Raw genomic sequence first — 456,496 nt, forward strand, 5'->3', positions numbered from 1 at the left:
CAATACCGTTCAGTTAGGGCGGAGTTACCGTGTAGGTCGGTAGGCCCTTGGGCTGGGGCCAGGTGGCGTGATGGGCGCGTTTGACGTGCCACTTGACGTACTTGCGCTTGATGACTCGGGGTGCCGAGCGTCGTCGTCGGGTGGGGTTGAGTCGACGCAGGAGGCGGCGGAGGAAGTCCAGCCAGGCGGGGCTGTCGCGGCCGTGCTGGTCAGGGGGGAAAAGCGCCCGGGTGGGCGAGGGTCTGGCGGGTGATCCGGAGCGCGGCGACGAAGCTGACCCGGTCCGGATCGTGTCCGGAATGGGTGGCAGCCTCGGCCATCAGGGAGCGGATCGCGAAGTGACAGCACAGGTGGCCCCAGATCTCCTGGAGGACCAGGTCCGGCGACTTCGACCGCAGCACGGTGCGTGGTCCGCGTTGGTGGGTCTTGAGTTCGTCGAAGGTCAACTCGACCTCCCACCGTTGGGTGTAGCCGGCAGCGAGATCGGTCGCGCACACCTCGTTCGGATCCAGCAGGGTCGTGAAGAGCCGGTAGGTCTCAGGGTTCTCCCGGCCGTCGTCGATCGTGTAGTCGATGACCCGGACCAGGATCGGCTCCGCACGCCGCGCCGCAGCGGAGTGCGTCTGCTGCAGGTGTGCCAGCCAGGAACCGTCGGGAAGATCCTCGATGTGCGTCGGCTTGGGCCCGGACTTGTCGGTGCGGATCCGCCACAACAGATCGGCGCCGGTCGCGGCCGCCTTGCGCCACAGGGCGTAAGAGAAGAACCCGCGATCGGCGGTCAACAGCATCCCGGGCTCCAGTTTGGCCAGCAGCGGCTCGGTGAGCGTGGCCTCGGACGCGGCGTAGACGCCGATCTCGGCCGCGAAGACAGCGTGGGTGCCACACTCGGCCAACGCGACCACCCGTGCCTGGGGGAACGCGGCCCGCTCGCCCTTGTTGACCCCGGGACGCCCGAAGTGCTCGTGGTTCGCGGTCGTGTCGGCGACGTCGAGACACATCCCGTCGATCGCGACCAGCCGTCGGCCAGCCAGCCACACCCCCGGCGTCGCGTCCGTCCCTATCGGCTTGGCAACCCGCTCGAACAGCGCGGCCAACGGCTCCGCGCCCAGCCGCGCGCGGGCTTGGAAAATCGCGGACTTGCTCGGCGGCGTGTACGTCTCGGTCCAGCCCGAGGCCCACGACAACCCATCGGTCAACTGAGCCAGCACATCCTCATAGGAACCCTCGGAGTACAGCGCCATCCCGATCGAGAAGTAGGCCATCACCCGGGCCGGCAACGACCGATGACGCTGCTCCGTCCTACCCACCTCCGCGATCACCTCATCAACCAGCTCCGGCGGGAACACCCGCGTCAGCACACCCACCGACACCAGGTCCGACAATCGGCGCTCGGTCTCAGGCTTCTTCCATCCAGCTCTCGGCATACCACCAAACTACACCGATGTGATCTTAACTGAACGGTATTGNACCAGGTCCGACAATCGGCGCTCGGTCTCAGGCTTCTTCCATCCAGCTCTCGGCATACCACCAAACTACACCGATGTGATCTTAACTGAACGGTATTGGCTCTAGCCGCGCACCCAGTGGTAGTCCCACGTTTCGGAGTCCTCGTCGATGTCGAACACCGGGACCACGCGCTGGCTCCCACCCGTGAAGGTGGTGATCGTCGGTCCCTGCACCGTGGTGGAGGCGATCAGGCTGCCCTCGGGGGCGATCGTGATCGGGTTCTGCTCGTCGTCAACGGACACCACGACGCCGGTCCGGGCGTCGGCCAGGGCAAGATCGGTGAAGCCGTTGTCGTTGCGGAACGGCGCCGCCCGGTAGCGCCCGTCCAGGTGCTCGACACCGTCCGCGAGGGCGGCGAGCTGGGCCAGGTCACCGCCGACCGGACGGGCCACGCCGGTGCCGGGCGCGACCGCGACCAAGGGGAAGCGGCTCAACGGTGCCGTGCGACCGGCCGTGGAGAACCACCACCCGGCAGAGTCGGCCAGTTCGAGCTGCATGCCACGGACCGCGCGCATCTCGGTCAGGCGCGTCCCGGACAGCCGGTACCAGCCCGGCGCCTCGTCGTCCCCGCGACGCAGGAGGCCCGACGGGTCCTGGAGCTCGAGTCCGTCGACCGCGCCACGCACCGGGCTCTCGCGACCGTCCCTGCCCACGAGCACCAGGCCGGTCCCCCGGTCGACGAGCGCGGAGCGGCCCACGACACCGAGTACCGTGCCCTGTTCCCGGCCGACGCCGTCCAGCTCAGCCGAGGTGTCGCCGAGCCGGAGGCTCCCCTCCACGGAGGTCGCGGCCGTGTGACCGTCCGCCGAGAAGCTGATCTCCTCGAGGTCGTCGGTCGGCAGCTCGACCGGCGTCGCGATCGGCTTGTCGAGGCGGAGGGCGACCAACGCCCCGTCCTCGTGCCGTTCGAGCACCATCAGGTCACCGGTGCGCGCGACCACCTCGGCGGGCCCACCGACCGGGGTGTCGACCGTCTCCGTGTCGCCCGTGAGCACGTCCTGCACCGAGACGAGCTCCTCCGGCCCGGGCTCGTCGGACGCCGCGGACCCGTCGGACGCATCACCCTGCGTCTCGGTGCGCACGGCCAGGCGCTGGCCGTCCTCCAGCCGTGACGGGTCTCCGTCCAGTCCGTGGATCGTGTCGACGGAGCCCTCGGAGAGATCGAGGTTCCAGATCGTGTCGTCCCCGAAGAAGCTGACCGTCCCCGGCACCGCCTGCCGGATCACCGCGTGCTCGGGCAGCGTCACCTCGTCGACGACCGTGCTCTCCCGGTCGACGACGTACGCCGTCCGGCCGCCGTGCACCACGGCGTACGTCGTGTGGCCGGCGCCGACTCCCTGTCCGGCCGTCACGACCGGACGGCCGGGGTCGCCGCACGCGCAGGCGGGCTCGTCACCCGTGCACGCGACGACGCCGAGCAGCGCCCCCACCACCGTCAGTCGGGTCCCGAGAAGCGTCAGAGAATTCATGGGGGTACGACGTACGACGAGCAGGGGCGGTTCCGTGGCCGGACACGACACGGCCCCCACCCGGTGCTCGCCGGGCGGGGGCCGTGACGTGGGTCAGCGGGTCAGAGCACGGGCTCGAACGGCTCGGTGCCGGGGACCAGCCGCAGGCCCGGGATCCCCGAGTGCTGCTGCGCATACGCAAGCTCGCGGGACAGGTCGCCGATGTTGTTCGACAACGGCAGCGGCGCCAGACCGAGCGTGGAGAGCGTGCCGACCGCCTTGCCCTGCGCGTCGAGGAACGCGCTGCCCGAGTCACCGGGGACACCGGGGGTCAGCGTGTAGAGCGGGTGCGACCAGCCACCGTCGGCAGCATCGTCGCCGAGGCTGATCCCGGTCTTGGGCGAGAGCAGGGTGATGCCGCCTCGCAGGCTGGAGTTGCCGTAGGAATAGACCTTGTCACCGGTTGCGGTGCCGGTGGTGTTGATGCCGACCGGGCCGCCCCAGAACGGCACCGACGGGTTCACCTTGGCCACGTCGGGGGCGCTCACCTTGACCAGTGCCAGGTCGTTGTAGGCACACGTGTTGGCGTTTGTCTCCCCCACGGCGTGCATCGTGTTCCAACTGCTGTAGGCGATCGTTCCGGTGCCCACCTGGGTGCCCTCGGAGATCAGGCTGCCCCCCTCGTTGAAGGTGACCTTGGTGCCCAGTGGAAGGGTCCCGGCGTCGCAGCCGTTGGTGTCGGTGGCCTCGCCGGTGCCCGAGCAGTGGGCGGCCTGGCCGAGATAGACGTTGCCGGCGTCGTCGGTGAAGACGAAGTTGGCGGTGCACTGGCCGCCCGACGTGTAGGTCTGGACGCCGGGGTGGATCGCGGCGGTCTCCGCCGGGGCCCAGGCCTGGGCGGTGGCCGCAGAGGTGGCCGCCTGGGCAGGCATCACGGTGACCGCCAGGGCGACGGTGCTGGCTGCTGCGACTGCGCCGACCATCAGGCGAGTCGGGGTGAACTTCGGGGTGAAACGCATGAGATGCGTCCTCCAGTCGGTGTGTGGGAGTCACTGCACCAACGACCCCCGGCCCGAAATGGTTACGACCCCATGGCCCGATCGGGCCATGGGGTCGCTGGGGTCGACCGGTCAGTAGGTCGGCTGGCTGGGGTCGATCTGGTTGACCCAGGCCACCACGCCACCACCGACGTGCACGGCGTTCTCGTAGCCGGCACCCTTGACGATCGCCAGGCACTCGGCCGACCGGACGCCGGACTTGCAGTGCAGCACGATCTGCTTGTCGGAGGGCAGCTGCTCGAGCGCGTTGCCGTTGAGGAACTCGCCCTTCGGGATCAGCACCGCGCCGGGGATGTTGTTGATCTCGGCCTCGTTGGGCTCGCGGACGTCGACCAGCAGGAAGTCGGCGCCGCCGCTCTCCTTCTCCTTGATCATGTGCTCGAGCTGGGTCACCGAGATCGTCGAGCCGACGGCAGCGTCGGCCGCCTCCTCGGAGATCGCGCCGCAGAACGCGTCGTAGTCGATCAGCTCGGTCACGGTGGCGTTCTCGCCGCAGAGCGCACAGTTGGGGTCCTTGCGGACCTTCAGCTTGCGGTACTCCATCTCGAGTGCGTCGTAGATCATCAGCTTGCCGACCAGCGGGTCGCCGATGCCGGTGAGCAGCTTGATGCCCTCGTTGACCTGGATCGAGCCGATCGCGGCGCAGAGCACGCCGAGGACGCCGCCCTCGGCGCACGACGGGACCATGCCCGGCGGCGGGGGCTCGGGGTAGAGGCAGCGGTAGCAGGGCGCCTCGGCCGACGTGCCGTCCTCCTTGACCGCGTGCGGCCAGAAGACGGACGCCTGGCCGTCGAAGCGGTAGATCGACCCCCACACGTAGGGAATCTTCAGGAAGTACGCCGCGTCGTTGACCATGTAGCGCGTGGCGAAGTTGTCGGTGCCGTCGAGGATCAGGTCGTAGCCCTCGAAGACGCCGAGCACGTTGTCGTTGTCGAGGCGGCCCTCGTGGATGACCACGTTGACGTGCGGGTTGATCTCCTTGATGGAGTCACGCGCCGACTCGGACTTCGGACGACCGATGTCGGACTGGCCGTGGATGACCTGGCGCTGGAGGTTCGACTCGTCGACCTCGTCGAACTCCGCGATGCCGATCGTGCCGACACCGGCGGCGGCGAGGTAGAGCATCGCCGGCGAGCCGAGGCCGCCGGCGCCGATGACGAGCACCTTGGCGTTCTTGAGGCGCTTCTGCCCGGACATGCCGACGTCGGGAATGATCAGGTGCCGGCTGTAGCGGCGGACCTCGTCGATGGTCAGCTCGGGGGCTGGCTCCACGAGCGCGGGATAGGACACGGGGACTCTCCTCGGACGGCAATTGTGCTGACACCGGTGCAACGCAACGTACGACGTCCATGTTCCCTGCGGCCGGGTCCGAGCCCGGTCACGTCCCGTCATCCGGACGGGGACGAAACAACAAATTTTGCGCCAGCCTCTTGCGTAGACGACAAGAAAAGGACGAATGTCCTCTTTGGATCGTTGGTCCCGTCCGCACTCCTGCCGTCGGCAGGAACGGATGCTCCCATCGAAAGGCAGACACGTGAAGAAATTGGCACCCGGCCTCCTGGCCGGAACCGCCGCGCTGGCGTTGAGCATGACCATGCTCCCCACCGGCACAGCCGCACCGAGTCCCAGCCCACAGGCATCTGACTCGAGCGCGAAGACCAAGCACGACAACCGCCCGGGGCCCAAGACCCGCGAGCAGACGAAGCAGCGCCAGAAGGCGCTGGCCATGCTCAGCAACGGCACCGCCACCCTCCGGAAACAGCCCGGCGGCGGCGCCACGGTCGACCTCGGCAACGGCGAGTTCGTCGAGTTCCCGGTCGAGAAGGAGGACAAGGTCTTCACGGTCCTCGCCGAGTTCGGCACCGAGGGGTCCGGCCGCTTCGGCCGCACCCCCGGCCCACTCCACAACGCGATTCCCGAGCCGGACCGCGCCCTGGACAACTCCACTGTCTGGGCACCGGACTTCAACCAGGCCCACTACGAGGAGATGTTCAACGGCGACGGCGAGTCGTTCAAGAACTACTACTCCCAACTCTCCAGCGGCCGCTACACCGCGACCAACACGGTCAGCAACTGGGTCACGGTGCCCGGCAACGCGTCGTCGTACGGCGACAACGCGATCGAGGACGACGGCGGCTCGTGGGCCTTCATCCAGGACAGCCTCAACGCGTGGTACGCCGACCAAGTGGCCGCAGGCAGGACCACCGCGGAGATCGACGCCTACCTCGCGCAGTTCGACGAGTGGGACCGCTACGACTTCGACGGTGACGGCGACTTCAACGAGGCCGACGGCTACCTCGACCACTTCCAGGCCGTGCACGCCGGCGAGGGCGAGGAGGCCGGGGCCGACCCCGACGCCATCTGGTCGCACCGCTGGTTCGTCAACGCCACCGACTACGGCGTGACCGGCCCGACCGTGGGCAGCACGCCCAACCTGTACGGCGGCGCCCGGATCGGCGACTCGAAGTACTTCGTCGGCGACTACACCGTCGAGCCGGAGAACGGCGGCCTCGGCGTCTTCGCGCACGAGTTCGGCCACGACCTCGGCCTGCCCGACTACTACGACACCGCCGGCGGCGAGAACGGCACCGCGTTCTGGACGCTGATGTCCTCGGGCTCCTGGCTCGGGCACGGCGGCGACGCGGACGGCATCGGCAACACCCCCGGCCTGATGGGTCCGGAGGAGAAGCTCTACCTGGGTTGGCTCGACTACTCCGAGGTCAGTCCCGGGGAGTCGGCCTCGATCGGCCTCGGCCCGTCGCAGCACACCTACGACGGCCAGGACCAGGCGATCAAGGTGAACCTGCCCGACGCCTCGGTGACCAACGCCTACACGACGCCTCCCGAGGGTGCCCACGCCTGGTACTCCGGACGCGCCGACCAGCTGAACAACACGTTGACCCGCGAGGTGCCGGCCGCGTCACGCGTCTCCGTCTCCGCCAGCTCGTGGTACCAGATCGAGTCCGGCTACGACTACCTCTACGCGGAGTACTCGCTCGACAACGGCGCGACGTGGACGCAGCTCGGGAGGCCCCTCACCGGCAACTCGAAGGACTGGGCCAGCCTGAAGTTCGCCTACTCGGCCAACGGACAGGCTTCGTTGTTCCGGTTCCGCTACCAGACCGACGGCGGCGTCAACGAGGCCGGCGCGTTCATCGACCAGGTCTCGATCAAGGCCGGGAAGGCCTACTCGTTCGACGACGGCGCCGAGGCCGGCGACAACGGTTGGACCGTGAAGGGCTGGTCGGTCTCCACCGGCACGGAGACCAAGAGCTCCACCCGTTACTACCTGCTCGAGAACCGTGCGTACGTCGGCTACGACGCCACACTGCAGGTCGGTCCCTACCAGTTCTCCGAGGGCGTCACGCGCCCGAACTGGGTCGAGCACTTCCCGTTCCAGGACGGCATGCTCGTGTGGCTGGTCGACAACCGGTACACCGACAACAACGTCTCCGCCCACCCGGGCGCGGGCTATGCCTTGCCGGTGGACGCACGTCCGACGCCGATGACCTTCGGTGACGGCACCATGCCGAGCAACCGTCGCCAGCCGTTCGACGCGACGTTCGGGCTGCAGGCCACCGACGACGTGTGCCTGCACAAGCAGGGAGCCGACGGTACGACGTACGAAGCGTGTGCGCCGTCCTCGCCGGGCATCGCCACGTTCGACGACAGCAACCCCGAGGCCTACTGGAGCGCTGCGAACCCGCAGAACTCCGTGAAGGTGGCCGGGGTCGGGGTCACTGCGACGGTGACCGCACAGCAGGGCGACGTACTGACGGTGCAGGTCGACAACCCGTGACCTGAGCCGATCCATGGTGTCGGCCCCGTCTGCCCGGAATCCACCGGGCGGGCGGGGCCGAACTCATGAGTACGGGTAGGCTTCCGTCGGCGGGCAGGTACCGCCACCGCACCGGAACGAGGAGCATGCATTGAGCAGTGGGCACGACGAACTGGGCGAGGTTCGACCCCGCGGCGGACGCATGCCGCGCAAGGCGCGTCGCGCGCAGCTTCTCGGTGCGGCGCTCGAGGTGTTCGTGGCCCAGGGCTACCACGCGGCGGCCATGGACGAGATCGCCGATCGCGCCGGTGTGTCCAAGCCCGTGCTCTACCAGCACTTTCCCGGCAAGCTCGACCTCTACCTCGCCCTGCTCGACACGTCGTGCGAGACGATCATCGCCAACTGTCGCGCCGCACTGGAGTCCACCGACGACAACAAGCTGCGCGTCGGCGCGACCATGGCCGCCTTCTTCGAGTACGTCTCCTCCGAGACCGGCGCGTTCCGCCTGGTCTTCGAGTCCGACCTGACCAACGAGCCCGCCGTCCGCGACCAGGTCGAGCGGGTCACCCGCGAGTGCGCCGAGATGATCGCCGGCGTGATCCACGAGGACACCGCACTCCCCGACGAGGCTTCGCACCTGCTCGCCGTGTCCCTGGTCGGCATGGCGCAGGTGAGCGCCCGCTACTGGCTCACCGACTCCTCGAGCATCGACCGCGAGGACGCCGCCAGCCTGATCGCCGGCCTGGCGTGGCGCGGCATCCGCGGTTACCCGCTCCAGGACTGACCGCCTGACTGATTGACTGAGCCAGCACCCCCGCAAGCACGCCACAGAGAGGAAGGCCCCGCCATGGAGGTCAAGATCGGCATCCAGCACGCCCCACGCGAACTCGTCTTCGAGGTCGATTCAGACATCGACACCGTCGAGAAGACCATCTCGGACGCCGTCGCCGCCGATGGCGTGGTCGCGCTCACCGACACCAAGGGCCGCCGCGTGATCGTGCCGGCCGCTCGCCTCGCGTACGTCGAGATCGGCACCGGCGTCGCCGGCCAGGTCGGGTTCCGCTCCTGACCGGAGCTTCCTGGCACGAGAGGCAGCCATGGTCACCGAGACACTCTGGGCCCTGATCGGCGGCACCGTGATCGGGCTGTTCGGCAAGGCGGTCGCCCCCGGCGACCGCGACAACATCCCGCTCTGGCTCACCATCATCTGCGGCATCGCCGGTGCCGTGATCGGGTCGTGGGCCTACGGGCAGTTCTTCCCGCAGGCCACCCCCGGCGTCGACTGGTGGCGACACGGCTGGCAGGTCGCCGTCGCGGCGATCCTGGTCATCATCGCCGCCGGGTTCACCGGCCGCCGCCGCCCCTGACCCCCACCCCACCAGCAGTAACGCGGTGTCCTTGACACTGTGCACCCCGCCGGTGGGGTGCACAGTGTCATGAACACCGCGTTACTCGCGTGGGTCGGTCAGTCGATCGCGTTCTCGAGCGAGAGCGGGTCGTCCTTGTCCTGCTTGGCGACCGTGGTGCGCAGCTCGGTGTGCGGCATCCGCCAGACGGCGACCAGCGTGACCAAGGTGACGAACCCGGCGACCACGAAGATGTAGCCGGTGCTGTCGCCGTACGCGTGCCGCACGATGGTCAGGATCGGCTCCGGCAGCGCGTCGAGGTCGAGCGTGCCGCCGCCGGTGGTGTCGTCGGGGACCGGCAGGCCCTCGCCCCGGAGCCCGGTGGCGATGTGGTCGCTGACCCGGGTCGAGAGGATCGCGCCGAGCACGGCGATGCCGATCGTCCCGCCGAGCGAGCGGAAGAAGCTGACCACGCCGCTGGCCGCGCCGATGTCGCGTACGTCGACCGTGTTCTGGACGACGAGCACGAGGTTCTGCATCAGCGAACCCTGGCCGAGGCCCATCAGGATCATGTAGATCGACAGGTGCCAGATCGGGGTGGTGTGGTCGGTCAGGCCCATCAGCATCAGGCCCGCGATCAGCATGACCGTGCCGGTCAGCAGGTAGGGCTTCCAGATGCCGGTGCGGGTGATCAGCTGGCCGGAGACCGTGGCGCCGACCATGCTGCCCAGGATCAGCGGCAGCATCAGCAGTCCGGCCTCGGTGGGCGTGAAGCCCTGTGCCACCTGGAAGAACTGGCTCAGGAACACCGACGTGCCGAACTGGGCGATGCCGACCGCGATGCTGGCGAAGACCGCGAGCGTGGTGGTCCTCTCGAGCAGGATCTTCGGCGGGATCAGCGGCTCGGGGTGGCGCGACTCGACCCGGATCAGGGCGAGTACGGCGACGGCCGCGGGCACCAGGAAGTAGAGGCTCTCACGCGAGACCCAGTCGAAGTTCTTGCCGGCGAACGACACCCAGACCAGCGGCAGGCTGGCGGCCACCGAGATCAGGCCGGCACCCCACCAGTCGATCTGCACCGAGCGGCGGACCTGCTGCAGGTGGAGGAACTTCTGCAGCATGCCCAGGCCGAGGATCGAGATGGGTACGGCGGCCCAGAAGCACCATCGCCAGCCGACGGTGTCGACCAGGAGTCCGCCGATGAGCGGGCCCGAGACGGTGGCGACGGCCATCACGGCGGCCATGTAACCGCTGTAGCGACCCCGTTCGCGGGGCGGGATGATGGAGCCCATGATGGCCTGGGCCAGCGCCATCAGCCCGCCGACGCCGAGGCCCTGGAGGGCACGGGCGCCGAGCAGCTGCGGCACGTTCTGGGCGAACCCGGCGGCCAGGGAACCGAGCAGGAACACGACTCCGGAGACCTGGACGAGCAGCTTCTTGTCGAACAGGTCGGAGAGCTTGGACCAGATCGGGCTCGACACCGTCATCGCCAACAGGGTGGTGGTGACGACCCAGGTGTACTGCGTCTGGTTGCCGTGCAGGTCGCCGATGATCGTCGGCAGCGCGGTGCTGACGATCGTGGAGCTGACCATGGCCACGAAGAGCATCGACATGAGGCCGGTGAGGACCTCGAGGATCTCCTTGTGGCTCAGGTTCGGCTCGGTGCGGGCAGTGCGGTCGGTCATGCGAGTCCTTCTGTGACGTTCGTGGTGGCGGCGTGCGTGGCGCCGGCCTCGGTGGAGTGCGCGGAGGTCGCCGCACGCTGGGCGGCGATCGGCGCGATGCGGTCGGAGATCTCGTCGAGCAGCCGGGCTGCCCGGAGCACCTTGACCTCGTCCCAGTCGGTGAACTGCGCGCGCAACGTGCTGACGTAGGCCGCGCGGAGGGCAGTGAGCCGCTCGGCACCCGCGGCGGTCAGGCTGATCAGCTCGGCCCGGCCGTCGTCGGGGTCGGGACGGCGTACGACGAGCCCGTCGGCGTCGAGGGACGCCAGCTGGCGGCTGATCACCGACGGGCCGACGTTGATCTGTTCGGCGATGAAGCCGGGGCGGCAGTCGCCGTGGTCTGCCAGCACCTTGAGCAGCGTGACGTCGGCGCGCTTGAGGTTGCCCGGGAGCTGCACCCACAGGTGGCCGGTGGTGCGCAGCGCGCGAGGCAGCCGGAAGAGGCTGTGGCTGAACACGTCGAACGCGTCGACGGGCTCCGGATGCTTGACCATGTCAACTATTGTGCACCCGGTTGCTTTCATCAAGCAACTAATTGCCGGGTGACGTCCGCCACCCGGCGCCGGGCAGGAACGCGCGGGAAGGGCCCGCGCGGAGGACCGCGAACGGTCAGTGTGCGAGCCCGAGCTCGGCCATCCGCTCGGCGTGCCGCTCGGTGAGCCGGGTGAACATCCGTCCGATCGCGGCCAGGTCGAGGCCGGGTCGGTCCACTCCCCCGGCCAGCAGGGCCGAGAGGGCGTCGCGCTCGGCGGCCACGCGCTGCGCCTGCGAGAGCGCCTCCCCCATCAGGCGCCGGCCCCACAGGGCCAGTGGGCCGCCCACGCGGTGGTCGGCGGCGATGCCGGCCCGCACCCGGTCGACGACGAACTCACTGTGGGTGGTGCGCTCGAGGGCGCCCAGGATCAGGTCGCGGGTGTCCACGTCGACGAAGGCCGCGATCTCGGCGTAGAAGTCGCGGGCCAGCCCGTCGCCGACGTACGCCTTGACCAGGCCCTCCAGCCAGTTCGACGGGGCCGTGTGCGCGTGGAACGAGTCGACCGCCGCGCGGAACGGGGCCATCGCCTCGAACGGGTCGGCGCCCAGGGACTCGAGGCGGTCCCGGAGGCGCAGCACGTTGTCGAACTCGGCACTGGCCATCGTCGCCAGGGCCACCTTGTCCTCGAGGGTGGGCGCCAGCTTGGCGTCCTCGGCGAGGCGCTCGAAGGCCGAGATCTCGCCGTACGCGATCACTCCGAGGAGGTCGACGACGGCGGCACGGTACGACGGGTCGGCGAAGGCAACGCCCTCGCCCTCGCTCGGGGATTCAGTCATGTCCGCAGCGTACCGATAGACTTGTGGTCATTGCGTGGCGCGACCGAGTTCGCGCCCCCCTCTCGGCACCGCACCGGGACCGGTCCCCAGGGATCGTCCAGATGAACGCAGGTGCCGGCGCATGTGCGCGGCAGATCCGCACTTCGGAGTCGGCCGCACAGACCTACTCACGGAAGTGAACACACGCTCTTGACCACCTTCAGAGAACTTGGCGTCCTGCCCGAGATCGCAGACGCCCTCGAACGCGCCGGCATCGTCGAGCCGTTCCCCATCCAGGAGATGACCCTCTCCGTCGCCCTGCTCGGCACCGACCTGATCGGCCAGGCCCGCACCGGCACCGGCAAGACCCTCGCCTTCGGCATCCCGATCCTGCAGCGCACCGTCGCCGCGCACGACGCCGACTACGCCGAGATGGCCCAGGGCAAGCCCCAGGCGCTCATCGTGGCCCCCACGCGCGAGCTCGCGCTGCAGGTCTCCAACGACCTCCACCTGGCCGGCAGCGACCGCGGCATCCGCGTCCTCACCGTGTACGGCGGCGTGGGCTACGACCCGCAGCTCGACGCCCTCAAGTCCGGTGTCGACGTGGTCGTCGGTACGCCGGGCCGCCTCCTCGACCTGTCCAACCGCAAGGCACTCGACCTGTCCCACGTGAAGTCGGTCGTGCTCGACGAGGCCGACGAGATGCTCGACCTGGGCTTCCTGCCCGACGTCGAGCGACTGCTGTCGAAGACTCCCGAGACCCGCCAGACCATGCTGTTCTCGGCGACCATGCCGGCCGCGATCATCGCCCTGGCCCGCACCCACATGCGCCACCCGATGAACATCCGCGCCGAGTCCGCGGCCGACAACCAGATGGTGCCGGCCACCGCGCAGTTCATCTACCAAGCCCACGACCTCGACAAGCCCGAGATCATCGGTCGCGTCCTCCAGGCCGACGACGCCGACAAGGTCATCGTCTTCACCCGCACCAAGCGTCAGTCGCAGCGCATCGCCGACGACCTGACCGAGCGTGGCTTCAACGCCAGCCCGCTCCACGGCGACATGCAGCAGACCTCCCGTGAGCGCGCGATGACGAAGTTCCGCGAGGACAAGATCAAGGTGCTGGTCGCGACCGACGTCGCAGCCCGCGGCATCGACGTGGCCGGCGTCTCGCACGTCATCAACTACACCTGCCCCGAGGACGACAAGACCTACGTGCACCGCATCGGCCGCACCGGCCGCGCGGGTGCCACCGGCACCGCGATCACCTTCGTGGACTGGGCCGACCTGACCCGCTGGAAGGTCATCAACAAGACCCTCGGCCTCCCGTTCGAGGAGCCGCAGGAGACCTACTCGACCTCCGAGCACCTCTACCACGACCAGGGCATCCCGGCCGGCACCAAGGGTCGCATCAAGGACCCGGAGCCGGTCGAGAAGAAGCCGTCGACCCGTGACGGTGACCGCAACCGTCGCTCCGGTGGTCGCGGCAGCCAGGGCGCTGCCCCGGCCGAGGGCGGCGAGAAGACCGCTGCTCCGCGCAAGCGCAACCGCAACCGTCGTCGCACCCGCAGCGGCGAGACGGTCGCGGCGAACACCACCCAGGCCGACTGACACACACGTCGCCGCTCTTCTCCGGCCCGTCACGAGTTCGCTCGTGGCGGGCTGGTGCCATTTCGGTGACCGGTGCGCAGGACGTTGTGCGGGACGTCCTGCGTCACGGTCGCCCGGGCAGCCGGTGCGCAGGACGTTGCGCAGGACGTGGTGGTGCGGGAGGCGCCGGTCAGATGACGACGACGTCGGTGCCGATCGGGGCGAAGTCCCACAGGGCCAGCGCGTCGTCGGTGCGTTGGCGGATGCATCCGTGTGACTGCGGCGTGCCGAGCTCCTTCTCGCTCTGCAGCGGCTCGCCCCCGGCGTACGGGATGTCGTGGAAGCCGATCGCGGCGTTGGGGCCGTGCGCGAAGCGCACGAACCACTTCATGGTGCCGGAGTCGTCGATGCCCCAGGCCTCCTCGGAGCGCGAGAACACGGCGTAGGAACCGGGCTGGAGGTTGTCGTAGACGCTGCCGGAGACCAGGTAGGTCCGCTCGACGGTGTCGTCCTCGTCGATCAGCCAGACCCGCTGGTCGGTCTGGCTGAAGACCACGCGCTTGCCCTCGCCGGAGTCGGCCGGGACCAGCGTCGGGTCGGCCGCGAGCACGAGGGGGTCCGAGACCTCCTTGGGCCCGGCCACGTCGGTGTTCCGGGACTGCTCGGCCCGACCCGGGTCGGCCTCACGGAGCCCGGCCTGGCCGGACCCCGACTGCCCGGACCCGGACTGCTCGGGCCTCGGGTCCGCCGACGGTGACTGGATCGCACTGCTCAGCGCCGCGGCACCGCTGCCTCGGGTGGGCAGCACACCCGTGCCGCCGAGTACGGCGACGAGGGTGACCCCCACTGCAGCCAGCACCGCGAGGATGCGGCCGTACCTCGGCCGGATCGGTTCGAGGCGATGACGGCTCACGACAGCGTCATTTGTCCTTGCGCAGCTTCACCAGGTTGGCGGCCACCTCGCGGTAGGCCATCGCACCCTTGTTGCTGCGGTTGGTGGAGAGGATCGAGCGTCCGGCGGCCGGGGCCTCGGCGAACTTGATCGTCTTCGGGATCGGCGGCTCGATGACGGCCAGGTCGTAGGTGTCGGAGATCGTCTCCAGCACCGTGCGGGAGTGGTTGGTGCGGCCGTCGAACAGCGTCGGCAGCACGCCCCAGACCTTGAGCTTGCGGTTGGTGAACTTGCGAACGTCGTGCACGGTGTCGAGCAGCTGGCCGACACCACGGTGCGAGAGCGTCTCGCACTGGAGCGGGATCAACACACCCTGCGCGGCGGTCAGTGCGGCGACCGTCAGCACGCCCAGGGACGGCGGGCAGTCGAGCAGCACCCAGTCGTAGTCGACGCCGGACTCGGAGAGGTCGTCGAGGGCGCCCTTGATGACGTGCTCGCGGCCGGTGCGGGTCAGCAGGTCGGCCTCGGCCCGGGCCAGCTCGATCGTGGCCGGCAGCAGGTCGACGCCGTCCTCGGTCGCGATGATCACCTCGGTGGGGTCGAGCCCCTTGGTGAGCACGTGGTGCACGGAGAGCTCGAGGTCCTCCGGGTCGATGCCGAGGGAGAACGTCAGGCAGGCCTGCGGGTCGAGGTCGACGAGCAGGACGCGGTGGCCGAGCTCGGCCAGGGCGGCGCCGAGGGAGGCGACGGTGGTGGTCTTGGCGACGCCGCCCTTCTGGTTGGCGATCGCGAGCGTTGTGGTGGTCATCGTGCTACATCATGCCTGACCGGCCACGGCGTACCGCACAGGCATGCCGACCCCACGACTGGCGAGTCGCCCCCGCCCCGGCACAGTGGGTGTCGCCGGAGGTTCGTCGGGGGTGGCGAACCTCCGGTGGTGCCCACTAGCCGTCACCGGCGATGAAGGCGCGGACCGCGTCGGCCACCATCTGTACGGCGATCGCGGACAGCAGCAGACCCGCGATCCGGGTGACCAACAGCACGCCGCTCTCGCGAATCACCTTGAGGATCCGCACCGAGAACCGCATCGCCGCCCAGGCGCTATGCCGAAGTCGGCATAGCGGCTGTTATGCCGACTCGATGGTTATGCCGAGTCGGCGCTCGGTGGTTGGGGTGGCGCGGGTTGGCCGGCACTTTCTGGGGTGAGGGGCATGGTGGCCCAAGCGGAGGACAGAGCGTCGGTGCCGAGCTCGCGGCGGCCTCCGGGGGTGAGTTCGTCAAGTTGGAGGGCGGCCCAGTAGTCAGCGTGTCGTTCACAGTCGAGAACGGCGGTGATGTCGCCCCTGATGGGTGCACGCTTGCGGTGGGCAGACACTTGTAGGTAGCGGTGTCCGGAATCGGTCGCGCGCCAGGCGAGGATCTGGGGGCGGGAGAGGATCAGTGCCCAGGCGAGGAGTTCTGAGGGATTATCCACGGTGGCGGTGACGTCTCCGACGACGTCGAGTTCGCGGCTGATCCGTAGCAGGATCGCTAGTTCGCGCGCGTCCTTTGCTGGGTACATCATTTCTCCGTTCGAGCTCGGACCGAGTGGATGAGGCTCAAGAGCCCGGGGGCATGGGCCAGCTTTGGATCGTGCGCCGAAGTGTTCGTCGGTTGCCGGGAGGACCCGACCGGAGGGCGGGTCCTCCCGGATGGGACGCCGAGGGCGTCAGCGTGTGCGCGGCTCGGGTCCCTGTTGGCCGCCTCCGTTGTTGACGAGCCGTGCCAGGGCTTTGCGGAGGGCTGCGCTGGCGTTTGCGACGCTCTGCACGATCTTGCTTGCAAGTCCTCGCAGTGTTTCGCTTGTGTTGGGCAGTGCTGGCATGACCACCCCCTCTCGTGATCTCAGGATGACCACACACCGGGAGGCCGGCTGCGGCTGGCCTCTGCTCAGGTCGCCACGGGCGATCCGAGACTTGACGATGCTTAGGCGTTGATCTCCTTGGCGGACTCCCCGGCGGTGATTTCGACCTTGCGGGGCTTGGCCTTCTCCGCGATGGGGAGCCGCAGGGTCAGCACACCGGCGTCGTAGTTGGCGCTGAGCTGGTCGGCGTCGAGGGTCTCGCCCAGGAACAGCTGGCGGCTGAACACGCCGTAGTTGCGCTCGTCGACGACGCGCTCGGCGTCACCTGCCGGGGGCTTGCGTTCGGCGTGGACGGTGAGCACGTTCTGCTCCACGGTCAGATCGATGGAGTCAGCCGAGGCGCCGGGGAGGTCGAGGTGGACCACGAAGGCTCCGTCGTCTCGGTAGGCCGTCATCGGCATCACGGCCGGGCGGGCACGAGTCCCCAGCATCGCCTCGGTGAGACGGTCGAAGTCACGGAACGGATCGGTTCGCATCAGCATGAGTTCTCCTCCTCACTAGCAGTTCTGACATGGGATCTGAGGCCGGGTTGGCGTCAGATAATCTACTGTTGCTATTTCAGATTTTCTCTCATTGTGCGAAGATGTCAAGAGGGAATTCCAACCTTCTCTAAAGGTGCTATCAGCGACGGGAGGTAGGGCATGGACAGGAGACGGACAGAGGCGTTCGAGGTGCTGGGCATCCCGGTGGACAGCGACGCGGACGCGGTGGCCCATGCCTACCGCCGGCTCGCGCGCGTTACCCATCCCGACGTCTCGGCGGAGCCTGAGGCCGCGGCCCGGTTCGCTGCTCTTGCTGCCGCGTACAGGCTGGCGTCCCAGGTTGATGCCGTGACTGAAGGCTCCGCATCCGCCCGCAGGCCGGGGATGCGATACCCGGGCTCCGCTTACGGACGCGAGCCCGGCTACGGTGACCCGACTTCCGACTGGGCGCGCGGGTGGGGCTCGGTTCCGCAGTGGCCGATAGCGTTGTGGCCGAATCGAAGCGGACGCCCGCGTCCAGGTGTCCCGATCGTCGCAGGGCCGGTTTTCATTAGTCCAGCCCGCCGCCCGGGCAATGGGGAGGTTCGTGGTGGTTGATCTGGGTGCCAACCGTGCACTGTTCTCGATCTCGGTGGCCGCAGAGGTTACCGGCGTCAACCCACAGATGCTGCGCGTTTACGAGCAGAAGGGATTGCTTGAGCCTCACCGCACCGAGGGCGGGACTCGTCGCTACAGCAATCAAGAGCTAGATCGGGTCAGCGAGATCACCACCCTGCTCGCAGCCGGACTGAATCTGGCCGGAGTGGAGCACGTGTTCCGGCTCCGGGCCGAGAACCATCGCCTGCAAGGTGAGGTCGACCGGCTCCGCCAGGGGCATACGGCCGCGGAGACCACCGAGGCAGGCAGACCCCACTCCGGCGGGTGATCGTATGGGTGAACTCGCTATCGTGCTGCGCAACCCTCCGGGAGACGGGTCAACAGGGCTGGGGATCGCCGGGCCCCTGACCCATGGCACCACGCCGGCCCTGCGTGACCACCTCCGGCGACTCATAGACACCACGACCGGAGCGCCCTGCATCCTGCTCGACATGTCCTGCTGCACCGGCATCGACGTGGACGGTCTCCTCGCCCTGGCCGTGGCCCAGCACGCTGCACGACTGCGCAGCGGAGACCTTCGCCTGACCCGTACCCCGGCCCTCATCGCCCGCCAGATACGGCAGCACAACTTCGACCACCTCCTCGACGACTCGACCAGCGACGAAAATTGACTTGGCCGACACCCGGGCACTTCGCATTGCCGGTGAAGGCCGACCGGAGCGGGCAGAAGACGGGACAGCCCACGAGCCGGGACTGTCGCGACCTCCACAGTTGGGGGACGATCGCTGTTGGCATAACGCGGCAGCGCTGATCGCCTGTTCTTCTCACTGTTCTGGAGAAGGAGGCGCGACATGGAGCACTCTGCGATGTCGCCGAAGAAAGTCGTACTGACCGGACCGCTCGCTGTTCACGGACCCGGGTTCGCCGCCGAACTGCACAGACAGGGCTTTGCGCCGTTGTCGGCGGAGCACCAGGTGCGGCTCGCCGCTCACTTGAGTCGCTGGATGCAGGCCCAGTGCGTTGAGGTCGCCCAACTCACGACGGGTCGAGTCGATGAGTTCCTGTTGGAGCGGCGCGCGACGCACACCAATCGCTATTCGCACAGGTCACTGCGCACCCTGCTCGGCTTCCTCAACGAGCTCGGCGTCCTGCCAGAGGAGGCGCCTGTCGCGCCCACGCCCATCGAGGTGGTGGTCGCCGGCTTCGAGGGCTACCAGGTCCGCGAGCGTGGCCTGTTGCAGCGGACGGCTGCCGCGCAGGCGTCGCGCGTGCAGCGGTTTCTTGATCAATACTGTCCGCCGGGCGGAATTGAGGATCTGTCCACGGCCGAGGTCACCGCCGCGTTGCTAGCCGAAGGCACTGACCATGCGGTGTCGTCGGTCAAGCGGTTGGGTTACACCCTGCGATCGTTCCTGGGCTATGCGTTCCTGACCGGACTGATCGATCGCGATCTGTCGGGAGCATCGATTCCGATCCGAGCGCACCAGCCGTCCTTGCTGCCGATCGGGATAAGTCGCCAGCAGACCACGGCCCTGCTCGCCGCATGTGACCGCCACACCGTGGTGGGACGTCGCGACTACGCGGTGATCCTGCTGCTGGTCCGGCTCGGGCTGCGTGCCACCGAGGTCGCCCGACTCCATCTGGACGACCTCGACTGGCACCACGGCGAGATCACCGTGCGGGGCAAGGGCCGCCGGGACGAACGCATGCCGCTGCCGTCCGAAGTCGGCGAAGCATTGGCCGACTACCTGATGCGGGCACGTCCGAGCGACGCCCCCGAGCTTCGCACGGTGTTCCTGGCGGTTCGAGCCCCGCGTCGGCCGATGGATCGCGTGACCGTCTCCTCCATGATCGGTCGGGTCTGTGAACGAGCCGGGCTCGAACCCATCGGAGCGCACTTGCTGCGGCACACCTTGGGAGAGGCGATGATCCGTGCCGAGGTCCCCTTATCGTCGATCGGCCAGGTGCTGCGCCACCACGACCCGCTGACCACGGCCAACTACGCCCGAGTCGACGTCCACCGACTCCGCGATCTCGCCCGTCCATGGCCCGCGAGAACGCTGGCCAACATGGCAGGGGCTGTCCGATGAGCGCGCCGATGGTGATGACTGTGCCGGGCGCAAGCGCGGACACGGCTTCCGCGTGGTGGGCTACGCAGGTCGCGGACTACCTGAGGTTGCGGCGCTCGCTCGGGTTCAAGCTGACTTGGGACGAGCACCTGCTCAACCGGTTCACTGCCTTCCTGGCCAGCCGGGAGATCTGTGTGGTGACGGTGGCCGACGCGGTCGCGTGGTCGGCCTCGCTACCGGCCGGGCAGGCACATAGACCCCTTACACGCGCCTCAGTCAGGTTGACCGCCATTCGCGGATTCGCCACCTACCTGCACTCCTTGAACCCGGCACACGAGATCCCGCCAAAGGACGTGTTTCGATGGTGCAAGACCCGTCCGACGCCCTACATCTACACCGAGGAACAGGTCCAGGCACTGTTGGGTGCCTGCGCGAGCATGATCCGCTACGGTCGCAGTGATCTCTATCCGGTGCTGTTCGGGTTGATTGCGGCCACCGGGCTGCGACTCGGCGAGGCGCTCGGGATCGGGCTCGATGAGGTCGACCTCGATCAAGGGATCCTGACGATCACCCGCGGCAAGTCCCGTGACCCCAGGCTGGTGCCCCTCCATCCGACCACCACCGCCGCACTGCGTGACTATGCCCAAAGCGTCGCCCCCACCCGTCGGAGCGGAAACGCCCGAAGCGAACGCGCGGGCGGTCGGGTCAGGTTCTTCACCCTCCCTGGGGGTGGGCCGCTGCCGCCATGCAACGTGCACCATGCCTTCCGCGAGGTCACCACCCGGATCGGGGTGCGCACCGAGACCGTTCGACCGCGCATTCACGACCTGCGGCACACCTTCGCGGTCAACACGCTGCTGGATTGGTATCGCGACGGCCGCGACGTCGCCGCGATGATGCCGGTGCTGTCGACCTACCTGGGTCACACCAAGCCAGCCATCACCTACTGGTACCTGACAGCGACACCCGAACTGCTGACCATGGCCGCGGGACGCCTTGCGATAAGCGAAGCAGGTGAACGATGACCAGTCTCGCTCCGCTGCTCCAGGCGTTCTTCACCGACCGGCTGATGACTCAACGACGCGCCAGCCCACACACCATCGCCGCCTACCGCGACACGTTCCGCCTGCTGCTCGAGTACACCACCGCGCAGACCGGGACAGCACCTTCGGCATTGCAGATCAGCGACCTGGACGCACCATGCATCAGCGGATTCCTAACCCACCTTCAGCAGGTTCGCGGCAACACCGTGCGGACCCGCAACGCCCGCCTCGCGGCGATCCACTCCTTGTTCGGCTATGCCGCGCTGCGCCATCCCGAACACGCCGCCGTCATCCAGCGTGTTCTGGCCATCCCATCGGCACGAATCGAACGCAACCTGGTCAACTACCTCGATCACGCCGAGGCCGACGCCCTCCTGCAGGCCTGCGACCAGACGACCAGGACCGGACGCCGAGACCACGCCATGTTCGCCCTGGCAATCCAGACCGGACTGCGGATCAGCGAGCTGATCGGCCTGACAGTGGCAGACATCCACCTCGGGACGGGACCTCACGTCCACTGCGTAGGCAAAGGCCGCAAGGAACGCCGCACTCCGATCCTGGCCGGGACAGTTGCTGTGATGAGGCCCTGGCTCACCGAGCGCAACGGTCACCCCGACGATCCGCTGTTCACCACTACGGCCGGTCGTCCGCTGAGTCGCGACGCGATCGAACGACGCATCAGGCTGGCTGCGACACGAGCCCAAGCCGTCTGTCCGTCGCTCGCGGGCAAACGAGTCACCGCCCATACCCTGCGGCATAGCGCGGCGATGCGACTGCTTCACGCCGGTGTGGACACCACCGTGATTGCGCTCTGGCTCGGCCACGAGCAGATCACCACCACCAACATCTACCTGCACGCCGACATGACCATCAAGGAGAACGCGATTGCCAAGATCACTCCGCAGAGCGTCACAGCCGGCCGCTACCAGCCGTCCGACCCTGTGCTCGCTTTCCTCGCCAACCTCTGACTATGCCGACCAAAGGGCTACGCCCACCGACCTGCGGCCACCCTGGTTCGGCATAACCACCGTGTCGGCATAACAGATGCAGAGGTGCACCAGGATCACGCCGATCGAGACCGCGGTGACGTCGGCGACCGAGTCGATCTGCTCGACGAACAGCATCGTCGCCACGATCGCGCCCGGCCCGGCCAGCAGCGGCGTGCCGAGCGGCACCATCGCGATGTTGGCGTCCTGGCTGGCCACCGGATCCTTCTCGTTGCCGGTCAGCAGCTCGAGGGCGATCAGGAGCAGGAGCAGCCCGCCGGCGCACTGCAGCGCCGGGATGGAAATGTGCATGTAGCGCAGGATCTGGTGGCCGAAGAAGGCGAAGATCGTGATCACGAGGAACGACACGGCCACCGCCTGCCAGGCGGCCCGTCGCATGGTCGCAGCCGACCGGCCCGCCGTCAGCGAGAGGAACACCGGGATCGTGCCCGGCGGGTCCATGATCACGAACAGGGTCACGAAGACCTCGGTCAGGAGGACCGCGTTGAGGACCTCGCTCACGGCCGCAGCACGTCGGTGACGGGGCGCCCCGAGGCAACGGCCGCGGCATCGGCGAGGTCGACCAGCCGCTCGAACTGGTCGGGCGCGGTCGTGTTGCAGCCGAGCTCGTGGTTCTTCTTGCCGGTGCCGTGGTAGTCGCTGGAGCCGGTCTTCACCAGGCCGAGGTCGTCGGCGATGCCGGCGAGCTCCTTGCGGGACCTGGTGTCGTGGTCCTGGTGGTCGACCTCGAGCCCGGACAGGCCGGCCTGCGCCAGAGCCGCGATGTCGTCCGCGGTCATGCCGGTCGGGGCGTGACGACCCCACGCGTGGGCGATGACGGTCACGCCGCCGGCCTCGCCGACCACGCGGATCATGTCGACGAGTGGTGCGGCGTAGCGGTCGACGTACGCCGGGCGGCCGGGGCTGAGGTAGCGCGCGAAGGCCTCGTCGCGGTCACGCACGACGCCGAGGTCGACCAGCGCATCGGCGATGTGCGGCCGGCCGGTGGCGGCCGGGTCGCCGGCCACCCGGTCGACGTCGGCCTTGCTGATGTCGATGCCGCAGCCACGCAGTCGCTCGATGACCGCCGGCACCCGCGAGTTCCGCCCGTCGAGGATGCGCTGCAGCCCCTCGACCAATGGCGGGTAGGTCGGGTCGGGCAGGTAGCCCAGCAGGTGCACGCCCTGGTGGTTGTGCCGGGTGCTGATCTCCATGCCGCGGACGAGGGTGATGCCGAGCTCCCGTGCCGTCCCTGCCGCCTCCGCCCATCCCTCACTCGTGTCGTGGTCGGTGAGGGCCACGACGTCGAGCCCGGCCGCGGCCGCCGCGCGGATCAGCTCCTCGGGAGTCTGCGTCCCGTCGCTGGCCCGTGAATGCGTGTGGAGGTCGATGCGCACCTCGGCAGCCTAGTGGGTACCGCCGGAGGTTCGTCGGGGGTGGCCCGTGCTCTGGGTGCGTGCATCGCAAGGAGGAGGAGCGAAGGCGGGGCGGAGCCCCGTCGAGTCTCCGACAACGCCGCGAGGTGCGTGCACAGGGTTCGGGACACACGACGAACTTCCGGTGGTGCCCACCTAGTGGCAGTTGGCCGAGGGGCCTCACCAACGAGGCGGTGGACCACCGAACGGAACCTCCAGCAACGAGGCCCCGATGCCCGAGACGTCGGCGAGGGGCAGGTCGTCGGCCAGCAGGAACACCGCGGAGGCCGGGCGCAGCACCAGCCACAGCCATCGCCCCCGTGCCTCCCCCGCCACGACGCTGCGGTCGAGGGTGAGGTCGTTCTCCGCGGTCGAGACCGGCCACAGCGAGACCGGTTGCGCATCCAGGCGGACCCTGGTCGTGGGACGCGATGCACCGATCTGTGCGCCGGGGTCCGAGTGGACGGTCCCGGCGCAGCGCGCGCCCAGCCCGGTGCCGGGTTCCTCGCTGACCACCAGGACCTCGACGGGCCCGTCGAGGTCGCTGTTCCCTGCCAGCGCCACCATGGTCGCCCGCGCCCGTCCCTCACCCCGCACGACACCGAAGTCGGTGACCCGCCAGCCACTGGCCAGCGGCCAGGGCAGGTACGTCGGGAAGTCGTCGGCCCGGTTCAGGTGCTCGCCGAAGTCGTCGTACGACGCCTCGTCGGGGCTCCACAACGGTGGCACCGTGCCGTGCTGGCCACAGCGCCAACCGTCGTCCGCCTGCATGAGCGGGGACGGACACCGAGGGCAGCCGGCGTTCAACGACACGAGTCAACGGTGCGGCGCGGCGACGTCTCCGTCAAGGGGCCGCGGTCACGCGTTCCACCTCAGGACCACCCGGGACTCCCGTTCGTGGCCCAGCACCGACACCGTCGAGGTGTCCAGGCGCAGCAGGCGTCCGTCGGTCGCCGGCAGGCCCAGCCACCGAGCCGCAAGGACGCGCAGCGAGTGGCCGTGTGCGAAGACCAGCGTGCGGCCTGCGACGGCCTCGGCCCTGGCCACCACGCGGTCCAGCCGGGCACCCACCTGCTCGGCGGTCTCGCCACCGGGCACGGAGTGGGTCCAGACGGTCCAACCCGGCACGATCCTGCGGATCTCGGGGGTGGTCACGCCCTCGTAGTCGCCGTACGCCCACTCGCTCAGGTCGTCGTCGATGACGGCGTCCGGGAAGCCGGCCAGCTCGGCGGTGACCCGGGCCCGCTTGCGGGGGCTGGTCAGCACGAGGTCGAACTCCTCGCCGGCCAGCCGCTGCGCCAGCCCGCGCGCGACCTTGACGCCCTTCTCGGTCAGGTCGAGGTCGGTGACCGAGGTGTGCCGGCCGTCGCGGCTCCACTCGGTCTCGCCGTGGCGCACCACCCACAGCTCGCGAGCGGGCGCGTCCGTCGTCTCCCCGGTCATGGGGCAACTGTGCCACGGCCGACGTGCTCGATGACCGTTGTCCCGCCGCGACGGGGCTTCACGTGCGATGCTCACCGCCATGACCACAGCCGCTGAGCCGACCCGGGCTCGCCTCGCGGTCGCGGCCGCCTTCCTGGCCCAGGGGCTGGTGTTCATCAGCCTGACCACCCGGCTGCCGACCCTGCAGGACCGCTGGGAGCTCGGTGAGGCGGCGCTCAGCGGCCTGCTGCTGATGATGGTGCTCCTGGCCGGCGCCGGTTCCGTGATCGCCGAGGTGGCCGCCAAGCGGCACACCAGCGCAGCAGTGCTCCGCGCCGGGCTGGTCCTGGTCGCGGTGTCCGCACCCACGGTCGCGGTGGCCCCGTCGTTCCCGTTGTTCGTGCTCGGCCTCGCGGCGTACGGCGTCGGGCTGGGCGTCGTCGATGCCGCCAGCAACATGCAGGCGGTGGCGGTCGAGCACGCCTACGGGCGGCCGATCCTGCCGTCGTTCCACGGCGCGTGGACCCTGGGCGGGCTGGTCGGCGCCGGCGTCACCCTGGCCGTGGCCGGTACCTGGCCGGTGAGCCTGGTCGCCGTGGTGCCCTTGCTGGTCGCCTTCGGGCCCCTGCTCCCCCGCGTCGGCGACCCGATGCCCACCGACATCGACGTGCCGTGGCGCCCGATCGTGCTGGTGGGGCTGGGCATGGTGCTCTTCTACATGGTCGACACCGCCTCGATGACCTGGGGACCGACCTACCTCGACAACACCTTCGCGACGCCCGAGAGACTGGTCGCCCTGGCCACGTTCCCCTACCTGCTGGCTACGCTGATCATGCGGCTCGCCGGAGACCGCCTGGTGGCCCGCTTCGGACCGGTCGTGCTGCTGCGCGTCGGCGGAGTGCTGGCCGCGGCAGCGCTCGCCGTGGTGGTCTCCGCGCCGACCTGGCCGGTCGCCGTGCTCGGCTTCACCCTCGTCGGGTTCGGGGTCGCGGTGATCGCACCGCTGAGCTTCTCGGCCGCGGCCCGCATCGCCGGCGGTGACGACGTGCCGGCGCACCTGCGCCAGGCGCGGGTCGACGCCGTGATCGGCCGGTTCAACCAGTTCAACTACGTCGGCGCGCTGCTGGGCTCGGTGCTCACCGGCCTGGTCGGCGCGGACAACCTGCGGATCGGCTTCGCCGTACCCATGGTGCTGGTGCTGGCCATCGTGCCGCTGGCCCGCGCCTTCCGCTGAGCCCTGGGTCCGGGCTGAGCCCGGATCCGGGCGGAGGCGGGCTCAGCGCGGGACGAGCGCCCAGTAGTCGAGGTCGAGCAGCACGCCGGCGGCGTACTTGCCCTCGTCGTTGCGCAGCGTCATCGACTCGTCGCGGCCCTTGGTGGCGACCAGTCGCAACCGGAGGGCGCCGACGCCGGGGGCCGAGGTCGTGGCCTTGTCGAGCACCTCCGACCACGCGTAGACGGTGTCGCCGGCGAACGCCGGCGCGGTGTGGGCTCCGGCGTTGATCGCGGCGATCAGCTGGGCGTTGGCCAGGCCGTTGAACGACAGCGCGCGCGCCATCGAGATCACGTGCCCTCCGTAGATCAGGCGGGTGCCGTCGGGCCGGGCCTCGGTGTTGAAGTGCACCTTGGCGGTGTTCTGCCAGAGGCGGGTGGCAAGCATGTGCTCGGGGTCGGTCAGCGTGACGCCGTCGACGTGGTCGATCTTCTCGCCGACCTCGTAGTCGCCGAAGCTGTGCGGCTCGCCGGCCGCCGCGAAGTCGTACGCCGTGAAGTCGAGGCCCGCGGGCAGCACGAGGTCCTTGGCGGCCACCGAGGCGGCCAGGTCGGGTACGACGGTCTCCGGCGCCGGCGCGTCGTGGTCGCGCTTGTGCACCATCACCCAACGTGCCCAGTCGAGCGCCACCTCGCCGCGCTGGTTGGTGGCCGTGGACCGGACGTAGACCACGCCGCTCCTGCCGTTGGAGTTCTGCTTGAGCCCGATCACCTCCGAGGAGGTGCTCAAGGTGTCGCCGGGCACGACCGGCTGGTGGAACCGGCACTCGGCGTACCCGAGGTTCGCCACGGCGTTCAGCGAGATGTCGGGCACGGTCTTGCCGAACGCGATGTGGAAGGCGACCAGCTCTTCCACCGGCGCGGGGTCGAGCCCGGAGGCCTTGGCGAACTCGGCGGACGAGGGCACCGCGAAGCGAGTCGGGTAGAGCGCGCCGTAGAGGGCACGGTCGCCCTCGGTCACGGTGCGGGGCGTGGCATGGCGCAGCACCTGCCCGACGGTGAAGTCCTCGAAGAAGTTGCCCGGGTTCGTCTTGGTCATGGCGTCATGGTGCCGCACCCTGACCGCTCGCGGGCCCTCGTCTCACGTGGAATTGGCCACAGTCCCCCACGCCTCCCGCAGGCTCAGGCGCCTCCCCCACCGGCCTTGCGACGGTGCATCTTCGGGCCGCCACCCTCGACCTCGGAGCCGTGGACCTTCTCGCGAGCAGTGGGCTGGCCGTCGGCATCGGTGGGGTGGTGCGCGTTGTTCTTGCGGTCGAGAGCCTCCCGCATCTTGGCCTTGAGGTCGGCGTTGGCGTCGCTGGCGTCCGTCATGGTGTCTCCTCGCGTCGGTCAGAGGTTCCACCTTGACACTCAACACGTCCGGGGCCAAGGGGTTATCCCGCCGGTCCACGGGGTAGTTTCTGCGCATGATCCGTACGTGGGTGGTCGGCACCCTCCTGGTCCTGGCCCCGGTCGTCCTGACCGGATGCGCAGCCGATCCCTCCGGCAGCGAGATGGTGATGGGCGAGGCCGCGGGCACCGCGGAGGCACCCGACGCCGCCCAGGAGGAGACCCAGGCGCCTCCGGACCCGTTGGCCACTCCGGACGCTCCTGCGCCGTCCTCCGCGGACCCGGCGACGGGTATCCGCATCACCAAGCAGGGCTACGAGTACTCCGCGCCCCAGGGCTGGGTCGAGATCACCAAGCAGATGCGCGAGAGCGGCCAGGACATCGACACCGCGGTCGGCGAGGCCATGTCCGGCGCCACCACGGTGCGGGAGAACCTGAACGTCGTCCTCACGCCGGCGCCGGGCGGATCGATGGAGGCCTACGAGGCGATCGCGGCCGACACCCTGAAGTTCATGGTGAAGGACCTCGACGTCTACGACCGCACGGTCATCGACGGACGGGAGGCAGTGCACGTCGGCGGGGTCGCCGAGGTCGGCAACGCCTCCTTCTTCTTCGAGCAGTACATCGCGGAGAAGGACGGCACCATGTACGCCATCTCCTTCGCCGTCGACCTGGCGACGCCCGAGGCCGGCCGCCGGGAGCTGATCGACTCCGTGCTCGCCTCCTGGAAGTGGCCTGCCTGACGACAGGCTGAGAGAATCGTCGGCATGCACACCATCAAGCGACCCGCGGCCGCCCTCGCCGCCGTCCTGCTGGCTGCCGTCGCCCTGACCGGCTGCGGTGGCGACGACGGCAAGGACAAGGCGTCCGACGACTCCAGCTCGAGCGCGCCGGCGTCCGAGGACCCGACCGACGAGCCCTCCGAGGAGCCGAGCACGACCGACTTCGGCGCACCGGCGAAGGGCGACCGGGTCAAGGGCGCGGGATACACCTACCGCGTTCCCGCGTCCTGGACCGGGATCACCAAGAAGGCCGCGCAGGTCGACCGGACCATCGACTCGGCCGCGGGTGAGAAGCAGTTCCCCGACGGATTCCAGGACACGGTCATCGTGTCCTTCGACAAGGCCGAGGCGGGCACCGGTCTCGACGAGCTGGAGGCGTCGGTTCCCGACCAGGTCAAGAAGATCGTGAAGAAGCTGGAGATCCTGCCCGCCGTCACGATCGACGAGGTAGCCGCGATCCACTACCGCGGCACCGTCGGCAAGGCCGCCGGCACCTCGGCGTACGTGCTCGACCAGTACGTCGCCATCGACGAGGCCGGCAAGATCACCGTGATCTCGTTCTCGTTCTCCCCCGGGCTCGCCAGGCCGGCGCAGCAGAAGCTCGTGAGCAGCGTCCTGGCGTCCTGGAAGTGGAGCGCCTGAAAGCTCGGACATGCGGAACGGCCCGGCTCCCCAGGTGATGGGGAGCCGGGCCGTTCGTCGTACGGGTGATCAGCCCTTGAGCTTGTAGTCCTTGAGCAGGGACCGGCCGATGATCATCTTCTGGATGTCGGAGGTGCCCTCGCCGATCAGCATGAACTTCACCTCACGCATCAGCCGCTCGATCTCGTACTCCTTGGAGTAGCCGTAGCCACCGTGGATCCGGAAGGAGTCCTCGACGACCTCGTTGGCGAACTCCGAGGCAACCATCTTCGCCATCCCGGCCTCCACGTCCATCCGCCGACCGGTGTCCTTCAACCGGGCCGCGCGCACCATCATCGTGTGCGCCGTCTCGACCTTCGTCGCCATGTCGGCCAGGCGGAAAAGCACCGCCTGGTGGTCGGCGATGACCTTGCCGAACGTCTTGCGCTGCTGGGCGTAGGCGATCCCCAGCTCGAAACCACGCCACGCCAACCCACACGCACGAGCGGCCACGTTGACCCGACCCACCTCGACACCGTCCATCATCTGGAAGAAGCCCTTGCCGGGCTCACCACCCAGGATCTGGTCGGCCGAGATCTGGTGACCCTCAAGGATCATCTCCGTGGTCTCGACACCCTTGTAGCCCATCTTCTCGAGCTTGCCCGGCACGGTGACGCCCTGCGCGGTCTCACCGAAGCCCGGCTCCTTCTCGACCAGGAACGTGGTCATGTTCTTGTAGACCGACTCGGCACCCTCGTCGGTCTTGGTCAGCAACGCCACCAGCGTCGACGTGCCACCGTTGGTCAGCCACATCTTCTGGCCGGTGATCGAGTAGGAGCCGTCCTCCTGCCTGGTCGCCTTCGTCGAGACCGCAGAGACGTCCGACCCCAGACCGGGCTCCGACATCGAGAACGCACCCCGCACCTCACCGGTGGCCATCTTCGGGAGGTACTTCTGCTTCTGCTCCTCCGTGCCGTGAGCCATCAGCAGGTAGGACACGATGAAGTGGGTGTTGATCACACCCGAGACGCTCATCCAGCCCCGGGCGATCTCCTCGACCACCAGCGCATAGGTCAGCAACGACTCACCGAGGCCGCCGTACTCCTCGGGAATCATCAACCCGAAGATGCCCAGCTCCTTGAGACCCTCGATGATCTCGGTGGGGTACTCGTCCGCGTGCTCGAGCTCCTGGGCCACCGGAATGATCTTGGCCTCGACGAACTGCCGAACCGTCTTCAGGATCTCGTCCTGGATGTCAGTGAGACCCTCGGTCTCGCAGAGTCGTCCCATCTTGCTTCCTTTCAACGCGACTCCGGTCAGGGCCACATCGTCGTGGCCCTGACCGGGTCATTTCTGAGTTCGTGCGTCTGGGGGTCAGTACTCCCAGTCGTCCGGCGGCGTCAGCTCGGGCTCCGGCTTGGCGGCATCCCAGGCGGACGAGGTACGGAGCCTCGTCGACGTGCGGTACGGGATGTACTTGGCCAGGTAGGAGTGGCTGTACCAGATCGAGTCGAAGTTGCGGTTCCAGTCCCGGAACAGGGACACGCCCTTGAGCCGCAGGATGATCTCGTCACCACGCAGGCCGGCGTTGCCCCAGTTGCTGGAGCCGGTCCAGATGTGGGCCGAGGAGCGGTCACCCGCGTAGTTCCCCGAGACCAGCAGCACCTTGTGGTGGCCGTAGAGGTCGATCTCGCCGTCGTAGTTGGTGTCGTAGCCGGCCACGTGCACCGGCACGTAGCCGCGCGCCGTACGGGTGGCGAAGACGTTGCGGGCGCCACGGTCGGCCCAGCTGTACCAGACCCGGACGTTGCAGCCCTGGGCGAACAGCTGGCGCACCTTCTTGGCCAGCCACGTGCCGCGCTTGCCGGAGATCGTGTGCATGCCGACGCGGACGACCGTGCGGCCGTTGATGCCCGTCCCGCCGTTGGCCCCGGTGCACGTGATCTTGCGCATCTCACGCATCTGCGGGTCGTTCTTGACGGTCCAGCCCGGCAGCGGGAGCACCTCGAGCTGCCAGATGCCGGCCCGCTTGATGTAGTGCTGCCTCGCGGCCGACAGCTTCCGGTCAGCCTTCAGCTGACGGTAGAGGCCGAGGAAGTCGCGGTACATGTTCGGCTTGTTCCACGTCGTGTAGAGGTCGTTGTGCTGGTTCACCGCGGCGTTGCCGGTGAAGTTGAACGACCCGGTCATGATGACGTTCCGGACCGAACCGGTGTAGCCGAACAGCACCATCTTGGTGTGCAGGTTCTCGTATCCGGCACGGCAGCTGCCGACGCAGATGTGGTACCAGGACGGCCTGCTCCGATTGGTGCCCAAGGCACCCTTGAGCTTGCGCATTGCACCGTTGATCTGGTGGTTGTTCAGGATCACCTGCACCCGGACGCCGCGCTTCTTGGCGCGGATCAGCGCGTCGGTCAACGGCATGCGGTCGAAGGAGAAGAGCGAGATGCGGATGTAGGATCCTTTGTGGGCGTGGTTGATGCCCTCGAGGATCTGGTTCTCGATGCGCCACATGTCGGCCGGACTCGAGCGGGCGTGGTTGAAGGTGCCCCCAGGGATCGGCCTCCATCCCGCGGCTTGCTGATTGGCTGGTGTGGTTGTGGCTGCCCCCGCTGCCGGTGATGACTCAGCCGGGCTGACGACAGCGCCGCCACCCAGCATCACGACCAGAATCGAGAGAGCACTGATGACTGCTCTCAACGTCTTCCCCTTCTCCATGTTGATCTGCGAAAGAACTTCGGAACGCTAACACGCGGTTCGGGCTCCGGTGGTTTCATCTCGAGTGCCTCACGAGCCCGGGTGAGCGATCTCACCTCAGTCATGAGGTTGGCGATCGCCTGGGCCGCCAGGTCGAGAATCTCCCCGTCCGGCACCTCCCCGGGGTGGCGAAGGTCGCCGAGCTCGACCGGCTCCAGCAGACTGAGGTCACCGACGAGATCGAACTGCCGCTCCTGCAGCATCTCGATCGAGCGTCGGGCACGTCGCTGGAGCTCCTCGAGCATACGGGTGCCGGGCCGGAATTTCTCGCCACTCGCCGGGATGACCCGCCCCATGGCGAGGTAGCCCCGGATCCAGCGACCACGGTTGCCGGCGGAGGAGAAGTCCTCGAGCCGAGCGTTCACCCGGCGCAGCAGCTCGGCCTCGACGAGCCCGAGGGAGCGGTTCGACGGCTCTTCGGGGATCTCGAGGCCGTCGGGATCGACGCCGACGACCGACGCGAACCGCCGCCACAGCTCACCGGGTTCGGCCCGCCCGACGGCGACGGGGAGGACGTGGATGCGGGACGGCTCGACCACGCTCCCCCAGCGCTCGAGTATCTCGGCCAGGTCGAAGGCGCCCCAGCCCCACTCGTCGGTGGGGTCGTAGTCGGCGCGCTCGGGCCAGTCGTCGATCGACAGGTCGCCGCCGTTCTTCACCCACTCCTGCCAGTACGACGTACCGAGGGTGACCAGGTCGCGCGCCGTCAGGATCACGTGCAGCTCGGCGTCGGGGAACGAGTCGCACGCCCGGCGGACGTGCTCGGGGGCCGCGGCGCCGAAGAACTCGTGGCTGATGACGACGTCGCCGTCCCACCCCACGGCCTCGTCGACCAGGTCCTGCCACGGGGCGGTGATGTCACCCGAGCGGCGAGCCAGCTTCGGGTCGTCCCGGAGGTCGAGGGAGGCCAGCAGGTGGCGGCGTCGGTGGCGGCCCGGAATCAGCAGGCCGCGCTCAGCGAGCAGGTCCTTGTTCGCCCAGACGACGTCCTGGAGGTAGGTCGTGCCCGTCTTCGGGAGACCGATGTGCAGGAAGACCCGTCGGGTCATTTCTCAGGGTCACTCACACTGTCGTGGTAGCGCTTCAGCGCCTCCGCCACGCGGGACTCGTCACGCTCCGACAATGGCACCAGCAGCTCCATGACGACGTCGGTGAGCTCGGCCAGGCGCAGGTTGACCTGCCGGCACTCCTGCACCTCGGCCTCGAGGGCGGCCAGGCGCCGGGCGGTGCCGGTGCGGTCGCGCGCGCGGCGGGCCACGTCCTTCAGCTTGTCCACGTGATCACCAATCTGCTGATGGGGGTTCCGGCGACAGAGGGACCTGGCGCCGCGGTGCTGCCGTCGTCGAGCTCGACCAGGTCGGCCCGCTCGACCACGCGGCCGCCGGTCGACTCGACCTGCTCCAGCAGGTCCTCGAGGTCCAACGGTGAAACCCCGAACGGGTGACGGCCGGTCGCCGGTGCGGTCTGCACCTGCAGGTGCAGCCGTCCGGTGGTTCCGACCACCATGCGGGCCAGGCGGAGCAGGCTGAGGCGGCCGAAGTCGTCGGTGGTGTCAGCCACGTGCCGGGCCAGCGCGATGCGGGGGCCGGGTTCGCGGGAGAGCTGTGCACCCGCAGCCAGCACGGACCGGAGCTCGGTCAGGTTGACGAACTGGAACGTCACCGGGAGTCCGGCGTCGGTCGAGCGCCGGGCCTCGCGACGGAAGCCGCGGGCCACGTAGTCGAGACCCCAGGTGGTGACACCCTGCCTCGCCAGCCAGGCGGCATCGCGGCCCGCCCCGCAGCCGATGTCGACCGCGGTCTGCACCTCGGGCTCGCGCTCGCGCACCCAGTGCACGAACGACGACTCGCGCGGGTGCTCCTCGTCGACCTTGGCGGGCCGGCCGTAGTAGCGGTCCCAGACCTTCTCGCGACCGACCCTGGTTCCCCGGAACCAGCCGTTGAGCCGACGGACGGTCGCGTGCGGCGTCTCGAACTTGTACGCCGGGTCCGGCACCTTCCAGCTGGGCCCGTACATCGCCTCGAGCAGGTGCTCCGGGTGCGCCGGCGCCGGGAACGGGCGGCCCTCGAACTCGATCTCGTGGGTCGGGAAGATCCACTCGGGACGGAACGGGTGCCCGACCTCGCCCATGAGGTAGAGGTGCCCCTCGCGCAGGAAGCCGCCGAACACGTCGAGCCCACGTACCGCGCCGTCGGACTCGGTGACCAGCACCTTGAAGGCGAGCCCGCTGTAACGCGTCACCGGGTAGCCCATGTCGATCAGTGCGCGCTGCAGCCGGAACGACTCGAGCATCGCGTCGACCGGCTGGTCGTGACGGCTCACGTAGCCGAGATCGGCGTCCGAGTCGTGCCCGATCAGGCCGCCCTGGCGGACCGCGCCGAGGAGCGTGCCGTAGGCCATGAACGCCTCGACGCCACACGTGGCAAGCGCGTCGACCACGGCCCGCATCGAGTCGAGGAGCGGCCCGGTGTGCTCGGCGCTGCGGCTCTCGAACAGGCGGGAGAGCCGGTTGCTCTTGTCGAGTCCCAGGGGATGGCCGTCGGAGTCCTCGACCGTGATCGCACCGTTGCCGCTGCCGAGGCTGACCTCGGCGCAGAAGAGCTCGTCGCCGCTCACGTGGTCGACCAGCGCGAGGGTCGTCGTACCGTCGAGGAACCTGCGCAGCGCCTCGGGCCAGCGGGCGAGGAGCTCACGACCGTCGGCGACCGTGTCGCGGCGCGACCAGAAGGACCAGACCCGCCGGTCGTCGAACTTGACATCGATGGCACGGTCCCGGCGGCCGCGCATGCGAATGCCCTCGTCGGAGATGCTGATGTCCCGGATCACGGGAGCGGTCGCCTTCATGGGCAGTCCTCCCTCGTCAGGGTCGTCGCTGCGTTCGGCACCATGCTACGCATTCCACCCGTTGGCCCGGCGCAGTGCCTGACCCGCGGTTGCGATGAGGTCGTCCACCTTCGACGGGCGGGCTCCGACGGCCACGTCGGTGGTGGCCTCGAGGTGGTCGAGGACGGCGAGGGTGGCCGCCCGCACCTCTGCCTCGGGTGCGCTGGCGGCCTTGCGCGGGAGGTCGGGGAAGCCGCTCGACACGGGGAGGTCGTCGAGGCTGCCGTAGAGCTCGAACCGCGAGTCGGACATCGCCTCGCGCAGCTCCTGGTTGAGCGTGGCGGCGTACTCGGCGGCGCGACGGTCGAGCACGGGCCTGCTCTCGGAGGCGCGCAGCGGGGCGAGCACGTCGCGGGCCAACGCCCGCATGCCCACGCGGTAGCGACGCGGGGGTACGTCGGCCAGGTGTGCGTTGACCCGCCGGAGGAACTCGCAGGACCCGAACCCCAGTGAGGTGTTGTCGTGCACGTCGTCGAGGTCGACCCCACTGCCGTCGAACCCGGCAGCGGCACAGAACCGGTCCCACAGCTCCGAGCGGGGCGCGTCCGGGGGCGGGACGGTGACGACGTGGGTCTTGGCGATGCCGTGGGCACGACTCCATCGCTCGAGCATCGGCGTGATGTCCTGGGCACGGTGGAAGGTGCGGTGCGCCCGGGAGCGGGTCACCCGGCGACTGCGCGAGGGCTCGATGCGGCGCAGGTAGTCGGGCCACGACTCGTCACCGAAGTTGCGGGTGTAGGTCTGCCACTGCGCTGGGATCACCCGGGACTGGTCGCGCACGGTGAGGATGACCTCGATGGTGGCGTGGGAGTTCCTCAAGGGGTTGAGGAACGGACCCATGTGCCGGTCCGAGGCGAAGCTGAGGAACTCCATCGACACCACGGCCGTGGTGTCGGGGTCCATGGCGCCCACGGGCTGCACGAGCGCGCGCCACTTCCGCTTGTTCTTCCCCGGCTGCTTCGGCAGGTTGAGCACGTCGCGCACGGCGCGGGACTGGACCCCGAAGGCCCCACCGAGGAACACGGCGTCACGCTCGGCGAGCAGCTCCTGGTTGTTCCCGAGCACGGACTGGACGAAGCTCGTCCCGGTCTTCATCGCACCGATGTGCAACACAATCCGGCCAGCCATCGTCGCCCTTTCTCCCCTCGCTCCGAACCCGTCGTCGGCATCGCGCGCAAGGTATCACCGGGGGCTCCCCCGACGACATCCGGTGCGACACGCCGACAGGCGGCTGCGTCGGAGTGCCCGGGAAACGCGTCCTACGACTGTCATGCTGGCGCCTACGTGCCCAGAGAAGTCGATCGGTTAGGAGGGCACGCATGAGGCTGGCCCGGTTCACAACGTGGCGGCGTTCCCATCCTCGCGTGCTCATCGGGGCCGGCCTCGCCCTGGTCCTGATGGCGACGGTGCTGCACTTCGCGTCCCCCTTCGACTCCGACGGCGACGGCAGCGACGACGGTCAGGCCAGCCTGAGTGCGGAGAACCCCCGCGCACCCGCACCCACCGGGGCCACCCAGTTCCGGATGGCGTCGTTCAACCTCCTCGGCGCCGGTCACACCAGGCCCGGTGGCGACCGACCCGGCTGGGCCTCCGGCGAGCAGCGCATGGTCTGGTCCGTGCAGCTGCTCCGCCAGCAGAACATCGACCTGGTCGGCTTCCAGGAGATGCAGGACCCCCAGTTCAAGAAGTTCAAGGCGCTCACCGGCACCCAGTACGGCATCTACCCCGGTTCCGAGCTGGGCCCGGCCGCGATGCACAACAGCATCGCCTGGCGTCGCGACACCTGGGAGGTCGTGCAGAAGAAGTGGGTGCACATCCCCTACTTCGGCGGCGACCTGATCCGCATGCCCTACGTACAGCTGCGCCATGTGAGGACCGGCCAGCTCGCGTGGTTCGCGAACTTCCACAACCCCGCCAACGCCCGCGGCGACGCCCGCAAGTGGCGGATCAAGGCGACCAACATCGAGATCGCCCTGGCCAACCGGCTGCGCGAGAACTACCCCGGACAGCCCGTCCACTTCACCGGTGACATGAACGAGCGCGAGCTCTACTTCTGCCCGGTCCACCGACGCACCGAGCTCCGGTCCGCCAACGGCGGCTATTTCACCGGGTCCACCTGCCACCCGCCGAAGCCGATGCCGGTCGACTGGATCTTCGGCACGGCGCCGACCCGCTTCACCGGGTACGTCGCACTCCGCAGCGCCCTGGTCCGCAAGAGCACCGACCACCCGCTGGTGATCGCCAACGCGAGCATCCCGCCGGCGCGCGCCCAGACCAGCGGAGTGACCCGGGTCGTGGTCATCTCGGTCGAGGGACTGCGCCCCGACATGCTGGCCCAGCTCGCCGCCGCCAACGCTCCGGGCATGGCCTACTTCATGGAGAAGGGCGCCTCGACGCTCGACGCCCGCACCGAGTACACCCGCACCACGCAGCTTCCCAACGCCACCTCGATGGTGACCGGACGCTCGGTGACGGCGAAGTACGGCGGCCACGGGGTCGGCGTCGACAGGGACACCGGTGGCACCATCGCCCAGGCTGCGGGCCACTACGTCAACAGCGCCTTCGCGATGGTCCACGACGTCGGCTACTCGACCGCGCTCTACGCCCAGGATCCGGCCATGGCCATGATCCGCAGGTCGTACGACGCCCGACACGGCGCGCTCGACCCCCAGACCAGGGACTACGGCCGCAACAAGATCACGACGTACGCCCAGAACCGGAGCAGCGCGATCCTGGTCCGCGACTTCACCCGCCAGCTGGCCGCGTCCCCGCGACGGTTCTCCTTCCTGCAGCTCAACGACCTCGACACCGTCGGTCACGAGTCGGGCTACATGTCCGCGGCATACAGGAAGAGCGCCCGACGCGTCGACGAGCTGGTCCGCCGGATCCGGGTCACGATCAACAACTCCTCGACCTTGCGTGGCCACACCCTCGTCGTGCTGACCACCGAGCATGCGGGCTACCGGCGTACGAACTCCGACCCGTCACTGCTGCGCAACCACCAGATCCCGTTCGTGGTGTGGGGCCCCACCGTGCGCGCGGGGACCGACCTCTACGCGATCAACCCGCAGCTGCGGCGTCCCGGTCGCACACGACCCGGCTACAACGAGGCACAGCCGGTGCGCAACACCGACGTCGCCAACCTGGTGATGACCGCGCTGCGCCTGCCCTCCGTCCCCGGCAGCAACATGAACCGCGGACAGACGTTGAACGTCTTCGGCGGTCCGTGAGCACGATTTCGCGTCCCGGCCGATACGGTGGGGTCTCGTGAGCACTGCCCCTTCCCGCGTCTTCGTGGCCCGACTGGTCGGGCTGCCGATCTTCGACCCCCAGGGTGACCAGGTCGGCAAGGTGCGAGACCTCGTGGTGGCGCTCCGCACCGAGTCCAGCCAGCCGCGCGTGCTGGGGCTGGTCGCCGAGGTGTTCGGCCGGCGCCGCATCTTCGTGCCGATGACCCGGGTCACCAACATCGACTCCGGGCAGGTCTACACCACGGGCCTGCTGAACATGCGTCGGTTCCAGCAGCGGCCCACCGAGACCCTGGTGATCGGGCAGATGCTCGACCGCAACGTGCGGGTGATCGGCTCGGAGGTGACCGGCGTCGTCTACGACGTCGCGATGGAGCAGGCCCGCAACCGCGACTGGGTGCTCAGCCGGGTCGCGCTCCAGGAGCCGGGGCGGGGGTTCCGCCGCAAGGGGCAGACCCACGTCCTCGAGTGGGGCGAGGTCACCGGTGTGACCCGGCCGGAGGAGAGCCAGGGCGCCACCCAGCTGCTGGCCTCCCTGCACGAGATGCGGCCGGCCGACGCCGCCAGCGTGATCCACGACCTGCCGAAGGAACGGCTCGGCGCGGTCATCGCCGGTCTCGACGACGAGCGCCTGGCCGACGTCCTCGAGGAGCTGCCCGAGGAGGACCAGGTCGAGATCCTGGAGCACCTCGACTCCGAGCGGGCCGCGGACGTCCTCGAGGAGATGTCGCCCGACGACGCCGCCGACCTCATCGCCGACCTGCCGCCCGAGACCGCGGCCCAACTGCTCGAGCTGATGGAGCCCTCGGACGCCGAGGACGTCAAGCGACTGATGTCGTACGCCGAGCACACCGCAGGAGCCATGATGACCGTCGAGCCGGTGATCCTGCCGCCCGACGCGACCATCGCCGAGGCCCTGGCCCACGTCCGCAACCCCGACCTCACCACGTCCCTGGCCGCCCTGGTCTACGTGTGCCGGTCGCCCCTCGAACCACCGACCGGGCGCCTGCTCGGCGTTGCGCACATCCAGCGCCTGCTGCGTGAGCCACCGTCGACGCTGGTGGCCGCCGCACTCGACCAGACGCTCGACCCACTGCGTCCCGGGATGAGCATCGACGCGGTCGCCGCGCACCTCGCGACGTACAACCTGGTGGCCGCCCCGGTCGTCGACGACGACGGCCGGCTGCTCGGCGCGGTCACCGTCGACGACCTCCTCGACCACATGCTCCCGGAGAACTGGCGTGAGCAGGTCCCTCGCACGGGGGTGACCCATGGCTGAGCGCCGGAGCCGTCTCGACACACCCCGCGAGGTACGCCGACCGCTGGTCCGCCGGCCGACGTACGACTCGGAGATGTTCGGCGTCTTCGCCGAGCAGTTCGCCCGCTTCATGGGCACCGCGAAGTTCCTGATCTACATGACGCTCTTCGTGGTGGTCTGGATCGGCTGGAACGCGCTCGCACCCTCGTCGCTGCGCTGGGACGACTACCCCTACATCTTCCTGACGCTGATGCTCAGCCTCCAGGCGTCGTACGCCGCACCGCTGATCCTGCTCGCGCAGAACCGGCAGGAGACCCGCGACAAGGTGATCGCCGAGCAGGACCGGCAGGCCAATGCCCGGGCCCACGCCGACATGGAGTTCCTGGCCCGCGAGGTGGCCTCGTTGCGGATGGCGGTCGGCGAGGTGGCCACCCGCGACTTCCTCCGCTCCGAGCTGAAGGTCCTGCTCACCGACCTGGAGGAGCTCGCGGCCAGCGGGCCTGAGGAGGAATCCGGGGACGAGACCGAAATCGTTGAACCTCGGAGCACCACGTAGGCTTGGGGATCATGAGCACCCCCACGATCGAGCAGGTCACCGCCGCACTGGCGACAGTCAACGACCCGGAGATCAAGCGCCCCATCACCGAGATCAACATGGTCGACCGGATCGAGATCGGCGACGACGGCGTGGTCTCCGTGACCGTGCTCCTCACCGTTGCCGGGTGTCCCCTCAAGGACACCATCACGCGTGACGTCACCGCCGCGGTCAGCCGGGTGGCGGGCGTCACCGGCGTCGACCTCGAGCTGGGCGTGATGACCGCCGAGCAGCGCGCCGGCCTGCAGGAGATCCTCCGCGGCGGCCAGGCGCAGCGTGAGATCCCGTTCGCCCAGCCCGGCTCCCTCACCAAGGTCTACGCGATCGCCTCCGGCAAGGGTGGTGTCGGCAAGTCCTCGGTGACCGTGAACCTCGCCCTCGCGCTGGCCAAGCAGGGCTTGAAGGTCGGCGTCCTCGATGCCGACATCTACGGCCACTCGGTGCCGGCCATGCTCGGTGTGGGCGACGCCCGCCCGACCCAGGTCGACGACCTGATCATGCCGGTTCCCACACCCTCCGGCGTGTCCGTGATCTCGATCGGCATGCTCAAGCCCAAGCGCGAGCAGGTCGTCGCCTGGCGCGGGCCGATGCTCGACCGGGCGCTCGTCCAGATGCTCTCCGACGTCTACTGGGGCGACCTCGACGCGCTCCTCCTCGACCTGCCGCCCGGCACCGGCGACGTCGCGATCTCGCTGGGCCAGCACCTCCCGAACGCCGAGGTGATCGTGGTGACCACCCCGCAGGAGGCCGCCGCCGAGGTCGCCGAGCGCGCCGGCACGATGGCCTCGATGATGCACCAGCGGGTCGTCGGCGTCGTCGAGAACATGAGCTTCCTGCTCTGCCCGCACTGCGCCGAGGAGGGCAAGCCCGAGCACCGCCTGGAGATCTTCGGATCCGGCGGTGGTGACCGGGTGGCCGCGACGCTCTCCGAGCGCTTCGGCTACGACGTCCGCGTGCTCGGCCGGATCCCCCTCGACGTGTCCCTCCGCGAGGGTGGTGACTCGGGCAAGCCGATCGTCGAGGCCGACCCGACCGCGCCTGCCGCCCAGGAGCTCAACCGCATCGCGGAGGGCCTCTCCGGACGGGGCCGCGGACTGGCCGGCATGCAACTCGGACTCACGCCCTCCAGCCGGTTCTGATCCGTGTTCGACATCGGCCTGGCCGAGATGGCGGTCATCGCCCTGGTCGCGGTACTGGTGTTCGGACCGGACAAGCTGCCCGACCTGGCCCGTCAGGCCGGGCGGTTCCTCAAGCAGATGAAGTCCTACGCCAACGCGGCGCGTGACGACCTGCGCAACGAGCTGGGCCCGGAGTTCTCCGACCTCGAGCTCCGCGACCTCGACCCCCGCACGATCGTGCGCAAGCACATCGCCGAGGCGATGGCCGACGATCCCCAGCCCGAGAAGCCCCGGGGCCGCCGCCCGTTGGACGCCGGCGAGCTGCCGCCGTACGACGCCGAGGCGACCTGACGCAGGCGCCCTCAGCGCCTGGTGTGCACCGCCGCCAGCGCCTCGAAGGTGAAGAGGTGGAGCTCGCGCTGCTCCCCCATCACCGCTTCCACGAAGTCAGCGCCGACACGGACCGGTACGACGTCGTACTGGGCGCCGTCCAGCATTCGCAGCCCGCAACGCTCCTGTGACTCGCTGATCCGCCGCAGCGCCGACCGGAGGCCGAGCTTCGCCGTGACCGGCCAGGCGTCGTGCGGGACCGAGCGTGGCGAGATGCCCTGCATCATGCTGATCGCGGCCAACCGCACGATCCACTCCTGCTGACCGGACTCGACCAGGCACCAGCCGGTGGCCACCCGCACCAGTCGTCCGCGCAGGGCGCCCAGCCCGGTGACCCGCAGGGCCACGTCTGAGCCGACACTCGCCATCAGCCGGCCGGCCGCGTCGACCGAGGAGTACTCCGCCCGCGCACGGTCGGCCACCTCGATCTGGCGCTCGGCGTCGAAGACTGCGCCGGCCTCGCCCTCGAGGTCGTCGAGATACGCGAACAGGTCGGCCTCCCAGGTCATGGGGAGGAGCCTTCACGGCTCATGCCACCCTGTCAACGATCCACACCTGTGGAGAAACCGTTGACAAACCATGTCAAGAGACGTTCACTGATGCAAACGTACGCAAACGAAAGCATTGACCATGTCTCGGGTCCCTCACACCGCACCGCTCAGCCGCTGCCTCCTGGTCTGGGCGGGCGTCTCCCTGGCCTGCCTGGCCGCCCTCGTCGCACTCCTTCCCGACCTCCGGCGCTGCGGCGTGCTGCTCGACGCCGGGGCGCTGGCCGACGCGCCCTTCGACCGGGCCCTGGCACTGCTGGCCGTCGTGGCACTGACCGGGAGTGCGGTGTGGTGGTGGGCGGTCACCTCGTTGGCCGTGCTCGAGGCCGCCACGGCCGTCCGGGTCCGGGGCTGCCCGCCGGCGATGCGCCGGGTGGTGCTCCTGGCCTGCGGAGTCACCCTGGCCTCCGGGCTGTCCCCTGCGGTCGCCGACCAGTCTGCGGGCCTGCCGCCTCGACCTGCCGACCCGGGGCACTCCGTGCTGGCCGGCCTCCAGCTCCCCGATCGCTCACCGGGTGTGGTCACCCGGCCCGCCACGGCCGGTGCGACGTCCGCGCCCGGCGCCGTGCGCGTGCGGGCCGGCGACTCGCTGTGGTCGATCGCCGAAGGCAGCCTGGGGCACGACGCCGACGACGCATCGATCGACGCGCGATGGCGGCAGATCTGGCAGGCCAACGGCGAAGTGGTCGGGGCCGACCCCGATCTCATCCATCCCGGCACCCGCCTCCGCCTACCCCGGTCGCGAGCCTCCGCGGTCCGAGCCTCCACCGTCCGTTCCAGCACCGACCAGTCCGCCCGCGAGCAGTCCGCCGAGGAGAAGTGATGTCGTCGACCCGCAACAACGTCAGGGCGCTGATCAGCCCCCGCCAGCCCGTGGAACCCGCTGCGAACAGCTTCCAGGGCACCCTCGCCCTCGAGCTGGAGCCCGACCTGGGTCCGCCCTGGGCGCCAGAGCAGTCCCCTCAGCGCGGCGCCGACGTGGTCGCCGTCGCTCCCCCGGTCCGCGCCGACCTGCACCGCTGGATCGTGACCTTCAGCCAGGCGTGTGTCGAGGTGATCGGCGGCGACCGCCCCGCCTCCCAGCTGGTCCGGTGGACCTCACCCCGGATCCACGCAGAGGTCGCCTACAGGGCCGGCGTGGTCGCGCGCGCCGGCGTACACGCTGCCGGCCACGGCCGTGGCCGCCGTCCCGTGGTGCGTCCCCAGGTGCAGACCGTGCACACCTGCTTCCTCGACGACGACACGGTCGAGTTCTGCGTGCGGGTGAAGTACGGCGAGCGCAACCGCTGCCTCGCCGGCCGCCTCGAGATCGTCAGCTCGCGCTGGCAGTGCACTGCGTTGGAGTTCGGGTAGCAGAATTCGCTCTGCGAATGCCGCTACCCGAACTCCAACGCAGTGCGGGTCCCAGCGGCAGGAGTCGAACCATGGGTTGTTGTCACGGAGCGCCAGCGGAGTTGACGAGAACCCACGGTTCGACGAGGTGAGCAGGGCCGGGAGCTCGCTGCCTCGTCAACCCCAGGGGGTTGGCCTCAACCGCAAGAACCCCGGCCTGAACCGCAAGAACCCCCGGCTCGAACCGCAAGAATCCACGGTTCGCGCAACAAGAACCCGGGGCTCGCCTCAGCCGTTGACGCGGGTGGTCAGGCCGGTGGGCCCGCCGGGTGCGCCGTGGCACTTCTTGTACTTCTTGCCCGAACCACAGGGGCAGTCGGCGTTGCGGCCCACGTTGGCGAACGGGTCGTCCGCGTCGGTGACCGTCGTGCCGCCGGTGACCTCGGCCTCGCCGTCCTCGGAAGGACCGGTGTAGGACAGGTTCGCCGGGGGCGCCGGGGCCTGCAGGCCCTTGGCGCTGATCCGCGGTCCCTCGTGCACGTGGGTCGGCTCCGCGTCGACGGCGGTGACCTCGTCGGCCTCGACGACCTCGGCGGGCGCCTCGTCCTCCTCGACCTCGACCTCGAGGTTGAACAGGAAGCCGACCGACTCCTCCTTGATGCCGTCCATCATGGCCTGGAACATGTCGAAGCCCTCGCGCTGGTACTCCACGAGCGGGTCTCGCTGGGAGTACGCGCGAAGGTAGATGCCCTCGCGCAGGTAGTCCATCTCGTAGAGGTGGTCACGCCACTTGCGGTCGAGCACCGAGAGCACGACGCGACGCTCGAGCTCGCGCATGTTCTCCTCGCCGACCAGCGCCTCGCGCTCGTCGTACGCCTTCTGGGCGTCCTTCTGCAAGGTGGCGGTCAGGTCGACCCGCGACATGGCCGCGCGGGCGCCGGCGTCCTCCTCGACCTGGGCCAGGCTGAGGCTGATCGGGTAGAGCTGCTTGAGCGCGGTCCAGAGTGCGTCGAGGTCCCACTCCTCGGCGAAGCCCTCGGTGGCACCGGTGACGTAGGCCTCGATGACGTCGTCGACGAAGCCGCGCATCTGCTGCTCGAGGTCGGCACCCTCGAGCACCTCGCGGCGCTCGCCGTAGATCACGTGGCGCTGGCGGTCCATCACGTCGTCGTACTTGAGGACGTTCTTGCGGGACTCGAAGTTCTGCGACTCGATCTGGCCCTGGGCGTTGGCGATCGCGCCGGTGACCCGCTTGTTCTCGATCGGTACGTCGTCGGGCACCTTCAGCATGGTGAGCACCCGGTCGACCCAGTCGGACTTGAACAAGCGCATCAGCTCGTCCTGGAGCGACAGGTAGAACCGGGACTCCCCCGGGTCACCCTGGCGGCCGGAACGACCACGCAGCTGGTTGTCGATGCGACGGGACTCGTGGCGCTCGGTGCCGACGACGTAGAGGCCGCCGGTGTCCTTGACCTCGTCGTGCTCGGCCTTGACCTGCTCCCGGATGCGGACCAGGGTCGGCTCCCACTCGGCTTCGTACTGGTCGGCGGTCTCGCCCGTCGGCTCGAGGCCCTTCTTGCGCAGCTCCTCGTCGGCCAGGAACTCGACCGAACCGCCGAGCATGATGTCGGTGCCTCGACCGGCCATGTTGGTCGCGACCGTGACCGCGCCCTTGTGGCCGGCCATCGCGACGATGCGCGCCTCGTCGGCGTGCACCTTGGCGTTGAGGACGCTGTGCGGGATGTTCTTCTTCTTCAGCAGGCCGGAGAGCAGTTCGGACTTCTCGACCGAGACGGTGCCGACCAGCACCGGCTGACCGTTCTTGTGGCGCTCGACGATGTCGTCGCACACGGCGAGGTACTTGGCCTCCTCGGTGCGGTAGACGAGGTCGGCCTGGTCGTTGCGGAGCATCGGCTTGTTGGTCGGGATCGGCACCACGCCGAGGTTGTAGATCTTGTCGAACTCGCTGGCCTCGGTCATCGCCGTACCGGTCATGCCGGAGAGCTTCTTGTAGAGGCGGAAGTAGTTCTGCAGGGTGACCGTGGCGAGGGTCTGGTACTCCTCGCGGACGGTCACGCCCTCCTTGGCCTCGATCGCCTGGTGCAGGCCGTCGTTGTAGCGGCGACCGGCCAGCATGCGGCCGGTGTGCTCGTCGACGATGAGGACCTCGCCGTCCATGACGACGTACTCCTTGTCCTTGCGGAACAGCTCCTTGGCCTTGATGGAGTTGTTCATGAAGGAGATCAACGGTGTGTTGACCGAGTCGTAGAGGTTGACGATGCCGAGGTGGTCCTCGACCTTGGTGATGCCGCCCTCGAGCACGGAGATGGTGCGCTTCTTCTCGTCGACCTCGTAGTCGACGTCGATCTTCATCGTGCGCGCGATCTTGGCGAACTCGGCGTACCAGCGGACCTCGTCCTGGGTGGGGCCGGAGATGATCAGCGGGGTGCGCGCCTCGTCGATGAGGATCGAGTCGACCTCGTCGACGATCGCGTAGCCGTGGCCGCGCTGCACGCAGTCCTTGATGTCGGAGGCCATGTTGTCGCGCAGGTAGTCGAACCCGAGCTCGTTGTTGGTGCCGTAGGTGATGTCGCAGTTGTAGGCCTCGCGACGCTCGGCCGGCCGCATCGACGGGAGGATCACGCCCGTGCTCAGGCCGAGGAAGTGGTGGATGCGGCCCATCATCTCGGACTGGAACTTGGCCAGGTAGTCGTTGACCGTGACGATGTGGACGCCCTGGCCGGCCAGGGCGTTGAGGTACGCCGGGAGGGTGGCGACCAGGGTCTTGCCCTCACCGGTCTTCATCTCGGCGATGTTGCCCATGTGGAGCGCCGCGCCACCCATGATCTGGACGTCGTAGTGACGCTGGCCGATCACGCGGTGGGCCGCCTCGCGCACGGTGGCGAAGGCCTCCGGCATGATGTCGTCGAGGGTCTCGCCCTTGCCGAGGCGCTCCTTGAACTCGTCGGTCATGGCTCGCAGCTCGGCGTCGCTCATCTTGACGAAGTCGTCCTCGATCGCGTTGACCGCCTTGGCCACCGCCTCGAGCTCGCGAAGGATCTTGCCCTCACCGATACGGAGGATCTTGTCGAGGATGGCAGGCACGAGGAGGAACTCCCTGGGTAGATGGTCGAGCCGGCGCCAGGCCAAGCCGCCCGCGCCGCAGGCAATGCTACCCACGGGCCAAAGAATTTCCGCTACCGATGCCGCTCAGGCATGGCCGGGGTCAGTAGCCGACCCACCCGCTGCGGGTGTACTCCAGGATCACCGGGTCGAGCAGCGTCGAGACCTGCACGTCGCGCTCGGCCCGATCGGGCGGGAACACGGTCGCCGCGCCGAGCGTCGCGTCGTTGACGAACCGCAGCCCGTCGGGGACCTCGTCGTCCAGTGACAGCGTGGTGGGCTCCTCGGTGGCGAGGACGAAGCCCCAGTCGCCGAACGAGGGCACCTCGGCGTGGTACGGCACGGTCGAGAGGCCACTGGCCGCGACGGTACGACGAACGCACCAGAACGCATCGGGGGCGAAGAACGGGCTCCCCGACTGCACCACGGTGCGGCCCCCGGGCGCCATCAACGGCCGGAGCATCCCGTAGAACTCCTCCGAGTAGAGCTTGGCGATGGCCGTGGAGTCCGGGTCGGGGAAGTCGACGACGATCGTGTCGAACCGTCGGTCGCCCCCGGTCTGCTCGCGCACCCAGGAGAACGCGTCGGCGGCGACGCGGGTCACCCGGGGGTCCTCGAACGAGTGCTCGTTGAGCGAGCTGATCGGCTCGAAGCTGCGGGCCAGGTCGACGACTGCCGGGTCCAGGTCGACCAGGGTGACCTCGTCGACGTCGTCGTACTTCAGGATCTCGCGCAGGGCGAGGCCGTCGCCGCCGCCGAGGACCAGCACCCGTTCGTGCGGCCCGGACATCGCCGGGTGGACCAGCATCTCGTGGTAGCGGTACTCGTCGACCGAGGAGAACTGGAGGTCGCCGTCGAGGAAGAGACGCACGTCGGTGTGCTCGGGCCCGGTGACCGCGCCGCGGGTGACCACGATGTCCTGGTACGCCGAGCGCTCTGCGTGGATGATCGGGTCGCGGTAGAGCAGCTGGCGGGCGGTCGCCTCGAACTCCGACGCCTTCCACGCCATGCCCCCGAGGAGTACGGCGACCAGACCGCAGGCCAGCGACGCCGACACGAGCCGGCGGCGTTCACCGGTGCCGCGGAGCAGGACCAGGGCCACCAGCCACGCGGCGGCGACGTTGAACGCGGCCACCACCAGGGTGCCGATAAGCAGGTCGAGCATCGGGAGCAGCACGAACGGGAAGGCCAGTCCCCCGACGAGGGCGCCGATGTAGTCGACGGCGTTGATGTTGGCCACCGCGCGGGCCGGGTCCTGGGCCCGGAACCGCTGCAACAGCTCCATCAACAAAGGGATCTCGGCCCCGATGAGCATGCCGATCAGCAGGGCGCAGATCACCATGGCCGGCGTGTAGAACTCCAGCCAGGCGAACGCGACGTACAGCAGCGGGACGCTGAACCCGCCGATCAGGGCCAGCCCGAGCTCGACGCCCAGGAACGCGGCGAGTGGACGGCCCAGCCACTGCTTGGCGAAGAGGGCACCGAGGCCCATCGCGAACATGGTCACCGAGATGACGATCGCCGTCTGGGTGATCGAGCTGCCCAGGAGGTAGCTGCCGAGGGTGACCAGTGCCAGCTCGTAGACCAGTCCGCAGGCGGCGCAGATGAAGACGGCCACCAGCACGACCACGGTCATGGCTCGTCCGACCGGCGCCTCGGGTCGGGCTGTGGTGTCCGCGGTCAGGGTCGGCAAGGTCAGGACAGGGAGGCCATGACGATCACGCCGACGGCCAGGTTCATGGCCACTGCGACCCAGACGGCCGGGTCGTCGTCCTCATCGGTGAGGGTCTCCCCCAGCTTGCCGGGGGTCAGCAGGTCGAGCACCACGAAGGCGGCGCCCTGCATCGCCACGCCGATCGCGCCGTAGGCCACGGTCTCGACGAGGTTCTCCAGGGTGTCGCCGTCGGCGGTGAAGATCGCGCTGGCCACGATGCCGCCGATGGCCAGCAGCGAGGACGCCAGGACCAGCGACGCGTCGCGGTTGCGGTCGACGAAGATCAGGTGGCCCAGCCGGCCCGGGGTCAGCAGGTCGACCATGTAGAAGCCCACCGCCAACAGGACCAGTCCGACGGCACCGAAGGCCAGCGACGCCAGCACACCTTCAACGAGTTCGTTCATGGGGTTCCCTTACTTTCCGCTTCCGCTGCCGCCGCCGCGGAAGAACCCGCCGCGCTGGTAGTGACTGCTCCAGAAGAAGAGCAACGTGCCGTGGTGCCGGTAGCCGGCGTCGAACTCGAAGAGCGTGACGTCGGTGCCCGACCCGTCGTCGTCGGCCTCGACCTCGACCAGCCAGTCGTTCTTGTAGCGCAGGAAGTACGTCGAGTCCTCCTGGCGCTTCTCGCTGGGGTCGGTGCCCTGGTCGATCGCGGCCACCGTCTGGTCGACGGTGTCGTCGGACGTGTAGTGCCGACCGTCGTTGTCGACGTCGCCGTCGACGTACGTGTAGTGGTCGTCGAGCCAGCCCTCGGGGCTGCTCCTCAGCGCGTTCCAGATGAGGGGGACGGCGATCAGCGCGACGACCACGAGCACGGCCACGATGATGAGTCCGCGCGGGTTGCCCGGCCGGCGACTGGCGTGGCGGAACTCGGGTTCCTCAGTTCCGGACATCGGCGCTCACCCCTGTCGTCGCACGCGTGGTCGTGTGGACCAGCTCGCCGGTCTGCGGATAGGCATGCCAGGACTCCCAGGAGATCGCGTCGGGTGTGAGACGGAGCGCCAGCGCGGTCACCGCGTGGGGCACCCCGGGGAAGGACACCACCAGGGCGTCGGGGTCATCGGCCAGGGACGAGGTGAGCACGTCGACCCGGGCCACCAGGTCGTCGGCCTCGAGTCGCTCGACGCCGGAGGTGAAGTCGTAGCCGGGGGCGCCGATCTGCTCGGGCATGGCCGCGGCCCCGGGGAGGTCGCAGGCCACGGTCTCGGAGAGCAGCACGTCGCCGGCGGCGTCGCGGACCAGCACCTGGTGGGAGGCGCCGAGGACCCGCAGGTCGACGACGACACCGTGGCCGGCCTCGAGGGTGCGCGTCACCAGGGCCACGCGCTCGGGGAGTCCGACCGCCCAGCGCAGGGTGGCGGCGCGCACGTCGGCGAACGCCACCGAGATTTCCTGGACCGTCATGTCAGTCGCGGTCGGAGCCGGGGAAGACCGTCAGCTCGAACGGTTGCAGGACCTCGCCGACCGACGCCTCCCACGAGGAGCCGAACTTCTCGAAGCCGAGCAGCTTGCCGTCCTTGCTCTTGTAGTCGGCGTAGTCCACGTTGCCGCTGGGCGCCGTACCGGTGCTGCCGAGGGCCGAGAAGCGAGCGGTGCCCTGCTCCTGCAGGCGGTAGGCCACCCCGGCGACGATCACGTCGCGGTCACCGGCGGCACCCTGGTCGATGTCGCCCAGCGCGAGGGAGTGCCACAGGGAGACCTCGAAGCCCTCGTCGTCCTCGACGCAGACCCAGCGCTTCTCGTCGGCGTCGTCGAGGAGGTGCTCGGTCCAGAGGTAGCCCTCCTCGTTGAAGTCGAGGCGCCCGCGGACGAACCACTTGTGGCCGAGGTATTCGATGACGTCGCCGTTGCGCAGGTCGCGCAGGGCCTCGGTCGAGGCCACATCGGCAGTGCCGACCACGTCGTCGGGCTGCCACGGGGACTCGCCGGGCTTCTTGCGCCGTTGCAGCAGCCAGATGGTGACGCCCACGATGGCGGCCACCACGATGATTCCGATCAACCAGCCCACGACGATCCCCGTTTCCCAGTCAGTGTTCTCGGGAAACAGTAGCGAGTGCCGCGGCCACACCGGCGGCAAGGTCGCCGCGTGGCTCCACCACGATCTCGTCGAGGCCGAGCCAGCCGGCCAGTCGCCGGAGCTCGGCGGCCAGCTCGGCGTCGGTGTCGGGGGCCGCGGTCTCCTCGGCGTACGCCGCCTTGACCAGCAGCCGACCGGTGGCCCGGTCGGCCTTGAGGTCGACCCGGCCGGCCAGCCGGTCACCGCTGAGGAACGGCAGCACGTAGTAGCCGTGCAGCCGCTTGGCGGCGGGCACGTAGATCTCGATGCGGTAGTGGAAGTCGAAGAGCTTCTCGGTGCGCTCGCGCTCCCACACCACCGGGTCGAACGGGCTGAGCAGGGTGCGAGCCCGGACCCGCCGGGGCAGGCGCGCGTCGCGGTGGAGGTACGCCGGGCGCGTCCAGCCGTCGACCCGAACCGGCAGCAGCTCGCCGTCCTCGACGAGGCGCTCGATCGCCGGACCGGCGGCCATTCCTGCGTTGTCACGGGTGCTGGCGCCCATCGGCATGCGGTAGTAGTCGGCCAGGCAGCGGCCGGTGGCGACGCCGTGTGAGACGGCCGCGCGCCGGACCAGCTCGACGGCCGCATCCTGCGGCGTCGGGGTCGGGGCGTTGAGGACCTCGGCGGGCAGCACGCGCTCGGGCACGTCGTAGACCACCTCGAACTGGGAGTTGCGCCCGGCAACCGCCACGTCACCCACCATGTAGAGGTAGTCGAGCACCTTGCGGGACTCCGACCAGTTCCAGCCCCAGTGCTTGCGGTCCCGGGGCTCGGAGCTGAACTCCGCGTCGAGCTGGCGTGCGGTCACCGGACCGCGGTCGCGGACAGCCGCCAGCACCTCGTGCTCGAGGCCCGGCTGGGTGTCGGTGATCGGCCACCACTTGCCGCGCCGGGCCCGGTAGGACGCCATGCGGTGCTGCATGAACGGCCACAGGTCGACCGGCATCAGCGCCTGCACGTGCGCCCAGTACTCGATGAGCTGACGGGGCTGCCGGGCCCGGTGCTCACTGGCCTTGCGCAGGAGCTCGGTGTCGTAGGGGCCCATCCGCGAGTAGAGCGGCATGTAGTGGGCGCGTTGCAGCACGTTGACCGAGTCGACCTGCAGCACGCCGGTGCGGGCGACGGTACGGCGGAGCGTGCGCAGCGTGGGCGTGGCATGCGGCGCATCGAGGAAGCCCTGGGCGGCCAGGGCCACCCGGCGGGCCTGGCCCAGTGACAACGACTCCACGGTCAGGGAATGTCGAGCAGCTTCTCGCGGACGGCGTACATGACGGCCTCCATGCGCGAGTGCAACTGAAGCTTCTCCAGGATGTTGCGGACGTGGTTCTTCACGGTGTTCTCGCTGATGAACAGCTGGCGGGCGATCTCGCGGTTGTTCATGCCCTTGGCGACCAGGCGGAGCACCTCGAGCTCACGCTCGGTGAGCCGGAGCCCGGTCGGCTGCTCGCGCTCGGGGCGCGACATCTGCTTGAACTCGTCGATCAGCTTGACCGCCATCGAAGGGCTGATCAGGGACTGTCCGTCGGCCACCACCCGCACGGCCTGGGCCACCTCGTCGATGGAGGAGTCCTTGAGCAGGTAGCCGGAGGCGCCACTCTTGACCGCTTCGTAGAGATCGGCCTCCTCGTCGGAGACGGTGAGCATGATGATCTTCGCCGACGGCACGATCTCCTTGATCGCCACACAGGCCTCGATGCCCGACCGCTTCGGCATGCGCACGTCGAGCAGCACCACGTCGGGTGCCACGCTCGCGGCCAGCTCGGTTCCCTCGATGCCGTCGCCGGCCTCGCCCACGACCTCGATGCCGGGCTCGACGCCCAGAAGCATCGTCAGGCCGCGTCGGAAGAGTTCCTGGTCGTCAACGACCAGCACCCGGATCGGCTCGGAGTCATTGATGTCGCTCACCCGAGCATCATGACACGACTGGGCGTCAGCGTGCTTGCTGTGCCACCCAGTCGTGTCATGTGTCCATCACCCGAACGGGTCAGTTCCCGACCTCCAGGGAGATCACTCCGTAGTCGTACCCACGGCGGCGGTACACCACTGCGGGACGCTCGCTGTCCTTGTCGACGTACAGGTAGAAGTCGTGCCCGACGAGTTCCATCTCGTAGAGCGCTTGGTCGAGGGTCATCGGCTCGGCGGGGTGCGACTTCTCGCGGACCACCAGCGGACCGTCGCCGGTGACCGTGATCGGGCCGACCTGGCGTTCGGTGGTGACCACGCCGTCGTCGGCGGGCACGGTGGGCTGGCTCGGCTCCGCGGCGGCGAGTGCCTCGCCGACGGAGACGGGCGTGTGACGCCCACGGTGCACGCGACGGCGGTCGGCCGCGCGACGCATCTGGGCGGCCATCTTGTCGAGGGCGAGGTCGAGCGCTCCCATCTTGTCCTCGGCGGCCGCTTCTGCACGGATCACCGGACCCTTGGAGAGAGCGGTCAGCTCCACGCGCACGGCACGATCGTGTTGACGGGGGTTGCGCTCCTGTTCGACCTCGACGAGCACGCGCATGATGCGGTGGTCGTGCTTCTCGAGTCGGGCCAGTTTCTCCTCGACATGACTGCGGAACCGATCAGACACCTCACAGTGTCGAGCGTTCACCACAACATCCATGTAGACCTCCCGTGCATCAGTTGGTTACTTGAACATGCCGGAGCACCGCCCGACGGGCGGTCTCCGGACGCGAGGGGGTGGAGTCCGTTCGGCCGACCTGGTCTTCGACCCCACAATCGCCTGCTGCAGCTCTCGCGGCTTGATGCCACTACCCACCGTCTCCCGACGAATCGTCGTATCTGACGACGAGGCCGGGGCAGGACTTACTTCTAAGCCGCACCGTGATCGTCCGCCGACCGGGAGCGAGCTCCTGACCGTGGACTTACGTGGACCGTTTCGCCTGCGACTGGCTTCGGCTTGCCCACAGGGCTCGGTGAGCAACCTGTCGACGCAACCACGGACCCGAACGGACTCCATGCACAGACGCTAGTCGGTTCCCGCTGACAAGGCCAGCGATCCGCCTGAATGTTCGCTGTGCGCGCGCTCACCCCGACCGGCGCACCGCTGGGAGCCTCTTGCGGGTCGCCGCGACCGTGGCCACCCCCAGCACGCCGATCCCGCTGGCCTGCAGCGCTCGCTGTGCCTCACGGGCGGTGGCACCCGTGGTGAGCACGTCGTCGCAGACCACCGCCCAACCCTCGGACTGGCGCGATGCCAGGCGGCGCAGCGCCCGCGAGGGCACCGACATCGATCCGGCGAGGTTGGCCTGGCGGCCGGCGAAGTCGAGTCCGCCCTGGTCGAGCACCCGGCCGACCCGGAGCAGTCGCGCACACGTCACGCTGCCGCCTCGCCGCCGCAGCTCGACGGCGGCGGCCCGGGTGAGGAGGTACGTCGGGTCGTGGCCGCGCGAGCGCACCGACGCCGGCTGGGACGGCACCGGCACCAACAGCAGGGGCACGCCGTCCGCGGCACCCGCGGCCGCGACGAGGCGTTCGACGGCACCGGCGAGCAGGACGCCCAACGGTCGACGTAGCCCGAACTGGTGGTGCTCCTTGTGGCCCAGGAGCAGCGTGCGCAGCAGGCCGTCGTACTCCCCCGCCGCCCAGGGACGCAGCAGCCCCGGCGGGGGCGGGGTCGGCATCGCCGGTCGGGCGATCCCGTCGAGGCCGGCGAAGCACTCCCGGCACACGAGCTCGCCGGCCTGACCACATCCGGGACAGGCAGAGCCGGTGACCAGGTCGTTGAGAGTGGTGAGCACGCCACCATCCGAACGCGTCGACGGCAACGGGGCAAGGGCGGTACGCCGGCCTGTGGACCGACGCTGTGAAGAGTCCGGCTCAGCCGGCGTAGGTCAGCGAGACCAGGCCCTCGGCGGGGAACGTGCCGTCGAGCTCGGCATTGAGCTCGTGGACCTCGCCGGAGGCCGCGATCGCCCACGTCGGGGTCTCCGGGACCGGCGAGCTGACCAACGACACGATGTCGTCGCGGACCAGCTCGACGGGCACGTTGGCCGACGACACCGCGCGCGATCCGTCGACCGAGAAGGTGGTCACCTGGGACAGGTCGTCGGAGAGCGACCTGACCAGCACCACCTCGGTCGGGGAGTACCACCCGATGTCGTTGATCCGGGTGCGCTCCTCGGCGTCGCCGTGGATCACCCGGGCCCTGGTGCCGCGGGCACGGGAGCCGTCGACCGCCAGCCGGCTGAGCACCACCCGGTCCTGACGTGGCTCGCGCAGCACGGCGACCAGTCGGGTGCCGTCGCGGGAGACGATGGCGCGGGTGATGTTCTCGCCCGTCACGCCCGGGACCCGGACCGGGTGGCGACGCCCCCGGGTCACGTAGGAGACCTCGGCGTTGCCGGAGTTCCGGTCGACCACCCACAGCCGGCCCGACACGTCCCACGACGGCTTGAGCAGGTCGGTGCCGCCGCTGAACACGGTCGTGGCCCGCTCCCGCTCCCCCGAGACGGGGGCCAAGCGGATCGAACCGCCGTCGGAGGTGACGCCGGCGACCCGGGTGCCCGACAGGTCGACCGCGATCGCCTCCAACCCGGCGGCCTCGGTGCCGAAGGGCCCCGTCTGGTTGACCACTCCGCTGCCGGTCTGGGACACCAGACGTCCGTCGCGCAGGGCGAACAGGTCACGCCCGGCACCGGGACCGACCGGGTTGTACTGCTCCCCCATCGCCACGTCGAGGTCGGAGGACGTGCCGGAGACGCTGATCGGGGTGTCGTTGATGGTGAGCCGGACCCGGCGTACGGACGGGTCCTGGCGCAGGGTCCAGACCACCTGCACCGCCATCAGCTGAACGCTCTCAGGGTCGAGGGGTGCGGCGTCGCCGCGCAGGGACACCTCGGCCAGGCCGTTGGCGGAGACCGGTGCGGTGAGGTCAAGGGTGAGGTCATCGGGAATGTAGGAGCGGGTCACCCCGCGCAGGTCCGGACCCGGCCCACGGAGCAGGGCGCGCATCAGCACCGCGGAGAGCTGTCCGCCGGTGGGCACGAAGACCGGCTCCGGGACGACCACCTTCGCCGTCGGGTCGAGGAAGTAGAGGAACACCTGGCGGTAGCGGGCGTCGAAGAACGCGTCGGAGACCACCATCGCGTCCGGCGGGTCGTCGATGCGCCACTCGCCGTCCTCGATGGTCATCCCGAAGTCGAGGGTGCGCTGCCGCTCGGGCAGCTCGCCACGCCACACGCCACGGGCGTCGAGGTGGTGCGCGCCGAGAAGGGTCACCGACACCTCGTCGTTGCCGCTCGGGGTGAGGATGTCGTCGTAGGTGATCAGCTGACGGTCCGGGTGCCAGGAGTCGCGGGCACTCGAGGAGAGGAACTGCTTGGCCACCGCGGTGGTGGTCGGGTTGGCGAGCATCGCGTCGAGGAAGTGACCGACGATCTCGTCCGGCTCCTCGCCCTTCTGCGGCGGCCTCGGGTCATAGGGGAAGCCGGAGTCCTGGGCCGACGTCGGACGGTCGTCGCCGACCTGCACCTCGCCGCTGTCGGGGAGGCCGACACAGGCGGAGCAGAGCGAGACGAGCAGGGCGACTGCCACGAGGGCTCGGGCGTACGGCGTCATCAGGCCAGCTCCTCGGCGTCCTCGGGAACGAGCGGCAGCGGGCTGTGCCGCAGGATGCCCCCGGCCCGGCGGGGCAGGGTGAGCCGGAACTGCGAGCCCCTCCCGGGCTGGCCCCATGCCTGCAACCAGCCGCCGTGCAGGTGGGTGTCCTCCAGGGAGATGGCCAGGCCCAGGCCGGTGCCGCCACTGGTGCGGGCCCGGGCCGGATCTGCGCGCCAGAAGCGGTTGAAGACCAGGGCTGCCTCGCCCGCGGCCAGTCCGACACCGTGGTCGCGTACGGCGACCGCGGCCGCGTGGTCGTCACCGTTGACCAGGATCACGATGCCGCGGCTCTCCGCGTGGTCGATGGCGTTGCTGACCAGGTTGCGCAGGATGCGCTCGACCCGGCGGGTGTCGGCCTCGGCCAGCACCGGTTCGGAGAGCGCGCGCACGGTCACCGTGGTGTTGCGTTGCTCGGCCAGCGGACGGGTCATGTCGACGATCCGGTGCGCGATGTCGATCAGGTTGACGTCGTCGGCGTCGAGGGCAGCCGCACCGGCGTCGAACCTGCTGATCTCGAGCAGGTCGGTGAGCAGCCCCTCGAACCGGTCGAGCTCGGTCTGCAGCAGCTCGGCGGCACGCGCGGTCGCCGGGTCGAAGTCCTCACGCGCGTCGTGCAGCACGTCGCCGGCCATCCGCACCGTGGTGAGCGGCGTACGCAGCTCGTGCGAGACGTCGGAGGTGAAGCGACGCTGGACCCTGGAGAGCTCCTCGAGCTGCCGGATCTGCCGCTGCAGGCTGGAGGCCATCTGGTTGAACGACGTGGCCAGGCGGGCGATGTCGTCGTCCCCGCGCACCCGCATGCGGTCCTCGAGCTCCCCTGCGGCGAGTCGCTCGGCGACCCGGCGCGCCATCCGGATGGGGGTGACCACCTGACGGGTCACGAGCCAGGCCAGACCGGCGACCAGGACCAGCAGCAGGGCGCCCGCGGTGAGCAGGGCGCGGGTGACCAGCCCGAGCGTCTCGGCCTCCTGCTGCATCGGGTAGAGGTAGTAGATCGTGTAGAACTCGCCGTCGGCAGGCAGCTGGATGCGGGAGCCGACCACGATGCCGGGAGTGTCGGCGCGGCCGCTGTCGGGCAGGTAGCGGATCTTCGAGAAGACCCAGGCCATCGAGTCGCCGGTGTCCAGCTGCCTGACCAGGTCCTCCGGGACACTGCGCAGGTCGAGCCCCGCGGAGTAGCGGGGGCCGCTCCCGGCCAGGTCGGTCGGCGCCGAGCCGATCGGACCGTTGAGCACGACCGAGAAGCCGCGCGACTGTCCGCGCGTGATGATCGGGTCGACGAGCTGCTGCAGCTGGAGACTGGCCTCGTCGTCCGTGCCGGGGACCGTGGCCAGCCGGGCGCGGGCGTCGGCGGTCTCGTTGCGAGCCTCGGCGACCACGCGCTCCACCCGGGAGTCGACCAGCCCGTCACGGGTCTGCTGCAGCAGGAACCACCCCACCACGCTGACCACCAGCGCCGAGAGCAGCATCGTGCTGACCACGACGCGGGCCTGGATGGAGCGTCGCCAGAACGTCAGTCCCCGTCGGATCGCCTCGGGCAGGCTCCGGGAAGGCATCAGGCCCTACTGGGTTCCGGCCTTGTACCCCACGCCACGCACGGTGACGACGATCTCCGGGTTCTCCGGGTCGTGCTCGACCTTCGACCGGAGCCGCTGGACGTGCACGTTGACCAGGCGCGTGTCCGCCGCGTGGCGGTAGCCCCAGACCTGCTCGAGCAGGACCTCGCGGGTGAAGACCTGCCAGGGCTTGCGGGCCAGGCACACCAGCAGGTCGAACTCGAGGGGCGTGAGGTTGATCGGCGTACCGCCGCGGGTGACCGAGTGGCCAGCCACGTCGATGGAGAGGTCACCGATGGTGAGGTTCTCCTGGGCGGGGTTCTCGGTACGCCGGACGCGGGCCCGGATGCGGGCCACGAGCTCCTTCGGCTTGAACGGCTTGACGACGTAGTCGTCGGCCCCGGACTCGAGGCCGACGACCACGTCGACGGTGTCGCCCTTTGCGGTCAGCATGACGATCGGTACGCCGGACTCGGCGCGGATCTCCTTGCAGACGTCGATGCCGTCCTTGCCGGGCAGCATCAGGTCGAGCAGCAGCACATCGGGGCGGTAGTCGCGGAACGCGGCCAGTGCCAGGTCGCCCCGGGGACAGACCTGGGCGTCGAACCCCTCCTGCCGGAGCACGATGGAGAGCATCTCGGCGAGGGACGCGTCGTCGTCGACGACGAGGACTCGCCCCTTGGTGCCGTACTCGCTTGCTGCGCTCATGGGTGTCAGTGCCCGCTCAGTAGCGGTACTGCTCCGACTTGTAGGGGCCCTCGACGGGAACGCCGAGGTAGTCGGCCTGCGCCTGCGTGAGCTCGGTGAGCTCGACACCGAGGGCGTCGAGGTGCAGTCGGGCGACCTCCTCGTCGAGGTGCTTGGGCAGCACGTAGACGCCGACCGGGTAGTCCTCGACCTTGGTGAAGAGCTCGATCTGGGCCAGCACCTGGTTGGTGAAGGAGTTGGACATCACGAACGACGGGTGACCGGTCGCGTTGCCGAGGTTGAGCAGGCGGCCCTCGGAGAGCACGATGATCTTCTTGCCGTCGGGGAAGATCCACTGGTGGACCTGGGGCTTGATCTCGTCCTTGACGATGCCCTCGATCTTGGCCAGGCCGGCCATGTTGATCTCGTTGTCGAAGTGGCCGATGTTGCCGACGATCGCCTGGTGCTTCATCTTCTCGAAGTGCTCGACCCGGATGATGTCGAAGTTCCCGGTCGTGGTGATGAAGATGTCCGCGGTCTCGACGACCGACTCGAGGCGCTTGACCTCGTAGCCGTCCATCGCCGCCTGCAGCGCGCAGATCGGGTCGATCTCGGTGATGATGACGCGCGCGCCCTGGCCGCGGAGGGACTCCGCCGAGCCCTTGCCGACGTCGCCGTACCCGCAGACGACCGCGACCTTGCCGCCGATCATGACGTCGGTACCGCGGTTGATGCCGTCGATCAGGGAGTGGCGGCAGCCGTACTTGTTGTCGAACTTCGACTTGGTGACCGAGTCGTTGACGTTGATCGCAGGGAAGAGGAGCGAGCCCTCCTTGAAGCGGTCGTAGAGGCGCAGCACGCCGGTGGTGGTCTCCTCGGAGACGCCCTGGATGCCGTTGGCGATGGTGGTCCAGCGGTCCGAGCTGTTCTCGAGCGAACGGGCCAGGACACGCAGCACCTCCTTGAACTCCTCGTTGTCGGTGGAGTCCTGGCCGGGCACCTTGCCGGCCTTCTCGAACTCGACGCCGAGGTGGACGAGCATGGTGATGTCGCCGCCGTCGTCGAGGAGCATGTTCGGGCCGATCGTGTTGCCGGCCTCGTCCTTGAAGTCGAAGACCTTCTCGGCCTCGTCCCAGTACTCGGCCAGCGACTCGCCCTTCCAGGCGAAGACCGGAGTGCCCTGCGGGTCCTCGACGGTCCCCTTGCCGACGACCACCGCGGCAGCGGCGTGGTCCTGGGTGGAGAAGATGTTGCAGGTGGCCCAGCGCACGTCGGCGCCGAGCGCGACCAGGGTCTCGATGAGCACACCGGTCTGGATGGTCATGTGGAGCGAGCCGGCGATCCGGGCACCCTTGAGCGGCTGTGCGTCGCCGTACGTCGTGCGCAGCGACACGAGACCGGGCATCTCGTGCTCGGCGAGAGTGAGCTCCTTGCGGCCGAACTCGGCCAGGCTCAGGTCAGCAACCTTGTAGTCCATCGAATAGTCCTCAACGTGTTCGACTGGGTTCCGCGGTGCATCTGCATCTATTCGGGATCTCCCGCGCGGACCCGTCCAGCCTACAAGCGTGTGCCGCCGCCCACTGAATTGTCGCCGGGCGTGCGCGTCGGGGCGTCCGGGATCAGTGGGACTTCTCGGAGCCGTGGCCGAACGGCAGGAAGTGCATGATCACGACCACCACTGCGCCCACGAGCAGGCCCATGATCGCGGAGGCGATCGTGTTGACCACCCAGCCGAGAGCGGCACCGATGCCGGCGACCGCGTGGTGCACCTCTTCCTCGAGGTGGTGGACGAACTCGTACGGCGGGTGCCAGCCGAGGTCGTCGAGTCCGACGAGGAGGATGTGGCCGCCGACCCAGAGCATGGCTGCGGTGCCGACCACGGAGATGACGCCCAGCAGGGCGGGCATGCCCTTGACCATGGCGTGGCCGACCTTCTGCGAGAGGCCGGAGCGGAACCTCGTCATCGCCACACCGATGTCGTCCATCTTCACGATGATCGCGACCACGCCGTACACCAGGGCGGTGATGCCGAGCGCGACCACGACCAGGATCGCGGCCCGGGCCAGGAACGGCTGGTCGGCGACCTCGTTGAGCGAGATGACCATGATCTCGGCGGAGAGGATGAGGTCGGTGCGGATCGCGCCGGCGATCATCGTCTTCTCCTGCTCGGGACTGATCTCGGCGGTGACCTCCTCCTCGGCGTGGGCGTCGTGGCCGCTGAGCTTCTCCCAGATCTTCTCGGCGCCCTCGTAGCAGAGGAACGTGCCGCCGAGCATCAGGATCGGGGTGAGCAGCCATGGCAGGAACTGGCTGAGGATCAGGGCCGCCGGCAGGATGATCAGCAGCTTGTTGCGCACCGACCCGACGGCGATCTTCTTGATGATCGGGAGCTCGCGCTTGGCGGCCACTCCCGAGACGTACTGCGGGGTGACCGCGGTGTCGTCGACGACCACGCCGGCCGCCTTCGCGCTGGCCCGGCCGGCGGCCGCACCGACGTCGTCGATCGACGCGGCGGCGACCTTGGCCAGGGCCGCGACGTCGTCGAGGAGGGCGAACAGACCGGCGCTCATCGGGCGTTCACCACTGCGTGGTCGGCTACGTCATCGGCACACACGTGTGTCATCACGCCGGCAAGTCTAGGGGGCCGCCCCCGCTCACCCACTCTTCGATACTCCCTGACGTTCCGGCCCTCACCCAGGGATACTCCCTGACGTTTCGGCCCTTCAGGGGGCCGAAACGTCAGGGAGTATCCCCACGGAGGGACCGAAACGTCAGGGAGTATCGCGTCAGTCGGGGACGAGGCCGAGCTGGAGGTAGGCGGCGGCATAGCGCCCGGAGAGGATCAGGGAGGCGTAGCGGGCCACCTCGCTGCCGGTCTCGGTGGTGACGGTCTCGACGCGGATGCCGCGGCTGTCGGCAGCCGCCCTGAGCCGGCCCAGCTGCTCGTTGCCGACCGGGTCCTCGGCGCCGTCGTCGAGGACCAGCAGCACGGTGCGCAGGTCACCGCCGTCGTCGGCGAAGGGGTCGTCGAACACGTCGCGGGCGCGGGTCGCCTCCAGCACCGGGAGCAGGTGCTCGGCGTCACCGGCCAGGGCGCTGCGACCGGAGGCACGCCGGATCGACTCGGCGACGCGTCGCGCGGCACGTGCGGCCAGCACCGAACCGCCCCACACGAGCGGGTTGGCGTCGGCCAGGGCGATCGCCAGCACCTTGGCGGGGTTGACCGCCAGGTCGCGGTGCGGGGAGTCCGCGATGGCCACGGCGTCGAGGGCGGCAGCCACCTCGTCGGCGTCGGAGGCCGGGCCCAGCCCGATGCGGTGGAGGTAGTCGAGCATCACGACTGCGGTGGCGAGCTGGTCGCCCGACTGGATCGGCAGCACCGTGGCCCACCGGCCGGCGGCGTGCTCGGCCACCATCGAGTCGGCCTGGCAGGCGACGACCACCTGGCAGCCACGGCGCACGGCCTCTGCGATCGCCGACGCCGCGGCCGGGTCGGAGCGCTCGGGGGCCAGGATCACCACGAGGTCGAGGCTGCCGGCCCACCCGGGGAGGGCGGCACCGGGCCACGCCACGAACGGCACCGGGCACCACGGCTCGAGCACCGCACGCAGCAGCCGTGAGTCGGGACCCGCGGCGATCACCGCCCGCGGACGCGAGTCCTGGCTGGCCTGGACCGCCTCGACGATCGCGTCGGCAGCGTCGCTCGCGGCCCGTCGGACCCGCGATCCGGACTCGGCCAGGGAGCGCAGCAGGAGGTCCACCCCGGCCAGGGCGGCTTCGTCATCCAGGCGAGACTCGTCGAACCACATGGGCGTCAGGCCGTCGTACGGGCCTCGTCGACCAACAGCACCGGGATGTCGTCCCGGACCGGGTAGGCCAGCCCGCACCCGGAGCAGACCAGCTCCTCGGCGACGGGTGCCAACGTGCCGTGGCAGTCGGGGCACACGATGATCTCGAGCAGGGCGGGGTCGATGTTCATTGGTCTCTCCTGATCACACTGAGTACGGCGTCACGCATGGTCACCATCGTCGCTTCGTCCTTGCCCTCGGCGTTGAGCCGCAGCAGGGGTTCGGTGTTGGAGGCCCGCACATTGAACCACCAGTCGTCGTGGGCCACCGTGAGCCCGTCGAGGTGGTCCAGCGCCACTCCCGGGGTCCCTGCGTACGACGCCTCGAGCTCATGCAGGATCGCGGCCTGGTCGGCGACGGTCGAGTTGATCTCGCCCGACGCGACGAACCGGACGTACTCCCCCAGCAGTTGCGACAGGGGCTGCTCGGTCTCCGCCAGGGCGGCCAGCGCGTGCAGCGCGGCGAGCATGCCGGAGTCGGCCCGCCAGAAGTCGCGGAAGTAGAAGTGGCCGCTGTGCTCGCCACCGAAGATGGCGTCGGTCTCGGCCATCGTGGCCTTGATGAAGGAGTGGCCGACGCGGGTGCGCACCGGGGTGCCGCCCAGCTCGGCGACGATCTCGGGCACCGAGCGCGACGTGATCAGGTTGTGGATGATCGTGGCGCCGGGCTCGCGGGCCAGCTCGCGGGCCGCGATCAGCCCGGTCAGCGTCGAGGGCGAGACCAGCTCGCCGCGCTCGTCGACGAGGAAGCACCGGTCGGCGTCGCCGTCGAAGGCCAGCCCGATGTCGGCGTTCTCGGCCCGCACCCGCTTCTGCAGGTCGACCAGGTTGGCCGGTTCGATGGGGTTGGCCTCGTGGTTGGGGAAGGTGCCGTCGAGCTCGAAGTACATCGGCACGACCTCGACCTGGTCGGCCAGCCGGTCGAAGACGGCCGGCGCCGTGTGGCCGGCCATGCCGTTGCCTGCGTCGACGACGACCTTGAGCCGACGCCCGGTCACCGGCGCCAGCGACAGCAGGTGGTGGGCGTACTCGGCGAGCACGTCGCGGTTGGTGATCGAGCCGACCCGGCCGCCGGTGACCTCGGTCGCGACCGCGTCGCGGATGTCGAGCAGTCCGGTCTCCGCGCCGATCGGCCGGGCACCCGGCAGGCACATCTTGATGCCGTTGTACGCCGCGGGGTTGTGGCTGGCGGTGAACATGACGCCGGCCAGGTCGAGGTGGCCGGAGGCGAAGTAGAGCTGGTCGGTCGAGGCCAGGCCGATCACCACGACGTCGGCGCCCGCAGCGGATGCGCCGTCGGCGAACGCCCCGGCCAGGCCGGGCGACGAGGGCCGCATGTCGTAGCCGACGACGACGGTGGACACCCCGGTGACGGCCACGAAGGCCCCGCCGATGCGTCGTGCGAGAACTTCGTCGATCTGGTCACCGACCGTGCCGCGTACGTCGTACGCCTTGAAGATCGCGTGCAGGTTCTCGGTGGCCAGTGTGGATTCTGGCGCGGAGGCTGGAGGCATGGCGCGAGCCTATCGCCCGTCGCAGGGTCAGTCGTTGGAGAGGACCCGCAGGTGGCCGCGACGCGTGGTCTCACGACCGGTCTCGGCCTCGAGCCCTGCGGGTGCGGGGATGCGGGGCGCCGGTCGCGCGGCCTCGCGGACCGCGTCGGCCAGGGCCAGCAGGTCGTCGCCACTGGGCTCGAGCGTGGCCGGGTCCGGGGCCAGCCGGAGCACCTCCCAGCCGCGCGGCGCACTCAGTCGCTCGCTGTGCGCCTCGCACAGGTCGTAGGCGTGCGGTTCGGCGTACGTCGCCAGCGGTCCCAGCACCGCGGTCGAGTCTGCGTAGACGTAGGTCAGCGTGTTGACCGCGGGACGGCCACACGCGGTACGCGAACAACGACGGGCTGGCTTCACGGAGCAGACGCTACCCCGCGGGTGCCCGGGTCCCGATTAGGCTCGCGGCGTGACTGAGCATGGACTGACCGGGCGACCGGCTGGGCGACGAAGGGACCGGCGTGACCGAGGCATGCGTGGACCGGAGGTCCTGCCGCCGTCGGCCCCCGGTGGCCTGCGAGCGCCTGACCGACCCACGCGTCGCGAGCGGTTCGACTCCCTCGTGCTCGGCGTGGTCTCGGCGATCGAGGAGCGCTGGCACGACCGCCTCGGCCTGGTCGAGTTCGCGGTCGAGGACACTCCGTTGGTCCCCGACGACTGGGAGCAGACCGGGGTGCCGCTGTCGTCGTTGATCCGCGGCAGCGGGAGTACGCCGACCAGGCTGGTGCTGTTCCGCCGGCCGATCGAGCATCGATGTGACAGCCGCGAGGAGCTCGACGCCATGGTGCTGACCGTGGTGGTCGAACAGGTCGCCGAACTGCTCGGCATGGACGCCACCGACGTGGACCCGCGCTACCGCGCCGACGACTGAGCCGGTCAGGGAAGACCGGTCACGCCGGTTGGTCGCGGACGGCCGGCTCGGGCCTGGGCCCGGGCACGGCCGCCCGCGCGTCTCGGCCTCGAGCTCAGCCGACCTTGGAGTCGAGCTTGATCTTGAGGGTCTTCTCGTCGCCGTTGCGCTTGACGGTCAGCTCGACCGTGTCGCCCGGCAGGTGGGAGCGGATGGCCACGATCAGGGTCGGGCTGTCGGTGATCATCCGGTCGTCGAGGGCACTGACGACGTCGCCCTCCTTGAGGCCGGCGTCCTCGGCCGGGCTGCCCTTCACGATTTCCTGGATGTGTGCACCGTCGCCGGAGCCGTCGCTGTTCACGGTCGCCCCGATCACCGGGTAGCGCGCCTCGCCGTCCTTGAGGATCTGGTCTGCGGTGACCTTCACCTGCTCGATCGGGATCGCGAAGCCGACGCCGATGTTGCCGGACTCCTGGCCCACGCTGGAGCCGCCGGTCGTGGCGATCGCCGAGTTCACGCCGACGACCTGCCCGGCCAGGTTGACCAGCGGGCCGCCCGAGTTGCCGGGGTTGATCGCCGCGTCGGTCTGGACGGCGTTGATGTAGGACTGTGAGTCCTCCTCGCCGCCGGTGGTGACCGGCCGGTCGAGGGCGCTGACGATTCCGGCGGTCACGGTGCTGCTCAGGCCGAGCGGGGAGCCGATGGCCACGACGTTCTCGCCGACACGCAGGGCCTTCGAGGTGCCGAGTGCGGCGGGCTTCACGTTCTTGAGGCCCTTCACGTAGAGCACGGCGAGGTCGTAGACGGGGCTGCGGCCGACGACCGTGGCCTCGTGCTGGACGCCCTCGTGGTCGACGATCTTGATCTCGCCACCGTCGGCGGCATCCGCGACGACGTGGTTGTTGGTGACGACGTGCCCCTGCTTGTCGAGGAAGAAGCCGGAACCGGTGGCGCCGCCCTCCTCACCCTTGAAGTCGGCGATGATCTGCACGGTGCTGGGCAGCAGCTGTTCGGCGACGGCGGCGATGCTGCCGTTGTCGGCAGGGAGCGGCGCGGTGTTGACCGTGTCGACGTCGGCCAGGCCGTTGTCGGTGCGCCCGGGTTCGTCGGAGCTGTCCTGCCACTTGGTCACCACGGCCCCGCCGACGGCACCGCCGACCAGGCCGAGGAGCAGCGAGAGGACGGCCACGGCCGGCCAGATGCCACGTGGCGACCTGGCCCGACGCTCCGGGGCCGCGCCCACGGCCTGCGCCTGCGGGTAGGCGGCGTACGGCTGCTGCGGGGCACCGTAGGGAGCGCCCCGGTAGGGGCCGGGTCCGCCGGTCGGGGGCGCGTACGACGGGGGCCCCGAGGGCGGCGCATAGGAGCCGGGCCCCTGCTGGCCGTGCTGCGGCGCCTGGTGACCGCTGGCTGCGTGAGAGCCGGCAGCCGGGGCCTGCGTGCGCTCGTCGGGCGGCGCGAACTGCGAGGTCTCGGCATCGGGGGCCGCGGACTCCGCCGGCAGCCTCAGGGTGTGCTCCACGTCGTCGGCGTCGGAGGTCGCGGCAACGGGCTGCTCGGGGTCCGACCGCTCGAGGTCGGCGCGGCCGGCGTCGGGCTGCTCGCCGTCGGGTGTGGGGGTCTGCTGATCGTTCACTGGGAGATTGTCACCCATCTTGGGAGGGAAGCGTCAGGCGCAGAGCCGCGCGTGGACGTCGACGACACGGTCGTTCCGACCGGCGTGGCCGATCGGGAGGGGCCCGAGACACCGCCGGTCAGGGAGGTGACCGGACCGCGGCGGTCGACCGCCGGGGCCTGGGCCGGCACGGCCAGGGCGAACACGCCGACCATGGCCGCGCCCACCGAACCGGCGCCGACCACTGCGACGGCCATCGTGCGACGACGACTTCCCAGCGGGGAGAGAGCCGGCGCCGGCTCCTCGGGGAGATGGGTGGCCCGGCACAGCACGCTGGCCAGGTAGTTGGGGGCGGCCGGCTGGCTGGTCGCGTTGAGTCCGGCGAGGCGGGTCTTCACCCAGCCCTCGCGCTCGACGTGGCTGCGGCACATCGCGCAACCGTGCACGTGCACCCAGAGACGGTCGCTCTCGGCCTGCGGCAGCTGCCCGTCGATCAGTGCGCTGACCTTGGTGCCGACGTGGCCGATCACCGGACGACGCCCTGTTGGACCTGGCGCGGCACGGGCCCGGAGTAGCGCTCGCGGCCGGCGGTGGGGGCGCGGTGTGCCAGCGCCTCGCGGAGCATGGCCCGGCCGCGGTGGATGCGGGAGCGGACGGTGCCGAGCTTGGCGTCGAGGATCTCGGCGATCTCCTCGTAGGAGAGCCCCTCGATGTCGCAGAGCACGACGGCGGCACGGAAGTCCGGCGGAAGCTGGGCCAGCGCCTGCTCGACGTCGTCCTCGAACCGCTGGTCGGCGTACTCGTCGTGCGGGATGCCGCCGTCGCTGCGCAACCGCGCGGCGCGCTCGTCGGACAGCGCGTCGAAGCGGATCCGCTGCTTGCGGCGGGCGCCGTCGAGGAAGAGGTTGGTGGTGATGCGGTGCAGCCAGCCCTCAAAGGTGCCGGGGCTGTACGTCGACAGCGACCGGAAGACGCGGACGAAGACGTCCTGGGTGAGGTCTTCCGCGTCGGCCTGGTTGCCGGTGAGGCGGTAGGCCAGCCGGTAGACGCGCTCGGAGTGCTGGGCGACGATCTCGTCCCAGCTGGGGACCACCTGACTGTCCTGCATGGTGCTCTCCTGCCCTCGTCTGCGCAACAACCTGACCTCACCAACGCTAGGGAACCCGACTGAGAGGAACCTGAGCAGCAGCAAGGGAGTTGCTGGGAGGTTCCTCAGTGCTTCAACGATCCCGGACCCCGCCGTGTTCCCGCTCCGGCACGCGGTCCACGCCCGAGAGTCGTTATAGGGTCGTCCACATCGGTGAGTCGTCACGACCTCAGGAGGCTGTCATCACCACGCCCATCAAGCCCACGAGCTGGACCTACGCCGAGGAGTTCGTCGCCGAGGACGAGATCCTCGCGGCCGCCCGGGCACGCGCCGAGGAGGTCGGCGTCGTGCCGATCGGTTCCGGCGTGGGCGCAACCCTGCGCTTCCTGGCCGCCGTCCTCGATGCGCGCGCCGTCGTCGAGATCGGCACCGGCACCGGGGTCTCCGGCCTCTGGCTGCTGCGCGGCATGCGCCCCGACGGCGTGCTGACCACGGTCGATGTCGAGACCGAGCACCAGCGCCTCGCCAAGCAGACCTTCGGCGACGCCGGTGTCCCCGCCCAGCGCGCACGCACCATTCCCGGTGCCGCACTCGACGTCCTCCCCCGCCTGACCGACGGCCACTACGACCTGGTGTTCTGCGACGGCGACAAGCGCGAGTACGCCGACTACCTGAAGGAGGCCATGCGCCTGCTGCGTCCCGGTGGCGTGGTGGCCTTCGACAACGCCCTGTGGCACGACCGCGTGGCGGACCCGGCGCAGCGCGACGAGGAGACCGTCTCGATCCGCGAGCTGGGTCGCACGATCCAGGAGGCCGAGGGCCTGGTGCCCGTGCTGTTGCCGGTCGGCGACGGCCTGCTTGCTGCCAAGAAGGAATGGATCCCCGAGTGATGTGACGGCGGTCGGGTGCAGACGCAGCCGGCCGTCAGCTCGGAAGAGGTGTGAACCCGTGGGCGCCTTCGGCGATCGCGACGACCTCGCACGCCTCGATCAGGATCGGCGCGCTGCCGATGATCTGCGAGCCCGGCGACTCCGCGGCCGTGGCGGTGAACGTCTCCTGGAACGACACGCGCTCCTCGTCGGAGCCGAACACGTAGCAGCCCTCGAACCACTGACCCGGCACGCTGCGCCACGTCTTGTAGGCGAGCCCGTCCATGCCGGTGAAGCGGGCGTGCGAGGTGCCGTGCACGTAGTCCCGGAGCCGTGCGTCGACGTCGTCGGGTGGGTCGGTCAGTGACCAGCGCACGGTGAGGCCGTTCACGAGGACGCCTTGCGGGTGATGCCCTCGAGAGGGTTGTCCTGCTCGAGCCAGGTCAGGAGGGTGCGAGCCCCGAAGCCGGTCGGGCCGACCGTCCACTCGTTGTCGTCGGTGGGCGCGTCGCCCACCGAGGCCACGTCGAGGTGCACCCACGGCAGGCCGCCGGTGAAGTGCTGGAGGAACAGGGCTGCGGTGATCGCGCCCGGGTTGCCGGCGCCGTTGTCGCCGTCGGCCACCTTCGAGGAGATCTTCTCTTCGTACTCCTCGGCGAGGGGCAGGCGCCAGAGCCGCTCGCCGGCGTCCGCGCCGGCTTCGGCGACCAGGTCGGCCAGCGCCTCGTCGTTGGCGAAGTAGCCGCCGGTGCGCAGGCCCAGCGCCACCTTCATGGCACCGGTCAGGGTGGCGATGTCGACGAGCACGTCGGGCTTGACCTTCGCGGCGGCGTACGCCAGCGCGTCGGCCATCACGAGACGCCCCTCGGCGTCGGTGTTGGTCACCTCGGTGGTGCGCCCGCCGTAGTGGCGGATCACGTCGCCGGGGCGGTACGCCGCACCGCCGATGGCGTTCTCGGCGGCGGGCACCAGCGCGGTGACCTTGACCGGGCACTCGAGTGCGGCCAGCGCGGCCATGGTGGCGAGCACGACGGCACCGCCGGTCATGTCGCGCTTCATGTTGACCATCGCCTCACCGGGCTTGATGGACAGGCCGCCGGTGTCGAACGTGATGCCCTTGCCGATCAGGGCCACGTGACCGGTCTTCGCGCCCCTGCGGGCCGACCGGCTGGGCGTGTAGTCGAGACGGATCAGGCGCGGCGGCGTGGCCGAGGCGGCGCCGACGGCGAGGATGCCGCCGAACTCGTCGTCGGCCAGCTGCTTCTCGTCCCAGACGGTGATCTTGAGTCCGGCCTCGTCGGCGATCTCCCGGGCCTGGTCGGCCAGCCACGCCGGGTTCTTGGCGTTCGAGGGGACGCTGGCCAGGAAGCGGGCCCGCCACCCGGCGGACGCGACGGCAACCGCCTTGTCGAGCACGGGCTGCCGCTCCACGGAGCCGGCCAGCACCACCCGGCGTACCGGTTGGGCCTTGGCGCCGTCCTTGCGCCAGTGGAACTCGAAGGAACCGAGGGTCAGCCCGACGACAAAGGCGCGCAGGCCCTCGTCGTCGGCGACCGTGGTGATGGTGGTGGCGACGAGTTCGCGATCCTTGACCTGACGAGCCAGGGCCGCGCCCGCGGCACGCAGGTCGGCCGCTCCCCCGGCCCCCACACCGACCAGCGCCACCGCCGTGTGGCGGGACTCGCCGAGCAGCGGGTGCAGCACGACCTCGCCCGCCCGACCGGTTGCCCGGTGGTGGTCGAGGACGCCGAACAGGTCGACGTCGTGCGTGTCGAGGAACTCCGCCGCACCCGGCCCCAGAGTGGGACCGTCGTCGTCGCTGCCGGCAAGGACCGGGAGGGCGATGATCGACGGCTGGTCCTGGTCGAGCGCCGTGTCACTGAGTGTGAACGTCGGCGGCTGGACCTGGTCGGGAAGGCGGGGGTGTCGGGAGGGATCGCTCACAAGTCAGCCAACAACACCCTTGAGTGCATCGCCGAGAGCCGTGGCTTCCTCAGCGTTGAGTTCGACAACGAGACGGCCACCGCCTTCGAGCGGAACGCGCATGACAATGCCGCGTCCTTCCTTGGTGACCTCCAGCGGACCGTCCCCAGTCCGCGGCTTCATCGCCGCCATCCGCGCACCTCTTCCTGTGCTCATGCCGCGCCCCGTGGCGCTGTACGCAGGGACCAGTATCCCCTATTGCCCCACGAGTCCCGAAACGACGGTCGCTCGGCTGCTGGCACACTCATCCCCATGCACGCCCGATCCGCGCTCTTCGACGTCTACGGAGACCACCTGAGCACGCGCGGCGACCGGGCACCCGTGGCCGCACTGGTGCGGCTGCTCGAACCTGTCGGCATCGCCGCACCCGCCGTACGCACCGCCATCTCGCGCATGGTGCTGCAGGGTTGGTTGGACCCGGTGCCGCTCGACGCGGGGCGCGGGTACGCCGCCACGGCGCGCGCCGGTCGACGCCTCGACGAGGCACGGGCCCGCATCTACCGCACCCTCGACCGGGTGTGGGACGGCCACTGGCACATGGTCGTGCTCGACCCGATCGGCTCACGCACGGTGCGCACCCGGGTCCGTTCGGCGCTGCAGTGGATCGGGTACGCCGAGCTGGTCGACGGCGTCTGGCTCAGCCCGTGGCCGCAGCCCGACCTCGAGGAGCTTCTGGCCCGCGAAGGCGTCACCGCCTCCCGCGCCGAGGCGACCTGCTTCGACCCGCCGTCACGACCGGCGACCTGCTGGCACCTCGACGACCTCGCGGAGGAGTACGCCACCTGGCTGGCCCATGCCCGCACCGCGCCGTGGCGGGTCGAGACCGACGACGCCGACCGCGCCGACTTCGCGCACCGCTTCCACCTGGTGCACGAATGGCGCATCTTCCTCTTCCGCGACCCCGGCCTGCCCGACGACCTGCTGCCCGCCGACTGGCCAGGTCGCGAGGCCGCCGCGTTCTTCACGGCCGAGGCCGGCCGCCTCAAACCCGGCGCCGACCGTTTCGTCGACCGCTGCCTGTCCGCCTGACCCGCACCCACGAAGGGATCCACCCATGTCCACCGAGTCCGTCCTCCTCGAGGTCACCGACGGCGTCGCCACCATCACGCTCAACCGTCCCGAGGCGATGAACAGCCTCGACATCGCCACCAAGGAGGCGCTGCTCGACGCCGTACGCCGGGCCGCGGACGACGACGCCGTGCGCTGTGTGGTGCTGACCGGCACCGGCCGCGCGTTCTGCGTGGGCCAGGACCTCAAGGAGCACATCCAGCTGCTCGAGAAGGGCGACTCCGACGCGCTGTTCACCACCGTCGACAAGCACTACAACCCGACCGTCACCCTGCTGGCCACGATGAACAAGCCGGTCATCGCCGCCGTTCAGGGCGTGGCCGCCGGGGCCGGCGCGAGTCTCGCGTTCGCCTGCGACTTCCGGATCCTGGCCGACACGGCCGGCTTCAACCTGGCCTTCACCGGTGTCGCGCTCTCCTGCGACACAGGCGCCTCGTGGACCCTGCCCCGGCTGGTCGGTCAGGCCAGGGCGCTCGAGCTGCTCTACTTCCCGAGCACCCTCTCCGCCGAGAAGTCCGCCGAGCTAGGACTGGCCACCAAGGTGGTCTCCGGTGACGACTTCGCGGCCGAGGTCGGCGCGCTGGCCCGCAAGCTGGCCGACGGCCCGACGGTGTCGTTCGGCGCCATCCGGCGATCCGTGGCGAACTCGGCCGGCGCGTCGTTCGAGGACGCCGTCGCCTTCGAGAGCGAGATGATGTCGCTGACCGGCGCCACCGCCGACCACAAGTCCGCGGTCGCCGCGTTCGTGGCCAAGCAGAAGCCGGTCTTCGAGGGGCGCTGAGGCGTCGTACGTCAGGCTGGTTCGGGACGTCCTGCGTGGCGGTTGCTCTGGCGACCGGCGCGCAGGACGTTGTTCGTGTGCCGGGCGTACGGCGGGTGGGTCAGACCCTGGAGAGCAGGTAGGCCCAGGTGAAGACGGAGACGCCGACCACCATGCCGACGTGGGCCAGCACGGAGAGTCCGGGCCCCTGGCTCCAGGTGTCGTGCACCGCGTCCGAGGAGTGCTTGCCGCGGGAGGGCAGCCAGCGGACCAGGATCATGATTCCGACCACGGCGGTGAGCCAGAACAAGGCCAGCGCCGCGATCCCGATCATGGAGTTGCCGTTGCCCTCGCCGAGCCCGGTGACCAGGAAGACCGCCCAGGTCATCACCGCAGCGAGGCCGGCGATCGTGTGCACGTTGAGCAGCATCGAGGAGGTCTGGAACCGACCTGCACCAGCCTTGTCACCGCCCAGCCGGACCCTCGTGAGCACCACCACGACGGCCGCCAGCACGGTGAGGATGTAGATGATCCACTGAAGAGGCACGGGCCGAGTGTGCCCTACGTGCCGGTCGCTTTGCCATCTTCCGCGCCGTCACGAGCGTCGGCGTTCTCCTCGAGCTGGGCGGCCAGACGCGCCAGGAGGGCGTCGACCTCGCTCATCCGGTAGCCCCGGACGGCGGCGGTGAACCGCACCCGGCGCAGGTCGCCGCCGACCAGGTCGCGGCCTGCCGGGAGTGTCACGTCGCGCCGGTCGGGGTGCACCCGGGCCAGGCCCTGGCCGTAGCCGGAGGCCACCAGCGCCACCCCGCCGAGGGCCAGCACGATCAGGATCGCGAAGAACCACGTCACGGCCGCGTCACTCCGGCTGCTTGGCGACCGGCGCCGTGGGCCCGTGGCCCGCTCGGGCCTCCACCATGAGGCGTACGGCGAGGTCGAGGTCGTCGGTGAGCGTGATCAGGTCGAGGTCCTTCTCGGAGATCTTGCCCTCGGCGAGCACGGTCTCGCGCAGCCAGTCGATCAGCCCGGACCAGTAGTCGACGCCGACCAACACGACCGGGAACGAGGTGACCTTCTGGGTCTGCACCAGGGTGACCGCCTCGAAGAGCTCGTCGAGGGTGCCCACTCCGCCGGGCAGCACGACGAATCCCTGGGCGTACTTGACGAACATCGTCTTGCGGGCGAAGAAGTAACGGAAGTTGACGCCCTTGTCGACCCACTGGTTCAGCCCGGTCTCGAAGGGCAGCTCGATGCCGAGGCCGACACTGACGCCACCGGACTCGGAGGCGCCCTTGTTGGCCGCCTCCATCGCGCCCGGTCCGCCACCGGTGATCACCGCGAAGCCGGCCTCGACCAGCTTGCGGCCCAGCTTCTCGGCCTGGGCGTACGACGGCTCGTCGGTCTTCGTGCGCGCCGACCCGAACACACCGATCGCGGGACCCAGCTCGGCCAGGGCGCCGAAGCCCTCGACGAACTCCGACTGGATCCGCATGACCCGCCACGGGTCGGTGTGCACCCAGTCCGTCGGGCCGCGTGACTCGAGCAGCCGCTGGTCCGTCGTACCGCTGTCGACCTGCGAGCGGCGCATCACCACCGGCCCGCGGTACTTGTCGTGCCCCTTGTTCTCCGTCATGACTCCCCCAACCAGATCCGAAGCTGCTCTTCGCACCGCTCGATGTGTGCGAACGGGACGTGCTCTTCCTGCTTGTGCGCCAACAGTGGATCACCCGGCCCGAAGTTGACTGCCGGCACCCCGAGCTCGCTGAACCGGGACACGTCGGTCCAGCCGAACTTCGGGTTCGCCTCGCCGCCGACGGCCTCGAGGAACGCCGCCGCGGCCGGTACGGAGAGACCCGGGAGCGCGCCGGGGGCGAGGTCGGTGACCGTGATGTCATAGCCGTCGAAGAAGGCGCGAAGGAACTTCTCGGCCTCCTCGCCACTCCGGTCGGGGGCGAAGCGGTAGTTGACCTGAACCACGCACTCGTCGGGCAGCACGTTGCCGGCGACGCCACCGTCGATGAAGACGGCATTGAGGCCCTCGTGGTACTCCAGTCCGTCTATCACCGGCTTGCGCGGCTCGAACTCCGCCAGCTTGGCCAGGATCGGCGCCGCGGCATGGATCGCGTTGACGCCCATCCAGCTGCGGGCGCTGTGCGCGCGCTCTCCCGTCGTGCGCACGTCGACCCGCATGGTGCCCTGGCAGCCGGCCTCGACGACCGCGTTCGAGGGCTCCATCAGGATCGCGAAGTCGGCCTGCATGAGCTCGGGGGCGCTGCGGCTCAGCTTGAACAGCCCATTGTGCTCGGCCTCGACCTCTTCGGCGTCGTAGAAGATGAAGGTGATGTCGCGGTTCGGCTGGGTCAGGTCGGCGGCCAGCTTGAGGGCGACGGCGACGCCGCCCTTCATGTCGCAGGAGCCGAGTCCGTGCAGGAGCTCCTCGTCGCGACGGGCCGGCAGGTTGTCGTTGAGCGGCACGGTGTCGATGTGGCCGGCGATCACCACCCGGTCGTCGCGGCCGAGGTTCGTGCGGGCCACGATCGTGTGTCCGTGGCGGGTCACCTCGAGGTGTGCCATCGGTGTCAGCGCCGCCTCGACGGCGTCCGCGATCACCTGCTCGTGGTGGCTCACCGACTCGATGTTGACGAGTTGCTCGGTGAGGGTGACGGCATCGGCGGCGAGGTCGAGTTCGGGCATGCCCGCCATCGTAGAGCCGCCCCCACACCCCCGGAGTAACGCGGGGTTATGGTCGCTCAACACGTGCCCTGACACGGTGGAACCGTCGACACCACCGCACAAGTCGTACGCCGGGCGCGGTCGGCCGACCTCGCCACGGAACTGGAACGTGTTCTAGATTGTCACCATGCGCCACGGAATCGTCCTGTTCACCAGCGACCGCGGGATCACCCCGGCCGCTGCCGCACGCGCCGCGGAGGAGCGGGGCTTCGACACGTTCTACGTGCCCGAGCACACGCACATCCCGGTCAGGCGCGAGGCCGCCCATCCCGGCACCGGCGACGAGACACTGCCCGACGACCGCTACACCCGCACCCTCGACCCGTGGGTGTCACTGGCCACCGCCGCCGCCGTCACGTCACGCATCAGGCTGTCGACGGCCGTCGCACTTCCGGTCGAGTCGGACCCGATCACCCTGGCCAAGACGATCGCCACGCTCGACCACCTCTCCGGCGGCCGGGTCACCCTCGGCGCAGGCTTCGGGTGGAACGTCGACGAGCTCACCGACCACCACGTGCCGGCCCGGAAGCGCCGTACGGTCCTGCGCGAGTACGTCGAGGCGATGCGGGCGTTGTGGACCCGGGACGAGGCGTCGTACGACGGGGAGTTCGTGCAGTTCAGGGCGTCGTGGGCCTGGCCGAAGCCTGTGCAGGACCACGTGCCGCTGCTGATCGGGGCCGGCGGTGGGCCGAAGACGTTCGCCTGGATCGCGGCCAACGCCGACGGCTGGATGACCACGCCGATCGAGACCGACATCGGCGACAAGGCCGCCGCGCTGCACAAGGCCTGGGCGGACGCCGGACGCGAGGGCTCCCCCGAGATCCACGTGCTGATCGCGGCCAGGCCGACGCCCGACGACTTCGCGACCTGGGACGCCGCGGGTGTCACCGAGCTGATCTGGGGGGTGCCCGACGCGTCGGAGGTCGAGGTCGTCGCCCACCTCGACCGACTCTCGGCCAGGCTCGGACTGCGCTGACGCCGGATCCCGGCAGGTCAGGCCCTAGGGTCGGGGCATGTTCGGCCTCACCGGCTCCGAGCGGACCACCGTCCGCAACGTCCAGCTCGCCAGCCTGCTGGCCCTGCTCGCGGGCATGCTGAACTCTGTCGGCTTCGTCGCGGTGTCGGCGTACACCTCTCACATGACGGGCCTGACCGCCACCGTCGCCGACTCCCTGGTGGTCGGCTTCGACGAGCTCGCCTGGCTGGCGGTCGTGGCGCTGGCCGCGTTCGTGGTCGGAGCCATGACCTGCGCGGTGGTGTTCAACTGGGGTCGCCGGCGGGACCTGCGCGGCCGCTACGCCAACGTGCTGGTGATCGAGGCGTTGCTGGTCCTCGCCTTCGGGCTGCTCGCCGAGCAACTCCACGGACCCCACCGTGCGTTCGTCTTCATCAGCGTCCTCGGCTTCACGATGGGCCTGCAGAACGCGATCATCACCAAGCTCTCCGGCGCCCAGATCCGCACCACCCATGTCACCGGCATGATCACCGACATCGGCATCGAGATCGGCAAGGCCGCCTACCGGGAGCGCACGCCGGGTCTCCCACCTGTCACCGCCGACGCCCGGAAGCTCGGCGTGCTCGTCCTCCTGGTGGCGCTCTTCTTCATGGGTGGGGTTCTCGGCGCGCTCGGCTACCTGCGCTTCGGCTTCCCGGTCGTCGTGCCGATGGCGCTGGTGCTGCTCGTGGTGGCCTCACCGCCCGTTCTGCAGGATCTCCGCCGCCGCGCACAGAGCGACTGAGGACAGCGCGACTGACCGCACTGCCGCGCCCCTGTGGACGCATTGCACCCCGCCAGCAGGGTGCAATGCGTCGTGGACAGCGCGTTGCACGAGGTGGGGCGGGGTCAGATGCGGGCCACGGCCACGCTGACGCGGGCCTTCTCACCGTCACCGACGACCACCTCGGTGCCCGCGACCGTCGCGTCGAGGACGACCGTCGTGGCCAGGGTCTCGCCGGCGATGAGCGCCTCGTGGGTCCGGGCCGCGGCCAGGACCGCGTCGTCGCCGCCGACGGTCAGGGTGATCCGGTCGGAGACGTCGAGGTCGGCGTCACGGCGGGCCTGCTGGACCGCCCGCACGAGGTCACGGGCCAGACCCTCCGCGGCCAGCTCGGGCGTCACGACCGTGTCGAGGACGACGAAGCCGCCGCGCGGCAGCATGCCGGTCGCCGAGTCGTCGCCACTGGCGGCCACTGTCTCCAGGGTGAACTCCCCCTCGACCAGCGCCAGCCCACCGGAGGTCACGGCGCCGTCGTCGGCCACCGACCAGTCGCCCGACTTCGAGCCCTTGATCGCCAGCTGCACGTCCTTGCCCAGGCGCGGACCGGCCGCGCGGGCGTTGACGGTCAGCTTCTGCGAGACGCCGTACGACGCGGCTTCCGGGTCGGCCAGGTCGAGGAGGCGCACCTGCTTGACGTTGACCTCGTCGGAGACGATCGAGCCGAAGCCGGACAGCGCGTCGGCGCGGTCGACCACCACGGTCAGCGTCGAGAGCGGGAGCCGGTTGCGCAGCGAAGCGCCCTTGCGCAGCGCCGACGTGGCCGAGCAGACGTCACGCACGAGGTCCATCGACGCCACGAGCGCGTCGTCGGCGGGCAGCTCGTCGGCGGAGGGCCAGTCGGCCAGGTGCACCGAACGGCCACCGGTCAGGCCGCGCCACATCTCCTCCAGCGTCAGCGGCAGCAGCGGCGCCGTGACCCGGCAGAGCACCTCGAGCACGGTGTAGAGCGTGTCGAAGGCGTCGTGGTCGAGGTCGTCGCCCGTTGACCAGAACCGCTCGCGGGAACGACGGATGTACCAGTTGGTGAGCACGTCGAGGAAACCACGCGTCGACTCACACGCACCGGCGATGTCGTAGGCGTCCATCTGCTCGGTCATCGACTCGACGTGCTGGCGCAGCTTGGCCAGCAGGTAGCGGTCGAGCGGGTCCTTGGAGTCGGTGCGCCACTGGGCGTCGTACCCCTCGCCACCGTTGGCGGCGTTGGCGTAGAGGCTGAAGAAGTACCAGCTGTTCCACAGCGGCATCAGCACCTGGCGGACGGTGTCGCGGATGCCCTGGTCGGTGACGATCAGGTTGCCCCCGCGCAGGATCGGCGAGGCCATCAGGAACCAGCGCATGGCGTCGGCGCCGGCGCTGTCGAAGACCTCGCGCACGTCGGGGTAGTTGCGCAGCGACTTGCTCATCTTCTGGCCGTCGGAGCCCAGCACGATGCCGTGGCAGATCACCGAGCTGAAGGCCGGCTTCTCGAAGATGGCACTGGCCAGGATGTGCAGCATGTAGAACCAGCCGCGGGTCTGGCCGATGTACTCGACGATGAAGTCGGCCGGGAAGTGGTGCTCGAACCACTCCTCGTTCTCGAACGGGTAGTGCACCTGGGCATAGGACATCGACCCGGAGTCGAACCACACGTCGAGGACGTCCTCGACGCGGCGCATCGTGGACTTGCCGGTCGGGTCGTCGGGGTTGGGCCGGGTCAGGTCGTCGACGTACGGCCGGTGCAGGTCGGGCTCGCCGTCGGCGTTGAGGGGCACCCGTCCGAAGTCGCGTTCGATCTCGGCGAACGAGCCGTAGACGTCGATGCGCGGGTAGGCCTCGTCGTCGCTCTTCCACACCGGCACCGGGGAGCCCCAGAACCGGTTGCGGGTGATCGACCAGTCGCGGGCGTTGGCCAGCCACTTGCCGAACTGGCCCTGCTGGATGTGGTCGGGGACCCAGCGGATCTGCTCGTTCAGCTCGAGCATCTTGTCCTTGAACGCGGTCACCTCGACGAACCACGACGAGACCCCCTTGTAGATCAGGGGCTCGCGGCAGCGCCAGCAGTGCGGGTAGGAGTGCTCGTAGGACTCGCGGCGCAGCAGGATCGTGCCGGGGGTGACGGATCCGACCTCACCGGTCCCACGGGTGGCGGCCTTGAGGTGGTCCATGATGTGCAGGTTGGCGTCGAAGACCAGCATCCCGGCGTACTCCTCGACCGGGTGCGTGAAGCGGCCGTCCTTGCCGACCGGCATGACCGGCTCGATGCCCTCGCGGTCGGTGACCTCCTTGTCGACCTCACCGAACGCGCCGGCGCTGTGCACCAGCCCGGTGCCGTCGGTGGTGGTGACGGCGTCGTCGGCAGCCACGATGCGGAACGCGTTCTCGTGGCCGGCGTAGTAGGAGAACGGCGGGGCGTAGCTGCGCCCGACCAGGTCGGCGCCGCGGTAGCGGCCGAGCACCGTGAGCTCGCCCTCGGCGTCGCCCAGCTCGCGGGCGTACGACGCCAGCCGGGCCTCGGCCAGCAGGTAGCGCGCGGTCGACTCGGTGCCGGGTACGCCGGCCTCGACCACGACGTAGTCGATGTCGGAGCCCACCATGACCGCGAGGTTGGAGGGCAGGGTCCACGGCGTGGTGGTCCAGATCAGCACGTGTGCGCCGTCGAGGACCGGGTCGTCGCCGGTCATCTCCATCACGAAGCCGACCGTGACCGCCGGGTCCTGACGGTTCTTGTAGACATCGTCGTCCATGCGCAGCTCGTGGTTCGACAGCGGCGTCTCGTCGTTCCAGCAGTAGGGCAGCACCCGGAAGCCCTCGTAGACGTAGCCCTTGTCGAAGAGCGACTTGAACGCCCAGATGACGCTCTCCATGTATTCCGGGTTGAGCGTCTTGTAGTCGTTGTCGAAGTCGACCCAGCGGGCCTGGCGGGTGACGTACTCCTGCCACTCGTCGGTGTACTTCAGCACCGAGGCGCGGGCGGCGCCGTTGAACTTCTCGATGCCCATCTCGTGGATCTCGTCGGTGGTCTTCAGTCCGAGCTGGCGCATCGCCTCGAGCTCGGCGGGCAGGCCGTGGGTGTCCCACCCGAAGCGGCGCTCGACGCGCTTGCCGCGCATCGTCTGGTAGCGCGGCACGACGTCCTTGACGTAGCCGGTGAGCAGGTGGCCGTAGTGCGGGAGGCCGTTGGCGAACGGCGGACCGTCATAGAAGACGAACTCGTTCTCGCCGTTGACCCCGGCGTCACGCTGCTCGACGCTCGCCACGAAGGTGTCGTCGTGCTTCCAGTAGGACAGCACCCGCTCCTCGAGCGCCGGGAACCTCGGGCTCGAGGGAACGCTCGCGGTCTCGTCCTGGGTCTCCTGGGTCGAGGCCTTGGGGTACGTCATGTGCTCTCCTGCGGGTACGTCGTACAACTCGGGGCTGTTGCCACGAGGACGACTCCCCCGGACTTCAGTCCGGAGTGACCGCGGTACCACCTCGCTTGCCGCACCGTGGTGCGACCGCTTCGTCTCAGGCTGTGACGGGCCCGCCCGTCCGGTTCTAGTGAGGCCCTTGCGGACCCGTTCTTCCGGAGACTCGCCGCTGATGACGGCTCGAACGTCTGTGGGGCCAAAGGTACTCCCCGGCGCCCGCCGGCGACCAATCAGATTCCCCGGGGAGAACTTTCGGCGGTGTTTGTCGGGGCGGTTGTTGGTTAGGGTCACCTCGCAGGCAACTCTTCAACGTGACTCGGGGACTCCCATGAACGACAGCTTCGGACCGTCCGGCGACCAGCCCTGGCAGCAGCCCGGTGGCCAGCCGCAGCAACCCCAACAGCCTGGTCAGCAGCCCGGTCAGCCCCAGCAGCCCCCGCACCAGGGCGGCCAGCAGCCGGGCCAGGGCCAGTGGAACCAGCCCCCCGCCCAGCACCCCGGTCAGCCGCAGCAGCCCCCGTACCAGGGCGGCCAGCAGCCCGGTCAGCCGCAGGGCCAGCAGTGGGGCGGTCCGCAGGGCCAGCAGCCCGGACAGCAGCAGTGGGGCGCCCCGCAGTACGGCGCCCAGCCTCCGCAGGGCGGTGGCGGGGTCAACAAGAAGATCGTGATCGGTGGCCTGGTCGTCCTACTCCTGATCATCGGCGGCATCATCGCCGCCGTCCTCCTCACCGGTGGCGATGACGACGACAAGGAAGCCAGCAGCGACAGCCCGGTGGCGACCGTCGAAGCGTTCATCAAGGCGTCCGAGGACGACGACTGCGAGGCCGCGAAGAAGCTCATCCGCGACGGCGACGACCTGCCCTGCGAAGACTTCGACAGCTCCGACGAGGACATTAGCTTCGGCGACGTGACCGAGAAGTCGGTCGACGGCGACAAGGCCGAGGTCGACGTCGAGTACACCCAGGGCGGCGAGACCGACACCGAGACGCTCTCGCTGAGCAAGGTCGACGGCAAGTGGCTGATCGACTTCGGTGGCGGTGATGGTAGCAGCGACGAGGGCTCGTCGTCCCAGAGCGCTCCGGAGTCGCCGGACTCGGCCGAGGTCCAGCCCGAGACAGTCACGCCCGACGGGGGCGGCGACACCACCGCGGTCACGAGCGTGGCGACGACCTTCGTCTCGGCCATCGAGAGCAACCAGTGCGACATCGCGAAGGCCTGGCTGGTCGACCCGGACTCCGCCGACTGCTCGGAGATCACCACCGACGACGCCGAGGGCGTCACCTTCGGCGAGCCGAACGTGATCTCGATTGACAGCGAGACCGCCACCGTCGGGGTCGACATGACCGCCGGCGGCTCGAGCGTCGGCACCTTCACCATCGAGATGGTCCACACCGACTCCGGCGAGTGGAAGATCGAGAGCTGGCACTACTGAGCCAACAGGGCTGAGTCAGCCGGGCATGCGACGTACGGCGTCGGCGGGAGCAGTCACCACTGCCCACCGCCGGCGCCGTTCACCGTTGGGAGCCTGTCCTGCGGCGCTGGGTGTCCGACCGTAGAGTTGCGCCCGTGACTGACACGACTTCCGGCCCCGCGTGGGCCCACGGCCTGGCCACTCTCACTCCCGACGGCACCGTCCTCGACGTCTGGTTCCCCGAGCCCGCGCTCGGCGCGGCACCGGACGACGCCTCGGCGCCCGCCGAGCTCACCGCGCTCGAGGGCTTCGACGACGTGCGCGGCGTACGCCGTGAGGTTCGGCTCGTCACGATCGCCGACCTGGCCGCCGCACCGGTCGACACCCCCGACACGTGGCTGCGCCTGCACCTCCTCTCGACCCGCCTGGTGCAGCCACACGGGCTCTCGCTCGACGGCATGTTCGGGCTGCTGACCAACGTCGTGTGGACCAGCGCCGGCCCGTGCGCCGTCGAGGGCTTCGAGCTGACCCGGACCCGGCTGCGTGCGGCCGGCCAGCACGTCACGGTCTTCAGCATCGACAAGTTCCCCCGCATGGTCGACTACGTGATCCCGAGCGGCGTCCGGATCGGTGACGCCGACCGCGTCCGCCTCGGCGCGCACCTCGCGTCGGGCACCACGGTCATGCACGAGGGCTTCGTGAACTTCAACGCCGGCACGCTCGGCGCCTCGATGGTCGAGGGTCGCATCTCCGGCGGCGTGGTCGTCGGCGACGGCTCCGACGTGGGCGGCGGAGCCTCGATCATGGGCACCCTCTCCGGCGGCGGCAAGCAGGTCATCTCCGTCGGCGAGCGTTGCCTCCTCGGTGCCAACTCCGGGCTCGGCATCTCCCTCGGCAACGACTGCGTGGTGGAGGCCGGCTGCTACGTCACCGCCGGCACCAAGGTCACGCTCGCGGACGGCTCCGTCGTGAAGGCGCTGGAGCTCTCCGGCGCCGACAACGTGCTGTTCCGCCGCAACTCGGTCAGCGGCGCGATCGAGGCCGTGGCGTGGAAGGGCGAGGGCATCGCGCTCAACACCGCCCTGCACGCCAACGACTAGGCGAATGACTCCACGGGGTGCCGGATCAGCGAGCGGTGCATTCGCGCCCGATCCGGCAATGCGGACGAGCGAAGGCGGGACGGAGTCCCGTCGGGTCGAGGACAACGCCGCCGGTCGGGATGCGGGGCACCGTGAGCCCGGCACTTCCCCTTGGAGTCACCCGCCTGGGGCCGGGTCACCCATCCCCACGTCAGGGACGGCACGATGATCACCCGCGGCCGGATCGCCGCTGGGGTGGCCGTCATCGCCGTCGTCGCCGGCGTGGCGATCGCGGTCGAGCGCGGCTTCGGGCCGTTGCCGGACCCCGAGTCGTGCACGGCGAAAGTCGCCGGGCACGAGGTCGAGCTCGACCTCGAACAGGCCGAGAACGCGTCGTTGATCTCCGCGATCGCCACGCGACGCGGCCTGCCCGCTCGGGCGGTCAGCATCGCGCTGGCCACGGCGTACCAGGAGTCGAAGATCATCAACCTGGAGTACGGCGACCGCGACTCCCTCGGCCTCTTCCAGCAGCGACCCTCCCAGGGTTGGGGCACCCGGGAGCAGCTGCTGGACCCGTACTACGCCACCAACGCGTTCTACGACGCGCTGGTCAAGATCGACGGCTACGAGACGATGCGGATCACCGAGGCCGCCCAGCGGGTGCAGAACTCCGGGTACCCCGAGGCCTACGAGGACCACGCCGAGGATGCCAAGACCCTGGCGTCGGCGCTGACCGGCAACTCCCAGGAGGGCAAGTTCAGCTGCGTGGTGCAGGGGCGTCCCGAGAGTGAGGACGACGACCTCGACGAGACGGGCCTGACCCACCGCGCGGCCGTCGTACGCGCAGACCTGGAGGCCGCGTTCGGTGACCAGGCGCTGGGCGGGTTCGCGCCCGAGGGTGTCGACTCAGGCCACATGGAGGGCTCGGCGCACTACGAGGGCCGGGCGATCGACGTGTTCGTCCGGCCGATCAACGAGGCGAACCGCAAGCAGGGTTGGGCGATGGCCTACTACCTGGTCGCCCAAGCCGACCGGCTCGACATCGAGCACGTGATCTTCGACGACATGATCTGGAGCTTCGGGTCCCGCTCGGAGTCGGGCTGGCGCGACTACGACCCCGGCGACGTCAAGGGCAAGCCCGCCGGGACGATCGCCGTGCTCGAGCACCGCGACCACGTGCACGTCGACGTCCACGACTGACCACCCAGACCTGCGCGAACCGTGGATTGTTGATGCGCGAACCGCGTGCTCTTGACGCGCGAACCGTGGATCAGGTCAGGCGGCGTACGGCGGTGTCGACACGTTCGTCGGTGGCGGTGAAGGCAACCCGCACGTGCTGGTGCCCGGCCGCGCCGTAGAACGCACCGGGAGCGACCAGGATGCCGAGCTCGGCGAGGGCGGCCACGGTGTCCCAGCAGTCCTCGTCGCGGGTGGCCCAGAGGTAGAGCGAGGCCTCGGAGTCGTCGATGCGGAAGCCGGCCCGCTCGAGCGCCTCACGCAGCTTGGCCCGGCGCGCGGCGTACCGCGCGTGCTGGTCGGCCACGTGGACGTCGTCGCCGAGCGCGGCGATCATCGCGAGCTGTTGCGGGTTGGGCATCTGCAGGCCGAGGTTCTTGCGCACCGCGAGCAGCTCACCGATCAGGGCGGTGTCGCCGGCGATGAACGCACACCGGTAGCCGGCCAGGTTCGAGCGCTTCGACAGCGAGTGCACCGCGAGGATGCCCTCGTGGCTGCCACCGCAGACGTCGGGGTGCAGCACGGAGATCGGCTGCTTGTCGGCGTCCCACGCCATCTCGATGTAGCACTCGTCGGAGACCAGGATCGTGCCGCGCTCGCGGCACCACTCGACCACCTTCTTGAGGTGGTCGGCGGGCAGCACCTTGCCGGTCGGGTTGGACGGCGAGTTGATCCAGAGGATCTTCGGCGTCTCGGGACCGATCGCGGTGAGCGAGTCGGCGGCCAGCGATCGGGCACCGACGAGCGCCGCGCCGACTTCGTACGTCGGGTAGGCCAGCCGCGGGAAGACCACCAGGTCACCCGCGCCGACGCCCAGGTGCAAGGCCAGGCTGGCGATCAGCTCCTTGGAGCCGATCACCGGGAGCACGCCGTCGAGGCCCACGCCGGTGACGCCGAGCGCGCGCACCATCCAGTCGATGATCGCCTGGCGGGTCTCGACCTTGCCGATCGTGACCGGGTAGCCCGGGCTGTCGGCGGCCGCGACCAACGCGTCCTGGGCCACCTTCGGCGTCGGGTCGACCGGCGTACCGACCGAGAGGTCGACGATGCCGTCGGCGTGCTCACGCGCGCGAGCGGCGTACGACGTCAGCTTGTCCCAGGGAAAGTCGGGAAGCCGCCCGGAGACGGTGGTTCCGAGAGGGCGCTGGCCCTCTCTGACCACCGAGCTCACTCCTGGTTCTGCGGCTCGAGGGCGGCGATGATCGGGTGGTCCTTGTCGATCTCGCCCATCTTGGCCGCGCCACCGGGCGAGCCGAGGTCTTCGAAGAAGCCGACGTTCGCGGTGTAGTAGTCCTTCCACTGCTCCGGGGTGTCGTCTTCGTAGAAGATCGCCTCGACCGGGCAGACCGGCTCACACGCACCACAGTCGACACACTCGTCGGGGTGGATGTAGAGCATGCGCTTGCCTTCGTAGATGCAGTCGACAGGGCACTCGTCGACACACGCGCGGTCCTTGAGGTCGACGCACGGCTGGGCGATGACGTAGGTCACCAGTTCCTCCTGAGGACTAACGAATGCGGGTTTCTGCAGACAGCCTAGTATCCCCCGCATGGAATCCGTCGGCGACTCCCACGACGTGGGCATGCATCGGCTCGGACCGCACGTGGTCGGCCGGCGCGTGGTGGTCCGGCGCGTGCTCCGTGGAGAGACCGGACCGTCCGGTGGTCCGGCCATGACCGACGTCCTCGGCGTGTGTACGGCGTGGGCCGACGGGGTCTGTGTCGTGGAGCCGGCCACGGGTCCGGCGGTGGTGATCCAGATCGCCGACATCGTCTCCGGCAAGCCGGTTCCGCCGCGCCCGTCGGTGCGCCACCGGGTCTCGGCCCGTGAGGCGGAGAGCCACGCCACGGCGCTCTGGGCGCACGTCGAGCGCGCGGCACTCGGCGAGTGGGAGCTCCGCTGCGACCCTGCTCCCGTGGGCCGCCTGCTGAAGCGGGCCAACTCCTGCCTGGCGATCGGAGACCCCGGTACGCCGTACGCCGAGGCAGAGTCCGCCGTACGTGCCTTCTACGCCGCGCGTTCGCGCGACCCGTTGGTGCAGGTCGAGACGGGGTCCGAGGCCGACGAGCACTTCACGCGGCAGGGCTGGCAGGTCGTGGCCGGCGGGGACTCGCACTTCCAGCTCGCCTCGCTCGCGCAGCTCTCGCGAGCGCTGCGCGGCGTCCCTGACTTCTCGACGCTCCTCGCCGGGGATGCACTGCCGCCGATGTCGGCCGGGCTGGCCCACGACGGACCACGACTCGACCTGTCCCTCCGGATCGGTGACCAGGTGGTGGCCTCCGCCAAGGTCGCGCTGTCCGGCGAGTGGCTCGGCATCCACGCCTTCGGCGTCGAACCGGCCTTCCGGCGCCGGGGACTGGCCCGCCGCATGCTCGCCGAGCTCGTCGAGTGGGGCGGCGAGAAGGGCGCCTCGACCGTCTGGCTGCACGTCGAGACCGACAACCAGCCGGCACTCGCGCTCTACGGCTCGCTCGGGTTCGCCACACACCACACGCTGCGCTACCTCTCCCCGGACTGAACGGACGCGCCCGCTCGGTCACCCGGGGCAGCCGTACCGCCGAACGGGCACAAGGCCGCCCTTTCGCCTCTTTCCGGGCCGAATCGGGCCGTTGTGCCCGTTCAGAGGTACGTGCGAAGGCACGCACGGACCCAGTCGCGCTCGGACATCACATGGGCGTGGCCGAACCGCAGCACCGTCCAGTCAGCGACTGTCAGGGACGTGTAGCGCCAGAGGTCCTGCTGGAACACCCTGATGTCGAGCCTGTGGTGCCGGTAGCTGTCAGCTTCGAGCACCAGCCGCCGGCCCACGTCGACCAGGTCCGGATGCACCAGCCGACCGGGCAACTGGATCGGATGCTGCGCAATGACGTCGAGCCCCACGTCGAGGGCGATCGCCCTCAGGCACGACTCGAAGGAGTTGGCCGAGAGCCCCGAGGCGCTTTCAGCCACTCGACGAATCTGCACGGACCCCGGGCCACGGGCCTGCGCGGCGGCCTCGACCAGGACGGCCTTGTCGACGTCGCGGGCACGCAGGGCGGAGTCGGCCACGCTGAGCGCCTCGTCGAAGGGCAGCTTCCTGGCGCAGTCGAGCACGGTGCGCAGCGGGTCGGTCACCCTCCCCACGGCGGGGGCGAACACAACGTGCATCTCCTCCCGCACCGACGCGGGCACGTTGCGGCTCCGGGGCACCGTCACCCAGGGCCGTGCCGGGGCGCGGGCAATCGGCCAGCCATGGAGTTGGGCCGCGCTGAGGTGTGAGGCCGTGCCGGACAGCCGCATCGCTGCCTGAGCCGCTTGGTGAGCAGACCGCAGGCCGAAGCGTCCGCGCCCGAGGCGGACGATGTGGCCCTGCCGGAGGGCCCCGGTGATCTCCCGCCTGGTCAGGTGCTCGAGCAGCTGAGCCCGGGTGGCCACGAACCCGAGCTCCTGCATGACGTCCTGGGCCTTGATCGTCTCCGGAATCACCCTTCCAGCCTGTGCGATGCCGACCGCCGGCGCATCCGGTCATCCACAGGGCACCCCGGGCGTACCGCCGAACGGGCACAGGGCGCTCCATCCCCCACTTCCGGGCCGAATCGGGCCGTTGTGCCCGTTCTTCGGTACGGCGCTCAGGTGTCGAGGTGGCCCGCCAGGCCGACCATGCTGGTGAACGGCTCGACGAGCTCCTCGATCTCGTCGCTGATCGCCCGGTTGGTGTCGCTGGCGCAGTTGTCGAGGTCCATCGACGTGCTGGCCGAACCCGCGTCCTGCACCTCGAGTGACATCGCGGTGCCGCCGGTGCACCCCTCCTCGACGTCCTCCGGCTCACCGAGCTCGTCGACCGCGTCGTCGAGATCGGCCACGAAGTCCTTCCACCGCCCGGCCGATATCTCGACGGTCTCGTCGGCCAGCACGTCGCCGTACGAGTCGACGACGAGGTGCACCGTGTCCTGGTCGAGCGTGAGGTCCCAGCTGCGGTGGTCCTCCGGCGGCACCGACGAGTCGGTGAAGTGCACGTGCACCGTCGTCGCGGCCGGGTCAGCGGGCGTGGCGTCCGCCGCGTCGGAGTCGTCGTTGCACGCGGACATCGACAACACGGTGACCAGCAGGGCCGGCCCGAGAACCTTCATGCGCTTCGTCATGGCGAGTACGACGGGATGCGGCCGGATCCGGTTCCCGCGCGCACGGCATCCGTCAGCAGGCAGGCTTGAACGTGGCGCGGGCCGGGCCGGCATGCGTCAGTGCGTCGAGGGTCCAACTGACCGCGGGCTTGCTGGTCGGGATCAGCACGTGCTCGGAGAGCTCGAGAGGGCAGGCGTTCTGGACGGTCAGGTTCGTGGTGCGCGGGCCGGCCCTCAGGTAGCCCGACGTGTGCGGCACGACGACCTCGTCGTACCGCGTGGTGATCTGGGTGTAGCTGACCGTGCCGGGGGTCTCGTCGCCGGCGTTGAGCCGCTGCAGGAACGGCGAGTCGGTGGCCTGCTGACTGCACGCCCGACAGACCACGTCGAGGAGCGGGCCGACCACTCCCATCAGTGGCGCCAGCCGACCGATCTGGTCGGTGCCGTGGTTGGACGGCGCGATGCCGACCAGGTCGTCGACGACCGCGGCGCCACCGAGGAACTTGAGGTAGTAGCGCGGCATCATGCCGCCCTGGCTGTGCCCGACCAACGACACCTTGGCGGCACCGGTCGCGTTGCGCACCTTGGCGACGTACGCCTTCAGGGCCTTCGCGGAGGTCGCGACGTCGCCGGTGCCGCGGTTGCCGTAGTCGAGGGAGAAGACGCAGAAGCCGGCCGCCTTGATGGCCTTCGACAGGTTCTCGAGGAGGTTCTTGCGGTCACCGAACGTGCCGTGCACGAGGATCACCGGCGTCGGCCGCTTGGCGGTGGGCTTGCAGTTCCAGTCGTTGGCGCCGGGTGGGTCACCCGCCGGAGAGGTCGGCAGCGGCAGCGGGAAGCCGTCACCGGCGGCCGAGGCCGGCGAGACGGGCAGCAGCCCCAGGAGGGCGAACCCGAGGAGCGAGGCGAGGAGCAGCGAGAGTCGGCGCATACCCGGTGAAACGACGCCGGGCGACGCGCGTTACTCGCGGGTCAGTTGTCGTCGCTGGGCTTCTCGTCCGGTTTCTTGGGTGCCTCCGGCTCCTTGCAGACCACGGAGTCGGACGGCGTGTACGTCGTGTGGAACTTCTCCGTGCGCTCGACGTTGCCGGAGCCGGCCTTCGCGAAGTAGCGCCACACGTTGATGTCGAAACCGCCGTACCCGCTGTTCGGGTAGCAGTCGGCGGTGGTCATCGTGCGCGTCTGCGGCGAGGTGAAGTTGTAGCGCTCACCGGTCTTGGTGGTGATGTCCCAGACCTTGGTGGAGTACATCGACACGGTCAGGGATCCCTGGCCGGACGGCGAGCTCGGGGCCAGGTGCGCGTTGATCAGCACGCCGTGGTCGGTGTCGTTCTTGAACTTCAGGTCGAGCGAGCCCCACACCACGGTGGCCTCGCGACCGACCGGGTAGCGGTCGATGTAGAACGAGTGCGGCTTGTGCTCGACGTCCTCGAGGCCGGCGAAGAACATCGCGTTGAACAGGGTGGTCGCCATCTGCGAGACGCCGCCGCCGAAGTCTTCCTTGAAGATGCCGTTGCTGATGATGAAGCCCTTGGTGAAGCCGTTCTCGGCCGTGCGCTCCCCCACGGTGTCGTTCAGGGAGAACGTCTCGCCGGGCTTGAGGATCGTGCCGCTGATCAGCTCGGCGGCGCGGCCGAGGTTGACGTTGCGGTACTCGGCGTACGGGAAGTGGGTGGTGAACGTCGAGATCTGCGTCTTGATGCCGAGCTTCTTCGCGTCGGCGGTGGTGAAGTCGGGCTGCTTGACCGTGGCCTTCACCTTGACCTCGCGGCCGGACTCCTTCGCGACCAGGTCGAGGAACGCGGAGCTGATGTCGGAGGGCTCGTAGTCGACGCCCGGCTTGGCCGGGATCACCTTGGGCTTGCCGTTGACCAGCTTGACCGTCGCGTCGACGGGGGCACCCTTGGGATCGGAGAACTGCGAGCGCACCAGCTTGGTCAGCCGCTTCTCGTCGAGGTCGGGGACCAGCCTGCCGTTCTCGGCCTTCATGCTCAGCACCGGCGCGAACTGGGCCGGGCTGAGCCGCACCTTGGCCTTGTCGAAGACCAGGGTGACCGGACCGGACACGGCCGCGTTGCCGAAGTCGTTGAGGGCGTTCTGCACGTCGTCGTCATTGATGTCGGGGTCGGCCTCGACCAGGTCGAGCTCGGCCGCGTCACCGGTCAGCAGCGCGTTCGTGAGCTCTTCACGGGCCTGGTCGGGATCGATCGCGGTGCCCTTGGCCGACGCGACCCTGTGCACCCGGCCGCCCTTGAAGGTGACGGCGCCGTCCTTGGTCGGCGTACCGAACTCCTTGGTCAGCTTGTCGACGGTGGCGGTGAGCGCGGCCTCGTCGGTGTTCACGACGGGGTCGATGTCCTCGCCGCCGGTGTAGTAGTGCCACAGCCGGGTCGGCGACCAGCTGCGACCGCCGCCGGCCTCCGTCACGGACGCCTCGGCGTCGACCTCGATGCCGGTGTCGGCCACCGGGACGCTGGTCTTCTTGCCGTCGACCGTGACGTCGATCTCCGCGCGGTCGGCCATGCCCTCCTCGAGGGTCGACACCGCGTCGCCGTGCGACTTGCCGCCGATGTCTATGCCGGCGACGGACGCACCACGGGGCACCTTGGCCCCGGCTCCGGCGTACGCCGCGACGTACCCGCCACCGAACAGGACGAGGAGGCCGAGGATCGTCAGGATGACGACCCGGCCTCCATTGCTCTCACGCGAGGGCTTGGTGTTCACCCGCGCCATCCTAACGGCGCGGGTGGCCTATCCAGATTCGTCGGTGCGCCGCCTCACGGGCAGCGTCACGATCACGAAGACCAGCATCGCCAGGCCACCGACCAGCAGCCCGTAGCCGCGCGCGCTGGAGAGCACGACGTAGTCACCCTCGGGTCGGGTCTGCAGGAGCAGGAACACCATGGCCAGCCAGCCGAGACCGAATCCGCTGCGCAACCAGCCTGCCGACAGCGCCCAGGTCGCGCTCAACGGGGCAGCCAGCGCCAGCGCCAACCAGGCCCACGACTTCTCGTGAACCAGCACTGACGCGATGGCCGTGCCGCCGCCGATCAGCGCGGCGACGATCACGACGGCAACGAGCAGGATGCCGCGGGGCGGCCACGCCATGAAGCGCGTCACAGACCCGCGAACAGGTCGGCCTCGAGGCCGTCGTCGCCGACCGGGCCGGGCGTGCCCTTGGCAAGCCGGAAGTATTCGTCGGCCCAGAACGCGTGCCCGCTCTCGGCGCCCGAGAAGAAGAACCCGTCCTGCTCGATCTGGGTGGTGTGCGCCTTGAGCGCGGCCATCTTGCGGTCGATGAAGCCGCTGCCGTCGACGCGCGCCGCGATCAGCTCGTCGGGCGTCACGAACGGCCCGAGGTCGCCGTCGGGCTCCATGCCCTCGAACGACTCGGTGTCACCCGACTCACGGATCGCCCGCAGGCTCTCGCGCATCTTGTTCTCGCTCATCGCGCCCCAGTAGATCTTCGCGATCTCCCAGGGCTCACCGAGGTCGAGCTTGTACGACGTCACGGCGGCCAGCTGTGCGGCGTACATCGCCACGCGGTGGGCCTGGATGTGGTCGGGGTGCCCGTAGCCGCCGAACTGGTCGTAGGTGACCAGCACCTGCGGCCGGACCTCGCGGATCACCTTCACCAGGTGGTCGGCCGCCTCGGTGAGGTCGGCGTGCCAGAAGGCGTTCTCGTGACCACTCCCATTTTCTGGCAGGTCGGCCGCCACGGCGTGGCCGTCCTCGTGCCATTTCATGCCGGAGTCGCGGTAGGTGCCGAAGCCGCCGAGGAAGCGGTGGTCGGAGACACCGAGCTCCTTCATCGCGTCCTCGAGCTCGCCGCGCCGGTGCTCACCGAGCTGGTCGTCCTTGTCGGCAGCGAGGTGCTCGAGCTCCTTCACGAGGATCTCGCCCATCTCGCCTGCCGTACAGGTGACGAGCGTGACGCCCCTGCCCTCGGCGACGTACCTGGCCATGGTCGCGCCCTGGCCGATCGACTCGTCGTCGGGGTGGGCGTGCACGAGGAGCAGTCGCTGGTCATTCATGGGACCAGCCTAGTGAGCGGGCTCCAGCTTTTATTCAGCCGTCGGTCGCTTGATGCGCTTCGGCGCGGTCGGCAGGTCGAGCGGGGGTACGACGACGGACGGGCCGGCCGGCACGTCGTCGGTGTCCATCCACCCGTCGTACTGGTCGATCAGCATCTCGAACTGGAACGGCGGCGCATCCGTGAGCACCGCCCACGGGTGGTCCTCGTCGTCGTCCTCACCGGCCAGACGCTCGCGCACGACGGAGGCCTCCCACCCCTCGCGCTGCAGCTGGGCGACGACGGCCCGCGCGTCGTCCTCCTCGAAGAAGATGCCTCTCACGCGTCCAGTATCCCAGCAAGCTGACCCAGGAACGGGCGGTCGGGCTGAAGCCAGTCGACGTCGTCGAGCTCCTCGGGCGTCAGCCAGCGCAGGGCGTCGTGCTCGGTCGGCTCCGGCTCGCCGTCGACGAGGTCGACCACTGCCACGCGCAGCTCGTGCGTCGAGCCGATCGGCACCACGCCGTCGAGCCAGCTCCTGACCCGCACGACGCAGCCGAGCTCCTCGGCGATCTCGCGCACCAGCGCGTCGGCCGGCGACTCGCCGGGCTCGACCTTGCCGCCGGGGAACTCCCAGCGGCCGGCGGCGTCGGGCGGCGACGTACGCCGGGCAGCGAGCACGCACCCGTGACGGACGATGGCGGCACCGACGACGGGCTTCATGGTGCGTCAGCCTGCCACGTCCCGAGGAGGGTCGTGGCCGCGATCGCTACGGTGGGGCCATGGCCTTCGAGTTCGTGCAGGGCGTCCACCTGCACCGCACCGACGAGAACATCGACGAGATCGACGCGCTGGCCGACCGGCTCGGTGGCAGGGTCGGGTTGGAGGGGGTCCTCAAGGACCTGAACCGCCAGGCCCGACGCAGCTTCTTCGCGTTCGGTCGGGCCGTGCACCGCGCCTACCGGTGGGACCGCTCCGACTGCCGCAGCGCGCGGTGGTGGCCGCAGGGCATCACCACCTCGGCGGACGCATCCGACACCGAGGACTTCGACGGCCGACGACTGCTGGTCACGACCTGGTACGCCAAGGAGACCGAGGGCGTGAACAAGGGGTCGCGCATCAGCATCGTCGACCTCGAGACGCTGAAGTACCGCCACGTCCTGCTCGTCGTACCGACCCTCGGCGAGGACGGCGAGATGAAGCTGGCACCGCTCAAGGTGCACGCCGGCGGCATCGTGTGGGCGGGGCCGTACCTCCACATCGCGGCCACCTCGAAGGGAATCATGACCTGCCGGGTCGATGACATCCTGCGCGTACCCGACGAGCGCGGCGTCCTCGACCGGCTCAAGCTCGGCGCGGCCGAGGACAAGGTCGCGTCGTTCGGCTACCGCTACGTGCTGCCGGTCCGGTTCTCCTACAAGGCCTACTCCGACGAGGGTCTCGACCGCTTGCGCTACTCGTTCATGTCGCTGGACCGTTCGGCCGACCCGCCCGAGCTGGTCGTCGGCGAATACGGCCGCGGCAAGCAGACCACGCGGCTCGCGCGCTATCCGATCGACGCCGAGAGCATGCACCTCGTGCTGGGCGACGACGGCTACTCGCGGCCGCTGATGCTCGACGACGGTGGCGTCGTCCAGATGCAGGGCATCGCGGTCACCGGCGGCCACTACTACGCGACCGCGTCCAACGGGCCGGTCTTCCCGGGCAACGTGTACGTCGGCAGGCCCGGCGACTTCCGCAAGCACAAGTGGGCCACGCCGATCGGGTGCGAGGACCTGTCCTACTGGCCTTCACGCCAGGAGCTGTGGTCGGTCACCGAGCACCCGAACCGCCGCTGGATCTTCTCTATGCGGAAGAAGTGGTTCGACAAGCGGTCCTGAGAGACCGCAAGAATCCACGGCTCGAGGCGCAAGAATCCACGGCTCGCGCATCAAAAACCCACGGTTCGCGAGGGAAAGGACAAGGGTCAGCGGGGGGCGCGGGCCAGCTGACGGGACTGCGCGACGAGGCGTCCGGCGGAGTCCCAGACCTCGCAGTCCTCCTCGAACATGCCTCCGGCGACGTTGCGCGTCGCATGGCGCACCTTGAGCCAGCCCGGCGCCGGGATCGCCCGCACGTGCGCGGTCAGCTCGAGCGTCGGCGCCCAGCCGGGCAGGCCCAGGTCGTAGGTGGCCGGCGGCAGCGCGTCGACCATCAGCAGGAGTGACAGCGCGTCGGGTTCACGCGCGTCGGCGAGCCGGATCCAGCCCTGGACGACGCCGTTGCCGCTGGGCTGCCCGACCGCCCAGCCGGCGTACGCCGGGTCGAGGCGGAGGTCGAAGCGCGAGAGGAGCGGGGCGGTCTTCTTGAGCTTCTCTGGTGCCGCCGAGGTCGGCAGGCACTGCTCCAGCGGCGGAAGCTCGGGCTCGACGGCCGACGTGCGCACGTCGTCGGGCAGACCGGACAGGTCGCCGTACGTCGCGAGCACGGTGATCCGGTCGGCGCCGTCCTGGCTGAGATCGGCGGCGAGGGTGGCCACGCTGCCACCGTCACGGATCACGCGGGAGCGCACCGTGGCCGGACCGGGCGTCGAGGCGGAGAGGTAGTAGGCGCTCACCGAGATCGGGTCGGGCTTGCCGGGCGCGGCCTCGCGCAGGGCATTGCCGATGACCGCGAGCAGGTAGCCGCCGTTGACGCCACCACCGACGACCCACCCCTCGCCCAGCTCGACGGTGTGCTCCCCGGTGCCGTTGGCGGTGACCTCGATGTCACGGTCGAACTCAGTTCCCATGCCGTTGATCCTAGGAGGGCTCGGCGACACCGCACGATGCATCGGACCGTGCGCTCGGTCACCCTGCCCCTCCATGGATGATGGGGGCCGTGATCCGACACCGCGACATCGCCCGTGACGCCCTCCGGTTCGGGCCACACGGCGGCGCGCACCGGGTGGCCATGCGGGCCGGGGTCTCGGTGTTCGTGCCCTTGGTCGTGCTGTGGTCGATGGGCCACCTCGACTGGTCCATCTACGCAGCGTTCGGCGCCTTCACCTCCCTCTACGGACGCCAACGCACCGGGCGCGCCCGGCTCCAGCTGCAACTGACCCTCGCGCTCGCCCTCACCGTGTCGGTCGGGGTCGGCGTGCTGGTCGGCATGTCGCCGCACCGGGCCTGGCTCGCCGTACCGGTGGCCGGTCTGGTCGCCGGGGTCGGCTCGTGGGTCTCCGACCTGGAGGAGTGGCACCCGCCCGGGCCGCTGTTCATGATCTTCGCCTTCGCGGCCGTCGCCTCGATCCCCGCGCAGCCCGGCGACATCGTGACCGGGTGCCTGGTCGCGGGCAGCTCCGCCCTCTTCGCCGTCGCGATCGGTTCGACGGGGCACCTCTGGCGTGCCGTACGCCGACCCGGCGGACAGGTGTCGGCGTGGCACCCCAGGCGCAGCTCGGCGGCCGGGCGCCACGTCGCCCGCAACGTCGTCGGCGTGGTGGTCGCCGGCGGCGTGGCCACTGCGATCGGCATCGGGCACCCCTACTGGGCGATGGTCTCCGCCGTGGTGCCGTTGGCCGCCCGTGACCTGCTCCCCCAGACGGTGCGTGGCGTCCAGCGCGTCGTCGGCACCGGTCTCGGACTGCTCACCGCCGGGCTCCTGCTCTGGCTCGACCCGGGCGGTCTGGCGCTGATCCTGGTGGTCGTCGTGCTGCAGGTGGGCGCCGAGCTGCTGGTCGGTCGCAACTACGCACTCGCGCTGGTGGTGATCACTCCGCTGGCCCTGCTGATGGTGCACCTGGCCGCACCCATCCCTACCCGCACCCTGCTCTTCGACCGGGGTGTCGAGACCGTGATCGGCGTCGCGATCGGCATCCTGATCGGATACCTCACTCGTGATCGGAGTCGTGCCTGATGCCGCGTCCCCTCCTGTCCGTCGCCCTGCTCGGACTGCTCTCGGCCGTGACCGGCGTCCACCTGTGGGCGCAGTGGATGGCACAGGGCCGGGTTGCCGACGGCACCCAGTGGCTGCTGATGCCGTTGCTGGCCGGGGCCCTGTGGCTCGACACCCGCTCGGGCCGCAGCCGACTGGCCCGGCTCACCCTTCTGGCACTGGTGTTCTCGTGGCTGGGCGACGCACTGCCGGGGTTCTTCTCCGGCGACGCCGACTTCCTGGTGATGGTCGGCTGCTTCCTGCTGGCCCAGCTCACCTACGTCAACGCCTTCCTGCCGTACGCCGACCGCTCGGTGCTGCACGTCGGACGCATCGCGCTGGCGCCGTACGTCGTGTTCGTCATCGTGCTGGTCACGCTGTGCGCAGCCGGCGCCGGTGTCCTGTTGATCCCGGTCCTCATCTACGGCGGATGCCTCGGCGCGATGGCGGTCCTGGCCACCGGCGTCAACGGCCTGGTCTGGGTCGGCGGCACGACGTTCCTGGTCTCCGACGCGATGATCGCCCTCGACGCGTTCAGCGACCTCGAGATCCCGCACAGCGACTTCTGGGTGATGCTCACCTACGTGGTCGCGCAGGTGCTGATCGTCCTCGGCGTCGAGGAGAAGGCCGAGCAACCCACCGACCCGTCGCCAGTTCCCACTGACCCGTCGTGAGTCTGAGCTGACCCGTCGCCAGTTTCGAACCGGCGACAGCTCAGGCGAGCCCGGCCAGCACCTCGTTGAACGACTCGGTGCTCGACGGGTGGGTCCAGATGCCGTCGCGCAGCTGCGAGGCGGTCGCCCCGGCGCGCATGGCCAGCGCGACCAGGTTGACCAGCTCCTGCGCGTCGATGCAGAACAGTGCCGCGCCCAGCACCTCGTCGGTGTCCGCGTCGACGACGAACTTGATCAGGCCGTGGGTCTCCCCCACGATCTTGGGCCGGGGCATGGCGGCGATCGCGGCCACCGGCTTCGCGGCCACCTTCACGGCGCGCCCCTGCTCACGGGCCTCTGCCTCCGTGACGCCGACCCGTCCCAACGGCGGGGTGAGGAACGTCGTGGTGGGCACGGCGACCCGGTCGCCGGTGGTGCGGGTTCCGGACCCGGTGAGCTGGTCGAGCACGATGCGGTGGTCGTCGTAGGAGACGTAGGTGAACTGCGGCCCGCCGTTGACGTCGCCGACCGCGAAGACGTGCGGTCGGCTGGTGCGCAGGTGCTCGTCGACCGCGATCGCCCCCTTCTCGGTCATCTCGATGCCGGCGGCGTCGAGGCCGAGCCCGTCGGTGGCCGGGTGTCGGCCGACGGCGACGAGCACGGCACCGGCCGTGATCTCCCGTGCCTCGCCGTCGACCTCGTGCCGGACGACGGCGCCGTCGATCGCGGTGACCTTCGCGCCCTGCACGAACGTCACCCCGACCTCCTCGAGGGAGCCACGCACGGCGGCCGCGACGTCCTCGTCCTCGCGCATCAGCAGGCGTGCGCCGCGGTCGAGCACCGTGACGTGTGAGCCGAACCGGGCGAACATGCCCGCGAACTCGAGACCGATCGGCCCGCCCCCGACCACGACCAGCTCGGCCGGCAACGGATCGACGTGCTGGAGGGTCGTGCTGGTGTACACCACCGGGTTGTCGACCAGCCCGGGCAGGTCGGGAAGCACAGGCACCGAGCCGGTGTTGACGATGATCGTGTCGGCGCGCACCCGCAGCACGTCGTCGCCGCCGGTGACCTCGACGGTGTGCTCGTCGACGAACGTCGCGCGTCCGGTCAGCGCGGTGACGGTGTCGACGACGTCGAGCATCTCGAAGTTCTTCGCGCGCAGCTTGCCGATGAGGGTGTCGCGGAAGGCCACCGCGTCGGTGAACCAGGCCTGCGGGTCGTCACCCTCCCGGCGCCTCTCCGCCTGGTGCACGAGCGCCTTGGTCGGCACGCAGCCGATGTTGATGCACGTGCCGCCGTACATCTCGTCGGACTGCTCCACCATGACCACGCGCTGCCCGGCCCGGCCGAGGGCACCGGCGAGCGTCTTGCCCGCCTTGCCCCAACCGATCACGAGTACGTCGGTCTCCAGCGCCTGCACGGGTGCCTCCTCGGAAGTCGTTGTGCCGCCCATCGTGGCAGCCCGATGACCGACAGTGGTGCTGGCACCACCTGGAGACGGGTCCGAGCGCCCTCGCGTCAGACTCGTAAGAGGCGTTGACTCGAAGCATGAGCATCGACCTGCACACCGAGCCGACCAGCCGCCGCGATCACGGCGGATCCGACTTCGCCGAGCTGCGGCGCCGCATCGACGACGCCGGCCTTCTCGACCGCCGCCCCGGCTACTACGCCGCACGCTTCGCCCTGCTCGGCACGGCGGTCGTCGTGGGCTGGGCGTCGTTCGTGGCCATCGGGAGCACCTGGTGGCAGCTGGTCACGGCCGTCGTACTCGCTGTCGTGTTCGCGCAACTTGCCCTGCTGGCCCACGACATCGCGCACCGCCAGGTCTTCCGGACCCGGCGACCGAGCGAGATCGCGGGTCGCCTGGTCGGCAACCTCGGCGTGGGCATGAGCTACGGCTGGTGGATGGACAAGCACACCCGTCACCACGCGAACCCGAACCACGAGGAGCTCGACCCCGACGTCTCACCCGACCTGCTGGTCTGGTCGCAGGACCAGGCCCGCAACGCCAGCGGGGCGGCCCGCTTCATCGGGAAGTACGAGGCGTTCCTCTTCTTCCCACTGCTGACCCTCGAGGCGTTCAACCTGCACATCTCGAGTGTGCGCGCCGTGTTGAAGCCGGGCCTCAAGGAGCGCCGCCTCGAAGGTGGCCTCCTGCTGGCCCACTTCGTGATCTACCTCAGCCTGGTCTTCACCGTGCTCTCCCCCGGGCTCGCCATCGCCTTCATCCTGCTCAACCAGGCCGTCTTCGGCCTCTACCTCGGCTGCTCGTTCGCGCCCAACCACAAGGGCATGCCGACGCTGACCGGCGACCGCGAACCCGACTACCTGCGCAAGCAGGTGCTCACCTCGCGCAACGTGCGCGGCGGCCCGGTGGTCGACGTCGCCCTCGGCGGACTGAACTACCAGATCGAGCACCACCTGTTCCCGAGCATGCCGTGCGCCAACCTGCGCCAGGCACGGCCGATGGTGCGGGACTTCTGCGCCGAGCGCGGCGTGGAGTACGCCGAGGCAGGGCTGGTCGAGTCCTACACGATCGCCCTGCGCCACATGCACTCCGTCGGCGAACCGCTGCGCGCTGCCTGAGCCGACCGCGAGCGCACGATTGATGTCGTGCCCAGGCCCGGAAACGACCGAAATCGTGCACTCAACGCCTGGCTGGTTGCGCTTGCCGTCCACCCGAATCGCCTGTCAGCGGGCACCGCTCACCGGCTGCGGACCTGCTCGAGCACCGCGCGGAACTGCGCCGCGGCGCCGGCGGAGTTCGGGTGGGCGGGCACTCCGACGGCCGGACCGTTGACGGACACTCCGACCACTTCGACGTACCGCTTGTCCGGTGGGGCGCAGACGTCGTGCCCGATCGACGGGGTGTAGGTGTCGACGAACTCGGCACCGCCCTTCCGTGCGGCCCGCTGCACCATCGAGTTGAGGCTGCGGAAGGTCTGGTAGAGGTAGGCACGGTCCGACTCGGTCATCGGCAGCTGCGGGTAGCAGGTGTGCGTCGGTACGGCGGCGAGGTAGTCGACCATCAGGATCCGCGCCCTCGGTGAGCGCTGGTGGATCTGGCGCAGGGCACGCACCAGCTTGGGCTCGGAGGCCTTGATCTGCTTGGCGAGCACGTCGACTCCCCCGGCCGTGAAGCGCTCCTTGCAGCCGCCGAGCGGCAGCTGACCCGGCACCAGCGGGAGTCCGAGACTCGGCAGCGGCGGCACCGTCCCAGCGGGAAGCGGCAGGGCCTGCGGGAGGAGGCTCAGGCAGTCGAGTGCCGCCGAGGCGATGCCCGCGTCGTTGCCACCGATGCCGACGGTGACCAGGTCGGTGGTGCGGGTCAGCCGCGCGAACTGGGGCGGGTTCGTCTGGCCGGTCGGCAGCTTCTGGGCCCGGTAGAAGTCGTCGGTGGTGGCCGACCCGCAGGTGGCGTCCCGGTGCACCCTGACGCCCAGCCGCCTGGCCAGCAGCTTCGGGTAGTTGGTCTGCGACTGTGCACACCCGAGCGGCACGTGGCGGGTGTCGGGTGTGCCGTTCAGGTCAGCGAGCTTCACGTCGGCCGACCACGAGTCGCCGAGGGAGACGTACTCCCGGTAGACGCGTTTCGCCTGTGCGGGCTGGGCAATCTCCGCCGAGGATCCGGCGGCCACCGCAGGTGAGGGAGCGTGGGCCAGGGCACCGAGGGCCAGTGCAGCGAGGACGATCCCGGACACCTGCAGGCGAGGCTTCATGCCTGCTCAACGCGGCGCCGTGGCCCAGGTCACGCCAAGCGGTCGAACTCCAGGTGGTGGCGCAGCTGCTCCAGGCCGGCCGTCAGGTGCCGGGCCATGATGCCGCGCCCGAGGATCTCGGAGAGCCGGGCCATCAGGAGCCCGCTGAGCCGCAGGGACAGGGACGAGGTCACCAACGACCCGTCGGGGTGGTCGGTCACCTCGAGCCGGAAGTCGCTGGTGGTGCCGCGCACGGAACGCCACACGAGGGTGCGGGAGTCAGGGTTCTCGAGCAGCACGCGACCGCCGACGTGGATCGTGCCGACGTCGAGGAACACGTCGTACTCGCCGTCCCCGAGGCGCTCGAAGCGGTCGATGCCGCCCATGATCGGGAAGAGCCGGTCGGGGTCCGTGGCGAAGGCGGCGACCTCCTCCGGTGGGCGTCGTACGACGATCGTGCGGGTCACGTTGGTGGCCATCAGCCGAGCACCGGGATCACGGTGCGGGTGGCCAGGTTCGACAGTCCGACCTGCATGAGGCTGGTGACGTAGTCGTAGGCCTCGTCCCAGTCGGGGTCGTCGCCGAACAGCTCACGCAGGTCGATCGGCGGGAGCACCTGGATGCGGATCTTCGCCGGCAGCGGGACGTGCGGCAGGTCGCCGGGCAGCAGCCCCCACGGGAAGCTGATCGACAGTGGCAGGGTCTTGAGCCTCAGAAGCTTGTCCAGCTTGAGGAATCTCGCGGTGGCGCGGCCGTCGTTGAGCACGAAGAACGTGTCCTGGCCGCCGGTCGCGACCACCGGCACGATCTTCACGTCGTTGCGGTGGGCCAGCCGCAGGAAGCCCTTCCGTCCGTCGAAGACGATCTTGTTGCGGTCGCGCCACGGCCGCAGGGCCTCGACATCGCCCCCGGGATAGACCATCACCGAGGCGCCTGCGGCGAAGAGCTCGTCGGCCTTCTCGTTGCCCGCGGTGACCATGCCGAACTTGCGGGCGAAGTCACCGACCACCGGCGTCATCGCGATGATCCTGTGCCCAAGGCCGGCCAGCGGGCGACCCTCGACGGTGAAGTACGTGTGGTAGGCCAGCGTGAACACCCAGGTGTCGGGGATGTTGGCTCCGCCGCTGTGGTTGCCGACGAACAGCACCGGCTCGTCGGGCACGTTCTCGAAGCCGTTGACCTCGGGACGGAAGTAGAGGCTGGTGCCCAGCCACAGTCGCGGCAGCATGCGCCGGATGAAGTCGGGGTCGCGCCCCTCGAGCCCCTCGGGCCGGGGCGCCAGCAATCGGGCGAACGGCAGTCCCACGCGTCCTACTCCTCATCGTGGCCGCGGTGTGCGGCCATCAGGTGCAACGCGCGAGCGGTCCGTTGGTGACGGTCACGTGGGCGAGGTCTCACGCCCACCCCGGGTGTGACGGCCAGGCCTGGTCGCCGGCCGCACCCGGGGTCGCGGTTGAGTCGCCGCCCCCACGCAAAAGCGGTGGCGGTCGTCGTACGGCGACGGTTGACTGGCCCGGTGAGCAACGCGCCGGAGGGCTTCGACCACACCGTCCGCAAGGACGGCACCGTCGTGATCACCCACCACGGCAGGCCGGCCGGCGTGCTCCGGGGCCGTCGCGCCACCGAGTTCCTCGACGACGCCGAGGCTGGCGACGCCCAGGAGCTGATGGCCCGGCTGACCGGCAACTACAAGCACGGCAACGAGCGCACGGCACGGTCCCACCCACGCAACCGGGACTCACGCTGACCGTGCCCGGCGCAGGAACGCACGGTCAGGCCCGCGCCGAGTCTCAGGCCGCGGGTCGCAGCGCGACGCCGTACTGCCAGATCGTGTCTACCTCGGCGGACTCCACCGAGTCCGGGTAGGCGTTCGTGCACGACGGGCCGGGGCCACCACCGGACATCAGCTTCGAGCACGGCTGGGTGTAGCGGTCGGGCAGGCCGAGCGCGTGGCCAGTCTCATGGGCGACGATGCGCAGCGGCGCGTAGACGTCGGCCTGGTCGTAGTCGATGAAGATCAGGCCGCTGCCGTGGCCGTCGCCCTGGTAGTAGGACCCGTTGGACGACGAGCCCTCCTCGAAGTAGAGGGTCGCGCGGCTCGGGTCCTCGACGAGCTGAACGTTGCCGACCGACGAGTTCCAGATCTGCTCGGTCCCCGAGACCTCGCTGGCGAACGACGGAGCGTCGGTCGCGTCGTAGTAGACAGTCGTGACGGCGGCCGGGGCCTTGGCGACGCCGTCCGCCTTGTCGGCCCGGGCCTGGGCCTTGGCGGCGGCGAGCTGCCGTTCCAGCCGCTGGTTCTGCTCCTTGTCCAGGTCGTTGGGCAGGTACGCCGAGGAGCCGCCGGAGCGCTCAGTCGTGGGAGCCGACGCCGTGGTGGTGGCTGCCGGAACTGCTGCGGTTCCGGCGAAGGTGAGAGCCGCTGCGAGGAGTGCGAGCGGTGTCCTGATGGCCATGGGAATGTCCTTCCAGGTTGTTCCCGAGAGTTGCCTTGCCTCTCGTTCCTAACCCGTCGGACGCTCCCCCGTCTGCGGTGCGCAGCGTTTTGACTTTTGACAGTTGTGGCTCAGCGCCGCCATTCGTATGGCGTCGTGGTCGACACCTTCAGCAGCCCGGAGCGCTCCAGGATCGGTCGGGAGAACTCGGTCGAGTCGCTGTTCATCAGCGTCTTCCCGCGGGCCAGCGCCGAGTTGGCACGCGCCGCGGTGAGTGCGCGGTAGATGCCCTTGCCACGCCATTCCGGGCGGGTCGAGCCACCCCAGACACCAGCGAACTCTGTGCCCGCGACCGGCTCCAGACGGCCGGCACTGACGATCACCCCGTCGGCCTCCGCGACCCAGAGCTCCATGCCGTCGTCCTTGGCCAGCCGAGACAGCATGGCCTGGGTCATCTGCTCGGCGTCGCCGGGCTCGTCGCCGAAGACCTCACCCTGCATCCGGCACATCGCGAGCACGTCGTCCGGCTCGGTGACCTTCCGCAGCGTCACGCCGTCGGGAAGCTCCACCTCGCCGGCCAACAGCTTCGCCTCGCCGATCATGATCGACTCCGACTCCTCCTGCACGAACCCGTTCTCCAGCAGTGCCTGGTGCAGTCCGGGTGCCCGGTCGTGGCCGCGGGTCTTCCACTCCACCTTGGTGATCCCGGGGTCTGCCCGGTAGTGCTCGAGCGCCTCGCCGACCAGCCGTCGGATCTCGTCGGCGTCGGCGTCGCCGAGGTCCTGGTAGGTGATGAACCCGCGGCCTCCCGCGAACGTCACGAGGCGCAGCGGCCCGAGGCGGGTCACGGACGCCGCACCGGGCGTCTCGGCGTCGGTGCGCAGCTGTTCGTCGTACGCGGCCAGGAGCTCGTCAGGGTTCATGGCCGCCACTCTGGCAGTCGGCCGCTTCGGAGTGCCACCGCATTTCCGGCACAATGGCGCCCGATGAGCGATGCACAGGTCTGGTACGTCAGCTACGGCTCGAACATGAGCCGGACCCGCCTCGCGACGTACATCGCCGGTGGCCGGCCGCGCGGAGCCGTCACGACGTACGTCGGCGCGCGCGACGCGACCCTGCCGGTGCACGACGTGCCCGTCGTGCTGCCGGGGCGGCTGTACTTCGCGGGCGAGTCAGCGAACTGGGGCGGCGGCGTGGCGTTCTACGACCACGACGCGCCCGGGCCGACCGAGGCGCGCGCCTACCTGATCACCGCCGAGCAGTTCGCCGACGTGGCCGCCCAGGAGATGTTCCGCATCCCCGAGCCCGGGGACCCGCTCGAGGAGGTCGTGATGAACGGGCTCGAGACCGGCCGCCACGAGGCCGGGCCCGGCCACTACGAGACGCTGATCGAGGTCGGCCGCCGCGACGGCCTGCCGATGCTGACCTTCACCGCACCCCACGGGTTCGACGCCGTCCCGCACACGCGGCCCACCCCGGCGTACCTCGCGATGCTGGCCGAAGGCCTGCGGGAGTCGCGCAACTGGTCGGCCGCTCAGGTGGAGGCCTACTTCGCCCGGGTCATCGCTCCCTGACGACCAGCGCACCGCCTTCTGCAGTGAGCGTGGGTACGCCGACTGCGGTCGGGTTCGGCAGCAGGGTCGGGGTGGTCATGGTGGGTGTCTACCCCGACGCCGGCGGTTGAACCTGCGGACCGGAAACCCGCGTGTCCCCGGGGCGCCTACAGCTCCCTGACCTGGCCCGCCTCGACCCGCAACAGGCGGTCGGTGTGCACGTTGGCGAGCATGCGCCGGTCATGGGTGACCAGCAGCAGTGCCCCGTCGTACGCCGTGAGGGCCTGCTCGAGCTGCTCGATCGCGGGGAGGTCGAGGTGGTTGGTCGGTTCGTCGAGGACCAGCACGTTGACGCCCCGCGCCTGCAGCAGGGCGAGGCCGGCCCGCGTGCGCTCTCCCGGTGACAGCTGGTCGACGGGGCGACCCACGTGGTCGGCCTTGAGCCCGAACTTGGCCAGCAGGGTGCGCACCTCGCCCGACGCCAGGTCAGGCATGAGCTCTTCGAAGGCCGCGGCCAGGGGCCGGGACCCGGCCAGCAGCGAGCGCGCCTGGTCGACCTCGCCGATCTGCACGCTCGTGCCGAGGCTCGCCGTGCCGGTCACCGGTGACTGTTGTCCGAGCAGCGCCCGGAGCAGCGTCGACTTTCCGGCGCCGTTGGGTCCGGTGATGCCGATCCGCTCCCCCGCGTTCACCTGCAGCGACACCGGCCCGAGCGTGAACGAGCCCTGGCTGAAGGTCGCGTCGTTGAGCGTCGCCACCACCGAGCTGGAACGCGGAGCCGAACCGATGCTGAACTCGAGCTGCCACTCCTTGCGTGGTTCCTCGACCTCTTCGAGCCGGGCGATCCGGCTCTCCATCTGGCGCACCTTCTGGGCCTGCTTCTCGCTCGACTCGGTGGCGGCCTTGCGCCTGATCTTGTCGTTGTCCGGCGCCTTCTTGATCGCGTTGCGCACCCCCTGGCTCGACCACTCGCGCTGGGTTCGGGCCCGGGAGACGAGATCGGCCTTCTTCTCCGCGAACTCGTCGTACTTCTCCCGCTCGTGGCGGCGCACGGTCGCGCGCTCTTCGAGGTAGGCGTCGTAGCCACCGCCGAACACGCGGTTGGAGCCCTGGGCGAGGTCGAGCTCCAGGACCCGGGTGACACAGCGGGCGAGGAACTCGCGGTCGTGGCTGACCAGCACGACTCCCCCACGGAGCCCGTGCACGAACTCCTCCAACCTCTCGAGCCCGTCGAGGTCGAGGTCGTTGGTGGGCTCGTCGAGCAGCACGACGTCGAACCGTGAGAGCAGCAGCGAGGCCAACCCGACACGGGCCGCCTGCCCGCCCGAGAGCGAGGTCATCAGGGCATGCTCGACGTTCGTCCCGTCGAGGTCGAGACCGAGCTCGGCAAGCACGCCCGGCAGGCGGTCTTCGAGGTCGGCCGCGCCACTGGCCAGCCAGTGGTCGAGTGCCGACGAATAGGCGTCGTTGGGGTCGACACCGGTGGCCACCGAGGCCGACGGGTCGGCCAGTGCTGCCGCCGCGGCATCCATCTCGGCGGTCGCCGCGGCGCAGCCCGTACGGCGGGCGACGTAGCCGGAGACGGTCTCGCCGGGGACGCGTTCGTGCTCCTGGGGCAGCCACCCGACGAAAGCGTCGGCCGGTGAGAGTGCCACCGACCCGGACAGTGGCTCGTCGAGGCCGGCGAGCAGCCTGAGCAGGGTCGACTTGCCGGCGCCGTTGGCACCGACCACTCCCACGACGTCGCCGGGTGCGACGGTCAGGTCGAGGGAGTCGAAGAGGGTGCGGTGGCCGTACCCTCCGGCCAGGCCCCGGGCCACGAGGGTTGCAGTCATGGTCCGATCCTGTCACTGGCCGGTCGGCAACCGTCCGGCCGCCGTCCGGTCGACCTAGCCGGACTTGCGCCCGGCGACCGTTCCCGGAGCCTCGATCAGGGCCAGCGCCTCGCGGTCCTTGATGACCTTGGGGTTCGACGACACGATCCCCGCGTCGAGGTAGATCTGGTCGAGACTCCCGCGCCCGCCCCCGCTGACTGCCCGCGCCAGAGGCCCCATACCGAGGAACAGCAGGACGCAGACCGCCGTCACGGCGAGCGTGACGTTGGTGCCGACACCCACCCGTGGCAGGACGAGCCACGCCACCACGACGCCGACGACCGCGATCCCGGCCACGACCAGGAGCACGTTGGAACGCCGGGCAAAGGTGCTCTGGAAGTCGTCGAGGCGCTCGTCCAGGGCGTAGAGGTCCGAGAGCTCCAGCCGCCGGTTCGTGTCGTGGCGCAGGTACTTCAACCGGTCGTTGTCGGGGCCGGGCGGCCAGGTCTGGAGGACCGTGCCGTCGGCGGCGATGAACCACTGGGGCTTTTCGGACTGCTCGCTCATCGACACTCCTCGTGCGGCGTCGCCCGGACGACGTGACGCTCGAGAAGATCGTACGGCGTGACTCAGACGTTGAAGCGGAACTCCACGACGTCGCCGTCGGCCATCACGTAGTCCTTGCCCTCCATGCGCACCTTGCCGGCCTCCTTGGCCTTCTGCATGGTGCCCAGGCCGATGAGGTCGTCGAACGAGACGATCTCGGCCTTGATGAAGCCGCGCTGGAAGTCGGTGTGGATCACCCCGGCCGCCTCGGGAGCCGTGGCGCCCTTGGGGATCGTCCAGGCCCGCGTCTCCTTGGGGCCGGCGGTCAGGTAGGTCTGCAGTCCGAGGGTGTCGAAGCCGACCCGGGCCAGCTTGTCGAGGCCGGGCTCGGTGATGCCCATCTCGGCGAGCATCTCCCGTGCTTCGGCGTCGTCGTCGAGCTCGACCAGCTCGGCCTCGAACTTCGCGTCGAGGAAGATCGCCTCGGCGGGCGCGACGAGGGCGCGCATCCTGTCCTTCAACTCTTCGTCGCCGAGCTCGTCGGAGTCGCAGTTGAAGACGTAGATGAACGGCTTGGCAGTGAGCAGTGAGAGCTCGCGGATCAGGTCGCGGTCGATCTTGGTGGCGATGATCGGCGTACCGGCCTCGAGCGCTGCCTTGGCCTCCTTGACCGCTTCCGCCTTGGGCGCGACGTCCTTCTTGATGCGCGCCTCCTTCTCCAACCGCGGCAGGGCGTTGTCCACCGTCTGCAGGTCGGCGAGGATCAGCTCGGTCTGGATGGTCCCGATGTCGGAGCCGGGGTCGACCTTGCCGTCGACGTGGGTGACGTCCTCGTCGCGGAACACCCGGGTCACCTGGCAGATCGCCGAGGACTCACGGATGTGCGCGAGGAACTTGTTGCCCAGGCCCTCACCCTGCGAGGCACCGGCCACGATGCCGGCGATGTCGACGAACTCGACCGTCGCGGGCAGCAGCTTGGCCGATCCGAACACCTCGGCGAGCTTCGGCAGGCGCTCGTCGGGCACGCCGACCACCCCGACGTTCGGCTCGATGGTCGCGAACGGGTAGTTCGCCGCGAGGACGTCGTTCTTGGTCAGTGCGTTGAAGAGCGTCGACTTGCCAGCATTGGGGAGCCCGACGATTCCGATGGTGAGTGCCACGGGCGGTGAGTCTACGGCCCGCGTGCCCCTCCCCCGGAATCGAGCCGGACCGGGCACTCGACCCGGTCAGCGCGGCAGCTGTCGACGTACTGCCTTCACCCGCTGCGCGTGCCACAGCAGGGCGCCGATCACGACCGCGAGATAGACCGCGTACGCAGACAGCACCGCCACGTGGTGGTCGCGCGCGATGCCGGTCACCACGATCGAGAAGAGGAGCACCCCGGCGGAGGCAGCGGTCCACATCAGCCGGCCCGCATCGAGGCGGCCGAGCAGCACGGTCATCAGGGCCAGCACCCCGAAGACCAGGTGCGGCAGCGGCACACCGAACGACTCGTCCCGGGTGACCGCGAGGACCAGGAACGCGATCTCCGCGAGCACGCCGAGGCCGAGCAGCACCATCACCGCGAGACCCGCTCGCTGGACGGCGGCCATGCCCTGCAGCAGGCCCCGGTCGACCTCGATGAAGTCCTGATCGACAGGCTCCGCGGCTTCGGTGAGCCCCCCTTCACGCGATTCGGACTCGCTGGAGAACGGCCAGTCGAGCTCGTGGAAGGTCCCCGCCAACCACTCGTCGTCGAGCACCTGCACCCCGGTCAGCCGGGCAAAGGTCTCGGCGACCGCGTCGGACTCGAACTGCTCCTGGGCGAACGCCGCCTCCTCCTCGGGCCACGGCTCGCCGAGTGAGTCCATCACGTCGCCGGCGTTGAGCACCCGCTCGTGCTCGCGTTCGCCGTCACGCATCCACAAGACGTGCACGTCCGCGGTGCTGCCGAACACGGCGACGACGGCGCGGGCGTCGAGCTCGCGCGAGACCTGCTGCACCTCGTCGAGCAGCTCCGGCGACGCGCAGGCGAAGACCAGCTGGCCGTCACGGACGCCGACGTACGGCGTGCCCTCCTCGAGTGCCAGGTCGCCGGACGTGGTGGCCCCGGTGGTCCTGATGCCGAGCCCGGCCAGGTCTTCGAGCCGGGTGTCGGCGAGCGCCGCGATCGTGAAGTTGAATCCCATGGCCGGTGTCTACCACGCCCTCCCGGTCGGAACGAGCGTTGCAGTTCGTACGTCGGCGGACGTCGAACTGGTCGAACTGCAACACTCGGCGGCCGACCCCGATGCCGTGCCGTGCCCCCGAAATTGACGATGCCGGACGCCCTCCGACTCCCTAACGTGGGCCTTGGGACAGAGGGAGGGACACCATGCCCAGGCTCGCTGCTGCATTCACGGCCGCCATCACGACGAGGGACCGGGCGCGCCTGAGTGCCCTGTTCGCCGACGACATCGACTTCCGGGGCCTGACCCCGCACCGGTTCTGGGAGGCGCACACACCCGACGAGGTCGCCTCGGTCATCCTCGACCACTGGTTCGAGGAACACGACCGCATCGTCAACGCCCACCTGATGGACGTCGTGACCGTCGCCGACACCCAGCGGATGGGCTACCTCTTCGAGCTCGAGACCCCTGATGGCGCGCACGTCGTGGAGCAGCAGGCGTACTACCGCACGGACGGCGAGCGCATCTCCTACCTCCGGGTGCTCTGCTCCGGATTCCGGCCCGTGGTGCCGGGCTAGCCGACGACGATCACGTGCAGCACCCGGGGGCCGTGCACGCCCTCGACCCGGTCGAGCTCGATGTCACTGGTGGCCGACGGGCCGCTGATCCAGGTCAGTGGTCGGGACGGGTCGAGGAGCCCGACGGCGTCCGGCACGTCGGGCACCACCTGGTCGGCGCGTACGACGCAGACGTGGTGGTCGGGCACCAGCGAGAGTGCACGGCGGCCCTGGTCGGGTTGATGGTCCAGGACGATCGTGCCGGTCTCCGCGATGCCCAGACGGGCGGCGGTGACCACGGCGTCGACAGCGTCGAGCTCGACAGCGGTGAGGCCGTCGTCGACGACCGCGCCGGGCACCTCGATCTCGAGGCCGGGCGGCACGACCACGCTCGCACCGGACGGCAGTGCGGCGCGCACGCGCTCCTCGAGGTCGGACCCGTCGCAGCGCTCGACCACGGCGCGGTAGTCGGCCACTCGCTCGAGGAACAGTGCGACCACGTCCTCGGGTCCACCCTCGTGGCGGGGCGCCGGAGGCACGTCGACGTCTGCTTGCCGGTCGACGTCGGCCAGCGCCGCCCGGACCCGGCCGAGGATCTCGTCGCGGGCGCTCATGACCGGCCCCCCGACGTACGCCGCCACCATGCGCGGAACGACTCCGGCGGCGGCGCCGGCAGGTCGCGGGCCGACGTCCATGCGGCGCCCGGTCCGGGAACGCGTCGTACGGCGGCCCGCCCGCCGGGAAGACGTGAGCGTCCGAACCGGCCGACGACTCGACCTGCGAGACCGGAGAGCCGTTCGGCGAAGGCCAGTCGCCGCGCGTCGGAGAAGGCGTACGACGCGGCCTTCATCGCCACCGCCTCGGGCTTGGGCGGCCGGTCCCCACGATGGGAGTCGACCACCTTCGTCCGCAGGTGCACCAGCACCTCCGGGATGTCGATGCGCACCGGGCAGACCTCGAAGCAGGCACCGCACAGCGTGGAGGCGTAGGGCAGCGAGTCGGTCTGCTCGTCGACGCCGGTGCCCTTGAGCAGCGGGTTGAGGATGGCGCCGATCGGGCCCGGGTAGACCGAGCCGTAGGCATGGCCGCCGGTGCGCTCGTAGACCGGGCACACGTTGAGGCAGGCCGAGCAGCGGATGCAACGCAGGGCCTGGCGACCGACCTTGTCGGCGAGGGCGTTGGTGCGGCCGTTGTCGAGGAGCACCACGTGCACCTCCTGCGGCCCGTCGCCGGGGGTGACGCCCGTCCACGTCGAGGTGTAGGGGTTCATCCGCTCGCCGGTCGACGACCGGGGCAGCAGGCGCATCATGGGGTCGAGCGACTCCCAGGTCGGAAGCACCTTCTCGATCCCGACCACGGAGACCAGGACGTCAGGCAGGGTCAGGCACATCCGGCCGTTGCCCTCGGACTCCACGACGACGAGCGTGCCGGTCTCGGCGATCGCGAAGTTGGCCCCGGAGACGGCGACCTTGGCGCGGAGGAACTTCTCGCGGAGGTGCTCACGGGCGGCCCCGGCCAGGGCGGCGGGGTCGTCGGTCAGCCCCGCGGGGGCCGGGCGACCGGCGGCGGCCATCCGGGTCCGGAAGATCTCGCGGATCTCCGCACGGTTGCGGTGGATGGCCGGCACGAGGATGTGGCTGGGCAGGTCGTCACCGAGCTGCACGATGAGCTCGGCGAGGTCGGTCTCCCAGGCGGAGATGCCCTCCGCGGCGAGCGCCTCGTTGAGCTCGATCTCCTGGGTGACCATCGACTTCACCTTCACGACCTCGTCGGCGCCGTGTCTCTTGGCGACCTCCGCGACGACGGCGCACGCCTCGGCGGCATCACGGGCCCAGTGCACCACCGCTCCGTGGGCGACGAGCTGTTCCTCGAGCTGCACCAGGTGGGTGTCGAGCGAGCGGAGTGCGGACTCCTTGACCGCGGCCCCGACCAGGCGCAGCTCCTCCCACTCGGGCAGCTCGGCGACCACCCCGGCCCGCTTGGCACGGATGGTGCCGGTGGCGTGGGCCAGGTTGTGGCGCAGCTGGGGGTCGGCCAGCGCCTCGCGGGCGGCTTCGGGGAAGGCCGGCATGCCGACGAACGTGGCGCTCATGTCGTGACTCCCTTGCCGCGTGCCACGTCGGGCAGGGTCACGGGCTGCGTCTCGTCCGGTTCGGTCGCAGCCAGGATCTCGGCCAGGTGCATCACCCGCACCCCGGCCTGCTGGCGCGAGAGCATCCCGCCGATGTGCATGAGACACGAGTTGTCGCCGGCCACCAGCACCTCGGCATTCGTCTCGCGCACGTGGCGGGCCTTGTCGGCACCCATCGCCACCGAGGTGTCCGCGTTCTTCATCGCGAAGGTGCCGCCGAATCCGCAGCACTGGGTGGCCTCGGGCAGCTCGACGAGGCGCAGCCCGCGCACCGCCTCGAGCAGCTGTCGTGGCCGGTCGCCGACGCCGAGCAGACGCAGCGAGTGGCACGTCGGGTGGTAGGTGACCTGGTGCGGGAAGTAGGCCCCGACGTCGGTGACGCCCAGGACGTCGACGAGGAACTCGCTCAGCTCGTGCACCCGTGGCCCGGTCTCGGCGACCGCCTGCACCAGGGCCGGGTCTCCCGAGCGCTCGGCCACGAGACCGTGCTGGTGACGACAGGTGCCGGCGCAGGAGCCGGACGGCGTGACCACGGCGTCGTACCCCGCGAACGCCTCCACCCAGGTGCGGACCACCGGCACGGCCTCGTCGAGGTAGCCGGTGTTGACCATCGGCTGCGAGCAGCAGGTCTGGGCCTCGGGGAACTCGACGTCGACACCGAGGCGACGCAGCAGCGTGACCACCGCCTTGCCCGTGTCGGGAAACATCGCGTCGTTCACGCAGGTGACCATCAGTGCGACCTTCACCCGGCCACCCTCGCAGACTTCGACCGTGGAATGAACCGTCGTGGCTCGTGCGTGGACGCCACCAGCCGACGCAGCGCCTCGAGGTCACCGGACACGGCGCCGACAGTGCGCCCCTGGACCAGGATGTTGCCGAGGGCCGTGGCTTCCACCGGTCCGGCCAGGACCGGCAGCCCGCAGCGATCGGCGGTCAGCTGGCAGAGCAGCTCGTTGAGTGCACCCCCGCCGACGACGTGCACCACGTCGACCCGCCGACCCGACAAGTGGCTTGCGCGTCGCACGCTGACCGCGAAGGCCTCGGCCAGGCTCTCGAGGATGCTGCGCACCGTCGACGCACGATCGGCGGGCGGTGCCACGTCATGCTCGACGCACCACGAGGCGATGCGACCGGCCATGTCACCGGGCGGCAGGAAGCGCGGGTCCTGGACGTCGAAGACGGGCACCGGTGCGGTCACGGCTGCGGCCTCGGCCAGCAGCGTCACAAGTGGCGCTGACCGTCCGGTGCGCTCCCAGCCACGGATCGCCTCGCTGAGCAGCCACAGGCCCATCACGTTGGTGAGGAACCGGACCCGTCCGTCGACGCCGCCCTCGTTGGTGAAGTTGGCCTCGCGCGCGGCGTCGCTCAACACCGGGGCGGGCAGCTCGACCCCGACCAGGCCCCAGGTGCCACAGGAGATGTACGCCGCGGTCTCGCCATGCATCGGCACGCCCACCACCGCGGAGGCGGTGTCGTGGGAGCCGACGGTGGTGACGGTGAGCCCGGACAGGACGTCGGGCAGCGCCGGCCCTGTCACCGGGCCGACGACCGTGCCCGGGTCGACGAGGTCGCCGAAGAGCTGTTCGGGCAGGCCGAGCCGCCGGATCAGGGCTCGGTCCCACTCCCCCGTGAGTACGTCGAGCAGCCCGGTCGTCGATGCGTTCGTGCGCTCGGTCACCGGCACCCCGGTCAACCAGAAGGCGATCAGGTCCGGCACCAGCAACAGGCGGTCCGCCCGGTCCACCAACGGGTCGGCGGCCAGTTGGTAGAGGGTGTTGAAGGGCAGGAACTGAAGGCCGTTGCGTGGGTAGAGCTCCTCATGGGGCAGCACGGCATGCACGACGTCCACGCCGGCGGTGCGGCCCGCGTCGCGGTAGTGGAACGGCTCGGCAAGGAGCCGGCCCTCGCTCAGGAGCCCGTAGTCGACGGCCCAGGAGTCGACCGCCACCGAAGCCAACCTGCCGAGGCTCGAGGCCACCGCTGCACGCAGCCCGTCCAGGACGGCGTCGTAGAGGCCGGACACGTTCCAGTGCAGGCCGTCGCCGGTGCCGACCGGTTCGTTCGCGAGCCGGGCGACGACGTCGAGGCGGAGCCGGTCCGGGCCGACCTCTCCGAGCACGACCCGACCACTGGAGGCGCCGAGGTCGACCGCGGCGACATGCACCATGACCGGCTACCTGAGGAAGGCCGCCGCCACCCCGGCGTCCACCGGGATGTGCAGGCCGGTGGTCTGGGTGAGGTCCGGGCCGACCAGGGCGTACGCCGCGGAGGCGACGTGGTCGGGCAGCACCTCGCGCTTGAGCAGGGTGCGCTGGGCGTAGAACGCGCCCAGGTCCTTCTCCTCCACGCCGTAGACCGCGGCCCGGTTGGCACCCCAGCCGCTGCTGAAGATTCCCGAGCCCTGGACGACACCGTCTGGGTTGATCCCGTTCACGCGGATGCCGTGCTCGCCGAGCTCGGCGGCCAACAACCGCACCTGGTGCGCCTGGTCGGCCTTGGTGGCGGAGTAGGCGATGTTGTTCGGACCCGCGAAGACCGAGTTCTTGCTGGAGATGTAGACGATGTCGCCGCCCAGCCCCTGCTCGATCATGGCGACCGCTGCGGTGCGGGCGACCAGGAACGAGCCCTTGGCCATCACGTTGTGCTGGAGGTCCCAGTCGGCGACGGTGGTCTCGAGCAGCGACTTCGACAGCGACAGGCCGGCGTTGTTGACGACCAGGTCGAGGCCGCCGAAGGCCAGCAACGCCTCGGCCACGGCCCTCTCGACGGCAGCTTCGTCGGAGACGTCGACCTGCACCCCGACGGCGACGTCGGTGCTGCCGAGCTCTGCAGCAGCTGCCTGCGCCTTGTCCAGTGACAGGTCGGCGATGACCACGCAGGCGCCCTCGGCGGCGTACCTGGTGGCGATCGCCTTGCCGATGCCGGAGGCGGCACCGGTGACCAGGGCGATCCGCGTCGCCAGCGGCTTCGGCTTCGGCATCCGCTGGAGCTTGGCCTCCTCCAGCGCCCAGTACTCGATGCGGAACTTCTCCGCCTCGTCGATCGGGGCGTACGTCGAGAGTCCCTCGGCACCACGCATCACGTTGATCGCGTTGACGTAGAACTCCCCCGCGACGCGGGCGGTCTGCTTGTCCTTGCCGAAGCTGAACATGCCGACCCCGGGCACCAGGACGATCAGCGGGTCGGCGCCACGGATCGCCGGGCTCTCCGGGGTCGCGTGGCGGTCGTAGTAGCCCTGGTAGTCCTCGCGGTAGGCGGCGTGCAGCTCGCGCAACCGGGCCACCGACTCCTCGACGGTCGCCGAGGCGGGCAGGTCGAGCAGCAGCGGCTTGACCTTGGTGCGCAGGAAATGGTCGGGGCAGCTGGTGCCGAGGGCGGCCAGTCGCGGGTGCTCGGTGGCGGCGAGGAAGTCCAGCACTTCGGTCGAGTCGGTGAAGTGGCCGACCATGGGACGGTCGGCGGACGCGATGGAACGGATCGTCGGCACCAGTGCAGCAGCCTTGGCGCGGCGCTCGGCCTCCGGCAGGGCGGCGTACCCCTCGAGTGCCGGGCCGAAGGGATCGGGTCGGGACTGCTCCGCGATGTGGGTGGCCGCGGTCTCGATGATCCAGAGGGAGTTCGCCTCGGCCTCTTGGGAGGTCTCGCCCCACGCGGTGATGCCGTGGCCGCCAAGGATGCAGCCGATGGCCTCGGGGTTCTGCTCCTTGATCGCGGCGATGTCGAGTCCGAGCTGGAAGCCGGGCCGGCGCCACGGCACCCACACGACCTTCCCCTCGAAGATGACCTCGGTCAGCTTCTCACCGTCGGCGGCGGTCGCGATGGCGATGCCGGAGTCGGGGTGCAGGTGGTCGACGTGCGCCGCGTCCACGAGGCCGTGCATCGCGGTGTCGATCGACGGGGCGGCGCCGCCCTTGCCGTGCAGGCAGTAGTCGAAGGCGGCGACCATCTCGTCCTCGCGGTCCACGCCCGGGTAGACGTCGACCAGGGCGCGCATCCGGTCGAGCCGGAGCACGGCCAGGCCGGAGTCCGTCAAGGTGCCGAGGTCGCCGCCGGAGCCCTTCACCCAGAGCAGCTCGACGTCCTCGCCGGTGACCGGGTCCTTCTCGATGCCCTTGGCGGAGGTGTTGCCGCCGGCGTAGTTGGTGTTGCGGGGGTCCGCGCCGAGACGGTTGGACCGGGTCACGAGCTCGGTCACGGTGGGGTTGACGTCATTCGCCATGGGGATCAGTTCCATCCTGCTTGGTGGCCGCCGACTCGGTCGGCCGCGATCTGCTGCTGGTAGCCGCTGGCCGCGTAGGCCGCCATCGGGTCGGCCGGCAGCCCGCGCTCCTCACGCCAGCCGGCCAGGTCGCGTCGCACGTCGGTGTAGAAGGCGTCCATGAAGACCGAGTTGGCGGCGAGCACGTCACCGTCCTCCCGCGCGGAGGCCAGGGCGTCGGTGTCGAGGAGCAGTGCCCGTGCCGTCATCTCCTGGACGTTGAGGACGGAGCGGATCTGGCCGGGCACCTTGTCCTCGATGTTGTGGCACTGGTCGAGCATCAGGGCGACGTCGCTGTCGGGACCGAACCCCCCACCGCGGATCACCTCGACGATGATCCGGAACAGCTGGAACGGGTCGGCCGCGCCGACGATCAGGTCGTCGTCGGCGTAGAAGCGGCTGTTGAAGTCGAACGAGCCGAGCTTCCCGAGCCGCAGGAGCTGCGCGACGATGAACTCGATGTTGGTGCCGGGGGCGTGGTGACCGGTGTCGAGGCAGACCATCGCCTTGTCGCCGAGGGCGCTCACGTGGGCGTACGACGTGCCCCAGTCCGGGACGTCGGTGTGGTAGAACGCCGGCTCGAAGAACTTGTACTCGAGCACCAGCCGCTGGTCGTCGCCGAGTTGGTCGTAGATGCGCTGCAGGCTCTCGGCCAGCCAGTCCTGGCGGGCCCGGATGTCGCCCTGGCCCGGGTAGTTGGTGCCGTCGGCCAGCCAGATCTTGAGATCGCGCGACCCGGTCGCGTTCATCACCTCGATGCAGTCCAGGTTGTGCTGGACCGCCTTGTCCCGCACCTTGGGGTCGGCGTGGGTGAGGCTGCCGAGCTTGTAGTCGTCGTCCTGGAAGGTGTTGCTGTTGATGGTGCCCAGCACCACGCCCTGGTCCTCGGCGTACGCCTTGAGCGCGGCGAAGTCGTCGACCAGGTCCCACGGGATGTGCAGGGCGACCGACGGCGCGAGCCCGGTGAAGCGGTGCACCGTGGCCGCGTCGGCGATCTTCTCCTCGACGGTGCGCGGCGTGCCGGCACTGCCGAACACCTTGAAACGGGTGCCCGAGTTGCCGTAGGCCCAGGAGGGGACCTCGATGGCGAGCGCCCCGAGGCGCTCGGTGATGTCTGCGAAGGTCGTCATGTCTCTCTCACTTGCTGGTGCGGTGCGCCGGGAGGCGCCCGAGCTGGTCCTCGAGGTGGAAGACCTCACGAAGCTGGACGAAACCGGTGTCTGGCCGGGCGTCGCCCAGCTCCTCGAAGAACTCCGACATCTCGGCCTGCCAGCGGGCGTTCACGTGCGTGGTGGCCATCCCTGCAACGGCCTCCTCGATGGAGGGCGTCTCGACGTAGCCGATCAGCAGGCCGTCGTCGCGCAGGAACAGGGAGTAGTTGTGCCAGCCGTGTGCGGCCAGGGCCTCGAGCATCTCGGGCCACACCTCCGCGTGTCGGGCGACGTAGTCCTCGATGCGGTCTGACCGGACCTGGAGCTGGAAACAGGCACGCTGCACTGTCGCCTCCTTCGCGGATGACGGGCTGGACGGTTGGGTTGGTGTCGAGGGCGCCGGCCGGACCAACCACGGAACGGCCGGCGCCCTCGGGAACGGGGAGTGCAGCGATCAGAAGTTGAAGTCGCCGATGTTGTCCTTGGTGAAGACGAACGGGTCGCCGAGCAGCACCTCACCGTCGGCGCCCACCGTGTACTCGCCGAGCTTTCCGGCCTTGAAGGTGTCGCCCTCCTCGCCCTTGATGTCGCCGTCGACGAGCGCCTTCGCGACGTACGCCGCCAGGTAGCCGAGGTCTTCGGGGTTCCACAGCGCGAACTCGGCCACGGTGCCGTTCTCGACGTACTCGCGCATCTGGTTGGGGGTGCCCAGACCGGTCAGCGCGACCTTGCCCTTCTTGTCGGAGTCCGACAGGTAGCGGGCCGCAGCGGCGATGCCGACGGTGGTCGGCGACACGATGCCCTTGAGGTTCGGGTGCGACTGCAGCAGCGCGGCGGTCTTGTCGAAGGAGGTCTGGTCGTCGTCGTCGCCGTAGACGGTGTCGACGAGCTTGATGTCGGGGTGGTTGGCCGCGAGCTCCTCCTCCATCATCTTGATCCAGGCGTTCTGGTTGGTCGCGTTCGCCGACGCCGAGAGGATCGCGATCTCGCCCTTGTCACCGATCGCCTTGGCGATCATCTCGACCTGCACCTTCGCGATGCCCTCGGCGCTGGCCTGGTTGACGAACGCGTCACGGCAGTCGGTCTCGGTGTCGGAGTCGAAGGTGACGACCTTGGTGCCTGCGTCACGGGCCTGGTTCAGTGCGTCACAGATGGCCTTCGGGTCGTTGGCCGAGACCACGAGCCCCTTGACCTGCTGCTGCGCGGCGGTGTTGATGTACTCCACCTGGCCGTCGGGGGTGGCCTCCTGGGGTCCGACCTCCTCGAACTTCCCACCGAACTCGTCGACCGCGGCCTTGCCGCCCTTGTCGCTCGTGTCGAAGTAGGGGTTGCCGAGGTTCTTGGGCAGGAACGTCACGGTCACCTCGTCGGAGGAACCGCCGCCGTCGCCGCCACCGCATGCGGTGAGGATCATCGCGCCGCTGAGCAGGAGTGCCGCAATCGCGCAGGCCCGCTTCGAGTGCAACTTCATGGTCATTGCCTTCCTTCTGTTCCCACGCCGGCCGGCGCGACTGAGGGGCTCGGGCCCCGCTTGTTCCGTCTGGTCGCGGTTGTCGAGGACAGCCATGCCAGGACGCTGTTGGACATCACCGAGGCCACGAGGAGCAGACCGATGATGATGTTGATGACGTTGACGGTGTAGTGCTCCAGGCGCAGGGCGCTGGCGATGACACCGATCAACAGGACTCCCGCGATCACGCCGTGCAGTCGCCCGCGGCCGCCGAAGATGGACACGCCACCGAGAAGGACGGCGGCGATCACGCGCAGCTCCATGCCGGAGGCGTTGTCGCCGCGGGAGCTGCCGAACCGCAGCGTGTAGTAGATCCCGGCCAGGGCCGAGACGACCCCGGCCAGCATGAAGAGGATCAGCTTGGTGCGGCGCACGTTGACGCCGGTGAAGTGGGCGGCCTCGGTGTTCAGGCCGATGTCGTAGACACCTCGGCCGAACGAGGTGAAGTGCAACAGGAAGGCGAACACCAGGGCCAGCAGGATCACGATGATGATCACCTGTGGGTACGGCGAGTCGCCGATGTTCTCCTTGGCCCGGGTCGTCCACTTCTCGGGGAAGTCCGTGACGGCCTTGGTGCCGAGCAGTCCGACCGCGAGTCCGCGGTAGAGCGCCAGGGTGCCGATGGTCACGGCCAGCGACGGCAGGCCGACGTACGCGACCAGGAAGCCGTTGAGCGCCCCACAGAGCAGGCCGACGACGAGGGCGGCCAGGCCGGCGGCCGGGATCGACCAGCCGTCCTGGTGCAGCACCCCGACCAGCACACTGCTCAGTCCCACGACGCTGGCGACGGACAGGTCGATCTCGCCGGTGATGATGATCAGGGTCATCGGCAGCGCGATCAACAGGATCGGCGTCATGTCCTGCAGCAGGAACGTGATGGTGAGCGGGCCGTCGAAGAACGCGACGTTGTTGAGCGCGTAGAACCAGACGGCCAGCAGCAGGGCGATCACCGCGGCTTCGCGGGTGAACAACCAGCGTTGCCACAGGGGGCGGCCGTACGCCGGGTAGTCACGGGTGGTGGGTCCGGCGGTCGTGGTGGTCGCGTTCATGACTCATCCCTCGCTGTGACGAGCTTGCGGGCCTGCCGGAGCGCGAGGATCCGGTCCAGGACGATGGCGCTGAGGATCAGGGCGCCGACGACGGCGCGCTGCCAGAAGTCGGGGATGCCGAGGATGGGGAGGGCACGGTCGATGGTGACCAGCAGGATGGCGCCGAGCGAGGCTCCCCACACGGTGCCGCTGCCGCCGAAGATCGCGACCCCGCCGATGACCACCGCGGCCACGGCCTCGAGCTCGATGCTGGTGCCGGCGCCCGAGCTGACGGTGCCGTAGCGGGCCGCGTAGACGACACCGGCCAGACCGGCAAGGGCGCCGCTGAAGACGAACGCGGCGATCACGCGGCGCCGGACGGGCAGGCCGTAGAGGACCGCGGCGTCCGGGTCGGAGCCGATCGCGTAGAGCTCGCGCCCTCCGCGATGCGAGTGCAGGTAGTAGCCGACGAGGCAGACCACGACAGCGGCCACCATGAACAGCACCGGGATGCCGAGCACGGACCTGGTGCCCAGGCTGAGGAATCCCTCGGGCATGTCACTGGCGTTGACCCGGTCGCTGCCGGCCCAGCTGAGCACGATGCCGCGGTAGACGTACATCGTGCCGAGGGTGATCACGAGCGCGGGCACCTTGCCGATCGCGACCAACAGCCCGTTGACCAGCCCGAGCAGGGCACCGGCCAGCATTCCGGCCGCAACCACGGCCACGACCGGCAGGCCGGGGTGGTCGATGAACAGCCGGCCGGTGAGGTACGCCGTGAACGCCAGCACGGACCCGACCGACAGGTCGACGTTGCGGGTGATGATCACGACCGCCTGACCGGCCGCCAGGAGCAGCAGGATCGACGGGGTGAGGAGCAGGTCGCGCCAGGAGTTGGAGCTGAAGAGGAAGCTCGGTGTCTTGACGGTGGCGGCCGCGATGACCAGCAGCAGCACCAGCAGGATCGACATCTCGCGTGAGCGGAAGACGGTGTTGAACAGTCGCGTCGACCGCGACTGGCTGCTCGGCTCGATGAGCCGCTCGAGCTCGGCGCTGGGCGCGGCCTCGGTCGGCCGGATGGTGGTGTCGCTCATGCGGAGGCCTCCTGGAGGGTCTGCGTGGCGGCCTTCATGACGACCTCGGGGGTGGCCTGGTCGCGCGGGATGTCGGCGGTGAGCCGTCCCTCGCAGAGGACCAGGACGCGGTCGGCCATCCCGAGCACCTCGGGCAGCTCGGAGGAGATCATCAGGATCGCCATCCCCTGCCCGGCCAGCTCGGAGAGCAGCCGGTGCACCTCGGCCTTGGTGCCGACGTCGATGCCGCGGGTGGGTTCGTCGATGATCAGGAGCCGTGGGTTGGTGGCCAGCCACTTGGCGATGACGACCTTCTGCTGGTTGCCGCCGCTCATGGTCGCCGCCGTGGCGTCGAGGGCGCTGGTCTTCACCTCGAGCCGGGACGCCCAGGGCCGCGCCGCCCGGCCCTCGTCGGCGCCACGGAGGATGCCGAAGGTGCCGAGCCCGCCGCGGACCACACCGGCGATGTTGCGGGCCACCGAGGCCTCGGTGACCAGGCCCTGCTTGCGACGGTCCTCCGGGACGAATGCGATGCCGCGGCGGATCGCCACGCTGGGCTTGTGCTTGGGGATGGTGCGGTCGGCCAGGGTGACCGTGCCGGAGTCGTAGGAGTCGACGCCGAAGATGGCCCGGGCGACTTCGCTGCGACCGGCTCCGACCAGCCCGGCCAGGCCGACGATCTCGCCGGCACGGACCTCGAAGCTGACGTCGTGGAACACACCGGTGGACGTGAGGTTCTCGACGGTCAGGACCGGCCCGCCGATGGCGGCCGGGGTCTTGGGGAACAGGTCTCCGACCTCGCGGCCGACCATCATCTCGACGATCGCATCGACGTTCGTGGTGCTGGTCTCGACCGTGTCGACGTACGAGCCGTCGCGCATCACGGTGATGGTGTCGCAGAGGCCGAACACCTCGTCGAAGCGGTGGGAGATGAAGATCAGCGCGCGCCCCTCGTCGCGGAGGCTGCGGGCGACGGCGAAGAGGCGGTCGACCTCCACCCCACTCAGGGCCGCGGTGGGCTCGTCCATGATCAGCAGCCGGGCGTCGAGCGAGATGGCCTTGGCGATCTCGAGGATCTGCTGGTCCGCGATCGACAGCCCGAGCGCGGGTCGCCGCGGGTCGATGTGGACGCCGAGCCGGGCAAAGAGTGACTCCGCCTCGGTGTGCATGGCGCGGCGGTCGATGCGGCGGCCGCGGCCGAGCGGTTGGCGGCCCATGAAGATGTTCTCGGTGACCGTGAGGTCGGGGAACAGGGTCGGCTCCTGGTAGATCACCGCGACGCCGGAGTCCTTGGACTCGGCGGTGCTGGAGAAGTCCACGGACTCACCACCGAGCAGGAACTCCCCCGAGTCGCGTCGGTGGACACCGGCGACGATCTTGACCAGCGTCGACTTGCCGGCGCCGTTCTCGCCCACCAGCGCGTGGATGGACCCGGCGCGGGCCTCGATGCGGCCGGACCGCAGGGCCACCACGGGGCCGAACGACTTGGAGACGTCGCGGAGCTCGAGGACGACCTCGCCGCTTCCTGCGGGCATCTGCTGCCTCCGGTTCTTCGTTGATTGAAAGGTTTCAAGTTTCGGTAACGTAACGTGACCGGCACCACAGCGTCAAGGGTTTCCGCAACAATTGCCCAGAGCGCCCACCACCTGCGCAGATGCTGCGCCCGCTAGAGTCACCGAACACGCATTGAAACGGCGCGCCACATTTCACGAAACGGGAGGCTTCGATGGCAATCGGGGTGAAGGACATTGCGACCGCGGCCGGCGTCTCTCTCGGCACGGTCTCCAACGTGCTCAACCATCCTGACCGGGTCAGCCCCCGCACCCGGGCCCGGGTCGAGAAGGTGATGGCCGAGCTCGGCTTCGTCCCCAACGAGTCCGCCCGGCAGCTGCGGGCCGGCCGCTCGCGCACCCTGGCCTACGTCGTCCTCGACGCGACCAACCCGTTCTTCACCGACGTCGCCCGCGGTGTCGAGGAGACCTTGGCCGCGCGTGACCTCTCGCTCTACATGTGCAACTCCGACAACCGTGCCGACCGCGAGGCCAACTACCTCAACCGGCTCGAGGAGCAACGGGTCGCCGGCATCCTGCTCACCCCGGTCGACCCTGAGTCGCCCGCGCTCGACAAGATCTCCGGCCGCGGCACGCCGATCGTGATCGTCGACCGCACCCGGGCCGGCGACACCCACTGCTCGGTCGCCGTCGACGACGTCCTCGGCGGCCGACTGGCCCTCGAGCACCTGCTCGACCGTGGCCACGAGCGGATCGCCTTCATCGGCGGCCCCTCCTCGATCGGGCAGGTGCATGACCGTCATGCGGGCGCCCTGGCGGCACTGGCCGATGCCGGACTCGACGAGAGTCACCTCGTTCGGATCGACACCTCCGCGCTCAGCGTCGGCGAGGGTCGCCAGGCCGCGCAGCGACTGGCCGGGATGCCCGGGGCGCGCCGGCCCACGGCCGCGTTCTGCGCCAACGACCTCCTGGCCCTGGGTCTGCTCCAGCACTGCGTGACGACCGGGGTCTCCGTGCCGGACGAGCTGGCCATCGTCGGCTTCGACGACATCGAGTACGCCGGTGCGGCGGCGGTGCCGCTGACCTCCGTGCGCCAGCCCCGCCTCCGCCTCGGCCGGACCGCTGCCGAGCTGCTGCTCGACGAGGTCGAGAACCCGGACCACGTCCACCAGCAGATCACCTTCACGCCCGAGCTGGTCGCCCGGGCCTCCACGGAGACCCGGGCGAACTAGACACCCCCAGGGGCGTCCGGCCAGCGGGGTGTTCGGGTCGGACGGGGACGGCCGGATCAGCTCACCGGCCGGCTCCAGACATCGGCGATCGAGGGGTCGTAGTAGGCGGGGTCACCCTGGTTCTCGAACTTCACCCGGACGGTGCCGTCGGCCGCGGCCAGGGCCGCGGGGACGGTGAACTCGTAGGCCTCGGTTCCGACGCCACCGGTGTGGGCGAAGGTGCGCAGGAGCACCTCGGTGCCGTCGACGTACACCTTGTAGCGCTTGGTCTGGGCCCGGTCGTAGGTCTCCACCGCCCGGAGCACGAACGCGTCGCCGGGCACCACGGCCAGGTCGAACTGGAACTGCGAGAACGGGGTCAGGTGACCGGCGTACCGCCGGGTCAGGCCCGCTTCGCTGCTGGTCCCGGACGACGCCGAGGCGGTGAGCGCATGGGCCTGTTCGGCGGCGGCGACGCCGAGGTCGAGGTGGTCGTACCCCGCGGCGGTCCCCGGGCTCGGGTCGATGGCCACCCGGACGTTCCCCGTCCCCGAGGCGAGCACCTCGCCGTCACTCGTGACGTGGGCGACCAGGGCGAAGTCCTCGACGGCCTGCCGGGCGTCGCGCGGCACGCCGACGTCGAGGGAGACGCTGCGGGTCGCCCCCGCGGGGATGTCCAGCACGTCGCTCGGCTCCGGAGCGGTCCAGCCCGTCGGCACCTCGACCGTGACGCGACCACTGGCCGGTGCGCGGCCGATGTTGCGCACCGTCGCGGTGACGGAGACCGTCGTGCCCGGTCGGACCGGGCTCGGCGCAACCGTCACCGTGTCCACCACCACCGGCGACGCGACCTCGAGGTCGTAACCCGTCCTCAGCCTGAGCTGCGCGTCCTCGAACTCGTACGTCGCGGTTGCCGCGCCGCGGGTGGTGCCCGGCCTCTGCCGCTGCGGGACGGTGACGGTGAACCGGCCGTCAGCGGTGTCGCCACCGGCCAGCTTGTTGCTCAGGCGGGTGCTGGCCGGAGCAGTGGCCCAGCCCTCGGGAAGACCGTCGAGGGTGGCGCGGACGTCGTGCACCGTGGCGCTCCCGGCGTTGCCCACCTCGACAGTCAGTGGCGCCTCGTCACCCGGCCGCAGCACGTCGTCGCCGGCGGTCGCGGTCAGGTCGAGCTCGAGGTAGTCGGCGACGGCGACGTCCAGGGCGTCTCGGACGGCCACGATGGCCGCGTCGAGGCTGGCCACCTCATCGGCCTCGAGGTCGAGCCGGCCGGCGACCTCCTGGGCGGACTCGATGTCGCGGTGGGCGGCGGCGAGGGCCTTGGCCGCACCTACGACGTCGCCGTCCAGCAGCTCGTCCATCGCGCGGATCGTGTCGGCCCGCGCCGTCGACGTGAGGGCGAGCAGGCGCGAGGCCAGGCCGGCGTTGATGCTGCCGTCGTCGCGCAGCGCGGTGACGACTCCGTCGGCCGTGGCGATCGCCTCGACCGCCGTACCGGCAAGGCCGCGCCGCTCGTCGGAGGCGAAGCTGTAGTGCCCCGAACAGACCGTGACCACCACGGTGCCGTCGGCGTACGCCACGTCGTGGACGCCCTCCGCCTCCGCGGCGGGCAGGCCGCCCTCGGTGACGGCCGAGGCGTTGGCGCCCGGCACCTTGATGGTGGCGGTGGACCCCACGGGCACGTCGACGTCCAGCTGGAGAGTCCGGCCGGTGCGCCGCCAGTCGCTCGTGACCGGGCCGTACGGCGTCTCCGTGGTCGCCCTGGCCCAGCTCATCTGCTTCGTGACCGCCGGGGCGATGGTCAGGTCGCGGTAGCCGGTGGTCTCGGAAGCCTTGATCCCGGCGACGTAGTGGTAGAACCAGTCGTCCACGGTGCCCAGGAAGTAGTGGCCGCGGGACCGGGCCTCGAGCGCCCAGTGCTCCCACATCGAGGTGGCTCCGTTCTCGATCATGTAGCCCCAGCTCGGGTACGCAGTCTGCGCGGCGAGCCGGAACGCCACGTCCTCGTAGCCGTGGTCGGAGAGCACCGGCAGGAGGTACTTCGTGCCGAGCACGCCGGTGTTGAGCGTGTAGTTGCGTGCCTTCACGTTCGCGACGATGCTGGCCGCGACGCGTTTCTCGGTCCCCTCGTCCGGGGCCAGGTCGAAGGCCAGCGCCAGCACGTTGTGGGTCTGCCGGTAGCCACGGTCGCCGTTGCCGCGATAGTGGCCGGCTGCCCGGTCCAGGAAGGTCGCGTTGAACGTGGCCTTGACGGTGGCGGCGTGGTCGGCGAACGCGGCGGCGTCGGCGTCCCTGCCCAGGTGTCGCGCGGTCCGCTCCATCGCGGTGGTCATCGAGTAGAGGTAGGCGGTGCCCGAGACCCGCACGTCCTCCGGTGCGTTTCCTCCTGCGGGGCTGGCCTCCGGACTGACCCAGTCACCGAGCCGCGGGTTGGTGACCAGCCCGTTCGCCGACTGCGAGAACTCGAGGTCGACGTACTTCTTCATGCCGTCGTAGTACTCGGTGAGCACGCGGTCGTCGCCGCCGTACTGGTAGAGCCACCACGGGATCATGATGTAGGCCGAGTGCCACGGCGGCGCGACGCCCCACTCGCCCCACGTGCTCGAGCTCGGGGCGATCACCATCGGGCGGCCGTCGGTGGACCGGGTCTCGTTCACGTCGCGCATCCATTTGGCGAAGAGCTCGTGGACGTCGAGGTTCATCATGAACATCTCGGCACCCACCGCGGCGTCACCGGTCCAGCCGTTCTTCTCGAACATGGGGGTGTCGGTCGGGATGCCGTGGATGTTGTTCTTCAGCGTGTCCACCACGGCCCGGTGGGTGCGGTTCATGATGTCGCTGGAGCTCTCGAACGAGCCGGTCTCCGTCGCGTCGGTGTGCACCACCCGGGCGGTGAACGCGTCCAGCGTCGGCGGCTCGCTGCCGGGCCAGCCGGTCACCTCGATGTACTGGAAGCCCTTGTAGGAGAAACGGGCCTCCCAGGTCTCACGGTCGCCGGTGCCGGCGAGGATGAACCGGTCTGTCTGGAAGCCGCTCTGGAAACCGCCGTTGTTGGAGAAGTTGACCCGGCCGTTGGGCAGCAGCTTCTCGCCGTACTGTGCGCGGACCGTGGTGCCGGCCGATCCCTCGACGCCCAGCTCGACCCAGCCGGCCAGCATCCGGGGGAACTTCACGACGTAGACGTCGTCTGCGGGTTCGGTGATCTCGACGGCCGGCAGGGACTCGGTCACCCGGATCGGCTGCTGGCGCTGGTTGACCAGGCCGCCGGCGGGTCCGTCGACCTCGGTGGCCGATGCCCAGCCCGCGTCGTCGAAGCCGACGGTGTCGTAGCCGTCCTGGACCAGGCGGGCGTCGTACACCTCGCCGCCGTAGAGGTCGTCGAAGACCGTCGGGCCGTCGTGGATGGTCCACGAGTCGTCGGTCACCACCTGCTCGGTGTGGCCGTCGGCGTACTCGATGTGCAGGACGGCGCGGAACACCGGCTCGTCGTGCCAGGGCGCACGCTCCCACCACCAGACGTTGCCGCCGGTCATGCCGTAGAAGCCGCGGCCGAGCTGCGCGCCCAGCGCGTTGTCACCCTGCGCGAGCTGGTCGGTGACGTCGGTGGCGACGTACTGCACGGTGTCGTCGTAGTCGGTGAACCCGGGCGACAGCACGTCGTCGCTGACCGGCGCGCCGTTGAGCGACATGTCGGCGTAGCCGCCTGCAGCCACGAACAACGTCGCGTCACGGACGTCGCCGTCGACCTGGAACTCGCGACGCAGCAAGGGCGCAGGGTTCACCTCGGTCTTCGGCGCGCGGACGCCCGAGCCCCAGGGGCCACTGCCGTAGTCGGCCTGCTTGGCGGCACTGCCCCAGGCGGAGTCGTCGTACGCCGGGGCCTCGAAGCCGGTCGGGACCGTCTTGCTCGCCAACCAGTCGGTGCCGGTCGTGAAGACGGAGGTGGTGCCGTCGGTGTAGGTCACCCGCACCTTCGCGACCAAGCCTGCGGGCGAACCGGCTCCGTTGTTCGTGCGGACCGCGAAGACGTTGCTGGCGGGGTCGAGCTGCACTGTGTAGAGGTGCGACTGCTGCCACTCGTTCTCCGCGCCGTGGCTCTCGCCGACGAGCTCACCGTTGACCCAGAGGCGGAACAGGTCGTCGGCGGTGATCAGGATCTCCGCGCTCTGCGCGGTCCTGCCCTCCGGTGTCGTGCGGGTGGTGCGGAACGCGCGAGGCTCGGCGGGCGCGACCGGACTGGTCGCCTCGGGGGTCCAGATCCACGACGCCCCGGTCATCGTGAGGTCGTCGGAGGTGTCAATCCGTTCGTTGCCGATCCACGAGCTGTCGGCCCAGTCCGACTCGTCGCGGAACCCCGTGCGCAGCTGACTTGTCGCGGACGCGGTGCCGACGCTGGTCGTGACCTCCACGCTCCAGACGTAGTCGGTCGCGGAGGCCAGGTCCGGGCCGTCGTACTCCACACCCGATGACCGGTCGGAGGAGACCTGACCGCTGTCCCAGGTGAGGTCACCGGCGTCGAGGTCGGCCCGGCTGGTGGCGACCCGGAGCCGGTAGCCCTCCTGCACGACGTCGCGTGCCTCGGTCTCGATGACCCAGCTGAAGCGAGGGCGGTCGACGTCGATGCCGACCGGTGCCGTCTTCTTCTCGACCTGGAGGCGCGTGAGAGCGACCTGTGGCGCCGCCGCGGCAGCGTCGGCCGACGCGGTGGGGGTCGTGAGGGCGACCGTCCCGACGAGGGCGAGCTGGAACACCAGGGCCAGGACGGTCAGCATCGCCGCCGTCCCCCGCCTGTGCGAGCGGGCGTTCGGGTCCGTTGCCGACACGGTTTCCTCCATCGTTTAGAACGTTTCAGCGATCCAACCACGCGCGGCGTGATCGGCACCACATCCGTGACCGGATCCGGCCACCTCCTCGGGCACTTCGGCGCCGCGTCGCCCAGGCGTCGGCGACGATCGCGCTGCGACCAGCACGACCGACCCTGCGGTCAGACGAGCCGACGCCGCGCCGCCCACACGACCGCCTCGACGGTGGTGCCCACGCCGAGCCTGTCGCAGATGAGCCGGATGCGTCGTCGGACCGTGCGTTCGGAGAGGCCGAGTCGTCGGGCTACGGTCTCCGCCGGCAGGCCGCTGGCAAGCAGGGCCAACAGCGCGACGTCGTCGTTGCTCAGCTCTTCTGACAATGCCTGCATCCCGAATTCCCTAAAACGTTTCAGTCCTGCGGAACGTATGAGGTCCGGCCGACTGTGTCAACAGTCACGGGGGCATTCACGCCTCCTGACTACAGTCGAGCCATGACTGGGGAGAACCAGCCGGCCCGTCGCAGGGTCACGCTGACCGACATCAGCTCCCGTGCCTGGGAGCATCCCGCCGATCAGGGCGCGCTGGTCGCGCTGCGCAAGCTCAAGGGCTTCGACTTCGTGCTGCGCAAGATGACCGCGATGGTCAACGAACGCGCCTTCCGGCTGCGCTTCCTCGGGTCGGCGATCCGGGTCGACGACCGGCAGTTCCCCGACATCCAACGGCTGTACGCCGAGGCGGCCGCGGTGCTCGACGTACGCACCCTGCCCGAGCTGTATGTCGTGAACTCGCCGCTGTGGAACGCCGTGACGATCGGCCTCGACAAGCCGTTCATCGTGCTCAACTCCGCGCTGGTCAACGCCCTCGACGAGGAGGAGCTCCGGTTCGTGCTCGGTCACGAGCTCGGCCACGCCGCCAGCGGGCACGCGCTCTATCGCACACTGCTGCTGTGGTTGATGCAGATCAGCGGAGCCCTGTCGTGGGTGCCGCTGGGCAACCTGGGCCTGCGCGCGATCGTCGCGGCGCTCACCGAGTGGGAGCGCAAGTCCGAGCTCTCCGCCGACCGGGCCGGGCTGCTGGCCACCCAGGACCCCGCCGCCGCACTTCGGGTCAACATGAAGTCGGCCAGCGGCGGCAACCTGTCGCAGCTCGACAGCACGGCGTTCCTCGCCCAGGGCAGTGAGTACGAGGCCGCCGGCGACCTGCGCGACAGCGTGCTGAAGATGATGCTGCTCGAGGCCAGCTCCCACCCGTTCCCCGTGATGCGGGCCCACGAGCTGCGCCGCTGGGTCGACAGCGGCACCTACGTCAAGATCATCGCCGGCGACTACCCTCGTCGTCAGGACGACGGCTCGGCCTCGATGTCCGACGCGGCCAGGCAGGCGGCCGCGTCGTACGGCGAGAGCTTCCGCACGTCCCAGGATCCGTTGGCCAAACTGCTGCGCGAGATCGGCGACGGAGTCGGCTCCGCCAAGGACTGGATCACCTCCCGCATCCCCCGCCCCAAGCAGGACGACACGTGAGCAGACCAGCAGCCTTGCTCCGCGAGCCGGCCCACCAGGTCTCCCCCAGGGCCGTCCAGATGTGGCGGGTCATCGCCGTCGCGGAGCTGGCGGCCACGGTCGTCGTACTCGTCGTGATCGCGGTGCTGCTGCCCTCGCGCCCGTGGTGGCTGTGGGTGGCCTACGCCGTGGTGCTGACTCCCCTGGCCGCCATCGCGATCTGGATGCCTGGCCTGCGCAACCGCATCCACCGGTGGGAGGTGACGCCCGGCGCGGTCTACACCCGCTCGGGCTGGGTCGTCACCCGGCAGCGGATCGCGCCCCTGTCGCGGGTGCAGACCGTCGACACCAGGCGCGGCGCGATCATGCGTCTCTTCGGGCTCTCCGCGATCACCGTGACCACGGCGTCGGCCGCCGGTGCGATCACCATCGAGGGCCTCGACCAGGACGTGGCCCGGCGCGTGGTCGCCGAGCTCACCGAGATCACGGCAGCCAGCGAGGGCGACGCCACGTGAGCGAGTGGCAGCGTCTCGACCGTCGCACGATGCTGGTCGGACCGCTCAAGACGTTGCGCCAGATCCTCGTGCCGGCACTCGCTGCTCTGATCGGAGTCGGCACCCAGCAACCGCGCTGGTTGCTCTTCGCAGCACCCGTGGTGCTGGTGGGTGCGGTCGGAATCGGCGTCCTCCCGTGGGTGACCACCCGGTTCCGCATCGCCGGTGACCAGCTGGTCGTGACCCGCGGGCTCCTCAACAAGACCCGGCTGACCGCACCGCTCGACCGGATCCGCAGCGTCGACCTCGAGGCGCCCTTGCTGCACAGGGCGTTGGGCATCCAGAAGGTCGAGGTCGGCACCGGCGTCGACGACACCCGCATCGAGCTCGACTCCCTCTCGACCGCGCAGGCCGAGCAGCTGCGCAACCTGCTGCTCACCCGGGCCGCAGTCACCCCTGACCCGGCGGACGACGCCGACGTGGACACCGAGCCGGCGCCACGCAGCCCCGACCTCGCCCGCTTCCGGGGATCCTGGGTCCGATTCGCGCCGTTCAGCCTCGGCCGCCTGGTGATCGCACTCGGTGCCCTGGGTGGCCTGAGCCAGTTCGTCGGCGACGTCGGCATCGACTTCAGCGTCGACCAGGAGGACGTCCAGCGCATCGAGAGCGCGCTCCTGCTCGTCGTCGTCGTCCTGCTGGTCGGCGGCCTCGTCGTGTGGACCCTCCTGTCGATGGCGGCGTACGCCGTGCAGTGGTGGGGCCTGCGCCTGTTCCGCGAGGAGGGCAACCTCCGCCTGACCCGCGGGCTCTTCACCACTGCGTCGACCACGATCGAGGAGGCCCGGGTCCGTGGCGTGCAGCTGCGCGAGACCGCCCTGCTCCGCGCGGTCGGGGGCGCCGAGCTGCACACGCTGGTCACCGGCCTCGACGAGGGCGTGTACGCCGTCCTGCCGCCGTGTCCGACGTCGGAGACCCGGCGGGTGGGCGACGACGTGCTCGGCGACCCTGCCCCACTGCGCACTCCGTTGACGAAGCACGGGGCGCGGGCCCGCCGGCGCTGTCACCTCCGTGGTGTGCGGCTGCTCCTGCCGGCCGTCGTCGTCGCGCTGGTGCCGGCGGTCTTCTTCTCGGTGACCCCCGTGCTGCCGGTGCTCGTCACGCTCGCCGTGCTGCTCGTCGGCATCGCGCTCGGTGAGGCGGAGTACCGCCACCTCGGCCATGCGCTCACCGCCGATCACCTCGTCGTCGGCTCGGGCGTGACCTCCCGGGTGCGCACCGTGCTCGAACGCGGCGGTGTGATCGGCTGGGTGGTGTCACAGACCTGGTTCCAGCGCCGCCGAGGGCTGGCCACCCTGGTCGCCACGACTGCCGCAGGGGCCGAGCGCATCACCGTGCGCGACGTGCCGCTCGACCGGGCCATCACGTTCGCCGACGCGGTCGTGCCCGGCATGCTCGAGCCGTTCCTGGTCAGCTCACCGCCGGCGACCGCACCGGCTGGAACGTGAGCCACAGACTCAACGCCGTGTAGTACGCCGGGTAGGCGAGCGAGAGAATCGCCAACCACAGTTGGGGATCGGGCAGCTGCGCGGTCAGTACGGCGAACGCCACCAACCACAACGAGGCGAGCGTCATGTTGAGCCTCCACAGGGTCGCGGTGCGTGAGGGATAGACGTACTTGACCGGCACGAAGACCAGCACCGCGAAGACGAACAACAGCCACGCCGCGGTCGTCGTACCCCACCCGAAGACGACCACGTAGAACGCCACGATGTTCCAGTAGCTCGGGAAGCCGAGGAAGAAGTGGTCCTCGGTCTTCGCGTCGCTGCGGCAGAACTGGTAGCAGGAGGCCATCAGGGGCACCGACGCGGTCACCGCACCGAGGACGCCGTCGGGCAGGTAGCCGCACGACCACAGCAGCACCATCGGCGCGAACGCGTAGGTCAGGTAGTCGACGATGTTGTCGAGCAGGGCACCGTCGAAGCCGGGCAGCACCGTCTTCACCTCGAGGTGGCGGGCCAGGAACCCGTCGGTGCCGTCGATGACCATCGCCGCGAGGAACAGCCACAGCACCGTGCGCACGTCGCCCTCGTAGGCGAAGTGCACCATCAGCAGCCCGAGCACCACCCCGAGCGAGGTGTAGACGTGCACCAGCGCGGCAGCGAGTCGGGCCCCGCGGGTCGACGTGTCCATCCCCGAACGATAGGGCCCGTACGCCGCCCGCCCGCGCACGCCACGTAGATTCGCCGCATGCGCATCGCCACCTGGAACGTCAACTCGATCCGCAGCCGCATCGATCGCGTCGAGGCATTCCTGCAACGCCACGACATCGACGTGCTCGCCCTGCAGGAGACCAAGGCCCGCGAGGACCAGCTGCCCCTGATGGGGCTGCAGTCCCTGGGCTACGAGGTCGCGGCCGCCGGCTACAACCAGTGGAACGGCGTGGCCCTGATCAGCCGCGTCGGGCTCGACGACGTCCAGGTCGGCTTCGAGGAGATGCCACAGTTCGGCGACCCGCTGGCCTCCGAGGCGCGCGCGATCGGCGCCGTGTGCGGCGGCGTACGCATCTGGTCGCTCTACGTGCCGAACGGTCGCAAGATCGAGGACCCGCACTACGCCTACAAGCTGGACTGGTTGACCCGTCTGCGCGCGGCGGCCGGCGGCGACTGGCTCACCGGTGACACCGCACTCGTCGGGGACTGGAACATCGCGCCGCTCGACGAGGACGTCTTCGACATGGCGCAGTTCAAGAACTCGACCCACGTCACCGTCCCCGAGCGCGAGGCGTTCCAGTCGTTCATCGACGACGGGTACGTCGACGTCGTACGCCCGCACACGCCCGGGCCCGAGGTCTACACCTACTGGGACTACTACCGGCAGCGCTTCGAACGGAACCGGGGCCTGCGCATCGACTTCGTGCTGGGCTCCCCGTCGTTCGCGGCACGCGTGACCGGGGCGCGCATCGACACCGACGAACGCGACCCTGCGCAGGGCCAGGGCAGCCCGTCCGACCACGCCCCCGTCGTCGTCGACATCTCCTGACCCTTCACGCGGCCTTCAGCGGTAGCCCAGTGTCGTCGACACGCCCCGCAACAGCGCTGGGCCACCGCTGAGCCGGCGTCGGCCCCGAGTTCGCCAGGTGACCGCCTCAGGATTCTGGATGCGGCAGAGGTTGGCCCGCTACCTCACCCGAGCGCAACGCGACCACCTCGGCCCGGAGCGCGGCGATCTCACGGGTCAGCGCGCGGAGGTCGCGGCGGGTGACCGCGTTCGACTCCTCCTCCACCTCCGACACCCGGTCGAGCAGCCAGGATGCGAACGACGCCGTCACGATTCCGAGCAGGGCGATACCGGCAACCATGAGGCCACCCGCGACGAAGCGTCCCGTCGTCGTCACCGGGAACTGGTCGCCGTATCCCACCGTGGTCACGGTGGTCATGGCCCACCACAGTGCATCGGAGAAGGTGCCGATGTTCGCTCCCTCCGCACCGCGCTCGGCGTCAAGCACGGCGAGGGCGGCGACGAAGAGGACCAGCCCGGTCCCGCCGGTCACGTAGACGATCACCTGGCCACGAAGCGAGCTACCCGCGTGCCTGTTGAGGACGCCCAGCAGCTTCACCAGTCGAAGCAGGCGGAGCGGTCGCAGGATCGGCAGCACGACGACCAACAGGTCAAGCACGTTGCCCAGGACGAAGCCGCGTCGATCGTGGCTCAGGAACCACCGCGCCAGGTAGTCCACGGTGAAGGCAGCCCACGCGATCCAGGTCATCCATTGGCACGCCGTGACCCACCAGGCCGGGGTGTCGGGCTCGAGGATCGGCCACGCGTAGGCGGCCAGGAACAGAAGGGCCAGCCCGGTCAGGGGCCACTCCGCGGCCCGTTCCCAGTGGGTGCGCCTGTCCTCAGTCATGGCGGTCAGCATGGCAAAGGGAAGGTGTCTGTGACAGCGCCTCGCCCAATGGCCGCCCGTCCGGCCGTCTCTCCCGGCGGGTCAGTCCATCAGCGCCGGTTCGGGTGAGGCCGGGTCCGCCGACGGGACTCGCCTGATCGCACCCGAGGCGACGGCCGCCACCAGGCACAGCGCACCGGTGATCACGAACGCCGGCGCGTAGGTGCCCTGCACGTCGCGGATGAAGCCGGCTCCCGTCGCGGCGACGGCGGCACCGAGCTGGTGCGAGGCGAAGATCCAGCCGAACACGATCGGACCGTCGGCCCCGAAGGCCTCGCGCGCCAGCAGGACGGTGGGTGGCACCGTGGCCACCCAGTCGAGCCCGTAGAACACGATGAACGCCCACGTCGGGGGCTCCACGCTCGGTCCGAGCAGTGACGGCAGCAGCATCAGGGAGAAGCCCCGCAGCAGGTAGTAGACGACCAGCAGCAGCCGCGGGTCGACCCGGTCACTGAGCCAACCTGACGCGATGGTGCCGACGACGTCGAAGATGCCGATCACCGCGAGCAGCCCGGCGGCCAGGGTCGTGGGCATGCCGTGGTCGTGTGCAGCCGGCACGAAGTGGGTCTGGATCAGCCCGTTGGTCGACATGCCGCAGATCGCGAAGCCCAGGCTGAGCAGCCAGAACGTGCGCGAACCCAGGGCAGCGATCAACACCCGGATCGCCCGCCCGGCACTCGACCCGGCACCGCTGTGTCGGTCGGGTCCCGGGTCCTCGGCGGTGGCGCCGTACGCCGTGATGCCGAGGTCGTGCGGGTGGTCGCGCAGCCAGAAGGCGACGATCGGTACGACGGCCAGCGCCGCACCGGCTGCCAGCAGCGAGGCGGTGCGCCAGCCGTGCTCGCCGGCCACCATGGCGATCAGCGGGAGGAAGATCAGCTGGCCGGTGGCGGAGCCGGCGGTGAGGATGCCCGCGACCAGGCCCCGTCGCGCCACGAACCAGCGGCTCGTGACGGTGGCGACGAACGCCATCGACATCGACCCGGTGCCGACTCCGACGAGCAGCCCCCACGTCGCGACGAGGTGCCACGGCTGGGTCATGAAGACGGTCAGTCCGCTGCCGAGCGAGACCAGCAACAGTGCCAGGACCACCACGCGTCGTACGCCGAAAGTGTCCATGAGTGCGGCCGCGAAGGGAGAGATCAGTCCGAAGAGCACGAGGTTGAGTGAGACCGCGGAGCCGATCGTGGCGTGCGCCCAGCCGAACTCGTGGTGCAGAGGATCGAGCAGGATGCCGGGAACGGAGCGGAAAGCGGCCGCGCCCACGAGGGTCACGAACGCGACCACCGCGACGGTCCACGCGGGGTGCACGCGGTACGACTTCGGGGCGCGCTCGGGAACGGTCTCGGAATCGATCACCCGTAGATCCTCGCTGACCGGAGCACGACCGACGAGTGGCCGAATTGCCAATGTGTGGAAGAATCCTGCCATGAGCGCTCCGCACCGCGTCGTCGTCCTCGCCCTGCCCCCGGTGATCGGCTACGACCTGGTCATCCCGACCCTGGTCTTCAGCACCGCGAACACCGACCCGGGCAAGCCGCGGTACGACGTGACGGTGGCCAGCCTCGACGGTCGACCGGTCCCCACCTCGGCGGGCTACGACATCGCCCCGCACAGCACCGTCGACGCACTCGCCGCGGCCGACACCGTGATCGTCCCGGGCACCCAGATCGACGGCCCGCGCCGGCACGGCGTGCTGCCCGACGACCTTCGCGATGCCCTCGCCCTGATCAGGCCCGGCACCCGACTGATGTCGATCTGCACCGGCGCCTTCGTCCTGGCCGCGGCCGGACTGCTCGACGGCCGTCCGGCCACCACCCACTGGTCGCACGCCGAGAGCTTCCGCGCTCTCTATCCGCACGTCGACCTCGACGAGAACGCGCTCTTCGTCGACGACGGCGACGTCCTCACCTCGGCCGGACTGGCCGCCGGCATGGACCTCTGCCTGCACGTCGTGCGCCGCGACCACGGCAGCGAGGTGGCCAACCACGTCGCGCGCTACTGCGTCGTGCCGCCGTGGCGCGACGGCGGCCAGGCACAGTTCATCGAGAAGCCGTTGCCCGAGGCCGTGGACGAGTCGACCGCCGCGGCGCGCGACTGGGCCCTCGCCCATCTCGACCAGCCGATCGCCGTGAGCGAGCTCGCGACCCGTGCGCGCATGAGTGTGCGCACCTTCGCCCGACGCTTCCGCGCCGAGACCGGGCACTCCCCCGGTGCCTGGCTCATCGTCCAACGCATCCGCTACGCCCAGCGCCTGCTCGAGACCTCCGACCTGTCGGTCGACATGGTCGCGGCGAAGGCCGGGCTCGGCACGGGCGCCTCGTTGCGGCAGCACCTGCGTGCCGTGGCCGGAGTCTCGCCGACCGCCTACCGTCGCACGTTCCGGGGCACGGCTCCGCTCGTCGGCTGACGCGGGGCCCGGGCGCCGCGTCGAACGCCGCGTCCTGAACGGCATTGTCGGTGGCCTCGTGCATGCTCGGGGTCATGGAGATCTTGCTGCTGATCGTGGGGCTGGTGCTCGGCGTCGTCATCGGGGTGCTGTGGAACCGTGGCCGACCGACCGACAGCGGTGAGGCGGTGGCCGCCCTCGAGCGCCGGGTCGCCGACGACACCGTGGTCCGCGACGGGCTCGACCGGCTGGCCGACCAGATGCGCGACCTCGAGCACAACCGGGCGACGTGGCAGGGCCAGCTGCGCCAACAGGTCGAGGAGGTGCGCCACTCGGCCGAGGGCCTGCGCCGTGAGACCGCCTCGCTCTCGACCGCCCTGCGCAAGCCGCAGGTGCGCGGCCAGTGGGGCGAGATGCAGCTGCGCCGCGCGGTCGAGCTGGCCGGCCTGGTCGACCGGTGCGACTTCACCGAGCAGCATCACGTCGTGGTCGACGGCGCCGCCCTGCGCCCCGACATGGTGGTCCACCTCGCGGGCGGTCGCGACGTGGTGGTCGACTCGAAGGTGCCCCTCGACGCGTTCCTCACTGCCACCGAGGCCGACGACGCCGACGTCCGCGAAGCCCATCTGGCCCGCCACGCCCGCCAGGTGCGTGCCCACATCGACGCCCTGTCGACCAAGCGCTACTGGCAGGCGCTGGTCGACACCCCTGAGTTCGTGGTGCTCTTCCTGCCCGGAGAGGCGTTCCTCTCCTCCGCCCTCGACGGCGACCGTTCCCTCCTGGAGTACGCCGCCACCCGCAACGTCGTGCTGGCCACACCCACCACGTTGATCGCCCTGCTCAAGACGGTCGCCCACGGGTGGACCCAGGAGCGCCTGGCCGAGCAGACCCGGCAGATCCACGACCTCGGGCGCGACCTCCACTCCCGCCTCGGTGTCATGGGCGGCCACCTCGACAAGGTGGGCCGCTCCCTCAAGGCATCGGTCGAGGCCTACAACCGTGCCGTCGGGTCCCTCGAGTCGCGGGTGTTCGTCACCGCGCGACGCTTCGAGGAGCTCGGCGTCAGTGGCGAGACCCTCGAGGCCGTGGAGCCGGTCACCGACACGCCTCGTCCCCTGACCGCGACCGAGCTGCTCGACGTGGTGGCCGACCCTCGCCCCGAGCTGCATCTTCCCGTGCCCGGCGAGGCCGGTCCCGCGGACGATCGCCAGATCGGCTAGGCGGCATTCGGCCGGCGCCTCCGTAATGGGTCGACTAGTCTTTGCCCGTGACCGACCCTCGTGAGCGCGCACCGGGTGCGCGTCGGGCGACCCGGGCCAGGCCTCGACCGGCGCGGCGCGCCTCGCGCAGGCGTTCCCGGTCCTACCGTGGCCCTGTGGCCCGTGCGCGCACCCTCTGGGAAGAGGGCACCGAACCCGGACGGCTGGTTGCCGCTCTCGGGATCGCCGTCGCGCTCACCGCCGTTCTGGCCGACCTCGCCGTCCACCGTGAGATCACTTGGCTCTTCGACCTGGCCTTCGTCGCCCTGTGCGTGACGATGGCGCTGCGCGTGCGCCAGGCCGACTTCTTCACCGTCGGCGTGCTGCCTCCCCTGTTGATGCTCGGCATCTTCAGCCTCCTCGGCCTTGCCTCGCCCGGAGTCATCGCCGCCAAGGGCGACGGCACGGTCCAGGCCGTGGTCGCGGGGCTGGCGCACCACTCGGGCGCACTGATCCTCGGCTACGCCCTGTGCCTGGGGGTGCTCGCCATGCGGCAGCACGTCTATCGCAAGCGCGCGGCCGGGCCCGTACAGATCGTCCCGCCGCGTCCGCGGACCGGCGACCGGACCCTGCTCGATCGTTGAGGCCGTCGACCTCGGCGTACGCCGTCGAAGGCCGCACGTCGTGCGCCCGGCTGTTGTCGATGTCGCGGCGGTGACTACCCTGACTCGGGTGAGGACGTCAGAAGCGCTGAGAAGACGCGCGCGCCTGGTCTCGGGACTGATCGTCGGCCTGGTCGCACTGTCCGGGCCCGCTTGGGCTGCCCCTCCCCCGGTCGCCGAGCCCGGTGGGTGCACGGTCAAGCCCGGCTTCCCCGCCTCCGCCGAGATCCCCTGGGCCCAGGAGCGCCTCGGCTTCGAACGCGTCCACGCCCTGGCCACCGGAGCCGGCATCACCGTCGCAGTGGTCGACAGTGGGTTGAACGTCAACAACCAGCCGCAGGTGAGCAGCCTCGAGTCCACGAAGCCCACCAACGTGATGGGTGGCGGCGGGTACGGCGCGACGGACGTCAACGACTGTGAGGACTACGGCCACGGCACCCGGGTCGCGGCCATCATCGCGGCCCAGCAGGAGGACGGCGTCGGCTTCGAGGGCCTGGCACCCGACGCCACGATCATGCCGATCAAGTACCGCGACTCCAGCAGCCAGGACGTCGGCGGCGATGCCGCGGCGGTGGCCCGGGGCATCGAGGCCGCCATCGCGGCGAAGGTCGACGTGATCAACCTGTCCCTCCAGTCCCCCGACACCCCCGAGCTGCGGGCGGCGGTCGAGCATGCCAAGGCGGCAGACATCGTCGTCGTGGCCGCCTCGGGCAACAACGACGGCCAGGGCGTCCCGGCGCTCTATCCCGCGAAGTACGCCGAGGGGAAGGACTTCCCGAACGTGCTCGTCGTCGGGGCGAGCGACGCCAACGACGCGATCGCGCAGTTCTCCATCACCGGCGACTACGTCGGCGTGGCCGCACCGGGAGTCGGCATCCTGGCCCCCACCCAGATCCAGGGCTACTACGCCGAGGACGGCACCAGCTTCGCGACCCCGTTCGTGAGCGCCACCGTCGCCCTGGTGCGTGAGCGCCACCCGAGGTTGTCGGCCGAGCAGGTCGTCAACCGCATCAAGGCCACCGCAGACCGTCCCGGTGTGAGCGTGCCCGACGCCGGCTACGGCTGGGGAATCGTCAACCCCTACGTCGCGATCACCGCCGAACGCGACGACTCCCGCATCCTGCCGCAGCAGGCGAAGCTTCCCGCGGTCCCGGCACCCAACCTGCCGGAGCCGCCCGACCACACGCTGCGCGACAGGGGCTATGCCGTCGCCGCGGGCCTGCTCGGCGCCGCGCTCCTCTTCGGAGTCGGCAGCATCGCCTGGCGCCACACCGCCGAGCGGCGTGGGGCCACCGCGGACGGCACCCAGCCCCGAGGCTGAGTGCCTGCCCGTTCAGCTCGTGGCGGTGTCGCCCGTCTGCTTGTCCACGACGAGGATCTTGCCGGTGACCGACTCACGGTCCAGTCGCACGACTGCGTCGGCGACGGACTCCGTGCTGACGATGCCCGGAAAGCTGTTGGGGGCAAGCCCGTTGACCCGCACGCCGAACCCGTCGAACTCGCGCGCCATGTGCCGGGTCATCTGGTTCTGGGCGGCCTTGCTGGCGGCGTACACGGCTTGGCCGCCACCGTAGATTCCCGTGCCGGCAAGGCTGGAGACGTTGACGACGTTGCGGTTCGCGGCACGGTTCTCCGCGGCACGCGAGGACCAGAACTTCTGGGCCAGGCGTACGCCGAGACGCATCGGCAGCTCAACGTTCACCGCGAAGTGCCGGGCCGCGTCGTTGAGCGCGGCGTCGCCGTCGATCATCCCGTTGCGGTGCCACACCGAGAACGCGGCGTTGTTGACCAGCAGGTCGACGCGTCCGTAGCGCGCGAGCACCAGGTCGACGACGTGCTCCGGCTCCCCCTCCTTCTCGAGGTCGGTGTGTACGACGAACACACGGCCGCCGTCGACGTCGGCCGTCGGGTCGAGCGGGTCGACGAAGGAGTCGTACTGCGAGGGCACGTTCGGCGCCCGGTGGCGGCAGACCGCGACGATGTCGTAGTCCTTGAGGTACTTCTGGCAGAAGGCGTTTCCGAGCTGCCCACCGGCTCCGGTGAGCACACACACGCGACGTTCATCCCCAGTGGACAATGCTCTGCTCCCCCCACGTCGAAACGGCATCTTCCTTGGTCCGGTGAAGCCACATCACCACGGAGGTGCGCGGCTTCCGGTTGGTCAGGAACGAGTGCCAGGTGAAGGGCGTGCACTCGAACATCACCATGGAGTTGTTGATCGGCGGCACCGCGGCCGAGGGCCCGTGCGCGGCGGCGCTGGCCGACTCGAACAACCCGGTCTCGCCACCGTCGCCCGGAGACCACGCCGGGTTGCCGAGGTAGAACAGCACGGCGACCGCGCGGACGTTCTCCCGAGCCTCGACACCTTCCGCACGGGTGCCGCGCTGGTGATCGACCAGGTCGTTCTCGACCATCTGGATCTCGTCGCTCTTCGGCGGCGGTCCGGGGAACCAGCTGGGGTTCAGGTCATTGTGCGGCCAGCCGCTCTTGCCGCCGGGTGCGTGATGATGCAGCGTGGCGGAGACGTCGCCGGTGGCCTCGACTCCCCAGATGCCGGCCAACGTGTCGTGCCAGGCCCGGGAGGTGAACACGCCGAGCGGGCCCTCGCGGTGCGTCTTGAGCTCGCATGACGAGGCGTCGTAGCCCGGCATGTTGCGGGCGAACATCTCCGGGTCGTCCAGGATGCCCTGCACCTGGTCGTGGAGCTGGCCGTAGAAGTCCGGGGTGAACACGTCGGTCGAGACGACGTGGTCGAACGGCCTGCGGCGTCGTACCCACCGGCGATGCGCGAGCACGTCGCCGAGGCTGTGCGGGTCGGGCAGTGCCGACCAACCTTCTCCGGTGCGAGTGAGTTGGGCCGACGCCGTCATGAGCCGGACCCGATCGTGAGGGGTGTCATGGTCGCGACGCTTCCCACGGACTTTCGCTCCGAAACCTGCGAGAGCACAACCGCCGGTTCGACTGTGCGTCGGGCTCGACACTTCATGCTCGCCTGCCTAATCTCGGGTTTGATCCGCTGGACAGTGGGTACGCCAGCGATCACCAACTGAACCACGGCGCACCACACACGACCGGAGCCACTGGGTTTGCGAGTGCGAGGGCGCCCCGACAACTGGGACGGAAGACTATGGGGACAGGAACCAGGTTCGATCCTGACGTGCTGGAGGAGGCCTACGAAGCCCTGGCACGTATCCCGGGCATCATCGATGGGGACACCCACGGCCTGGGATCGATGGACGACTCAGCAGAAATCATGTCGGACATGGGTTTGTCCGACTCCGAGGGAGGCTGGTCCTACCTCGGCGGCGAAGTCAGCGATGTGACCAATGCGGTCAAGATCCACGTCGGGAACCTGAGGACGAAGGCCGCCGAGGTGCACGCAGCGATGCGCTCCACCATCGACACGCTCCACGGAACCGACAAGGCCAACGAACAGGCCGCCAACCAGCAGAACTCGAGCACGAGCACCGCTCCGGTTCCGCCGAACGTGGGAGGCTGACATGGCTGGCTTCGACACCAGTGGCGAGAGCTACGTCAACGTCGAGCTCCACAACCCCGGCGGCTTCCTGTTCGTCGAGGGCGGCACCGCCGGAACGGACGAGGACTGGTTCAACGAGCAGCTGGCGTTGGTCAGTGAGGGCAAGATCCTCAACAAGGCAGGAACGTGGAAGGAGATCCACGGCACCCTCAACCAGATCGAGCAGCAGCTCAACACGGCCATCCAGAAGGCTCGTGAGGCCAACTGGGAGGGCGACACCGCCGAGAAGGCGATCAAGAACCTCGAGCAGCTGCACCTCACCTCCGGCTCGTTGTCGACTGCGTCCCGCCAGGTGCACGAGGGCATGTCGGGCGTCGGAGAGGCGTTCAACACCGCGAAGAACTCCGGCGGCGATGCGGGAACCCGCTACCAGACGCTCCTCGACAACATCAACCACAACGGCCTCGACAAGCTGCCGTCCAACGCCGAGGTGAACACGCCGGGGACCAACCCGGCTCCCGGACCGCCCGGACCTCCGGGACCGCCCGGACCTCCCGGACCCCCCGGACCCGGAACACCCATTCCCGGTCCACACCCGCCTGGGCCTCCGGGACCCATCCCCGGCCCGGAGATTCCCGGTCCGCCCGGACCTCCCGGACCGCCCGGACCGATTCCTGGTCCTCCCGGCCCCATTCCTGGTCCTCCTGGTCCTCCTGGACCTCCCGGACCCGGGCTCGACACCGGCTCCAACCTGGCCGGCCTCGGTCCCGGTGGCCCCGGCCCCGGTCCCGGCGGTCTCTCGCCGGGTGGCCTGCCCACGGGCGGCCCCGGCCCCGGTTCACCTGCCGGTCCCGGTGGACCCGGACCGGGCACCGGTCCGTCGGTCGGCACCATGGGCGCCGGCGGACGCCCCGGCCCCGGCCCCGGCATGATGCCGGGCAGGGGCGGTGGCGGCGGTGAAGAGGGCGAGACCGACCGCTCCACCTGGCTGAGTGAGGACGACGACGTCTGGGGCGGCAACCCGGACGCACCGTCCTCGGTCATCGAAGGCGAGTGACTTCAGCCCCACCGCGACACAGAAGTGGCGCCCTACCCGCACTGCGGGTAGGGCGCCACTTCTGTGTCTGCCTGGGTACGTGCTACTGCAACCGGGAGAGCATGTTCTCCGCCACCGGCACATCGACGTTGTCCCGCCACAGCGCCTTGTCGTCCTTCGAGGGCTCAGTGCCACTGGCGGTGACGTCGAACATCATCCCCCCGACCAGGACGTTCACCTTCACGCCGTCGAAGAAGGCGTCCGAACCCGCGCCGAGCTCGTCCTTGTAGTCGACGAAGTCCTCGTCGTCGGCCGCCGCCTCCTTCGAGGAGTTGAAGGCATCCTCGACGACGGCGCGGTCCACGACCGCGGCGTTCTGGTCGAAGCTGACGATGATGAATCCCACGTTCTCGTCGTCGGCCGTGCCGGAGAAGTACTGGCACATGTAGGGCGTGCCGTTCTGGTCCTCCGACGAGCGCTGCACGCCGGCCTCGCCGTCCTCTCCAGCGGCCGGCAACAGCTTCAGCACCATCTCCTCGCTCAACACCGAACAGGCGTCGGGGTAGGCGCCGCCGTTGGCGGCCTTGAGCGGCGTCGTCCCGCCCTCGAGCGTGGACAGGTCGGGCGCCGGGCCCTCGGGCTGGGCATAGCCACCGTCACCGCTGCCACCCTTGCTCCCCTTGTCGCCGTTGCCCGAGTCGTCATCACCACACGCGGTCAGCCCCAACGCCATGACGAGGGAAACCAGCAGCCCGAGAAATTTCATGTCTTCATCCTCGCTGTCGAGTCGTCGCCCGTGGTCGGGGCGCGGAATGACCCCGACGGTACCGTCCGGACACAGGGCTTTCATCCCCCAGGTCCGGACATGCGTGTGCCCCGACCCATGGAATGAGTCGGGGCACATAGCGGCCGCAGTGCTGCGGCGTCGTACGGCGAGCGTCAGCTCACTGCCACATGTTGGTGGCGGTGCCCTCAGCCTGCTGGTAGTTCTCCTGGGCGGAACCGACGAGCGTGCCGATCTGGCCCAGGGTGGTCGCCATCTGCGCGGCGGCGTTGTCCCACTCCTGCTTGCACTGGTAGTACGCCTCGCGAGCCGCACCGTCCCAGGTCTGCAGCATGGGCTGGAGGTTCGCCTCGAGGTCGTCGAGGGTGGAGACCAGCTGACCGTGGGTCTTCTGGATGCCGGCCTTACCAGCTTCGAGGGATCCGAAGTTGACCTTGATTTCACTCATGACCTACTACCTCACATCTCGTTGATCTGGCTGGACAGGTTGGTGATGTTGGAGGATTCCTGCTCCTCCTGTGCGGCGTACGTCGTACGCGTGGAGACCAGGGCCTCCTGCATCGACTGCAGCGAGCTGTTGATGCGGTTCGCCTGGCCTTCGAAGTTCTGGTGGAGGTTCTGGAACGCGGTCGCAGCGCCGCCACCCCATCCGCCCAGCATCGTCTCGATCTCGGTTCGCAGGGTGTTGATGTGGCCCTGCACCTGCTGGGTAGCCTCGTCGACGTGGGCCGCCCCAGCGGCCATCGCCTCTTGACTGGTATTGAATCCGGACACGGTACTTCCTCTCCATTTGAGTGGTCGGTGACGTACCAATTCCCATCTCCCGAGAGCCTAAACCGGCAACTTGCGAGAGAACAGGGTCGTGCCGGATCCGGCCGCCGGCATCAGCCGGCGTTCAGGCTCACTGTCGGGTGGGCTCACTGCTGGAGCGGAAGCCGGGCCCGGGCCGGGTCGAGCGCGTCCCCGTGTGGGATGACGCCGAGCAGCTCGGCCGGAATCTCCACGGCGTCGTCGCCGTCGTAGCCGAAGCTGGCCAGGGTGCCGATCCCCTGCGCGGGGTAGGCCTCCCCCGGCTCGCCGATCAGGTAGACCATGTTGCTGGCGGGGGTGCTGGCGATGAGTCCCACGCCGGGCGAGAGTGAGACGTCGTCGGCGCTGCCGTGCTTCGAGGCGTCTGACTCGCTGGTCGGCGTACCGGCCTGGCTGTCCGTGGGCACGGCCAGCCGCAGGGCCGACGAGTCCTCGTCGAAGACGACGCAGGCACCCGATGCGGTCGACGCGGCGGAGGACTGTGATGGCATCGCCGAGGGCAGCCCCTCCATCTCGCCGTCCATGCCGTCGGACTCACGCATGTCGAGCACGTCGGAGAGGGACATCGGGACGGGGTCGCGGCGCTGCCCGTCGAGCTTCGCGGTGCGGAGCAGCTTGGCCTGTACGTCGGTGATGGTGGCGATGCCGTCGGGCAGTACGACGCGGAACGTGCCGTCGTCGACCTCGATCACCTGGCCGACCAGCATGGAGCGCCCGGCTTCCTCGGTGGGCGAGCCCGCTTGGTCGATCGACGGCGTCTCGAACGGTGTGCCGACGGGAATCGCGGTGAGGAAGGCGCTGCCCACCTTCACGGGGTCCTGGGTGATCTGCAGGGCGGGCTCGACGGTCTCGCTGACCAGATGGCGTCGACCCTGGAAGAGCAGGAACCGCTCGCCGTCGAACGACTCGACGTAGAGAGCCTCATCAGGGTCCAGCGGCTGCGAGGACGAGTCGCCGCCCACCTGGACGTGGACCACGGCGCTGACGTTGACGCCTTCGGCCTCGGCCTGTGAGCAGACCGTGACCGGGCCGCGGACGAGTTCTTCCTGCGAGGGCATCGAATCGGGCAGGCCAGGTATGCCGATCGTCGTCGATCGCTGCACGGAGTCGAGGTCGGACCGCGGCACGTGGTGGACCTCCACCAGCTTGCTGGCACCGGTGGACAGCACGGCCGAGGCGTAGTTGACGGCAGGGTGCAGCTTTCCGTCGATCATCACGAAGCGGGCGCCGGTCTCCTCCTCGACGATGACCGATCCCTCCTCGCGCCAGGCGTCTCCGCCGCCGCCCTTCAGGATGCCGATCACGGCGAACACCGCGGCGACCACGATGGCGATCATGATCCCGCTGATGGTGATCACGGTGAGCCGTCGCATCGGCGGCTCGACGGAGTCGGGTTCGCCCGTGACCAGTGCCGACATGGCACGTCGGGTCATGAAGCGATACGCGTGCAGTTGATCGCGGCGGGTCTGCACCACGCCCCCTTCACTCGGAACCGGACAAGAACGGCAATCACCATAGGTCGAGGACAACCATAGAGGTCCGGCATACTCACCCTCATGTCACTCCTCTCGCGCCCCCGCCTGGTCTTGCTGGAGATTGCGGCTGCCGCCGCACTGGTCGCCGTCGCGTTCAAGGGCATCTGGATGCCCGTCGGCGGCGTCGTCGCCGTGGTCGCCGCGGCACTGGCCCTGGTGTCCGTACGCCGACGCGGTCTCCACCAGGTGGTGCGATCCTGGCTGGCCATGCGCTCGCGTCGATCGCGGCTCCGCGGCCAGGGAATCGCATCCCTGACTGGTGATTCCTACGAGGTCGTCAGCGTTCCGACCGCCGGTGGCGGCGTACCGGTCGGCGCGATCCGCGACGCCACGACATGGTCGGTGCCGCTGGCCCTTCCGCTGGCCGGTGTGTTCAACGACGACGCCCCGATCCCGCTGGAGCGACTGGCCACGCTGCTCACCGTCGAGGACGTCCCGCTCTCCAGCGTCCGGCTCGTCACGATGACGGCACCGGCCACGGCGGGCAACCCGGCCGGCCCGGTCGCACCCGCGCCCCGCCTGGCGATGCGGCACCTGGTGCTGACCCTCGACACCGTGTACGCCGCCGACGTGATCGCACAACGCGGCGGGCACGCCGCGATCCACCAGATCCTGCGCCGCTGCGTCCTGCGCGCCGAAGAGGTGCTGGCCTCGGCGGGCGTGGAGGTCCGCCGCCTGACCGAGAAGGTCGTGGCCATGGACAGCGCGAGCTGTCTCGGGCCCGTGCCCATGTCCCCGGACGGCACGCTGCCCTCGGCCACCGAATCACTCAACGACGTCCGACTGGAGGGGTCCATGTCCATGACCTTCGCGGTCTCGGGAGACGACGCGGTGACCAAGCTCGACCAGCTGGCCGCGGTGCTCCCGGTGCCGATCGTGGCGACCAGTGCGGTCCTGCAGCCGGGGCCGCTTCACCGCCATCCGACGCTGCTGCTCCTGCTGCGCCTCAGCGGCCCGACCGAGGTGGTGCAGGGTGCGGTCGACCATCTCGACTCGGTGAGCCGTGACCTCGGGCTGCGGATCAACCGGGTCCTCGGTGAGCAGGTGCCACTGCTCAAGGCCACCACGTTGCTCGGCGTCTCGGCGGAGGCAGCATGAGCCGCGCCTGGCAGCAGCCCCTGATGCCCGAGCACGTCGTACCGGCGCCGACCACCGGAGTGTTCCTCGGCCGCAACAAGTCCGGCCCGTTGACGCTGCGCCTGCTCCGGCCCCGTGGCACCCGGATCGTGGTGTTCTCCGGCGCCTACGCCGCACAGCTCATGTCGCTGCGCGCTGCCGTGTCCGGTGTCGCGGTGCGCATCGTCACCCACCGCGAGGCGGCCTGGGCACCGACCTTGCGGAACGGCTCCGACACCCGGCTGGTGCCGGCCAACGGACCACTGCCGCCCGCGATCCAGGGCCCGGGCCTGTTCATCGAGGACCGGCCCGACGAGCCTCGCCCTCTCGCGGAGGTCTCCGACTGGCAGTGCCTGCTGGATCTCCGCAACCTGCCGGAGGGCCACGACGAGGCGGACGCGGCACGGCTCTCGAGCTTCGGCAACGCCGACGTGGCGTTCTTCGGCGCACTGAGCACCACCTTGGCCAACGCGGCCGGCCGGGTCTTCAACCTGGGTGACGCGGCCGCGTCCCTGACCGTCGTACCGCCGCACGCGGTCGCCGTCGTGGCGCGAGGCAGCGTGCAGCTGGTGCGCCTCGAGGCCACGCCGGGCGAACGCGACGCCCTGCGCGGCTGACAGGAGGCAGGGCGCGATGCGGAAACTGGTCTACGGCATGAACCTCACACTCGACGGCTACGTCGCTGCGCCCGGTGACGACATCGGCTGGGGTGTGCCGAGCGACGAGCTGTTCCAGTGGTGGCTCGACGAGGAGCTGGCGACCGGCCTGTATGCTGTACGGGCGCAGGCTGTGGGAGGCCATGAGCTCTCACTGGCCGACCGGCGACCAGCAGCCCGATGCCACCCCGGCGCAGGTCGAGTTCGCGCGGAACTGGCGTGACACACCGAAGGTGGTCTTCTCCTCGCAGATCGAGAGGGCCGACTGGAACACCCGCGTGGTCACCGGCGACGCGGTCGCGGAGATCACCCGGCTCAAGGCCGAGGACGGCGAGCCGATGCGGGTTGGTGGTGCCATGCTCGCCGGCGCGGCCATGCGGGCCGGGCTGGTCGACGAGTACACGATCGTGACCCATCCGGTCCTGGTGGGCGGCGGCACACCGTTCTTCACCGCACTGGACAGCTGGGTGAACCTGAACCTCGTGGAGACACGGACGTTTCCCGGCGGGGTGGTCCTGAGCAGGTACGAGACCAGGCGCTGAGCGCGTTCCCGCCCCCGATCGACTAAGTCAGCCGACCATCTCGCGGATCTTGCCGTAGACCCCGACGATGCCCAGGATCAGCGGCAACACGGACAACACCAGCAGCGACTCGAAGATGTCGGCGGCACGGCTGGTCGGCGGGGCGTAACGGCGACCCGGAAGGACCACCACGAGGGCCAACATGGCCAGGGCCAGTGCCGCGACGGGTACGACGAGGACGAGCAGTCGCACGAGCGGCTCGGCGTCAGCGGACAGCCCGGCCAGCACGGCCACGCCGGCAGCCGCCGCCGCGATCAGCATCGACAGGCGCTGCGAGCGACCGGTGAACAGGCGCGCCCGGAAGAGTGCGATGCCACCGAGGACGGCGGCCAGCACCTGCTCGACGGTTCCGGCGGAGGCGAGGAACACCGCACCGCCGCCGACCGCCGCGGCGAGTGCGGCCACGATGCCGGTCATGAACTGGTCGGCCCGGACTGCCTGCCCCAGCACGCGGGTGCCGTCGACGGTCGTGCGTTCGTTGCGCAGGTCGTCGGCACCGGTCGGGACGAAAGGCAGCGCCAGTCGGGACAGCTTGAACGCGACCATCGGGATCATCGGTGACAGGAGGAGCGCCACGCCCGCGGTGAACGCCGCCGTCGCCGCGACGTCGAGGTCGCCGAAACCGGCGGCCGCAGAACCGATCGCGGCCAGGAGACCGCTGCCGATCACGGCGGTGAAGCCGGGGACGCCGCGGCTCAGCATGACCAGGCTGACCAGGGCGATGAGCACCGCGGCAGCGGCACCGGGCAACAGCTGGGTCGCGCCGAACGACCACACGCGTTCGTCGCCACCGACCACCATGGCGCCCGCCGCGAAGGCCGTGGCGATCGAGAAGCCGGCCGCCACCAGGGCTGGCCCGGGCTGGGCGTAGGCCCGGTCGAGGGCGACCGCGCCGCCGAGCAGCAGCAGGCTCAGGGCTCCGGAGATGGCCGCGGGAGCGATCCACGACGGACCCGAGAGCAGGCAGGCGAAGAGCACGAAGACGATCGACAACGACGCGAACCAGGTGCAGGCCCGTGCGGTGTGGGCGTCGGACCACCGCGCCGACTTGGTGAGCACACCGGTGGCGACGGCATCGAGCACGTCGTCGTAGGCCACCTCGGGCAACTGGGTCGCGCGCATGCGCAGGTGGAGCAGGTCGCCGTCGCTGATCTGCCCTGCCCGCAAGGTCAGGGCTGGGTCGAACGGCGCCTCCCCCGTGCGCTGAAGGACGAACCCGCCGGCCGCGGCACCCTGATCGGCCACCTCTGGGCCGAGGGTCCCCACCAGGTTCGTCAGCAACTCGGCAACGGTCAGGTCCAGTGGCACCGCGAGATCGACTCGCGTGTTCGTGGTCATCACCGTCAGCCGGCACAGACTCGACATCGTGCTCGCAGCCATCACACCTCCAGACGTCATCCGGGTCCGCGCCCGGTATTGTCACCAGCATTGTGGACCATCGAGGGTGGTTTCCACCGGTGCGGGTCGAACACGCCGCACCGGCTGACTCGGGAGGTGTGTGTGGGAACGCAACTGTTCAAGCGGCCGGCTCGGCAGCGCGCGCCGCGGGAACCACGCGGCGAGATCGTCCTCGAGTCACCCCCTGAGTTGCCCGAGACCACCCAGGGCGGCGGGGTCGGCCAGGCCCTGACCATGCTGCCGATGCTGGCCGGCGCCGGCGGCATGGGACTCATGATGACGGCGCGCGGCGGCACCGGCGGCAGCCCGATCATGATGCTCGCGATGGGCATGATGGCGGTCGCCTTCGCCGGCATGATGGTCGGCAACATCGGACGCCAGTCCGGCGAGAAGCGCCGCAAGCTCGACGGCGACCGCCGCGACTACCAGCGCTACCTCGTGCAGGTACGCCGCCGCGTCCGCAAGGCCGTCGAGCAGCAGCGCAAGGCAGCCCTGTGGCACCACCCGGACCCCGCTTCCCTCTGGTGCCTCGCACTCGGCACCCGGCTGTGGGAGCGCCGTGCCACCGATGTCGACCATCTCGCCGTCCGCATCGGTCGCGGCCCGCAGCGGCTGGCGGTCACGCTGGTCACGCCGGAGACCAAGCCGGTCGAGGACCTCGAGCCGATCTCCGCAGGCGCGCTGCGTCGTTTCGTCGGCACCCACAAGTCCGTCCCCGACCTCCCGGTGGCCGTGTCGCTGCGTGCCTTCGGCCTGATCAGCCTCAACGGGCAGGTCGACCAGACCCGTGCCATGGCGCGGGCGATGATCGCCCAGCTGGCCACGCTGCAGTCGCCCGACGACGTCCGCATCGCCGTCTGCGCCGGAAAGAACACGGTCAGCGACTGGGAATGGCTCAAGTGGCTGCCCCACGCCCTGTCCGAGGACACCGACGCCGTCGGCCAGGTGCGACTGGTCCGCGACGACCTGATCGCCATCGAGGCGCGGCTGGGTGACCTGCTGAGCAGCCGTCCGCGGTTCGGTGCCGATGCCGCGTCCGACGGCCCGCACCTCGTCGTCGTACTCGACGGCGGACGCGTTCCGCCTGAAGCCCAGCTGGCCGCCGGCCTGGTGCAGGGCGTGACCGTGGTCGACCTGCGCGGCGTGCTGCCCACCGAGCACTCCTCCGGTGTGCTGCAGCTCGAGCTGCGCAAGGGCACCGTTTCGATCGTGCGCAAGGAGGGCACCTCGGGAGACATCACCCGCTCCCCGCTGGGCGCCCCCGACGCGCTCTCCACCACGGAGTGCACGACGCTGGCCCGCGCCATGACCCGCTACCGCATGTCCGCCGGCGCCGAGAACGACCCCACCGACCTGCTCACCGTCGACGTCACCCTCCCCGAGCTGCTGCGTCTCGGCGACCCGCACAACATCGACACCGACACCACGTGGCGCCCCCGGGCGGCCCGCAACCGGCTCCGGGTGCCGATCGGGGTCGGGCCCACCGGCCACCCGGTCGACCTCGACATCAAGGAGTCGGCGCAGGGCGGCATGGGGCCCCACGGCCTGGTCATCGGTGCCACCGGATCCGGCAAGTCCGAGCTGCTCCGCACCCTCGTGCTCGGACTGGCCGTCTCCCACTCCCCCGAGATGCTCAACTTCGTGCTGGTCGACTTCAAGGGTGGTGCCACGTTCGCCAGCATGGACGTCCTGCCGCACACCTCGGCGGTGATCACCAACCTCGAGGACGAGCTCATCCTCGTCGACCGCATGAAGGACGCCATCGCCGGTGAGATGGTGCGCCGCCAGGAGGCGCTGCGCGCCGCCGGCAACTACTCGTCGCTGAAGGACTACGAGAAGGCCCGTGAACAGGGCGCTCCCCTGGACCCGATGCCCTCCCTGTTCATCGTGGTCGACGAGTTCAGCGAGCTGCTCAGCGCCAAGCCCGACTTCATCGACCTGTTCGTGATGATCGGCCGACTCGGCCGCTCCCTCGGCGTACACCTGCTGCTCGCCTCACAGCGCCTCGAGGAGGGCAAGCTCCGCGGCCTCGACACCCACCTGTCCTACCGGGTCGGCCTGCGCACGTTCTCCGCGATGGAGAGCCGCACCGTGCTCGGTGTCGCCGATGCCTACGAGCTGCCCAGTGCTCCCGGCCACGGTTACCTCAAGGAGGCCAGCGAGGGCCTCGTGCGGTTCCGTGCGGCCTACGTCTCCGCGCCGTACAAGCGCAACCCCAACGCCGTCGGTGCGGGGCTGAGCGAGTCTGCGGTCGGCGGCTACGTGCTGCCCTACGAGGTCGCGTACCTCGAGCCGCGCCAGCAGGAGGTCGAGCCGGAGGACACGACGCCCGAGGCCGAGCCGACCGGGCCGAGCGAGACGCTGATGGAGATCATGGTCGACCGGCTCAAGGGCCGCGGCACCCCGGCACGCCAGGTGTGGCTGCCGCCGCTCGACGAGTCGCCGTCCCTCAACGACCTGCTTCCCCCGCTCGCCGAGACCGAACACGGTCTGCGCCCCGGGCAGTGGGACAACTCGCGGATGCTGTCGGCGCCGATCGGCATCGAGGACAAGCCGTTCGAGCAGCGTCGCGACCCCCTGTGGGTCGGTCTGGCCAGCTCGCACGCCGTCGTGGTCGGCGGTCCGCAGAGCGGCAAGAGCACGCTGCTCCGCACGCTGATCAGCGGCCTGGCCCTGACCCACACGCCGCAGCAGGTGCAGTTCTACTGCATCGACTTCGGTGGCGGCACGCTGAGCGGTCTCTCCGACCTGCCGCACGTCGGTTCCGTGGCCACCCGCATGGACCCCGAGCGTCTGCGCCGCACGGTCTCCGAGATGAACGCACTGATCGACGGACGCGAGGCGCACTTCACCGCCAAGCGCATCGACTCGATGCAGACCTACCGCCGCATGGTGGCCTCCGGCGCGGAGCCGGGTGACGGGTTCGGCGACGTGTTCCTGGTCGTCGACGGCTGGGGCACGGTGCGCCAGGACCACGAGGCGATGGAAGCCCAGATCACGAAGATCGCCACGCGTGGCCTCGGCTTCGGCGTGCACGTGGTGGTCTCGATCCAGCGCTGGATGGAGCTGCGTCCGGCCCTTCGCGACCTCATCGGCCAGCGCCTCGAGCTGCGACTGGGTGACCCCGCCGAGTCCGACGTGGACCGCAGGGCCGCCAAGAACGTCCCGGAGAAGATGCCCGGACGCGGCCTGAGCGTCAACAAGCTGCACTACCTGACCGCACTCCCGCGCATCGACGGGTCCTCCAGCTCCGACGACGTCGCCGACGGCGTGGCCGACATGGTCAAGCGGGTGCGCAACGCGTGGACCGGCCCCGAGGCGCCGGAGGTGCGACTGCTGCCCCGGAAGATGCCGTACGACCAGCTGCCCGTGCCCGACGAGGAGAAGTCGGCGCTGCCGCTCGGCCTCGACGAGGACACGCTCTCGCCGGTGTTCGTGAACTTCGACGCCGAGCCGCACTTCCTGATCCTGGGCGACGTCGAGTCCGGCAAGTCCAACGTGCTGCGGGCCATCGCCCGGGGCATCACGACACGTTGGGATCCCAAACAGGCGAAGATCGTCACGTTCGACTACCGCTGGGGCATGATCGGCGCGGTCACGACCGGGCACCAGCTCGCCTACGTGACGAACTCCGGTGACGCGCCCGAGATGGTCAAGCAGATCGCCTCCGCGATGCGTGACCGCCTCGCCGGCATCAAGGTCGACCCGACGGCGCAGGAGGTGCCGCGCTGGGAAGGGCCCAAGCTGTTCGTGCTCATCGACGACTACGAGATGATCGCGGCCGCCCAGCCCAACCCGCTCCACGCGCTGCTGGAGTTCCTGCCGCAGGCCCGCGACATCGGCCTCCACGTGGTGCTGACACGCTCTGCCGGCGGTTCGGGCGGCGGCAGCTTCGAGCCGCTGCAGAAGCGCCTCAAGGAGCTCGGCACGCCGGGCCTGCTGCTCTCCGGCTCCAAGGAGGAGGGCGCGGTGCTGCACGGCAACAAGTTCGAGCCCCAGCCCCAGGGCCGAGGCAAGCTGGTCGACCGGCGCACCGGCGTGAAGGTCATCCAGACCCCGATCATGACCAAGTGACCGCTGACCGGCGTACGCCGGGTGGCGGCACGCACGCCGTCACTCGAAGCGCGTGGGGTCTCCGGCGCCGACGCGCACGATCTCGGGTGCGTCGCCCGACCAGTCGATGACGGTGGTCGGCTGCGCCGAGACCTCACCGGCCTCGATCACGATGTCGACGACGTGGTCGAGCTCTTCCTTGATCTCCCAGCCCAGCGTGCGGGGTTCGTCCTCGCCCGGCAGGATCAGCGTGCTGGTCAGCAGCGGCTCACCGAGCGTGTCGAGCAGCGCGTGGACCAGCGGCGAGGTCGGGATGCGCACGCCCACGGTGCGCTTCTTCGGGTGCATCAGCCGCCGCGGCACCTCGCCGGTCGCCGGCAGGATGAAGGTGTAGGGCCCCGGCGTCGAGGCCTTGATCGCCCGGAACGCCGTGTTGTTCACGTGCACGAACTGGCCGAGCTGGGCGAAGTCGCGACACATCAGGGTGAAGTGGTGCTTGTCGTCGAGCTCGCGGATCCGCAGGATTCGGTCGCGGCCGTCACGGTTGCCCAGGGCACACCCCAGCGCGTAGCCCGAGTCGGTCGGGTAGGCGATCAGCGCGTCGTCGCGCAGCTGCTCGACGACCTGGTCGATCAGTCGCTGCTGCGGGTTCTCCGGGTGTACGTCGAGGTAGCGCGCCATCGTCGTGGGCTACTTGCCGGCGTTCTGGGCGGCGCGCAGGTCGCGACGCAGCTCGGGCGGGAGCGCGAAGATCAGTGACTCCTCGGCGGTGTGCACTGCCTTGGCGTCGGGGTAGCCGCGGGCGCTGAGGAAGGCCAGCACGCCGTCGACGAGGTCTTCGGGCACGGAGGCACCGGAGGTGACGCTGACCTTGTCGACACCTTCGAGCCAGGCCTCGTCGATCTCGGTGGCGTCGTCGACGCGGTAGGAGGCCTTGGCCCCGGCCTCGAGGGCCACCTCGACCAGGCGCACGGAGTTGGAGGAGTTGCCGGAGCCGACCACGATCACCAGGTCGGCGTCGGCGGCGATCTCCTTGACCGCGAGCTGGCGGTTCTGGGTGGCGTAGCAGATGTCGTCGCTCGGCGGGTCGAGCAGCGCGGGGAAGCGCTCCCGGATCGCGGCCACGGTCTCGAGGGTCTCGTCGACCGACAGGGTGGTCTGGGAGAGCCAGGAGACCCGGTTGGGGTCGCGGACCACGATGTTGGCGACGTCTTCGGGGCCCTGCACGAGCTGGATGTGGTCGGGTGCCTCACCGGCGGTGCCCTCGACCTCCTCGTGGCCCTCGTGGCCGATCAGCAGGATGTCGTAGTCGTCGGCGGCGAACCGCTTCGCCTCGTGGTGCACCTTGGTCACCAGCGGGCAGGTGGCGTCGATGGTCTTCAGGCTGCGGGTCTCTGCCTGGCGGTGCACCTCGGGCGAGACGCCGTGGGCGGAGAAGACCACCGTCTCCCCCTGGGGCACCTCGTCGAGCTCTTCGACGAAGATGGCGCCACGGCTCTCGAGATCGGAGACGACGTGCTTGTTGTGCACGATCTGCTTGCGGACGTAGACAGGGGCGCCGTACAGGTCGAGCGCCTTCTCGACAGTGATCACGGCCCGGTCGACGCCGGCGCAGTAGCCACGCGGCGCGGCCAGGCGTACGGCGCGTTCTGCCTCGTCGGGACTGAGGACGGCAGGGGTGCCGAGGTCGGTGCTCATGGGCCCGAGTCTAGACGTCGGGTGTACGCGCCCTGTCGGCGCTGTGGAGAGCCGGAGGCAGGCTGTCGGTCTCCTCCCCTAGGCTCGCGGTCATGGCAATGGAGACCTCCCTCGAATCACCGGCCCCGGTCCGGCAGATCGCCAACGCGATCTCGGGTTGGGTCGACCGGCTCGGCGTGGTGTGGGTCGAGGGCCAGATCGCCCAGCTGAGCCGCCGCCCCGGCCTCAACACCGTGTTCCTGACGTTGCGCGACACGGTCGCCGACATCTCCATCCCGGTGACCTGCTCGCGCACGCTGTTCGACGGCCTGAACCCTCCGGTCGTCGAGGGCGCCAGTGTGGTGATCCAGGCCAAGCCGACGTTCTACGCCGTCCGCGGCACGCTGTCGTTGCAGGCTCGCGGCATCCGCATGGTCGGGCTCGGCGAGCTGCTGGCCCGCATCGAGCGACGCCGCCAGCTGCTCGCCGCCGAGGGCCTGTTCAGCATGGAGCTCAAGCGCAGGCTGCCGTTCCTTCCGCACACCGTCGGCCTGGTCACCTCCCCCGGCTCCGACGCCGAGCGCGACGTGATCGAGAACTCCCGCCGGCGCTGGCCGTCGGTGCAGGTGAAGGTCGCGGCCGCCCGCATGCAGGGACACAACAGCCCGCTCGAGGTGACCGAGGCCCTGCAGAGGCTCGACGCCGACCCCGAGGTCGAGGTGATCGTCATCGCCCGCGGCGGCGGCTCGGTCGAGGACCTGCTGCCCTTCTCCGACGAGGGCCTGCTGCGCGCCGTGCACAAGGCCCGCACGCCCGTGGTCTCCGCGATCGGCCACGAGGCCGACCAGCCGCTGCTCGACCTGGTCGCCGACGTGCGTGCGTCCACACCGACCGACGCCGCGCGGCGCGTGGTGCCCGACATGGCCGAGGAGACGCAGCGCATCGACCAGGCCCGGCAACGTCTGCGCTCCTCGATGCTGGCCTGGCTCGACCGCGAGCAGACCGGGCTGGCGGCGATCCGCAGCAGGCCGGCGATGGCCGACCCGCGCAACCTGCTCGACGACCGGGCCGACGAGGTCGCGCACCTCCGCGACCGCGCCAGGCGCAGCGTGCGCCACCGTCTCGACCGGGCCGGCGACGAGATCGCCCACCACGCCGCGCGGGCCACGGCCCTGTCGCCACTGGCCACCCTGCGCCGGGGGTACGCCGTGCTGCAGGGGCCCGACGGCCACGTCCTCACGTCCGTCACCGGCGTCGACGAGGGCGCCGAGATCTCCGTGCGCGTCGCCGACGGACGCGTGCACGCCACCACCACCAGCATCGAGACCGCGACACCCGTGGTCGAGGTCGACACCGAGGAAGCAGATGCCTGAGCAGACCACTGACGAAGAACTGTCCTACGAGAGCGCCCGCGAGGAGCTGATCACCGTGGTGCAGCGGCTCGAGGCCGGTGGCACCTCGCTCGAGGAGTCACTGGCGTTGTGGGAGCGCGGCGAGAAGCTGGCCCGCACCTGCCAGGGCTGGCTCGACGGTGCCCGCAAGCGGCTCGACGCAGCCGTCGAGGCCACCGACGACGAGTGAGCGGAACCTCGGGGTTCAGGTGACCGGCTCGGTCACCAGCGACTCGGCGACCTGCTGGATCGTGCCGTGGTCGGCGGTCCCGAAGACCAGCACCACCGTGCCGTCGTGCTCCGCGGTCAGCGCGTAGTCACCGTCCTCGTCCTTCCAGGACTGCCAGGTCGGGGCGATCGCACTCTTGAGGGTGACCGAGTCGCCCTTGTCGACGGCATCGTCGTCGACGTACTCCTTGAGGAAGTCCTCAACGGGAGCCGCGCCCTGGTAGACCCCGATGAACTCGTCGTCATGGGTCAGGATGTCGAGCGACCAGCCGGCACCGAGCGCACCCTCGACGTCGACGGCCTTGGCGCCCTCGGGCAGCCTCGGCGGGTAGGCGAGGTTGAAGTCCACGCTCTTCTGGAGGCCCTGCACGGCGGGCAGGTAGTCGATGGCTTCCCGTTCGACGTCGAGGTCGTCGCGGGTCACCGACCGGAAGATCACGAAGACCAGGATCACGCCGACAGTCACGATCATCGCGCCGACCATGCCGATGCTGCTGCCTGAGTAGTGGCTGCCGCCACGCTGCTGGCTCATCGCACGACCCCGGCGTCCGTCGTACGACGACCTGCGGGCCGGTCGTCGTGGTGCTTCGCGTTGTGCACGGCGCTCCTGCTGTGGGTCGAACGGTTTCGCGGCAACGCTAGCGCCTGCCGCCACGGCGGTCGCTGGCGGCCGCACGTCGGGTCGCCGCGTGTGTGACGTCGTGCACGCCGCGAACCGCTGCGGCTATTCAACCAAACGGTTGACAAGGCACCTTGGTCGTCGTACGGTTTATTCAACCAATCAGTTGAAGAAGGTGTCCGCATGACCGACCAGCTCTCGAAGGTCTTCGCCGCCCTGGCCGACCCGACCCGGCGCGACATGGTCGCTCGTCTGACCGAGTCCGACGCGACGGTCAACGACCTGGCGGCGCCGTACGACGTCAGCGTCCAGGCGGTCTCCAAGCACCTGAAGGTGCTCGAGGACGCCGGACTGGTGAGCCGGAGCCGGGAGGCCCAGCGTCGACCTGTGCACCTGGAAGCAGAGGTGTTCGACCTGATGACGAAGTGGATCGAGCGATACCGCCAACGTGCCGAGGAACGGTTCAGCCGCCTCGACGCCGTGCTGGCCGAGCTGAACGAGGACAAGACCGCAGAGACCCCCACCCGCAAGGAAGGAACAGCATCATGACCACCACGAACCCGACCGCCCGCTACACCGAGGCCGCGATCGAGGCCGACCCGAAGGTCCCCGCCGTGCACATCTGGCGCGACTTCGCCGGCACTCCCGAACAGCTCATGAAGGCTCACATGGACCCCGAGCTGTTCGCGAAGTGGATCGGACCCGACTCGCTCACGACCCGGATCGACCAGTGGGACTGCCGCACGCTCGGCTCCTACCGCTACGTCGCGGGTCGTGGGGACGAGGAGTTCGCCTTCCGTGGCACGTTCCCCTACGTCGGCGAGAACAAGCTGGTCCAGACCTTCACCTGGGAGGGCATGCCCGAGGCCATCGCGCTGGAGACGATGACCTTCGAGGACCTCGGCGACGGCCGCACCCGCATGCACGCGTTCTCGTTGTGCGACTCGTTCGAGAGCCGCGACGGCATGCTGTCGAGCGGCATGGAGGTCGGGGTCCACGAGGGCTACGCCAAGCTCGACGCCCTGCTCGCCGACGGGTCGGTCTGAGATGGCCCTGCCTGACTCGGCGGCCGACCGCCACCGCGAGGTCGCCGGCGCCTTCGCGGCCAGGGTCGCAACGACCCCGGACTGGGAGGCTCCCGCGCCCGTGGCCGGCTGGACGGCCCGCGACGTGGTCGCCCACCTGGTCGAGTGGTTCCCGGGATTCCTGGGCGGGGGCGGAATCACCCTGCCGGCCGGTCCCGCCGTTGCCGACGACCCGGTGGCGGCGTGGCAGCACCATGCGGACGCCGTACAACACCTGATCGAGACCCGGGGCGAGGAGTCCTTCACCCACCCGATCGCCGGCACCCACCGGCTGGCCGACGCCGCGGACCGCTTCTACACGGCCGACGTCTTCATGCACACCTGGGACCTCTCGACCGCGACCGGCCAGGAGCACGGCCTCGACGTGGACTTCGCGGCCACGCTCCTCGAGGGCATGGCGCCGATCGAGGAGCTGCTGCGCTCGTCGGGGCAGTACGGCGCCGCCGTGCCCGTCGCCGATGACGCCCCCGTGGTCGACCGCCTGATGGGCTTCATCGGCCGCGACCCGGCCTGGGCGCCCCCGGCCTGAACGGCTGGCCCGAACGAGCTCGGCCGGCCTGGTCGTCAGGAGCAATTTCGCGGACTGTCTGGGCAGGAAAGCCGCAGATGCGGAATACTCGCCGCGTGACCACCTACCGAATAGCGGAAGCGGCAGAAGTCCTCGCCGTCAGCAACGACACCGTGCGTCGCTGGATCGACGGCGGGCGCCTCCCTTCCGTGGCCGGCACGGAAGGCAGCCCGACCACCATCCGTGGCACCGACCTCGCGGCCCTGGCCACAGAGCTGGCCGACCGGCCCGACCGGGACGACCCCCGGAGCACGACGGTCAGCGCGCGCAACCGGCTGTCGGGAATCGTCACCAAGGTCGTCAGGGACACCGTGATGGCGCAGGTCGAGATGATCTGCGGCCCCTACCGGCTGGTCAGCCTGATGAGCAGCGAGGCCGCCGCCGAGCTCGGCCTCGAACCGGGCGTGCGCGCCGTCGCGTCCGTGAAGTCCACCAACGTCGTGATCGAGAGGCACTGAACCCCTGATGCGCATGCGCCCACTGATCGCCGTCTCCGTCCTCACCCTGCTCCCCCTGACCTCCTGCTCCTCCGATGACGACGAGAAGCAGCTGACCGTGCTGGCCGCAGCCTCCCTCACCGGGACCTTCGAGACGCTGGCCTCGACGTTCGAGGACGAGCACGACGGCGTGGACGTGAAGTTCAACTTCGGCTCCAGCACGACCCTGGCCGAGCAGGGCGTCGACGGCGCCCCCGGCGACGTGCTGGCCACCGCCGACGAGAAGTCCATGACCATCGCCGAGGACGGCGACGCACTGGCCGCGGACCGGATGCAGTTCGCGACCAACGAGCTCGTCCTGGTCGTCCCGGCCGACAACCCCGCGAAGATCACCGGGTTCGACGACCTCGCCGACACCGACTGGGTGCGCTGTGCGGACGACGTACCGTGTGGTCGGCTCGCCCTGAGCCTGCTGGAGGAGAACAAGGTGACGGCGGAGCCCAGGAGCCTGGAGGTCGACGTGAAGTCCGTGCTGGCCAAGATCACCTCGGGTGAGGCCGACGCCGGCTTCGTCTACGCCAGCGACGCGGTCGCCGCCGGCGACGACGTGTTGGTCTTCGACGTGCCCGGCGCCGCCGAGCAGCTCAACCCCTACTTCATCGCCCCGCTCGACCAGAACGACAGCGGCGACCTGGCCCAGGAGTGGGTCGACTTCGTGAGCTCCGACGAGGGTCGTAAGATCCTGGACGACGCGGGCTTCGGGAAGCCGTGACCGACCCCCTCGGGCGACCGCCGGTCAGGTTGCTGGTCCCGGCCGCCCTCGGCACCCTGCTCCTGCTGCTCCCCCTCGTCACGCTCGTCGCGGGCACGCCGTGGTCCCTGCTCGGCGAGCAGCTCGCCTCGCCGGAGCTGCGCGAGGCCATGTGGCTCTCGGTGCTCACCGCCACGGTCGCGATGACCATCTGCCTCGTGCTCGGGCTGCCGCTGGCCTGGGTGCTGGCCCGGGTCGAGTTCCCCGGGCGCGGGGTCGTGCGCACCCTGGTCACGGTGCCGCTCGTGCTGCCCCCGGTGGTCGCCGGCGTCGCGCTGGCCAGCGCCTTCGGCCGCACGGGCTTCATCGGCGAACCCCTGCGAGAGCTGACCGGCTTCTCCCTCCCCTACACGACGGCCGGCGTGGTCCTGGCCCACACGTTCGTCGCGCTGCCGTTCGTCGTACTCAGCATCGAGGGCGCCCTGCGCACCGCACGCCGTGAGTACGACGCCGCGGCCGCCACACTGGGCGCCACGCGCTGGCTCACCTTCCGCGCGGTCACCGTGCCTTTGGCGATGCCCGGCATCCTGGCCGGGATCATGCTGGGCTGGGCCCGCTCCATCGGTGAGTTCGGCGCCACCATCACCTTCGCCGGCAACTACCCCGGCACCACGCAGACGATGCCGACGCTGATCTACGTCTCGATCAACTCCGAGCCCGAGGCCGCCAGGTCGCTGAGCCTGGTGCTGCTGGTCTTCTCGATCGTCGTGCTGGTGGCCCTGCGCGACCGTTGGCTGGTGGCCCGATGAGCGCCCTGTCGCTCGACCTCGAGGTGCCCGGCCGGGTCCACGCTGTGCTCGACGCCGACCGCGGCGACGTGATCGCGGTGATCGGTCCTAACGGCGCGGGCAAGTCGAGCCTGGTCAAGGCGCTGGCCGGTCTCGTGCCCGCGCGCGGCCACGCCACGCTCGACGGCGTGGACCTCACCGGCGTGCCCACTCGGGAGCGCGGCGTCGGCATGGTGTTCCAGGACCAGCTGCTGTTTCCCCACCTCGATGCCCGGCACAACGTGGCCTTCGGACCCCGGGCCCGCGGCGTACCGAAGGCCGAGGCGCTGCGTCGCGCCGAGCAGTGGCTGACGCGTCTCGGGGTCGACGACCTCGCCCACCGCAGACCCGGAGAGCTCTCCGGCGGGCAGGCCCAACGCGTCTCGATCGCCCGGGCCCTGGTCACCGAACCCGACCTGCTGCTGCTCGACGAGCCGATGAGCGGGCTCGATGTCGGGGTCGCGGCGTCCCTGCGCATCGAGCTGGCCAGGCACCTCGCCGAGTTCGGGGGGATCTCGCTGCTGGTCACCCACGACGCGCTCGACGCCCTGACCGTGGCGAACCGGGTGCTGGTGCTCGACGGCGGGGAGGTGGCCCAGTTCGGCACCCCCGACGAGGTCACCCAGCGTCCGGTCACCGACCACGTGGCCCGGCTCGTGGGCCTCAACGTCCTGCGCGACGGCACCGAGCTGCGTGCGTTCGAGCCCACGGCGGTCACGGTCGACCTGAACGAACCCAGCGGCTCGGCCCGGCACCACTGGCGGGGCACGATCGTCGTGGTCACCCCGCACGGCGCCGCGATGCGGGTCGTCGTACACGTGGCCGACGACGGTCCGGAGCTCCTCGCCGACGTGACGCCGGCGGCCGCCGTCGAGCTCGGACTGTCGGTCGGACGGGTGGTGTGGCTGTCCGTCAAGCAGACATCGGTGCGGTCCTACACCGCGCCCTCGTGATGAGCCGATAGCATTCGCCCATGCCTACGCGCCCCCCTGAGTTCCGTGTTGCCCCCGAGTCCCCCGACCGCAACCTCGCCCTGGAACTGGTCCGGGTCACCGAGGCGGCCGCGATGGCTGCTGGCCGCTGGGTCGGCCGGGGCGACAAGAACGGTGCGGACGGCGTGGCGGTCAACGCCATGCGCGTGATGATCTCCAGCATCGGCATGAAGGGCACCGTCGTGATCGGCGAGGGCGAGAAGGACAACGCCCCCATGCTCTACAACGGCGAAGAGGTCGGCGACGGCAGCGGCCCCGAGTGCGACGTCGCGGTCGACCCGATCGACGGCACCACCCTCGCCGCCAAGGGCATGACCAACGCGGTCTCGGTGCTCGCGGTCGCCCCGCGCGGCACGATGTACGACCCGTCGGCCGTGTTCTACATGGACAAGCTGGTCACCGGACCCGAGGCCGCAGACGTGGTCGACATTCGTCTGCCCGCCGCCGAGAACATCAACCTCGTCGCGAAGGCCAAGGGCTCGAGCCCCGAGGACGTCACCGTCGTGATCCTCGACCGTCCGCGCCACGCGGACCTCGTCGAGGAGATCCGGGCGACCGGTGCCCGCATCAAGTTCATCAGCGACGGCGACGTCGCCGGCGCAATCATGGCGGCCCGCCCCGACACCGGTATCGACCTGCTGATGGGCGTCGGCGGCACTCCCGAGGGCATCATCACCGCCTGCGCGATGAAGTGCATCGGCGGCACCATCCAGGGTCGCCTGTGGCCGACCGACGACGAGGAGCGCCAGCGCGCGATCGATGCCGGGCTCGACCTCGACGCGATCCTGACCACCGACGAGCTGGTCACCGGTGACGACTGCTTCTTCGTGGCCACCGGCATCACCGACGGCGAGCTGCTCAAGGGGGTCCGCTACCGCGCGGGCGGGGCGACCACGCACTCACTGGTCATGCGCTCGCGCAGCGGCACGATCCGCAACATCACCAGCGAGCACCGCCTGCGCAAGCTGCGCGCCTACAGCGCCATCGACTTCGACTGAGCACAGTCGGTCGGCGGGGAGTCGGCGTACGCCGGCGGGAGCCCGTGTACGTCGGCACTTGTGCGCCCCTGTTGACACTTCCACCCCCGTCAGCAGGGTGCACAGCGGCACGGACGGCGCATTACATGCGGTGGGGTCAGGCGGTGTCGGCGGGGGCTGCGGCGCGGGTGGTTCGGCGCTGGGCGGCCAGCTCGGCGACCACGTGGTCGGCCACCCGCGGATCGATCGCCATGCCGATGTGACTGGCATGCACCTCGATCGACGTCGCCAACGGGTCCACGCACGACGCCGGGTCGACCAGCCCGTCACCGGCCGACCAGATGCAGGTGAAGTCGACGCCTGACGGGATCGGCTGACGCGACTCGTGCCAGGCCGAGCGTGCGCAGTCACCGCGGACGCAGGACTCCCCCATCACCCCTGGTACGCCGACCTGGTTGAGCCGGACGAGCACGTCGGCGGCACCGAGCAGCAACGGATGGGCGGTGCCGGGCGCCATCATCGGGCTGCCCATCGTGATGATGCCGGACACCAGGTCGGGTCGGCGTACGGCCAGCCCGCGGGCGAGCATGCCGCCCAGTGAGTGCCCGACGATGCGGACCCGGCTGTCGCGCTTGGTGGCGATCGCCTCGAGGCGCCGTTCGAGAAGTGCCGCGTTGGTGGTCAGGCACGACACGTTGGTGTGGATGTGGGAGCGGTAGGTGCGGTAGCCGTGGCGGCGCAGCGTGTGCGCCATGAGCCGCAGCGTGTAGTCGCCGGCCAGGAATCCCGGCACCAGCAGGACTGGCTCGATCGAGCGCTGCGGAGCGCGGCTGACGTAGGGAGTGCCCAACAGCTCACGCTTGTCGGCGAGGGAGCGCCGGATCGCGCGCCCGGCCTCGGGCCACACGCTGAGCTCACGGACCAGACTGAGCGCCCCGGGCTGGTGGTAGCCCGCAGGTGCCAGGAAGTCGCCGATGCTGTTCGCCACGTCGCCACCGTAGAACGGCAGGACCCCGCGGACAGGCAATTCCCGCTCCTCTCGGAGCGTCGTGTTGGATGAATGCATGAGCGACGTCCATGTCTCCGAAGAACTGTTCGCCCCCGTCGGCGGCGGTGTCGAGCTGTGCTACCAGACCTTCGGCGATCCTTCCGCCGACCCCCTGCTGCTGGTGATGGGCCTGGGCGGGCCGATGATCTGGTGGGACGACGAGTTCTGCAAGCTCCTTGCCGGCAAGGGCTTCCACGTCATCCGCTACGACAACCGCGACACCGGCAAGTCCTCCCACGTGCGCGGTCGGGTCCGTCGGCCCGACCTGGTCCGGGCCTTCCTCACCGGCCGGGGCGCGGCGCCGTACGGCATCTCGGACATGGCCTCCGACGGCGTCGGCCTGCTCGACCACCTCGCCATCGACTCCGCCCACGTGGTGGGTATCTCGATGGGCGGCATGATCGTGCAGACGATGGCCCTCGACCACCCGGGCCGGGTGCGTTCGCTGACGTCGATCATGTCGACCACCGGCAAGCGCAGCGTCGGGTGGCAGGACCCCAAGCTGCTGCCGCGACTGCTGGCCGGCAAGCAGGTGGACCGTCAGGCGTACGTCGACACGTCCGTGGCGTTCGCGAAGCTGATCGGCTCCCCCAGCTACCCGGAGCCGACCGAGCGGGCCACGAAGCGGGCCGAGGACACCTTCGACCGCGGCCTCAACGGGCCCGGCGTCCTGCGCCACATGATGGCCGTGCTGACCCAGCCGAACCGCTCGAAAGCCCTGCACTCGTTGACGATTCCCAGCCAGGTCATCCACGGACTGCGCGACCGCATGGTGCACGTCTCCGGTGGTCGGGCGACCTCCGCGGCGATCCCCGGGTCGGAGCTCCTGCTCGTCGACGGCATGGGCCACGACCTGCCACCCGAGCTCTGGGAATCAGTGACCGACGCCATCCGTCGTACGGCGGACCGCGGCAACATCTGATCCGCCCTAGCAGGTGTCGCAACCCCCTACAAGTGGCTTGCCAAATCGGCGCAAGAGGTCGAGTGTGAGGTAGACCACGACAGGGAGGCACTCGTGAAGCAACCCTCAACGCACAGAGGGCGCTCGCGTCGCACCATTGCGGCCCTAGCGTCACTGGCTTGTACGGCCGGTCTGCTGACATCCTGCTCGGCGTTCGGAGACGACTCCGGCCCGCCGACGCTCAACTGGTACGTCAATCCCGACGGTGTCGAGACCCTGACCAAGCTGGCCAAGCAGTGCAGCACCGACGACTATGACATCGAGATCCAGCTGCTGCCGTCCGGTGCAACGGATCAGCGCATGCAGCTCGCTCGCCGGCTCGCCGCCAAGGACTCGTCGACCGACCTGATGAGCCTCGACCCCGTGTTCGTCGCCGAGTTCGCCAACGCCGGGTGGCTGGAGAAGCTCCCCGAGGACACGGCGGCCAAGGCGGTCGACGAAGACGTCCTCACCGGTGCCGCCGAGACCGTCAAGTGGGACGACGCGGTGTACGCGTTCCCGCAGTGGGCCAACACCCAGGTGCTCTGGTACCGCAAGTCGCTGGCCGAGAAGGCAGGACTCGACATGACCAAGCCGGTGACCTGGAGCGAGGTCATCGAAGCCGCCGAGAAGGCCGGCGGCACGGTCGGCGTCCAGGCCAACAAGTACGAGGCGTACGTCGTGTGGATCAACGCGCTGATCCAGGGCGCGGGCGGCGACATCATCTCCGACAACGAGGCCGGCAAGGACGCCAAGATCGACATCGACTCCGATGCCGGCAAGAAGGCCGCCGAGGTGATCAAGCAGCTCGCCGACTCCGACGCGAAGCAGCCTGACCTGTCGACCTCCAACGAGGGCACCAGCCTGGGCGCGATGTTCCCGGAGGGGGCCCCGGGCGAGTTCATGACGAACTGGACCTTCGTCTACAAGAACTACGAGGGCGTGATCGGCAAGCCGGGCGGCCCGGTCGACAAGGACGCGTTCGGCGACCTCGGCTACGCCCGCTACCCCGAGACCGTGGCCGGCGAGGACTCCAAGCCGCCGATCGGCGGCATCGACATCGGCGTCGGCGCCTACTCCGAGCACCCCGACTTCGCGATGGCGGCGGCGGAGTGCGTGACCAACACGGAGGCCCAGGTGGCGCTGGCCGTCGAGTCCGGCCTGATGCCGGCCCGCGCGTCGGCGTACGAGGACCCGGCACTGGCCAAGGCCTATCCGCCGGATCTGCTCAAGCTCTTCCGGGAGAGCGTCGACACCGGCGGACCCCGGCCCAAGAGCGCCTACTACGCCACGATCTCGGCTGCGATCCAGAGCCAGTGGCACTCTCCCTTCGACGTCGATCCGGACTCCACTCCGGGTGACTCGGCCGACTTCCTCTCGGACGTCCTCAACGGAAAGGCACTCCTGTGAGCACGGCAACCGTCGAGAAGCCTGCCCGGGGCAAGGGCAAGGTCCGGGCAAGTGACCGGGCCAGGGCGGAGAACAGCCTGGGCCAGAAGCTGGTGGCACCGGCCATCTTCGTGATGCTGCTGGTGACCGCGTTCCCGATGCTCCGGGCGCTCTACCTCTCGGTGTTCAACTACACCCTCACCGCACCCGACGACCGCGAGTTCGTCGGGCTGAGCAACTACATCACCGCACTGACCGACCCGCTGTTCTGGCGCGACACCGGGGTGACCGTCCTCTACATGCTGGTCACCGTCTCCGTCGAGCTCGTGATCGGGTTCGTCTTCGCGATGGTGATGCACCGGGTGATCTTCGCCCGCGGGCTCATCCGCACGTCGATCCTGATCCCCTACGGCATCATCACCGTGGTCTCGGGCTTCGCCTGGCAGTTCGCGTTCAGCTACCAGAACGGCTTCGTCAACGGGTGGCTGCCGGGCATCAGCGAACAGTTCAACTGGTTCGGTGAGACCACACCGGCGGTGATCGCGATCATGGTCTCCGAGATCTGGAAGACCACACCGTTCATGTCACTCCTGCTGCTGGCCGGGCTCGCCCAGGTCTCGGAGGACATGATCGAGGCCGCCAAGGTGGACGGTGCCTCCTGGACCCAACGACTGTTCAAGGTGATCCTGCCCAACATGCAGGCAGCCATCATGGTCGCCGTACTCTTCAGGGCCCTCGACGCCTACCGCATCTTCGACAACATCTTCGTGATGACCAATGGTGCGTCCGGGACGGAGTCGATCTCGTTCCTGACCTATCGGCAGACCATCGAGCAGTTCCAGCTCGGCATGGGATCGGCACTCTCCGTGCTGCTCTTCCTCTCCGTGCTGCTGATCGCCTGGCTGATCGTCAAACTGTTCCGCGTCGACCTCGCCGCGGCACGGCAGGAGGGCTGAGACATGGTGCGCAAACTCGGAACCGCAGTCGGGTGCCTCCTGATCCTGGTGTGGTGCCTGCTGCCAGTGGCCTGGATCATCTCGCTGTCGTTCAAGACGCAGGAGTCCATCACGGTGGGCAACCCCGGGTTCCTGCCCGCCGAAGGCACCAACGCCGGCTGGCAGAACTACATCGACGTCTGGGACAACGAGCAGTTCCGCCGGGCGATCCTCAACTCGGTCGGCATCGCGCTGATCGCCACGGTGGCCTCGGTCATCCTCGGCACGCTGGCCGCCTACGCCATCGCCCGGCTCGAGTTCAAGGGCAAGAAGTTCGTGCTCACCACGGCACTGGCGATCGCGATGTTCCCGGTGGTCTCCCTGGTCGGCCCGCTCTTCGACATGTGGCGCACGCTCGGCCTCTACGACACCTGGCCGGGGCTGATCATCCCCTACATGAGCTTCACGTTGCCGTTGGCGATCTGGACCCTCACCGCGTTCTTCCGGGAGATCCCGTGGGAGCTCGAGCAGGCCGCCCAGGTCGACGGCGCCACGTCATGGCAGGCGTTCCGCAAGATCATCGTCCCGCTCGCGGCACCCGGTGTGTTCACCGCCGCGATCCTGACCTTCTTCTTCGCCTGGAACGACTTCGTCTTCGGGATCTCGCTGACCTCCACCGAGAACGCCAGACCGATCCCAGCGGCGCTGTCGTTCTTCGTCGGCGCCGACCCGTTCAACCGGCCGGCATCCCTGCTCGCCGCCGGGGCCGTGATTGCCACGATCCCGATCATCGTCATCGTGCTGGTGTTCCAGCGCAAGATCGTCGCCGGTCTGACCTCCGGCGCAGTGAAGGGTTAGGGAGAACCTCATGGCCAAGATCCAGATGAAGAACATCGTCAAGAAGTACGGCGACGGGTTCCCGGCGGTCAACGACGTCAGCATCGACGTGGCCGACGGGGAGTTCGTGATCCTCGTCGGGCCGTCCGGGTGCGGCAAGTCGACCCTGTTGCGGATGATCGTGGGGCTCGAGGACATCTCGTCGGGCGACATGATGATCGGCGAACGACGGGTCAACGACCTCGCCCCCAAGGAGCGCAACCTGGCGATGGTCTTCCAGAACTACGCGCTCTACCCTCACCTGACCGTCTACGAGAACATCGCGTTCCCGCTCCGTCTCGCCAAGGTTCCCGACAAGGAGATCGACGAGAAGGTGCGCCACGCGTCCAAGACGCTCGAGCTCGACGAGCACCTCGACCGCAAGCCCGGCAACCTGTCAGGCGGTCAGCGCCAGCGAGTCGCGATGGGGCGGGCGATCGTCCGCGAGGCCGACGCGTTCCTCTTCGACGAGCCGCTGTCGAACCTCGACGCCAAGCTCCGTGGCCAGATGCGCACCGAGATCTCGCGGCTCCAGAAGCGCCTGGGCATCACCACGGTCTACGTCACCCACGACCAGACCGAGGCGATGACGCTGGGCGATCGGGTCGCCGTGCTCAAGCGAGGCATCCTGCAGCAGCTGGCCACCCCGCGCGAGCTCTACACCCAGCCGAACAACCTGTTCGTGGCCGGCTTCATCGGCTCGCCGCCGATGAACTTCCTGCCCGCCACCGTCGAGGGCAACACCATCTCGTTGCCGTTCGGCAAGGTGAACCTTCCGCCGGACAAGGCGGCAAAGGCGCAGGGCAAGGGGCTGCTCATCGCCGGCATCAGGCCCGAGCACTTCGAGGACGCCTCCGTGGCGGCGAACGCCGACGAGGGCTCCACGTTCAGTGCCAAGGTCGACGTGGTGGAGTGGCTCGGCAACGAGGCCTACGCCTACATCCCGTTCGAGGCCCCGCCCGAGGTGCAGGAGCAGCTGACCCAGCTCGAGAAGGACCTCGACGGCGAGTCGATGCGCACCCAGCTCGTGGTCTCTCTCGACGGCGCGTCCATGGTGGCCGCCGGCGACGACGCCAGGATCTGGGTCGACGCGTCCAAGATCCACCTGTTCGACCCCGCCACGGGCGAGAACCTCACCCTGGAGCGCACCGTCCAGGACAACGAGCAGGCCGATGACACGACCCGCGCACCCGGGGGCGGGCCCAGCGAGGAGCCCGAGATCACGCGAGTGCGCGAGGGCAACTGACCCCTGGTGAGCGGGTGGCTGTTTCGACGGCCACCCGCTCACTGCCATTTCAGGAGCGGCGCAACAGGTAGGTGTCCATCACCCAGCCGGACGTCGCCTTCGCGTGCGCCCTGGCGGCCTCGATCTCGGGGAGTACGTCGACCAGGGGCCCGGCGACCAACGCCTGGTCGGGGGTCCCGAGGTTCGCCCCCCACCAGATGTGCCAGCCGGGTTGGTCCTTCAACGTCGTGCAGGACAGCGAGCCGTCGAGCATGACGACGAGGTTGTCGTGCCCTTGGTCGACTGCCTCGGCCAGCCGTCGCCCGGTGGTGACCAGGATCGGCTGGCCGACCTCGTGCAGCACGATGCGGTGTGCCGCGGCCAGCACCTGCAGGCTGGAGATGCCGGGCAGCACGTCGTAGTCGAACGTGACGTTGCCGCGGGCCAGGATGCGCTCGACGATGCGAATCGTGGAGTCGTAGAAGGCCGGGTCTCCCCACACCAGGAACGCCGCGTCGCCGTCGCGTTCGAGCAGCACCTTCTCGTACGCCGCGGCCCGGGCGTCGTGCCAGTCACCGACCGCGCCGGTGTAGTCGGCCGGGTCGTTGCGGTCGCGCGGCGGGTCGGGGACCGGCACCAGCTCGGGGTTGCCGTGCCGACGGCAGATCTCTCGGCGAGACTCGAGCAGCGGGTCCTCGGCGGACTTCGCCGCCGCGATGACGAAGTCGACGCCCTCTATCGCGGCCGCGGCCGCCAGGGTGAGCTGATCGGGGTGGCCCGAGCCGATCCCGACGAGGCGCACGCGGCGGGTCACCCGCGGTCCTCGAGGTCACCCTCGAGGTCGAGGTAGACCTGCTGCATGGCGGCGATCACCTCGGGGTCGGGCTCGGCCCACAGGTCGCGCTCGGCGGCCTCGTGCAGCCGTTCGATGATGCCGCGCAGCGCCCAGGGGTTGGCGTCCTTCATGAACTCCTGGTTGGTCTCGTCGAGGACGTACTCGCGTGCGAGCGCGTCGTACATCCAGTCGTGGACGACGCCGGCGGTGGCGTCGAACCCGAAGAGGTAGTCGACGGTGGCGGCCAGCTCGAACGCACCCTTGTAGCCGTGCCGCTGCATCGCACCGATCCAGCGTGGGTTGACCACCCGGGCCCGGAAGACGCGGGCGGTCTCCTCGGCCAACGTGCGGGTGCGGACGGCGTCGGGCGTGGTGGAGTCGCCGACGTACGCCCGCGGGGTGTTGCCGGTGAGCGCGCGGACGGTGGCGATCATGCCGCCGTGGTACTGGAAGTAGTCGTCGGAGTCGGCGATGTCGTGCTCGCGGGTGTCGATGTTCTTCGCGGCCACGTTGATCCGGCGGTAGTTGGCCTGCATGGCGTCGGCGGCCGGGGCGCCGTCGAGGCCACGGCCGTAGGCGAAGCCACCCCACTGGGTGTAGACCTCGGCCAGGTCCTTGTCGTCGCGCCAGTTGCCGGACTCGATGACCTGCAGGATGCCCGCGCCGTACGCGCCCGGGCGGGAGCCGAAGATGCGGGTCGTGGAGCGGCGTACGTCGCCGTGCTCGGCCAGGTCGGCCTGGGCGTGGGCCCGGACGAAGTTCTGGTCGAGCGGCTCGTCGAGCTCGGCGGCCATCCGGATCGCGTCGTCCAGCATGGCGATCACGTGGGGGAAGGCGTCACGGAAGAACCCGGAGATGCGGACCGTGACGTCGACGCGCGGGCGGCCCAGCTCGTCGAGCGGGATCACGGTCAGTCCGTTGACCCGACGCGACGCGGGGTCCCACTCGGGGCGGATGCCGATCAGGGCGAGGACCTCGGCGATGTCGTCGCCGGAGGTGCGCATGGCGCTGGTGCCCCACACCGAGAGGCCGACCGACTTCGGGTACTCCCCCGTCTCGGTGAGGTAGCGCTGCACGAGCGACTCGGCCATCGAGACACCGGTCTCCCAGGCCAGGCGCGACGGGACGGCGCGGGGGTCGACGGTGTAGAAGTTGCGCCCGGTCGGCAGCACGTTGACCAGCCCGCGCAACGGCGATCCGCTCGGGCCGGCCGGGATGAACCCGCCGTCGAGGGCGTGCAGCACGGCATCGAGCTCGTCGGTGGTCTTCGCCAGCCGGGGCACGACCTGGGTGGCGGCGAAGCCGAGGATGGCCGCGACCTCGGGAGCGCTCTCGGACTCGTGCCGGGCGATCACCCGGGCCACTGCGTCCGGCTGCCAGTCGGCGTCCTCCATGCCCTGGACCAGGGCCTTGGCGCGTGTCTCGATGGCGTCGACCTCGGTTGTCGTCGGCTCACTCGGTGGTCGAGTAGATCCCGAGGAACGAGGGGTCGTATCGAGACCCAGTCCGAGGGCGTGCCGCAGGCCGGGCAGGGAGGCCTGGGTGCCGCCCCAGATCTGGGTGGCCCGCAGGATCGCGAGCACCAGGTTGACCCGGGCCTCGCCCTCGGGTGCCTGGCCGAGGATGTGCAGGCCGTCGCGGATCTGCGCGTCCTTCACCTCACACAGCCAGCCGTCGACGTGCATGATGAAGTCGTCGAACTCCTCGTCGCCGGGCTGGGCCTCGAGGCCGAGGTCCTTGTGCATCTGGGCGGCCTGCATGAGCGTCCAGATCTGGGCCCGGATCATCGGCAGCTTGGGCGGGTCCATCGCGGCGATGTTGGCGTACTCGTCGAGGAGCTGCTCGAGCTTGGCGATGTCGCCGTACGACTCGGCGCGCGCCATCGGCGGGATCAGGTGGTCGACGATGGTGGCGTGCGCGCGGCGCTTGGCCTGGGCGCCCTCGCCCGGGTCGTTGATCAGGAACGGGTAGATCAGCGGCAGGTTGCCGATCACCGCGTCGGTCGCGCAGGTGGCGGCCAGGGCGGCGTTCTTGCCGGGCAGCCACTCCATCGAGCCGTGCTTGCCGAGGTGCACGACGGCGTGGGCGCGGAAGCCCTTCTCGACCCAGCGGTACGCCGCGAGGTAGTGGTGGCTGGGGGCCAGCTCGGGGTCGTGGTAGATCGCCACCGGGTTCTCACCGAACCCGCGCGGCGGCTGGATCATCAGGACGATGTTGCCGGCCCGGAGCGTGGCCAGCACGATCTCCTGCTGGTCGTTGACGAACAACGTGCCGGGGGCAGCTCCCCACGCTTCGACGATCTCTTCCTTGAGCTCGTCCGGGAGGTCGGCAGTCCACTTCTCGTAGTCCTGCTTGGGGATTCGCACATGGCTCTCGTCGAGCTGGGCGGAGGTGAGCCACTCCTCGTCCTGGCCGCCGGCCGCGATCAGGGCGTGGATCAGTGCGTTGCCGGCGGCGGTGTCGTCGTCCATGGCGAGGAGCTCGTGGACGTCGAACGTGGCCCCCTCCGTCGAACGTGCGGGCGCACCGAGGTCGTAGCCGGCGTCGCGCAGCTTGCGGAGCAGCCGGATCGTCGAGACCGGGGTGTCCAGGCCGACCGCGTTGCCGATGCGGCTGTGCTTGGTCGGGTACGCCGACAGCATCAGCGCGAGCCGGCGGTCCTTGGGCTCGATGTGGCGCAGGCGCGCGTGGTTGACCGCAATTCCGGCCACCCGGGCGCAGCGCTCCTCGTCGGCGACGTAGCGCGGCAGGCCGTCCTCGTCGATCTCCTTGAACGAGAACGGGGCGGTGATGATCCGCCCGTCGAACTCGGGGATCGCGATCTGGTTGGCCGAGTCGAGCGGGGTCACGCCGTCGTCGCTCTCCTCCCACTCGGCGCGGCTCGAGGTGAGGCAGAGCCCTTGCAGGACAGGGATGTCGAGCGCCTTCATGCGTTCGACGTCCCACGCCTCGTCGTCCTCACCGGCGCTCGCGGTGCCCGGCGTGGTGCCACCCGCGGCGAGCACCGTCACGATCACCGCATCGAGGGTGCCGAGGGCGTCGTACAGCTCGTCGGGTGCGGCGCGCAGGGACGAGGAGAAGATCGGCAGGCCGACCGCCTCACCGGTGGCGTCGATCGCGTCGGCCAGCGCGTGCGCGAACGCGTTGTTGCCGCTGGCCTCGTGGGCCCGGTAGTAGAGCACTCCGACCCTCGCCGTGCCCGGTTCGCCCGCGGGCGACGGGCGTTCCGACCAGCCCCACTCGGGGACCACCTGCGGGGCCTCGAAGCCCTCACCGGTCAGCAGCACCGTGTCGGAGAGGAACGCGTGCAGGTTGGTCAGGTTCACCGGCCCGCCCTGGGCAAGGTAGGCGTGGGCCTCGGCCGCCGTACCGACCGGGACGGTCGAGTGCCCCATCAGCTCGGCGTCGGGGGTCTGCTCACCGCCCAGCACGACGACGGGGACGCCGGCGGCCAGCACGGTGTCGAGTCCGGCCTGCCAGGAGCGGGCGCTGCCGAGGATGCGTACGACGACGAGGTCGGCACCCTCGATCACACCGGGCAGGTCAGCCTCGACGTCGAGGCGCGACGGGTTGCCGAGTGCGAAGTCGGGCCCGGCAGCGCGTGCGGAGAGCAGGTCTGTGTCCGAGGTCGAGAGCAGGGCGATGCGAGTCATGACTTCTCCTGGAGGTTCATCGTCCGAGCGTCGTCGGACTGGATTTGTCGCGGCAGGCGGTACGCCTCGACGGGTTGGTGTGTGACGAGGTGGTCGGTGGCGATGGTGCGGGCGACGTCGGGCGTGACGCCGCCGTACCAGACGTCGTCGGGCTGCACCGAGACGACGGGTGCGTGGTTGCAGGGGAACTGACAGCCGGTCTGGGTGATCAGCACCTCGTCGTCCCCCTGCTCGAGACGCATCAGCTCGAGGGCGAAGGCCTCCGCGGTCTTGTCCGAGCCGAGCGCCGTGCAGCGCGGCCCCCGGCAGACGAACAGCTGGTGACGGTGGCCCGGCACGTCCTCCCAGGCCGCCGAGGTCAACGGCGCCTCGGTGCCCGCGATGGGGCGGGTGACGTCGAGGACGAGATCGAGGTCGAGATCGTTGCGCATCATCGCCGTGGCCACCTCGATCACCGGAGGCTCACCGGCCCGTTCGCGCCACCAGTGCGAGGCGATCCGACGCAGCCACGAGTTCGCGGGTGCGAGGGTGCCGAGGCTGACCCCGACCAGCGTGATGTGTGTGGCGCCGGCGTCGGCCAGCCGGGTCAGCTCACGGTCCAGCGACGGATCGCCCATCTGCAGGAACGCGACGGTGCCGTCGTGGCGCGCGGCAACTGCCGTCAGCCGGTTGCGCGCGTCGGCCTCACGGACGGACATTCCAACCAATACGAGTGCCGTCACCGGCGGTCTCCAAACCCTCGTGGAACATGACGCGCCGTGGCCGGTCTCCTGGCTTCCGTCTCAGCGTCTCTGGCCGACCTTCCCGGGACTTCTCCCAGTGGTCCGGCGCCCTCCCCGTTCTCAGGGGTGAGCACCGCAAGGGCCGTCAACTCGACGGTTACAGTGGCGAGGGCCGCGCCGGCATCGAACCGGCTTCCCGAACACCACGGCACTGGCACCGTATCAACGCCCCCGCCCACCGCGTCGACCCGTCGCCAGTTCTGGGCGACCCGTCGTGAGTTCCGGGCGACCCGTCGCCAGTTCCGGGCGCCGTGGGACGATGCCGCCGTGAGTTCGCCAGCAGCACGCCATCGCGCTGACCTGTGCCCGGGAGTCCTGCGCCCCTGGCCGGCCGATGACGGTGCGCTCGTGCGGCTGCGCCTGGTCGGTGGTGAGATCACGCCCGCAGCGCTGGCCCAGCTGCTCGACGTCGCGACGACGTACGGCGACGGCACCGTGCACCTGACCAAGCGCGCCAACCTGCAGCTGCGTGCCCTTCCCACCGACGACGGCTGCCTGGCGCCCGAGGTGGTGGCCGCCATCGAGGCGACCGGCCTGCTGCCCTCGCCCACCCACGAGCTGGTCCGGAACATCATGGTCTCGCCACTCAGCGGGCTGCTCCCGGACCAACGTGGAACATCGCAGGCACCAGGTGACTGGGATGTTCCGCGCAGTGGCCGGGCCAACCTGCGTCCGGTCGCCCGAGCACTCGACGAGGGCCTGTGCGCCCACCCTTCGTTGGCCGCCCTGCCGGGGCGTTTCCTCTTCGTCCTCGATGACGGTCGCGGCGACCTCCTGGATCGCCCGCTCGACCTGGGCCTGGTCGCGGTCTCCGAGACCGAGTGCCAGCTGCGCATCGGCACCCGCGCCTGGGGGCCGGTGGTGCCCCTGGACGAATCAGCCGCACGCCTGGTCGGGCTGGCCCGGGCGTTCCTCACCGTGCGCGGACAAGGTGCCTCGGCTGCGTGGCACGTCGACGAGCTGTCCGCGCCACCCGAGGCGCATCCACGCGATCCCCGTACGCGCGTGCATGCCCGGCCACCGGCGTACGGCGCACTCACCCACCGCGTCGAGCACGTCGCCGTACCCGACGGGTTGCTGACCCGCTCGCTCGTCCAGCGCCTGCTCGTGGACGCTCCGCAGCATCTCGTGGTCACACCGTGGCGCAGCGTGCTCGTCGTCAACGCGTAGTCTGAGCCCGTTCTGGAGCCAGGAACCCGGTGCGAGTCCGGGGCGGTTCCGCCACTGTGAAGCCCGAGAGGGCCAAGCCAGACACTGACGCCAGGACAATCCCGCACACTGCCGCATTGGGGCGAGAACCCCGAGGAGTGAACATGTCCGCACCGGCTGCACCGTCCCGGCCCCCGCGCTGCTACGACTACATCGACGACGGCTCCGCGATCTACGTCGACTCGTTCGCGACGATCCGCGCGGAGTCGCGCTTCGACCACCTCCCGGCCGATGCCGAGAAGGTCGCCGTCCGCATGGTGCACGGCACCGGGCAGACCGACCTGACCGGTGACCTGGTCATCCATCCGGGTCTGGTGCGGGCTGCGCGCGACGCGTTGGGCGCCGGCGCGCCGATCATCACCGACGCCCACATGGTCGCCTCGGGTGTCACCCGAGCCCGGCTCCCCCGCGACAACGACGTGGTCTGCCTTCTGCGCGACGAGCGCGTCCCCGGGTTGGCGCGAGAGTTCGGCACGACGCGGTCGGCGGCCGCCTTCTCGCTGCTCGGCGACCGGCTCGAAGGATCGGTGGTGGCCATCGGGAACGCCCCGACCGCACTGTTCCACCTGCTCGAGATGCTGGCCGACGGGGCTCCCCGGCCGGCCGCGATCATCGGCTGCCCGGTCGGGTTCATCGGCGCCGCCGAGTCGAAGGACGCGCTGGCCGCCTTCGCCGACGACCACGGCATCGACATCCCGTTCCTGACCGTCCGCGGCCGCCGGGGCGGCTCCGCGATGACCGCCTCCGCCCTCAACGCACTCGCCCAGGAGCAGGAATGACCGGCCGTCTCTACGGCGTCGGGCTCGGCCCCGGCGACCCCGAGCTGATCACCCGCAAGGCCGCCCGGCTGATCGGCGAGGCCGACGTGATCGCCTACCACGCAGGGGTCGGCAAGGAGTCGAACGCGCGACGCATCGCGGCCGACCTGATCCCCGACGGCGTCGTCGAGGAACTGCTGCGCTACCCCGTCACGACCGGCCCGACCGCCCACCCGGGTGGGTACGCCGGCGCGATGGCCGAGTTCTACGAGTCCTGTGCCTCCCGGCTGTCTGATCATCTGGCCGCCGGCCGCACGGTCGTCGTACTGGCCGAGGGCGACCCGCTGTTCTACGGCTCGTTCATGTACCTCCACGACCGGCTCTCACCGAGGTTCCCGACCGAGGTCGTGCCGGGGGTGCCCGCGTTCGCCGCCGCCACGGCCGTCGTCGCGACACCGCTGGTGCGGCAGACCGACGTCCTCACCGTCCTGCCGGGCACCCTGCCGGTGCCCGAGCTGGCCCGCCGGCTGGCCGACACAGACGGTGCCATCATCATGAAGCTGGGACGGCGGTTCCCGGGTGTGGTCGACGCGTTGGCGCAGGCCGGACGTCTCGAGCACGCGTGGTACATCGAGCGCGCCTCGATGCCCGCCGAGCGCTGGATGAAGGTGACCGACGTCGACCCGTCGTCGGTTCCGTACTTCTCGCTGATCGTCGTGCCCGGTGACTCCCTGACCGACGACCCCGGCGGGCGGAGGCCGGCGCTGGTTGCGGAGGCCCGGCAGGGTGCGCAACTTCCTCGACCGGCGGCTGCCGAACTGCTCGTGATCGGGCTCGGGCCCGGCCCGGACGACTGGCTGACCCCCGAGGCCAGCGCGGCACTCGCCGACGTGCAGCACGTGATCGGCTACGCGCCGTACGTCAACCGTGTGCCGCAGCGAGCGGGTCTCACCCGCCACGCGTCCGGCAACACCGTGGAGGTCGACCGGGCCCGGCTCGCGCTCGAGCTGGCCCGTTCGGGCGAACGGGTCGCGGTGGTCTCCGGCGGTGACGCGGGCGTCTTCGGCATGGCGTCGGCGGTCTTCGAGGCGGCCGAGGGCGAGTACGACGACGTGCCCGTGCGCGTGCTCCCCGGGGTCAGCGCGATCCAGGCCGTCGCAGCCCGTGCCGGTGCTCCCGTGGGCGCCGACTTCGCGGTGATGAGCCTGAGCGACCGGCTCAAGCCGTGGTCCGTCATCGAGGACAGGTTGCGTGCCGTCTCCGAGGCCGACCTCGTGCTCGGCATCTACAACCCCGCCTCACGTTCGCGCACGGACCAGATCGTCCTGGCCCACAAGGTGCTGCTCGCACACCGCTCCGCGGAGACCGTGGTCGTGGTCGGGCGTGACATCGGTCGCGCCGAGGAGTCGCTGACCGTCACCACGCTCGGTGAGCTCGACCCCGCGACGATCGACATGAAGTGCCTGCTGATCATCGGCGCCTCGAGCACCCGGCGTACGGCGAACGGCCAGGTCTGGACGCCCCGCTTCGTCGACCCGTCGTGAGTTTCGGTTCGGGCGCTGAACTGGCGACAGGTCACTCAGAACTGGCGACAGGTCGATCGAGACTGGCGACGGGTCAGCGCTTGAGGGAACGGTCGCGGGCGGGGTCGTAGAGGTAGGACTCGGCCATCTCGTGCGTGACGAGCGACGGGTCGATGGCGGGACCGACCATGATCAACGCGGCCTGGCGCAGGTCCGCGGCCTCGACCTGGTCGGCGATGCCGGCGAGGGTGCCACGCAGCACCAGCTCCGACGGCTGGCTCACCCGGGACACCACGGCAGCCGGGCAGCCGGGCCCGTAGTGCTCCGCCAGCCGCGTCGCCAGCTCACGGGCGCGGGTGATGGCCAGGTGCAGCACCAGCGTCGCGCCGGTGGCCGCGAAGTTGTCGAGGGTCTCCCCCGACGGCATCTCCGTCGACCGGGCCTGAGCGCGGGTGAGCACCACCGACTGGGCCAGCTTCGGCACGGTCAGCTCGCGGCCGAGCGCGGCGGCCGCGGCGGCGTACGCGGGAATGCCGGGCGTGACGTCCCACGGCACCTGCGCGGCGTCGAGTCGTCGGGTCTGCTCGGCCAGCGCCGAATAGACCGACGGGTCCCCCGAGGTGAGGCGTACGACGTCCTGCCCGGACGCGTGCGCGTTGACCATCACCGCCGTCATCTGGTCGAGGTCGAGGTCCTGGGTGTCGACGCGGACGGCGTCGGCTCGGCAGTGCGAGAGCACCTCGTCGTCGAGATAGGTGCCGGGATAGAGCACGACATCGGCCCCGGACAACAACGTCGCCGCGCGCAGGGTGATCAGGTCGGCCGCACCGGGGCCGGCGCCGACGAAGTGGATGGTCATGACTGCTCCTTGACGAGGGCCCACTGGGTGACGGTGCGGGCGGGGGTCCACCCGGTGAAGGTGCCGATCGGTGCCGCGGTCTCGACCTGGTGCCGGGTCAGCTCGCCGCCGTACTCCTTGTGGGCCGCGGCCAGCACGACCTCGGTCTCGACGGTGACTCCGTGGACGACCAGACGACCGCCAGATCCCAGTGCAGCAAGGGAATTCTCGATCACCCCGTCAACTGTGGCACCGCCACCGACGAAGATCGCATCGGGCTTCGGCAGGCCGGCGAGGGCCGCGGGCGCCCGCCCTTCGACGACCTTCAGCGCGGGTACGCCGAGGGCCAGCGCGTTGCGCGTGATGCGGGCGGCACGCTCGGCGTTGCCTTCGACGGCGATCGTGCGGCAGGTGTGGTGGGCCCGCATCCACTCGATGCCGACGGAGCCGGCACCGGCGCCGACGTCCCAGAGCAGTGCGCCGGGGGTGGGGGCGAGCCGGGCCAGTGCCGAGGCACGCAGGTCGCGCTTGGTCAGCTGTCCGTCGTGCTCGAAGGCGTCGTCGGGAAGGCCCGCCGACCAGCCGCCGACGAGGGGCCCGACGAGCTCGAGGGCGATCACGTTGAGCTGGGGCGCGCGGCCTCCCCACTCCGCAGCCGTCGTGTTGAGGCGGGTCTCGTCGCGCGAACCCAGGTCGGCCAGCACGGTCATCTTCGACTCGCCGTAGCCGGCACCGACGAGCAGTGCGGCGACCTCTGCCGGCGTACCGGCGTCGGAGGAGAGCACCACGAGCCGGTGCCCGGGCGCGAGTGCGCGCAGCACCGCGTGGGCGTCGCGACCGACGGCACTGACCACGTCGACCGCCTCGGAGTCCCAGCCCATGCGGGCGCGGGCCAGTGCCACCGAGGAGACGGCGGGTTCGACGACGACGGCGCTGCGCCCGAGCAGGTCGACCAGGGTGCCGCCGATGCCCGAGACGAACGGGTCACCCGAGGCCAGGGCGACCACGCGTCGGCCGTCGTACTTCCACAACAGGGCGGGCAGGCCGTCGCGCAGCGGAGAGGGCCACGGCTCGCGCACCTGGCCGGGCACGTCGGGCAGCATGTCGAGATGGCGGGTCCCGCCGAGGACCACCTCGGCGTCGAGCACGCGCTGGCGGAGGGCGGCCGTGACGCCGGGCCAGCCGTCCGCGCCGATACCGATGACGGTGACTGCTGACATGGGGCCGACCCTAATCGGTCAGCGAGCCATCGCGAACCAGCGTCCGCCGCGACGCCCCACCTCGATGGGGTGGTCGAACGTCTCCGTGACCAGGTCGGAGGTCAGCGTCTGCTCCACCGGACCGGCCGCGACGATGCGACCCGCGCGCAGGAGGACGGCGTGGGTGATCGACGCCGGGAGCTCCTCGAAGTGATGGGTGACCGTCACCGACGTGAGCCCCGGAATCACGTTCGGCAGGTCGGTGATGGTGTGGATCATCTGCTCGCGGGCGGCCACGTCGAGCCCGGTGCTCGGCTCGTCGAGCAGCAGCAACGGCGGGTCGGGCATCAGCGCCCGGGCGATCAGTGCGCGACCGCGTTCCCCCTGCGACATGGTGTGCCAGTGCGGGTCGTCGGCGTCGATGCCCAGGGTCTTCATCAGCAGGTGTGCTCGCTCGTGGGTCTCGGACGACGGGGTCCAGCGCGGCACCATCTCGTTGGTGCCGGTCTCGCCGGTGAGCACGACCTGCTCCACGGAGAGGTTCGTGCCGATCTGGTGGCGCGGGTTCACGTGACCGATCGAGCGCCGCAGCTCGCGCAGGTCGACCCGGCCCAGCTTGTGGCCGAGCACGTGCACCTCGCCCCGGCTCGGGAAGGTGACCGCGCCGAGGATGTTGAGCAGGGTGGTCTTGCCGGCACCGTTGGGTCCGATCAGGGCCCAGTGCTCACCACGGCGGACGGTCAGCGAGATGTCGTCGAGCAGGGTGCGACCGCCGCGGGTGAAGGCGACGTCGCGCAGCTCCAGGGCATGGCCGGCATTGCTTGCGCTCACCACGCAACCGTACGACGTACACCGGGCCTTCCTGCCCGGGTGGTGGCCACGTGGACAACCCGGTGGCGCGACCGGATACCGTGGCGCCGAAGGCACGAGGTGCCCCGAAGGTCGCCGTCATCCGACGGAGGTCGAGGGGAGAATCTGGGAAGCCGGTGAGAATCCGGCACAGGGCCCGCTGCGGTGACTCAGGCATTCCGTCCGACGGAGTGACCTCGAGAAGTCCGAAGACCGGCCTCGCGCCGCCACCAGTTCGTTGGCGAATGAGAGCGGGAGCCCCCAATGCCACAGCCCCACCCTGTCCAGCGCTATCCCTTCAGCGCGGTCGTCGGTTCCGACGACATGGCCCTCGCCCTGGTCCTCACCACGATCTCCCCGTCCGTCGGCGGAGTCCTCGTGCGCGGGGAGAAGGGCACTGCGAAGTCGACGATGGTGCGCGCACTTGCCGCAGTGCTGCCGTCGATCGAGGTGATCGCCGGCGACCGGTTCTCCACCGATCCCCACGAGGCCCACCCCCTCTCCCCCGACGGCCCGTTCGCCGCGGACGTCGACACCGAGACCCGACCAGTGCGCCTGGTCGAGCTGCCGGTCGGCGCCACCGAGGACCGCGTGCTCGGCTCGCTGCACCTCGAGAAGGCGCTCTCGTCGGGCGTCGCCGAGTACGAACCCGGCCTGCTGGCCCGCGCGCATCGCGGCATCCTCTACGTCGACGAGGTCAACCTGCTCCACGACCACCTCGTCGACCTGCTGCTCGACGCCGCCGCGATGGGCCGCTCGACCGTCGAGCGTGACGGCGTCTCGGTCGAGCACGCCGCCCGCTTCGTGCTGGTCGGCACGATGAATCCCGAAGAGGGCGAGCTGCGCCCGCAGCTGCTCGACCGCTTCGGCCTGACCGTCGAGGTCGCCGCACCGCGCGACCCGGCCCTGCGGGTCGAGGTGGTCCGCCGCCGGATCGCGTTCGAGACCGACCCTGCCGCCTTCGCCGCGGCGTACGCCGACTCCGAGCGGGCACTGACCGACCGGATCCTGGCCGCCCAGAAGCTGGTCGACCAGGTTGCCCTCGGCGACGCCGCCCTGCTCAAGATCGCCGAGATCTGCGCCGCGTTCGACGTCGACGGCATGCGCGCCGACATCGTCACGGCCCGCGCCGCGGTCGCGCACGCCGCCTGGCACGGTCGTACGTCGGTCGCCCGCGAGGACGTCCGTGCGGCGGCCCGGTTGTCGTTGCCGCACCGGCGACGCCGCAACCCGTTCGACGCACCCGGGATCGACGAGGACCTGCTCGACCAGCTGCTCGGTGACGACGACTTCCCGCCCGAGCCGGACGGCCCTGATGACGACGGTCCGGGCGACGGTGGGCCGGGTGACGGTGGAACTGGCGACGGTGGAACTGGCGACGGTGGAACTGGCGACGGTGGGCCGGGCGACGACAACGCGGGCGACGATGGTCTCGAGACGGGCGCTGGCGCGCCCTCCTCGACCAACGAAGGAGGCCGCGCGCCCTCCTCGACCAACGAGGAAGCAGGCGCGCCCTCCTCGACCAACGAGGAAGCGGGCGCCACCTCCTCGACCGACGAGGCTGGCGCGCAGGACGTCCCGGTTGCCGAGGAGGTGGCCCGCACGCACGCGCCGTACCGCCCCAAGCTGTTCACGGTCACCGGCACCGGAGCGGGCGAGTCCGGGCGGCGCAGCCGCGCGGTCACCTCGTCGGGCCGCCGGATCGGCGCGACGAAGGCGACCGGCCGGGGCGGTTCGATCCACCTGACCGAGACCATCCGGGCCGCCGCACCCCATCAGGTGATCCGCGGCCGGGTCGGGGGCGCGCTGACCTTCCGGGCCAGCGACCTGCGCGTGGCGACCAAGGAGGGCCACGAGTCGAACCTGATCCTCTTCTGTGTCGACGCGTCCGGCTCCATGGCTGCGAAGAAGCGCATGGAGCAGGTCAAGACCGCGATCCTCTCGCTGCTGCTCGACGCCTACCAGCGCCGCGACAAGGTCGGGCTGATCACCTTCCGCGGGAACGACGCACAGCTCGCCCTGCCGCCCACGAACTCGGTCGACATCGCCGCCGCCCGGCTCGAACAGCTGCCCGCCGGTGGTCGTACGCCGCTCGCCGAGGGCCTGCTCAAGGCGGCCGAGGTGCTGCGCCTCGAGCGCATCCGCGACCCGCGTCGCCGTCCGCTGCTGGTGGTGGTCACCGACGGACGGGCCACGTCCGGGGCGGACGCCGTACAACGCTCGCGGCAGGTGGCGACGCACCTCGCTGCCCAGGGCACGGCGTCGCTGGTCATCGACTGCGAGGTCGGCCGGTTCCGGATGGGCCTGGCCGACGCGCTGGCCACCGACCTGATGGCCGAGTACGTGCCCGTCGGCGAGGTCAGCGCCAGTGCACTGACCGGCGCCGTCCACGGATCGCTCGGCACGACAGAAGGAGCGGCCTGATGGCCAAGGGAGTCCCCGCACACGTCCCCGACGACGGGCTGACCACGGCGCAGCGCCGCAACCAGCCGTTGCTGATGGTCAACACCGGCGACGGCAAGGGCAAGTCGACGGCCGCGTTCGGGCTGGCCATCCGCTCCTGGAACCAGGGGTGGAACGTCGGCGTCTTCCAGTTCGTGAAGTCCGCCAAGTGGCGCATCGGCGAGCAGACCGTGCTCGAACGGCTCGGAGAGCTGCACACCGAGACCGGCGAGGGCGGCCCGGTCGAGTGGCACAAGATGGGCTCGGGCTGGTCGTGGAGCCGCAAGGAGGGCACCGACGAGGACCACGCCCGCGACGCCGCCGAGGGCTGGGCGGAGGTCAAGCGCCGCATCGCGGAGGAGCGCCACGACCTCTACGTGCTCGACGAGTTCACCTACCCGATGGAGTGGGGTTGGGTCGATGTCGACGACGTCGTCGAGACGCTGGTCAACCGACCGGGTCGGCAGTACGTCGTGATCACCGGCCGCCGCGCGAACCCGAGGCTGGTCGAGGCCGCCGACCTGGTCACCGAGATGACCAAGGTCAAGCACCAGATGGACCGCGGCCAGAAGGGCCAGCGGGGCATCGAATGGTAGCGCTGCCCCGGCTGGTGATCGCTGCACCCGCCTCGGGGCACGGCAAGACCACGATCGCGACCGGCCTGATGGCTGCGCTCTCGCGGCGCGGCCTGTCGATCAGCGGCCACAAGGTCGGGCCTGACTACATCGACCCGGGCTACCACTCGCTGGCCACCGGGCGTCCCGGCCGCAACCTCGACCCCCACCTGGTCGGCGAGGAGCTGCTGGTGCCGCTGCTGCTCAACGGCGCCCGGGGTGCAGACGTCGCGGTGATCGAGGGCGTCATGGGGTTGTACGACGGCCAGATCGGCGGCGACGGATTCGCCTCCACCGCCCACCTCGCCACGGTGACCCGCTCCCCCATCGTCCTCGTCGTCGACATCTCCCACGCGTCACGGTCGATCGGTGCCGTCGTGCAGGGCATGGCGTCCTACGACTCGTCGGTCGAGATCGCCGGGGTCATCCTCAACAAGGCCGGGTCGGTGCGGCATGCCGACGAGGTACGCCGCTCGATCGACCTGCCGGTGCTCGGCGTGCTCCACCGCGACGACGGCATCGTCGCACCCTCGCGACACCTCGGGCTGGTGCCGGCCGACGAGCGCGACGAGGCAGCGGCGACCCTGGAGCGATTGACCGACCGGATCACCGAGCGGATCGACCTCGACGCCGTCCTGGCCCTCGCCCATCTGGCGCCTCGTCTCGACGCCGAGCCCTGGGACCCGACTGTCGCCCTGCAGACGTCCTGCAGAGCGGCGGCTCCGGCGACCCCGGTGCAGGACGCAACGCCGGACGTCCTGCGAGGCGGTGGCCCCGACGACCACGATGCAGGACGTCCCGATCGACGACCGGTCATCGCGATGGCCGGTGGGCGTGCGTTCACGTTCCGCTACGCGGAGACCGAGGAGCTGCTGCGCGCCGCCGGGTGCGACGTGGTCACCTTCGACCCACTCCACGACGACGCGCTGCCGGCGGGCACGGCCGGCCTCTATCTGGGCGGCGGATTCCCCGAGGTCCACGCCGCCGGCTTGAGCGCCAACGAGGCCTTGATGGGCGAACTCTCCGCTGCCATTGCGTCGGGCATGCCGACGGTCGCCGAGTGTGCCGGGCTGCTCTACCTCTGCCGCACCGTCGACCACGCCGCCATGGTCGGCGCGCTGCCCGCGGACGCCCGGATGACCCCGCGCCTCACGCTGTCCTACCGCCGCGCGGAGTCACCCGTCGCGACGTTGTTGGGACGCCCCGGCGAGGTCGTCACCGGCCACGAGTTCCACCGGACGACGGTGACGCCGGCCGCGTCCGACGTCCCGGCCTGGCACGTCGACGACCAGCCGATCGGGTTCGCCTCCGACACCGTGCATGCGTCGTACCTGCACACACACTGGGCCGGGCATCCTCAACTGGCGCAGCGCTTCGCGGATGCGGCGTGTGCGTATGCGGAGGCCCCTGGCCCGCTGGTTGAGGAGGGCAGCGCCCCCCTGGTTGAGGAGGGCCGTCAAGGCCTGTCTCGAAACCTTGGGGCCTGTGGTTTCGAGACAGGCGCAGAGCGCCTTCCTCAACCAGCGGGAGCCGTCGCCGAGCGCCCTGGTCGACCAGCGGATCCGTTGCGGCACCACGGGGACACCGAGGCCGGGGAGGGCCTGGTCGACTTCGCGGTCAACGTGTACGACGGCCCGCGGCCGGCCTGGCTGCACGAGGCGCTCCTCGCCAGTCTCGACGGGATCGGCGCCTACCCCACCGCGGTTCAGGCCGAGCACGCGATCGCCCGCCGACACGGTCGACGCGATGGCGAGGTGCTGGCCACCGCCGGTGCGGCCGAGGCGTTCTCACTGATCGCCCGGATGCGCCCGTGGCGGCATCCGGTCGTCGTGCACCCGCAGTTCACCGAGCCCGACGTCGCGCTGACGATGGCCGGCCACCGACCCGCGCACGTGCCCTGTGACCCGGACGACGGATTCCGCCTGGACCCCACCCAGGTGCCCGATGACGCCGACCTCGTCGTGATCGGCAACCCGACCAACCCGACCGGCGCACTCCACCCCGCGGCGACCATCCGTGCCCTGCTGCGACCGGGGCGACTGGTCGTGGTCGACGAGGCGTTCATGGACGCCGTGCCGGGTGAGACCCAGTCCCTCGCCGGCGCCACGACACCGGGCCTGGTCGTCGTACGCAGCCTCACCAAGCTGTGGTCGATCCCGGGGGTGCGCGCGGGCTACGTGCTCGCGGAGGCCGCGGTCGTCGACGACCTGCGGGCCCAGCAGGTGCCGTGGTCGGTCTCGACGACGGCGGCCGCTGCGATGGTGGCCTGTTGCAGTGACGACGCCGCATCGGAGGCGGCCGAACGTGCCCGGCAGGTCGTCGTACGCCGCAAGGTCCTCACCGACGGGCTGGCCGAGCTCGGCGTCGACCATCTCGCCTCGGACGGGCCGTTCGTGCTGGCCCGGGTCGACCCGGGCCTCCGGGCGCGGCTGCGCACGGCCGGGTTCGCCGTCCGCCGGGCCGACACGTTCCCGGGCCTGGACGAGACGTGGATCCGCATCGCCGTGCGCGCTCCCGAGCCCACGCGCAAACTCCTGTCGGTGCTGGGGATCGAGCTCGGTGACGCCGGTCGTGTCCAATGTCCGGCCGGCGGTGTCGGTGGCGACCTCGATGCTCTAGGGTGAAGCACGTTGGGCTCGAGGAAGCCGGTGTAACTCCGGCACAGTCGCGCTACTGTGACATCGCTCCGGCGGTGGAGTCAGACCCGAGGGCCCAGCGGAATCCCCACTAGTTCAGGGACGCACCATCCCTCAGGAGGACACATGTCTCAGGCAACCCCCGCCATCTCGACGGCCGGCCCCGACGCGATCGAGCTCCCCTCGATCCCGCTGGCCCAGATCGCCCCGTGGGCGCTCTTCTACGGTCTCGTCGCGCTGCTCGCGCTCTTCTTCATCAGCACCGACCAGGGCGCCACTTCGCTGATCTCCGGCACCGCGATCCACGAGTGGGTCCACGACGGTCGCCACCTGCTCGGCTACCCCTGCCACTGATCCACGCCTGACGTCCTGCACGCCGGTCGCTCCGGCAACCACTCCGCAGGACGTCCAGCGCAACGTCCTGCGTGCAGGCTGCTCCGGCAACCACTCCGCAGGACCTCCGTCGCCACGTCCTGCACGCCGGTCGCTCCGGCGACCGCTCCGCAGGACGTCCAGCGCAACGTCCTGCGTGCAGGCTGCTCCGGTCGCCGCACCGCAACGTGCGCGCCCCTCTCTGATCGGAACGACCCATGACTGCACGCAACATCCTGATCCGGGGGCTCATCGCCGGATTCATCGCCGGCATCTTCGGCTTCCTCGTCGCCCACCAGGTCGGCGAACCGCACGTCGAGAAGGCGATCGCCCTCGAAGAGGCAGGCACGGCTGACGAAGCCGAGGCGCCCGAGGAACACGGCCACGAAGAAGGCGCGGCCCACGAGCACGACGCCGCAGAGGCGGGCGGCACAGCGCATGAACACAGCCACGAGGCCGGGCACAGCCACGGCGAGGCGGCCGAGGTCTCCCGAGGCAACCAGCGCACCTGGGGCCTGCTCACCGGGACCCTGATCGTCGGTACGGCGCTGGGCGGGCTCATCGCGCTCATCTCCGCAGCCGCGATCGGCCGGGTCGGCCGGCTGCGTCCCGCCGCATCGACGGCACTGGTCACCGCGATCGGCTTCGCGTCCTTCGCCCTGGTGCCGTTCTTCAAGTACCCCGCGGCTCCCCCGGCCGTCGGGTCGGGCGACACGATCGGCGAGCGCACCGGCTACTACTTCATCTTCCTGGCCATCTCGGTGCTGGCCGCCGTGGCCGCCACGTTCCTGGCCCGTCGCCTGCTCACCCAGGTCAGCGTGTACGCCAGCGTCGTGATCGGCGCCGGCGCCTACCTCGCGGTCGTCGTACTCGCCGCGGTCGCGATGCCGACGGTCAACGAGCTGGGCGACTTCCCGGCCGACACGCTGTGGTACTTCCGCCTGTCGTCGCTGTTCACCCTGGCCACCATCTGGGGCGTCATCGGCGTCGTGCTCACCGGCCTGGTCGGCCGCCTCGACGCGGTCGCCGTGGCCCGGGCCGAACGCCGCGAACTCGCCGCGTCGATCTGAGCCACCGTTGAAGCATTCCGTGCCGCGTGCCCTGGGACTGCTCCTGGGGTTCGCGGCCGACCGCGCGCTCGGGGACCCTGCACGGTTCCACCCGGTGGCCGGCTTCGGCCGGCTCGCGACCCGCGTCGAGAAGCTGACGTACGCCGACTCGCGGGCCCGCGGTGCCCTCCACAGCGCCCTCCTGGTGGGCGGCGTCGGGCTCACCGGTGCCCTGGCCGAACGCTCCACCCGTGACCGTCCGGTCGTGCGGACCCTGCTGACCGCCACCGCCACCTGGGCCGTCCTGGGCGGCACGTCACTCGGTCGTGAGGCCGAGGCCGTGCACTCCCGACTGCACGACGGGGACCTGCCCGCGGCACGGCAGCGGCTCACCCACCTGGTCGGCCGTGACACCTCGCGTCTCGACGAGTCCGGGGTTGCCCGGGCCACCATCGAGTCCGTCGCCGAGAACACCTCCGACGCCGTGGTCGCGCCACTGGTCCTCGGAGCGGTGTTCGGCGTTCCCGGTCTCGTCGGCTACCGCGCTGCCAACACGCTCGACGCGATGGTGGGCCACCACAACGAGCGCTACGAGAACTTCGGTTGGGCCTCCGCACGCCTCGACGACCTGCTCAATCTCGCCGGTGCGCGGCTGTCCGCCCTGCTCGCAGCAGGTCTCGCGCCCACGGTTGGTGGCTCGCCGCGCGCCGCGTTCGCCGCCTGGCGCAAGGACGCCCGCCATCACCCGAGCCCCAACGCCGGGCCGGTCGAGGCGTCGTTCGCCGGGGCGCTCGGCGTACGGCTCGGTGGTGTGAACACCTACGGCACACGGGTCGAGGACCGGCACACCCTCGGGAGCGGCGGTGCTCCCGGGGCCACAGACATCGCCAGGGCGGTCCGACTCGCCGACCGGGTTGATCGGGGTTCGGTCGTCGTCGCGGCCGCCCTGGCGATGGCCCGACGAGGTCGCTGACGACTAGGCGCCGCGGCGAACCAGCCAGGCGTCGGCGGCAGCGGGGTCGGTGACCACCTCGACGTGGGACGCCGACGCGGCACGGCGTACGACGACCACCGGCACGCCCAACTCTGCCGCGGCCTCCATCTTGGGCCAGGTGAACGAGCCACCGGAGTCCTTGGTGACCACGACATCGGCGGCGTGCTCGCGCATCAGGGCCAGCTCGCCGTCGAGGCGATAGGGACCACGACTCGTCAGCAGGGTCCACGGGGCCGGCAGTTCGAGGTCGGGAGGGTCCACAACCCGCACCAACGCTGACGATTCGGCCAACGGCTCCACGAAGCGGGCGAGCGACTGCCGGCCCACGGTGAGGAAGGGCCGCTCCCCCAGCGTGGCGGTCAACGCGGCCGCTTCGTCGTGGTCGTCGACCCAGTGCCACGTCTCTGCGCCGGGCGCCTGGGCCCAGCCGGGTCGCTCGAGACGCAGCAGGGGCACGCCGGTCGCCGCGCACGCCGCGATCGCGTTGCGGGTCATGCCCTCCGCGAAGGGATGCGTGGCGTCGACGACCGCAGTCACGTGCTCGTCACGAAGGTGGCCGACCAGTCCGTCCACGCCACCGAAGCCACCGATGCGCACGGGTCCGACGGGCAGCCGCGGACGCGCCACCCGCCCGGCCAGCGACGAGGTGAAGGTGGCGCCGCGTTGTTCGAGCAGGAGGGCGAGCTCACGCGCCTCGCCGGTGCCGCCGAGGAGCAGGACGTTCATCGCGACGCTCCCGGGGGCAGGATCGCGAGGTCGGCCGGTGCACCGCGCTCGACCAGCTCGAGGAGGGCGTCGACGTCGAGGTGCTCCTCGACGAGCGCGCCGAGCAGGTCGAGCCGGGCCTCACGCTGCTCGGGGAAGCTCACGTCGGAGGAGCGCCACTCACGCCCCGCGGCGCTCGCTGCGGCTGCGAGGAAGGCGCGCCGGAACTCGTCGCCCTCGAGGCTGCCGTGCCACATCGTGCCGAACACTGCGCCCGCACGCGCTCCACCGAGGAACTCCTCGCCGGAGCTCCGGGTGATGCGGCCGTGGTGGATCTCGTAGCCGGTCGTCTCCACACCCAGCGCCTCACCGGTCGGCAGCCGCAGCGCCTTCTCCTCGGCGAACGTCGTGGCCACGTCGAGCAGGCCCAGGCCCTCGACATCGGCGCCGGCCACGCCCTCCACCCCCGTCGGGTCGATGATCCGACGACCGAGCATCTGGAAGCCACCACAGATGCCGAGGACCGGCTTTCCTGCCGCGGCGTGGTCGAGGATCGCGCGGTCCAGCCCACGCGACCGCAGCCAGGCCAGGTCGGAGATCGTCGCGCGGGTGCCGGGCAGCACCACGAGGTCGGCGTCGGCCATCGCCCGCGGGTCGCTGACGAACACCACGTCGAGGCCCGGCTCGATGCCGAGTGCGTCGACGTCGGTGAAGTTCGAGACCCTGGGCAGCCTGACCACTGCCACCTTCATGGCTGCAGCGCCGTCCGGCGTACGACGTCCCTCGAGGTCGAGTGCGTCCTCAGAGTCCAACCAGAGGTGGGGATTCCACGGCAGTACGCCGAACACGCGCCGACCGGTGAGCGCCTCGAGCTGGTCGAGGCCGGGGGTCAGGAGAGTGGCGTCGCCCCGGAACTTGTTGACCACGAACCCGGCGATCAACGCCTGGTCGGCCGGCTCCAGCAGCGCGACGGTGCCGAACATCGCGGCGAACACACCACCCCGGTCGATGTCGCCGACGACTACGGTCGGGATCGATGCGTGCCGGGCCAGGCCCATGTTGACGTAGTCGCTCTCACGCAGGTTGATCTCGGTCGGGCTGCCCGCGCCCTCGGCGATCACCACGTCGTAGCGCGCGGACAGGTCGTCGAAGGCGTCGTACGCCGCGTGCGCGAGGTGGCGTCGTCCGTCCACGAAGTCGCGGCTGGAGATCTCACCGGCAGGCTGGCCCATCACCACGACATGGCTTCGCCGGTCGCCCCCGGGCTTGAGCAGCACCGGGTTCATCGCCGCCTCGGGCTCGGCCCCGGCGGCCAACGACTGGATCCACTGGGCCCGCCCGATCTCGGCGCCGTCGCCGCAGACCATGGAGTTGTTCGACATGTTCTGCGACTTGAACGGCGCCACCTTCAGGCCCCGTCGCATCAGTGCGCGGCACAGCCCGGTGGTCACGATGCTCTTGCCGGCGTCGGAGGTGGTGCCGGCGACGAGAAGGGCACCACGAGTCATGTCCGAACCCTATCGGCGCCGGGACCCGCGCGAGTCAGCGCGGCCAGACCTCGGACGAGCCGCGGCGATGGCTGGCCATCAGGTGGGTGTCGACGATGCCGACCGCCTCCATCAGTGCGTACATCGTGGTCGGCCCGACGTGGGCGAACCCCTTCTTCTTCAACGCCTTCGAGAGCGCCAGCGACTCGGGCGACTGGGTGGGCACGTCGGCGTACGTCGTCGGCTCGGGGGTCTCGGACGGCTGGAAGGACCAGACGAAGTCGACCAGCCCACCCTCGTCGCGCAACGCGAGCGTGGCCCGGGCATTGGTGATCGTGGCGTCGACCTTGCGCCGGTTGCGCACGATGCCGACATCGGCCATCAGGCGCTCGCGGTCGGCGTCGTCGTACGCCGCGACCTTCTCGGCGTCGAACCCGTCGAAGGCGGCGCGAAAGTTCGGCCGCTTGCGCAGGATCGTGGCCCACGACAGTCCCGACTGGAACGCCTCGAGGCTGATCCGCTCGAAGAGCGCGGTCTCCTCGCGGATCGGCATGCCCCACTCGGTGTCGTAGTAGTCGCGCATCATCGGATCGGTCGCCGCCCAGGTCGGCCTGGCCAGTCCGTCGTCACCCATCACCGTCATGGAGGTCAGTCTGCCAGCGGTGACGAACTGCGGCAGTTCGTCTGGTCCGGACCGCCACGCACGCTCATCGCGTGGCCGATCGTGACGAACTGCCGCAGTTCGGTACCTCATGCCGTCAGGCGCGCGGCTCGACGTACACCGTGCCCCCGAGCTCGATGAACTCCTCGGACTTCTCCTTCATGCCCACCTCGGGGTCGAGGCCGGGCTCGAGTGCCGACCCGAACCGCTCCCGCACGTCCTGGCTGATCTTCATCGAGCAGAACTTCGGGCCGCACATCGAGCAGAAGTGCGCGGTCTTGCTGGCCTCGGCCGGCAGTGTCTCGTCGTGGAAGGCCTCGGCCGTGTGCGGGTCGAGCGAGAGCGCGAACTGGTCACGCCAGCGGAACTCGAAGCGGGCCTTCGACAAGGCGTCGTCCCAGTCACGGGCCCGCGGGTGGCCCTTGGCGACGTCCGCGGCGTGCGCGGACAGCTTGTAGGTGATCACACCGGTCTTCACGTCGTCGCGGTTCGGCAGGCCGAGGTGCTCCTTGGGCGTGACGTAGCAGAGCATCGCGGTGCCGTGCATCGCGATGGTGGCCGCACCGATCGCCGACGTGATGTGGTCGTAGCCGGGCGCGATGTCGGTGGCCAGCGGGCCGAGGGTGTAGAACGGCGCACCCTTGCACCAGTCCTGCTGCAGCACGACGTTCTCCTCGACCAGGTTGAGCGGCACGTGGCCGGGCCCCTCGACCATCACCTGTACGTCGTACTTCCAGGCGCGCTCGGTGAGCTCGGCCAAGGTGCGCAGCTCGGAGAACTGCGCCTCGTCGTTCGCGTCCGCGGTCGAGCCGGGCCGCAGCCCGTCACCGAGGGAGAACGAGACGTCGTACTGCGCGAAGATCTCGCAGAGCTCGTCGAAGTGCGTGTAGAGGAAGTTCTCCTGGTGGTGCGCCAGGCACCAGCCCGCCATGATCGAGCCCCCGCGCGAGACGATGCCGGTGACGCGGTCTGCGGTCATCGGCACATAGCGCAGCAGCACACCGGCGTGGACCGTCATGTAGTCGACGCCCTGCTCGCACTGCTCGATGACCGTGTCCCGGAAGATCTCCCAGGTCAGCTTGTCGGCCTCACCGTTCACCTTCTCGAGTGCCTGGTAGATCGGCACGGTGCCGATCGGGACGGGGCTGTTGCGGACGATCCACTCACGGGTGGTGTGGATGTCGTCGCCGGTGCTGAGGTCCATCACGGTGTCGGCGCCCCAGGTGACCGCCCAGGTCAGCTTGTCGACCTCCTCGGCGATGGAGCTGGTGACCGCACTGTTGCCGATGTTGGCGTTGACCTTCACCAGGAAGCGCTTGCCGATGATCATCGGCTCGGCCTCGGGGTGGTTGATGTTGGCCGGGATGATTGCCCGACCGGCTGCGACCTCGCTGCGCACCAGCTCGACGTCGCAGCCCTCGCGGATCGCCACGAACTCCATCTCGGGCGTCACGATCCCGTTGCGGGCGTAGTGCATCTGCGTGACGTTCTTCCCGGCAATCGCCTTGCGGGGCTGGGGATTCTCACCCTGCCACTCCTCGGCGGCCGCACCGCGTCGTACGGCGGAGCGGCCGTTGTCGAGCAGCTGCGTCTCGCGGCCGTCGTACGCCTCGGTGTCGCCGCGCTCGACGATCCAGTCGGCGCGCAGCCCGGGCAGCCCGACCTCGGGCGCGGACCCGGGGCCTTCGGTGGCGTAGCGGTCGAAGGTCTCGCCGTTGGTCAGGTGCACGCGGGTCTGCGGCACCCGGATGTCGGGCCGCGGGCCGGTGACGTGGATGCGGCTGTGGGCGTCGTGAACGGTCATGGTGTCTCCTCGTGTCGGTGGTGCAGGGGGGTCAGGTGTGCGATCGGGCCGCGTCCGCGGCCCAGGTCCCAGCGACGGCTGAGCGCCAGCTGGGAGGAGGTGTACGCCGCCGCGCGACGGATGGCGGCCGGGATCGGCAGCCCGCGGGCGAGCAGTGCGGCAAGGGCAGCGCTGAACGTGCAGCCGGTGCCGTGGTCGTTGGTGGTGGGTAGGGCCGGGTGGCTCAGCGGCAGGGGTTCCTCGCCCGGGAGAGCGAGCCAGTCGGTGCAGACGAGTCCGGTGGCGGCGTCGCTCGCAGTCGGTTCGGGCACCCACTCCAGTCCACCGGTCAGCACCACCGCCGGCCCCAGCGCGGCGAGCTTGGCAGCCAGCTGGTCCGGCGCGCCCTCGCAGCCGAGCAGGGCCCGGGCCTCGTCGAGGTTCGGCGTGGTCACCGTGGCCACCGGAAGCAGGTGGTCGACGTACGCCGCCCGCACCGCCTCGTTCCCGAGCACGGCACCACTCGTGGCGACCAGCACGGGGTCGACCACCAGCAGCAGGTGGCCCAGTCGCTCGGCGACCAGGCGCACCGTCTCGGGAGAGCCGAGCATGCCGGTCTTCGCGGCGGCCACCGGCAGGTCGTCGAGGACGGCCTCGAGCTGCCCCGCCACCACGTCGTACGGCGGCACGTGGATCGCGTGCACGCCGGTGGTGTCCTGGGCGGTCACCGCGGTGACCACGAGCGCACCGTGTGTCCCATGGGCCGCGAACGTGGTCAGGTCCGCGGCCAGCCCGGCAGCTCCACCGGAGTCGGTGCCGGCCACCGACAGCACGACGGTCGGCGTCATCCGACCACCTCCAGCAGTCGCGCGACCGTCGCGGCCGGGTCGCCCGCGCGCATGATCTCCCCCATCACGGCGACCCCGTGAGCACCGGCGTCGCGTGCTCCGGCGGCGTTGTCGGACGTGATGCCGCCGAGCGCGTAGACCGGCACGCCGTGCCCGGCGTACGCCTCGGCCGCGAGCGGTGGCCCGTAGCCCGGCTTGCTGGGTGTGGTCGCGAACGGCGAGAGGGTCACGTAGTCGGCCCCGTCATCCGCTGCCCGGCGTACCTCCGCAGCCGTGTGGCAGGACCGCCCCACCAGCCCACCCCCGCCCGAGTAACGCGGGGTTATGGTCGCTTCACACGTGTTCTGACGCGTGTTCAGCGACCATAACCCCGCGTTACTGCCGGTGGGGAAGTGCCCGGCGGGGTGGGCGTGGGCGGGGAGGTGGAGGCCGTGGGCGGCGGGGTCCGGGATCCGGCTGCTGATCACGGTCAGGCCCGGTACGCCGACCAGGGCGCCGACCAGCGCGTGACGCGCGGGCGCAGGCAGGTCGTGCTCGCGTACGACGACATGGGTGAGCCCGGCATCGACGCACTCGGTGATCGTGCGGGCCAGCCCGCGACCGAGCCGCAGCTGGGACCGGTCGGTCAGCAGGATCAGCCTCGGCAGGGCGGTCATGCGATCCGCCCCCTCACCGGGCTGGAGGCGCGGGCCACCGAGCGCCGCGGGACCCGACCGGCCGACCGGGCTGCGAAGCCGGCCTGCACGCCGAGGGAGAGCGCCCGCGCCATCGCCACCGGGTCGTCGGCCCGGGTGACCGCGGTGGCCGCCAGGACGGCCGAGCACCCGAGCTCCATCGCCAGCGCCGCGTCCGAGGCCGTGCCGACCCCGGCGTCGAGCACCACGGGCACGTCGACGGCGGCGACCACGGCTTCGATCGCATGCGGGTTGAGCACGCCCAGCCCCGAGCCGATCGGCGAGCCCAGCGGCATCACCGCGACGCACCCGACATCGGCCAGGCGCCGAGCCAGGACGGGGTCGTCGGTGGTGTAGGGCAGGACCGAGAATCCCTTGCCCACAAGGGTCTCCGCTGCTTCGAGCAGCTCCACGGCATCGGGCATCAGGCTGGTCTCGTCGCCGATCACCTCGAGCTTGACCCAGTCGGTCTCCAGCGCTTCGCGGGCCAGCTCGGCGGTGAGAACTGCCTCTCGGGCCGAGAGGCAACCGGCGGTGTTCGGCAGGATGCGCAGGCCGCGCCGGGTCAGCACGTCGAGCAGTCCACCGGGCCCCGTGCTCGACGCGCGTCGCATGCTCACCGTGACCAGCGCGGGTGCGGCGGCGTCGAGCACGGGGTCGAGCAGGGACAGTTGCGGCAGGCCGCCGGTGCCGAGGAACAGTCGGGACGGCAGGGGAACTCCTGCGATGACGAGGCTCATCCGCCCTGCACCGCCGTCACGACCTCGACCACGTCGCCGTCCTCGAGGTGTCGTGTGGCGTGCGCGCTTCGCGGCACCACACTGCCGTTGACCGCGACGGCACTCCCGGCGCACGGTGCGAGCACGGCGACCGCACTCCCGGGGGGCAGGTCGGCGGCTTCTCCGTTGAGGGTGATCTTCACGCGTTGTCCTTCCTGTACGTCGAATCGCGCCCGTTCGGCGCATGGACGAGTCGGTCCGCGTCGACCCGCCCAGCGGCGAGGTCGAAGCGGCGAGGGTCGAGGGCGGGGTCGAGGTGCCCGGTCTCGAGGTGGTCGGCGACCAGGCGGGCGGCCAGGGGCGCGAGCAGCACGCCGTGCCGGAAGAAGCCGGCGGCCAGGACCACGTCGCTGCGACCCGGCGCCGGACCGACCAGCGGCAGGTTGTCCGGAGTGCCGGGGCGGTCGCGGGCGCACACCTCGACGAACGTGGCCCGGTCCAGGCCCGGCACCAGCAGTCGGGCGCCTTCGAGAAGCCGGGCGACGCCGCCGAGCGTCACGACGGGGTCGGCGTCGTGTTCCTCCGACGTGGCCCCGATGACCACGCCACCGTCGGCCCGCGGGACGACGTAGAGCGGCTCGCCGTGCACCCAACCGCGGATCGTCCGTGTCGGCGGATCGTCGGTGTGGGCCCGCAGGATCTCGCCGCGCACACCCCGCACGAGGTGCGACCAGGGCTCGGGCAGCCGGGCACCGGTGGCGATCACCGTGACGTCGTGATCCCCCACGTCCGCGACGTCCTGGGCACCTCCCACACGAGACAGGAGTGCCGCGACCACCGCGCGAGGATCGACGCTGTGGTCGTCAGGGAGAAGCGCGGCACCGGTCAGACGGTGCGACAGGGTGGGCTCGATCCGCCGCGCGGCGGACCCACTGAGCAGATCGACCGAGACGCCGACGGTGTCGAGCAGGGCGACCTGCCGCTGCACCTGCTGCAGGTCGCCGCCGTCGAAGCCGGCCAGCAGGGTTCCGGTGCGGTGCACGGGAACCCCCAGCCCGGCGGCGTACGACGGCCACAGCTGCAGGCTCGCCAGCCCGAGTCGCAGCAGGTCGAGATCGGTGTGCCACACCTCGCTCGACGGCGAGAGCATCCCGGCGGCGGCGTACGACGCACCGGCGCCCGGCGCGGGGTCGACCACGGACACCTGGTGCCCGCGGCGCAACAGCTCCTCAGCGCACGAGAGCCCGATGATCCCTGCGCCGAGCACGAGCACCCGCATCAGGCGACCGCGTTCACGAGTTCCTTCGCTGCCTGCACGGGATCGGGTTGTCGCCAGATCGAGCCGATGACCGCCACACCGTGGGCGCCGGCCGAGAGGACGGCCGGTGCCGTGGCCGCCGAGACCCCGCCGATGCCGATCAGCGGCAGTGGGCCGACACAGGCGGACAGGGCCGAGAGACCGAGTGGGGCAGGCAGTCCGGCCTTGGAGGTGGTCTCGAACAACGGTCCGAACCCGGCGTAGGTCGCACCGTCGAGAGCGGCCTGGTGCAGTGACGCGAGGTCACGGCAGGTGGCCCCGATGACCAGGTCGGGCGCCAGCCGTCGGGCGCTGGCCACCGGCAGGTCCGAGGCACCGAGGTGCACACCGTGGGCGCCGGCAGCCAGCGCCACGTCGAGCCGGTCGTTGACCACGACCATCGCGCCCGTGTCGAGCGCTGCCGCCACGCACGCCATCAGCGAGCGGGTGGTCGCGGACTTCGCCCGCACCTGGAAGCCGTCTACTCCCGCGTCGGCGAGAGCGGGCAGCAGGGACAGGTCGTCGGTCGTGTCGACCAGACAGAAAATACGTGCAAGCACGGAAATCGCTCCTCGCTTCCTGCGCCGGCATTACCCGGTTCAGGTTCAACGGTCAGAGCGGCTTCAGCCCCATCTCAGCCCGCTGCCGCGAGCACCCGTGGTGGAATGTGCTGCGACCATAGCGCAATCAGCAGGCCATGAGAACCGTGGGTTCAGTGGCCGGGCAGCGCGCCGTGCCCGCGCCAGCGCCTGCCCTCGCCGGGCATCGGCTTGCGCACGACCGTGACGCCGCCCATCAGCGCGAAGCCCTTGACCCGGACGATCGGCGAGTCCGGACCGAGCTGGGCCTCGACACGGTCGCGGCCCTGGCTGAAGTCGCCCATGATGCCGAAGCCCTCGACCACCACGACGGTGAACGCGTTGACGATGACGTCGATGCCGCCCATCACCGTGTTGGCGATGATCGTGGTCTCATGCTCGGTGAGGATCGCCTGGCGCAGGTCGATGTCGATGCCGCCCATCATCGCGAAGGCGGTGTGCGTGCCGTTGACCTGCCAGACCCCACGGCGGTCCTGGCCGCCCATGATCGCCAGCGACGACCGGTGCACGGGGGCACGCACGTTGGCCGGAAACGACGCCGCTTGGCGTACGGGCTCCTGTGGACGGACCGGCTCGACGCCCTTCATCGGCAGGTCCGCGGTGATCGGCACGAGGTCGGCGTACACCTTCGCGGCGTACGTCGCGTCGAGCCGCTCGTCGAGCTCGTCGAAGTCGAGCCGTCCCTCGGCCGCGGCGTCGCGCAGCACCTCGGCGACCTTGTGACGGTCGGCGTCAGAGATGCGCATCTCGTGGGGTCCCGGCGTGCCCTCCATGCCCGTCAGACTAGCGGCCGCACCCTCATCTGGTCAGTGCCCGGCAGCGGGCCGGAGCGCACTGGTCCCAGGCCCGCAGGCGACGCATGAGCTCGCGCGCATAGGGCTTTCGGTGGTCCTGGGCGAACACGTTGCGGTCCTCCCACGGCACGTCGTAGCGGTAGAGCTCCCAGGCGTAGCGGGTGCCGCGCCACGAGTTGTCGAGGTCGAAGCGCACCAGCAGCCCACGACGCCCACGCACCGCGATGTACGACGGCACGAGGTCGGTCATGCCACCGGTCTGACGATCGGCATCGACCTCACCGGGCCGCGACTTCGACCAGGTGTGCTCGAAGAACGCGAACCGCCCACCCGGGGCCCGTCGCGCGCGCAGGCTGGCCTTGAGCGAGGAGCCCGAGCGGTACTCCGGGCTGTCCAGGCCGGCCAGCGCCTCGAACGTCGGGGCGAGGTCGATGTTGTTCACGAACTGGCCACGCCGGCCCGGCGCCACTCCCGGACCCACCACCACCAGGGGCACCCGCACGTCCGAGTCGTAGGGCGTGCCCTTGCCCCCGTTGAGCTGGTGCTGGCCGAGATGGATGCCGTTGTCGGCGGTGAGGAAGACATACGTGTTCGGGCCGACCTCGGCACGGACCCGGCCGATCAGCCGGTCGATGGACTGCACCATGCGGGCCCGGTTGCGGTAGTGGCCCAGTGCCGCCCGGTCGGTCAGCGTGATCCGGTTCGTCCGCCAGGCAGGAGCCGGCGCGGTCCGTCCGTTGCGACGCAGGTAGGTCGGCGCGTTGTCACGCCGCGGGTCGCCGTACCCCAACAGGTCGCGCAGGCTGAGGGACCCGCACGCCTTGAGCCCACAGTTGCCGTTGGCCAGGCCAGCGCGCGGGCGGTCGCGGAACGCCGGCGGGAAGGTCGGGCTGTTCCGGTAGGCCTTGCGGAGCTGGCCGTGCGAGCCGTAGGTCGCGATCTCGAGGAAGTACGGCGCCGCGTCGTCACGGTGCCCGCGGATGAACCGCACCGCCTTGGCCGCGGTCACGTTGGTGGCGTAGTGGCTGTCTCGCACTCGTCGGGGCGCACGCAACGGCGGGATCGGGTGGTTGCGCAGCCGCAGGTTGCCGTCCTGGTCCAGGTAGGTGGAGCGGAACCCCCAGCCGTTGTACCCACCGCCGAGGATGGCCTGCCAGTCGTCCCACCCGGGAACCTTCGGCGGCGCCACGGTGTGCCCGTCGACGTCACGTGCCTCATACAGGTTGAGGAACTTGCCGATGAACCCCGTGGTGTAGCCACTGCCCTGGAGGGCCACGCTGAACTGCTTGCCCGGGTTGTCGTGCGCGACGAACGCCGGGTAGCCGCCGACGGCCAGCGAGCCGTTGCGCGTGTTGGTCAGCACTCCGGTCTGGTGCGGCGCCTGGCCGGTCAGCAGGGCAGCACGCGAGGGGCAGCACAGTGAGTCCACGACGTAGGAGTTCCGGTACGACGCTCCCTGACGCACCATGCGCTGCGCGTTCGGCATCGTCGAGAGGAGCTCCATGGAGAAGTCGTCCATCAGGATCAGCACCATGTTGGGGCGCCGGTCGCCGGCCGCACCGGCCGACGAGGGCTGGCCGGCACTCTGGCCAGCCGACGAGAAGGGACCCATCACGAGGGTCACGACGAGCAGAAGTGTGCCGAGGACGCCGCCCGAGAACCTGTACCGCATTCTTAAAACCCTTATCTGTAGTGACTTACTACAGTTTCACACACGGCAGTGACGAATCCCCGACCGGGTCCATCCTTCGGCGAGCCGCCCGAGGGGTCAGTCGGAGCGGTTCAGCCCGCGGCGGTCAGCCCGTCGGACCCGAGGAAGCCCGAGACCGCCACCGCGGCACGACGTCCGGCCCGGTTCGCGCCGATGGTGCTGGCCGAGGGTCCGTAGCCGACCAACTGCACTCGCGGGTCGGCCACCGCTGTGGTGCCGTCGAGGCGGATGCCGCCGTACTCGCTGCGCAGGTGGAGCGGCGCGAGATGCGAGACCGCCGGCCGGAAGCCGGTCGCCCAGAGGATCACGTCGACAGCCTCGAAGGTGCCGTCCTCCCAGCGCACGCCGTACGGCTCGATCCGGGCGAACATCGGGCGCCGGTCGTAGGCGCCCAGCCGCTCGGCCGCACGCTCCTGCTCGCGCAGCACCAGACCGGTCACGCTGACCACGCTGCGGGGCGGCAGCCCTCGGCGGACCCGGTCCTCGACCATGGCGACCGCGGCCCGACCGATCTCGGGGGTGAAGTCGTCGGTGCGCCAGATCGGCTCCCGCCGGGTCACCCAGACGGTGTCCGCGATCGGAGCCAGCTCACCGAGGAACTGCACGGCCGAGGCGCCACCACCGACGACAAGCACCCGCTTCCCGGCGAGGTGCTCCGGGCCGGGGTAGTCGGCGGTGTGCCACTGCTCCCCCGCGAAGGTCTCGATGCCCGGGTACGCCGGCACGAACGGCCGGGTCCACGTGCCGGTGGCGTTGACCAGGGTGCGGGTGAACCAGTGGCGCGGGCCGGCGGTCACCCGCAGCAGCCCGTCGTCGTCCTCCACACGTTGTACGTCGACCGGGCGGATCACCGGCAGTCCGTGCGCGCCCTCGTAGTCGGCGAACCAGGACGGGACGACCTCGTTCGCCCGGTCGTGCGACCGACCGGGCGCCGGCGCGTCGGGCAGGTCCGCGACACCGTGCACGTCGGCCATCGTCAGCGAGTCCCAACGATGCTGCCAGGCCCCGCCCGCCTGCGGATTGGCGTCAAGCACGACGTGGTCGATGCCGAGGCGGCGCAGGTGGAAGCTCGTGGAGAGCCCCGCCTGCCCGGCGCCGATCACGAGGGAGTCGAGGATGTGCACACCCACGTCAACGCCCGACGCCCGGCGGTTATGCCGTGCCGCGGGTCAGGACCGCTGGCCCATCACCCAGGTGGCCACCTGGGTCCGTGAGCGCACTTCCAGCTTGGCCAGGATCCGCTCCAGGTGACCGTCGACGGTGCGGTTGGAGATCACCAGCTGCTCGGCGATCTGCCGGTTGCTCAGTCCCTCGGCGACCAGCTCGGCCACCTGCTGCTCGCGCTTGGTGAGCGGACTGTCCCGGGGGCTGTCGGTGGCGACGGCAGCGGTGCCGAGCCCGAGCATCACCGCCCCCACGCGGTCGAGCCCCCGTTGCGCCTCACGCAGCCGCTCGGCCTGCGGGTGCCCGATCGCGGCGTCCACGTGCGAGACGATGCGCCGACTGTCGGCGCTGATGTCGGGCCCGAAGGCGTCGATGTCGGTGCCGAGCAGTCGCCACACCGCTGTGGCCGCCCCGAAGAGGGCAGCCGAGTTCTCGAGGTGGTCGTTGGCCGCCGCGATCCATGACGTGAGCTCGAGGGTGAGCGCGATGCAGATCCCGTCCTGGAAGTCGCGTTGAAGCTCCAGCGCCTCGACCGCAGCCGCCCTGGCCGAGACCTGGTCGCCGAGGCGCCAGTGGCACATGCCGGCGATCCACAGGGTGTAGGCCCGGCACCAGCCCTCGCCGCGCGGCGCACTCAGCGCGAGCACCTCACGGCACGTGGCCAAGGCCTCGGTCGGCCCCACCTCGAAGTACTCCGCCATCGCCAGCTGGAACATCGCGGTCTGGGCAGCGGCATCATCGCCGACCTTCTCGAACGTGACCAGCGCACGCCGGAACGCCGCGATCGCGGGACCGAGGTTGCCACTGAACAACCCATGGATCCCGGTCCAGGCGTCCACGTGCGCCAGCAGGTGCTCGTCCTCGAGCTCCAGCGCCAGGGCACGACCATGCTCGAGATGGACGCTCCCCGCCTGACGATCACCCTGGATGAGGCAGACCCACGCCGCGACCCACAGCGCCGCTCCGTGCTCCGGGGTCCGTCCGAGATCGAGGGCCAGGATCCGCTCCAGCCAGCGCCGTCCGTCGCTGAGGAAGCCGCCGGCGATCCAGTGGTAGCGCAGCAGCGAACCGAACGCAGCCGCCTGCTCCTCCTCTCCCGTGGTGGTGGTCGACCACTCCAGGCCCGCGAGCACGTTGGCGTGGTCGCGCCGCATCGCCGCCAGGGCCGCCGGCTGGCCCAGCCCGCACCAGGCCGCGACCATCGACTCCGCACGGGCCAGGTAGTGGTCACGATGCCGACGGCTCAGCTCGTCCGCCTCGCCGGACTGGTCGAGCTTCTCCGCGGCGTACTCCCGCATCGTCACCAGCATGCGATACCGCATCTCGGCACCGCCGGACTCCGCGATGACGATCGACTTGGCGACCAGCTGGTCGAGCACGTCCAGCAGTCGCTCCGGCGCCAGGTTGTCGAACCCGCACACAGCCTCCGCCGCGGCCAGGTCGAGGCTTCCGCGGAACACCGACAACCGGGCCCACAGGAGCCGCTCCTCCGCACCGCACAGCTCATGGCTCCAGTCCACCAGGTCCCAGAGCGCCTGGTGTCGCGGTAGACGGCCCCTGACGTCACCCTTCAGCAGCTGGAACCGGTGGTCGAGCCGCTCCAGCAGCTGGCTGACCGACAGGCTGCGCAACCGGGTGGCCGCGAGCTCGATCGCCAGCGGGAGCCCGTCCAGCGTCGCGCACAGCCGCTCCACGTCGTCGTGATTGGCCTCGGTGACGGCGAAGTCGGGAACCTGGTGTCTGGTGCGGTCCACCAGCAGCCGCACTGCCTCGGGCAGATCGAGCGGTCCGACCGGGAAGACCTGTTCGCTCGCCAGGCCCAGCGGTTCCCGACTGGTGGTCACGATCCGCAGCGCGGGCGCCACGTCGAGCAGCTCGGAGACCAGGTCCGCCACCTCGTCGAGCACGTGCTCGCAGTTGTCGATCACCAGGAGCATCGCCTTGCCGACCAGGTGCCGGCACAGCTGCTCCAGTGGCGTGCGGGTCGACTGGTCCGCGACTTCGAGGGCAGACACCATCGCGGGCGCCACCGCCGCGGCTCCGGCCAGGCTGGCCAGGTCGACGAAGACACCGCCGTCGGCGAAGAGGTGCCGGGTGCGCTCGATCAGTTCGAGGGCCAGCCGGGTCTTGCCGACGCCGCCGGTCCCGGTCAGCGTGACCAGCCGTGAGGAGCCCACCAGCGAGCGCACGTCGCGCAACATGTCGTCACGGCCGATGAAGGTCGTCAGCCGTTCACCGGTGCCGGGGCTCATGCTGGGAGACCTTAGTCGCGCACTGTGACCCGTGCCACGCTCTGCCCACCCGCGGGAGGAAACGGGTGGGCGAACGGGTGGTTCCACCCGCGCCCCGGCCGTGTGACCGCGGTCACGATGGCGCTCCGCCGACTGGAGGAGAAACCATGACCCAGGACCAGACCCACGACGTCATCGTGGTCGGTGCCGGATTCGCCGGCATCTACGCCATCCACAAGTTCCGCGACCAGATGGGCCTCGACGTCCACGCCTTCGATGCCGCCAGTGACGTCGGCGGCACCTGGTACTGGAACCGGTACCCGGGCGCCCGGGTCGACATCGAGAGCGTGCACTACTCCTACTCCTTCGACGAGCAACTCCAGCAGGAGTGGCACTGGAGTGAGCGCTACCCGGCGCAGCCCGAGATCCTGGAGTACCTCAACCATGTCGCCGACCGCTTCGACGTACGCCGCGACGTCACGTTCGACACCCGGGTCACCTCGGTGACCTGGGACGACGACGCGAGCCTGTGGCGGGTCACCACCGACGACAACCGCGAGCACACCGCACGGTTCTTCGTCTCCGGCGGCGGCACCCTCTCGGTCCCCAAGACCCCGGACTTCCCCGGCATCGAGACGTTCGCCGGCCGTACCCTGCTGACCGGCAACTGGCGCGAGGACGTCGACCTGTCCGGCCAGCGGGTCGGCATCATCGGCACCGGTTCGAGCGGGATCCAGGCGATCAGCGAGATCGCGAAGGTGGCCGACTCCCTCACCGTGCTGCAGCGCACCCCCAACTTCGCGACCCCTATCGGCAACTACGCCACCGACCCGGCCGAGGAGGCCACCGAGAAGGCGAGTTACGCAGAGCTCCGCGCAGCGTCACGCAACCACTTCCTCGGCGTGCCGTACTCCGACGTACGGCCGTCTGCCCTCGCGGTGAGCGCGGAGGAGCGCCGGGCGATCTTCGACGACCGCTGGGACCGCGGCGGCTTCCGCCTCTTCATCGACAGCTTCGCGGACGTGCTGCTCGACCAGGACGCCAACGACACCGCCGCCGACTACATCCGTTCGCGGATCCGCGAACGGGTCACCGACCCGACCACCGCTGACCTGCTCTCCCCCACGACCTACCCCTACGGGACCAAGCGACCCCCGCTGGAGACGGACTACTACGAGGCGTTCAACCGCGACAGTGTCTCGCTGGTGGACGTCGCCGCGAACCCGATCGCCGCGGTCGTGCCCGAGGGCGTGCGACTTGCCGACGGTTCGGTCCACGAGTTCGACGTGCTCATCCTGGCCACCGGGTTCGACGCCTGCACGGGCCCCCTGCTGGCGATGGACATCACCGGGCGTCACGGCGTACGGCTGGCCGACGAGTGGGCCGACGGCCCGCAGACCTACCTCGGCGTCACGGTGCACGGCTTCCCGAACCTGTTCATGGTGACCGGCCCGCAGAGCCCGTCGGTGCTCTACAACATGCCGTTGGCGATCGAGGACCACATAGACCTCATCGGCGACACGATCAGCTACATGGCCCAGCACGGCCACCACGTCATCGACGCCAGCGAGCAGGCGCAGGACCAGTGGGTCGCGGAGACCACGGCCATCTCCGAGATGACGCTGCTGCCGAAGTCGGCCTCGTCCTGGTACATGGGTGCCAACATCCCCGGCAAGCCGCGTCGCGTCCTCGTCTACCTGGGCGGCGCGCCGCGCTACCGGGCGATCTGCGAGAACGTGCAGGCGCACGACTATCGCGGGTTCCGGTTCGCCGAGACCTCACGACAGCTGGACGGTGCCGGCTGCTCGCGGGCGCTGGACCCGTCGGTGATGTTCGTGGTCCAGGCGCTCAAGGACCAGCAGTTCACCGGCTTCCGGGCGGTAGGAGTCGAGGGCACCCGCGCGGTCGTGGAGTCCTTCGTCGAGATGCAGGCCCCGAAGAAGGAGGTCGCTCGCGTCGTCGAGGCGTCGTACGGCGAGCACGCAGACCAGCGGGTGCGCATCTACACGCCCGAGTCCGACGGTCACGAGAAGCCGGTGCTGGTCTACCTGCACGGTGGCGGCTTCGTCGGCGGCAGCCTCGACGTGGCCGACGAGCCGGCCCGTGACCTCGCGGTGCGCACCGGAGCGATGGTGGTGTCCGCGACCTACCGCCGCGCTCCGGAACACAGGTTCCCGGCCGCCCACGACGACGCGTACGCCGCCCTGCTGTGGACGGCGGAGAACATCGCCTCCCACGGCGGTGACGCTCGTCGCATCGCCCTGGCCGGCGACTCGGCAGGTGGCACCCTCGCCGCCGCCGCTGCGCTCCGGGCCGCGAAGGACGGCCCGGAACTGTCAGGCCTGGTGCTGGTCTACCCGTTGGTCAACGCCAGCATCGAGACCGCGTCCCGTCAGGAGTTCGCCACCGACCACATCATCGGGCTCGACGACCTTGCGTGGTTCGGCGAGCAGTACGTCGGGTCGCCCGACGACCTGGCCGACCCGCGCCTGGCCCTGGACACCGCGGACCTGTCGGGACTCCCGCCGACGTTGGTGATCACCAATGAGTGCGACACCCTTCGCGACGAGGCCGAGCTGCTCGCCGCGAAGATCGCCGAGAGCGGCGTCGACACCCGGGTGGTGCGGTTCGACGGGCTGGCCCACGGCGTCTTCTGGATGTCGCTGGCCGTGGCCCGATGCAATGACCAGCGGGCTGCCGCCGCGGACTTCCTGGTGCGTCAGCTCGACCGGGTGCCCGCCGGCGTCTGACCCGGTGGCGGCCGGGCGGTGGCGACACCCACCGCCCGGTCACCGGCACATCTCAGCGGGACAGTGCCCGGCAGACCGCGGGGCGGCACCCGTCGAAGCGTTCGATGCGCCGCTTGAGGTCTCGTACCCAGGGCTTGGCGTGGTCCTCGGCGAAGACGTTGCGGTCCTCCCACGGCACGTCGTAGCGATAGAGCTCCCACGCATAGTCCGTGCCGCGCCAGTCCTTGTCGAGGTCGACGCGCACCAGCAGCCCGCGGGCACTGCGCACCGCGATGTAGGACGGCACGACGTCTGTCGACCCACCGGACTCCTTGTCCGGGTCGAACTCGCCGGGGCGCGCCCTCGACCAGGTGTGCTCGAAGAAGACGTAGCGCCCGCCCCGGGCCTGCGGTGCCCGGAGGCTGGCCGCGAACGACGTGCCGGACCGGAAGGCCGGACTCTCCAGGCCGGCCAGCTCCTCGAAGGTCGAGGCGAGGTCGATGTTGCTGACGAACTGGGACCGACGGCCGGGCACCACGTCGGGCCCGACGACGGCGAGCGGCACCCGTACGTCGGAGTCGTACGGCGTGCCCTTGCCGCCGTTGAGCTGGTGCTGGCCGAGGTGGATCCCGTTGTCGGCGGTGAGCACGACGTACGTGTCCGGGCCGACCTCGCGTCGCACGCGGGCGATCAACCGGTCGATCGACTGCACCATCTGGACCCGGTCGCGGTAGTGCCGCAGCGCCGACTTGTCGGAGAGGATGATCGGGTTCGTGCGCCAGGCCGGTGCCGGCGCCGTTCGCCCGCCGGGACGCAGGTAGGTCGGCGCGTTGTCGTCGCGCGGGTCGTCGTACCCCAACAGGTCGCGCAGGCTCAGGGAGCCGCAACGCTTCAGGCCACAGTTGCCGCCGTCGAGGTCTCCGCGGGGAGCCCGGTCCCGGAAGGCCGAGGGGAAGGCGGGACTGCCCGGGTAGGCCTTGCGGATCTGGGCGTGCGAGCCGTAGGTGGCGATCTCGAGGAAGTACGGCGAGGTGTCGTCGCGGTGATCGCGCAGGAACCGCACCGCCATGTCGGCAGTGACGTTCGTGGCGTAGCCGCGGTCACGCTCCTCGTGCGAGGCGTTCCGCGGTGGCTTGGCGTGGGTGCGCAACCGCATCGTGCCGTCCTCGTCGAGGTACGTCGACCGGAAGCCCCAACCGTTGTAGCCACCGCTGAGGATCGCCTGCCAGTCGTCCCAACCGGGCACCTTGGGCGGCGGGACGATCTTCCCGTTGACCCGGCGCACGTCGTAGACGTTGAGGAACTTGCCGATGAACCCTGTCGTGTAGCCGCTGCCCTGCAGGGCCACGCTGAACTGCTTGCGCGGGTTGTCGTGCGCGGCGAACGCCGGGTAGCCACCGACGGCGGGCGTTCCGTTGCGGGTGTTGGTGCGCACCCCGGTCTGGTGCGGCGCCTGCCCGGTCAGCAGCGCGGCCCGCGAGGGGCAGCACAGCGAGTCGACCACGTAGGAGTTCCGGTACGCCGCCCCCTCGCGGACCATGCGCTGCGCCTCGGGCATCGTCGACAACAGCTCCATGGAGAAGTCGTCCATCAGGATCAGGACGATGTCGGGACGATCGTCCACGCGCTGTTGGGAGATCGTGGCGTCGTCCCGAACGGCCGCGGGACCGCGCGTCGGCAGGCCGCCGAGCACCAACGCGACGAGCAACAGCACGCCGCAGGACGCAGCGGCTCCCCAGGACCTGCGCCCCATTGTTCTCCCCCGATGTTTCTGCAGTCTTTCACTGCATTTTGGCAGGAGACTACCCACGCGCGCAGCGGAATCGGGCATCGACCGGCCGGAGCCGGCCATGCGATCAGCGGCTCAAGGACCTGCACACTGCCGGGCGGCACCCGTCGAAGCGTTCGATGCGCCGTTTGAGGTCCTGCACCCACGGCTCGGCGTGGTCTTCCGCGAAGACGTTGCGGTCCTCCCACGGCACGTCGTAGCGGTAGAGCTCCCATGCGTGGTCAGTGCTGGTCCAGGCGTTGTCGAGGTCGAATCGCACCAGCAGTCCGCGGGCACTCCGCACGGCGATGAACGACGGGATGATGTCGATGGTGCCGCCGGACCCCTGGTCCGTGTCGACCTCGCCGGGCTGGGTCTTGGCGTAGGTGTGCTCGAAGAACGCGTAGCGCCCGCCGGCCACCTTCGGCGCGCTCAGCGACCCCGCGAACGAGTTGCCTGCCCGGAACGCCGGACTCTCCACTCCGGCCAGCGCCTCGAAGGTGGGCGCCAGGTCGATGTTGTTGACGAACTGGTTGCGCGCGCCGGGCTGGACGTCGGGACCGACCACCACCAGCGGAACCCGGCTGTCGCTGTCGTAGGGCGTGCCCTTGCCGCCGTTGAGCTGGTGCTGGCCGAGGTGGAAGCCGTTGTCTGCCGTGAGGAAGACGTAGGTGTTCGGACCGACCGCCGCGCGCACCCGCGCGATCAGCCGGTCGATCGACTGCACCATCCGGGCCCGGTCTCGGTAGCGGGTCAGCGCCTGGTCGTCGGTCAGCGAGACCTCGTTGGTGCGCCAGGCCGGTGCGGGCGACGTACGCCCGTCGCGGTGCAGGTACGTCGGGGCGTTGTCGGTGCGGTCGTCGCCGTACCCGACGAGGTCGTCGAGGGTGAGGTCACCGCAGGCGGCGAGGCCGCAGTTGCCGCCGGTCGGATCGCCGGCCGGCGCGCGGTCCGCGAACGCCGAGGGGAACTGCGGGCTGTCGGGGTAGGCGGCCTGGAGCTGGCTGTGCGGTCCGTACGTCGCGATCTCGAGGAAGTACGGCGCGTCCTCGTCGTCGTGGCGCTCGATGAAGTCGATCGCCTTGTCTGCCGCGACATTCGTGGCGTAGCGCTGGTCGCGGGCCTCGACGGGCTGGGTCAGCGCCGGCTTCGGATGGTTGCGCAGCTGCACGTCGCCGTTGTCGTCGAGATAGGTGCTCTTGTAGCCCCACCCGTTGTAGCCGCCGCCGAGGATCGCCTCCCAGTCGCTCCATCCCTGCACCTTCGGGGGTGCGACCAGCTCACCGTCGACGGTCTTCGCCTCGTAGCGGTTCATGAACTTGCCGATGAACCCGGTCGTGTAGCCGCTGTCCTGCAGGGTCACGCTGAACTGCTTAGCGGTGTTGCCGTACTGCTCGAACGCCTCGTAGCCACCGATCGGGTTGTCCGGATCGTTGGGCGTGTTGGTCAGGACGCCGGTCTGGTGCGGGGCCTGGCCGGTCAGCAGGGCCGCCCGCGACGGGCAGCAGAGCGAGTCGATGACGAACGAGTTGTCGTACGACGCGCCCTCGGCCTTCATCTGCTGCGCAGTCGGCATGGTCTCCAGGAGCTCGGTGGAGAAGTCGTCCATCAGGATGAACACGATGTTGGGGCGGGCCTCGGTCTCATCGTCCGGTGGGGCGCTGCCCGCGGTCGGCGCCGCGCCCACGAACGTGGCGAGTGCGAGCACGGCCGTCCCGAGGATCGCTGCCACTGTTCTCTTCTTCACGCAAAGCCTCCAAAGTCACCCGAGTCACTATACTTTTATCACGAGTTTGGCGGAGCCGTGCGCTGGGGAGCATCGCGACATGCCCCGTCGCCACATCTCCACCCTGGTCGCCGTCCTCGCGGTGCTGCTCCTGAGCGGCTGCTTCGGTGACGACGAGGAGGAGGCGCTGTCGGCACTCCCCCGGGTCGAGCGCGCCGCGCAGACCAACCCCGACCGGAACGCCGTCGAGGTGGCCGAGAAGGCCGCCGCCCTCGACCCGTGCGCGCTGTTACGGGCGGCCGATCCAGCGGGCGCGCGTACGACGGGAGCCGTCCCGCAGGCCGACAAGCCCCACTCCTGCTGGATGTCCGACAGCTCGGTCAAGGCCGACGTCTACACCCTCCTGAGCGAGACGCAACGGCACCGACTGGCCCGACGCGACCTGGCCGGCACCGTCTCCTACCGAGCCGACCTGGACTCCGGACAGTGCCTCGTCCACCTGCCGATCAGTCACACCCGCGCCATCAGCTTCAGTGGACTGGCACCGTGCGCCACCGTGACGGCGTACGCCGAAGCCGCCGCCGGCCTGCTGCAGGGCCACCCCGCGCGAGCCACGCGGCCGCGAGGGCTGCAACGCGCCGCGACCTGCGACCTGATCGAGCGGGCCGGCCGCACCCCGGTTCCCTACGAGGGCGCGACCAACTACACCGTGCTCGACCGGTGCCAGGACAAGGAGTCAGGGGCCGATCTCGAGCTCCGGTACCGCAGCACGGACGTGCAGGACTACCAGACGACCCACGAGGTGGCCGGGACGACGGTCCGCGCGAACGGCGACAGCACCGGCTGCTACCTGGAGTGGACGCTCGGCGAGGCTGACGTCGCCGTGCGTGACGGGGACAAGCTCGTCGCCTTCGTGACCGCCGAGTCGTGCCAGCGGGGCCTCACGTTCGCCAGGGCCCTGATCCCGACGGCGACGAAGGTCCCGTCCCCGGACCGCGATCCGGTCGACCTCCTCCATGCGTGGGACGAGGCGGACACGTCTGCGGTGGGTGCCTGCGTCGACATCCAGGACCAGGCAGAGCTGGAGTGTGCTCCGACCGAAGACGCCGACGTGCCGGACAACCGCCGCGACCTCATCATGGAGGCCGAGGCAGACCCGAACGTGCTGTGCGCCGCGGCGACGCCCGTCGTGCGCGAGCACTTCGGTGACTCGTTCACCGGCGTGACCACGGTCGCGCCCCCGAACAGCCTGGTGTTGGCGGCCGACGATGCTCGCGACGGCACCACACAGTGCTCCTTCGCAGATCCGACGCACACCCTGGAGATCTCGGTCGTCATCACCACTGACTCGACGGTGAAATTCCGCGACGGGGACGAGCTCGGCGGTCACCCGGCCCACGTCAACAGGGACGAGGACGCACGGTCGTACGTCGTCGCACGCGACGCCATGGGCGAACCCGGCCTGCTGGCCGTCGACCTGAGGGTCTGGCCGGCACGAGGCAGCGGGATCTACCGAACCTCGAGCGGTGCTCCCGCTCCGGCGGACCGGAAGCCCCTGGAGGCGGCTGACGCCTTCGTCTCGGATCTCGCCAGGACGCTCCTCTGATCCGGAGTCAGGACCGCCCGCCGACCGGAGTAATCTTGACGTCCGTGGCCACCGAACCTGAATTCCGCTATTCCGACCTGCTCCCGACCGGCAAGGACGACACGCCCTACCGGCTGATCACCACCGAGGGCGTCTCCACGTTCGAGGCGAACGGGAAGACGTTCCTGCAGGTCGACCCCGAGGCGATCCAGAAGCTGACCGCGGAGGCGATGCACGACATCAGCCACTACCTGCGCCCGGCCCACCTCGCGCAGCTGCGCAAGATCATCGACGACCCCGAGGCGTCGGGCAACGACCGCTTCGTGGCCACCGACCTGCTCAAGAACGTCAACATCTCCGCCGGCGGCGTGCTGCCGATGTGCCAGGACACCGGCACCGCGATCGTGATGGGCAAGAAGTCCGAGGGCGTGCTCACCGGCGCCGACGACGGCGAGGCGATCAGCAAGGGCGTGTACGACGCGTACACCAAGCTGAACCTCCGCTACTCCCAGCTCGCACCCCTCACGACGTACGAGGAGAAGAACACCGGCACCAACCTGCCGGCCCAGATCGAGCTCTACTCCACGGCCCAGGGTGAGAAGGGGCCTGAGTACAAGTTCCTCTTCATGGCCAAGGGTGGCGGCTCGGCCAACAAGTCGTTCCTGTTCCAGGAGACGAAGGCGATCCTGAACCCCAAGCGGATGCTGGAGTTCCTCGACGAGAAGATCCGCTCGCTCGGCACCGCCGCGTGCCCGCCGTACCACCTGGCCGTGGTCATCGGCGGCACCAGCGCGGAGTTCGCGCTCAAGACCGCGAAGTACGCGAGCGCGCACTACCTCGACAACCTGCCGACCGAGGGCACGATGAGCGCCCACGGTTTCCGCGACCTCGAGCTCGAGGACGAGGTCTTCAAGCTCACCCAGTCGTTCGGCATCGGTGCGCAGTTCGGCGGCAAGTACTTCTGCCACGACGTCCGCGTGGTCCGGCTCCCCCGCCACGGCGCCAGCTGCCCGGTCGCGATCGCCGTGTCGTGCTCGGCCGACCGCCAGGCGCTGGGCAAGATCACCGCCGAGGGCGTCTTCCTCGAGCAGCTCGAGACCGACCCGGCGAAGTACCTGCCCGAGCCCAGCGAGGAGCAGCTGGCCGCGGCCGACGACGTCGTGAAGATCGACCTCACCCAGCCGATGAGCGAGATCCTCGCCGAGCTGGCCAGGCACCCGGTCAAGACCCGGCTCTCGCTGACCGGCCCGCTGGTGGTCGCCCGCGACATCGCGCACGCCAAGATCAAGGACCTGCTCGACGCCGGCGAGGAGATGCCGCAGTACCTCAAGGACCACCCCGTCTACTACGCCGGCCCGGCCAAGACGCCCGAGGGCATGCCGTCGGGCTCGTTCGGTCCGACCACGGCGGGCCGCATGGACTCCTACGTCGACCAGTTCCAGGCGGCCGGTGGCTCGATGGTGATGCTGGCCAAGGGCAACCGCAGCAAGCAGGTCACCGAGGCGTGCCACACCCACGGTGGTTTCTACCTCGGCTCGATCGGCGGGCCCGCGGCGCGCCTGGCCCAGGACTGCATCAAGGACGTCTCGGTGCTGGAGTACGAAGAGCTCGGCATGGAGGCGATCTGGAAGATCGAGGTCGAGGACTTCCCTGCCTTCATCGTGGTCGACGACAAGGGCAACGACTTCTTCACCGACCCGTCGGGCGCGGTGAACATCCCGATCTCGGGCATCCGGGTGCGTTCCAAGGAAGACTGACCGGCGGACGTGGACGACTGAGGGCCTGAGGGAACGCCGGGCGGTCGCCGTACGTTGGCTGGGCAGGCAACGAAAGGAATCCCCCATGCAGTGCCCCACCGACGGCGCCACCCTCGTGATGAGCGAGCGCAGCGGCATCGAGATCGACTACTGCCCGACCTGTCGCGGCGTCTGGCTCGACCGTGGCGAGCTGGACAAGATCATCGACCGGTCGATGACCCAGGCTCCTCCGGCCCCCGCCGCACCTGCTCCCCCGCAGCAGCGGTACGACGACCGCGACCGCTCGTCATCGTCGTACGACCGAGACCGCGACCGTTCCTACCAGCAGCAGCCCTACCGCAAGAAGAAGAAGGAGAGCTGGCTCAGCGAGCTCTTCGACTGATCCGGCCGCCCCGGCATGCCCAGTGTGCCGGGCACCGGCCCGGTCAGGCCCGACCGCCGAAGAACACCTGTATCTCGGTGATCAGGCCGTCACGCACCGTGATGAGCTCGGTGTTCCGGTAGCGCTCCCCGGTCGTCAGCTCGTACTCGTACATGAGGAAGACCCCGCCGTCGCCGGCTTCCACGACGTGGAGGACCTCCTGTGAGGTGAACCGGTCGGCGGTCGGGAAGCACACCTCGAGGTAGGTCGCCTTGTCGATGTGGTCGTCCTGGGGACTCGTGAACGTCACGTCGTCGGCCAGCAGCCCGGTGGCCGTCGGCAGGTCCTGGGCCCGGAAGGCACCCAACATGGCGCGGACGGTCTCCGTGTTCGACAGGGTCATCCTTCGAACCTACTCGCCCTGGCCGCGGTGCTTGGGCGGGTGAGCGAGAATCAGGAGCGTGACCCTCCAGCGACTCCCCCTGCTCCGCAGCCTCGGCACGCGACCTCCCGCCGATGCGTTCGCGGACTCCCCGCAATACCGCGACGGGTCCTTCCACAACAGTCGACCATCCCTCATGGTCGAGGAGACGAGCCGGGCCTCGATCGCCCGCGACTTCGCCCGGAAGGGCCGCACGGGCAGGCCCAGCGGCCCGGTCCCGCTGGCCACACCCGCACTGCCGGCGACGGCCGACCAGTGCGCCGCGACCTGGCTCGGCCACGCCACCGTCCTGCTCGAGGTCGGCGGCCACTGGGTGCTGGCCGACCCGGTGTGGAGCGACCGTGTCTCGCCCGCGTCGCGCGTGGGTCCGCGCCGGCACCACCCGGTGCCGCTGGCGCTGCGTGAGCTGCCGCGGCTGAGTGCGGTGCTCATCTCGCACGACCACTACGACCACCTCGACACCGGGACCATCGAATGGCTGGCCCGGCACCAGGAGGTCGTCTTCGTGGTGCCGCTCGGCATCGGCAGCCACCTGCGCCACTGGGGAGTCCCGGAGCAGCGCATCGTCGAGCTCGACTGGGGCCAGTCGCACACCGTCGACGACCTCGTCCTCACCTGCACCGAGGCACAGCACTTCTCCGGCCGACTCTTCGCCCCGAACCCGACGTTGTGGTCGTCGTGGGTGGTGGCCGCCGGCGAACGGCGGGTCTTCTTCGGAGGGGACTCCGGCTGGACCGACGCGTTCGAGGCCATCGGGTCGGCGTACGGCCCCTTCGACCTGACCGTGCTGCCGATCGGCGCCTACGACAAGCGCTGGCCCGACGTCCACATGGACCCTGCCGAGGCACTGCGCGCGCACCGGGTGCTCGGCGGCAACGCGCTGCTGCCGATCCACTGGGCCACGTTCGACCTCGCCTTCCATCGTTGGGCCGAGCCGATCGAGTGGCTGGTGCGCGAGGCGGACGGCGTGCGCGTGGCGGCGCCGATGCCCGGCCAGAGGTTCACCCCGGACGACGCGCTGCCGATCGACGCGTGGTGGTCCGGACCGGGGCGCTGACGGGCCCGGAGATCAACGCAGCGGACCCTCGTGGAAGTGGTCCAGCGCGGCCATCATCTTCGGCTGGAGCGCCTCAGGGTTCTTGATCGGGCTCGGTGCGATCACCGACACCGACGTGTAGACGCCGTCAGAGCAGGCCTGCGCGTTGATGCTGAGCGGCTCGTCGGGTGACGGCACGACGTTGACCACGTTGTTGGATCCCTCGGGTCGGCCCTGGATGTCGACCACCATCGTGGTGAACAGGTCGCAGGCCTGGTCGGGGTCGAGCCCGTCACCCGACTCGAGCAGGTCGAGTCCCTCCTGCAGCTTGGCCTGGTTCTCCGCGTCGTCGAGGAGGCCCTGGTCGATCACCTGCCTGATCGCCACCTTCACCGTGCGCGCCCAGACGTCAGCCGGCGTGATCGACACGTTCAGCTGGCTCAGGTCGCCGCTCAGCCTGGCCACGCACGTGGGCGAACCCGCGACCGTCAACAGCCGCACCTCGTCGGGCGTGGCGATCGCGCGGACCTCGTCGGCGTCGAGCAGTGCCTCGCAGTCGTCGTCGCTCTGCGCCATGCCGCTGTCGTCCGTGGGCTCGGTCGGGATCTCCGTCGTCGACTCCGTCGGTGAGTCGGACGAGGAGGCCGCGGACGCCGGGTCGCCGGCGCGCCCGGAGGCCCCCTGGTCGTCGGAGCACCCCGCCAGGAACAGGGCTGGTACGACGAACGCGGCGAGAAGGCACTTCATGGGGACATCCTGCCCGTCCGACGCACCCGCCACACCCGACGGCCAGTCGCATCCGCCAGAGTGGACCCATGGATTCCGTCGAGATCGCGCGCCACGAATCCCCGCGCGGCGAGGTCGTGCTGCGCGAACGCCGCGAGGACAACGCCCCTACCGTGCTGGAGCTGCGGGTCAACGGCGTGTTCGTGATGGACACCCTTGAGACCAGCAGTGAACGAGCCCTGGCCACCGCCGCACTCGGCCTGGTCGACCGCCCGGGCAGCGTGCTGGTCGGCGGACTCGGGCTGGGCTTCACGCTTGCCGAGGTGCTCGCCGATCGCCGCGTGGAGTCCTGCACCGTGGTCGAGCTGGAACAGTCACTGGTCGACTGGATGCGCGACGGCACGATCTCGCACGGCCCCGCGCTGCTGGCCGACGAACGCCTCGACGTGGTCGTCGCGGACGTCGCCACCGCGTTGGCCGAGGCGGACGATTCGGCGTACGACCTGGTCCTGCTCGACGTCGACAACGGCCCCGACTACCTCGTGCACGACGCCAACGAGGCGATCTACCTGCCGCCGTTCCTGCAGGCCGCACGTCGGGTGACCCGTCAGGTGCTGGCCATCTGGTCGGCGGCCGAGACCTCCACGCTGCAGACCGCGATGACCGAGGTGTTCGGCAACTGCGAGCCCCTGTCGTACGACGTCCAGCTCGGCACGCGCGAGGAGAAGTACTGGCTCTACGTCAGTCGAGTCTGACTAGGAGCCGATGCCGGGGAGCGTGGCCAGCACGGCAGCCCACTGCGCCAGGTCGGCCTTGCGGCGCTGCAGGTCGCTGCGCAACAGGGCACCGAGGCCGACGCCGCGGGTCAGATCGATGGTCAACCGCACCGACTCGGCGGCCCGCGGCTCCCTCCGGTCGACCTCCAGCAGCTCGGCGGTGGTGCGGAACAGCTCGCGACTGAAGCGCTGCTCGAGTGGCAGCACCAGGGCGCGCAGCCCCGGGTCGGTGGCGGCGGCGACCCACAGCTGGGTGGCCGCCCGCCCGAAGCGTCCGGCCCACATGTCGGTGAGCAGCTCGACCACGGCCAGCGGCCGGTTCCCTCCCTCGGCGAAGTGCGCCTCCTGCTCGCGCATCTCGCGGGTGAGCTCGTCGGTGACCGACTCGACGGCGGCACGCACCAGGTCGTCGCGGGTCGCGAAGTGATGCTGGGCCGCGCCGCGGGACACGCCCGCGCGCGCGGCCACCGCCACCACCGTGGTGCCCGACCAGCCGACCTCGGCGAGGTTGTCGATGGTGGCGTCCAGCAACCGCTGCCGGGTGGCCCGAGATCTCTCCTGCTGCGGCTGGCTCATGTCACTCGTAGAGTCGCGTGATCACGTCGGCGTACTTGTCGTTGATCGGCTTGCGGCGCAGCTTGAGGGTCGGGGTGAGCACCTCGCTGCCAGGCAGCCAGAACTCCGGCAGCACCTCTACCTTCTTGACCTGCTCGACCCGCGACAGCTTGGCGTTGCCCGCGTCGACTCCGGCCTGCACGGCAGCGAGCAGCTCCGGGTGCTTGGCCAGCGTGGCCGGGTCCGCCGCCACGCCCGCCTTCTCGGCGAACGCGGCAGCAGCGTCGGGGTCGAGCGTCACCAGGGCCACGTTGTAGGGGCGGCCGTCGCCGATCACGGTGATCGTGGCGGCCAACGGGGTGGTCACCTTGAGCGTGTTCTCGATGTTGGACGGCGACATGTTCTTGCCCGAGGAGCTGATGATCAGCTCCTTCTTGCGGTCGACGATGGTCAGGTAGCCGTCGGCGTCGAGGGTGCCGACGTCGCCGGTGTGCAGCCAGCCGTCCTCGTCGATCGCCTCGCGTGTCTTCTCCGGGTCCTTGCGGTAGCCGGGCATGACGCCGGGCCCGCGGAACAGCACCTCGCCGTCCTCGGCGATGCGGATCTCGGTGCCGGGCAGTCCGGGGCCGACGCTGCCGACCTTGGCCTTGCCGGGCGGGTTGATGGTGCCGGCCCCCGAGAGCTCCGACATGCCCCACAGCTCGCACACGTTGACGCCCAGGCCCATGAAGAACTTCAGCGTCTCGGGCGCGATCGCGGCGGCACCCGACCAGGCCCACTTGAGCTCGGACATGCCGAGCGCCTCGCGCACCTTGGAGAGCACGAGCTTGTCGGCCAGCCCGACCTGCAGGCGGTCGAGGGTGCCGAGCTGCTTGCCGGTGAGCACGGCCTCGGCACGCATCGCGGCCAGCTCGAGGGCCCAGGCGAACATCTTCTTCTTGACCGGGGACTCCTCGGCGGCGAGCTTCGCCTCGACGGCCATCTTGATCTTCTCCCAGACCCGCGGCACGGCGAACCAGATCGTCGGCCGGGCGTCGGGCAGGGCGGCCGCGATCGCGCGCGGGTCGTCCACATAGGTGACCTGTACGCCGCTGGTGGCCGCGAAGTACTGCGCGGACGCACGGTCGGCGATGTGGGCCGCGGGCAGGAAGGACGTGATCCGGTCGCCGAACTCGACCGGCACCACCTTCAACGCGGACTCCACCGTGTCGATGATGTTGGCGTGGGTCAGCTGCACGCCCTTCGGCGGTCCGGTGGTGCCCGAGGTGTAGATCAGGGTGAGGACGTCGTCGGGCTGGACCGCCCGCCAGGCGGCTTCGAAGTCGAAGTCCGGGTCGCCCGAGGCCTCCAGCTCCTCGAGGCTCATCGTGGCTCCCTCAGGCTTCCCGTCGACCACGATCACGTGCTCGAGCGAGATCCCGGAGGCGAGGATCGCCGGGAGCAGCGCGGTCTCGGTGACCACTGCCGTGTTCTCCGCGTTGCCGAAGAGGTAGTCGATCTGGTCCGGCGACGAGGTGTTGTAGATCGAGAACGCGATCACGCCGAGGTGCATGGCTCCGGCGTCGACCCAGGCGAACTCGGGGCGGTTGGTCAGCATGAGCGCAAGGGTGTCCCCGCGCTCCAGGCCGAGCTTGGCCAGGCCCGCGGCAACCTTGCGGACGCGGTCGGCGTACTCCTGCCAGGTGACGGAGACGGCATCACCCGGCGTGCGCAGGGCCACGGCGGACGGCTGGACCGTGACGGTGCGTTGGAACGCTGCACAGACGGTGGTGGGCTGGGGCATGGGTGGCGGGTCTCCCTCTGAGCGATCGATGGCCGAATGTAAGCCACGTCACACACGCAAAGCAAGCACTCCTGATTGTTTTCGGACCCACTGGGCCGTCTCTCTCAAACTGCCGTTTGAGAGACATGGCCTAGCCTCGAGGCATGAGCGACTTCCGCATCGAACACGACTCCATGGGCGAGGTGCAGGTGCCTGCCAAGGCGCTGTGGCGGGCGCAGACGCAGCGCGCCGTGGAGAACTTCCCCATCAGCGGCACCCGCCTCGAGGACGAGCACGTCATCGCCCTGGCCCGGGTCAAGGCGGCCGCCGCGAAGGTGAACGCCCGGCTCGGTGTGATCGACGAGTCGGTGGCCGAGGCGATCGGCGAGGCCGCCGCGGCGATCGGCGACGGCCAGCACCTCGACCACTTCCCGATCGACGTGTTCCAGACCGGCTCGGGCACCAGCTCCAACATGAACATGAACGAGGTGCTGGCCACCCTGGCCGCACGGGCCGGGGTCGAGGCGCACCCCAACGACGACGTCAACGCCAGCCAGTCGAGCAACGACACGTTCCCGACCTCGATCCACGTCGCGGCCGCCACGGCGACCCACGACCGGCTGGTCCCCGCGCTCGACCACCTGGCCGCCGCCCTCGAGGCCAAGGCGGTCGCGTTCGCAGACATGGTGAAGTCGGGCCGCACCCACCTGATGGACGCCACCCCGGTGATGCTGGGGCAGGAGTTCGGCGGGTACGCCGCGGCCTGCCGGCTCGGCATCGAGCGACTGGAGTCGACCCTGCCGCGGGTGCTCGAGCTCCCCCTGGGCGGTACGGCGGTGGGCACCGGCATCAACACGCCGCCCGGGTTCGCCGCGGCCGTGATCGAGGAGCTGGCCGAGGCGACCGGCCTGCCGTTCACCGAGGCCCGCAACCACTTCGAGGCACAGGGCGCCCGCGACGCGTTGGTCGAGCTCTCCGGCCAGCTGCGCACGATCGCGGTCAGCCTCACCAAGCTCTGCAACGACCTGCGCTGGATGTCGTCGGGCCCGAGCACCGGCCTGGCCGAGATCCACCTCCCCGACCTGCAACCCGGCTCGAGCATCATGCCGGGCAAGGTGAATCCGGTGCTCCCCGAGGCGACGCTGATGGTGTGCGCCCAGGTGATCGGCAACGACGTCACGATCACCACCGCCGGCGCCTCGGGCAACTTCGAGCTCAACGTGATGATGCCGGTGCTGGCCCGCAACCTCCTGGAGTCGATCCGACTGCTCACCACCTCGACCCGGCTGCTCGCCGACCGGTGCATCGACGGCATCGAGCCCGACGTCGAGCGGATGCGGACCTACGCCGAGTCCTCGCCGTCCGTGGTCACGCCGCTGAACCGCTACCTCGGCTACGAGGCTGCGGCCAAGGTGGCCAAGAAGTCGCTGGCCGACGGGGCCACCATCCGCGAGACGGTGATTGCGCTGGGCTTCGTCGACGACGGCACCCTGACCGAGCAGCAGCTCGACGAGGCGCTCGACGTGGCCTCGATGACGAGGCCCTGACATGGCGGAAGCGCTGCTGCCCGGCCTGCTCCGAGCCCGCACCGACCGGCACCTGAGCGTCGCCGGCACCACCACCAGCCACGCCGACCTGCTGGCCGCCGCCGCGGTCGTGGCCGACTCGCTGGCCGGTCGGAGACGCGTGGCGGTGCTCGCGACGCCGACGATGTCGACCGTGCTCGCCGTGACCGGGGCCCTGCTGGCCGGCGTCGAGGTCGTGCCCGTGCCACCCGACTCCGGGGCCGCCGAGCTGCGCCACATCCTCTCCGACGCGACACCCGACGCCTGGCTGGGCGCGGCGCCAGACGACACGTCCTTGCCCGCGCTCGAGATCGACGAGACGGCCAGGGCGTCGTACACGCCGGTGCAGGTCGACCCGGAGCGCATCGCCTTCGTGCTCTACACCTCGGGCACCACCGGCCTGCCCAAGGGTGTGCTGCTCTCCCGCCGCGCACTCACGGCCGGGCTCGACGGCCTCATCGACGCCTGGGCATGGACCAGCGACGACGTCCTCGTGCACGGCCTTCCACTGTTCCACGTGCACGGCCTGGTGCTGGGCGTGCTCGGCCCGCTGCGCATCGGAGGCAGCCTCGTGCACGTCGGCCGCGGCACGCCCGAGGCGTACGCCGGGGCGAAGGGCACCATGTACTTCGCGGTCCCGACCATCTGGTCACGCCTGGCCGAGTCGCCAGACCATGCCCGCGAGCTGACCGGCGCGCGACTGCTGGTCTCGGGCAGCGCGGCCCTGCCGGTGCCGGTCTTCGAGCGCCTCAAGGAGCTCACCGGCCACGAGGTGGCCGAGCGCTACGGCATGAGCGAGACCCTGATCACCGTGGCCACGCGGGCCGACGGCGTACGACGGGCCGGTTGGGTCGGCGTGCCGGTCGCGGGGGTCGAGACCAGGCTGCGCGACGAGCACGGCGCCGACGTGCCGCACGACGGCGAGTCCGTCGGCCGGCTCGAGGTGCGCGGCGCCACCTTGTTCGACGGCTACCTCAACCGCGCCGAGGCGACTGCCGAGACGTTCACCGACGACGGCTGGTTCGTCACCGGAGACGTGGCGGTGATCGACGCGGACGGCGCGCACCGCATCGTCGGGCGCGAGTCGGTCGACCTGATCAAGTCGGCCGGCTACCGCATCGGCGCCGGCGAGATCGAGTCGACGCTGCTCGGGCACCCGGCGGTCGCCGAGTGCGCCGTGATCGGCGCCCCCGACCCCGACCTGGGCCAGAAGATCGTGGCGTTCGTGGTGGCCCGCACACCGGTCAGCGCCGCGGACCTCACGTCGTACGTCGGCGAGGAGCTCTCCGCGCACAAGCGGCCGAGGGAGATCGTGTTCGTCGATGCCCTGCCCCGCAACGAGATGGGCAAGGTGCAGAAGAAGCGGCTCTAGACCTGAAGTGGCGCTGGGCCTGGTGACCGACCGTCAACGGTCGGCCACCAGCCCACCCCCGCCCTCAGCGACGCGTCAGTGACTGAGCGCGCCAGACCACCGTGGACAGGTTGCCGACCTTGTCCTGGGCGATCACGTTGTAGACCAGCTGGCCCTTGGCCAGGCGCGGCAGGCGCGCCGTCCAGGTACCGGTGGCGGTGGGCACCACGACCCTGATGCCCGACTTGCGCAGCGCGGCCGACTTGGTCGTGCCGGCCTTGACCCACGTGCCGGTGGCGGGCCGGAAGGCGTACCAGGCCGCGCCCCGCTTCTCGACGGCGCGGACTCGCACCTGGCGGACGCCGGTGCCGCTGTCACGGGCCACACCACGCAGGGTGGTCCACTTGCGCACCGACGTGCGCGGGGCACGCGGCAGCGTCAGCCGGACCACGGGGCGGGCGGTGTCTGCCTTGACCGTCACGGCGCCGACCTCGACCGGAACGCTGTTCTGGGCCTCGTCGGTCAGCGTGACGCTCGGCGTGAACGGGCCGGCGGTGCGGTAGACGTGGGCCAGCACGGTGCCGGTCGTCCAGAGAACCAGCGGAGTGCCGTCTCCCCAGTCGACGCGTCGTTCGATCAGGTTGCCCGGCGTCCAGTTGTCGACGAGCGCGTCCTGCGTGAGCTGGACCTTGGTGAGCTTCGCCCACGCCGTTGCCGGGCTCAGGGTGAACGCGCCGGTGGGTGCGGCGTGGTCGTTGACGACCACCGCGTCCAGGGTGAGCTCACGGGTGTTCCCGGCCAGGTCGGTCAGGCGCACCCGGGGCACGTAGCGCGCCTCGGTCGTCGGGTAGACGTGGACGAGCGACGTGCCGGTCGACCACTCCTGCTCGGTGGAGTCACCCCAGGTGACGGTGCGAGTGATGGAGTCGGCTGCCGTGACGTCGTCCGACAGCGCGGCCTGGGTCACGGTCGTGGTGTAGCCGTCGGCGTCGACCGACACGTCGAACGCGCCGGTCGGCGCGGTGAGGTCGGCCAGCACCTTGGCGCCCGACTGGACGAGCTTCCCCCTGCGGGTGCCGGCGTACGGCGTCACACGGACCCTGACCGACGTGCCGGGCCGGGCCGTCGTGAACGCAGTCCAGGCTTCGTCGGTGACGGTCTCGGAGTCGAGCACGACGCCTGCTGCGTCGACCAGCTGGACCCGGTACGTGGTGGCCCGGCTGGCCTGGTTCCACGTCGCCGGGACCACGTAGGCCGCGGCAGGCTTGGTGATCGCGCCGGCGACGAGGCCGGTGACGGCTCCCGGCCTGACCGGCGGGGCGGCCACGCTGGGTGAGATGGAGGCGACCAGCGTGATGCCGGTGGCCACGGCGAGAGCGGGCAGAGTCCTGCCCAGGAAATTTTGTGCGCGCACGGCGACACCTTTCGGATCAGTCCCGGTGGCACCCGGATCCGAAAAGTCGGTCCCCCCAGGTGCCCTGTGTTCCGAGCATGGAGGGTGTGCGCCGCACCACGTGCGGAAATGGAGCTGAACCGGCGGATCAGCCGGTGCGCGCGTGACCCGTTCGAACCAGACTAGACAACTGGCCGGTCGGATCGAGGGCGACTCAGTACCAGTTGTGGCTCTGGCTGTGGCCCCAGGCGCTGCACGGAGTGCCGTAGCGGTCCTGGATGTAGCCCAGTCCCCAGCGGATCTGGGTGGCCGGGTTGGTTGCCCAGTCGGCACCGGCCGAGCTCATCTTGGAGCCGGGCAGCGCCTGCGGGATGCCGTACGCCGAGGAGCTGGGGTTGTCCGCGCTGGGGTTCCAGCCGCTCTCCTTGGTCCACAGCGAGTCGAGGCAGCCGAACTGGTCGGAGCCGAAGCCGAACTCGGAGAGCAGGGCCCGGGCGACACCACGCGGGTCGTCGTCGGTGGCGTCCTCGGTCTCGATGACCGCGTTGCCGGTGGGCGTGCTCGCGGCAGCGGTCAGCTCGGCCTGCTTGGTCCGGTCGAGGTCGCTGCGACGGTCGGAGCGCGAGGGCTCGTCGTCACCGCGGCGTTCGGCGATCTCCTGGGCACTGAGCGGGGCCACGGATCCGAGGTCGGCAGCCATCGGCGCGACGTCTCGCTTCGCGGCTGCACCGTCACCGAACATGCCGGTTGCGACGGTGGAGCCAGTGGCGGCCACGGCGATCGAAGAGAGGACCAGCGTGTTGCGCAGAGCCTTCTTCGGTACGCCCGCTGCCCGGAGTTGCCGGTGCTTGGGGTCGTACTTCTTGTGCTTGGACAAAGGGGTACCCACGGGGTAGACATCGGGACTGATCGATCCGCCAACATGCCCCCCGGCGCGCGAAAGATCTTGACCACCTTGCATGAAGGGGCCAGTGGAGGCAAACCGGACACGGCAAATTCACAGGCGAGCCCGGTCACACCCGCGCTTCACCAGTCACACGGGTCACACCGGGCTCGCCTCGTCCCAGAGGTGACGGGACTACATCGTGATGTTCTCCAGCATCTCCGTGACCAGCGCCGCGATCGGGGACCGCTCGGACCTGGTCAGCGTGACGTGCGCGAACAACGGGTGGCCCTTGAGCTTCTCGACCACGGCGACCACGCCGTCGTGGCGGCCGACCCGCAGGTTGTCGCGCTGGGCCACGTCGTGGGTCAGCACGACCTTGGAGTTGGCGCCGATCCGCGAGAGCACGGTGAGCAGCACGTTGCGCTCCAGGGACTGCGCCTCGTCGACGATCACGAACGCGTCGTGCAGCGAGCGGCCGCGGATGTGGGTCAGCGGCAGCACCTCGAGCATGCCGCGGTCCATGACCTCCTCGATCACGTCGCGCGTGGTGAGGGCGCCGAGGGTGTCGAAGACTGCCTGGGCCCACGGCGACATCTTCTCGTTCTCGGAGCCGGGCAGGTAGCCGAGCTCCTGGCCGCCGACGGCGAACAGCGGACGGAAGACCACGACCTTCTTGTGCTGGCGGCGCTCCATCACCGCCTCGAGGCCCGCGCACAGTGCCATCGCCGACTTGCCGGTGCCGGCGCGGCCTCCGAGCGAGACGATGCCGACGTCGGGGTCGAGCAGCATCTCCAACGCGATGCGCTGCTCGGCGGACCGGCCGTGCACGCCGAACGCCTCGCGGTCGCCGCGCACCAGGTGCACCTGCTTGTCGGGACCGACCCTGCCCAGGGCGGTGCCACGGTCGGAGAGCAGCACCAGGCCCGTGTGGCAGGGCAGCGCGCGTGCCGACTCGAGGTCTACCACGCCGTCGTCGTACAGCTCGTCGAGGTCGGCCGAGGCCACCTCGAGCTCGGCCATGCCGGTGTGGCCGGAGTCCTCGTTGACGGTCTCGGCGCGGTATTCCTGAGCGTCGAGGCCGACCGAGGAGGCCTTGATCCGCAGCGGGAGGTCCTTGGAGACCAGGGTGACCAGGGCGCCCTCGTTGGAGAGGTTCTGCGCCACGGCCAGGATCCGGGTGTCGTTGTCGCCCAGGCGGAACCCGCTGGGCAACGACGTCGGGTCGGTGTGGTTGAGCTCGACGCGGATCGTGCCGCCCGCCTCACCGACCGGGATCGGCTTGTCCAGCCGGCCGTGCGTCACCCTCATCTCGTCGAGCTGGCGCAACGCGGAGCGGGCGAAGTAGCCCAGCTCCGGGTGGTGGCGCTTGCCTTCGAGTTCGGTGATGACGACGACGGGCAGGACCACCTCGTGCTCGTCGAACCGGTGCATGGCACCCGGGTCGGCGAGCAACACGCTCGTGTCGAGCACGTAGGTGCGGGTGGGGACGGTCTTGCTCTGCTTGGAGGCCACGGATCTCACCCTTTACGAACCGGCGCGCGCACTCCCGCTCCCGGCCCTAACTCATCCACATGGACCGGGAAATCGCCCGAAGACCGGAGTGCCGGCCTCCGTAGGCACACGCCACCCCAGCGGCTGTGCAACAGTCGTGAAACTTCACGTCCGGGCCTCCCGATACAGCGAGCTTCCCCACTCGCCGGTACCTCCGAAATTACGCCCCCGGTGGGTGGAACCCGGGCGACACGCCCGAACGCAGGGTGAAGGTTGCGTTACGCGCCGAAGCGACGCTCGCGCTCGGCGTACGCCCGGATCGCGCGGAGGAAGTCGACCCGTCGGAAGTCGGGCCAGAGCGCCTCGCAGAAGTAGAACTCGCTCTTCGCGCTCTGCCACAGCAGGAACCCGCCGAGCCGCTGCTCCCCCGACGTGCGGATGACGAGGTCGGGGTCGGGCTGGCCCTTGGTGTAGAGGTGCTCACTGATGCTGTCGACGTCGATCTCGTTGGCGAGGTCCTCGAGCGAGGTCCCCTTCTCGGCGTGTTCGAGGACCAGCGATCGGACCGCGTCGGCGATCTCGCGGCGGCCGCCGTACCCCACCGCGATGTTGACCAGCATGCCGTCGACGTCACGCGTGGCGTCCTCGCACTCCTTGAGCCGGCGGGCGGTGTTCGCCGGGAGCAGGTCGAGGGCGCCGACCGGGTGCAGCCGCCAGCGCTTCTGGTCGGCCAGGGAGGCGACGGCCTCCTCGATGATCGTCATCAGCGGCTCGAGCTCGGCGGCGGGGCGGTTCAGGTTGTCGGTGGAGAGCAGCCACAGCGTGACCACCTCGATGCCGACCTCCTCGCACCAGCCCAGCAGCGGCTCGATGTTGGCGGCCCCGGCACGGTGTCCGTGGGCGGTGTCGGCCCCGACGGCCTTGGCCCAGCGCCGGTTGCCGTCGAGCATCACGCCGACGTGCTTGGGGAGCTGGTCGGTCGGGAGGAACTTCACGACCCGTGCTTCGTATGCCGGGTAGAGCACCCGTCGAATCGCCCGCTTCCAGTCCGCCACGTCTCGATGTTACCGGCGTGTGGTCCCTGACTCGGGTGACCTGGCCCTCATTCGCACGCGCGCCAACCTACGGTGGCGTAAGTTGGAGCGCATGAACGACATGATCCGCACACGTCTAGACGACGCAGTCGACCGCGCCCAGGACAAGCTGGCGGACGTCAAGCCCAAGCTCCGGGGCTGGCTGCACGCCTGCACGGCGCCACTGGCCCTGGCCGCTGGCATCGTCCTGATCGCCTTGTCGCCCACGCAGTCCACCCGTGTCGCCTCGGCCGTCTTCGCGGCCAGCGCGCTCGTGTTGTTCACGGTCTCCGCGATCTATCACCGCGGCACCTGGTCTCCCCGCACCTGGGCCTTCCTCCGGCGCTTCGACCACGCCAACATCTTCGTGCTGATCGCCGGCTCCTACACGCCCTTCGCGGTGCTGTTCCTCGAGGGCTCGGCACGCTTCACCCTGCTGGCCGTGGTGTGGTCGGCCGCCATCCTGGGCGTCTTCTTCCGGGTGTTCTGGACCGACGCGCCGCGCTGGCTCTACACGCCGATGTACATCGCGCTCGGCTGGGCGGCGGTCTTCTTCATCCCGCAGTTCATCGAAGGATCCGACCGGTTCAGCAACGGCATCGCCATCGCCGTGCTCACCCTGGTCGCGGCCGGCGGCGTGCTCTACACGCTGGGCGGCGTGGTCTACGGCTTCAAGCGCCCCGACCCGGCCCCGTCGTGGTTCGGCTTCCACGAGGTCTTCCACACGTTCACGATCCTCGCCTTCATCACGCACTACGTCGGCGTCTCCTTGGCGACGTACAGCCTGCGCTGACCAGCCGCGGCGCTAGAGCACCCAGAGCGCGATCACGGTGCCAGTCGCCAGGATGCTCACGAGCACGGCGACCCCGGCGACGATCAGCGGCTGGCGGTCGGCGGCCTTCTCGGTGACCTGGTAGAGCGCGGTCACGCCCAGCAGCCCGACGGTCACGTGCAGCAGCACGGCCAGGCCGATGCCCATCACCCAGCCGGCCATCCGGAACCGCCCCCAGGCCAGGCCGAGCACGAGCGGTACGACGATCGCGCCGGCCAGCCCTCCGATCAGCTCCAGCCACCACGGTCGGTCACCCATCCACGGCAGTTGCGGCGTACCGCCGATGTCGAACAGGTCGAGCGTCGCGAGCACGCCGAGCACCACCACGACGAGCAGCGACGCACCGATCACGATGCGGTGGCGCCATGTCGTCGCGGTCGACCACGGCACCTGCTCGCCCTTGAGCAGGGTCGCGGTGGCGACCGCCGACCACACCAGCCAGCGCCGTACGACGTCCGTGCCGGTGTCGGCCATCGCGTCACGGAAGATGCGGTCGGCCTCGACACGATGGACCATGTGACCGTCGGTGGAGGTGTAGGTCGGCGGCTCGTCGTCGGCGAAGCAGAGTCCGTCGTGCAGCAGCGCGGCCGGCAGGTGGGCGCCGGTCTTCGGCACCAGCCAGGTGAAGAGCATCGGCACCGACGTGAGGTCCGTGCGGAACGAGGCGGTGTCCGCGGGCACCAGCAACTCCCCCAGATGCCTGTCGCGGTAGGCGATCCGGCGGATCAGGGCGAACTGCTCGTGGCCCTGCACCGACAGCCGCTCCAGCACGATCTTCGGGTCCTCACCCGGGTTCGGAGGAACCTCCGGCTGGCCGTCGACGGCCGGCAGCCCGCCGTCGTAGAACCGCCGCGTCTCCTGCTCGACCTGCTCGACCTGCCCGACCATCGCGTCCGAGATCTTCATGAGTCAAGCGTCCTCCCGGCAGGCACCGCTGTCGAGGAGCCCCCACCGCATCGAGAGTGAAGTCCGTGTCGTCGTTCACCCCGGATCGCGACACAGGTTTCACTCTCGACGCGCTCAAAGCAGGGCGGGGTCAGTGACCGGGCGCTCGCAGACCATGTGGCGGCAGACGTACGCAGCGGGCGCGCCGTCGACCTCGTCGCGGCCGACCAGCAGCGGGATGTCGTCGCGGCCCGGTTCCACGACGAGCACGACTGCCCCGTGCCGACGACGTGCGGCCAGCTCCAGCCGATCGCGTTCGAGGCCGGGTCGCCCGACCACCACGATCTCGTCGGGGCCCTCGAGCATCGACTCGGCCGCTGCCAACGCCCAACCCGCGAAGCGCGGAGCCCGTTCGGCCAGGCCGGCGAGCACCGCGAGGGTCTGCTCGGCGGCCTCGCGGTGCGTGCCCGATCCACTGAGTGCGGCGTACGTCGCAAGGGCGTGGACCATCGCCGACTGGCCCGAAGGGCTGGCGTTGTCGGAGAGCTCGCGGGGCCGGGTGATCAGCGCCTCGGCATCGGAGGCCGTGTCGTGGAAGCCGCCGTCGTCGGCACGGAACCTGGCCAGTGCGTCGTCGAGCAGCACGCCTGCCCGCTCGAACCAGACCCCGTCACCGGTGGCCTGCAGCAGATCGAGGAAGCCGGCCGCGACACACGCGTAGTCCTCCAGCACTCCGTCGTGTCGCCCGACCAGACCGTCGCGCGACACCCGCAGGAGCCGTCCCTCCACGAGATGTACGTCGACCAGCAGCTGACCGGCACGCACCGCGGCCTCGACGTACTCCGGTTTGCGCAGCAGGGTGCCGGCCGCGCACAACCCGCTGATCGCCAGGCCGTTCCACGCTGCGACCACCTTGTCGTCGCGGGCCGGCCGCACCCGAGACGCGCGCGCTTCGAAGAGCCGACGCTTCACGTCCTCGAGGCGAACCAGGTCGTCCGGGTCGCGCAGCAGCTGCAGCGTCGAGGACCCGTGCTCGAAGGTGCCGGCCTCGGTCACCTCGAACGTGGTCGCCGCCCAGGCGCCGTCGTCCTCACCGAGCGCCTCGACCAGCTGGGCAGGGGTCCATGCGTAGAACTTGCCCTCGACGCCCTCACTGTCGGCGTCCAGCGCGGAGGCGAAGCCGCCCTCCGGCGTACGCAGCTCGCGGAGCAGGAAGTCGGCGGTCTCCTCGGCGATCCGGTTGCCGCCCCACCGCGCGTAGAGGCCGAGCAGCTGCGCGTTGTCATAGAGCATCTTCTCGAAGTGCGGCACCACCCAGCCGGAGTCGACGGAGTAGCGCGCGAAGCCGCCGCCGATCTGGTCATAGAGCCCGCCGCGGGCCATCGCCACGCAGGTCGCGTCGACCATCCGCTTCGCGACGGAACCGTCCGCTGGTTGAGGAGCGAGCTCCGGCGAGCGTCTCGATACCCGCGCCTCGTGCCGCAGCAGGAACTCCAGGACCATGCCCGGCGGGAACTTCGGCGCACCGCCGAACCCGGCGCTCTGCCCGTCGAACTCCGTGGCCAGGGCACGCACGGCCTGGTCGAGCGTCTCGGCAGTGATCAGGCCGGTGTCGAGATCGCCCTGCACCTTCAGGTGGGCGCCGATCTCCGACGCCGCCTGCCGCACCTCGTCGGCCCGGGTCACCCACGCATCGGCCAGGGCATCAAGGATCTGCATGAAGCTGGCGCTGCCGTGGCGCGGCGTGTCCGGGAAGTAGGTGCCGGCGAAGAACGGGTTGCCGTCGTGGTCGAGCACGCAGGTCATCGGCCAGCCGCCGTGCCCGGTCATCGCCTGGGTGGCGCTCATGTAGACCGAGTCGACGTCGGGTCGTTCCTCACGATCGACCTTGACGTTCACGAAGTGCGCGTTCATGTACGCCGCGGTCTCGGCGTCCTCGAACGACTCGTGCGCCATCACGTGGCACCAGTGGCACGCGGCGTATCCGACGGAGAGCAGAATTGGTGTATCACGACGCGTCGCTTCGGCGAACGCTTCGGGCCCCCACTCCCACCAATCTACTGGATTCTCCGCGTGTTGGAGTAGATATGGACTCGTTGCCGAGGCAAGACGATTGGCCATTTCCCATGACTCCTAACGAGTGGCACGTGTATCATTTTCGTCCAAGTGATACACGAGAGTGATACACGAAGCAGATTCAGCGCCCGGTTCTGGACCGACCGCGCTCCCAGCCTAGGAGGCCACCGATGCCGGCTCACAAGAAGCCCACCCTGCTTGCGCAGGGCAAGCCGCGTACCCTGGGTGGCGGAACACGAGCCTGGCGGGTTCGGCTCTACGCCCCCGAAGTGGGCGGAACGAAGTACCAGGTGATGTTCCGAGCACCTGCCGACGACGGCGAGCCGTGGAAGCGAGTGCTCCGTCGGGCCAACTCCGAGGCCGAGGCGCGCAAGATCTTCGCGCAGGCAGAAGCCGCACTGGACACCGAGAAGGAAACTCCTGCCGGTGCCGATGTCCGTGCCTCCCGCACCATCCGCATGCTCGGCGAGGAGCACCTCAAGGACAGCATCGAGCGCGGCAAACAGCCCCGGACGATGGAGCAACGCGAGTCGCGACTGAACGCGCACATCCTGCCCACAATCGGCGACGTGCCGGTGACCAAATGGCGCGTCGACCACAGCCGCAAGGTCATGGAGAAGGGATCGAAGACGATCTTCTCCAACCGCGGCCGCGAGGATTTGCGGGGCCAGCTCGCCGCTATGCGCAAGCTTGCCTGGCGGCTGGGGTGGCTCGACCGCAGCGTCGACCCGCTCGACGGGCTGGAGATCGGAAGAGCCAACATCCTGCACGGAGCGACAGCCCAGTACGTCGATCCGCGCCTGCGTCCCGAGACGCGTCAGGTGCGGGCGATGGCCGATGCCGCCGACAAGCTCTGTGGCCCTGACGGCACCGATCCACTGATGACGCGCCTCCCACTGTTCGGCACGAAGATCCGCGTCGCGGGCTTCGGCGGGCTCCGCCTCGGCGAGCAGAACGCACTACGCGCGATCGACGTTTTCCTCGATCGCGGCTACGTCCACGTCAACGGCTCGTGGATCACGCCACGACGCCAGGCCGGATTCCGCGGCCCGGTGAAGAACCACACCCTGCACGAGGTGCCCTTGCCCGGGTCACTGCTGCGCGACGAACTCCTCCCCCGCGTCAAGGAACTGCTCGGCCTGCCGGACAAGGCAACGCTGCAACAGGTCCTCAACGCTCAGGAAGCCGAGCGCCAGCGACGTGCCGACCTCTCGCTCCGCGAGCCGAACAAGAACCTCGCATGGTGGAACTACCCCGTGCCGACTGAGGATGAGCTGTGGCTCTTCGTCGATACGGTCACCGGCCTGCCGGTCAAGCCGGAACTGCACAACGAACGCTGGCACCGCGTACGCCGGTGGGTCGAGAAGAACGACCCCGACAACGCTTGGCCGCGCACCATCGTCTACCGCAACCTGCGGCACCACGCTGCGACCAGGTGGTTCCACGACGAGCTCGGCGAATCCTGGGAGGTCGTGGCTCAGTATCTCGGGGACAAACTCGCCACGGTTCTGAATCACTACGTCCGTGCTGGCGAGGACGCACTGCGCGACTCAGTCGGCAAACTAGCGAATCTCTAGGAGTACCCATCGAAGGGAGGAGTGGCACCGTAGGTCTCCGTACGTTGGACCGCCCAGGCCACACTTCGAGGAAGACTCTCTTGATCCGTCGGGCCGCTGTACCAGGCGGTACACGCCCCGCCGAGCTGTCGGCTCTCGCGACCGGACCCGACGGACCGGTTCCGATCCTTGGGTGACCTGCAGGGTCCGAGGTGGTGCCTCTCGGTTAACAGGGCGAAATCGATCCCGAGACTCATAGGCCGAGGTCGCGGCCGATGAGCTCCTTCATGATCTCGTTGGAGCCAGCCCAGATCTTCGACACGCGAGCGTCACGCCAGGCCCGGGCGACGCGGTACTCATTCATGTACCCGTAGCCGCCGTACAGCTGGACGCAGGCGTCAAGCACCTGATTCTGGACCTCGGCTGCCCACCATTTGACCTTGGCGGCGTCGACCGCGGTGAGCTCGCGCTTGGTGTGGGCGATGACCGCGTTGTCGAGGAAGCCCTGGGTGACCTCCATCTTGGTGACCAGCTCGGCGATGACGAACTTGTTGTACTGGAAGGACCCGATCGACTGGCCGAAGGCCTTGCGCTCCTTGACGTAGTCGATGGTCTCGTCAAGGATCTGCCGGGCCTGTGCGATGTTGCAGATGGCGTTGGACAGCCGCTCCTGTGGCAGCCAGTTCATCATGTGGATGAAGCCTTGGTTCAGCTCCCCGATCAAGTCTTCGGCCGACACCCGTATGTCCTCGAAGAACATCTCCGCAGTATCTGACTCATCCTGGCCGACCTTGTCCAGCTTGCGGCCAAGGCTGTAGCCCGGGCGGCCGCTCTCGATACCGAACAGCGAGATGCCGTGGCCGCGCTTGGCCTCGGGATCGGTGCGCGCCGCCACGACGATCAGGTCAGCCGAGGCGCCGTTGGTGATGAAGGTCTTCGACCCGTTGATGACCCAGTCGTCACCATCGCGCACAGCAGTGGTCTTGAGCGCGGCCAGGTCGGAGCCGCCCGATGCCTCGGTCATCCCGATCGCGGTAAGGATCTCGCCGGAGCAGAACCCGGGCAGCCAGCGCTTCTTCTGCTCCTCGGTCGTGAGCTCCACGAGGTACGGCGCCACGATGTCAGCGTGGATGCCGTGGCACGAGCCGAGCGACATCGACACCTTACCCAGCTCCTCGCAGAGCACTGCGTTGTAGCGGAAGTCACCGGCCTCGGCGCCGCCATACTCCTCGGGTATCTCCAAACCAAGCAGGCCAGCCTCGCCGAACGAGAGCCACATCTCGCGGGGAAACTGCTTGGCCTCGATGTAGGCATCCCAGTTCGGCTTGACCTCGCGGTCGAGGAAAGTGCGAACGGAGTCGCGAAAGGCTTCGTGGTCGGCGTCGTAGATGTTGCGCTGCATGGGATATCTGCTCCTTCAGTCGAGTTGGCGCTTGAGGATCATGCCCGAGGCGGTCATCGGCAGCTCGTTCCAAGAACTGGAGACGATGCGGGGGGTACTTGTAGGTCGCCATCTGCTCCTTGGCCCAGGCATCCACGTCAACCTCAGTGACGTAGACGTACTCTTTCGCGTTGATCACGCAAGCTTTGATCTCATCGCCATGGCTCCCACGTGGTTGGTGGCGTCAGGTGACGGGGACAGCCTTGTGCTGGCCGCTGGCGGCGATGCGCGTCGTGGGCCGACCTCTTCCGCGGACTCTGCCGACGGCGTCGAAAGCGCAACCCACTGCGGCGGCGATCATGGGGATCCACACTGGAATCAGCATGAAAGCAAACAGGGGGAGCAAGGTCTTCAGGGCGTCGGACATTTGAGTTCCTCTCGGACTGCTGAGCGATACACACGAGTGTGGGACCGAGGCAACCCCGCGAGTTAGGTCCGCCAGGCCAAACTCCGGGGCAATGCCTGTGTCGACGTACAACATCGCCCTGCGGCCGGTCTCGTTCGAAAATCGGCTGGAGCAGAGCGTGGTGTCAGCCCGCGGACGCAGCCGATCGAGTTCAACCCACCTCCCACGCCGCACCGCCCGAGATGGCCGGGGACCGCCCTGCGCTCCCGATACAACTGCGGTTCACGACTTTGCCTGGCAGACAAGACGGCCGGGGTCACCTTCAGCAGCATGGATCCACAGGCCACCAGAAGGAGAACAGCGATGGACTGCGCGCTCAGGCCGACCTGCTGCCGGCCACGAGCTGAGGAGGAGCTGCGTTGACCTGGCACACCGCCACCGTCCCGATGGCCGAACTCAACCCGACCGTCGTGGAGATCCGCAATGCGGGCGGCACCATCACGAATTTCTGCCCGTGCGTCGGTTCGGTCCTTATCACCTGGACCACCATCCGCTGACAAAGCCTGCGCGCGCCGCCCCGGCGCAAACGGGCCCGGGGCACTCGAGTCGGGCTCACTCCTCGCGACACCGGACCCCGGCGCTTTGGGAGTCCAGTGAACGGGCGAACTCTCCCTGTCGACGGAACCTGAAACTGACCCCCTCCGAGACCTGCCCTCACCTCGAGGCAGGAAGAAGTGGAGTGTTGTCAGTGGAGGACTGGGGTTGAGACCCGGCGGTTGCACCGTGCGGCGGGAGTGCCGATCAAGGTGATCGCCGGGATGATGGGGATCTCGAAGAACACGGTGCGCAAGGCACTGGGCGATGGTGGTCCGCCGAAGTACGAACGGGTGGTGCGGGTGTCACGGGGATCGATGACACCGAGCCACGATTCCGGGAGTTGCTGCGAGTGTCGCCGATGATGGCGGCGACGGTGGTGGCCGAACGGATCGGGTCGCAACACTCGATCAGGACGTTGCGGACCCGGTCAGTGATCTGCGGCCGGTGTACCTGCCGCCGGATCCGGCATCACGCACCGATGCAGCCGTCATCGGTGTGTCCGACGAGAAGTAGAAGTGAGATCGTCGTCCCTGTCTGCGCCCGAATCGAACATCCGGGATGAGGTCAGTGACGACATGTGGGTCTCTTCAGGATCCGGGGGCCAGGCCGGCGTTGGTCGACTCGAAGGACCCGGGGGGCGGCGTGACACCGTTCAGGCGGCACCACTCGCCACCGGGGCGCTGGCCACGGCGCGGGATGCCGTTGGAGGGCACGAGCTGGAGCGGGATGGGCGGCAGCGGCGGCATCTCGATGTCGCGCTCGGCCTCGAGCTCGTCAGCGTCCTTCTCCTCGGACATGCCGATCGGGCCGACGGTCTGCGCGTTGAGGAACTGGCGGACCACGGGCTCCTCGGAGCTGAGCAGCATCTCGCGGGGCCCGAACAAGGCCAGGTGCTTGTGATAGAGCAGGCCGATGTTGTCGGGCACCGTGCGGGTGCTGTTGATGTCGTGGGTGACGATCAGGAACGTGGCGTCGATCTGCGCGTTCAGGTCGATGAAGAGCTGGTTGATGAACGAGGTGCGCACCGGGTCGAGGCCCGAGTCGGGCTCGTCGATCAGCAGGATCTCGGGGTCGAGCACGAGGGCCCGGGCGAGGCCGGCACGCTTGCGCATACCACCGGAGATCTCACCGGGAAGCTTGTCCTCGGCACCGAGGAGACCGACCAGGTCCATCTTCTCCATGACGATGTTGCGGATCTCGGTCTCGTTCTTCTTGGTGTGCTCACGCAGCGGGAAGGCCACGTTGTCGAAGAGGTTCATCGAGCCGAACATCGCGCCGTCCTGGAACAGCACGCCGAAGAGCTTGCGGATCTCGTAGAGGTCCTTCTCGGAGCAGGAGGCGATGTCGGTGCCCTCGATGATGATCGAGCCCTTGTCGGGCTTGAGCAGGCCAATGAGGGTCTTGAGGAACACCGACTTGCCGGTTCCGGAGGGGCCGAGCATGACGGACACCTCACCGGCGGGGATGGTGAGGGTGACGTCGCCCCAGATGAGTTGCTTGCCGAAGGACTTCGACAGCCCGTCTACCTTGATGTCTACGCCCATGGCGTTTTCCTCTCCTCGTTCATCGCTGGGCTGGTTCCCCGGTCGTCGCCGACCGTGGACACCCTCTTCTGATCCGTGATGTCTCCGGTCCCGTGTACAGCCCGATGAAGTCGCGCTGAGAGGCGCATCACCGGCTCACAGCGGGCGTAGACCCGCGATCTTCCACTCCGCCCCCGCAGGTGACATGGTGACTTCCACGCGACTCCCCGTGACCGAGGTGCGACCGGCGCCGCCGTTGCCAGTCACGGTCTTCTGGGTGAGGAAGACCAGCACCACCACCTCATCCGCTGACGCCGACACCACACCTGCCCCACTCACGCTGGCAGACGTGCTGATCTTGCGGTCGGTGGCGGCGGGACGCACGACGTCGTCGAGAATCTTCTGGTAGTCGCCGTGGAAGTCGCCGGTAGTCTGCCCGATGGCGGCTTCCAGGTCACGATCGATCGTGGCGTTCTCGTAGCTGAGCAGCACGGGCACCCTCGACTTCGCTGCCGCCAGGGCCTCGTTTCGCGCTTGGCTGACGTCGGCCGCGCGGCTCGTCTGCAGGGTGGCGAACCCTGCACACGTCGCCGCGACGAGCACCACAAACAGGGCGACGAGAACGGTCCGGCGTGATGATCCCGGGCGCCTGATGACGGGCGCCGGTGACTCCTCGTCCTCGGTGGACTCGATGTCCTCAGTCGGGTCGACGTCCACCTCGGCCTCCTCCGCGTCTTCGTCATGACGTTCGATTGACTTGATGTTCATGCCACGAACTCCAATCCCGACACGAGCCAGTCGCCGTCGGTGTGGTCGAGGTCCACCCGCAGGCGGTAGTTGCGGGGCTCGGCCTTCTTCGCCTTCTTGTTCTGGACAGAGCCCTTGGCTGCGACGAGGACCGTTGCCTTGTCGTCATCGAAGCTGACGACCCCGGCCGAGACCACCTCACCCGTTGACCGGACCTTGTTGCGCTTGAGCTCCTTCAGGAGACGGTCGGCCTGTTCCTCGAACTCCGTACGGAAGTTGGCCGAAGCACCGTCCATCAGCTTCTCGAGTTCGTTGTCGGTGGTCGAGCTGCTGATGTTGATCAAGCCCTCGACCTCGGCCGTGGCCGCGGCGATGGCGTCATCCTCTCCTGCACGGACCTCTCGTTCTGTCTGCCACGACCATGCGCGTTGCGCGGTGATCAGGATCAGGCACACGGCGACGATCGTGGCGCCGACGACGACCAATGACGGCGTCGCGCGTCGAAGCCTCATCATCGGGAACCCAAGGGGGCTAGTACGAGGATCTTCCACAGTTCTTCTCCTCCTGGTTGCTCGGTTCCGTCCGACCTTGTTCTGTCCGGATCGCCTCCCTGGCCCACGGCAAGGTCGTAGGCGACGGTGCCGCTGGTCTCAGGCCAGACCCCAGACCCGAAGCGCAGTCCGCAGTCGGCCGGCAACGGGCCACGCTCTTCGCTGTTGGGGCAGGGCAGGTTGCGCGCTCCTCGAACAGCAGTCGGGTTGTCGGGGGCGATGTCGCAGTGTGCGAGGGAGTCGATCTCTCGCGTCGTCGTCACGCCGGGGCGGCGCCGCTCGGCGGGCGGCAGATAGCCGGCAAGGCAGGTGGGCGGATTGTTCAGCGCCGCGCGAAGGTCCAATTGGACGTCGCCCTGCTCCACCCGAGGGTTCAGGGTGGACTGCAGCCGGGCGATGGTCGCAGGATATACGACGAGGGTCTGCCGGATCTCCGGGAGATACGTGTTGAGGACCTCGGCGTTGGTGGTCAGGTTGGCGAGCATCCTCGGCAGAACGGGTTGCAGCTCCTTGACCGTCCCTGTCGCGGCGTCGAGGCCACCGGGAGCAGACCTGAGAAGCGCCCGGATGTCCGAGCTGTCGTTGTCGGCCAGGACACCGGTGACCTCGTTCAGGGCTCCGGCGTAGGACTTGGTCACCGTCCCGAGGTCACGCTGGGTAGTCAGCACCGGTTGCAGGGCCGCGATCAGTGAGGTGGTCGCGTCGACCTGGGACTGGGCCTCGGTCAGGAGTTGTCCTGCCGACGTGACCAGCTCGTTGAGCTCCGGACCCGTCCCGCCCAGTCCCGCGTCGACCTGGGACAGGAGACGTTGGGTCTTGGCCTTGGGCACGGACTCAAGCAGTCGGTTGACCGAGTCGAGCACCGGAGTGATCTGCGGCATGGCGACCGAACGATCCTGCGGAATGGCATCACCGTCGGCAAGGTGGTCGTCACCGGCGGCGCCCTTCTCCGAGTCGACCAGGTCGATGTATTGCTCACCGATGGCTGAGGTGCTGTGCAGCTCGGCGGTCACGCCTTCCGGGATCTTCGCTCCGTCATCGATACGCAGTGTCGCGACCGCACTGTCGCCGGTCACCTCAAGGTTTGACACCGTCCCGACCTCGACGCCCCGGTAGGTCACCGATGCCCTCGGATAGAGACCACTGGCGTCGTGGAAGTCCACTGTGACGTCGTACACCCCGAGGCCGACCATGGCCGGAACCCGGGCGTAGTGGAAGAACGTCAACCCGAGCGCCACCGTGGCCAGGACCGCGAAGATGCGTAGTTGTCGCTTGATCAGTGCAGTGAGAACCATCAGCAGAGTCCTAGGAACGAGAGCAAGCAGCCGGGGCTCGGCTCCTCGGGTATGTCGGGCGTTGGTGTGTCGCCGGGGTCCGGCTCGTCCTCGGTGGTGCCGTCATCGGTGCCACCGTCACTGTCCGGTACGCCGTCTGTGGGACCGCCCTTCTTCGTGGGTGGCGCCAGCGGGTTCCGGAGGGGATCTCCGGCCTGCAGGGCCGGCGGGATCCCGCCAAGCCAACTGTCGGCCAGCGATCCCACACGGAGGTCGAGTGTGGCGAAGAGGTTGGCGTAGTCACCGCGTACCGCATCGCGAGTCGTCATCGCGGGGAACGGGATGGTCAGTCCGATCTTGAGCGCCTCCGGCAGGGACTCGCTGGCTTTGCCGAGGTTGGACAAGATCGGGCCGAGGGACTTGAGGTTGGCCGTGAGCGCGGTCTCACTGGCGCGCACCACCTTCACTGCCCGGTCTCCGGTCCGGCCGGTTGCAGTGACCGCCCTCACCAGGCGGTCCCGTTCCTGCTCAAGGGTCTTCAGGCCGGGGGTGATCTTGTCGATCGCGGTTGCGACCGTGGTCTGGTCCTCACGCAGACCGGCGCTGAAGTCGTTCAGCGAGTCCAGGGCCCGCACGATCTCTCCGCGGTTCTGGTCGAGGACTGTGAGCAGTTCGTTCGACCGACGAATCAGGCTCCGGGTGTCGGGCACCCGACCATGCAGGGCAGTGGACAGCTCGTCGGTGATGGTGGAGATCTGCGACAGGCCACCGTTGTTCAACAGCAGAGCCACCGCGCCCAGCACCTGCTCGGTCGCTGGGTAGCTGCCCGTCTGCTCGACCCCGATGACCTCACCGTCCCCCAGCGGTTCGGAATGTTTCGTCGCTCTCGCCTTGTCGCCACCAGGGACGGACACCTCGACGTATTGGGCACCCAGGAGTGTCTTCTGGCCGACGCTGAACTCCGCCGTTGAGGGAAGCTCGATGTCCTTGAGAAGCCGGAGCTCGACGACTGCCTCCCAGCCGTCGACGTCTATCCCGGCGACGGTTCCGATCACGACGTTGTCCTTCATGACAGTCGCGTTCGGCACCAGGTTCGCGATCTGGTCGAAGTGAACCTCGACCGAGTAGCCGTCGTCACCGACGGCCACCTGTCCGGGGAGCGTGTTGTCGTTCGGCTGAATCTCGCAACCGGTCGTCAGCAGGGCGACGACGGCCAGAAGTGCGCTGATCCAACGCCCACGGGGCGCAATGATGCGACGAGTCGACATCACTCCTCCCCTCGATTCGTTGCACCTGGCAGTGGGAGGCCGCTGGTGTCACCCTGAGGGACCAGTCCGAGCAGCTCGGTGATCGGACCGAGGCCGTCGATGCACTGCTGGCTCGTCCCGCCGACCCCGAGAATCGAACCGCAGAGCAGCTGTGCCACGTTGTCCAGGCCACTGAGCGTCGCCCGCCCGGTGATGGCCTGGTCCTGGATGGTGTTGTGCAGTCCGATGAGAGCGTGCGGTGCTGTGTGGAGGACACCAGCGAGCTCGTTGGATCGGTCGGCAAGCGCCGCGGCCAGCCTGTCGAGGTCGGCGACTGAGCTCGTGATGCGACCGCCATGCTTCTTGAAGTACTTCTCGGTCACCGCCAGCACCGTCGCCAGGCCTCGGATCGCTCCCTTGAGGTTGGTCCGGTTGTCCGACACCACCGTGCTGACGTTGTCGAGCTTCGTGGTGAAGCCGCGGACCGCTGCGTCGTTGAGTGCGAGGTTCTGCGTGAAGGTGTTGAGGTGCTTGATCGTGCCGAACAGGTCCGAGCGCCCGTCGGAGAGGGCCGTCGCCGCTGACCGCAGCTCACCGATTGAGGTGCGCAGCTGTTCGGAGTTTCCGTTTCTCAGACCGTGCTCCAATGAGGTGATGGCGTCAGCGAGCGGACCGGACTTCGACGTGCCCTCGGGTCCGAGGGTGGTGGCCAGATCAGTGAGCTGCTGCTTGACGTCGTCGAAGGTGACCGGGACCGCGGTGCGCTCGAGAGGGACGGTGGCACCGTCGTCGAGTCGCTCTCCACCGGTGAACACCGGGTCGAACTGCACGAACCGGCCGCTGACCAGGCTGGGTGACACGATCGCCGCATGCGCGTCCGCCGGAATCGGCTGGCCGGAGTCGATCTCCATCGACACGGTGACGCCTTTCGATTCATTCTCGATCTCGGTGATCTCGCCGACCTTGACCCCGAGTACCTTCACGTCGTCGCCGACATTGAGTCCCTCAGCGCTGCTGAAGTAGGCGCGGACCCCAGTGGTGCTGGAGTCGCTCCACCACACGAAGGCGGCTGTGACCAGCAGCGCGGCAACGACGGCGAGCGGGAGAAGGCGACCGGTACGTCGTCCGCTGGTGAGTCTTCTCATTTCATGGCTCCGGAGAGGATCGGGACGAGGGTGGTGGGCGAGGTGAGGTTCTGGATGTAGGCGTCGAACCACGGTCCGCTCGCGAGGGCCTCGCCGAACGCGGTGGCGTATCCCCGCAGGCCGGTGATGCTGTCCTGTAGGTTCTTGCGGTTCTCGTTCAGCACGTCGACGACGGTGTCCAGTTCTTCGAGTGCCGGGTCGAGGACGTCGTCGGAGTCCTTGAGTAGGCGCCGGAGCTCTACCGAGAGTTTGCGCGCGCTGCTGAGAAGGCTCACGACCACCTGCTGCCGGGCATTCAACTCGGTCAGGAGCGATCGCCCTGAGTCGAGCAGCGAGGAGATCTGCTCATCCCTGCTTGCAAGCACGTCCGTCACGCTGTTGGCGCGGGTGAGCAGTGAGGCCAACTCGTCGTCGTTGGCGGAGATGGAGCGTGACAAGGCAGTGATGCCAGACAGGGCCCGACCGAGGTCGGGGCTGCTGGCGTTGAGCGTCTGCGACGCCTGATCGAGGGCCTCGGCCAACTGGGGCTTGTCGATCTTGGCCGTCGTGTCCGTGAGCTGGTTGAGGGTGGAGGTCAAGTTGTACGGCGCCGAGGTCCGCTCGACGGGGATCGAGTCCCCGGCCGCCAGTCGGCCCGATCCGCGGGGATCGAGCTCGACCGCTGCCCTGCCCAGGAGAGTCACGGTGACGATGCGCGCTTCCGTGTCCTCGCCGAGCTCCACGCCATTGTCCGTCAGCACAATGTCGGCGACGACATCCCGCCCGTCCAACTGGACGTCGCGAACCTTCCCGACCTCCGCACCCGAGATCATCACCGAGTCACCGCCCTTCAAACCGCCGGCCTCGGCGAAGTGGACCTGCAGGACCTCGCTGTTGCCGACCAGTGGCAACTGGTTGATGTTCAGTGCGGCCACGACCACTAGCACCAGGCCGAGGGTGCCGAGAATGCCTCTCAGGGCGAGCCGATCGCTCGATGCGCCGGCGCTCATCGCTTGCACCGCGGTGCGTCGGAGTAGATCCACGGTGTCGTGACGTCAGCGCCATCCAGCGCTCCGGTCTGGACACGCACACCGCACAGGAAGAAGTTGAAGAAGTTTCCGTAGGAAGACGTGTTCGATAGCGTTCGGTAGTGGTCGGGAAGTTGGTTGAGCACGATCGCGAGGGTGTCCTTCTCCTTGTTGATGCCCCGTGCGGCGTCCGCCAGGGACTTGAGGTCGGTACGCACGTCGCCGCGGATCCGCGATGCCAGTCCGGCGGTCCGCACGGCGAACCGGTCAATAAGCACCGCGGCATCGAGCACTTGAGTGTCCTGCTTGTCGAGACCGGTCAGCAGGACATCGAGGCGATCCACAAGCAGGCCGACGGTGTCCTTGCGGGCATCGACGGTGCCCAGGACACTGTTCAGGTTCCGGATCACCTGCCCGATGACCTCCTCACGACCCCCGATGGTCGTCGTGAAGGACGCAACACGCTGAACCAGCGTGGCGACGGCGGCCTGCTGACCCTGGAGAACCTGCACCAACTGGTGGGAGAGCTCATTGATCTGGGTGGGGCTGAGCCCGGCGAACAACGGCTTGAAGCCGTTGAGGAGGGTGTCCAGGTCCAATGCGGAGGCAGTGTGCGCGGCCGGGATGGTGCTGCCGACCTTGAGCGTCTTGTGGTCGTCCTTCTCCCCCGGGGTCAACTGGATGACTCGGTCACCGATTAGGTTGCGATACTGGATGGTGGCCCGCGTGCCGGTCGTCAACTCCTGGCCCTCTCGGACGTCGAAGGCCACCAGGACGGTGTTGTCCGGCCGCACGTCGATCGCTTTCACCTTGCCGATGTCGACGCCCGCGACCCGGACGTCGTCACCTTGGGAGAGCCCTGACACGTCGTCGAAGACCGCCCTGTACTCGTCACGGTCCCCGGGGCGGTATTCGCTGGTCACGACCGCGACCCACAGGGTGAAGCCGAGGGCGATCGCCAGGAACGCGCTGAACTTGATCAGGTCGCCACGCTGACGACGCTTTTCGGGACTCAGCCCGGAACTCTTTCCCACACGACTACTCATGGCAGCTGAGCACCCCCCTCGGTGAGACCGAGCAGTGTGTCGAGGAGGGCCTCGTTGGGCGTCGGTTGCGCGCCGACGTACGGCGAGGCACCCGTCCGCAGGTCGGGCGTCGGCCGCGACGCCTCCTCCGGGGTGACGGACGGAAGGCCGTAGCAGACTGGTCCGCGATCGTCTTCCTGGATGGGGAGGTTCTCCTGGTAGGTGTACGGGTCCCGGCCGGGGATCACGCGGGTGATCGTGGTGATCCCGGGGTGGGTGCCCCCGACCGCTGCCTCGGCCAACTGGTTCAGGGAGGCCAGGCCCAGGACCGTGCACGGGAGCTCGGGCGAATAGCGCTCGAGGACGGCGGTCACCGGCTCGAGCAGTGTCAGCGACGTGATCAGACCGCTCTGCGAGCTTCGGAGGAGCACGTCGGCCTCGTCGCTGAATCCGGTCAGGCTCCGCTCCAAGGCCCGCAGTGATGCCTGTTGTCGGACCACCGTGTCTGAGATCGTGCCCGTCTGCTCGAGGGTCGCGATCAGGTCGGGACGCGCGACTTCGTAGACGTCGGTGACGTCGTCGGCGACGCTGAGATCGACGCTGAGAGTACGCAGGGCCGGGTTGAAGGACTGCAGGTAGGCGTCGGTCTGGTTGATGAGGTCGCCGATCAGCTCACCTCGTTCGTCGACCGCGCCGGCAACCGCGGTCAGGGCCGAGTTCACCTCCGCCGGGCGGGCAACGTCCAGGACCTTGGTGAGGTTCTCGAAGGCCTCGTCGACCTCGACCGTCACCCGGTCGGCCGGGATCACCGCACCGGCCCGGATGGGGTCGGCACCACTCTTGTCAGGGGGAGTGAGCTGGACGTACTTGGCACCGAACGCGGTTGGCGGCACGATCTGGGCCGTCACGTCGGCCGGCACCCGGTCGGCCTTGTCGGAGTCGATGCCGAGCTCGATGGTCACGGTGTCTCCGTTCGAGGACACCCCCTTGACGTTTCCGATCTCGACACCCCGCAGCTTGATGGGGGCGCCCGCGGCGAGGGTGAGGCCCGCCCGGTCGGCTTCCACGGTGACCACGACGTTGTCCTCGAAGGCGCCCCTATACTTGGCAATCGTGCCCGCAATCAGCGCCGCGACAAGGACCACGAACAGCACGCCGTAGACGACCTGCCGGTCGATCGAGCGCCACACGCCCTGTGTTTCTGACATCAGAAGATTCCCTCGTCGTGTCCGCGTCTCATCCGGCGATGTGGACGGACGGTCCACCCCAGACGGCGATCGCGAAGATCAGGTCAATGAACATCGTGCAGATCAGCGCCGACCGAACGGCTTTGCCGACGGCCTTGCCCACTCCCGCCGGACCCCCGGAAGCGCGGAACCCGTGATAGCAGCAGATGCTGACGATCACCAGCGCCATCAGACACACCTTGAGCATCGCGAGGAAAAGGTCGCTCGAGATGAGGAAGGTGTCGAAGTAGTGCTGGTAGGTGCCCGGGGCCTGGTCGTAGCCGACCGTGACGACGAGGTACGTCGCCAGCCAGCACATCATCAGCGCGATGGCGAACAGCGGGATCACCGCGATCAGACCGGCAAGGATCCGTGTGGTCACCAGGTAGGGGACGGGCGGGACCGCCATCACTTCGAGGGCGTCGATCTCCTCGCTCACTCGCATCGCGCCGATCTGCGCTGTGAAACCCGCGCCCACCGTCGCGGTGAGGGCGATACCGGCGATGATCGGTGCCACCTCCCGGGTGTTGAAGTAGGCGGAGAAGAAGCCTGACAACGTGGAAACCCCGATGTTGTCGAAAGTCGTGTAGGCCTGCAGTCCCACCTCGATGCCGGAGGCAGCCGTGAGAAACCCGATGACCAGGACGGTGCCGCCGATGAGAGCCAGCGCCCCCGATCCCATCGACACCTCGGCCAGTAGCCGGACCACTTCCTTGGGATAGTGCTTCAGCGCCCTCGGCATGTGCGCGTAGGCATTCCCATGGAACTTCAGCTGGTCTCCCAGCTCACGTAGGAAGGCGGTCGGCCGGGCGAGGTATCGCGCGAGTCCGGCCATGTCAGGCTCCCATCTTGATCTGGAGGAACAGGGCGCTGATCACGCTGTTGGCAGCGAACAGCAACATGAAGGAGAACACCACCGTCTGGTTCACCGCTTCACCCACTCCCTTGGGGCCGCCCTTCGCATTGAGCCCCAGATAACAGGCGGTCAGCCCCGCGAGCATGCCGAAGACCGCGGCCTTGGCCTCGGAGGCGAGGAAGTCGGAGAGGCCGACAAGAAGAGTGAGATCGGACAGGTACAGCCCCGGCGTCGCGCCCTGGAGGACGACCGAGAAGAAGTAGCCGCCGACGAGGCCGACAACCGTGACCATGCCGTTGAGTGCCACCCCAACGAGAGTTGAGGCCACAACACGTGGCACGACCAGCCGCTCGATCGGATCGATGCCCAACGTGACCATGGCGTCGATCTCCTCCCGGATCTTGCGAGAACCCAGGTCAGCGCAGATAGCAGTCGCTCCGGCCCCCGCCACCACCAGCACGCTGACGATCGGGCCGATCTCGCGAACCACCGCGACCGCGGCTCCGGCTCCGGCGAGGTCGACGGCACCGATCTGGATCAGGAGCTGGTTCACCTGGAAGATGATCACGACGCAGAACGGGATCGCCACCAAGATCGCCGGGCCGAGGGAGACGGTGGTGATGAACCAGGCCTGCGAGACGAACTCCCTGAAGTGGAACCGTCTGGTGAACATCCGTGCGAAGACCTGACCAACAAAACTGTAGAAGTCACCGAAGGTCGACAGCGACTTCATCATCATCGTGCCGCGCAGCGCGTCCCGGGCGATCTTCTGACGCTCGGGAGTCATCCCCGTCGGGCCACGCCGACGTCCCTTGGGTCCGGCAGGGCGTGCTGGTGCAACCGTCACCGATTCTCCTTTGCCAGAACTTGAGGTCGCGGTCCAACCTGGGTTGGACATCACTCGCATTGGCGGCAAGTACACCCCGCGCCGACGGGGTGCGTCTTGGCGGATCGAACAAAAAGGGATCAGTGCGTTGGAACTGCGCACAGCGCCTCCACGTTTGCGTTCCCGAACCGAGCCGTGCCCGTTCGGTGGCACCGGGTGGCGGGGTGGCCCCCTTGCAACAGGGACCGGCTTTGGACGTCCGTACAGACCCGTGCCCGTTTCTTGGCACTGATTCCCACGAGAACCTCCGCACGACTCTGCGAATCTTGGACTCCCGGCGCGAACGGCGATCGCGATCTCACTACCGCGATCAACTCGTGCCCGGTGCTGGCCCTGACCCTGAGGGACTGCCCGTGACATGAACGACGTACTCACCACCACAGACCAGGGACGGCCGGTCGACCGGCTCGTGGTCCTCGACGCCTCACTCGCCGGTCTCCGGGCGGTCCGTGCCGCACGTGCCGGCGGATGGGAGGGTTCCCTCACCCTCATCGGCGCCGAGGACCGCCTGCCCTACGACCGGCCGCCCCTCTCCAAGACGGTGCTCAGCGCCGACACCGTGGTGCCGGGCGACCCGGCAGGCGGTGGCATCCGGGTCAGGCCGGCCACTGTCTGGCTCTCGGGCAGCGGGAACGCCCTTCACGACGACGACCGCGGTGCGCTCTGCAACGCTCGTCTCGAGGCAGCACGTGACCCCGCTGCCGCCTGAACTGCCGACCGACTGACCAAGGTCGACCAGGAACATCTCGTGATGACGCAGCGCGAGCTCAAGCTCCGCCGTCTGCTCGTCCCTTCGTGCCCGAGCAGTTCTTCGGTCTGGTTGACGCGGTATCGCACCGTATTTTTGTGCGCCGTCAGCGCCTGTGCGGCCTCATCGACAGTGCCGGTCACGAACAGCACGGCGAAAGAGCATCATCGGGTCGTCAGGGACCCGTCTGCGCAGGATCTACTCATCGCGTTGCCTCTGACCCAGCTCGTCGGCCGTGCCGTGTCTCGCACCACCGAGGGTCTCAATGACCTGCGACGTCGTCACGGTGCACTCGTAGATGGTCGCGTGAGTGCCGGGATCCGCAGGCTTCGACGCGACCGATGCCGGCCGATCTCTCGAGCGCGAGGGAGTAGTCAGAGCCGTTGACGACGAGCGCGCGGAGCTTCAGGGTCCGGCTCGAAATGTCGTGGGGCGAACACCAATGATGTGTCCGAACGGCCGTAGAACACCATCCAGGGGCCGTTGGTATCCCAAGCTGAACATCTCGGGACGGAAGAGCAGGGCTGGTGAAGTGCGAGGCAGGGTCAACCCGCGCTTGTCGTTGAAGCTTCCAACAGTGATTTCAAGGCAGTTCCGGGGTCGGCCAACAAGTCTCGGTTCGGTGCCAGCCCCTGAGCGATAGCGCGCTTGCTAAACATGAACTCCTGCGGCCGGTTGACACAATCCGCAGCGATGAGGCGGCCCTTGCCGAGGTAGAAGCAGGCGAAATCTCGGCCCGTTGACCGGTCACCACGCAGCACGATCTCGTCATAACCTGTGTTGAGACCAGCGATCTGCAACTTGAGATCGTATTGGTCCGACCAGAACCACGGCAGCGCGGAGATCTGTCTCTCCCTGCCACAGATCGCCGCTGCGACGCTTTTGGCCTGCTCGACCGCACTGGGCACAGATTCGAGGCGCAGGCGACCCTCGTAGCGCGCGTCGTAGTAGTTGGCGCAGTCCCCGGCCGCAAAGATCTCCGGGTCAGAGGTCCTCCCGTACGCGTCGATGACAATGCCATTGTCCACCGTCAGGCCGGCCTCCTGGGCCAGTTCGACGTTGGGCACGACCCCGACTCCGATGATGACCAGCTCCGTGGCCACAGAGTCACCGTCTTCGAGTCGCACTCCGCTGACGTGGCCCTTGCCCTCGAGCGCGTTGACTCCCACGCCGACGCGGATCTCGACTCCCTCCTCACGGTGAACGCGATCGTAGAAAGCGGACACCTCAGGTGCGGTGACCCGCTGCAATACCCGATCGGCGGCCTCAAGCACCGAAACAGAGATGCCCAACTTCCGTAACGAGGCCGCCGTTTCCAGTCCGATGTAGCCAGCGCCGATGATGACGGCGTGGCTGGTGGTGGCCAGGCTGTCGCGGATGGCCTCGATGTCGGCAGCGTCGCGCAAGTAGTGGACTCCGGCGAGATCCGCTCCCGGCAGGCTCAGTCGACGCGGCCGCGCCCCCAGACACAGGGCGAGCTTGTCGTAGCCAAGAGTTTCGCCGTTCGACAGGGTGACCGTACGGGCTCCTCGCTCGACACTGGTGACACGGGCCTGGCGGAACGCGACCTGTTGCTTGTCGTAAAAATCTGGCTTCCGGATCAGGAGTTCATCAAGGTTGGATGTGCCGGCAAGGTAGGTCTTGGACAGCGGCGGGCGGTGATAGGGCAACGTTGGCTCATCACCAATCAAAAGGACTTCTCCGGCCCAACCCTCCTGGCGCAGGCTCGCACACAACTGTGCGCTTGCGTGGCTGGCTCCGACGATGATCACACGGTTGTTGTCCATGGTGCCTTCTCACTCGTCCCTGTCGCTCGAGCTCAGGCTGTTGTCTTCGGCGTCAGCTTGACCATCATTTTCGAGTAGCCCTGCACAAAGTTGGACTGCACGTACTCCGGCTCATCGACGACGTCGATGTTGTCGAATCGAACCAACAGTTCCTCCCACAGGATGCGCAGTTGCATCTCGGCGAGGCGGTTGCCCATGCAGCGGTGTGCACCGAATCCGAACGACATGTGGTTACGCGCGTTCGGACGGTCGATGATGAAGGCGTCGGGATTCTCGAACTGGCGCTCATCACGGTTGCCCGAGGCGTACCACATGACGACCTGGTCGCCCTTGCGGATGAACTGGCCACCGAAGTGGACGTCCTGCTTTGCCACCCGACGCATGTATGCCAACGGGGTCTGCCACCGAATGATCTCCGAGACCATGTTCTTGATCAGCGATGGATCGGCCTTCAACTTCGCGAACTGGTCGGGGTTCTGGTGCAGGGCCAGGACGCCGCCGGACATGGAGTTGCGCGTGGTGTCGTTGCCACCGACGATCAGCAGCGTCAGGTTGCCCAGGAACTCCAGAGGCTTGTTGATCAGATCCTTGGTGTCCTCGGAGGTCTGCATCAAGGTGATCAGGTCGAACCCGGGGGCCTCGCCCGCCTCTCGGCGCGCCGCCTTTTCGTACCAGTGGGCCATGAAACTGCGTGCCAACTCGCCAGTGGCCTTGTAGAAATCGTCCTGGTGGCTGGTGCCACCGGTACCCTCAGCGGTGCTGCTGATCGTGTCGCCCCAATAGGTGAGCTTGCGGCGGTCCTCATACGGGTAGTCGAGCAGAGTGGCCAGCATGCGCCCGGTGATCTCTTTGGAGACGCGGTCGACCCAGTCGAACGGCCGATCTGTTGGCAGATTATCGAGCACATCCTGGACTCGTTCACGGATGAGCGACTCCATCTCCTTGAGGTTCCTGGGCGCCACCACCCCCTGGACGGCCTTGCGCTGGACATCGTGCTTCGGGGGGTCCATGGCGATGAACATCTCGATTTCGAGGGGCGGGGGCCCAAGAACGATGTAAGGCTCAGCTGAGAAGACCTCAGGGTTCGTGTCTACTGCGCGGATGTCCGCGTAGCGCGTGATCGACCAGAACGGGCCGAAGGGGCTGTCGGCGAGATAGTGGACCGGAGCTTCTTCGCGAAGCCGCGCGAAGTAGGAGTCCCACTTCCCCTGACGGTTCATGAACGGGTTGCTGACGTCGATCTTGGTCAGTGGCACGTCGGCGGCGTCCGGGATCGGCCGTTCGGTGAAGACGAGCGGCCTGCTCATACCAGCGAAGCGTTTCGCCTTCTCCACGAGATGCGCTGCCTGCACCTGCCGATCGACAGGAACCTTCGTCTGCATCTTGTTCCGTACTTTGGTCTTCGCCCTTTCGAGCGCGCTGTCCATGGTGTTCATGAGTCTGGCCTGCCGCCTGTCGTGAAGGTGAGAGAAGTTGTGGACTAGATCTGGTATTCGGGGAGCCGGACCTTCAGCCCGTCCATGCTCGCGGCCGCAATTACCTGACAGGCCAAGCGCGAGTTCGGCTCGCACTCCGACGACATCTCAAGCATTTGGCTCTCCTCGTCTGTGCGCCGTCCGGTGGTGGAGATCCACTCACTGTCGACGAAGATGTGGCAGGTGCCACATGCGGCCTCGCCGCCACAGTCGGCATCAATGCCGGGGATGGCGCCATTCGTCGCGATCTCCATGAGCGACTCGCCCTCGACGAGGTCTACGTCGTGGGAGGTGCCGTCGTACTCAACGAAGGTGACGGTTGACATGTTTCTCTCCTCGTTGCCTGTGATGGTTGCCTGCTGATGACCCAATGGTGGCGTCGAGCGCCGCGATGGCGCTTGTGCCTGTGTGCCAACTTTCAAGTCGCATTTGGTACTTTCGGCAAATGCGCAGCATGGCTTCCGCCCGCGCAATGCCAGGTGCCTCTCGGGCCACCAACTCGTCCACCCAGTGCTGGCGCCGCAGCCTGAGTTCCAACGACGAGTTCGCGCTCATGGTCGTGGGCGAGTTCGACCAGCGCTGAGATGTTTGTGTTGAACCTGGAACTACTTCGGGTCAGCTTGGTGCGGGTTGTGCGTCCCGGACGAGTTCGCGTTTGAGGATCTTCCCCGTGGCGGTCATCGGCAGACTCGCGACGAGAACCACCTCACGGGGGTACTTGTAGGCAGCCATCTGCTCCTTTGCCCAGGCGATGAGATCTTCAGGAGTGATGATCTGACCGTCTGCCGGGATCACGTAGGCGCGGATTTCCTCCCCGTGCTGCTCATGAGGAAGCCCGACAACAGCCACGAGTGAGACCGCCGGATGGGTCGCGAGTACCTCTTCGATTTCGCGGGGATAGACGTTGAAGCCGCCCCGGATGATCATGTCCTTGGACCGATCAACGATGTAGTACCAGCCGTCTGCATCGCGCTTGGCAAGATCGCCCGTCCGGAACCAGCCGTCCTGGAGGACTGCCTCGGTTGCCTCGGCCTGTCCGTAGTAGCACTTCATGACGTTGTGACCCTTGATGGCGATCTCACCGATCACCTCGGGGTCGTCTGCGACGTCGTTCCACGTGTCGGGCTCGAGAAGTCTCATCTGGACCCCGGGGATGGGAGTGCCGATGGAGCCGATGCGCGGCTGCTCACCGAGGCGCGAGAAGGACGCGATCGGGGAGGTCTCGGACAATCCATATCCTTCGAGGATCGTGACCCCGTAGCGCTCCTGGAAGTGCTTGTGGACCTCACCCGGCAGGGCCGCTCCGCCGGAGGCTGCCACGCGAAGACTTGCGGCGATCTTCGATACGTTCGCCCCATCAGAAATGCTCAAGAGTGCCCAGTACATCGTTGGCACCCCGGCAAAGAAGGTGACGGCGTGCTGCGTCATCAGATTTACGGCCGCGCCAACCTCGAAGCGCGGCAGCATCACGATCGTCCCCCCGAAGGCCAGGGCACCGTTCTGGACGACGGTTTGTCCGAAGGAATGGAACAGCGGGAGCACGCACAAATAGGTGTCCGGCCGATCAGGATCGGCGTCGAACAGGAGGTCACCAGCGCGGGCGTTCTCCAGCATGTTGCGGTGACGGAGCTCGGCGCCCTTGGGGTTTCCGGTGGTTCCCGAGGTGTAGAGAATGACTGCCGTGTCATCCGGATCGGTGTCGATGGTGTCGAATGTGGCCGGCTGTTCGGCGACCGCATTTCCGAAGTTGTCAGCACCGGCCAGATTCGAGTCCTGCGACTCAGGTCCCGCTGTGATGAGGAAGAAGTTCTCACACGCGCTGTCATCGATGCCGGCAAGGCCTTCCTTGCCCATCGCTAGCTCTGAGCTGCCCTCGAAGCAGAAGTAGGCCTTCGCCTCGGAGTCGCGGAGGTGGTAACTGATCTCACGCGCCTTGAGGAGCACATTGAGTGGGACCACCACGGCACCAGCCTTGAGGATGCCGAAGTACACGATGGTGAAGTGGGGGGTGTTGGGGCAGCTGACAGCGACCTTGTCGCCCGGCTTGATGCCGCGCGCGACGAGGAGGTTCGCGACCTTGTTGGCAGCACCGTTCAGCTCGGTATAGGTGACCGTGCGGTCACCGAAGATGACTGCGGTTCGGTCGCCAAACTTTTCGGCCCCGGTCTCCAGAATCGTGGCGAGATTGTTCTTGGTCATGTGAGAGTCCTTTTGGGTGGTCAGCCTCGGAGAGCCGAGGCGAAGATGCGCGGGAGCTTGGCTGCGGAGGGCTTGGCGACGAACCGGACGAGGAGGCGCCCCGTTCCGGCCGAAGTGCGGTTGCGCACGAACCACGCCGGTTTCGGCGCAATCGTCATCTGTCCGGTGGCGACCGACCTTGGGAATGGTCGGAAAGGACCCTTCACGACAGTGCGTTCTGTTTCGGCAAGAAGTAATGCGTTGTGGACGATGCCTATGCCGCTCTGGACGTTGTCCAGGGTTGCGCCGGGAAACCCTCCCCAAGGAGCGGCGGCGGTCAGGTAGCCCACGGCGGTCCACGCATTGACTGCGACGGTGCCGTAGTGGAGCGACTCGACGAAGGACTCGAAGGCGCCGCCAAGCTTGCGAACCACCTTCGGGTGGACCAGCACGTTCGCGCCCAGGGTGCCCGTGAGTTGGTTGTTCACGAAGGCGGCAGCACCTGTCAAGTAGTCCTCCCCTGTCCCCGGGACTTCGACGACGGCCAGGACTGAAGAGAAGTACTCGACCTTGAATGCGTCAGCCCGGCTATCGGGTGACAACCCCTGAATGAGGACCCGGTCGTTGTCGCACTTGAGGGCGAACCCGGGGTGCGCCGCCACGGCGTCGTGCAGTCGTCCTGAGGTGCCCGGGTAGAAGGATTCCCTGCCCGGAGCCGCCTCGATCTCGGTGCGCAGCCTCTCTAGAAAGCGCTCCTTCATTGGCCAGTTGGCTGGGATGACGACGACCTGGGTTGCAATGCAGTTGTGCCCACTGTTGTGAAGACGCTGAGTGGCAACATGCTCGGCTTGGAACTTGATGTCTCGGTTCGACCATTTGTCGGGGATGACGATGGTGGGCGAAACTCCACCGAGCTCGCTGGTGATGGTCTTGGACAGCGTCCTCTCGTTGTCCGCCTTGCGGCGAGCACCTTCCTCGCCGGCGCCGTACACGATGGCGTCGTGGCTCGAGGCACTACCCGTGATGTGCACGTGGTTCACCGCCGGATGGTCAACCAGGAAACCGCCGATGCCCGCGTCGCCGGTTACGACTCGGACTGCGTTCACGCTGATGAGCGGCTCGAGCACTTTCTGGATCGGGTCGAAGAGCTCGTCCAGGATGGGATTGAGCTTCAAGATGACGACCCTGTTGTGGGCGACGAGTTCATACAACGTGTCAAGAACGGCGATGGAGGCGATGTTGCCGGCCCCGAGGACCACGGATATGCCTCCCGCGAGGTCGGGATCGCGTTGCGCAAGTCCGGCAAGTCGGTGGGCGCTCTCTTTGGTCACGCCAGGTTGGAACCACACTCGAGCCTCGAAGCCGGAAAGGAGGAGTCGGTCCCAGATCGATCCTGGGAACACCTTTGCCGCCTGTCGGCCCCCTGGGGCTGTCTCCATCGGGACGTCGTCCAAGGGGCTCTTCCCGGCAGCGAGACTCTGAATACTGTGAGCCAGCGTCGCCGCGTTCATCGCCACGGGGTATGGCCCGGACAGCCACTCCTCCCCCGCCAGCGTCGACTCGACCGGCAGGTGCTTCGCCCTGCAGGCAGCCGCAACCCAGCCCGGAGCAGTTTCAATGGCCAGGGACGCGACTTGGGCCAGCAGATCCGCGCGTTCGGCCAAGGATGTTCGCGACCAACGACTCGCTCCACTCTGCAGTTCGCCCAGTTCCGCTTCAAGCGCCTCGTAGTCGATGAACGCGAGCTCAGCTGTCACGACACGTCCGCCGAACTACGGATCGGGAAGATCGGCAGGCGCAGCGCGGCCGGGGCCGAAGGGGGTACGACGGGCATCTTGGGCTCGATGAACGCGATCCGGTCGTACCCCTCACCAACGGCTGGGCGGACATCAATCTCGCCCTTGTTCGGCCACATCGAGAACGCACGTTCGGCCTGGGCTGTGATCGTCAGGGACGGGTTCACTCCGATGTTCGCTGAGATGGCCGACCCGTCGACGATGTGCAGGTTCTTGTGACCGTAGACGCGGTGGTAGGGGTCGATCACGCCGTTCTGGACGGAGTCACCGATCGCGCACCCTCCGAGGAAGTGTGCTGTCAGGGGAACGTCGAACATCTCCCCGATGGTTCCGTAGGGCACTCCGTCGATGTCGTCGGCCATCCGGCGTGCGGCCTCGTTCCCCGCTGGAATCCAGGTCGGATTCGGCTCGCCGTGGCCCTGCCTCGACGAGAGCTTCACCTTGCCGCGGAAGGACGTCTTCGGGAAAACCGTGATGGAGTTGTCATGGGTCTGCATCACCAGGGCGATGATGGTTCGGTTCGACCAGTCCTTCAGGCCGACGTACAGCCCCATGAGGTGCCCAGGGTGCCTGATCACCTTCCCGAGCCACTTGACCTGGCGCGGAACCCTGCCCCCACCGTCGGTCATGACGGTGAACATCAACGCCATCACATTCGAACCGTTGCCATAGCGCACGGGCTCGATGTGGGTGTTGGCATCCGGGTGGATGGACGATGTGATCGCTACGCCACGCGAGAAGTCGGTCTTGCCGCGGCTACGAGACTTCGTGTTGGCGCTGCAGATGGCCTCAGAGTTGGTTCGGGTGAGGAACCCGAGCTTGGCGGACAGGTTCGGCAGCGAGCCGTTGAGCTTCATCTGATGAAGAAGCTCTTGGGTTCCCCAGGTGCCCGCAGCCATCACGACATGTTCGGCTGTGAGGGTGCGGTGGTGCTTCTTCCTCTTCTTGTTCGTCGGGCGAACCGTGACCTCGTAACCGCGACCCACTGGCTTGATGTTGTTGACCGTCGTCATCGGGATGACCTCGGCACCGAACTTCTCGGCCAGATACAGGTAGTTCTTCACCAAAGTGTTCTTCGCGTTGTGCCGACACCCAGTCATGCATTCGCCGCATTCAAGACACCCAGATCGCTCAGGTCCCACGCCACCGAAGTACGGGTCGTCCGCCTTCACACCCGGTTCCTTCTTGCCATTACGGCCGAAGTACACCCCCACCGGGGCTTCGTGGTAGCTGTCGCCGACGCCCATGTCGACGGCGACCCGACGCATCACCTCGTCCGCGGCAGTGACGGTCGGGTTGAGCTGCACCCCGAGCATGCGCTTGGCCTGGTCGTAGTGTGAGCCGAGCTCGTCCTTCCAGTCAGTGATGTGAGCCCACTGCGGGTCCTTGTAGAAGGCTTCCGTCTGGGGTTCGTACAGCGTGTTGGCATACACTAGGGAACCGCCGCCCACACCGGCCCCAGCCATCACGAGGACGTCGCGGAGTACGCGGATCCGCTGGATCCCATAGCAACCGATCGCGGGAGCCCACAGGAACTTCTTGGTGTCCCAGGAAGTCTTGGCGAATTCCTCGTCTTCAAACCGCCTTCCTGCTTCGAGCACGCCGACCCGATATCCCTTCTCAACGAGTCTCAGAGCGGCGACCGAGCCCCCGAAGCCTGACCCGACAATGAGTACGTCGTAGTCGTACTGCGGGTCCTGGCCGGGCGATGCCGCATTGGGTTCGTTCCTGGCAGCGCCGCGGGCGCTTGCGTCGTTGACCATCGGTGAACCATCCGTTCCGTCCAATGAGTGCTGGACGCTTTGCGAGTCGGTTGCCGCAACCTTCACAGTTGCGCACGTCACATGTCTCGGGCATGGAAGCCAATATCGTCGGTGGCAGTTGTGCGTGAATCACAGTTGGCAATCTGCGGTGTCTCGCCAGTCCGTCATGCGTACGTCGGCTGCGGGTCAGCCGCAGACTTGGCTGGTGGTCGGACTCAGGAGAAAATCCGAGACCAACGGTCCGAGGGTCAGTGCTTGGGTGACGAGTCCGAGGTGACCGTCGTCGTAGACGTGTAGGCGGGCCCTTGGGATCAGGCTGCGCATGATGGTGCCATTGGCGAGCGGGATGATCGGGTCGGCTCGACCCATCAAGATGAGGGTCGGCTGGTTGATGGCCGGCAGCACCGGCAGGCTCGTCCAGCCCATCCCTGCGATGAGTTGGTAGAGATATCCCGCTCGGGTGCCTCGAGGCCCTTCGCGATGCAGGATCTTCCTGGCAAGTTCCGGGTTGTCGCGGATCTTGCCACCGTACAGCTCTGCCGCGATCTTGGCCGCGTAGTCGGGATCTCGATAGCGACGAGGGGTCAACATCTTGGCCAAGACCCGCGGATGGCCTGGAACCATGAGACTTCCGGTCCCTGTCGCTGCCAGAACCAGCCGGCGAACCCGACCGCGGTGCTGGAACGCGAGCTGCTGAGCAACGGCCCCGCCCCAGGAGATGCCCAAGACATCGAACCGGTGGTGGCCGAGTTCGTTCATCATCTCTGACAAAGCCCAAGCAAGCTGGGAGAAGGTGTACAGCGCCCGGGCGCGTTCTGAGCCTCCGATGCCGGGCGAGTCGAACCTGACGACGTCGATGCTCGGATCAAGGCTGTCGACAAACGGATCGAGTAGCTCCAGACGGGCACCGATCCCGTTGCAGAGGAGGAGCGGAACCGCTTCTGGCCGAGTACCCGGCGTCACCACGACCCTGACATTTGCGCCGTAGAGCGCGCGCGACGCGACATGTTCCGCTTCTCGTGCTCGTCTCACTGTCGCGCTCGTCACTTCTCGAACACGTACGTTCCTGGCGCGGCGCAGAGTGGGCGGTGTATGCCTCGACCCGGATCCTTCGGAGCTGGAACGAGCTCGCCCGTTCGGGCACCTATCCAGTCCGCGAAGTGCGGCCACCAAGAACCCTCATGAGTGGTCGCCTCTCGATGGAACTCGACAGGGTCTGCCGGAGTGTCAGTCGAGTGCTGGTAGGACGCCTTCGCCGCGCCGGGCGGGTTGACAAGGGCGGCAATGTGGCCCCGGTTGGACAGCACGAACTCGGTCTTGCCGCCCAACAACTGCGTGGTCCGGTAGCAGCCTGTCCACGGCGTGATGTGGTCGGTGATCGCTCCGACCACATAGGTGTCTGCAGTGATCTGACCCAGGTCGATCGGTGTGTCCAGGGCAATGACGGTTCCTGGCACCTCCAGACCTCCGCCCATCGCAACGTCGATGAAGTCCCGGTGAAGGGACGCTGGCATCCGCGTGGTGTCTGCGTTCCAATACAAAAGGTCGAAGGCAGGTGGCTTCCGCCCGAGGAGATAGTTGTTGACCCAGTAGCTCCAGATGAGGTCATTCGGCCTGAGCCAGGCGAACACCTCGGCGAGAGCGGCTCCGTCCAGGTAGCCGATCTTCTCGGACCGACGGATCGCCCGCTGTGCCATGGCTTCGTCGAACAGGTCTCCCAACCCGGTTCCGTTCTCACTCTTCCCGAGCAATGTGACCGGCAGGACCAGCGCCGCGATCTCATTGCCCCTCTCCTTGGCGTACAGATGGGCGAGAGCCATTGCGGTGATGATGCCGCCGGAACACGTTCCCCAGACCGCTGCTTGCTCGGACCGGGTGATCTGTCGCGCAACTTCTATCGCGTCGAGGACTGCCTTCACGTACACATCTGCGCCCCAACTCGCGTGCCGAGCGTACGGGTTTCGCCAGGACACCACAAAGACCTGTTGGTTCTGACTGACGAGGTACTCAACGACACTGCGAGCAGGCGCCAGGTCCAGCGCGTAGTACTTGTTGATGGTGGGCGGGACCAGGACGAGCGGGGTCTGCCGGACCCGGTCGGTCGTGGGCGAGTACTGGATGAGCTCGAACACTGGTGTCCTGTGGACGACCGTTCCCGGCGTACTGGCAAGGTTCACCCCCACCTCGAACTTTGTCTTGTCGACCATCGCAGGCACCCGCGGGCGCGTCCGTACATCGGCGGCGGCATGCCGGATGCCACGAGAAATGTTCGCGCCGCCGGTATCGATGAACTCCTTGAGGGCAGCCGGATGGATCGGGGTGTTCGAAGGGGAGACCGCGTCGAGAACGTTGTCGACGACGAAGCGCAACCGCGAGAGGGTTCGCTGATCGAGCTCGGACTCCTCAAGGAGCTGGTGGACCCGGTCCCCCAAGACGAGGTAACTCTGGACGAGACGCCTGTAGAACTGATTGCCAGTCCATGCCGGATCCGAGAATCGCTTGTCGCCGCGCGACGGTGCGACGTCCGAAGCTCCAGCTGCTACCTCTACGAGCTGTCGGCAGAGCCCCGCCAGTCGCGTGGCAGTCCAGCCTGGTCGATGGGCCAGGGCACCCAGCCAGCGGCCGAGCTCCTTCGAGGGAACAGGTTGCGAGCGCATGGATTCGACCAGGAGCGATTCCCAGGTCGACGGTCGATCGCCGGCGTTCTGGAGGTCGCTTTCGGGTGCATGGAGAGCCATCGGTTGCTCCTGTCGTCTTTCACCCACGTTCTCAACCTTTGGTACCGGGTCGCTCTAGGCGACCGCACAAAAAACGACTCTGGATTTGGATGTGGCGTCGATTTTTCCGTCGGGCGGGCAAACGTGAGTTGTACTGTGATCCAACAGACAGAGTGCAGGGAGATTTCGAATGACTGACACCGCAACGCCCCCCAGTCTGACCGAGTGGCTACCCGGATACGTCGCTGACGAGCTGCAGCCGGAGATGGTCGAAAAGTGGGTTGACGCAACGCAGACAAGCATCAACACGGAGCTCAAAGACTCTGTCGATACCAGCGACTTCACAGATGTCCTCACAGTGGCCATCCGCGAGCACTGGACGGCGTTTCTCGCCGGACTACCCCAGCCCGAAGGCGAGTTCCAGCTTGTCGACGCAGGCAAGCGGCTGGCCCGCGAAACTGCGTCGCTGAAGTATCCCGTCGAGGTGATCATCAAGATCTACCGCACCGCCCTGCAATCGACGTGGTCGTATCTCACGGGCTTCGTCAGCGAGTTGCCCGACGACGCGGTCAACCATGCCGAAGTTCTCATCTACTTCTGGGACCGCGCCGGCCGTTGGATCGACAACTCCATCGGAGTGTCCATCGACATCTTTCACACCGAGCGAGCACGCCTCACTGCAAGCGCCTCAGCCAAGGAGTTCGAGGCAGTGCGTGACATTCTTGCGGGTGAAGATGTCGACCTCAAGAAGGCGTCTGCGACCCTCGGCGGCTACCCCCTGTCGGTGTTTCACACTGCGTTCATCGTGGACACGAGCGATCCCGATGCAGTCTCAGACCTCGCCAAGGTCGGCAATGAAATCGGACGTGAACTCCGGGCGGCCCAACCTCTGGTCGTGCATCCGGGTGGCCGTCGGATCTGGGTATGGGCAGGCACTCGATCCGAACCGCATCTCAGCCTCCTCGACAAGGTCGATACGCTTGCGCGCGCGCACAAAGTCCGGGTATTCGCCGGCACTCCGACGGCCGGACTCGAAGGCTTCGTCGCTTCGTTCCGTGATGCCGAACGGGTCCGGGAAGTCGCGCAACGGGGTTCCGTCGGTGACGGCCTGATGCGGTACGACACACATGAAGTCATTGCCCTGCTGGGATGTACTCCTGATGTCGACCGCTTCATGAGGCGGACCCTGGGCGACATGCTTCAGAGCGGCGAGAACTTCGTGCGCATGCGCGAGACCGTTACGGCCTTGCTGGAAAATGCAGGCAGCGTCGAGGACGCAGCGAAACAGTTGTGTGTGCACCGCAACACCGTTCGGTACCGACTCTCGCGTGCGGAGGAAGTGCTCGGCCGGCCCGTGACGAAGTGCGGTCCCGAACTCGTGATCGCACTCCGCCACCAGCAGTCGTTCCACGATGACCTCGTCTCCGACACCAGCTAGAGCCGTCAATCTGACAGCGACAGCGACCGGGTCGCACAACGCGGTCGACCCCTGAACTCTTGTGCGGCGAACCAAGCGGGCACTCGCTCATGCTGACCAACGTCGGCGATTACGCAGCGAACCCACTCCGACTGCGACCGCTAGTCTTTCCGCCACTCGGTTCGGTTATTCCTCGGACGTGAGCTGCACGCCCAACTGGAATAGTGCGTCGAAAAGAAGCGGTTCCCTTGAGATGGGACGGCCTTCCAAGACCGACCTCTTCGGGCCCGAGATCCAGAGGAGTACGGCGGAACGAGTGCCAGCGACGTCCGTTGTAAAACTGTGCTGGCCATAGATCTCGACGTACTTTCGCTATCAGTTGCACCAAGCCATACCATCCTCACCGGCATTGCCCGGCTGTGAATCTCTCCTCCAAGCCCGCTCGCCTGGCCACCCCAGGCCATCGCCCGCGTACCCGAGCGTCCCCCCAGATTCCCGCGACCAACGAAGTGGCACACACCTGGTGCATTCCCGGTGCCTCGAGCAGAAAGAGGAGACGTGGTTTCTCCGCGAAACTGATCGTTCCGAGGCCCCGATCGCACCTAGGTGACCGTGACGATGAGCCTCCACAAGCTGACGGCCGGGTCGGGGTATGACTACCTGACCCGCCAGGTCGCAGCCATGGACGCCACCGACAAAGGTCACACCGGTCTCGCGATCTACTACACCGAGAAGGGCGAGACCCCCGGCGTGTGGGTCGGCTCCGGCATGGACGGGATCGAGGGTTTGGACGCCGGGGACCTTGTCACCGCGGACCACATGCAGAACCTGTTCGGGGCCGGGCACCACCCGCTGGCCACCGAGCGATCCAAGGCGCTGGACTTACGAGTCGGCCGTGTCGGTATCGACAGCCCGACCGAGGCCGACTACAAGGCAGCGGCCCGTCTCGGGGCCCCGTACAAGGTCTACAAGAACGACATCAGCGCGTTCCGGGTCGAGGTAGCCAAACGCCTTGCCGCCGTCAACGAAGCCGCCGGGCTGCCCCGCGACTGGGCAGTCCCGGCCGAGGAACGGGCACGCGTCCGCACCGAAGTCGGGCGTGAGTTCTTCAAAGCAGAACACGGCCGCGAACCGGCCGACGCCCGCGAACTCGCCGCCTCAATCGCCAAGCACTCCCGTCCCAAGACCACCGCCGTCGCCGGGTACGACCTCACCTTCTCCCCTGTCAAGAGCGTCTCGGTACTGTGGGCGCTGGCCGACCCGAACACCGCCGCAGTCATCGAACGGGCCCACCAGGCAGCCATCAAGGATGCTCTGGACTTCATCGAGACCAAGGCGCTGTTCACCCGCCAGGGGGCCAACGGCATCCGTCAGGTCAACGTCCGCGGCCTGGTCGCGACCGCGTTCACCCACCGCGACTCCCGCGCCGGTGATCCGGATTTGCATACGCACGTCGCGGTCGCGAACAAGGTCCAGACCCTTGACGGCAAGTGGCTCGCGATCGACGGGCGGCTGCTCTACAAGGCCAAGGTCTCGGCCTCGGAGACCTACAACACCGCCCTCGAACGGCACCTGGGCGACGGGCTGGGTGTGCGGTTCGCGGAACGCCCCAACCCCGACGCGCAGAAGCGGCCGGTGCGCGAGATCGTCGGCGTCGACCCCGACGTGAACCACCGTTTCTCCAAGCGCCGGGTCAGCGTCGAGGCCCGCCGCAAGGAACTGGTCGCCGATTTTCAGGTCGCCCACGGGCGACCCGCGACACCGGTCGAGACGCTCCAGCTGGCTCAGCAGGCCACCTTGGAGACCCGCGAGGCCAAGCACGAGCCGCGTTCCTTGGTCGAGCAGCGTGAGGCCTGGAGTCGGGAGGCGGTCGAGGTCCTGGGCTCACCAGGTGGCGTTCAGCGGATGCTCCGTAGCGCGCTGGCACCGGCTTCCGGAGGGGTCACGGTGGCAGATGCTGCATGGTTCGCCGAGACCAGCGACCGGATCGTGGCGACGATGGAAGGCAGCCGCGCGACCTGGCAGTACTGGCACGTCTACGCCGAGGCCCAACGCCAAGTGCGCTCCGCCACCGTGCCCACCGACCAGGTCAGCACCGTCGTCGCCCTACTGGTCAGCGAGGTCCTCGACGGCCGCTCGGTCAGCATCACTCGCCCCTTCGACGAGATCTCGGAACCTCTCGAGCTGCGCAAGCGCGACGGGTCCTCGGTCTACACCGTGGGCGGGGTCCACCTGTTCACCTCCAGCAAGGTCCTCGCCGCCGAAGAGCGGCTAGTGGCCGCCGCCGGTCGCCACGACGGCTACGCGGTTGATGAGCAGAACGTCTCCCTGGCGCTGCTGGAGTCCGAGGCCAATGGGGTGAAACTCAATGCCGGTCAGGCCACCTTGGTCAAGGAGATGGCCACCTCCGGTGCCCGCCTCCAGCTGGCGATCGCACCCGCCGGATCGGGCAAGACCACCGCCATGCGGGCGCTTGCCCAGGCCTGGACCGACGGCGGTGGCAGCGTGATCGGCCTGGCTCCCTCGGCGGCAGCCGCGGACGCCCTCCGGGCGTCTATGGGTTCCCAGATCGACACCCTCGCCAAGCTCACCCACTCCCTCGAACAGGCCCAGACCACCGGCGCCAACCCACCCGGGTGGGTTGGTGGCATCGGTCCCGGGACGCTGGTGGTGATCGACGAGGCCGGCATGGCAGACACCCTCTCCCTCGACGTCTCCGTCCAGCACATCCTGGAGCGTGGGGGCAGCGTCCGGTTGGTCGGCGATGACCAGCAGCTCGCCTCGATCGGCGCCGGCGGCGTACTGCGCGACATCCAAGCGACCCACGGCGCTCTGCAACTGTCCGAGTTGGTCCGATTCACCGACCCGGCCGAAGGTGCCGCTTCGCTGGCGCTGCGCGAGGGCAAGACCGAGGCACTCGGCTTCTACCTGGACCGCGACCGGGTGCACGTCGGCGACATGGCCACCATGACCAAGGACGTCTTCACCTCCTGGCAGGCCGATCGTGCCGCGGGACTGGACGCGATCATGCTCGCCCCCACCCGGGAGTTGGTCAGCGAGCTCAACCAGCAGGCCCGCGCCCACCGGCTCGAGGGGGCCGACGCTGCGAACGTGGGCCCGTCTCGGCGGCTGGCGGACGGCAACGACGCCAGCATCGGCGAGCTGATCCTCACCCGCACCAACGACCGCAGGCTGCGCACCTCGGCAACCGACTGGGTCAAGAACGGCGACCGGTGGACCCTGTTGGAACTGCACGACGCAGGGGACCTGACCGTCCAGCACACCCAGCACGGCCGCACCGTGCGCTTGCCGCGCGCCTACGTGGAGGCCTCCACGGAACTCGGCTACGCCTGCACCGTGCACACCGCCCAGGGCGTCACCGCCGACACCATGCACGGGCTGGCCACCGGCACCGAGTCACGCCAGCAGCTCTACACGATGCTGACCCGCGGCAAGAGCGGCAACCACGTCTACCTCGAGGTCGTCGGCCACGGCGACCCACACTCGGTCATCCACCCGACCTTGATCCGCCCGCTCACTTCGACCGACATCCTCGAACAGGTGCTGGCCCGCGATGCCTCCCAGCGGTCGGCTACCAGCCTGATCCGTGAGCAGGCCGACCCCGCCATCAGACTCGGCGAGGCCGCCCAGCGGTACCTCGACAGCCTCTACGTCACCGCCGAACACGTCGTGGGGGCCGAGGTGGTGGCGTCCTTGGACACCACTGCCGATCGCCTGCTCCCCGGGCTTGCCGACGAGGCCGCCTGGCCCACGCTGCGCGCCCACCTGTTGCTGCTCGGCGCCGCCGGGGAGAGCCCCACCGAGGCCCTGCGGGCAGTCGCGAGCGACCGCGAACTGGTCTCGGCCGAGGACCGGGCAGCGGTGCTCGACTGGCGACTGGATGCCTCCGGCCTGCGCAACGCCGGCGCGGGACCGCTGCCGTGGATGCCCGGCATCCCGGAGCGGCTAGCCGACGACCCCCGCTGGGGTGCCTACCTCGCCCAGCGCGCCCATCTGGTCGAGGCCCTCGCCGGCCAGGTCCGCGACCGGGCCGAGTCACAGACCTCGCTCCCGGCCTGGGCACAGCACGGGCTCAAGCCCGACGACGCCACGCTCGCCGACGTCGAGGTGTGGCGCGCGGCCATGCAGGTGCCTGCTGGCGACCGTCGGCCCACCGGGGCACCACAACTGCAGAAGGCCGCCGCGACCTACCAACGGCGCCTGACCAGGCGCATCACCGGCGACCACACCCCCGCACTCAAAGAATGGCGCCAACTGCTCCACACGGTGGCACCGCAGGTCCGCAACGACGAATTCACACCCCTCCTGGCCGAGCGGCTCGCCGCCATGTCCCGCTCCGGCATCGCGGCTCATCAGTTGCTCCGCTCCGCCGCCAACGCAGCCCCGCTGCCCGACGAGCACGCCGCGGCGGCGCTGTGGTGGCGCATGGCACGCCACCTCACCCCGGCGGTAGCCGCACAGATCGGGGACGGCTCCCACGACGAAGGCATCACCAGCGAGTGGGCCCACCGGTTGAACGATCTGGTCGGCAGCGACCGAGCGCAGTGGATTCAGGCCAGCAGTTGGTGGCCAGCCCTGGTCTCCAACGTCGACCACGGGCTGCAACGCGGATGGCAGCTCGTGGCCCTGCTCTCGGCTGGGTCCACCCTGCCTAGCGACAGTGGAGACACCGGTGTCGATGAGTGCCAGGCGCTGGTCTGGCGGACCTCGATCGCCCTCGACCCGATCCCCGACGAAGACGCACACGACTACCACTTCGATGAGCCCCCCGCGGACCTGTGGGACGGCGTCGACCCGGACCCGTCCCTGTGGGTCGAGCACCCCGATGACACCACCTGGCCGCTCGAGGACCTGCTCAACCCCATCGACCCAGACCAGGCCTTCGACCCAACCACCCCCGAGCACAAAGCCTCGGTCGACGTCGACGTCGACGTCGACCGTCAGCTGCTGCTCGCGGAGCTGGACCGCAACACCCGTTGCCCGCTCGAGCCGACCGACGCCTACCTACGCCGGGCCTACGAGCGGGAGCAGGAAGCGGCGGCCAGCCCGGTGAGCCGCGCTCGCATGCTCGAGATCAACGAGATTACCCAGGCCTTCTTCGAGGAGCGGTTCACCGACTCGTGGGGCCGCGACTACCTCACCGGCCGGTTCGGCCTCGACCTCGCCGGGCACGAGCACTTCCGCCCCGGGCAGGCCCCGGCCGGCTGGACCAACCTCGTCGAGCACCTGCGCCACCACGGCGTCAGCGACGCCGAGATGCTCGCCACCGGGGTCGCCACCACCGCCAGCACCGGCCGCCTGATCGACCGGTTCCGCGACCGGGTCGTCTTCCCCGTGCTGCACAAGGGCGAAGTACTCGGGTTCGTCGGTCGCCATCGCCCCGACCTCACCGACGCCGACAAGGGCGGACCCAAGTACCTCAACACCACCAGTACACCGCTGTTCCACAAGGGCGCTCAGCTGTACGGGCTCGCCGACGAGCTGCTCGAAGATGGCGCTGTCCCTGTCGTCGTCGAAGGCCCCATGGATGCCATCGCGGTCACCCTGGCCGGCGCCGGACGCTACGTCGGGGTGGCCCCGCTCGGCACATCACTGACCGAGGAGCAGGCCACCCAGCTCGCCGGCGTCGGCCGCGACCCGGTCGTGGCCACCGACGCCGACCTCGCCGGCCAGGTCGCCGCGGAGCGGGACTTCTGGATGCTCACACCGCACGGCATGGACCCCGGCTACGCCCGGTTCCCCGAGGGTCTGGACCCGGCCGACATACTGGCCCAGCGCGGCCCGGCCGCGCTTACTGCGGCGTTGGCAAGCGGCCATAAGCTTGGTGATCAGGTGCTCGCCGAGCGGCTCGACCACCTCCCGCCCGAACAGGCCAGGTCGGCGGCCATGCGAATCCTCGCGGCCCGGCCGAGCCATAGCTGGGCGCCCGGCACCGAACAGGTCTCCGCCCGCCTCCAGCTCTCTCAAGTGCACGCCCGACGAGAACTCCGCGACGCCGTCACAACTTGGGATGCCGACCCGCGTAAGGCCGCCCAAGGCGAACTGAACAAGAGCGGCGAGGTCCGCGCCCGCCTTGCGGCCCTGACAGCGCAGACGCCAGCCGAGCGGTGGGCAGCGCTGGCCCACGAACTCGACCCGCGCCTCGTGGAGCAGGGCGATTGGCCAGCAACCGCGGCGATGCTGCAGCAGGCCCATGAACAGGGACACAACGTGGCCGACTCTGTCCGAGCTTTGGTCGCCGAAGCGCCACTGGGCGACATGCCCGCCCGCGACCTGCGATACCGACTCGTCTCCCGCATGGACGTCCCGGTTGACACCGGCGAAAGCTGCGCCGCGCCCGCGGCGAAGTCGCGTGGCGTAGCCAACGACCGGCTGCAGCCTGGTGGAGCTCTGCCGCCACAGCGGAGAACGCTTCAGCGCTGAGGGTCTGGCCCGTGTACGCGTCGGTCGCCACCCCGTGCAGTCGGCACTTACGGGCGGTCAACGTTCCTCATGAGCCCGTACCCGGAGCCCGGCGACCACCGGCCAACCGAACGGCCGGCGCAGAAGACTGTCATCTCGCCCAGGCGGGCACTCGCACCGTGATGCATCAGCGGTGAACCTTCACCCTTCATCCACAACATCCACGCCACCTACCAAGAACACCTGCCGACTCGCGTGCGGATGATCGCTCCGGACACCTGCCCACCCTTAGGTGACCATCAGCAGTCGCCAAGGCGAGGCCCCGGGCGAGAGCACCTAACACGTCTCCTCAGCCTCGCCGCAACGACTACGGGTCGGTACGCCGACGACGACCGCGGCACAGTGCGAGAGGTGCGATGGGATGAGCGAGGAACCGGCCGATGAAATGCGGGACGACATCTCGCCAATGCGTGATCCCCGACATGTGTTCCTCACCGCACGCGACGTGATGCACCGCTACGGCTGGGGCAAGACCAAGGGCTATCAGAACCTCAAGGACCGGGAGCTGGTGCCGGCGCCCGTGATGATCCATCCCGACCGCTGGCGGCTGGATCAGCTCCTGGCCTGGGAAGAGCGACGCATGGCAATGGCTGAGGCAGCGTTGCAGTCGCTCGTTGCGCCCGACCGAGAGCAGGTCACCATCACCGATCTGCTCCCCCAGCCCAAGCGACGTCGCAGGTCGGCATGACACCTCTTGCTGCCGCGAAGTTGTCGTGTTTCTTTTATTCCGAGGAACCTCAACAACTTCGCGGATCGGGTGCGGCTCGCCAAGTCACTCAGCGCGTGTCAACACATCTAGAAACTCGTGGTTGACGAAGAGGCGTTCTCTGCCGACCTTGACGTCGCTGAGAAGCCCTGCCACAACCAGTGCGTGCAGCCACGACGACGCCGTCTGACGCGAGACGTCGCATCTGCTGGCGACGGCGCCGATGCGGCAGTAGGGCTGGTCGAAGAGAACTTCCAGGAACTGGGCGTCGCGCCCTCCCGGCGTGGCATCACGAGCTCGCTCGGCAATGTCATCTTGACACGTACGAATGGCTCCGATCTTCCGCGTCGTTGATGTTGCGGACTCGCGGACTACATCAAGCATGTAGATGATCCACTCGATCCAGGCGTCTTCGGCTGTCACGGCTCGCAGGAGCCGGTAGTAGTCGTTCTTCCGGGCGATGATTGCTCGTGAGAGGTAGAGGATGGGGTCGTGCAGTAGGCCGGCCTCGATCAACATCAGAATGTTGATGACGCGGCCGGTGCGTCCGTTGCCGTCGTGGAACGGGTGGATCGCCTCGAACTGGTAGTGGGCCACCGCCATACGCACCAGCGGATCAAGATCGTCCTCGGCGTGGATGAAGCGCTCCCAGGCCGAGAGCTTCTCGCCAATGAGGTCAGCCCCCTCGGGTGGGGCGTACACAACCTGCCGTGTGGTCGGGTTTGCGATCCGCGTGCCAGGCACCGCACGAACGGCTATCTCCCGACCCTGCAGCTCGGAGCAGATTCGAGCAGCCGTCGAGGACGTGAGAGGACGGTTTCTGATCGACTCGACCCCCGCGAACAGCGCGTTCCGGTAGCGCAGCGCCTCCTTCGTAGCATGGTCTCCCCCACCTGACTCGACGTGCATGAACAACTCATCGGCCGTCGTCACGATGTTCTCGATTTCAGAGCTGGCCTGCGCCTCAAGCAGGGGCACAGCGTGGATCAGGATGTTGGGGTTCGGCAGCAGCTGACCGGCCTGGGCGAGTGTCGCCAGTGCCGTTCGGGCTTCAACGGTGGCCTTGAGCACGGGCTTGGGCTCGAGGTCGATGCCTTCCGGCGGCAGCGGTGGCAGGTCGTTGAAGGGGGCTTCGGGGCTCCAGGGCACGTGTCAGCTCTTTCGACTCATTCGCACTACGTGTTAAGAATTTCAGATAAACCTAACACGTTGCTGGGACGTGTTAGGTGACCCAACACGTAGCTAAATGCCCGAGTGATACACGAGAGTGATACACGAAGCCCCGGAATCGGCGTCACACGGCGATCCTTGCCGAACCTGCGCGAATCGAAATAATGCCTCTGACCTACGATTTTGCGGATTCGAGCCAAATCCTGAGCCAGCGGTCCATCACGTGGCACCAGTGGCACGCGGCGTACCCGACGCTCAACAGGACCGGCACGTTGCGGTCGCGGGCCTCCGCGAAGGCCTCGGTGCCCCACTCCCACCAGTCGACGGGGTTGTCCTTGTGCTGGAGCAGGTACGGCGAAGTCGCGTCAGCGAGTCGGTTCGTCACGAGCCCAGCGTGTCATGCCCGTGGCGCCCGCTGGCTGCGCCCGTCACTCCGCCGGCAGGTCCCGTACGACGACCGCGGGGCTTCCCACCGCGACGACGTGGTCCGGCAGGTCGGAGAGGACCAGGCTGCCCGCACCGACCACCGTGTTGCGTCCGATCGTGACACCGGGCCCGACGATCACACCGGCACCCAGCCAGGCGTTCTCACCGATCTCGATGCCGAGGGCCTGCTCCCAGCCCTGCCGTCGCATCGCATGCTCCTCGACGGGGTGCAGCGCGGTCATCAGCTGGACCGACGGCCCGAGGCGCACGTGGTCGCCGATGACGATCGGGGCATCGTCCATGAAGAACGCGTCGGCATTGACGAAGGCACCGGCACCGATGGTCACGTGGAAGCCATAGCTGCAGCGAAACCGGGGCACGATCTCTGCGCCCTCACCGAGGCCGCCGAGCAACGCGTCGAGCACCTCGCGGCGCCGGTCGTGGTCGGCAGCCGCGGCCGCGTTGAACCTGTCCAGCGCCGAGCCGCACTCGTCCCGGAGCCGCGCCAGCTCACGCGAGTCGAGATACCAGTCACCTCCGGACATCGCGGCGACCGCCTCGTCCTGCTTCCTGTCGAGCACCCCACGAGGGTGGCACACTCCGGCACTCGATCAGCGACGGGCACACGCCACCCAGGCCATGAAGGCCGAGGTGACCGCGTGCCAGGTGCCGGGCGACATCAGGCGTTCGCCTGCACCGTCACGCCGAGCGGCTCGAGGAGTACGTCGACCCCGGGCCACTGGCCGTACCCGGAGGCGGGGTTGAGATGGCCCACCGCACCGAGCACGTGGACGTCGCTCCCCCACGCTGCCGCGAGGTCGCGCACCCGGCCCAGGTCGCCGATCGGGTCGTCGGTGCTGGCCGCCACGATGCTCGGGAACGGCAGTCCCTGCAGGGGAATCGGCAGCCACCCGTCCACAGCGAGGTCCTCGATCGCCGGGTGTCCCGGCCCGAGGGGCGAGACCAGGTCGGGCGGCGTGGCGAGCAGGACACCCTGGATCCGACCCACGTGGTCGGCGGCGTGGCGGGCCGCCCAGTGCACCGTGATCAGGGCACCGGCACTGTGCGCCACCAGCACCACCGGTCCCTCGGTGCCACGGATCGTCTCGTCGAGGGCCTCGACGCGCTCGGTGAGGTCGTGCCGTTCGCGACCCAGGAAGGGAACGCAGACGGCGTCGGTCAGTCGCTTGTCGAGGTGGGTCTGCCAGTGGTCCTCGACGTGGTCGCGGAGCCCAGGAACGATGATGACGGTGGGGCGGTTCATGCGCGTACCTCCAGTTCTGCTGCGTGGACACGGGCCAGGCTCGCCGGGTAGTAGGCCCGGCCGACAAGCAGGAGAACGATCGAGAGGGCGCCTGCCACGGGCAGTGCGCGGAAGGCGGTGGCCAGGCCGTACTGGTCGGCCAGCATGCCCATCACGAACGGGCCGGCCGCGAGGCCGAGCAGGTTGTTGGCCATCGTGAGTGTGCCGAACGCCGTGGCCCGGATCCGCTCGGGCGTGAGGTTGGCGACCATCGCCCCGGCCGGCCCTGCAGTGCCGGAGCAGAAGAAGACACCGAAGCCGAGCAGCACCAGCTGGAGCGTTCCGGCCGGCTGGGCGAAGGCCAGGCCGAGAAGCACCAGGGACACGACGGCGTAGCAGATCGCGGACGTCCACTTGCGGATCGGCACCGTCTTGGCGACCCGGTCGGTGACCGCACCGCAGACGATCATGCCGACGCCCATCACGAGGATGTAGCCGGCCGCGGCGACGGCGGCGCGGTCAGGAGCCAGGTCGTACTCGCGGTTGAGATAGCTCGGCAACCATGCGTACACCGACCCGGCCACGAACAGCTGCGTGCCGCTGCCGAGGTAGGCGAGCACCACCGAAGGCGTGGAGAAGAGCGAGCGGAACCTCGGCCGTGCCGGTGTCGCCGCGGTCGGCGTACTGTCCGGGTGCCGGTGCTGCTCGAGCTTCTCATCGGTTACCAGGAGCCGGTAGAGCGCGACCAGCACGAACCCGAAGATCGCCATCGCGACGAACGCAGAACGCCAACCGAGCCGCTCGGCGACGATGCCGCCCAGGGCGACACCGAGGACGGCGCCGAACAGGCCGCCGGCCATGAAGGAGCCGGTGAGCGCGGAGCGTCGGTGCGCGGGATAGACCGCGATCACGACGGCCAGGCCGACGCTGCCGAACGCGGCCTCCCCCACGCCGACGAAGAGACGGGCCAGCATCATCTGGCCGTAGCCCGCGGCCAGGGCGCAGCCGAGGGTTGCGACGCTCCACAGGGCACCCATGGCGATGATCGCCCGCACCCGGCCGAAGCGGTCACCGATGATCGACAGCGGTACGGCGAGGATGCCGACGGCGAGAGCCACGACGCTGGTGAGGCCGCCGAGCTGGGTGTCGGTGAGACCCCACTCGGCCTTGAGCAACGGGAAGACGGCCGAGAGCACCTGCCGCGACATGTAGTCGGAGAGCAGCAGCCCGAAGGTGAGCAGGAAGACGAGGAACGGGAAGGCCCGTCCGGCGCGGGCCGCCACGGGGGCGGCAGAGGGCTCAGTGATGACGGCGCCCTCGGTGACGTGCAGTGCCATGGAAAACTCCAGGAAAGGTCGATCCGGTCGGCAGGGAACGAGTCCGTCGCTGCCGTCGATGCAGGGCGTGGGGCGCGGCCCGGAGACCGCACCCCACGCAGACGCTGCGGGAGAACGCCGTGCGGATGGGCTCAGGCGTGGAAGGTGAATCCCACCTGGCCGGGCTGGCGGTTGGGCGCGAAACCGAGCTTGGCGAGCGTCTCGTCGACACTGGAGTACTGCTCACCGATCTTGTATATCTCGCGAGCGTCCTTGCCGGTGGCGATCGGCCGGTCGAGCTCCTGGGCGATGCGCACGAGCTGCTCGACCTGCTGGACCGAGGTCATCTTCTCGCGACGACGACCCCAGATCGTGTCCTCGTTGCCGCACCGCGAGTGCAGCCCGAGGGCGATGGCCATCGCGTTGACGGGGAGCACGCTGCGCATCAGCGTCTCCAGCGTGAGGCAGGCACCGTCCGGGACCCGGCGGATGAAGTCCATCATGTTGTAGGGGTTGGGCCCCTCGAAGCCGCCGCCGATCGCGACCCACGTCAGGTTCAGCGGCCCCATGTAGTGGCCGCGCCGGATCAGTCGCTCGACGGTCTCGAGCTGTGCCGAGGTGGCCAGCTGGAAGTGCGGCTGGATGCCGTTGGCGGTGAGCCGGCGCAGGTGCTCGATGACCCACTCGGGCCCGGCAGGGACGACCATCTCGCGGTAGGCCTCGGCGAGCTCGGGGCGGGCAAGCGACGTGCCACGGGTGTCGTCGTCGGTCATCAGCTCCATGATGTTCATCTGGCTGGTGTTGATGGCGATCGTGACCTGGTCGGGCGCCGGGTCGAGGTCGGCCAGCATGTGTCGGGCGTCGTCCTCGAGCCACTTGGCCGACTGACCGTCGTCCTCGGGGGCGAAGGAGATCGACCCGCCGATCTGGAGGATCATCTCGGGCACGGCCTCACGCAGGCGACCGAGCAGCTCGTTGAACTTCGAGAGCCGCTTGGAGCCCTTCCCGTCGAGCTCGCGGACGTGGATGTGCAGCACCGTGGCGCCGGCGTTCCAGCAGTCGACGGCCTGCTGGACGTGCTGGTCCATGGTCAGCGGCAGGTCCTCCGGGAAGTCGGCCGGCTCCCATTCGGGGCCGTACGGCGCCGCGGTGATGACCAGCTTCTCCTGGTTCTCGGGGAACAGTGAGTCGTCGTGGAAGTACATGGTGGTTCTCCTTTGTGAAGGGTTCGGAAGTGTCAGAAGGTCGGGTCGCCGATGACGCCGGCGCGCTCCATCTTGCGAACGGCGGGCCAGTAGTCCTGGACGGCGTAGTGCTGGGTCGAGCGGTTGTCCCAGATCGCCACGCTGTTGGGGGTCCAGCGCCAGCGCACCTGGTACTCCGGCACGGATGCCTGCCGGATCAGGTAGTTCAGGAGCTCGCCCGCTCCGGGGCTGTAGTCGTGCCCGAAGCGAACCCGCTGGGCGTTGTGGAAGTTCACGAAGTGGGTCGTGAACGCGTTGACGAACAACGTCTGTTCGCCGGTCTCCGGGTGCGTGCGTACGACGGGGTGCTCGGCGTCCGGGAAGCGGTCGCGCAGGGCGCGTCGTTGTTCGGCGGGTAGCGCGGCGCCGAACGTCGACTCGATGCTGTGGCTGGCCCGCAGGTCGGCGATCTGGGTCTTGACGTGATCGGGAAGGCGCCGGTAGGCCTCGACCATGTTCACCCAGATCGTGTCGCCGCCGACGTCGGGCGTCTCGATGCAGCGCAGCACGGCGCCCATCGGCGGCGCCTCACGCCAGGTGGCGTCGCAGTGGAAGGAGTTCTCGTACTGCTCGGCCGGGGAGTCCAGGTCCTTGTAGATCTGCACCAGGCCGGGGTGGTCGGGGTCGGCGCCGACCATCGGGTGGTCCTCGAGCGGCCCGAACCGCTCGGCGAGCGTGACGTGCTCGGCCCGAGTGAGGTCCTGGTCGCGCAGGAAGACCACCTTGTAGCGGAGCAGCAGCTCCTTGATCCGGGCAAACAGCTCGGGGTCGCGCGAGGCATCGGCCAGGCTGACGTTGCGCAGCTCGGCGCCGATGGTGGCGGTGAGGGGGTGGACCTCGATGGCGCCGGTCGTGACGGGTTCGGCGGTGACAGTCATGGGCTTCTCCTTCTGGGTCTCAGGACTCGAGGTCGAAGACGGACGAGCCGATGCTGCGGCCCGACTCGAGGTCGTGGTGGGCCCGGACGGCATCGTCGAGCGAGTAGCGCTGGTTGATCGGGACCTCGATGCGGCCAGAACCGACCAGGTCGAAGAGCTCGTCGGCCAGGGCCGCGCGCTCGTCCTCGTCAGCGATGTAGTCGGCCAGGGCCGGCCGGGTCACGAAGAGCGAGCCCTTGACGGCCAGCTGCATCGCGTTGATCGGCGGAGTCGGGCCGGAGGCGGTGCCGAAGCAGACCAGGAGCCCCCGGCGGCTGAGTGAGTCGATCGACTGCTCGAAGGTGGTGGCGCCGATGCTGTCGTAGACGACCGGCACGCCCTTGCCGTCGGTGAGCTCACGAACGCGGGTGGCGACGTCCTCGCGGGTGTAGACGATGGTGTGCGCACAACCGTGGGCGCGGGCAACCTCCGCCTTCTCGTCGCTGGACACCGAGCCGATCACGTTGATGCCGAGCTCACGCGCCCACTGGCTGAAGATCAGGCCCACTCCCCCGGCGGCGGCGTGAAGCAGCACGGTGTCGCCGGCCTCGAGCGGAGCGATGCGGCGCAGGAGGTACGCCGAGGTGAGTCCGCGCATGGTCATGGCCGCGGCGGTGTCGAAGGCGATGGTGTCGGGGAGCTTGATCAGGGAGTCGACCGGCATGACCCGTTCAGTGCTGTAGGCACCCAGCGGGCTGCCGGTGTAGGTGACCCGGTCTCCCTCCGCGAAGCCGATCACACCGGCGCCGACCGCCTCGATGACGCCGGCGCCCTCGACGCCCATGCCGGCAGGCAGCGGGGCCGGGTAGAGGCCGGTGCGGAAGTAGGTGTCGGCGAAGTTGAGGCCGACCGCGTGGTGGCGGACGCGCACCTCGCCGGGGCCGGGCTCACCGACATCGACGGCCTCCCAGCGCAGCACGGCCGGGCCGCCGGTCTCGTGGAAGCGAATGGCCTTGGCCATGGGGAACTCCTTTGTTGCGTGGTCCGCGGGATCGGCCGCGATGATCTGTGACGCAAGCCACGCTAGGAGCCAGCGCTCGCCAGCGCTTTACGGATCGGGACAGATCACTTATCTTTTCGGGACAGGCGGGAGAGGCAGGTCACATGCACCCGGAGGTCCGCGCCGCGTCGCTGCACGGCTTCACCGACCTCGCGAAGTCGGTCGGGCTGGAGCCGCTCGCACTCATCGACGACGCCGGCCTCGACGTCGCGGACCTGGCCACCCCGGACACCTGGATCCCCGCGCGGGCGGCGGTCGGCCTGCTCCAGTCCGCGGCCCTCGCCTCGGGCCGCGACGACTTCGGGCTGCTGCTCTCCGAGCGGCGCCGGCTCTCGACCCTGGGACCGCTCAGCGTCGTGCTGCGCGAGGAGCCGGACGTGCGCAGCACGCTGGACCTGCTGATGCGCTACGAACGCAGCTACAACGAGGCCCTGCACCTCGAGCTCCACGAGTCCGGCGGGCTGGCCAGGCTCCAGATCAGCATCGAGCTGGGTGTGTCCGCGCCGACCGGGCAGGCCGTCGACCTCGGCGTGGCCGCGCTCGTCGGCATCCTGCGGGTCTTCCTCGACGACGACTGGAGCCCGCTCAAGGTGTGCTTCGCGCATCCCGCGCCGGACGACCTGGGCACCCACGAGCGACTGCTCGGTGACCGGCTCCAGTTCGACCACGAGTTCTCCGGCGTGATCCTCACCTCCACCGACCTCGACCGGCGCAACGAGCACTCCGACCCGACCCTGCGGCACTACACCCAGCAACTGCTCGCCACCCTGCCCAGCGCGCGCCCGGAGGGCGCCGTCGAGCGGGTCCGCGAGCTGATCGAGCTGCTGCTGCCGCTGGGCCGCTGCTCGGTCGACCAGGTCTCCCGAAGCCTCGGCGTCGACCGTCGCACCCTCAATCGCCACCTGGCCGTGCACGACGAGACCTTCACCTCGCTCCTGTACGCCACGCGCGGCCGTCTCGCCGAACGTCACCTCGCCAATCCGCGCCACTCACTGACCGACATCTCGCAGCTGCTGGGCTTCGCGGCACCCAGTGGGTTCTCACGCTGGTTCCGCGAGCAGTACGGCGTCGCTCCGCGTGAGTGGCGCGCACAGTGAGGTCAGGACGTCACAGGTGACGGTTCCGGGCGACGAGGTGGCTCACCGCTAGGGTGAGTGAGTCACCAGAGGGGACCCAGGCCATGCCGACATTCTCGGGCCGCACCCACGCGACCGTGGACCATGTTGCCGCGTCCTCGACGTGCGTCGGACGAGACGGCGAGCTCGCCTCAGCCAGCGCCGCACTGTCTACGGGACGCGCACTGATCGTCATCGAGGGTGAGCCGGGAATCGGCAAGTCACGCATGGTCTCCGAGATCCTGGGCGCCGCCAACCTGCGCCCATCCGCCGTGCTGATGCTCGCGGGTCTGCCGATGCCCGACACGTTCCCATTGGGCTTGCTTGCCGACGGCCTGCGTCGCCATGCCCGACGTCGTGACGACCTCGAGACGGCGCTGGCTGAGCTGTCCCCGCTGGGAGGGTGCCTGCACGCACTCCTTCCCGACTGGTCCTCACTGCTTCCGCCGCCTCTCCCCCCGGAAGACGACCCCCGCGCGACACGGCGGCGTCTGCGGGCCGCCCTGGTCGAACTCGTCGGTGTGCTCGACATAGAAGTCGTCGTCCTCGAAGACGCGCACTGGTCCGACGCCGCGACCCTGGAGTGGCTGCTCCTTCTCGACGGCGCCGACGACGGCCCGTCGCTGCTGGTCACCGACCGTCCGAGTGAGGTGCCCGACTCCTCTCCACTGCTCAGGCTCCGCTCCCGAGGCAACTCTCCCGGCACCTACCTCCGACTCACCCTTCAGGCACTCGACGTGGACGCCGTCGCCCGGCTGACGAGCGCGATGCTGGACGGCGCGGAGATCTCCCACGCGTTCGCGGCGTTCCTGCGGGAGCACACCGACGGCGTACCCCTGGCCGTCGAGGAGTCGATTCGCCTGCTTCGCGAACGACACGACATCGAGCTGCGCGATGGACGCTGGGCCAGGCGTGCCCTGGACGAGATCGGCGTACCACCCTCCGTCGTCGACTCCGTGCGCGAGCGACTCACGCGACTGCCCGAACCGGCCCGCCGACTGCTGGAGGCCGCGGCCGTGCTCGCCGAGGACGCCACCAGCGACACCCTCCACTCCGTCGCACACGGCGACACTTCGACCGGCGCTGATGAGATCGAGTCGATGGCCGCGGCTCTGTCGTCTGGCCTGCTCCGCGAGGTCAGGCCGGATCGGTACGCGTTCCGGCACTCCCTCGACGCGGAGGCGGTTCTCGCCTCGGCCGACGCACCTCGTGTGCGGGCCCTTCACCGGCGGGCCCTGGAAGCCCTCGCACGCGACGAGGGTGCCTCCGTCGTCCGGCTCGCACACCATGCCAAGGAGGCGGGCGACACCACCCGCTGGCGGGGGTACGCCGAGCAGGCCGCAGACGTGGCCATCGACACCGGCGACGACGAAACCGCGATCCTCACGCTCGTCGCGATCATCGAGTCGACCGATCAGTGGAGCAGCCCCGCTCTGTCGGCCATCATCGGCAAGCTCGACGCGGCCCGAGCGATCGGTGGTGGCACCAGCATCGCCACCGGGTCCCGTGCCGCCGAGGCGTTGCAACGGGTGATCGACCGGCGCGTGCTGGACGGGGCACAGTTGGGCACCGCCATGCTGGTGCGAGCTCGGCTGCTGTGGGTCATCCATCGGGAGCGAGACGCCTATGAGCTCTTCGAAGAGTCCGTTCCCCTCCTGGAGGAGCGTCCTCAGGAGGCCGAGCGAGCCATGGTCAACCTCGCGCTCCCCATGATCGACGAATGGCCCATCGCACGTCATCTGAGCTGGTTGGATCGAGTCGACACACTGTTCGCAACCGAACCGCAGGTCATGCCTGCACTCGAGGGACGCGCCACAGCGCTGCTGATGGCAGGGCACCCTGAGGGCTGGCAGGCACTGGAGACGGTCCTTGGGCAGCCCGGAAGAGATTCGTCACCGAGCCAGATGCTCAACGTCATCGGTGCGACCTTCCCGTGGGGACGACTGCACGAGACCCGACGACTGCTGGAACGTGAGGCGCAGTCGGTGGCCGCGGCCAACCACCCACGACTCGACGACATCTGGCTGCTGAGATCGGTCCAGCTCGACTGGTATTCCGGTGCGTGGGACCAGGCTCGCGTCAGCATTGCTCGTCTGGACGAGAGGACCGACGAGCCCTACCTCGACGATCCCACCGAGACCGCCTATGCCGACGCACTCGACTGCTTCGGCCGCACACCCGGCGACGCAGTGAAGCGGCTCGAGGAGGTGGCCGCCCGGCTGGCACGTTCGGAGAGCGTGCTGCCCACCTGCCTCGACCCCGCGTCGACCCTGGCCCACCTCGCGGTCTCCTCCGGCGACTTCGAGACCGCGCTTGCCCACACCCGATCGATGGCGGAGATGGTGACGCGCCGCGAGGCCTGGCTGTGGGCGGTCGAGTTCACGGTAAGCCACGTCGACGCACTGCTGGGCAAGGGAGACGTGCCCGCGGCGGTCGAGTTCGTTGACCGGTTCGAGGCAGGCACCTCGGGGCTCGATGCCCCGGCAGCACAGGCCGTGGTCCACGAGTCTCGCGCCGCGCTCGCACTGGCCGCAGGTGAATCACGTGAGGCGATCGCGCTCGCACAGGAGGCGGCCAGGCAGTGGGCGGCGATGCCCCGCCTGCACCGGGAGCTGCTCGCGCTGGAGCGCCTGGGCGCCTGCCTCATTGGAGCCGACCGAGTGCCCGAGGCGGTCGGCGAGCTCGAAGCGGTGCACGAGCGGCTGCGTGAGCTCGGCTCGGTGCATGACGCAGCCAGGGTCGCCCGCACGCTCCGTGCGCACGGTTCCCGCACCGGCCGACCCGAGGTCAACGGTCGAACCGGGTACGGCGACCAGCTCTCGCCCCGCGAACGCGAAGTGCTTCAGCTGGTCGCCCGAGGCATGACCAACAAGGAAGCGGCCGCGGCACTGTTCCTCTCACCCAAGACGGTCGGGCTCCACCTGGGCTCGGCGATGAGGAAGCTGGGCGTTCACACTCGCACCGCGGCTGCCATCGCGGCCACGCAGGCCGGCCTGATCGAGAACTCCTCGCCCGACCGGTAGGGCAGCGGCTGCACGAGAAACTGGGCAATCGCCCTATTGCTGGTCGCACCGTCTCTGCGCCAGCGTGAGTCCGTGCCGGAAGAGAAGCCACGTGCCAAGGAGCACGCGGGTGCGCCCGACGACGAGCCGACCGAGCCCGAGTACGAGGCCGATGAACCTTCCAGTGCTCCCCGACCGGAGCCACCCGGCGAGACCCGTTGGTTTCCGCTCTAGTCACTCAACGCACGCATGCCCGAGATCCGAAGCGGGCTCACCCGAGAGGTCACACCCTGATGCATCGTCTCGCGAGAACGAAGGCCGGCCGACTGAGTGCCGTCGGCTCGCTCCTGGCAGCACTGATCGCACTGGTCGCACTGCCGACGGGCGCCTCCTCCGCGTCACCCACCGCCGAAGACAAGGGCCACATCCAGCCCGAACTGCTCGCCGAGTTCGAGAAGGCCGTCGACGAGACGCAGGAGTTCTGGGTCATCCTCGACAGCTCCGCTGACACGTCGAGCGCCTCCGGCGTCGGAGACTGGGACAAGCGCGGGCAAGCGGTCTACGACGCGTTGCGCAGCCACGCCAAGACGTCGCAGGCCGAGGTGATCGCCCAACTGGACGCCGCCGGCGCGACGTACACGTCTTACTGGATCACCAACGCCGTGCACGTGGAAGCGGGGACTTACGCACTGGCCAGCAGCCTGGCGGGCGCCACCGGGGTCGAGACCGTGCGCGCGCCGGTCACCTACGAGCAGGTGGAGCCGATCGACAAGGAACTCACCACGAACAAGATGGGACCCGACGCCGACGCGGCGGTCGAGTGGGGCGTCGCCAACATCAAGGCCGACCAGGTGTGGGACACCTACGGCATTCGCGGCGACGGCATCGTGGTCGGCAGCATCGACACCGGCGTGCAGTACGACCACCCGGCACTCATCCATTCCTACCGCGGCTACCGGGCCGACGGCACGGTCAGTCATGACTACAACTGGCTCGATGTCACGGGGGCATCAACGCTGCCGGTCGACGGCGGCGGCCACGGAACGCACACCATGGGCACCATGACCGGTGACGACGGCGCCGCCAACCGGATCGGGGTCGCCCCCGGCGCCACGTGGATCTCTGCCAACGGCTGCTGTCCTTCAGATGCCGCCCTGCTCGACTCGGCACAGTGGATGCTGGCCCCCACCAAGGTCGACGGAACCCGCCCCGACCCGGCGCAACGACCCAACATCATCAACAACTCCTGGGGCACGAGAACGCCCAGCAACGACCCCTTCATGGAGGACGTCCTGCAGGCGTGGGCAGACTCGGGCATCTTCGGAGTTTGGGCAAACGGCAACATCGGACCCGGCTGCGACACCTCGGGCGCGCCCGGGTCGCGGACCATCAACTACTCGGTCGGCAACTACGACATCAACGACACCATCGCGCCGTCGTCCTCACGCGGATCCGGTCAGGACGGCGAGATCAAGCCGAACATCTCGGCCCCCGGCACCAACGTCAGGTCTGCCTATCCCGGCAGCAGCTACGCGTCCATGACCGGCACCTCGATGGCGGCACCGCACACGGCGGCCGCCGTCGCCCTGCTCTACAACGCCGATCCGTCCCTGATCGGCGACCTGGCTGCGACTCGCGAAGCGCTCGACGGCACTGCCCGCGACACCGCCGACGACCAGTGCGGCGGCACGGCCGACGACAACAACGTCTATGGCGAGGGCCGGCTCGATGCGCTCGCGCTGGTGGAGTCGGCCCTCGAGCAGTCCACCAGCGGATCGCTCACCGGCACCGTCACCGACGCCGAACGACAGGTCCCCGTCACGGGCGCCACGATCACCCTGACCAGTGGCGAGCTCGTGCGCTCGACCCGGCAGGGCGAGAGCGGCGGCTATGCGCTCACGCTCCCGGTCGGCGAGTACACCGTGCGGGTCGCCGCGTTCGGCTACGAGCCGAGCACCACGACCGTCACGGTGACCGACGGGGAGACCACGACGCACGACGTCACCCTGACACCGCTCCCGGGCGGCACGGTCAGCGGTCGCGTGGTAGACCCCGTCACCGGTGCCGGCATTCCCGAGGCGGTGGTCACGCTGGCCGGGGTGCCGTTCGTCGGCACCACCGACGCCACCGGCGCGTTCGCCATCAACAAGGTTCCCGGGCCGAAGAAGTATGTGCTGAGTGTCAACGCCGGCCTCTGTGGCGCCCGCCTGGTCACCAGGTCGGTCGACATGGGCGGCACGGACGCCGTGGTTCCCACGATCGCCATGCCCCGACACCCGCTCGACGTCCCCTACGGCACGTCGTACGGCTATTCCTGTGTCACGGAGACCAGTGACTGGACTCCCGGCGACACCCTCCTCGTGCTGGCACCGATGGATGCCTCGGGAACGCGCCCCGTGACCGAGGTCGACCTTCCGTTCCCGTTCCGCTTCCACGGACGCGCACTCGACTCGATCGGAGTGCACGCTCCAGGACGAGGACCCGGAACAATGGGAGCGAGCGTCTCGTTCTGCCTCGACGAGCCGCGATGGAACGCGTGGACGCCGGATGCACCCTGTCCTTCGAGCTCCGCACTGACCCTGGACACGAGCCTCATCCCGCTTTCCCCGGAGAACGGTGGAGGACAGGTGTTCACGGCAGTGAAGGGAACAGCCCCGAACCGGACCTTCACCATCGAGTGGCGCGACTACACCTACTTCGGCACGGACGCAGACTTCGACCTCGGGCTCACGTTGCACGAGAACGGCGACATCGTCATTGCCGGCCATGACATCGACCCCGATTCACTGTTCGATCGGGCCGGAGCCGCCGGGCGCCCTCTGGTCAGCTCATCGATCGGTGGCCCGGCCCTGATGCATTGCTGCACCTGGGACCAGCTCCACGCGGTCGGCAACGAGAGCGGGGGCTGGCCGTGGCGGTCCGACGCCACGCAGGTGCGCATCGACCTGCCCGACGCGGGCACCGTTGCCGGCGTCGTGACCGATGCCGCCACCGGTGACCCAATCGCCGACGCGGTCGTCCAGGTACGGGCGCCCGACGGTGCCGTGCAGTGGCAGGTTCACACCGACGGGGCCGGCCGATACAAGACGGAGATCTTCACAGGGCACGGCTACACCGTGGCGGCGTACAAGCCCCGGACCTACGGACGCGGGACTCCCGTCGACGTGAGGATCGGTGCACCCGGGGCCACCGCTCACGCAGACTTCAAACTGGCCGGGGCGAAGCCGACAGTGACACTGGACGCCGACACTTCCGGACAGACCGCCACCCTGCGCAACAACGGCGACAAGGCCTACGAGTGGACGGCGGCACTCGACGTACCCGTGGCCTCACCCGCGGAAGCCGGATCACTGACCAAGGTGACCGATCTCAACGCGACGAAGGCACCCGTTGCGGTCGAGGAGGGCGGTGGGTCCTGGTGGGTGGCCCAGGCTCATCTGGTCGCCGCCAACCCCCAGCACGAGATCCGCGAATACACAACGGACGGCGACCCGACCGGCACCGTGATCGCTATGTCGGCAATTGCGAACGAGATCGGTGTGGACCCGTCGTGGCTCATCCCGTACGACCTGGTCTACGTCGACGCCACGAACGAGGTGTGCTTCATCGTCGCTGGTGACTCCGGTGCCGGAGGGTTCGACGCAACCCAGCCCTTCAACGACATCGTCTGCGCCGACGCCCGCGATGGAGGCTACTCGCGCGTGATACGTACCGACATCCCCGACTTCCACCTCGCCTGGGGACTTGCCTATGACGAGACCCACGATCGACTGTTCCTGCAGCACTGGCACAAGGACGACGACCGTTTCGCCAGCGGAGAGGCTCTCGGAATTCGACTGACCACGATGGCCGGGCCCAACAGCCCTCAGGCGGGCACCCAACTCACCTCGTGCACTCTCTACGGCGTGCAAGGCCTGGGCATGGCATATCAGCCCGGTTCGGACAGCATGTGGAAGATGGAGCGCTCGGGCTCTCGAACGCCGATACTCTCGCAGATCGATCCGACCACGTGCACCGAGACCGGGTGGCGCCGTGCAGACAATCCGCCAGCAGGTCTGCCGCGAGGCACTGACATCCGCCCGGACGGCACCCTGCTCGCGGCGTCGCTCACTGGCGACATCCTCGAGTTCGCCACCGGCGACGACGACGTCCCCTCGCTGCCGTGGCTGAAGCTCTCGCAGAACCGCGGGACGATCGCGCCGGGCGGCACCGCAACGATCGACGTCCGGGTCGACGAGACCCGGATCCCCGAGGGCGTCGACCACGTCGACCTGGTGCTCAGCGGCAACGGCGGCGAGCAGAGCAAGATCCGGGTGCCGATCAGGCTCCGGGAGAGTCAACAGACCGACACGACGCTCTCGCTGAGCGCGACACCCACCCAGGTGAAGGTCGGAGGCTCGACGAAGGTAAAGGTCAAGGTCAACACCACCTCGGGCGTCACCCCGACCGGACAGGTGACGGTGACTCCGCCGGGTGGCAAGACGGTGCGCGCCAACCTCGTCGACGGGTCAGCCGTGCTCGCCGTCGGGCCCCTCACCTCCGCGGGCAGGATCGCCCTGGCGGCTCGCTACCTCGGTGACGCGTGGAACCGGGCGTCGTCACGGTCCCTGTCCCTCACGGTGGTCGCGAAACCGAGACTGCGTCTGACCACGCGGGTCGTGACTCTGAAGCGCGCCTCGGCCTACGTGGGCCTGCGATGTGCCGGCACCGCCGGCACGTGTGCCGGCACCCTGGTGATCAAGAAGGGCGGCAACCCCGTGGCCCGTGGCTCGGTGTCATTGAGGGCAGGCACGGCGCGAACGGTGAAGCTGCCGTTGAACGCACGGGGCAGGGCGCTGCTGCGCAAGGGACGCAGGGTCACCGCCGTGCTGGTGGTGCCGAACCCTTCCGGCACCAGCCAGGTCAGCATCACCCTGAGACCCGTGCGCTGACCGACCGGCCGCAAGGTCAGGCGTGGGGCTCGTGCTCCTCGCCGGCCTTGCGGGCGGCGTCACGGATCTCGAAGAGCTCGGTGGCCAGGCCGCCCAGGGCCTTGCCGACGTCGCGGACTGCACCGACCACGACGCCGCCGACGTGGCCGACCGTCGACACGGTGGCCTCGAAGCCGTCCTGGATGGCGTCCTTGCGGATCTCGTTGCGGCTGATGTGGTCGTGATTGCTCATGATGACTCCAGTGTCACGGACGACGGGCGAACCGACAACCACACAGGCAAGGGGCGTTCGTCACGCCGGCGCCAGACGCCCCGATGCCGTCTGCGCCAGGACCTCGCGGAACGCGGGGATCTGCTCGCTCAGCTGCTCGACGGCCTCGGCCGTGAAGTGGACGACCTCGAGCGGTGTCGCGGCGACGACTGTCGCCGTACGCAGCTTGTGGTTGACGATCGCCATCTCGCCGACCACGTCGCCGGGCCCGAGGCGGGCGACCTCGACGTGGTCGCGCTGGATAGACACCTCGCCGGCGACGATCAGGTAGGCCTTGTCGGCCGGAGTGCGCTCCCAGATCAGGGACCAGCCCTGCGGGACGGTCAGGCGGGTGCCCTCGGCGTGCATACGGCGCAGCTCGCGCGGGGTGAGGCTGTCTGCGATGTGGGTCATGGTGACTCCTTCGTCAGGCGGCGACGGGGTCGCCGACGCTGACCTTGGTCTGGGTGGAGGCGGTGTCCGCCTTCTTCGGCGGGAGCGCCATCTTGAAGATCTTCTTCGCGACGCTGCCGAGCTGCTTGTGCAGCGGGCCGGTGTTGTACTGCAGCCCGTAGCGCTGGCAGATCTCGCGCACCTCCTCGGCGATCTGCGGGTAGCGGCGCGCCGGCAGGTCCGGGAAGAGGTGGTGCTCGATCTGGTGCGACAGGTTGCCGGAGAGCAGGTGCATCAGCTTGCTGCCGCTGATGTTGGCCGAGCCGAGCAGCTGGCGGTAGTACCAGTGGCCACGGCTCTCGTTCTCGCACTCCTCCTCGGAGAAGGTCGCGACGCCGGCCGGGAAGTGGCCGCAGAAGATGATGTTGAAGGTCCAGATGTTGCGGACCAGGTTGGCGGTCGCGTTGCCGGCCAGCGTCAACGGGAACAGCGGGCCGGTCAGCGCCGGGAACAGCACGTAGTCCTTGAGCGTCTGGCGCTTGATCTTGCGCAGGATGCCGGCGCGCAGCGCCTTGTTCTCCTCCCAGGTGCGCTTGCCCTTGACCATGTTCTCGACCTCGAGGTCGTGCAGGGCCACGCCCCACTCGAAGAACACCATCAGCAGGAACGCGTAGACCGGGTTGCCGAGGTAGTAGGGGTGCCACTCCTGGTCCTCGTCCATGCGCAGGATGCCGTAGCCGATGTCGCGGTCCTTGCCGAGGATGTTCGTGTACGTGTGGTGGATGTAGTTGTGCCCGTACTTCCAGTTCTCGCTGGGGGCCATCGTGTCCCACTCGTACATCCGCGAGTTCAGGCCAGGGTCGCCCATCCAGTCGTACTGCCCGTGCATGACGTTGTGGCCGATCTCCATGTTGTCGAGGATCTTGGAGATCGACAACGAGGCGACGGCAAGGGGCCAGGCGGGCGGCAGGTAGAAGAGTGCGCGACCGGCGACCTCGAAGGCGCGCTGCGCCTTGACCACGTTGCGGATGTAGGTCGCGTCCTCCTCGCCGAGCTCGGACATGACCCGCTGGCGGATCGCGTCCATCTCCTTGCCGAACTCGTCGAGCTGGTCATCGGTCAGGGTGGTGCTGTTCATGGGCTTCCTTTCGGTCATGGTCTCGAGACGGTCGCTGCGCGACCTCCTCGACCAACGGGGAGTGTCAGAGGTCGACCGCGCAGTCGCCCTGGGGCGAGCTCACGCAGATCCTGATGTCTTCGTCGGGCAGGGACGACGTCTCACCGGTCAGCACGTTGGTGACCGTCCCCTCCTTCTTGGTCGCGGTGCAGGAGAAGCAGATGCCCATGCGGCAGCCGAACTCCGGCTTCAGGCCCGCGGCCTCGGCCTGCTCGAGCAGGGTGGCTCCGGTGTTGGCCGCCGTACTGCCGGCGCGGGTGAAGGTGACGTCGCCCTCGGCCGCCCCGGTGCTGACGACCGGCGCCTTGAAGTACTCCACCTGCAACGCGTCGGAGTCCGCGTACGCCTTCTGGACGGCGTCGATGAGCGGCGCCGGTCCGCAGGCCCAGGTGGGCACGTCGCGGTAGCCGGGCACGAGGCGCTCGAGCCACGGCGGGCTCAACGCCGGGTCGCCGAGCTCGGGGTGCAGCAGGTGAACGTCGATGCCGTAGCCGGAGCGGGCGATCTCGGCCAGCTCGTCGGCGAAGATCTGGTGCTCGGGCGACTGCGCGTAGTGCACGAAGGTGACCCGGCCGCGGTGGGTGCGGCGCTGCAGGCTGCGCAGCATCGACATCACCGGTGTGATGCCCGAGCCGCCGGAGATGAACAGCACGTGGTCGGGCACCTGGTCGGGAAGGGTGAACTCACCCTGCGCCTGCGAGAGGTGCACCATCGTGCCGACCTCGGCCTCGACGAGGTGCCGCGAGACCAGGCCGTCGGGGTTGGCGCGCATGGTGACGGTGAAGCGGTCACCCTGGCGGGAGTCCGGGCTCGAGACCGTGAAGACCCGCGTCGTACGACGCGCGCCGTCGATCTCGACACCCAGCTGCACGTGCTGGCCGGCGCGGTGACCCTGCCACGTGGACGTGGGCTGCAGCGTGATGGTGGCGACCGGCGGGTGGCCGGCGACGTCGACCTCGCGGTGCACGTCGACGATGCGGGCACGCACCTCGCGGGCGGCCCACATCGGGTTGACCAGCTCGAGGTAGCGATCCACGCCGTGCGGGGACGCCAGGGCCTCGAGGGCCCGGGAAGCGAGAAGGTTCTGGACGATGCTCATCACGAGCTCCGATTCGGTATGACTTTCAGTGAACATTCGTACACTGAAACAGTACCCAAAGGCTCCCCGGCAGCGTCAAGCCCGGTCCGTGTGAGCGTGAACACCTCGCACACGTGTTCACCGACAAGTGGTCGCAGTGTTCACCGAACCGCTACACTGCGCAGCGTGACGAGCAAGGCGGCCGCCGTACCCGACAAGCCCGAGAGCCGGCAGGAGCGCAAGGAGCGCACCCGGCGGGCGATCCTCGACGCTGCCCTGGAGATGCTCGCCGACGAGGGCTTCGGGTCACTCTCCCTGCGCGCACTCACCAAGGCCGCCGGCATCGTGCCGACCGCCTTCTACCGCCACTTCTCCACGCTCGACGAGCTCGGCCTGGCACTGCTCGACGAGTCCTTCATGACCCTGCGCGGCCTGATCCGCGAGGTGCGTGGCGGCGACCCGGCTCCCGAGACGCTCATCGACCGCTCGGTCGACGTGTTGTCCGTGCAGCTCGAGGAGCACAAGGCCCACTTCCGGTTCATCGGCCGGGAGCGGCAGGGCGGCAACGCCGTCCTGCGGGACGCGATCCGGCACGAGCTCAGCCTCTTCGAGCGCGAGCTGGCCACCGACCTGGCCCGCATGCCCGGCCTCGAGCGCTGGGGGGCCGCCGACCTGCACGTGCTGGCCAGCCTGTTCGTCGACCTGATGGTCGCCGCGGCCGGAGAGCTGGTCGGCCCCGCGGCGGACCACCCGGCCACCCGCAAGGAGCTGGTCGACAACCTGCGCAACCAGGCCCGCATGATCGTGGTCGGCGCGGCCGGCTGGGAACCCCTCGACCGCTGAGCCTCGAATCGGGCCGACTCACTCGTCGTCGTGGACGGCCAGGGCGAACTCCCGCATCTGCCGGTACGCCGCCACGGCTGCGAGCTGGGAGCTGACCTCGAGCTTGCGCAGGATCGACTTGACCTGGCTGCGCACGGTTCCCTCGGAGACGTTCGCCCCCTGCGCGATGAGCTTGACCGTCAACCCGTCGTGCAACATGGCCAGCACCGCCATCTCACGCGGGGTCAGGGAACCCATCAACCCGGCGACCCTGCGCGACTGGACACTCTCCTCGTGCCAGGCCTCGAGCGCGCGGACGCGGACCTCGTCGGCCATCACCGGCCGGCCGGCCGCCTCCTGGGTCAGCGCGCCGGCCAGGGTGTCGAGGTTGGTGGTCATCGGCAGCACCGCCGACACGCCGGCCTCGAAGAGGGCTCCCCACGCCGCGGTGTCCCTGGACCTGGTCAGCAGGAGCCAGCGGATCCGCACGGACGACACGGTGGCCACCGCGTCGCGCAGCAGCGAACGGTCCTCGAGCTCGCACAGGAGGAGCCCGACCGCGGGACCGAAGCGGGAGACCCGCATGGTGAAGTCCCGGTGGCCGCCGCGTCCGGACGGAGGGGTCAGGCTCACCGCCTCGAAGCCGCGACTGGCCAACGCCATGCGCACGGCCTCGCTGACCAGGCTGTGGTCGGAGACGACGATCAGGCGCACGACTGTCCCACCTGGCCGTTGACGCGGCACGACCGGCCCACCGGGTCCTCGGGAGAGCATTCTCGGAGCGTAGGACTCCCCACGACCACCACGTGGCCGTACGCCGCAACTTCGCCAATCTTGATGAGTCAGGTGCGCCGAGGCACTGCCCCACATTTGGTGATGCTCCTGACCGGTCCCGAGCCCGAAGGTTGAGGGACCCCCAAGATCTGGCCTCACCAGTCGCGTGGACCCGGACCGGTACACACCCCCCGCCCGCGTTCAGGACTTCCTTGCGACTGGTGAGTCCCTTGGGATCAAAGTTGCGAGATCTGGGCCAGTCGCTTGGGCGATCGTCCCCAATTTGTGGTAGGCACTCCCATTCGCCGGACAGGGCGGGCCCACCGGTCCTACATTCAACGACATGGTGGGGTGGACCTCCCTGCAGGCGTCCTCACACGTGCCACCACGGGACTCGGCCAAGGACTCATCGTCCTTGATACCGAAGGGTGGGCGCGGGGGCGCCGGCAGGACAATGGAACGATTTCATGACCGACCGCGGACCCAGTTCGGCTGGGAATGGCGGAGGTCGATCACGACTGCCCTGTTGCTGGCGTTGCCCCCGATCCTGGCGGTTGCGCTGGTCACCGAGGGCCAGCCTCGACTGTTGACCGCGGGGGCGGTCGCAACCCTCGACTTCCATCTGGTGCTGGCCGCCGGCGCCTTCCTGCTGTACTCCCGCTGGCGCATGACCGGCGACCCGACCAGCGGCTGGCTCTCGTCCGTGCTGGTCACCCTGTTCCTCAGCGGTGTGGCGTTCGCGATCGTCGACATGACCAACGTCGCGGAGCGCTCGGGCAGCACGGGTGACCTGATGGGCGCACTGTTGGCCACGCCGGTGATCGCAGGCCTCGTCCTGGCCACTCGTGGCGCGGAGCTGCCCGAGCGCCTGCACCCACTCGGACTGGGCATCACTGCGGGACTCGTCCTGCTCGCCGGGCGCCTGCTCTACACCTGGCTCGTGGACGACCCCTTGGTGGCCCTGCCCCAGCCTGCCGCGGCGGTCGCCGCCGTCATTCTCGGAGCCGGCCTGGTGGTCGTCCTGGGGGCGTGGCACCGGTCGAGGAGGCCGAGGCCGGAGGTTTCCACGCGCAGCCTCGTGGTGATCGAGGCTGCCGTCGTCACGTCCCTGTTGCTCGGGTCGGTCGGCACCACCGGAGGCACCCTGAGGTCGTGGACCGCGGTCGTCGTACTCATGGGGCTGTCGGTCCTGTTGGCACTCACGACCGCCACGATCCTCCTCCGCGCGCTGGCCGAGCAGGGTCCTGCCCAGCCGGTCGTGTCCGAGGACCAGCGGCACCAGGAGGAGCTGTTCCACGAGCTCCGGTCGACGGTCGCCGACATCAGCACCGCCTCGCAGATCCTGCTGGGCAGCGACGACCGGCTGAGCCCGTCCAGCAGGCACCGGCTCGAGCTCGGCCTCGCCTCGGAGGTGGCCCGCCTCCAGCGCCTGCTGAGCAACCCCGGTCCCCTGGAGACCAGTGCGGTCTCTCTCGACCAGGTGATCACCCCACTGGTGGCCACCCAGAGGGTCGCCGGGCACGAGATCCGCTGGGAGGCGACGGGTCATCACGTCCGTGGGCGGCAGGACGACATCAGCGAGATCGTCCACATCCTCCTGCACAACTCACTTCGCCACGCGCCCGGATCGGCGGTCACCCTGACCGTCGGACGCCGCGATGACGTGGTCGAGCTCCGGGTCTCGGACGCCGGACCTGGTATTCCGGCGGCCATGCGCGACTCCTTGTTCCAGCGAGGCGTACGCAGCAGGACGTCGCCAGGTAGTGGACTCGGGCTCTACCTGGCACGCCGCCTCGCGGAACAGCAGGGCGGCAACCTGCAACTTCGACACAACGACGGCGCGCGGGGTGCCTCCTTCGTGGTCACCCTGCCCCACTTCCGAGGAGAAGACTCTTGATCATCACCAGAACCGGGACCCGAGTCGCAGTGGTCGAGGACCATTCGCTGTTCGCCGAGTCCCTCGAGATCGCCCTCGACATGGAGGGTCACGACGTACGCCGGATCATCCTCTCCGAGGGAGGCCGGTCGGTGAGCACGTTGCTCCCAGCCATCATGCGTGCGCACCCGCGCGTCGTCCTGCTGGACCTCGACCTCGGCTCGTACGGCAACGGGGTGCGGCTGATCGAGCCGCTGACCAAGGCCGGCGTCAACGTCGTCGTGGTGACCGCAAGCATCGACCGCGGTCGCTGGGGCGAGTGCCTGCGCTACGGGGCACGGCAGGTGCTCGCGAAGAGCTCACCGCTCAACGACATCCTGGCCACGATCCGCCGGCTCAACGAGGGCCTGCCGGTGATCAGCCGCGACGAACGCGAGGAGCTGCTGGGCCACTGGCACAAGCAGCGCCAGGAGGTCCAGGTCATGCGGACCCGCCTCGAGCACCTGACCCACCGGGAGAGCCAGGTCCTCGGACACCTGATGGACGGACGCGCCGTGCGCGAGATCGCCCGCATCAGTGTGGTCTCCGAGGCGACCGTGCGCACCCAGGTGAAGTCGATCCTGTCCAAGCTCGAGGTCTCCTCGCAGCTCGCCGCGGTCGGCCTGGCCCACCACGTCGGTTGGCAGCCGGCCGTCGGCTGATCGCGAATCGCGTTCCCCACAACGCGATTCACCAACGTTGGTGATGCCGCGGCGACTGCCTCGCCAGCATGCTGGATCTGGGCCGTCCGTCCACCGCGGACGGCTCGCCATTTCCATCGGCAACGTGATGTGGGGTCGCAAACGATGAGCAGTGCCAACGCCCTGACCAACCCTTCGGTCCGGACCGCCCAGCGCCTCACCGCCCTACCGACCGCGGCGCCCTCTCTCTCCAGGCCGGCTCCGCCGCGACCACCCACCGTGCCCCTGCCCAGGACCGAACCGGCTCTCGTGCCGCGAGTGGACATGGTCGCCTCGACGCAGGTTCTGGCAACTCCCACTCGCCGTTCGGGCATCAGCCGCCGGGCCGGCTTCGTGATCGGTGACGCGGTCGGTGCACTGGTGGCCACCGCGGTGGTCCCCGGACCGCTCGCCGTGGTGCTGGCGCTGCCCCTGCTGTGGGTCCTCCTCGTCGCGGTGATGCGCGGCTACGAGTCGCGCCTCGTGCTGCCCGGCATCGAGGACCTCCGCCGGGTCGCCCGGGCCGCACTGGCCCTGGTCGTGACCGGGGCCGCGATCTCGTGGATGGTCGACCTGCCGACCCGACCCGGGCACCTGCTCACCCTCGTTGCCGTCACCACCGGAACCGCCGTCCTGCAACGCGTCAGCTGGGCGGGAGTGCAGGGGTGGCGCCGCGAGCACGGACATGGCCTCACCCATCGCGTCGTGCTCGCCGGCCACCGGCACCAGGTCGCCGAGATGGCGACCGAGCTGGGCCGTTCCCGCAACCACGGCTTCGAAGTGGTGGACACCTGCACGCACGGACGCGGAACCCCCGTCGGCGCCATCGCCGACCGGATCCGCGAGGCCCGCGCCGACGCGGTGATCGTGTTGCCCTGCAAGCACTTCACTCCCCCGGTCCTGCGTCGGCTGGGGTGGGACCTGGCCACCACGCACACGCAGCTGTTCGTCGCTCCGGGACTCACCGACGTGGCCGAGGGACGCACGACTGTCACCGCGGTCGGCACCCTGCCGATGATGCACGTGCGCGAGGCCGAGCTGCGCGGATGGCGCCGGATCCTCAAGGAGCTGTGGGAGCGCAGTGCCGCCGCCCTGGTCCTACTGCTCCTCGCGCCCGTGCTCCTCGCGCTGATGCTCGCCGTCCGCATCGAGTCCCGAGGACCGGCGATCTTCCGCCAGACCCGCGTCGGGCGCAACGACGCGCCGTTCACGATGTTCAAGCTGCGCACCATGTGTGACCGGGCCGAGCAGCAGTGTGGCGAGCTCGCAGGGATCAACGAGGCGGACGGCGTGCTGTTCAAGGTGCGCAACGACCCACGGATCACCCGCATCGGCGGGTTCCTGCGCCGCTACTCGCTCGACGAGCTGCCCCAGCTGTTCAACGTGGTCCTGGGCGACATGGCCCTGGTCGGTCCCCGCCCCCCGCTGCCCGCCGAAGTCGAGAAGTACGGCGACGACGTCCGACGGCGCCTGGCCGTCAAGCCCGGGGTGACCGGGCTCTGGCAGGTGTCGGGACGCTCGGACCTGCCGTGGGACGAGGCCGTGCGCCTGGACCTGCGCTACGTCGACAACTGGTCGCTCGGGCTCGACCTGTCGATCGTGCTGCGCACGGCGCGGGCCGTCGTGTCCCACCAGGGCGCGTACTGACGCCGGCGCTCATTGAGTGCTGAACAGGTCGCCGAGCTCGGAGACTCGCTCGAGGACCTCCTCGAACCGGCACTGCTCCACACCCAAAGGGTCCCCCGCCCCTGCCTCGATCTCCTCCCACGTGCGCGGAGTCGCGACGTACGGCTTCTCCTTTCCGCGCAGGGAGTACGGCGAGATGGTGGTCTTGGAGCCCGCGTTCTGCGACCAGTCGAGGAACACCTTGCCCGAGCGGCGCGACTTGGTCATCACCGCGGTCACGAGCTTCGGCTGCTCTGCCTGCAGCTCCTCCCCGATCTCCTTCGCCAGGCCGGTGGTGCCCTCGGGGTCGAGGTCTCCGGGCAGTGCCGCGTAGAGGTGCAGCCCCTTGCTGCCGCTGGTGACCGGCAGCGCCTCGAGATCGCGTTCGGCGAGCTTCTCCCGCACCAGCAGGGCGATCTCGCAGCACTCGGCCAGTCCGGCGGGCTCGCCGGGGTCGAGGTCGATGACCAGGCGGTCGGGGTTGCGAGGGCGGCCGGTGCGGGTCACCGTCCACTGGTGCACGTGCAGCTCGAGGCTGGCCAGGTTGACCAGGTAGGTCAGGGCGGCCAGCCCGTCGACGACCGGGAAGACCAGCTCGTCGCCGTTGCGCGAGGAGCCGCGCGACCCCGTGGTCGGCACCTTCGCAGTGCGCAGCCAGCTCGGCGCACCCGCCGGCGCGTTCTTCTCGAAGAACGAGTTCCCCTGCACGCCGTGCGGCCATCTGATCCTGGTGACCGCACGGTCGGCGAGGTGCGGCAGCAGCACCGGGGCGACCTGGGCGTAGTAGTTGAGCACCTCGCCCTTGGTCGTGCCGGTTGTCGGGTACATCACCTTGTCGAGGTTGCTGATCCGCAGGGTGCGGCCGTCCACCTCGGCCCTGATCTCCGTCATTGCCCACCCCCGAGCAGGTCGTCGGGGCCGAGGTCGGCCCGCACTCCGATGTACGACGGCTGGCGCAACCGTCCCTGGGTCCCGAGGCCGAGCGACTCGACGTCGACCACGACGCGGGGCTCGACCCAGTGCGTGCCGGCCGCGTCGACACGCGGGATCTCGTCGACGAACGGGCTGCGGTCGGCGGCCAGGGGCTCGAGCAGCTCCTTGAGCATCGGCCCCACCTTGCCGGCGATGCCGCTGCCCACACGGCCCCGGAACACGAGACCCTCGGCCGTCGGCTCGCCCACGAGGATCGCACCGAGCCGCTGCTGCGAACCCGTCTCGTGGCGCCACCCGCAGATCACCCACGACGTGCGCAGGCGATGTGGGAACTTCAGCCAGTGCGGGCTGCGCACGCCGAACTCGTAGCGCGAGGACAGCCGCTTGCTGACCACACCCTCGAGGCCCTGGGCCCTGGTCGCCTCGAGCAGCATGGCGCCGTCGTCGTACACCTCGGGCACGTGCCACGACTCCCCCGCGAACCCGAGCGACACCAGGATCTCGCGGCGCTCGGAGAGCGGTTCCCGCGAGAGGTCGCGGCCGTCGAGGCGCACGATGTCGAAGGCCAGGAAGGTCACCGGCCGGGTGGTCGCCAACCGTGCCGCACGCCGCGCGTCGCGCACGTGCATGCGCTCGGCCAGGGCCCCGAAGCTGGGACGACCGTCCTCGAGGGCGATCACCTCGCCGTCCAGGAGCAGGTCGCGGCCGGCCATGCCGAGCAGCTCGGGGTAGCTCGCGGTCACGTCGTTCTCCGCGCGACTGGTCAGGCGCACGCCCTCCCCGGAGACGTCCGCGAGGACCCGCATTCCGTCCCATTTCACCTCGTGCACCCAGGCGTCCCCGGTCGGGACGTGGAGACCTCGGGTGGCCAACATCGGTCGCATGTCCCACATCCTTGCAATACTGGTGGCATGCGCGCGATCTGGAAGGGTGCGGTGTCGTTCGGCCTCGTGTCCGTACCCGTGAAGTTGTACTCCGCCACCGAGAGCCACGACGTGTCGTTCCGTCAGGTTCATGCCAAGGACGGCGGACGCATCAAGTACCAACGCGTCTGCGCCATCGACGGTGAGGAGGTGGCCTACGCCGACATCGCCAAGGGCTACGAGACCGAGGACGGCGAGATGGTGATCCTCACCGACGACGACATGGCCGAGCTGCCGTCGACGTCGTCGCGTGAGATCTCGGTCGAGAAGTTCGTGCCGAGCAACCAGATCGACCCGATGCTGTTCGAGAAGTCCTACTACCTCGAACCGGAGAAGACCGGGGCGAAGCCCTACGCGTTGCTGCGCCAGGCCCTTCTCGAGGCCGACCGGATGGCCGTGGTCACCGTGGCCCTGCGGCAGCGTACGTCGGTCGCCGTGCTCCGCGTCCGTGACGACGTGATCGTCCTGCAGACCATGATGTGGCCCGACGAGATCCGCACGCCCGACTTCACGATCGACTCCGGCGAGGTCAAGGACAGCGAGGTCAAGATGGCCGAGATGCTGGTCGAGACCCTGGCCGGCGACTTCGACCCCTCGGAGTTCGAGGACGACTACGCCGGCGCCGTCGAGTCCCTGGTGAAGAGCAAGATCGAGGGCGGGGAGATCCAGCGCACGCCCACCGCCACCAAGTCCTCCGGCGAGGTGGTCGACCTGCTGGCCGCGCTGCAGAAGTCGGTGGCAGCGGCCAAGGAGGCCCGTGGGGAGGACGCTGACGACGCTCCCGCGAAGAAGTCCGCCCCGGCCGCGAAGGCACCCGCCAAGAAGGCGGCAGCAAAGAAGTCCACGGCCAAGAAGACCGCCACGAAGAAGTCCCCGGCGAAGAAGTCGGCGCCCAAGAAGAAGGCCAGCTGAGCCTCGTCGCCCCGCCTACCCCAGTGTTCGACCGAACGCTGGTCAGCCCCCTCGCCCATGGTTAGTGTCGACGTGTCGTGCTGTCCGGCACGGCGCTACGGGGATAAGGACATGGGGAATGAACACCTGTGGGGGTGTTTCCCAGACCATGCAGGCACGGCTGAGGCTGGCCGAGGCGCGGGTCCGGGAATACGAAGAGACGATTCATGAGATGGGCGGCACGATCGCGGGGGTCAATGCGGCCGCACGCCTGCTCCTGACGCACGGGGGCGACCTGGGTGAGGACCAGGCGCGCACCCTGGAGACGATGCTCAGCTCCGAGCTGGGTCGCCTCGACAGGTTGCTCTCCGACGCGCGGGACGGCTCCGTGTGCGTGCTCGACCTCGACGAGCTGCTGCTGCCGCTGGTCACGGTCCGGCGCCTCCTCGGCCACACCGTCGAGTGGCAGGCCAGCGATCTCCGGGCGATCGGGGACACCGACGGCCTGTCGGAGGCGGTCAACATCCTCCTGACCAACGCGGTGAGGCACGGCAAGGGTGCGCCGATCACTGTCGCCGTCGAGGAGGTGGGCGACGTCATCACGATCGCGGTCTCCGACGACGGGCCCGGAGTTGCCCCGGAGATCCGCGCCGACGTCTTCCGACGCGGCGTACGCAGCGACAACTCCGACGGCCAGGGCCTGGGCCTCTACCTGGCGCGCGAGCGCATGACGGCGCAGGGCGGCACCCTCGAACTGGCCGACACTCCGGTGGGCGCGTGCTTCGTGGTCACCCTCGCCGCGCACCGGCCGTAGCCGCCTGCGAGTCCGGGAACCTCTGGTCGAAGCGGGCGAAGGCAAGGTCCATCAGCCGTGGCGCGACAAGGTTCATCACCTCTGACACGGCGCCCGCCAGGGTGTTGACGGTCAGCGGGCGGTCCTCGAGCGCCCGCACGACCTTGGCGGCGGCCTGCTCCGGTGACTCGGAGCGGGCGTCGGCGTACGCCTCGGTGGGCGCCACCATGGGCGTCCGCACCAGCGCCATGCGGATGTTGGTGAACGTCACGTTGTCGTCCCACGCCTCGCGGCCGGCGATGCGGGAGAACGTGTCGAGGGCGGTCTTGGAGGCGATGTACGCCGCGAACTTCGGGGCCTTGACCTGCACTCCCCACGTCACGATGTTCACCACGTGGCCGAACTGCTGCTCGCGCATGGCGGGCAGCAGGCCGAGGATCAGCCGGACCGGGCCGAAGTAGTTGATCGCCATGGTGCGTTCGAAGTCGTGCATGCGGTCGTAGGACAGGGCCAGCGACCGACGGATCGACCGGCCGGCGTTGTTGACCAGGTAGTCGATCGCGCCGTGCTCCGCGAGCAGGGACGCGATGAGCGCGTCGACGGCGTCGCCGTCAGTGAGGTCGACCGCGTGGGCGGTCGCCCGGCCACCCTCGGCGGCGATCGCATCGACCACGCGCCGCAGCTCGTCGGCCCGCCGGGCCACCAGGACCACGTGGGCTCCGCACCGCGCCACGGCGTACGCCGTCGCCTCCCCGATGCCGGACGACGCACCGGTGATCAGGACGGTGTGGTCGCGCAGCGGGCTGTCGGTGGCGCTGCGCCGTCGTAGGACGTGGCGGCGCAGCAGGGCGCCCGGGGTCTGCAACAGCAAGTTCACCAGTGCAGGCTAGACCGTCTCCCAGCGGAACAGCTTCACGGCCACCAGCCCGATCACCGCGGTGAAGGCGAGCAGGATGCCGGCCACCGGCAGCGCCGCAGCCAGGCCCTCGCCGCGCACCATCACGTCGAGCATGCCGTCGTTGAGATGTCGCAGGGGCAGCAGCTTCGAGAGGAACTGCAACCAGCCGGGCGCGCCGTCCAGTGGGAAGAACGACCCACTCAGGAAGGCCATCGGCATCACGAAGAAGTTGGCCAGGTTGACCGCGCCCTCCGTGGTCTTGGCCAACGCACCGGCCAGCAGGCCGAGCGCCATGAAGCACAGGGTTCCGCAGATGATCAGCGGGATCGCGAGCCACCAGTTGCCGGTCAGCTTCAGGCCGAACGCGCCCGCACCCAGTCCGAGGAAGATCGCCATCTGCACCAGGGCGACCGCCACCGTCACGAAGATGCGGGCGCCCACGATCGACCCGGTCCTCACCGGCGCGAGCTGGAGCCGACGCAGCAGCTTGCTCTGCCGCCAGCCCTGCAGGGTCGCCGCGGCGCCGAACGCCGCGCTCATCGCGATCGCCCACCCGAGGAGCCCGGGCGTGACGAACTGGATCGTGGTCAGCGAGTCGTCCTCGACCGCCTCCGCCCGGAAGGAGAACTTCGGCTCCTGGCCGCTGGCCCGGACGTTCGCGGCGTCCACGAAGGCGCTCAGGGTGCCCGCCGTCGTCGCGGCCCGCACCTGGTCGGTCTGCGTGTAGTGGGCGATCAGCTCGTCGCCCCTCATCTCGACCGCGGCGTCGGCGTCGCCCTTGCGCACCTCGTCGAGCGCGTCGCCCCGGTCGTCGACCTTCTTCACGTCGAACGAGTCGTCGAAGGCCTTGCGGGCGTCGGCCGGCAGGTCGTCGATCAGCGAGACGTCACCGATCTGGAGCAACTCCGCCTTCGGGGTGTCCTCGTCGTTGAAGATGCCCCCGAAGAGCACCAGGAACATCAGCGGGAAGATGATCGCGAAGAACACCGACGCCTTGTCGCGGAAGAATCCCTTGGCGATCGCGATCGAGAGGGCCTTGAAGGCGTTCATGCTCGATACTCCCGCCCGGTGAGGTCCAGGAAGACGTCCTCCAGGGTGGCACCGCGCACCTGCAGTCCCTCGAGGGCGTCCTGCCCGGCCAGCGCCGTCAGCACGGCCGACGGTTGCTGGGTCGTGAGCACCACCGACGACTGGTCTCCGTCGACGTGGTCCACCCCGGGCAGAGCCCGGGCCGCATCGTGCGCGAGCAGGTGGGCGGCGACGCTGATCCGCACCGGTGCGTCCAGGCCGCGGATCAGCTCGGCCGGGGTGTCGAGCTCGAGGATCCGGCCGCGGTCCATGATCCCGACCCGGTCGCAGAGCACCTCGGCCTCGTCCATGTAGTGCGTGGTCAGCACGACGGTGCGACCCGACTCGTTGAGCCCGGCGAGCAGGTCCCAGAGGTTGCGGCGGGCCTGCGGGTCGAGCGATGCGGTCGGCTCGTCGAGGAACACCACGTCGGGCTCGTGCACCAGCGCGCAGGCGATCGAGAGCCGTTGTGCCTGGCCGCCGGAGAGGTTCTCGGTGCGGGTGTCGGCCTTGTCGGTGAGCCCGACCCGCTCGAGCCAGTCGTCGGCCTGTGCCGTCGAGACGTCGTACATCGCGGCGAAGGTGTGCAGCTGCTCGCGGGCGGTCAGCCGCTCGAAGAACGCGGACGCCTGAAGTTGTACGCCGATCCGCGGCAGCAGCGCGGAGTTGCGCGGCCAGGGGCTCGCCCCCAGCAACCGGACCGACCCCGAGTGCGGCTTGCGCAGGCCCTCCATCATCTCGAGGGTCGTCGTCTTGCCCGCCCCGTTCGGCCCGAGGATGCCGAAGAACTCGCCCTCGGCCACCTCGAAGCTCACCCCGTCCACGGCCTTCAGGTCCCCGTAGACCATCGTCAGGTCAGTGACCTCGATAGCTGCCATGCGGCCTGACGCTAGCGGGCCCGAAACTGTCATTGCATCCTCCAATGACCGTGTCGGGCCCGCCGTGCGCGAGACGCTGGTGCCAATCAGTGCCGACGCTTGCCCTCGAGTGCGTGGCGGATGGTGAAGTAGGTGTCGGTCTGGTCGGTCAGGCCGGACACGTTCGCCGAGCCCGGGCCGTACGCCGCGATCCGCAGCTGCGCACCGGTGTGGGACATCGATCCAGGAGTGTCGGAGGTGGCGTAGTTGATCGTCATCGGCTGGCCGTCCGCGGTGACCAGGTTCGCGGTCAGGCCGGGCGTGACGGCATTGGCCTCGATGATCTGGCTGGTGTGCGCGTGGTCGGCGGTGACGATGACCAGGGTGTTGCCGTCGGCCTTCGCGAACTCGAGGGCCTTCTGCACGGCCTCGTCGAGGTCGACGGTCTCACCGATCTGGCCACACGCGTTGGCACCGTGGTCCTCCTTGTCGATGCTCGCGCCCTCGACCTGGAGGAAGAAGCCGTTCCTGTTGTCCAGCAGGTCGATCGCCTTCTCGGTCATCTGCGCGAGGTTCGGCTGGGTGGCCGGGCGGTCGGGGTTGTCGGTGCACTCGACCGGAGCGCCGGTGCCGCCGTGTGCCGCGATCGGGCCCTTGTAGCGGACCGGCATGTTGCCGTCGGCGAACAGTCCGAGCACCGGCTTCTCCTGGTCGGCGGCGCGGACACCCTCGAGGGCGTCGGCGTCCTCGACCACCTGGTAGCCGCGCTCCTGGGCCTGGGCGAGCAGCGTCTTGCCGGCGTACTCGCCGACCGTGGCCTGCTTGGTGAACGAGGTCTTGCCGCCACCGAGGGTGACGTCGGCCCGGGTCTCGATGAGCTGCTCGGTGATCGACCCCTTGCCTCCGTTCTCCTTGGCGTTCGTGGGGCACTGGGCCAGCGTCGAGGCCGGGTCGTAGCACTTGCGCCCGGTGACGTGGGAGGCCAGCACGGCCGGCGTCGCGTCCTGGAGCTCGGCGGTGCTGACGTTGCCGGTCTTCAGGCCCTGGTCCTTGGCCCACTCCAGGATGGTCTCCTGGTCCTTGCCGTAGGTGTCGACGGAGATCGCGCCGTCGTACGTCTTCGTGCCGGTGGCCCACGCGCTGCCGGTCGCGGCGGAGTCGGGCACGTAGTCGATCCTGGTCGTGCCCTTCTGCAGGGAGTAGGTCGTGTAGCTGCCCGTGACGGGGAGGGCGTCGATGCCCGCGAACTGCCCGGCGGCGCCTTCTGCGTAGTTGCGGGCGACGGTGATCTCCGAGTCCCCCATGCCGTCACCGATGAGCAGGATGACGTTCTTTGCCTTGGCCTTCTTCTTGACCTCCGCCTTCAACGCGGCGGCCTTGTCGCCCGTGTTGCGCTGGGCGGCGCCGTGCTGGCTGAGGTCGGTGCCGTCAGCGTAGGTCGCGCTCGCACCGAGTGCGAGGGCACCGATCGCGAGCGGAATCATGAGACGCCGTGAGGGCAGTCGCATCGTGGGTTACCTCCGAGGTGTCAGGGGCGCAGCAGATGTCGCGCCCCTGTCACGCAACCGGAGACGACCGACCACTCGGCGTACCGACGGCAACCACGAGGTGAAGACTCAGGAGGTCGCGAGCAACCCGCGCACCAGCCGCAGCCCCACCGACATGCGGGCCAGGTCGGCGTCGTCGTCGGAGCAGATCTCCTGCAGGGTCGCGACCGCACGGGTGATGACCACCTCGTCCTCGTCCTCCCAGTCGGCGATGCGTGCCGCTGCCGAGTCGTCGGTCGAGGTCGAGGTGAGCACCTGTGCGGTCAGCTGGGCGTGCACGGCGTACAGGTCGTCGCGCAGCGCAGCCCGCGCCATGGTCTGCCAACGATCGGCCCGCGGCAGCCCGAGGATGCGTCCGACCAGCAACGGCAGTCCGAGCCGCTCCCCCAGTGCGAAGTGCACGCGGGCCACCTCGAAGGGGTCGACGTCGATGGCGACGGCGGTCTCGACGATGCCCAGGGCCATGTAGGCCGGCGGAAGCACCGCGACGCGTTCGGCGAGGTCCTCCGGGACGCCACGTTCGACGAGCCCGCCCTTGCGCTCCTCGAACGCCGCCAGCAGGCCCCCCGACATCAGTGTCGGCAGCTCGGCCATCACCTTCTGCACGGTCACCGAGAAGAAGTCGACGGTCGCCTCACTGTCGATGGGTGGCCGGCGGTTGTTGACCAACCAGCGTGAGGCCCGCTCGACCAGGGTGCGCATCTCGATGCGCATGCGGGTCTGGACGTCGGCCGGAATCCGGTTGTCGTAGGACGCGATCTCGTCTCGCAGCGCCAGGGACCCGAAGATCTCGCGGGCCACGAAGTTGGCGCGGGTCAGCTCGGCGGCCGAGGCCCCGGTCTCACCGGCCAGCCGGGGCCAGAACGTGATGCCCGCACCGTTGACCAGGTCGTTGACCACCTGGGTCACGATGATCTCGCGGCGCAGCGGGTGGGTCTCCATCTGGTTGCGGTAGCCCTGGCGCATCTTCTTGGGGAAGTAGGCGAACAGGTCGGCCCGCAGGTAGGGGTCGTCGGGCAGGTCGGAGGCGAGCAGCTCGTCGGCCAGCACGATCTTGGTCCACGCCATCAGCACGCACAGCTCGGGCAGTCGCAGGCCCTCACCGCGGTCGAGGCGGCGACGCACCTGGCGCGAGGTCGGCAGTGCCTCGAGGTCGCGGTTGAGCACGCCCCGGCGCTCGAGATCCTTCATCCAGTCCTCGTGGACGTGCAGCAACGGTCCGGAGTGCGCCACCGCGTTGGCCAGTGCGAGGTTCTGCTCGTAGTTGTCGCGCAGCACCAGATCGGCGACCTCGTCGGTCATCGTGGCCAGCAGCTCGTTGCGTTGCTTGAGGGTGAGGTCGCCGTCGCGCACCACACCGTCGAGCAGGATCTTGATGTTGACCTCGTGGTCGGAGGTGTCGACACCGGCCGAGTTGTCGATGAAGTCGGTGTTGATGCGTCCACCGTTCTCGGCGTACTCGATGCGGCCGAGCTGGGTCAGGCCCAGGTTGCCGCCCTCGCCGACACAACGCACCCGCAGCTCCTCGCCGTTGATGCGGATGGTGTCGTTGGCCTTGTCGCCCGCGTCGGCGTGGGTCTCGTCGGCGGACTTGACGTAGGTGCCGATGCCGCCGTTCCAGAGCAGGTCGACGGGCGCCTTGAGGATCGCCTTCATCAGGTCGCTCGGGGCCATCGACGTGATGGCGGCGTCGATGTCGAGCGCCTCGCACACCTGGGGCGTCAGCGGGATCGACTTCAGCGAGCGGGGGAAGACGCCGCCACCCTCGGAGATCAGCGGCCTGTCGTAGTCCTGCCACGACGAGCGCGGCAGGTCGAAGAGCCGACGGCGTTCGACGTACGACGTCGCGGCGTCTGGCGTCGGGTCGAGGAAGATGTCGCGGTGGTCGAACGCGGCCACCAGTCGGGTGTGCTCGGAGCACAGCATGCCGTTGCCGAAGACGTCGCCGGACATGTCACCGACGCCGACCGCGGTGAAGTCCTCGGACTGGCAGTCGACACCCATCTCACGGAAGTGGCGCTGCACCGACACCCAGGCGCCGCGGGCGGTGATGCCCATGCCCTTGTGGTCGTAGCCCACCGAGCCGCCGGAGGCGAACGCGTCGCCGAGCCAGAAGCCGTAGTCGGCCGCGACTCCGTTGGCGATGTCGGAGAACGACGCGGTGCCCTTGTCGGCCGCGACCACGAGGTAGGAGTCGTCACCGTCGTGGCGGACCACGTCGACGGGAGGCACGGTCTCCCCGTTGACCAGGTTGTCGGTGATGTCGAGCATTCCCGAGATGAAGGTCTTGTAGCAGGTGATGCCCTCGGCCAGCCAGGCCTCCCGGTCGGACATGTCGGGGAGCTGCTTGCAGAAGAAGCCGCCCTTCGAGCCGACCGGGACGATGACGGTGTTCTTCACCATCTGCGCCTTGACCAGGCCGAGCACCTCGGTGCGGAAGTCGTCGCGTCGGTCGGACCAGCGCAGGCCGCCGCGGGCGACCGCGCCGAACCTCAGGTGCACGCCCTCGACCCGCGGCGAGTAGACGAAGATCTCGTACTTGGGCCGCGGCTCGGGCAGGTCGGGGATCGCCGACGGCTCGAGCTTGAAGGAGATGTAGGGCTTGCTGCCGCCCTCCTGGAAGTAGTTCGTGCGCAGGGTGGCGTCGATGATCGTGCGGTAGGACCGGAGGATGCGGTCCTGGTCGAGGCTGGCCACGTCGTCGAGGGCCCGGTCGATGCGCTTGCAGATCGCGTCGGCGTCGGTGTCGGAGGCCGGGTCAAACCGGGCCTCGAACAGCTGCACCAGCAGCCGGGTGATGTCGACGTTGTTGCGCAGCGCGTCCTCGATGTAGTCCTGCGCGAACGGCGTACCGCCCTGGCGCATGTACTTCGCGAACGCACGCAACACGGTGGCCTGGCGCCAGGTCAGCTCGGCGGCCAGCACCAGGGCGTTGAAGCCGTCGATCTCGTTGCGGCCCTCCCAGACGGCGCGGATCGCGTCCTGGAAGAGCTCGCGGGCGTTCGGCGGCAGGTCGCGGTGGTAGGAGAGGCCGAACTCGTAGATGTGCGAGGGCCGCCGCAGCATCTCGAGCTCGTAGGGCCGCTCGTCGACCACCTCGACGCCCATGGAGCTCAGCATCGGCAGGATCTGGCTCAACGACAGGGGCGAGCCGATCCGGTAGATCTTCAGCCGGGCCTCACCACGGTCGGCGTCGACCGGTACGTAGAGCGAGAGGTCGATCCCCTCGTCACCCGTCAGGGCCTCGAGCCGACCGAGGTCGACGGCACCGGTGCGGGGCGCGAAGTCCTCCTTGTAGGCCTCGGGGAACGACTCGACGTAGGAGCGGCTGAGTCGCGCGCCGGTCTCCTCGCCGTACTCGCTGACCACGGCGCTGGTGAAGTCGTCCTGCCAAGACCGGGCCGCCTCGACCAGCTGCCGCTCGAGCTCGGCGGCGTCGACGTCGTCGACGAACCCGTCCTTCGGAGGGCGTACGACGAAGTGGACCCGGGCCATGTTGGACTCGCTGACCCGGACCGTGAACTCGACGGAGTCGCCGCCGAGCCGGTCGCGCAGGATCGCGGCGATCCGCTCACGGACGGTCGTGTTGTAGCGGTCGCGGGGCAGGTAGACCAGGCACGAGAGGTAGCGGCCGTAGGTGTCGCGGCGGATGAACAGCCGCAGCTGGCGCCGTTCGCGGGTGTACATGACGGCTTCCGCGATCTCGCTGAGCTGGTCGACCGGGGTCTGGAACAGCTCGTCGCGGGGGTAGTTCTCGAGGGTGTCCATCAACGCCTTGCCGGCGTGGCTGTGCGGCTCGAAGCCGACCCGGCTCATCACCTGGCTGGCCTTCTCGCGCAGCAGCGGGATGCGGGTCAGCGACTCGGTGTAGGCGGCACTGGAGAAGAGCCCGAGGAAGCGTCGTTCGCCGACCACCTCGCCGGCCTCGTCGAAGACCTTGACGCCGACGTAGTCGAGATAGGCGTCGCGGTGCACGGTGGCGCGGGAGTTGGCCTTGGCCAGCACCAGCAGCACCTTCTCGCGAGCCTTCGCCTTGACCAGGGCCGGCAGCTTCGCGGTCGACGTGGTCAGGTCGGGGTCGGAGCGCAGGATGCCGTAGCCGGTGCCGGGCACGGCGCGCAGCACGTCTTCGCCGTTGACGACGTCGAGGCGGTACTCGCGGTAGCCCAGGAAGGTGAAGTGGTCGTCGGCGAGCCAGGTCAGCAGGTCTCGACCCTGCTGGAGCTCGTCCTCAGGCAGGGGCGGCGGGTCCGTGGAGAGGTCCTCGACGATCTCCCGGATCTTGTCGTGCATGCGCTGCCAGTCCTCGACGGCCTCGCGGACGTCGCGCAGCACCTTGTGCAGGGCGGCCTCGATCTCGGCGACGTCGTCGCCCTCGGGGATGCGGTCGATCTCGACGTGCATCCACGACTCACGGACCGACTGGTCGCCCTCGGACGCGGCGACGCCGTCCTGGGCGACGGCGGTGTCCTGGAGGTCACCGGTGATCGAGCGCACCACGTCGAAGTGCGGGTGCACGATCACGTGCAGGTTGCGCTGCTGCTCGGCCAGAGCCATGGTCACCGAGTCGACCAGGAACGGCATGTCGTCGGTGACCACCTCGACGACCGAGTGCGCGTTGGCCGACCAGCCGTGCTCCTGCACCGTCGGGGTGAACACACGCACGTTGGCCGTACCCTGCGGTCGGTTCTGGGCCAGCCGCCAGTGGCTGGCCAGGGCTCCGTAGAGGTCGACCTCACTGCGGTCGCACACGTCCTCGGGCGCGACGTGGCGGTAGTAGGCCTTCAGCATCGCTGGAACGAGCTCGAGCGGGGGTCCGCCGGTGCCCTTGCGATGCGTGGCCAGATCGGTGGCCTTGGCGATCAGCGTGGACTTGTTGTCATCGAGGGTGTTCGACACAACTCGACACTAGGGCCGGGAGTGTGACGGCGACAACACCAGCCCCCGACGCGGCGGGAACGTCATCGAAACGTTAGGCGTCGACCGCGAATTCGGCCATGATGTGCGGCATGAAGATCCAGCACTCCGTCAGGTACGACGCCCCGGTCGGCGAGGTATACGCGATGCTCACCGACCCCGCCTTCCGCGAGAGGGCGTCGCAGGCCCAGGAGGTCATCTCGCTCGACGTCACGGTCGAGGGCGAGTCGGTCAACATCGACATGGTCCAGCCCAACACCGACATCCCGTCGTTCGCCAGGAAGTTCGCCGGCGAGACCAGTCACGCCATCCAGGCCGAGCAGTGGTCGCAGGGCACGACCGCCGAGTTCTCGGTCACCATCCCCGGGAAGCCCGGCAGCATCACCGGCACCCGCCGCCTGGTCGCGGACGGCGACGCCACCCTCGACACCTTCGACGGCGAGGCCACGGCCAGGATCCCGTTGATCGGTGGCAAGATCGAGAAGCTCATTGCCGACAAGCTCAAGGACGGCTGGAACACCGAGCACGGTGTCGGTGTCGCCTGGCTGGAAGGAAACCGATGAAGAAGCTCACGCACGAACTGACCTACCCCGGGGCGACCGTCGAACAGGTGGTCGCCATGGTCTCCGACCCGGCCTTCCGCGAGGCGGTCGCCGACTACCAGGGCGTCGTCCGCAGGACCGTCACCGTGTCGGGTGAGGTGCCCGCGAAGAAGATCGAGGTCGAGATCGTGCACGGCACCGACCGGGTGCCGTCGTTCGCCAAGAAGTTCGTCGGCGACGAGATCCCGATCGTGCAGGTCGAGAAGTGGACCTCCGACACCGCTGCCGACGTCGAGGTCACGATTCCCGGCAAGCCCGGGGACATGAAGGGCACCGCCCGCATCGAACAGCGCGGGGACGACGTCGTCGAGACCCTGGACCTCGCCGTACAGGTGAAGATCCCGCTGGTCGGCGGCAAGGTCGAGGACCTCATCGTCGGGTTGCTGGCCAAGGGCTTCAAGGCCGAGAACAAGGTGGGCGTCAAGTGGCTCGCGGGCGAGTGGAGCTGACCTCGTCGCCTTCATCACCGGGCGGCTCTGCTGCGATGTCGCGGCGTCGTACGACGTACACGACGGCTGCCAGGACCAGGAACGGTCCGAACGCCACGGCCACCACGAGCCACTGCTCGTAGGCGTGCAACTGGCCCATGTGCAGGGCAGTGATCAGTGAAGTCATGACGGCCCCAGTGTCCCACCGGGGCCGTCATGCTTCCTCTGCAGGGTCAGGCGTCGGTGTCCATGTGCGGGTAGCGGAAGTCCTTCGGCGGCACGAAGGTCTCCTTGATCGAGCGCGGCGAGGTCCAGCGCATGAGGTTGCTCGGTGCCCCGGCCTTGTCGTTGGTGCCCGAGGCGCGGGCACCGCCGAACGGCTGCTGCCCGACGACCGCACCCGTCGGCTTGTCGTTGATGTAGAAGTTGCCGGCCGCGAAGCGCAGCACCTTGCGGGCCCACGCGATCGCCGCCCGGTCCTGGCTGATGATCGCGCCGGTCAGGGCGTACGGCGAGGCCGACTCGGCCTGCAGCACGACCTTCTCGAAGTCCTGGTCGTCGTAGACGTGCACGGCCAGGATCGGGCCGAAGTACTCGGTGGTGAACATCTGGTCGGTCGGGTCGGTGGAGGTGACCACGGTCGGCCGGACGAAGTAGCCCACCGAGTCGTCGTAGGTGCCACCGGCGACGACGGTCAGGTGCTTGGTGCGCTTGGCCCGGGTGATCGCCGCCTTGTGCTTGGCGAAGGCCCGGTCGTCGATCACGGCGCCCATGAAGTTGGAGAAGTCGCGCACGTCGCCCATCGGCAGCGCCTCGACGTCGGCGACCAGCTGGTCCTTGATCTTGTCCCACACCGACTTCGCGACGTAGGCCCGCGACGCGGCCGAGCACTTCTGGCCCTGGTACTCGAAGGCACCACGGATCATCGCGACCCGCGTGACGTCGGGATCGGCCGAGGGGTGGGCGATGATGAAGTCCTTGCCACCGGTCTCCCCCACGATGCGTGGGTAGGAGCGGTAGCCCGCGATGTTGGCACCGACCGTGCTCCACAGGTGCTGGAAGACCGCGGTCGAGCCGGTGAAGTGGATGCCGGCCAGGTCGGGGTGCTTGAGCGCCACGTCGGAGACGTCGGCACCGTGGCCCGGCAGCATGTTGATCACGCCCGGCGGCATGCCGGCCTCCTCGAGCAGCTCCATCGTCAGTGACGCGGCGAGCTGCTGGGTGGTCGACGGCTTCCAGATGACCGTGTTGCCCATCAACGCCGGAGCGGTGGGCAGGTTGCCGGCGATCGCGGTGAAGTTGAACGGCGTGATCGCGTAGACGAAGCCCTCGAGCGGGCGGTGGTCGGTGCGGTTCCAGATGCCGGGGCTGTTCGCGATCGGCTGGTCGGTGAGGATCTGCTTGGCGTAGTGGACGTTGAACCGCCAGAAGTCGATCAGCTCGCACGCCGCGTCGATCTCGGCCTGGAACGCGGTCTTCCCCTGCCCCAGCATGGTGGCCGCGTTGATCCGCTGGCGCCACGGCCCGGCCAACAGGTCAGCCGCCTTCAGCATGATCGCGCACTTCTCGTCGAACGGCATCGCCCGCCAGTCGGGGGCCGCCTTGGCCGCGGCCTTGATCGCCGCGTCGGCGTCCTTGCCGGTCGCGCTCTTCAGCGTGCCGAGCACGTGCTGGTGGTCATGCGGCTGCACGACCTTGATCTCCGCGCCGCCGCCGGACTTCCGGCGCCCACCGATGACCGCACGGAGGGTGTGCTGCTTGCGCTGGAGCTTGTCGATCTCCGCCACCAGCTCGGCCCGTTCGGGGCTGCCCGGTGCGTAGGTCAGGTTCGGCTCGTTGGTGGGAGCCGGGGGAAAGGTGATTGCGTCCATGGCGCGATCGTGTCAGAGAGTGAGGTTGCTCTCAAATGCCTCCCCGCTCAGCCTGCTTCCGGGCTCAGGCCAGGTCGGCGATCTCCTGCGTCGCGAACCAGGCCAGCTCGGAGCCCTCCACCGTGGCGTCGGTCTGGTCGTCGACGTCGACGTGGGCGGCCGCGACGTGCTTCCACGTCAGGTCACCCGTCACGCGCACCGCGGTCGGCTCGCCCTCCATCTCGCGGGACTCCACGGAGCCCACGTCGGCGGCCACGACGATGCGACGGGCACCTACACCACGCAGGGACCACGACTCGTCGGCGGCCGCGGAGAGTGCGGCGTACTCCCACCCCTCGTCGTCGCCGTCCGGCCACGAGTCGCGCAGCCCCTCGGTGACCGCGTGCGCGTCGAGCGGCCCGGGGAGACGCGCGTCGGCGACCAACGCGGCCAGCCGCTCGGCGGTCAACGGCAGGTAGACCCGGGTGCTCACAGCTTGCGCTCCGTCGTACGACGGCGGCCCCGGGGCGCGCGCGGACGGTCGTCGCTGGCCGAGTCGAGCAGCTCGTCGAGGGCCTCCTTGACGCACTGACCGAGGACCGCCACGTCGGGCAGGGCGTCACGGTCGGCGGTGATGCCGTAGTGGACGCGTCCGTCGTACGACGTGACACCGATGGCGAGCGCCTGGCCGGGCAGCAACGGTTGCACCGGATAGGTCTCGACCATGCGGGCACCCGCCGCGTAGAGCGGGAACTGCGGCCCGGGCACGTTGGTGATCGTGAGGTGGAACCCCTTGCGTTGCTGGAGTGCCGCGACCCGGGAGCCGAGTGCGTGGAACGTGGTCGGGGCGAACCCGGCGATGCCGGCCAGCCGGTTGGCGGCGACGGCGCGACCGGTCTCGCGGTGGCTCTTGAACGCGTAGGAGACCTGGTGCAGGCGGATCACCGGACTGGCCTCGCCGATCGGCAGGGTGACGAGGTGACCGGTGATCTGGGTGCCCAGCGAGGTGGCCTCGAGCTCGTCGTCGATCACCGACATGGGGACCATCGCGCGCAGCGACCGCATCGCCGACGACGAGGTCCCGCGGGCCATCAGCCAACTGCGCAGGGCGCCGGTCACGGTGGCCAGGATGACGTCGTTGACCGAGCCGCCGTGTGCCTTGCGGATCCGGCGGTAGTCCTCCAGGTCGGTGGAGACGGTGACGAAGCGGCGCTGCTCGGAGAGCTCGGCCGAGATCGGCGATTCGGGGGCGGGCCTTCGGTTGGCCAGCGCATTGACGACCGTGCGGGTGCGCTGGCGTGCCTCGGCGATGCGCCGGGTCGCGGCGTCGACCGTGCTCAGGGTGGTGGACATCAGCACGGCCGGCGAGCGCAGGTTGTCGAGGACGGCGTCCGTGGTCAGTCCCATGGGGGACGGCGCACGGCGGGGCGCCCAGTCGTCGGGCTCCAGGGACTTCGGCTCGGCCTTGGTGTCGAGCAGCACCTGGCCGAGGTCGACGGTCTCGACGCCGTCGACCAGGATCTGGTGCGACTTGGAGAGCACTGCCACCTTGCCGTCGGCCAGGCCCTCGATGAAGTAGACCTCCCACAGGGGCCGGCTCATGTCGAGCTGGCGACTCATGATCCGCGAGACCAGCTCACGCAGCTGCTCGATCGTGCCGGGTCGGGGCAGGCCCGAACGGCGCACGTGGAAGCCGAGGTCGAAGCGCGCGTCGTCGATCCACGCCGGGTTGGCGAAGCGTCCCGGCACCTGCTGGATGCGTTGGCGGTAGCGCGGCACGAACGCGATGCGCTCCCCGATCAGGTCGACCAGGGTCTGGTAGTCGAAGCCCGACTCCCCCGGCTCGAAGATCTCGAGGGTGGCGTTGTGCATGGGCGTGGACGCCGATTCGGTGTCCAGGAACGCCAAGTCCCTGGACCGTAGACGCTCGGTCATTCCACTCACCCCTGTTCCAAGCAATTTGTCCTGCATGGGATTCTTGCAGAGGACCTGCCCGACCGGGGCCACGTCCATCGTCTGGAGGAGTCGCAGTGCACCGTCGTCGAAGGTTGGCCGCCGGGGCCGCCGCCGTCCTGATCAGCCTCACCGCGGTCTCCGCGTGCAGTTCCGAGGAGTCGGGCGACAAGGGCGGCACCAGCACCAAGGACGCCTCTGTCATCAACGTCACGATCAAGGGCGACACGGTCGAGCCGAACGGCAAGCGCTACGACGTCTCGCTGAACCAGAAGGTGGAGTTCGTGATCGACGCCGACGAGGCCGGCGAGATCCACATCCACTCCAAGCCCGAGCAGGAGATCGCGTACGACGCGGGCACGTCCACGCATGACGTGAGCTTCGACAAGCCGGGCATCTTCGCGGTCGAGTCGCACGCGCTCGAGAAGACCATCGTCGAGCTCGAGGTTCGCTGACCGTGCAGTTCTTCGCCCACGGCGTGGGCGGCGCGAAGGATCTCCCGATCCCCGCCGAGTACGCCATCGCCGGAGCCTGCGCTGCCCTGGCGATCTCGTTCACCGTCCTCGCCCTCGCCTGGCGCGCTCCCCGTTTCAACATCGGCGAGCAGCCGAAGCCGGCGCCGCCGCTGCTGGCCACGATCGTGGACAGCACGTGGTTCAAGCTCGTGGCCCGGCTCTGGGGCTTCTCCTTCTTCCTGTACGTCGCCGTCGCGGGCGTGTTCGGCAAGGACCTCGCGATCAACCCGATCTTCGGGGTGTTCTTCGTCCTGCTCTGGGTCGGCATCGTGCCCATGTCGTTGGCGTTCGGCCCGTTCTACAAGGCGATCAGCCCGGTCCGGTCGATCAACTGGGCCCTGGCCAAGGTCTCCGGTTCCGACCCCGACGTCGGGCTCTTCCGCTTCCCCGACCGGCTCGGCTACTGGCCTGCCGCACTCGGGCTCTTCGCGTTCGTCTGGTTCGAGCTGGTCTACCCGTTCAACTCCGAGCTCGGCCCGCTGCGCCTGTGGTGTGCGATCTACGTCGGCGTGATGCTCATCGGCGGCGCGCTGTTCGGCAACCGGTTCTACGAGCGCGCCGACCCGTTCGAGGTCTTCTCCACCCTGGTCGGCCACCTCTCCGTGTGGGGGCGCCACGAGGGCCGGCTCGTGATGCGCAGCCCGTTGGCCAACCTCGACCTGATGCCCGTCCGACCTGGTCTCCTCGCGGTCGGGTCCGTGCTCCTCGGCAGCACCGCCTTCGACTCCTTCAAGGGCTCGAACCGCTGGACGATCTGGTCACAGACCACCGACCTCAACGGCAACCTGGTCAACCTCGGCGGGCTGGTCGGCTTCATCCTGGTGGTCGGAGTTCTGTTCGCCGCCGCCACGATGCTCACCGGAATCCACGCCGGCTTCCGGCGTACGGAGCTGCCCGGGGAGTTCGCGCACTCGCTGATCCCGATCGTGGTCGGCTACGTGGTGGCCCACTACCTGACCTACCTGGTGGAGTACGGCCAGCAGACCGTGATCCTGCTCAGCGACCCGCTGAGCAACGGGTCGAACGTGCTCGGCACCGGTGACCGGGCGATCAACTACTGGCTCAGCTACCACCCCACGTTCCTGGCCGTGACCAAGGTGCTCGGCGTGATCGTCGGCCACGTGGTGGCCGTGGTCGCCGCGCACGACCGGGCCGTACGGCTGCTGCCGAAGCGACACCAGCTCACCGGACAGCTCTCGATGCTCGTCGTGATGGTCGGGTTCACCATCGGCGGACTGGCGCTGCTCTTCAGCTCCTGAGCCGGCGCTTGCTGACCCGGCCGGTGCCGGGGCGCAGTCCGTCGACCAGTCCGGACACCGCGCGCGACAGGGTGCTCTCCCCCAGCTCGCCGAGGGTTCGCCCGGCCAGCAGGGCGCGGTCGGTCGTCGCGCGGTCGTCAGGCAGGAAGTGGAGCCCGGCCAGCTCGGCGAACCCGCCGAGCATGCCCGCGACGTCTGCCTCGGACCATCCGAGCGAGGACCGCATGCGGTTGACGACGACGTGCACGGGCCGGCCTCCGGTCACTTCACGCAACTCGACCAGGCCACGTGCCAGGCGTGACAGGCCGACCGGGTCGGCACTGCCCACCACCACCAGGTCGTCGGCCAGCCCGATCGCCTCGTGCGTCATGGTGTTGCGACCGGGGCGCCCGGCCAGCTCGGCGTTGATGTCCTCCTCGAGCGCGAAGCCGGTGTCGACCACGACCTCGCCCTGGCGTCGCCCAAGGTCGATGAGCTGCTCGACGACACCCGTGCGCACCTCGACCCACCGGTCGGCGCGAGGCAGGCCGGTCACCACTCGAAGGCCCGCGACCCGGCGCTGCAGGCCCATGTAGGCGCCGGGCAGGTCACCCGAGGTCGACATCCGGGCGCAGGCGAGCAGGCCGGACACCTCTTCGAGCATGCCGAGGTGCTGTCCCACCGAGCCGCCCCACGGGTCGACGTCGAGCACGAGAGGAGCTGCTCCTCGCCGCGCCATCTCACCGGCCACGGCGAGGGCGATCGTCGTACGGCCCGGTGCTCCGGTGGGACCCCACACCACCACAGTGCGGCCACGGCCCGGCCCGACCACCGGACCGGCCCGTGTCGGAACGGACTCCTGGCGATCGGCCGAGGCCGCCGCGAGCACGGCGTCGGGAAGGTGCGCCATCTGTGAGGTGCCGATGGCGAAGGTCATGCCCAGCCGGTGGAGCCGGTCACGAAGGTCCTCGCGGCCGGGGTCGGCGAGCACCGCCACCGGCTCGATGCCGTGGCGCCGCAGGTGGTCAACCGCCGCCGTGTCCAGGCCCGGGACGTCGAGCGACAGCACCGCGACACCGGCCTCGCCGGTGGTCGCGGCGGCCATCAGGTCGGTGACGTCGACGCAGCGCTTGAGCACCACGATTCCCGGCCGGGAGGACAGGGCCGGCAGCGCGGCCGACTCCCAGGGCGCTCCGGCGGCCAGCACCAGGACGCAGGTGCGGGAGGAGCCACCATCCATCGCCGTGCTCACTGCTCGGCGAACCAGACCTGGCCGTTGCTGAGGGCGCTGAATACGCGTTGGAGCTGTGTGTCACTCAGGTCGTGCACCCCCACCAGGATCTCCCGGGTTCCTCCGACGCCGAAGGACTCGTCGACGGCTGGCGCCTTGATCACCACGACGTCGTCGAGCAGCTTGGTCGTCCCCTTGAGCGCGGCGCCCGCGTCACCCGAGTCGGGCGGTGACGACCAGACGTCCAGGACAGCGCCTGGCTTGATGAGCAGGTTTCCGTTGGCCGCAGTGAACGTCAGGGACACCTGGCGCAGCTCGTCAGCCTCGCCCAGGGCCGCCTTCGGCAGCAGTTCGCCCGCGCCGACGCCCCGGGTGAGGGTGCTCTGGTCGGGCAGCCCCTTGTCGCTGCGCAGGTAGAGGTCGGCGTCGTCACCGTCGAAGTGGACGCGTCGAACGACCAGGTCGTTCTCGCTGACCTGCTCGCCGGGAGGCAGGTCGGCGCGTGCCGACCAGACCTCGATGGTGTCGTCGGCCGCCCCCAGCACCCGCGCGCCGATCAGCACCGAGGCAGCCACCAGGGCCACCCCGATCCACAGCCGCGGGTCACGCCAACCGGAGGTGGCGGCCCGCGCCGCAGGGGGAGCATCTGTCTTCCCGAGATGTGTGCTCACCCCGACATCATGGGCGAGATGCGCCGATCCGTCATCTCGTTGTCCACAGGGATCGGCCCGGCCCGCGCCAAAGGCGGCCCGGGATGGCAGAGTTGGCCCCATGCCCGCAACACCGCGCTTCCTCACGCTGCCCGACGTGGCCGAGGTGCTCAACACGTCTGCCGCACAGGTCTACGCCCTCGTGCGGCGCGGCGATCTGCCGGCGATCAAGATCGGTGGGCGTGGCCAGTGGAGGGTGGAGGCCCAGCAGTTGGAGGACTACATCCAGCGCATGTACGCCGAGGCCCGCACCTTCGTCGAGGAGCACCCCTTCGCCGAGGCCGAGTCAGAGGTCCCCGCCGACTGACTGCTCGCCCCGCACCGCCCTCGTTGGTTGAGGAAGGCGCGCTGCGCTCTCGTGGTCTGCGGTGCCCGCGCTGCCGCTTCGTTGGTTGAGGAAGGCGCGCCAGCGCCTGTCTCGAAACCAACCCACGATCGACCGCGCCTGGCCGGGCCACCCGAAACTTTTCGGGAAAGTTCTCCACATCCCCTGTGTTCCAGGGGTTTTCGGGGGTTCGTTGTCGGTGGCGAGTGCTTGAGTTTGAGGCATGGTGGAAACGGAGGATCTCGACGCGGGCGGCACGTTGCTGTTCGTCGAAGATGCCCTGCGTCTGCGCCGTGGATCCGAGCTCGACGACCTGGCATTGGGGGTCCGGTGGGCCGAGCTGCACGAGGAGGACCCGAAGACCTGGCCCGCGGCGCGGCAGTTCCCCGGNCGTGGATCCGAGCTCGACGACCTGGCATTGGGGGTCCGGTGGGCCGAGCTGCACGAGGAGGACCCGAAGACCTGGCCCGCGGCGCGGCAGTTCCCCGGCATGGCGAAACTCATCCCGGTCGGCGGTGCCGGCACCCCACTGGTCCAAGACCTCTGCCTGGCCGAGCTGGCCATCAGTCGGCAGACGCACCCGATGGCCACCCGCTGGCTGGTCGCCGACGGGCTGGACCTGGTGCACCGGCTGCCGAAGTGCTGGGCCGTGCTGAAGACCCTGCGGTGTGAGGCCTGGGTGGCCCGCCGGATCGCCCGCCTGACCCGGCACCTCAANCCTGGTGCACCGGCTGCCGAAGTGCTGGGCCGTGCTGAAGACCCTGCGGTGTGAGGCCTGGGTGGCCCGCCGGATCGCCCGCCTGACCCGGCACCTCAATGCCGAGGACGCCGCCTACGTGGACGCGGCAGTCGCCGAGGCCCTGGCCGGGGAGCAGCCCTCGGTGGTGCTGGAGGCGTGTGAGGCGAAGGTCATCGAGGCCAACCCACAGTTGCACGAGATCCGCACCCGCGAGGCCCGCGAACGCAGGTTCGTGTCCCTGGGGCGGATGGACGCGGCCGGGTTGCGGCACGTGATCGCCCGGGTCGAGAACGGTGACGCGGTCTGGGTCGATGCGATGCTGAACCGGGTCGCCGACATCCTCGCCGCCCGCGACAAGGCCGAAGAGAACCCCTACCGGTCCCTCGACACGAGGCGTGCCGAAGCCTTCGGATGGCTGGCACGTCCCGCGGAGCTGCTCGCGTTGCTGCTCGAGCACGCCGAGGACCCCGACCCCGGCCCACAGTCCACCGAGCAGGACCAGCCCGGCAACGGCCACGACGAAGCCAACGACGACGAGGACGAAGCCGGTAACACCGACAACGACGCCGCCGCGGACGACGGCGGCAGCGACGACCAGGGCCAGCCCGGGCCAGCCCAGCAACAGTGAGCCCGCCGGCAAGGGCGACGCGGCCCGCGACGACAACCAGACCGGAGCCGACCACGAGCCGGATGACGCGGACCCCGGCTCGTCACCGGTGGCCTGGGCCGAGGGGTTCCCGGAGCATCTGCTCGACACGCTCCGCTCGATCGACCCGACCAAGCTGCGTCCCCGGGCCGTGGTCTACGTCCACCTCCACCAGGCCGCCCTGTCCACCAGCCACCCCACCGGACGCGGGACCGTGGCCAAGGTCGAGGACGCCGGCCCGATGCTCCCAGACAACCTCGGGCCGATGCTCGGCACAGCCCTGGTCCAGGTCACCGAGGTGATCGACCTCAACCAGACCACCCCGACCGCGACCTACGTGCACCCGCAATGGCTCAAGGACCGGATCCAGCTGCTCAGCCCCCGCACCGCCTTCCCACACTCCACCACCGTGAGCCGACGCGTCGACTACGACCACCCCGTTCCCTATGACCACGACCCGACGGCGCCATCGGCCCAGACCGGCGTGCACAACTCCGCCCCACTGGGCCGCTACCAACACCGGGTGAAGACCCACGCCCACTTCACCGTGCGAGAACCCAAGCCAGGCACCTACGTCTGGCGCTCACCCCACAAGGCCCACCGACTCGTCGACCCCACCGGAACCCACCCCGTCCACGAGNTTCACCGTGCGAGAACCCAAGCCAGGCACCTACGTCTGGCGCTCACCCCACAAGGCCCACCGACTCGTCGACCCCACCGGAACCCACCCCGTCCACGAGGCACTCGGTGACGCCCTCATCGACGGCACACCCCTCGAACAACGTTTCGCCCTGTCGATCGCCGAACACACCAACCGCGTGTGACCGAACGAGAGTCAGCGAGCAGCAGCCGGCGATCGAGCCTAGGGCCACTCGGGGCGTACATCGGGGATCAGCTGCTCGACGTCCAGTGCCTGCAAGGGCAGCACGCTCGCCCCCTTGGGGGTGATGGTGCGAACCGAGCCGACGTACGCCGTGGTGCCGCGGACGACGACCGCACGGGCCTTGGCCGGGATCGGCACCGTCGTGGTGGTTCCCGGCGTGAGCCGCACGGTCTCTGGGTCGCGATCCTGCCCCGGGAACTCGACCCGCGCCTGGCCGGCCTTGTCGGTCGGGGTCAGGGTCAGGACGCTGCCGGCGCCGCCGGGCAGCGCCGTGGCACTGTCTCCGGTGAGCTCCTCGACGGCGGGCAGATGGACCAGGTCACCAGAGACGACCGCGCGCAAGGAGCCGCTGACCGGCACGGTCGAGGTGATCCGGAGTGAAGCGTTCTCCTCGGCCAGCTGCTTGACCAGCTTCGGCGGCAGGTCGGCGACGACGACCTCGCCCGATCCGACGCTGATCTCCTTGAGCCCGCTCGGCGTGAACGTGCTCCGTTCGCCGACGACCTGCAGGGTGACCCGGCCGGCATCAGCGCCGGGGTTCGCCAGCACGAGCTTCGGCTCGTCCATCGTCCGGGGAAGGCCGGGCACCAGCTGGGTGGTGGCGGGTGCCGCGGTCGGCGGGAGCCACTCGGAGACCGGGTCTCCCTCGAGCGGGGTGTAGTCGTCGGAGACCGAGGCTGCGACCCGTCCGCGGGAGACGGTGACCTGCACGGCCAGCTCGTCGCGGTTCGGGGCCAGCTCGGCGAGGTCGATGACCGTGCTGCCGTGACCGGGCACCGTCAGCCCGCGGGAGGCCACGTCGATCAGCTCACCGGTCGTGCTCCACAGGCTGAGGTCGGCCACCGCCGGTCCGGTGTCGGGGTTGGCCAGGAGCAGCTTCGACTCGTGCAGCCCCCCGGCGGCGCCCACGCCCACGAACCAACGCTCGCCCGAGGGCTCGGCGCACTGGCCCGCAGCCGGACGGCCGGGCCCGCCGAAGCGGGCACCGAAGAGTCCGGGGGCTCGGGTTCCGGTGCCGGTCACCACGACCGCGTCACGGCTTGCGTCGACGGGTCCGGCTCCACCCGGCGCCAGGTCGAGGTCCTCTGACTTCTCGCCCTCGGCTGCGCGGCTGACCAGGGTGCCGTCATCGGCCGTGCCACCCTCGACGCCCTGACCGATCACGAGGTCGGGACTCCCCTGCACCGCGGCCGGGCACAGGATGCTCAAGCTGGTCAGGGGTCGGGTGGCCGGGGCGACGACGGCGCGCTGCTCGGGGTCCTCGGTCGGCTGCTGGATCGCGAGTGCCCCGGCGGAGGCCAGGATCGCGACGAGGGCAACCACCAGGGTCGGCGGCACCCCTCCCTTGCGTACGGCCTGCTGTGTCGCGACGCGACGGCCCTTGCTCGGTGTGTTGGTCATGACCTGTCCCTCCGAGCCGGGCCGCAGAGCACACCGACCACGAGAATGGCGACGCCTTGCAGGACCAGCACCCACGGATGCCACCAGGGTCCGTCGCCGTCGATGGCATCGGCCTCCGCAGGCTCGTCGAACTGCCAGGCCCGCGTGCTCCGGTCGGAGCTGCTGGCCTGGGTGAGCCCGGTGGCGGCATCGAGCGTCGCGGCCACCTGGCTGTCGGCCGGGGCCGGCATCACGATGTAGTCGACGCCGCGCGCCGGCAGGCCGGCGACCAGGTCGGCATCGGGCTCGGAGACCAGCTGCCGGATCTCGGAGTCGAAGCCGGCGTCGGGGCCGGTGAGGGCAAGGATCTCGTCCTGGCCGAGCGTGACCCCGTCGCCGCGGTGCACGCGCCAGGTGAGACCCGACTCGGCCGACCCGTGCAGCATGAGCACGCCGTGGCCGGCGCCCTCCTGGGCCGCCTGTGCCATGTACGCCGGCACCTCGGACTCCCCCGGTCGCTCGAGCTGGTTGTCGCCGCCGGCGATCCACCACAGGAGCCCACCGAGAGGCACCAGCACGGCGACCACGGCCATCAGGCCGGCCAGCGGCTGCTGCCAGCCGAAGCTGGCCCCGGCGAAGGTCTGGCGCAGCCCGTGGCCGGCCACCATCACCGCAACGATGAGCGCAGCCTGGATGACCAGGAGGAGGAAGCCGGTGCCCGGACGTGCGGAACCGGCGGGCAGCTCGATAGAGACGTGGCTGAGCAGGGCGGCGAGCACCGCCCCGAGGGCGACGAGCACCCAGCAGGCCGCCACCGCGACGCGCGTGCGGGGCCGGAGCACGGCCAGCACCGCGGGAACGAGGAGGGCCAGACCGATCCAGTGAGGTGCCGACACGTCGCCGAAGCGCCCGGCCGCGAGGTCTCCGGCAGCCGGTTGGGCGACGACCCGACCGGCCTCGAGGAACAACGCGGAGACGTCGTGGCCGAGGATCCCGATCGCGCCGGGGAGCAGGAGCACCGGCGGCGTCAGCACCAGGGCCAGCAGCGGGCCCCACACGGAGCGCTCCGTGATCAGGTCGCGGGCGACCACCATGAGCAGGGCCGCGCCGACCACCACGAGCACGACCACGAAGAGCCAGGCCGAGGGCGTGAAGGCGGTGAGCAGGGCGAGCAGGAGGCTCGAGCGCCAGCCTGCGCGCCAGCGGCGGTCGGCCGACGGGTCGGCCAGCCCCAGGGCCGCGTGGGCCAGCCACGGCAGCAGTGCGGCCGAGGCCAGCACGCCGAACCGCCCCTGCCCCCAGGCCCCGCTGGCCACGGGTACGGCGGCGTAGGCCAGCGCGGCCCAGCCGACGATCCAGCGTGAGGCGGGCTGCCCCGAGCCGAGTTCAGCGACGACGGTGCCGAAGCGCCAGGCGCCCCAGGCGGCCATCGGGACGGCAGCAAGGAAGAGCAGCGAGACGGCGGCGGTCGCACTGCCGAGGAGGATGCTCCCGACCAGCGCCATCGGCAGGAGGTACGCCGGGGTCGGCGCATCGGTGCCCTGTCCGATCTGGTGCCAGCCCTCGGTGACCAGGCGCCACCAGTCACCGGCGCCTTCCGGGGCCGGGGAGAGTGCTCCACCGCTGATGCCGTGCAGCGCCTCGCGGGCACCCCACAGGCTGAGCAGCAACAGGACGGCGGTGAGGATCGCGACCGGGCTGGTGACGAACCGGACCAACAGCCCGCTGTCGTCGGCGAGCTCGTCCTCACCGTCGTCCGGTCGGCGCATGGGTACGTGGCCCGAGGACTCGAGCCGGGCGGCCCTACGCCGGTCGGCGGCGTCCCGCCCCTGGTTGGCGACGGCCGAGGCCACGTCGCCGGCGAAGTCGATGCCGTGCCTGTAGGGCAGCCACCACGGGGCGAGCAGCCGCTTGAGGCGGTCGCTGCGCGGGTCGCCGAGGCCACGCCGGGCGGCACGTCCGGCGCGGATCCGGCCCGGCCTGCCGAGTACGGCGAACAGCGCGCCGAACTCGTCGCGTGCCATGCCCGGTGACCGGGACAGCAGGAAGCCGAGGGCACGCAGGCACGTGCCGAGGACGAGGCGTACGACCTTGACGGGCACTGCCCTTCCGGCGCAGTTGACCAGCAACGTGTAGAGCGCGGCGATGCGCTCAGCCTGGTGCGGACGTCGTCCGGTGGCCGGCGTGGTGCGCAGTCCCCGGGTGGCGGCCTCGGCGTGGAACACCACGGCCTCGGGCGCGACCACGGTCTTGTGCCCGGCGCGAGCGGCACGCCAGCCGAAGTCGATGTCGTTGCCGAAGACCGGGAGCTCGGGGTCGAAGCCGCGCAGCTCCTCGAGAAGGGAGCGACGGACCAGCATGCCGGCGGTGTTGACCGCGAGCACCTCGCGGACCTTCTCGTGCTGGCCCTGGTCGTACTCACCGCGTTCGAGGCCGGTCTCACGTCGACCGGCACCGGAGATGGTGACGCCGATCTCGAGCAGGCGTCGCAGGGAGGGCCACTCTCGGAGCTTGGGCCCGACGATGTCGGCGCCATGGGCGGAGGCAGCCTCGAGCAGCTCGCCGAGCGCCTCCGGCTCGGGACGCGCGTCGTCGTGCAGCAGCCAGACCCACTCGGTGTCGATGCGGGGCAGTGCCGCCGCAACCGCGTCCGGGAAGGAGCCCGGTTGCACTGTCACCGCGTCGGGGCCGAACGCCGCGGTGATCAGGTCCAGGGAGTCGTCGGTACTTCCGGTGTCGACGGCGAGCACGTGGTCCGGGCGGCGCTGCTGGTCGTCGAGACCAGCCAGCACCGCCGGCAACCAACGCGCGCCGTCATGGCTGACCAGCAGAGCAGTGACCGTCACGGCGGACAACCCTAGTCGCCGCCGCGCAATATCCGGCCATCTGCCCTGCGGGTGGTCAGACCGCCCGCTTCTTGAGCTTGCGGCGCTCGCGCTCGGACAAGCCGCCCCAGATGCCGAAGCGTTCGTCGTTCATGAGCGCGTACTCGAGGCAGTCGCCTCGGACGTCGCAGGTCAGACAGACCTTCTTGGCTTCTCTGGTGGACCCACCCTTTTCAGGAAAGAACGCCTCCGGATCGGTCTGGGCACAGAGTGCCCGTTCCTGCCAACCGAACTCTTCCGCGTCGTCCCCGTCAAGGAGAAAAAGCTCTCGCATTGCATTCCCCTTTCGACCCTGGCTTTGCGTGAAGAACACTACTGGAATTACATGCCTGTCGTACAAGGAAGTCAAGCCCGGATCTGCTATAAACCCCCGGCGGGACGAACTTGTGCCCGATCGGGCAAGGTAGGCACATGTCTTCGATCACTGTGCTCTCCGGCGGCATGGGCGGCGCCCGGTTCCTCCAGGGCCTCCTGCACGGCATCGCCACCGGAAGTGTGCCACTGCCCCCTGAGTCCACCGTCACGGTGGTCGCCAACACCGCCGACGACCTCTGGATCCACGGCCTCAAGGTCTGTCCTGACCTCGACACCGTGATGTACACGCTCGGGGACGGCATCGACCTCGAGCGCGGCTGGGGCCGGCGCGAGGAGACCTGGAGCGTCAAGGAGGAGCTCGCGACGTACGGCGTCGAGCCGACATGGTTCGGCCTCGGCGACCGCGACATCGCGACCCACCTCGTGCGCACCCAGATGCTCGAGGCCGGCTACCCGCTCTCCGCCGTCACCCGGGCGCTGTGCGAGCGCTGGCAACCGGGTGTGACGTTGATCCCGATGACCGACGACCGTGTCGAGACCCACGTCGCGATCGCCGACGACGACGCTCCCTCGGGCAAGCGGGTGGTGCACTTCCAGGAGTACTGGGTGCGGTTGCGCGCCGAGGTCCCCGCCGAGCAGCTGGTCTTCGTCGGGCTCGAGGACTCCTCCCCCGCCCCCGGCGTCGTCGAGGCGATCACCGGCGCCGACCTGGTGATCGTGCCGCCGTCGAACCCGGTCGTCTCGGTCGGCACGATCCTCGGCGTACCCGGCATCCGCGAGGCCCTGCTCGAGACCACCGCGCCGGTCGTGGGACTCTCCCCCATCGTCGGCGACACCCACGTGCGCGGGATGGCCGAGCAGGTCCTCACCGCGATCGGGGTCGAGGTCAGTGCCGCCGGCGTGGCCGGCCACTACGGCGCACGCAGCCGCGGCGGAGTCCTCGACGGCTGGCTGGTCGACGAACGCGACACAGACCAGGTCGAGCGGATCTGTGCACTCGGCCTCACCTGCGCCGCCGTACCCCTGATGATGACCTCGCCCGAGGCGACCGCCGCGATGGCCGCGTCCGCGATCGACCTGGTGCGGTGAGCACCCCACTGGTCGTCACCGCACCCGAGGGCGTCGGTGAGGTGGTCGAGGGAGACGACCTGGCCGAGCTGGTCCTCGCATCGTGCGACCTCGTCGACGGCGACGTCGTCACCATCACCAGCAAGGTGGTCAGCAAGGCCGAGGGACGACGACGCACCGGGGACCGGGAGGAGGCCCTGGCCGGCGAGACCGTGCGCGTGGTCGCCCGGCGTACGCCGACCACGATCGTGCGCAACCATCTCGGCCTGACCATGGCCGCCGCCGGGATCGACGCGTCCAACGTCACGGCCGGCGACTACCTGCTGCTCCCCGAGGACCCGGACCGCACCGCCCGCCAGGTGCGCGAGGCGATCGCGGAGCGTCGCGGCGTCAACGTGGCCGTGCTGGTCACCGACACGGCCGGACGGGCCTGGCGCAACGGCCAGAGCGACATCGCCATCGGCGCCGCCGGACTCCTCGTGCTCGAGGACTTCGCCGGGCGGACCGACTCCTACGGCAACCCGCTGGCCGTCACCGCGCCCGCGGTCGCGGACGAGCTCGCCGGCGCCGCGGAGCTCGCCGGCGGCAAGCTCGCGGCCCGTCCCTTCGCAGTGGTCCGCGGACGCGCCGACCTGGTGCTCGCGGCGGGCGACCACGGCACCGGGGCAAGCGCGCTGATCCGCGAGGACGGCACCGACCTCTTCGGTTACGGGTCCCGCGAAGCCGTCGTCCGTGCCCTGGCCGGCACCGGCGCCGAGGTGTTCGGCAGCCCTGCCCCGGCAGTGGACCTGGCCTCCGCGGTTGCCGAGGTGCTCGGCCACACGGTGGACGTCGAGGTCGGCCCCGGCACCGTCTCGACCGGGCTCAGCGCGCCGTACGACGACGAGCTCGCGCGGCTGCAGACCCTGGCGTTCGCGTTCGGCTGGTCGGTCACGGCCATGCCCGTCGACGCCGGGGCGACCGTCGACATCACCTTTCAACCGGACTGTCCGTAGACTCTGCCGACGTACTCCCCACACGACCGTGAGAGAAGCCTGATTCGTGGCCAATTCCAAGAAGGTCAGCCGACGCGAAGTCGCCGACCAGCTCCGCAACCAGCAGAAGCGCGCCGACAAGCGCCAGGGCCTGGTGATCGTCGGCGTCTGCGTGCTCATCGCGGTCGTGATCATCGGACTCGCCGCCTACCGGCCGATCAAGAACTGGTGGGACCTGCGGGAGTTCAAGAACGTCGACATCTCCGGCATCGGTGCGCCTGCCAGCTCGTGCCAGGACATCATCACCAAGAAGGCGACCGGTGAGCAGGAGCACGTCCCGGCGGGCACCGACATCGACTACAAGGACGCGCCCCCGGCCTTCGGCAAGCACGAGGAGGTCCCGGACACCCCGGACCGCAAGCTCTACACCAAGGACGACCGTCCCCGGGTCGAGATGCTCGTGCACAACCTCGAGCACGGCTACACGATCATCTGGTACGACGAGACGATCGCCGACGACGACGAGCAGATGACCGAGCTCCAGGCCATCGCGCGCAAGCTCAAGGGCACCAACAACCAGCGGCTGAAGTTCAAGGCGGTGCCCTGGCTGAAGTCCGACGGCAAGGCGTTCCCCGACGGCACGCACGTCTCGATCACGCACTGGTCGAAGGGCGGCGCGGACGCCGACGGGTCCAAGCAGGTCGGCGTCTGGCAGTACTGCCCCAAGGTCTCGGGTGAGGCGCTCTACGACTTCATGACCGAGTACGACTACTTCGACTCCCCGGAGCCGAACGGCATGTGATGCCAGTCGAACGACGAGCCGGGCCCGAACTGATGATCAGTTCGGGCCCGGCTCGTTCGTGGTGTGTGGACCTGTGGTGTGTGGGCCGTGCTCAGCCCTCGCGTGCCTCACCGCAGTCGACGCGTTCCCCGGCGGGCAGGGTGACCGAGGCACCGATGGTGGCGTCGTCGCCGAGGGTGGCCTCCGTGAGCACGGCCTTCTCGCCCACGACCGCCCCCGGGCCGACCACCGAGTCCGTGATGCGCGCACCCGCGCCGATCCTGGCCCCGGTCATGAGCACGCTGCCGCTGATCTCCGCGGCGTCGTCGATGACGACGTCGGCCATCACGACGGATCCACCGCCGACGGTCGCCGTGCCCGCGACCGACGCCGACGGGTCGACCCGGGCGCCGGACTCCACGGCGTCGACGGCGGGCGTGGGCGCCGTGCCGAGCACGACGTCGCGCGAGGCCGCGACCAGGGCCGCCGGCGTGCCGACGTCACGCCAGTAGGCGGTCTCGACGAAGCCGACCACCAGGCGACCGTCCGCGACCAGGCCGGGGAAGGTCTCCCTCTCGACCGACACGACGGTGTCGGGCGCGATGGTGTCGATGATGTCGCGGCGGAAGATGTAGCAGCCGGCGTTGACCTGGTTGGTCACCGGATGGTCGGACTTCTCGACGAAGTCGAGCACCCGGCCCTCCTCGTCGGTCGGCACGCAGCCGAACGCGCGCGCGTCCTCCACCTCGACGAGGTGGAGCGAGACGTCGACCCGGCGACCGTTGCGGCCGGCCCGGAAGTCGGCCAGCTGACCGGCAAGGTCGTGCCCCGAGAGGACGTCGCCGTTGAGGATGATGACCGCACCGTTCGGGTCGTCGGTGAGCGCGCCGGCGACGTTGCGGATCGCGCCGCCGGTGCCGAGCGGCTCCTCCTCGAGCACGTAGTCGAGCCGCACGCCCCACCGGCTGCCGTCGCCGAGCACCGGCGCGAACATGTCGGCCTGGTACGACGTCGCCAGCACGATGTGCTCGACCCCCGCCTCGGCGAGACGGGCGATCTGGTGCTCGAGGAACGGGACCCCGCCCACGTCGAGCAGGTGCTTGGGGCGCCGTGCGGTGAGAGGCAGCAGCCGGGTGCCGAACCCGCCGGCGACGATCACGGCCTCGGGAGGGGGAAGCTCAGTCATGGGAACAGCCTAAGGTGGCGCCTCCTAGGCTGTGCGCATGGCCGCCACCTTCCCCGCCCTGCTCGCCGACCTGCTCCGGGCCGACCCCGGCCGGCCGCTGGTGACGTTCTACGACGACGCGACCGGCGAGCGGGTGGAGCTGTCGGTGGCGACGTACGCCAACTGGGTGGCGAAGACCTCCAGCCTGTTCGTCGAGGAGTTCGACCTCGAGCGCGGGGACACCGTGCTCGTCGACCTGCCGACGCACTGGCTGGCACCGGTCTTCGTCGGTGCGGCCTGGAACGCGGGCCTGGTCGTGTCGTTCGACGCTGAGCAGCCGGCCGACCTGACGGTCTGCGGACCCGACGGCCTCGAGAGGTACGCCGACTCCGGCACCGTCCTCGCCTCGGCCCTGCTGCCGCTGGGTGTCCGATTCCGCGACCCGTTGCCCGAGGGCGTCCACGACTTCGGCGCCGAGGTGTGGTCGCAGCCGGACTCGTTCATCCCGTGGGACCCGCCCACCCCCGACGACCCGGCCCTGGCCGGACGGACCCAGCAGGACGTGCTGACGCCCGCCGGCGACGAAGTCCCTGACTACGTCGCCGGCGGGCGCCTGCTGACCACGGCGAACCCCGCTTCCCCACGGGGACTCGCCGGTCTCCTGGCGCCACTTGTCAGTGGCGGCTCAGGAATCTGGATCCGCAACGCCGACCCCGACCGGATCGAACGTCGGGTTGCGGACGAACGCGCGACGGCGCGCTGGGTGGTCTGACCCGGTCCTGCCCTCACTCAGCCCGCCAGGTCGAAGCCCTTCATGCCCTCGGCCAGGAACTTCGGCGTTCCGAAGCCACCCGGGCGGCCCGACAGGACCCACAGGGTCGCGTCGGACTTGCGGCGGACCACGAGGTCGGGCCGACCGTCCCGGTCGATGTCACCCGGGCTGATCACCCAGTCGTACGGCGTGAGGCTGACGGTGTTCAGCGTCACCGGCGAACCGGAGAGCCCGCCCGGACCGTTGCCGGTGTACTTGACGATCTTGCTGCCGACCCGGAACAGGTTGTCCGGCGCTCCGTCGGCGTCCCAGCGGCCGATGCCGACCTGGCGCAACGCGCTGATCGCCCCGCGGGCGACGTAGCTGCGCCGGAATCCCTTGCCGGCACCCGGGTAGATCCGCATGGCGGCACCCGAGGGCTGGCCCATGAGGTCCGGGAACCCGTCGCCGGTGGTGTCGCCGACTGCCGAGAGCAGGCCCACCCTGGACCAGCCCGTGCCGATCACGACGGGCTCGGCGAACCTGTTGCCACCCAGTCCGCGGATCAGCTCCAGCTTCGCGGTGGACGCGTTGCGGATCACCATGTCGCCGTGGCCGTCACGGTCCCAGTCGCCCACGTTGAGCAAGGCGTTGGCGGCGGCGAAACCCTTGACCGTCGTACGCACCAGGCCGCTGGTGTTCTGGGTGCCGTTGTGGGGGATCACCTTGAGGGTGTCGCCGCTGAGCGCGAGCACGTCGGGCGACTTGGTGCCGATCACGTCCGCGGCTCCGGCCGGCGTCATGGTGCCGATCCGGCCGAACGGGCCGAGCCAGTGGCCGAAGGTGCCGTTGCCCCTGCCCGGGAAGACGTAGGCGAGATGGCTGCTCTTACTGCGCGCGTAGAGGTCACCGATGCCGTCGCCGGTGAAGTCGCCCGTGCCGGTGACCAGGTCGAACCCGGCCCAGGCTCCAGCCATCCGCACGGGCGCCTTGAACGACTTCGTGCCGGTGCCGGCGTGGAACCACAGGACACCGGCCTTGTCGATGCTGTAGACATCGGCGAACCCGTCGCGGTTGGTGTCGCCGGCGCCGATCGTCTTGACGTAGTTGCCCCATGACGTGCTCGCCACGACCCGGCTGAAGGTGTGCTTCGACGTGCCGCGGTAGAGGTGCAGGTAGCCGGTCTTCGGGTCACGGGCCACGAAGTCGTTGAAGCCGTTGCGGTGGACGTCGCCGACCGCGGTGATCTGGTCCATCGAACCGACCGTCGACATCGACCCGGTCGCGGCGCCGAAGCCTCCCTTGCCGTCACCCGGACGGATCGAGGTGACCCTGGTCGTGCCGTTGCGCACGATCACGTCGGACAGGCCGTCACCGGTCACGTCCGGCGTGGCCACCACGGCGTCGTACCGCGACCAGCCGGTGGAGGACGTGACGGCGGCCTTCCAGCGCAGGTAGCCCTGTGTCGGCAGGGCGAATCCCACCTTGTCCGAAGCCCTGCGGAGGAGGATGTCGGGATAGGCCGTGCTCACCACGTTGGTGACCAGGTTCCGGCCACTCCAGTCGGCCTGGTACTGCGCGGCCTTGGTCCTGATCGCCGGGATCTGGGCGTAGAGGTACCTGCCGGGGCACGCCGTCGAGCCGGCGTCGCGGTGGCCGTTGATCGCCTTGAAGGTGCTCGAGCCGACCCGCTGGCTGGTGCTGGACGCGTCGATGCCGTGCAGCGACAGCTTCCACGCGAAGAGGCGCGCGTAGGCGTCGATCATCACGGCCGGCGGACGGGCGACGTCGAAGTTGCCGATCGCCGACATCGCGAACGAGTAGTCGTTGTAGCCGAGGGTGTGGGCGCCGACGACGGGGCGGTCGACGCCGCCGTACCGGCCTTCCCAGATGCGACCGAACTTGTCGACCAGGAAGTTGTAGCCCACGTCGCTCCAGCCGCGGCTCTGCGTGTGGTACGCGTAGATGCTGCGGATGATGCCCGGCACCTGCTCACGCGTGTAGTTGTTGGCGTTCACCGTGTGGTGGACGAAGCCGGCGTGCACCTCGTAGTAGCGCAGCGAGCTGGCGTCACGCATCCGCTCGTTGGCGCCCCACTGGGCCCGGGAGTAGATCTTGGGCTTGCGCGTGTACGTCGTCGCCTGCATGGCGAGCTTGCCCTCGCTCGAGTCGAACTCCGCGCCGTCCCCGCCGTTGCCGGGCTCGCTGGCCTCGGACTCGCCCTGCCCGAGCTTGGCGGTGTCGATCGCGGGCTGCTCCACCTCGGTGGTGCCGGTGCCCGGCGCGATGACGGCGAGCTTCATGTCGGCCGGGGCGGAGACGCCGTCGGCCAGCACGGCCCTGGCCTGGACCTCGTCGACCTCGCCGACCAGCATCGCGTCGGTGCCGGGACGCTCCTTGGTGGCCTCGGGGCTGCTCGCCTCGGGCGCGTGGTCGTCGTGGTAGTCGATGGGGATCCACGCCGACCAGACGCCGTCGGTGCGGGTGCGCACCGAGACCGCGATCTGGTCCTCGTCGACCTGTTCGCCATTGCCCCACGTGACACCGACCGCGCCGTACCCGGTGACCTCCTCGATGTCGCTGAGGATCTCGGTCGGACCAGCGGTGGCCGCCTTGCGGGGGGCCACCGAGCGCTCGGGTGCCTGCGTCTTCGGTGCACCCGCCTCGGGCTGGTCCGCCTCGGGCTGGTCCGCCTCGGGCTGGTCCGCCTCGGCCTGCTCTGCCTCGGGTTGGTCCGCCTCGGGCTCCGTCGTCGCGGCGGCCATCTCGAACTCGTTGACGACGGGCTCGACCGGCGCGGTCTCGACCTCCGCCTCCTCCTCGTCGGCACCGGCCCCGCCCTCGTCGGCGGCCCGGGCCGGCTGGGCGTTGCCACCCGGCAGGGCCGTCGAGGGCGCCTCTGCGGCCACCTCGGGAGCCTCCTGCGCCTGGGTGCCCGGACGGGTCCCGACGACGTCGAGGGAGATGACATTGGCGGCGGGAGCCAGGACGGCGACTACCGCACCGAGAGCCAGGATCTGCTGGCAGGCGGTGACGAAACGAGCCTTGTTGGGGCGCATATTTGGGTACTCCAGTGCGGGGGAAGATTCACACGAGTACCAAGTTTCACACCAGTCACATGGGTCACCGCAAGGGTTTCTGAGTAACTACAAACGTGTAATTTCCAGTCGACACGCCGATGACTTGAAGAAATGTCAAGTCGAGAGGGGCTTCACGCCCTCGAACTCAGACGTCGGAGCCCAGCTCGTCGTCGGTCTGCTCGTCCTCGGGCAGGCCCTCGTCGGAGGAGTCGTACTTCAGGTAGCGGATGCCCTGGACGACGTCGCCGTCGAAGCCGACGCGACCGTTCTCGAGCACGATCACCCGGTCACACATCTTGCGGACCGAGCCGGGCGCGTGGCTCACGTAGAACATCGTGCGGCCCTCGGCGCGGATCTCCTGCATCTTCTCGATGCACTTCTTCTTGAACGGCTTGTCCCCCACCGCGAGCACCTCGTCGACGAGGAAGATGTCGGAGTCGACGTGCACAGCCACCGCGAACCCGAGCCGGGCGAACATGCCCGAGCTGTAGTGGCCCACCTCGGTGTCGAGGAACTTGCCGACCTGGGCGAACTCGACGATGTCGTCGAACTTGCGGTTGGTCTCGGCCTCGCTCATGCCCAGCACCGCTGCGTTGAGGTAGATGTTCTCGCGCCCGGAGAGCTGCGGGTGGAACCCGGCTCCCGTGGCGATCAGGCCGGCGATGCGGCCACGGGTGAGCACCGAGCCCGAGTCGGGTCGCATGATGCCGTTGACCAGCTTGAGCAGCGTGCTCTTGCCCGAGCCGTTGAGGCCCATCAGCCCGATGGACTCTCCCTGCTCGACGGTGAAGGACACCTTGTCGAGCGCGAGGAACTGCTCGCGGAGGTCCTGGCCCTTGGTCATGGCCACGGCCATCTGCTTCATCGTGCGGTGGTACTGCATGGTGAAGGACTTGCTGACCTCGTCGACGACGATGGCTTCGGACATCAGAGGCGCTCCGGGATCTTGTTCTCGAGGCGGGAGAAGACCCACTGGGCGATGGCCAGCAGCACGAGGCAGACGCCCACACTGATGAGCCCCCGGGTGAACAGGTGGTCGGGCATGTGCTCGACGATCGTCTTGTCCGGGTCGTCGGTCGTGCCCACCCAGAACGCGCGCTGCATGAGCAGCACGGCCTGGGCGATGGGGTTGGCCAGGTAGATCTCCGTGTGCCCGTGGAACCGCTCGTGGACCATGCTGTAGGGGTAGATCATCGGCACGCCGAAGCGCACGAAGTTGGTCAGGATGGTGACCAGCTGGCCGAAGTCGCGGAAGAACACGTTGGCCGCGCTGAACAGCAGGGCCAGGGCGGTGCCCAGGATGGCGATGACCAGCAGGGCGAGAACCAGCGCGCACATGCCCAGCACGGTCGGCGTCCACCCGTAGAGCAGGCAGACCCCCAGCAGGATCACCAGCTGTGGCAGGACATGGAAGCCGGAGACCAGCATCGAGGCGACCGGGAACATCTCGCGTGGCATGGCCATCTTCTTGACCAAGGCCTTGTTGCGCACGATCGAGCGCGTGCCGGCGTTGAACGTCTCGGTGAAGAAGTGCACCACGATGATGCCGGTGAACATGTGGATCGCGAAGTTCTGGACGTCCTTGTGCAGGCCCATCACCAGGCCGATCACGAACCAGTAGATGAAGAACTGGGACAACGGGTTGATGTAGGACCACAGGAACCCCAGGAACGACCCCTGGTAGCGCGCGCTGATCTCCCGGCGTACGAGGAGCCGCAGCAGGTAGCGGCGCCGGAAGACCTCGCCGAGCCCCTGGCCGCCCGACGGCGGAACGAGTGGGGCGTCGACAGTGCGGGTGGCGCTCACCTGTCGTCCTCGGGAGCGATCCCGAAGGTCTGCTCCCAGGTCTCGGGCGAGGTGATCTCCTTGAGGGCGTCGCGGTACTGCGCCGCCAGCTGGGGCCACTCGTTGTGGAAGCGACGGTGGATCGCGATCGTGCGCTTGAGGAGGTCGCGGTACTTCTCGGGGTCACGCTTGTAGAGCGCCACCGAGGTCCCGTCGTTCATGGAGACCACGGCCGAGTCGTACTTGACGAGGTTGTACCAGGCCGAGTCCATGGCGGTCAGCTCGGTCTCGGGGAAGTCCTTCGACATCTCGCGCACCGGCCGCAGCTGACGGATCGGGGCCAGCCCGGCCGTGATCAGCGTGCTCAACCGGCCGGGGATGTCCATGTCGGACTTCCCCTTCTTCGGCGGCTTCTTGCGTCGCACCGGAGGCAGCGCGTCACGGTCGGCATGCAGCTGTGCGTCGCTGAACTGCTTGCGGAAGGCGTTGACGTCGCCCAGCTTCGTGGCCAGCTCACCGTGCAGCGCATGCGGCCCCGCGAGGACGTCCTCCATGGCCAGGTGGCGCAGCTCGGCGGTGGAGTACTGCAACGACGCGAGGTGCTTGACCTGGTGGTTGAAGCTCTCACGGACCATGCGCCCGCCCCGCTCGTACGGCGAGTGCAGGAGCGCCGCGATGATGCGGTTGCGGTGGTGGAAGTAGGACTGCCAGTCGACGCCGTCGTTCTTGTCGCTCCACGGCACGTGCCACACGGCGGCACCCGGGAACGAGACCGTCGGGAAGCCGGCGTCCTTGGCCCGCAGGCCGAACTCGGAGTCGTCCCACTTGATGAAGATCGGCAGGGACAGCCCGATCTCCTCCAGGACCACCCGCGGGATCAGGCACATGAACCAGCCGTTGAAGTCGACGTCGGCACGCTTGTGCAACCAGCGGGCCGAGCGCAGGTTGCGGGCCCCGAAGTCCCACTGGGCGTAGCCGTCGAGCCGGGTCTGCCACCAGAACCGCCACGGCTGCACGATCTCGCCGAACGAGTGCAGCTGGGTGCGGTTGTAGATGTTGAACATGTGGCCACCGACGATGGTCGGGGTCTTGGCGAGGTCGCCGAACGTGACGGCGCGGATCACGCCCTCGGGCTCGCACACGACGTCGTCGTCCATCATCAGGGCGTACGTCGCGGTGCCCTTGCGCAGGCTCTCGAGCTGGCCGCGGGCGTAGCCGCCGGAGCCGCCCAGGTTGCCCTGGACGATGACCCGGAGCCGCTCCCCCAGCGCCTTCTCGGCGTCGACGAAGAACTCGGACTCGGTGACCGGCTGGGTGCCCTGCTCCATCACCATGACGGTGTCGAGGTAGGGCGCCAGCGCGGGGTCATCGCCGATCTGGGTGAGCAGCTTGGCGCAGAAGTCGGGCCGGTTCATCGTGGTGATGCAGATGTCGGCGGTGCCGTGGTCGGCGCGGTCGTCGGGGACCTCGGCGGTCCACTCGGCACTGTCGACCGTGCAGCCGTCGTCACCGGCGACGACGTCGTACCAGTACCAGCCGCCGTCGACGAAGGGCTTGAGGGTCAGGTCGAACGTGAACGTGCCGGAATCGCCCTCGACGGTGGCCGTGTCGACCCGCTGCGAGTGACCCTTGGCCATCGACTTGTGGACGATCACCGTTGAGTCACGGCCGGACACCTTCACGGTGAGCGTGACGTCGGTGACGACCGTGTGGCGGCGCCAGTAGGCAGCCGGGAACGCGTTGAAGTAGGTCCCGAACGAGAGCACCTGGGTCGGCTCGACCCGCAGGGCCGTGCGCGACTCGATCTGGTCGGGGTGCAGCTTGCGCCCGGTGGAGGTCGACTGCCGGATCGCGGCGTTGTTGAGGTCCTTGGCCGCCCGGTTGCCGCCCACGTCGTGGCGGTCTGCGTCGAGGACGGCCTCCTCGAGGTCGACGTACAGGGGGAAGACGTCGGTGTCGCGGTCGATCGGGAGGATCTGGCGTTGCAGCAGGCGGGTGACGGTCATTCGTCGACTCCTCCGCTCGTGAGCGCGACACCCTCGGCGAAGTGCGGCTTGAGCTTGTTCTCGAACATCGACAGCGCGGACCCGATCGCCATGTGCATGTCGAGGTACTTGTAGGTGCCGAGGCGGCCACCGAACAGCACCATCGGCTCCTTCTTCGCGAGCTCGCGGTACTTCAGCAGCTTCTCGCGGTCCTCCGCGGTGTTGATCGGGTAGTACGGCTCGTCGTCGTCCTCAGCGAAGCGGCTGTACTCGTGGACGATCACCGTCTTGCCCGAGATGTAGGTGCGCTCGGGGTGGAAGTGCTTGAACTCGTGGATGCGGGTCCAGGGCACGTCCTGGTCGTTGTAGTTCATCACCGCGCAGCCCTGGAAGTCGTCGACCTCCTTGACCTCGGCCTCGAGGTCGACGGTGCGCCACGAGAGGCGGCCCTCGGAGTTGTCGAAGTACTCGTCGACGGGGCCGGTGTAGACGATCGGCACCTTGCCCTTGAACTCGTCGGCGACCGCGAAGAAGTCCGTCTCGAGCCGGACCTCGATGTTGGGGTGCTCGGCCATCTTGGTCAGCCAGGCGGTGTAGCCGTCGACCGGCAGGCCTTCGTACTTGTCGTTGAACCAGCGGTTGTCGAAGTTGTAGCGCACCGGGAGCCTGGTGATGATGTCCGCGCTCAGCTTGGTGGGGTCGGTCTGCCACTGCTTGGCGGTGTAGCCCTTGATGAACGCCTCGTAGAGCGGGCGCCCGATCAGCGAGATCGCCTTCTCCTCGAAGTTGCCGGCCTCGGCGGTGTCGAACTCGCTGGCCTGCTCGGCGATCAGCGCGCGCGCCTCGTCGGGAGTGTGCATCTTGCCGAAGAACGAGTTGATCAGCGCCAGGTTCATCGGCAGCGAGTAGACCTGGCCGTCGTACTGGCCGAACACGCGGTGCTGGTAGTTCGTGAAGCTGGTGAACCGGTTGACGTACTCCCAGACCTTCTCGTTGGAGGTGTGGAAGAGGTGCGCGCCGTAGACGTGCATCTCGATACCGGTCTCGGGGTCGGCCTCCGAGTAGGCGTTGCCGCCCAGGTGGTGCCGTCGCTCGAGCACGAGCACCTTGAGGCCCAGCTCGTTGGCGCTGCGTTCGGCGATGGTCAGCCCGAAGAATCCGGAACCGACGACGACGAGGTCGGGGTCAGACAAGGGGGTCTCCTCAGCAATTGGTGCGGCGGTCAGTCTAGCGAGCGGGCGGTACGGCCCCGGGTGGCTGCCGCATGTGGCGCGCCGACCGGATGGCCTTGATCACGTTGGCAGCCTCCGCACGGCCACCGCGGAGCGGGCTGAGCAGCAGCACGGCGATCACGATCAGCCACGGCTTGAGTCGCACGAGCGCGTTCTCGCCGTACCGGAAGTGGACGACGAAGAGGTTGCGGAACATGTAGAACCCCTTCCACGTGTCCAGGGCGTGCTGCTGGTTGAAGTCGAGCTGGCGCACGAGCACGGCGTCGCGCAGCGCGAGGATCGTGAACCCGGCCCGCCGGGCGCGGATCGCGAAGTCGGCGTCGTCGTAGAAGATGAAGTACGACGGGTCGGGCAGGCCGATCTCGTCGATCACCCGACGGTGCACCATGAAGCCCTCGAAGGCGACCACCTCGATCGGCACCTCCGCCGGCAGGTCGGCCCGCGAGGCGTAGGCCTGGTCGACGCTGGCCGTCTTCGGCCGGATCCGCAAAGGGTTCCTCAGGTCGAAGTGCATCGCCGACTTCTCGACGAGGTTGCCGGCGAGGTCCTCGCGCACTGCCATCAGGCACGGGCCCTCGTGGGCGGCCAGGACGGCCAGGCAGTCGGGCGCGGGCACGACGTCGTCGTCCATCAGCCAGATGCGGTCGAACCCGGCGTCGTACGCCTGCTTGACGCCGAGGTGGAAGCCGCCGGCTCCGCCGAGGTTGTCGTCGCTGTGGGTGACCTGCAGCGGGAGGTCGTCGCGGTCGAGCACCTGGCGGGTGTGGTCGGCGCTGGCGTTGTCGATCACGAAGACCGCGTCGGGTGCCCGGGTCTGGGCGGCCAGCCCGTCGAGCATGCCGGCCAGGAGGTCGGCCCGGTTGTAGGTGACGATCACGACCGCGATGCGCTCACTCATGCCAGGAACCTCCCGTGGCCGGTGAAGTCGTTGCGCAGCCCGGCGCCGATGCCCCGGGCGCTCAGCGCGAGCCGCTTCGGGGAGGGGCGGGTGAAGGCGTAGAACCACACGGTCTTCACGATGAAGGCGAGCACGTGCGGCAATCCGCGGTAGGTGCGCAGGTTGACCACGTTGTTGCGGGCCATGCAGTAGTGCTTCAGGTCGGACGGCGAGTGGTTGTACGTCGTGCGGCCGAACATCATCGGCGTACCGAGACTGCCGACCGAGGGGTGACGCACCGTGGCGTCCACGACCGTGGCGATGCGGGCGCCGGCCTTCTCGGCGCGCAGGCGGTACTCGTGGTCGTCGCCCCAGATGAAGAACTCGGCACGCGGCAGACCGATCCGCTCGGCCAGGTCACGGGTGACCAGCACGCCGTTGAACGGGATGACGATGTCGTCGATGCGCCCGTCAGCGGCCGCGGCGCGTACGTCGGCCAGGTCGTGCACCACCGTGGTGCCCCCGGGCAGGCGGATCGGGAAGACGAGCCGTTCGGCGTCGTCCTGGTCGACCACCACCGGCCCCCAGAAGTCGAGGGTGCCGTCGTGCTCGAGGAGCAGGGCCAGGCAGTCGTCGTCAGGCATGCCGTCGTCGTCCATCAGCCAGAGCAGGTCGGCGTCACGCTCGAGGCCGATCCGCATCCCCTCGTGGAACCCGCCCGCACCGCCGCGGTTGTCGCCCAGCGTGACCGCCCGCAAGGGGACGGCACCGTCGGCGTCCTGGCCGGCCAGCCACTCACCCGTACCGTCGGTCGACGCGTTGTCGACGACGACGATCTCGGTGACGTCCGGCGTACGACGCAGGCGCTCGAGGAGTCCCTGGAGCAGCGACAACCGGTTGAACGTCACGACGACCGCAACGATGCGTCGGGCGTGGGATGGGGTCGGCACGGCGACCACCCTAGAGGGGGAAGTCGGATTAGCAGGCAGCGGCGAGGTCCTCGGAGGCGTTGGCGGCGTAGCCCTCGTCGCGGGTGCCGATCGCGGCGCCGTTGGTGGAGGCGTTCTTCCTGGCCTTGCCCGGCTTGCCGGCCTTGCCCTCGGCCTTGTCGATGCCCTTCTTGACCATCGCCTTGATCTTGGCCAGGTCGGGGTCGGCCGTATTGATCGCCGGCGGGACGATCGAGACCGACGAGATCTTCTGGTCCTTGGCCTTGAGTGCGAGGTCGATGAACGTCGCGAACTCGCTGCGCGGAAGGTTGGTCTCGATCATCGAGCCGCCCGCCTCGGCGATCTCGCCGAAGTTGCTGACCACCTTCTGCGGACTGACCTGGGTGGCCATCGCGTTCATCATGCACTTCTGGCGGGCCATGCGTGAGTAGTCGTCCGAGCCCTCGCGGGAGCGGGCGTACCAGAGCGCGTCGTGGCCGTTGAGCTTGCGGGTGCCGGGCTCGATGTAGCCGGTGACGTCGCTGCCGAGGCCGCCGACCGGGATTCGGTCGCGGACCGTCACGGTCACGCCACCGACCGCGTCGACGAGGTCCTTGAAGCCCTGGAGGTTCACCATCGCCCAGTAGTTGATCTTGAGGTCGGTGATGCCCTCGACCGCCATGATCGTGGCGTCGATGCCCGGAGACTTCGACTTGCCGAACAGGTCGGTGTGGTCGCCGGCCCAGGTGCTGACGCCGTTGAGGTAGCAGCCCTCGCAGTCGAAGCCGTCGGGGAACTGCTCGTCCATCACCGACCCCTTCTTGAACTTGAAGTTCTCGAGGTTGCGCGGAAGACCGATCAGCACGGTGCGGCCGGTCTCCTCGTCGATGCTGGCGATCGTCATGGAGTCGGGGCGCAGGCCCCAGCGCCCGGCGCCGGAGTCGCCACCCATCAGGAGCACGTTGTAGCGACCGTGCTCGGCGTCGCTGACCTTCCCGTTGGCGAACATCGCCGCGAAGTCCCGCTGGACGGTGACCAGGTGGGCACCGAAGAGCAGGGTGCCGGCGACGGTGAAGCAGAGCACGCCGTTGACGCCGACCGCCATGAGCCGCTGGTTCTTGACCAGGGTCAGTGGCTGGCCGAGGCGCCAGGCGTCGACGAACAGGGCGGCCCAGCCGATCGCGATGCCCATCATGAGCAGTCGGACCAGGTCGAGGGCGCCGAGGTTGAAGGCCATCTTGAAGGCGAACTTGTGCCAGACCAGGGTGATCAGGAACAGCAGGACGCTGGTGGCGATGAGGCCCATCCAGATGCGGATCGCGATCCGGCCGATGCGCTTGTTGCCGGCCACGAGCTGCGCGGAGCCGGGCACGACCAGGGTCATCACCATCAAGGTGATGGCGCGCCGGAAGCGCACCTTCGCTGCACGGTCCGCCTCTCTGGCGTTACCGCTCTGGCGATCGTGCAACCCGGGGGAAGATGCGGGTGGCATCGACTGAGCCTCTCTGATCGGGGAAGTAATCAGTGACGTCAGCCAGTATCACCAGTCACACCAGTCACATCGTGGTGCGACGCGCCGAATCGTTCCGACCGGACTCGATCTCCTGCTTCTTGGCCAGGCGGTGCGCGCGACGGATCTCGGCCTCGCGGAGTCGCCGTACCTCGTCGGGAGTGGTGGGCTCGATGCTCGGAACGGTGCGCGGGTGGCCGGCCTCGTCGATGGCCACGAAGACGAAGTACGCCGAGGCGACGTGCAGCGGGTGTCCGGACGCGTCGGACCACGGCTCCGCCTCGATCCGCACGCCGATCTCCATCGACGAACGGCCCGCCCAGTTGACCTGCGCCGTCGTACGCACGATGTCGCCCACGTGCACGGGCTCGAGGAAGGCCATCTCGTCCAGGGCGGCCGTGACCGCCGGGCCTCCGCTGTGCCGTTGGGCCGCCGCGCCCGCCGTCGAGTCGGCCAGCTTCATGATGTCGCCGCCGTGCACGTTGCCGAGCAGGTTGGCGGAGGTTCCGTGCATCATCTCGGCCAGCGACACCCTGGAATACGTCGGCGGCCGACTGGCTGGCTGGTCGGGCAGGGGAACGGTCATGGCGAGCAGATTAGCGGTGACCGACGCCCTGCCCGGTAGCGTCTGCCTCATGGTTGACCGCCCCCAAGGGCCCGAACCGGGCACCCCTGAGTACGAATGGCTCTACGGCAAGAGCCGTCCGCAGTCAGACGACGACGCCACCCAGATCATCCCGCAAGGACAGGTCCCGCCCACTGCGAACCGTCCCGACCCAGGCCCGGAGCACACGCAGGTCATGCCCTCAGCAGAGCCGTACCGCACACCCCCGCCGCCCGGCCAGCAGCCGAACACGGCGCAGCCCAACCGGCCCCTGGCACCGCCACCGGGCCAGCAGCCGCCCTCGGGAGGCGGTCGCGGGTTCGGCGTACGCCGACCGCGGTTCCGCCCGCTGCGCTGGCTGATGCTGTTGCTGCTGCTGTGGCTGGCCTTCCTGATCGCGACGCCGATCTTCGCGTTCAACAAGATCTCGACCGTCGACGCCTTCCCGAGCGGTGACCGCCCCGACGACCAGGACGGTACGACGTACCTCGTGGTCGGCAGCGACTCCCGCGCGGACCTCTCCAAGGAGGAGCGCAAGAAGCTCGGCACCGGCGGCGACGTCGGCCAGCGCACCGACACGATCATGCTGCTGCACACCGGCAAGGGCCCGAACCTGCTGATGTCGATCCCGCGCGACTCCCTCGTGGAGATCCCCGGCCACGGCACGGCGAAGATCAACGGCACCACGAACCCCGACGCCTACAAGGGCGGCGGACCGAAGCTGCTGATCAAGACCATCGAGCACAACACCGGCATCAAGATCGACCACTACGTCGAGATCGGCTTCGGCGGGTTCGTCGACGTGGTCGACGCGGTCGGCGGCATCGAGATCTGTCCCACGAAGGACATGACGGACAAGCAGGCCAACCTCAAGATCGAGAAGGGCTGCCAGGAGGCCGACGGCGTCACCGCCCTCGGCTACGCGCGCTCCCGCAAGACCGACCCGCAGTTCGGCGACATCACCCGTGCCAAGCACCAGCGCGAGGTGGTCTCCGCGGTCGGGTCGAAAGCCGTCTCGCCGTGGTCGGTGATCAACCCGATCCGCTACTGGAAGCTCAACATGGCGGCCGCCCGCACGGTCAAGGTCAGTGAGGGCACCGGCCCCATCGACCTGGGTCGTTTCGCGTGGGCGATGACCCGGGTCGACGGCGACAACGGCCTGACCTGCGGCGTCCCGATCTCCGACCTCGCCGTCCACTGGGACGCCGAGCGCTCGAAGGAGATGTTCGAGCACATCAAGGACGACGACACCGAGGGCATCTCCAACGACCTCTGCACCGAGACCGGCCTCAAGGACTGAGCCCCGTTCAGGACGGGTCCGGCGGCCCCCCACGGACCGCCGGCCCCGAACTGAGCGACCGGGCTGCGTGCACGGCCGAGGTGTAGCGCCACCGATGCCCGGACTCCCCTGTCACCCGGGGTCGTGGCGCCACCGAACGCGCGTCCACCCCGGCGCGCGACGAAGGTGACTCCCCGGCGACCGGACCTACCGGTCGCGACTCGGGGCGAACCACTGCGTAAGTGTCCATCCGAACCACCTGGGCGAGCCGATGCGAGGGCCGCCGGGGTCTGGGACGGTTGCGCCGAGTGACGCAGGTCACATGCAAGCACCAATCCGGGGCGCTCGGCAATAGGAATGGCCCGAATTGGGTACAGGACAAGGGATTGAGAGACCCTCCCAGCCACAGGAGGTATCACGTGCCGCACGACCACACGTCGTTCCTGAACACCCTCACCGAGTTCAGCAGTCGACTGCTGGCGTCGTACGACGTCGACAGCATTCTCGCCGAGCTGGCCGAGCGCCTGACCCAGCTCTTCGGCCTGGCCGGGAGTGGTGTCATGGTCGCCGCGCCTGATGGGCGACTCGAGTTCGTGGCCGCGGTCCCGGAGGAGTTCGCCATCCTGGAGCGCCAGCAGGCGGGCTCGCAGGACGGTCCGTGCGCCACGGCCTACCGCAGCGGACGGACCGTGGTCGTACCCGACCTCGCCGCCGAGCCGCACCGCTGGCCGACGTACGTCGCCCTGGCCGGCACGATCGGCGTGCGTGCGGTTGCCGGCCTGCCGATGTGCCTCGCCGGACGGTCGGTCGGCGCGGTCAACCTCTACTCAGCCGCGCCGAGACAGTGGTCGGAGAGTGACCTGGTCGCCGCCCGCGTGCTGGCCAACCTGGCCACGTCGTTCCTCATCAACGCGTCACTGTTCGACGAGCAGCGCCGCCTCACCGACCAGCTCCAGGCCGCGCTCGACTCGAGGATCGTGATCGAGCAGGCCAAGGGCGTGCTCTCCGCCGATCGCGGCATCTCGGTCGACGAGGCGTTCGAGCGGATCCGCTCCCACGCCCGCGCCCGCGGTCAGCGGATCCGCGACGTCGCGGCGGCAATCGTGGGCGCGGGCAGCCGACTCGGGTGACGGGTCAGAGGTTCGACTGGATGCCGGCGAGCAGCTGGCGGGCCATCACGATGCGCTGCACCTGGTTGGTGCCTTCGTAGATCTGGGTGATCTTGGCGTCGCGCATCATCCGCTCGACCGGGTAGTCGCGGGTGTAGCCGTAGCCGCCGAGCACCTGGACGGCGTCGGTGGTCACCTGCATGGCGACGTCGGAGGCGAAGCACTTGGCCGCGGCACCGAAGAACGTGAGGTCCTTGTCACCGCGCTCGGAGCGGCCGGCGGCGGCGTACGTCATCTGACGGGCGGCCTCGACCTTCATGCCCATGTCGGCGAGCAGGAACTGGAGTCCCTGCTGGTCGGCGATCGGCTTGCCGAACTGGATCCGCTCCTTGGCGTAGTCCAGCGCGTAGTCGAGGGCGCCCTGGGCGACACCGACGGCCTGGGCCGCGATGGTGATGCGGGTGTGGTCGAGCGTCTTCATGGCGATCTCGAAGCCCTGGCCCTCCTCACCGATGATGCGGTCGGCCGGGATGCGCACGTTGTCGAAGTAGACCTCGGTCGTCGGCGAGCCCTTGATGCCGAGCTTCTTCTCCGGCGCGCCGAACGAGACTCCCTCGTCGGACTTCTCGACGACGAACGCCGTGATGCCCTTGGTGCGCTTGTCCGGGTCGGTCACGGCGAGCACCGTGTAGTACTCCGAGACACCGGCGTTGGAGATCCAGCGCTTCACGCCGTTGAGCACCCAGTGGTCGCCGTCGCGCACCGCGCGGGTCTTCTGGTTGGCCGCGTCGGACCCGGCGTCGGGCTCGGAGAGGCAGTAGGAGAAGCCGCCCTCACCGGCGGCCAGCTTGCCGAGGTACTTCGCCTTGAGCTCCTCGGAACCGCCGATCTGCACCGGCAGCGAGCCGAGCTTGTTGACCGCCGGGATCAGCGAGGACGACACGCAGGCGCGGGCCACCTCCTCGATGATCAGGACCGTGGCCAGAGCGTCGGCGCCGGCGCCGCCGTACTGCTCGGGGACGTGCGCGGCGTGGAAGTCGGCGGCCAGCAGCGCGTCGGCCGCCTCCTGCGGGAAGCGGGCGTTCTCGTCGACCTCCGCGGCGTACGGCGCGACCTTGGCGTCACAGACCGCGCGGACGGCCTCGCGGATCGCCTGGTGTTCCTCGGACAGGGCAAACATGGGGTGCTCGGACATCGAAGGGGTCTCCTGAGAACGTTGCGGTACGACGTACCGTACTAATGGTACTACGTACCGCGCAACGTAAGATGGCTCGCATGCCGACCTCCACCCGTGCCCGCCTCGTCGACGCGGCGTTCGCGCTCTTCGAGGAGCGCGGCTTCCACGAGACCACCGTCGAGGAGATCACCGCCCGGGCCGGCACCGGCCGCACCACGTTCTTCCGCCACTTCCGCGGCAAGGAGGACGTCGTCTTCCCCGACCACGAGCAGCTCCTCCCCCGGGTCGCGGCGCGACTCGGCACCGCCACCGGCACCACTCGTGAGGTGGCGCTGCGCGAAGCGGCCCGCATCGTGCTCGACCACTACCTCGACGAAGGGACCACCGCCCGGGCCCGCTACCGGCTGACCCGCACGGTCCCGGCGCTGCGGGACCGCGAGAGCGCCAGCGCCCAGCGCTACCTGCGGCTCTTCCGGGAGCACATCGCCACCTGGACCGCCAACGAGCCCGACGGGGAGCTGCGCGCTGAACTGCTCGCGGCCGCGGTCATCACGGCGCACAACCACGTGCTGCGCCGCTGGCTGCGGGAGGAGACCGACGCCGTCGACGCGGAGTTCGATGCCGCCCTGACCCGCGCGCTGGCCACCGCCGACCCGTCCGCCGGCGCCAGCGCCACGGTCGTCGTGCACACCAGCTCGACCGACGTCGACCAGGTGCTCCGGGACGTGCGCGACGCCCTGACCCGCGGTGGTTAGGCTGACCGGCATGGACACGTGGCAGGACCAGAAGGCGATCGACTTCATGCTCGACGAGTGTGAGACGTGGGCCGTGGTCGGACTCAGTGACAATCCCGAGCGCACCGCCTACCCGATCTCGGCGTTGCTGAAGGCCCGCGGCAAGCGCATCGTGCCGATCCACCCCGACGCGCCCGTGGTCCACGGCGAGCAGGGTTACGCGACGCTGGCGGAGGTGCCGTTCCCGATCGACGTGGTCGACGTCTTCCGTCGTTCCGAGGCTGCCGGACAGTACGCCGACGAAGCGGTCGCGGTCGGCGCGAAGGGCGTCTGGTTCCAGCTCGGCGTGATCGACGAGGCCGCCTTCGAGCGCACCCGCGCCGCCGGCGTACCGATGGTGATGGACACCTGCCCGGCCATCCAGTGGGGCAAGCGCGGCTCATGAACCAGCCCGGCGAGGACCTCGTCGTCGGGGCCGGACCCGGACTGCCCGACGGGCTGGTCGTCCCCGCGGCCGAGCTCACCGAACGCTTCTCGCGCTCCCCCGGTCCCGGCGGTCAGTCGGTCAACACCTCCGACTCACGCGTCGAGCTCGACTTCGACGTGTCGCAGTCGACAGTGCTCAGCGACGCACAACGGGCCCGCGCGATGCGGCACCTGGCCGCGCGCCTGGTCGACGGGCGGGTCATCATCGCGGCCTCCGAACACCGCTCCCAGTTCCGCAACCGGGCCGCGGCGCGGGAACGGCTGGCCGTCCTGCTGCGCGAGGCCCTGGCCCCGCCCTCACCGCCCCGCCGACCGACCAAGCCGACGCGCGGGTCCCAGCGCCGACGGCTCGAGGCGAAGAAGCAGCGCGGACAGACGAAGTCGCTGCGCGGTCGCGTCACCGAGTGAACCACCGTGCGTGAGTGTCCCTGCGGTCTGTTCTTGGCGGCACCGGGCACACTGACACGATGGAGAATGAGCCGCCGGGGGACGCGTCCGAACAGGCAGACACCCCACCGCCCTCACGCTGGCGACGGGCCCGTTCCGGGTGGACCGCGTTCCGCCGCAAGCACACCAAGGCGCTGATCGCGTCGGTGGCCGTCCTGGCGCTCGTGGTGGGCGCGTGCGGCTACTACCTCTACTCGCTCAACGCCAAGCTCGACAACATCGACCGCTTCTCCACCGACAAGCTCGACGACGAGAACCGCCCCGACCCCAACAAGGGCGACGCGGTGAACATCCTGCTCCTGGGCTCCGACGCCGGGAAGAAGATCGCCGGCGAGAGCGCCGACACCTCACTCGCCGAGGACGTCGACGCCGAGGAGTGGCCGAACGGCAAGTACCGCAGCGACACGATCATGGTCGTGCACATCTCGGCCAACCGGAAGCACGTGTATGTCGTCTCGATCCCCCGCGACACCTTCACGATGATCTACGACGACAACGGCGAGCCCACCCACAAGAACAAGATCAACGCGGCCTTCTCGGCGTACGGCCCGGTCGGCACCCTGTCCACGGTCGAGCACCTCACCGACGTACGCCTCGACCACGTCGCGATCATCGACTGGGCCGGGTTCAAGGACCTGTCGACCGCCGTGGGCGGCGTGCCGGTGACCATCCCCGAGACGTTCTACGACGAGAAGCAGGACGTCACGTGGAAGGCCGGCAAGTACAACCTCAAGGGCGAGAAGGCGCTGCAGTACGTCCGCACCCGGCACGGCCTGCTGCGTGGCGACTTCGACCGCATCGACCGGCAGCAGAACTTCCTCCGGTCGCTGATGACGAAGGTGCTCGAGGCCGGCACCCTCACCAAGCCGCGCCAGTTCTCCGACACCCTGTCGGCGATCACCGACCACCTCACGGTCGACATGGACTGGGAGAACGGCGACCTCCGTGGTCTGGCCCTGTCCCTGCGCGGCACCAAGGCCGAGGACGTGAAGTTCATGACCGTGCCGATCGCGGCGACTCCGACGATCGACAAGTACGGCTCCATCGTCGAGCTCAAGGAGGACCAGACCGCCGAGCTGTTCGGCCTGCTCCGCAAGGGGCAGATGGAGACCTACGTGAAGAAGTACCCCGACGAGCTGCTCGGCGACGAGGACGACATCGACTGATCCGGGTCCGGCAGTGACTCAGAAGCCGGTCTTGCGAGGCTTCTGCGCGTCGCGGACGACCTTGCCCTTGGCGCGGGCCATCTCGGAGAGCGACTCCTGGTAGGCGACCAGCTTGCGCTGCAGGTCGTCGTCGGCGGTGGCCAGGATGCGCGCGGCCAGGATGCCGGCGTTCTTGGCGTTGCCGATCGCCACTGCTGCCACCGGGATGCCGCCCGGCATCTGCACGATCGAGAGCAGCGAGTCCATGCCGTCGAGGTACTTCAGCGGCACGGGTACGCCGATCACCGGGAGCGGCGTGACCGAGGCGAGCATGCCCGGCAGGTGTGCCGCGCCGCCGGCACCGGCGACGATCACCTTGATGCCGCGACCGGCCGCGTCCTTGCCCCAGGCGATCATCTCCTCGGGCATCCGGTGTGCGGAGACGACGTCGGCCTCCCAGGCCACCCCGAACTCGTCCAGGATCTCCCCGGCGGCGCGCATCACCGGCCAGTCGGAGTCGGAGCCCATCACGATGCCCACGCGGGCAGCAGAGTCGGTCATGTCACTCACTCTCCCTGACGTTCATTCGGACTCGTTGCCCAGGTCGCCGCGGAACCACGCCGCGGCGTGCCGGGCCCGTTCGAGGCAGTCGTCGAGGTCGTCGCCGTACGCGTTCACGTGGCCGACCTTGCGGCCCGGGCGCCACTCCTTGCCGTAGAGGTGCACGCGCAGGAACGGGTCTCGCGCCATCGCATGCGGGAACCCGTCGTACAGGCGTCCGGCGGCGACGTCGCCGCCGAGGATGTTGACCATCACGGTCCACTTCGCGCGGGTCGCCGGCGAGCCGAGCGGCAGGTCCATCACTGCGCGCAGGTGGTTCTCGAACTGGCTGGTCACCGCGCCGTCCTGGCTCCAGTGGCCCGTGTTGTGCGGGCGCATGGCGAGCTCGTTGACCAGCACCCGACCGTCGGTGGTCTCGAAGAGCTCGACCGCCAGGACACCGGTGACCTCGAGCTCCTTGGCGATGGTGAGGGCGATCTGCTGCGCCTGCGCGGACAGCTCGGGAGCCAGGTCGGGCGCCGGGGCGATCACCTCGAGGCAGATGCCGTCCTTCTGGGTCGAGGCCACGACCGGGTAGGCCGCGGCCTGGCCGCTGGGCGACCGGGCGACCAGGGCCGAGAGCTCACGGCGGAAGTCGACCAGCTCCTCGGCCAGCAGCCGTACGCCGGAGGCGGCCGCGGTCTCGAACGCATCGGCGCAGTCGGCTGCCGAACGCACCACCCACACGCCCTTGCCGTCGTACCCGCCGCGCGTGGTCTTGAGCACCGCCGGGAAGCCGAACGCCTCGACCTCGGAGAGCTCCGAGACCAGTGCGTGGCGCGGGCACGGGATGCCCAGCGCGGTCAGGCGCGATCGCATCACGCCCTTGTCCTGGGCGTGCACGAGGGCCCCGGGCCCGGGGCGTACGGCGACGCCGGCCTCCTCGAGCGCGTGAAGGTGGTCGGTCGGGACGTGCTCGTGGTCGAACGTGACGACCGCGCAGCCGTCGGTCACCGCGCGCAGGGTGTCGAGGTCGCGGTAGTCGCCGACGGTGTGGTCGACGATCACCTGGGCCGCGGAAACGCCCTCGGCCTCGGCGAGCAGGCGCAGCGGTAGGCCCAGCGCGATGGCCGGCTGGGCCATCATGCGGGCGAGCTGTCCGCCGCCGATCACGGCAAGCGTCGGGGCCAGTTCAGGAGCGTGGGACACGCCCGAACCCTAACGCTGTCAGCGCTGGCGGACCGAGATGGGTTCGACCAGGCCGAAGCCACGCAGCGGGCGTGCCGGGAGGCGGCGGGTCTCGAACCTGTCGGCGGGCAGCCTGGCCGCCGTGGCCTCGTCGATGATCATGCGGTTGCGCCGGGCCACTGCGGTCAGTCGTGCGGCGAGGTTGACCGGCGGGCCGAAGACGTCGCCCATGCGCATCACCACGCCGCCACTGGCCAGTCCCACGCGTACGTCGGGCATGCGGCTGTCGCGGCCGATCACGGTGATGATGCCGTCGGCGATGTCCAGCGCCTTGACCGGGTCGTCACAGATGAAGAGCACCGAGTCGCCGAGGCTCTTGATCACGCGGCCGTGGTTCGTGGAGACGACGTCGTGGCAGCGGGTCTCGAAGACCTCCACGAGGTCGCCGACGCGCTCCTCGCCGATCTCGTTGGACAGTGCGCTGAACGCGACGATGTCGGCGAAGCCCACCGTGACGTCGGAGGTCTTGAGCTCTTCGTCGTCGGGGCCCAGCGACTCGATGCGGGACGCCGCGGCCGCGAGGTGCCGGCGCCAGGCGTAGACGAGCAGCTGCTCGAAGGGTTCGCCGACCTTCTCCAGCATGTGCAGGGCCGCGGCCATCCTGTTGTCGCGAGCCCCCTCCCCGGTGGGCAGCTGGGGCACCAGGGTGGCGACCTCCCAGTCGGCCAGCCTGGCCATCGTCGTACCGACGGCGCGGGTGAGGTTCAGGGCGGTGTCGAAGTCGATGAGCCCGGAGTCGACGGTCTGCTGGAGCAGGGTCAGGGCGGCCATGTCGTGGGAGGTGAAGGCGACCTCGTCCTCGGCGTACTCCGGGAAGCCGAGGGCGCGCCACAGGCGACGGGTGACCTCGACCTCGACGGAGGCCTCGACCGCGATCTGCTCGGCGGTAAATTCGGCGCTGGTGCCGAGGATGCCCGCTACCAGGTCATCGCGGCTCAGCGGCTGGTCGGGCTCAGGTGCCATCGTCGTTGCGCTGCTCCGACAGGCGGTGCAGCTCGTCGGCCACCCGGAGCTGGATCTGCTCGACCCGCGGGATGTCGTGGAGCTCGACCCGGCCCTGCTCGCTGGCATCGGAGACCACGAGGGTGCCGCAGCCGAAGATGCGGTCGATGACGCCGATCTCGAAGTCGACGCCGCTGATCCGGTTGAGCGGGATCGTGCGGCCCTCCTTGGCGATGAAGCCGGAGCGGGCGAGGAAGCGCCGGTTCGTGAACGTGTAGGACGTGGTCAGCCAGGTGAGGAACGGCCGCACCACCCACCACACGAAGACGATCGCGGCGACGACCCAGACGACGATGTCGATCACCTTGCCGGTCGTGCCGTCACCCAGCCCGCTGAGGTAGACAGCGGCAGCCAGGGTCACCAGCAGCACGAGGATCGGCAGGAACAGCGCCTTGACGTGCGTGCGGGTGGTGACGACGACGTGTTCCCCGTCGTTGAGGAGGTTCTTTGAGATGGCCACGGTCAGATCATGTCAAACAATCGGTCACCGCACATGGATGACGTCACCGGCGCTCACGGATACCTGCCCGGAGGCGGACTCCACGACCAGCTGGCCACCCGTGTCGATGCCGGTCACGCGTCCGGTCAGCGGCTCCCCGGCAGGCACCTCGACCCGCACGTCCTTGCCCACAGTCACGCACGCGGCGGCGTACGACGTACGCACCGACTCGAGGTCCGTGGACAGTGCGGCAAGGGTGGACTCAAGAGATGAGAGCAGGCCGTTCAGCAGGTCCGTGCGGTCGGGAGCCTCCCCCGACTCGAGGGCCAGTGAGGTGGCCGTCTCGACCGGCAGCTCGTCGCGCGTGGTGGAGACGTTGAGCCCGATGCCGATCACGGCCGCCGGGCCGTCCGGTGTCTCGATGCGCTCGACGAGGATGCCGGCCAGCTTGCGGCCGTCGACCAGCACGTCGTTGGGCCACTTGAGTCCGAGGCCGGGCACCGTGCCGGAGAGCGCGGTGTGGATGGCGAGTCCGGTGGCCAGCGGGATCCACGGCCACACGACAGGTGGGAGGTCGGGCCGCTTGAGCAGCGAGAAGGTCAGCGCGGAACGGGCCGGCGTCTCCCACACCCGGTCGAGACGACCGCGGCCCGCGGTCTGGTGCTCGGTGACCACCACCGTGCCGTCAGCGGCACCGTTGCGGGCCCGACTTCCCAGCTCGGCATTGGTGGAGCCGACGGCAGGGAGGATCTCGACGCTGGCGGGCAGGCGGTCGCGGTCAAGGGGTGGGCGCGGGTCGGTTGCGGAAGTCATGGGCACTACATTGGCCCACGGACATCCGAGGAGGCCAGCACCAACATGACCACAGCCGAGAACGAGCCGCAGCTCGACATCCACACGACCGCCGGAAAGCTCCAGGAGCTCGAACGGCGCCTCGACGAGGCCGTGCACGCCGGTAGCGAGAAGGCGATCGAGAAGCAGCACGCCAAGGGACGCAAGACCGCTCGCGAGCGGATCGCGCTGCTGTTCGACGAAGGTTCCTTCGTCGAGCTCGACGAGCTTGCCCGTCACCGCTCCGTGGCCTTCGGGCTGGAGAAGAACCGTCCCTACGGCGACGGCGTCGTCACCGGCTACGGCACGGTCGACGGTCGTCAGGTCTGCGTCTTCTCGCAGGACTTCACCGTCTTCGGCGGCTCGCTGGGCGAGGTCTACGGCGAGAAGATCACCAAGGTGATGGACCTCGCGATCAAGACCGGCTCGCCGATCATCGGCATCAACGAAGGTGCCGGTGCCCGCATCCAGGAGGGCGTCGTCTCGCTCGGCCTCTACGGCGAGATCTTCAAGCGCAACGTGCACGCCTCCGGTGTGATCCCGCAGATCTCGATGATCATGGGCAACTGCGCCGGCGGGCACGTCTACTCCCCCGCTGTCACCGACTTCACGGTCATGGTCGACGGCACCTCGGCGATGTTCATCACCGGTCCCGACGTGATCAAGACCGTCACCGGCGAGGAGGTGACCATGGAGGAGCTCGGCGGCGCGCGCACCCACAACACCAAGTCGGGCAACGCGCACTACATGGCCTCCGACGAGGAGGACGCGTTCGAGTACGTCAAGGCGCTGCTGTCCTACCTGCCGCAGAACAACCTCGACGAGGCCCCGTCGTACGACGAGGAGGCCGACCTCGAGATCAGCGACCTCGACCGGACCCTCGACACGCTGATCCCGGACTCCCCGAACCAGCCCTACGACATGCACACCGTGATCGAGAGCGTGCTCGACGACGAGGAGTTCCTCGAGGTCCAGTCGATGTTCGCGCCGAACATCATCATCGGCTACGGCCGCATGGAGGGCCGCCCGGTCGGCGTGGTCGCGAACCAGCCGATGCAGTTCGCCGGCTGCCTCGACATCGACGCGTCCGAGAAGGCCGCTCGCTTCGTGCGCACCTGCGACGCGTTCAACATCCCGGTCCTCACGTTCGTCGACGTACCCGGCTTCCTGCCCGGCACCGACCAGGAGTGGAACGGCATCATCCGCCGCGGCGCGAAGCTGATCTACGCCTACGCCGAGGCCACCGTCCCGCTGATCACGGTGATCACCCGCAAGGCCTACGGCGGTGCGTACGACGTGATGGGCTCCAAGCACCTCGGTGCCGACCTCAACGTCGCCTGGCCGACCGCGCAGATCGCCGTCATGGGCGCCCAGGGTGCGGCCAACATCGTGCACCGCAAGACTCTCGCCGCCGTCGAGGCCGAGGGCGGCGACGTCGAGTCGCGTCGTGCCGAGCTGGTCGACGAGTACGAGACCACGCTGGCGAACCCCTACATCGCCGCCGAGCGTGGCTACGTCGACACGGTGATCATGCCGCACGAGACGCGCACCGAGATCGTCCGCGGCCTGCGCCTCCTCCGCTCCAAGCGCGAGATTCTGCCGGCCAAGAAGCACGGCAATATTCCTCTGTAAGGGCCGCCAGGCCCGTCAGGGGGATGTTGCCTGCTTCTTTCCGCAGGAGTCGAAGAAGCGAACGCGGCGGCCGAAGGAACACCCGGAACTCACGACAGGTCAGCCAGAACTGGCGACAGGTCGATCAGAACTCACGACAGGTCGACGACCGAAGGAGATGACATGACAGCCGAAGACAAGCCAGCACAGCAGCCGATCCTCAAGGTCGTCAGCCCCGACGCGACCCCGGAGGAGATCGCCGCCCTGGTCGCGGTGTTCTCCTCGCTCGGCACGACCGAGGCCCCGCCGAGGAAGCGACAGTCGGAGTGGTCGGCCAACCACCGTCGGGTGCGGGTCAACTACTCCCACGGGCCGGGTGGCTGGCGCTCGAGCGGCCTGCCCCGCTGAATCTCGTACAAGGATGCGATCTGCAGTCACCCGGTAACTGCAGATCGCATCCTTGTCTCATTCCTGGCTGTTGAGCATCACCATCGCCCGGTCAACGAGCGACACCGTGTCCAGGCCGGCGACCTCGTCGAGCGGGATCCACCGGCACTCGTCGGTGGTGCCGTCGACCTCGTGGGTCAGCTCACCGCCGGTGATGTGCCCGCGGTAGATCACCCGCAGTCCGCGCAGGTCGCCGGCGCCCTTCGAGAATCGGGCGGCGGCCGGCACGTAGTTCGTGTCGACACCGAGCAGTCCGTCGAGCGCGACGTCGAAGCCGGTCTCCTCCCGGAACTCGCGGACCGCAGTCTCCTCGGTGGACTCGTAGTCCTCCATGCCTCCGCCGGGCAGGGTCCACCCGGTCTTGCCGTTCTCGTTCCAGTGGGCGAGCAGCACCGCGCCGTCCTCGACCACCACCACATAACTTGCTGGTCTGGTGTCCATGGTGCGTGACCATACTGGTGGGGTGACCTCCAACAGCATCACGGACGTGCCGGGCATCCGGGTGGGCCAGGCCGAGCGCATCGGCGACGGCTGGTTGAGCGGGGCGACGGTCGTGCTGGCGCCGCCGGGCGGTGCCGTCGGTGGCGTCGACGTACGCGGTGGCGGGCCCGGCACGCGCGAGACCGACCTGCTCGATCCGCGCAACCTGGTCGAGCTCGTGCACGCGGTCGTGCTCAGCGGCGGCTCGGCCCTGGGCCTGGCCAGCGTCGACGGGGTCGCGCAGCGGCTGTTGCACGACGGCGTCGGCTTCCCGATGGGCGGGCCCGGTGAGGTGGTGCCGATCGTGCCGGCGGCGGTGCTCTTCGACCTCGGTCGGGGCGGCACGTTCGCCAACCACCCCGATGCGGCGCTCGGCGCTGCGGCCTACGACGCGGCCTCGACCGACGTGCGCGAGGGAACGGTCGGCGCCGGCACCGGCGCACGGGTCGGTGGCCTCAAGGGCGGCATCGGCTCCGCATCGGTCCGGCTCGAGGACGGCACGACGATCGGCGTGCTCGTCGCGGTGAACGCGGTCGGCTCGGCGGTCGACCCACGCACCGGCGAGCTGTACGCCGAACGCCACTGCGTGCCCGGCGACCTGCCGCCCCTGCGTCGTCCGACCGAGGACGACCTGGTGGCCGCACGCGCTGCCGCGGCGGCCGACCCCTCGCTGGTCAAGCCACCGTTCGCCACCACGATCGGGGTCATCGCCACCGACGCGACGCTGACCAAGGCCCAGTGCGCGAAGGTGTCCGGTGTCGGCCACGACGGCCTGGCCCGGGCGATCAACCCGGTGCACACGATGTTCGACGGCGACACCCTCTTCACGCTGGCGACCGGCGCCCGCGAGCCCGTGGACGTGTTCGCGTTCCAGGACCTGCTGACCGCCGCCGGTGACTGCGTCACGCGTGCGGTCGGCCGCGCCGTACTCGCCGCGGAGTCGGCCGGCGGCATGCGCAGCTACCGCGAGGCCTTCCCCTCGGCTCTGATCTAGGTCGGTCGCACCAGTCGGCTGCCGAGGTCGGAGAGGCCATAGAGCACCGAGCGGCCGTCGCGGGTGGTGTCGAGCAGCCCGGCCGCGGTCAAGGACCGCAGCTGCTGGTTGACCGCCGAGGAGGTCTTGCCCAGAAGCAGTGCGAGCTCCTTGGTCGTGCGCGGCTCCGACAGGGTGGACAGGAGCTGTGCGCGCACGTCGCCGACCAAGGCTGTCAGGTGGTCGTCGGCCCGGGCGGTCAGGGTGTGGAGGTTGCCGTGCCCGCGCGCCGGATAGATCAGCGTGGGACTGCTCCGTGCCACTGCGGGATACGAGATGTTCAGCGTGAACAGGGACGGCACCAGCACCAGGCCGCGCCCCGCGATCGCCGCTTCGTAGGACGTACCGACCCGGTTGTCACACGCCAGGCGGGTGCCGTCGAAGGTCAGGCTCGGCGTCAGCGCATCGAGCATGTGCCGCAGGCCGTGGTCGGCGATCTGGGTCGAGCGGTGGCGGATGTCGGCCCGCAACACCGAGCGGAAGGCGGGCCAGAACGGCGAGAAGCAACGGTCCCAGTAGGCCTGCACCTGGGCCAGGATCCGCCCCCTCAGCGCGGGCGTCGGCCCCCTGAGCACCTCCGGCCGGTTCTCCGGCCACAGGTCCTCGAGGTCCAGCTCGATCGCGTCGGCCGGGAGCGTGGCGACCGTCTGCAGCTCGTCGCACAGCCGGGGCAACGGCAGCTCCGGTCGCGGGTTGAGGAAGTCGGGTGTGCCCAGCCGTTGGTTGACCAACGCCGTCAACAGCTCGAGGTCGAGGTCGCCGACCTGTCGGGCCACGTGCGCGTGCCAGCCTGCCGGCACGGGGTAGGTCGTCGGGGCCCGCAGCACCCGCAGGGAGAGGCACAGCTCGCTGAGCGGCGACACCCCGAACCGGAGTGCACTGAGGTCACTGTCCCGGGCCTCGTAGACCATCACCCGCGTCAGTCTGGCACGCCCGACCGGTGCGGCTCACCAGTTGTAGAAGTGGCCCTCCATCAGCCAGACGAGGTCATCGAGGGTGATCCAGTACTGCGAGTTCCCGTTGAAGTAGGCCGGGTCGGAGATGCGCACCGTCCCGTAGTTGGTGTCATACCCGTCGACCACGAAGAGGTGGTGGATCATTGTCGGGTTGTCGTAGTACGGGTAGGTGTGCGGCGGTGCACCGATACCGGTCACCACGGCGAAGCCGCCGTCGATGTCCTCCTGGATGCGACTCCAGATCGTGGCCTTCGCGGCCTGCCCGCCGCCGTCCGGCACGTAGACCGCCTCGTAGGGCGCACCCGAGAAGTGCCGCAGCGCGGTGACTGCGGCGTCGGCGGTCGTGCCGTAGTCGGGACTCGTGCCCATGAAGGCCGCGAGGGTCTCCTGCGACACGTCGATGCCACGGATGCCGAGCGCCATGCTGATCGCCGTCGGGCCGCACCAGTACGACGTCCGCTGCCACTGGTACGGCGTGTTGAGGTAGTGCTCGCCGACGCCGAGCGTGACCCGCGACGGTGCGCCCTGCTGCGACGTCGTGGGTGTCGGTGGTGTGTCGGCAACCGCCGGTGGGGCGAGCGTGGCCGAGAGCGCGAGACCGACGATGGCCGAGATCAGCCGCGGTCGAAGGGTGAAGCCCATGAGGTGGTCCTCCCGAGAGTGAAGATTCCTGGTCACCCATCCCGCCACGGTCCGGCAGGTCGCGGTATCGATGTAGTGATCGACTTGATCCACTACGAGCGCACGCCAGCAGGCAGGATGAGCCTCGTGATGATTCCGCGCGCCGTCCTCGACGGCATCGTCTCGGGTGAGCTCGACCTCGCGTTCCGCCGCTGGACCCGGCGCATGCACGTGCCCGGCGGTTCACAACGTACGGCGGTCGGTGTGATCCGATTCGACGAGGTGGACGTGGTCGACCCCGACGCGATCACCGAGGACGAGGCTCGACGCAGCGGCCTTGACCTGGCCCGGCTCCGTGAGGTCCTGGACCGCAAGCCCGGAGACGTCTACCGGATCCGGATGAGCTTCGCCGGCGACGACGAGCGGGTGACGCTGCGCGAGAAGGCACGCCTCGGGCCGAAGCAGCGTGCAGAGATCGTGGCCCGACTGGCCGGCATGGACGCGCGCAGCAAGCACGGTCCGTGGACCCGCTCGCACCTCGAGCTGATCGACGGCCGGCCCGGCGAGCTGGCCGAGACCATCGCGGCCGATGTCGGCCGCACGAAGCTGCCGTTCAAGGCCGACATCCGACGGCTCAAGGAGCTCGGCCTGACCGTGAGCCTGCGGCCCGGCTATCGACTCTCCCCGCGCGGGCGTGCCGTGCTGCGGCACCTGCGCTCCCTCGACGAGTGAGGCCCGCCAAACCGACTACCTGACCACGAGGGGTTGCCACGTGGCGCCGGCGTCAGTGGAGCGATGGACCGCTCCGTCGGCGGTCACGGCATCGATGGTGAGGACACCGTGGTGGGCCTGGATCCCCAGCACCTGTGCGGGTTCCCGGTCGAACGGCGCACCGAGGCGCACCGGGGTGAACCGCGTCCAGTCGTCGCCGGCCGAGACGTGCAGGCCCGTCGGAGCGTCGCCGTCCGACCAGTCCTCGACGTCGATCAGCAGCCGCCCGTCAGGCAGCACCGCCTGGTGCGCGATGTAGGCCTGCGGGCTGCTCGACTGGTCGAACCGCTGCACCGCACCGTCGCCGTCCCAACGGTGCACGACGTTGAACGGGAACAGCGTGGCTCCGTCGCCGCCGGCCACCACGGCGTGCCGGTCGGGATCCGCCGAGGGCACCAACTGGGTCAGCAGGTTCTCCGCGTCGAGCGGGTGGCTCGACCACGTGGCTCCCCCGTCGTCGGTCCATCGCGCGGTGGGGCCGTTGTAGTCGAGGAACGAGATCCGCTCGCCGTCCTGCTGCCAGGTGGCCACGCCGCTCGGGAGCGGGATCGGGTGGGCGGCCCCGGTCCCGGGATCGACGGCCAACAGGCCGATGATCGGCACGCCGGAGCCGTGCACGGCCGCGACGACTTCGCCTGCCGACAAAGGGGCCTCCGTGTCGTCCGCGACCACCGCCGTGCCGGTGCCGTCGGCATCGAGCAGGAACGGGGTGGCGCCCGGGTCCCAGCGCTCGGCCAGGAATCGCCCGGAGCCCGCCGACCGGACCTCGACCGGGTTGGCCAGCCGGAACGCGGCGTACGTCGTGTAGCCGTCGTCGGTGATCGCCACGGCGTACTTCGGGTTGTCGCACTGCGCCGGGCACAGCTGCCAGACCGAGGCCCGGCTGTCCGGGTCGTCCGGGTCGACGGTGAGAGAGAAGAGGGTCGCTGCCGGGTTGCTGACGATCGCCTCGGCCCGGGCGTCGGAGATCGGGCCGGTCCCGTGGTCGGTCTTCGGCTCGGCCGGCGCGCTCGGAGTCGAGGTGGGCGGCGCGACCGGGCCCGGCTCGCTCGACGGGTCACCGCCGCCGAGCCACTGGGTCGCACCGATGACGGTCACCACGGCCAGGGCAGCCGCCCCGGCCGCCGCCGTACGGCGAACCGTGGTGCGGCGTCGTCCGCGGGCGGCCAGTGCGTCGAAGTCGGGAATGCGGGCAACGTCGGCCGCGGCGTCACCGATCCGGCCGGTCAGGAGCTCGTCGAGGTCACGCACGGGACTGTCCTTCCTGGACTGAGCGGCCCTCCGGGGCCGTGGCTTCGGTCATCAGTGCGGCGAGTGCGGTGCGGCCGCGACTGAGCCGCGCCTTCACCGTGCCGAGAGGCGCACCGACAGTCCTGGCCACCTCGTCCACCGGGAGGTCGGCGAGGTAGTGCAGCGCCAGCGCCTCGCGTTGGGCCTGCGGCAGTCGACCCATCGCGGCGACCAGGGCCAGCCGGTCCTCGGCGAGGTCGGGGCTGCGGCCGGAGCCGACGGAGGGCGCCTTCCGGGTCAGCTTCTCGCCCAGCTGTCGGCGCCGGAACCTCGTGCGGGCGATGTTCACCGCGACGGTGCGCAACCAGGCCTCGGGATTCTCCGCTGCCTCGAACGTACGCCGATGGCTGACCGCCCTGACGAAGGCCTCGGAGACCACGTCCTCGGCCTCGGACAGGTCGCCGCACACGCCGTACAGCTGGCCGACGAGACGCCGGTAGGAACCGGCGAAGCTCTGCTGCACCGCGTCCATGTCGTCCCCTGTCCGCCCGGCGGTTGCCGGGCCCTTGAACCAGTCTCATTCCACACGACCAACGACCCCGGTAAAAGGTTGCCGCGTCTTCGACACTCACCACTACTGTGGGCGCGTGACCGAACAGCGCCCCGTGGATGCCATTGCCGATGCCTACGTCGAGGCGTACGCCGCCCTCGACCCGCTCACCGCGACGTACCTCGGCATCGCCGGGCACGACGACAAGCTGACCGACCTCTCCCCCGACGGGTTCGCCGCACGCGAGGAGCTGACCCGCAAGGCCCTCGCCGACGCCACGGCGGCGACGCCCAGCGACGAGCGGGAGCAGGTCGCCCGCGACGCGTTCCTCGAGCGGCTCGGCCTCGACGTCGAGACCTCCGAGGCCGGCCTGCAGCGCAGCGACTTCTCGGTGATCAGCAGCGGCCTGCACGAGATGCGCCAGGTCTTCGACCTCATGTCGACCGAGGGCGAGGAGGCCTGGTCCCTGATCGGCGCCCGCATCGCCGCCGTACCGCAGACCCTTCAGGACTACCGCATCACGCTGTCCGAGGAGGCCAACAAGGGCAACGTCGCCGCGGCGCGGCAGTACGCCGAGGTGGCCACCCAGGTACGCCACTGGACGGGACAGGAGGGCAACGGCGGCGACTTCTTCGCCGACCTCGTCAAGGGCAGCGACGCCGGCGAGGCCCTGCAGGACGACCTGGCCCAGCACGCCCGGGCAGCGACCCGCGCGTTCGCCGACTTCGGCATGTTCCTCGAGGACGAGATGGAGCCGCGCGGGCGCACCAACGAGGCGGTGGGGCGCGACCACTACGCACTGGCCTCGCGGCAGTTCCTCGGCGCCACCGTCGACCTCGAGCAGACCTACGCGTGGGGCTGGGAGGAGCTCAAGCGCATCGAGGACGACATGGCCGCCACCTCCGACCTGATCCTCCCGGGCAGCAGTGTCGACGAGGCCGTGGCCCACCTCGAGGGCGACCCGGCCCGCCGCATCGCCGGGCGCGAGGAGTTCCGCCAGTGGATGCAGGAGCTGGCCGACCGGACCCTCGCCGACATGGCCGGCACTCACTTCGACATCCCGGAGCCGATACGCCGCATCGAGTGCAGGCTGGCCCCCACCAACGACGGCGGCATCTACTACACCGGCCCGTCGGAGGACTTCACCCGCCCCGGCCGCATGTGGTGGTCGGTGCCTGACGGCATCGAGGAGTTCTCCCCCTGGCGCGAGGTCACGACCGTCTTCCACGAGGGCGTGCCGGGCCACCACCTGCAGGTCGGGCAGACCGCCTACCGCAAGGACAAGCTCAACCGCTGGCAACGCCTGATGTGCTGGGTCAGCGGTCACGGCGAGGGTTGGGCGTTGTACGCCGAGCGCCTGATGGACGACCTCGGCTACCTCGCGGACCCGGCCGACAAGCTGGGCATGCTCGACGGCCAGGGCTTCCGCGCGGCCCGGGTGATCATCGACATCGGCATGCACCTCGAGCTCGAGATCCCCAAGGACAACCCGTTCGGCTTCCACCCCGGCGAGACATGGACGCCCGCCCTGGGCCTGGAGTTCATGCGCCAGCACTGCCGCATGGACGACCCGACCATCGTGTTCGAGGTCAACCGCTACCTCGGCTGGCCGGGCCAGGCGCCGTCGTACAAGGTCGGCGAGCGCATCTGGCTCGAGGCCCGCGACGACGCGAAGGCGCGCAAGGGCGCCGACTTCGACCTCAAGGAGTTCCACCGCGCGGCCCTCGACCTCGGCTCCCTCGGGCTGGACCCGCTGAAGGCCGCGCTGGCCCGGATCTGAGCGGCCGGCAATGACGACACGACTGGTCCTGGCCTCGGCCTCCCCCGCACGTCTGGCCACCCTGCGCAGCGCCGGCGTCGAGCCCGAGGTGATCGTCTCGGGCGTCGACGAGTCGCAGGTGGTCGGCATCCCGCCGGGCGAGCTCGCACTGCAGCTCGCCGAGCTGAAGGCGGCTGCCGTCGCAGCCCGCGTGACGGGTGAGGGCCTCGTCCTGGGCTGCGACTCGGTGCTCGAGATCGACGGTGAGGCCTACGGCAAGCCGGCCTCGCCCGAGGAGGCCACCACGCGCTGGCAGCTGATGCGCGGCCGCAGCGGCGTGCTCCACAGCGGGCACTCGCTGCACGACGTCGCCAACGGCAGGGTCGCCGCGGCCACCGCGTCGACGACCGTGCACTTCGCCGATCTCGGCGACGACGAGATCGCGGCGTACGTCGCGACCGGCGAACCCCTCCATGTCGCGGGGGCGTTCACCATCGACGGACTCGGCGGTGCCTTCGTGACCGGCATCGAGGGCGACCACCACACCGTCGTGGGCGTCAGCCTGCCCCTGCTGCGCGACCTGATGGCCGAGCTAGGGCATGCGTGGATCGACCTCTGGGTCCGTTGAGGTTTCGTCGGTGACACCGAGGACGCGTCGCGGGTTGCCGCGCGCCACCACGCAGTTGCCCGGCAGCGGCAGTGCGTTGGTGCCTGCGAGGGTGGCCGGCGCGTAGTTCTTCTGGCTGAAGATCACCTGGCGGAACAGGTAGAACCGGGCCATCATGCCCAGGCCGAGCCCGACCACGTTGGCGGCGATGTTGTCGGCGAAGGCCGAGTCCTGGTCGAGCAGGTTGCGGCTGATCCACAGGCACCCGATGGGCAGGGCCATGGTGACCACGTTGATCAGGACGTACGCCGACCGGCCGCCGTCCGCGTGTGCGGTCTGCCGGTTCTTGAACGCCCAGTTGCGCGTGCCGCGGTAGCTGATCGCCATGCCGACCGTGTTGGCCACGACGTAGGCGAGCGTCGGATGGGTGTGCAGCCACGGCTTCTCGGTGACGTAGACGCCGTGCACCAGGAAGTTGAAGAGCACGAACGCCACCAGCGTCGCTGCCCCGCCGACGGCAAGGAAGCGCAATGTCTCGTCAATGAGACGCCTGGCGCGAGGACCCATGAAAAGCGAGGCTACTCGACCGAAGCCGGGAAGCCCCGCCCATTTCTTCTACGTGGTCACTTCACCGGCAGGCCGAGGCCACGGGCGATCAGCATGCGCTGCACCTCGGAGGTGCCCTCGCCGATCTCGAGGATCTTCGCGTCGCGGTAGAACCGGGCCACCGGGTACTCCTCCATGAAGCCGTAGCCGCCGAAGACCTGGGTGGCGATGCGGGTCGCGGTGACCGCCGACTCGGAGGTGTAGAGCTTGGCGATCGAGGCCGCCTGCTTGAACTCCTTGACCGGGGCGCCGGCGTCCTTCATGGCCGCGGCCTTGTAGGTCAGCAGGCGACCGGCCTGGAGCATGACGTCGAGGTCGGCGATCTGGAAGGCCACGCCCTGCTTGCGACCGATCGGGCCTCCCATGGTCTGGCGCTCCAGTGCGTATTCCACGCACAGGTCGCGGCAGGCCTGGATCAGGCCGACGGCGAGGGCGGCGATGGCGACCCGGCCGTCGTCGAGGGTGGCCAGGAACTGCGCGAAGCCGCGGCCCTTCTCGCCGAGCAGGTTGGCTGCCGGCACGTGCGCGTCCTCGAAGGAGAGCGGGTGGGTGTCGGAGATGTGCCAGCCGAGCTTGTCGTAGGCCTTCTCGGCGGTGAAGCCGGGCGTGCCGGACGGCACGATGATCGTGCTGATCTCGGCGTTTCCGTTGTCGCGCGTACCGGTGCGAGCGGTGACGGTGACCAGCGAGGTGATCTCGGAGCCGGAGTTGGTGATGAACTGCTTGCTGCCGTTGACCACCCACTCGTCGCCGACCAGCTCGGCCTTCGTCTTGGTCGCGCCCGCGTCGGAGCCGGCGCCCGGCTCGGTGAGGCCGAAGCCGGCGAGCTTCTCGCCGGCCACCAGCGGCGGGAGGAACTCCTCCTTCTGGGCGTCGGTGCCGTAGGTCAGGATCGGGTTGATGCCGAGGCCGACGCCGGCCTCGAGCGTGATGCCCATCGACTGGTCGACCCGGCCGAGCTCCTCGATGGCCAGGCACAGCGAGGTGAACGGGCCGTCCTCGGGGGCCAGCCCGGCGCCGCCGTACTCCTCGGGCGCGGTCAGGCCGAAGAGGCCGAGCGCGCCCATCTTGTGCACGACGTCGACCGGGAAGTGGTGGTCGCGGTCCCACTGCGCGACGTGCGGGGCGATCTCGGCCTCCGCGAAGTCGCGGACGGACCGGCGGAACTCTTCGTGCTCACGGGACAACTCGAACGACATGACTACCTCTTCATTGTGGTCGACGTACGACACCATGGTCCTACGCTTACCCGCCTCGTACCTCGGCGGCACTCGACCACCGAAAACACCCACACCGCCTCGTACCTCGGCGGCACTCGACCACCGAAAACACCCACACCGCCTCGTACCTCGGCGGCACTCGACCACCGAAAACACCCACACCGACAGGACCACCGTGACGACCTGGACGATCCGGCAGCTGGCCGACGAGTACGCCGTCACGTTGCGCACGCTGCGCCACTACGAGGACCTCGGCCTGCTGCATCCGGTGCGCGCCGGCACCGTGCGGGAGTACCACCAACGCGACCGGATCCGGCTCGAGCTGATCCTGCGCGGCAAGCGGGTCGGGTTCTCGCTCGACGAGATCGCCGTGATCGTGAACATGTACGACGAGCCCCCGGGCGAGGCCGGGCAGCTGGAGTACCTCATCGAGCAGTGCGACGTACGACGCCAGCACCTGGAGGCTCAGCGCCGCGACATCGACGCCACCCTCGACGACCTCGCCGCGATCGAGGCCAGGTGCCGCGAAGACCTGGTTGGCCTGTGAGCCCGGTGGGCATGGTGCCGGCATGAACGCATCCGGCTGGCAGCAGCCCCCACCGTGGCGGGTGGCCTACGACGACGCCCGCATCACCCTCGTGCTCATCCGGCCCGACGGCGCGGTCGCCGGCGAGATCGCGCCGTACGACGTGCCCGAGCAGCGTCGCGGGAGTGGCTTCTTCGCCACGATGCGCTCGTCACTCAGTGATGGCGTCGACGCCGCCCTGTGGATGCAGGGACGGGGCCGGATCCGCGGCGGTGCCCCCGCGGTGCACTTCACGATGGCCGACGGAACTCCGGTCGAGTTGTGGAACGGCAGGGACGGCGGTTGGCGGAGAGCCCGTCGGCACGGCACGTTGACCATTGCCGGCCGCAAGTACGAGGTGCGGCACCTCGGCCGGCGCCGTACCGCCCTGGTGCACGACGGCGTACGGCGGACCACGCTGCGGCGGAAGGGTTTCGGCTGGGGCGCGACCGCCGACGCAGCGCCCAGCTACGTCGTGCGCCACGGCGTGCCCGCACCCGATGCCCACGACGAACTGGCCATCGTGCTCGCCGGCTCGACTCTCGGGCCCGTGGGCCGACCGGGCTGGTGGGCCGAGTTCTTCAACGAGTTCTCGCCCTGAGCCGTGCACCCGACAACGGGAGTGGCGTTCTCCACAGACCAGAGACCGGAACCCCGGAACTGAGTACCACCGGAGGGCCTTAGACTCCACGACGGGTGCACGATCGGTGCGCCCTCGCAATTCATCACCAGAGGAGTGTCCGTGCCCGAGGTCAAGCCGTTGCAGAAGGTCCTCATCGCCAACCGTGGCGAGATCGCCGTGCGCGTGATCCGCGCCTGCAAGGACGCCGGAATCGGCTCGGTCGCCGTCTACGCCGACCCCGACCGTGACGCCCAGTTCGTCCGCCTGGCCGACGAGGCCCACGCCCTCGGTGGCGCCACTCCCGCCGAGACCTACCTCGACATCGCCAAGATCATCAAGGTCGCGGCCGAGACCGGCGCCGACTCCGTGCACCCGGGCTACGGCTTCCTCGCCGAGAACGCCGAGTTCGCACAGGCCGTGATCGACGCCGGCCTGATCTGGATCGGCCCCTCCCCCGAGGCGATCGAGGGCCTCGGCGACAAGGCCAAGGCCAAGCAGATCGCCCTCGCCGCCGGTGCTCCGCTCGCCCCGGGCCTCAAGGACGCCGTCAAGGACGCCGACGAGATCGTCGGGTTCGCCAAGGAGCACGGCCTGCCGGTCGCCATCAAGGCGGTCTTCGGCGGCGGTGGCCGCGGCCTGAAGGTGGCCCGCACGCTCGAGGAGATCCCCGAGCTCTACGAATCCGCCGTGCGCGAGGCGATCAGCGCCTTCGGCCGGGGTGAGTGCCTGGTCGAGAAGTTCCTCGACAAGCCGCGCCACGTCGAGACCCAGTGCCTGGCCGACCAGCACGGCAACGTCGTGGTCGTGTCGACCCGCGACTGCTCCCTGCAGCGTCGTCACCAGAAGCTCGTCGAGGAGGCCCCCGCGCCGTTCCTGACCGACGAGCAGGTCAAGCGCCTCTACGACTCCTCCAAGGCGATCCTCAAGGAGGCCGGCTACGTCGGTGCCGGCACCTGCGAGTTCCTCGTCGCCGCCGACGGCACCATCTCGTTCCTCGAGGTCAACACCCGCCTGCAGGTCGAGCACTGTGTCTCCGAAGAGGTCACCGGCATCGACCTGGTGCGCGAGATGTTCCGCATCGCCGCCGGTGAGGAGCTCGGCTACGACGACCCCGAGATCCGCGGCCACTCGATCGAGTTCCGCATCAACGCCGAGGACGGCGGCAACAACTTCATGCCGGCCCCCGGCACCCTGACCGCCTGGCTGCCGCCCGCGGGCCCCGGTGTCCGCCTCGACTCCGGCTACATCAACGGTGAGACGATCCCGGGCAACTTCGACTCGCTCGTGGCCAAGCTGATCGTGACGGGGAAGGACCGCACGCAGGCGATCGAGCGCTCGCGCCGCGCGCTCTCCGAGTTCGAGGTCGACGGCATGCCGACCGCGATCACCTTCCACGAGGTGATCGTGAACGACCCGGCCTGGGTCGGCGCCTCGACCCCGTCCGGCGAGGGCGAGTTCACGGTCTACACCACCTGGATCGAGACCGACTTCGACAACCAGATCACGCCGTACGCCGGCGGCACCGCCGAGGCCGAAGAGGCCGGCGAGCGCCAGAGGGTGACCGTCGAGGTCGGCGGGAAGCGCCTCGAGGTCGTGCTCCCGGCCGGTCTCGGTGGCCTCAGCACCGGCGGCGCGGGCGCAGCCAAGAAGCCGAAGCGAGCCGCCAAGAAGTCCGGCTCCGCGGTCTCCGGTGACGCGGTCGCCTCCCCGATGCAGGGCACCATCGTCAAGGTCGCCGTCGAGGAAGGCGCCACCGTCGCCGAGGGCGACGTCGTCGTCGTGCTCGAGGCGATGAAGATGGAGCAGCCACTCAAGGCACACAAGGCCGGCACGGTCACCGGCCTGACCGCCGAGGTCGGCGCCACGGTCACCAACGGCGAAGTGATCTGCGAGCTCAAGGACTGACTCGTGGCCGTCTCGGGCGTCGATGACGACTTCGCCGGCACCGTCGGCGAGATCGTCGCCCACCTCGAGCACGACCCCGTCCTGGTCGAGGAAGTCATGGGCAACGGCCACACCGAGGCCGTCCTGGATGCGCTGACCGCGAAGGCCGCCAAGAGCTCGGTCCCGGTGCACATCGTGCTGACCAAGGCCCCACCCGGGCTGACCACGGACAACACCGCCGAGGAGTTGCTGACCCTCCTCCACGCCCGTTCGGGCGAGGACGGCGTCTGGTTCGTCTCGACCTCGGAGGTCGGACACACTGCGCTGGCGGTCTACGGCGACATCGCACCTTCTGTCGACAACGATGAGTTGATGCTGGCCGGCGCCGTCAGGGAGGCCCGAGAGGCTGCCACCGACGCGATCCGGGACTCGTGCGGCGACTGCTTCGCGACGCCGGTGGTCGAGGCCGGCCTGGTGCTCGACGTGGTCAACGCCGGACTGCCCGGGACCTACATGGAGAATCCCCTGACCGACCAGCAGATCGAGGCCTATGCGACCTCCACCTGGCAGGGGCAGGGCACCCGGAGCCCCGTGGGCGAGAACGCCGAGATGCCGACCCCCGGGCTCTACGCGGTGGTCGCCACGGTGACGGCGCTCTGTGTCGCGGTGGTCGGGTACCGACTGGTCCAGGCCGTCGGCGGAGTCGCCCACCGACCGGGTTCGGGCAAGGGCACCAGCGCCTCGTCGCGGAAGCCACGACCTGCGCCCGACCCGGCCAAGGAACTCGACCGCGCCCGGGCCCGGGCCTCCTCGGCGACCAAGAAGCTTTCCGCAGCACTCGGACGGGCCGACGACCTCGTCGACTGGCGGCGCAGGGACACCGCCGCTGCATGCCTGGAGCGTGCCGAGACCCGCACCAGCTCCGACGGCCTGCTCGAGGTGGTCGGATCGCTCGTGCTCGCACAGACCGGCCTGCATGCCCTCGAGACGTCCGAGGGCCAGTACCGCTGCTGCTACGTCGACCCGCGCCACGGAGCCGCCGACACCGAGTCCCCGCTGGGTGGCGGTGCCAGCGTGCCGGTCTGCCGGGCCTGCGCCGGGGCGCTGGAGAAGGGCGCCGAGCTGGCGCCACTCCACGAGAAGGGCCGGCTGGGCAACCGACGGCCCTACTACGAGGGATCCACGGTGTGGGCAAGGACCGGCTTCGGCGCCCTCGGCGGCGACTGGTGGCAGCAGGTGCCCCGATGAACCGCGTGACTCGTGGCCTCGTGTCGCTGGGTGTGGCCGCCGGGCTCGCCGCGGGCTCCGCCGTACTGGCCACCCAGGTGCTGCACGACCGGAGGGCCGACGCCGTGGCCGCGCAGGGCGAGCCACTCAAGGCGGAGGCGCGCACTGACCGTGTGGTGAACGCCCTGGCCGGGCTGGCCGACGACGGTGTGTACGTCGCACCCGACGCCCGCGACATGTTGGACAGGGCCGGCGAGAAGAGGGTGGCCCGGGCGGTCGCGGCCGCGCAGACCCCGGTGAAGGTGGTGGTGTGGACCGACACCCGCCACGCCGGTGCCTCCGGCTTCGACACGGTCCAGCAGCTCGAAGCCGGGTTGGCCGAGTCCGGTGAGCGCGGCGTCTACCTGATCTGGCAGGGCCCCGAGAACGGCGACATCAACACGTTCGGTCCCTACGGCTACCTGACCATGTCGCCACACGACGAGTTCGCCGGCGATCCCTCGGTCACCCTTCCGCGCCTGGTCAAGCGGGTCGACGGCGAGGTGCGGTGGCCCGAGCGGGACACGGAGTCCGACTACTGGGGTGGTGTCAGTGGCGGGATCATGGCGGGCGCACTGATCGGTGTCGGCGTCCTGCTCGGGATCGGCACTCTCTACGGTCTGTTCGTGGGCACGACCAAGCGACGACTGCCCGGCACCTGGCGCTGGTGAGGAGACCACGATGGCCGACGACCTGACCCGCATCCACGAGGAGCTGGCCTCCGACGGGGTCTACGTGCACCCGTCGCTGCGCGGCCTGGTGAGCAAGGCCGACGAGGCCGACCTGGAGCACCAGGTGACCGCGGCCGAGCACACGACGTACGTCGTGGTGTGGCCGCTGCGCGACAACGACACGTACGGCGGCAAGGCCTCGGACCTGCTGACCCGGCTGCACGACAAGTTCCCCGACCCCGGGATCTACCTCTCCACCACCACCCGCCTCGAGCCGACGGACTATTCGAGCGTCGAGGTCGACGGTCGCCAGTGGGGCGTTCCCGGCCAACCCGATGGCGAGCTGAACGACTACTCCATCGAGATGGTGGTCGACCTGGAGGAGCACCAGGACGTGCCGTCGGCGATGAGTCGCTCCATCGAGCTGCTCTCGATGGACCCCGCGCGGGTCGAGAAGCTGCAGGACAAGCTGCTGGCCGAGCACTCGGCGGACTACCGGGAGGAGAATCCGCGCGAGGACGACGACGGGTGGCTGCCCGGCGGCCTGACCACCGTGGTGGTCGCGCTGGTCGCCGTGTTCCTGGCGTGGCGGGTCGCGGTCTCGTTCCGGAAGCAGGCGAAGCCGGCACCGCTGCCGAAGTCCGCCCTGAAACAGATCCGCGCGGCCCGGGCCCGCGAGACGCTCTCCCTCGCCCACGACGAGTCGCAGGCGCTGGGTGAGCAGCTCGACGAGCTGGAGATCGCACCCGGCGACGACCAGCAGGCCTGGCAGGCAGCACTGGACCACTATGCCGCCGTACGCCGCCTGCTGACCCCCGAAGAACCCGACGAGCTCGATGCGGTCGGTGCCCTCGTGCTGACCCGGCGCGGAAGGGACGCACTCGAGACCGCCCGGGCAGGGAAGGCCTGGGCGCCGAGCCCCACCTGCTACCTCAACCCGCTGCACGGGCGAGCCGGCAAGGAGCGCCGCGTCGAGTGGCAGGGCCGCACCCTCGAGGTGCCGCTGTGCCCCGACTGCCTCACCGCGCTGCGCCGGAAGAAGGCCCCCGACATCCTCGACGTCGTACGCCGGGGCAAGCCGGTGCACTACTTCGAGACCGACGCCGAGCCGTGGGCGTCGACCGGCTACGGCTCGCTCGAGCCCGACCTGGTCACGCGACTGCAGGCCGGCTTGCAATAGGGCCGCCCGGCAAGCCGAGCGGCCCTACCCTCCGCTCCCTCCCAGGAGAGAGGCTCCTCACCGCCGCTCAACGTCTCCGGAGCAGCGGCCACGTCGGGCCGTTGCCGACTGTAGTCAGTTCGCGGCGTCCGCGTGGCGCGAACCCGGCAACTGAGACCGGACCGTTGCGCGCGGCCGGTCAGGCGGTGCTGTGCGCCCCGGTCATCATGGCGGCGAGGTCGTCGGGCTTGAGGAACGACGGGGGCGGCGGCGGGCCCCAGTTGAACAGGCCCTTCGCGCCCTCGAGCACCTCGGGCTCCCAGATCTCGTCCTCGGGGATGCAGTCCATGTCGGAGAAGTACTCCGAGAAGTTGCCGGCCGGATCCTTGAGGTACCAGAAGAAGTTGGAGCCGGCGTGGTGCCGGCCCAGGCCCCAGACGTGGCGCTCCGGGTTGTCCTCCAGCATCGCGAAGGCACCGCGGCCCACGTCGTCGATGTCGTCGACCTGCCAGCTCGTGTGGTGCAGGTAGTTCACCGGAGCCTGCAGGGCCAGGAAGTTGTGGTGGTCGTTGGAGCACCGCAGGAAGGCACCCTTGTCGCCGATGTGGTCGGAGACCTTGAAACCGAGCCCGTCGATGAAGAACCGCATCGTGGCGGCCAGGTCCGTCGTACCGCCGACCGCGTGGCCGAGCCGGCGCGGGCGGACCCGGTCGGTGCGGACCAGGCCGGGAGCCCGGCCGTGGCGCTCGATGCGCCCCGGCCCGTTGTACGGCGTGGCCGGGAGCCGCTCCTGGGTGATGCGTGGCCGCACCGCGATCCTCACCCCGAACCCGCTCACGGGCTCGTGGGTGAGCAGCTCGTCGCCGTCGAGGTCGGCCGGCACCCCGAGCCGCAGCAGGTTCGCTGAGATGCGGGCCAGGTCATCGACGTCGTCGGCGGCCACGCCGAGCTCGACGAGACGACGTACCGGCGACGGCACCAGCGCCAGCTGGCGTCCGCCGTCACGCGTGCTGAGCCCGTCGGGCCCCTTGGTCAGACCGAACTCGGTGTAGTACGCCTCGGTCGACGCGACGTCGGGGACGCCGATGACGACATGGCTGAGTCCGTGCAGACTCATGGCGTCTCCTCGGGAACGAAGGTCTGCCGCAGCTCACCGATGCCCTCGATGCTGGACACCAGGGTCTGCCCGGCGGCGACGAAGAGCTGGGGTTCGCGGCCGACGCCGACACCGGCCGGCGTACCGGTGAAGATCAGGTCGCCGGGGTAGAGGGTGACCACCTTGGTGAGCTCGGCGATCAGGCGGGGCACCGACATGATCAGCTCGGAGGTGCGCCCGTCCTGGACCACTTCGTCGTCCAGGGTGCAGGTCAGGGTGAGGTTGTCGCGGTCGTCGAGCTCGTCGGTGGTGACCAGCCACGGTCCGGTCGGCGAGAACCCGGGGAACGACTTGCCCAGTCCGAACTGCGGGGCCGGCCCGCGCAGCTGGACGACGCGCTCGGAGATGTCGTTGCCGACGGTCAGTCCGGCCACGACGTCCCAGGCGTCGGCCTCGGCGACGCGGGTGACCTCGCGCCCGATCACCGCGACCAGCTCGACCTCCCAGTCGGTGTTGCCGCCGGCCGGCAGCACGACCTCGGTGACCGGGCCGCTCAGGCTGCTCTGGAACTTCGGGAAGACCGGCGGCAGGTCGGTGGGCGCCTCGAAGCCCGACTCCGCGGCGTGGGCGGAGTAGTTGAGCCCGATCGCGAAGATCTGGCGGGGCTCGGGCGAGGGGGCACCGAGGTCGGCCACGTCGAACGGCTCGGCGCCGTCGAGCCCGGCCTGCCCGGCCCACCCCACGAAGTCGGTCCAGTTGTCGTAGATGCCGCGCAGCTCGGGGCCGAAGCGGCCGTCGCTGGCCTTGTGGACGTCGAGGGCCTCGGCGTCTCCGGCGACCAGCACGGCACGGCCTGAAAGGTTGGCGAGTCTCATGTGTTTTCTCCTCCTGGGAATGATGGTGGCTCAGACGAGCCGGGGATGGCGAGCGGTGTCGGCCGTGGTCATGCCGTCACGGAACGACTGAGGGTCTTGCGGGCGTAGGTGATGAAACAGGCCGCGGCGACCAGGCCCACTCCGATGGCGAGCAGGCCGGTGGCCTCGCCGTACTGGTTGGTGAGGTCGAGCGCGCGGTCGAGCGAGAGCCGCCCCGGTCCGGTGAGGGCGAGTACGGCGGCCGCGGCGGCGTACAACAGCGGGAGCTCGTAGCCACCCTTGACCGCCCAGAGGCCGTTGCCCCAGGTGACGGACGAGGCGACCACCAGCGTGCCGAGCACCATCGCCGCGCCGAGCGGCGTGAAGAGGCCGAGCAGCACGAGCAGGCTCCCGGTGATCTCGGTGACCGCGGCCAGCAGCACCAGGGTGCGCCCCGGACGGAGGCCCCACTGCTCGAACAGCGGGGCGGTGCCGCCGGGGCCCATGCCGCCGAACGCACCGAACGCCTTCTGGGCGCCGTGCGCCAGGATCAGCCCGCCCACGACCAGGCGCAGCAGCAGTAGTCCGTATTCCATGTCTGTCTCCTCGAAGTCAGCGGTTGACGATCGACCCGAGCGCAGCCCGCAGGCTGGCCGTGGGGTCGGGGGTGAGAGTGGGAGCCCGCCACCCGATGTAGCGGTCGGGCCGGACCAGCAGGGCGCCGTTCTCCTCGATCTCCGAGGCCGTACGCCACGAACCGTAGGGGTCGTCGATCTCCTGCCCGCGACCGACGACCGCGGTGCGGATCTCGATGCCGAGCTCGGCGGAGACGGCGACGGCGGCCTTGGCCCAGGCCTCTCCCCCGATACCGGTGAGCAGGGTGAACACTCCGCCACCGGCCAGGTCCAGAGTGGAGACCCGGCGGCCCTCCCGGGCCAGCCACTGGTGCGGCAGGTAGGCGCCGGGCCACGTGGTCTGGTGGTAGAACAGCTCCGCGTCCCTGTCGTACGCCGGCTGCTGCTGGCCGTCGGTGACCGCGGCCGCAGACATGTAGCGCTGGCCGAGCTCCACGCCGTTGGCGTTGAAGTGGTGGTCGTTGGCAGCGATCGCCTGGTCGAGGGCGGCTCGGCGCTCGCGGCCCTCGTCGGAGTCACTGAAGAACGTGTCGAGCGCGGCGTGGCCCTCCTCGTCGGACTGCCCGGCACCCACACCGAACACGGGTGGGATCGAGCCTGCGAGGCCGACGCTGGCCAGTGCCCGGTCGACGACCTGGCGGCCGACCGGCTGGCGCTCGTCGTGGTAGCTGTCGAGCAGGGAGTCGTCGGCCAGGCCGCGCACCACCAGCGACAGCTTCCACGCCAAGTTGTAGCCGTCCTGCACCGAGGTGTTGCTGCCCAGCCCGTTGGCCGGCGGGTGACGGTGTGCGGCGTCGCCAATGACGAACGCGCGACCCTTGCGGTATTCCAGCGCGACCACGTGGTTGAGCTGCCACTCGCTGACGTCCTTGATGGTCACCTCGACCGAGTCGTCGCCGATCACCTTGTGGGCCCGCTCGATCAGGGCGTCGTGGCTCAGGTCGATCTGCTCGGTGGCCGGGTCGTAGACCACGATCAGCACGAACTCGGTCCAGGGCCGCACGGTGACGAAGGTGCCGGCGCCGAGCCAGAAGTCGCGCCCGGGCTGGATGGTGAAGAAGAGCGCCCCGGGCCGGTGCGCCCGGTGCTCGGTCAGGTCGGCCTCGATCCAGACATTGACCGCGGAGCCGAGTCCGGTCTCGCCCTCGAAGGGGAAGCCGAGCTGGCTGGCGACGACACTGCGCCCACCGTCGGCGCCCACGGCGTACGCCGCCCGGATCAGGTAGTGCTCGCCGGTGGTGTGGTCGACGACCTCGGCCTCGACCCGGTCGGCGTCCTGGCTGATCGCGACCAGCTCGGTGTTGAAGCGCAGATCGGCGCCGAGCTCGAGGGCGCGGTCGCGCAGGATCGGTTCGAGGTCGTGCTGGCCGATGTTGGTCATCGAGCACGGGCTGGACTTCGCGTAGTCGCCGGCCCGGTCGGGACCGGTGCCCCAGGCGTGGCTGCGGGCCAGCTCGCGCCCGGCGACGCTGGTGGCCCAGACGTTGTTGCCCATCTGGTCGGCCGGGAGCGCGCGGGCCAGCACCTTCTCCTCGATGCCGAGGTCGCGGAAGACCTCCATCGCGCGCTGGTTGGTGATGTGCGCACGCGGGGTGTGCGCCGTACCGGGGTAGCGGTTGACGGCGATCATCGAGATGCCGTCCCGGGCGAGCAGTGCGGTGGTGGTCAGGCCGGACGGCCCCGCCCCCACCACGAGGACGTCGGATTCTTCGATACGCATTGATTGCCTGCTTTCGTGGGGGTGTCAGATGAGGTGCATGCCCGCGTCGACCACCAGATTCGCCGCGTTGATTCCGGGGTTGTCGATGAGTGCGAAGGCCGCGGCCACGATGTGCGCGGGCTCGGGCAGCCTCTTGCCGGGTGTGCGCTGACGCAGCCGCTCGTAGGTCTCGGCGCGCACCGGGTCGGCCTCGTCGACGGCCTCGGTGCCCATCACGACGCCGGGCGTGATGACGTTGACCCGCACGGGAGCGATCTCGACGGCCAGGGAGTTGCCGAGGCCGACGACGCCGGCGTTGGCCATCGAGATGGTGGTCGAGCCGGGCATCGGCCGCCACATCGACAGGCCGCTGAACAGCAGGACCGAGCCTTCGGGCGACAGGTGCGGGAGCGCGTAGTGCACGCTGGCCGCGTAGCCGACGTTCTTCATCAACGAGGTGCGGGCTGCGTCGTCGGGCCGGAAGTCCTTGATGGTGTTCTGGTCGCGGTCGAGCGCGGCCAGGACCAGGTGGTCGATCGGGCCCACGCTGTCGAAGAAGGACTCGAGGGAGGCCCAGTCGGTCAGGTCGCACACGCCGGCGAGCGCGTTCTCCCCCAACTTCTTCGCTTCCACCTCGGCGACCTCACGGGTGCGACCGACCACGGTGACCCGGTCTCCGCGGGCGACGGCCGCACGGGCGATCTCGAGCCCGAGGCCCTTCGTGCCGCCGACGATGACGAGGTGCCTTGGAGATTGAGTCATGGAGAAGCCTCCTGGATCTGAGAGTGGTCTGCTTCACACAGTTTTACTCGCGATTCTCGAACAAGCAAGAGATTTTCGAATATTTCTAGAATGTGCGCTTGCTGCTACGCTGTTCCCATGACCCAGGAGAAGACCCGTGCCAACACCGAGGCCGTGCACGCATTGCTGCGTGCCGACGTGCTCGGTGGCGTGCACCAGCCCGGAGAACGCCTCAAGTTCGCCTCGCTCTGCGAGCGGTACGGCGCCAGCGTCAGCGTGATCCGCGAGGCACTGACCCGGCTGGTCGAACAGGGCCTGGTCGAGTCCGAGCCGAAGATCGGCTTCAAGGTGCGCTCGGTCTCCATCGATGACCTGCGTGATCTCACCGCGACCCGCATCGACATCGAGACGATCGCGCTGGCCTATGCCATCGAGCGCGGCGGGGTCGACTGGGAGGCCGACATGGTCGGCGCCCACCACAAGCTCGAGCGGACGCCGATGCTGACCACCGACGGCCCGCCCCGCATCTCCGACGAGTGGGAGGACGCCCACGGTCGGTTCCACATCGCCCTGCTCGACGGATGCGGTAGCCCGCGGCTCCTCGACATCGCCTGCAGCCTGCGCGACGCCGCCGAGTTCTACCGCCGCTGGTCACAGACCCGCGATACCGGTCGCGACGTGGCCTGCGAGCACCGCGAGATCCTCGAGGCCACGCTGGCCCGTGACAGCGAGACCGCGGTCGAGCGCCTGCGCCAGCACTACCAGCGGACCGCCGAGATCCTTGAGACGGCTCTCACCGCATGAGCGACGCTGGCTACCGTGGGCACATGTTCTCCAAGGTTCTCGTCGCCAACCGTGGCGAGATCGCGATCCGGGCCTTCCGCGCGGCCTACGAGATCGGTGCGCGCACGGTCGCGGTGTTCCCCCACGAGGACAGGTGGTCAGAGCACCGGCTGAAGGCCGACGAGGCCTACGAGATCGGCGAGCGCGGCCACCCGGTGCGGGCCTACCTCGACCCCGAGGCGATCGTCGAGGTCGCCCTGCGCTCCGGCGCCGACGCGATCTATCCGGGCTACGGCTTCCTCTCCGAGAACCCCGCACTGGCCGAGGCCTGTGCGGCCGCGGGCATCACGTTCATCGGGCCCACGGCCGACGTACTCACCCTGGCCGGCAACAAGGCCCGCGCGATCGCCGCCGCGAAGGCGGCCGGGGTGCCGACCCTGGCCGGCGTCGCCCCGTCGACCGACGTCGACGAGCTGGTCACCGCCGCCGAGGCGCTGCCCTATCCCTTGTTCGTCAAGGCGGTCGCCGGTGGCGGTGGCCGTGGCATGCGTCGCGTCGATGACCCGGCCGACCTGCGCGACGCGGTCGCCACCTGCATGCGCGAGGGCGAGGCCGCGTTCGGCGACCCGACGGTCTTCATCGAGCAGGCCGTGGTCGACCCGCGCCACATCGAGGTGCAGGTGCTGGCCGACGCCACCGGCGAGGCGATCCACCTCTTCGAGCGCGACTGCTCGGTGCAGCGTCGGCACCAGAAGGTCATCGAGATCGCCCCGGCGCCCAACCTCGACCCGGCCCTGCGCGATCGCATGTGCGACGACGCCCTGCGCTTCGCGCGCGAGATCGGCTACCGCAACGCCGGCACCGTCGAGTTCCTCGTCGACGCGTCGGGCAACCACGTCTTCATCGAGATGAACCCGCGCATCCAGGTCGAGCACACGGTCACCGAAGAGGTCACCGACGTCGACCTGGTGCAGTCCCAGATGCGCATCGCCGCGGGTGCGACGCTCGCCGACCTCGGCCTCTCCCAGGAGTCGATCACGTTGCGCGGGGCGGCGCTGCAGTGCCGCATCACCACCGAGGACCCCGCCAACGGGTTCCGTCCCGACACCGGCAAGATCACGACCTACCGCTCCCCCGGCGGGCCGGGCGTGCGCCTCGACGGCGGTACGACCTACACCGGCGCCGAGGTCTCCGCACACTTCGACTCGATGCTCGCGAAGCTGACCTGCCGCGGCCGCGACTTCGGCAAGGCCGTGGAGAAGGCGCGTCGCGCGATCGCGGAGTTCCGCATCCGTGGCGTCGAGACCAACATCGCGTTCCTCCAGGCCGTCCTCGACGACCCCGACTTCGTGGCCGGCCGGGTGACCACCGCCTTCATCGAGGAGCACCCGCAGCTCCTCTCGGTCCGGGCCAGCGGCGACCGCGGCACCAAGCTGTTGAACTATCTCGCCGACGTGACGGTCAACCAGCCCCACGGCCCGGCCCCGACCCGGCTCGACCCGGCCACCAAGCTGCCGACGCTCGACCTCGACGTGCCCGCGCCCGACGGCTCGCGGCAGCGCCTGCTGGCCCTGGGGCCCGAGGAGTTCGCGCGGAGCCTGCGCGCCCAGACCACCGTCGGCGTCACCGACACCACGTTCCGCGACGCCCACCAGTCGCTGTTGGCCACCCGGGTGCGCACTCGTGACCTGGTCGGCGTGGCCGGCCACGTTGCCCGGATGACCCCCGAACTGCTCTCGATCGAGGCGTGGGGCGGGGCGACGTACGACGTGGCGCTGCGCTTCCTCGCCGAGGACCCGTGGGAACGCCTGGCCGCCCTGCGCGAGGCGGTGCCCAACATCTGTCTCCAGATGCTGCTTCGCGGACGCAACACGGTCGGCTACACGCCGTACCCGACGGAGGTCACCGACGCGTTCGTGCACGAGGCCGCGGCGACCGGCATCGACGTCTTCCGCATCTTCGACGCACTCAACGACGTCTCCCAGATGGCGCCCGCGATCGCGGCGGTGCGCGACACCGGTACGACCATCGCCGAGGTGGCGCTGTGCTACACCGGCGACCTGTCCGACCCTGCGGAGAAGATCTACACGCTCGACTACTACCTGAAGCTGGCCGGGCGCATCGTCGACGCGGGCGCCCACGTGCTGGCGATCAAGGACATGGCCGGCCTGCTCCGCGCCCCGGCGGCCCGCACCCTGGTCACCGCACTCCGCGACGAGTTCGACCTGCCGGTGCACCTGCACACCCACGACACCCCCGGCGGACAGCTCGGCACGCTCCTTGCCGCCATCGACGCCGGTGTCGACGCGGTCGATGCCTGCTCCGCAGCCCTGGCCGGGACGACGTCGCAGCCGCCGCTCTCCGCACTGGTGTCGGCCACCGACCACTCGGCCCGCGAGACCGGGCTCTCCCTCGACGCGGTCTGCGCCCTGGAGCCCTACTGGGAGGCCACCCGTCGGGTCTACGCGCCCTTCGAGTCGGGCCTGCCCTCGCCGACCGGCCGGGTCTACACCCACGAGATCCCCGGCGGACAGCTCTCCAACCTGCGCCAGCAGGCGATCGCGCTCGGCCTCGGCGAGAAGTTCGAGCAGATCGAGGACATGTACGCCGCGGCCAACGACATCCTCGGCAACATCGTGAAGGTGACCCCGTCGTCGAAGGTGGTCGGCGACCTCGCCCTGCACCTGGTCGCGGTCGGTGCCGACCCGGCCGAGTTCGCGGAGAACCCCGCGAAGTTCGACATCCCCGACTCGGTGATCGGCTTCCTCGGCGGTGAGCTGGGCGACCCGCCCGGTGGCTGGCCCGAGCCGTTCCGCACCAAGGCACTCGAGGGCCGCACGGCCCGCAGGCCCGCACCGGCGTTGACCCCCGAGCAGGTCGCCGGGCTCGACAGCGACCGCCGGCGCACGCTCAACGAGCTGCTGTTCCCCGGCCCGGCCCGCGAGTTCGCCGAGGCCCGCGCACAGTACGGCGACACCTCGATCCTGCCTACCATCGACTACCTCTACGGCCTCAACGCCGGCGAGGAGCACGAGGTCGACCTCGAGCCGGGCAAGAAGATGCTGCTCGGGCTGCAGGCGATCGGCGAGCCCGACGAGCGCGGCTACCGCTCGGTGATGTGCACGATCAACGGCCAGCTCCGCCCGATCAGCGTGCGCGACCGCGGCGTCGCGGCCGAGGTCGCCGCCACCGAGAAGGCCGAGCCCGGCAAGCCCGGTCAGGTCGCGGCGCCGTTCCAGGGCGTGGTCACGGTGACCGTTGCCGAGGGCGACAAGGTCGAGGCCGGCGAGGCCGTCGCCACCATCGAGGCGATGAAGATGGAGGCCTCGATCACCGCACCGATGGCGGGCACCGTCGAGCGCGTCGCCGTACCGGACACGCGTTCCGTCGAGGGCGGCGACCTGATCCTGGTGCTCGGCTGACCCCCCGGGATCCGCGCATTCTCCTTCCCACCACCGGACCACCTGCCTAGACTCCTTCGCGTGTGGCGTCGCGTTGCGTTCCTCGTGGTCTTCCTGCTCCTGATGGCGCTGCTGGCCCCTGCCTCCTGGGCGATGACCGATCGCTGGGCCGCCTGGGACCCGATCACCGGCACGTCGAACGACTACTCCACGACGGTGCGACAGCAGGCGCCGGGCTTCCCGGCCGCGGGCATGCGCTCCGACTCCCGCAGCAACGTGCAGCTGCCGTCCGGTGCCTCGACCTTCCTGGGCACGGCCACGCCTCCGGGCGCCAAGTACGGCTCCAGCCGCAACCAGGCCTACGTCGTGCTGCGCCCGCGCGCCGACACCGCCACCACGCCGTCCACGACGACCTACACGTTCGAGCACCCCACTCCCGACACCGGATGGGCGTTCGTGCTGGGCGACATCGACGCCGACCTCGTGCGGGTGCGTGCCACGGACGAGGACGGCAACGAGGTGAGCGCCGCCGAGACCGACTCGTGGTTCCAGGGCACGTTCAACTACGCCGGCGAGACCGACCTCCCCACGTGGGACGCCGCGACCGGCACCCTCACCGGCAACGCCGGCGCGGTCGACACCTCCGGCGCCAGCGGCTGGTTCGAGCCCGACATCCGCCTGACCAGCCTGACCTTCACCTACACGCGACGTGCCGGGTTCCCCGTCTACCAGACCTGGTTCGTCAGCCGGGCCCGGCCCATCGGCGGCACCGTCACCGACCAGTCGGTCAGCGGGAGCTGTCCGATCACGGAGGTCGTGCTGACCCTGTGGTCGCCGTACGGCGAACAGCTCGCCAGCACGTCGCCGGCGGCGGACGGCTCCTACGACTTCGGGGAGTTCGCCACCCAGGATGGTTACCTCGTGCGGCTCTCGGCCCCCGCAACGTGCGCCGTGATCGGGTCGTCGCAGCAGACGGTGTCGAACCGTGGCAACGACGGCGACCCTGCCTCCCGCGCCGACTTCGACGTGCGGGCGATCATCCCGCAGCCGCTCAGCGGCACGGTGCGCGACGGTGCGGGCAGTCCGGTGGCGGGAGTGGCCGTCACGCTCACCCCGCCCGGAGGTGGCACGCCAATCACGACCACCACCTCCCCGGACGGCACGTATCTCTTCGACGACCTCGAGATCGGCATCGGCTACGCGGTGGCCGTGACCGTTCCCGCCGGATACCGCCCCGGCCCAGAGGGCACCGAGCGGACGGGCATCGAGATCGACACGTCACCGGTGGTCGACCAGGACTTCGTGGTGCTGGCCCTGCCTGCGGTGTCCGGCACGGTCACCGGCGGTGGCGGAACCTTGGGCGGCGTACAGGTCACCCTGACCCCGACCGGGGGCGGCGCGCCCTTGACCACCTCGACCCGCGCCGACGGCAGCTACGACCTCACCGGGGTGCCCGACGGGGACTACACGCTGGCGATCGTCGCGCCGGACGGCTACGCCGGGGCCACCGGCCGCCCGGTGACCGTGAACGGCACCGACCTCACGAACCAGGACTTTGCCCTCGAGCGGAGTGGAGCACTGGGCGGCCAGGTCACGCGTGCCGGCACACCGGTCCCGGGTGTCGTGGTCACCGTCGAGGGACCGGGCGGCACCCGGGTCCTCACCACCGACGGGGAGGGACGCTACTTCCTCGACGACCTGCCGCCCGGCACCTGGACCATCGCGGTCACCGCTCCGGACGGCACCCGCGTGGACGGCCCGTCGACCCGCTCCGTGGAGATCACGGCCGCCGGAGAGATCAGGGGCGACCAGGACTTCCGGCTCGTGGCCGACGACGACACCGCGACACCCACCGCCTCGCCCTCGCCATCGGAGTCCCCCACGAGCAACCCCACCGAACCGCCCTCGGAGACGCCGCCCGACGTCCCGTCCGGCGGCGAACTGCCTGACACCGGCGGGGTTCCGGCCGGATGGTTGGTGCTGGGGCTCGGCATGGTCCTGGCGGGTCTGTGCCTGCTCCTGGTCACAGGAGGGCGGCGAGACCATCGAGACGAACTGTCTTGACCACGCGATCATTCGGGAGACTCAATGCCGCTTCGCATCTTGATCTGCCTGGTGATTCTGTTGGCGGCGTCGGGTTGCAGCCACGACGAAAGTGACGGGCAAGAGGTCCGGACGCCAGCTCTGGAGCAGCCCCGTGACCCTCTACCCAAGACCATCGACTGCAATGCGCTCACGGCCGACGTGGCCGACGTGGTCACGGGAACAGAGATGCGGAAGGCCACCGGGCCGGACGGGACACCCTCGGTCGGCTGCACCTGGACCCCCGACCTGGACCCCGGTGATGACGGAATCGGTCAGCCCGCGGTTTTCATCGGCGTGGCGTCCGGACTCGGACCGCTGACGGATGACCGTTTCGCCGAACTCGACATCCCGGCCGGAACTGCAGGAGCTTCGCACCAGCCTCTGGCCGACCATGCGCCGTGGGACACCACGCTCCGGTGGGAGACCACAGCCCCGTTCTACGGCGGCCTGGGCTACGGCTACGAAGTTGGCGATCGGCTGCTGCACTGCTCGCTCCGAAGCAATGCATCCAGCGCCCGCGCCCTGGAGGAACTCCTTGACGGCCTGGACACCGACTTCCGGGCCTTCTGCGACCAGGTGCTGGTTGCCGTTGCCTCGGACTAGCTGCTGGGCGGATCGTCCAGTTGGTCCTGCTCGATCAATCGTGGTCGGGCAACTCGGCGAAGTGTTCTCGAACCAGGAACTTGGGCACCACCATGGCCCAAGCGTCGGTGACCAGCTCGGTCATCTCCTCGAGGTCGAGCGCATCCATGCGGGCCACCACCCAGTGGAAGCGCAGGTCCGACTCGCGCGGCAGCTGGAACTTGTCGGGCTCGCTCTCGACCAGGGCGGTCCGCTCATCCTTCGGGAACCCGAAGCCCATCAGGCTTCCGTCCCGGGAGAACGAGACGTAGACGATCTGCTTGACCCGGAACTTCACCCGCCCGTGGATGAAGTGCTCCGTGGTGCGCGGCAGGGTCAGCGCCAGCTGACGCACGTCCTCGACCGTGACCATGAGCCGATCCTGCCCAACGGTCCGGTCCACCGCAATGGACTTTCCGTCGCCTTCGATCAGTCGAGAACAGAGGTGTCCGCCGCGTCTTGGGGAAGAGCCGACCTCGAGGTGGCCGTCTTCCGCGGAGCGGCTGCGGCGGCGAAGCTGACCCAGGTCGACTTCAGGCCGAGCCTCGAGCGGAACTCGTCACCGCCGATCGTCACGCTGCGGGTGCCGCCGACCAGGGTCATCCGCTCGATGCGACCCTGCCACTGGCCGTGCCCGTCGCGACTGGTCACCCGGATCTGGCGCAGGTTGCCGATCGTCGGCCAGGCCTTCTCGATGCGCGACACGTCGAGCTCGATTCGCCAATCATGGTTGGCGTTTCCGGACCAGTCGTCGTACGGGTCGGCCTTGGCGGGCAGGTAGGGGAACTGGTTCGCCGAGGTCCAGCCGCCGCTGCTCGAGCCGAACTGGGTGAACGCCGGAGCCCCGGCGTAGGTCAGGATCCGTCCCCGGGTCGCGTCGACCGCGGCGTTCGAGGCGGGGTGCTCGCGCGAGTAGCCGCCGTACACCTGGCACGAGGTGGTGTCGCAGATCTGGTAGTGCTTCGCGCGCGGGTGCTGCTTCTCGTACGACGCGTAGGTGCGGGCCGCGACCGCCTGGGCCTGTACGGCGGCAGGGGTCCAGGTGGCCGGCATCTCCGCGGGGATCACGCCCTTGATGTACGCGTCGATGTCGAGCGCGTTGACCGTGTCGACGTCCGTCGACCCGGCGCGCGGGAACGCCGCGATGAGACGACCGCGATAGAGCACCGACGTCGACCCGTAGCGGAGCCGGATCGGCAGGCCGGAGGCGTAGAAGCTGCCGGTGCCCGCGAAGATCCGCCACACCGTCCAGGTGTCGCCGCTCCGGAACTCCACGCGGGTGCGGGTGCGCGTCGTTCCGCGCAGCCGCCACTGGCCGGTGCCCTTGGCCGGCAGTGTCCAGCCCTTGTGCTGCGCGTGGCTGCCCACGCGCAGGCCGGCTCGAGCGTCGACCACGACGTCCGGGCTGGTGTCGGCGCTGACCAGCACCGTGACCAGCCCGCTGCCGTTGGCGACCTTCGTGCCCGGGTAGTAGAAGGAGGTGATCTGCTGCCAGGTGAGGCCCTGTCGAGCGGCACCCTCGGCGCCGTACTGCGACATGCCGTGGCCATGTCCGTAGCCGTGCCCCACGATCGCGATCTTGCCGGTGCTGGGCATGGGGTAGCGCTGGTCGACGGTGACCGTGCGCGCGCTGCTCGGCGCGATCGCCGTGGTGAGGACGAGCGCTCCGATGGCCAGTGCGCCGGCGACCAGGGCGGGGAACGTGCGCCGCATGGGGTGCTCCGGGATCATTGGGACAGGTGGAAACGAGAGTGACCATTGATCCCAACACGGACGATTGCGGCCTGTCCACGGAACCCTGTGAATTACAGACCCGTAGTTTCGGCGGCGTTGCTAGCGTGGGTGCATGGTGTGGATCATGCTCCTCCTGGCGGTCCTGGCGGTGGCCGCACTCGTGGCGACCCAGCAACGCAACCGCAAGGAACTCGTGCGCACCAAGGAAGACGCGGTGACCAAGGTCAAGCGGGTTGCCGAGGAGGACGTCACCCGCTTCGGGGAAGAGCTCCAGGAGCTCCACATCGACACCCTCGCCACCGAGCTCGATGTCCCCATGCGGCAGGACTACCAGCGCGCGCTCGACTGCTACGAGGACGCCAAGTCCTTGCTCGACGACGTGCGCACTCCCGAAGACATCACCGCTGTCACCCGCACCCTCGAGGACGGCCGCTATGCGCAGGCCTGCGTGCTGGCTCGCCAGGACAACCAGCCGCTCCCCCAGCGCCGACCCCCGTGCTTCTTCAACCCGAGGCACGGACCCGCGCAGGCCGACGTGTCCTGGGCGCCGCCGGGCGGCATCCCGCGCGAGGTGCCGGTCTGTCTCGCCGACGCCGAGCGTGTCGAGGCCGGCGCCGAGCCCGACGTACGCCGCGTGCGCGACGGGTCCCGCATGGTGCCGTGGTACCAAGGCGGCCCGGCCTACAGCCAGTACGCCAACGGCTACTACGGCTCCTACGCGATGAACGGACTGTTCCCCGGCTTCCTGATCGGGTCGATGATGGCCGGTGTGTGGAGCCCCGACGTCACCAGCGGTGACGGTGACTTCTCCGGCGCCGACGGCGGCGGAGGCGAGGACTGGTCCGCCGGCGGTGGCGACGGCGGCGGTGACGGCGGCGGTGACGGCGGAGGCGACGGCGGCGGCTTCGACGGCGGCTGGGGCGGCGACTCCGGTGGTGGAGACGGCGGAGGCGACGGCGGAGGCGACGGTGGCGGTGGCTTCGACGGTGGCTGGGGCGGCGACGGCGGCGGCTTCGACTTCGGCGGTGGAGACTTCGGCGGCTTCTGACCCACCTGCCAAGGTGGCACCGTGAAGTTCGACCAGCCGCCCGTGGTGCGGATCAGCCGCGACCCCGACGATGACCTGCCACCGACCGAGTGGCCCGCCACGATTCCGGCCGTGGCACAGCTGCTGGCCCGAGGGCTCGACCTCCCGCCGGGCGTGACCTTCCTCGTCGGCGAGAACGGCTCCGGCAAGTCCACACTGGTCGAGGCGGTCGCTGTTGCCTACGGGCTCTCACCCGAGGGCGGCAGCGCCCATGGCCGGCACGAGACCCGCACCACCGAGTCACCGCTGCATGCCAGTCTCCGGATCCAGCGCGGCATCGGCAGTGGACGCTGGGGATTCTTCCTGCGCGCCGAGACCATGCACGGGTGGTACACCTACATGGACGAGCACGGCGGACCCAATGACGCCGACTACCACGCGATGAGCCACGGAGAGTCGTTCCTCGAGGTGCTCAGGCGCAAGTTCTCCTCACCCAGCTTCTACTGTCTCGACGAGCCGGAGGCGGCATTGTCCTTCGGGTCGACGCTGACGTTGATCCGGGCGCTGCACGACATCGCGGCCGCGGGCGGCCAGGTGCTGTGCGCGACGCACTCCCCCGTCCTTGCGGCGATGCCGGGGGCGCGCATCATCGAGGTCGGCGACTGGGGGCTGCGCGAGACGACGTGGGACGAGCTGGAGCTGGTCCATCACTGGAAGGCCTACCTCGACGCCCCGATGCGCTACCTGCGGCACACCCTGGCCGACGACTGACGCCCGCCCGGCACCACGCTCAGACGTTGTGCAGGCGGCGCGCGGCTTCCGCGATGGAGCCCGACATCGACGGGTAGACCGTGAACACCTGGGCCACCTGGTCGGCGGTGAGCGCCTCGGCCACCGCGATCGAGACCGGGTGGATCAGCTCGGACGCGCGCGGACCGACCACGACGCCACCGACGACAGTGCCTGTTCCGGGACGGCAGAACAGCTTCACGAAGCCGTCACGCACACCCTGCATCTTCGCCCGCGGGTTGCCCGAGAGCTTGAGCATCACGACCTCGGCGATGATCTCGCCATCGTCGACCGCCTTCTGCGAGCAGCCGACGGTGGCGATCTCGGGCGCGGTGAAGACGTTGGAGGAGACCTTGCGCAGGTCGAGCGGCGCGACCGCGTCGCCGAGGAAGTGCCACATCGCGATGCGACCTTGCATGGCGGCGACCGAGGCCAGCATCAGGACGCCGGTGCAGTCGCCCGCGGCGTACACCCCGCGCGCCGACGTGCGCGAGACCTTGTCGACCTTGATGAACCCGCCGTCGTCGACCCGAACGCCGGCCTCCTCGAGTCCGAGGTCCGCGGTGTTCGGGATCGACCCGAGGGCGAGGATGCAGTGCGAGCCCGTGACGCTACGACCGTCCGTCAACGTGACGGTGACGGTGTCGCCGTCACGGGTCACCGACTCCATGCGCGACTTCGAGAGCACGTTCATGCCGCGCCGCTTGGAGACGTCCTCGAGGACGGCGGAGGCGTCGGCGTCCTCGCCGGGCAGCACCCGGTCGCGCGAGGAGACGAGGGTGACGTCGATGCCCAGGGCGAGGTACGCCGAGGCGAACTCGGCGCCGGTGACACCCGAGCCGACCACGATCAGCTTCTCCGGCTCCTCGGTGAGGTCGTAGACCTGCTCCCAGGTGAGGATGTGCTCGCCGTCAGGCTGAGCCGAGGGCAGGGTGCGCGGTGCGGCACCGGTGGCCACGAGCACGGCGTCGGCCTCGACGGTCTGCTCGCTGCCGTCGGCGGCGGTCACCGCAACCGTGTGGCTGCCCGCGTGTGACGCGACGAGGCGCCCGCGGCCACTGACCACCTTGACGCCCTCGCGCTCGAGGCGCCTGGCGATGTCGGCGGACTGGTCGGCGGCGAGGCGCAGCACCCGGGCGTTGACCTTGGCCAGGTCGACCTTCACCTTGCTGGCCACGTCGCCCTCGGAGTCGAGGAACGTGACCCCCAGCTCCGCGGCGTCGGCCACCTCGGTCATCACCTCGGCGGTGGCGATCAGGGTCTTGCTGGGCACGCAGTCGGTGAGTACGGCGCTGCCGCCGATGCCGTCGGAGTCGACCACGGTCACGTCGGCGCCGAGCTGCGCGGCCACCAGGGCCGACTCGTAGCCGCCGGGTCCGCCGCCGATGATGACGACTCGTTCGGGCGAGGACTGGTGCTCGGAGCTGGCCATGGCTTCATTGTCGCAGCCAGAGTTGCCGCGCCGCGTGCCGGACCGTCAGGCGCGGGCGCCGGGCGCGATCCTCAGACGTGGGCCGAGGACCAGAACACCGCGACGGCCACGTTGACCACCGACAGCGCGAGCAGTCCGTAGAACAGGCCGTCGGGAATCCTCGGCTTGCGAAGGTTGGCCATCACCAGCCCGAGGATGACCAGGCCGATCACCAGCTTCACGCCGATCTTGGCGTGGTTGACGTCGCCGTCGCCTGCCTCGAGTACGCCGACCAGGGCCAGGCCGGCGAGGAACGCCGTACCGGCGCCGTCGCGCATCGGCCCGTTGACCACCTTGTCGACGGCGCCCATCTGGGAGAGCAGGCCACCGATCAGCGCGGCGAAACCGAGGATGTGGATGAAGAGAAGCACCAGCCGCAGGGTTTCCATGGCCGGGATCCTACGTGGCCCTGGAGCCGGCGCGGTCGGGTGCTACTTCTTCGGAGCGGTCTTCTTCGCGGCGGTCTTCTTGGCCGGCGCCTTCGCGGCGCTCTTCGCCGGCGCCGTCTTGGCGGGTGTCGTCTTGGCTGGCGCTGCCTTGGCAGGCGTCTTCTTGGCAGGCGTCTTCTTCGCCGGCGTGGCGGGCTTCGCGTGCACCGCCTTGCGGGCCGCGTTCTTCGCCGCCTCGCGCCTGCTGCCACGCGGCTTCTTGGCCGGACGCACCACCAGCACAGGGCACGGGGCGTAGTGCTGCACCCGTTGCGCCGTACTGCCCATCAGCACGGTGTCGCTGAGCCCGCGCCCTCCGGCTGCGATGACGACCAGGCCGGCGCCGTACGTCGTGGCGGCCTTGATGATCTCGTTGGCCGGCGAACCGCTGCGGACCCGCTTGTGCACCTTGGCGCCCCATCCGTCGAAGACGGCCGCGATCGTGTCGACCGCGTCGATGGCAGCCTGGCGCGACGAGGTGTCCTCGCCCGGGTCCTTGGCTCGCTTCGACGTGGACAGGTCGTTGGCGAACGCCACCGCGGCCAGGGGGCGGATCACCGCCACGACCGAGACCTCGGTGACCTTGGCGGGATCGGCGAACGACTTGAACTGCTTGGCCGCAGTCAGGGACTGACGCGAACCATCTGTGGCGATGACGACGTGCATGGTCACTCTCCCGGTGCTGGAATCGATGGACGTCAGCAATTGCGCGTCCTTCATCGGACCGTGACACCGCGCGAATGTCAATGATGCGCCACTGGACAGGCGTGTCGTCGTACGCCGAGTCGGCGCCCGACCTAGAGGAGCCTGCGGTCGTTCGCCCATCGGGTCAGCTCGTGGCGCGAGGAGAGCTGGAGCTTGCGCAGCACCGAGGACATGTGGGTCTCGACGGTCTTCACGGAGATGAACAGCTCCTTGGCGACCTCCTTGTAGGCGTAGCCCCGGGCGATCAGGCGCATCACCTCGCGCTCGCGTTCGGTGAGCCGGTCGAGGTCCTCGTCGACGGCGGCGACCTCGATGGAGCCGGCGAAGGCGTCGAGCACGAAACCCGCCAGCCGTGGGGAGAACACGGCATCACCCTCGGCCACGCGCTTGATCGCGGCGACCAGCTCGGGACCGGTGATGGTCTTGGTGACGTAGCCGCGGGCGCCGCCCCGGATGGTGCCGATGACGTCCTCGGCGGCGTCGCTGACGCTGAGCGCCAGGAAGCGGGTCTCGGTGGTGCCCAGCTGGCGCATCACCTCGACGCCGCCGCCTCCGGGCAGGTGCACGTCGAGGAGCACGACGTCGGGCCGGTGCTCACGGATCGCGGCGACCGCGGTCGGCACGTCCTCGGCGTCCGCGACGATCTCGAGCGCTCCGGGGGCTGCGGCGCCGGTCAGCTCGGCGCGCACTCCGGCGCGGAACATGGCGTGGTCATCGACGATCACGACTCGGGTCACGACTTCTCCTCCTGCAGGGGCATGCCCAGCACCACTTCGGTGCCGGCACCCGGCGTACTACGGATCTCGGCGCTGCCACCGTGGCGTTCCATGCGCGCCACGATGCTGCCACGGACACCCTGCCTGTCCTCGGCCACGGACGACGGGTCGAAGCCGACACCGCGGTCCTTGACGTAGATCTCGACGCGCGAGGGCGACACCTCGGCGTACACGTCGATCTTGCCGGTGCCGGCGTGCTTGGCCGCGTTGGTCATCGCCTCGCGGGTGGCGTGGACGATCGGCGCGACGTGTTCGTTGACCGGCACGTCGCCGACCACGACGGTCTCGACGGTGGCGCCGTAGGTGTCCTCGACCTCGGCGGTCAGGGCCCGCAGCGCGGCGGCGATGGAGGCGCCTTCGTCCTTCTGCTCGGCGAACAGCCAGGTCCGCAGGTCGCGTTCCTGGGCGCGGGCGAGACGAGCCACGGTGGCCGGGTCGTGGGCGTTGTTCTGGATCAGGGCGAGGGTCTGCAGCACCGAGTCGTGCAGGTGCGCTGCCACGTCGGCGCGTTCCTGGCTGCGCACCCGCTCGGCGCGTTCCTGGCCGAGGTCGGAGGAGAGCCGGAAGACCCACGGCCCCACCACGAGCGCCAGACCGACCACACCGAGGAAGCCTGCGACGACGATCTCGCGGGCCACGTCGAGACGGCCACCGGTCAGGGCGAAGACACCGAGCCCGGAGAGGATCAGGGCACCGCCGGCGAAGATGCGGGCGTACGACGCCCAGGTGCGACTGCCGAACATGGCCTTGACCGGGTCGAGCCGTTCGGAGGAGTCGAGCCAGCGCTCGCGTTGTGCCTCGTCGGCCTGGCGCCAGATCAGCGCGACGCCGACGATGCCGAGCACGACCGGCCAGAAGAGGGCTCCCCTCCCGAAGACCGACTCGACCATGATCACGATGCCGAAGGCCAGTGCGCCCAGGGCGATCGTGGGTCCCATGTCGGCCATCCGGCGAACCCGGCCCGGACGCTTGCCCGAGCGACTGGCCGAGGCCAGGCCCGGCGCCTCGTCGCTGAACCGCTCGTCGGTGGGCAGCACCATCCAGAGGCCGGCGTACATCGCGATGCCCATGCCGCCGAGCGCCGCAGTGAGGATGAACGCCACGCGCACCCAGACCACGGGCAGGCCGAGGTGACGCGCCAACCCGGCGGCGACTCCACCGAGGTAGTTGTCGGTCGAGTCGCGGGTGGCCCGTCGTACCTCGTGGTGGGGGGCAGTGCTCGTCATCGTGCAGCAATCGTCACACAGTGCGGGCGCGCGGACCATGAGGCGAACCCCTGACCCGACCCTGAGCCGAATTGCCCTGCAACGGCAAGAGATCAGGGTTGTTCCCGATGGTGCCGGGCGTGAGCAGGCCTCAGGCTGGAGACATGAACGAGAACCCGACCAACGACGGCGCCGACACCGAAGCGCCCCACGCCGGCCAGCAGGCTGGTCCGCAACCCGGACCGCAGCCCGGCTCCTCGCACGAGGGCCCGCGGGTCAGCGGCGAGCAGATGCGTGACCTCGCCAACCTGCGGCGCAGCAGCTACGACCGGCACGTCGCCGGCGTCGCCGGAGGCCTGGGCCGTCACCTCGACGTCGATCCGGTGATCCTGCGCGTCGCGTTCGTGGTGCTCACGTTCTTCGGTGGGGCCGGGTTGATCATCTACGTCGCCTGCTGGCTGCTCGTTCCCGAGGACACCGGTCGCAGCGCCACCATCCAGCTCGACGCCCGCTCACGCAACGTCGCCCTGATCGGTGTCGGCATCCTCGCCGGCCTCGCACTGGTCGGTGACGCCTGGGGCCCGGGCTGGTTCCCCTGGCCGTTGTTCGCGATCGGGCTCATCGCCTGGGTGATCCTGTCCCGACGCGACCGTCGCGAGCGGCGCAGGAACGAACGCACCTACGGTCCGAACGCCGGTTGGGTGGGCCCGGGCACGCAGACCGGTTGGTCCGGCACCGGCGCCCAGCCCGGCTGGGTGGGCGCGGACGCCACCGCGACGATGCCCCTGACCGGCGGCCTGACTGACGGCCCTACCGGCGGCGCGACCGGCGGACCGATGGCGCCGCCTCCTCCGCCGCGGCTTCCCCGCAACCCACGCAAACGCGGCCCCATCCTCTTCTGGTTCACCCTGGCCCTGACCGCGCTCGCCTCCGGTGTGCTGGGCATCTTCGACCTGGCCGGCGCCGACGTCACCGACTCGGCGTACCCGGCCCTCGCGCTCGGCGTGATCGGCGTGATGCTGGTGGTCGGCGCGTTCTACGGCCGGGCCGGCGGGCTGATCTTCCTCGGCCTGGTGGCCGCGGTGGTGCTCAGCCTGAGCACGATCGCCGATCGCTGGGACGGGACGACGGTCAAGGAGAGCCCGACGTCGGCCAGCCAGCTGAAGTCGTCGTACGACATGGAGGCCGGCGAGATCAGGCTCGACCTCACCCAGGTCCGCGACCTCCGGGTGCTCGACGGACGGACGCTCGAGATCGACGGCGAGGTCGGAACCATCGAGGTGATCGTGCCCCGCGGGCTCCACGTCTCCGCCGACGCCACGGTCGAGATCGGTGAGATCGAGGTCTTCGGCCGCTCCACCGGCGGCCTCGACCTGGACCTGAGCGGCAGCAACCTCGGCGACGCGGACCAACCGCACCTGCGCATCGACGCGGACCTCGAAGTCGGCGACGTCAGTGTGGTCGCGCGATGAGACTCCCCGGATCAGATTCAGGCCACGACTCCCCCGGCACCGAAGGACCCGACATGGACACCTCGTTCGACACCGCACCGGACAGCACGACGGACCCCCGCGCCGACACCGGTCGACACCCGGTCAACACCGGACACCTGGTGATGGGCCTGGTCTTCCTGGGCCTGGTCGGCATCTGGGCGCTGGTCGCCGGGGAGGCCGTCGACGACGACGACATCCGCTGGCTGCTGCCGATTCCCTGGGTGGCCGGCGGTGCCATCGGCCTCGCTGCCGCCACCTGGGCCAACATCCGATCCCGTCGTACGACGGGCGAACCGAACCACCACTTCATGGAGGAGAACCGATGAACGACTTCGCACGCAAGCGCCTGACCCGCAGCCGGCAGGACAACATGCTCGGAGGTGTCTGCGCGGGTGTGGCGGACTACTTCAACATCGACCTGGCCCTGGTCCGGGTGCTGACCGTGGTCGCCGCGCTGTTCAGCTTCGGCACCGTGGCCCTCGCCTACGTCGCCGCCTGGGTCCTGATGCCCGAGTCCTGACCCACCAGCCGGCAATTCTTGATGCGCGAGCCGGCGATTCTTGATGGCCGAACCGGCAGTTCTTGCGCCCATGACGAGCGCAGGAACTGCCGGTTCGAGGCGCAGCAACTGCAGGTTCGTGGATCAGTTCCAGATCGCGTTGGCCCACTCGGGGTGGTCGATGAACGGGTTCCGGTTGTGCTGGAACTGGTCGAAGATGACGTCGTTGCGGTGCTTCTCGAACGCGCTGGGCGGGTCCGCCGCGTTCCACTGGAGCAGGACCGAGAGGCGGCCCATGTAGGGGTTCGCCCCGTTGTTGACCAGGTCGTTGGGCTCGAGGTTCGCGAAGCCGTCGCCGCCTTCGTACCGGATCGACATGTAGAGGATCATCCGGGCCACGTCGCCCTTGACCGCGTCGGACGGCTCGAACGAGTCGGCATCGGTGGCGCAGTCGGAGCACTCGCTGACCGCACCCCCGCCGTTGTCGAAGTCCTTGTTGCCACGGATCGAGTTCACCGAAACGTCGGTGGGCCGCAAGTGGTGGATGTCGGTGCCGGGACCGGTCGCCGTACCGAAGTCGCCGTGCGACTTTGCCCAGACGTGCTCACGGTTCCAGTCGTTCTCGCCGCCGCCGTTGAGCGACTTGCTGCGCGAGATGCCGGAGTAGAACAGGATCACGTTGCTGGGATTGTTCGGGTCCTCGTCGGTCGCCTTCAGCGCGTTCCAGACCTGGTCGTAGCTCAGCTTCGTCTGCGTCGAGATGATCGTGTGCAGCGCGCTGCGCAGCTGCGGGCCGGTCTTGCCGAGGGCGTCTGCGTAGTAGTCGTCGTGCTCACCGTCGCCGGGCGGCGGGTCGGTCGGGTCAGGGTCGGGGTCCGAGCCGACGAGGCTGAACACCGATGCGGACTTCAGCCCGGGGTGGGTGAAGTACGCCGACAGCAAGCCGGTCACGTCGACCTGCTGGCCCTTGAGCGACGGGTTCGACTGGAGCCCCCACTGTGCGCGGAACTCCGCGGGGATCTGCACGTAGAGCATCCGAGAGGTGCTGGTCTCCGACGCGCTGTCCGCGAGGGCGAGCGCGTAGTCGTTCGGATAGTTGCTGGTGACCACGGTGTTCGTGGCCGTGGGTTGCCCGACCACGTAGCCACGCACGGTGGCCGACGAGCCGTTCTGGGTGGAGATGCCCTGGGCCACGGTGAGCGGGGTCGCCGCGGTCACCGGTGCCTGGACGAGTGCCACCACGAAGGCGATCACGATGAGGACTGTGCTGATGCGGATTGGGCGGCGCTGGACTGTGGTCCTTCGTGTCCCGAGAGTGAATGTCATTCCAGCACCCTGCACCTTTTTTGCGTCGGCGTCACGCATCGCTGCTGCTTTCACTGCTCGGCCAGCCAGTCCTCGCGGGCCGCGACGATGGTGTCCGTGTAGTCGGTGAAGACGCCGTCGACCCCCGCGTCGAAGAACGCGAACGCCTCCGCCCGCGAGTCGCCCTTGGCGTTCGGGTCGGTGCCGATCCGGAAGTTCGTCGCCATGAACTGGTTCTCGTCGCGCAGGGTCCACACGTGCACGGTCAGCCCGGCGTCGTGCGCGTCGTCGACCAGTGCGGAGGGCTCTCCGGTCGCGCCGGACGCGTCACGCGGCAGCACCAGGTCCTTGTGCGCGCCCAGCCCGTCGGCGTACGACGCGATGTCGGCGAGGTTCTCCGGCTTCGTCAGGTCCTTGTAGGTGCGCGGGTCACCGGCCTCGACGAGGTCGTACGGGGCCCCCGAGCCGTCGATCAACTGGGCGATCGGCAGGTCGGTCCGGGCATCGAGGTCGCGCAGGTTGGCGGTCTCGAAGGACTGCAGGATCACCGGTGCGTTGCGGCGGTCCAGGTGATGCCGGCGCAGCGTGCGCAGCAGCGGCTCCTCCAGCGAGAGGCCGATCGAGTCGAAGTAGGTCGGGTGCTTGGTCTCGGGATAGACGCCGATGCGGCGGTGCGTGCGCCTGGACTCCTCACGCACCATGGCGAGCACCTCGTCGAGGGTCGGGATCTCGAACTGCCCGTCGTACCGCGTGTTGTCGGGTCGCACCTGTGGGAGCCGCTCCTTGGCGCGGAGGGTCTTGAGCTCGTCGAGCGTGAAGTCCTCGGTGAACCATCCGGTGATCGGCTTGCCGTCGATGGTCTTCGTGGTCCTGCGGTCGGCGAACTCGGGGTGGTCCGCGACGTCGGTGGTGCCGCCGATCTCGTTCTCGTGGCGGGCGACGAGCACGCCGTCACTGGTGGAGACCAGGTCCGGCTCGACGTAGTCGGCGCCCATCCGGATGGCCAGGCGGTACGACGCCAGCGTGTGCTCGGGGCGATATCCGGAGGCACCGCGGTGGCCGATCACGATCGGCTCGGTGGTGCGCTCCTTCGCGGCCGAGGCTGCGGCCGGTGCCGCACCGGCAGAGGCGCCGCCCGGCGCGAGGAGGACGGAAGCCACGAGTGCGGCGACGACGGAGGTACCGAGAGTTCGTTTCATGATCGCGAGCGTCGTGGCCGCAGATGACACCGAGTCCGGAACCCGGTGAACGCGACGTGACCGAAGGCAGGACGTCCTGCGACGCGGCGGCTGGGACGACCTCGGTGCAGGACGTCCCGAACAACGTCAGGCAGTTCGGCTGCCCTGGCCACCGGACCGCAGGACGTCCGCCTCGCGGAGCACGTCGAGCACGATGTCGGGATGGTCGGTGATCAACCCGTCGACCCCGGCGTCGAGGAAGGCCTTGGCCTCGGCGGCCAGGTCACCGGCCGCACCGGGCCCACCATCGCGGCGCAGGTTGAGCGGAAGGAAGCGGTTCTCCCGGCGCAGGGTCCACACGTGGACGGTCAACCACATCCGGTGGGCCTCGCGGACCAGGGCCGACGGCGTCGAGATCGCACCGCTGTCGTCGCGAGGGAGCACCAGCGACTTGTGCGCCCCGATGCCGTCGGCGTACTCGTCGATCCAGGCCAGGCCCTCGCGCGTGCACAGGTCGGCGTACGTGCGGGGATCGCCCACTGCGACCAGGTCCGCGGGGCGCTTGTCGGCGGCCTCGAGCAGCTGAACGACGGCCACCCGCGTGCGATGGGCGAGCCGGCGCAGGACGGTCGGCTCGAACGACATCACGGTGACCCGTGAGCGTGGGTGGTCCAGGTCGTGGCGCCTCAGGTCCGAGAGCAGCATCTCGTCGAGCGGCAGTCCGATCGAGTCGAAGTACGCCGCATGCTTGAGCTCGGCCATCACGCCGATGCTGCGGCCGCCCAGCACGGACTCGGCCCCGACCATCGCCAGCACCTCGTTGAACGACGGGATCCCGCAGGCGCCGTCGTACGACGCACTGTCCGGACGCAGGCTCGCCAGACGCTCGCGAGCGGCCAGGGTCTTCAGCTCGGCGAGGGTGAAGTCCTCCACGAACCAGCCGTGCAGCACGACCCCGTCGATGGTCCTGGTGGTCAGCCGGTGGGCGAACTCGGGGTGGTCCGCCACGTCAGTGGTGGTGCCGATCTCGCTCTCGTGGCGGGCCACCAGCACACCGTCCTTGGTGGCCACCAGGTCGAGCTCGATGTCGTCGGCGCCCATGCGGATCGCCATGCGGTAGCCCTCGAGGGTGTGTTCGGGTCGGTAGCCACTGGCCCCGCGGTGCGCCACCACGGCGGGCGTCACCACCAGGCTCTGCGTCTTGCGCGAGACGGCAAGTTGGGTCACACCATCAGTGAGACATGGGCAGGGGTCCGGGTGGTGAAGGCGCGGTGAATGGCGCGCGAGCACTTTGACACCATGTCAGGCATGTCCCTCGACCTCCTGCCCGCCCTGGACCGCCTCGACCTCGTCGCCGACCCCGTCGCGAAGGCGCTGCGCGACTGGGCGCACGCCGGTGAGGTGCTGGTCGCCGAGATCGACCCGGAGCTCGCGGACACCGCCGTGATGAGCGAGGCCTACGGCACCTCCATGGAGGACTCCGCCAACTGTGTGGTGATCAGCGGCAAGCGATCTGGCGAGGAGCGGCTCGCGGCGTGCGTCGTCCGCGCGGACACCCGGGCCGACGTGAACGGCCTCGTCAAGCGCACCCTCGACGTCCGCAAGTGCTCCTTCCACCCGATGGAGCGCGCGGTCGAGGAGACCGGCATGGAGTACGGCGGCATCACCCCGATCGGTCTGCCCGCCGAATGGCGACTGCTGGTCGACACGCGGGTGCTGGAGATCGAGCGCACCATCATCGGCAGCGGCGTACGCCACTCGAAGCTGTTCCTCCCCGGCCGGCTGCTCGGTGAGCTGCCCGGCGCCGAGGTGGTTCCCGACCTGGCCCGCTGAGCCGCCCGGCCCGCGAAAACCAGTGGCTCCGACACAGGCGGCAAACGTAGCGTTGGCGGGTGCGCAACCTTCCCCTGGCCGTCCCCGGCCTCGCCGATCACCGCTCGCCGGGGCGGTTCCTGTGGTGGATGGCCAAGGGCCAGTGGCACACGCTCGCGCTGGGCATGGTCTTCGGCATCATCTGGATGAGCTCGCAGGCCGTGATGCCCGCCGTGATCGGGCGCGCGATCGACCTCGGCGTGGCAGACCGCGACCGTGGCGAGCTGGTCAAGTGGGCCTCGGTGATGTTCGCGATCGGCCTCCTGCAGGCGGCCTCCGGCATCATCAGGCACCGGTTCGCGGTGACGAACTGGTTGACCGCGGCTTACCGCACCGTGCAGCTGGTGGGCCGCCAGGTGGCACGCCTGGGCGGCACCCTGCCCCGCAAGGTCTCGACCGGCGAGGTCGTCGCGATCGGCAACAGCGACATCTCCAACCTCGGCCAGGTGATGGACGTGACGGCACGGTTCGCCGGCGCCATCGTGTCGTTCGTCCTGGTCTCGGTGATCCTGCTGCAGACCAGCGTCACGCTCGGACTGGTGGTGCTGATCGGCGTGCCCGCCCTCATGCTGCTGATCGGCCCGTTGCTCTCCCCGCTCCAGAAGCGCTCCGCCCGTCAACGACACCTGATGGGCGAGCTGTCCAACACCGCCAGCGACATCGTCGGTGGCCTGCGGGTGTTGCGTGGTGTCGGCGGCGAGTCGGTCTTCCTCGACCGCTACCGTCGCGAGTCGCAACGCACCCGCCGGGCCGGCGTACAGGTGGCGCGCCTGCAGTCGATCCTCGACGCGCTGCAGGTGCTGCTGCCCGGGATCTTCGTGGTGCTGGTGGTCTGGCTTGGCGCGCGGTACGCCGTCCGCGGACAGATCAGCCCGGGTGAGCTCGTCGCGTTCTACGGCTACGCCGCGTTCCTGATGATCCCGTTGCGCACCGCCACCGAGTACGCCAACAAGTTCATCCGCGCCCGCGTCTCGGCCGCCCGCGTCTGCCGGGTCCTGGCCCTGGAGCCCGACGTCGCGGCGGTGCCCGATCCGATGCCCTCGCCACCCACCGGCTCCGGCCTGTACGACGTCCGCACCGGGCTGTCGATCACCCCCGGTCGCCTCACGGCCATCGTCTCGGACCAGCCCGACGACTCCGCGCACCTGGCCGACCGACTGGGCCTGCAGGCGCCTGACCCGGACGACGACGTGCGTCTGGGCGGGGTGCCGTTGACGGGCCTCGACCCGGCCGAGGTGCGGCACCGCATCGTGGTCTCCGACACCGGCAGTGCCCTGTTCTCCGGCCGGCTCGGCGACCGGCTCAACGTGCTCGGCCGACCCGGGTCCGACGTGGAGGCGGCCCTGCACACCTCCAGCGCCGAGGACGTGCTCGACGCGCTCGAGGGCGGGCTCGACGGCGAGGTCGCCGAGCGCGGACGCTCCTTCTCGGGTGGCCAGCGTCAGCGCCTGGTGCTCGCCCGGGCCCTGCTCGTCGACCCCGAGATCCTGGTCCTGGTGGAGCCGACGAGTGCCGTCGACGCCCACACCGAGTCCCGCATCGCCACCCGGTTGCGCGGCCACAGGCAGGGCCGCACCACGGTGGTGACCACGTCGAGCCCGTTGCTGCTCGACGCGGTCGACGAGGTCGCGTTCCTCGACGGCGGGCGCATCGTCGCCTCCGGCACGCACCGCGACCTGCTCGACACCTGCCCGGCGTACCGCCGCACGGTGACCCGCGAGACCGAGATGGACGACGACGTGGAGGTGGCCCGATGAACCAGGTGCTTCCGGTCGCGGGCACTCGTGAGGTGCGGGCCTATGCGGTGTCGATCGCGCGCAACCACCCGCGCATGCTCTGGCTGGCGGTCGGCCTGCACGCACTGGCGGCCCTGGCCGCCCTGGCCGCGCCGCGACTGTTCGGCCAGCTGGTCGAGGCGGTCGAGAAGGGCACGTCGATCAACCACGTCGACCACGTCGCGATGCTGCTGGCCGGCTTCCTCGTGGTGCAGACGATCCTGACCCGCCAGGCGCGCTACGTCTCGCAGTCGCTGGGCGAGGAGGTGCTCGCCGAGCTGCGCGAGGACTTCGTCGAGAACACGTTGGCGCTGCCGGTCGGCGTGGTCGAGTCGGCCGGCTCCGGCGACCTGCTCACCCGCACCTCCCGTGACGTCGACCAGCTCGGCTGGTCGGTGCGCTGGGCGATGCCGGAGTGGACGATCGCGGTCGTCACCGCGATCCTCACCTTCGCCGCGGCGCTGGCGGTCGGCTGGTGGGTGGCGCTCCCGGCGCTGATCGGCGTACCCATCCTGGTGATCGGGCTGCGTTGGTATCTCGCCCGGGCCAAGGACGGCTACCTGCGCGAGAACGCGTCGTACTCCCAGATCTCGGCGACGTTGACCGAGAACACGGAGGGCGCGCGCACCATCGAGGCACTCGGCCTCGGTCCGGAGCGGGTGGCCGCGCTCGACGCCGACTGCAAGGGCTCGTACGCCGCCGAGAAGTACACGCTGCACCTGCGCACGGTGTTCTTCCCGAGCATGGAGCTCGCCTACCTGTTGCCGACCGTCGCGACGCTGCTGTTCGGCGGCTGGCTCTACACGCAGGGCCACGCCTCGCTGGGCGAGGTCACCACGGCCACGCTCTACGTGCAGATGCTGATCGACCCCGTCGACCGGATCGTGTCGATCCTCGACGAGCTCCAGGTCGGCGGCGCGTCACTGGCGCGACTGCTCGGCGTCGCGCAGGTGCCCGACGACCGTGTGGCCACCGGAGCGCAGCCCGAGAACGAGAAGCTCGACGCGCGCGACGTGCACTTCGCGTACGTCGAGGGGCGCGACGTGCTGCACGGCATCGACCTGTCGGTCGGCGTCGGCGAGCGGATCGCGATGGTCGGGCCGTCGGGTGCCGGCAAGTCGACCCTGGGCCGGCTCCTGGCCGGGATCCATCCGCCCCGTGCCGGTTCGGTGACGGTGGGCGGCGTCGGCCTGACCGAGCTGCCGCTCGACGACCTGCGCGGGCACGTGGCCCTGGTGACCCAGGAGCACCACGTCTTCGTCGGCACGATCCGGGAGAACCTGGCGTTGGCCGCCCCGCACGAGGCCAGCGATGCGGAGATCTGGTCGGCCCTTGCCGCCGTCGACGCCGACGCCTGGGTGCGCGCCTTCCCCGACGGACTGAGGGAGGTCGTGGGGTCGGGTGGACGCACGCTGACCGCCGCCCAGGCCCAGCAGGTGGCCCTGGCGCGACTGGTGCTGGCCGACCCGCACACGCTCGTGCTCGACGAGGCCACCTCGCTGATCGACCCCCGGGCCGCGCGTCACCTGGAGCGGTCGCTGGCCGCAGTGCTGCACGGCCGCACGGTGATCGCGATCGCGCACCGCCTCTTCTCCGCCCACGACGCCGACCGGGTCGCGGTGTGCGAGGACGGCACGATCATCGAGTTCGGCTCGCACGACGAACTCGTCGCCGCCGGGGGTTCGTACGCCGCGCTCTGGGACTCCTGGAACGGCACGCCCCGCTGAAACCCCCGCTACCGAACAGTCAGCAGGAAATCTCGCGCGAGATCATGCGGACTCTTCGGTAGCGGAAGGGTCAGAGTCCGGAGATGCTGATGCCCGAGCGCACCTTGTACTTCTTGTTGATCGAGATGAGCACCGCGGTCAGCGGCTCGAGTTGACGAGCCAGGCGCAGCTTGCCGGCGTCGATGCCGATCCGCGAGGTGACGGTGCGCGCCAGCTCCTGGGCGGTCTCCTTCGACTCGGCGGAGTCACCGCAGACGAGGACGTCCTCGTGGTCGAGGTACTCGTCCTCGGACCACAGCGAGGCGGCCGCCACGTGGTGGAACGCGCCGACCACCGACGCCGTCGGCACGATCGCGGCCGCAGCCTCGGCGGCCGAGCGTTCGACGTCGAGTCCGTAGGGTCCGCCCTTGTCGAAGCCGAGCGGGTTCACGCACGAGATGATCGTCTTGCCGGCCAGTTCGGCGGCGAGGGACTCCACCAGCTCGTCGTGGCCGTTGAACGGAATCGCCAGCAGCACCACGTCGGCGGCGGACACGGCGTCCGCGTTGGCGGCCCCTGAGACGACCGGCGCGCCGCCCTCGGCGGTGATCCGCTCGGCGATCTCCTTCGCCGTGACCTCGGCCTTGTCGGCGGCCCGCGAGCCGATGACGACCTCGTTCCCGTGCTTGGCGAAGCGGTAGGCGAGGCCCTTGCCCTGTGGGCCGGTGCCGCCGATCACGGCGATGCGGAAGGTCGTCATGTGGTGTGTCTCCTGGTTCGGCGAAGTCATGGTGTGCGGCAACCCCTTGCGATCGTGACAGTGTTACTGTCACTGTTGTTGCGCGCAGTTCACAGAGTATCCAGATGCCAAGGTCGTGAAGGATCGTGTCCATGAAGCTCTCCATGCCCCTGATGTACGCCGGGAACCCGCGCGAGGCCGCCGACCAGGTGACCGAGCTCGAGAAGGCCGGTCTTGACACCGTCTGGGTCGCCGAGGCCTACGGCTTCGACTCCCCCACGCTGATGGGCTACCTCGCCGCCCGGACCGAGACGATCGAGATCGGCGCTGCGATCCTCAACATCTACTCGCGAACGCCGGGCACGCTGATCCAGACCGCAGCCGGCCTCGACAACGTCTCCGGCGGCCGGGCCATCATCGGCCTGGGCGCCTCCGGCCCGCAGGTGATCGAGGGTTGGCACGGACTTCCCTACTCCAAGCCCCTGGGCCGCACCCGTGAGGTCATCGATCTGATGCGCGCCGGCCTGCGCCGCGAGAAGCTCGCCGCCGACGGCATCTTCAAGCTGCCGCTCAGCAAGGAGGACGGCGCGGTCACCGGGCTGGGCAAGGCGCTGAAGATCCTCACCCACCCCGAGCGCGACGCCGTCCCGATCTACATCGCCGGACTCGGCCAGAAGAGCGTCGAGCAGGCCGCGGAGATCGCTGACGGCTGGCTGCCGTTCCTCTACATTCCCGAGAAGGCGGAGTCGGTCTGGGGCGACGCGCTCGCGGCCGGCAGGGCCAAGCGGTCGGCCGACCTGGCGCCCCTCGAGATCGCGGCCGGCGGCATGTGCGCCATCGGCGACGACGTCAAGGGGCTGCTCGACTTCGCGCGTCCGCTGACCGCCCTCTACATCGGCGGCATGGGCGCGCGCGGCAAGAACTTCTACAACGAGCTCGCCGTCCAGTACGGCTACGAGGCCGAGGCCAAGCTGGTCCAGGACCTCTACCTCGACGGCAAGAAGAAGGAGGCCGAGGCAGCCATTCCGCTCGAGATGCTCGAGCTCGGCAACCTCGTCGGCCCCGCGGCGTACGTCAAGGAGCGCATCGAGGCGTTCCGGGCCGCCGGCGTCACCAATCTGCAGATCACCCCGGCCGCCGACGACCCGGCCGCACTGGTCCGCGAGATGAAGGAGTTGATCGGATGACCCGCGACATCTTCGAGGCCGAGCACGAGGACTTCCGCGCGAGCTGCCGCACCTTCTTCGAGAAGGAGGTCGTGCCGCACCACGCCCAGTGGGAGAAGGACGGCATCGTCCCCCGCGACCTGTGGCTCAAGGCCGGCGAGGCCGGCCTGTTGTGCTTCGACGTCGACGAGGCGTACGGCGGCGCCGGGGTCAAGGACTTCCGCTACAACGTGGTGCTCTCGGAGGAGCAGAGCCGGGCCGGCGTGAGCGGCCCCGGCTTCTCGGTGCACACCGACATCATCGTTCCCTACCTCTCCAGCCTGGCCACCGACGAGCAGAAGCAGCGTTGGCTGCCCGGCTGCGTCAGCGGCGAGATCATCACCGCGATCGCGATGACCGAGCCCGGCGCCGGCAGCGACCTCCAGGGCATCCGCACGACCGCGGTCGACAAGGGCGACCACTACGTGCTGAACGGCTCGAAGACGTTCATCTCCAACGGCATCAACGCCGACATCGTGATCGTGGTGGCCCGCACGAACCCGGACGCGGGACACCAGGGCATCAGCCTGCTCGTGGTCGAGCGCGGCATGCCCGGCTTCGAGCGCGGCCGCAACCTCGACAAGATCGGCCTGCACGCCCAGGACACCGCCGAGCTGTCGTTCACCGACGTCGAGGTGCCCAAGGCGAACCTTCTCGGCGAGGAGGGCAGCGGCTTCATCTCGCTGATGATGAACCTCCAGCAGGAGCGGCTGATCATCGCGGCGCAGGCCGCCGCCGTGTGCGACCTGATGGTCGACCTCTGCCTCCAATACGCCAAGACCCGCGAGGCGTTCGGCAAGCCGATCGGCAAGTTCCAGCACAACCGCTTCCTGGTCGCCGAGATGGCCACCGAGGCGCGCATCACCCGCGTCTTCATCGACGACTGCATCACCAAGCACAACGCAGGCGAGCTCGACGCGATGGGCGCCTCGATGGCGAAGTACTGGGCCACCGAACTGCAGAACAAGCTGGTCAACCAGGCCGTGCAGCTCCACGGCGGCTACGGCTACATGATGGAGTACCCGGTCGCCAGGGCCTACCTCGACAGCCGCATCTCCACGATCTACGGCGGCACGACCGAGATCCAGAAGGAGATCATCGGCCGGTCCCTCGGCCTGTGACTCCGAGCGCGTGGGCTGAGCCCCCGGGTGGTGGTTCCTCCAGCGCGTGAGTGGGACTGGCCGCACCGATGTTCACGCTGGGAAGTAGCCTCGACCCCGTGAGCGTCACACCACAGCAGATCCGCCGCGCGCTGGCCCGTGCCGAGCGCGGAGCCGCCCTCGACGAGGCCGAGGCCGCCGCGTTGCTGGCCGCGACCGGCGAACAGCTCGACGCGTTGTGTACGGCGGCCGCCCGGGTCCGCGACGCCGGACTGGTGGCGGCCGGACGTCCGGGGGTGGTGACGTACTCGCCGAAGGTGTTCATCCCGATCACCCGGTTGTGCCGCGACCGGTGCCACTACTGCACGTTCGTGGAGACCCCGGGGCAGGCCGCCCGTGAGGGCCGGGAGCCCTACCTGTCCCCGGATGAGATCCTCGACATCGCGGCCCAGGGCGCGAAGCTGGGCTGCCTCGAGGCGTTGTTCACGTTGGGTGACCGGCCCGAGGACCGGTGGCCCGAGGCCCGCGAGTGGCTCGACTCCCGTGGCTACGACTCGACGATCGCCTACATCCGGGCGATGGCGGTGCGGGTGCTGGAGGAGACCGGTCTGCTGCCGCACCTCAATCCCGGCGTGATGTCGTGGGAGGAGCTGAACCGGCTCAAGCCGGTCTCCCCGTCGATGGGGATGATGCTCGAGACCACCTCGCGTCGGCTCTTCGAGACCAAGGGCGAGGCTCACCACGGCTCCCCCGACAAGGACCCGGCGGTCCGGTTGCGGGTGCTCGAGGACGCCGGGCGCCTCTCGGTCCCGTTCACCTCGGGCCTGCTGGTCGGCATCGGCGAGACCCTGGAGGAGCGTGCGGAGACGATCTTCGCGCTGCGGGCCAACGCCCGACGCTACGGCGCCTTGCAGGAAGTCATCGTGCAGAACTTCCGGGCCAAGCCGGACACCGCGATGCGGCACACCGACGACCTCGACCTCGACGAGTACCGTGCGGCGATCGCGGTCACCCGCATCGTGCTCGGCCCGAAGATGCGGATCCAGGCACCACCGAACCTTGTCTCCCTCGAGGAATGCACCGCACTGTTGGGTGCCGGTGTCGATGACTGGGGTGGCGTCTCGCCGCTGACGCCCGACCATGTGAACCCCGAGCGCCCGTGGCCCTCGCTGGAGCGGTTGCGTGCGTTGACCGCCGCGTCCGGTCTGGAGCTGCGACCGCGGCTGACCGTGCACCCCGAGTACGTCGTCCAGGGTGAGCCGTGGCTGGACCCCCGTGTCTCGGGCCACGTGGCCGCCCTCGCGGACGAGGACGGTCTCGCGAAGGTCGGCGTACGAGCCGAGGGACTGCCGTGGCAGGAACCCGACGGTGGCTTCGCCAGCGTGGGCCGCACCGATCTCCACGAGAGCATCGACACCGAGGGCCGAACGAACGATCGTCGCGACGACTTCGACACCGTCTACGGCTCCTGGGACGAGGTCAGCTCCGCAGCCGCCGAGGTGGCGGATCAGGACCGGCCCTCCGGGCCTGCGGCAGAACCTCAGTCGCTGCGTCGCGACCAAACCCCTCTACGCTCCCGAGGCTCCGCCTCCGGCCCCGTGGGCCGGGATGAATCCGCCGCCCTGGCGGCGGCGGAGGCGGATCCGGGGAACCTGACCGACGAGCACGCGCTGACGTTGATGACTGCCGAGGGCGACCTGCTCGACGAGGTCATCAGGCTGGCCGACGCGCTCCGCAAGGAGGTCGTCGGCGACGAGGTCACCTACGTCGTCAACCGCAACATCAACTTCACCAACGTCTGTTACGTCGGCTGCCGGTTCTGCGCGTTCGCCCAACGCCGTACCGACGCCGACGCTTACTCCCTGTCCCTGGACCAGGTCGCCGACCGGGCCGAGGAGGCCTGGCACCTCGGCGCCTCCGAGGTCTGCATGCAGGGCGGCATCGACCCCGAGCTGCCCGGCACCGCCTACTTCGATCTCGCCGCGGCGGTCAAGACCCGGGTGCCCGAGATGCACGTGCACGCCTTCTCACCCATGGAGATCGTCAACGGGTCCTCACGCACCGGGTTGAGCTTCGAGGACTTCCTGATCAAGGCCCGCGAGTCCGGCCTCGACACGATCCCGGGCACGGCCGCGGAGATCCTCGACGACGAGGTCCGCTGGATCCTGACCAAGGGCAAGCTGCCCACCGCCACCTGGATCGAGATCGTCTCCACCGCACACAAGGTGGGCATCCGGTCCAGCTCGACGATGATGTACGGCCACGTCGACAACCCGCGCCACTGGGTGCAGCACCTGCGCGTGCTCTCCCGCATCCAGGACGAGACGGGTGGCTTCACCGAGTTCGTCCCCCTGCCGTTCGTGCACACCTCCTCACCGATCTACCTCGCCGGGGTGGCCCGCCCGGGACCGACCCTGCGCGACAACCTCGCCGTGCACGCGATGGCCCGGATCATGCTCCACGGACGCATCGACAACATCCAGACCTCCTGGGTCAAGCTCGGCACCGAAGGCACCCGCGCCATGCTCAACGCCGGCGCCAACGACCTCGGCGGCACCCTGATGGAGGAGACCATCTCCCGGATGGCCGGCTCCGAGCACGGCTCGGCCAAGACCGTCGAAGAACTCGTCGAGGTCGGCGCCGGCATCAACCGCCCCGTCCGCGAACGCACCACCCTGTACGGCGTACCCATCAAGCGCACCTAGTCAGGAGCAGGCTCCAGGTCCACCCGAATGGTCAACAGGTCGGTGCCGACGAGTCGCACCAGCGCACTGTTGATCCTGGGCAACTGCTTGAGCCGGGCGCGAGGATCGTCGTCATCGAGAATGACCGCCACCCCGGTTCGCCAGACGCCTGCGAGCTGGACACGGACCTGCGGATTCACCGCGAGGTTGCGCACGTACTGGGAGCGGCGGCCGAACTCCGAGACGATCCAGAACGTGTCGCCGTCGAGCCTGCCACCGACCGGGGTCGGGCGTGGCAGGCCACTGGTCCGACCGATCGTCTCCAGCACAGCTTCACCGCGCAGGTAGGGCGCCAGGCGACGGGCGATCGGATTCGCCAGCCGACGTTGCACCGGCAGGATGATCGACTCCCACGTTCGAGATGCGTTGGCCATGCCGCCCACCGTAGGGCGGTGCACGCCCCGACGCATCCGCCCATGGTCGGAGAATCCGCGCCTCGCTGACCACGGTCGCGACGCCGGGCTCAGCGGCGTACGTCGACCCAGACCAGGCGGTGGTCGGACGTCGGGAACGGGTAGGCGCCGGTGAGCCGGTGGAGCGGGTCGGTGGTGGTCGGCCAGAAGACCGCGGAGTCGAGGATCCGCAGTCCCTTCGACGGCAGCACGTAGTCGGCGCGGATGTTGCCGGGGGTGTTGTCGGCGAAGTCGGCCGTGTCGTACGCCGGGTCGGAAACGTGCGACTCGTTGGCGCCGCCCTGCAGCTCGGACGCCTCGACCGCGCCCTCGGAGGTCGGCGTGGAGGACGTGTTCACCCGGCGGTTGTCGAGCAGCTGGTCGGTGGCACCCGCCAGCGAGTCGCCGTCGCGCGGATCGGAGTTGAGGTCACCGGCGATCACGAACTGGGCGCGCCGGTCGAGGCCACCGCGGCGGCCCTCGTCGTCGCGGACGTACGCCGCGGCGCGGCCGCCGCTGACGTAGTCGGCCCAGAACCGGATCTCGTCGGCGTTGCGCAGCCCGCTGCGGTCCTCGGGACCGTCGAAGACCGGCGGAGTCGGGTGCGCGACCAGGAAGTGGATCGCGCGGCCGTGCACCGTGATCGGGAGGTCCCAGTGTGACTTCGACGAGAGCGGCAGGACGGCCAGCTCGTCGGCCGAGTAGAAGTCACCCGGCGCCGGTGTCGCGGCGTCGTCGGGGAGCCGAGCACCCGGCATGTCCCTCCAGAGGAAGTGCTGGAAGGTGCGCGCGCGACCGGCGTCGATGGGGTACTTCGAGTAGACGACCATGCCGTACTGCCCCTCGAACTCGCCGAAGCCGAGGGCGTCGTTGCCGCCGCCGACGGTGCCGTTGTTGTCGAGGTCGAAGCCACTGGGCACACCGGTGTTCGACGGCGCCACCCAGGCATAGGGGTAGTGCGCCGGGTCGGCGCCGTTCTGCCCGACCTCCAGGTAGTTGTCGCGGAACAGGTCCACGGCCTCGGGGTCGTAGTCGAACTCGTTGACCAGCACGACGTCCGGCGCCGCCCGCTGGATGGTCTCCGCGACGTTGCGGGCCTGCTGGTTGTCGGGTGTCGAGAGGTCGGCAACCAGCTGGCCCGGCGCTGTGCGGTTGAGCGAGGCGTTGAAGGTGGCGAACCGGACTAACCGATCGTGGCCGCGCTCGGACCCGGCCTGCGTCGGGCCGGCCTGTGCCGAACCTCCGGTCAGCGCCGGGGCGATCGCCATCGCGGCAATCAGGGCAAGGGCGGGCAGACGTCGCACGGAAACCTCCGGGTGGGTGGGCGGGCTCCTCACGTTAGAGCGCCGCAGCGACCCTGCCCATCCCCGGGAGTGAATCCTCGGTGAACCCGTCAGGCGGGTGCGGTCGCGGCGACGTACTGCGCGACGCCGTGGATCTCCTGGGTGATCTCGGTGAACCCGGCCGCGCGCAGCCGGCCCGTGAACGCGTCGGCGTCGAACATCCGCAGCCCGGTCACCCCGAGCACCCGGGACTGCACCGGCCGGACCAGGCGGTACGGCGACTCGCGGCTGGTCATCAACGAGATCCGTCCGCCGGGTCGCAGGACGCGCAGCATCTCGTCGAACGCCGCGAACGGGTCCGGGATCAGGTAGAGCGCGGCGTAGCAGTTCACCGCGTCGAACGCGTCGTCCGGGAAGGGCTGGTCGGTCGCGTCGCCGAAGACGTACGTCGCCCGCTCGTGCGCGTTCGTCGTACGGGCCCTCTCGAGCATCGGACCTGACATGTCCATGCCGACCGCCAGTCCGGCAGGAGCCACCGCACGCGCGAAGGCACGGGTGAAGAGCCCCGGGCCGCAGGCCACGTCCAGCACGAGGTGGCCCGGCTTCAATCGCAGCGCCCGGACGGTGAGGGCGCGCTCGTTGCGCAGGTGGTCGAGGTCGAACCCCATGAAGGCCCAGCCCAGCAGCGGCCGGTAGGCCTTCTCGTAGACCGGCGCGAGGAGCGGGTTGCGCATGAGCCGTTGCGCCCAGCGGTCGCCCACGCTCAGGGCTCCCACACGACTTCGACCTCGAAGCCCTCGGAGTTCTCCAGGTAGAGCGCGACGTGCTCCTCCCCGCCAGCGTGCGGGTAGCGGTCGGCGTACAGCTCGTGCCAGTCGTGGGCGCTGGACTCGGCCCGCATGCGGTCGAGCAGGTGGCGTTCGTCGGTGAGCAGGGCGAGGTGGTTCAGGCCGGGTCGCAGCCGGTCGTGCGGCTCGTCGAGCTGGTCGGGAGAGCGCTCCATGAAGAAGTACGTGCCGTCGGGATGCGCCCAGGAACGGCTGCTGCCCGACGTCATGTCGACCTCCCAGCCGAGCTCGCCGAGCAGCCAGCCCCACTCCCCCTCGGCGACGGCCAGATCGGCGACCCACAGGTCCAGGTGGTGCACGGCGCGTGACATGCACCGACCCTAGCGAGTTCTCATCGGGCGACGGAACGTGAAACACTGTCCGCGTTCAGGAGGGGAGTATTCCTTCGCAGTGGTGTCGTCACCACGACAGAGCAATCTGTCCGGTGCCACTGGTCCGACTCACATCGGGCGGAAGAGACCTCCGGAGTCCATGTCCGGCTGTCGCATCCCCAAGTGCCGCAGCGTCACGCCACTCCGGAGGAGATTTCCTTGGGTGCAATCATCGGCGATTCCGTCGCCAGCCCGCTGATCTGGGCCATCACCATCTTCGTCGCCGTCGCCGTCTTCACCGTCGACCTGGCCATCATCGGCCGTCGACCGCACGAGCCCTCCATGAAGGAGGTCAGCACCCACCTCGCGATCTTCGTGAGCATGGCGATCGTCTTCGGCGTCTGCCTGTTCATCTTCGCGGAGCCGCACGAGCTGTCCCCGAGCCCGGGACTCGAGTTCTTCTCGGGCTGGTTGCTGGAGTACTCACTCTCCATCGACAACCTGTTCATCTTCATCATCATCATGGCCAACTTCAACGTGCCGCGTGAGTACCAGCAGAAGGTGCTGATGATCGGCATCGTGCTGGCGCTGGTCATGCGCGCGATCTTCATCGTGCTCGGCGCGGCGGCCATCAACCAGTACAGCTGGGTCTTCTACATCTTCGGCCTGTTCCTGGTCTGGACGGCGTACAAGCTGGCCAAGGAAGGCGCCGAGGACGAGGACGACGAATACGAGGAGAACCGCCTCGTGAAGTTCGCCGAGAACCACCTGCCGGCGACCAGCGAGTGGCACGGCACCAAGTTCTTCTCGATCGAGAACGGCAAGCGCCTCATCACGCCGATGTTCCTCGTCGTGCTGACCCTCGGTACGACGGACCTGTTGTTCGCGCTGGACTCGATCCCCGCGATCTACGGCGTCACCAAGGACCCGTACCTCGTGTTCACCGCGAACGTCTTCGCGCTGATGGGCCTGCGCCAGCTCTACTTCCTCATCGGCGGCCTGCTGCAGCGCCTGATCTACCTGTCCTACGGGCTGGCGTTCCTGCTGCTGTTCATCGGCGTGAAGCTGGTGCTGCACGCGATGCACGAGAACGAGCTGCCGTTCATCAACGGCGGCGAGCACATCAAGTGGGCGCCCGACGTGCCGATCTGGCTCTCGCTCGTGGTGATCATCGGCACCCTGGCCATCACCGCGATCGCCAGCCTGGCCGTCTCCCGCAAGATGTCCGACGAGGAGACCGACGCCCGCACCGGCCCACGTCGCGACTGGGAGAACGACTGACCTGACGAGGTTGAGGGCTCAGGTGGCTGCCATGGCAACCACCTGAGCCCTCAACTCATTTCAGGAGTCGAACCAGGTCGGGTCGGTGACCAGCTGCACGAGCTCCTGGCGGCTGAGCACCGGGTCCTCCCGGGTCACCGGCCCGCCCATTTGCGGGTCGGTGCCGTTGTAGGCCACCAGGTTGACCGACCTGCCGTCACGGCCGAGGTAGAACCCCCGGGTGCCTTCGAGGTCGGGGTTGACGCCCAGCACATCGGGGCTGCTGGGCTCGACCAGCACCCAACCGCCGGCCGTCTCGGAGCAGCCCTCCAACTGCGCGCACCTGCCTGCCCACGTGGACAGGAGCGGGTCATCGGGGTCCTCGGTCACGATCGCCTGGACGGTTCCCAGACCGGTGCCGTCGCGCGGATCGAACTCGATCGTGCCGACGTAGGTGCCGTCCGCGACCAGTCGCGCTGGCACTGGAGCCATCACCTGCTGTTGCAAGCGCTCGAGCTTGGGTGGCAGTGCAGGCCCTGCCTCCGCGGGCTTCGGCTTGACGTCGGTCGCGGCCACCCGCTCGTCGGGGTTCGGCGCCTTCTCCCCGAACGGGCCCAGCATCGCGGTGGTGGCCACCAGTGCGACCACCGCCGCTGCGCCCGCCAGCGCCGTCGCACGCTGCCGACGTACCCGACGCTGCCCTCGGCGTACGCCGCCGGCCACGAGCGCCTCGGTGCCGTGAACGCCCTGAGTCGCTCGTTCCAGCAGTGCCGTCATCTCGTGCTCATTCATGGGGCCCGCTCCTGCTCGTGATCAGAAAATCGGGCCCGAGAATCTCTCGTACCCTCGCGAGAGCCCGCGAGCTGCGGCTGCGAACGGCCTGCTCGGACAGGTCCAGGTCGCGTGCGACGGACCGGCAGTCGAGGCCGACCAGGTAGCGCTGCACCACGATCGCGCGGTCGGTCGCAGACAGTTGGCGCAGCGCCGCGACCAACGTGTGTCGCAGCGCAACGTCCGCGTCGAGGCATGCCTGATCCGGGATGTCGGCGGTGGGCCGCTCGGTCGACGACCGCTTGCGGGTCGTGCTGATGAACAGCCGGACCAGGATGGTGCGGGCATAGGCCACCGGGTTCTCAGCGTCGCGGACCTTCGACCACCGGCCGTAGACGCGGGCCAGGGTGTCCTGCACGAGGTCCTCGGCGAGGAACCGGTCCCCACACATCAGGAAGGCCGCCCGGAGCAGTTCGCCCGAGGTCGCTTGCGCGAAGTCCTCGAACTGCGCCCGATCGCCCTGCCGCATGAAGTCCCCACCTTGTTTCGGCTGCTACGTCACTCTCTCACTCACTACGACGAGGCGACCGTGGGGAATGTGGCAACCAACTTCGCACGACCTGCGGTTGAGTGCTGAGGTGGTTGCTCCGGCGACCACCTCAGCACTCAACCTCGGAGGGGCCAGTCAGCCGCGACCGCTGGACTCCCTGGCCTGGCGCGCCTTGGAGTCAACCGCAACGGCGAGCAGGAGCACCCCGCCGGTGACGATGAGTCGCACCGACGACGAGTCGACGCCAACCATGTTGAGTCCGCTCTGGATCGCCTTGAGCACCAGGATGCCGAGCAGCGCCGACCACGCCGAGCCCCGGCCGCCGAACAGGCTGGTGCCGCCGATGACAGCGGCCGCAATCGCCGTGAGGTTCGTGTCGCCGGTGCCGCTGCTCTGCGACACTGACGTCACCTGCGCCGCCGCCAGCAGCCCGCCGAGGGCAGCGAGGGTGGAACACATCACGAAGACGGACACATAGGTGCGTCCCACCTTGATGCCGGCGCGACGCGCGGCGTCCTCGCTGCCACCGATTGCGAACACGTGACGGCCCCACGTCGTACGACGCAGAGCGAAGTCGACAATCATGACGAGCAGGACGAAGAACACCCAGAGGTAGCCCCAGCCGCGGTCGATGTACAGGTAGTAGGTCGCGAACAGCAGACCGACGAGCATCAGGCCTGCCTTGATCAGCACGCCCGGCATCCACAGCGAACTCAGCCCGGCTCTTTCTCGACTCCTGGAGGCGAGCGAGCGGCTGGTCAGGTACCCGACACTCAGCAACACGACCAAGGCATATGCCGCACCTTGCGGGAGGTATTCGTAGCGCACATATTGCACGAAGTTGCTGCCCTCGGGCAGGTTGATCGACCCTTCCTTGCCGAGCACCAGATAGAGCACGCCCTCGAAGCCGAGCAGGCCAGCCAGCGAGAAGACGAAGCTCGGAATGCCGAACGCGTTGTAGAGGATCGCGTAGAACAGGCCCACGGCAAGCCCCGACAGGATTCCGGCCACGAGGCCGAGCGCCATGTCGTGACCCTGGCGGACGACGACGACCGCCATCACCGCCGCCGCCATGCCACTGACCGAGCCCACGGAGAGGTCGATCTCCCCGAGCAGCAGCACCAGCACGATGCCGAGCGCGATGATGCCCACAGGTGCGGCGAACTGGGTGATGGAGACAAGGTTGCGCGAGGAGAGGAAGATCGGCTCCATCGCATAGAAGACCAGGCTGATGACGATCAGCCCGATGATCACCGGCAGCATGCCGAGGTCGCCGCCCCGGATCCGGTTCCAGAGGCTGCGGGCACCCCCCGTGACCCCGCCGCGTCCGATCAGTCGCTCGTCGACGAGATCTGCGGCGATCGGCGATTCGGCGGTCTCACTCGTCATGGGCCAGTCCCCTGCGTTGCGCTCGTGAAGCGACGACGTTGTCCGACGCCCCGGTGATCGCCGCGACCAACTCTTCGGTGGACGTGTCTGCGGCGCGGAACTCGGCGGCGTTGCGGCCCAGCCGCATCACCACGATCCGATCGGCCACGGCCTGGACGTCGGCCATGTTGTGGCTGACCAGGATGACACCGAGGCCGTTCTCGCGGAGTCGCTCGACGAGGTTGAGCACCTCGGCCGTCTGCGCGACACCGAGCGCCGCGGTGGGCTCGTCGAGGATCACGACCTTGGGTGATCCGACCAGTGCCCGGGCGATCGCCACCGTCTGGCGTTGACCGCCCGAGAGCGCGGCGATCGGAATCCGCACCGAGGGGATCTTGGCCGACAGGCTGCGCAGCAGTCGCCAGGCCTCCTTCTCCATCGCGACCTCGTCGATGCGCGACCACCTTCTCAGCTCCTGACCGAGGAACAGGTTGGCCACGACGTCGAGGTTGTCGCACAAGGAGAGGTCCTGGAAGACGGTGGAGACACCCAGCGCCTTGGCCTGCGAGGGGCCGTCCGGACTCGTCGTCGTACCTGCGTAGGTCATCGCTCCGCTGTCGGCCTGATAGACGCCGGCGATGATCTTGACGAGCGTTGACTTGCCCGCGCCGTTGTCGCCCACGAGCGCGACCACCTCACCGGCGTGAACTTCGAGCGCCACATCGCTGAGCGCCTGAACGGCCCCGAACCTCTTGGTCACCCCGGTGAGGGAGAGCACGTTCTCCCCGGCCGATGCGACCTCCACGTCGTGCGTCACTTCACACCGGCCGCCGCACAAGCGTCCGCATAGTCCGCCGTACAGATGTCGTCAACGGACCAGAAGCCATCCGCGACCACCGTGTCCATGATGTTGTCCTGCGTCACTACGACCGGGTCGAAGATGAAGGACGGAACGCCTTCATAGTCAGAGGCACCGGTGACCTCGTCACCTCGGGCAATCGCCACGGCTACCTCGGCCGCCTTCTCGGCCTGCTCCTTGATCGACTTGTAGATCGTCATCCGTTGCTCACCCGCCACGATGCGCTGAATGGCAGTGACCTCGGCGTCCTGTCCGGTCACCGGCGGCAACTCCTTGACATCGGCGCCTTTGAGCGCGCTGATCGCACCGCCGGCCTGGCCATCGTTCGCGGCGTATATGCCCTGGATCCTGTCGTTGCCGAACCTGGTCAACTGGTCCGTGGTGAATTGGTTGGCGTTCTCGGGACTCCAGTCAGGGTTGTCGTACTCCGCGATCACCTTGAGGTTCGACTTGTCGATCGCCGAGTGCGCACCCTTCTTGAAGACCGGCGCGTTCGGGTCGCGCGGGTCGCCGTTCAGCATGATGATGCTTCCCTTGTCGCCCATGGCCTCGATCAGGGCTTCACCCTGCATCCGGCCGACGGTCTCATTGTCGAACGACATGTAGTAGTCGGCACCCTCGATGAATCGGTCATAGGCCACGGTCGGCACGTCGGACTCTCGCGCCGTCTTGATCAGCGACGTCGCAGTGTTCGCATCCACGGGGTCGAGGACGACCACGTCGGCGCCTTGGGTGATGGCGGAGTCGACCTGCTCGGACTGGGCGTTCACGTCACCGTCGGCGTTGAAGTACTTGACCTCGCACTCCTCGCAGAGCTCCTTGACCTTGGCCTCGAAGAGAGGCTTGTCGAAGGTCTCGTAGCGCGTCGTCTTCGTCTCGGGGAGCAGCAGGGCGATGACGGGGTCGTCGCCACCCTCGGCCGCGTCGTTGGCGCCGCACGCCACCAGGGTGCCGGCGCTGATCAGCACGGCGACACCGATGGCGGCGACGCGATGGAACTTTGTGGTCACGACTTCCTCCTGATTCCCGGTCCGCCACCGTGAGGACGGCGTCCGGCGCTGGTGAGGTCGAGTGTTGTGGCTCACACCGTTTGCCGTCAAGAGTTGAACGCAAAATCGTTCCAAGTTGCAACATTGAGCAATTTGGACGCTTCTCTTGACGACAAGCGTTGCGATGTCAGAAGGTTCACCCATGCCGCCCGAGACACCTGCCGCGCACCATCCCGGCTCGACGTCGTCGCTGCGTACGGCGAACCAGCTGCGCGTGGTCGACGTACTCCGTGGCCGCATCGGCGGCGTCCCGGCGGACGGCGCACCCCTGACCCAGGCCGAGCTGGCCCGGATCACCGGGCTCGCCCCCGCGACCGTGTCCAACATCGTCCGCGACCTCGCCGGCGCCGGGCTCGTGTCCACCGAACCCGGCAGCGGCCGGCGGGGCACGACGATCCGCATCGCCCGGGCCGCCGGCGTGGTGGCCGGGGTCGACTTCGGGCACAGTCACCTCTCGGTGGGGCTGGGCGACCTGGCCGGCAACGTCATCGCCGAGCGCCGCCAGCCCCTCGACCCGGCCCACACCCATGACGAGGGCCTCACCCTGGCCCGGAGCCTGATGACCGAGCTGTGTGAGGAGGCCGGCATCGACGAGCCTGTCCGCAACATCGGGATGGGCCTGCCTGCACCGATCGTCGCCGGGCTCGTCCGCTCGTCGGCGATCCTGCCCGGCTGGGTCGGCGTGAACGCCCGAGAGGTGGCGACAGCCGCCTTCGACAGCCCGGTGCACATCGAGAACGACGCCAACCTCGCGGCGTTGGCCGAGCACCGCCAGGGCGCGGCGCGCGACCACGCCACCTCGGTGCTGATCAAGATCTCGTCAGGCGTCGGCGCCGGCGTGATCCTCGAGGACCGACTGTTCCGTGGGTCCTCCGGCAGCGCGGGCGAGATCGGCCACCTCACCCTCGACGCCCAGGGCCCGGTCTGCCGGTGCGGCAGCCGTGGCTGCCTCGAGGCCTACGCGTCCGTCGGCGCCGTGCAGGATCTCCTGGTCGGCCAGTTCCCCGACGCGTCGATCGACGACATCATTGCCGCGGCCCGCGAGGGCAACGTCTCCGCGCTGCGCACCTTCGAGGACGCCGGTCTGCACGTGGGCTGGGGCGTCGCGTCCGTGGTGAACCTGCTCAATCCCGACATCGTGCTGATCGGCGGCGACATGGCCCGCGCCGGCGACCTGCTGCTCGACTCGGTGCGGGTCGGCCTGCGCCGGCACGCGCTCGACACCGCCGCGAGCACTCCGGTCGAGGCCGGCGTGCTCGGCGAGCGGGCCTCACTGGTCGGCGCCGTACTCCTGGCCTCCGACCGAACCGAGCTCCACGTCTGACGCGAACCGTGGATTCTTGATGCTCGAACCGTGGATCATTGACGTCCGGTCACCAAGAATCCACGGTTCGAAGCGCAAGAACCCCCGGTTGGTCACTCCCACTCGATGGTGCCCGGGGGCTTCGAGGTCACGTCGAGGGTGACCCGGTTGATCTCGGCCACCTCGTTGGTGATGCGGGTCGAGATCGTCTCGAGCACCTCGTAGGGGATGCGCGCCCAGTCGGCGGTCATCGCATCCTCGGAGGTCACGGGGCGCAGCACGATCGGGTGGCCGTAGGTGCGGCCGTCGCCCTGCACGCCCACGGAGCGTACGTCGGCCAGCAGCACCACCGGCATCTGCCAGACCTGACGGTCGAGGCCGGCACGGGTGAGCTCCTCGCGGGCGATCGCGTCGGCCTCACGCAGGATGTCGAGGCGCTCGCGGGTGACCTCGCCGATGATGCGGATGCCCAGGCCTGGTCCGGGGAACGGCTGGCGCCACACCATCGTGGAAGGCAGACCGAGCTGCTCCCCCACTGACCGGACCTCGTCCTTGAACAGCGTGCGCAGCGGTTCGACCAGCTCGAACTGGAGGTCCTCCGGCAGCCCGCCGACGTTGTGGTGCGACTTGATCGTGGAGGTGCCGGCACCGCCGCCGGACTCGACGACGTCGGGGTAGAGCGTGCCCTGCACGAGGTACGCCGTGTCGCCGCGCTCGTCGTCGGACAGCGAGCCGAAGACCCGCACCTCTGCGTCCTCGAAGGTGCGGATGAACTCGCGCCCGATGATCTTGCGCTTCTCCTCGGGGTCGCGCACACCGGCCAGCGCACCGAGGAACTGGTCTTCGGCGTCGACCACGTCGAGGGTGTCGAAGACCTCCTCGAAGTCGCGACGCACCTGCGCTGTCTCGCCCTTGCGCATCATGCCGTGGTCGACGTACACGCAGGTCAGGCGGTCGCCGATGGCGCGCTGGACCAGGGCCGCGGCCACCGCGGAGTCGACGCCTCCGGAGAGGGCGCAGATCGCGCGGGCGTCACCGACCTGATTGCGGATCCGCTCGACCTGCTCCTCGACGACGTTGACCATCGTCCAGGTCTGGCGACAGCCGGCGATGTCGTGCAGGAAGTGCTCGAGGGTCTGCTGGCCGTGCTCGCTGTGCAGCACCTCGGGGTGCCACTGCACGCCGGCGAGGCGCTTCTCCAGGTTCTCGAAGGCGGCCACCGGGGTGACGTCGGTCGAGGCGAGCACGTCGAACCCGGCCGGCGCGGCGGTCACGGAGTCTCCGTGGGACATCCACACCTTGTGCTCGGCGGGGATGTCGGACAGGAGGGTGCCCGGAGCGGTGACGCGGACCGGCGTACGGCCGTATTCGCGGGCCCCGGTGTGCGAGACCTCGCCGCCCAGGCTCTTGGCCATCAGCTGGAAGCCGTAGCACATGCCGAAGACGGGTACGCCGGACGCGAAGAGGTCGGCATCGATGCCGGGAGCGCCCTCGGCGTACACCGAGGAGGGCCCGCCGGAGAGGATGATCGCCTTCGGCTTGCGGGCCAGGATCTCCGCGACCGGCAGCGTGTGCGGCACGATCTCGGAGTAGACCCGGGCCTCACGCACACGACGGGCGATCAGTTGGGCGTACTGCGCCCCGAAATCGACGACGAGGACGAGATCGTGCTCGTGCGGGCTGTGCGCGGGACCGGTCATGGCGGGATCCTATCGACCATCCGCGGCCGCTCCGAAATGGTGCGCCGTTCTGAAATGGTCCGGGAACGCATCAGGGCCCGACCGGGGAGGGAGGGTGGTCGGGCCCTGATCGTCCATGCATCTGCTGGACAGAGCTTGGACATGGGGCCCGACGTGGGAGGGAGCATGACTGTCGGACCCACACACCTCAACGAGGGCCGTGGGGGCGGGTTACGCCCGAACCACGCAATTCTTCAAAACTTTCCAGCCCGTCGGCTCGGGCACGCCCGTTTTGACGGTTTGCACCCCGTCTGAGGGGGTGCAAACCGTCAGATCCGGCGGTGGAGTCAGCTGACGCCGACGATCGGCAGCCGCAGCGCGCCGGGGGCGTACTCGGGGACGACCGGGTGCGCCGGCTGCACCGGGGCGATCCGCGAGTAGGCCGCACCCATCGCGGGGCGGGTGTCGGCCTCGCCCTTGTTCGGCCAGAACGACATCGCCCGCTCCGCCTGCGCCGTGATCGTCAGCGACGGGTTCACGCCCAGGTTCGCCGAGATCGCGGAGCCGTCGGCGATGTGCAGGCCCTCGTAGTTGTAGATGCGCTGGTAGGCGTCGACGACCCCGCTCTCCGGCGAGTCGCCGATGGTGCAGCCACCGATGAAGTGCGCGGTCAGCGGCGCGTTGAACGGCTCCCCCACGTTGCCTCCCGGCGTACCGCCCATCACGTCGGCCATCCGGCGTACGGCGTCGTAGGCGACCGGGATGTACGTCGGGTTCGGCTCGCCGTGACCCTGCTTGGAGCTCATCCGCCAGCCGAACGGCGTCTTCTTGCCGATGGTGGTGATCGAGTTGTCGAGGGTCTGCATGACCAGGGCGATCACGGTGCGCTCGGACCAGTGCTTCATGTCGTAGAGGTCGAGGGCCTGCCTGCGCTGCTTCCAGAGCTCCTTGAGCCAGGTGCGCCAGCGCGGCTCGGTGCCGGTGTCGTCGGCCAGCACGGTCTGCATCATCGCCATCGCGTTGCTGCCCTTGCCGTAGCGGACCGGCTCGATGTGGGTGTGCTCGTCGGGGTGCCACGACGACGTGATCGCCACGCCGTGGGTGAAGTCGGTCGAGCGGTCGGGTGCCAGGGCACCCAGGATCGCCTCGGAGTTGGTGCGGGTCAGCACACCGAGGCGGTCGGAGATGTAGGGCAGGTCGCCCTCGCCCTTGAGCTGGTGCAGCAGCTTCTGCGTGCCGAGGGCTGCGGCGGCGAAGATCACCTGGTCGGCGGTGAAGGTCTTCACCGCAGACTTGCGGGAGAGCTTGGCCTTGGTCCAGCGGGCCTGGATCTCGTAGCCGCCGAGGCGACGCGGGCGGACCCGGGTCACCGTGGTAAGCGGGTGTACGACGGCACCGTTCTGCTCGGCCAGGTAGAGGTAGTTCTTGACCAGCGTGTTCTTCGCGTTGTGGCGGCAGCCGGTCATGCACTCACCGCAGTTCTTGCACGGGTTGCGGTCGGGGCCGGCACCACCGAAGAACGGGTCGGCCACGGCCTTGTGGCTCGGCTGGCCCGGGCCACCGAAGAAGACGCCGACGGGGGTCGGGTGGAACGTGTCGCCCACGCCCATCTCGTCGGCGACCTGCTTCATCACCCGGTCGGAGGCGGTCATCAGCGGGTTCTCGACGACGCCGAGCATGCGCTTGGCCTGGTCGTAGTACGGCGCCAGCTCGGCCTTCCAGTCGGTGATGTGCGACCACGACTTGTCGCGGTAGAACGCGTCGAGGGGTTCGTAGAGGGTGTTCGCGTAGACCAGGGACCCACCGCCGACACCCGCGCCGGCCAGGATCAGGCAGTCCTTGACCATGTCGATGCGCTGGATGCCGTACATGCCGGCGGCCGGCATGTAGAGGTACTTCTTCAGGTCGAAGGAGGTGCTCGGCAGGTCGTCGTCCTCGAAGCGGGCACCGGCCTCGAGCACACCGACCTTGTAGCCCTTCTCGGTCAGCCGGAGCGCCGAGACCGAGCCACCGAAGCCGGATCCGATGATGAGTACGTCGTAGTGCGTCATGCGCGGCCCGTCTTCTTCATGAGACGCGCACTGGCCGTGAGCGTCTTGGCGAACAGTTCGTTGGACATGCCCTTGACCGGGCGGAATCCCCAGACCCGCTGGGTCCCGACCGACTGGGGCTCGGTGTAGCGGTGGATGCCCTCGGCACCCTGACGACGGCCCATGCCCGACTGGCGCATGCCGCCCATCGGCGCGTCGACGCTGGCGAAGGTGGCGCCGTACGCCTCGTTGACGTTGACCGTGCCGCACTTGATCTCGCGGGCGATCGCGCGGGCCCGCTTGCCGTCCTGGCTGTAGATCGCGGCGTTGAGGCCGTAGTCGCCCTCGTTGGCCTTCGCGATCGCCTCGGTCTCGTCGTGGAAGCGGTAGACCGAGATGACCGGGCCGAAGGTCTCGTTGCCGAAACAGGTCATGTCGGGCGTGACGCCCTCGAGGATCGTCGGCTCGTAGAAGTAGGGGCCGAGGTCGGGCCGTGCCTTGCCACCGGCGAGCACCGTGGCGCCCTTGGCGACGGCGTCGTCGACGTGGGCGGTGACCGTGTCGAGCTGGGCCTGCGAGATCAGCGAGCCCATGTCGGTGGCCCACTCGTGGCCCGGGCCGAGCACCATCGCCTTCGTGCGCGCCACGAAGCGCTCGACGAACCGGTCGTAGACCTGGTCGGCGACCAGCAGGCGCTCGGTGGAGACGCAGAGCTGCCCGGCGTTGGAGAAGGTCGCGCGGACGGCGCCCTCGGCGGCCTTCTCGATCGAGGCGTCGCGCAGGATCAGGATCGGGTTCTTGCCGCCGAGCTCGAGCGAGCAGCCGATCAGGCGCTCCGCGCACCCTGCGGCGACCCGCTTGCCGGTGGCCGTCGAGCCGGTGAAGCAGACGTAGTCGGACTTCGCGATCAGCGAGGTGCCGACCCGGGAACCCGGACCGGCGACGACGGTCCACAGGTCCTTCGGGAAGCCGGCCTCCTCGAGAAGCTGGGCGCCGAGCAGTGCGGTCAGCATGGTCTGGCTGTCGGGCTTGGTGACCACCGCGTTGCCCGCTGCGAGCGCCGGCAACCCGTCGCACAGCGCCATCGTGAACGGGTAGTTCCACGGCGCGATGATGCCGACGACCCCCTTGGGCACGCGGTTCAGGTCGATGCGCGTGGCACCTGGTACGACGCCCGCGCGCCGCTGGGTGTCGAGGTGCTGGTGGATCGTGCGCGCGTAGTAACGCGCGGTGAGGGCCACGTGGTAGACCTCGAGGTAGGCGTCCTTGCGGGCCTTGCCCGACTCCCAGACGGCCAGGTCGATGATCTCCGCCTCGCGGTCGAGCACGAGGTCGTGCAGGCGCAACAGGATCTCCGCGCGGTGGTCGAGCGACGTACGTGCCCAGGCGGCCTGCGCGCGGCGGGCACGGGCGAAGGCCTCGACGATGTCGTCCTCGCTCGACTGCGGGACGTGGCCCAGGGGCTGGCCGTTGACCGGGCTGACCGACAGCACCGAGTCACCCGAGGTGGACACGATGCGCCGGGTCAGCGCGGCCGTGTAGTCGGGTTCGAGTGCGTAGGCGGCACTCGGGTCGTGCTCGGGGTCGTGAGGCCCACCCACGAGGGGCTCTGGCTGCGGGGTCTGCTGGCTCATGGAACCGAGCCTAGGTGACCGGCAATCCGTTCACTACCCTTCAGTAGCAATTGGATGCCCTTGACACTCTGATTCTTTTTGTAAATCCCGAATGTCGGACATCGTGCACCCCATTTCGGCGACCTGTCGCCAGTTCATGCCGACCTGTCGCCAGTTCCGGGCGCGCTCCAGAACTGGCGACAGGTCGATCAGAACTCACGACAGGTCGATCGGTCAGCCGAGGACGTCGCGGATCGCGGACGAGGCCAGGGCGGCCAGCTCCTCGGTCTGCCCGGGCGTGATCACCAGCGGAGGTCCGAGCAGGATCAGGTCGCCGTCGATGCCGTCGGCACAGCCGGTCGAGGGATAGAGCAGCACCCCTCGCTCCTTGCCGGCCGCGACGACGCGTTCGACGACGCGTTCGGACCTGGCGAACGGCTGCGACGTACGGCGGTCGGCCACGAGCTCGATGCCACGCAGCAGCCCGAGTCCGCGGATGTCACCGACGGCCGAGTGGTCCCCGAGCTCGGTGCGCAGGGCGGCGTCGAGCTGGTCACCACGTTCGGCCGAGGCGCGGACCAGGTCGTGGTCGCGCAGCCGGCGGAGGACGGCGAGTCCGGCCGCGGCCCCCACCGCGTGGTGGGAGTAGGTGAACCCGTGCGTGAACCCACCGTCGGCGAGGGCGTCGTACACCCGGCCTGAGGCCACCGCGAGGCCGAGCGGCCAGTATCCCGACGCAGCACCCTTGGCCAGCACCATCAGGTCGGGGCGCAGCCCGAAGTGGTCGCAGCCGTTCCAGGCGCCGGTGCGGCCGAACCCGGTCATCACCTCGTCCGCGATCAACAGCACGCCGTGCCGACGGCACACCTCCGCGATGGCCGGCCAGTAGTCCGGCGGCGGCACGCAGGCGCCGAGTGCCGCGCCCGAGACCGGTTCGGCGATGAACGCGGCCACTCGTTCGGGGCCGGTCTGCTCGATCAGCGTGTCGAGTGCCTGGGCGTGCCGGGTCCCGCAACCGTCGGGGTGGCTGTCGGGGAACGGGCAGCGGAACTCGTAGGGCGTCGTGGTGTGCTCGGCCGCCCCCAGCCACGGGAGGTACGGCGCCCGCAGGCCGGGTCGGCCGGAGACGTCGAGGGCTCCGCGGGTGTTGCCGTGGTAGGCACCGGCCCGTCCGATGACGACGTGCCGGTCCTCGCCGCGCGCCAGGTGGAAGGCCCGAGCCATCTTCAGTGCGGTCTCGACCGCCTCGCTCCCGCCGGAGACGGGGTAGATCCGCGGGTCGTCCATCGGGAGCAGCGGTGCCAGCTCCTCGGCGTACGCCTCGAGGGAGTCGGAGGTGAAGGCGGTGCCGTGTGCGTAGGCGATGGCCCGGGCCTGCTCGGCGATCGCGTCGGCGACCTCGGTGACTCCGTGGCCGATGCCGACCACGATCGCGCCCCCGGAGCCATCGAGGTAGCGGCGGCCGTCGGTGTCGAAGATCTCCGCGCCGCTCCCGCGGGCGGCGACCGGGAGCCGGTCACCGCCGCGCGAGAAGACGTGCTTGCTCACTCCGCGACCGCGGCCACCGAGTCGCCGAAGATCCGCAGCGCGGTCTGCGCCTGCTCGGGCGTGACCACCAGCGGGGGCGACATCCGGATCGTGCTCTCGCCGCACTCCAGGACCAGCAGGCCCTGCTCGAAGGCGCGCTGCTGCACGTCGGCGGCCTGCTCGGGCGTGCGGAACTCGACGCCGAGCATGAGCCCGACACCGCGGACGTCGGTGATGATCTTCGGGAACCGGGACTGCAGGGCCTTGAGCCCGGGGACCAGCTCCTCGCCGATCTTCGTGGCGTTCTCGACCAGTCCCTCGGACTGGATCGTCTCCAGGGTGGCCAGGCCGGCCGCGCAGGCGACCGGGCTGCCGCCGTACGTCGACCCGTGCGCACCGGCGCCCCACTTCTCCATCAGCTCCGCCTTCGCCGCGAACGCGCCCAGAGGTAGGCCGGAGGCGATGCCCTTGGCGCTGATGATGACGTCGGGCTCGACGTCGGCCAGCTCGATCGCCCACATCTTGCCGGTGCGGCCCATGCCGGACTGCACCTCGTCGGCGACCAGCAGGATGCCGTGGCGGTCGCAGACCTCACGCAGCCGCTGCACCCACGCCGCGGGCGGCACGATGTAGCCGCCCTCGCCCTGCACCGGCTCGAGGAAGATCGCGGCCACCTCGGTCGGCGACACCTCGTAGCGGAACAGCGTGTTCTCGAGGTAGTCGAAGGTGGCGTCCTCGTCGTGCACGCGGGCACCGGTCTCGGGGTCACGCTCGCTGAAGGCGTACGGCGCGTGCAGCACGCCGGGCAGCAGCGGCCCGAAGCCCGTGTGGTACTTCGCCTTCGAGGCGGTCAGGCTGACCGCGCCGTAGGTGCGGCCGTGGAACGCGCCGTAGAAGCTGATCACGTAGGGGCGACCGGTGGCATAGCGCGCGAGCTTGATCGAGCCCTCGACGGCCTCGGCACCGGAGTTGGTCAGGAAGACCCGCTTGGGTCCCGAGATCGGCAGCGTGCGGGCCAGCGCCTCGCACATCTGGGAGTAGATCGGCAGGTAGAAGTCGCTGGCCGAGTAGTGCAGCAGCTGGGCGGCCTGGGCCTGCACCGCCTCCACCACGCGGGGGTGGCAGTGGCCGGTGGAGTTCACCGCGATGCCGGCGTTGAAGTCGAGGAAGAGGTTGCCGTCAGGGTCCTCGATGACCGCGCCGTGTCCGCGGGCGGGCACCAACGGGTAGGCCCGCGGCAGCGACGGGCTGGTCACGCTGCCGTCGCGGTCGAGCACCTTCTGCCCCTCGGGCCCGGGCAGCGCCGTGCGGATGTCGGGCACCGGCCGGTCGGCCAGCCACGTCGGGTTCATCTCCACCTGCGTCATCACGACACCACCGTCCTGGACTGTTCACGAAGGAATTGCTGCACGTAGTAGAGGCCGCCACCGGCCTTGCCGGCGGTGCCGGAGCCCTTCCAGCCGCCGAACGGCTGGACCCCGGGCCACGCCCCGGTCGTGGCGCCCGCGGCGCGGTTCACGTAGACCACACCCGCCTCGATCGTGTCGAGGAACTGCTGGACCTCCGCGTCGTCGGCCGAGAAGAACCCGGCGGTCAGGCCGAGGTCCGTGTCGTTGGCCAGCGCCAGGCCCTCGTCGATGGAGTCGATCGGGGCCACCGCCACGAACGGCACGAACAGCTCGTCGCGGAACAGCTTGTCGTCGGTGGGCAGGTCGGTCACGACGGTGGGCGCCAGGTAGTGGCCCAGCGCTCCGGCCGGGCTCTTGCCGACCACGTCGCCGCCGGCCACCACACGCCCGTTCGAGCGGGCGTGGTCGACGGCCTCGGTGAAGCGAGCCACCGCTGCCTCGTCGATGACCGGGCCGAGGAACACGTCCCGGTCGGTCGGGTTGCCGAGTGCCAGGCCGGTGGCCTTCTCGGCCAGGGCAGCCATCAAGGGCTCGTAGGCGTCCCGCTCGACGTACACCCGCGAGCAGGCAGAGCACTTCTGGCCGGAGAAGCCGAACGCAGAGCGGGCGATGCCGGCCGCCGCCAGCTCGATGTCGGCCTTGCGGGACACGATGGTCGGGTTCTTGCCACCCATCTCGCAGACCACTGGCTTCGGGAAGGCGGTGGCGAACTGCTTGTAGATCGACATGCCGACCTCGTAGGAGCCGGTGAACGAGAGGCCCGCGACGTCAGGGTGGGCGACCACGGCCTTGCCGATCTCATCACCGCCCGGGACGACGTGGAAGGCACCGGCGGGCAGGCCGGCGTCGCGCAGGCACTCGTAGAGCTTGATCGCCGAGAACGTGCCCTGGGGGCTGGGCTTGAGCACGACGGTGTTGCCGGCGACCAGGGCACCGGCGGTCGGTCCGGCGGCCAGCGCCATCGGGAAGTTGAACGGGCTGATCACGCCCCACACGCCGTACGGGCGCATCACGCTGCGGTTGGACTCGGCATCGACGATGGAGTCCATCGCGACGTCGAAGCCGTCGTGCTTCTCCATCATGTCGGAGTAGTAGCGGAAGAACACCGCGGACTCCTCGACGTCGCCGAGCGCCTCGAGGCGGTTCTTGCCGACCTCCATGCTCATCAGGGCGGCCAGCTCGTTGGAGCGCTCGCTGATCAGGTCGCCGGCGCGGCGCAGGATGGCCACGCGCTCCCGCCACGGGATCCTGGCCCATTCGGCGCCGTAGGCCCTGGCCGCGGCCACCGCGTCGTCGACGTCGGCGGTCGTCGCCGCATGGACGTGGCAGAGCACGACCGAGGTGTCCACCGGACTGGGCACGTCGAAGAGCTCGCCGCTGGTGCGCGCCTCCCCGTCGACGTACGTCGGCAGGGTGCTGCCGAACCAGGACCTCGCGGTCTCCAGTCCCTGCTCGTAGGCGGCGTGCAGGTCGTCGTTGTCGGCAGAGAGAGTGGCATAAGTGACGCGGAAACGCGACGCCATTGTCGTTCCTCCAAGGGGTGTCCGGGCAGGGCCCGTCGTCCCACCCTGGGCGCGACGACGAACCAAGTCTCCTTTCGGAGAATTCTTGTTCATTCAGGCTAGCAACGAAAGATTTTCCGTGCCAGAGGTCACGTGAAAGGATTTATTCGTTCGTGACGTGGAGTCTGCCCCACCCGTCCAAGCCGTCGAAGCCGGGGTCAGACGATGTCGCGGACCTGCACCCGCGCCTCGTCGGCCTCCTGGTCGGTGAGCTTGGCCTGGCTCTGCCGCTCGGCCTCGACCCGGCGCAGGTAGTGGTCGACCTCGTCGGCCCGGCGTCCGTCGTCCCAGCCGAGCTCGCCGGCCATCAACGACGCCACCTTCGGCGCGGCGGCCACACCCCGATCGAACATCTCGATGGAGATGCGGGTCCGGCGGGTGAGCACGTCGTCGAGGTGCTGGGCTCCCTCGTGGGTCACGGCGTAGACGACCTCGCCGGCCAGGTAGTCCTCGGCGCCCTCGAGCGGTACCCGCAGCTCGGGGCGCTCGGCGAGCAGGGCGAGCACCTCGTCGACGAGGTCGCCGTACCGGCCGAGCAGGTGGTCGATACGAGCCACGTGGAGCCCACTGCGCCGAGCCAGCAGCACCCGCTGGTTGGAGCGCGTCTCGAACCCGTCGGCACCGACCAACGGCACCCGGTCGGTGATCGAGTCGCGCACGGTCAGGTTCACCGTCGTCTTCAGTGAGTGCGAGGCGGCCTCGATCGCGTCGCGGGCCATCACGCGGTACGTCGTGAGCTTTCCGCCGGCGATCATGACCAGCCCTGGCACCGGTGTCACGACGGTGTGCTCTCGGGAGATCCTCGACGTCGGCTCGGACTCGCCCTTCAACAGTGGCCGCAGTCCGGCATACACGCCCTCGACGTCGTCGTGGTCGAGCGGCTCGCGGAGGATCCTGTTGACGTGGGTGAGCAGGTAGTCGATGTCGGCCTTCGACGCCGCGGGGTGCGCCTTGTCGAGGTCCCACGGGGTGTCGGTGGTGCCGATGATCCAGTGCCGTCCCCACGGAATGACGAACAGCACCGACTTCTCGGTCTTGGTGATGAAGCCGGCCTCGGAGCGAATTCGATCGCGGGGTACGACGAGGTGAATCCCCTTGCTGGCCTGGACATTGAGGGATCCGCGGCCGCCGACCATCTCCTGGATCTCGTCGGTCCACACGCCCGCGGCGTTGACCACGACCCTGGCGCGCACCTCGAACTCGCGGTCGGTCTCGAGGTCGATCGCGCGGACGCCGATCACCCGCTCGCCCTCGCGCACGAAGCCGATCACCTTGGTGCGGGTGGCCACGTGGGCGCCGTGCGTGGCCGCGGTGCGGGCGATCGTCATGACCAGTCGGGCGTCGTCGACCTGGCAGTCGTAGTAGCGGATCGCACCGGTCAGCTCCTCGGTCTTGAGGTCGGGCGCGATGCGGGCGACCTGACGGCGGAAGAGGTGCTTGTGCTTCGGCACGCCCATGTCGTACTTGCCGGCCATCGCCATCGCGTCGTAGAGCACCAGCCCGGCGCCGACGTACGGCCGCTCGATGGTCTTGTGCAGCGGGTAGAGGAACGGCACCGGCCGGACCAGGTGCGGGGCCAACCGGGTGAGCAGGAGGCCACGCTCCTCCAGCGCCTCGCGGACCAGCCCGAAGTCGAACATCTCCAGGTAGCGCAGGCCGCCGTGGATCAGCTTGCTGCTGCGACTCGACGTGCCCGAGGCGAAGTCGCGCTGCTCGATCAGTCCGGTCGAGAGGCCTCGGGTGACCGCGTCGAGTGCCGTGCCGGCGCCGACGACTCCCCCGCCGACCACGAGCACGTCGAGCTCACCACCGTTGTCGGCGGTGGCGACCAGGGCCCGGAGGGCGTCGTTGCGGGAGTGGGGACTGAGGGCACTCGGCTGGCTCATGCGGTCAGTCTGTCAGGCGGTTCCAGGTGTGGCGGCCAAAGAGCATCGTGGGCACAGGGACAACACGGAACATCGCAGTCACCAGGTGCCTGGGATGTTCCGCGCTGTCGTGGTCATGCCCGGAGACGCGGGCCCAGGGTCGACCGACGGTCAGCGTGCATCGGGTGCGCCGACCGGGTCTCCCACACCAGCGCGGGATCGATCTCGGCAAGGGCCACCCCGGGCTCGGTGCCCAGGCGCGACAACGGCCGGCCTTCGGGGTCGTAGACCGCCGATCCGCCGATGAACTCGCCCGGGCCGCAGCGTCCGGTGAGGCCGGCGAAGACGACGTACATGCCGTTGTCCAGGGCGCGGGCTGGATAGTAGAGGTCGCGTCGGTGCTCGCCACCCGTGAAGTAGGCCGCGGAGTTGAGGTAGCCGATCGCTCCGTCGTCGGCGGCAGCCCTGGCATGCTCGGGGAAGCAGCCGTCGTAGCAGACGCTCAGGCCCAGCTCGATGCCGTCGACGACGATCGAGGCGCCGTGGTCACCGGCGACGAAGTGGTCGTTCTCGTAGCCGGACAGGTGCTGCTTGTCGTAGGGCGCCGACACCTCGCCGCTCGGTCGAATCACCAACAGGGACAGGGTCCTTGCGCTCGCACGCCGCAGCGGCGTACCCACGACGACGACACAGTCACCCTCGCGCGAGACGGCTCTGAGCGGCTCCAGCCAGTCGCCGTCGAGCGAGTCCTCCGACGGCACGTCGCCGGCGAAGGCCGCTTCGGAGTAGCCGGTCAGGAACGCTTCGGGGAGTACGACGAGGCGCGCACCCTGCGACGTGGCCAGCTCGACCAGGTGGGCGGCCTTCGCCCCGTTGGCCGTGACGTCGCCCGCAACGGACTCCGCCTGGGCCGCAGCGACGAGCAACGTCACTCGACGACGACCTCGACCCGCTGGAACTCCTTGAGCTCGGTGTAGCCGGTGGTGGCCATCGAGCGCTTCAGCGCGCCGATCAGGTTCATCGTGCCGTCGGCGACCCGCGAGGGGCCGAACAGGATCTCCTCGAGCGAGCCGACCGTGCCGAACTCGACCCGCTCGCCGCGGGGCAGCTTGCCGTGCCAGGCCTCGGCGCCCCAGTGGAAGCCGCGACCGGGTGCGTCGTCGGCGCGGGCGAACGGCGAACCGACCATCACAGCGTCGGCACCGCAGGCGATCGCCTTCGCGATGTCTCCCGAGCGACCGATGGATCCGTCGGCGATGACGTGGACGTAGCGGCCACCGGACTCGTCCATGTAGTCACGGCGTGCGGCCGCGACGTCGGCGACCGCGGAGGCCATCGGCACAGCCACACCGAGCACCGTGCGCGTGGTGTGTGCGGCTCCGCCGCCGAACCCGACGAGTACGCCGGCCGCGCCGGTGCGCATCAGGTGCAGCGCGGCCTGGTAGGTCGCACAGCCACCCACGATCACCGGCACGTCGAGCTCGTAGATGAACTCCTTGAGGTTCAGCGGCTCCGCCTGCGAGGAGACGTGCTCGGCCGAGACCGTCGTACCGCGGATGACGAACATGTCGACGCCGGCGTCGACCACGGCCTTGGCGAACTCCTTGGTGCGCTGCGGGGAGAGCGACCCGGCCACGGTCACCCCGGCCTCGCGCACCTGCTTGAGGCGCGCGGTGATCAGCTCGGCCTTGACCGGCTCGGCGTAGATCTCCTGCATGCGCCGGGTGGCCTCGATGCCGCGCAGGGCGGCCACCTCGTCGAGCAGCGGCATCGGGTCGTCGTAGCGCGTCCAGAGGCCCTCGAGGTCGAGCACGCCCAGGCCGCCGTGCTTGCCGAACGCGATCGCGGTCTCGGGGGACATCACGGAGTCCATCGGCGCGGCCAGCACCGGCAGCTCGAAACGGTAGGCGTCGATCTGCCAGGCCACGCTGACCTCTTCGGGGTCGCGCGTGCGCCGCGAGGGCACGATGGCGATGTCATCGAAGGAGTACGCCCGTCGGGCGCGCTTGGCCTTGCCGATCTCGATCTCAGTCACCGGCACAGCCTATCGGCAGGTCGCGGCAACAAGAATTGCCGGTTCGCGCATCAAAAACCCACGGCTCGCGCATCAAGAATCCACGGTTCGCGGCAGAAGGGACGGTCAGCGGTTGTAGTTGGGGGCCTCGACGGTCATCTGGATGTCGTGGGGGTGGCTCTCCTTGAGGGAGGCCGAGGTGATCCGCACGAACTTCCCCTTCTCGTGGAGCTCGGGGATGGTGCGCGCCCCGATGTAGAACATCGACTGGTTGAGCCCGCCGACCAACTGGTGCGCGACCGCGGAGAGCGGGCCGCGGTACGCGACCTGGCCCTCGACGCCCTCGGGCACGATCTTGTCGTCGCTGGTCACCTCGGCCTGAAAGTAGCGGTCCTTGGAGTAGGACTTCTTGCCACGGCTGCTCATCGCACCCAGCGAGCCCATGCCGCGGTAGGCCTTGAACTGCTTGCCGTTGACGAAGACCAGCTCGCCCGGCGACTCCTCGCACCCGGCCAGCAGCGAGCCGAGCATCACCGTCTCGGCGCCGGCCACGATCGCCTTGGCGATGTCGCCGGACTGCTGGAGCCCGCCGTCGGCGATCACGGGCACACCGGCCGGGGCACAGGCCAGTGAGGCCTCGTAGACGGCGGTGACCTGCGGTACGCCGCATCCGGTGACCACCCGCGTCGTGCAGATGGAGCCGGGGCCGAAGCCGACCTTGACCGCGTCGGCACCGGCGTCGACGAACGCCTGGGCGCCGGCCCGGGTGGCGACGTTGCCGCCGATGACCTGGACGTGCTTCGTGGCCGGGTCGGTCTTGAGCCGACGCACCATGTCGAGCAGGAGCTGCACGTGACCGTGGGCGGTGTCTGCGACGAGCACGTCGACCCCGGCGTCGATCAGCGTGGTGGCCCGCTCCCAGGCGTCGCCGAAGTAGCCGATCGCGGCACCGACCATGAGGCGGCCGTCGGCGTCCTTGGAGGCGTTGGGGAACTGCTCCGACTTCACGAAGTCCTTGACCGTGATCAGACCGCCGAGGCGGCCGTCCTCGTCGACCAGCGGCAGCCGCTCGCGCTTGTTCTGGCGCAGCAGGGCGGTGGCGTCCTCGCGGGAGATGCCCACCGGGCCGGTGAACAGCGGGCTGGTGGTCATCACCTCGTCGACCTTGGTGGTGGCCCACTCCGCGACCGGGGTGAAGCGCAGGTCGCGGTTGGTGATGATGCCCAGCAGCTTGTTGTCGGTGTCGACCACGGGCAGCCCGGAGACGCGGTACTCGCCACAGATGCGGTCGAGCTCCTCGAGCGTCGCGTCGGGGCCGATCGTCACCGGGTTGGAGATGATGCCGGTCTGGGTCCGCTTGACGAGGTCGACCTGGTAGGCCTGGTCCTGCAGCGACAGGTTGCGGTGCAGCACGCCGATGCCGCCCTCGCGGGCCATCGCGATCGCCATGCGGGACTCCGTGACGGTGTCCATGGCCGCGGAGACCAGCGGCACCTTCAGGGAGATCTCGCGGGTCAGGCGCGAGGTGGTGTCGATGTCGGAGGGAGCCATGTCGGACTCCCCCGGCAGCAACAGCACGTCGTCGTAGGTCAGGCCAAGGGCTGCGAACTTGTCAGGGAGCTCCACTTGCACATCGTATCGACACGCCGAAGCAACCACCTAAGCCGGGAGCGGCTTGAGATCGTGCACCGGGATCCGGACGGTCAACACGTCGGCCGACATCCGGATCCGGCCCTTGAGCCCGGCCGCCAGGACCATCGGCAGCACGGCCTGGTTGTCCACCCGCGTGGTCAGCACGACGTCGTGGATTCCATTGGCGTTGGCGAGGCGACCGACATCGATGAGCAGCCGGGTGCCGATCCCCCGACGCTGCCATGCAGGGTCCACCCGCAGGCTCACCGGAACCGCGCCATCGGGTCCGGCGACCCCGAGACTGGCCACGGCGACGACAGCGCCCTCCACCCGGGCGGTGACCACACCCTCCTCGACGACGTACGCCGGGTTGGCGCCGCCGCCGAGACGCCGACTCGGGTTCGGCCGCAGCGGCGAGACCTCGAGCCGGCCGCGGGCCAGCACGTCACTGACCAGGTCGGCCATCGCAGACCCGCGGGCGTGCTCGGTCGCGGTGAACGGCGCCGTACGCCGCACCTGCACCTGGACCTCGCCGACCTGCATCTCCATCACGTCCTGCACCACGGCGAGTGCGTCCTCCGCCGGGTCGGACTCGGCGTCGAACAACCGCGCGACCACCTCGGGGAAGGCCGCGGGTTGGTCCAGGATCGTGCGGGCCGCCTGCACGTACCGGGCCGGCTGGTCGACCAGGGCCTGTTCGGTGCACGGCGCACCCGAGACCGACTCGCCCCCGGAGCTCTCGACGAGCTCCGCGATGTCGGGCAGGCCCCAGTGGTCGGGGCAGCGCAGCACCAGCTCGTCGGTCACCGACTCGATGCCGGGGAAGATCTGGAGGCCCATGATGTTGACGCCCTGGTCGCCGCAGTTGGCGGCCAGGACGGCCAGGGCTCCGGGGCGGTCGGGCAGGGTCATGCGAACGCGCCACAACATGACGGTCCCCCTCTCGTTCAGATGTCTGGTCCCGGGGCGCCACGCCGTCGGGGCGCCCCGGGAGGACCCAGCATGACCCGGCGATGTTGCCCGGTTGATGCGCGCTTGTTTCGCCGAGGAAAACGCCACCCGACGCCATTCCCCGGGCCGTGAGGGGATATCTTTCTGCCTGGCTTTTCCGGGGGGACACACATGCCGATCATTCGCGTCGCCGTTGCAGGCGCGCTCGCCGTACTGCTCACCGTGCCGGCGCTCTTCTCGGCCCTGTTCTCGAGCGAGGCGGCCCGCGGCCACGCCGAGCTCGGCCACCCCGTGACCGTGATGACGCGCAACCTGTTCCTCGGGACCGACGTGTTCCCGATCTTCGCGGCAGCCCAGGCAGCAGGATCGCCAAGGGCGAGGATCGATGCCACCGCCCGCGCGATGCACGAGGTGCGGAGCCTCGTCGCGACGACCCGGTTCCGGACCCGGGCCCGTCTCATCGCCGCCGAGATCGCCCGCCACGACCCCGACCTGGTCGGACTCCAGGAGGTGGCCCTGTGGCGCAGCGGGCCACGGGAGCCCGACCTCGTGGGCGTGCCGAACGCAGTCTCGGTCGATCTCGACTTCCTGCGGATCCTGATGGCGGAGCTCGATTCCCTCGACCACGACTACCTCGTGGTCAGCTCCCTGGGCGAGCTGGACCTGGAGTTTCCTGGCTACCGCACGAGGTCGGAACCCGGTCGTGACGTCCGGCTGACCCTGCGGGACGTCGTGCTCGTGCGCGTACGCGACGGGCTCACGGTCGTCGACCGGGGCAGGGAGCACTTCACCTCCCGCGTCCGGATGCGGCTACCCGGCCGCCTCGTCGACTTCACCCGGGGCCACACCTGGGTCGACGTGGAGAACGCCGGGCAACGGGTTCGCTTCATCAACACCCACCTCGAGGTCGGCGACCCGCGTGTGGGACGCAACCAGGTCCGCGAACTGCTCGACGGACCGGCCGCGAGCCGCGGACCGGTCGTGGTCGTCTGCGACTGCAACTCCGACCCGATGGCAGGGCGCCGTTCGATGCCCTACCGCGGGCTCACCGGAGCCGGCTTCGTCGACACGTGGCTCACCGTGCCGTCCGGCGGCCCCGGCCACACGTGCTGTACGGCGAGCAACCTGCTCGACGACGGGCCGGGCGTGATGGACCACCGCCTCGACTTCGTCTTCGCCCGGAGCCGGCGCGGAGTGGTCGCCGACCGGGGAACTGTGCTGGGAGCCACCGGCGCGGCACGCGACGAGGTCACCGGATTGTGGCCCTCCGACCACGCCGGCGTCGTGGTCCGACTGGTCGACAGGTGACCTCGCCCACGACCCGGCATGGGTCGGACGCCCGGCGGTGCCGGGGTGGCAGGGTGTTCCCATGACGACTCCGACGCGCTGGAGCGTGCCCGAGATCGGCACCAAGCGACTGGTGGGCGGCGCCGCCGTGCTGGCGATGCTCCTCAGGTTTCCGGGAATGCTGTGGCCGATCCGCCCCGACGAGGCGGGATTCACCCTCGTCGCCCGTGCCTGGCACCCCGAGCCGGACAGCCTCTACGGCACCTACTGGGTGGACCGCCCTCCGCCGCTGATCGCGCTGATCAAGCTCTCCGACATGATCGGCGGGCCGCTCTTCATCCGGGTCGTCGCTGCCTTGGGGTGTGCCCTCCTGGTGGTCGCAGCCGCGCGTACGGCGTACCTCGTGGCCGGTGAGCGTTCGGCGCGCTGGACGGCGGTGGCGACGGCCGCGGTGACCACCAACACGATGATCGACTCGGTCGCGGCCAAGGGCGAGATCCTCGGCATCCCGATCGTGGTCGCCAGCTTCTGGCTCGCCCTCGAGGCACTGCGCCTGCTCGATGCCGCACCACGCAAGGCGATCCTGCTCGCCGGGGGTGCCGGCCTGCTCGGCATGCTGGCGATCGGGCTCAAGCAGAACATGGCCACCGGCCTGGCCTTCGGCGGCGTCGTGCTGCTCACCTCGGCGGTGCGCAAGGAGATCAGCTGGCCCGACTTCGGCCGGCTCGCCGGCGCTGCACTGGCCGGCGCGGCGATCCCCCTCGGCCTGACGATCGCCTGGTGCCTCGCCTACGGCGTACACCTGGAGACCCTCTGGTACGCCGTCTACGGCTTCCGGTCCCACGCTCTCGACGTGATCTCCAACGAGTCGGCGGGAGCCCCCTTAGGCCGGGCCCGGCAGCTGGCGATCATCTTCGTGGCCACCGGCATGGCCTTCATCATCGCGTGGTTCCTGGTCAACATCCGGCACGCCTGGCGCACCCATCCGGCGGTGACGTTGGCCGCGCTCGCCGTGCTCGTCGTCGACGGCGCCGGCGTCGTCCTTGGCGGCAGCTACTGGCGCCCCTACCTGCTCGGCATCGTGCCGACCGTGGTGCTGTGTGCCGCGTTGGTGGCCGGCGCCCCCGGAGTGCGCGGTCGGGTGATGCAGTTCCTGGTCGGGATCGCGGCGCTCTCGTGCCTGGTCTCGATCGTCGGCTGGGTGGCCAAGAGCGCGTCCGGTGCCGAGCCGCCCACGGAGATCTACACCGGCCAGGCGATCAAGCGCGTCTCCGAGCCCGGCGACACCATCGTGGTCTACGGCGGCCGCTCCGACATCGTGTTCGCGTCGGGCCTCAGCTCGCCGTACGAACACCTGTGGAGCCTCCCGATGCGCGGCAACGACCCCGACCTCAGCGAGCTGATGTCGCTGATGCGCAGCGACCGGGCGCCGACGTGGTTCGTCGGCTGGGTCGACTTCGACTCGTGGAACGGTGTCGGCCAGCCGAAGCTCGAGGCACTGCTTGCCGAGCGCTACGAGCGCCACGGCGAGGCCTGTGGCGACCACCCGATCTGGGTGCTGAAGAGCGTCGACCGCGACGTGCCCGTCCCCGACTGCGAGCACCCCTGGCGCTGGTGACCGCAGGGCGTCCGGCACGACGTCCTGCGTCTCGGTGCCTCAGGCAGCCAGTTCGCAGGACGTCCGCACGACGTCCTGCACACCGGACGACGAACGGCCCGCCACCCCCGTGAGGGGTGACGGGCCGCCGTGGCAAACCGATGAAGCTGTGCAACCGATGAATCAGTGACCGTGGCCGTGCCCGTGGCCAGCGGCCGGGGCGTCGTCCTCTTCTTCGGGCTTCTCGACGATCAACGTCTCGGTCGTGAGCAGCATGCCCGCGATCGAGGTGGCGTTGACCAGCGCGGAGCGGGTCACCTTGACCGGGTCGAGCACGCCCTGGGCGACCAGGTCGCCGTACTCGCCGGTGGCGGCGTTGTAGCCGTTGCCGACACCGAGCTCGCGGACCTTGGTGGTGACGACGTAGCCGTTGACACCGCCGTTCTCGGCGATCCAGCGCAGCGGCTCGTCGGCGGACTTGCGCACGATGCGCACGCCGGCCGCCTCGTCACCGGTGAGGCCGAGGTCCTTCTCCAGCACGGAGACCGCGTGGATCAGGGCAGAGCCACCGCCGGGGACGATGCCCTCCTCGATTGCGGCGCGCGTCGCGGAGACGGCGTCCTCGATGCGGTGCTTCTTCTCCTTGAGCTCCACCTCAGTGGCGGCGCCGACCTTGATCACGCACACGCCACCGGCCAGCTTCGCGAGACGCTCCTGGAGCTTCTCGGTGTCCCAGTCGGAGTCGGAGTTCTCGATCTCGGCCTTGATCTGGTTGACGCGGCCCTCGACGGCAGCGGCTTCGCCGGACCCGTCGATGATCGTGGTGTTGTCCTTGGTGATCACCACGCGACGCGCCTGGCCGAGCACCTCGAGGCCGACCTGGTCGAGCTTGAGGCCGATCTCGGGGGCGACGACCTGGCCACCGGTGAGGATCGCGATGTCCTCGAGCATGGCCTTGCGACGGTCACCGAACGCGGGAGCCTTGACGGCGACCGCGTTGAAGGTGCCGCGGATCTTGTTCACGACCAGGGTCGAGAGCGCCTCGCCGTCGACGTCCTCGGCGAGGATGAAGAGCGGCTTGCCCGCGGCGATGACCTTCTCCAGCAGCGGGAGCAGGTCCGCGATCGCGGAGATCTTGCCCTGGTGCAGCAGGATGTAGGGGTCCTCAAGGACGGCTTCCATGCGCTCGGGGTCGGTCACGAAGTACTGCGAGATGTAGCCCTTGTCGAACTGCATCCCCTCGGTGAACTCGAGCTCGGTGCCCATCGTGTTGGACTCGTCGACGGTGATGACGCCGTCCTTGCCGACCTTGTCGAACGCCTCGGCGAGCAGCTCGCCGATGTGGGCGTCACGCGAGGAGATCGTGGCGACCGAGGCCATGTCCTCCTTGGAGTCGACGTCGCGCGCCGCTTCGAGCAGCGCGTTGCCGACGGCCTCGGCCGCGGCGTCCATGCCGCGCTTGAGACCCATCGGGTTGGCGCCCGCGGCAACTGCCCGCAGGCCCTCGTGCACCATCGCCTGGGCGAGCACGGTGGCGGTCGTCGTACCGTCACCGGCGACGTCGTTGGTCTTGGTGGCAACTTCCTTGGTCAGCTGCGCACCGAGGTTTTCGAACGGGTCGTCCAACTCGATCTCGCGAGCGACGGTGACACCGTCGTTCGTGATCGTCGGCGCGCCCCACTTCTTGTCGAGGACGACGTAGCGACCCTTGGGGCCCAACGTCACCTTGACCGCGTTGGCGAGCTTGTCGACGCCGCGTTCGAGCGAACGGCGGCCGTCCTCGTCGAACTGAAGAATCTTCGGCATTGCTACTCCTGTCTTGGATCTGACTCAGCTGGCGCCCGGCCGGCAAGGCGTCGGAGGGAAGGCGACCTGTGGTGCGGAGCGGTCGTCGACCGACGGCAACGCCGCCGGCCGGGATGCCAGGTGGGTCAGGAAACGATGGCGAGGACGTCGCGGGCGGACAGGATCAGGAACTCCTCGCCGCCGTACTTGACCTCGGTGCCGCCGTACTTGCTGTAGATGACCTTGTCGCCAGCGGCCACGTCGATGGCGACGCGGTTGCCGTTGTCGTCGATGCGACCCGGACCGACCGCCACGACCTCGCCCTCCTGGGGCTTCTCCTTGGCGGTGTCGGGGATGACCAGGCCAGAGGCCGTGGTCTGCTCGGCCTCGAGCTGCTTGACGATGATCCGGTCCTCGAGAGGCTTGATGTTGATCGACACTTCGGATCGACCTCCGCTTTCTCCACTTGATGAAACACACGGAACGACGGGCTCCGGGACCGGGCCCGTCGGGAAGTTTGAGCCTGCAGGCGGTACGCCGTCGCGGGGGTCGCACCAGTTGCAAGCGCTGGCACCCTCATGCCGAGAGTGCCAGAACAGACGCTAGCACTCTCCTCAATGGAGTGCCAGCAACGGGGTCAGTCCTTCTGAGCCTGCCAGCGGATCTTCCACGAGAGACGCGCCGTCAGCTCGTCCGGCGACCCCTCACCGAGCACGCTCACCGGCCAACGGCCGGCGACGTCGACCACGTGCTCCTCGTCGCCGCCCTCCGGCACGGCGAGTACGGCGACCAGCGGGTCGTCGACGTCGTGGATCGCCGCACCACCCGCGGTCTCGTTGAGGAAATAGGTCGCCGCGGGCTCCTGCCCGTCGATCCTCAGCGTGGCCCTGCCGAGGGAGTCGGCGGTGTAGACCAGGCGGCCGGCCGGTGCCTGGAACCCGACCCGGGCGGGTCGACGCCAGGCCACTCCGGCCACGAACCACTCCTTGCCCTCGGGGGCCCAGCCGAGCCCCGCGGCGTACGGCACCCGGAGCGGCACGAGCAACCGGCAGGTCGGCTCGTCGCCCTCGGAGGAGAAGCCCGGCGCCCACATGGCCGGACCACAGTCGCCCCTGAACTCCTTGCCCGGCGCCGCGGCGTCGTACAACGGCGCGAAGCGGCCCGCCTCGAGGTCGCCGTCGGCGCCCACGGTCTGGGTCTCGCCGTCGACAGCGACGCGCAGGGACAGCTCCTCAGGGGTGCCGTCGACCGCCACATAGACCGTTCGCGGCCCCAGCACCAGGCCATCCCTCGGCTGCAGGCCGTCACCGAAGCCGGTGAGGGGGTATTCGGCGCCGTCCGCGACGAGGGTGAGCTCGGGCACCGGGAACGTGGCGCCGACCTTCGTCGTCGGCACGGCGCGCACCCCCTCCGCCCGGAGCTCGACGACCACCGGCACGAACGAGCCGCCCTCGGGCGGGCGTACGTCGGGGGTGCTGGCCAGCTTCGTCGCGGGCAGGTCGTCCACGGGATCACCCAGGCGCAGCCGGGCAATTGCCCAGGGCAGCGCCAGGGGCACCGAGTCGGGCGTCACGTCGTCGGGCGCCATCGGCAGCACCTGCCCGACCTCCGCACGCGCACGGGTGTCGCGGTTGGTCCACCAGATCGTGCCCACGATCGCCACCAGGACCACCAGGCAGACGGCCAGCCAGACCTTCGTCGCCCTCGTCAGTTTCGCCATGCCGCTCCCTCGCTCCAGGGAGCCCGCTCCCTCTCCTCCGGGGAGAACTGTGGCACGAGATCTCCGTTTCGTCCCGAAGAGTCCGTGCTCGGTGACCCGGCACCGGCCTGCCAGACTGCGGGCATGGATCTCGATGCCTTCCGCTGGCTGCTGACCGACGACGGACAGCGCCTGCTGGACCGGGCTTCTCACGCGTACGCCGACCACGACGGCGACCCCGTGCGCTCAGCCGCCGCCGTCCGCAAGATCGAGTCGGACCCCGACCGCGCCGCCGCCGCCCTCACCCAGGTGGGCCTGCGGATCAAGGCGGTGCCGAAGTTCGGCGACGACGCCGTGCGCATGTACTTCACCCCGGACGCCCTCGAGCAGGCCACCCGCACCCGGGTCGCCACCCATCGTGCGGCCCGACTCGCCGCGGCCGCTCCGGAGAGCGTGATCGACCTGGGGTGCGGCATCGGCGGCGACCTGATCGCGTTCGCCCGTGCGGGACTGACCGTGGCCGGGGTCGACCTCGACCCGGTGCGGGTGGCGGTCGCCGAGGCCAACCTGGCCGCACTCGGGCTGCCCGGCGCGGTCCAGGTCGCCGACGGGACGACCCTGGACCTCTCCGGCTTCGGTGCGGTCTTCGCCGATCCCGCGCGTCGTGGTGCACGGGGCCGGGTCTTCGACGCCGAGGGCTGGACTCCCCCGTGGTCGTTCGTCACCTCTTTGCTCGAGCGCGCGTCCGTCGTCAAGGTCGCCCCCGGCATCCCGCACGACCTGGTGCCCGAGTCCGTCGAGGCGGAGTGGGTCAGCGAGGCCGGCGAGGTCAAGGAGGCCGCCCTCTGGTCGTCGTACCTCGCCACGGCCCGGCGCCGGGCCACGGTGATCGGCAGCGGCGGCCTGGCCTCGATCACCGAGGAGGACGACCCGTACGACGGCCGCGAGCGACCGGTGCGCGAGCTCGGCGCGTTCCTCTACGAGCCTGACGGCGCGGTGATCCGGGCCGGCCTGGTCACTGCGGTCGCGGCCGGTGTCGACGGCGGGCTGCTCGACGAGCACATCGCCTACGTCACCTCCGACACGTCGTTCCGCTCGCCGTTCGCCCGCGGCTACCAGGTGCTCGAGACGCTCCCCTACCGCGAGAAGCCACTCAAGGCCGCACTCCGCGAACGCGGCATCGGGCGACTCACCATCAAGAAGCGCGGCGTCGACGTGGTGCCCGAACAGCTGCGCAAGCGCCTGGACCTGCACGGCGAGCAGGAGGCGACGCTGGTGATGACCCGCGTCGCCGGCGAGGGCACGGCCCTGCTGGTGCAGCCCTTCGGGCAGGGCACCGACTCACCCGCGATGCCGTTGATCAGGTGAAGCGCACGTCGATGGCGCGCTTGAGCGTGTAGTCGACCCTGGGCGCACCCGATCCGGAGTCCTCGGGCACGCCGCTGTAGGTGAGGCGGAGCCTCAGGGTCGCGTCGTCCGTGTCGTCCGCGACCCGGAAGAGCAGCCAGCGCGTGTCGTACACGGTCATGTCGTCGGTGCGTGACTGGATCTGGTTGAAGTCACCGTCGAACATGGCCCTCGGTGCCTTCCCGTCGAGCGTGTACGTCGGCTCGCCGTACTCGGTCTCCCGCCGCACGTACTGGCCCTGGTGATCGCCGGAGAAGTAGCCGTTGATCTCGACGGTGACCCTGGCCAGCACCCACTTCGAACCCCGGGGCGCCCATCCGGTGCTCCCGGCCGGCTGGAACCACGGCACCGGGTCGAGCACCTCGACCTGGCACTCCCCGCCACTGAACTCCGCGCCCTGACTGGCGCGCACTCCCTGGTAGGGCGCGCAGTGGTGGTCGGTCAGGTGCGGCAGCGCGCCTTCGTAGACGTCGCCGTCGAAGGACTTCATTACCTGGTCGTAGGGGTCGATGCTGATCTCTCGGCCGTCGAACTTGGCGACCAGCCGGATCTCCGTATCCTCGGGGACCGCCACGACCCACGAATAGCTGCTCTCACCGTCGAGCATCGCCCGCTTGCCGTCGTACTCGAGCCAGAACCGCACTGGCTCGTTGCCCTGCGGCTGGAGCATCCAGACGTCGCCGTCCATGCGGTGCCTGGCGTAGCCGACGTCGACGAACGCACGGCCGTTGGCGGCCTTGGGCGACACCTCCTCCCCCACCACGGCGGCCGGTCGGCCGGTCTCCTCGTGCGGGCTGCTCACCACGAAGTCGTAGCTCCCGACGGGCAGGACCACGTCGACGGGGTGGCCCTCGACCTCACCGGCGACCGCGAACACCTCGCCGACCCGGGCGTCCCGCTCGCCGTCGTCGAACGGAGTGCTGGAGCACCCCGAGACGAGCGGGATGAGGACGGCAGCCACCAATGTGGCGATGTGAGCGCGCATGGCCGCCTCCTACCCCGCTCACATGCCTTCAACCGCTCAGGCCGCCGGCAGCTCCATCGTGCGGCCACCGCGCTGGATGATGCGACGCTCGGTGCGGCTGACCAGCCGGAAGAGACCGGTGTTGCGGCCCAGCCTCACCTGATCGGGGACGACGCGGTGCGAGGCCCGCACACCCGCGGTGATGCCGGCGTACGCCGCCGCGTGGGCCGGTGTCCAGGACAGCCCGAACGCCTTGCGCACGCGCTCGGGCAGCATGCCGCGGACCACCAGGTTGGTGCCGGTGATGCCGGGACGGAGCTGGATCGGCACGGGCATGTCGAGGGCGATCGCCCGGCCCACGACGCGGGCCTCGTCGGTGACGTGGAAGTCGGGGCCGGCCAACTGGGCCTGCATCCAGGCCTCGAAGTCGGCCGCGGTCTCCGGCGCCACGGAGCGCGGCATGCCGAACAGCTCGCCGAAGCGCACCCAGTCGACCCAGAGCCGCTCCTTCTCGTCGGCCCCGAGCGGCCGGACGAGGGCCTCGAACGCGACCCGCGAGGAGTCCGCGAGCATCGCCATGGTCCAGAGCATGAGCTCCGGGTCGAACGCGTCGTACGGCGTGCCGGAGGGAAAGTTGCCCTCGTCACGGTCGAGGGTGCCCTTCACCTTCGTGTGCATCTGGTGCACCATCGCCAGCACCCGGTCGGCCTCGGCGCGGTCGCCGAAGAAGATCGACTCGAACGCCTCGGCCGTCGCGGAGAGCCGCATGAAGGGCCGTTCCTTCGCGTTCGTCGAGGCGCTGGTGCCCACGTAGGGCACGGGATGGGTGGCGCCGATGATCAGCGCGCGTTGTCCGTAGGTCTGACCCACGGCTCGATGCTCCTGCACGTGGCGGAGCATCGAGCCGTGCGGAAAGTAGCCGTCCGCCATGGGACGACTCTAGCCAGATCAGGAGGCCGGTTGGGCGCCCTGCGAGATCCAGTACTCGTTGAGCGCGCCGTTCATCTTCACGAACCAGACGATCCCGCCGACCAGTGGCAGCAGGATCCACAGCCCGGTCATCGCGTTGACCTTCTCCTCGAGGCCGCGGCTCTGGCGGGCCTTGCCGACCTCGCCGGCGAGCAGGAACGGCGTGACGAAGCCGACGAAGATGGTCAGGAGCAGGCCGACGAGGCCACCGAGGCCCTGTCCGGTGTTCTGCTTCAGTTCTTCGTAGGTCTTGTAGTAGTAGACGAAACCGTAGATGCCGCAGGTGACCAGCATCAGCAGGATCGTGATGCCGGTGCCACGCACGGTGCCGACCGGCCCGGGGCCGCCGTACATCTGCTGGCCCTGGTAGCCGGCCGCGTACGCCGGCTGGCCGTACTGCTCGGGCTGGCCGTACTGCTGCTGCGGGTCGGGTTGACCGTACTGCTGCCCGGGCTGCGGCTGGCCGTACTGGGGCTGTCCGTACTGGGGCTGCTCGGGCTGGCCGTACTGCGGCGGCTGGCCGTACGGCGGCTGGCCGGGCTGTTCGGGCTGGCCGAACTCGGGGCCCTGTGGGTTCTGGTCAGACATGGATGATCCTCTTCGGGTCAGGGTGCGTGATCAGGACAGGTTTGCCCTCTCGGCGCCGATCGTCGTGTCGTCGCCGTGGCCAGTGTGCACAACTGTGTCGTCCGGTAAACCGAACAAGCGTGACTTGATGGATTCCTCCAGCAACGGCCGGTCGCTGAACGAACGACCTGTCGCGCCCGGGCCGCCGTTGAAGAGCGTGTCACCGGAGAAGAGGCAGCCCAGCTCCTCGACGTACACGCAGACCGCACCGGGAGCGTGCCCCGGAGTGTGGATGACGCGCAACGTGGTGCCGGCCACGACGATCTCCTGCTCGTCGGACAGGTCGACGTCCCACAGCTCGTCGGTGTGGGTGAGCTCCCACAGCGGACGGTCGTCGGGGTGCAGCAGGATCGGCGCGGGTACGGCGTCGCGCAGCGCCGGCGCCATCCGCACGTGGTCGTCGTGCGCATGGGTGCAGAGGATCGCCTTGAGCCTGCGGTCGCCGATGACGGCCCGGATCGCGGCGACGTCGTGGGGTGCGTCGATCACGATGCACTCGGTGTCGTCGCCGATCACCCAGACGTTGTTGTCGACGTCGAAGGTCTCGCCGTCGAGGGAGAACGTGCCGGACACGACGGCGTGGTCGATGCGCGCAGCCACTAGAGGATCACCACCGAGCGGAGCACGTCACCGGTGTGCATCCGGTCGAACGCCGCCTCGACGTCGTCGAGACCGATCTCCTCGGTGACGAACGCGTCCAGGTCAAGGCGACCCTGCTGGTAGAGGTCGACCAGCATCGGGAAGTCACGGCTCGGCAGGCAGTCGCCGTACCAGCTGGACTTCAGCGCGCCGCCACGGCCGAACACGTCGATCAGCGGGATCTCGGGGATCTTCATGTCCGGCGTGGGCACGCCGACGAGTACGACGGTGCCCGCGAGGTCGCGTGCGTAGAACGCCTGCTTCCACGTCTCGGGGCGGCCGACGGCGTCGATCACCACGTCGGCACCGTTACCGTCGGTGAGCTCCTGGATCGCGGCCACCGGGTCGATGCCCTTCGAGTTCACCGTGTGGGTGGCGCCCATGTTCTTCGCCCACCCGAGCTTCTTGTCGTCGAGGTCCACCGCGATGATCTTCGCCGCGCCGGCCAGCTTCGAACCCGCGATCGCGGCCGAACCCACCCCACCGCAGCCGATCACGGCCACCGACATGCCGCGCCCGACGTTGCCGGTGTTGATCGCCGCGCCCAGTCCGGCCATCACGCCGCACCCGAGCAGGCCGACTGCGGCGGCCCGCGCCGACGGGTCGACCTTCGTGCACTGGCCGGAATGCACCAGCGTCTTCTCGGCGAACGCGCCGATGCCGAGCGCGGGGCTCAGCTCCGTGCCGTCCTCCAGGGTCATCTTCTGGGTCGCGTTGAAGGTCGCGAAGCAGTACCACGGCTCACCGCGCAGGCACGCCCGACAGGTGCCACAGACCGCACGCCAGTTGAGGATCACGAAGTCACCCGGCTCGACAGTGGCACCCTCACCGACCGCCTCGACCACCCCTGCGGCCTCGTGGCCCAGCAGGAACGGGAACTCGTCGTTGATGCCACCCTCACGGTAGTGCAGGTCGGTGTGGCAGACCCCGCACGCCTGGATCTTCACGACCGCCTCGCCCGGACCGGGATCCGGAACGTTGATCGTCTCCACCGAGACTGGTTCACCCTTGGCCCTGGCCACCACTGCGCGCACCTGCTGCACGTTTCCTCCTCGGATCGATGTCGTCGGTGCCGACCCTAGTGGTCGGGCGTCTAGGGTGGTCGACATGAGCCTGTGCAGGTACAAGGACCTGTGCATCGACGCCACCGACGCCGCTGCCCTCGCCACCTTCTGGGGCGCCGCGCTCGGGCTCGACGTACGACGACTCGACGACGGCGACGCCCTGCTCTCCGGCGCGACGAAGGAGCAGGCCGTCTGGGTGAACACGGTGCCCGAGCCCAGGTCCGTCAAGCATCGTCTCCACCTCGACATCCACACCGGGTCGGTCTCCGCGCTCGTCGACCTCGGCGCCACGGTCGTCGACGACACGTCGTTCCCCTGGACGGTGATGACCGACCCCGAGGGCGGGGAGTTCTGCGCGTTCGTCCGCGACGAGCCTCCCGAGACGCGGATCTATGAGCTCGTCCTCGACTGTGCCGATCCTGAGCGCATTGCCACCTGGTGGGCCGAGGTCCTCGGCGGCCGCCTCGAAGGCGAGGCCGAGCAGTGGGGCCTCGAGGAGATCCCGGGCGCGCCGTTCGAGTACCTCGTCTTCGTGAAGGTCCCGGAACCGAAGTCGGCCAAGAACCGTGTGCACCTCGACCTCACCACGCCCGACCTCGGCGCCCTGACTGCCGCCGGGGCGACGGTGCTGGCCGAGCTGGAGTCCTGGACCGTGCTCGCCGACCCGGAGGGGAACGAGTTCTGCGCGTTCCCCGAGAGCTAGCCGGATGGCCTTCGACCGGACCGGGTTGCGTCTGCACCTGCTGGTCCTCGTCGTCTGCGCGTCCGTCGTGCTGTTGGCGCTCTGGGGCGGCGCCGCCATCCGCAAGGGGCTCCGGCCCGAGCCGGAGGCTCAACCCTCCGACGATGCCTCGGTGAGCTGCGTCCCGACCCATCCACCCCGCACGGTCGCCGACATCAACACGTTCGTCGGCGACACCCGACGCATTCCGGGCTTCGTCGGTGCGGACGTCGGCGCCAGTGTCGCGCTGAGTGACGGTCGCAGCCTGTGGGTCTTCGGCGACACCCTGCACGGCCCGAAGTTCAACGGCCCCAGCTTCGTGCGCAACTCCATGCTGCTGATCGGCGACGAGTGCGCCTCCGTGGTCCTGCCGGCCGACCGGGGCGCGATCGTCCCGAACCGAGAGGACGGCGTCGGCTACTGGCCGATGTCGGTCGACAAGCGGGCCCTGGACGGGCACGACCTGGTCGGCGTCGGCCTGCTCCGGGTCCAGGCCACGGGCAACGGACTCTGGGACTTCCGCATCCTGGGCAGCTCGATCGCCGAGTTCGACGTACCGGCCAACGGCACGCCTGAGCTGATGGACGTGCGCGACGTCGGCCCGGACCGGGTCGACGACACCCGACCCACGTGGGGGGCGGCGGTCGCCGTGCGCGGCGAGACCCTCTACGTCTACGGCACGGCCCATCCCGACGACGACCGCGTGCTCGGGTGGTCACTGCACGTGGCGCGGGTCCCGCTCACCAGCCTCACCGACACGAGTGCGTGGCGCTTCTGGACCGGCACTCGATGGAGCCGCTCGGACAAGAAGCTGGCCACCCTGATCCCCGCGAAGGACGGCGTCTCACGCGTGCTGAGCGTCTTCGAGCAGGACGGCGCGTGGTACGCCGTCAGCAAGCGCAACGACGTGCTCGGCACGGACCTGGTGATCTGGAGGTCGAGGACGCCGACCGGGCCGTTCGTGGCGGGTCCGGCCGTGGCCACCATCCCGTCCGGTGAGGACGTGCTGCAGTACATGCCCCTGGCCCACCCACACCTGCTGCCGAAACGCGGCACCGTCGTGGTCAGCTGGAGCCGCAACATCGCCGACCTCGACAGGATCGCCGAGGACCCGTCTCTCTACCGCCCGGAATTCGCCCGCGTTCCGTTGCCCTGATCGTGCAACCTTCCCCGCCCTGACCCCGTCTTGGGTGGGAAGGGACGGTGGTGACAATGATGGCAACACATGCAGGAGGTGTGATGGTCCAGGACCGCAGCTCGAGCAAGGACGCCGAGTTCAGCAGCTGGATGGCCGCACGCCAGCCGGCGCTCCTGCGCACGGCGTACCTCCTGACGGGGGAACACCACGGGGCCGAGGACCTGGTGCAGCAGACGCTGGCCAAGGTGTACCTCACGTGGGACAAGGTCAGGCAGCGCGACGCCATCGACGGCTACGCGCGCCGGATCATGGTCAACGAGAACAACTCGCTGTGGCGTCGCGCGTGGAAGAAGCGCGAGACGGTCAGCGACGAGGTGCCGGAGTGGATTCCGGCCCATGACGCGTACGACGAGGGGCAGGGTTCCGCGCTGTGGAACCTGGTCCAGACGCTTCCGCGCAAGCAGCGGGCGGCCGTCGTACTCCGCTACTACGAAGAGCTCACCGAAGCCGAGACCGCTGACATCCTCGGCGTCTCCGTCGGCACGGTGAAGTCACAGACCAGCCGGGCCCTCGCGACCCTGCGCGGGCAGGCATCCAGCCACGGCCTCACCAGCGAGGCAAGCCTCAGGGAGGAGGAGCGATGAACACCGAGAAGGAACTCACCCACGAGCTGCACGGACGGGCGGACCGCATCGACGGCTCCCCCATCTCCTTCGACCAGGTCGTCGGCCGGGCCGGACGCATCAAGCGCAACCGCCGCCTCACCACGGGCGTCGCCACCCTGGCCGCTGCCGCGATCATCGTGCCGACTGCCATGTTCGGCGGCAGCCTGTTCGACAACGACGCGGCCCCCGGGCCCGTCGCACCGGACACGCAGCAGGTGCACGACGCCGTGCTCGACCCGACACTGCCCGAGGGCGACCCGCCCAAGCTGGCGTACGTCGACGCCGACAAGCTCGTGCAGCCCGACGGCACGACCGTCGATCTCGGCAAGAACTACGGTGCCCCACGCAGGGCGGGCGACGAATACCTCGGAGCCTCTGGCTTCGAGGACGAACCCAGCATCGACGTGTTCGACCAGCAGTGGCAGGTCGTCGACTCGGTGCCCTTCATGAACGGCCCGGTCTCGTCGGCCGACGGTTCGGTAGCCGCCTGGATCGCCACCGACGGCACGGTGGTCACCCGCTTCGGTGGCCGCTCGGTCGACCTCGGCAAGGTGGAGGGTTCCTACCTGACGCCGGTCGCGATCCTGGGCCACGACTCGTGCATGGAGGTCGACGGCGGATGCCGGGTGTTCGTCAACGTGCAGGACGGCAAGCCCGTGTCGGCCGACTCCCACGGCATCGTCGACGTCGTCCCGGGTGACTTCACCAATGTCGCCGCGGTCTCGACCGACAACCTGATCGTCGGGGTGGTGACCCCCATCTCGGCCCCACCGACGGATCCCGTGTGCAGCGCGGTCTACGACGAGCAGGCGATGAAGCGGCTGTTCAAGACCTGCGACCTCGCGTTCGGTTACAGCGCGGGGTTCTCGCCGGACAACTCGCTGTTGGCCGGCTACCACTCCGACACCGACGGAGCCGGGCCGCGCTCCATGACCGTCGTGGACGCCCGCACGGGTGACAAGGTGCTCGGCATCGACCTCGACACGGCGATCGAGAAGAACACCTCGATCGTGGGAGCCGACTGGGAGGACGACGACCACCTGCTCATCCACACCGAGGGGCCGGGGACCGCCAACAAGGTGTCCACCCACAACCTCTATCGGGTTGGCCTCGACGGCAGCGTCGAGCGGTTGCTCGAGCGCGACTACGACAACGGCACGATGACGGCGCCCTGGTTGATGTTGCAGCCCTGAGCTGGTCGGACAACCACCACGTGACGAAGGCCGCGACTCGCCGCAACCGCGGCGGGTCGCGGCCTTCGCGTGTCCCGCGGACGTGACGCGCGAACCGTGTGTTCTTGATGCGCGAACCGCGTGTTCTTGATGCGCGAACACCGGATCCTTGGTGGCTCGGTGGTTGAGGAAGTCGCTCAGCGTCCGTCTCGAAGCCACCCCGCCCGCCACCCTTCGCTGGTTGAGGAAGTCGCCCTGCGACCGTCTCGACACCACCCCAGAAAATAGTTCGAAGAATCTTCTCCGGGACCTGTGGACAACCGGTTTTGGGGGTGTCGGCTGTCGGTGGTGCCTGATGCAATGGACCCATGATCGAAACCGATGCAGGAGCCCAACCCTTCGAGGTCGACGACCTCGAAGNGCGGTCCTGCTCGACCTGATCACCGACGCCAAGGACACCGCCTGGCGTGCCGAACGCCGCAAGCTCCGCCTCGCCTACCAGTTGTGTGTCACCAACCCGGCCGGGCCCGGTGTGGATGCGGCGACGTGGGGTGACGGGATCCCCGGACTGGCCGACTACGACCAAGCGTTGGGTGGTGAAGGGACACCGTTGGTGGCGGCGTTCGTGACCGAGTCCTGGGCCACCGCCACCGCCGTGTCCTCCTGGACCGCCAAGAAGGTCCTGGCGAACACGTTGGACCTGCACCACCGCCTCCCCCAGACCTGGGCTGCGGTCGATGCGTTGGAGCTCGAGGCCTGGCGGGGCTGCAAGATCGCCGAAGACACCCACGACCTCTCCGCCGAGGCGGCCGAGTGGATCGACACCGAACTCGCCCGGCTGGGTAGGTATGGGATCCCGACGATCGAGAAGACGATCAGGTCGGCGATCGCGAAGTTCCACCCCGACAAACTCGACAACGACCCGTCCCCGGTGCCCGGGAAGGACCAGTGGGACGTCACCATCGACCACGGCGCCGGAGCCGGCAACGGCACCAGCCGGGCGATGGGTGACTCGCTGGACCTGGCGAAGTTCCACGACCTCATCAGTGATGAGGCCACCACCCTCGGCAAGCTGGGTGACACCGACACCCTCGGGCAACGCAGGGCCAAGGCCCTCGGCGTGATCGCGGATCGGCAGGCCACCGCAGACCTCCTCGGCCTCATCCCCGACGGCGACGGCGATGCAGCCAGTGAAGGCGACGGTGCGGGCAGTCATGGTGCGGGCAAGAAGGTCACGCCGCGCAAGTCCTACCTCAAGACCCGGCTCTACATCCACGTGAACCTCGCCGACCTCGCCACCGCCGGCACCGCCGCGACTGCAAATGCCGATCCGACCGCCGATGCGACAGCTGGACCCGACCGCGACGGCATCAGCGGCCACGAGCCGGCACCGGGGATGGCGGAGACGAACCTGTTCGGCGCCGTCACCACCGAGAAGATCCTCGACTGGATCCGCGACCTCGGCCCCGACGCCACCTTCACCCCAGTCATCGACCTGAATCACGACTGGGCGGTCGACCAGCACGACCCACCCGAAGCCATGCGCGAACAAGTCCTCACCCGCGACCAGCACTGCGTCTTCCCGCACTGTTCGGTTGATTCGAGGCGTTGCGACCTCGACCACATTGAGTCCTACGACGACCACGGGCCACCGGGCCAGACCAGCCCCGACAGGCTCGCCCCGTTGTGCCGACGACATCACCTCGCCAAAACCCACGGCAGATGGTCCTACGTCAGGAACAAGGACGGAACCTATACCTGGACCAACCAATACCGCCGGACCTGGCTGGTCACCACCCACNGTCTTCCCGCACTGTTCGGTTGATTCGAGGCGTTGCGACCTCGACCACATTGAGTCCTACGACGACCACGGGCCACCGGGCCAGACCAGCCCCGACAGGCTCGCACCGTTGTGCCGACGACATCACCTCGCCAAAACCCATGGCCGGTGGTCCTACGTCAGGAACAAGGACGGCACCTATACCTGGACCAACCAGTACCGCCGGACCTGGCTGGTCACCACCCACGGGACGATCGAGCTCCCCACCAACTGAACCCCGACACCGCGCGACAGNCGCAGACGTGGACACCGTCGCACGCGTCGCCCGACCTATACCTGGACCAACCAGTACCGCCGGACCTGGCTGGTCACCACCCACGGGACGATCGAGCTCCCCACCAACTGAACCCCGACACCGCGCGACAGCGACTTCATCCGCAGCAACGTCGGGATCAATACAAGCAGCACCGGCCCCACAGCACCACCAGCGCAAGCCCCGCCACCACAACACGGTGAACGGGGCTACCGCCACGCCCACACCCGCCCACACCAACTGCACTGTCCTGGCCGAGCAGCGTGGCCGGCATGGTGGCCCGCGACCGAGTGGTCTCGAGACGGCGCTGGCGCGCCTCCTCAACCACCGAGAAGGGCACGAAGCGGACGCGGCCTCCTCAACCAGCAGAAGTCAGACCAGGACCGTCGTGATCGGCTGGGAGGAGTCGGCGGGGAGGTCGAGGGCGGAGGGCGTGCGGCCCCGGGCGACCATCTCGGACCCGAGGGCGGCCACCATCGCGCCGTTGTCGGTGCACAGGCCGGGCCGCGGGACCCGCACCCTGATGCCCCGCGCCGCGGCGCGTTCTTCGGCCAGCACCCGGAGGCGTGAGTTCGCCGCGACCCCGCCGCCGATCAGGATGTCGTCGATCCCCTCGGAGACCGCGGCGTCGATCGCCTTACGGGTGAGCACGTCGCAGACCGCCTCCTGGAACGAGGCGGCGACGTCGTTGACCGGCACCGGCTCACCGGAGCGCTCGCGGGCCTCGACCCAGCGGGCGACCGCGGTCTTGAGCCCGGAGAACGAGAAGTCGAAACGGTGTCGCTCCAGGTCGCGTCGCGAGGTGAGGCCACGGGGGAAATCGACGTACACGCTGGAGCCCGAGGCGGCAGCGCGGTCGATGAACGGGCCGCCGGGGAACGGCAGGCCGAGCAGGCGGGCCACCTTGTCGAACGCCTCGCCGGCCGCGTCGTCGATGCTGGCGCCGAGGGGGTCGACGCCGGTGGTGATGTCGGCGACACGGAGCAGCGAGGAGTGACCGCCGCTGACCAGCATCGCGATGCACGGCTCGGGCAAGGGCCCGTGCTCCAGCTGGTCGACCGCGACGTGCGAGGCCAGGTGGTTGACGCCGTAGAGCGGCTTGCCGAGTCCGAGGGCCAACGACTTGGCGGCGGCCACGCCGACCAGCAGGGCGCCGGCCAGTCCGGGGCCGCTGGTGACCGCGATCGCGTCGACGTCGCGGAGTGCGATGCCGGCCGTCGTACAGGCACGCTCGATGGTCGGCACCATCGCCTCGAGGTGCGCCCGCGAGGCGACCTCGGGCACGACGCCACCGAAGCGGGCGTGCTCCTCCACGGACGAGGCGACCGCGTCGGCCAGCAGTGTGTGGCCGCGCACGATGCCGACGCCGGTCTCGTCGCAGGACGTCTCGATGCCAAGGACCAGGGGTTCGTTCATGAGGGGCTCCCGGACGGGCCGATCGACCGGAGCATCACGATCGCGTCGGAGCCGTCCTTGTAGTAGCGGGGTCGTACGTCGATCTGCTCGAAGCCCGACGCGGCATAGAAGGCCAGCGCCTCCGGGTTCACCGCGGACACCTCGAGCAGCATCCGGTCGGCGCCGTCGTCGTCGGCCGCGTCCAGCACGTGCTCGAGCAGTGCGGCGGCGATGCCCTCCCGCTGCCGCGACGGGTGTACGCCGATGCGCGCGAGGTCGACGAAGTCACCAGCCAGGGTCGTGATCGCATAGCCGACCGGCTCGTCGTCGTCCTCGAAGACCACGAACAACCGGCCGTCGCGCTCGAGGTCGTCGAGGAGGGAGTCCTCGTCCCACGCCTCGGCGCCGAACAGGTTCTCCTCGAGCTCGGCGACGGCAGCGCAGTCCGCGGCGAGCGCCGGCCGGATCACGAGACCCTCTTCGGCTTGCCGGGCATCACGGCGTCGGGTCTGCGCAGGTAGAGCGGCTCGGGGTCGAGCAGCTCGACGCGCTCGTCGGCGACTGCGACCGCGAGCCATCCGGCGCCGGGACGTTGCGGACCGACCGAGGTCGGGAAGCTCTCCGGATAGAGCGCGGCACCCTCGCCGACGACGGGCACTGCGGTGGCCACGTCGGAGGGCCGGCTCACCTGAGGTTCGTCGAGGCGCGCGCCCGACTCGTCGTACGGCGCCCAGTAGACCTCCTTGCGCCGGGCATCGGTGGCCACCACGAACGGCTGGTCCACCGCGCCGGCTGCGACCGCCTCGACGGCCAGCACGTCGAGCGAGCACACGCCGTACACCGGCACCTCGAGCACGAAACCGAGCGTGCGGGCGGTGACCAGCCCGACCCGCAACCCGGTGAAGGGTCCGGGCCCGACGCCGACGGCAATCGCGGTGACGTCCTGCCGCACCGCACCGGCCTGGGCCAGCACCGCCTCGATCAGCGGGGCCAGCTGCTCGCCGTGCTTCATCGACTGCTCCGAACGCAGCTCGGCCAGCACGTCGTCTCCCTCGGCGAGGGCGACGGTGACCTGGGGGGACGCGGTGTCGAAGGCGAGGAGCACGAGGACGAGGTTAACCGCGTGCCGGCGCGAGCGCGATCACGAGGGTCCCGCGCGCGACGAAGCCGCTCAGACCGGCCAGGCGATGTCGGCCCAGCGCAACCCCACCGGCTGTACGACGGCCTCGCGCACGTCGTGGTCCTCCAGCGACGAGACGTCACCGGTCGCCCGCAAGAGCGAGATCTCGAGGCGGTCGTCGGCCAGACCCTCCGCGACTCCGGCGCCCCACTCGACGACGGTGACCGCCTCGTCGAGGGACGTGTCGAGGTCGAGGTCGTCGAGCTCGTCGATCGAGCCGAGACGGTAGGCGTCGACGTGCACCAACGAGGGGCCGCCGACCAGCGAGGGGTGCACCCGCGCGATGACGAACGTCGGCGAGGTGACGCCGCCCCGCACCTCGAGCCCGGCCCCGAGGCCGCGGGTGAAGGTGGTCTTTCCGGCCCCCAGCTCGCCGGTCAGGATCACCAGGTCACCGGCCCGCATCAGCCCGGCGATCCGCTCACCGAACGCCGTCGCGTCCTCGGCGGTCGGCAGGGTGAACCTGCGTGGGAAGACCTTGACGAGGTGCAGGAACGCTCCTTCGCGGGCGCCGCGGACGAAGCCGTTGTGCTCCCAGAACGCGACGGAGGCGGGGAGCTCGACGCGGGCCACGACCCGCACCGACGTGCACCCGAGAGCCTCAGCGTGCTCCTCCGCGGCCCGCACCAGGTCTCCGGCGACGCCGGAGCCCTGGGCGCCGGGCACCACCCCGAATCGGCGCAGGGCCAAGGTTGGTCCCTCCCGGTCGAACAGCAGGGAGCCGACTGCCTTGTCGTCCTCGAGGGCCAGCAGGCCACCCTGGTCGGCGAGCGCCTTGCCGATCGACTCGACAGTCTCGGCCAGCGCACCTGCCGGCGGGTCGAGCGGTGGGCGAGCGCCGAACGCGGCGCGCACCACGGCGTACACGTCGCCCGCGGCCGCCTGGTCGACGGTCTCGATCCGCCGGCTCACGAGGGCTGCTCCCTTTCGTGCTCGAGCGCGGCCGCGAGCAGGTCGTCGAGCGCGGCGTTGACCTCGACGTGCCGCTCCATGATCACCATGTGCCCGGCGCCGTCGAACTCGACGAGGCGCGAGTGCGGCAGCAGCGAGTGCATCTTGCGGCTGTGCCCGATCGAGGTGAGCTTGTCGGCGGTGCCGCAGATGATCGTGGTCGGCACCCGTTCGAGCGCGTTCAGCACGGCGAACTTGTCGAGCGCGTCGAAGCTCGGGAAGAACTCCGCCAGCACCTCGAACGGCGTCCCGGAGAGCATCGAGTCGACGAACGTGACGTACTCCCCCGGCACGTCGCTGCCGAACGCGAAACGGTCGGTGGCCACGATCGCGAAGTCCTTGCCGAGGCGTCGTACGCCGTCGACCACGCGCGCACCACGAGCCAGCCCGGCGATCAGTCGCGTGGTCATCAGGCCGGCCACGCCGCGCGGCACCATCGGCAGCACGATGCGGTGCGGGCTCAGGCCACCGGCGGTCGTGGAGATCAGCGCGACCCCGGCGATCCGGTCGCCGAACAGCTCGGGGTGCGCCTCCGCCAGCGCCACGATCGACATGCCACCCATCGAGTGCCCGACCAGCACGACGCGGCCGTGGGGCACCACCTGGTCGAGCACCTCGCGTAGGTCCTGGGCGAGCTGCTCGATGGTCGCGTTCTTCGACGACGACCGTCCGGACCGGCCGTGTGAGCGCTGGTCGTAGTAGACCGCCCGGACCAGCCCGCGGTAGCCGGCCCGCTGGAAGTGCCAGCAGTCGAGGGTGAGCGCGTAGCCGTGCACGAAGACGACGGTGAGGTCGTCGTCAGCGAGCTCGCCGGCTCGACGGGCGCCCTCGGGGGCGGTGCACTCGTCGACCTCGACGTGGAGCGGTACGCCGTCGTCGGCGATGACGGTGACCGGTGCCGAGTGCAGGGAGCCGAGCTCGAGCGCATCGCCGACACCGCGGCGGGCGATGATGCGTCGCTGCCTGACCACGCGTACGGCGGTGCCCGCGACCGTGCCGGCCGCCGCGACACCCGCCACCCCGGCGGCGACCTGCAGGACCCGTCTACGCACGCTCATTCGGCGATCCTTCACTGTCGACGTGCACCCGCTGCAACCGGCCACCGACCCGCGTGACGATCTCGTAGTTGATGGTGCCCGCGGCCTCGGCCCAGTCCAGGGCGGTCGGTGCGCCGTCGTGCCCGGTGCCGAAGACCTCGACCCGGTCGCCGGCGTCGGCCGGTTCACCGGAGAGGTCGACCATGAACTGGTCCATGCAGATGGTGCCCCGGACCGGCCGCCGGCGTCCGGCGTACCACGCGTCGACCCGGTTGGAGGCGATGCGGGGCAGGCCCTCGGCGTAGCCGATCGGGACCAGTCCGATCGTGGTGTCGGCCTCCGCGGTCCACGTGTGGCCGTAGGAGACGGACTCACCGGCCGCGACCTTCTTGACCATCGCGAACCGCGCGCGCACGGTCATCGCCGGCACCAGTCCCAGGTCACCGGTGACGCCGGGCGCCGGGTCGAGGCCGTAGCTGGCGATACCGCAGCGCACCAGGTCGAAGTGGACGCTGGGGCGGAGCACGGCGGCCGCACTGTTGGCCAGGTGACGCACCTCCGGCGTCAGGCCGGCCGCGTCGACCACCGCCAGCGCGTCACGGAAGACTCTCTCCTGGCTGTCGTTCGCGGGGTGCTCCGGCTCGTCGCTGCAGGCCAGGTGTGACCAGATGCCGGTGATCCGCACGTGCCCGCGCTCCTCGGCCGCGCGGGCCTCGGCGGTGAGCGCAGGCCAGTCGGCCGGCAGGCAGCCACCGCGCGAGAGGCCGGTGTCGACCTTGAGCTGCACACGAGCGGTCGTACCGAGATCGCGGGCCGCGGCCTCGATCTCGGCCAGCTCGGCCAGGGAGTACGCCGTGACGTCGATGTCGCGGGTGATCGCGGCCGCCCAGTCCTCACCGGGCACGGTCAGCCAGCACAGCAGTCGTCCGGAGTCGCCGCCGGCGCGCACCGCCACGGCCTCGTCGATGGTGGCCGCGCCCAGCCAGTCGGCGCCGCCCTCGCGGGCCGCCCGGGCGGCCTCGTGGACGCCGTGTCCGTAGCCGTCGGCCTTGACCACCGTCATCATCAGCGGTCCGGAGCCGGTCGAGCCCTTCACGATCTCCCGCAAGCGCCGGACGTTGTGCCGGATCGCCGCAACGTCGACCACGATCTCGGCGCGCGCACCTTCAGTCATGGCCGCGATTCTGTCAGGCCGAGTGCCCGGACGAACGTCAGGACTCGTCCTCGACCGGACGGTCGTTGTACTGCCCCGCCAGTTCCTGGCCGCTCAGCTGCGCGATGGCAGCCATGATCTCGTCGGTCGCCGTACGACGGGCGCGGCCGGCCGGCACGTCGTCGAAGCGGCCGGTGAAGTCGAGCGGTTCGCCGATCGCGACACGCACCTTGGCCAGCCGCGGCAGGCGTGAGCCGACCGGCTGGAGCTCCGCGGTGCCCTGCAGCCCGACGGGCACGACCGGCACGCCCGCGGTCAGCGCGAGGTGGGCCACGCCGGTGCGTCCGCGGTAGAGCCGCCCGTCGCGCGACCGGGTGCCCTCGGGATAGATGCCGAACGCCTCGCCCTTGCCGAGGACCTTGAGCGCCGTGTCGAGGGAGGTGAGCGCTGCCTGCGCGTCGTCACGGTCGACCGGCAGCATGCCGAGGCCCTCGAACCAGGCCTTGGACAGCGCGCCCTTGATGCCCGACCCGGTGAAGTAGTCGGACTTGGCCAGGAAGACCACCTTGCGCGGCGCCACGATCGGGATCACGAGGCTGTCCGCGAACGAGAGATGGTTGCTGGCGACGATCACCCCACCGGAGGCGGGGATGTTCTCGAGGCCGGTGATCTCCGGGCGCCACACGGCTCGTGCCACGGGCGGGACGACGGCGTGCAGCGCGGTGTAGAGCATGGGGTCAACCTAGTCATGCTCCGTGCACACCATGTGAACGATCTCAGGAATGCCCCTGGCGACGTCACCGGCCACGATCGGCCCACCGTCGGAGGCCAGGGTCGCTGCCGCACCGTGCAGCCAGGACCCGACCGATGCCGCGTCGAAGGGGTCGAGGCCCGAGGCGAGCAGCGCGCCGGTCAGCCCGCCCAGCACGTCGCCGGCCCCGGCGGTGGCCAGCCAGGGCAGCCCGGTGGTGGTCACCCGGACCCGTCCGTCGGGGCGTGCGACGAGCGTGTGGCGCCCCTTCAGCACGCACACCGCTCCCCACCGCTCGGCGGCGGCGCGGGCCCAGTGGAGCTGCCGGTCCTCGACCTCGGCGCGGTCGATGCCCAGCATCCTGGCCAGCTCGCCGGCGTGCGGAGTGAGCACGACGCCCTCCGGCAGGTCGGCGGGCAGGTCCACCAGTGCGTCGGCGTCCAGCACCACCGGTACGCCGTCACACAGTGCGGCTGCTCGCTCGTCGACCGCGTCGGCACCGCCACCGGAGCCGACCACCCAGGCCTGCACGCGTCCGGCTCCCACGAGCACCTCGGGGTGAGCCGCGAGGACCTGTTCGGCGACCTCGAGGGGACCGACGTAGCGGACCATGCCGGCCAGCCCGCACGAGGCGCCCGCAGCGCTCAGCAGTCCGGCACCCGCGAAGGCCTCACCGGTGCGCAGGCCGACGACCCCGCGGGTGTACTTGTGGGCGTCCGGTCCGGGGCGGGGCACGAGTCGCGCGATGTCGGCGGGCTGGAGCGACTCGACACCGGCCTCCGGCAGGTCGAGTCCGAGGTCGACCAGGGCCACGGTGCCGCAGGCGAGAGCGGCCGGGTCGACGAGGTGCGCGACCTTGTGTGTGCCGAAGGTCACGGTCACGTCGGCCACGACATGGGGTCCGGGTGTCTCGCCGGTGTCGACGTCCACGCCGCTGGGCACGTCGACGGCGACCACGGGCACGCCGTCGTACGCCGCCAGCTCGGCGACCGCCTCGGGACGCAGGCCCGGGCGTCCTCCGATGCCGACGATGCCGTCGACCAGCACGTCGGGACGGGCGCCACCGCCCGGCTCCCGGACCAGGCCACCGGCCCTGCGCAGGGTGGCCAGCCCGGCCTCGTGGACGCGCGTGGAGAGCAGCACCGCCTCGACCGCGCAGCCGCGGCGGGCCAGCATCGCACCGGCGTACAACGCGTCGCCACCGTTGTCGCCCGAGCCGACCAGCAGCAGGACGTGTCGCCCGTAGGCGCCGCCGAGCAGGTCGATGACGGCGGTGGCCAAGCCGGCCGCGGCACGCGCCATCAGCGCGCCCTCGGGCAGGCGTGCCATCAGTGCCGCCTCGGCCGCCCGGACCTGCTCCACGGTGTGTGCTCCACGCATGGAGCCCAACGTACCTACACCGACGAGAGGGCCGCGTCAGCCCTCGAGTACGACGAACGCCGACGCGATGCCACCGTCGTGGCTCAGCGAGAGGTGCACCGACGACGCACCGAGTGCGTCGGCCGCGGCCCTCACGGTGCCCCGCAGCTCGAACCTCGGTCGGCCGGAGGTCTCGGAGATCACCTCGGCGTCGTGCCAGGCCAGTCCCGCCGGGGCACCCAGCGACTTGGCCATCGCCTCCTTGGCCGCGAACCGGGCGGCCAGGGACTGCGGGTGGAGCGATGCCTCCGCGGGGGTGAAGAGCTTGTGGCGCAGCGCCGGCGTGCGTTCGAGGGAGGCGATGAAGCGCTCGATCTCGACCACGTCGATGCCGACCCCGACGATCACCGGGTGTCCTCGGGTGGGGTGGTCATCGGGGTCCCCGCGGGAAGGCAAGCGAAGCGCGTTCTCGTGGGGTGATTCATCGGGGTCCCCGCGGGAAGGCAAGCGAAGCGCGTTCTCGTGGGGTGATCATTCGACGGTGACGGACTTGGCCAGGTTGCGGGGCTGGTCGACGTCGTGGCCCATCAGGGTGGCCAGCTCGCAGGCGAACAGCTGAAGCGGCACGACCGCGACCAACGGCTGGAGCAGCGTGGGCACCTTGGGCAGCGGGATGATCTCGTCGGCGTACTTCGCGACCGACTGGTCGTCCTCCTCCGCGAGCACGATCGTGCGGGCGCCGCGGGCCCGGATCTCCTGGATCGCGCTGACCATCTTGTCGTGCAGCTGGTCGCGGCCGCGGGGCGGCAGCACGCAGAAGACCGGCAGTCCGGGCTCGATCAACGCGATCGGGCCGTGCTTGAGCTCGCCCGCGGCGAAGCCCTCGGCGTGGATGTAGGCCAGCTCCTTCAGCTTGAGCGCACCTTCCATGGCCACCGGGTAGCCGGCGTGACGGCCCAGGAACAGCACCGCCTTGGAGTCCTTGAGCGTGGCAGCCAGCGCGTAGACCTGGTCGGCACGGTCGAGCACCTGCTGGATCTGCGCGGGGATCTGCTGCAGGTCGCGCACGACCGAGGCGATCTCGTCACCGAACTTCGTGCCCCGAAGTTGCGCGAGGTAGAGGCCGAGCAGGTAGCAGGCCACCATCTGGGTCAGGAAGCCCTTGGTCGAGGCAACCCCGATCTCGGGTCCGGCGTGGGTGTAGATGACCGCGTCGGACTCACGCGGGATCGTGGCGCCGTTGGTGTTGCAGATCGCCAGCACCTTGCCGCCCTGGGCGCGGGCGTGCCTGATCGCCATCAGGGTGTCGGCGGTCTCGCCCGACTGGCTGATCGCGACGACGAGCGTGTTGCGGGTCAGGATCGGGTCGCGGTAGCGGAACTCGTGGGCCAGCTCGACCTCGACCGGGATGCGGGTCCAGTGCTCGATGGCGTACTTGGCCACCTGACCGGCGTACGCCGCAGTGCCGCAGCCCACCACGATGATGCGGTCGATGTCGCGCAGCGCCTCGTCGTCGATGCGCACCTCGTCGAGCATGAGCTGGCCGTCCTCGGTGTGGCGGCCGAGCATCGCGTCGTACACCGACTCGGGCTGCTCGAGGATCTCCTTGCGCATGAACCAGTCGTGGCCGTCCTTCTCGGCGGCCGCGAGGTCCCAGTCGACGTGGTAGCGACGACCCTCGGCGGGCGAGCCGTCGAAGCCGGTCACCTCGACGCCCTCACGGGTGATCGTGACGACCTGGTCCTGGCCGAGCTCGAGCGCCTCGCGGGTGTGCTCGATGAACGCCGCGACGTCGGAGCCGAGGAAGTTCTCTCCCTCGCCCAGCCCGACCACGAGCGGGGAGTTGCGGCGGGCGGCGACCACGCGGTCGGGGTCCTGGCCGTCGACGGCGACGAGTGTGAAGGCGCCCTTGAGGCGTCGGCACACCTGCTGCATGGCCACGGTGAGGTTGACGCCGGTGGCCAGCTCGCGCTCGAGCAGGTGGGCGGCCACCTCGGTGTCGGTCTCGGAGACCAGGGTGTGGCCCTCCGACTCGAGCTCGTCACGCAGCTCGGAGAAGTTCTCGATGATGCCGTTGTGCACCAGTGCCAACCGCGACTCCTGGCCCAGGTGCGGGTGCGCGTTGGTGTCGTTGGGGGCACCGTGGGTCGCCCAGCGGGTGTGGCCGATGCCGGTCGACGAGGTCGGCAGCGGGGCCTCGGCGATCGCCTTGTCCAGGTTGGCCAGCTTGCCGGCGCGCTTGTCGGAGGCGATCGCTCCCTCGTGCACCAGCGCGATGCCTGCGGAGTCGTAGCCCCGGTATTCGAGTCGACGCAGCCCCTCCATCACTACCTGCTGAGCCTGCTTGCTGCCGACGTACCCAACGATTCCACACATGGCGGGAAGTGTATCCGCCCGAAGCAGTGGCCCTTCCCCCTGCAACAATGCTTGGCATGTCCTCACCGGCAGGCTCCGAGAGCCGCGAGCAGGCGCGCGAGACCTCGCCGTACGTCGAACTCGACCGCGCCGCCTGGGCCGCGTTGGCCGAGCACACCGAGCAACCCCTCTCCCCCGAGGAGATCGACCGGGTAAGGGGCCTCGGCGACGAGCTCGACCTCGACGAGGTGCAACAGGTCTACCTGCCGCTCTCCCGGCTGCTGAGCATGTACGTCGAAGCGGCCGGCAAGCTCCACCGGAGCCAGCAGGAGTTCCTGGCCCGGCCGACGCCACCGCGCACGCCGTTCGTGATCGGGCTGGCCGGGTCGGTGGCCGTGGGCAAGTCCACCACTGCTCGCGTGCTGCAGCAGATGCTGGCCCACTGGCCCGAGCACCCGTCGGTCGCGCTGGTCACCACCGACGGCTTCCTGATGCCCAACGCCGAGCTCCAGCGCCGCGGCCTGTTGTTGCGCAAGGGCTTTCCGGAGTCCTACGACCGCAAGGCGCTGCTCCGCTTCGTGGTCGACATCAAGTCCGGCAAGGACGAGGTCGAGGCACCGATCTACTCACACCTGACCTACGACGTGGTGCCCGACGAGAAGATCGTGATCCGGCATCCCGACATCGTGATCATCGAGGGCCTCAACGTTCTCCAGCCGGCCCGGGTCCGCGATGACGGCCGCACCGGCCTTGCGGTCAGCGACTTCTTCGACTTCAGCGTGTTCGTCGACGCCGCGACCACCGACATCCGGCACTGGTACATCCAGCGGTTCCAGCGGTTGCGCGAGACCGCGTTCCGCGACCCCGAGTCCTACTTCACCCGCTACGCCAGCCTGACGGAGTACGAAGCGGTCGCCGAGGCGACCCGCATCTGGGAGAGCATCAACGGGCCCAACCTGGTGCAGAACGTGTTGCCGACCCGTTCGCGGGCGACGTTGGTGCTGCGCAAGGACGCGGACCACTCGGTGCGCTACGTGCGGCTCCGCAAGCTCTGACCCGCACTGGTCCACTCTGCCCTGCACTGGCCCGCGCCGGCCTGCTCGACGCTCAGTCCTCGAGCGACTGGCCGATCGCCCTCCACTGCGTGTCGGTGATCCCGACCGCCGAGACGTAGCGCGCCTGCACGAGCGTCTTGGCGCCCTCGGAGGTGTCGATCGTGGTGACCGAGACCTGTGCCTTGGTCGGCAGGCAGACCCCGCTGAAGATGCTCATGTCGATGTCGATCGACGCTCGGGCGGCCGTCGTGCCGTCGTCGAGGGTGACCTCCTTGGCCACCGGTCGGGTCATCGTGCCGGTGGTCCCGTTGGCGTTGGTGCCGTAGCCGCGTGCCCAGCCGCGCGCGGCGTCCTCCGCGATGGTCTTCAGGTCGCCCGAGGGGACGGTGTCGGCCAGCACGGTCCAACCGCCCGGGACCCGCTCGCCGCCGTCCTTGCACCTGTTGCCGTAGTAGTTGGCCAACGCGTGACCACTCACGTAGGCCTTGCCGCTCTTGTCGGTGAAGCTGACCGCGTAGTCGGAGGCGAACGGTTTCCAGCTGGTGGGCGG

General features: G+C 69.4%; 414 protein-coding genes, 4 pseudogenes and 5 riboswitches (1 of these 423 cut by a window edge). Of the genes and pseudogenes, 156 read left to right on the plus strand and 262 right to left on the minus strand.

Features of this window, described 5'->3' with window-relative positions:
• Positions 1 to 209: 209 nt before the first annotated feature.
• The 4 genes from ASD30_RS10475 to moeZ form a co-directional block, all read right to left on the minus strand.
• Positions 210 to 1,424 (minus strand): IS4 family transposase, encoded by a 1,215-nt coding sequence (locus tag ASD30_RS10475; protein ID WP_056681165.1) that lies wholly within the window; start codon positions 1,422 to 1,424, stop codon positions 210 to 212.
• Positions 1,425 to 1,568: 144 nt separating this feature from the next.
• The gene (locus ASD30_RS10480) at positions 1,569 to 2,975 is read right to left on the minus strand and encodes a hypothetical protein (protein ID WP_156393619.1); all 1,407 of its coding nucleotides are present in this window, start codon (positions 2,973 to 2,975) and stop codon (positions 1,569 to 1,571) included.
• Between the two features lie 101 nt (positions 2,976 to 3,076).
• Positions 3,077 to 3,973, minus strand: a complete 897-nt coding sequence (locus tag ASD30_RS10485; RefSeq protein WP_235532564.1) for a hypothetical protein — start codon at positions 3,971 to 3,973, stop codon at positions 3,077 to 3,079.
• 111 nt (positions 3,974 to 4,084) lie between these two features.
• Positions 4,085 to 5,302 (minus strand): adenylyltransferase/sulfurtransferase MoeZ, encoded by a 1,218-nt coding sequence (gene moeZ, locus ASD30_RS10490; RefSeq protein ID WP_056681172.1) that lies wholly within the window; start codon positions 5,300 to 5,302, stop codon positions 4,085 to 4,087.
• 244 nt (positions 5,303 to 5,546) lie between these two features.
• Between moeZ and ASD30_RS10495 the strand changes: the two genes are divergently transcribed.
• The 4 genes from ASD30_RS10495 to ASD30_RS10510 all read left to right on the plus strand — a co-directional run bounded on the left by ASD30_RS10495 (position 5,547) and on the right by ASD30_RS10510 (position 9,157).
• Positions 5,547 to 7,811 carry an immune inhibitor A domain-containing protein gene (locus ASD30_RS10495; RefSeq protein ID WP_200951138.1) on the plus strand — a complete coding sequence of 755 codons (2,265 nt, stop codon included), beginning with the start codon at positions 5,547 to 5,549 and terminating at the stop codon, positions 7,809 to 7,811.
• A 181-nt stretch (positions 7,812 to 7,992) separates the two neighbouring features.
• On the plus strand, positions 7,993 to 8,574 hold the full coding sequence (locus tag ASD30_RS10500) for a TetR/AcrR family transcriptional regulator (RefSeq protein ID WP_056681179.1): 582 nt from the start codon (positions 7,993 to 7,995) through the stop codon (positions 8,572 to 8,574).
• A gap of 63 nt (positions 8,575 to 8,637) precedes the next feature.
• Positions 8,638 to 8,859, plus strand: a complete 222-nt coding sequence (locus ASD30_RS10505) for a DUF3107 domain-containing protein (RefSeq protein WP_056681182.1) — start codon at positions 8,638 to 8,640, stop codon at positions 8,857 to 8,859.
• 28 nt (positions 8,860 to 8,887) lie between these two features.
• The gene (locus tag ASD30_RS10510) at positions 8,888 to 9,157 is read left to right on the plus strand and encodes a GlsB/YeaQ/YmgE family stress response membrane protein (protein ID WP_056681186.1); all 270 of its coding nucleotides are present in this window, start codon (positions 8,888 to 8,890) and stop codon (positions 9,155 to 9,157) included.
• Between the two features lie 98 nt (positions 9,158 to 9,255).
• On the opposite strand, the gene ASD30_RS10515 is transcribed toward ASD30_RS10510, so the two are convergent.
• The 3 genes from ASD30_RS10515 to ASD30_RS10525 all read right to left on the minus strand — a co-directional run bounded on the left by ASD30_RS10515 (position 9,256) and on the right by ASD30_RS10525 (position 12,171).
• Positions 9,256 to 10,821, minus strand: a complete 1,566-nt coding sequence (locus tag ASD30_RS10515) for an MDR family MFS transporter (protein ID WP_082563750.1) — start codon at positions 10,819 to 10,821, stop codon at positions 9,256 to 9,258.
• On the minus strand, positions 10,818 to 11,354 hold the full coding sequence (locus ASD30_RS10520) for a MarR family winged helix-turn-helix transcriptional regulator (RefSeq protein WP_056681189.1): 537 nt from the start codon (positions 11,352 to 11,354) through the stop codon (positions 10,818 to 10,820). Before ASD30_RS10520 ends, ASD30_RS10515 begins: the two co-directional genes overlap by 4 nt.
• A gap of 115 nt (positions 11,355 to 11,469) precedes the next feature.
• Positions 11,470 to 12,171 (minus strand): ferritin-like fold-containing protein, encoded by a 702-nt coding sequence (locus ASD30_RS10525; protein ID WP_056681191.1) that lies wholly within the window; start codon positions 12,169 to 12,171, stop codon positions 11,470 to 11,472.
• A 189-nt stretch (positions 12,172 to 12,360) separates the two neighbouring features.
• Here ASD30_RS10525 and ASD30_RS10530 point away from each other — a divergent pair, with 189 nt between their 5' ends.
• A complete protein-coding gene (locus ASD30_RS10530; protein WP_056681194.1) occupies positions 12,361 to 13,761 on the plus strand; it encodes a DEAD/DEAH box helicase in 1,401 nt (466 codons plus the stop codon).
• Positions 13,762 to 13,930: 169 nt separating this feature from the next.
• On the opposite strand, the gene ASD30_RS10535 is transcribed toward ASD30_RS10530, so the two are convergent.
• From ASD30_RS10535 to ASD30_RS10550, 4 genes are all read right to left on the minus strand, one after another.
• A complete protein-coding gene (locus ASD30_RS10535; protein WP_056681196.1) occupies positions 13,931 to 14,653 on the minus strand; it encodes a L,D-transpeptidase in 723 nt (240 codons plus the stop codon).
• A 7-nt stretch (positions 14,654 to 14,660) separates the two neighbouring features.
• Entirely contained in the window at positions 14,661 to 15,440 is a 780-nt protein-coding gene (locus ASD30_RS10540; RefSeq protein ID WP_056681201.1) for a ParA family protein, read from the minus strand.
• 136 nt (positions 15,441 to 15,576) lie between these two features.
• Positions 15,577 to 15,720 carry a MarC family protein gene (locus ASD30_RS26050; RefSeq protein ID WP_082563752.1) on the minus strand — a complete coding sequence of 48 codons (144 nt, stop codon included), beginning with the start codon at positions 15,718 to 15,720 and terminating at the stop codon, positions 15,577 to 15,579.
• An 877-nt stretch (positions 15,721 to 16,597) separates the two neighbouring features.
• Positions 16,598 to 17,017, minus strand: coding sequence for an Hsp20/alpha crystallin family protein (locus tag ASD30_RS10550; protein ID WP_056681207.1), 420 nt, complete (start codon positions 17,015 to 17,017; stop codon positions 16,598 to 16,600).
• Between the two features lie 159 nt (positions 17,018 to 17,176).
• Between ASD30_RS10550 and ASD30_RS27960 the strand changes: the two genes are divergently transcribed.
• From ASD30_RS27960 to ASD30_RS10575, 6 genes are all read left to right on the plus strand, one after another.
• The gene (locus tag ASD30_RS27960; RefSeq protein ID WP_082563753.1) at positions 17,177 to 17,614 is read left to right on the plus strand and encodes a J domain-containing protein; all 438 of its coding nucleotides are present in this window, start codon (positions 17,177 to 17,179) and stop codon (positions 17,612 to 17,614) included.
• The gene (locus ASD30_RS10555; RefSeq protein WP_235529922.1) at positions 17,604 to 17,942 is read left to right on the plus strand and encodes a MerR family transcriptional regulator; all 339 of its coding nucleotides are present in this window, start codon (positions 17,604 to 17,606) and stop codon (positions 17,940 to 17,942) included. Before ASD30_RS27960 ends, ASD30_RS10555 begins: the two co-directional genes overlap by 11 nt.
• 4 nt (positions 17,943 to 17,946) lie before the next feature.
• Positions 17,947 to 18,285 (plus strand): STAS domain-containing protein, encoded by a 339-nt coding sequence (locus tag ASD30_RS10560; RefSeq protein ID WP_056681214.1) that lies wholly within the window; start codon positions 17,947 to 17,949, stop codon positions 18,283 to 18,285.
• Positions 18,286 to 18,465: 180 nt separating this feature from the next.
• Positions 18,466 to 19,704, plus strand: coding sequence for a tyrosine-type recombinase/integrase (locus ASD30_RS10565; RefSeq protein ID WP_056681217.1), 1,239 nt, complete (start codon positions 18,466 to 18,468; stop codon positions 19,702 to 19,704).
• The gene (locus ASD30_RS10570) at positions 19,701 to 20,708 is read left to right on the plus strand and encodes a tyrosine-type recombinase/integrase (protein ID WP_162250947.1); all 1,008 of its coding nucleotides are present in this window, start codon (positions 19,701 to 19,703) and stop codon (positions 20,706 to 20,708) included. Before ASD30_RS10565 ends, ASD30_RS10570 begins: the two co-directional genes overlap by 4 nt.
• Positions 20,705 to 21,694 (plus strand): tyrosine-type recombinase/integrase, encoded by a 990-nt coding sequence (locus ASD30_RS10575; RefSeq protein ID WP_056681223.1) that lies wholly within the window; start codon positions 20,705 to 20,707, stop codon positions 21,692 to 21,694. The genes ASD30_RS10570 and ASD30_RS10575 overlap by 4 nt, the downstream gene beginning before the upstream one ends.
• Here ASD30_RS10575 and ASD30_RS10580 read toward each other — a convergent pair whose 3' ends face one another.
• The 4 genes from ASD30_RS10580 to ASD30_RS10595 form a co-directional block, all read right to left on the minus strand.
• Complete coding sequence (locus tag ASD30_RS10580) at positions 21,695 to 22,234, minus strand: MarC family protein (protein WP_082563755.1); 540 nt, start codon at positions 22,232 to 22,234, stop codon at positions 21,695 to 21,697. It abuts the gene before it with no gap.
• On the minus strand, positions 22,231 to 23,109 hold the full coding sequence (locus ASD30_RS10585; protein ID WP_056681227.1) for a PHP domain-containing protein: 879 nt from the start codon (positions 23,107 to 23,109) through the stop codon (positions 22,231 to 22,233). The genes ASD30_RS10580 and ASD30_RS10585 overlap by 4 nt, the downstream gene beginning before the upstream one ends.
• 198 nt (positions 23,110 to 23,307) lie before the next feature.
• Complete coding sequence (locus ASD30_RS10590; protein ID WP_056681230.1) at positions 23,308 to 23,940, minus strand: DUF6758 family protein; 633 nt, start codon at positions 23,938 to 23,940, stop codon at positions 23,308 to 23,310.
• A gap of 45 nt (positions 23,941 to 23,985) precedes the next feature.
• Positions 23,986 to 24,570 carry a histidine phosphatase family protein gene (locus ASD30_RS10595; RefSeq protein ID WP_056681232.1) on the minus strand — a complete coding sequence of 195 codons (585 nt, stop codon included), beginning with the start codon at positions 24,568 to 24,570 and terminating at the stop codon, positions 23,986 to 23,988.
• A gap of 79 nt (positions 24,571 to 24,649) precedes the next feature.
• On the opposite strand from ASD30_RS10595, the gene ASD30_RS10600 reads away from it, so the two are divergent.
• Complete coding sequence (locus ASD30_RS10600) at positions 24,650 to 25,783, plus strand: MFS transporter (RefSeq protein ID WP_056684787.1); 1,134 nt, start codon at positions 24,650 to 24,652, stop codon at positions 25,781 to 25,783.
• A gap of 42 nt (positions 25,784 to 25,825) precedes the next feature.
• On the opposite strand, the gene ASD30_RS10605 is transcribed toward ASD30_RS10600, so the two are convergent.
• Both ASD30_RS10605 and ASD30_RS10610 read right to left on the minus strand, forming a co-directional pair.
• Positions 25,826 to 26,860 carry a MaoC family dehydratase gene (locus ASD30_RS10605; RefSeq protein WP_056681234.1) on the minus strand — a complete coding sequence of 345 codons (1,035 nt, stop codon included), beginning with the start codon at positions 26,858 to 26,860 and terminating at the stop codon, positions 25,826 to 25,828.
• Between the two features lie 83 nt (positions 26,861 to 26,943).
• Positions 26,944 to 27,135 (minus strand): DUF5302 domain-containing protein, encoded by a 192-nt coding sequence (locus ASD30_RS10610; RefSeq protein ID WP_056681237.1) that lies wholly within the window; start codon positions 27,133 to 27,135, stop codon positions 26,944 to 26,946.
• A 95-nt stretch (positions 27,136 to 27,230) separates the two neighbouring features.
• Here ASD30_RS10610 and ASD30_RS10615 point away from each other — a divergent pair, with 95 nt between their 5' ends.
• Positions 27,231 to 27,896, plus strand: a complete 666-nt coding sequence (locus tag ASD30_RS10615) for a hypothetical protein (RefSeq protein WP_056681239.1) — start codon at positions 27,231 to 27,233, stop codon at positions 27,894 to 27,896.
• Positions 27,897 to 27,920: 24 nt separating this feature from the next.
• Positions 27,921 to 28,577: a hypothetical protein gene (locus tag ASD30_RS10620; RefSeq protein ID WP_056681242.1), complete on the plus strand. Its 657-nt coding sequence runs from the start codon at positions 27,921 to 27,923 to the stop codon at positions 28,575 to 28,577.
• A gap of 69 nt (positions 28,578 to 28,646) precedes the next feature.
• On the opposite strand, the gene ASD30_RS10625 is transcribed toward ASD30_RS10620, so the two are convergent.
• The 6 genes from ASD30_RS10625 to ASD30_RS10650 all read right to left on the minus strand — a co-directional run bounded on the left by ASD30_RS10625 (position 28,647) and on the right by ASD30_RS10650 (position 35,291).
• Positions 28,647 to 29,846 (minus strand): acyl-CoA dehydrogenase family protein, encoded by a 1,200-nt coding sequence (locus ASD30_RS10625; protein WP_056681245.1) that lies wholly within the window; start codon positions 29,844 to 29,846, stop codon positions 28,647 to 28,649.
• 84 nt (positions 29,847 to 29,930) lie between these two features.
• Positions 29,931 to 31,070 carry a phospholipase D-like domain-containing protein gene (locus ASD30_RS10630; RefSeq protein ID WP_056681247.1) on the minus strand — a complete coding sequence of 380 codons (1,140 nt, stop codon included), beginning with the start codon at positions 31,068 to 31,070 and terminating at the stop codon, positions 29,931 to 29,933.
• Between the two features lie 182 nt (positions 31,071 to 31,252).
• Entirely contained in the window at positions 31,253 to 32,362 is a 1,110-nt protein-coding gene (locus tag ASD30_RS10635; protein ID WP_056681252.1) for a hypothetical protein, read from the minus strand.
• Positions 32,359 to 32,589: a DUF6752 domain-containing protein gene (locus ASD30_RS10640; protein WP_056681254.1), complete on the minus strand. Its 231-nt coding sequence runs from the start codon at positions 32,587 to 32,589 to the stop codon at positions 32,359 to 32,361. The genes ASD30_RS10635 and ASD30_RS10640 overlap by 4 nt, the downstream gene beginning before the upstream one ends.
• Positions 32,577 to 34,157, minus strand: a complete 1,581-nt coding sequence (locus tag ASD30_RS10645; protein WP_056681258.1) for a class I SAM-dependent methyltransferase — start codon at positions 34,155 to 34,157, stop codon at positions 32,577 to 32,579. Before ASD30_RS10645 ends, ASD30_RS10640 begins: the two co-directional genes overlap by 13 nt.
• Before the next feature lie 45 nt (positions 34,158 to 34,202).
• Complete coding sequence (locus ASD30_RS10650) at positions 34,203 to 35,291, minus strand: hypothetical protein (RefSeq protein ID WP_156393620.1); 1,089 nt, start codon at positions 35,289 to 35,291, stop codon at positions 34,203 to 34,205.
• Positions 35,292 to 35,560: 269 nt separating this feature from the next.
• Between ASD30_RS10650 and ASD30_RS10655 the strand changes: the two genes are divergently transcribed.
• From ASD30_RS10655 to ASD30_RS10675, 5 genes are read left to right on the plus strand one after another with little or no spacing between them, the layout of a single operon-like run.
• A complete protein-coding gene (locus ASD30_RS10655) occupies positions 35,561 to 37,426 on the plus strand; it encodes an alkaline phosphatase family protein (protein WP_056681264.1) in 1,866 nt (621 codons plus the stop codon).
• A gap of 37 nt (positions 37,427 to 37,463) precedes the next feature.
• Entirely contained in the window at positions 37,464 to 38,723 is a 1,260-nt protein-coding gene (locus ASD30_RS10660; RefSeq protein WP_056681269.1) for a magnesium transporter MgtE N-terminal domain-containing protein, read from the plus strand.
• Positions 38,716 to 39,258, plus strand: a complete 543-nt coding sequence (locus ASD30_RS10665; protein WP_056681271.1) for a DUF1003 domain-containing protein — start codon at positions 38,716 to 38,718, stop codon at positions 39,256 to 39,258. Before ASD30_RS10660 ends, ASD30_RS10665 begins: the two co-directional genes overlap by 8 nt.
• A gap of 11 nt (positions 39,259 to 39,269) precedes the next feature.
• Positions 39,270 to 40,436 (plus strand): Mrp/NBP35 family ATP-binding protein, encoded by a 1,167-nt coding sequence (locus ASD30_RS10670; protein ID WP_056684791.1) that lies wholly within the window; start codon positions 39,270 to 39,272, stop codon positions 40,434 to 40,436.
• Positions 40,437 to 40,439: 3 nt separating this feature from the next.
• A complete protein-coding gene (locus ASD30_RS10675) occupies positions 40,440 to 40,766 on the plus strand; it encodes a sec-independent translocase (protein ID WP_056681275.1) in 327 nt (108 codons plus the stop codon).
• Between the two features lie 11 nt (positions 40,767 to 40,777).
• Here the strand turns inward: ASD30_RS10675 and ASD30_RS10680 are convergent, their stop codons facing one another.
• On the minus strand, positions 40,778 to 41,314 hold the full coding sequence (locus ASD30_RS10680; protein WP_056681279.1) for a hypothetical protein: 537 nt from the start codon (positions 41,312 to 41,314) through the stop codon (positions 40,778 to 40,780).
• A 121-nt stretch (positions 41,315 to 41,435) separates the two neighbouring features.
• Between ASD30_RS10680 and ASD30_RS10685 the strand changes: the two genes are divergently transcribed.
• On the plus strand, positions 41,436 to 42,176 hold the full coding sequence (locus tag ASD30_RS10685; RefSeq protein ID WP_056681280.1) for a LysM peptidoglycan-binding domain-containing protein: 741 nt from the start codon (positions 41,436 to 41,438) through the stop codon (positions 42,174 to 42,176).
• Positions 42,176 to 42,706 carry an Rv3235 family protein gene (locus ASD30_RS10690; protein WP_056681285.1) on the plus strand — a complete coding sequence of 177 codons (531 nt, stop codon included), beginning with the start codon at positions 42,176 to 42,178 and terminating at the stop codon, positions 42,704 to 42,706. The genes ASD30_RS10685 and ASD30_RS10690 overlap by 1 nt, the downstream gene beginning before the upstream one ends.
• 267 nt (positions 42,707 to 42,973) lie before the next feature.
• Here ASD30_RS10690 and secA read toward each other — a convergent pair whose 3' ends face one another.
• From secA to ASD30_RS10780, 19 genes are all read right to left on the minus strand, one after another.
• Positions 42,974 to 45,790: a preprotein translocase subunit SecA gene (gene secA, locus ASD30_RS10695; protein WP_056681288.1), complete on the minus strand. Its 2,817-nt coding sequence runs from the start codon at positions 45,788 to 45,790 to the stop codon at positions 42,974 to 42,976.
• A gap of 121 nt (positions 45,791 to 45,911) precedes the next feature.
• Positions 45,912 to 47,501, minus strand: coding sequence for a polyamine aminopropyltransferase (locus ASD30_RS10700; protein WP_268788292.1), 1,590 nt, complete (start codon positions 47,499 to 47,501; stop codon positions 45,912 to 45,914).
• A gap of 2 nt (positions 47,502 to 47,503) precedes the next feature.
• Positions 47,504 to 47,926 (minus strand): DUF350 domain-containing protein, encoded by a 423-nt coding sequence (locus ASD30_RS10705; RefSeq protein ID WP_056681293.1) that lies wholly within the window; start codon positions 47,924 to 47,926, stop codon positions 47,504 to 47,506.
• Positions 47,927 to 47,935: 9 nt separating this feature from the next.
• Complete coding sequence (locus ASD30_RS10710) at positions 47,936 to 48,415, minus strand: DUF4247 domain-containing protein (RefSeq protein ID WP_056681296.1); 480 nt, start codon at positions 48,413 to 48,415, stop codon at positions 47,936 to 47,938.
• The gene (locus tag ASD30_RS10715) at positions 48,402 to 48,926 is read right to left on the minus strand and encodes a DUF2617 family protein (RefSeq protein ID WP_056681299.1); all 525 of its coding nucleotides are present in this window, start codon (positions 48,924 to 48,926) and stop codon (positions 48,402 to 48,404) included. Before ASD30_RS10715 ends, ASD30_RS10710 begins: the two co-directional genes overlap by 14 nt.
• Position 48,927: 1 nt before the next feature.
• Complete coding sequence (locus tag ASD30_RS10720; RefSeq protein ID WP_056681302.1) at positions 48,928 to 49,530, minus strand: DUF4178 domain-containing protein; 603 nt, start codon at positions 49,528 to 49,530, stop codon at positions 48,928 to 48,930.
• 19 nt (positions 49,531 to 49,549) lie between these two features.
• On the minus strand, positions 49,550 to 50,806 hold the full coding sequence (locus ASD30_RS10725; RefSeq protein ID WP_056681304.1) for a winged helix-turn-helix domain-containing protein: 1,257 nt from the start codon (positions 50,804 to 50,806) through the stop codon (positions 49,550 to 49,552).
• A gap of 2 nt (positions 50,807 to 50,808) precedes the next feature.
• The gene (locus ASD30_RS10730; RefSeq protein WP_056681306.1) at positions 50,809 to 51,483 is read right to left on the minus strand and encodes a response regulator; all 675 of its coding nucleotides are present in this window, start codon (positions 51,481 to 51,483) and stop codon (positions 50,809 to 50,811) included.
• A gap of 79 nt (positions 51,484 to 51,562) precedes the next feature.
• Positions 51,563 to 52,186 (minus strand): ribosome hibernation-promoting factor, HPF/YfiA family, encoded by a 624-nt coding sequence (gene hpf / locus ASD30_RS10735; protein ID WP_056681308.1) that lies wholly within the window; start codon positions 52,184 to 52,186, stop codon positions 51,563 to 51,565.
• Positions 52,187 to 52,610: 424 nt separating this feature from the next.
• Positions 52,611 to 53,324, minus strand: a complete 714-nt coding sequence (locus ASD30_RS10740) for a ComF family protein (RefSeq protein WP_082563760.1) — start codon at positions 53,322 to 53,324, stop codon at positions 52,611 to 52,613.
• Positions 53,325 to 53,403: 79 nt separating this feature from the next.
• Complete coding sequence (locus ASD30_RS10745) at positions 53,404 to 55,143, minus strand: LpqB family beta-propeller domain-containing protein (RefSeq protein ID WP_056681312.1); 1,740 nt, start codon at positions 55,141 to 55,143, stop codon at positions 53,404 to 53,406.
• Positions 55,143 to 56,741 carry an MtrAB system histidine kinase MtrB gene (gene mtrB / locus ASD30_RS10750; protein WP_056681314.1) on the minus strand — a complete coding sequence of 533 codons (1,599 nt, stop codon included), beginning with the start codon at positions 56,739 to 56,741 and terminating at the stop codon, positions 55,143 to 55,145. Before mtrB ends, ASD30_RS10745 begins: the two co-directional genes overlap by 1 nt.
• 6 nt (positions 56,742 to 56,747) lie before the next feature.
• Positions 56,748 to 57,449, minus strand: coding sequence for an MtrAB system response regulator MtrA (mtrA, locus tag ASD30_RS10755; protein ID WP_056681316.1), 702 nt, complete (start codon positions 57,447 to 57,449; stop codon positions 56,748 to 56,750).
• A gap of 16 nt (positions 57,450 to 57,465) precedes the next feature.
• Positions 57,466 to 58,905, minus strand: a complete 1,440-nt coding sequence (gene ahcY, locus ASD30_RS10760; protein ID WP_056681318.1) for an adenosylhomocysteinase — start codon at positions 58,903 to 58,905, stop codon at positions 57,466 to 57,468.
• A gap of 142 nt (positions 58,906 to 59,047) precedes the next feature.
• Positions 59,048 to 59,998 (minus strand): DUF808 domain-containing protein, encoded by a 951-nt coding sequence (locus ASD30_RS10765; RefSeq protein ID WP_056681320.1) that lies wholly within the window; start codon positions 59,996 to 59,998, stop codon positions 59,048 to 59,050.
• A 216-nt stretch (positions 59,999 to 60,214) separates the two neighbouring features.
• Positions 60,215 to 61,237 carry an SIS domain-containing protein gene (locus tag ASD30_RS10770; protein WP_056681321.1) on the minus strand — a complete coding sequence of 341 codons (1,023 nt, stop codon included), beginning with the start codon at positions 61,235 to 61,237 and terminating at the stop codon, positions 60,215 to 60,217.
• A gap of 5 nt (positions 61,238 to 61,242) precedes the next feature.
• Positions 61,243 to 61,407, minus strand: a complete 165-nt coding sequence (locus ASD30_RS26060; protein ID WP_082563761.1) for a Trm112 family protein — start codon at positions 61,405 to 61,407, stop codon at positions 61,243 to 61,245.
• Entirely contained in the window at positions 61,404 to 62,789 is a 1,386-nt protein-coding gene (locus tag ASD30_RS10775; RefSeq protein WP_056681323.1) for a phosphomannomutase/phosphoglucomutase, read from the minus strand. The genes ASD30_RS26060 and ASD30_RS10775 overlap by 4 nt, the downstream gene beginning before the upstream one ends.
• A gap of 27 nt (positions 62,790 to 62,816) precedes the next feature.
• Positions 62,817 to 63,182 carry a DUF3499 domain-containing protein gene (locus ASD30_RS10780; RefSeq protein WP_056681325.1) on the minus strand — a complete coding sequence of 122 codons (366 nt, stop codon included), beginning with the start codon at positions 63,180 to 63,182 and terminating at the stop codon, positions 62,817 to 62,819.
• Positions 63,183 to 63,231: 49 nt separating this feature from the next.
• Here ASD30_RS10780 and ASD30_RS10785 point away from each other — a divergent pair, with 49 nt between their 5' ends.
• The gene (locus tag ASD30_RS10785) at positions 63,232 to 63,693 is read left to right on the plus strand and encodes a metallopeptidase family protein (protein WP_056681327.1); all 462 of its coding nucleotides are present in this window, start codon (positions 63,232 to 63,234) and stop codon (positions 63,691 to 63,693) included.
• Positions 63,694 to 63,787: 94 nt separating this feature from the next.
• Here the strand turns inward: ASD30_RS10785 and ASD30_RS10790 are convergent, their stop codons facing one another.
• From ASD30_RS10790 to sigE, 3 genes are read right to left on the minus strand one after another with little or no spacing between them, the layout of a single operon-like run.
• Entirely contained in the window at positions 63,788 to 65,308 is a 1,521-nt protein-coding gene (locus tag ASD30_RS10790; RefSeq protein ID WP_056681329.1) for a trypsin-like peptidase domain-containing protein, read from the minus strand.
• Positions 65,305 to 65,817 (minus strand): hypothetical protein, encoded by a 513-nt coding sequence (locus ASD30_RS10795; RefSeq protein ID WP_056681331.1) that lies wholly within the window; start codon positions 65,815 to 65,817, stop codon positions 65,305 to 65,307. The genes ASD30_RS10790 and ASD30_RS10795 overlap by 4 nt, the downstream gene beginning before the upstream one ends.
• Entirely contained in the window at positions 65,814 to 66,395 is a 582-nt protein-coding gene (gene sigE / locus ASD30_RS10800; RefSeq protein ID WP_056681333.1) for an RNA polymerase sigma factor SigE, read from the minus strand. The genes ASD30_RS10795 and sigE overlap by 4 nt, the downstream gene beginning before the upstream one ends.
• 233 nt (positions 66,396 to 66,628) lie before the next feature.
• Between sigE and ASD30_RS10805 the strand changes: the two genes are divergently transcribed.
• Positions 66,629 to 67,264, plus strand: coding sequence for an O-methyltransferase (locus ASD30_RS10805; RefSeq protein WP_414858565.1), 636 nt, complete (start codon positions 66,629 to 66,631; stop codon positions 67,262 to 67,264).
• A 34-nt stretch (positions 67,265 to 67,298) separates the two neighbouring features.
• Here ASD30_RS10805 and ASD30_RS10810 read toward each other — a convergent pair whose 3' ends face one another.
• Genes ASD30_RS10810 through ASD30_RS26065 form a run of 3 tightly spaced genes read right to left on the minus strand, consistent with a single transcriptional unit; the run spans position 67,299 to position 69,358 of the window.
• Positions 67,299 to 67,634, minus strand: coding sequence for a hypothetical protein (locus ASD30_RS10810; RefSeq protein ID WP_056681335.1), 336 nt, complete (start codon positions 67,632 to 67,634; stop codon positions 67,299 to 67,301).
• Positions 67,631 to 69,187: a leucyl aminopeptidase gene (locus ASD30_RS10815; protein ID WP_056681337.1), complete on the minus strand. Its 1,557-nt coding sequence runs from the start codon at positions 69,185 to 69,187 to the stop codon at positions 67,631 to 67,633. The genes ASD30_RS10810 and ASD30_RS10815 overlap by 4 nt, the downstream gene beginning before the upstream one ends.
• A gap of 3 nt (positions 69,188 to 69,190) precedes the next feature.
• Entirely contained in the window at positions 69,191 to 69,358 is a 168-nt protein-coding gene (locus tag ASD30_RS26065; protein WP_082748240.1) for a DUF3117 domain-containing protein, read from the minus strand.
• A gap of 120 nt (positions 69,359 to 69,478) precedes the next feature.
• On the opposite strand from ASD30_RS26065, the gene ASD30_RS10820 reads away from it, so the two are divergent.
• Positions 69,479 to 70,255, plus strand: a complete 777-nt coding sequence (locus ASD30_RS10820) for a PaaX family transcriptional regulator (protein ID WP_056681339.1) — start codon at positions 69,479 to 69,481, stop codon at positions 70,253 to 70,255.
• Positions 70,256 to 70,280: 25 nt separating this feature from the next.
• Positions 70,281 to 71,075, plus strand: coding sequence for an enoyl-CoA hydratase-related protein (locus ASD30_RS10825; RefSeq protein WP_056681341.1), 795 nt, complete (start codon positions 70,281 to 70,283; stop codon positions 71,073 to 71,075).
• 100 nt (positions 71,076 to 71,175) lie between these two features.
• Here the strand turns inward: ASD30_RS10825 and ASD30_RS10830 are convergent, their stop codons facing one another.
• Genes ASD30_RS10830 through dapE form a run of 4 tightly spaced genes read right to left on the minus strand, consistent with a single transcriptional unit; the run spans position 71,176 to position 73,748 of the window.
• Positions 71,176 to 71,601: a hypothetical protein gene (locus tag ASD30_RS10830; RefSeq protein ID WP_056681343.1), complete on the minus strand. Its 426-nt coding sequence runs from the start codon at positions 71,599 to 71,601 to the stop codon at positions 71,176 to 71,178.
• 14 nt (positions 71,602 to 71,615) lie between these two features.
• Positions 71,616 to 71,906: a DivIVA domain-containing protein gene (locus ASD30_RS10835; RefSeq protein ID WP_056681345.1), complete on the minus strand. Its 291-nt coding sequence runs from the start codon at positions 71,904 to 71,906 to the stop codon at positions 71,616 to 71,618.
• Between the two features lie 7 nt (positions 71,907 to 71,913).
• Positions 71,914 to 72,687: a TIGR00730 family Rossman fold protein gene (locus tag ASD30_RS10840; RefSeq protein ID WP_056681347.1), complete on the minus strand. Its 774-nt coding sequence runs from the start codon at positions 72,685 to 72,687 to the stop codon at positions 71,914 to 71,916.
• The gene (gene dapE, locus ASD30_RS10845; RefSeq protein WP_156393623.1) at positions 72,684 to 73,748 is read right to left on the minus strand and encodes a succinyl-diaminopimelate desuccinylase; all 1,065 of its coding nucleotides are present in this window, start codon (positions 73,746 to 73,748) and stop codon (positions 72,684 to 72,686) included. The genes ASD30_RS10840 and dapE overlap by 4 nt, the downstream gene beginning before the upstream one ends.
• A gap of 166 nt (positions 73,749 to 73,914) precedes the next feature.
• On the opposite strand from dapE, the gene ASD30_RS10850 reads away from it, so the two are divergent.
• Entirely contained in the window at positions 73,915 to 74,763 is an 849-nt protein-coding gene (locus ASD30_RS10850) for an LLM class F420-dependent oxidoreductase (RefSeq protein WP_056681350.1), read from the plus strand.
• Between the two features lie 37 nt (positions 74,764 to 74,800).
• Entirely contained in the window at positions 74,801 to 75,526 is a 726-nt protein-coding gene (locus ASD30_RS10855; protein WP_056681351.1) for a YoaK family protein, read from the plus strand.
• 104 nt (positions 75,527 to 75,630) lie between these two features.
• Here ASD30_RS10855 and ileS read toward each other — a convergent pair whose 3' ends face one another.
• Positions 75,631 to 78,924, minus strand: coding sequence for an isoleucine--tRNA ligase (ileS, locus tag ASD30_RS10860; protein WP_056681352.1), 3,294 nt, complete (start codon positions 78,922 to 78,924; stop codon positions 75,631 to 75,633).
• Between the two features lie 355 nt (positions 78,925 to 79,279).
• Between ileS and ASD30_RS10865 the strand changes: the two genes are divergently transcribed.
• From ASD30_RS10865 to ASD30_RS10875, 3 genes are all read left to right on the plus strand, one after another.
• Positions 79,280 to 80,383, plus strand: a complete 1,104-nt coding sequence (locus tag ASD30_RS10865) for an Rv0361 family membrane protein (RefSeq protein ID WP_056681353.1) — start codon at positions 79,280 to 79,282, stop codon at positions 80,381 to 80,383.
• 134 nt (positions 80,384 to 80,517) lie between these two features.
• Complete coding sequence (gene dapD, locus ASD30_RS10870) at positions 80,518 to 81,462, plus strand: 2,3,4,5-tetrahydropyridine-2,6-dicarboxylate N-succinyltransferase (protein WP_082563764.1); 945 nt, start codon at positions 80,518 to 80,520, stop codon at positions 81,460 to 81,462.
• Positions 81,463 to 81,666: 204 nt separating this feature from the next.
• A complete protein-coding gene (locus ASD30_RS10875; RefSeq protein WP_056681354.1) occupies positions 81,667 to 82,641 on the plus strand; it encodes a hypothetical protein in 975 nt (324 codons plus the stop codon).
• 70 nt (positions 82,642 to 82,711) lie between these two features.
• Here ASD30_RS10875 and dapC read toward each other — a convergent pair whose 3' ends face one another.
• Positions 82,712 to 83,839: a succinyldiaminopimelate transaminase gene (dapC, locus tag ASD30_RS10880; protein ID WP_056684803.1), complete on the minus strand. Its 1,128-nt coding sequence runs from the start codon at positions 83,837 to 83,839 to the stop codon at positions 82,712 to 82,714.
• 5 nt (positions 83,840 to 83,844) lie between these two features.
• Positions 83,845 to 84,168 carry a ferredoxin gene (fdxA, locus tag ASD30_RS10885; RefSeq protein ID WP_056681355.1) on the minus strand — a complete coding sequence of 108 codons (324 nt, stop codon included), beginning with the start codon at positions 84,166 to 84,168 and terminating at the stop codon, positions 83,845 to 83,847.
• 58 nt (positions 84,169 to 84,226) lie between these two features.
• Here fdxA and ASD30_RS10890 point away from each other — a divergent pair, with 58 nt between their 5' ends.
• Positions 84,227 to 85,195 (plus strand): GNAT family N-acetyltransferase, encoded by a 969-nt coding sequence (locus ASD30_RS10890; protein ID WP_056681356.1) that lies wholly within the window; start codon positions 84,227 to 84,229, stop codon positions 85,193 to 85,195.
• A gap of 101 nt (positions 85,196 to 85,296) precedes the next feature.
• Here ASD30_RS10890 and ASD30_RS10895 read toward each other — a convergent pair whose 3' ends face one another.
• From ASD30_RS10895 to ASD30_RS10930, 8 genes are all read right to left on the minus strand, one after another.
• Positions 85,297 to 86,142 carry a hypothetical protein gene (locus tag ASD30_RS10895; RefSeq protein ID WP_056681357.1) on the minus strand — a complete coding sequence of 282 codons (846 nt, stop codon included), beginning with the start codon at positions 86,140 to 86,142 and terminating at the stop codon, positions 85,297 to 85,299.
• Between the two features lie 143 nt (positions 86,143 to 86,285).
• Positions 86,286 to 86,798, minus strand: coding sequence for a hypothetical protein (locus ASD30_RS10900; RefSeq protein ID WP_156393624.1), 513 nt, complete (start codon positions 86,796 to 86,798; stop codon positions 86,286 to 86,288).
• 52 nt (positions 86,799 to 86,850) lie between these two features.
• Positions 86,851 to 87,708 (minus strand): lipase family alpha/beta hydrolase, encoded by an 858-nt coding sequence (locus ASD30_RS10905; protein ID WP_056681359.1) that lies wholly within the window; start codon positions 87,706 to 87,708, stop codon positions 86,851 to 86,853.
• 41 nt (positions 87,709 to 87,749) lie between these two features.
• The gene (locus ASD30_RS10910; protein ID WP_162250949.1) at positions 87,750 to 89,501 is read right to left on the minus strand and encodes a VanW family protein; all 1,752 of its coding nucleotides are present in this window, start codon (positions 89,499 to 89,501) and stop codon (positions 87,750 to 87,752) included.
• 27 nt (positions 89,502 to 89,528) lie between these two features.
• Positions 89,529 to 89,885 carry a hypothetical protein gene (locus ASD30_RS10915; protein ID WP_156388494.1) on the minus strand — a complete coding sequence of 119 codons (357 nt, stop codon included), beginning with the start codon at positions 89,883 to 89,885 and terminating at the stop codon, positions 89,529 to 89,531.
• Positions 89,886 to 89,893: 8 nt separating this feature from the next.
• Positions 89,894 to 90,811 carry an N-acetyl-1-D-myo-inositol-2-amino-2-deoxy-alpha-D-glucopyranoside deacetylase gene (gene mshB, locus ASD30_RS10920; RefSeq protein ID WP_056681362.1) on the minus strand — a complete coding sequence of 306 codons (918 nt, stop codon included), beginning with the start codon at positions 90,809 to 90,811 and terminating at the stop codon, positions 89,894 to 89,896.
• Positions 90,812 to 90,841: 30 nt separating this feature from the next.
• The gene (locus ASD30_RS10925) at positions 90,842 to 91,132 is read right to left on the minus strand and encodes a hypothetical protein (protein WP_056681363.1); all 291 of its coding nucleotides are present in this window, start codon (positions 91,130 to 91,132) and stop codon (positions 90,842 to 90,844) included.
• Positions 91,129 to 91,512 (minus strand): (deoxy)nucleoside triphosphate pyrophosphohydrolase, encoded by a 384-nt coding sequence (locus tag ASD30_RS10930; RefSeq protein ID WP_056681364.1) that lies wholly within the window; start codon positions 91,510 to 91,512, stop codon positions 91,129 to 91,131. Before ASD30_RS10930 ends, ASD30_RS10925 begins: the two co-directional genes overlap by 4 nt.
• A 59-nt stretch (positions 91,513 to 91,571) precedes the next feature.
• Here ASD30_RS10930 and ASD30_RS10935 point away from each other — a divergent pair, with 59 nt between their 5' ends.
• Positions 91,572 to 92,669, plus strand: a complete 1,098-nt coding sequence (locus ASD30_RS10935) for a hypothetical protein (RefSeq protein ID WP_056681365.1) — start codon at positions 91,572 to 91,574, stop codon at positions 92,667 to 92,669.
• A gap of 86 nt (positions 92,670 to 92,755) precedes the next feature.
• On the opposite strand, the gene ASD30_RS10940 is transcribed toward ASD30_RS10935, so the two are convergent.
• Positions 92,756 to 93,559: a thioesterase family protein gene (locus ASD30_RS10940; protein WP_082563765.1), complete on the minus strand. Its 804-nt coding sequence runs from the start codon at positions 93,557 to 93,559 to the stop codon at positions 92,756 to 92,758.
• Positions 93,560 to 93,648: 89 nt separating this feature from the next.
• Between ASD30_RS10940 and ASD30_RS10945 the strand changes: the two genes are divergently transcribed.
• Positions 93,649 to 94,665, plus strand: coding sequence for an FUSC family protein (locus ASD30_RS10945; RefSeq protein WP_235532565.1), 1,017 nt, complete (start codon positions 93,649 to 93,651; stop codon positions 94,663 to 94,665).
• On the plus strand, positions 94,665 to 95,357 hold the full coding sequence (locus tag ASD30_RS10950) for a lysoplasmalogenase (RefSeq protein ID WP_056681366.1): 693 nt from the start codon (positions 94,665 to 94,667) through the stop codon (positions 95,355 to 95,357). Before ASD30_RS10945 ends, ASD30_RS10950 begins: the two co-directional genes overlap by 1 nt.
• Positions 95,358 to 95,397: 40 nt before the next feature.
• On the opposite strand, the gene ASD30_RS10955 is transcribed toward ASD30_RS10950, so the two are convergent.
• Positions 95,398 to 96,792: an FAD-dependent oxidoreductase gene (locus ASD30_RS10955; RefSeq protein WP_200951140.1), complete on the minus strand. Its 1,395-nt coding sequence runs from the start codon at positions 96,790 to 96,792 to the stop codon at positions 95,398 to 95,400.
• 95 nt (positions 96,793 to 96,887) lie between these two features.
• Here ASD30_RS10955 and ASD30_RS10960 point away from each other — a divergent pair, with 95 nt between their 5' ends.
• Complete coding sequence (locus ASD30_RS10960) at positions 96,888 to 97,925, plus strand: fatty acid desaturase family protein (RefSeq protein WP_056681367.1); 1,038 nt, start codon at positions 96,888 to 96,890, stop codon at positions 97,923 to 97,925.
• A gap of 119 nt (positions 97,926 to 98,044) precedes the next feature.
• Here the strand turns inward: ASD30_RS10960 and ASD30_RS10965 are convergent, their stop codons facing one another.
• From ASD30_RS10965 to ASD30_RS10975, 3 genes are read right to left on the minus strand one after another with little or no spacing between them, the layout of a single operon-like run.
• Positions 98,045 to 99,058, minus strand: coding sequence for an SGNH/GDSL hydrolase family protein (locus ASD30_RS10965; protein WP_056681368.1), 1,014 nt, complete (start codon positions 99,056 to 99,058; stop codon positions 98,045 to 98,047).
• A 29-nt stretch (positions 99,059 to 99,087) separates the two neighbouring features.
• Complete coding sequence (locus tag ASD30_RS10970; RefSeq protein ID WP_056681369.1) at positions 99,088 to 99,516, minus strand: SRPBCC family protein; 429 nt, start codon at positions 99,514 to 99,516, stop codon at positions 99,088 to 99,090.
• Positions 99,516 to 100,343 carry a lysophospholipid acyltransferase family protein gene (locus ASD30_RS10975; protein WP_056681370.1) on the minus strand — a complete coding sequence of 276 codons (828 nt, stop codon included), beginning with the start codon at positions 100,341 to 100,343 and terminating at the stop codon, positions 99,516 to 99,518. Before ASD30_RS10975 ends, ASD30_RS10970 begins: the two co-directional genes overlap by 1 nt.
• Before the next feature lie 210 nt (positions 100,344 to 100,553).
• On the opposite strand from ASD30_RS10975, the gene ASD30_RS10980 reads away from it, so the two are divergent.
• Complete coding sequence (locus ASD30_RS10980; RefSeq protein ID WP_056681371.1) at positions 100,554 to 100,784, plus strand: hypothetical protein; 231 nt, start codon at positions 100,554 to 100,556, stop codon at positions 100,782 to 100,784.
• A gap of 43 nt (positions 100,785 to 100,827) precedes the next feature.
• Here ASD30_RS10980 and ASD30_RS10985 read toward each other — a convergent pair whose 3' ends face one another.
• Both ASD30_RS10985 and ASD30_RS10990 read right to left on the minus strand, forming a co-directional pair.
• Positions 100,828 to 101,493: a snapalysin family zinc-dependent metalloprotease gene (locus tag ASD30_RS10985; protein ID WP_057294810.1), complete on the minus strand. Its 666-nt coding sequence runs from the start codon at positions 101,491 to 101,493 to the stop codon at positions 100,828 to 100,830.
• A 110-nt stretch (positions 101,494 to 101,603) separates the two neighbouring features.
• Positions 101,604 to 102,395 (minus strand): GNAT family N-acetyltransferase, encoded by a 792-nt coding sequence (locus ASD30_RS10990; protein ID WP_056684820.1) that lies wholly within the window; start codon positions 102,393 to 102,395, stop codon positions 101,604 to 101,606.
• Between the two features lie 63 nt (positions 102,396 to 102,458).
• Here ASD30_RS10990 and ASD30_RS10995 point away from each other — a divergent pair, with 63 nt between their 5' ends.
• Complete coding sequence (locus tag ASD30_RS10995) at positions 102,459 to 103,046, plus strand: hypothetical protein (protein ID WP_056681372.1); 588 nt, start codon at positions 102,459 to 102,461, stop codon at positions 103,044 to 103,046.
• A gap of 146 nt (positions 103,047 to 103,192) precedes the next feature.
• Here ASD30_RS10995 and ASD30_RS11000 read toward each other — a convergent pair whose 3' ends face one another.
• The 4 genes from ASD30_RS11000 to ASD30_RS11015 all read right to left on the minus strand — a co-directional run bounded on the left by ASD30_RS11000 (position 103,193) and on the right by ASD30_RS11015 (position 107,553).
• Positions 103,193 to 104,860: an ABC-F family ATP-binding cassette domain-containing protein gene (locus tag ASD30_RS11000; RefSeq protein ID WP_056681373.1), complete on the minus strand. Its 1,668-nt coding sequence runs from the start codon at positions 104,858 to 104,860 to the stop codon at positions 103,193 to 103,195.
• Between the two features lie 54 nt (positions 104,861 to 104,914).
• Positions 104,915 to 105,406 (minus strand): hypothetical protein, encoded by a 492-nt coding sequence (locus ASD30_RS11005; RefSeq protein WP_056681374.1) that lies wholly within the window; start codon positions 105,404 to 105,406, stop codon positions 104,915 to 104,917.
• 62 nt (positions 105,407 to 105,468) lie between these two features.
• Positions 105,469 to 106,545 carry a redox-regulated ATPase YchF gene (gene ychF, locus ASD30_RS11010; RefSeq protein ID WP_056681375.1) on the minus strand — a complete coding sequence of 359 codons (1,077 nt, stop codon included), beginning with the start codon at positions 106,543 to 106,545 and terminating at the stop codon, positions 105,469 to 105,471.
• 66 nt (positions 106,546 to 106,611) lie between these two features.
• The gene (locus ASD30_RS11015) at positions 106,612 to 107,553 is read right to left on the minus strand and encodes a hypothetical protein (RefSeq protein WP_056681376.1); all 942 of its coding nucleotides are present in this window, start codon (positions 107,551 to 107,553) and stop codon (positions 106,612 to 106,614) included.
• A 185-nt stretch (positions 107,554 to 107,738) separates the two neighbouring features.
• Here ASD30_RS11015 and ASD30_RS11020 point away from each other — a divergent pair, with 185 nt between their 5' ends.
• The gene (locus ASD30_RS11020; protein WP_056681377.1) at positions 107,739 to 108,110 is read left to right on the plus strand and encodes a hypothetical protein; all 372 of its coding nucleotides are present in this window, start codon (positions 107,739 to 107,741) and stop codon (positions 108,108 to 108,110) included.
• Here ASD30_RS11020 and ASD30_RS11025 read toward each other — a convergent pair.
• The 11 genes from ASD30_RS11025 to ASD30_RS11075 form a co-directional block, all read right to left on the minus strand.
• The gene (locus tag ASD30_RS11025; protein ID WP_056684823.1) at positions 108,107 to 108,703 is read right to left on the minus strand and encodes a LutC/YkgG family protein; all 597 of its coding nucleotides are present in this window, start codon (positions 108,701 to 108,703) and stop codon (positions 108,107 to 108,109) included. The genes ASD30_RS11020 and ASD30_RS11025 overlap by 4 nt on opposite strands.
• Complete coding sequence (locus ASD30_RS11030) at positions 108,700 to 110,181, minus strand: lactate utilization protein B (RefSeq protein ID WP_056681378.1); 1,482 nt, start codon at positions 110,179 to 110,181, stop codon at positions 108,700 to 108,702. Before ASD30_RS11030 ends, ASD30_RS11025 begins: the two co-directional genes overlap by 4 nt.
• Positions 110,178 to 110,951 carry a (Fe-S)-binding protein gene (locus ASD30_RS11035; protein ID WP_056684826.1) on the minus strand — a complete coding sequence of 258 codons (774 nt, stop codon included), beginning with the start codon at positions 110,949 to 110,951 and terminating at the stop codon, positions 110,178 to 110,180. The genes ASD30_RS11030 and ASD30_RS11035 overlap by 4 nt, the downstream gene beginning before the upstream one ends.
• Positions 110,952 to 110,962: 11 nt before the next feature.
• The gene (locus tag ASD30_RS11040; RefSeq protein WP_056681379.1) at positions 110,963 to 112,387 is read right to left on the minus strand and encodes a rhamnulokinase; all 1,425 of its coding nucleotides are present in this window, start codon (positions 112,385 to 112,387) and stop codon (positions 110,963 to 110,965) included.
• A gap of 6 nt (positions 112,388 to 112,393) precedes the next feature.
• On the minus strand, positions 112,394 to 114,439 hold the full coding sequence (locus tag ASD30_RS11045) for a bifunctional aldolase/short-chain dehydrogenase (protein WP_156388496.1): 2,046 nt from the start codon (positions 114,437 to 114,439) through the stop codon (positions 112,394 to 112,396).
• 5 nt (positions 114,440 to 114,444) lie between these two features.
• Complete coding sequence (gene rhaI / locus ASD30_RS11050; RefSeq protein ID WP_056681381.1) at positions 114,445 to 115,608, minus strand: L-rhamnose isomerase; 1,164 nt, start codon at positions 115,606 to 115,608, stop codon at positions 114,445 to 114,447.
• A gap of 7 nt (positions 115,609 to 115,615) precedes the next feature.
• Entirely contained in the window at positions 115,616 to 115,975 is a 360-nt protein-coding gene (locus ASD30_RS11055) for an L-rhamnose mutarotase (protein ID WP_056681382.1), read from the minus strand.
• Positions 115,976 to 116,083: 108 nt separating this feature from the next.
• Positions 116,084 to 117,100, minus strand: coding sequence for a rhamnose ABC transporter substrate-binding protein (gene rhaS / locus ASD30_RS11060; RefSeq protein ID WP_056681383.1), 1,017 nt, complete (start codon positions 117,098 to 117,100; stop codon positions 116,084 to 116,086).
• A 2-nt stretch (positions 117,101 to 117,102) separates the two neighbouring features.
• The gene (locus tag ASD30_RS11065; RefSeq protein ID WP_056681384.1) at positions 117,103 to 118,188 is read right to left on the minus strand and encodes an ABC transporter permease; all 1,086 of its coding nucleotides are present in this window, start codon (positions 118,186 to 118,188) and stop codon (positions 117,103 to 117,105) included.
• Positions 118,185 to 119,261 (minus strand): ABC transporter permease, encoded by a 1,077-nt coding sequence (locus ASD30_RS11070; protein WP_056681385.1) that lies wholly within the window; start codon positions 119,259 to 119,261, stop codon positions 118,185 to 118,187. Before ASD30_RS11070 ends, ASD30_RS11065 begins: the two co-directional genes overlap by 4 nt.
• Positions 119,258 to 120,775, minus strand: coding sequence for a sugar ABC transporter ATP-binding protein (locus ASD30_RS11075; protein WP_056681386.1), 1,518 nt, complete (start codon positions 120,773 to 120,775; stop codon positions 119,258 to 119,260). The genes ASD30_RS11070 and ASD30_RS11075 overlap by 4 nt, the downstream gene beginning before the upstream one ends.
• A 191-nt stretch (positions 120,776 to 120,966) precedes the next feature.
• Here ASD30_RS11075 and ASD30_RS11080 point away from each other — a divergent pair, with 191 nt between their 5' ends.
• Positions 120,967 to 121,983 (plus strand): LacI family DNA-binding transcriptional regulator, encoded by a 1,017-nt coding sequence (locus ASD30_RS11080; protein ID WP_056681387.1) that lies wholly within the window; start codon positions 120,967 to 120,969, stop codon positions 121,981 to 121,983.
• Positions 121,984 to 122,039: 56 nt separating this feature from the next.
• On the opposite strand, the gene ASD30_RS11085 is transcribed toward ASD30_RS11080, so the two are convergent.
• Together ASD30_RS11085 and ASD30_RS11090 are read right to left on the minus strand one after the other, a co-directional pair.
• Positions 122,040 to 126,782 (minus strand): family 78 glycoside hydrolase catalytic domain, encoded by a 4,743-nt coding sequence (locus ASD30_RS11085; protein WP_156393625.1) that lies wholly within the window; start codon positions 126,780 to 126,782, stop codon positions 122,040 to 122,042.
• Positions 126,783 to 126,943: 161 nt separating this feature from the next.
• Positions 126,944 to 127,150 carry a LuxR C-terminal-related transcriptional regulator gene (locus ASD30_RS11090; RefSeq protein ID WP_082563768.1) on the minus strand — a complete coding sequence of 69 codons (207 nt, stop codon included), beginning with the start codon at positions 127,148 to 127,150 and terminating at the stop codon, positions 126,944 to 126,946.
• Between the two features lie 102 nt (positions 127,151 to 127,252).
• Between ASD30_RS11090 and ASD30_RS11095 the strand changes: the two genes are divergently transcribed.
• The 3 genes from ASD30_RS11095 to ASD30_RS11105 are packed head-to-tail and all read left to right on the plus strand — an operon-like array spanning position 127,253 to position 130,259.
• Entirely contained in the window at positions 127,253 to 128,281 is a 1,029-nt protein-coding gene (locus ASD30_RS11095) for a M48 family metallopeptidase (RefSeq protein ID WP_056681389.1), read from the plus strand.
• Positions 128,278 to 128,775, plus strand: a complete 498-nt coding sequence (locus ASD30_RS11100; protein WP_056681390.1) for a PH domain-containing protein — start codon at positions 128,278 to 128,280, stop codon at positions 128,773 to 128,775. Before ASD30_RS11095 ends, ASD30_RS11100 begins: the two co-directional genes overlap by 4 nt.
• Positions 128,772 to 130,259, plus strand: coding sequence for a PH domain-containing protein (locus ASD30_RS11105; RefSeq protein ID WP_056681391.1), 1,488 nt, complete (start codon positions 128,772 to 128,774; stop codon positions 130,257 to 130,259). The genes ASD30_RS11100 and ASD30_RS11105 overlap by 4 nt, the downstream gene beginning before the upstream one ends.
• On the opposite strand, the gene ASD30_RS11110 is transcribed toward ASD30_RS11105, so the two are convergent.
• Positions 130,222 to 130,944 (minus strand): CDP-alcohol phosphatidyltransferase family protein, encoded by a 723-nt coding sequence (locus tag ASD30_RS11110; protein ID WP_056681392.1) that lies wholly within the window; start codon positions 130,942 to 130,944, stop codon positions 130,222 to 130,224. The two genes, ASD30_RS11105 and ASD30_RS11110, sit on opposite strands and share 38 nt — an antisense overlap.
• 57 nt (positions 130,945 to 131,001) lie before the next feature.
• Between ASD30_RS11110 and ASD30_RS11115 the strand changes: the two genes are divergently transcribed.
• Positions 131,002 to 131,793, plus strand: a complete 792-nt coding sequence (locus ASD30_RS11115) for an exodeoxyribonuclease III (RefSeq protein ID WP_056681393.1) — start codon at positions 131,002 to 131,004, stop codon at positions 131,791 to 131,793.
• Positions 131,794 to 131,899: 106 nt separating this feature from the next.
• On the opposite strand, the gene ASD30_RS11120 is transcribed toward ASD30_RS11115, so the two are convergent.
• Positions 131,900 to 132,661 carry a potassium channel family protein gene (locus tag ASD30_RS11120; protein WP_082563943.1) on the minus strand — a complete coding sequence of 254 codons (762 nt, stop codon included), beginning with the start codon at positions 132,659 to 132,661 and terminating at the stop codon, positions 131,900 to 131,902.
• An 81-nt stretch (positions 132,662 to 132,742) separates the two neighbouring features.
• Complete coding sequence (locus ASD30_RS11125; RefSeq protein WP_235532567.1) at positions 132,743 to 134,059, minus strand: MFS transporter; 1,317 nt, start codon at positions 134,057 to 134,059, stop codon at positions 132,743 to 132,745.
• Between the two features lie 70 nt (positions 134,060 to 134,129).
• On the opposite strand from ASD30_RS11125, the gene ASD30_RS11130 reads away from it, so the two are divergent.
• From ASD30_RS11130 to ASD30_RS11145, 4 genes are all read left to right on the plus strand, one after another.
• A complete protein-coding gene (locus tag ASD30_RS11130) occupies positions 134,130 to 135,110 on the plus strand; it encodes a GlxA family transcriptional regulator (protein WP_056681396.1) in 981 nt (326 codons plus the stop codon).
• Between the two features lie 74 nt (positions 135,111 to 135,184).
• On the plus strand, positions 135,185 to 136,309 hold the full coding sequence (locus ASD30_RS11135) for a DNA recombination protein RmuC (protein WP_056684831.1): 1,125 nt from the start codon (positions 135,185 to 135,187) through the stop codon (positions 136,307 to 136,309).
• A gap of 155 nt (positions 136,310 to 136,464) precedes the next feature.
• On the plus strand, positions 136,465 to 136,932 hold the full coding sequence (locus tag ASD30_RS11140; RefSeq protein WP_200951141.1) for a DUF6542 domain-containing protein: 468 nt from the start codon (positions 136,465 to 136,467) through the stop codon (positions 136,930 to 136,932).
• A gap of 88 nt (positions 136,933 to 137,020) precedes the next feature.
• Positions 137,021 to 138,271, plus strand: a complete 1,251-nt coding sequence (locus ASD30_RS11145) for a S8 family serine peptidase (RefSeq protein WP_056681397.1) — start codon at positions 137,021 to 137,023, stop codon at positions 138,269 to 138,271.
• A 12-nt stretch (positions 138,272 to 138,283) separates the two neighbouring features.
• Here ASD30_RS11145 and ASD30_RS11150 read toward each other — a convergent pair whose 3' ends face one another.
• The gene (locus ASD30_RS11150) at positions 138,284 to 139,003 is read right to left on the minus strand and encodes an SDR family oxidoreductase (protein ID WP_056681398.1); all 720 of its coding nucleotides are present in this window, start codon (positions 139,001 to 139,003) and stop codon (positions 138,284 to 138,286) included.
• A gap of 7 nt (positions 139,004 to 139,010) precedes the next feature.
• A complete protein-coding gene (locus tag ASD30_RS11155; protein ID WP_082563771.1) occupies positions 139,011 to 139,820 on the minus strand; it encodes a 2OG-Fe(II) oxygenase in 810 nt (269 codons plus the stop codon).
• Positions 139,821 to 140,107: 287 nt separating this feature from the next.
• Between ASD30_RS11155 and ASD30_RS11160 the strand changes: the two genes are divergently transcribed.
• Positions 140,108 to 140,449 (plus strand): hypothetical protein, encoded by a 342-nt coding sequence (locus tag ASD30_RS11160; RefSeq protein WP_056681399.1) that lies wholly within the window; start codon positions 140,108 to 140,110, stop codon positions 140,447 to 140,449.
• A gap of 1 nt (position 140,450) precedes the next feature.
• The gene (locus ASD30_RS27845) at positions 140,451 to 141,485 is read left to right on the plus strand and encodes a collagen-like protein (RefSeq protein ID WP_056681400.1); all 1,035 of its coding nucleotides are present in this window, start codon (positions 140,451 to 140,453) and stop codon (positions 141,483 to 141,485) included.
• Between the two features lie 82 nt (positions 141,486 to 141,567).
• Here ASD30_RS27845 and ASD30_RS11170 read toward each other — a convergent pair whose 3' ends face one another.
• The 4 genes from ASD30_RS11170 to eccB form a co-directional block, all read right to left on the minus strand.
• Positions 141,568 to 142,230 carry a hypothetical protein gene (locus ASD30_RS11170; protein ID WP_156388500.1) on the minus strand — a complete coding sequence of 221 codons (663 nt, stop codon included), beginning with the start codon at positions 142,228 to 142,230 and terminating at the stop codon, positions 141,568 to 141,570.
• A 178-nt stretch (positions 142,231 to 142,408) separates the two neighbouring features.
• A complete protein-coding gene (locus ASD30_RS11175) occupies positions 142,409 to 142,696 on the minus strand; it encodes a WXG100 family type VII secretion target (protein ID WP_056681402.1) in 288 nt (95 codons plus the stop codon).
• An 11-nt stretch (positions 142,697 to 142,707) separates the two neighbouring features.
• Complete coding sequence (locus ASD30_RS11180) at positions 142,708 to 143,022, minus strand: WXG100 family type VII secretion target (RefSeq protein ID WP_156388501.1); 315 nt, start codon at positions 143,020 to 143,022, stop codon at positions 142,708 to 142,710.
• 143 nt (positions 143,023 to 143,165) lie between these two features.
• A complete protein-coding gene (gene eccB, locus ASD30_RS11185) occupies positions 143,166 to 144,533 on the minus strand; it encodes a type VII secretion protein EccB (RefSeq protein ID WP_056681404.1) in 1,368 nt (455 codons plus the stop codon).
• 81 nt (positions 144,534 to 144,614) lie between these two features.
• Between eccB and ASD30_RS11190 the strand changes: the two genes are divergently transcribed.
• From ASD30_RS11190 to ASD30_RS11200, 3 genes and pseudogenes are all read left to right on the plus strand, one after another.
• Positions 144,615 to 145,691 carry a type VII secretion protein EccE gene (locus ASD30_RS11190; RefSeq protein WP_056681405.1) on the plus strand — a complete coding sequence of 359 codons (1,077 nt, stop codon included), beginning with the start codon at positions 144,615 to 144,617 and terminating at the stop codon, positions 145,689 to 145,691.
• Entirely contained in the window at positions 145,688 to 146,326 is a 639-nt protein-coding gene (locus ASD30_RS11195) for a hypothetical protein (RefSeq protein ID WP_056681406.1), read from the plus strand. Before ASD30_RS11190 ends, ASD30_RS11195 begins: the two co-directional genes overlap by 4 nt.
• A 16-nt stretch (positions 146,327 to 146,342) precedes the next feature.
• A pseudogene (locus tag ASD30_RS11200) lies at positions 146,343 to 146,907 on the plus strand (dihydrofolate reductase family protein).
• A 27-nt stretch (positions 146,908 to 146,934) separates the two neighbouring features.
• On the opposite strand, the gene eccD reads toward ASD30_RS11200, so the two are convergent.
• Positions 146,935 to 148,326, minus strand: a complete 1,392-nt coding sequence (gene eccD / locus ASD30_RS11205) for a type VII secretion integral membrane protein EccD (protein ID WP_056681407.1) — start codon at positions 148,324 to 148,326, stop codon at positions 146,935 to 146,937.
• A 120-nt stretch (positions 148,327 to 148,446) separates the two neighbouring features.
• On the opposite strand from eccD, the gene eccCa reads away from it, so the two are divergent.
• Positions 148,447 to 152,418: a type VII secretion protein EccCa gene (gene eccCa / locus ASD30_RS11210; protein ID WP_056681408.1), complete on the plus strand. Its 3,972-nt coding sequence runs from the start codon at positions 148,447 to 148,449 to the stop codon at positions 152,416 to 152,418.
• A 39-nt stretch (positions 152,419 to 152,457) separates the two neighbouring features.
• On the opposite strand, the gene ASD30_RS11215 is transcribed toward eccCa, so the two are convergent.
• Positions 152,458 to 153,078, minus strand: a complete 621-nt coding sequence (locus ASD30_RS11215) for an L-threonylcarbamoyladenylate synthase (protein WP_056681409.1) — start codon at positions 153,076 to 153,078, stop codon at positions 152,458 to 152,460.
• Between the two features lie 9 nt (positions 153,079 to 153,087).
• Entirely contained in the window at positions 153,088 to 154,095 is a 1,008-nt protein-coding gene (locus tag ASD30_RS11220) for a 4-hydroxy-3-methylbut-2-enyl diphosphate reductase (protein WP_056681410.1), read from the minus strand.
• 92 nt (positions 154,096 to 154,187) lie between these two features.
• On the opposite strand from ASD30_RS11220, the gene xseA reads away from it, so the two are divergent.
• Positions 154,188 to 155,447, plus strand: a complete 1,260-nt coding sequence (gene xseA, locus ASD30_RS11225; RefSeq protein WP_056681411.1) for an exodeoxyribonuclease VII large subunit — start codon at positions 154,188 to 154,190, stop codon at positions 155,445 to 155,447.
• Positions 155,440 to 155,655, plus strand: a complete 216-nt coding sequence (locus tag ASD30_RS11230) for an exodeoxyribonuclease VII small subunit (protein WP_056681412.1) — start codon at positions 155,440 to 155,442, stop codon at positions 155,653 to 155,655. Before xseA ends, ASD30_RS11230 begins: the two co-directional genes overlap by 8 nt.
• A 15-nt stretch (positions 155,656 to 155,670) precedes the next feature.
• Here ASD30_RS11230 and ASD30_RS11235 read toward each other — a convergent pair whose 3' ends face one another.
• Positions 155,671 to 156,225 (minus strand): DUF4245 family protein, encoded by a 555-nt coding sequence (locus tag ASD30_RS11235; protein WP_056681413.1) that lies wholly within the window; start codon positions 156,223 to 156,225, stop codon positions 155,671 to 155,673.
• Positions 156,226 to 156,495: 270 nt separating this feature from the next.
• Between ASD30_RS11235 and ASD30_RS11240 the strand changes: the two genes are divergently transcribed.
• The 8 genes from ASD30_RS11240 to glpX all read left to right on the plus strand — a co-directional run bounded on the left by ASD30_RS11240 (position 156,496) and on the right by glpX (position 161,970).
• Entirely contained in the window at positions 156,496 to 156,861 is a 366-nt protein-coding gene (locus ASD30_RS11240; RefSeq protein WP_056681414.1) for an ArsR/SmtB family transcription factor, read from the plus strand.
• A complete protein-coding gene (locus tag ASD30_RS11245; RefSeq protein WP_056681415.1) occupies positions 156,858 to 157,358 on the plus strand; it encodes an SRPBCC domain-containing protein in 501 nt (166 codons plus the stop codon). The genes ASD30_RS11240 and ASD30_RS11245 overlap by 4 nt, the downstream gene beginning before the upstream one ends.
• Before the next feature lies 1 nt (position 157,359).
• The gene (locus ASD30_RS11250; protein ID WP_056681416.1) at positions 157,360 to 157,926 is read left to right on the plus strand and encodes a maleylpyruvate isomerase family mycothiol-dependent enzyme; all 567 of its coding nucleotides are present in this window, start codon (positions 157,360 to 157,362) and stop codon (positions 157,924 to 157,926) included.
• A gap of 95 nt (positions 157,927 to 158,021) precedes the next feature.
• Positions 158,022 to 158,423, plus strand: a complete 402-nt coding sequence (locus ASD30_RS11255; RefSeq protein ID WP_200949830.1) for a TOBE domain-containing protein — start codon at positions 158,022 to 158,024, stop codon at positions 158,421 to 158,423.
• 7 nt (positions 158,424 to 158,430) lie between these two features.
• Entirely contained in the window at positions 158,431 to 159,174 is a 744-nt protein-coding gene (modA, locus tag ASD30_RS26080) for a molybdate ABC transporter substrate-binding protein (protein ID WP_082563774.1), read from the plus strand.
• A complete protein-coding gene (locus ASD30_RS11260; protein ID WP_082563775.1) occupies positions 159,171 to 159,962 on the plus strand; it encodes an ABC transporter permease in 792 nt (263 codons plus the stop codon). The genes modA and ASD30_RS11260 overlap by 4 nt, the downstream gene beginning before the upstream one ends.
• A complete protein-coding gene (locus tag ASD30_RS11265; RefSeq protein ID WP_056681418.1) occupies positions 159,959 to 160,933 on the plus strand; it encodes an ABC transporter ATP-binding protein in 975 nt (324 codons plus the stop codon). Before ASD30_RS11260 ends, ASD30_RS11265 begins: the two co-directional genes overlap by 4 nt.
• Positions 160,934 to 160,953: 20 nt before the next feature.
• Positions 160,954 to 161,970 carry a class II fructose-bisphosphatase gene (glpX, locus tag ASD30_RS11270; RefSeq protein WP_056681419.1) on the plus strand — a complete coding sequence of 339 codons (1,017 nt, stop codon included), beginning with the start codon at positions 160,954 to 160,956 and terminating at the stop codon, positions 161,968 to 161,970.
• Positions 161,971 to 162,106: 136 nt separating this feature from the next.
• On the opposite strand, the gene ASD30_RS11275 is transcribed toward glpX, so the two are convergent.
• Positions 162,107 to 162,937, minus strand: coding sequence for an esterase/lipase family protein (locus tag ASD30_RS11275; RefSeq protein WP_162250951.1), 831 nt, complete (start codon positions 162,935 to 162,937; stop codon positions 162,107 to 162,109).
• Positions 162,938 to 163,013: 76 nt separating this feature from the next.
• Here ASD30_RS11275 and ASD30_RS11280 point away from each other — a divergent pair, with 76 nt between their 5' ends.
• From ASD30_RS11280 to ASD30_RS11300, 5 genes are all read left to right on the plus strand, one after another.
• The gene (locus tag ASD30_RS11280) at positions 163,014 to 163,919 is read left to right on the plus strand and encodes an alpha/beta fold hydrolase (protein ID WP_056681421.1); all 906 of its coding nucleotides are present in this window, start codon (positions 163,014 to 163,016) and stop codon (positions 163,917 to 163,919) included.
• Positions 163,920 to 164,012: 93 nt separating this feature from the next.
• The gene (locus ASD30_RS11285) at positions 164,013 to 165,347 is read left to right on the plus strand and encodes an extracellular solute-binding protein (protein WP_056681422.1); all 1,335 of its coding nucleotides are present in this window, start codon (positions 164,013 to 164,015) and stop codon (positions 165,345 to 165,347) included.
• Positions 165,344 to 166,282 (plus strand): carbohydrate ABC transporter permease, encoded by a 939-nt coding sequence (locus ASD30_RS11290; RefSeq protein ID WP_056681423.1) that lies wholly within the window; start codon positions 165,344 to 165,346, stop codon positions 166,280 to 166,282. The genes ASD30_RS11285 and ASD30_RS11290 overlap by 4 nt, the downstream gene beginning before the upstream one ends.
• Positions 166,283 to 166,285: 3 nt before the next feature.
• Positions 166,286 to 167,119: a carbohydrate ABC transporter permease gene (locus ASD30_RS11295; RefSeq protein WP_056681424.1), complete on the plus strand. Its 834-nt coding sequence runs from the start codon at positions 166,286 to 166,288 to the stop codon at positions 167,117 to 167,119.
• Positions 167,120 to 167,129: 10 nt separating this feature from the next.
• Positions 167,130 to 168,383, plus strand: coding sequence for an ABC transporter ATP-binding protein (locus tag ASD30_RS11300; RefSeq protein WP_056681425.1), 1,254 nt, complete (start codon positions 167,130 to 167,132; stop codon positions 168,381 to 168,383).
• 49 nt (positions 168,384 to 168,432) lie between these two features.
• Here the strand turns inward: ASD30_RS11300 and cobF are convergent, their stop codons facing one another.
• From cobF to ASD30_RS11315, 3 genes are read right to left on the minus strand one after another with little or no spacing between them, the layout of a single operon-like run.
• Positions 168,433 to 169,176, minus strand: coding sequence for a precorrin-6A synthase (deacetylating) (gene cobF / locus ASD30_RS11305; RefSeq protein WP_056681426.1), 744 nt, complete (start codon positions 169,174 to 169,176; stop codon positions 168,433 to 168,435).
• Positions 169,173 to 172,850, minus strand: a complete 3,678-nt coding sequence (gene cobN, locus ASD30_RS11310) for a cobaltochelatase subunit CobN (RefSeq protein ID WP_056681427.1) — start codon at positions 172,848 to 172,850, stop codon at positions 169,173 to 169,175. The genes cobF and cobN overlap by 4 nt, the downstream gene beginning before the upstream one ends.
• Entirely contained in the window at positions 172,847 to 173,548 is a 702-nt protein-coding gene (locus ASD30_RS11315) for a (2Fe-2S) ferredoxin domain-containing protein (protein WP_056681428.1), read from the minus strand. Before ASD30_RS11315 ends, cobN begins: the two co-directional genes overlap by 4 nt.
• 45 nt (positions 173,549 to 173,593) lie before the next feature.
• Positions 173,594 to 173,795, minus strand: a riboswitch (cobalamin riboswitch).
• A 104-nt stretch (positions 173,796 to 173,899) separates the two neighbouring features.
• On the opposite strand from ASD30_RS11315, the gene ASD30_RS11320 reads away from it, so the two are divergent.
• From ASD30_RS11320 to ASD30_RS11330, 3 genes are all read left to right on the plus strand, one after another.
• Positions 173,900 to 174,802, plus strand: a complete 903-nt coding sequence (locus ASD30_RS11320) for a hypothetical protein (protein ID WP_056681429.1) — start codon at positions 173,900 to 173,902, stop codon at positions 174,800 to 174,802.
• Positions 174,780 to 174,909: riboswitch (cobalamin riboswitch) on the plus strand. Its footprint overlaps the gene before it by 23 nt.
• A 36-nt stretch (positions 174,910 to 174,945) precedes the next feature.
• Positions 174,946 to 175,620 (plus strand): precorrin-8X methylmutase, encoded by a 675-nt coding sequence (locus ASD30_RS11325; RefSeq protein WP_056681430.1) that lies wholly within the window; start codon positions 174,946 to 174,948, stop codon positions 175,618 to 175,620.
• Positions 175,617 to 177,143: a precorrin-2 C(20)-methyltransferase gene (locus ASD30_RS11330; RefSeq protein WP_056681431.1), complete on the plus strand. Its 1,527-nt coding sequence runs from the start codon at positions 175,617 to 175,619 to the stop codon at positions 177,141 to 177,143. Before ASD30_RS11325 ends, ASD30_RS11330 begins: the two co-directional genes overlap by 4 nt.
• Positions 177,144 to 177,216: 73 nt before the next feature.
• Here the strand turns inward: ASD30_RS11330 and ASD30_RS11335 are convergent, their stop codons facing one another.
• The 3 genes from ASD30_RS11335 to ASD30_RS11345 are packed head-to-tail and all read right to left on the minus strand — an operon-like array spanning position 177,217 to position 179,990.
• Complete coding sequence (locus ASD30_RS11335; protein ID WP_056681432.1) at positions 177,217 to 177,981, minus strand: cobalt-precorrin-4/precorrin-4 C(11)-methyltransferase; 765 nt, start codon at positions 177,979 to 177,981, stop codon at positions 177,217 to 177,219.
• Positions 177,978 to 179,180: a precorrin-6y C5,15-methyltransferase (decarboxylating) subunit CbiE gene (gene cbiE, locus ASD30_RS11340; RefSeq protein ID WP_056681433.1), complete on the minus strand. Its 1,203-nt coding sequence runs from the start codon at positions 179,178 to 179,180 to the stop codon at positions 177,978 to 177,980. Before cbiE ends, ASD30_RS11335 begins: the two co-directional genes overlap by 4 nt.
• Before the next feature lie 18 nt (positions 179,181 to 179,198).
• On the minus strand, positions 179,199 to 179,990 hold the full coding sequence (locus ASD30_RS11345) for an ABC transporter ATP-binding protein (RefSeq protein WP_082563945.1): 792 nt from the start codon (positions 179,988 to 179,990) through the stop codon (positions 179,199 to 179,201).
• A 90-nt stretch (positions 179,991 to 180,080) separates the two neighbouring features.
• A riboswitch (cobalamin riboswitch) is annotated at positions 180,081 to 180,244 on the plus strand.
• Between the two features lie 28 nt (positions 180,245 to 180,272).
• Between ASD30_RS11345 and ASD30_RS11350 the strand changes: the two genes are divergently transcribed.
• The 6 genes from ASD30_RS11350 (at position 180,273) to ASD30_RS11375 (ending at position 188,094) form a co-directional block, all read left to right on the plus strand.
• On the plus strand, positions 180,273 to 182,432 hold the full coding sequence (locus ASD30_RS11350) for a VWA domain-containing protein (RefSeq protein ID WP_056681434.1): 2,160 nt from the start codon (positions 180,273 to 180,275) through the stop codon (positions 182,430 to 182,432).
• Positions 182,432 to 183,046 carry a cob(I)yrinic acid a,c-diamide adenosyltransferase gene (gene cobO, locus ASD30_RS11355; protein WP_056681435.1) on the plus strand — a complete coding sequence of 205 codons (615 nt, stop codon included), beginning with the start codon at positions 182,432 to 182,434 and terminating at the stop codon, positions 183,044 to 183,046. Before ASD30_RS11350 ends, cobO begins: the two co-directional genes overlap by 1 nt.
• Positions 183,040 to 185,688, plus strand: a complete 2,649-nt coding sequence (locus tag ASD30_RS11360; protein ID WP_056681436.1) for a cobyrinate a,c-diamide synthase — start codon at positions 183,040 to 183,042, stop codon at positions 185,686 to 185,688. Before cobO ends, ASD30_RS11360 begins: the two co-directional genes overlap by 7 nt.
• Positions 185,689 to 185,692: 4 nt before the next feature.
• Positions 185,693 to 185,782, plus strand: a riboswitch (adenosylcobalamin (AdoCbl) riboswitch).
• Between the two features lie 44 nt (positions 185,783 to 185,826).
• Entirely contained in the window at positions 185,827 to 186,054 is a 228-nt protein-coding gene (locus ASD30_RS11365; RefSeq protein WP_056681437.1) for a CbtB-domain containing protein, read from the plus strand.
• 236 nt (positions 186,055 to 186,290) lie between these two features.
• Positions 186,291 to 187,142 carry a CbtA family protein gene (locus ASD30_RS11370; protein WP_056681438.1) on the plus strand — a complete coding sequence of 284 codons (852 nt, stop codon included), beginning with the start codon at positions 186,291 to 186,293 and terminating at the stop codon, positions 187,140 to 187,142.
• Positions 187,143 to 187,161: 19 nt separating this feature from the next.
• Positions 187,162 to 188,094: a cobalamin biosynthesis protein gene (locus ASD30_RS11375; RefSeq protein ID WP_200951142.1), complete on the plus strand. Its 933-nt coding sequence runs from the start codon at positions 187,162 to 187,164 to the stop codon at positions 188,092 to 188,094.
• Positions 188,095 to 188,097: 3 nt separating this feature from the next.
• On the opposite strand, the gene ASD30_RS11380 is transcribed toward ASD30_RS11375, so the two are convergent.
• The 14 genes from ASD30_RS11380 to ASD30_RS11445 form a co-directional block, all read right to left on the minus strand.
• Complete coding sequence (locus ASD30_RS11380; RefSeq protein ID WP_056681440.1) at positions 188,098 to 188,841, minus strand: cobalt-precorrin-6A reductase; 744 nt, start codon at positions 188,839 to 188,841, stop codon at positions 188,098 to 188,100.
• Entirely contained in the window at positions 188,838 to 190,328 is a 1,491-nt protein-coding gene (locus ASD30_RS11385) for a cobyric acid synthase (protein ID WP_056681441.1), read from the minus strand. Before ASD30_RS11385 ends, ASD30_RS11380 begins: the two co-directional genes overlap by 4 nt.
• A gap of 34 nt (positions 190,329 to 190,362) precedes the next feature.
• Complete coding sequence (locus ASD30_RS11390) at positions 190,363 to 190,950, minus strand: DNA-3-methyladenine glycosylase I (protein ID WP_056681442.1); 588 nt, start codon at positions 190,948 to 190,950, stop codon at positions 190,363 to 190,365.
• Between the two features lie 115 nt (positions 190,951 to 191,065).
• On the minus strand, positions 191,066 to 192,772 hold the full coding sequence (gene thiC, locus ASD30_RS11395; RefSeq protein WP_056681443.1) for a phosphomethylpyrimidine synthase ThiC: 1,707 nt from the start codon (positions 192,770 to 192,772) through the stop codon (positions 191,066 to 191,068).
• On the minus strand, positions 192,769 to 193,599 hold the full coding sequence (gene thiD / locus ASD30_RS11400) for a bifunctional hydroxymethylpyrimidine kinase/phosphomethylpyrimidine kinase (RefSeq protein WP_056681444.1): 831 nt from the start codon (positions 193,597 to 193,599) through the stop codon (positions 192,769 to 192,771). The genes thiC and thiD overlap by 4 nt, the downstream gene beginning before the upstream one ends.
• Positions 193,596 to 194,255, minus strand: a complete 660-nt coding sequence (locus tag ASD30_RS11405; protein ID WP_056681445.1) for a thiamine phosphate synthase — start codon at positions 194,253 to 194,255, stop codon at positions 193,596 to 193,598. Before ASD30_RS11405 ends, thiD begins: the two co-directional genes overlap by 4 nt.
• A complete protein-coding gene (locus tag ASD30_RS11410; RefSeq protein ID WP_056681446.1) occupies positions 194,252 to 195,013 on the minus strand; it encodes a thiazole synthase in 762 nt (253 codons plus the stop codon). Before ASD30_RS11410 ends, ASD30_RS11405 begins: the two co-directional genes overlap by 4 nt.
• Complete coding sequence (gene thiS, locus ASD30_RS11415) at positions 195,010 to 195,195, minus strand: sulfur carrier protein ThiS (protein WP_056681447.1); 186 nt, start codon at positions 195,193 to 195,195, stop codon at positions 195,010 to 195,012. The genes ASD30_RS11410 and thiS overlap by 4 nt, the downstream gene beginning before the upstream one ends.
• A complete protein-coding gene (gene thiO / locus ASD30_RS11420) occupies positions 195,192 to 196,271 on the minus strand; it encodes a glycine oxidase ThiO (protein ID WP_056681448.1) in 1,080 nt (359 codons plus the stop codon). Before thiO ends, thiS begins: the two co-directional genes overlap by 4 nt.
• Positions 196,271 to 196,849 (minus strand): thiamine phosphate synthase, encoded by a 579-nt coding sequence (locus ASD30_RS11425; protein WP_056681449.1) that lies wholly within the window; start codon positions 196,847 to 196,849, stop codon positions 196,271 to 196,273. Before ASD30_RS11425 ends, thiO begins: the two co-directional genes overlap by 1 nt.
• A riboswitch (TPP riboswitch) is annotated at positions 196,848 to 196,958 on the minus strand. Its footprint overlaps the gene before it by 2 nt.
• A 43-nt stretch (positions 196,959 to 197,001) precedes the next feature.
• Positions 197,002 to 197,661, minus strand: a complete 660-nt coding sequence (locus tag ASD30_RS11430; protein WP_056681450.1) for a DUF1707 SHOCT-like domain-containing protein — start codon at positions 197,659 to 197,661, stop codon at positions 197,002 to 197,004.
• Positions 197,662 to 197,686: 25 nt separating this feature from the next.
• Positions 197,687 to 199,354, minus strand: a complete 1,668-nt coding sequence (locus ASD30_RS11435; RefSeq protein ID WP_056681451.1) for a sulfatase-like hydrolase/transferase — start codon at positions 199,352 to 199,354, stop codon at positions 197,687 to 197,689.
• Positions 199,355 to 199,464: 110 nt separating this feature from the next.
• A complete protein-coding gene (locus ASD30_RS11440) occupies positions 199,465 to 200,517 on the minus strand; it encodes an NAD(P)-binding domain-containing protein (RefSeq protein WP_056681452.1) in 1,053 nt (350 codons plus the stop codon).
• Between the two features lie 45 nt (positions 200,518 to 200,562).
• Entirely contained in the window at positions 200,563 to 202,809 is a 2,247-nt protein-coding gene (locus tag ASD30_RS11445; RefSeq protein WP_056681453.1) for an ATP-binding protein, read from the minus strand.
• A 146-nt stretch (positions 202,810 to 202,955) separates the two neighbouring features.
• Between ASD30_RS11445 and ASD30_RS26905 the strand changes: the two genes are divergently transcribed.
• Positions 202,956 to 205,538 (plus strand): flavin-containing monooxygenase, encoded by a 2,583-nt coding sequence (locus ASD30_RS26905; RefSeq protein ID WP_082563777.1) that lies wholly within the window; start codon positions 202,956 to 202,958, stop codon positions 205,536 to 205,538.
• A 52-nt stretch (positions 205,539 to 205,590) separates the two neighbouring features.
• Here the strand turns inward: ASD30_RS26905 and ASD30_RS11455 are convergent, their stop codons facing one another.
• Entirely contained in the window at positions 205,591 to 207,270 is a 1,680-nt protein-coding gene (locus tag ASD30_RS11455) for a sulfatase-like hydrolase/transferase (protein ID WP_162250954.1), read from the minus strand.
• A gap of 103 nt (positions 207,271 to 207,373) precedes the next feature.
• Positions 207,374 to 209,032, minus strand: coding sequence for a sulfatase-like hydrolase/transferase (locus tag ASD30_RS11460; RefSeq protein ID WP_156388505.1), 1,659 nt, complete (start codon positions 209,030 to 209,032; stop codon positions 207,374 to 207,376).
• Between the two features lie 79 nt (positions 209,033 to 209,111).
• On the opposite strand from ASD30_RS11460, the gene ASD30_RS11465 reads away from it, so the two are divergent.
• From ASD30_RS11465 to ASD30_RS11475, 3 genes are all read left to right on the plus strand, one after another.
• Positions 209,112 to 210,617, plus strand: coding sequence for a hypothetical protein (locus ASD30_RS11465; protein WP_056681456.1), 1,506 nt, complete (start codon positions 209,112 to 209,114; stop codon positions 210,615 to 210,617).
• A 44-nt stretch (positions 210,618 to 210,661) separates the two neighbouring features.
• A complete protein-coding gene (locus ASD30_RS11470; RefSeq protein ID WP_200949831.1) occupies positions 210,662 to 212,353 on the plus strand; it encodes a fumarate hydratase in 1,692 nt (563 codons plus the stop codon).
• An 85-nt stretch (positions 212,354 to 212,438) separates the two neighbouring features.
• A complete protein-coding gene (locus tag ASD30_RS11475; protein ID WP_056681458.1) occupies positions 212,439 to 212,735 on the plus strand; it encodes a TFIIB-type zinc ribbon-containing protein in 297 nt (98 codons plus the stop codon).
• 43 nt (positions 212,736 to 212,778) lie between these two features.
• On the opposite strand, the gene ASD30_RS11480 is transcribed toward ASD30_RS11475, so the two are convergent.
• Entirely contained in the window at positions 212,779 to 213,117 is a 339-nt protein-coding gene (locus tag ASD30_RS11480; protein ID WP_056681459.1) for a nuclear transport factor 2 family protein, read from the minus strand.
• A 58-nt stretch (positions 213,118 to 213,175) separates the two neighbouring features.
• Between ASD30_RS11480 and ASD30_RS11485 the strand changes: the two genes are divergently transcribed.
• A complete protein-coding gene (locus ASD30_RS11485; RefSeq protein WP_200951143.1) occupies positions 213,176 to 214,213 on the plus strand; it encodes an MBL fold metallo-hydrolase in 1,038 nt (345 codons plus the stop codon).
• Positions 214,214 to 214,225: 12 nt separating this feature from the next.
• On the opposite strand, the gene ASD30_RS11490 is transcribed toward ASD30_RS11485, so the two are convergent.
• Positions 214,226 to 214,939, minus strand: coding sequence for a hypothetical protein (locus tag ASD30_RS11490; RefSeq protein ID WP_056681461.1), 714 nt, complete (start codon positions 214,937 to 214,939; stop codon positions 214,226 to 214,228).
• Positions 214,940 to 215,007: 68 nt separating this feature from the next.
• On the opposite strand from ASD30_RS11490, the gene ASD30_RS11495 reads away from it, so the two are divergent.
• On the plus strand, positions 215,008 to 215,673 hold the full coding sequence (locus ASD30_RS11495; protein ID WP_056681462.1) for a hypothetical protein: 666 nt from the start codon (positions 215,008 to 215,010) through the stop codon (positions 215,671 to 215,673).
• On the opposite strand, the gene ASD30_RS11500 is transcribed toward ASD30_RS11495, so the two are convergent.
• Both ASD30_RS11500 and ASD30_RS11505 read right to left on the minus strand, forming a co-directional pair.
• On the minus strand, positions 215,674 to 216,270 hold the full coding sequence (locus ASD30_RS11500) for a TetR/AcrR family transcriptional regulator (protein WP_056681463.1): 597 nt from the start codon (positions 216,268 to 216,270) through the stop codon (positions 215,674 to 215,676).
• A 1-nt stretch (position 216,271) separates the two neighbouring features.
• Positions 216,272 to 218,032, minus strand: a complete 1,761-nt coding sequence (locus tag ASD30_RS11505) for an AMP-binding protein (RefSeq protein ID WP_056681464.1) — start codon at positions 218,030 to 218,032, stop codon at positions 216,272 to 216,274.
• Between the two features lie 143 nt (positions 218,033 to 218,175).
• Here ASD30_RS11505 and ASD30_RS11510 point away from each other — a divergent pair, with 143 nt between their 5' ends.
• Together ASD30_RS11510 and ASD30_RS11515 are read left to right on the plus strand one after the other, a co-directional pair.
• On the plus strand, positions 218,176 to 219,558 hold the full coding sequence (locus ASD30_RS11510) for a class II fumarate hydratase (protein WP_056681465.1): 1,383 nt from the start codon (positions 218,176 to 218,178) through the stop codon (positions 219,556 to 219,558).
• A 1-nt stretch (position 219,559) separates the two neighbouring features.
• Positions 219,560 to 220,948, plus strand: coding sequence for an acyl-CoA synthetase (locus ASD30_RS11515; RefSeq protein WP_056681466.1), 1,389 nt, complete (start codon positions 219,560 to 219,562; stop codon positions 220,946 to 220,948).
• Positions 220,949 to 221,012: 64 nt separating this feature from the next.
• Here the strand turns inward: ASD30_RS11515 and ASD30_RS11520 are convergent, their stop codons facing one another.
• The 4 genes from ASD30_RS11520 to ASD30_RS11535 all read right to left on the minus strand — a co-directional run bounded on the left by ASD30_RS11520 (position 221,013) and on the right by ASD30_RS11535 (position 225,752).
• Positions 221,013 to 222,341 carry a hypothetical protein gene (locus ASD30_RS11520; RefSeq protein WP_156393627.1) on the minus strand — a complete coding sequence of 443 codons (1,329 nt, stop codon included), beginning with the start codon at positions 222,339 to 222,341 and terminating at the stop codon, positions 221,013 to 221,015.
• 193 nt (positions 222,342 to 222,534) lie between these two features.
• Positions 222,535 to 223,209: a lytic transglycosylase domain-containing protein gene (locus tag ASD30_RS11525; RefSeq protein ID WP_235529930.1), complete on the minus strand. Its 675-nt coding sequence runs from the start codon at positions 223,207 to 223,209 to the stop codon at positions 222,535 to 222,537.
• A gap of 189 nt (positions 223,210 to 223,398) precedes the next feature.
• Positions 223,399 to 224,718, minus strand: a complete 1,320-nt coding sequence (locus ASD30_RS11530; RefSeq protein ID WP_414858559.1) for a PhoH family protein — start codon at positions 224,716 to 224,718, stop codon at positions 223,399 to 223,401.
• Between the two features lie 257 nt (positions 224,719 to 224,975).
• A complete protein-coding gene (locus ASD30_RS11535; RefSeq protein ID WP_056681470.1) occupies positions 224,976 to 225,752 on the minus strand; it encodes an isoprenyl transferase in 777 nt (258 codons plus the stop codon).
• 91 nt (positions 225,753 to 225,843) lie between these two features.
• Between ASD30_RS11535 and trhA the strand changes: the two genes are divergently transcribed.
• Entirely contained in the window at positions 225,844 to 226,563 is a 720-nt protein-coding gene (gene trhA / locus ASD30_RS11540) for a PAQR family membrane homeostasis protein TrhA (RefSeq protein WP_056681471.1), read from the plus strand.
• A 12-nt stretch (positions 226,564 to 226,575) separates the two neighbouring features.
• Here the strand turns inward: trhA and ASD30_RS11545 are convergent, their stop codons facing one another.
• On the minus strand, positions 226,576 to 227,508 hold the full coding sequence (locus ASD30_RS11545; RefSeq protein WP_056681472.1) for a DUF1353 domain-containing protein: 933 nt from the start codon (positions 227,506 to 227,508) through the stop codon (positions 226,576 to 226,578).
• Between the two features lie 114 nt (positions 227,509 to 227,622).
• On the minus strand, positions 227,623 to 229,608 hold the full coding sequence (locus ASD30_RS11550) for a thioredoxin domain-containing protein (RefSeq protein ID WP_056681473.1): 1,986 nt from the start codon (positions 229,606 to 229,608) through the stop codon (positions 227,623 to 227,625).
• Between the two features lie 290 nt (positions 229,609 to 229,898).
• On the opposite strand from ASD30_RS11550, the gene ASD30_RS11555 reads away from it, so the two are divergent.
• Complete coding sequence (locus ASD30_RS11555; protein ID WP_235532569.1) at positions 229,899 to 231,140, plus strand: hypothetical protein; 1,242 nt, start codon at positions 229,899 to 229,901, stop codon at positions 231,138 to 231,140.
• Between the two features lie 232 nt (positions 231,141 to 231,372).
• On the opposite strand, the gene ASD30_RS11560 is transcribed toward ASD30_RS11555, so the two are convergent.
• The gene (locus ASD30_RS11560; RefSeq protein ID WP_056681475.1) at positions 231,373 to 232,521 is read right to left on the minus strand and encodes an acyl-CoA dehydrogenase family protein; all 1,149 of its coding nucleotides are present in this window, start codon (positions 232,519 to 232,521) and stop codon (positions 231,373 to 231,375) included.
• A gap of 804 nt (positions 232,522 to 233,325) precedes the next feature.
• On the opposite strand from ASD30_RS11560, the gene ASD30_RS26580 reads away from it, so the two are divergent.
• Both ASD30_RS26580 and ASD30_RS27510 read left to right on the plus strand, forming a co-directional pair.
• The gene (locus ASD30_RS26580) at positions 233,326 to 233,463 is read left to right on the plus strand and encodes a hypothetical protein (RefSeq protein ID WP_156393628.1); all 138 of its coding nucleotides are present in this window, start codon (positions 233,326 to 233,328) and stop codon (positions 233,461 to 233,463) included.
• Positions 233,464 to 233,645: 182 nt separating this feature from the next.
• A pseudogene (locus tag ASD30_RS27510) lies at positions 233,646 to 233,980 on the plus strand (IS21 family transposase); the annotation flags it as partial.
• 110 nt (positions 233,981 to 234,090) lie between these two features.
• On the opposite strand, the gene ASD30_RS11570 reads toward ASD30_RS27510, so the two are convergent.
• The 11 genes from ASD30_RS11570 to ASD30_RS11620 form a co-directional block, all read right to left on the minus strand.
• Positions 234,091 to 235,047, minus strand: coding sequence for an ABC transporter ATP-binding protein (locus tag ASD30_RS11570; protein WP_056681477.1), 957 nt, complete (start codon positions 235,045 to 235,047; stop codon positions 234,091 to 234,093).
• Positions 235,048 to 235,182: 135 nt separating this feature from the next.
• Entirely contained in the window at positions 235,183 to 235,794 is a 612-nt protein-coding gene (locus tag ASD30_RS11575) for a hypothetical protein (RefSeq protein WP_056681478.1), read from the minus strand.
• A complete protein-coding gene (locus ASD30_RS11580) occupies positions 235,791 to 236,285 on the minus strand; it encodes a hypothetical protein (RefSeq protein ID WP_156393629.1) in 495 nt (164 codons plus the stop codon). The genes ASD30_RS11575 and ASD30_RS11580 overlap by 4 nt, the downstream gene beginning before the upstream one ends.
• A complete protein-coding gene (locus tag ASD30_RS11585; protein WP_056681480.1) occupies positions 236,285 to 237,619 on the minus strand; it encodes an MCE family protein in 1,335 nt (444 codons plus the stop codon). Before ASD30_RS11585 ends, ASD30_RS11580 begins: the two co-directional genes overlap by 1 nt.
• Positions 237,619 to 238,866, minus strand: coding sequence for an MCE family protein (locus ASD30_RS11590; protein ID WP_056681481.1), 1,248 nt, complete (start codon positions 238,864 to 238,866; stop codon positions 237,619 to 237,621). Before ASD30_RS11590 ends, ASD30_RS11585 begins: the two co-directional genes overlap by 1 nt.
• Positions 238,866 to 239,990: an MCE family protein gene (locus tag ASD30_RS11595; RefSeq protein ID WP_056681482.1), complete on the minus strand. Its 1,125-nt coding sequence runs from the start codon at positions 239,988 to 239,990 to the stop codon at positions 238,866 to 238,868. Before ASD30_RS11595 ends, ASD30_RS11590 begins: the two co-directional genes overlap by 1 nt.
• Positions 239,987 to 240,979 carry an MCE family protein gene (locus tag ASD30_RS11600; RefSeq protein WP_056681483.1) on the minus strand — a complete coding sequence of 331 codons (993 nt, stop codon included), beginning with the start codon at positions 240,977 to 240,979 and terminating at the stop codon, positions 239,987 to 239,989. The genes ASD30_RS11595 and ASD30_RS11600 overlap by 4 nt, the downstream gene beginning before the upstream one ends.
• Positions 240,976 to 242,043 carry an MCE family protein gene (locus ASD30_RS11605; RefSeq protein ID WP_082563779.1) on the minus strand — a complete coding sequence of 356 codons (1,068 nt, stop codon included), beginning with the start codon at positions 242,041 to 242,043 and terminating at the stop codon, positions 240,976 to 240,978. Before ASD30_RS11605 ends, ASD30_RS11600 begins: the two co-directional genes overlap by 4 nt.
• Entirely contained in the window at positions 242,040 to 243,230 is a 1,191-nt protein-coding gene (locus tag ASD30_RS11610; protein WP_082563780.1) for an MCE family protein, read from the minus strand. Before ASD30_RS11610 ends, ASD30_RS11605 begins: the two co-directional genes overlap by 4 nt.
• A 28-nt stretch (positions 243,231 to 243,258) precedes the next feature.
• Positions 243,259 to 244,083 (minus strand): MlaE family ABC transporter permease, encoded by an 825-nt coding sequence (locus ASD30_RS11615; protein ID WP_056681486.1) that lies wholly within the window; start codon positions 244,081 to 244,083, stop codon positions 243,259 to 243,261.
• A 1-nt stretch (position 244,084) separates the two neighbouring features.
• On the minus strand, positions 244,085 to 245,092 hold the full coding sequence (locus tag ASD30_RS11620; protein ID WP_235532570.1) for an MlaE family ABC transporter permease: 1,008 nt from the start codon (positions 245,090 to 245,092) through the stop codon (positions 244,085 to 244,087).
• A gap of 256 nt (positions 245,093 to 245,348) precedes the next feature.
• Here ASD30_RS11620 and ASD30_RS27170 point away from each other — a divergent pair, with 256 nt between their 5' ends.
• Positions 245,349 to 245,699: a hypothetical protein gene (locus tag ASD30_RS27170; protein WP_056681487.1), complete on the plus strand. Its 351-nt coding sequence runs from the start codon at positions 245,349 to 245,351 to the stop codon at positions 245,697 to 245,699.
• Here the strand turns inward: ASD30_RS27170 and ASD30_RS27965 are convergent.
• From ASD30_RS27965 to ASD30_RS11640, 4 genes are all read right to left on the minus strand, one after another.
• The gene (locus ASD30_RS27965) at positions 245,630 to 245,890 is read right to left on the minus strand and encodes a helix-turn-helix domain-containing protein (RefSeq protein WP_082563782.1); all 261 of its coding nucleotides are present in this window, start codon (positions 245,888 to 245,890) and stop codon (positions 245,630 to 245,632) included. The two genes, ASD30_RS27170 and ASD30_RS27965, sit on opposite strands and share 70 nt — an antisense overlap.
• A 393-nt stretch (positions 245,891 to 246,283) precedes the next feature.
• On the minus strand, positions 246,284 to 247,525 hold the full coding sequence (locus ASD30_RS11630; protein WP_056681488.1) for an NAD(P)/FAD-dependent oxidoreductase: 1,242 nt from the start codon (positions 247,523 to 247,525) through the stop codon (positions 246,284 to 246,286).
• 32 nt (positions 247,526 to 247,557) lie between these two features.
• The gene (locus tag ASD30_RS11635) at positions 247,558 to 248,961 is read right to left on the minus strand and encodes a cytochrome P450 (protein ID WP_056681489.1); all 1,404 of its coding nucleotides are present in this window, start codon (positions 248,959 to 248,961) and stop codon (positions 247,558 to 247,560) included.
• A 44-nt stretch (positions 248,962 to 249,005) separates the two neighbouring features.
• Positions 249,006 to 249,326 (minus strand): 2Fe-2S iron-sulfur cluster-binding protein, encoded by a 321-nt coding sequence (locus tag ASD30_RS11640; protein WP_056681490.1) that lies wholly within the window; start codon positions 249,324 to 249,326, stop codon positions 249,006 to 249,008.
• 119 nt (positions 249,327 to 249,445) lie between these two features.
• On the opposite strand from ASD30_RS11640, the gene ASD30_RS26590 reads away from it, so the two are divergent.
• Positions 249,446 to 249,583, plus strand: coding sequence for a hypothetical protein (locus tag ASD30_RS26590; RefSeq protein WP_156393630.1), 138 nt, complete (start codon positions 249,446 to 249,448; stop codon positions 249,581 to 249,583).
• A gap of 32 nt (positions 249,584 to 249,615) precedes the next feature.
• On the opposite strand, the gene ASD30_RS11645 is transcribed toward ASD30_RS26590, so the two are convergent.
• From ASD30_RS11645 to ASD30_RS11665, 5 genes are all read right to left on the minus strand, one after another.
• A complete protein-coding gene (locus ASD30_RS11645; RefSeq protein WP_056681491.1) occupies positions 249,616 to 251,199 on the minus strand; it encodes a long-chain-fatty-acid--CoA ligase in 1,584 nt (527 codons plus the stop codon).
• A 20-nt stretch (positions 251,200 to 251,219) separates the two neighbouring features.
• On the minus strand, positions 251,220 to 252,935 hold the full coding sequence (locus ASD30_RS11650; RefSeq protein ID WP_056681492.1) for an aldehyde dehydrogenase family protein: 1,716 nt from the start codon (positions 252,933 to 252,935) through the stop codon (positions 251,220 to 251,222).
• Positions 252,932 to 254,737: a GMC family oxidoreductase gene (locus ASD30_RS11655; protein ID WP_082563783.1), complete on the minus strand. Its 1,806-nt coding sequence runs from the start codon at positions 254,735 to 254,737 to the stop codon at positions 252,932 to 252,934. The genes ASD30_RS11650 and ASD30_RS11655 overlap by 4 nt, the downstream gene beginning before the upstream one ends.
• Positions 254,738 to 254,923: 186 nt before the next feature.
• On the minus strand, positions 254,924 to 255,769 hold the full coding sequence (gene phaZ / locus ASD30_RS11660) for a poly(3-hydroxyalkanoate) depolymerase (RefSeq protein WP_056684847.1): 846 nt from the start codon (positions 255,767 to 255,769) through the stop codon (positions 254,924 to 254,926).
• A gap of 11 nt (positions 255,770 to 255,780) precedes the next feature.
• Complete coding sequence (locus tag ASD30_RS11665) at positions 255,781 to 257,475, minus strand: alpha/beta fold hydrolase (RefSeq protein WP_056681493.1); 1,695 nt, start codon at positions 257,473 to 257,475, stop codon at positions 255,781 to 255,783.
• A 169-nt stretch (positions 257,476 to 257,644) separates the two neighbouring features.
• On the opposite strand from ASD30_RS11665, the gene ASD30_RS11670 reads away from it, so the two are divergent.
• The 3 genes from ASD30_RS11670 (at position 257,645) to ASD30_RS11680 (ending at position 266,042) form a co-directional block, all read left to right on the plus strand.
• Positions 257,645 to 258,892, plus strand: a complete 1,248-nt coding sequence (locus ASD30_RS11670; RefSeq protein ID WP_056681494.1) for a PucR family transcriptional regulator — start codon at positions 257,645 to 257,647, stop codon at positions 258,890 to 258,892.
• Between the two features lie 597 nt (positions 258,893 to 259,489).
• On the plus strand, positions 259,490 to 265,315 hold the full coding sequence (gene mobF, locus ASD30_RS11675; protein WP_056681495.1) for a MobF family relaxase: 5,826 nt from the start codon (positions 259,490 to 259,492) through the stop codon (positions 265,313 to 265,315).
• A gap of 400 nt (positions 265,316 to 265,715) precedes the next feature.
• Positions 265,716 to 266,042, plus strand: coding sequence for a hypothetical protein (locus ASD30_RS11680; RefSeq protein WP_235532571.1), 327 nt, complete (start codon positions 265,716 to 265,718; stop codon positions 266,040 to 266,042).
• A gap of 84 nt (positions 266,043 to 266,126) precedes the next feature.
• Here the strand turns inward: ASD30_RS11680 and ASD30_RS11685 are convergent, their stop codons facing one another.
• The 8 genes and pseudogenes from ASD30_RS11685 to ASD30_RS11720 all read right to left on the minus strand — a co-directional run bounded on the left by ASD30_RS11685 (position 266,127) and on the right by ASD30_RS11720 (position 273,337).
• Positions 266,127 to 267,209, minus strand: coding sequence for a Fic family protein (locus ASD30_RS11685; RefSeq protein WP_056681497.1), 1,083 nt, complete (start codon positions 267,207 to 267,209; stop codon positions 266,127 to 266,129).
• 238 nt (positions 267,210 to 267,447) lie between these two features.
• Positions 267,448 to 267,615: pseudogene (locus ASD30_RS11690) on the minus strand (DUF255 domain-containing protein); the annotation flags it as partial.
• A gap of 43 nt (positions 267,616 to 267,658) precedes the next feature.
• Positions 267,659 to 268,237, minus strand: coding sequence for a sugar O-acetyltransferase (locus ASD30_RS11695; protein ID WP_200951144.1), 579 nt, complete (start codon positions 268,235 to 268,237; stop codon positions 267,659 to 267,661).
• 98 nt (positions 268,238 to 268,335) lie between these two features.
• Entirely contained in the window at positions 268,336 to 268,920 is a 585-nt protein-coding gene (locus ASD30_RS11700; protein ID WP_056681499.1) for an RBBP9/YdeN family alpha/beta hydrolase, read from the minus strand.
• Positions 268,917 to 270,236 carry an MFS transporter gene (locus ASD30_RS11705; RefSeq protein ID WP_056681500.1) on the minus strand — a complete coding sequence of 440 codons (1,320 nt, stop codon included), beginning with the start codon at positions 270,234 to 270,236 and terminating at the stop codon, positions 268,917 to 268,919. The genes ASD30_RS11700 and ASD30_RS11705 overlap by 4 nt, the downstream gene beginning before the upstream one ends.
• 131 nt (positions 270,237 to 270,367) lie before the next feature.
• Positions 270,368 to 271,420 (minus strand): 3-keto-5-aminohexanoate cleavage protein, encoded by a 1,053-nt coding sequence (locus ASD30_RS11710; RefSeq protein ID WP_056681501.1) that lies wholly within the window; start codon positions 271,418 to 271,420, stop codon positions 270,368 to 270,370.
• 32 nt (positions 271,421 to 271,452) lie between these two features.
• The gene (locus ASD30_RS11715) at positions 271,453 to 272,337 is read right to left on the minus strand and encodes a TauD/TfdA dioxygenase family protein (protein WP_056681502.1); all 885 of its coding nucleotides are present in this window, start codon (positions 272,335 to 272,337) and stop codon (positions 271,453 to 271,455) included.
• Between the two features lie 19 nt (positions 272,338 to 272,356).
• Complete coding sequence (locus ASD30_RS11720) at positions 272,357 to 273,337, minus strand: quinone oxidoreductase family protein (protein ID WP_056681503.1); 981 nt, start codon at positions 273,335 to 273,337, stop codon at positions 272,357 to 272,359.
• Between the two features lie 143 nt (positions 273,338 to 273,480).
• Here ASD30_RS11720 and ASD30_RS11725 point away from each other — a divergent pair, with 143 nt between their 5' ends.
• The 3 genes from ASD30_RS11725 to ASD30_RS11735 all read left to right on the plus strand — a co-directional run bounded on the left by ASD30_RS11725 (position 273,481) and on the right by ASD30_RS11735 (position 282,424).
• The gene (locus ASD30_RS11725; protein WP_056681504.1) at positions 273,481 to 274,473 is read left to right on the plus strand and encodes an AraC family transcriptional regulator; all 993 of its coding nucleotides are present in this window, start codon (positions 273,481 to 273,483) and stop codon (positions 274,471 to 274,473) included.
• Between the two features lie 83 nt (positions 274,474 to 274,556).
• Positions 274,557 to 277,514: an ATP-binding protein gene (locus ASD30_RS11730; protein ID WP_056681505.1), complete on the plus strand. Its 2,958-nt coding sequence runs from the start codon at positions 274,557 to 274,559 to the stop codon at positions 277,512 to 277,514.
• A gap of 272 nt (positions 277,515 to 277,786) precedes the next feature.
• A complete protein-coding gene (locus ASD30_RS11735; RefSeq protein WP_056681506.1) occupies positions 277,787 to 282,424 on the plus strand; it encodes a S8 family serine peptidase in 4,638 nt (1,545 codons plus the stop codon).
• Positions 282,425 to 282,440: 16 nt separating this feature from the next.
• On the opposite strand, the gene ASD30_RS11740 is transcribed toward ASD30_RS11735, so the two are convergent.
• From ASD30_RS11740 to ASD30_RS11755, 4 genes are all read right to left on the minus strand, one after another.
• Positions 282,441 to 282,656 carry a hypothetical protein gene (locus tag ASD30_RS11740; RefSeq protein WP_056681507.1) on the minus strand — a complete coding sequence of 72 codons (216 nt, stop codon included), beginning with the start codon at positions 282,654 to 282,656 and terminating at the stop codon, positions 282,441 to 282,443.
• Between the two features lie 60 nt (positions 282,657 to 282,716).
• On the minus strand, positions 282,717 to 283,088 hold the full coding sequence (locus ASD30_RS11745) for a Crp/Fnr family transcriptional regulator (protein ID WP_056681508.1): 372 nt from the start codon (positions 283,086 to 283,088) through the stop codon (positions 282,717 to 282,719).
• 13 nt (positions 283,089 to 283,101) lie between these two features.
• Positions 283,102 to 284,205 carry a fatty acid desaturase family protein gene (locus tag ASD30_RS11750; protein ID WP_056681509.1) on the minus strand — a complete coding sequence of 368 codons (1,104 nt, stop codon included), beginning with the start codon at positions 284,203 to 284,205 and terminating at the stop codon, positions 283,102 to 283,104.
• Between the two features lie 64 nt (positions 284,206 to 284,269).
• Positions 284,270 to 285,343 (minus strand): ferredoxin reductase, encoded by a 1,074-nt coding sequence (locus tag ASD30_RS11755; protein ID WP_056681510.1) that lies wholly within the window; start codon positions 285,341 to 285,343, stop codon positions 284,270 to 284,272.
• Positions 285,344 to 285,508: 165 nt separating this feature from the next.
• Between ASD30_RS11755 and ASD30_RS11760 the strand changes: the two genes are divergently transcribed.
• A complete protein-coding gene (locus ASD30_RS11760; protein WP_235532572.1) occupies positions 285,509 to 286,165 on the plus strand; it encodes a TetR family transcriptional regulator in 657 nt (218 codons plus the stop codon).
• Positions 286,166 to 286,183: 18 nt separating this feature from the next.
• On the opposite strand, the gene ASD30_RS11765 is transcribed toward ASD30_RS11760, so the two are convergent.
• Positions 286,184 to 286,858, minus strand: coding sequence for a response regulator transcription factor (locus ASD30_RS11765; RefSeq protein WP_056681511.1), 675 nt, complete (start codon positions 286,856 to 286,858; stop codon positions 286,184 to 286,186).
• Between the two features lie 586 nt (positions 286,859 to 287,444).
• Between ASD30_RS11765 and ASD30_RS11770 the strand changes: the two genes are divergently transcribed.
• The 3 genes from ASD30_RS11770 to ASD30_RS11780 all read left to right on the plus strand — a co-directional run bounded on the left by ASD30_RS11770 (position 287,445) and on the right by ASD30_RS11780 (position 291,160).
• Positions 287,445 to 288,815 carry a sensor histidine kinase gene (locus tag ASD30_RS11770; RefSeq protein WP_056681512.1) on the plus strand — a complete coding sequence of 457 codons (1,371 nt, stop codon included), beginning with the start codon at positions 287,445 to 287,447 and terminating at the stop codon, positions 288,813 to 288,815.
• The gene (locus ASD30_RS11775; protein WP_056681513.1) at positions 288,812 to 289,495 is read left to right on the plus strand and encodes a LuxR C-terminal-related transcriptional regulator; all 684 of its coding nucleotides are present in this window, start codon (positions 288,812 to 288,814) and stop codon (positions 289,493 to 289,495) included. The genes ASD30_RS11770 and ASD30_RS11775 overlap by 4 nt, the downstream gene beginning before the upstream one ends.
• Positions 289,496 to 289,639: 144 nt before the next feature.
• Positions 289,640 to 291,160: a sugar transferase gene (locus tag ASD30_RS11780; protein WP_082563787.1), complete on the plus strand. Its 1,521-nt coding sequence runs from the start codon at positions 289,640 to 289,642 to the stop codon at positions 291,158 to 291,160.
• A gap of 9 nt (positions 291,161 to 291,169) precedes the next feature.
• On the opposite strand, the gene ligD (ASD30_RS11785) is transcribed toward ASD30_RS11780, so the two are convergent.
• Positions 291,170 to 292,069 (minus strand): non-homologous end-joining DNA ligase, encoded by a 900-nt coding sequence (gene ligD, locus ASD30_RS11785; RefSeq protein WP_056681515.1) that lies wholly within the window; start codon positions 292,067 to 292,069, stop codon positions 291,170 to 291,172.
• Positions 292,066 to 292,995 (minus strand): non-homologous end-joining DNA ligase, encoded by a 930-nt coding sequence (gene ligD, locus ASD30_RS11790; RefSeq protein ID WP_056681516.1) that lies wholly within the window; start codon positions 292,993 to 292,995, stop codon positions 292,066 to 292,068. The genes ligD (ASD30_RS11785) and ligD (ASD30_RS11790) overlap by 4 nt, the downstream gene beginning before the upstream one ends.
• 27 nt (positions 292,996 to 293,022) lie before the next feature.
• Here ligD (ASD30_RS11790) and ku point away from each other — a divergent pair, with 27 nt between their 5' ends.
• Together ku and ASD30_RS11800 are read left to right on the plus strand one after the other, a co-directional pair.
• On the plus strand, positions 293,023 to 293,946 hold the full coding sequence (ku, locus tag ASD30_RS11795; protein ID WP_056681517.1) for a non-homologous end joining protein Ku: 924 nt from the start codon (positions 293,023 to 293,025) through the stop codon (positions 293,944 to 293,946).
• Between the two features lie 148 nt (positions 293,947 to 294,094).
• Positions 294,095 to 294,739 (plus strand): sensor histidine kinase, encoded by a 645-nt coding sequence (locus tag ASD30_RS11800; protein ID WP_162250956.1) that lies wholly within the window; start codon positions 294,095 to 294,097, stop codon positions 294,737 to 294,739.
• Here ASD30_RS11800 and ASD30_RS11805 read toward each other — a convergent pair.
• The 5 genes from ASD30_RS11805 to ASD30_RS11825 form a co-directional block, all read right to left on the minus strand.
• Positions 294,714 to 295,595, minus strand: coding sequence for an SDR family NAD(P)-dependent oxidoreductase (locus ASD30_RS11805; RefSeq protein ID WP_235532573.1), 882 nt, complete (start codon positions 295,593 to 295,595; stop codon positions 294,714 to 294,716). The genes ASD30_RS11800 and ASD30_RS11805 overlap by 26 nt on opposite strands.
• Positions 295,596 to 295,604: 9 nt before the next feature.
• Positions 295,605 to 296,666: an ABC transporter permease gene (locus ASD30_RS11810; protein ID WP_056681520.1), complete on the minus strand. Its 1,062-nt coding sequence runs from the start codon at positions 296,664 to 296,666 to the stop codon at positions 295,605 to 295,607.
• Positions 296,663 to 297,562 carry an ABC transporter ATP-binding protein gene (locus tag ASD30_RS11815; RefSeq protein ID WP_082563789.1) on the minus strand — a complete coding sequence of 300 codons (900 nt, stop codon included), beginning with the start codon at positions 297,560 to 297,562 and terminating at the stop codon, positions 296,663 to 296,665. The genes ASD30_RS11810 and ASD30_RS11815 overlap by 4 nt, the downstream gene beginning before the upstream one ends.
• Positions 297,563 to 297,648: 86 nt before the next feature.
• The gene (gene phoA / locus ASD30_RS11820) at positions 297,649 to 299,049 is read right to left on the minus strand and encodes an alkaline phosphatase (RefSeq protein WP_082563790.1); all 1,401 of its coding nucleotides are present in this window, start codon (positions 299,047 to 299,049) and stop codon (positions 297,649 to 297,651) included.
• 108 nt (positions 299,050 to 299,157) lie between these two features.
• A complete protein-coding gene (locus ASD30_RS11825) occupies positions 299,158 to 303,987 on the minus strand; it encodes an NAD-glutamate dehydrogenase (protein WP_056681523.1) in 4,830 nt (1,609 codons plus the stop codon).
• Between the two features lie 110 nt (positions 303,988 to 304,097).
• On the opposite strand from ASD30_RS11825, the gene ASD30_RS11830 reads away from it, so the two are divergent.
• On the plus strand, positions 304,098 to 304,568 hold the full coding sequence (locus tag ASD30_RS11830; RefSeq protein WP_056681524.1) for a DUF2505 domain-containing protein: 471 nt from the start codon (positions 304,098 to 304,100) through the stop codon (positions 304,566 to 304,568).
• Positions 304,565 to 305,056, plus strand: a complete 492-nt coding sequence (locus ASD30_RS11835) for a DUF2505 domain-containing protein (RefSeq protein ID WP_056681525.1) — start codon at positions 304,565 to 304,567, stop codon at positions 305,054 to 305,056. Before ASD30_RS11830 ends, ASD30_RS11835 begins: the two co-directional genes overlap by 4 nt.
• On the opposite strand, the gene ASD30_RS11840 is transcribed toward ASD30_RS11835, so the two are convergent.
• The 4 genes from ASD30_RS11840 to ASD30_RS11855 all read right to left on the minus strand — a co-directional run bounded on the left by ASD30_RS11840 (position 305,028) and on the right by ASD30_RS11855 (position 308,856).
• On the minus strand, positions 305,028 to 305,222 hold the full coding sequence (locus tag ASD30_RS11840; protein WP_056681526.1) for a hypothetical protein: 195 nt from the start codon (positions 305,220 to 305,222) through the stop codon (positions 305,028 to 305,030). The two genes, ASD30_RS11835 and ASD30_RS11840, sit on opposite strands and share 29 nt — an antisense overlap.
• A 46-nt stretch (positions 305,223 to 305,268) precedes the next feature.
• A complete protein-coding gene (gene pruA / locus ASD30_RS11845; RefSeq protein ID WP_056681527.1) occupies positions 305,269 to 306,906 on the minus strand; it encodes an L-glutamate gamma-semialdehyde dehydrogenase in 1,638 nt (545 codons plus the stop codon).
• A gap of 64 nt (positions 306,907 to 306,970) precedes the next feature.
• Entirely contained in the window at positions 306,971 to 307,378 is a 408-nt protein-coding gene (locus ASD30_RS11850; protein ID WP_056681528.1) for a DUF6912 family protein, read from the minus strand.
• Positions 307,375 to 308,856, minus strand: coding sequence for a WS/DGAT/MGAT family O-acyltransferase (locus tag ASD30_RS11855; protein WP_321163485.1), 1,482 nt, complete (start codon positions 308,854 to 308,856; stop codon positions 307,375 to 307,377). Before ASD30_RS11855 ends, ASD30_RS11850 begins: the two co-directional genes overlap by 4 nt.
• Before the next feature lie 59 nt (positions 308,857 to 308,915).
• On the opposite strand from ASD30_RS11855, the gene ASD30_RS11860 reads away from it, so the two are divergent.
• Both ASD30_RS11860 and ASD30_RS11865 read left to right on the plus strand, forming a co-directional pair.
• Positions 308,916 to 309,293, plus strand: a complete 378-nt coding sequence (locus ASD30_RS11860; RefSeq protein ID WP_056681530.1) for a hypothetical protein — start codon at positions 308,916 to 308,918, stop codon at positions 309,291 to 309,293.
• A 2-nt stretch (positions 309,294 to 309,295) separates the two neighbouring features.
• Positions 309,296 to 310,612 (plus strand): hypothetical protein, encoded by a 1,317-nt coding sequence (locus tag ASD30_RS11865; RefSeq protein WP_235529935.1) that lies wholly within the window; start codon positions 309,296 to 309,298, stop codon positions 310,610 to 310,612.
• Here ASD30_RS11865 and ASD30_RS11870 read toward each other — a convergent pair.
• Together ASD30_RS11870 and ASD30_RS11875 are read right to left on the minus strand one after the other, a co-directional pair.
• Entirely contained in the window at positions 310,602 to 311,831 is a 1,230-nt protein-coding gene (locus ASD30_RS11870) for an AAA family ATPase (protein WP_235532574.1), read from the minus strand. The genes ASD30_RS11865 and ASD30_RS11870 overlap by 11 nt on opposite strands.
• 8 nt (positions 311,832 to 311,839) lie before the next feature.
• Positions 311,840 to 312,493 carry a hypothetical protein gene (locus tag ASD30_RS11875; RefSeq protein WP_156388509.1) on the minus strand — a complete coding sequence of 218 codons (654 nt, stop codon included), beginning with the start codon at positions 312,491 to 312,493 and terminating at the stop codon, positions 311,840 to 311,842.
• Between the two features lie 100 nt (positions 312,494 to 312,593).
• Between ASD30_RS11875 and ASD30_RS11880 the strand changes: the two genes are divergently transcribed.
• Positions 312,594 to 312,839 (plus strand): helix-turn-helix domain-containing protein, encoded by a 246-nt coding sequence (locus ASD30_RS11880; protein ID WP_056681534.1) that lies wholly within the window; start codon positions 312,594 to 312,596, stop codon positions 312,837 to 312,839.
• Positions 312,840 to 314,312: 1,473 nt separating this feature from the next.
• Positions 314,313 to 314,882, plus strand: a pseudogene (locus ASD30_RS11895) (hypothetical protein); the annotation flags it as partial.
• A gap of 222 nt (positions 314,883 to 315,104) precedes the next feature.
• On the opposite strand, the gene ASD30_RS11900 reads toward ASD30_RS11895, so the two are convergent.
• From ASD30_RS11900 to ASD30_RS11910, 3 genes are read right to left on the minus strand one after another with little or no spacing between them, the layout of a single operon-like run.
• A complete protein-coding gene (locus tag ASD30_RS11900) occupies positions 315,105 to 316,526 on the minus strand; it encodes a DUF5719 family protein (RefSeq protein WP_056681538.1) in 1,422 nt (473 codons plus the stop codon).
• Positions 316,523 to 319,351: a glycosyltransferase family 2 protein gene (locus ASD30_RS11905; RefSeq protein WP_056681539.1), complete on the minus strand. Its 2,829-nt coding sequence runs from the start codon at positions 319,349 to 319,351 to the stop codon at positions 316,523 to 316,525. Before ASD30_RS11905 ends, ASD30_RS11900 begins: the two co-directional genes overlap by 4 nt.
• A gap of 55 nt (positions 319,352 to 319,406) precedes the next feature.
• Entirely contained in the window at positions 319,407 to 319,664 is a 258-nt protein-coding gene (locus tag ASD30_RS11910) for a WhiB family transcriptional regulator (RefSeq protein ID WP_056681540.1), read from the minus strand.
• A gap of 137 nt (positions 319,665 to 319,801) precedes the next feature.
• On the opposite strand from ASD30_RS11910, the gene cofD reads away from it, so the two are divergent.
• The 3 genes from cofD to ASD30_RS11925 are packed head-to-tail and all read left to right on the plus strand — an operon-like array spanning position 319,802 to position 322,549.
• Positions 319,802 to 320,794, plus strand: coding sequence for a 2-phospho-L-lactate transferase (gene cofD, locus ASD30_RS11915; protein ID WP_056681541.1), 993 nt, complete (start codon positions 319,802 to 319,804; stop codon positions 320,792 to 320,794).
• The gene (gene cofE / locus ASD30_RS11920; protein ID WP_056681542.1) at positions 320,791 to 321,768 is read left to right on the plus strand and encodes a coenzyme F420-0:L-glutamate ligase; all 978 of its coding nucleotides are present in this window, start codon (positions 320,791 to 320,793) and stop codon (positions 321,766 to 321,768) included. Before cofD ends, cofE begins: the two co-directional genes overlap by 4 nt.
• Before the next feature lie 46 nt (positions 321,769 to 321,814).
• A complete protein-coding gene (locus ASD30_RS11925) occupies positions 321,815 to 322,549 on the plus strand; it encodes a DUF3105 domain-containing protein (protein ID WP_056681543.1) in 735 nt (244 codons plus the stop codon).
• Positions 322,550 to 322,640: 91 nt separating this feature from the next.
• Here the strand turns inward: ASD30_RS11925 and ASD30_RS11930 are convergent, their stop codons facing one another.
• On the minus strand, positions 322,641 to 323,714 hold the full coding sequence (locus tag ASD30_RS11930; protein WP_056681544.1) for a sugar phosphate nucleotidyltransferase: 1,074 nt from the start codon (positions 323,712 to 323,714) through the stop codon (positions 322,641 to 322,643).
• A gap of 37 nt (positions 323,715 to 323,751) precedes the next feature.
• On the opposite strand from ASD30_RS11930, the gene ASD30_RS11935 reads away from it, so the two are divergent.
• Complete coding sequence (locus ASD30_RS11935; RefSeq protein WP_056681545.1) at positions 323,752 to 324,465, plus strand: TIGR03089 family protein; 714 nt, start codon at positions 323,752 to 323,754, stop codon at positions 324,463 to 324,465.
• Between the two features lie 17 nt (positions 324,466 to 324,482).
• Here ASD30_RS11935 and ASD30_RS11940 read toward each other — a convergent pair whose 3' ends face one another.
• The 9 genes from ASD30_RS11940 to ASD30_RS11980 all read right to left on the minus strand — a co-directional run bounded on the left by ASD30_RS11940 (position 324,483) and on the right by ASD30_RS11980 (position 336,428).
• Positions 324,483 to 327,503, minus strand: coding sequence for an FG-GAP-like repeat-containing protein (locus ASD30_RS11940; protein WP_056681546.1), 3,021 nt, complete (start codon positions 327,501 to 327,503; stop codon positions 324,483 to 324,485).
• A gap of 166 nt (positions 327,504 to 327,669) precedes the next feature.
• Positions 327,670 to 328,452: an ABC transporter ATP-binding protein gene (locus ASD30_RS11945; protein ID WP_056681547.1), complete on the minus strand. Its 783-nt coding sequence runs from the start codon at positions 328,450 to 328,452 to the stop codon at positions 327,670 to 327,672.
• Entirely contained in the window at positions 328,452 to 329,330 is an 879-nt protein-coding gene (locus ASD30_RS11950; RefSeq protein WP_056681548.1) for an ABC transporter permease, read from the minus strand. The genes ASD30_RS11945 and ASD30_RS11950 overlap by 1 nt, the downstream gene beginning before the upstream one ends.
• The gene (locus tag ASD30_RS11955) at positions 329,327 to 331,315 is read right to left on the minus strand and encodes a glycosyltransferase (protein ID WP_056681549.1); all 1,989 of its coding nucleotides are present in this window, start codon (positions 331,313 to 331,315) and stop codon (positions 329,327 to 329,329) included. Before ASD30_RS11955 ends, ASD30_RS11950 begins: the two co-directional genes overlap by 4 nt.
• The gene (gene glf / locus ASD30_RS11960) at positions 331,312 to 332,487 is read right to left on the minus strand and encodes a UDP-galactopyranose mutase (RefSeq protein ID WP_200951145.1); all 1,176 of its coding nucleotides are present in this window, start codon (positions 332,485 to 332,487) and stop codon (positions 331,312 to 331,314) included. The genes ASD30_RS11955 and glf overlap by 4 nt, the downstream gene beginning before the upstream one ends.
• Positions 332,488 to 332,521: 34 nt before the next feature.
• Entirely contained in the window at positions 332,522 to 333,424 is a 903-nt protein-coding gene (locus ASD30_RS11965) for a glycosyltransferase family 2 protein (RefSeq protein ID WP_056681551.1), read from the minus strand.
• Positions 333,421 to 334,353 (minus strand): glycosyltransferase, encoded by a 933-nt coding sequence (locus tag ASD30_RS11970; RefSeq protein ID WP_056684857.1) that lies wholly within the window; start codon positions 334,351 to 334,353, stop codon positions 333,421 to 333,423. Before ASD30_RS11970 ends, ASD30_RS11965 begins: the two co-directional genes overlap by 4 nt.
• Before the next feature lie 28 nt (positions 334,354 to 334,381).
• Positions 334,382 to 335,716: an LCP family protein gene (locus tag ASD30_RS11975; protein WP_235532575.1), complete on the minus strand. Its 1,335-nt coding sequence runs from the start codon at positions 335,714 to 335,716 to the stop codon at positions 334,382 to 334,384.
• 172 nt (positions 335,717 to 335,888) lie between these two features.
• A complete protein-coding gene (locus tag ASD30_RS11980) occupies positions 335,889 to 336,428 on the minus strand; it encodes an acyl-CoA thioesterase (RefSeq protein WP_056681553.1) in 540 nt (179 codons plus the stop codon).
• Positions 336,429 to 336,477: 49 nt separating this feature from the next.
• Between ASD30_RS11980 and ASD30_RS11985 the strand changes: the two genes are divergently transcribed.
• Together ASD30_RS11985 and ASD30_RS11990 are read left to right on the plus strand one after the other, a co-directional pair.
• Positions 336,478 to 337,746, plus strand: coding sequence for an LCP family protein (locus tag ASD30_RS11985; RefSeq protein WP_056684859.1), 1,269 nt, complete (start codon positions 336,478 to 336,480; stop codon positions 337,744 to 337,746).
• Positions 337,747 to 338,144: 398 nt separating this feature from the next.
• Positions 338,145 to 338,855 (plus strand): GAF and ANTAR domain-containing protein, encoded by a 711-nt coding sequence (locus ASD30_RS11990; protein WP_056681554.1) that lies wholly within the window; start codon positions 338,145 to 338,147, stop codon positions 338,853 to 338,855.
• Positions 338,856 to 338,859: 4 nt separating this feature from the next.
• On the opposite strand, the gene ASD30_RS11995 is transcribed toward ASD30_RS11990, so the two are convergent.
• Complete coding sequence (locus ASD30_RS11995) at positions 338,860 to 340,029, minus strand: acyl-CoA dehydrogenase family protein (RefSeq protein ID WP_056681555.1); 1,170 nt, start codon at positions 340,027 to 340,029, stop codon at positions 338,860 to 338,862.
• A gap of 80 nt (positions 340,030 to 340,109) precedes the next feature.
• Between ASD30_RS11995 and ASD30_RS12000 the strand changes: the two genes are divergently transcribed.
• The 4 genes from ASD30_RS12000 to ASD30_RS12015 are packed head-to-tail and all read left to right on the plus strand — an operon-like array spanning position 340,110 to position 342,844.
• Complete coding sequence (locus tag ASD30_RS12000) at positions 340,110 to 340,766, plus strand: TetR/AcrR family transcriptional regulator (RefSeq protein WP_200951146.1); 657 nt, start codon at positions 340,110 to 340,112, stop codon at positions 340,764 to 340,766.
• A 10-nt stretch (positions 340,767 to 340,776) separates the two neighbouring features.
• Entirely contained in the window at positions 340,777 to 341,190 is a 414-nt protein-coding gene (locus ASD30_RS12005) for a CoA-binding protein (protein ID WP_056681557.1), read from the plus strand.
• A complete protein-coding gene (gene arfB, locus ASD30_RS12010) occupies positions 341,187 to 341,639 on the plus strand; it encodes an alternative ribosome rescue aminoacyl-tRNA hydrolase ArfB (protein ID WP_056681558.1) in 453 nt (150 codons plus the stop codon). Before ASD30_RS12005 ends, arfB begins: the two co-directional genes overlap by 4 nt.
• 59 nt (positions 341,640 to 341,698) lie before the next feature.
• Positions 341,699 to 342,844: an LCP family protein gene (locus ASD30_RS12015; RefSeq protein ID WP_056681559.1), complete on the plus strand. Its 1,146-nt coding sequence runs from the start codon at positions 341,699 to 341,701 to the stop codon at positions 342,842 to 342,844.
• An 18-nt stretch (positions 342,845 to 342,862) separates the two neighbouring features.
• Here ASD30_RS12015 and purE read toward each other — a convergent pair whose 3' ends face one another.
• Genes purE through ASD30_RS12040 form a run of 5 tightly spaced genes read right to left on the minus strand, consistent with a single transcriptional unit; the run spans position 342,863 to position 346,865 of the window.
• Positions 342,863 to 343,384, minus strand: a complete 522-nt coding sequence (gene purE / locus ASD30_RS12020) for a 5-(carboxyamino)imidazole ribonucleotide mutase (RefSeq protein WP_056681560.1) — start codon at positions 343,382 to 343,384, stop codon at positions 342,863 to 342,865.
• Positions 343,385 to 343,405: 21 nt separating this feature from the next.
• The gene (locus ASD30_RS12025) at positions 343,406 to 344,572 is read right to left on the minus strand and encodes a 5-(carboxyamino)imidazole ribonucleotide synthase (protein WP_200951147.1); all 1,167 of its coding nucleotides are present in this window, start codon (positions 344,570 to 344,572) and stop codon (positions 343,406 to 343,408) included.
• 18 nt (positions 344,573 to 344,590) lie between these two features.
• Positions 344,591 to 345,574 carry an adenylate/guanylate cyclase domain-containing protein gene (locus tag ASD30_RS12030; protein WP_082563795.1) on the minus strand — a complete coding sequence of 328 codons (984 nt, stop codon included), beginning with the start codon at positions 345,572 to 345,574 and terminating at the stop codon, positions 344,591 to 344,593.
• Positions 345,564 to 346,073, minus strand: a complete 510-nt coding sequence (locus ASD30_RS12035) for a PH domain-containing protein (protein WP_056681561.1) — start codon at positions 346,071 to 346,073, stop codon at positions 345,564 to 345,566. The genes ASD30_RS12030 and ASD30_RS12035 overlap by 11 nt, the downstream gene beginning before the upstream one ends.
• A gap of 24 nt (positions 346,074 to 346,097) precedes the next feature.
• Positions 346,098 to 346,865 (minus strand): biotin--[acetyl-CoA-carboxylase] ligase, encoded by a 768-nt coding sequence (locus ASD30_RS12040; protein ID WP_056681562.1) that lies wholly within the window; start codon positions 346,863 to 346,865, stop codon positions 346,098 to 346,100.
• A gap of 45 nt (positions 346,866 to 346,910) precedes the next feature.
• Between ASD30_RS12040 and ASD30_RS12045 the strand changes: the two genes are divergently transcribed.
• Positions 346,911 to 348,515, plus strand: a complete 1,605-nt coding sequence (locus tag ASD30_RS12045; RefSeq protein WP_056681563.1) for an acyl-CoA carboxylase subunit beta — start codon at positions 346,911 to 346,913, stop codon at positions 348,513 to 348,515.
• 162 nt (positions 348,516 to 348,677) lie between these two features.
• A complete protein-coding gene (locus tag ASD30_RS12050; protein ID WP_056681564.1) occupies positions 348,678 to 348,902 on the plus strand; it encodes an acyl-CoA carboxylase subunit epsilon in 225 nt (74 codons plus the stop codon).
• Positions 348,903 to 348,959: 57 nt separating this feature from the next.
• On the opposite strand, the gene ASD30_RS12055 is transcribed toward ASD30_RS12050, so the two are convergent.
• Positions 348,960 to 349,382 carry an NUDIX hydrolase gene (locus ASD30_RS12055; RefSeq protein WP_056681565.1) on the minus strand — a complete coding sequence of 141 codons (423 nt, stop codon included), beginning with the start codon at positions 349,380 to 349,382 and terminating at the stop codon, positions 348,960 to 348,962.
• Between the two features lie 22 nt (positions 349,383 to 349,404).
• On the opposite strand from ASD30_RS12055, the gene ASD30_RS12060 reads away from it, so the two are divergent.
• Positions 349,405 to 350,415, plus strand: a complete 1,011-nt coding sequence (locus ASD30_RS12060; RefSeq protein WP_235532576.1) for a P1 family peptidase — start codon at positions 349,405 to 349,407, stop codon at positions 350,413 to 350,415.
• Here ASD30_RS12060 and ASD30_RS12065 read toward each other — a convergent pair.
• Both ASD30_RS12065 and ASD30_RS12070 read right to left on the minus strand, forming a co-directional pair.
• Positions 350,412 to 351,368 carry an ArsR/SmtB family transcription factor gene (locus ASD30_RS12065; protein WP_056889947.1) on the minus strand — a complete coding sequence of 319 codons (957 nt, stop codon included), beginning with the start codon at positions 351,366 to 351,368 and terminating at the stop codon, positions 350,412 to 350,414. The two genes, ASD30_RS12060 and ASD30_RS12065, sit on opposite strands and share 4 nt — an antisense overlap.
• Positions 351,369 to 351,401: 33 nt before the next feature.
• Positions 351,402 to 352,052: a C39 family peptidase gene (locus tag ASD30_RS12070; protein ID WP_056681568.1), complete on the minus strand. Its 651-nt coding sequence runs from the start codon at positions 352,050 to 352,052 to the stop codon at positions 351,402 to 351,404.
• Between the two features lie 117 nt (positions 352,053 to 352,169).
• Between ASD30_RS12070 and ASD30_RS12075 the strand changes: the two genes are divergently transcribed.
• Positions 352,170 to 352,763, plus strand: a complete 594-nt coding sequence (locus ASD30_RS12075) for a hypothetical protein (RefSeq protein WP_235532577.1) — start codon at positions 352,170 to 352,172, stop codon at positions 352,761 to 352,763.
• A gap of 15 nt (positions 352,764 to 352,778) precedes the next feature.
• On the opposite strand, the gene ASD30_RS12080 is transcribed toward ASD30_RS12075, so the two are convergent.
• Together ASD30_RS12080 and ASD30_RS12085 are read right to left on the minus strand one after the other, a co-directional pair.
• The gene (locus ASD30_RS12080; protein WP_056681569.1) at positions 352,779 to 354,053 is read right to left on the minus strand and encodes a hypothetical protein; all 1,275 of its coding nucleotides are present in this window, start codon (positions 354,051 to 354,053) and stop codon (positions 352,779 to 352,781) included.
• Positions 354,046 to 354,564 carry an RNA polymerase sigma factor gene (locus tag ASD30_RS12085; RefSeq protein WP_056681570.1) on the minus strand — a complete coding sequence of 173 codons (519 nt, stop codon included), beginning with the start codon at positions 354,562 to 354,564 and terminating at the stop codon, positions 354,046 to 354,048. The genes ASD30_RS12080 and ASD30_RS12085 overlap by 8 nt, the downstream gene beginning before the upstream one ends.
• Positions 354,565 to 354,679: 115 nt before the next feature.
• On the opposite strand from ASD30_RS12085, the gene ASD30_RS12090 reads away from it, so the two are divergent.
• Both ASD30_RS12090 and ASD30_RS12095 read left to right on the plus strand, forming a co-directional pair.
• Complete coding sequence (locus ASD30_RS12090; protein ID WP_056681571.1) at positions 354,680 to 356,362, plus strand: DUF885 domain-containing protein; 1,683 nt, start codon at positions 354,680 to 354,682, stop codon at positions 356,360 to 356,362.
• Between the two features lie 10 nt (positions 356,363 to 356,372).
• A complete protein-coding gene (locus tag ASD30_RS12095; protein ID WP_056681572.1) occupies positions 356,373 to 356,969 on the plus strand; it encodes a Maf family protein in 597 nt (198 codons plus the stop codon).
• On the opposite strand, the gene ASD30_RS12100 is transcribed toward ASD30_RS12095, so the two are convergent.
• Together ASD30_RS12100 and ASD30_RS12105 are read right to left on the minus strand one after the other, a co-directional pair.
• Positions 356,934 to 357,515: a GtrA family protein gene (locus ASD30_RS12100; protein ID WP_082563797.1), complete on the minus strand. Its 582-nt coding sequence runs from the start codon at positions 357,513 to 357,515 to the stop codon at positions 356,934 to 356,936. The genes ASD30_RS12095 and ASD30_RS12100 overlap by 36 nt on opposite strands.
• A 56-nt stretch (positions 357,516 to 357,571) precedes the next feature.
• Positions 357,572 to 358,753, minus strand: a complete 1,182-nt coding sequence (locus tag ASD30_RS12105; RefSeq protein WP_056684873.1) for an acyl-CoA dehydrogenase family protein — start codon at positions 358,751 to 358,753, stop codon at positions 357,572 to 357,574.
• A gap of 196 nt (positions 358,754 to 358,949) precedes the next feature.
• Here ASD30_RS12105 and ASD30_RS12110 point away from each other — a divergent pair, with 196 nt between their 5' ends.
• The 6 genes from ASD30_RS12110 (at position 358,950) to ASD30_RS12135 (ending at position 364,962) form a co-directional block, all read left to right on the plus strand.
• Positions 358,950 to 359,321: a MerR family transcriptional regulator gene (locus ASD30_RS12110; RefSeq protein ID WP_056681574.1), complete on the plus strand. Its 372-nt coding sequence runs from the start codon at positions 358,950 to 358,952 to the stop codon at positions 359,319 to 359,321.
• A gap of 22 nt (positions 359,322 to 359,343) precedes the next feature.
• A complete protein-coding gene (locus tag ASD30_RS12115; RefSeq protein WP_156388511.1) occupies positions 359,344 to 359,940 on the plus strand; it encodes a hypothetical protein in 597 nt (198 codons plus the stop codon).
• Between the two features lie 141 nt (positions 359,941 to 360,081).
• Positions 360,082 to 361,866: an acetyl/propionyl/methylcrotonyl-CoA carboxylase subunit alpha gene (locus tag ASD30_RS12120; RefSeq protein WP_056681576.1), complete on the plus strand. Its 1,785-nt coding sequence runs from the start codon at positions 360,082 to 360,084 to the stop codon at positions 361,864 to 361,866.
• A gap of 3 nt (positions 361,867 to 361,869) precedes the next feature.
• Complete coding sequence (locus ASD30_RS26595; protein WP_056681577.1) at positions 361,870 to 363,093, plus strand: hypothetical protein; 1,224 nt, start codon at positions 361,870 to 361,872, stop codon at positions 363,091 to 363,093.
• Entirely contained in the window at positions 363,090 to 363,782 is a 693-nt protein-coding gene (locus ASD30_RS12130; RefSeq protein ID WP_056681578.1) for a hypothetical protein, read from the plus strand. The genes ASD30_RS26595 and ASD30_RS12130 overlap by 4 nt, the downstream gene beginning before the upstream one ends.
• A 10-nt stretch (positions 363,783 to 363,792) precedes the next feature.
• Positions 363,793 to 364,962: a hypothetical protein gene (locus tag ASD30_RS12135; RefSeq protein ID WP_056681579.1), complete on the plus strand. Its 1,170-nt coding sequence runs from the start codon at positions 363,793 to 363,795 to the stop codon at positions 364,960 to 364,962.
• A 178-nt stretch (positions 364,963 to 365,140) separates the two neighbouring features.
• On the opposite strand, the gene ASD30_RS12140 is transcribed toward ASD30_RS12135, so the two are convergent.
• From ASD30_RS12140 to ASD30_RS12160, 5 genes are all read right to left on the minus strand, one after another.
• Positions 365,141 to 366,058, minus strand: coding sequence for a VOC family protein (locus ASD30_RS12140; protein ID WP_056681580.1), 918 nt, complete (start codon positions 366,056 to 366,058; stop codon positions 365,141 to 365,143).
• The gene (locus ASD30_RS12145) at positions 366,055 to 366,912 is read right to left on the minus strand and encodes a fumarylacetoacetate hydrolase family protein (RefSeq protein WP_056681581.1); all 858 of its coding nucleotides are present in this window, start codon (positions 366,910 to 366,912) and stop codon (positions 366,055 to 366,057) included. The genes ASD30_RS12140 and ASD30_RS12145 overlap by 4 nt, the downstream gene beginning before the upstream one ends.
• 68 nt (positions 366,913 to 366,980) lie before the next feature.
• Complete coding sequence (locus ASD30_RS12150) at positions 366,981 to 367,487, minus strand: DoxX family protein (RefSeq protein WP_056681582.1); 507 nt, start codon at positions 367,485 to 367,487, stop codon at positions 366,981 to 366,983.
• A gap of 16 nt (positions 367,488 to 367,503) precedes the next feature.
• Positions 367,504 to 369,246, minus strand: a complete 1,743-nt coding sequence (locus tag ASD30_RS12155; RefSeq protein ID WP_056681583.1) for an FAD-dependent monooxygenase — start codon at positions 369,244 to 369,246, stop codon at positions 367,504 to 367,506.
• 24 nt (positions 369,247 to 369,270) lie between these two features.
• A complete protein-coding gene (locus ASD30_RS12160; protein ID WP_056681584.1) occupies positions 369,271 to 369,987 on the minus strand; it encodes an SDR family oxidoreductase in 717 nt (238 codons plus the stop codon).
• A 117-nt stretch (positions 369,988 to 370,104) separates the two neighbouring features.
• Between ASD30_RS12160 and ASD30_RS12165 the strand changes: the two genes are divergently transcribed.
• The 4 genes from ASD30_RS12165 to ASD30_RS12180 are packed head-to-tail and all read left to right on the plus strand — an operon-like array spanning position 370,105 to position 376,838.
• Positions 370,105 to 370,770 (plus strand): GntR family transcriptional regulator, encoded by a 666-nt coding sequence (locus tag ASD30_RS12165; RefSeq protein WP_056681585.1) that lies wholly within the window; start codon positions 370,105 to 370,107, stop codon positions 370,768 to 370,770.
• 23 nt (positions 370,771 to 370,793) lie between these two features.
• On the plus strand, positions 370,794 to 374,171 hold the full coding sequence (locus ASD30_RS12170) for a pyruvate carboxylase (RefSeq protein WP_056684876.1): 3,378 nt from the start codon (positions 370,794 to 370,796) through the stop codon (positions 374,169 to 374,171).
• 60 nt (positions 374,172 to 374,231) lie between these two features.
• Positions 374,232 to 376,214, plus strand: a complete 1,983-nt coding sequence (locus ASD30_RS12175; RefSeq protein ID WP_056681586.1) for an MSCRAMM family protein — start codon at positions 374,232 to 374,234, stop codon at positions 376,212 to 376,214.
• A 24-nt stretch (positions 376,215 to 376,238) separates the two neighbouring features.
• Entirely contained in the window at positions 376,239 to 376,838 is a 600-nt protein-coding gene (locus tag ASD30_RS12180) for a hypothetical protein (RefSeq protein ID WP_056681587.1), read from the plus strand.
• Between the two features lie 34 nt (positions 376,839 to 376,872).
• On the opposite strand, the gene ASD30_RS12185 is transcribed toward ASD30_RS12180, so the two are convergent.
• Positions 376,873 to 377,229 carry an MmcQ/YjbR family DNA-binding protein gene (locus ASD30_RS12185; RefSeq protein ID WP_056681588.1) on the minus strand — a complete coding sequence of 119 codons (357 nt, stop codon included), beginning with the start codon at positions 377,227 to 377,229 and terminating at the stop codon, positions 376,873 to 376,875.
• Positions 377,230 to 377,285: 56 nt separating this feature from the next.
• Positions 377,286 to 378,569, minus strand: a complete 1,284-nt coding sequence (locus ASD30_RS12190; protein WP_162250961.1) for a SpoIID/LytB domain-containing protein — start codon at positions 378,567 to 378,569, stop codon at positions 377,286 to 377,288.
• Between the two features lie 133 nt (positions 378,570 to 378,702).
• Here ASD30_RS12190 and ASD30_RS12195 point away from each other — a divergent pair, with 133 nt between their 5' ends.
• Positions 378,703 to 379,638: a hypothetical protein gene (locus ASD30_RS12195; RefSeq protein WP_056681590.1), complete on the plus strand. Its 936-nt coding sequence runs from the start codon at positions 378,703 to 378,705 to the stop codon at positions 379,636 to 379,638.
• A 21-nt stretch (positions 379,639 to 379,659) separates the two neighbouring features.
• Positions 379,660 to 380,388, plus strand: a complete 729-nt coding sequence (locus ASD30_RS12200) for an AAA family ATPase (RefSeq protein WP_056681591.1) — start codon at positions 379,660 to 379,662, stop codon at positions 380,386 to 380,388.
• A gap of 19 nt (positions 380,389 to 380,407) precedes the next feature.
• Here ASD30_RS12200 and ASD30_RS12205 read toward each other — a convergent pair whose 3' ends face one another.
• The 5 genes from ASD30_RS12205 to ASD30_RS12225 all read right to left on the minus strand — a co-directional run bounded on the left by ASD30_RS12205 (position 380,408) and on the right by ASD30_RS12225 (position 385,012).
• A complete protein-coding gene (locus ASD30_RS12205; RefSeq protein WP_056681592.1) occupies positions 380,408 to 381,838 on the minus strand; it encodes an NAD(P)H-quinone dehydrogenase in 1,431 nt (476 codons plus the stop codon).
• Positions 381,839 to 381,909: 71 nt separating this feature from the next.
• The gene (locus tag ASD30_RS12210) at positions 381,910 to 382,266 is read right to left on the minus strand and encodes a hypothetical protein (RefSeq protein WP_056681593.1); all 357 of its coding nucleotides are present in this window, start codon (positions 382,264 to 382,266) and stop codon (positions 381,910 to 381,912) included.
• Between the two features lie 42 nt (positions 382,267 to 382,308).
• Positions 382,309 to 382,971, minus strand: a complete 663-nt coding sequence (locus ASD30_RS12215) for a universal stress protein (protein WP_082563800.1) — start codon at positions 382,969 to 382,971, stop codon at positions 382,309 to 382,311.
• 131 nt (positions 382,972 to 383,102) lie between these two features.
• The gene (locus tag ASD30_RS12220; protein WP_082563801.1) at positions 383,103 to 383,747 is read right to left on the minus strand and encodes a LuxR C-terminal-related transcriptional regulator; all 645 of its coding nucleotides are present in this window, start codon (positions 383,745 to 383,747) and stop codon (positions 383,103 to 383,105) included.
• Positions 383,744 to 385,012, minus strand: a complete 1,269-nt coding sequence (locus tag ASD30_RS12225) for an ATP-binding protein (protein ID WP_082563802.1) — start codon at positions 385,010 to 385,012, stop codon at positions 383,744 to 383,746. Before ASD30_RS12225 ends, ASD30_RS12220 begins: the two co-directional genes overlap by 4 nt.
• Before the next feature lie 143 nt (positions 385,013 to 385,155).
• Between ASD30_RS12225 and ASD30_RS12230 the strand changes: the two genes are divergently transcribed.
• From ASD30_RS12230 to ASD30_RS12240, 3 genes are read left to right on the plus strand one after another with little or no spacing between them, the layout of a single operon-like run.
• Positions 385,156 to 386,463 (plus strand): PspC domain-containing protein, encoded by a 1,308-nt coding sequence (locus ASD30_RS12230; protein ID WP_056681594.1) that lies wholly within the window; start codon positions 385,156 to 385,158, stop codon positions 386,461 to 386,463.
• 53 nt (positions 386,464 to 386,516) lie between these two features.
• Positions 386,517 to 386,810 carry a hypothetical protein gene (locus ASD30_RS12235; protein WP_056681595.1) on the plus strand — a complete coding sequence of 98 codons (294 nt, stop codon included), beginning with the start codon at positions 386,517 to 386,519 and terminating at the stop codon, positions 386,808 to 386,810.
• Complete coding sequence (locus ASD30_RS12240; protein ID WP_056681596.1) at positions 386,807 to 387,004, plus strand: PspC domain-containing protein; 198 nt, start codon at positions 386,807 to 386,809, stop codon at positions 387,002 to 387,004. The genes ASD30_RS12235 and ASD30_RS12240 overlap by 4 nt, the downstream gene beginning before the upstream one ends.
• Before the next feature lie 123 nt (positions 387,005 to 387,127).
• Here ASD30_RS12240 and ASD30_RS12245 read toward each other — a convergent pair whose 3' ends face one another.
• From ASD30_RS12245 to ASD30_RS12255, 3 genes are all read right to left on the minus strand, one after another.
• Positions 387,128 to 388,237: an endonuclease gene (locus ASD30_RS12245; RefSeq protein WP_235532578.1), complete on the minus strand. Its 1,110-nt coding sequence runs from the start codon at positions 388,235 to 388,237 to the stop codon at positions 387,128 to 387,130.
• Positions 388,238 to 388,359: 122 nt separating this feature from the next.
• Positions 388,360 to 389,487, minus strand: a complete 1,128-nt coding sequence (locus ASD30_RS12250) for a glycerophosphodiester phosphodiesterase (protein WP_056681598.1) — start codon at positions 389,485 to 389,487, stop codon at positions 388,360 to 388,362.
• Positions 389,488 to 389,613: 126 nt separating this feature from the next.
• Complete coding sequence (locus tag ASD30_RS12255) at positions 389,614 to 390,693, minus strand: glycerophosphodiester phosphodiesterase family protein (RefSeq protein ID WP_056681599.1); 1,080 nt, start codon at positions 390,691 to 390,693, stop codon at positions 389,614 to 389,616.
• A gap of 81 nt (positions 390,694 to 390,774) precedes the next feature.
• Between ASD30_RS12255 and ASD30_RS12260 the strand changes: the two genes are divergently transcribed.
• Genes ASD30_RS12260 through ASD30_RS12270 form a run of 3 tightly spaced genes read left to right on the plus strand, consistent with a single transcriptional unit; the run spans position 390,775 to position 394,840 of the window.
• On the plus strand, positions 390,775 to 391,299 hold the full coding sequence (locus tag ASD30_RS12260; RefSeq protein WP_442938236.1) for a YbaK/EbsC family protein: 525 nt from the start codon (positions 390,775 to 390,777) through the stop codon (positions 391,297 to 391,299).
• 59 nt (positions 391,300 to 391,358) lie between these two features.
• The gene (locus ASD30_RS12265; RefSeq protein WP_056681601.1) at positions 391,359 to 393,095 is read left to right on the plus strand and encodes an ABC transporter ATP-binding protein; all 1,737 of its coding nucleotides are present in this window, start codon (positions 391,359 to 391,361) and stop codon (positions 393,093 to 393,095) included.
• On the plus strand, positions 393,092 to 394,840 hold the full coding sequence (locus ASD30_RS12270; protein ID WP_056681602.1) for an ABC transporter ATP-binding protein: 1,749 nt from the start codon (positions 393,092 to 393,094) through the stop codon (positions 394,838 to 394,840). The genes ASD30_RS12265 and ASD30_RS12270 overlap by 4 nt, the downstream gene beginning before the upstream one ends.
• A 70-nt stretch (positions 394,841 to 394,910) precedes the next feature.
• Here ASD30_RS12270 and npdG read toward each other — a convergent pair whose 3' ends face one another.
• Entirely contained in the window at positions 394,911 to 395,579 is a 669-nt protein-coding gene (npdG, locus tag ASD30_RS12275; RefSeq protein ID WP_056681603.1) for an NADPH-dependent F420 reductase, read from the minus strand.
• Between the two features lie 131 nt (positions 395,580 to 395,710).
• Here npdG and ASD30_RS12280 point away from each other — a divergent pair, with 131 nt between their 5' ends.
• From ASD30_RS12280 to ASD30_RS12290, 3 genes are all read left to right on the plus strand, one after another.
• Positions 395,711 to 396,745, plus strand: a complete 1,035-nt coding sequence (locus ASD30_RS12280; RefSeq protein WP_056681604.1) for an LLM class F420-dependent oxidoreductase — start codon at positions 395,711 to 395,713, stop codon at positions 396,743 to 396,745.
• Complete coding sequence (locus tag ASD30_RS12285; RefSeq protein ID WP_056681605.1) at positions 396,742 to 397,884, plus strand: acyl-CoA dehydrogenase family protein; 1,143 nt, start codon at positions 396,742 to 396,744, stop codon at positions 397,882 to 397,884. The genes ASD30_RS12280 and ASD30_RS12285 overlap by 4 nt, the downstream gene beginning before the upstream one ends.
• Positions 397,885 to 397,982: 98 nt before the next feature.
• Entirely contained in the window at positions 397,983 to 400,568 is a 2,586-nt protein-coding gene (locus ASD30_RS12290) for a bifunctional FO biosynthesis protein CofGH (protein WP_235532579.1), read from the plus strand.
• Here ASD30_RS12290 and ASD30_RS12295 read toward each other — a convergent pair.
• The 4 genes from ASD30_RS12295 to ASD30_RS12310 all read right to left on the minus strand — a co-directional run bounded on the left by ASD30_RS12295 (position 400,565) and on the right by ASD30_RS12310 (position 403,441).
• On the minus strand, positions 400,565 to 400,981 hold the full coding sequence (locus ASD30_RS12295) for a nitroreductase/quinone reductase family protein (protein WP_056681607.1): 417 nt from the start codon (positions 400,979 to 400,981) through the stop codon (positions 400,565 to 400,567). The genes ASD30_RS12290 and ASD30_RS12295 overlap by 4 nt on opposite strands.
• Positions 400,982 to 401,070: 89 nt before the next feature.
• Positions 401,071 to 402,303 (minus strand): endonuclease/exonuclease/phosphatase family protein, encoded by a 1,233-nt coding sequence (locus ASD30_RS12300; protein WP_200951149.1) that lies wholly within the window; start codon positions 402,301 to 402,303, stop codon positions 401,071 to 401,073.
• A gap of 89 nt (positions 402,304 to 402,392) precedes the next feature.
• Positions 402,393 to 403,043 carry a methyltransferase domain-containing protein gene (locus ASD30_RS12305; RefSeq protein ID WP_156388512.1) on the minus strand — a complete coding sequence of 217 codons (651 nt, stop codon included), beginning with the start codon at positions 403,041 to 403,043 and terminating at the stop codon, positions 402,393 to 402,395.
• A 2-nt stretch (positions 403,044 to 403,045) separates the two neighbouring features.
• The gene (locus tag ASD30_RS12310) at positions 403,046 to 403,441 is read right to left on the minus strand and encodes a VOC family protein (protein ID WP_056681609.1); all 396 of its coding nucleotides are present in this window, start codon (positions 403,439 to 403,441) and stop codon (positions 403,046 to 403,048) included.
• 219 nt (positions 403,442 to 403,660) lie between these two features.
• On the opposite strand from ASD30_RS12310, the gene ASD30_RS12315 reads away from it, so the two are divergent.
• Positions 403,661 to 404,722, plus strand: a complete 1,062-nt coding sequence (locus ASD30_RS12315) for a TerC family protein (protein ID WP_235529942.1) — start codon at positions 403,661 to 403,663, stop codon at positions 404,720 to 404,722.
• Between the two features lie 60 nt (positions 404,723 to 404,782).
• Here ASD30_RS12315 and ASD30_RS12320 read toward each other — a convergent pair whose 3' ends face one another.
• The 5 genes from ASD30_RS12320 to ASD30_RS12340 form a co-directional block, all read right to left on the minus strand.
• Positions 404,783 to 405,493, minus strand: coding sequence for a hypothetical protein (locus tag ASD30_RS12320; RefSeq protein WP_056681610.1), 711 nt, complete (start codon positions 405,491 to 405,493; stop codon positions 404,783 to 404,785).
• A complete protein-coding gene (locus ASD30_RS12325) occupies positions 405,486 to 406,001 on the minus strand; it encodes a SigE family RNA polymerase sigma factor (protein ID WP_056681611.1) in 516 nt (171 codons plus the stop codon). The genes ASD30_RS12320 and ASD30_RS12325 overlap by 8 nt, the downstream gene beginning before the upstream one ends.
• A 156-nt stretch (positions 406,002 to 406,157) precedes the next feature.
• Positions 406,158 to 407,411, minus strand: coding sequence for a sugar ABC transporter permease (locus ASD30_RS12330; RefSeq protein ID WP_056681612.1), 1,254 nt, complete (start codon positions 407,409 to 407,411; stop codon positions 406,158 to 406,160).
• Positions 407,401 to 408,207 (minus strand): ATP-binding cassette domain-containing protein, encoded by an 807-nt coding sequence (locus tag ASD30_RS12335; RefSeq protein ID WP_235532580.1) that lies wholly within the window; start codon positions 408,205 to 408,207, stop codon positions 407,401 to 407,403. Before ASD30_RS12335 ends, ASD30_RS12330 begins: the two co-directional genes overlap by 11 nt.
• The gene (locus tag ASD30_RS12340) at positions 408,204 to 409,259 is read right to left on the minus strand and encodes a sugar ABC transporter substrate-binding protein (protein ID WP_056681613.1); all 1,056 of its coding nucleotides are present in this window, start codon (positions 409,257 to 409,259) and stop codon (positions 408,204 to 408,206) included. Before ASD30_RS12340 ends, ASD30_RS12335 begins: the two co-directional genes overlap by 4 nt.
• Positions 409,260 to 409,440: 181 nt before the next feature.
• On the opposite strand from ASD30_RS12340, the gene ASD30_RS12345 reads away from it, so the two are divergent.
• Positions 409,441 to 410,622 (plus strand): ROK family transcriptional regulator, encoded by a 1,182-nt coding sequence (locus tag ASD30_RS12345; RefSeq protein ID WP_056681614.1) that lies wholly within the window; start codon positions 409,441 to 409,443, stop codon positions 410,620 to 410,622.
• 92 nt (positions 410,623 to 410,714) lie between these two features.
• Here the strand turns inward: ASD30_RS12345 and guaA are convergent, their stop codons facing one another.
• From guaA to ASD30_RS12400, 11 genes are all read right to left on the minus strand, one after another.
• Positions 410,715 to 412,301: a glutamine-hydrolyzing GMP synthase gene (gene guaA / locus ASD30_RS12350; protein WP_056681615.1), complete on the minus strand. Its 1,587-nt coding sequence runs from the start codon at positions 412,299 to 412,301 to the stop codon at positions 410,715 to 410,717.
• 326 nt (positions 412,302 to 412,627) lie between these two features.
• Positions 412,628 to 414,331 carry a GMC family oxidoreductase N-terminal domain-containing protein gene (locus ASD30_RS12355; protein ID WP_056681616.1) on the minus strand — a complete coding sequence of 568 codons (1,704 nt, stop codon included), beginning with the start codon at positions 414,329 to 414,331 and terminating at the stop codon, positions 412,628 to 412,630.
• Positions 414,328 to 415,944, minus strand: a complete 1,617-nt coding sequence (locus ASD30_RS12360) for a succinic semialdehyde dehydrogenase (protein ID WP_056681617.1) — start codon at positions 415,942 to 415,944, stop codon at positions 414,328 to 414,330. The genes ASD30_RS12355 and ASD30_RS12360 overlap by 4 nt, the downstream gene beginning before the upstream one ends.
• Before the next feature lie 213 nt (positions 415,945 to 416,157).
• Positions 416,158 to 417,471, minus strand: a complete 1,314-nt coding sequence (locus ASD30_RS12365; protein ID WP_056681618.1) for an aminotransferase family protein — start codon at positions 417,469 to 417,471, stop codon at positions 416,158 to 416,160.
• Positions 417,468 to 418,817, minus strand: coding sequence for an aminotransferase class III-fold pyridoxal phosphate-dependent enzyme (locus tag ASD30_RS12370; RefSeq protein WP_056681619.1), 1,350 nt, complete (start codon positions 418,815 to 418,817; stop codon positions 417,468 to 417,470). The genes ASD30_RS12365 and ASD30_RS12370 overlap by 4 nt, the downstream gene beginning before the upstream one ends.
• Complete coding sequence (locus tag ASD30_RS12375) at positions 418,817 to 420,382, minus strand: aldehyde dehydrogenase family protein (RefSeq protein WP_056681620.1); 1,566 nt, start codon at positions 420,380 to 420,382, stop codon at positions 418,817 to 418,819. The genes ASD30_RS12370 and ASD30_RS12375 overlap by 1 nt, the downstream gene beginning before the upstream one ends.
• Before the next feature lie 197 nt (positions 420,383 to 420,579).
• Complete coding sequence (locus ASD30_RS12380; RefSeq protein WP_056681621.1) at positions 420,580 to 422,307, minus strand: glycerol-3-phosphate dehydrogenase/oxidase; 1,728 nt, start codon at positions 422,305 to 422,307, stop codon at positions 420,580 to 420,582.
• 113 nt (positions 422,308 to 422,420) lie between these two features.
• A complete protein-coding gene (locus tag ASD30_RS12385) occupies positions 422,421 to 423,218 on the minus strand; it encodes a carbon-nitrogen hydrolase family protein (protein WP_056681622.1) in 798 nt (265 codons plus the stop codon).
• On the minus strand, positions 423,215 to 424,321 hold the full coding sequence (locus ASD30_RS12390) for a GuaB3 family IMP dehydrogenase-related protein (RefSeq protein WP_056684893.1): 1,107 nt from the start codon (positions 424,319 to 424,321) through the stop codon (positions 423,215 to 423,217). The genes ASD30_RS12385 and ASD30_RS12390 overlap by 4 nt, the downstream gene beginning before the upstream one ends.
• A gap of 105 nt (positions 424,322 to 424,426) precedes the next feature.
• The gene (gene guaB / locus ASD30_RS12395) at positions 424,427 to 425,926 is read right to left on the minus strand and encodes an IMP dehydrogenase (RefSeq protein ID WP_056681623.1); all 1,500 of its coding nucleotides are present in this window, start codon (positions 425,924 to 425,926) and stop codon (positions 424,427 to 424,429) included.
• 33 nt (positions 425,927 to 425,959) lie between these two features.
• Entirely contained in the window at positions 425,960 to 426,844 is an 885-nt protein-coding gene (locus ASD30_RS12400) for a GNAT family N-acetyltransferase (protein WP_235532581.1), read from the minus strand.
• A gap of 210 nt (positions 426,845 to 427,054) precedes the next feature.
• On the opposite strand from ASD30_RS12400, the gene ASD30_RS12405 reads away from it, so the two are divergent.
• Together ASD30_RS12405 and ASD30_RS12410 are read left to right on the plus strand one after the other, a co-directional pair.
• A complete protein-coding gene (locus ASD30_RS12405; protein WP_056681625.1) occupies positions 427,055 to 428,191 on the plus strand; it encodes an endonuclease/exonuclease/phosphatase family protein in 1,137 nt (378 codons plus the stop codon).
• Positions 428,192 to 428,252: 61 nt separating this feature from the next.
• Positions 428,253 to 429,788 carry a hypothetical protein gene (locus ASD30_RS12410; protein WP_056681626.1) on the plus strand — a complete coding sequence of 512 codons (1,536 nt, stop codon included), beginning with the start codon at positions 428,253 to 428,255 and terminating at the stop codon, positions 429,786 to 429,788.
• Between the two features lie 162 nt (positions 429,789 to 429,950).
• On the opposite strand, the gene groL is transcribed toward ASD30_RS12410, so the two are convergent.
• The 3 genes from groL to ASD30_RS12425 all read right to left on the minus strand — a co-directional run bounded on the left by groL (position 429,951) and on the right by ASD30_RS12425 (position 433,272).
• Positions 429,951 to 431,573: a chaperonin GroEL gene (gene groL / locus ASD30_RS12415; protein WP_056681627.1), complete on the minus strand. Its 1,623-nt coding sequence runs from the start codon at positions 431,571 to 431,573 to the stop codon at positions 429,951 to 429,953.
• A gap of 125 nt (positions 431,574 to 431,698) precedes the next feature.
• Positions 431,699 to 431,992, minus strand: a complete 294-nt coding sequence (gene groES, locus ASD30_RS12420; RefSeq protein ID WP_056681628.1) for a co-chaperone GroES — start codon at positions 431,990 to 431,992, stop codon at positions 431,699 to 431,701.
• Between the two features lie 197 nt (positions 431,993 to 432,189).
• Positions 432,190 to 433,272 carry a hypothetical protein gene (locus ASD30_RS12425; protein WP_056681629.1) on the minus strand — a complete coding sequence of 361 codons (1,083 nt, stop codon included), beginning with the start codon at positions 433,270 to 433,272 and terminating at the stop codon, positions 432,190 to 432,192.
• A gap of 123 nt (positions 433,273 to 433,395) precedes the next feature.
• Between ASD30_RS12425 and ASD30_RS12430 the strand changes: the two genes are divergently transcribed.
• On the plus strand, positions 433,396 to 434,619 hold the full coding sequence (locus ASD30_RS12430; protein WP_056684896.1) for a class I SAM-dependent methyltransferase: 1,224 nt from the start codon (positions 433,396 to 433,398) through the stop codon (positions 434,617 to 434,619).
• Here ASD30_RS12430 and ASD30_RS12435 read toward each other — a convergent pair.
• Genes ASD30_RS12435 through ASD30_RS12455 form a run of 5 tightly spaced genes read right to left on the minus strand, consistent with a single transcriptional unit; the run spans position 434,612 to position 438,900 of the window.
• Positions 434,612 to 435,643, minus strand: coding sequence for a hypothetical protein (locus ASD30_RS12435; RefSeq protein WP_056681630.1), 1,032 nt, complete (start codon positions 435,641 to 435,643; stop codon positions 434,612 to 434,614). The genes ASD30_RS12430 and ASD30_RS12435 overlap by 8 nt on opposite strands.
• A 36-nt stretch (positions 435,644 to 435,679) precedes the next feature.
• Positions 435,680 to 436,552 (minus strand): oxygenase MpaB family protein, encoded by an 873-nt coding sequence (locus ASD30_RS12440; RefSeq protein WP_056681631.1) that lies wholly within the window; start codon positions 436,550 to 436,552, stop codon positions 435,680 to 435,682.
• Positions 436,553 to 436,570: 18 nt separating this feature from the next.
• Positions 436,571 to 437,179 (minus strand): DUF4234 domain-containing protein, encoded by a 609-nt coding sequence (locus tag ASD30_RS27175; protein ID WP_082563806.1) that lies wholly within the window; start codon positions 437,177 to 437,179, stop codon positions 436,571 to 436,573.
• Between the two features lie 30 nt (positions 437,180 to 437,209).
• On the minus strand, positions 437,210 to 437,818 hold the full coding sequence (locus ASD30_RS12450; protein WP_056681632.1) for an MBL fold metallo-hydrolase: 609 nt from the start codon (positions 437,816 to 437,818) through the stop codon (positions 437,210 to 437,212).
• Entirely contained in the window at positions 437,818 to 438,900 is a 1,083-nt protein-coding gene (locus ASD30_RS12455) for an S-(hydroxymethyl)mycothiol dehydrogenase (RefSeq protein WP_056681633.1), read from the minus strand. Before ASD30_RS12455 ends, ASD30_RS12450 begins: the two co-directional genes overlap by 1 nt.
• 64 nt (positions 438,901 to 438,964) lie before the next feature.
• On the opposite strand from ASD30_RS12455, the gene ASD30_RS12460 reads away from it, so the two are divergent.
• The 4 genes from ASD30_RS12460 to ASD30_RS12475 all read left to right on the plus strand — a co-directional run bounded on the left by ASD30_RS12460 (position 438,965) and on the right by ASD30_RS12475 (position 442,638).
• Positions 438,965 to 439,624 (plus strand): VOC family protein, encoded by a 660-nt coding sequence (locus ASD30_RS12460; protein WP_056684901.1) that lies wholly within the window; start codon positions 438,965 to 438,967, stop codon positions 439,622 to 439,624.
• 4 nt (positions 439,625 to 439,628) lie between these two features.
• The gene (locus ASD30_RS12465; protein ID WP_056681634.1) at positions 439,629 to 440,798 is read left to right on the plus strand and encodes a DUF4185 domain-containing protein; all 1,170 of its coding nucleotides are present in this window, start codon (positions 439,629 to 439,631) and stop codon (positions 440,796 to 440,798) included.
• Between the two features lie 83 nt (positions 440,799 to 440,881).
• On the plus strand, positions 440,882 to 441,424 hold the full coding sequence (locus tag ASD30_RS12470) for a SigE family RNA polymerase sigma factor (protein ID WP_056681635.1): 543 nt from the start codon (positions 440,882 to 440,884) through the stop codon (positions 441,422 to 441,424).
• Positions 441,421 to 442,638 (plus strand): hypothetical protein, encoded by a 1,218-nt coding sequence (locus tag ASD30_RS12475; RefSeq protein ID WP_056681636.1) that lies wholly within the window; start codon positions 441,421 to 441,423, stop codon positions 442,636 to 442,638. Before ASD30_RS12470 ends, ASD30_RS12475 begins: the two co-directional genes overlap by 4 nt.
• 2,444 nt (positions 442,639 to 445,082) lie before the next feature.
• On the opposite strand, the gene tsaD is transcribed toward ASD30_RS12475, so the two are convergent.
• The 10 genes from tsaD to glmS all read right to left on the minus strand — a co-directional run bounded on the left by tsaD (position 445,083) and on the right by glmS (position 454,912).
• Entirely contained in the window at positions 445,083 to 446,126 is a 1,044-nt protein-coding gene (gene tsaD / locus ASD30_RS12485) for a tRNA (adenosine(37)-N6)-threonylcarbamoyltransferase complex transferase subunit TsaD (RefSeq protein ID WP_056681638.1), read from the minus strand.
• On the minus strand, positions 446,123 to 446,575 hold the full coding sequence (gene rimI / locus ASD30_RS12490; RefSeq protein ID WP_056681639.1) for a ribosomal protein S18-alanine N-acetyltransferase: 453 nt from the start codon (positions 446,573 to 446,575) through the stop codon (positions 446,123 to 446,125). Before rimI ends, tsaD begins: the two co-directional genes overlap by 4 nt.
• On the minus strand, positions 446,572 to 447,210 hold the full coding sequence (tsaB, locus tag ASD30_RS12495) for a tRNA (adenosine(37)-N6)-threonylcarbamoyltransferase complex dimerization subunit type 1 TsaB (RefSeq protein WP_056681640.1): 639 nt from the start codon (positions 447,208 to 447,210) through the stop codon (positions 446,572 to 446,574). Before tsaB ends, rimI begins: the two co-directional genes overlap by 4 nt.
• A gap of 66 nt (positions 447,211 to 447,276) precedes the next feature.
• On the minus strand, positions 447,277 to 448,197 hold the full coding sequence (gene tsaE / locus ASD30_RS12500; RefSeq protein WP_056681641.1) for a tRNA (adenosine(37)-N6)-threonylcarbamoyltransferase complex ATPase subunit type 1 TsaE: 921 nt from the start codon (positions 448,195 to 448,197) through the stop codon (positions 447,277 to 447,279).
• Entirely contained in the window at positions 448,194 to 449,294 is a 1,101-nt protein-coding gene (locus ASD30_RS12505) for an alpha/beta fold hydrolase (RefSeq protein WP_056681642.1), read from the minus strand. The genes tsaE and ASD30_RS12505 overlap by 4 nt, the downstream gene beginning before the upstream one ends.
• Positions 449,281 to 450,447, minus strand: coding sequence for an alanine racemase (gene alr / locus ASD30_RS12510; protein WP_056681643.1), 1,167 nt, complete (start codon positions 450,445 to 450,447; stop codon positions 449,281 to 449,283). The genes ASD30_RS12505 and alr overlap by 14 nt, the downstream gene beginning before the upstream one ends.
• A 37-nt stretch (positions 450,448 to 450,484) precedes the next feature.
• On the minus strand, positions 450,485 to 451,159 hold the full coding sequence (locus ASD30_RS12515) for a lysophospholipid acyltransferase family protein (protein ID WP_056681644.1): 675 nt from the start codon (positions 451,157 to 451,159) through the stop codon (positions 450,485 to 450,487).
• A 9-nt stretch (positions 451,160 to 451,168) separates the two neighbouring features.
• A complete protein-coding gene (locus ASD30_RS12520) occupies positions 451,169 to 452,557 on the minus strand; it encodes an NAD(P)H-hydrate dehydratase (RefSeq protein ID WP_056681645.1) in 1,389 nt (462 codons plus the stop codon).
• 36 nt (positions 452,558 to 452,593) lie between these two features.
• A complete protein-coding gene (locus ASD30_RS12525) occupies positions 452,594 to 452,944 on the minus strand; it encodes a holo-ACP synthase (RefSeq protein WP_056681646.1) in 351 nt (116 codons plus the stop codon).
• Positions 452,945 to 453,067: 123 nt separating this feature from the next.
• Positions 453,068 to 454,912: a glutamine--fructose-6-phosphate transaminase (isomerizing) gene (glmS, locus tag ASD30_RS12530; protein ID WP_056681647.1), complete on the minus strand. Its 1,845-nt coding sequence runs from the start codon at positions 454,910 to 454,912 to the stop codon at positions 453,068 to 453,070.
• Positions 454,913 to 454,968: 56 nt separating this feature from the next.
• Between glmS and coaA the strand changes: the two genes are divergently transcribed.
• The gene (gene coaA, locus ASD30_RS12535) at positions 454,969 to 455,946 is read left to right on the plus strand and encodes a type I pantothenate kinase (protein WP_082563808.1); all 978 of its coding nucleotides are present in this window, start codon (positions 454,969 to 454,971) and stop codon (positions 455,944 to 455,946) included.
• Between the two features lie 52 nt (positions 455,947 to 455,998).
• On the opposite strand, the gene ASD30_RS12540 is transcribed toward coaA, so the two are convergent.
• Positions 455,999 to 456,496, minus strand: the 3' portion of a protein-coding gene (locus tag ASD30_RS12540) for a hypothetical protein (RefSeq protein ID WP_056681650.1). The gene runs 279 nt beyond the window's last position; the window shows 498 of its 777 coding nt (coding positions 280-777); its start codon lies beyond the right edge, outside the window; its stop codon occupies positions 455,999 to 456,001.

The organism is Nocardioides sp. Root140 (genome assembly GCF_001426745.1).
GTDB lineage: Bacteria > Actinomycetota > Actinomycetes > Propionibacteriales > Nocardioidaceae > Nocardioides.

Excerpts from the sequence above, each read along its gene's own strand:
- coaA (WP_082563808.1), top strand. The coding sequence starts at position 454,969 with ATGTCCTCACCGGCAGGCTCCGAGAGCCGCGAGCAGGCGCGCGAGACC.
- ASD30_RS11710 (WP_056681501.1), bottom strand. The coding sequence starts at position 271,420 with ATGTACTTCCACGACGACTCACTGTTCCCCGAGAACCAGGAGAAGCTG.
- ASD30_RS11405 (WP_056681445.1), bottom strand. The coding sequence starts at position 194,255 with ATGACCGCCCTGCCGAGGCTGATCCTGCTGACCGACCGGTCCCAGCTG.
- ASD30_RS12370 (WP_056681619.1), bottom strand. The coding sequence starts at position 418,817 with ATGACGCAGGTGGAGATGAACCCGACGTGGCTGGCCGACCGGCCGGTG.
- ASD30_RS10990 (WP_056684820.1), bottom strand. The coding sequence starts at position 102,395 with ATGAACCCTGACGAGCTCCTGGCCGCGTACGACGAACAGCTGCGCACC.
- ASD30_RS10615 (WP_056681239.1), top strand. The coding sequence starts at position 27,231 with ATGATCCGTACGTGGGTGGTCGGCACCCTCCTGGTCCTGGCCCCGGTC.
- ASD30_RS11370 (WP_056681438.1), top strand. The coding sequence starts at position 186,291 with ATGACTGCACGCAACATCCTGATCCGGGGGCTCATCGCCGGATTCATC.
- ASD30_RS12360 (WP_056681617.1), bottom strand. The coding sequence starts at position 415,944 with ATGAGCCAGCAGACCCCGCAGCCAGAGCCCCTCGTGGGTGGGCCTCAC.
- ASD30_RS11070 (WP_056681385.1), bottom strand. The coding sequence starts at position 119,261 with ATGAGCGACACCACCATCCGGCCGACCGAGGCCGCGCCCAGCGCCGAG.
- cobO (WP_056681435.1), top strand. The coding sequence starts at position 182,432 with ATGGCCAAGGGAGTCCCCGCACACGTCCCCGACGACGGGCTGACCACG.
- ASD30_RS10685 (WP_056681280.1), top strand. The coding sequence starts at position 41,436 with ATGTCTCGGGTCCCTCACACCGCACCGCTCAGCCGCTGCCTCCTGGTC.
- hpf (WP_056681308.1), bottom strand. The coding sequence starts at position 52,186 with ATGGATGTTGTGGTGAACGCTCGACACTGTGAGGTGTCTGATCGGTTC.
- ASD30_RS10500 (WP_056681179.1), top strand. The coding sequence starts at position 7,993 with ATGCCGCGCAAGGCGCGTCGCGCGCAGCTTCTCGGTGCGGCGCTCGAG.
- ASD30_RS12005 (WP_056681557.1), top strand. The coding sequence starts at position 340,777 with ATGGACACGTGGCAGGACCAGAAGGCGATCGACTTCATGCTCGACGAG.
- ASD30_RS10820 (WP_056681339.1), top strand. The coding sequence starts at position 69,479 with ATGCACGCCCGATCCGCGCTCTTCGACGTCTACGGAGACCACCTGAGC.
- ASD30_RS11705 (WP_056681500.1), bottom strand. The coding sequence starts at position 270,236 with ATGGCACTGCACGTCACCGAGGGCGCCGTCATCACTGAGCCCTCTGCC.
- ASD30_RS11040 (WP_056681379.1), bottom strand. The coding sequence starts at position 112,387 with ATGGTGCATGTCGCCGCGGTCGACCTCGGCGCCTCCAGTGGTCGGGTC.
- ASD30_RS10865 (WP_056681353.1), top strand. The coding sequence starts at position 79,280 with ATGAACGACAGCTTCGGACCGTCCGGCGACCAGCCCTGGCAGCAGCCC.
- ASD30_RS10550 (WP_056681207.1), bottom strand. The coding sequence starts at position 17,017 with ATGCTGATGCGAACCGATCCGTTCCGTGACTTCGACCGTCTCACCGAG.
- ASD30_RS11030 (WP_056681378.1), bottom strand. The coding sequence starts at position 110,181 with ATGAGCGCCACGTTCGTCGGCATGCCGGCCTTCCCCGAAGCCGCCCGC.
- ASD30_RS11500 (WP_056681463.1), bottom strand. The coding sequence starts at position 216,270 with ATGAGCCAGCCGCAGCAGGAGAGATCTCGGGCCACCCGGCAGCGGTTG.
- ASD30_RS10630 (WP_056681247.1), bottom strand. The coding sequence starts at position 31,070 with ATGTGGCGCATCGAGAACCAGATCCTCGAGGGCATCAACCACGCCCAC.
- pruA (WP_056681527.1), bottom strand. The coding sequence starts at position 306,906 with ATGGACGCAATCACCTTTCCCCCGGCTCCCACCAACGAGCCGAACCTG.
- ASD30_RS11745 (WP_056681508.1), bottom strand. The coding sequence starts at position 283,088 with ATGACCCACATCGCAGACAGCCTCACCCCGCGCGAGCTGCGCCGTATG.
- ASD30_RS11240 (WP_056681414.1), top strand. The coding sequence starts at position 156,496 with ATGACCGACCAGCTCTCGAAGGTCTTCGCCGCCCTGGCCGACCCGACC.
- ASD30_RS11170 (WP_156388500.1), bottom strand. The coding sequence starts at position 142,230 with ATGAAATTTCTCGGGCTGCTGGTTTCCCTCGTCATGGCGTTGGGGCTG.
- ASD30_RS10595 (WP_056681232.1), bottom strand. The coding sequence starts at position 24,570 with ATGACCGGGGAGACGACGGACGCGCCCGCTCGCGAGCTGTGGGTGGTG.
- ASD30_RS11020 (WP_056681377.1), top strand. The coding sequence starts at position 107,739 with ATGCCCAGGCTCGCTGCTGCATTCACGGCCGCCATCACGACGAGGGAC.
- ASD30_RS27845 (WP_056681400.1), top strand. The coding sequence starts at position 140,451 with ATGGCTGGCTTCGACACCAGTGGCGAGAGCTACGTCAACGTCGAGCTC.
- ASD30_RS10965 (WP_056681368.1), bottom strand. The coding sequence starts at position 99,058 with ATGAAGCCTCGCCTGCAGGTGTCCGGGATCGTCCTCGCTGCACTGGCC.
- ASD30_RS11025 (WP_056684823.1), bottom strand. The coding sequence starts at position 108,703 with ATGAGCGCCCGCGACGAGATCCTCGGCCGGGTCCGGGCGGCGCTGGCC.
- ASD30_RS12240 (WP_056681596.1), top strand. The coding sequence starts at position 386,807 with ATGAACGACTTCGCACGCAAGCGCCTGACCCGCAGCCGGCAGGACAAC.
- purE (WP_056681560.1), bottom strand. The coding sequence starts at position 343,384 with ATGACCGACTCTGCTGCCCGCGTGGGCATCGTGATGGGCTCCGACTCC.
- ASD30_RS12165 (WP_056681585.1), top strand. The coding sequence starts at position 370,105 with ATGACCCAGGAGAAGACCCGTGCCAACACCGAGGCCGTGCACGCATTG.
- ASD30_RS10705 (WP_056681293.1), bottom strand. The coding sequence starts at position 47,926 with ATGAACGAACTCGTTGAAGGTGTGCTGGCGTCGCTGGCCTTCGGTGCC.
- ASD30_RS12055 (WP_056681565.1), bottom strand. The coding sequence starts at position 349,382 with ATGGACACCAGACCAGCAAGTTATGTGGTGGTGGTCGAGGACGGCGCG.
- ASD30_RS11545 (WP_056681472.1), bottom strand. The coding sequence starts at position 227,508 with ATGAAGATCTCGGACGCGATGGTCGGGCAGGTCGAGCAGGTCGAGCAG.
- ASD30_RS10985 (WP_057294810.1), bottom strand. The coding sequence starts at position 101,493 with ATGGCCATCAGGACACCGCTCGCACTCCTCGCAGCGGCTCTCACCTTC.
- ASD30_RS10710 (WP_056681296.1), bottom strand. The coding sequence starts at position 48,415 with ATGTCCGGAACTGAGGAACCCGAGTTCCGCCACGCCAGTCGCCGGCCG.
- modA (WP_082563774.1), top strand. The coding sequence starts at position 158,431 with ATGCGCATGCGCCCACTGATCGCCGTCTCCGTCCTCACCCTGCTCCCC.
- ASD30_RS11155 (WP_082563771.1), bottom strand. The coding sequence starts at position 139,820 with ATGACGGCGTCGGCCCAACTCACTCGCACCGGAGAAGGTTGGTCGGCA.
- ASD30_RS11945 (WP_056681547.1), bottom strand. The coding sequence starts at position 328,452 with ATGTCCGAAGCCATCGTCGTCGACGAGGTCAGCAAGTCCTTCACCATG.
- ASD30_RS12470 (WP_056681635.1), top strand. The coding sequence starts at position 440,882 with ATGGTCCAGGACCGCAGCTCGAGCAAGGACGCCGAGTTCAGCAGCTGG.
- xseA (WP_056681411.1), top strand. The coding sequence starts at position 154,188 with ATGGCAATGGAGACCTCCCTCGAATCACCGGCCCCGGTCCGGCAGATC.
- ASD30_RS11505 (WP_056681464.1), bottom strand. The coding sequence starts at position 218,032 with ATGCCCCAGCCCACCACCGTCTGTGCAGCGTTCCAACGCACCGTCACG.
- ASD30_RS10605 (WP_056681234.1), bottom strand. The coding sequence starts at position 26,860 with ATGACCAAGACGAACCCGGGCAACTTCTTCGAGGACTTCACCGTCGGG.
- ASD30_RS11870 (WP_235532574.1), bottom strand. The coding sequence starts at position 311,831 with ATGGATGGTGGCTCCTCCCGCACCTGCGTCCTGGTGCTGGCCGCCGGA.
- ileS (WP_056681352.1), bottom strand. The coding sequence starts at position 78,924 with ATGACGTACCCCAAGGCCTCGACCCAGGAGACCCAGGACGAGACCGCG.
- ASD30_RS10940 (WP_082563765.1), bottom strand. The coding sequence starts at position 93,559 with ATGGGAACTGAGTTCGACCGTGACATCGAGGTCACCGCCAACGGCACC.
- ASD30_RS11665 (WP_056681493.1), bottom strand. The coding sequence starts at position 257,475 with ATGGCTCTCCATGCACCCGAAAGCGACCTCCAGAACGCCGGCGATCGA.
- ASD30_RS11880 (WP_056681534.1), top strand. The coding sequence starts at position 312,594 with ATGCCCGCAACACCGCGCTTCCTCACGCTGCCCGACGTGGCCGAGGTG.
- ASD30_RS10505 (WP_056681182.1), top strand. The coding sequence starts at position 8,638 with ATGGAGGTCAAGATCGGCATCCAGCACGCCCCACGCGAACTCGTCTTC.
- eccD (WP_056681407.1), bottom strand. The coding sequence starts at position 148,326 with ATGGCTGCGAGCACGATGTCGAGTCTGTGCCGGCTGACGGTGATGACC.
- cobN (WP_056681427.1), bottom strand. The coding sequence starts at position 172,850 with ATGACTCGCATCGCCCTGCTCTCGACCTCGGACACAGACCTGCTCTCC.
- ASD30_RS11585 (WP_056681480.1), bottom strand. The coding sequence starts at position 237,619 with ATGGTTCTCACTGCACTGATCAAGCGACAACTACGCATCTTCGCGGTC.
- ASD30_RS11840 (WP_056681526.1), bottom strand. The coding sequence starts at position 305,222 with ATGACTTCACTGATCACTGCCCTGCACATGGGCCAGTTGCACGCCTAC.
- ASD30_RS12115 (WP_156388511.1), top strand. The coding sequence starts at position 359,344 with ATGAACGCATCCGGCTGGCAGCAGCCCCCACCGTGGCGGGTGGCCTAC.
- rhaS (WP_056681383.1), bottom strand. The coding sequence starts at position 117,100 with ATGAAGTTGCACTCGAAGCGGGCCTGCGCGATTGCGGCACTCCTGCTC.
- arfB (WP_056681558.1), top strand. The coding sequence starts at position 341,187 with ATGAACCAGCCCGGCGAGGACCTCGTCGTCGGGGCCGGACCCGGACTG.
- ASD30_RS10625 (WP_056681245.1), bottom strand. The coding sequence starts at position 29,846 with ATGGGACGACTCTGCGAGACCGAGGGTCTCACTGACATCCAGGACGAG.
- ASD30_RS10475 (WP_056681165.1), bottom strand. The coding sequence starts at position 1,424 with ATGCCGAGAGCTGGATGGAAGAAGCCTGAGACCGAGCGCCGATTGTCG.
- ASD30_RS11645 (WP_056681491.1), bottom strand. The coding sequence starts at position 251,199 with ATGACCAAGAACAATCTCGCCACGATTCTGGAGACCGGGGCCGAAAAG.
- ASD30_RS11580 (WP_156393629.1), bottom strand. The coding sequence starts at position 236,285 with ATGAGGCTTCGACGCGCGACGCCGTCATTGGTCGTCGTCGGCGCCACG.
- ASD30_RS11190 (WP_056681405.1), top strand. The coding sequence starts at position 144,615 with ATGTCACTCCTCTCGCGCCCCCGCCTGGTCTTGCTGGAGATTGCGGCT.
- ASD30_RS12260 (WP_442938236.1), top strand. The coding sequence starts at position 390,775 with ATGTCCCTCGACCTCCTGCCCGCCCTGGACCGCCTCGACCTCGTCGCC.
- ASD30_RS12135 (WP_056681579.1), top strand. The coding sequence starts at position 363,793 with ATGGCCGACGACCTGACCCGCATCCACGAGGAGCTGGCCTCCGACGGG.
- ASD30_RS10970 (WP_056681369.1), bottom strand. The coding sequence starts at position 99,516 with ATGGCCACCAACGTGACCCGCACGATCGTCGTACGACGCCCACCGGAG.
- ASD30_RS12095 (WP_056681572.1), top strand. The coding sequence starts at position 356,373 with ATGACGACACGACTGGTCCTGGCCTCGGCCTCCCCCGCACGTCTGGCC.
- ASD30_RS10650 (WP_156393620.1), bottom strand. The coding sequence starts at position 35,291 with ATGAAGACCGGGACGAGCTTCGTCCAGTCCGTGCTCGGGAACAACCAG.
- ASD30_RS12215 (WP_082563800.1), bottom strand. The coding sequence starts at position 382,971 with ATGCACGTCGTCATCGCCACAGATGGTTCGCGTCAGTCCCTGACTGCG.
- ASD30_RS11750 (WP_056681509.1), bottom strand. The coding sequence starts at position 284,205 with ATGAACAGCACCACCCTGACCGATGACCAGCTCGACGAGTTCGGCAAG.
- ASD30_RS11830 (WP_056681524.1), top strand. The coding sequence starts at position 304,098 with ATGAAGATCCAGCACTCCGTCAGGTACGACGCCCCGGTCGGCGAGGTA.
- ASD30_RS12100 (WP_082563797.1), bottom strand. The coding sequence starts at position 357,515 with ATGGGTCCTCGCGCCAGGCGTCTCATTGACGAGACATTGCGCTTCCTT.
- ASD30_RS10635 (WP_056681252.1), bottom strand. The coding sequence starts at position 32,362 with ATGACCCGACGGGTCTTCCTGCACATCGGTCTCCCGAAGACGGGCACG.
- ASD30_RS10775 (WP_056681323.1), bottom strand. The coding sequence starts at position 62,789 with ATGCCTCCAGCCTCCGCGCCAGAATCCACACTGGCCACCGAGAACCTG.
- ASD30_RS12225 (WP_082563802.1), bottom strand. The coding sequence starts at position 385,012 with ATGACGAGCACTGCCCCCCACCACGAGGTACGACGGGCCACCCGCGAC.
- ASD30_RS11350 (WP_056681434.1), top strand. The coding sequence starts at position 180,273 with ATGCCACAGCCCCACCCTGTCCAGCGCTATCCCTTCAGCGCGGTCGTC.
- npdG (WP_056681603.1), bottom strand. The coding sequence starts at position 395,579 with ATGACGACCTTCCGCATCGCCGTGATCGGCGGCACCGGCCCACAGGGC.
- ASD30_RS12235 (WP_056681595.1), top strand. The coding sequence starts at position 386,517 with ATGGACACCTCGTTCGACACCGCACCGGACAGCACGACGGACCCCCGC.
- ASD30_RS11475 (WP_056681458.1), top strand. The coding sequence starts at position 212,439 with ATGCAGTGCCCCACCGACGGCGCCACCCTCGTGATGAGCGAGCGCAGC.
- ASD30_RS12250 (WP_056681598.1), bottom strand. The coding sequence starts at position 389,487 with ATGAAACGAACTCTCGGTACCTCCGTCGTCGCCGCACTCGTGGCTTCC.
- ASD30_RS12040 (WP_056681562.1), bottom strand. The coding sequence starts at position 346,865 with ATGACTTCCGCAACCGACCCGCGCCCACCCCTTGACCGCGACCGCCTG.
- ASD30_RS10960 (WP_056681367.1), top strand. The coding sequence starts at position 96,888 with ATGAGCATCGACCTGCACACCGAGCCGACCAGCCGCCGCGATCACGGC.
- ASD30_RS11490 (WP_056681461.1), bottom strand. The coding sequence starts at position 214,939 with ATGAAGTGCCTTCTCGCCGCGTTCGTCGTACCAGCCCTGTTCCTGGCG.
- ASD30_RS11230 (WP_056681412.1), top strand. The coding sequence starts at position 155,440 with ATGCCTGAGCAGACCACTGACGAAGAACTGTCCTACGAGAGCGCCCGC.
- ASD30_RS10890 (WP_056681356.1), top strand. The coding sequence starts at position 84,227 with ATGGAATCCGTCGGCGACTCCCACGACGTGGGCATGCATCGGCTCGGA.
- ASD30_RS12160 (WP_056681584.1), bottom strand. The coding sequence starts at position 369,987 with ATGACTCAATCTCCAAGGCACCTCGTCATCGTCGGCGGCACGAAGGGC.
- ASD30_RS11715 (WP_056681502.1), bottom strand. The coding sequence starts at position 272,337 with ATGACTGTCACCGCCGAACCCGTCACGACCGGCGCCATCGAGGTCCAC.
- ASD30_RS12285 (WP_056681605.1), top strand. The coding sequence starts at position 396,742 with ATGACCCGCGACATCTTCGAGGCCGAGCACGAGGACTTCCGCGCGAGC.
- thiC (WP_056681443.1), bottom strand. The coding sequence starts at position 192,772 with ATGACCGTTCACGACGCCCACAGCCGCATCCACGTCACCGGCCCGCGG.
- ASD30_RS11800 (WP_162250956.1), top strand. The coding sequence starts at position 294,095 with ATGCAGGCACGGCTGAGGCTGGCCGAGGCGCGGGTCCGGGAATACGAA.
- ASD30_RS10540 (WP_056681201.1), bottom strand. The coding sequence starts at position 15,440 with ATGACCACCACAACGCTCGCGATCGCCAACCAGAAGGGCGGCGTCGCC.
- ASD30_RS11330 (WP_056681431.1), top strand. The coding sequence starts at position 175,617 with ATGACCGGCCGTCTCTACGGCGTCGGGCTCGGCCCCGGCGACCCCGAG.
- ASD30_RS12195 (WP_056681590.1), top strand. The coding sequence starts at position 378,703 with ATGGTGTGGATCATGCTCCTCCTGGCGGTCCTGGCGGTGGCCGCACTC.
- ASD30_RS11300 (WP_056681425.1), top strand. The coding sequence starts at position 167,130 with ATGGCCAAGATCCAGATGAAGAACATCGTCAAGAAGTACGGCGACGGG.
- ASD30_RS11130 (WP_056681396.1), top strand. The coding sequence starts at position 134,130 with ATGAGCGCTCCGCACCGCGTCGTCGTCCTCGCCCTGCCCCCGGTGATC.
- ASD30_RS11900 (WP_056681538.1), bottom strand. The coding sequence starts at position 316,526 with ATGACCAACACACCGAGCAAGGGCCGTCGCGTCGCGACACAGCAGGCC.
- phoA (WP_082563790.1), bottom strand. The coding sequence starts at position 299,049 with ATGCGACTGCCCTCACGGCGTCTCATGATTCCGCTCGCGATCGGTGCC.
- ASD30_RS11075 (WP_056681386.1), bottom strand. The coding sequence starts at position 120,775 with ATGCCCGCAGGAAGCGGCGAGGTCGTCCTCGAGCTCCGCGACGTCTCC.
- ASD30_RS12330 (WP_056681612.1), bottom strand. The coding sequence starts at position 407,411 with ATGACGAGTGAGACCGCCGAATCGCCGATCGCCGCAGATCTCGTCGAC.
- ASD30_RS12105 (WP_056684873.1), bottom strand. The coding sequence starts at position 358,753 with ATGTCGTTCGAGTTGTCCCGTGAGCACGAAGAGTTCCGCCGGTCCGTC.
- ASD30_RS12515 (WP_056681644.1), bottom strand. The coding sequence starts at position 451,159 with ATGCTCTACACCGCGCTGCACGCCGTCGTCCCGCCCGTGGCACGAGCC.
- ASD30_RS12355 (WP_056681616.1), bottom strand. The coding sequence starts at position 414,331 with ATGACGCACTACGACGTACTCATCATCGGATCCGGCTTCGGTGGCTCG.
- mshB (WP_056681362.1), bottom strand. The coding sequence starts at position 90,811 with ATGAATGACCAGCGACTGCTCCTCGTGCACGCCCACCCCGACGACGAG.
- ASD30_RS26905 (WP_082563777.1), top strand. The coding sequence starts at position 202,956 with ATGACCCAGGACCAGACCCACGACGTCATCGTGGTCGGTGCCGGATTC.
- ASD30_RS11670 (WP_056681494.1), top strand. The coding sequence starts at position 257,645 with ATGACTGACACCGCAACGCCCCCCAGTCTGACCGAGTGGCTACCCGGA.
- ASD30_RS11455 (WP_162250954.1), bottom strand. The coding sequence starts at position 207,270 with ATGGGGCGCAGGTCCTGGGGAGCCGCTGCGTCCTGCGGCGTGCTGTTG.
- ASD30_RS11335 (WP_056681432.1), bottom strand. The coding sequence starts at position 177,981 with ATGACCATCCACTTCGTCGGCGCCGGCCCCGGTGCGGCCGACCTGATC.
- ASD30_RS10670 (WP_056684791.1), top strand. The coding sequence starts at position 39,270 with ATGAGCACCCCCACGATCGAGCAGGTCACCGCCGCACTGGCGACAGTC.
- ASD30_RS11235 (WP_056681413.1), bottom strand. The coding sequence starts at position 156,225 with ATGAGCCAGCAGCGTGGCGGCAGCCACTACTCAGGCAGCAGCATCGGC.
- ASD30_RS12435 (WP_056681630.1), bottom strand. The coding sequence starts at position 435,643 with ATGCGCGCTCACATCGCCACATTGGTGGCTGCCGTCCTCATCCCGCTC.
- ASD30_RS11510 (WP_056681465.1), top strand. The coding sequence starts at position 218,176 with ATGAGCGACTTCCGCATCGAACACGACTCCATGGGCGAGGTGCAGGTG.
- ASD30_RS11855 (WP_321163485.1), bottom strand. The coding sequence starts at position 308,856 with ATGCAGGACAAATTGCTTGGAACAGGGGTGAGTGGAATGACCGAGCGT.
- ASD30_RS11995 (WP_056681555.1), bottom strand. The coding sequence starts at position 340,029 with ATGTCCGAGCACCCCATGTTTGCCCTGTCCGAGGAACACCAGGCGATC.
- ASD30_RS11590 (WP_056681481.1), bottom strand. The coding sequence starts at position 238,866 with ATGTCGACTCGTCGCATCATTGCGCCCCGTGGGCGTTGGATCAGCGCA.
- ASD30_RS11730 (WP_056681505.1), top strand. The coding sequence starts at position 274,557 with ATGCCGACATTCTCGGGCCGCACCCACGCGACCGTGGACCATGTTGCC.
- ASD30_RS26060 (WP_082563761.1), bottom strand. The coding sequence starts at position 61,407 with ATGAACATCGACCCCGCCCTGCTCGAGATCATCGTGTGCCCCGACTGC.
- ASD30_RS11655 (WP_082563783.1), bottom strand. The coding sequence starts at position 254,737 with ATGGTCAACGACGCAAGCGCCCGCGGCGCTGCCAGGAACGAACCCAAT.
- mobF (WP_056681495.1), top strand. The coding sequence starts at position 259,490 with ATGAGCCTCCACAAGCTGACGGCCGGGTCGGGGTATGACTACCTGACC.
- ASD30_RS12155 (WP_056681583.1), bottom strand. The coding sequence starts at position 369,246 with ATGCGTATCGAAGAATCCGACGTCCTCGTGGTGGGGGCGGGGCCGTCC.
- mtrA (WP_056681316.1), bottom strand. The coding sequence starts at position 57,449 with ATGAGCGCAGCAAGCGAGTACGGCACCAAGGGGCGAGTCCTCGTCGTC.
- ASD30_RS12465 (WP_056681634.1), top strand. The coding sequence starts at position 439,629 with ATGGCCTTCGACCGGACCGGGTTGCGTCTGCACCTGCTGGTCCTCGTC.
- ASD30_RS11935 (WP_056681545.1), top strand. The coding sequence starts at position 323,752 with ATGGCCGCCACCTTCCCCGCCCTGCTCGCCGACCTGCTCCGGGCCGAC.
- ASD30_RS11005 (WP_056681374.1), bottom strand. The coding sequence starts at position 105,406 with ATGAGCGAGCAGTCCGAAAAGCCCCAGTGGTTCATCGCCGCCGACGGC.
- ASD30_RS10575 (WP_056681223.1), top strand. The coding sequence starts at position 20,705 with ATGACCAGTCTCGCTCCGCTGCTCCAGGCGTTCTTCACCGACCGGCTG.
- ASD30_RS11735 (WP_056681506.1), top strand. The coding sequence starts at position 277,787 with ATGCATCGTCTCGCGAGAACGAAGGCCGGCCGACTGAGTGCCGTCGGC.
- ASD30_RS11910 (WP_056681540.1), bottom strand. The coding sequence starts at position 319,664 with ATGCGAGAGCTTTTTCTCCTTGACGGGGACGACGCGGAAGAGTTCGGT.
- ASD30_RS10570 (WP_162250947.1), top strand. The coding sequence starts at position 19,701 with ATGAGCGCGCCGATGGTGATGACTGTGCCGGGCGCAAGCGCGGACACG.
- ASD30_RS11835 (WP_056681525.1), top strand. The coding sequence starts at position 304,565 with ATGAAGAAGCTCACGCACGAACTGACCTACCCCGGGGCGACCGTCGAA.
- ASD30_RS11740 (WP_056681507.1), bottom strand. The coding sequence starts at position 282,656 with ATGAGCAATCACGACCACATCAGCCGCAACGAGATCCGCAAGGACGCC.
- ASD30_RS11250 (WP_056681416.1), top strand. The coding sequence starts at position 157,360 with ATGGCCCTGCCTGACTCGGCGGCCGACCGCCACCGCGAGGTCGCCGGC.
- ASD30_RS11810 (WP_056681520.1), bottom strand. The coding sequence starts at position 296,666 with ATGAACGCCTTCAAGGCCCTCTCGATCGCGATCGCCAAGGGATTCTTC.
- ASD30_RS11955 (WP_056681549.1), bottom strand. The coding sequence starts at position 331,315 with ATGACCGTCACCCGCCTGCTGCAACGCCAGATCCTCCCGATCGACCGC.
- ASD30_RS11390 (WP_056681442.1), bottom strand. The coding sequence starts at position 190,950 with ATGACGGTGATGGGTGACGACGGACTGGCCAGGCCGACCTGGGCGGCG.
- dapE (WP_156393623.1), bottom strand. The coding sequence starts at position 73,748 with ATGCCCGAACTCGACCTCGCCGCCGATGCCGTCACCCTCACCGAGCAA.
- ASD30_RS11755 (WP_056681510.1), bottom strand. The coding sequence starts at position 285,343 with ATGAGCATCGTCCAGAACCTTCTCGCTTCCCGGGCCCTCGAGGCCCTG.
- mtrB (WP_056681314.1), bottom strand. The coding sequence starts at position 56,741 with ATGCCTTCCCGGAGCCTGCCCGAGGCGATCCGACGGGGACTGACGTTC.
- ASD30_RS12375 (WP_056681620.1), bottom strand. The coding sequence starts at position 420,382 with ATGGCGTCGCGTTTCCGCGTCACTTATGCCACTCTCTCTGCCGACAAC.
- ASD30_RS12320 (WP_056681610.1), bottom strand. The coding sequence starts at position 405,493 with ATGAATGAGCACGAGATGACGGCACTGCTGGAACGAGCGACTCAGGGC.
- ASD30_RS12150 (WP_056681582.1), bottom strand. The coding sequence starts at position 367,487 with ATGGAATACGGACTACTGCTGCTGCGCCTGGTCGTGGGCGGGCTGATC.
- ASD30_RS12045 (WP_056681563.1), top strand. The coding sequence starts at position 346,911 with ATGACCACAGCCGAGAACGAGCCGCAGCTCGACATCCACACGACCGCC.
- ASD30_RS12130 (WP_056681578.1), top strand. The coding sequence starts at position 363,090 with ATGAACCGCGTGACTCGTGGCCTCGTGTCGCTGGGTGTGGCCGCCGGG.
- ASD30_RS10525 (WP_056681191.1), bottom strand. The coding sequence starts at position 12,171 with ATGACTGAATCCCCGAGCGAGGGCGAGGGCGTTGCCTTCGCCGACCCG.
- ASD30_RS12070 (WP_056681568.1), bottom strand. The coding sequence starts at position 352,052 with ATGGGCTTCACCCTTCGACCGCGGCTGATCTCGGCCATCGTCGGTCTC.
- ahcY (WP_056681318.1), bottom strand. The coding sequence starts at position 58,905 with ATGGACTACAAGGTTGCTGACCTGAGCCTGGCCGAGTTCGGCCGCAAG.
- ASD30_RS11465 (WP_056681456.1), top strand. The coding sequence starts at position 209,112 with ATGCCCCGTCGCCACATCTCCACCCTGGTCGCCGTCCTCGCGGTGCTG.
- ASD30_RS12440 (WP_056681631.1), bottom strand. The coding sequence starts at position 436,552 with ATGGCGGACGGCTACTTTCCGCACGGCTCGATGCTCCGCCACGTGCAG.
- ASD30_RS10520 (WP_056681189.1), bottom strand. The coding sequence starts at position 11,354 with ATGGTCAAGCATCCGGAGCCCGTCGACGCGTTCGACGTGTTCAGCCAC.
- ASD30_RS11380 (WP_056681440.1), bottom strand. The coding sequence starts at position 188,841 with ATGAACGTCCTGCTCCTCGGCGGCACCGGCGAGGCGCGTGAGCTCGCC.
- ASD30_RS11315 (WP_056681428.1), bottom strand. The coding sequence starts at position 173,548 with ATGTCCGTCCGTGAGGCCGACGCGCGCAACCGGCTGACGGCAGTTGCC.
- ASD30_RS10765 (WP_056681320.1), bottom strand. The coding sequence starts at position 59,998 with ATGAGCGCCGGTCTGTTCGCCCTCCTCGACGACGTCGCGGCCCTGGCC.
- ASD30_RS10690 (WP_056681285.1), top strand. The coding sequence starts at position 42,176 with ATGTCGTCGACCCGCAACAACGTCAGGGCGCTGATCAGCCCCCGCCAG.
- ASD30_RS11600 (WP_056681483.1), bottom strand. The coding sequence starts at position 240,979 with ATGAGCGCCGGCGCATCGAGCGATCGGCTCGCCCTGAGAGGCATTCTC.
- ASD30_RS27170 (WP_056681487.1), top strand. The coding sequence starts at position 245,349 with ATGAACGACGTACTCACCACCACAGACCAGGGACGGCCGGTCGACCGG.
- ASD30_RS11605 (WP_082563779.1), bottom strand. The coding sequence starts at position 242,043 with ATGAGTAGTCGTGTGGGAAAGAGTTCCGGGCTGAGTCCCGAAAAGCGT.
- ASD30_RS11930 (WP_056681544.1), bottom strand. The coding sequence starts at position 323,714 with ATGACTGAGCTTCCCCCTCCCGAGGCCGTGATCGTCGCCGGCGGGTTC.
- ASD30_RS12170 (WP_056684876.1), top strand. The coding sequence starts at position 370,794 with ATGTTCTCCAAGGTTCTCGTCGCCAACCGTGGCGAGATCGCGATCCGG.
- cofD (WP_056681541.1), top strand. The coding sequence starts at position 319,802 with ATGTCTTCGATCACTGTGCTCTCCGGCGGCATGGGCGGCGCCCGGTTC.
- ASD30_RS12270 (WP_056681602.1), top strand. The coding sequence starts at position 393,092 with ATGAACCAGGTGCTTCCGGTCGCGGGCACTCGTGAGGTGCGGGCCTAT.
- ligD (WP_056681516.1), bottom strand. The coding sequence starts at position 292,995 with ATGCGACCGATGTTGGCCACCCGAGGTCTCCACGTCCCGACCGGGGAC.
- ASD30_RS11550 (WP_056681473.1), bottom strand. The coding sequence starts at position 229,608 with ATGGCCAATCGTCTTGCCTCGGCAACGAGTCCATATCTACTCCAACAC.
- ASD30_RS11435 (WP_056681451.1), bottom strand. The coding sequence starts at position 199,354 with ATGCGGTACAGGTTCTCGGGCGGCGTCCTCGGCACACTTCTGCTCGTC.
- ASD30_RS10480 (WP_156393619.1), bottom strand. The coding sequence starts at position 2,975 with ATGAATTCTCTGACGCTTCTCGGGACCCGACTGACGGTGGTGGGGGCG.
- ASD30_RS12400 (WP_235532581.1), bottom strand. The coding sequence starts at position 426,844 with ATGACCCTGCCCGACCGCCCCGGAGCCCTGGCCGTCCTGGCCGCCAAC.
- ASD30_RS12050 (WP_056681564.1), top strand. The coding sequence starts at position 348,678 with ATGACAGCCGAAGACAAGCCAGCACAGCAGCCGATCCTCAAGGTCGTC.
- ASD30_RS11570 (WP_056681477.1), bottom strand. The coding sequence starts at position 235,047 with ATGGGCGTAGACATCAAGGTAGACGGGCTGTCGAAGTCCTTCGGCAAG.
- ASD30_RS12085 (WP_056681570.1), bottom strand. The coding sequence starts at position 354,564 with ATGGACGCGGTGCAGCAGAGCTTCGCCGGTTCCTACCGGCGTCTCGTC.
- ASD30_RS10515 (WP_082563750.1), bottom strand. The coding sequence starts at position 10,821 with ATGACCGACCGCACTGCCCGCACCGAGCCGAACCTGAGCCACAAGGAG.
- ASD30_RS11780 (WP_082563787.1), top strand. The coding sequence starts at position 289,640 with ATGAGCAGTGCCAACGCCCTGACCAACCCTTCGGTCCGGACCGCCCAG.
- ASD30_RS11245 (WP_056681415.1), top strand. The coding sequence starts at position 156,858 with ATGACCACCACGAACCCGACCGCCCGCTACACCGAGGCCGCGATCGAG.
- ASD30_RS10855 (WP_056681351.1), top strand. The coding sequence starts at position 74,801 with ATGTTCGGCCTCACCGGCTCCGAGCGGACCACCGTCCGCAACGTCCAG.
- ASD30_RS11215 (WP_056681409.1), bottom strand. The coding sequence starts at position 153,078 with ATGGCGCGCTACCTCGACGTACACCCGGAGAACCCGCAGCAGCGACTG.
- ASD30_RS11015 (WP_056681376.1), bottom strand. The coding sequence starts at position 107,553 with ATGGGATTCAACTTCACGATCGCGGCGCTCGCCGACACCCGGCTCGAA.
- ASD30_RS11495 (WP_056681462.1), top strand. The coding sequence starts at position 215,008 with ATGGATTCCGTCGAGATCGCGCGCCACGAATCCCCGCGCGGCGAGGTC.
- thiD (WP_056681444.1), bottom strand. The coding sequence starts at position 193,599 with ATGACGCCGACCGTCGTGCTGTCGGTGGCCGGCACCGACTCCGGTGGA.
- rhaI (WP_056681381.1), bottom strand. The coding sequence starts at position 115,608 with ATGACGACCTTCGCAGACATCACCGAGCGCCTCGGGGCGCTCGCCATC.
- ASD30_RS11700 (WP_056681499.1), bottom strand. The coding sequence starts at position 268,920 with ATGAACCGCCCCACCGTCATCATCGTTCCTGGGCTCCGCGACCACGTC.
- ASD30_RS12475 (WP_056681636.1), top strand. The coding sequence starts at position 441,421 with ATGAACACCGAGAAGGAACTCACCCACGAGCTGCACGGACGGGCGGAC.
- ASD30_RS11480 (WP_056681459.1), bottom strand. The coding sequence starts at position 213,117 with ATGACCCTGTCGAACACGGAGACCGTCCGCGCCATGTTGGGTGCCTTC.
- ASD30_RS10825 (WP_056681341.1), top strand. The coding sequence starts at position 70,281 with ATGTCCACCGAGTCCGTCCTCCTCGAGGTCACCGACGGCGTCGCCACC.
- ASD30_RS27960 (WP_082563753.1), top strand. The coding sequence starts at position 17,177 with ATGGACAGGAGACGGACAGAGGCGTTCGAGGTGCTGGGCATCCCGGTG.
- ASD30_RS12310 (WP_056681609.1), bottom strand. The coding sequence starts at position 403,441 with ATGTCACGCGCCGTGCACCACCTGGACCTGTGGGTCGCCGATCTGGCC.
- ASD30_RS12015 (WP_056681559.1), top strand. The coding sequence starts at position 341,699 with ATGGAGAATGAGCCGCCGGGGGACGCGTCCGAACAGGCAGACACCCCA.
- ASD30_RS11595 (WP_056681482.1), bottom strand. The coding sequence starts at position 239,990 with ATGAGAAGACTCACCAGCGGACGACGTACCGGTCGCCTTCTCCCGCTC.
- ASD30_RS11680 (WP_235532571.1), top strand. The coding sequence starts at position 265,716 with ATGAGCGAGGAACCGGCCGATGAAATGCGGGACGACATCTCGCCAATG.
- ASD30_RS10560 (WP_056681214.1), top strand. The coding sequence starts at position 17,947 with ATGGGTGAACTCGCTATCGTGCTGCGCAACCCTCCGGGAGACGGGTCA.
- ASD30_RS10840 (WP_056681347.1), bottom strand. The coding sequence starts at position 72,687 with ATGACGGAGAACAAGGGGCACGACAAGTACCGCGGGCCGGTGGTGATG.
- ASD30_RS11725 (WP_056681504.1), top strand. The coding sequence starts at position 273,481 with ATGCACCCGGAGGTCCGCGCCGCGTCGCTGCACGGCTTCACCGACCTC.
- ASD30_RS11090 (WP_082563768.1), bottom strand. The coding sequence starts at position 127,150 with ATGCAGGCATTGTCAGAAGAGCTGAGCAACGACGACGTCGCGCTGTTG.
- alr (WP_056681643.1), bottom strand. The coding sequence starts at position 450,447 with ATGACTGAAGGTGCGCGCGCCGAGATCGTGGTCGACGTTGCGGCGATC.
- ASD30_RS10995 (WP_056681372.1), top strand. The coding sequence starts at position 102,459 with ATGAGCGATGCACAGGTCTGGTACGTCAGCTACGGCTCGAACATGAGC.
- glmS (WP_056681647.1), bottom strand. The coding sequence starts at position 454,912 with ATGTGTGGAATCGTTGGGTACGTCGGCAGCAAGCAGGCTCAGCAGGTA.
- ASD30_RS12145 (WP_056681581.1), bottom strand. The coding sequence starts at position 366,912 with ATGAGACTCGCCAACCTTTCAGGCCGTGCCGTGCTGGTCGCCGGAGAC.
- ligD (WP_056681515.1), bottom strand. The coding sequence starts at position 292,069 with ATGACGGAGATCAGGGCCGAGGTGGACGGCCGCACCCTGCGGATCAGC.
- ASD30_RS11975 (WP_235532575.1), bottom strand. The coding sequence starts at position 335,716 with ATGACCCTGGTCGTGCCCGGCTCCGCGCAGCTCGTGGCCGGCAACAAG.
- ASD30_RS10680 (WP_056681279.1), bottom strand. The coding sequence starts at position 41,314 with ATGACCTGGGAGGCCGACCTGTTCGCGTATCTCGACGACCTCGAGGGC.
- ASD30_RS11385 (WP_056681441.1), bottom strand. The coding sequence starts at position 190,328 with ATGACTCGTGGTGCCCTTCTCGTCGCCGGCACCACCTCCGACGCCGGC.
- ASD30_RS12075 (WP_235532577.1), top strand. The coding sequence starts at position 352,170 with ATGAGCCTCGTGATGATTCCGCGCGCCGTCCTCGACGGCATCGTCTCG.
- ASD30_RS12210 (WP_056681593.1), bottom strand. The coding sequence starts at position 382,266 with ATGGAAACCCTGCGGCTGGTGCTTCTCTTCATCCACATCCTCGGTTTC.
- ASD30_RS12505 (WP_056681642.1), bottom strand. The coding sequence starts at position 449,294 with ATGAGCGTGCGTAGACGGGTCCTGCAGGTCGCCGCCGGGGTGGCGGGT.
- ASD30_RS11515 (WP_056681466.1), top strand. The coding sequence starts at position 219,560 with ATGGCGGAAGCGCTGCTGCCCGGCCTGCTCCGAGCCCGCACCGACCGG.
- ASD30_RS10875 (WP_056681354.1), top strand. The coding sequence starts at position 81,667 with ATGATCACCCGCGGCCGGATCGCCGCTGGGGTGGCCGTCATCGCCGTC.
- ASD30_RS10645 (WP_056681258.1), bottom strand. The coding sequence starts at position 34,157 with ATGAAGGCGACCGCTCCCGTGATCCGGGACATCAGCATCTCCGACGAG.
- sigE (WP_056681333.1), bottom strand. The coding sequence starts at position 66,395 with ATGCAGGACAGTCAGGTGGTCCCCAGCTGGGACGAGATCGTCGCCCAG.
- ASD30_RS10950 (WP_056681366.1), top strand. The coding sequence starts at position 94,665 with ATGCCGCGTCCCCTCCTGTCCGTCGCCCTGCTCGGACTGCTCTCGGCC.
- ASD30_RS11980 (WP_056681553.1), bottom strand. The coding sequence starts at position 336,428 with ATGACCGTTCCCCTGCCCGACCAGCCAGCCAGTCGGCCGCCGACGTAT.
- ASD30_RS10565 (WP_056681217.1), top strand. The coding sequence starts at position 18,466 with ATGGAGCACTCTGCGATGTCGCCGAAGAAAGTCGTACTGACCGGACCG.
- trhA (WP_056681471.1), top strand. The coding sequence starts at position 225,844 with ATGAACGACATGATCCGCACACGTCTAGACGACGCAGTCGACCGCGCC.
- ASD30_RS12030 (WP_082563795.1), bottom strand. The coding sequence starts at position 345,574 with ATGGCACCTGAGCCCGACCAGCCGCTGAGCCGCGATGACCTGGTAGCG.
- ASD30_RS11720 (WP_056681503.1), bottom strand. The coding sequence starts at position 273,337 with ATGGCCAAGGCCATTCGCTTCCACGAGACCGGCGGCCCGGCCGTGCTG.
- ASD30_RS27175 (WP_082563806.1), bottom strand. The coding sequence starts at position 437,179 with ATGTCTGACCAGAACCCACAGGGCCCCGAGTTCGGCCAGCCCGAACAG.
- ASD30_RS11095 (WP_056681389.1), top strand. The coding sequence starts at position 127,253 with ATGACTGGGGAGAACCAGCCGGCCCGTCGCAGGGTCACGCTGACCGAC.
- ASD30_RS11000 (WP_056681373.1), bottom strand. The coding sequence starts at position 104,860 with ATGACTGCAACCCTCGTGGCCCGGGGCCTGGCCGGAGGGTACGGCCAC.
- ASD30_RS10905 (WP_056681359.1), bottom strand. The coding sequence starts at position 87,708 with ATGCGCCGACTCTCGCTGCTCCTCGCCTCGCTCCTCGGGTTCGCCCTC.
- ASD30_RS10600 (WP_056684787.1), top strand. The coding sequence starts at position 24,650 with ATGACCACAGCCGCTGAGCCGACCCGGGCTCGCCTCGCGGTCGCGGCC.
- ASD30_RS10770 (WP_056681321.1), bottom strand. The coding sequence starts at position 61,237 with ATGTGGTTCGACGAGTCTCGCCTGGATGACGAAGCCGCCCTGGCCGGG.
- ASD30_RS11410 (WP_056681446.1), bottom strand. The coding sequence starts at position 195,013 with ATGAGCCTCGTCATCGCAGGAGTTCCCCTGCCGTCCCGACTGTTCCTC.
- ASD30_RS12430 (WP_056684896.1), top strand. The coding sequence starts at position 433,396 with ATGGATCTCGATGCCTTCCGCTGGCTGCTGACCGACGACGGACAGCGC.
- ASD30_RS11815 (WP_082563789.1), bottom strand. The coding sequence starts at position 297,562 with ATGGCAGCTATCGAGGTCACTGACCTGACGATGGTCTACGGGGACCTG.
- ASD30_RS12230 (WP_056681594.1), top strand. The coding sequence starts at position 385,156 with ATGAACGAGAACCCGACCAACGACGGCGCCGACACCGAAGCGCCCCAC.
- ASD30_RS11965 (WP_056681551.1), bottom strand. The coding sequence starts at position 333,424 with ATGAGTGAGCGCATCGCGGTCGTGATCGTCACCTACAACCGGGCCGAC.
- ASD30_RS10510 (WP_056681186.1), top strand. The coding sequence starts at position 8,888 with ATGGTCACCGAGACACTCTGGGCCCTGATCGGCGGCACCGTGATCGGG.
- ASD30_RS11115 (WP_056681393.1), top strand. The coding sequence starts at position 131,002 with ATGCGCATCGCCACCTGGAACGTCAACTCGATCCGCAGCCGCATCGAT.
- ASD30_RS11985 (WP_056684859.1), top strand. The coding sequence starts at position 336,478 with ATGGTTGACCGCCCCCAAGGGCCCGAACCGGGCACCCCTGAGTACGAA.
- ASD30_RS11940 (WP_056681546.1), bottom strand. The coding sequence starts at position 327,503 with ATGCGCCCCAACAAGGCTCGTTTCGTCACCGCCTGCCAGCAGATCCTG.
- ASD30_RS12295 (WP_056681607.1), bottom strand. The coding sequence starts at position 400,981 with ATGGCCAACGCATCTCGAACGTGGGAGTCGATCATCCTGCCGGTGCAA.
- ASD30_RS11640 (WP_056681490.1), bottom strand. The coding sequence starts at position 249,326 with ATGTCAACCGTCACCTTCGTTGAGTACGACGGCACCTCCCACGACGTA.
- ASD30_RS12460 (WP_056684901.1), top strand. The coding sequence starts at position 438,965 with ATGAGCCTGTGCAGGTACAAGGACCTGTGCATCGACGCCACCGACGCC.
- ASD30_RS11325 (WP_056681430.1), top strand. The coding sequence starts at position 174,946 with ATGTCCGCACCGGCTGCACCGTCCCGGCCCCCGCGCTGCTACGACTAC.
- ASD30_RS11295 (WP_056681424.1), top strand. The coding sequence starts at position 166,286 with ATGGTGCGCAAACTCGGAACCGCAGTCGGGTGCCTCCTGATCCTGGTG.
- ASD30_RS26065 (WP_082748240.1), bottom strand. The coding sequence starts at position 69,358 with ATGGCGGCGATGAAGCCGCGGACTGGGGACGGTCCGCTGGAGGTCACC.
- ASD30_RS11630 (WP_056681488.1), bottom strand. The coding sequence starts at position 247,525 with ATGGACAACAACCGTGTGATCATCGTCGGAGCCAGCCACGCAAGCGCA.
- ASD30_RS12410 (WP_056681626.1), top strand. The coding sequence starts at position 428,253 with ATGACGACTCCGACGCGCTGGAGCGTGCCCGAGATCGGCACCAAGCGA.
- ASD30_RS12380 (WP_056681621.1), bottom strand. The coding sequence starts at position 422,307 with ATGAGCCAGCCGAGTGCCCTCAGTCCCCACTCCCGCAACGACGCCCTC.
- ASD30_RS11220 (WP_056681410.1), bottom strand. The coding sequence starts at position 154,095 with ATGAGCACCGACCTCGGCACCCCTGCCGTCCTCAGTCCCGACGAGGCA.
- tsaD (WP_056681638.1), bottom strand. The coding sequence starts at position 446,126 with ATGAACGAACCCCTGGTCCTTGGCATCGAGACGTCCTGCGACGAGACC.
- ASD30_RS11035 (WP_056684826.1), bottom strand. The coding sequence starts at position 110,951 with ATGGTCACCTGCGTGAACGACGCGATGTTTCCCGACACGGGCAAGGCG.
- ASD30_RS12325 (WP_056681611.1), bottom strand. The coding sequence starts at position 406,001 with ATGCGGCAGGGCGATCGGGCGCAGTTCGAGGACTTCGCGCAAGCGACC.
- ASD30_RS12520 (WP_056681645.1), bottom strand. The coding sequence starts at position 452,557 with ATGCGTGGAGCACACACCGTGGAGCAGGTCCGGGCGGCCGAGGCGGCA.
- ASD30_RS11575 (WP_056681478.1), bottom strand. The coding sequence starts at position 235,794 with ATGAACATCAAGTCAATCGAACGTCATGACGAAGACGCGGAGGAGGCC.
- ASD30_RS12205 (WP_056681592.1), bottom strand. The coding sequence starts at position 381,838 with ATGGCCAGCTCCGAGCACCAGTCCTCGCCCGAACGAGTCGTCATCATC.
- ASD30_RS26590 (WP_156393630.1), top strand. The coding sequence starts at position 249,446 with ATGCGCAGCATGGCTTCCGCCCGCGCAATGCCAGGTGCCTCTCGGGCC.
- ASD30_RS11610 (WP_082563780.1), bottom strand. The coding sequence starts at position 243,230 with ATGTCAGAAACACAGGGCGTGTGGCGCTCGATCGACCGGCAGGTCGTC.
- ASD30_RS12425 (WP_056681629.1), bottom strand. The coding sequence starts at position 433,272 with ATGGCGAAACTGACGAGGGCGACGAAGGTCTGGCTGGCCGTCTGCCTG.
- ASD30_RS26050 (WP_082563752.1), bottom strand. The coding sequence starts at position 15,720 with ATGCGGTTCTCGGTGCGGATCCTCAAGGTGATTCGCGAGAGCGGCGTG.
- ASD30_RS11080 (WP_056681387.1), top strand. The coding sequence starts at position 120,967 with ATGGCAATCGGGGTGAAGGACATTGCGACCGCGGCCGGCGTCTCTCTC.
- ASD30_RS10715 (WP_056681299.1), bottom strand. The coding sequence starts at position 48,926 with ATGACGGTCCAGGAAATCTCGGTGGCGTTCGCCGACGTGCGCGCCGCC.
- ASD30_RS10665 (WP_056681271.1), top strand. The coding sequence starts at position 38,716 with ATGGCTGAGCGCCGGAGCCGTCTCGACACACCCCGCGAGGTACGCCGA.
- ASD30_RS10850 (WP_056681350.1), top strand. The coding sequence starts at position 73,915 with ATGCGCCACGGAATCGTCCTGTTCACCAGCGACCGCGGGATCACCCCG.
- ASD30_RS11280 (WP_056681421.1), top strand. The coding sequence starts at position 163,014 with ATGAGCGACGTCCATGTCTCCGAAGAACTGTTCGCCCCCGTCGGCGGC.
- ku (WP_056681517.1), top strand. The coding sequence starts at position 293,023 with ATGCGCGCGATCTGGAAGGGTGCGGTGTCGTTCGGCCTCGTGTCCGTA.
- ASD30_RS10745 (WP_056681312.1), bottom strand. The coding sequence starts at position 55,143 with ATGACGCCGTACGCCCGAGCCCTCGTGGCAGTCGCCCTGCTCGTCTCG.
- ASD30_RS10930 (WP_056681364.1), bottom strand. The coding sequence starts at position 91,512 with ATGAAGCCCGTCGTCGGTGCCGCCATCGTCCGTCACGGGTGCGTGCTC.
- ASD30_RS11265 (WP_056681418.1), top strand. The coding sequence starts at position 159,959 with ATGAGCGCCCTGTCGCTCGACCTCGAGGTGCCCGGCCGGGTCCACGCT.
- ASD30_RS10620 (WP_056681242.1), top strand. The coding sequence starts at position 27,921 with ATGCACACCATCAAGCGACCCGCGGCCGCCCTCGCCGCCGTCCTGCTG.
- ASD30_RS11120 (WP_082563943.1), bottom strand. The coding sequence starts at position 132,661 with ATGACTGAGGACAGGCGCACCCACTGGGAACGGGCCGCGGAGTGGCCC.
- ASD30_RS12185 (WP_056681588.1), bottom strand. The coding sequence starts at position 377,229 with ATGGTCACGGTCGAGGACGTGCGTCAGCTGGCGCTGACCCTGCCGCGC.
- ASD30_RS12280 (WP_056681604.1), top strand. The coding sequence starts at position 395,711 with ATGAAGCTCTCCATGCCCCTGATGTACGCCGGGAACCCGCGCGAGGCC.
- ASD30_RS11110 (WP_056681392.1), bottom strand. The coding sequence starts at position 130,944 with ATGGACACGTCGACCCGCGGGGCCCGACTCGCTGCCGCGCTGGTGCAC.
- ASD30_RS10915 (WP_156388494.1), bottom strand. The coding sequence starts at position 89,885 with ATGGCGTGGCCGCCCCGCGGCATCCTGCTCGTTGCCGTCGTGATCGTC.
- ASD30_RS12000 (WP_200951146.1), top strand. The coding sequence starts at position 340,110 with ATGCCGACCTCCACCCGTGCCCGCCTCGTCGACGCGGCGTTCGCGCTC.
- thiO (WP_056681448.1), bottom strand. The coding sequence starts at position 196,271 with ATGCGGGTGCTCGTGCTCGGCGCAGGGATCATCGGGCTCTCGTGCGCT.
- ASD30_RS11635 (WP_056681489.1), bottom strand. The coding sequence starts at position 248,961 with ATGAACACCATGGACAGCGCGCTCGAAAGGGCGAAGACCAAAGTACGG.
- ASD30_RS11560 (WP_056681475.1), bottom strand. The coding sequence starts at position 232,521 with ATGCAGCGCAACATCTACGACGCCGACCACGAAGCCTTTCGCGACTCC.
- ASD30_RS10900 (WP_156393624.1), bottom strand. The coding sequence starts at position 86,798 with ATGACGAAGCGCATGAAGGTTCTCGGGCCGGCCCTGCTGGTCACCGTG.
- ASD30_RS11175 (WP_056681402.1), bottom strand. The coding sequence starts at position 142,696 with ATGAGTGAAATCAAGGTCAACTTCGGATCCCTCGAAGCTGGTAAGGCC.
- ASD30_RS10485 (WP_235532564.1), bottom strand. The coding sequence starts at position 3,973 with ATGCGTTTCACCCCGAAGTTCACCCCGACTCGCCTGATGGTCGGCGCA.
- ASD30_RS12190 (WP_162250961.1), bottom strand. The coding sequence starts at position 378,569 with ATGCGGCGCACGTTCCCCGCCCTGGTCGCCGGCGCACTGGCCATCGGA.
- cbiE (WP_056681433.1), bottom strand. The coding sequence starts at position 179,180 with ATGTCAGCAGTCACCGTCATCGGTATCGGCGCGGACGGCTGGCCCGGC.
- ASD30_RS11065 (WP_056681384.1), bottom strand. The coding sequence starts at position 118,188 with ATGAACGCGACCACCACGACCGCCGGACCCACCACCCGTGACTACCCG.
- ASD30_RS12405 (WP_056681625.1), top strand. The coding sequence starts at position 427,055 with ATGCCGATCATTCGCGTCGCCGTTGCAGGCGCGCTCGCCGTACTGCTC.
- ASD30_RS11615 (WP_056681486.1), bottom strand. The coding sequence starts at position 244,083 with ATGGCCGGACTCGCGCGATACCTCGCCCGGCCGACCGCCTTCCTACGT.
- ASD30_RS11365 (WP_056681437.1), top strand. The coding sequence starts at position 185,827 with ATGTCTCAGGCAACCCCCGCCATCTCGACGGCCGGCCCCGACGCGATC.
- ASD30_RS11045 (WP_156388496.1), bottom strand. The coding sequence starts at position 114,439 with ATGGCGAATGACGTCAACCCCACCGTGACCGAGCTCGTGACCCGGTCC.
- ASD30_RS11360 (WP_056681436.1), top strand. The coding sequence starts at position 183,040 with ATGGTAGCGCTGCCCCGGCTGGTGATCGCTGCACCCGCCTCGGGGCAC.
- ASD30_RS11430 (WP_056681450.1), bottom strand. The coding sequence starts at position 197,661 with ATGGAGGGCACGCCGGGACCCCACGAGATGCGCATCTCTGACGCCGAC.
- ASD30_RS11445 (WP_056681453.1), bottom strand. The coding sequence starts at position 202,809 with ATGAGCCCCGGCACCGGTGAACGGCTGACGACCTTCATCGGCCGTGAC.
- ASD30_RS10955 (WP_200951140.1), bottom strand. The coding sequence starts at position 96,792 with ATGGGCGGCACAACGACTTCCGAGGAGGCACCCGTGCAGGCGCTGGAG.
- ASD30_RS11135 (WP_056684831.1), top strand. The coding sequence starts at position 135,185 with ATGGAGATCTTGCTGCTGATCGTGGGGCTGGTGCTCGGCGTCGTCATC.
- guaA (WP_056681615.1), bottom strand. The coding sequence starts at position 412,301 with ATGACCGGTCCCGCGCACAGCCCGCACGAGCACGATCTCGTCCTCGTC.
- ASD30_RS12345 (WP_056681614.1), top strand. The coding sequence starts at position 409,441 with ATGCCGCCCGAGACACCTGCCGCGCACCATCCCGGCTCGACGTCGTCG.
- ASD30_RS10935 (WP_056681365.1), top strand. The coding sequence starts at position 91,572 with ATGGCCTTCGAGTTCGTGCAGGGCGTCCACCTGCACCGCACCGACGAG.
- ASD30_RS12180 (WP_056681587.1), top strand. The coding sequence starts at position 376,239 with ATGCCGCTTCGCATCTTGATCTGCCTGGTGATTCTGTTGGCGGCGTCG.
- glpX (WP_056681419.1), top strand. The coding sequence starts at position 160,954 with ATGCCTACGCGCCCCCCTGAGTTCCGTGTTGCCCCCGAGTCCCCCGAC.
- ASD30_RS11195 (WP_056681406.1), top strand. The coding sequence starts at position 145,688 with ATGAGCCGCGCCTGGCAGCAGCCCCTGATGCCCGAGCACGTCGTACCG.
- ASD30_RS10610 (WP_056681237.1), bottom strand. The coding sequence starts at position 27,135 with ATGACGGACGCCAGCGACGCCAACGCCGACCTCAAGGCCAAGATGCGG.
- groL (WP_056681627.1), bottom strand. The coding sequence starts at position 431,573 with ATGCCGAAGATTCTTCAGTTCGACGAGGACGGCCGCCGTTCGCTCGAA.
- ASD30_RS12140 (WP_056681580.1), bottom strand. The coding sequence starts at position 366,058 with ATGAGTCTGCACGGACTCAGCCATGTCGTCATCGGCGTCCCCGACGTC.